Here is a 456,334-nt window from a genome sequence, read left to right on the forward strand (position 1 = left end):
CGGCGCAGGCGCAGGTGGTAGATGCGGAGGCGGCAGTGGAAGCCGCCGAGGCGGCAATCGAGAGCATCGACGCCGATATCAACGACAGCACGCTCAGATCGCCGCGTGCCGGCCGCGTGCAGTACCGCGTCGCCCAGCCGGGCGAAGTGTTGTCCACCGGCGGACGAGTGCTCAATTTCGTCGATCTCGGCGACGTCTCCATGACCTTCTTCCTGCCGACCGAACAGGCGGGGCGCGTGCCCATCGGGGCTGAGGTTCGCCTCGTGCTCGATGCCTTTCCCCACTACGTCGTACCGGCAAGGGTGACATTCGTCGCCAGCGTGGCGCAGTTTACCCCCAAGACCGTCGAGACGCAGGACGAGCGCCAGAAGCTGATGTTCAGGGTCAAGGCGAGAATTGATCCTGACTTGCTGCAGAAGCATAAGGAGTTGGTCAAGACGGGTCTGCCAGGCATGGCCTACGTCAAGCTCGATCCGCAGGCGGAATGGCCGGAAAGCCTCGGGAACCTTGTGCAATGAGCGACCAGGCGAGCAAGGGGACGCCGTATTCGGTCGTCGCGAGGCTCGAAGGCGTGGGCCTGTCCTATGGCGGGACCCGCGCCCTAGACGGGATCACCCTCGATGTTCCTTCGGGATGCATGGTGGGCCTGATCGGACCAGACGGGGTCGGCAAATCGAGCCTCCTCTCCCTCATTGCCGGCGCCCGGGCGCTGCAGGACGGCCAAATCGATGTGCTTGGCGGCGACATTGGCAATGCGGCCCACCGTCGCCTCGTTTCCCCGCGTATCGCCTATATGCCGCAAGGTCTGGGTAAGAATCTCTATCCGACGCTTTCGGTCTTCGAGAACGTCGACTTCTTCGGCCGCCTGTTCGGTCAGGACAAGGCGGAACGCGACCGACGCATCGCCGGTCTGCTCAAAGGCACGGGCCTTGCTCCGTTCGTCGATCGACCGGCGGGCAAGCTCTCCGGCGGCATGAAGCAGAAGCTCGGCCTTTGCTGCGCCCTGATCCATGATCCGGACCTGCTGATCCTCGATGAACCGACGACCGGCGTCGACCCTCTGTCGCGACGACAATTTTGGGAACTGATAGATGAGATCCGCCTCGGCCGCACCGGCATGAGCGTCATCGTTTCCACCGCCTACATGGAGGAGGCCGCCCGCTTCGACTTTCTGGTGGCGATGGATGCCGGCAGGATCCTCGCGATCGGAACGCCCGACGAAATCCTCCGCAGAACCGGCGCCTCCAATCTCGACGCGGCCTTCATTGCGCTTTTGCCGGAAGAAAGGCGCGCGGGTCACCGGCAGATCGTCATTCCACCGCGATCGGCTGAGGCGGATGGTGAGATTGCCATTGAGGCGGAGCACCTGACGATGCGGTTTGGCGATTTCACGGCCGTCGACAATGTGAGCTTCCGTATCGTGCGTGGCGAGATCTTCGGCTTTCTGGGTTCCAACGGCTGCGGAAAAACCACGACCATGAAGATGCTGACGGGGCTTCTTCCGGCGAGCGAAGGAAAAGCGCGTCTGTTTGGCAAAGACGTCGATCCGAATGATATCGAGGTGCGTCGCCGCGTCGGCTATATGTCTCAGGCGTTTTCGCTCTACACCGAGCTGACCGTGCGGCAGAATCTGGAGCTTCATGCCCGCCTTTTCGGCATGCGGCCGGACGCGATACCTGCACGGGTCGAAGCCATGGCAGAGCGCTTCGATCTTTCGACTTCTATCGACGCCATGCCGGACGCGTTGCCGCTTGGAGTGCGCCAGCGACTTTCCCTTGCCGTCGCCATGGTTCACTCGCCGGAAATCCTGATCCTCGATGAACCCACTTCGGGCGTGGATCCGATCGCTCGCGACAATTTCTGGGAGATCCTTTCCGGCCTTTCCCGCACGGACCACGTCACCATCTTCGTTTCGACGCATTTCATGAACGAAGCAGCGCTTTGCGACCGGATCTCCTTCATGCATGCGGGCAAGGTCCTGGTCAGCGACACGCCGGCGGCGATCATGGAAAAGCGGTCGATGACCACGCTTGAGGAAGCCTTCATCGCCTATCTCGAGGATGCCATCGGCGAACAGACGACTGGCACGGAAAGCGAAGTCATTAGTACGGCTGAAGCAACCACGAGCGCTGCGGAAATGCAGGAACGCGCGCAGCGGTTTTTCGATCCTCGCCGGATGCTCGCCTATAGCAAGAGGGAGGCCCTTGAACTGCAACGCGATCCGATACGGGCAACGCTCGCCCTCGTCGGCAGTCTTATCCTGATGCTGGTGATCGGCTATGGAATCAACATGGACGTCGAGAATCTCACCTTCGCCGTCCTCGACAGGGACGACACCAGCATCAGTCGCGAATACGCCCTGCAGATTGCAGGATCGCGCTATTTCGACGAAAGACCCCCTATCACCGACTACGACGATATGGACAGACGCATGCGCAACGGCGAACTCAGCCTCGCGATCGAAATTCCCCCTGGATTTGGCCGGGACGTTTCGCGAGGCAACAGCGCCGAGGTCAGCGCATGGATTGATGGTGCGATGCCGACCCGTGCCGAAACCGTGCGGGGCTATGTGCAGGGCGTGCACGCGACCTGGCTGACACAGAAAACGCGGCAGCGCTACGGTGCGGCCGCAACGATCGGAGATTTCCAGCTTGAGATCCGTTATCGATACAATCCGGACGTCCGCAGCCTCGTTGCCATCGTGCCGGCGATCATCCCGATCCTGCTCCTGATGATACCGTCCATGCTTGCCGTGCTCAGCGTTGTTCGCGAGAAAGAACTTGGTTCGATCATCAATTTCTACGTCACGCCGGTGACGCGGATCGAATTCCTGCTAGGCAAACAGATCCCCTATGTACTGCTTGCAACATTCAACGTGATCCTGCTGACAGGCTTCGCGATTTTCATCTTCCGCGTACCCTTCACCGGCAGTTATCTGGCCTTCGGAGCGGCGGCGCTCCTCTATGTGATCGTGACGACGAGCATGGGGCTGGCGATCTCGACATTCGTGAGCAGCCAGATTGCGGCAATCTTCGGCACCGCACTGATCACCGTTATTCCCGCTGTGCAGTACTCGGGGCTGATCGATCCCGTGTCCTCGCTCCAGGGGTTCGGAGCTTTCATCGGCAACATCTTCCCGACGACCTATTTTATGACGATTTCCCGCGGATCCTTCTCGAAAGCGCTCGATTTCAGCGATCTTGCAGGATCCTTCGTGCCCCTGATCATCGCTATCCCCGTCCTGCTCGGCTTTGGAGCGGCCTTCCTCAAGAAACAGGCGGGCTGAGCATGCGCATCGCCAATGTCTTCCACCTCGGCATCAAGGAGCTGCGCGGGCTTGCGCGCGATCCCATGCTGCTTCTTCTCATCGTCTACTCTTTCTCACTATCGATATACACGGCCTCGAATGCGACACCGGAGACCTTGAACAACGCGGCGCTTTCCATTGTCGACGAGGATCAGTCGCCGGCCTCCTCACGTATCATCACGGCGTTCTATCCTCCCTTTTTCATCGTGCCGCCGTTGATCTCGCGATCCGAAATGGACAGCCGGATGGACGCCGGCCTCGATACCTTCGCCCTCAACATTCCCCCGTATTTCCAGCGGGATCTGCTTGCCGGCAGATCCCCGGCGATCCAGCTCAACATCGACGCCACGCGCATGTCGCAGGCTTTCACCGGCGGCGGCTACGTGCAATCGATCGTATCCGGCGAGGTTAGTGAATTCGTGAACCGTTACCGGGCAGCACCGGACCCGGCGGTCAATCTCGTCCTCAGAGCGCGGTTCAATCCGCAACTGGATAAGGGATGGTTCATGCCCATATCCAGCATCATCACCTCGATTACCATGCTGTCGATTATTCTGACGGGGGCAGCACTCATTCGCGAGCGCGAACATGGGACGATCGACCATCTGCTCGTGATGCCGGTCTCACCCGTCGAAATCATGGTGAGCAAGATCTGGTCAATGGGACTGGTCGTGCTGGTCGCCGCCGCCTTTGCGCTCACTGTCGTCGTCCAGCAATTGCTGAACATACCCATCGAAGGCTCTGTCGCGCTTTTCTTGAGCGCGACGGCGCTGCAGGTCTTTGCGACCACCTGCATGGGCATTTTCCTTGCGACGGTTGCCGGCTCCATGCCGCAGTTCGGCCTGCTGCTGATGCTGGTGCTGTTACCGCTGCAGGTTCTCTCCGGCAGTATGACACCGCGCGAAAGCATGCCAGAGTTCATCCAGTATATCATGCTCGCAGCCCCCAACACGCATTTCGTGATTCTGGCCCAGTCGGTCCTTTTCCGGGGAGCGGATCTTTCCGTCGTCTGGCCGCAATTCATCGCTCTCCTGGTGATCGGCGCGATATTGTTCTATTTTTCACTGCGTCGCTTCCGCCAGATTCTGCGATAATCGGACCGAGCGGTAATGGAGCCGTCGGCGAGGGTCATCCGGGACGCCACCAGTCCGTCCGGAATTTTTCCTAAGGCGGCGGTTCGATCAGGTGGATCATGGCGCTTTGCGGCAAGCACGGTGTGAGCAATGCCAGCATTTATAAATGGAAAGCCAAGTTCGGCGGAATGGAAGTGTCGGAAGCCAAGCGGCTGAAGACACTGGAGGACGAGAATACGAAACTGAAGCGGCTCCTGGTGGATGACCTGAGCAGCTTTCTGGCGTCTCAAACCAGCTATCTGCCATCCCTGGGCGAGCTGTTTTTGGAGGCGGCAATCGGCTAGCCGCTCCTTGCCCTTTTAAGCGACAAATTGTTTGCCGGTGAGATTTTGGCTGGGCGCTGGGAAAAGCTTTCCCTCTAACAAAATACTTGACTTTCCCGGCCATTGGCCGTACAATCGCGACAAGGAGAATTGCCATGCCCGAACCAGCAACCGCATCGCGCCCGCGCGTCCGCAATGAGCGTCTCGAAACCCGCGTCACGGCCGAGCAAAAAAACCTCATCGAACAAGCTGCCGCTCTGCAGGGCCGGTCCGTGACGGATTTCGTTCTGACGAGCGTGCAGGAAGCCGCTCAACGCGCCATCCAGGAACATCAGCGTCTCGATCTTTCCGTCCGCGACAGCCAGACCTTCGTCGAGGCGTTGGTCAATCCGCCGTCTGTCAACGATCGACTGCGCGAGACGGTGCGCCGCTATCGCCAAGCCACTGGTGTCTGACTCGTGACTGATGTTGCCGACAGTGGATTCCATGTCGAAGTCCTTAACTCGAAGCACGACCGATCTCGGTTCGATTGCGGCGTGGAGGTGCTCAATCGATATCTCAGGGTCCAAACCGGTCAGGATGCCCGCAAGAACATGGCTGCGGCTTTCGTCCTACTGTCAGCCGACGAAAGCATTGCCGGTTATTACACCTTGTCGGCGACGGCGGTGAGGCTCGCTGAACTGCCGGAGGAAGTGACGCGCAAGCTGCCGCGTTATCCGTTGGTGCCGGCGACCCTGCTGGGCAGGCTCGCCGTCGATCGCCGTCATCGAGGCAGGGGCTATGGCCGGTTTCTCCTGGCCGACGCGCTCTATCGATCCTTGCGCAGCGAGATCGCGTCGTTTGCGGTTATTGTCGACGCAAAAGATGATGGCGCTCGCCAGTTTTATGAGCGAGAGAGTTTTCTCCCGCTACCTCAGCAACCAATGAAGCTGTTCTTGCCAATGGCGAGCATCGAGGAGCTATTTCAGTAGGACGCTATATGCGAGCGTCAACTTCGGACAGTCAGACGTAGCAGGTTAGATGACCTTGGGTGGTCGCAGTGCGAAACCGTGGCAGGAGCCCAGCGAACAGTCGCGACAGTGGTCTGCGTTCCGCCAAATGCCAGTTTTGCACTACGTTGCTAGAGCGGCGCGAGGAATGGAGGGAGCGTCTGCGCGGGTCACATGGTCGAGTTGCGAAGCGCCAGGCGAAACCCAGCGCCTATGAGCACTTTATCCTGCCCCCATTGCTAGACGCGCGCCTGTTTGTCGAACGAAACAGCTCCTCGTCCGCTTGAAGCCACTTGATCACGTCGTCGGAGACGGTTGCGAAGTTCGATAGGCTGCCCTCGATTAGGGTTCGAATCCCGTAGAATGTGATGAGGTCCCGGGCGGAAACCCGAAAAAACAAGCCATCGTCGGTGGGCAGTATGACCGCGCATCCACCCTCAAAACTCAGAAACCTGTCGGATCCTTCGCAGAGGATCGATCGGCAGAGTTCCTTGATCTGCGTGCAGATTTTCTCGGCGACGTTTGGCGCGTGTGCGACGGCGACGAAAGTCTCGGCGACATGTTTGTACATCGGAACTCCTTTTCGGCCGTCTTCGGCTCAGTTGCTTCATGATTTATGTCTTGAATAGAAATTCCATTCACACGGACCCCAGTTCGGGCGCGTGCGATCTCGAAAATGTGGGTCGCCCGTATCCGGCGCGGCAGATCTCGTCAGGTCGGCCCAAGACACCAAGCCTGTTCGTGTTACGGGGCGATCAACGGATGTGTAGGGTGATGTGCGGTGACATCTCTGGTTTCCGGCTCGGGGAAGATCTATCCGGATCGACGGCATCGACGCCTGCGCTGCCGCAGTAGACGTTTGAGTAGACGCCGAAATGGGAATGGCCTTGGCCGCACCGTGCGGGCCGCTGGCGAAAGACTACTCAAATGGCTGCTCGGCAATTCGCATGTCGCCTGCAAGCGTCGTCTCACCGGCCCCTGAAGATCGGCTGGATACGGGCTGTATTGCCCCGGGGCAGAGACCTCGGCCTTGAAATGGTCCGTGTCGACGCGGCGAAGCCAAAGATGCACGTCACGCGCTTCGTGCATCTGCGAAAATCTTCGATGTCTCACCGCTCGAGCTTTTTGTTTACGACGGCCCCACAGTTCCGGGGCAAGACAGCGGAAAAGTTCGAGACCGCGGGCGCTTGATGCAGCAGGTCGAAGAATTGCCGCTCGGCAATCTGCTCGACATCGTCCAGGCATTCCTGGTGACACATGCGACCGGGAAAAAGGACAGCCCTTCTTAAGAATTGCCGCCCCGGCGTGCTCAGTCGCCGCTTTCGAAGGCAGCCAGCAAGGATATGACCCGCGGCCTCATCTTCTTCGGCATTGCCATGAAGGCGTCAACGAGCCTCTGGCCCTGGTCCGTTGCGACGAACTCCTCGCGCAACACGGCCTTCCTGTCCAGATCCTCGTTGCCCGCTGTCGCAGGTTCCTGCAGGCCCTCGAAAAAAAACGCCATCGGCACGTCGAGCATCTGCGCCATCTCATACAGCGCCGAACAACTCACGCGATTGGAACCGCGCTCGTATTTCTGGATCTGCTGGAAGGAAACGCCGACCGCCGCACCAAGCGCGGTTTGTGACATCCTCAGTTGCTGGCGTCGTTTCTTGATACGTTTTCCAACCACCATGTCTACCAGATGGTGGCGCGCCTCATCGCTTACGGCATCGTTAACGACCGATAGAGATCCCGCTAAGGCATTCTGTTGCATGCACGGCGCTCCCGGCTGGCCAGATGATCTGGCAATCGAAACGCCGGGGAGTTGGAAAAGCTGTTTCGTCAGCAGCCCCCGTGGACTTTAGCGCGAACGCCTCTTGCATACTCCACAGGCTCCCCGACCTTTGATTGGTCGCGAAGAAGTCGCTCATAGCGCACAACAACGAAAATGGGGTTTCCACGCCCCAAGACGATCAGATCGCCTGAGTTGCACACTATCAACCCGATTCACGTTTGAAAAGAACCTTAAGACAACGTCTTAACAACTTAGGCGAGAAAGCGCTTGTGGTGCAGCCCTCACGAGTCATCCACTCCATTGCCGCGATCCGTCTCGGAGACGATCATGCGCAGCAGGTAACGCACGAAATTCAGCTCGTCGCTCGGCGGATAGCGCCGACAGACTTCTTCGACCGCTTTCAGCAATTGCGCCGTCTCTTTGTGGACGGTCACCATCATGAAACGGCGCGCGTCGTCGGCATCCATTGTCGACTTGCCGCGACCAGCCACTGGCTCGGTTCCCTCACGCCGCTGCGGGCGAGGATTTGCGATCGCCTGCCAAGCTGCCCCTCCAGCAGAGAAGCGATTGAGAAATGCGATATTTGTCGCGATGCAATCGCAGGAGGTCACGTGACACGCTCGCAGCCACGAGCTGGATTGGGACGCTATTTTCTTCCGCAACCGTCTCTATCAGGTCGAACTGGTAGCCTCTGCGACGCATCATCGCGAGGACACGTGGATAGGTCAGGAAGACAACGCCGCGGGCACCAAGTGCGAGCAGGCATTCCAGGACACCGGTCATGAGCAGGTCCGAGGTGCCGATGCCGTTGATGGTCGGCGCATTGCGGGCTGTCGCGCACCTCGTCCATTCGAAGGGATACCGTTCCGCCGGCAGGGTGGCCATGAGGTGCGGACAAAACTCCGCGGCGAGGTACGGGAAGGATGTCGGCAGAAGGCGCGAATAGGCGACAATACGCTTCTCATGTTCGAGGATCAGATGGATTGCCGAAGGACCATCGAACTGATCACGCTCGCGTCTGTCGGCTCGACGCACCGCTTGCCACCCGAGTTGCTCGACGAAGCGGGTGTGGCGAAATAACCAAACCCGGTCCATCAATGCTGGATCGTCATACTCATGGATGATTTGCAACATAATTCTCACTCCGGCTGCATGTGCGAACAATGCAACCGGTGATAAGGGAATACTATCCGTAATTTGCCGTGGTTTTCAGTGCTGAAGGCCGCGGCGAAATGCTTCGGCGACCAGCTGGGCTCTATTTACTGCGGACAGCTTCCGCTGCAGGCTCCGAATATGGTCCTGGACGGTGCGTGGCGAGCGTCCAGTGAGGCGTCCGATCTCTCTGTCAGTCTTTCCGGCTACACACAGTGTCAGGCATTCGCTTTCGGATCTGGTAATGTGTGGTGGCAGACCGGGCGGGCGCCGGAGCGGCTCCAGTTCGTTAAGCCGGCAATAGGCGCGTTCTGCAACAAGTTCCAGGAGCTTTGTTTCTTGTCGTGTCATCGATTTTTGCGCGCCAGCGACGGAAAAAATTCCCCCGAAGCCCGTTGTTGAGTGCAAAGGGATCGTCAAGCCATCGACGAGGCCGAAATCACGGGCTTCCTCCATGATGCGTCTGGCCTTTGCCGGCAGGGCTCGTTGATCCAACGCCTTTGACCAGATCACCGACTTGCCGGTTTGGCGAACCAAATTGGCGACAGGGTCGGCGTGGAAATAATCGAGTTTCAGATAGCGTTCAAACCAGGCCTTCGGCCATTGCTGCCATACGAGAAATGTATCGAGCCGCTCATGCGGCAAAGGCAGGAATGCCATCGCGACATAATCGATGCCGAGGCATGATGTGACGCGCTCGACGCCCTGGACAAGCTCGGCGCGATTTCCGGCCTGGTCGCAGCATGCAAGAAACTCGACCAAAATATCCGTGAGAAACGGATTCACTGGTTATCCTTCTCAAGACCACCTTCGACACTCTTGGGTCGTCGCGGCTCTCCGCAGAATTAGTGATACATCACATAATTGCATCGCATTAGTGGAACTACCTGTATTTGTATTTGCGTGGCGCCTACATGTAAAGGGTGGTTGTGCATCGAAGTAGCCAAAGAAATAATACTTTGTTTATCAATATGTTATGCATGCCTGCGGATAAACTGGGGCAGTCCCACGGTATCAAAAGGGAGATGTCGCGTGCGCTGGCATAGAACAAGGTTTGAATGATCGCAGCGGTCTAGCTCATTGACCGGGTATAGAACCGCCTTGTCGATTTTGATGAACTAGATCGGCTTCGTCATCGTTATGCTCTTGATTTAGAGTATCTCATGGTTGAGGGGCGATTAATACGCGGAGCCCTCGGAGAAGGCGATACCCTACAAATCGTGGGTCTCCGCTCTATAACCCATTTCGATTCGCTCAACTAACAACGGTGCACTGATGATACCGTGGACCGGATATTTCTTTTCCTGATCAGAAAGGTCTCGACTCAGCATCACTTCCGTTTCACCATTCCATAACCACCAGGGCCCCCGCCGCCGGTCCCTATCCCGGGCACTGGTCCGAAAGATGGGAAAGACGGAATTTGCATCGGTGACGCTACTGTTTCCGACGTTTGCCACTAGGCCTTCGTCAACTGCTTTTTGGACAGGAAAAAAGGCAGAAAACAACACCGGAGAGGCAACCACTTTGCTGAAATTATCAAGTCGGTCAGCGTAAAAGCCATCAAACACACGGAGCAAGTGCCCATAGCGCAAATGCTTATGAGTGACCTGGGCGTAGGAAACTCCCTTCGATGTTAAAATTTGAATTACGTCCCCAATTTTAATGCGCTTAGCCATATTAGAATCCTGGATATTTTGCGTTTCGTAGTAATGTGGCGCCTTTGATCAGAGCCCGTTCATAGGTTGTCGGATTCTTTATTGCTGAAATTGAGTTAATCTTATTGATCAACGTGCCACCATCGGGGATTCCTGATAGCGAGGCAGAGCATCGTGAACCCTCCTACTTGGCGATCAACCCCGAGGGCAAAGTGCCGGTCTTACTCGTTGACGGCAGGCCTCTCACAGAAGTCGCGGGGATTCTCTTCTATTTGGCCCGACGCTTTCCATGCGGGACTACTGCCCATAGACGATCCAGAAGCAGAGGCACGTGTTGTGTCGTGGATGTCGTTCCTAGCTTCAGCAGTGCATCCAGCCCGGCGGGGAGGATTGGAGTATGCCCTGGACGTTTATCGGATCGTAGAAAGGCGGCCGAAAAACACCGCTTACGCACGGCCGACGGCATCCGCAATTACCGCCTGATCGCTCACAGGAACGACGTGAGGTATGGACGGCGCAACCGGCTCCAGGGCTGCGCTAGCGGAAAGCGCGTTTCCGCCGGTCGCTCGAATTGCGCCACATGACGCATCCAAACCCGTCGAGGTTGACGTCGCTGCCGGATCAAAATTTATCGGCAGGTTGGTGGAGCCCTTGATGTCCCAAAGAGATCGCCATCTGGGTCGTGCCACACGCCGCGAGATTAAAGTTGCAGAGCAGGCGTAAAGAAAAGCTGCTCTGGACGCGGGCCACCAACCCGGATGCGAAGCGTTGAAGACTGAGGGCCTGAGGCGGTCACGCACGATTCAATATTAATCCTCGCACTTCAACAGGGAAAGGTCGCAATCTAATTCGCCGCTTTCCGGTTCCATTTCACGGGGGGCGTTAATTCGAATCTCGTCAAGAGCGTTGTTTGATATTGCTTCACTACAAATGATACCTTATGTGTAGGTACGTTCCTACATGGAGGCGGTCTATGAGCATTACGAGTTTATCTAGCCGGGAGTTGAACCACGACGTCAGTAGGGCAAAGAAGGCCGCCCAAAACGGACCTGTCGTTATCACAGATCGCGGGAAGCCGTCCCATGTGTTGATGACCTACAGCGAGTTCCAGCGCCTGACCGGTAAGCGCCGCAATCTGGTTGAAGCTCTTTCAATGCCCGGTTTGTCGTCCATTGATTTCGATCTACCTCGGGCCGAAATCGCGCCTCGCGGGGTCGATCTGTCTTGAAGCATCTGCTGGATACGAATGTCGTCTCGGAGTTGCGCAAAGTTGGCGACGGGAAAGCCGATCCGAATGTTACGAAGTGGGTGGCTGCGCAAGACTCCAACGACCTGTTCATTTCCGCGATTACGATCCTAGAACTTGAGCGTGGGATATTAGGCATCCAGCGTCGCGACGCTAACCAGGGTTCTCGCTTGCGGCGATGGATGGATAGCCGGGTTCGCCCTGAATTTGCTGAGCGAGTTCTGCCAATTGATGACGCGATAGCTACGCGTTGTGCCCACCTACATATTCCAGACCGCCGTAACGAGGCTGATGCTTTGATAGCCGCTACTGCGCTGGTTCATGGATTAACTGTGGTCACACGGAATGTTCAGGATTTCGATGGTACAAACTTGATCATAATCGACCCCTGGCTGGACTGAACTCGGATCGGACACAGACGAGAAAACGCCCCTTCGCAAAATCCTAAGATTTCTTCAGACTTGTACTGGATCTAACGTTAGCGGATCGTATCCGTTCAGACCTCGATACCCCGAGCTTGCGTGTTGCGAAGGAACTCGAGGAACAGGTCGACAACTCCCGGCTCGATTTTGAAGACAAGAACCATGCGCTGGTCTCGACTGCCAATCCAGTCCGGCTGGAGCGCATGGTAGCGAGCCATTTTCTTCGATGCATCGATGGCATAGAGATGGTAGCGTTGCGTGCTCCTGCCGGCAGAATCGCAAAACCGCCGCTTCTCGCCTAACGACAGTTGTGAATCGATCCTAACGGATCCAATCACCGTGCGATCAGACCATTCACCGCATCACTTGCCTGCATCTCATCAAGCACTGCACGGAAAGGCTTCCGGCGCCAGCGTCAGTTATGCCGTACCAGCCATCATGGATGGCCGGCGGAGAAAGCTGTGTTCCCATAGAAACTCGCCCATGAGGTGTGCCGAAGTTTCGCACAGCCGGGGCGGGTATCAACTGGTGTGGGAAAATAATCCACATTATGAATACTTGAAGTTTCAACGATCTATGGATCAATCGCGTGCATCCCCAAATGCCATTCATCAGGCTGACCGGCTCGCCATTCGAGCGAGGCCGTCAACAGGGTTCCCTTCTCTTGCAGTTGGTTCTTGAGGGCTTTGCCAGGCTGCGCAGATCGACGACACCGGAGCAATGGCGCCGCGCCAAAAGCATGGGGGCGAAATCCTTCGCGCACCTTCGTGCCGTTGCGCCCGATCTAACGGCGGAGTTGGAGGGTCTCGCCGAAGCAAGCCGCCTCGATATTCTCGACGTCTATCTCCTGTCCTGTTTTGAGTATTTCGACGAAGGCCGGACGGGTTGCACCTCCGTTGGTCTGCAGACGAGCGACGGGATTTTTGTCGCTCAAAACTGGGATGCACCGACGTGTCGCAGCGAGGAACTCGTAACGCTCGTTCATGACGACCCAGAGCGTCCCTTCGTCACGATAGCCTCGGCGGGAACGCTTGGCTGGGTCGGCATGAATGGCGTCGGGCTTGCCTTCGTCAACAATGATCTCATCGTCGACAAGAGCCAGGAAGGGGTGCCAAGTCTGGCGATCCGGCGTCTCATGCTCGCTACGGGATCGGTCGGTGAGGCGCTCGAGGTCCTGAGGAAGAGCGACCATCTGGCCGGACGCTGTTTTGTCATTGGCGATGCGACGGGTTCCCTGTCAGCAGCGGAAATATCGCCGTCTGCCGGCGTTGCGGAGGTTACTTATCCAGTCATCCGGCATACCAACCACCCACTCCTGCCTGCGATTGCCGTGTGGGAGGACATCGAAGCCGTCGCGCAACTCTACCCGTCGAGCCGTGAGCGGCTCCGAGCGGCAAACCGCCTGCCGCTGGAGAGCGCCCAGGATATCGAGGCGCTCCTCAGGGACAGGGTGGGTGCGCCCGACGCCATATGCAAATCCGCCTCACAGCGCGAGGATACCGAAACCGCCTTTTCAGTCATCTTCGACTGCCGTCGGCGGGAGGCGATGATAACGCTCGGGCGGCCAGACAGAGCGCCTTACCGGCGTTTCAGGCTCGAGGTACGAGCCATGGCCTAGGCTGCGGTTGCGACTTCCATGCCGTACTTGCGGGCATAATTCGCAAAATGGGCGGCGAGCTCCTCGGCCCGCCCTTCGCAATCCTCTGGCCCGTATGCTTCGCAGTCATAGCCAAGAACATCGCGCAACACTTCGGCCGATCGGCCGGTAAAGCGGACTGTGCCGTCGTCGTCAACGCTGTCAATGCCGTCGAAGCGCTGGCATTGCCTGTTGATGTCTATGGCGTCTTCGAGAGTCAATTTACCGGGGAGGTCAATGAGAAGCCCGGTCGGTGAAACCCGGACGGGATAACCGCCGACGAGTCCCAGCGGTCCCGGGGCATGCACTACCTGGCCGGAGCGGTTTGCGAGCGCAAGCAACATCGCAGTCGCAGATGACGCCGTCACCGACTGACCGGCAAGCCCTTTGAGCCGACGGAAGCGGCCTGCTACCAGCGAGAAAAGCACGTCGTGATCAATCTCGGACCTCGGAACTTCAAGCCCGTTTGCGTAGATGGTCAGATGATAGGGCGCGCCATCAGTCCCGCCAGTGCTAGGCATTCGGTAACTGAGGTAGTGCTGGGCAAAGAAGCGAACCTCGATCGACGATGGATCAAGCGAAAGCATGTGAGCGGCAGCGAGCCGGATCCCAGGGACCGCATTGGCGATATTTCCGATTCCGACTGCGGGCGCCAGTCCTTCGGCCGCGAGCGTTGCGTTGACAACATCAGGATAGGACGCGTTGACGACCGTCGCTCGGCTGTTTGCCATTCGGACAGATTTCATGAGGCGACGTACGAGGACCTGGTGCATCGGCGTCCAGATACCGCCTCGGGCCTCATCAAGCCTCTTAAAAGCTTCGGTCGGCAACTTCGTGATGACCCACCAGCTGTGCAAGGTTGCTGCGTTGAAGATGATGTCCGGCTTCAGCCGGTCGATCGCCGCCGCTGTGGCGTCGATGTCCATGAGGTCGATAGCTTCAATTTCTACCGGCTTGGAACGTCCGAGATTCATTGCGGTGTATCGAGCCAGATTGACGCGGTGCAGCGCCTTCTCCGGGTTACGTACGCCGACGACGAGTGCAAGCCGTGTGTCGCTTTGCAGCAGAAAATCAAGAACGTCGCCACCGAGAACGCCTTGACCGAGGATCAGCATCTTCGGGGGTTCGGCATGTCTTGTCATGGTCACTCCTCCTTTTGCATCCTAAGGGTTAATTGCATTGATGACACATCAATAGATTGTATAATGGGTCGGCTTGTTGTAAATTGCAACTGAAAATTATCCATCGCTGAAATGCAGCCGAAAGTAGTTTGTCACATGTGCGCAGACAGCCCAGAAGTGGTCATTGACCTGGATGCGGTCCAGCGAAACTTTGCGATTGCGACCTCGATCGCCGGCCCGGATGTGGGCGTAGCTGCGGTGGTCAAAAGCGATGGTTACGGTCTTGGTCTTAACAGGCTGATCGAACCTTTGGTCGCTGGCGGATGTCGAACCTTCTTCGTGGCCGATCTCTCTGAGGCATACCGTGTGCGTGATCGCTCGACGGAGGCGACCGTCTTCGTATTGGCCGGAATGAAGCGCGACCATGCCGAGCCCTGTCGCAAGAACCGGTTCGTTCCAGTATGCAACACGCTGGCGGAAGCAGTCGCCGCGGCGGAAGGGCGTTGTGACTACGCACTTAATCTGGAAACCGGATTTTCGCGCTTCGGACTGGGACCTTCCGATGTGCGAAGCCTAATGCACCGATCCCTTCCTCAACCTGTACTGGTCATGAGCCATCTGGCATGCGCCGATGACCCGGCCAATGCGCTCAACGAGCTGCAGAAAAACAGGTTCGTCTGCTTTTCCGAACTGCTGGGCCCGACGCGGCGTAGTCTGGCAGCATCGGCAGGATTGTTCCTCGGGCCGGCTTACCTTTTCGACCTCGTACGTCTTGGATCAGCCCTTTACGGCCTGAACACCACAGACCTTGTCCCAAATCCGTTTATGAATGTCCTCAAGCTGCGAGCCTGTCTCGTCGATGTCAGGCACGTTCACGCGGGCGCGACTGTGGGCTACAGAAGCACCTTTCGCGCGAGCCGACCCACACGTCTCGGTATACTCTCCATCGGCTACGCGCACGGTCTGGCCTGGTCTCTTTCAAACAGAATGATTGTGGAGATCGGATCCCATGTTGCGCCGCTCGTGGGCCGGGTTGCCATGGAATATGTCGCGATCGACCTGACGGACGTACCGGATCAGCTTTGCCGGCCGGGACAATGGGTCGAGTTGATCACGAAGGATCGGCCTGCCGATGCGATGGCACGTGCTGGCGGCACTGTTGCGCAGGAAGTGATGCTGCGTGTCGGGGCAGCCTGCCGCCGCTCTTACCTGGCCATAGAGCATGGGAAGGAAGCATGAGGCTCGAACTGCCGCCAAGGCTGTCCATCCTGCTTGCCGCCGGCCTGTTTAGTACGGCTGGTTTCTTCATGGGCTTTCTCGACATGAATGTGTGGGCGATCCTGTTCTGGCGCAGCTTGTTTGCACTGGTCTTTACCTCAATCTTCGTTGCGATGCAGAAAACCTCGCTCGCGCTTCTGCGCTTCGATCACGCGGGGCTTCTTGCGGCAATTCTCTCGGCTGCAGCAACGCTCGCCTTCATCCCGTCGCTGCGATTGACGTCAGTTGCAAACGTCGCTGTCATTCACGGTGCTCTGCCCCTGATCACGGTCATCCTGTCCGGATTGATCCTCGCGGAACGGGTAGGCCGCCGAACGGTCGGCCTTTCCTTGTTGGTGGCCTTCGGCGCGATGATCATCCTCGCGGGCTCTGCATCGTCGGGCATACGACTGGCCGGCGACGGGCTGGCTTTGATTATGACGATCTTCATGGCCCTGATGACCATCGCCTTCAAACGCTCACACGTCCTTTCGGTCCTTCCGATGGTGGGGCTTTCGAACGCAATTGCCATGCTTGCGGGCGCGGCTATGGCACCGGGCCTTGCTCTTGACGCCGAACAGGCATTCGTCATTGCGTGCTTTGCTCTCTTTCAAATCTCGTTCGGCCTGATCCTCTATGCCAAAGGTGCGCGTATGCTCCCGCCGCCCGAGACAGCCTTGCTGTCACTCTGTGAAGTTCCTTTGTCGACGCTGTGGGTCTGGCTCGCCTTTGATCAACGACCAGCCCTACAAACAATCGTCGGAGGGGGCATCATCCTCATGGCGGTGATCGTCCACCTGATGGCGCCAAAAGACCGAACGGTGCGAACGGAGGAATGAGATTGGCCGACCCCACACTGGAAATAATCCCGCTGGCGGATCTGGTCGGAGGCTACGGAGGGATAGTCCTTGATGTTTTCGGGGTCATCCATGACGGGATGTCGGTCTTCCCGGAGGCATACGCAACCCTTGGTCTACTCCGAAAGGAAGGCATTCGAATCTGCCTTCTGTCCAATTCACCCCGACGATCCGACGAGGTCGCCAAACGTCTAGAGGCGATGGGGATCGGGCGCGAACTGTATCACGGGCTGATCACATCAGGCGAGCTCGTCTATGAGGCGCTCACTGAATCTCCCGAATTTCCAGCAGGATCCACCTATTTTCACCTCGGACCGGTCGAGTTGGCCGAGCTCTTGTCGGCGCTGCCAATGAATGCGTCGATGAGTATAGGGGCGGCGGACTTCATACTCACGACCGGATGGCCCGAAGAGGACGCGATGACAAGCAAGCTTCTTCATGCCTGCATTGCCCGCAAGCTGCCGATGATCTGTGCCAATCCGGACTTCGAGGTTCTCATCGGTGCCAGGAAGGTCATTTGTGCGGGTGCGCTCGCGCGCGACTATGAAATGCTTGGAGGACGCGTTATCTCTTACGGGAAACCTTATCGGACGGCTTATTCAAAGGCGTTGGAGGTTCTTTGCCTGACTGGGGAGCAGGTTCTTGCGATTGGAGATAGCGTTGCCACCGATATTGTCGGCGGCAGGCGAGCTGGTCTCGACACTGCACTCGTGCTGACTGGCGTCCACAAGAATTGCCTGACCCGTGACGGTAAGATGGACCGTATCATGCTCCGAGATCTCTTCCGGCAGCACAGCGTCGCGCCTGATTTCATTCTTTCATCGCTTGGCTAGGCATTGCGGTAGCGGCACTGATCTAGGAGGAGATACGGCGCTCAAGCTCCGCTCTCAAGCGGATTGAGTTGAGCCTCGATGTCTCGAACCTCACGTAGAAGCAGGGTGACGAGCTCGGGAATACGCTCTCTTGTCAGTCGCGCGCTCGTCAGGTTGATCGCAATCGATGCGACAGCGTCGCGGCCGGGCGGCAGGATCGGCACGGCGATCGCGGAAATCCCGGCGACAAGCTCTCCGTCGTCAAGGGCAAATCCGGTCTCGCGGATTTTCCTGATGTCGTCCTTGACCTTCCGGACGGTCAAGTCGGCATATTTTTTGAAGAGCGGTTCGTTGGTCGCAAGGACAATATCGATCTCCGTCTCGGGGAGGAAGGAGAGGATTGCCTGGCTTGCTGGGCCGACACCCATCGGGATCTGGCCGCCGACATGGCCGGTGAGGCTATCGATCATATAGGTGCCTTGCTGACGGTCGACGCAGACTGCATTGAAACCGGAGCGGGCCATCAGGAAGACCGGATCGCCCGTTGCTGCTGCAAGGCGCATCAGGGCAGGGCGGGCGAGCTGGCGCAGACCCGTTCCATCGGCCGCGGTCGCACCCATCGCAAACAACGCAAGGCCGAGCCGATAGCGCTTGGTTTTCCTTTCGCGGTCAACGAGCCCGTGACGTTCGAGCGCCGTGACGATGCGATGGACGGTCGGCTGCTTCAACCCCATTGCCTCCTCGATCGATGTCATCGTCAGTCCCGTCTGCCCACCCTCGCCCAGGAGCTTGAGGATCGCCACTGCCCTATCGAGCAGTTGCGTGCCGGTCGCGGTGACATCTTCTTTCGCCATGTCGGTCCTCATTTCGCATTACGTGAGATTCCTTATACGACATGGTGCTGTTGTAAACGCTTGTGAGGACACCACCAGGCACACCAAGTGCGTCAGCACCTGTAGCGCGAAAAGGGACACGCCGAGCCTCAAGAGCGATAGAGAGGCCCCAGAAATTGACGTACAATCCCTCCGGGAAACCGTCTCGTCGATTTTCTGCTTGCTGAAAGCGAGCCAAAAGCGGCGGCATGAGATTGTCTCCGGCCGCCGTGTTCAACCCGGCAATCAGAACAAACCGAAGGCGACTATGGCTCGCATGCTCTCAGGGCGGCATAGAGGTCGGAGGGCTTACGATCGATGCCCAGCCGGCCTGCCGCCTCCAGCAACGCCAATGCCTGCTTTTCGTCAAAGGGCGACTTCTCCATGAGAGCCAGGAATTTAGTCTCAAGCGCATCACGGGTGAGTGGGTTCAGCGGCTCCCCTCGCGGTGACAGCACTTCTTGCTGGTCGACCTGGCCCTTGCCCGCGATCGTCACGCGCGCTGGTGTCGATCCCGGAAAAGCATGCTCATAATTCCTTGAGCTCACAAGTCTAATTCGTCGGGCGAGCGCGACGACCGCGGCATCGCCGAGATGCTCCTCCTTCAGCGGCAGCAACGCCTGTTCGCCATGGACGAGCGCCAGCGCAATACAGAAGGGGATACTGTATTGTGCGGCCTCGTTCGTGGAAGGGTCCGGCAGGTTGGGCAAGGACAGCGCCCGTTCGAAGGTTTCCACGAGGATCGTGTCAATGTCGCAGATGCTAAGCGACATACGAACCTGAAGGGTTAGCGCACCGTCGATCGCAGCGTGCGCCCAGCGGCAACAACTGTAGAGTTTGAAATAGGCGCCCTCGATTGCCCATGCGTCTCCCGGTAAGCCGACAAGGCGCGTCCTGGCATAAGTATCGGCGTCATCCAGCATGTCGACCGGTCCTCGATGACCGGCATTAGCCAACATCACGGCCTGGATGCCGTTCGCCGTCGCCCAGGGTATTCCTTCCTTCACTGTATGGCCTATGCGGGTGAACCCGGTTGCAGCCTGAGATGTCGATGTCTGGCCGGCGATCGCGAGCGCGTGGCTCATGACGGCTGCGGAAACCCCATAAAGCCATGCAGTTGCGGCCGCGACACCGTATCCGCACCACAGCCCGCTGTCGGTGGTTCGAAGCGTAGCGATTTCGCGTGAGCTCGATACGCGGACCGCCACCTCGTAGCCAAGCGCGATGGCGGTGAGGATTGCGTCCGCGCCTGCTCCGTTGTGCTCTGCGCAGGCCAGTACGGACGGAATGATGGCAGCGGCAGGATGGCCGGAGGCCTTCCTGTGGCCGTCGTCAAGATCGAGCGCGGCCGCATAAGCGGCGTTGACGAAGGCGGCTCCGACTGCAGTCGAACGCCGCCTGGAAAACCAGATGCTGCAGTCTCCGGGTCCCCAAATGAGCGGGGCGCCTTTCAGGGAAGCCTGTCCAGCTCTGGTTGCTGCTCCCGCGGCGGCTGCTCCGATCGTGTCCACAAGCGTTTGCCGGGTGGCGTCCAGCACGTGGGACGGCACGGCCGAAACGGACGTGCACATCGTTGCAAGACGATCGATCACGAAGGTCGTCTCCCCGCGCCGGTTACTCTCACAGGTAGTAGTCAAGTTTCGAACATCCTCAGTTAGAGCCCAATTGCCTGATCAGTTTTGAATGTTTAAATTCATATTGTGGATGTACGGCAAGTCAATAAGAAATTGGGAGTGAGGAATATCAGCCATGGATTTGGTGGAAAGCGACCGGGTAAGGCCGGATCTGCGCGCAGGAGCTGCAATCAGCATCTTCGTCGATGGCCTGCGTGTACGCGCGCGCCTCGGTGAAAGTGTGCTGACGGCGATGCGATCCGATCCAGGTCATGTCCGCAACTTTGAATTCACGAACGAAGCTCGCGCCGGCTTTTGCCTGATGGGTACCTGCCAGGACTGCTGGCTTTGGCGCGAGGACGGCGAACGTCTTCGCGCGTGCACCAGCCTGGTCGATGCCGGCATGCGGCTCCTGACCCGATCGCCGGAGACGCTTCGATGAAACCGGCTCAGCCAATCGTGATTATCGGTGCCGGTCCGGCCGGTATCGCCGCAGCCAGGACGCTTGCCGATGCCGGCCTTCGTCCGGTCGTGATCGATGAAGGTCGATCTGCGGGCGGCCAGATATTCCGCAAGCCCGAGCCGGAGCTCTCGCGATCGCTGAGCGACCTCTACGGCTTCGATGCAAAGCGCGCTCAAGCGTTCCGCGCTGATGTGGCCGATCTCAAGGCGGTCGTCGAATACCATGCCGAAACAGCAGTCTGGAACGCCGAACCCGGCGCACTCCATCTGGTAAGCTGCGGGCGCGCCTTCGTACAGCGCTGGTCGCGCCTGATCATCGCAAGTGGCGCCATGGATCGCGTCGTGCCGATGAAGGGATGGACGGCTCCTGGTGTCTACAGTCTGGGCGGCGCGCAGATCGCCCTCAAGGCGGAGGCATCATTGATCGGTCGGACTGTCGTGCTTGTAGGTACCGGGCCGCTTCTTTACCTCGTCGCCTACCAGTATGCCCGGGCCGGGGCGACTGTCCCGGCCGTCCTGGAGACCGCGAAACCCTTCAACGATCTGTCGGTCCTGCCGGCATTGGCCTCCGGCGGTGCCACATTCGCCCGCGGGCTCTATTTTATTGCCTGGCTTCGGGCGCATGGTATTCCGGTACTCACCGGTGTTGTTCCCGTGGAGGCGACACGCGGCGGTGATGGCCGCGTAAATGGACTAGAGTTCCGCTGTGACGGCCGGGATATGTTCCTTGCCTGTGATGCGCTTGCTGTGGGGCACGGTCTGAAAGCGGAGACGCAGATTGCTGACCTCCTCGGTGTCGACTTCCAATTCAACGCACCGCAGAGACAGTGGCTGCCGAAGGTCGATATTGACGGACGCTCGTCACTCGCGAATGTCTATCTGGCAGGCGACGGCTCCTCTGTTCGTGGCAGCGTCATCGCAGCCGCGAGCGGGCGGCTCGCGGCTGTGGCACTGCTTCGGGATGTTTCACATGAGGAAAACGGGCCATCGGAGCGCGACCGGGCTCTGATTGGAAGAGCGGCACGCTTTCGCAATGCTCTCGATCGCGTCTTCCCCTTTCCGTCGCACATCGCCGAAACACTGCCGGATGAGACCATGGTCTGTCGCTGTGAAGGCCTCACGGCAGGTGACATCCGCCGGACTGTGATCGAATCCGGCGAGTCAGACATCAATCGTATCAAGGCCTTCTGCCGGCTCGGCATGGGGCGATGCCAGGGACGCATCTGCGCGCCCGCGGCTGCCGAGATCATTGCGGCGACTGCCCGGGTCGATATCAGTGCCATCGGCCGCTTGCGCACTCAGGCTCCGATCAAGCCGATGGCGCTCAAGCATCTCACGGAGATCGGCCGATGAGTGCGTCCTTCGACATCGCGATCGTCGGCGGCGGTCTGGCCGGCTGCGCGGCGGCCCTGCACGCACGTCGTATGGGCGCCTCCGTCATCCTGTTCGAACGCGGCCGTTGCGGAGCCCAGGCGAGCGGCGTCAACTATGGCGGTGTCCGTCAACAGGGGCGCCACCCAGCTGAACTGCCCTTGGCCCGCCGTAGCCGCGCGATCTGGAGCAATCTGCAGAGCCTAGTCGGCAGCGACTGCGAATTCAGGGCGACGGGTCATCTGAAGCTCGCGCGAAGCGATGCAGACATGCACGACCTCGCAGCGCACCGGGAGCTGCTTGGAAGCCACGAGATTCATGCCGAAATTCTCGAGCGAGCCGAATTGCGCCTGCGCTTTCCATATGTCGCGCCGATCTATGCCGGCGCGTCTTTCTGCCCCGAGGATGGCCAGGCCAACCCCCGTCTGGTCGCGCCGGCCTTCGCCCGCGCGGCACGCGCACTCGGCGCTGACATCCGTGAATGCTGCCTCGTTAAGGAGATCCGGGTGTCGGAGCAGGGGTTTCTGCTTTGGCTGGCCGGGGATCCGTCACCCGTCAGGGCGCGGCGGCTCGTCAACACTGCCGGCGCCTGGGGCGCCGCAATCGCAGCATCGCTCGGCGATCAGGTCGAAGAAGCGGTGATGGCGCCGAACATGTGTGTGACGGAGCCCATTGCACCGCTGATCGGCCCCAATCTCGGGATCTGCGGCGGCGGCATCTATATCCGCCAGACAGGGCAGGGAAGCGTCGTTTTCGGAAGCGGCCTCGGTATCGCCGACCAGCACCAGTTGAAGGCGCGCCCGCTTGCGGAAGTTACGTGCGAGGCGGCCAGGTCCGCAATCGCAATGGTCCCCGCACTTGCTGATGTCCTGCTCGTCAGGACCTGGACAGGTATCGAGGGCCGCATGCCGGACGGTCTGCCTGTCGTCGGACCGAGCCCCACACTCGACGGCCTCTTTCACGCTTTCGGCTTTTCGGGTCACGGTTTCCAACTCGGACCCGCAGTCGGTGCCGTGTTGGCCGAGCTTTGCCTTGAAGATCACTCCCCAACAGAGATCGACGGGCTTTCGATGAGCCGTTTCGAGAAGAGACCCGCCGCCTCGGACGCGGCAGGTCTTCATTCAGCCTGACAACCATCCACAAAAGAGGGAACAGACATGCAGCATTTCATTTTCGGATTGCTTGGTGGCGCCATTGGGATCGCCGTTGCACTGCAACCGGGTCCGTCGGCGGCGACCGACCCGGCCTATCATCTTGCCGAAGCCGGCGTGCTGTCGGTCGCCATTACCGGCGACATGCCGGGCCTGGTGGCACGCGACGGTAAGCTTACCGGTTATGACGGAGATATCCTGCAGATCGCTGCCGAACGGCTCGATCTGAAGATCAAGCCGGTGCCGATGGAATGGTCCGGCGCGATCGCCGCCGTGCAAACCGGCCGCGTCGACATTATCGGCGGCAATGTCGCCTGGACAAAGCAGCGCGCCGAAACGTTGTCCCTGACTGACCCGACCGGTTATTTCCAGAACGGCATCACCTCGCCCAAGGAGGCGGCTTGGCACGCGTTGAAGGATCTGGAAAACCGCAAGGTCGGATCGATGACGGGCTTCTCATTTCTGCCGGAACTCCGGAGGATCAAGGGTCTCGAACTGTCTCTCTACGACAGTTCCGACGCAGCACTGCGCGATCTTCTTGCCGGCCGCATCGAGGCGCTCGTCGGCGACCCTCCGGTCATCGACTACGCGCTTGCCAAGAACCCGGACTGGGGGCTCGTCAACCTGCCCTTCACCGACAACAATCCGGACTATCCACTCCTGACCGGCCTCGGGCGGCAATATGTCTTCGGGCTGTCGAAAGACAACGCGGCGCTCGCGGCAGCGCTGAATGCGGAGATCCGGGACCTCTGGACCTCCTGCACGGTCAACGCGATCGGCCAACGCTACGGCAACGTCAGTCGGGCGAACTATACCCCGTCGGTCGAAAACTTCCGGATTGGCGCCGATCGGCCGATCGGCTGGAAGCCGCCCGTCTGCGGGCAGTAGCCGCCTCGCGGCCGGGTAACCGGCCGCGCAAGTTCCTCTCATTGTTAAAGGAGGCGGGAATGACCGCCGAATTTCTTCTCGAGGTCACCGATCTCGGTAAGTCCTATGGCCATCACACGGTCCTGAAGAACGTCTCCTTCGCCCTGCGGCGTGGCGAACGCATCGCGCTGATCGGGCCAAGTGGATCGGGCAAATCGACGTGCCTGAGAGCCATCAACTATCTCGACCCACCGACTGCCGGTGATATCCTGTTGGAAGGACGCAGGATCGGTCGCCGGAAAAATGGCCGTCGCATGAGCGACCTCGAGCTTGCGCCGCAGCGGGCTGAGATCGGCATGGTGTTTCAGCATTTCCATCTGTGGCCGCATCTGAGCGTGCGTGCCAATGTTGCACTTCAGCCGCAGAAGGTCCGGGGCGTTTCAAGGGTGGAAGCCTCGCGCCTAGCCGAAGAGATGCTCGCCAAGGTGCATCTCGCCCCCAAGGTCGATGAGGTCCCGCAGCGTCTGTCCGGGGGGCAGCAGCAGCGCGTCGCCATCGCCCGCGCACTCGCCCAAAAGCCGAAGCTCCTACTATTCGACGAGCCGACATCGGCACTCGATCCGGAGCTTGTCGGCGAGGTCCTGACCGTAATCAAGGAGCTCGCCGGCGAGGGCAGGGCTATGGTGCTCGTCACTCATGAAATCGCTTTCGCCCGGGAGGTCGCCGACCGCATCCTGTTCATGGATGACGGTCGCATCGTGGAGCAAGGACCGGCGAAGGATCTTCTCGATCACCCGCAATCACCACGCCTCAAGCAGTTCCTGGCAAGTCTCTCGCAGAGGGGGCAACGCGATGGATAACGTATTCCTTGAGAGGATCGTCGCCGCGCTGCTCGCTGGCGTGGGTGTGACGGTCGAAGTAACGGTGGGAGCTATGGCCGTGGCCGTTGTTATCGGTCTCGGCCTCGCGACGGTCGACTTCCTGGCGAAAGCCCGCATCGTACATGCGCTGATCCGGATCTATGTCGAGGCTCTTCGCAACATCCCGAGCCTGACATTCCTGTTTCTCCTGTATTTTGGGCTCGCGGCTGTCGGGATCCGGCTGTCCTCCATGGTCGCCGCGGTTCTTGGCCTCGGACTGATCGGCGGCGCGGTTGCCGTCGACATCTTCCGTTCGGGCCTGCATTCGGTTCCCGCAGGCCAAAAGGAGGCCGCCGCTTCGATCGGCCTGACGCCGTTTGCAGCCTTCCGGCTCATCGTTCTGCCGCAAGGCCTGCGTCTTTCACTTCCCTCCCTCGGCAACTATGCCGTCGGGCTCGTCAAGGATACTTCGCTCGTCGCTGCCATCGCCGCGCCGGAGGTGATGTTCAGCGCTCGGCAACTGGTGAACGAGACCTTCGAAACGGGCCTGATCTACGGGTGTACTGCGCTCGTCTATCTCGCCCTGACAACGGCTGTCGCCGGATCCCTATCCTTCGCCGAGCGCAAGCTGGAGACGCCATGATGTTCTTCGATACTATCCTTGCCAATATTGGCGACTGGCTGCCGCGCATGCTCACCAGCCTGCGCACGACGCTCGTCCTGACCGTGGGCGCCTTCTGCCTGGCGTTCATGCTGGCGCTGCTGCTTGAATATCTCCGCTCTCGCCGGCTGCGGGCGGCCCGTCTGGCAGCGCGTCTCTACATCGCGCTAGCGCGCGGGGTGCCGATCCTCGTCATTCTCTATCTCATCTACTTCGCGCTGCCCGGCGCAGGCATGACGTTGTCGTCGCAGCTCTCCGCAGTGATCGGCCTCGCCCTCGTCTATGCGGCTTATCTTGCGGAAGTATTCCGCGCCGGGCTCGATGCCGTACCGGCGGGGCAGCGCGAAGCCGCACTTTCGAGTGGATTGACACCCATTCAGACATTCCGTCTGATCCTGCTGCCGCAGGCGGTGCGCCACACGATCGCTCCACTCGTGATCAACCTGGTGTCGCTGTTGAAGGACAGTTCAATCGCCGCATTGATCGCCGTTCCCGAACTGACGCTGGTATCGCGGGAAATCATGTCGGAAAGCTTCCTGCCTCTGCAGGTCTTTACGCTGACAGCAGTTCTCTACTTCCTTCTCGCCTGGCCTGCCTCGCTCGTCGCCCGCGCCATCGAGCAGCGCCTTCGATACCCGTCGGCACGGACTTCGTCGTCAAAATCCCTCAATCAACTGAAAGAAGCTCAGGCATCAGCCTGACAGAGGGCGCACCGCACGTGAATCTAAATCGTGATCTTGTACCTGAGCTTCCTGTGACGCCAAGTCAGACGTGTGCTGAAAGCGCATGCTTCACGCCCAAGACGGCAATGACGACAGCTGCGATAACGAACGGGACAAGAATCACCAAGGGGCTGATATGATAACCTGCATGATCGACGGTCTCGAAGGCGACTTTGAACAGGCTCAGAAGATAATAGCTGATGGCGACGATGGAGAAGCCTTCTACCGCCCGCTGGATTTTGACCTGCGTTGCGGCCCGATCGGCCATCACATGGATCTGGATGGCATTCTGGTATTCGATTTCAACCTGGATGCGTGTTTGCAGGAGATCGATCAGGTGCATGGTCGCGTGGGAGAGCTGTTCTAGACGCGGTGCGGTTGCTTCGCAGGTTCGGACGGCAGGCCGGAAGCGCCTTGCAACAAAAACGCCAAACCGCTGGAAACCCGGAACATGAGATTCGCGCAACTCGCCGATGCGCTCTTCGACGATTTTGCATAGGCGGCATTGGCATCGAAACGATTGCGTGTTTCTGCTGCCGCCGAAATGATCTGGGCTGATAGACTCGAGATCTCGTCGAGCAGCTTTTTGTGTTCGGTCCTTGGTATGTGAACTGCCCCCACTTTGGACCGGACACTCAGTAGATCCTGCAGATGCGCCGGCAGGAAGGGGGCGGGTTCGTAGCCGGCGCGACGGCTTGGATCCGGATGACAATGCATGCGGTCATGATTAAGCCGCCTGAACATCGGTTTGCGAGAAGTCGTTGCCCTTGAACAGCAGCGGTTCTCCGGACGCTTTTGCCAGAGCATAGGCAAAGCAGTCGCCAAAGTTGAGACCGGCTTTGTGACGGCCTTTACCGTAATCGAGAAAAGCCTGTCGGGCGAGTTCACCATGTTCGACCGTGACAGGCTCGACGGTGATGCCGGCGCGCCGAAAGAAGGCCTCGGCCTGGCGCATACCATCCGGGCCGAGCTGGTTTTCCACCACCATCGACAACTCCACGTAATTGGCGACGCTGATCCGGGTAACTTCGGCGTCGTGAATGACTTTAACAAAGCTCTCCGCCTCGGGCTCACGATAAAGGATTGCGACCAGCGCCGAAGTATCGACGATCATTTCGGAAGCCCGTTCTCGTCATAAAGGAGATCGGCGTGATCGACATAGGGGGGGGTCACGTGTGCTGCGGCGCGATCGGCGATCGCCAGAAGCTCCTCGACGCTTGCCCGGCCCTTCCGGCGTTCGATCTTGGCAAACCGCTCGCGCAATGCTTCGGTAACAACGCGCGTCATGCTTTCTCCCGTGGCGTGGGAGATTGCCTGCGCCAGACGATGGGCTTCCGGGTCCTTGATACTAAGGCTCATCTGTAGACTCCATCTAGAAAAATAGCGATCTTTCTAGAAATCTATACAAGAAGTTCGCGGCTTTCAAGCCTGCGGAAAACGTGGGACAGCTCGACTACCGATGACCGATGATATGATGAGCGTGCGCTCGTTTGTTGAGAAGAGCGCGGACGCGGATTTGTTGCGTGAGATGATCGGCTTTGCGGCTGAACGGCTGATGGAGCTGGAGGTCGGCAGTGCTACCGGTGCTGGCTACGGCGAGAAGAACCCGAGGCGGCTTGCCCAACGCAATGGTAGGATCCGACCGGCGATCGTACCGATGGACCCTATGTGCGGTTGAGGTAGATCTCGGCTCATCTATAGCGCCGCAGGCCCTGAACGTTGACTCCTGGGTCGAGCTGACAGACAAAGCGGCAAATCACAGAGGACGACCAATGGCTGACGAAGAAATTCAGACCCCGCAGGACGGTACCGTTTCCGAGCAGGCTTCTCCGAAAAAGACTTCAAGAGCAAGGAACGCAACGGCAGAAAAAGCCCGTGCGGGCACGCCCAAACCGGCAAAGCCCAGAACCCGCGGGCTCAGCGATCAGGACAAGGTGGAAAAGATCGGCAAGATCGAAGCTCAGGTCGCTGGCGGGGCAACGCTGAAGGACGCCGTTAAGAGTGCCGGGATTTCAGATCAGACCTACTATCAGTGGAAGAAAGCTGCCGCTCAACTTGTCACTGAGACACCGGCCGTGTCTGTTTCGGTCGACGATGAACTCTCTGAGTTCATCCAGCTCGAGGAAGAAAACCGGCGGCTGAGAAAACTGCTCTCCGAGAAGCTGCGTGCGGAAAACGCTGATCTACGCAAAAGACTTGGTATGAGCTAGCGGGACGATCCTGGCCGGGTCACATCGACGCGGATCCCCAAGAGAAGAATGGCTTTGGGAATTTTTACGCATTCTGATCGTTCCATCACTATCATCCAATCCCGATCGTCTGACACATGAGAACACCACGACGCAACTTCGTCGTCGAATACAAGACGAACAGGCGCCAAACGAAGGCCGCACCAATCTCGATCTGGGGCAATCTGGATTTGCAGGCGGTAGCCCGCGCGGTTGAGGCGGACGGTGCCATGCCGGAGAGTCACCTGTCTCAAGCTCCTTCGGCCTTGGAAGATGTAGCCGCGGTCGAACCAGGGGCAGGCATCCCGGTTGCTCAGGTTGACGCTGACGGTCCTTCTGGGAGTTCCACCGCAACTTCTTCACGGAATGAGAGCCCCATTGGGCTGGTAGCTATTGAAGACAACGTGCTCGATGTTCTGCCTTCCTCACAGGATCAACCGACTTTGACGCCAGTGCGGGCTCCGAAACCTCGAGCCAGAATCCGCGCAAGTACGCTACGCAGTGATGTCCCGGAAGCGTTCGATGAGCTTCCGTGTCCCTCAAAGCACCCTGGCTCGCAGGAGGAACTCGCCGCTCTCGAGGCCGAAAACCACCATCTGAAACGCCTCATGGTCGTGAAGCTCCGAGAGGAAAACGAGAAGCTTAAGTCTATGCTTCGGCGGGTTATGGACGTCTGAACACTAAACGAGTGCGTAACGCGCGCTTATTTCTCTCGAGCCAATATCGCCGCCCTCGAAGAAGGAGAACAGCAAACGCTGTCTCGAGCGCATGTGATCGGCGATTGACGTGCATTCCGTCGCTCTGCGCAGCAAGGCGCTATGCTTCGACTATCTTGGCTGCTTTGGTTCTGAAGGGACCAATATCGGGTTCAACCGTGTCGGGTTGCCACTCGGGCTGATTCGCTGCTTTCAAGCGGTTGCTGCCGGAAATTACATAGTTTAATCTCAAGCTTTCGATCAGCTCTCAAATGAGCTCAGCTTCTTCAGAAGCTCCTCCGAAATCTCAAATTGGCGCGCTGTGCCCCGGCCGAGAGAGTTCTTGACGATCGTCTCTTTCAACATTCCGCGCTCAACGAGGAGGTTGACGGTCTCCTTGGCACCGCTTCGGGTAAGCGCCGTAACTTCTATTATATTTGAAAGAGTTAGCCTCTGGTTTGCCAGAGTCATCGTGTAGAGAATCGTCATCATCCCGATCTCCTTCAGCCGCGCCTGTGGCGTCTCATCCTCGAGCGGGTGATCGAGGATCTCGTGAAGGATGAGCCCAGAGAAGGCAAGGTTGTGCCATTGGGTCTTGAGCGCTCTTGTCATGTTATTTAACTGTGTTATATAAGTCAGTAAAATGGCGCTTCGCAGGAACCCGACACTGCTTGCGCAATGAGCCGCTGTTGCCTCGGAGGGTCCTGTCCATGAAAAGCCTTCTGCTGAATGTCCTGCTTTCGATCTCGTGCGTATTATTACCCTACCTGATTTCCAGCAGTAAAGCGCGGGCTGATGACTGGGGATGCCAGGTAATCTTGTGCCTCTCCAATCCGGGCGGGGCGACCCAATATGCCGAATGCCGACCGCCGATCCAGAAACTTTGGAACGAGCTTGCAAAAGGGCATTCGTTTCCGACGTGCGGCGGCGTGGGGCTTCACAGTTCGAGGCCAGGTTACGAGCCCTACTATTGTGACGCAGGATACAGGCTTTCGGGCAGCTACGGTCCGCGCGGCGAGCAGGCAACCTGTGTTTCGACCTCGCTCCAACGCGTGAACAACTCACTTTGCTCTTATGATCGCGGCAACTACGGCAACGACTCCAACGCGGTCCCATCGCCGCGCTGGCTGCGCGACGGCGGACGTCTCCAATGCGTGGGCTATCCGATATCGCGCCCGAATATCCGCGCGCAGCCTCATTATATCGACGTGACCATCGATGGCGTCGGTGCGCAGCGGGTGTGGTACTGACCGATGGCTGCAACATTCGTCGACATCGCGCAAATCTGCGCGCCGCTGGTCCAGGTGGAGACACTGGCCGGCGTCGTAAGCCTCGAGAGCAAGTTTCATCCCTTTGCCATTCGCACCAATAGCGGCGCGCCGCTGCCTGCGCAGCCTGCCAGCAAGGCTGAGGCGATTGAGTTGGCGACATCTTTGATCGCCGATCACCAGGATATCCAGATTGGACTTGGCGGTATCAGCGTGGAGGAGCTCCGGAAACTGAATCTTTCCGTTTCGGACGCCTTTGACTCGTGCCGGAACCTGAAAGCGACGGCGACTCTTCTCAACGGCTACTATCGCCTCGCCTTGCGGGTCGGAGTAGATCCGGCGCAGGCCGAGAACGTGATGCTGCAGTCCTACTATGGACGCGACGATCCGACCGTTGGTGCGATGGTCAAATACGACGAGCAGGTGCGCGGGGAGGCGAAGCGGCTTTCCCCGAAGCTTGCGGCGCTCACCATCGCCGAACCAGATGATCGGGCCGCGTCTGCCGACCAGCCACCGGATCAAATGGCGCAGCCACAGCGGTCGCTCCCAAGACAGATCTCCCAAACCGAAGAAACCGCATCCTGGGATGTGTTCAATTCCAGACACCGGTCTTCAATCCTCATTTTCCAGAATGACCGATCGGAGCAGAGTGAATGATCTCCAAAGCCAGCCTTCGCCCCATTGTCGCCTCCACGCTCATGGCGGTTGCGAGCGTTGCATGCATGGTTGAACCGGCCTTTGCCCAGTCGGCAGGCATCGAGACCGTGCTGCAGAACATCGTCACCATGCTCACCGGCAACATCGCAAAATTGCTGGCGGTCATCGCCGTGATCATCATCTGCATCGCCTGGATGTTCGGCTATATGGATCTTCGTCGCGCCGGCTTCTGGATCATCGGTATCGGCGGCATCTTCGGCGCCACCGAGCTGGTCAACACCATCGTCGGGGGCTGAATGCCATGGCGAGCGCTCCAAACCTTGAGGAAGAGACGCTGTTCCTGGCCTGCACGCGTCCGGCGATGATTGCCGGCGTGACCATGGAGGCGATGGGCATCAACATCATGCTGACGACGGTGCTCTATATCACCGCCGGATCGATTGCCTACGCACTGTTCGGCGTCGTCTTCCATCTCGTGTTCCGGGCGCTCGTCAAGCATGACCATAACATGTTCCGCATCCTGCTTGCCTGGATCGAGACCCGCGGCCGTTCACGCAACGCCTCCTATTGGGGCGGCGCGACACTCTCGCCGCTAAGGCTTGCCAGACGCTACGACGAGAGGGACCTAAGCCTTGCCTAGCATCGCCACACTTCGGTTCCGTGAGCTCGGGCCGGAGACCTTCATCCCCTATGTGCGTCACGTCGACGAGACGACCATCACGCTCGATTCCCGCGGGCTCATGACCGTGCTTGCGCTTGAAGGCGTTTCCTTTGAAACAGCCGATGTTCTCGACCTAAACGGCATGCATCGCGGCCTGAACACGCTCTACCGCAATATTGCCGACGAGCGGCTGGCGCTCTGGACGCATGTCATTCGCCGGCGTGACAATGACTACCCCGAAGGACACTTTGCCAATCGCTTTTCCGACGGCCTCAATAGCAAATACCGCGAGCGGATGGTGCGCGAAGACCTCTTCCGCAATGACCTCTATCTCACGCTTGTCTGGTACCCCAGCCGTGACCCCATTGAGAAGGCGGCCAGTCTTCTCTCCCGGCTGCGTAAAGCGCGCCGATGCGGCATTGAGCTGGACGAAACGGCACTCAAGCATCTGCGTGACAAGGTGGTTGACATCACCGCAGGGCTTCAGCGCTTCGCACCCCGGGTCTTGTCCCTCTACGACGAGGACGGAATCCTGTTCTCCGAGCCGAGCGAGTTTCTGCACCAGCTCGTCGGGGGGCGCCGGGAGCCCGTACCCCTGACGGAGGGGCGTATCTCGTCGGCGATCTATTCGGATCGGGTGATCTTCGGCCGGGAAACGATCGAGATTCGCCACGAGGCCGAAACCCGGTACGCCGGCATATTCGGCTTCAAGGAATATCCGGCAACGACACGTAGCGGCATGCTCGATGGCATCCTGACCGCGCCCTTCGAACTCATCCTGACGCAGTCCTTTGCCTTTGCGTCGAAGGCTGATGCACGCACGATCATGGGCCGCAAGCAGAACCAGATGGTCAGCGCCGGTGACAAGGCCGCCTCTCAGATCGAGGAGCTCGGCGAGGCGATGGATGATCTGGAATCCAATCGTTTCGTCATAGGCGAACATCATCTTGGCCTTACGGTCTTCGCGCCGTCCGTCAAGGAACTGACCGATCATATGGCGAAGGCACGCGCCGACCTCACCGGTGGCGGTGCGGTCGTCGCACGCGAGGATCTCGGGCTCGAAGCTACCTGGTGGGCGCAACTGCCAGGCAATCTCCGATATCGGGCGCGCTCGGGGGCGATCACCTCGCGCAACTTCGCAGCGCTTTCACCCTATCACTCCTACCCGACCGGCCAGAAGGACGGCAATGAATGGGGACCGGCGGTCGCCATGCTGAAAACCGCTTCCGGCTCTCCGTTTTATTTCAATTTCCATCACAGCGATCTCGGCAATACCTTCGTCTGTGGCCCATCGGGCGCCGGCAAAACGGTATTGCTGAACTTCATGCTCTCACAGCTCGACAAGCATGATCCCCATATGGTGTTTTTTGACAAGGACAGGGGTGCCGACCTGTTCGTTCGCGCTGCCGGAGGCACCTATCTTCCGCTCAGGAACGGTGTCGCGACTGGCTGCGCGCCGCTGAAAGCGCTCGACCTGACGGCCGAAAACAAGGTCTTCCTCACGGGCTGGATCGGTAAGCTGGTCGGAGCGGCGACGCGGGAACTGACTGTCACTGAGCTGCACGACATTGCCTCGGCTGTCGACGGTCTGGCAGACCTTGCTGTCGAGCGCCGGTCGATCGGCGCCTTGCGCACCTTCCTCAACAATACCGACCCCGAAGGTATCGCCTCACGGCTCAGACGGTGGGAGCGGGGAGGGCCACTCGGCTGGGTCTTCGACAATGATGCGGACGACATCGGGATTGACGCCAAATTCATCGGCTACGACATGACCGATTTCCTCGATAACGAGGAAATCCGCACGCCGTTGATGGCCTACTTGTTCTTCCGCATTGAGCAGCTGATCGATGGGCGGCGTATCATCATCGTCATCGACGAGTTCTGGAAGGCGCTGCAGGATGAGGGTTTCCGCGATCTCGCCCAGAACAAGCTGAAGACGATCCGCAAACAGAACGGCCTTATGCTGTTTGCGACCCAAAGTCCGCGCGACGCGATCGTCTCTCCGATCGCCCACACGATCATCGAGCAGTGCCCGACACAGATCTTCCTGCCGAATCCACGCGGCGACCGCGCCGACTATGTTGACGGTTTCAAACTGACGGAACGCGAATTCGAACTGATCTCCCGGGAGCTATCCATCGAAAGCCGATGCTTTATCGTCAAGCAGGGCCACAACAGCGTCGTCGCCGAACTGAACCTCAACGGCTTCGACGACGAGCTCGCCATATTGTCCGGGCGGACGGCGAATGTGGAGCTCGCAGACGCCATCCGATCGGAACTGGGAGAGGCGCATGAGGACTGGCTCGCCGTGTTTCAGGAAAGAAGGAGGACATCATGATCCGCATAGGCAGGATACGGCTCTTTCTGGCAACCTTTTTGATATCGGTCGGCTTGGCATCTGCTCAGGGCATCCCGGTTATCGATCAGACGGTGATTGCCAAGCAGATCGAGAGCATCACGCAGCTCAAGTCTCAACTCGACGCCTTGAACCAGCAGCTCCAGCAGGCCCAGCAACTCTACGGCTCGCTGAACAAGATCACCAACATGGCCGATGTAGCCAGCCTGCTGAACGATCCTTCGATCCGCAAGGCGCTCCCACAGGACTTCAACGCCATCGAAGGACTGTTCAAGGGCACCGGCACCGGCGTGTTCGGCAGCTCCGCTTCAGAATTCCTTGAGGACAATTCGACCTACCGCACTAATGCGAACGATTTCTACGCGCAGGAGCTTTCGCGCATCCAGAGCCAGAATGCCGGTCAGATGAGCCTCGGCCAGCAGATCTATGATGCCGCTACCAAGCGCATCGACGGCATCGATCAGCTTCGCCAGCAGATTTCAGGCGCCGCGGATGCCAAGGATATCGCCGATCTGCAGGCCCGCCTGCAGGCCGAAACCGCCTTCCTGCAGACCGACGTTCTGCGCATGCAGGGCCTGCAGATGGTGCAGCAAGCCCAAGGGCAGGTCGACGACCAGCGCAAGGCCGAGGACTGGCGCAAGCGAATGGACACGATGGGAGCGGCGCTCAAATGAGGTGGATCGTTTCTACTGCGGCGGTGTTTCTTCTGTCGGCTTGCTCCCCGGAGAAGGAAAATGTCTATACCGTCGATGAGTTGACCGCCGACGAGGTTCAGCTCGCCAAGATCATCGGCGAATGCCGCAACAATTCCGGCGAATTGCACAACACGCCCAACTGCGGCAATGCCGAGGCCCCCGACGGTAAGCCGCGTCTCGAGCGCATGCGCAAGTCGCTTGGAGGCTGAGAAATGTATCAGGTATTCAGCTTTGTGGATGGTCAGTTCAAGACTTCGCTCGAAAACTTCATCTCCTCCGGGACCTCGAACATCGCCAGCTGGGTCACCGGACCACTGACCGCAGCGCTGACGCTCCATGTCGTCCTCTATGGCTATCTCGTGCTGCGCGGCGCCGTCCAGGAACCGATCCTCGAATTCGCCTTCCGGGCGATGAAGCTAGCGATCATCGTCATGCTGGTGCGCAACGCCAGCGACTATCAGACCTATGTCACCAACATATTCTTCGACACGTTGCCGCGCGAAATATCGCAGGCGTTGAACTCCGGCGCCGTGCCCAGCGCCTCCACCTTCGACAGCCTGCTGGATAAGGGCCAGAAATGCGCTCACGAGATATGGTCTCGGGCCGCCTGGCCGGTTGATATCGTGACGGGCGTCGGCGGCATGTTGGTCATCGGCGCGAGCTTCCTTGTCGCGGCGATTGGCTACATCGTCTCGCTCTATGCGCGCTTAGCGCTCGCGATTGTGCTTGCTATCGGACCGATCTTCATCGCGCTCGCCATGTTCCAGCCGACCCGCCGCTTCACCGAATCCTGGATCGGCCAGCTCGCGAACTTCGTCATCCTGCAGGTGTTGGTCGTTGCAATCGGCTCGCTGCTGATCACCTGCATCGACACGACATTCACCGCAATCGAAGGCTACAGCGATGTCCTGATGCGGCCGATCGCGCTCTGCGCAATCTGCATCGCGGCTCTCTACGTCTTTTATCAATTGCCTGGCATCGCCTCGGCGCTCGCCGCAGGCGGCGCATCGCTGACCTACGGCTATGGCGCCGCGCGTGACGCCCACGAAAGCACGCTCGCCTGGGCTGCTTCCCACACGGCCAGGGCGATCGGCCGCGGAACGCGTGGCCTTGGACGTCGACTGACACCAAAGCGGACCGAATGACAGCCTCGCCATTCATGAAATTGAACAGGTTATTTTTAGATGATTCGTATCCTTTTGTCGCTTTTGCTGACCGTAGGCCTCACCGGCTGCGGCTCGATCTCCCACTCGCTTCCCAAATGTGACGGCTATTCCCGACGGCCGCTGAACCGCTCCATGTGGCAATGGGAAAGCGACCGAAAGACGGAGCAGTCGAGCATCGAGAAAGTTCCCGGCGAGCCTACGAGCCATACCGCCTCTTATGCGGAGGAGCCGGCTTCGACTGCGCCCGTCGCCTTCGCACATTTCGATGTCGCAGGCTCCTACCGGCCGTGTGAGGGAAAATGACATGGTGAGCACCGACAACCTGAAGAGCTACTTCGACAAGGCCCGCCGGTTCGATCAGGATCGGCTGATCCAGGTCGAGCGCTCTGCTCGCATCGCCTGGTTCGTCGCCATTTGCGCCAGCATTATCGCCGTCGTCTCCGTTTTCGCCATCGCGGGTCTCACGCCTCTGAAAACCGTCGAACCTTTCGTCGTGCGCGTCGACAATTCGACTGGTATCGTCGATGTGGTTTCCGCGCTGACATCGACCGCCGGCACCTACGATGAAGCCGTGACGAAGTATTTCGCGGCAAAATATGTTCGGGCCCGGGAAGGGTATGTCTCGAGCGAGGCCGAGGACAATTTCCGGACGGTGGCGCTGTTGTCGACTCAGCCGGAGCAGACCCGCTTTGCCGCGGTCTATCGCGGCAGCAATCCGGACTCGCCTCAGAATATCTATGGCCGGGGCGCAACGGCACGGATCAACGTCGTTTCCATCTCGCTAATCAACGCCACCGTCGCATCCGTGCGCTACATGCGAACCGTCACGCGCGGTGACGACGTGCGCACCACGCATTGGGTCGCGACGCTGACCTTCTCCTATGCCAACGCTCCGATGTCCTCGACAGATCGCCTGGTCAATCCCCTGGGCTTCGTGGTCAGCGAGTATCGCGCCGATCCGGAGGCCATCAATTGAGACTGCATTTCCTCGTCTCCCTCATGCTGGCCACCGGATTTTCTTCCGTTGCGCCCGCGCTCGACACTCCGCGCAGCGCTTCACAGGACAGCCGCGTCCGCTTTGTCGACTACCAGCCCTACAACATCACCAAAATCGTCGGCACGCTCAGATCGTCGGTACAGATCGAATTTGCCGCCGACGAGGAAATCGCCCACGTTGCGCTGGGCAACAGCGTGGCATGGGAGGTAGCGCCTGCCGGCAATATCCTGTTCCTGAAGCCCCGGGAAAACCAGCCGGTGACGAACGTGTCCGTCGTAACGACGCGGCGGGACGGTTCGACGCGCAGCTATCAGATGGAACTGACCGTCCGCGACGGCAGCGTCGAAGCCGGACAGAACACCTACTTTTATGTGAAATATCGCTACCCGGCGGATGAGGCAGCGCGCCGCAAGCAGGACGCCGTCGCTCGCGCCCAGGCGGCGCAGGCCGGGCAAGCCGATCGCGTCCTTGGGCTGCATGAGGCCTATGGGCCGCGCAACTGGCGCTATTCGGTGCAAGGATCCCAGGCGCTTGAGCCGCAGGCTGTCTACGACAACGGCAAGGTGACCACCTTCGCCTTCGTCGGCAACCAGGAAATGCCTGTTATCTACATGGAGAATTCCGACGGCACCGAAAGCCTGGTGCCGAAATCCGTCGACGGCAATCTTGTGCTGGTCCACGCAATCAGCCGCAAGTTCATCCTGCGCAGGGGCGATGACGTGCTCTGCGTCTTCAACGAGGCTTATGATCGTGTTGGCATCAACCCCGAGACCAACACGACGTCACCGTCGGTCGAGCGCGTCGTCAAAACGCAGCCCGATACAGCGCAATAGGAGATGTCATGGCCGAGGAACAGATTACCCAGATCCCTGGTGAGCGTGCCGAAACATCGACCGGTCGCCGGCTCGACAACAATCCGATCCTCAAGCGCGGCGCCGTCGCCCTGGCGATCGTTGTCTTCGTCGCCTTCGCCCTGTGGTCGATGCGCGGGCAGAATAAATCGGCAGATGGCGCCCCGCCGGAACGGGTCGTCATTCGCCAGATCTCGGATTTCGAGCCTGCCAAGGAGCCGGTCCAGCCAGTGACCACGTCGATGGAGGTCCAGCTTCCAACGCCTGTTGTCACCGAGCGGGCGCCCACCGACAATGACAAACTGCTCGACGCCGCGCGCCGTGCTCCGGTCATGGCCTATGGCGGCGAAAATACACCGACGGCGAGACGTCAGCAGGATGACGCAAACACGGACGCTTCTTCGAATTACGTCCCGCTCGGCAACAATTCGGGCAGCTTTAACGGGCAAGGCGAAAACGAGGACCAGCGCTTCAATCGGATGCTGACGCCGACACAACTGCAGGGGTCACGTGCTGGCACACTCGGCAATCGCGATTTCGTCGTCGCGATGGGCACCTCCATTCCCTGCGTTCTCGAGACGGCGCTTTCTTCCGACCAGCCGGGCTTTACCAGTTGCGTCATCAACCGCGACGTCCTGTCGGACAATGGCCGTGTCGTGCTGATGGAGAAGGGTACCCAGATCGTCGGTGAATATCGCGGCGGTCTCCGTCGTGGCCAGAAACGTCTGTTCGTCCTCTGGAACCGGGCGAAGACGCCGAAAGGCGTCATCATCACCCTGGCGTCGCCGGCGACCGATGCCCTTGGCCGTGCGGGTGTCGATGGTAATATTGATGTTCACTGGTGGGAACGCTTTGGCAGCGCCATCCTGCTGTCGATCGTCGGTGATGCGAGCTCCTATGCCAGCAACCGGCTGCAAGATAGCGATGTCGAGGCGCAGAATACCACCAGCGCCGGCGAGCAGGCAGCGGCGATTGCCGTGGAACAATCGATCAACATCCCGCCGACGCTCGAGAAGCATCAAGGCGAGCTCGTTTCCATCTTCGTGGCGCGCGATCTCGATTTCTCCAGCGTTTACCGGCTTCGTGTAACGGAGCCCCGCAACCGCGTCTACGACCGGGCTGTCTTCGGCGACTTCAGTCCGGCTTCAAGACTAGTCACGAAGTAGGTGCTCCGATGGCTGAAGCCGCTGACTCCGGTGTGGTGCGCGAATTGCTGCTGCCACTTTCACGGTTCCTTCGCGACAAGGCGCTCTATGAGGTTATCGTCAATCAGCCCGGGAAGGTCGTAACGGAGGGGACGAACGGGTGGCAGGCGCATGACATTCCGGAGCTATCCTACGACAGGTTGATGCGCCTTGCTCGCGCGGTCGCAAGTTTCTCCAGCCAATCGATCGATGAAACCCGCCCGATTCTTTCAGCGACCTTGCCCGACGACGAACGCATCCAGATCGTGATTCCTCCCGCCACGACGAAAGGAACCGTCAGCCTGACTATCCGCAAGCCCTCCTCAGTTTCGCTGAGCCTTGACGATCTCGACTATGGCGGATTGTTCGCCGATGTCGTGCGGGCCGAAAAAGACGGAGGCCGATCGGGTGAGAAGCTGTTGGAATACTATCGGATCGGCGCCTACAAGCAGTTTCTTGAGGAAGCGGTGCTTGCCCGGAAAAACATCATCATCTCCGGCGCGACGGGATCGGGCAAGACGACACTATCCAAGGCCCTGATCCGGTATATCCCCGAGAGCGAACGCATCATATCCATCGAGGACACGCCAGAGCTGGTGATCCCGCAGCCAAACCATGTCCGGCTTTTCTATTCGAAGGGTGGCCAGGGAATGGCCAGGATCGGCGTCAGGGACCTTCTCGAATCCTGCCTGCGTATGCGGCCTGACCGGATACTGCTACAGGAACTCCGCGACGGCACGGCCTTCTACTATATCCGCAACGTGAACTCCGGGCACCCCGGATCGATCACGACGGTCCACGCCGATTCCGCCCGCTTTGCCTTCGAGCAACTGACGTTGCTGGTGAAGGAATCGGAAGGGGGCGGCGACCTCGATCGTCACGACATTCGTGAGATGCTGACGATTGCGATCGACATCATCGCGCAGTGCAAACGGATCGACGGGCGGTTTCGGGTCACCGAAATCTATTACCGTGATGCAGTCACGGCGCGTGGGGCCGAACGAGACAACGGACCGCCGTCATGGAGACTCTGAAATAGCTTAGCGACGCAATGAGCCAGGCGGCCGAGATCAGTGCGCCTATCGGCATCACGCGAAACCAGATGGCCGTCTGGCGGAGCAGACCGCTGCCCGCAGCCGGCGGCGAGGCGGATGCCGGCCGGAAACGGTGAGGGTGGCGGACCTGGTTGGAGCGAGAGGGGGGAAGGGGCGTTCGTGGCGGGTTGAGGTTGCCGGGGAGAGGCTCCGGCCGATCCGTCACGGAGAAAACGACATGTCACAGGCCATTCAGAAAATCACGCTCAATGCCGGGCGTGACATCCCCTTCAACAAGCTCGTCCTCAGCCAGCAGAATGTGCGCAAGACCAAGGCGGGCGTCTCGATCGAGGAGCTTGCCGACGATATCGCCCACCGCGGACTGCTGACCAGCCTCAATGCCCGCGCTGAGCTCGATGCCGACGGCAACGAGACCGGCATCTACCGCATCCCTGCCGGCGGCCGCCGCTACCGCGCGCTTGAACTGCTGGTCGCCCGGAAGAAATTGACGAAGACGGCCGCCATCCCGTGCATCGTCAGCAAGGGCGACACTCTCGAAGCGGAGGATTCGCTTGCCGAAAACGCCAAGCGCGTCGATCTTCATCCGCTGGACGAGTTTCGAGCCATTATGACGCTGCTCGAACAGGGGCTCGACGAGGAAGAGATCGCCGCCCGCTTCCATATGTCGGTTGCGACGGTGAAGCAGCGTCTGCGGCTGGCTTCGGTCTCGCCGCGTCTCCTCGACCTCTACGCCAACGACGAGATGAAGCTCGGCCAGATCATGGCATTTTCGATCACTAATGATCATGTTCGCCAGGAGCAGGTCTGGGACACGATCTCACGGTCCCATAATCAGGAGGCCTATTATATCCGGCGGATGCTGACTGAGACGGCAGTGCGGGCCTCCGACCGTCGCGCCGTCTATGTCGGCATCGGCGTCTATGAGACAGCCGGCGGTGTCGTCATGCGCGACCTGTTCGAGCAGGACAATGGCGGATGGCTGCAGGATCCGGCGTTGCTCGAACAGCTCGTGCTCAAAAAACTGACCACTGAGGCCGAAACGCTGAAGGCCGAAGAGGGCTGGAAGTGGGTCGAGGCCGCCTTCGATTTCTCCTACGGCCACACCTCCGGTCTTCGCCGCCTCTACGGCCAGCGTGCCGAATACACCGAGGGTGAGCTCGCGCGGCATGACGCCCTGAAGGCGGAATACGACCGGCTCGACACGGAATACGCCGAGGCGGAGGACCACTCCGAGGAAACCGAAGCGCGGTTGGAGGAACTCGGCAACGAACTGGATGCCATCAATGATCGGCCCTACGTCTTCGACCCGGACGAGGTTGCCCGCGGCGGCGTCTTCGTTTCGCTCGCCGCCAATGGCGAACTGAAGATCGAACGCGGTTTCGTGCGGCCCGAAGACGAACCGGTGGTCGAGCCGAACAATGGAGATGATGGAGACGGTGTTGGTGAAGACGAGACCGACACGGTTGGGTCCTCGGGGAACGGCGGCATCTCGGTCAATGGCAAGCCTGTCGGGGTCGAAGAACCGGAAGAAGACGACGGCAAGGTTCGTCCGATTTCCGATCGCGTCATCGAGGATCTGACGGCCACCCGCACCGTTGCATTGCGCAATGCGCTCGCGAACGATCCCGTGATGGCCTTCATCGCCGCCCTGCATGTCGCCGTCCTGAAAATCTTCTACAGATACGGGGCTGACTCGTGCCTGGAGATCACGCTGCAACACACCGCGTTCGGCCAGACGCTGGGGCTTGGCGATACGGCCTGGGCAAAGGAGATCGAACAGCGGCAGGAGTCCTGGGGCTACGACCTCCCCGGAAATGCGGACGAGGTCTGGAACTATCTGATCGCGCTCGACGACGCCAGCCGCATGGCGCTGTTTGCCCATTGCGTCTCGCTGTCGGTGAACACGACCGTCCAGGCGTGGAACCGGCGGACGAAGGAAAACGCCCACGCCAAACAGCTGGCTCGTTCGCTTGGCTTCGGCATGGTAGAAGTGGGCTGGACGCCGACGGTCGACAACTATCTCGGCCGCGTGACCAAGGCGCATATCCTGCAGGCAGTCCGCGAGGCGAAGGGCGAACAGTCGGTGCAACTGATCGATCATCTGAAGAAGCCCGACATGGCGCGCGAAGCAGCCCGGCTGCTGGAAGGCAGCGGATGGCTGCCCGAAGTGCTACGGCTCCCGGCCGGCCAAACCGCCGCTATCGAAGACAACGTCGCCGAGAGCGCCGATGTCGATCTGCCAACCTTCCTGACGGAAGCTGAGGAAGCCGGAGAAGCGGCTGCCGATCCGAGCGATGACGGCGGCGAGCATCTCGACGCCGCCGAATAATCGCCCAAACCTTCGTTCGCGGAAGCCCGGATGCTGCGCCGGGCTTCTCTGTTTTCAGGGAGCGCCGTCAGGCCTGCTCACACGATTGAAACGACTTATAGCCTGCTGACATTGCAACGACCCGCCGTCTGCATCTGTCTTTCGGCGCACGCCGGAAAAGGGGCTGTTACGGTTAGCCGGAAAGGGAAGAGCGGGGCTGGGGAGAGGGGCGAGGCCGGGTCGCGGAGAGAGGGCTGCCCGACCTCAACCCTTTGCCTCTCTGGAGAAAGATCAATGTCGATATCCGAAGTTCCTCCCCAAACCGCCTCCATCGTCCCTGACGAGCGCCGCCTGGAATTCCTGCCGACCTTGTTCGGGCGCTCTTTGGTGATGATCGGCGAAAACGCAGTCTATAGTCTCATGGAGCGTCTCAGCCCCCTCGATTATGGTGGCGGTTTCTGGGATTTCTACGAGCTTGAGGGCAAGCCGCTGTTTCTTGCCCCCAGATCCAAAACCCGGTTGCGCATCACCGGCGAGATCACCGGGTTTCAGGGGGAGGTCTCGGCGGAGGCTGCCGGAATCATCGCCACGCTTTTTGCCTTCTCGCATCTCTCTTTCCAGCATCAATCCGAGCATCTCTCGGAAGGCTATGGCCGCCTCTATACCTATTCGGCTGACCACCCCGAAGCCGCGGAGATCTTCCAGGCGATCGATTGATCCGTTGCCCTGCGTCGCCCTCGGGCGGCGCGCTTGTCTGTCCTGCCCGGATTGCCCTCTCGGCCAGGTCTTCCGGCCGCAATTTATCGTCCATCTCACCAGCCCGGTTGTCGCAAGAGCGGTCAGCCGGGCCCCTCGTTTCAGGAGACTTCATCATGAACACCGTGATTCCCAACCCGCGACCGACATCATCCGGATTCAAGGTCGATATATCCCGCGGCGAACGTATCGGCCGTGTTTCGTCAGAATGGTTTTCGCGCCCTGACGACGAACGCTATCTGTCCCTTTCCGATTTGCATCGCGCCGTCAGCGGCAGAACGGATCGAGCGCGCGTTCGGACGGTCGAGACCGCGGAGATCCGCGTCGAGGCGACCCGCGACAATGCCGAGCGACTATCCCTAATCGCTCCTGGCGGGCGCGAGCCCTTGGCCCCGACGCACTGGAGCTTCGGTCAGCTCTGCAGCCTGGCCAGTGCACCGGCGAGCTATATGCGCCAGCTACCCGCCCCGCTGGCGGCAATCAACCTCCAGCACGGGCTCCTCAACCACAATGCGGAAATGGTCAAGACCCTGGAGATGGACGACGGCCGCCTTGAACTACGGGCGGTGACCGGTCCCGAATATGGCCGGATCTGGGATAAGGATTTGATCGCCGCCATCATGAAGATTGCTGGCAATGGCACGGGCGACACGATCTGGAAAGTTCCCGGTCTGCTCGACTGGTCGACGATGACCCACAATCCCTTCGTCGACATCACGAAGGATACAACAACACTCTACGCAAGCGATCGCGACGTGTTCGTGTTTCTTTGCGACGACACCCATCCGATCGAGGCTGGGCGACTGCCGAATGGCGAACCCGATTTGTATTTCCGCGGCTTCTATGCCTGGAACAGCGAGGTGGGTTCGAAAACACTCGGAATTGCAGGCTTCTATTTGCGGGCAGTGTGCGCCAACAGGAATCTCTGGGGCGTCGAAAACTTCGAGGAGATCACCATCCGCCACTCGAAATTTGCAGCTCAGCGTTTTGCCCATGAAGCCGCCCCGGCGTTGACGAACTTCGCCAATTCCTCGCCCGCGCCGTTCATTGCCGGCATTCGCGCTGCCCGTGAGCGCGTCGTCGCCCGAAATGAAGACGATCGCTCGGAATTCCTGCGCAAGCGCGGCTTCTCGAAGACCGAAACCGGCAAGATCATCGAGACTGTTCTTTCCGAAGAGGGGAGACCGCCCGAGTCTATTTTCGATTTCGTGCAAGGCATCACCGCGCTCGCGCGGGGGAGGACGCATCAAGACACACGGCTCGAACTCGAAGGCAAGGCGAAAAAACTGCTTGAAAGCGCCACCTGAAAGCGTCGCCTGACCGTCGGCTCGGCTCGCATGCGGAGGGGAGCCCATATCGCGCCTCAAGGCGAAGCGATATTTCTCGATGGATGAGTGGTTCCCAAGCCGATGTAGGATGCGATCAAGCGCTGGTGTCGGCTGTCCGGCGCTCCTCTTTTCTGCCACTGCTTCAGGGCCGAGCAGGCGCCGCGGTATTATCCTCTCCCGTCGCCTGTTCGGCGGCGAGCTGATCGCCGGCCGCTTGCAGATCGACCTTTTCCCAGATCGACGGTTCTCGCCGGGACAGGCGACGCCGGTTCTTGATCTCCACGACGAACGGTTTCTTCTCAGGCTCATGACAATCCGCTGCACCGACAAAGTTTCGAGAAGGTCGACGTGCTCTTATTCGCTCCGTCCTGCCAATTGGCACATGTGCGGATCAAGGCAGGTGGGGGATTTCGCCGTCGGCCACTCGCCAGACCCAGGGTGTAATCTCGGGCCGCGCCTCGATCATGTCTGCAAGCGCTTGCTCATAATCGTCTCCGGCGCTTGCCGGCACGATGAACATCGCCACGGAAGCCGGTTTCTGTTCCGGCAATGTCACCGATACGATCGGCGCATCGCGTGGCAGATTGAAACGCAATCCTTTGACGCTCTTTTGCTTGAGGTGGCTCAGCTTTTGCAGAAGCCGCAGCTCGTGAATATCCTCGAACGGCAGCCAGTGCTCGTTGACCACCATCAGGGCAACCTCTTCGATCGTTGCAATGCCGGCAGCCGAAACGCCGAAGGTGGCGACGACAATCAGATGGAATGCCTCGTTCGATCGCCACAGTTCGAGCTCCGTCTCATGGCGCGCGGCGAGCCGCCGCCATGCGCCCTCCTCGATCATCAGTGGAAAGGGCATGTGCCGCAGGACGATCCTTCGCCCCTCGCGCGCCGCGGAAAACTCCTTCACCTCGGCCACGATCATCATCAGCTTGCGCGGACCCGTGCCGGTCGCCTGGATGCTCTTGAGCGCCGCCGCGCGCCGGGCGGCGATCCCATCCTTGTCGTCGGCATGAAAGACTTCCGGTACAAAGAGCATTTCGCTCAAGGCCGCGCCTCTTGCCGTCATTTGACCGGCCGCATTGAGAAGGCTTGCCCGTACCCGACCCCAGCCACGTTTGCCCGACCAGGCCGAACGCCATTCGGTCAGTTCACCCGCTTCCCAGAGATAGTGCAGCATCGCCCGCAGCGACAATTTCCTCGGCTCGCTGCGGATACCATGTTCGGACGATTCAGCCGGTGCACTGGCGGCGGCGCGAGGCCCGCGCTTCGTTAGCGTAAAGTCCAGTTTCAGGCGGGCCTTGCCGTTCGCATCGATCTGGATCGCGTTCCCGATCAGTGGCCCAAGGCCGGAAAGCTCGTAAGGCGGCTCATAGGAAGGGCAGGCAGGATCGTGATCGCGACCCGAAAGCGGCATCCGCTTGATAAGATGCTGATCTTCGAGCCGCGCGATATACATTGGTGCCGGGGGCGCCTTGCACATGCACATCGGCCGCAGCCGTTGCTCGTAAGCCTGCTCGAGGACAGCCCCCAATTCAGGCGAGGATTCCTCGACCACCCGATCGCCAATCGTGAATGTTCGCACCTCTATGTCTCCCCGTTCCTAGAGGACGCTACACGGTCACCATGCGTTTTACTATCGCAAATTCGTCAGTAATATCCTGCGATATCGCTGAAACCCGCCTCCGGGGAGATGCAGTTTCCGTCTGCGCAGGCAGTCAAGGGGGGCATCGGAGCCCCGCGGCGGAGAGAGAGCCAACGAGGACGAGATGTTCATCGAGGGCGTGGTTTCCAGCCCCTCCTGACAGTTAGGGCTGCCCGTTTCGGCAAACTCACCTTTACCGTTATCGAGCGCCATCGCGCTGTCGATGTCGCTGGTCGGACATGATGGAGGCCATAGCCATGCTCTCCGCCTCGGACTTGGCGGATCGTCTTGCGCGCGATGCCGAGGCGGTCTGCCGTCACTACCTCTCCGCTGGCCATCGGGCCGGCAATTACTGGATCGTCGGCGATGTCGCCAACAGCAAGGGCAAGTCGCTCTATGTGCATCTCACCGGCCCTCGCAGGGGTCGATGGGCGGATGCAGCGACAGCGCAACATGGCGATCTGCTCGATCTCGTGCGGGAAACCTGCGGGCTTGTCGATTTCCGCGACGTCGCCGATGAGGCGAGGCGTTTCCTGAACGAACCCCGGTCCGGTCCGGCCGAATCCAAATTGGCATTTTTGCGCAGTGACGACTCTCTTGACAGCACGCCGGTAGAAAGACCGGCTGGAGAACGTGCAAGACGCCTGTTCTGTATGACGCAGCCGCTCTCCGGCACGCTGGCCGACAGCTATCTGCGCCGGCGCGGCATCCTGCGCGCCTCGTTGCATGCCGCGCTGCGCTTTCATCCGTCCTGCTATTATCGTGACCTTGTGACCGGCAGGACGACCAGCTATCCGGCGCTGATCGCAGCCGTGACCGATCGCATCGGCACGATCACCGGCGTGCATCGCACCTGGCTTGACCCGAACGGAGACGGAAAGGCGAGGGTCGACGATCCCCGCCGCGCGCTTGGCGGGTTGCTTGGCAATGCGGTGCGGTTCCGCTTTCCCGTCCACGGCCCGGTGCCGGTCATGATCGCGGGCGAAGGTCTCGAAAGCATCTTGTCGCTCTCGCACGTGATGCCCGGCATGCCGATGGTGTCGGCCCTGACAGCCAATCACCTTGCCGCCTTCCGGCCGCCAGCCGGATGCCAGCGCCTCTATGTTGCCGGCGACGCGGATGCCGCCGGCCGGCATGGCATTGAGGGATTGAGCCGCCGGGCGCAGGCGCTCGGCATCCTTCCGCTGGTCTTGACGCCGGAACTCGGCGACTTCAACGAGGACCTGCGCCGGCTGGGAGCTGACCGGCTCATGACAAATCTTCGGGCACAGCTCGCACCGGAAGACGCTCAAGCCCTTCTGCCCGCGTGATGCGACCGTCAAACGAGGCGAGGGTCGGCGCGCCGTGGCGGGGAAGGCCGGCACTTGCCGGTCACCGTTCAATTGACGCGCGCCCGCGGGCCTGGCGAGAGGCGACCCTTACCACACGGCGGGCGGGTCTTCAGCGGGTCAGTCAGCTTTCTTCCCCTGTCGGACCGCAGAGCGGTCCGACATTCCTCGCGGCTCAAGAAACCTTCCTTCCGCCGCCCGGCGCTTCGCTGGGCCGCGGCGCTTGGCGCCACGGTTCCGGCCCGCCGCCGCATGGACGGGATCACCGTCAGGCCGCGAGAGGCGCGGCCCAAACCGACGGAGACCATCATGAACCTGACCCTTCCCATCGACGACGCTTTCGAGCCCCACCACACGTCTTCTCCGACCGACCGCTTCATCTACGAGATGCAGATCTACGGCCATCGCCCCTTCCAGGACGAACCGGATCCGCGACCGCTGCCGGAAGAGCCGGTCGTCCAGTCGGCGCTGACCGCGATGTTCGACGCCATGTTCGAGATGCTCGGCGACACGCGACTGGAACCCGATCTCGAAGACTTGCTGTGGGCGACCGTCAACCTCTTTCACCGCGCCGGCGAGCGCATCCAGCGCGAGCTTCAGCGCAACGAGGATGCCCAGCGGACGGGCCAGCGCGAGCAGGACGGCTCGGAGGTGAAAAGCGTCGAGCTTGAACGCTATGTCACCGAAGGCATCACGCTCCTCGAACGCCGCAACGCCTTCGAGTTCATGCGCGACTATGCAGCCGATCTCTTCGAGACTGGGACCGGCTCGGCATGGCGACCGCGCACCGGCTCCAAGGTCAACCACGCCAACATGACCGCGGCGATGATCGACTCCAGAGATTTCCTCTCTGCCCGCCGGCACGCCGAAAACACGGTGCTGATCCCGGCCGGCACGAAGATCGCCTTTGGTGGCGGCATGGACTACAACGATCACGGCCGGATCTGGGCCGCGCTCGACAAGGCCCATGCCAAGCACGCCGACATGATCCTGCTGCACGGCGGTTCGCCGAAGGGGGCCGAACGTATCGCCTCCTGCTGGGCGCAGGCCCGGAAGGTCACCCAGATCGCCTTCAAGCCAGACTGGAACAAGCACGCCAAGGCCGCCCCATTCCGGCGCAACGACGAGATGCTTTCGGTTTTGCCATCAGGTGTCATCATCTTCCCCGGTTCCGGCATCACCGGCAACCTTCGCGACAAGGCCCGTCGGTTGGGCATCAATGTGTGGGAACTCAAAGGAGACGGCGCGTGAGCGCCGTTTTCTTGCTAATCTGGAAAATCTGGATATTATGGAGATCAATGAAGGAGCAAGGTTATGCGGCAGTTCACAACAGGCGATCTCAACAAGCAGGTAGGCGACGTCACCGACGCCGCTGCACGCGAACCTGTCGTGCTCACCAAGCACCGGAAACCCCGCTTTGTCTTGATGAGCTATGAGCACTACGAGCGCATGCGCTCCGGTGGTGACCCGCGCCAAGCCTATCACGTTTCCGAGATGCCGCAGGAGCACCGCGGGCTTTTCCTGGCCGAGATAGACCGGCTGGCGCGTGGCGAGGGCTACGACGATGAGCCGTGAGTTCCTGCCTGGTCACGTGATCGACTACCCTTATCTTTGGGCGTGGCAACAAGAGCGCGGCGAGACCGAAGGCCGGAAGCTCCGGCCGACCTGCGTCGTCGTCGCGGTCAGTGGCGCGAATGACGGCCGCACCCATCTCGCACTGCTGGCGATCACGACCCAGCCGCCGCAGGCCGATCGTATCGCCTTGGAAGTTTCCGATATCGAGTGTCGGCGAGCGGGTCTCAGCGACCTCGAGCGTTGCTGGATCGTCGTCGACGAATATAATTACGATGTCGCCGAAAGGTCTTGGTACATAGAGCCAGACGGAAAAGCACTCGGCCGCTTCAGCAAAGCCTTCATGATGAGGATCGCCGCAGCCTTCGGGGAGGCGTTGCGCAAAACGGGTCGCCGGGTCAATCGGACGGAGTAGGCCGGCGCTGGTCAAGCGCCATCTCTTTTCCACTAAGGCTAAGCTTGTACTTCTTGCAAATGTGTACACATTTCCAACTCAAGCGGAGCCTCGTCATGCCTCAGTCCCGACAACAGACATCTTCTACCCGCCGGGTCGGCGTGCGGGAGTTTCGCGGCAAGGCCTGTCGCCTTGGCATCCCGGTTTGGCGCTTCGGAGACGCCGGCGCGTGAGCGCCGTCGTCTTTTCGAGTTGCCATCTCGGCCTCGCCTTGGATTGCGATTATTTATTCATCGCATCCTTGAGCGCCTTCGCCGGGGTGAAGGCCAGCTTTTTCTGCGCGGCGACCTTGATCGTCGCCCCGGTCGCAGGATTGCGCGCTTCGCGCTCCGGCGTATCCTTTACTTTGAACTTCCCGAAGCCCGGAATAGACGTTTCCGCACCCGATGTCGCGGCGGCCGTGATGGCGGAAAATACCGCTTCGACGACAGCCTTGCCCTGGGCCTTGGTCAGGCTGTGTTCGGCGGCGATCTTGTCTGCGATTTCGTTGGTCGTGGTCATATGTTCCCTTTCTGTCGGAACCGAAACCCTTTCCATCGGGATGGCGCGCTGTCACGGGGTTCCAGCCTCATTCGCAGCTGCTTTGAGCACCTTTCCACAATTTCCAGCCGTCATGTCGTCGCTGGCGGGTGCGGGCGGGTGTCAAGTGCAAACGTTTCCTGAAGCTTCAGCGAATAGCTGCCGGCTGCCTGGCTTGCGACGAAGATCAGATTCCAGCTATGGGTGGACACCGCGCTCGGGATCGCGACGAACCGGTGTTGCCTCAGAAGGTCATCTCCGAACGCCTGCTGTCCTGCGCTCGGAATGCGCGGATGCAGCCAGTTCGGATTAGGAACGCTTGCCGGGTTGACGACATGGACCTCGGTGATATCCGTGATGACGGCCGCCGTGAGGATATGTGGAACCGTGTCGAGGGTGCGAAACCCTTTGTGGACCGCGACTTCCAGGATGGCGGTCGAAGGGTCGATGGAGCAATAGACTGCGCGCACGCCCTTGCTGTTCCAGCGACCGCCCACACGATAGGCGCCTTCGCCGCTATCCCAGGTAGGGGCATAGGCGGTGTGGTCGAGCCGCCATGCGATCAGCTCGGAGCCCCCGAGGGCAATCGGTAGAGGCGTCATGCATAGACGCCATATTCAAGCCGTTCCAGATAGTCCTCGACCAGTTCGACGCCGGCAGGCGTCCCGAGCAGGTCGATCGGGCGGCGCTGATCGAGCCCGATCGCGGGACGCTCCAGCCACTGCTCGGCTTCCGCCTGCGTTCCCAGGACATCCGTCGCTTTCGCCAGGATCTCGGCGAACTTCCACGCCCGGCCGCTCTGCTCCTGACTCAACGGTTTGGACGGCGCATCCTTACGGCGCTGCCATGTCCTGAGGCTCATGCCGACAGCCTTCTCCAGCGACTCGTTTTTCCCGATAACAACGAGGTTGCCGACAAGATAGTCGAGCGCGGAGGCGGGCAACCCACCGAGCAACAGCTCGTGAGCGTCGAGCGCGCTCGTCAGCCGGCGCGACAACACGCGCGTGCCGCCGAGCAGCTCTACGACCTTTTGTAATTCCGTGCCGTTCGCTTCCGGAAGCGCTCTTTCCGCTGCAAGTGCCATGAAGCGTCTCCTGCGTCATCTGTCGCTATCTATATGACAGTTGACGCGGTGAGTTTCAATGAGGGATTTGAAGAGCGGCGGTCACAAACTCATTCTGCGCTTCGCCCGACTTTGCGCCTTCGCCCCGGTTTTTCGAGAGCAGAAGCTCTGCCTCTTTTCGATCATTGTCGAGTTTCAACGCGCGGGCACGCTCCTTCGCTTCTTCCGTGCGTGCTTTGATCCAGTCTTCAGTCTTCGGCAAGATGCCGAAGCCGACGGCCACCCACAAGGCCGAGGATGGCAAGACCGATAAACTCCATCTGTGACGGCGTGCCGTTACAGTCTTTCCGCCTTACAGTCCCCTTGCGCATCGCCAGGAGGAGGTTGCCGGCCCGACTTCGTCGCTGCTGGTGGCGGCGACGGTGCCGGGGCTGATCAGGATTGAGGTCTGACACGGGCGTTTTTGGACGGGTGCGCATGGGGCGGCCGGCTGGGTTGTCGCTTCGGGGAGATCGACGGCAGGGTACTGGCTCGAGACGGAGACGAGGTTGCCGACGGCTCCGAACGAGTGCGGCGGCAGCTTCAGGGCATTCCGCGTGGGCCATGGGCGAGGGCCAGCCCGGCGATCTTACGGAGGGCAGAAGGCTGGAGCGAGCGGCACGCCTCGACCTGCTCTTGTGGCAGGAGCGAACGACCGGCCATTTGCCCGGATACCGGCAAGCTTCAGGGACGTGGGCCCCTGCCACCGGGCAGCGATCGGATGGCCATGCACATCGTGTCTCCTGCCTGCCGTTGCCCGTCGACCAATCCCTGTTCATGTCGCCTTTGTAGACGACCCCCGGCCTAGTCGGTCAACCCCGCAAGGGGGTTCACCCTCGCCTGCGCTCGGTGACCGCGTCCGAGTGCCGCCTTCATCGGCGCCATCGGGAATGGTCCCGATGCAACGAAGGAGACATGAGCATGGCCACCACTATCGCAACCCTGACGCAGAAGACCGACGGCAGTCTGGAGGGCGTCTTTGCCACCATTCGGGTCAATGCCCCGATCGCCATCGTCCCGAACGCCCAGAAGGCAAGCGAGGATGCGCCCGACTTCCGCATCATCCATCGCCGCACCGGCTTCGAGATCGGCGCGGGCTGGAACCGTATCGCCCGCCAGACCGGCGAGGAATACCTCTCGGTGAAGCTGGAAGCGCCGGAGATCGGCGTGATCTTCGGCAACCTCGCCCAGGCACCCGGCGGCGACCCGAACCGCAAGGTGATCCTCTGGAACAATCCAGCCTGACCGTCGCCATCCGGCCCCGCCCAAACGGGGCCGGATCTCCGGATTTACCCCGAAAGGATCTTGCTATGAGCCGTTACACGATCACCGTCACCAATCTTGCCAATCAAGATGCCGATCCACTCGCCGTCATCGGCTACGACCGCCCTCTCCAGACCTATTTCCTGCAAGCCTTCCCAGATGAGGAAGGCGAAGATCTTGCTCTCTGGCTCGGCACAGACTACCGCGCCTTCGAAACCCTATCGTCGCTTCGGTCCGCGGCGATGGCAGACGGTTACGACTTTATGCCGTTGTCGTCCCAGACCGTGCAGCATCTCATCGATGACCACGCTCGCGAAGCCACGCGCATACTATCCGATGAGATAGCCGACCAATTCCTGAATGGCCCGCCTTCCTCTCGTTGATCGCCGGCGATCGTCAGATTTCCGCTATGCGCGGTCTCTCGGAGGCCGGGCATAGCGTGCCGTTCGAGACGTCGAACTTGCTTCCGGTCGCGATCCGTCTACCGCGTCCAATCCTCGATCCGTAGGCCCGCGACCCGATTGAACTCACCAACGTTATTGGTGACCAGTATCAGCCCGCGAGCCTTTGCCTGCCCTGCGATCAGCACGTCGTAAGGGCCGATCGGCGTGCCCTTCGCGGCGAGTGCCGATCGGATCTCACCGGCGACGAAGGCATCGTTCCGGTCGAAATCGAGAATGGAAAAATCGGCCAGAAACAGCCGCAGGGTTTCGAGGTTGTGTTCGATCCGCGCGCTCTTGTGAGCCCCATAATAAAGCTCGTGAACGACGATCGTCGACAAGGCGATGCTGCCTTGTTCGCTCTCGAAAATCCGCGTTGTGAGCCTGTCGGATTTACGGCCGATCAGCGCGATCACCGCATTCGTATCCAGCAGATGAGAAATCACCGGAACACCGTATCAAGATCTGGCCGATCTTGCGGCTGGGGCTGGTCGCGGCCGCTCGACAGGAAGTCGTCGCTCATCCCGCGCGCCAACGCCGCCTTGAGCGACCCCCACGCCTCGTCGTGCCCGACATGCGGGCGCAGCACTAGGGCGTCGCCCTCCTGGATGACCTCGACGCGATCGACGTTGAAGCGGAACTCCTTGGGAAGGCGGACCGCCTGCGAGTTGCCGGATTGGAATACTTTTGCGAAATGGGGCATGATCGCTTCCTTATGGGTGTATATACGGTTTAGTATATACGAGTATGACGCACTCAACACAAGGGAGGGCGCAACCGGCTACCGCCGGTCGGGCTCTATTTCGCAGGCCTTGCCTGATCCACGGAGCCTGCTGCCGCAGTCTTCGCGCCTTGCGGCGTGACGATCCCTTGCGCTTCGCCTGTGGCGACGTTGCGGACATAACCGCGGCGCAGCTTGCGGTTGGCGAGACGTCGACGGCCTCAATGGCCGTATCGAAAAGTTCGATCTTCTGCCGACCCGTCGTTCCGATCCTGCTCCAGCGACGGACCAGAGCGCTGCCGCCGAGCAACGTCGGTTCGAGCGAACGGCAATAAAAGCGCGCCATGTTCCGGGCGCGGTCGATCCTGTAAAGCAGCGTCAGTTCGATGTCGTCATCCATGACAGCATCATCGATCCTGTCGCCGCGGGCGTCCAACGAGTTTGCTGAATCAATCATAGCGGATCGATTCACGTTCGTGATGGGTGTTCAAAAGCTCTACTTGAGGTGCGATCCAGGCGAGGTTTGCGACCGATCGGGCAAATGTCTTTTCGACTGGTTTGCGAGGCGGTCGTTTGAGCGGGTGCGCATGGGGCGGCCGGCTGGGGTTGTCGCTTGGAGCGACCGGATAGCAAGCGCGGATCTATCGGGTGCCGCCGGTGGAAGCCAATGCGCAAACGCATCGATAGGAGATGCCCATCGCCTTTGTATTTGGTGCCACACGAGAACTGGGTCTGTCTGCTCAGAAGCGCCAAGTCTGTCATGACGGGCCGGCGCGCGTCAAAACCGCGTGGTACCCCCAATTTTCAGCCCGCGCCCTCGCGGGCGCCGTCAGAAAATCGGCTCCCCCACGCGCCAGCCAGCTGGCCGCTGAAGCGGGTTTTGACCCACACCGGCCCGTCATGACCGCCAGCGTCATCTTTCACGTCAACATGGAGATGACGACGATGACGAACAACGACTACTTCAAGATTGCCTGCACCATCGAAGAGCTGCGGGCCGAGGCCAAGGCAGCGCCGAGCATCGCGGAGCGCCGGGAAATCGAGGCCGAGCTGGAAGCACTGCGGGCCGAACTCGTAGAATATGCCAACGAGCAGGAGCTGCCGTGAGGCAGCTCTTCCGCATTTGACGTGGAGGGAGCCGAACCGGATTGACCGGACCGGCTCCCTGTCGAACTTTCCCCTCGACGCTCCCCAACTGGCTGAATGCCGGATACGGCGCGCCCACGCCGCCGGGCGCCGAGGATCCGTTCGAGCGCTATCGCCGCTCCGACCTATAGATGTATTGTGCAACTCGCTTTCGGTGCATTGGGCGGTTAAACTCACCGTCGGGCAACCAAACAACGCCGGCGATCAGGAGAATTCATGTCTGTAATCGAGAAAGCTGCAACCTCGACAACCGCGATACAGGATCATGCCGGTGTGTGGCGCTGGAGGTGCTCCAATGCGGTTTCAACGGCCGCATCGTGAATGGCTATGGGATTTATTCCGATCCTTCGGATCGTGATCTTCTTGAAGCGCGCAAGGCGATCGACGCCGCATTGCTGGACATGACCGCAACAAAATGGCCGACCGAGGCTGAATACGATCTCGCCGAGCAGGCCTGACCGTCACGGTTGGAGTTTGACAAACCGATTGGCGTTCGCTGACGCATCCATGTCTTTCCGCCGGAAGTAGATCGCCCGCCCGCAGCGGATCGGGCTGTACCCCTGCACGATGATGATCTGCTCATCCTTGCGCATCGATTGGGTGATCTCATGCGGCATGATCAGTGGCCGCCGCTGGAAATTGACGCTCTCCGACTTCCGCGATGCGCTGTTCTTTGTATCCAAGCCGATGTTGCGAGAGCTTCCCTTCACCTCCACCGTCATCTCGCCGCATTGCGTCGAGACGTTTCGGGCGGTGTCGAGCGCCTTGATTGCCGCATAGGAGGCGAAGGCGCACCCGTCGATCCACGATGTTGCACCATCTTTCCCGAAGTGCCGCTCCAACTGACCGACCGACTGGTACATCAACATCATTGAGATCCCATACTTGCGGCCGCGATCGCGCGCCTCCTCCAGAACGCGCATGTAGCCGAGCAGATCGACCTCATCGAGCATGAACAGCGTCCGGCGAGTGAATGCGCCGTCCGCTTGAACCATCGCATTGATCAGCGCGCCTATGATGACCCGGGCGATGCCGGGATAGAACCGCAGGATCGAGGCCGGAATATTCAAAAACACATCCCTTCGTCCGCTGACGATATCGCTGGATCTGAAAGCATTGCCGCAGACGAGAGCGGCATAGCTGTCGAGTGACAGCCATTGCGTGTCCTTCGACGCCGTCGAATAGACGCCGGAGAAGGTTTGCTCGGTCATGTTGGTGAAGACGCCGAGCGTTTCGCGGATGAAGGCCGACCCCGAATTCTCCTGAATGTCGCGCAGCATCGCCAGCACCGACGGCTCGGGCTCGGACACGATCTGGCGCAGGCTGCGCAGGTTTCGCCTTCCTGCGTATTCTGGCGACAGCATGACGTGTGCGAGCAGTCCGGTTAGAAGATTGTGCGCCTGGCTCTGGAAGTATGAGCCGGTCGAGCTTTCGAAGCGCACGCTCTCCGAGAGAAGCATGTGGGCGATCCCGACAATATCCTCCTCCTTATGTTTCGACGTTTGGATTCCGTCGAGTACGTTGAAGCCCATGATCGGGTTGGTCGGATCGAGTACCATCACCTCTCGCTTCAAAACGCGCGTGCGGTGTTCGACGACCATCGGCGCGACCTCCGTGGATGGGTCGAGGCAAATCAGCGGCCCGGTATAGCGCAGCGCCGTTGGCACGACGTTGCTGGTGGTTTTGTAGCCACCCGATCCGGCAAAGAAGAGCATATGGGTGGAATCGAAATCCTGCCCGTAGGTGAGCAGTGGAGCCTTGCCGCCTTGGCCCCAAGTCGAGCTATCATTCGGATCGAAGGGCAACTCATGGACGATTTCCTTGTCGACGCGATAGCGCTCGCCGACGACAATCTCACCATTTGGTGGAAACAATTTTCCCGCCGCCAACATCGAAAGCCAGTCCGCGTCGCCGAAGGTCGCGCGCCGCGCCCGTTTGATCTGCTCGGGCACGACGGTAGAGATACGGGCCGCGACGGCTACGGCCATGAAGCCGCATAACGCCCCGATCACGACAATCATGTCGAGATAGAAGAGGGCGTTGTCCCATGTGACCATACCGCGCTCAACGGGTGGAGCGAGGCGTCCATATTCTCTCAGTCCATAGAAGCCAGCCACCCCTAAAAAGCACAACAGGCTTGTCATGGCGATTGGCCGCCGATGATGCAGAGGCAAGGCCCAAACGGTCAAGAGCCCGGCGAGTGGTCCGAACAAGAGCGCGGGCATGGGAGCAGTGCGCAGGAACCAGTACTCCGTTTTGCCCGACATGCCGACGGCCAGTCCCATCCACCGCCAATCGGCGATGTAAACCGTGATTGCGGTGACGGTGATCGGCACGAGGATAAGCAACAGGCTTGGATGCGTTTTTCGCTTCAGTGCCATTCCATCATCTCCTCGGCGCGCGAGACCTCGACACTCAGCGAAGAGGCCTTGAAGGCCTCTTCGCCGATATCGCGCAGCCGCCGGTGCTCCAGCGAGCCCGCTGCCACTCTTGCCAGTTCGAGCAGGCTGCCGAGCAGGAATGCCCGGTCGGCCTTCGACAAGCCCGCTTTGACGACGATACCGCCGAGCAGGAATTTTTCGCGGGCCTCCTGTTTTCGGTCAGCCGTCATTTGAAACCGTCTTCGGCGTTCCAGCCGCGCTATCCGTTGATCGACGCGCCGGAACAGGTGCGCCTCCAGACCCTGTCTTCTCTCGGCTGCGAAATCGCGCGGCGATCTCTTCGAAGATCCGATCCACCTCCTCGTCCGCGATCTCCATCTCCGCCAGCCCCGATTTCGTGGCGGCCCTGGCGAAGCGCTCTGCGGATTTAACTATCAGAAAACGTCTGCGCTCTCGAAGCTTCTCGATCTGGGCATCGAGATCGGAAAGCGATGATTTGGCCGCCATTGATGAATTCTCCCTCCAGCGAGCTGACGTCTATCCAGCAATTATACTAACTAGAATAGAATAGTTAAATAGGCTATTTTGCAATCAACCAAAAACGTCGCAGCCGGAAGTCCGGCCGAAGGCCATGTTCCGGAAAAGCGGCATCGGCCCTCCGGTCCGATCGGTTTGAGGGCGCAATATACGTCGCTGGCGCGACGTGCTTGGAAGATCGGGAGACGGCAGTGGCGATCATGTTCGTCAGAGCGCAGGTGATCAGTAGGGGAGCGGGACGCAGCATCGTCTCTGCCGCCGCCTATCGCCATCGCGCCCGGATGATGGACGAGCAGGCTGGGACGTCGTTCAGTTATCGCGGCGGGTCGAGAGAACTGGTGCATGAAGAGTTGGCCCTGCCCGATCAGATTCCGGCCTGGCTGAAGGCTGCCGTTGAAGGCAGGAGCGTGGCCGGGGCCAGCGAGGCGCTTTGGAATGCGGCCGATGTTTTCGAGAAGCGTGCTGACGCGCAGCTTGCCCGGGAGCTGATCATCGCGCTACCGGAAGAGCTGACGCGGGTGGAGAACATCGCCCTGGTGCGCGAGTTCGTTCGGGACAATCTGACCTCGAACGGCATGGTTGCCGACTGGGTCTATCACGATAGGCAAGGCAATCCGCATATCCATCTGATGATGACGCTTCGCCCCCTGACCGAGGATGGTTTCGGGCCGAAGAAGGTTGCTGTTCTTGGCGAGGACGACGAGCCCTTGCGCGTCGTGACGCCGGATCGGCCAAACGGCAAGATCGTCTACAAGCTGTGGGCCGGCGATAAGGAGACCGTGAAGGCATGGAAGATCGCCTGGGCGGACACTGCGAACCGGCATCTGGCGCTTGCCGGCCATGACATCCGTGTCGACGGCCGCTCCTATGCCGAACAGGGCCTCGATGGTATTGCCCAAAAACATCTCGGGCCGGAGAAGGCGTCACTCGCCCGAAGAGGCGTTGAGATGTATTTCGCGCCGGCCGATCTTGCCCGCCGGCAGGATATGGCTGACCGGCTGCTCGCCGATCCGGAGCTTCTGCTGAAGCAGCTTGGCAATGAGCGCTCCACATTCGATGAGAAGGATATTGCCAAAGCGCTGCATCGCTATGTCGACGATCCCATCGACTTTACCAATATCAGGGCGCGTCTGATGGCCTCGGACGATCTTGTCCTTCTGAAGTCACAGCAGGTCGAAGCCGAAACCGGCAAGGTATCGGAACCGGCGATCTTCGCCACGCGCGAGATCCTTCGGATCGAATACGACATGGCAGAATCGGCGAGCGTTCTTGCCGATCGCACCGGCTTCGGTGTCACCGCCTCTCGGGTGGCAGACGCGATCAAAAATGTCGAGACCAAGGATTCGGAAAGGTCGTTCCAGCTCGATCCGGAGCAGGTCGATGCTATCAGGCATGTCACCGGCGACAGTGGCATTGCCGCCGTCGTCGGGCTTGCCGGTGCCGGCAAGTCGACCCTGCTTGCCGCAGCAAGAGTTGCCTGGGAAAGCGACGGTCGGCGTGTGGTTGGCGCAGCACTTGCCGGCAAGGCGGCCGAGGGCTTGGAGGACAGTTCCGGGATAAGATCCCGGACGCTCGCCTCCTGGGAACTGGCATGGGCCAACGGGCGCGATTTGCTCGAACGCGGCAACGTGCTTGTCATCGACGAGGCCGGTATGGTCTCGTCACAGCAGATGGGCCGCGTGCTGAAGATCGCCGAAGATGCGGGGGCGAAAGTCGTCCTGGTCGGTGATGCGATGCAGCTGCAGCCGATCCAAGCTGGCGCGGCGTTCCGGGCGATCAGCGACCGCGTTGGCTTTGCCGAACTCGCCGGCGTGCGCCGACAGCGTGAGGAGTGGGCGCGTGAGGCCTCGCGTCTCTTCGCTCGTGGTCATGTCGAAGAGGGGCTTGATGCCTATGCGCAGCATGGCCGCCTTGTTGAATCGGAGACGCGCGAGGAAATCGTCAAACGTATCGTTGCCGATTGGACCGATGCCCGGCGTGACCTTCTGCGGAACTCCGCCGAAGGCGAGGACGCGCGGCGTCTTCGTGGTGATGAGTTACTTGTTCTGGCCCACACCAATGACGATGTGAAGCGTCTCAACGAATCTCTGCGCAACGTCATGATGCAGGAGGGTGCGCTTACCGATACGCGCGCATTCCGGACTGCGCGTGGGCTTCGCGAGTTCGCCGTCGGCGATCGGATCATCTTTCTCGAAAACGCTCGTTTCCTCGAACCGCGTGCGCGGCATCTCGGTCCTCAATATGTAAAGAACGGTATGCTCGGCACGGTCGTTTCAACCGGTGACAAACGGGGAGGCACGCTGCTGGCCGTCCGTCTCGACAATGGCCGTGACGTCGTCATCAGCGAGGACAGCTATCGCAATATCGATCACGGTTATGCGGCGACCATCCACAAGTCTCAAGGGTCCACCGTCGACCGGACCTTCGTACTCGCCACCGCCATGATGGACCAGCATCTGACCTATGTGTCGATGACGCGCCATCGCGACCGCGCCGACCTCTATGCCGCAAGCGAAGATTTCGAGGCGAAGCCGGAATGGGGACGGAAGCCGCGGATCGACCATGCCGCTGGCGTTACCGGTGAGCTCGTGGAAACCGGGCTGGCGAAGTTCCGGCCCAGTGACGAAGACGCGGATGAAAGCCCCTATGCCGACGTGAAGACCGATGATGGCGCCGTTCATCGTCTTTGGGGCGTGAGCCTGCCGAAGGCGCTGGAAGAGGGCGGCGTCTGGGAAGGTGATACGGTGGTCCTGCGCAAGGACGGCGTCGAACAGGTCACGGTGACCGTGCCCGTTATCGACGAGAAAACGGGAAAAAAGAGTTTCGAGGAACGGACGGTCGATCGCAATGTCTGGACCGCCAGGCAGGTCGAATCCGCAGAAGATCGCCAAGGGCGCATCGGGCGGGAGAGCCATCGCCCGGAATTGTTCAAGCAGCTTGTGGAGCGCCTGTCGCGATCCGACGCCAAGACGACGACGCTCGATTTTGAAAGCGAGGAGGGCTATCGGGCGCATGCGAAAGATTTTGCGCGGCGGCGCGGCATCGACACGCTCGCCGGGGTCGTAGCCGGGATGGAGGATGGCGTTTCGGGACGGCTGGCGTGGATTGCGGAAAAGCGCGAGCAGGTGGCGAAGCTTTGGGAGCGGGCGAGCGATGCGCTCGGCTTCGCGATCGAGCGTGAGCGCCACGTCTCGTATCACGAGGAGCTGAATGAATCGCGCGCCGCGGATATCGCGATTGGCGGAAAGCATCTGATCCCGTCCACCACGATCTTTGCCCGCAGCGTCGATGAGGATGCGCGCCGGGCGCAGCTCGCCTCCGAACGGTGGACGGAGCGGGAAGCGATCCTTCGTCCGGTGCTCGAGAAAATCTATCGCGATCCGGACCATGCGCTTGATCGCCTGAATGCGCTGGCATCGGATGCGACGATCGAGCCGCGCAGACTTGCTGGCGATCTTTCCGCCAGGCCAGGCAAACTCGGCCGGCTGCGCGGTTCCGACCTTCTGGTCGACGGTCGTGCCGATCGTGACGAACGCAATGCTGCCACAGCCGCGCTGTCGGAATTGCTACCACTCGTACGCGCCCATGCAACCGAGTTCCGCCGGCAGGCCGAGCGCTTCGGCATCCGGGAGGAGCAGCGCCGCGCGCATATGTCCTTGTCAGTCCCAGCGCTCTCGAAGCCGGCGATGGCGCGTCTGGTGGAAATCGAGGCAATCCGGAACCGGGGCGGGGATGATGCCTATAAGACCGCCTTCACCTATGCCGCCGAGGATCGTCTGCTGGTGCAGGAGGTCAAAGCCGTCAACGATGCCTTGACCGCCCGCTTCGGCTGGAGCGCTTTTACGGTGAAGGCGGATGCGGTTGCCGAGCGCAACATGGCCGAACGCATGCCGGATGATCTTGCTCCCGAGCGTCGCAATCAGCTCACGCGCCTGTTCACCGTCATCAGGCGCTTTGCCGAGGAACAGCATCTGACCGAGAAACAGGATCGCTCCAAGATTGTTGCCGGCGCCAGCGTCGAAGGCGGAAAGGAGACCGTGCCCGTGTTGCCGATGCTCGCCGCCGTGACCGAGTTCAAAACACCGGCGGAAGACGAGGCGCGAACACGGGCGCTCGCCGTTGCGCACTATCGCCATCGTCGCATGGCGCTCGTTGAAATGGCGAAGCGTATCTGGCGTGATCCGGCCGGCACGGTTGGCAAGATCGAGGATCTTGTCGTGAAAGGCTTTGCCGGTGAACGGATTGCGACGGCGGTCGGCAATGACGCCGCCGCCTATGGTGCGCTGCGTGGCTCTGATCGCATCGTGGATCGTCTGCTCGCCGTCGGCCGGGAGCGAAAGGAAGCGCTCCAGGCCCTGCCGGAAGCTGCAGACCGGGTGCGTTCGCTTGGTGCGTCCTATGTCAGCGCCCTCGAATCGGAAATGCGGGCCATCACCGAAGAGCGCCGGCGCATGGCGGTCGCCGTCCCCGGCCTGTCGCAAGCGGCAGAGGAGGCTCTGAGGAGGCTGGCTGCTAACATGAGAAAGCAGGCGAAGGAAAAGAGCGCCAAGGTCGATGGTGCCGGGCGCTCGCTGGAACCGAACATCAGGCAGGAGTTCGCCGCCGTTAGCAGGGCGCTCGACGAGCGATTCGGCCACAATGCGATCCTTCGTGGAGAGGCGGACGTCGTCAATCGCGTATCGCCGGCACAGCGTCGCGCTTTTGAGGCAATGCGGGAGCGCCTGCAGGCTTTGCAGCAAACGGTTCGCACGCAGAGTGGCCAGGAGGTCATTTTGGAACCCCAGCGCCGCGCCATCGATCGCGCCCGCGGTGTCAGCCGATAGCCATTTGGAGAAACGAAAGGAAAAGGATGTGGCAAACCAAGAAACCTCATACGACGTGATCGTCCGCGTCGAGATCGTCAACCAGGCGCGCGCCATCGTCACTGCCCGCGTCTACGAACTCGAGGACGCGGATCCAAGTGTGGCCGAGGCGCTGCGCCGGTGGCGCAGCCTTGTCAGGCAGATCGCCGAAACTGTGGCGCAAAAGTCGGCTTCGAAAGCGGTTTGTCGGGAAAAAGTATCGATCCAGCATCCAAAATGCAGCAAGCGGCGGACCATGTAATTGTGTGGCAATTGTTGACCACGAGTGTCCAGTCATCGCCATGACCGGAGCCAACGAGACATATGCCCAGCAATTCGCATTCACATCGTCGATTTTTCAACAAGACGCTTTTCAACCGTCCGTTCAGGGCGTTGCCCCTGGGGGGTATTGCCTTACTGATAACGGCAACCGTTTCCGGATGCGCTGCCGTCCCGCTCAAGGAGGCGGGAACGCTCGCCTCCTACAAGAACCTCGGTCCGTCGAAGGGAACGCTCGCCAGGAAACGGCTCTATGTCGACGGACAGCAGCTGGCACGGGCCAAGACCGTTGCCATCGTCCCGACGGTCTTTTCCTTTGGCGCTGCGTCCAAGATCAAGTCTGAAGCCGACCGCTCTCTGGTTTCCAATGCTCTGGACCGGGCGCTATGCGTGGCACTGAGTGACAAATACCAGATGGTCCCGGCCGGCCAGCCGGCAGATCTGACCGTTCGTTCGGTTGTTTCCGACATCGTTCCAACCAACAAGGCCGTTGCCGGGGTCGCGACCGTTGTCAGCGTCGGTTCGGGCTTTGCCCTGCCTGTAAGTGTCCCGCGCCTGCCCTTCGGCCTCGGCGGCCTTGCGATCGAAGCCGAAGCGCTCGACGCCACGGGAATGCAAAATGCCGCAATGCTTTGGGCGCGGGGCGCAAACTCCATTCAGGATAATCCTCGCGTTTCCGAGGTTGGGGATGCCTATGGTCTCGCCGCGAAATTTGCCAATGACTTCTCACGGGTGCTGATCGCCGGAAAGGAACCGAAGGGGTTGAACCTTTCGCTTCCGTCGAGACAACGCGCTCGCTCCTGGCTCGGCGGAAAGCCGAAATATGCTGCCTGTGATGCCTTCGGCCGCGCACCCGGGCTGATTGGCGTACTTGCTTCGAAGTATGGCGCTCCGCCGCAGTGGACGGAAAAGAAGCCAAAACCTCCAATGACGCATTGACGGCGGGCAGTCCAGGCGTCGTTAAGCCACTCCGCGAAGGTTTTTCACAGGAGTCGGAGAAATCGGCCAGCCCCGCTGGCCGAGGACGGGCAGAGACAGTGCCGGAACCCCGCGGTATTGCTCTGCCCACCTGCTTTTCGCCTGCAGGGAGCGTCAGGTCCTGGCGATCTCGCCCACGGCGATTTGCCTCCGTTGATAAGTGACCGATCCACTCCTGACGCAACATTCTTTCCTTTGGGTAGAGACGCTGTATTCTGATGTCGCCAGACACACTTCGATTTGAGGAAGAGTATGCCTGTCGATCATCTTGAAATTCGCACGAAGACAAAAGCTCGCCTGGTCGGTTCGCTCGGCGACACGAAGTGTCGGACCATGGCAGGCCGGAACGGTTGGCACCATTTGAGGCGCATGGCGCTCAGCGTGATCATTGCTGCCACACCCTCTTTGAGCTCGCCGGCATCCGCCGCCAATGTTCTCGAACGGGCAATCGAGGCCGCGCAGCCTTGCAAGCCTTTGAAGGTCAGGCAGGCGGTTTTGGGCGTGAAAGTCGAATTGGGCATCGACAAGCTCGACTTCGTCAAAATCGACACGATCGAGATCAAAGTGGACGGGGATTTGGCCGAGGCAAGCGCACTCGGCACGCTCGCTTGCAAGACGTCGGACGATGCCCCTCTCAAGGGCGGCTTCTCAGCAAAGGCTCGTATTCACCTGCAGGCAAATCTCGCCACCTGCATCATGAACGCAAGTTCGATCGATATCATCGAGGCAAAGGGAGAGTTTGGCGACGTTGTCACAACATTTGAACCCGAGATTTCGGCCGCTCTTCGCAAGGGCGTGGAGAAGGCACTGAAGAAGCTCTGCGCGAGCTGAAATCGGAGGGGATAGGTGTAACGAGGTGATCGGTCCGCAGGCAGGCGGCTTGCCCATGCGGGTCGGCGCTTCATGGACACGGCGTCGTCAACGGAGATAGTGGATGTGCGGCCGGGCGTGATAGGGCGAGGCTTCGACGCGCGCATCCACCGCGAAAACGTTTCTGAGGACCTCTTCCGTCAATACGTCCGCCGGTGCGCCGGAGGCAACGATCTTGCCGCTTTGCATAACGATCAGCTCGTCGCAAAACATGGCCGCATGGTTGAGGTCGTGCAGCGCAATGATGCTGGTGACCGGCAGGTTGGAAACGAGCCGCATGAGGCCGATCTGATGCTGGATATCGAGATGGTTGGTCGGTTCATCGAGGATCAGTTCTTTCGGTGACTGCGCCAGAGCTCTTGCGATGTGGGCGCGCTGCTTCTCCCCACCGGATAGACTCTGCCAGCGATCATGTCGTTTGCCGATCATGCCGGCCCGCTTCAACGCCTCCTCAACAGCCTGATCGTCGGCGAGCGTCCAGCCGGAAAACATCGAACGGTGCGGAAAGCGTCCGAGCTTGACGACATCCATGACCTTTAGATCAGCGTTTGTTGTCGAATTCTGTTCGACGAAGGCGACACGCTGAGCGATCGCGCGACGTCCGATGGTGCTTACGTCCTTCAAATCGAGCGAGATGCGCCCAGAATTGGGTCGCTTCAGGCCGGCGAGAAGCCGCAGCAGCGAAGTCTTTCCCGAGCCGTTCGGGCCAAGAAGGCCGAGCATCTTTCCCGGTGACGCTTCGAAGGAGACGCCATCAATTATGGTCTTCTTGCCAATTTTCCAGACGAGGTTTTCGGCTTTGATGCTCATGATGCGCGCTGGAACCGGTAGAGAATGACGGAGAAGAAGGGGACGCCAACCAGCGCCGTGACGACCCCGATCGGCAGGACCTGCTGCGGGATGAGCGCGCGCGAGGCGATGTCTGCAAGCACCAGGAAGATTGCGCCGACAATGGCGCAGGCTGGGAGAAGCCGGATATGGAGCGGTCCGACGACGAAGCGCGCCGCATGCGGCACGACAAGACCGACAAAGCCGATCGAGCCGACCATGCTGACGATCGTGGCCGTCATCATTGCGGTAAGCGCAAACAGCACGATGCGGACCCCACCGACGTTGACACCGAGAGATGCGGCCGCTTCGTCACCGAAGGCAAAAGCATCCAGAACCCTGGCATAGAACAGGCAGGCGACAAGCCCGAAGCCGACGATGCCAGAAACCAGCATGAACTCCGGCCAGCGCACGCCGCCGAAGCTGCCGAGCAGCCAGAACATGACGTCGCGGGCCTGCTGTGCATTTGCAGACGTCGTGACAACGTAGGAAGTGGCGGCGTTGAAGAGCTGCGAAGCGGCAACACCGGCGAGAATTGTCCTATCAGCGCCGCCGCGCGTACCGTTGGACAGCAGCGCCACGAAAAAAAACGCCGCAAATGCGCCGGCAAAAGCCCCGGCCGATAACGAAACCGCACCTGCACCAACACCGAGAATGACGATGGCGACCGCGCCTGTGGACGCGCCGGCGGAGATGCCAAGCACATAGGGCTCGGCCAGCGGGTTGCGAAGCAGCGACTGCATGATCGCACCCGACAGAGCCAGTCCCGCGCCACAGAAAGCGGCTACGAGCGCGCGGCTGAGACGATAATCCCAGATCACGGTCTCGTGGATGCGGTTGAGTTCCACCGCCGTCCATCCGAGCCTGTTGGTAACGGCGGCAAACGTCGTGGCAAGCGGGATTGGCAGGTCGCCGATCCCGACACTGATGCCGACGACCAAGCCGACCGCCACAAGAGAGGCCAGCAGGACGAGACCGAAGGAGGCAGCCTGCTGGAGGGCGCGGTTCGAGGCGGTCACTTGATCAGGCCGAGCGCTTTCAGTTGTTCGGCCACCTGTTCCGCGCCATAGATCGTGCGGATCGTCGGGTTCATGGCCTGGCCGTCCATGACGACGATTGCCTTGTTTTTGACCGCTGGCATCTGGCTGACGGCTGGGTCGCTGTTTAAGAACTTGATCTTGGCCTCCGGCTTGTCGAGTTCCCAGCGGTTGCGGTCGAGATTGGCTACGACGATGACGTCCGGGTTGGCGGCTATGATGCTTTCCCAACCGAGCGTCGGCCATTCGGCCTCTGCGGTGATGGCGTTTTTGCCGCCGAGGAGATCGGCGATGAAACCGGATGCGGCGTTTTTGCCGCCGAGATAGGCGTCTGCGGAAGGCGACTGACTGGAGAACCAAAAGACGTAGGAAAGCTGCTTGCCATCCTTGGAGGCGTTGGCGCGCAATGCCGCTTCACGCTTCTTGAAGTCGGCGATCAGCGCCTGGCCACGATCGGCGACATCGAAAATCTGCGAAAGCTCGTCAATCTCCTTGTACAGCAGATCCATGTTCCAGAGTTGGTCGCGGCTGCCATACTGGTCCTTGACCTTTTCGGTGCTGAGGCAAGTGCTGGGCGAAATGTAGCTTGGTACGCCGACCTTGTCGAAGTCCTCGCGCTTGGCGACCTTGCTTGTCGGCCCGATCAGGCTCGGCAAGGCTGCTGCCACGAAATCCGGGTTCTGAGCCAGAATCGACTCGAAGGTCGGAAACTCAACAGACAGAAGCTTGACCTTTGCATTGGCTTCGGCGAGCTGCGGCAGAACCTTGCTCGGCCAGAATGCCGTGCCGGCCATTTTGTCTTCCAGACCGAGAAGCAGCATGATCTCCGCGCTGTTCTGGCCAAGTCCGATGGCTCGCGCCGGAGCCCTGGCGACGGTGACCTTCGCGCCGCAATTGTCGAGCGTCAGCGGATACTTGGTCGGCGCGGACAATGCCGGCGTCGCGATCAGGCCGAGTACGGCGACGAGTCCGGGAACCGTAAGGGACTTGAAAACTTTCATGAAAACTTCCTGTTCTTCGAGTCCCCAACATGGGAATTCTAAGGGCGCCGGCGGTATAACCTGTTTGCCCAAGAAAAAACAAGAGTAACGTAGTCACCTTTGATAATGGTGGATACTGGCTCCAACGCGGAGAGTTGTGCAAAAGTTGCAAGATAGCTCGGTTAGCTATTTTAGACGGTCAAAGTCCAGTACATCTCGCACCTGCTTTCGTAGCCAGATAGATGCACCTTCCCTATCCTTCATTTTATGCCAATAGGCGTAGATATCCATGCGCGGAGAAGGGATCGGCGGCTCGTAGAAGTCGATTGGAAGATAGCGCGCCATGACGCGGGCAAAATGAATTGGGAGATTGCCGATCAGATCGCTTGACGCAATGGCAAGCGCAACCGCCTGAAATTGTGAAACGGTCATTGCAATTTCTCTTCGAAGGCCGATTTTTTCGAGCCCTGGATCTACAGTTCCACGCTTGGTTCCATCGGCCGAATAAAGGATATGCGGAATGCGGCAAAACAGCTCCGCATCGATCGTTCCACCTTCTTTCAGACCTGATTGCACGATCACAGGATGGTCCTTTCGTGCCACACAGACGAGGTACGATGTGAACAGTTTCTGTCGGCTGATCCATTCGGGCACATCAAGCGTTCTGTCGACGGCCAGATCGACTTTTCCGTCGCTGAGAAGGGTGCTGACCTGGCTGGCTGTACAATCGATCATTTGGAAGGTGACGCGAGGCGCCACCGGAGCGGCGTTGCGGGCAAGCTCAGGCATGAGCATCGTGGAAAAATAGTCCGAACCGCCTAGCATAAACGATGTAATAGATGTCGCCGGATCGAAGACCGATCCGGTCGTGAGCACTTCCTCGATCTTGGCCAAAGCATCGCGAAGGGGTGCCGCCAGTTCAAGGGCGCGGGATGTTGGTACCATGCGATTTCCATCGCGAACAAACAATTCGTCGCCGGTGAAATGGCGCAACCGTCCCAATGCGGAGCTGACGGCTGGTTGTGAGAGACCTATGCGCTCGCCGGCTTTGACCGTGCTCAATTCAAGCATCATTGCGTCGAAAACCCGCAGCAAATTTAGATCCAGTGCGGCGAAATTCATCTGACGAATAGCCTCAATTCAATCATCAAATTTAACACGGCACCTTGGTTGCCGTACAGCTTGTTCAAGCCGGGCTCGGCGATGCCATCGAGGAATTTGTACGATGAAAGGATGTCGCTGTGACAATTGCGCTAAAGCGTCCCTCAGACAAGCAATACGTTACATGGATGGGAACGAAATATGGGATCACGGTCGGGCAGCGCGAAAGTGCCGGACGGATGACTGTGTTCGAAAGCGTTGTGCCAGCCCATCAAGGGCCGCCGATCCATGTTCATCACAACGAAGATGAAGTGATCCATGTCATCGAGGAAACCTATGAGTTCTGGCTCGATGGTGAGATCACCAGGATTGCGCCCGGACATTCGATCTTTTTGCCTCGCGGCGTGCCACATTCGTTTCGCGTCGCAAGCGATCGGGATGGGCGTAACGTCACGATCCTGACGCCGGCCGGACTGGAGGATTTCTTTCTGGAGGCCGGCAACAGACAACTGCAAATCCCGACTGACATGCCTGCAGTCATGGAACTCGCGACCCGATTTGGTATCGAGTTCAAAGGGCCTGTCGATTGGGCTGATTAAGCTATGCCTGTTGAGTTCCGCAGCGCTCTGATCCCGATTCGCATTTGGCGCTGATCCATTCAGTCGCCGAAAACCCCTTGACGAATTTGCGATATCGACCGCGAAGCAGGATCACGACGAAATGCAAAACTGGGTGAAATCGTGACGCAAATGGACATCCTATCATCCAACGCGTCGCATGACGTTTGTTGGGCTGTGCGGTAGATCATGCCGATATTATCTGCCGGCCAGTGAACAAACCGGACGCGATCCGAAGCTTGGTTTGCCTCCTTCGGGCGGCTGAGCCATCTGGCCACCTTCATATTGCTCCGACCAATGGACGATGCGCGTCTTAGGTCGGGCGGCGTCAAGTGAATCCGGATTGTGCTGCGATGCCGCTCCGCAATAGCGGTTGCCTTCAAGGTGTCAGGACAGCCGCTCCGCTCAGGCGGCCGGCACGCAAATCGTCAAGCGCCGCATTGGCATCTGCAAGTCGATAGGTTTTGGTATGGGTGCGCACACCCGCCTGGCCGGCAACGGGGAAGAATTCCTCGGCGTCTTTCCGCGTCAGATTGGCGACTGAAACCACGCTTCGCTCGCCCCAGATCAGGGCATAGGGCATTGCGGGCAGATCACTCATGTGGATACCGCCGCAGACGACCCGGCCTCCCTTTCGCACCACCTTCAAAGCCGCCGGTACGAGTTCGCCAACCGGTGCAAAGATGATCGCCGCATCGAGCGCCACGGGCGGTCGCTCGTTCGAGCCTCCCGCCCAGACGGCGCCGAGACCGAGTGCGAAGCGTCGCGCCGCCTCGTCGCCGGAGCGCGAGAACGCAAAGACCTCGCGGCCCTGCCAGAGACAGATCTGCGCGATGATATGCGCGGCCGCACCGAACCCGTAAAGCCCGATCCTCTTGCCGTCCCCGGCCTTCTTCAGCGAACGCCAGCCGATCAGGCCGGCACAAAGGAGCGGGGCAAGGGCGACGGGATCGGCCTGGCTGTCGAGCACAAAGGCATAGTCGGCATTCGCAACGACATGGCTGGCAAAGCCTCCGTCGCGGGTATAGCCGGTAAATTGCGGCTCATCGCAAAGATTTTCCTCTCCGCTCCTGCAAAACGAGCAACAGCCGCAGGTATGACCGAGCCAGGGCACACCGACCCTTTGCCCCATGCGCGACGGCGCTACTCCTTCTCCGACAGCCTCGACGATGCCGACAATCTCATGGCCGGGAATGAGTGGCAGCTTCGGATTGGGAAGATCGCCGTCGCAGACATGAAGATCGGTCCTGCACACGGCGCAGGCTTCGACCCTCAGCATCAACTGTCCTTTTCCGGGCACGGGATCCGGCCGGTCGACTGGACGCAGGGGCATCCCGATTGCCTCGAGGATCATAGCTTTCATGACCTGCTCCTCATCTTCATGATGCCACGATCCGGAAATCGCGGCAAACCGGCATTGACGGTTGTCAAAGACGGCTCGCGCCCGCGCTTCTTCGCTTCTACGGAAATTATGTAAATTTCCCCTCACGGGAGCTGTTGATCCAGCTCAATGAGCCGAGCCGCGTGTCGTGATTGGCTTTGCAGGAGCAGGGAGGCCCAGAAATGGATCGTCGTCGCTGGCGACCGCACGCGCATCCTACCGCTTATGGGAGGAATGGGTTAACTTCCTGATCGGTATCTGGCTTATCGTTTCGCCATGGATGCTCCATGACGTTGAAAAGCCGCCCTTTGTTTGGAATGCATTGATCTGAGGCATTCTCCTCGTCGTCCTCGGCATATCGGTACGTCACGCCACGAAACCGTCCGAGCGCCACTGAGGAGCGGGCCGCGGCGAGTGGACCAGCCAATGATGACATCGCTGATGACAACGGAAGGATTCCAGCGCCTCAGCCTGGCGCTTGCGATCGGTATCCTGGTCGGCATCGAGCGCGGCTGGCAGGAGCGTAAGGCGGCAGCCGGTGAAAGGGTCGCAGGCATTCGCACCTACGGCCTCTCGAGTTTCCTCGGTGGCCTATGCGGCTTCCTTCAACCCGTAACAGGACCGATCCTGCCGACGACGATCTTTGTGTTCTTTTGCATTACAATTCTCGTTTTCAGCTCTATGCAGGTGGCGCGCGACAAGGATTACAGCGCCACCGCCGCCATTGCGGCAATAACCGTCTTCGTGCTTGGGTTCAGCGCCGTCGTTGCCGATATGACGACGACAGCTGCAGGTGCTGTTGCAATAACGGTGCTTCTGGCGGCGCGTGAACCGTTGCATGGGTTTCTTCGACGGCTGACCTGGCTCGAGCTCAGGGCCGCCTTGATCCTGCTGACAATGACGGTCGTCATCTTGCCCATCCTGCCCGACGAGCCGATCGATCCCTGGCAGGCGATCAATCCCTTCGAGCTCTGGATGATGACGATCCTTGTGGGCGCCGTTTCATTCGCTGGCTATATCCTGATCAGGATCGCCGGCGCCCGCGCCGGAATCCTGATGACCGGCGCAAGCGGCGGCATCGTTTCCTCGACGGCGTTGACGCTCTCGTTTGCCCGCCAGTCGATCCAGGTGCCTGCCCTCTCGTCCCTGCTTTCGGCCGGGGCGATGCTGGCTGGAGCGGTATCCCTTACCCGGGCGCTTCTGATCTGCGGCGTGATCGCGCCGGCGGTTCTGTGGGACCTCGCGCCATTGCTTGCACCAGCGGCTGCAGCCTTTGCTATAGGTGGCGGCCTGACCGGAGCGTTGCGGCGTCCGGAAGACAGTCCCGACTTCTCGCCGCGAAACCCGCTCGAGGTCATGGTCGCACTGCGTTTTGCTCTTGTTCTTGCTGTCGTGATAATCTTGACGCGGGCGACCCTGGTCGTCTTCGGAACCAGTTCGTTGCCCGTCCTCGCCTTCGTAACAGGACTGGGCGATCTCGACGCGATAACACTTTCGGTTGCGAAACTGACGCCGATCCAGCTCTCCGCGGATGCGGCTGCCCGTGCCATAGCGGTCGCGGCTTTCGCCAATCTTCTCGCAAAAGCTGTTCTTGCGGCAATCATGGGAAGCCTCGCCTACGCTGTTCGTCTGGCGATCGCAACTGTTGCTGCGGCTCTTGCCGGACTTGCGGGTTTCCTTATGACATAAGTGCTCGCCGAGGGCTGCTCCGAGAATTGAGATGCGGTCTGGTCATCGATGCCGCGAAGATGATGCGAGATGCCGAGCCGATGAGCCGCAAGCGTACCACCGGCTTGCGCCTCCGCCAGAACAGGCGGGCTGACTTGCCCGCCCCGTCATTCTCCATGCCGCGCAAAGCCTGACCTTGATTGCGGTCAAAGTCCGGAACGACGCTACCCGCCGCCCCTATCGTCGAGCTCCTCGAGTGCGGCGAGCAGGCGTCGCTGGATCTCTGCCTCCTGCCTGTTGATGGCGACGACAAGGCTGCGCATCGCGCCGCGCATACCGTGGAGCTGGTCGACGAGCTCCATGACGACGTCGACGCCGGCCTCGTTAACGCCCATTTGGCGTGTGAGGTCGAGGATCAGGCGGGCGCGGGCAAGATCGGCATCCCGAAACCGGCGCCGGCCTTCGGAAATATCAGGAGCCAGCCAGCCCTGCTCGACCCACAGGTCGAGTTCGGTCACGTCGATTTTGAGGTAGAGACGGAATTCGCGATCGTCCATGGTCAGGTCTCCATGTTCTTTCTCGGATCCTGTGTGTCGGCTGCCGCCCAGTCCTTGGCGAAGGCGGTCAGCTGTTCGTCGGGCTGTTCGGGCAGCATGATCTTCAGCGTCACATAGACGTCACCGGCGTCGCCGCCGCGTTTGGCAACGCCCTTGCCCTTGAGGCGCAGCACCTTGCCGCTGCTGGAATTTGCCGGCAGCGTCAGGTTGACCGGCCCCGAGGGCGTCGGCACGCGCACCTTTCCGCCGAGAACTGCTTCTCTCAACGTGATGGGCAGATCGAGGCGGATATCGTCACCGTCGCGGGTGAAGAAGCGGTGCGGGCGCACATGGATATCGATCAGCGCATCGCCGGCCAGCCCGCCGCCGAAGCCGGGTTCCCCCTTGCCGCGCAGGCGTAGCGTCTGGCCGTCGCGCGTGCCGGGCGGGATCTTGACGTCGAGCGCCGGCCCGTCCGACAGCTTCACCTGGGTTTGCGTGCCGTTCACGGCATCGAGGAAATCTACCTCCATCGAGAAACGCCGGTCCTGGCCCCGGGCGCGGAACTGGCCGCCCGCACTGCCGCCGCCGGCGCGGCGGGAGAAGAAGCTTGCGAACAGATCGTCGGCGTCTGCGAAATCGGCAAAGCCGGCGCTATTGTGATAGGTACCGCCTGGGTCGCTCGAGGAGGAATAGTCGCGATAATAGCTGCGGGGCGCCTGTTCGGCTCCCGTAATGTCGATCTCGCCACGATCGAAGCGGCTGCGCTTCTCCTCGTCGCTCAGGATTTCATAGGCGGCAGAAATCTCCTTGAACTTTGTCTCGGCCTTCTTGTCGCCGGGGTTCAGGTCGGGGTGGAGCTTCTTGGCAAGCTTGCGGAAGGCCCCCTGAATTTCCTTCTGGGTGGCATCCCGTTTCACGCCCAGAAGCTCGTATGGATCTTGGCTCATACATGTCTCCGTGCAAGGGCAGCGAATACTGCGGACTGGAATCCGCCTTGATATAGGTTGCGGGTCCGATATCTGGGAGAGGACGAGCGGAAGCGTCCGATCGTTCGTGCCAGAATGAAGCGGGGCTAACGACCCGGATACTGGTTATCTTGATCAACGTCAGGCCTATGCTCCGGGCGTTGCTTGCGATCGACGAGAACCGAGCATTTGGCGTGACGCACCACGCGGTCGACCACCGAGCCGAAAATGTAGTCGGTAATATCTGCCACATGCATCGACAGGATGATGAGGTCTGCTTCCTTTTCCTGCGCGGCGGCCAAAAGCACTCTGGCAGCGCTACCGGTGTGGACCTCTACCAGGGCAGGGATCTTCATCTGCCGGCAGAGCAAGGTAAGCTTCTCTTCGGCATCCTTTATGGCGGCGGTCTCGAAGTCCTCCGGCAGGCTCGCCGTCATGTAGCGCGGCACGGTTTCGACGGCGTGGATGACGAAGATCCAGCCATCCTTGTCGAGGAGGCCGGCTGCCTTGTTCAGAATGCGCTCGGCCGTCTCGCGGGGGCCATTGCCTATTGCGCAGACTATCGTTCGGTACATGTCGGATCACTACCCTTTTCCGCCAGATCGTTATGCGATTTTAGCCTCCCGCATGTATCAGACATTGACCGACATCAAGAAACGGTCCCGCATCGTATCTGATGCAGGACAGGGCGGCTGTGGAAGGGAGGCGCCTAATTTCAAGCCATCGAGGGCAATCAGCCGAACCGCTGCCCTGAAAAATCACATAGCTCTCAGGTCCAAAGGGCGCTGATGGCAAGGGTCAGGGAGAAGGCAACCAGTACTGCGCAACCGCAATGCCGCGCAAGCACTGGCATTTCTGCATGGCGTCCAACGAGCAGACTGCCAAGGCCGAGCCAGATCGCCGACGTCGCCGTTACGCAGCCGACGAATGTCGCCATCGCTGCGGGTATCCCCGCCTGGACAGCGGGCGCGAGGGTGAGGCCGATGATGATGGCCTTTGGATTGAGCAGCGTCGTGATGAAGAGCTGACCGACGCCGAGCCTGTTCTGGCGGTCCGCCGGCGCCGGAACCCATAGCTTGAGCGCAAGATAGAGGACCCAGATCGCCGAAATCAGCTTGACGATGCTGGCGATGCCTGGATGGCCATTAAGGAGCGGAGCGGCGCCGTTCGACACCGGAACGATAATTGCGAGATAGGCGAGCACCACCGCGGTGATGAGCGACAGGGACCGCCAGATGGTCAGTGCTGTCGATGCCAAGGCCAGAACCGCATTGGTAGGCCCTGGAAGGATCAGCAGGGAGAAGACGGCGATAGCGAATGTCGGCAGGTTCATCAAATCCGGTCCTAATTGTCTGCTACCCTTCTCACGAATCCTGATGAATGGTTTTGATCTGTATCAGTTTAAACATCGCTCCGGCCAGATTGAGATTTATCAAGGACGAACAGGCAGAGGGCCGATAGCAATGGCCTGCGATATTCGTCCATCACGCGAAAACATCGGCACCCCTCTCGTGCTGCCTTTCGAGGATCAGCGAAGCTCTCGCATCACCGTAGGAATGTAAGATCCATGTTCGAAACGCGGCCGGTTCCATCATGCTTCTGAGAGATCTCGATCCAGTCACCGCCAGGCGTGTTCTGCACATCTATGACGGTATTGCGCAGGCGTCGTGGTTCAATCGCAACCGTGCCACGGAATGGGAGTTGCTCAAGCTCGTGCTTCGCCATGTCGTGCAGGATCAGGACGAGGAATACATTCAGAAATTATGCACCCGCGAAGCGTTCGAGCGTTTCTGCCGAAGCGCGTAGCCCAGGCGAGGGATCAGTCGGGCGGGGAAAGGGTGTGACAGTACTGTTGGTACCCTGCCACGTCCACAGCGGTTCTGATTGTGAATGGCCACGGCGCCAACGTCTTACCTCTGTTGCTGTGACCACAAGGGTTGCCGCATGCTTCGGATCGCACTTGCCATAGGCAAGCGCGATCTCGCAAAAGCTATGCAGAAACTGGAAAAGCCGTGCCTCACTCGCGCGCGGGGGTGAGGCGATGCTCAGCAGCGATCGCCTGGTGATGATCAGTGGTCGGATTTTGTCAGCGAGCAGAAGATCGATGTGACCACATTTTTCCGCATCGTCGAACAAGACCGAGATGATCGAATACTCCATCTTGCGCGCGGCATGACCCAACACGCGTCGATCCGAATCAGGGCCGATCTGCATCACCGTCCCTATCCTTTTCGCCGGCCTGCTCGCCATCGATGCCCTTCTTGAAGGCCCGAATCCCATGTGCGACGTCGCCCATGAGTTCGGGAATCTTGCCGCGTCCAAACAGGATGAGGACGATGGCGAGCACGATCAGCCAGTGCCAGGTGCTAAAGCTTCCCATTCCAATCACTCCTTGCAATGTGATGAGCTTAGACCTTCCGCCTCGGCCGTGATTGATCTGGCGCAAATGCAATGATGATCGTGAAACTGGCGGCTGACCGCCGACTGCGGCCGCCGAGGACACGGACTCACGGATACGGATGCCCGCCCACCTCGTTGTCGCGCCTACGCCGACCGTTCAGTCGCTCGCGGGCATTTGGTTCCGACATGAGGATCGGTCGTGTCTGCAGGAGGAACATTTCGAGCGTTGCGCGCGCTTCGCTTCCGGTCGAGCCGCCACAGCTTATGAGCTCGAGCATGTCGACATGTCGGTCCCGGTGGTTGTCTGCCTTCATGACAGACGTTCTCCAGCCGGGTTGGCGACAAAAGTTCGCTGTGCGTCAAGAATGTCGCGTCGATTGGCGGCGAAGGCTCTCAAAAGCTGAGAGCCCATTCTTGCCTGTTTTGCCACATCGTCGAAAATCAGAGCCGCTTCATCGACCTCGCCGATCTCAGAGGCCGGTCCGAACTGGTCGAGTTCCCTCAGAAGTTCCAGGAGCGTGCCGACCTTCGTTCGCTGGCGCAACGCTGACATGAACAGCTCCTGCACGACGGCAGCTCTCTGTCTTGGCACCAGATGCGCGAGCAATTCGCCGATGATGAGGGTGCAGCTGCAGTCGGAGTCAGACTCCTTCGCAAAGGCCTTTATCTGCCGCAGAGCGGAGAGGATACCTCGGTCGCCGGGCTCGTCGTTTTCCGTGAGGCTCATTGTCGTCATGCCAGATCCTTTGCGTTTCTCAGGCGCGCGACCCATTCCGCGCCGGTTTTGCCGTGGTAAAATCCGTTCGAGAGCGGAATGTCAGGATAGGCTTCACGCAGCCTCGCCAGCGCCTGTGGGGGTTCGATGTCGCCATTCAAAACCCTGCGAAAAATTCGGGATACTTCGACCATGTCGCAAGTCTGCGGCGACAGCCGAAGCGAACTGACACCCAGTGTCGTCCATGCTCCGGAGTGCTCAAGCAGGGCCTGGCACGTATGCGAAAGCGTCTGCACCCCATTCAGAGCGAGAAAGGGCTGGCCTGAAATGGTGTTGACCGTGATGCCATCGGGATCTTCCTGGCAGACGAATTGGCAATTGTCCTTGGTTCGCCCTTTCGAGCGGGCATGAGCGCAGCGCGCGGAAATGGCGAGCGGCATCCGGCCGAAAGCGAAGACTTCCAGATCGAGATCCGGACAGGTCCTGGCAATGGTGGTCACCGACGAGGCCGGAAGCTCCGGCGGCAGGCAGATCGCCGTTGCGCCATTTGAGGCCAGGACGCGCGCGGCGGCCGCGTTGTAGACATTGACGAACGGCCCGACGGCGTGCGGCCGACCCCTCAGGAGATGGAGGGCGGAAAGATCATTGGCCTCGACGAGCCTGATATCCTCCTGAGCGATCGCCCTTTGATAGTTCGCCTCGCGCTCCAGCGTGACGAGTGCCAGTGTTGAGAGCCTGACCTCTTTTCCCGCGGCCTCCAGCCGTTCGATGACGAATGCCAGTTCGGATTCCATAAAATGCAGGCGTTTCGAGCAGATCGTCTCGCCGATGACGACGACATCGACCGGGGCCTCGTCGGCGATTTCGTAATAGAAGTCACGCCATCGCTCGCTCGACCAGAGATATTGAAGCGGGCCAAGTGTCAGCTTCATCTCTTATCTCCACCGCTTGTCATAGGCACCATGTGTCGTCTCCAATCCCTCGCTGAGGGCTTTGAGGCGGGTCATCAGCGCAGGGCGGTCGGCGGGAGCGGCTTCCACCGCGGCACGGAGCGTCGAAACGACCTGTGAAATATAGGCCTTGCCGCGTTGACGTCCCTCCACTTTCAGGGCCGTGACGCCGGCTGCCTCGAGCTCGTCCAACTGATCCATGACATCAAGCGAGACCGGATCCTCGAAGGCGTAGGTCTTGCTCCTGCCGATCTCGAAGCGCCCCTTGCACAGGGTCGGATAGCCGGCCGGCTCCGTCTCGGAAAACCTGTTGATCGTAAACCCGCCCAGTTCCGACACCATGTCGGTACCTTCCTGCCGATAGCGGACATGGCTGGCCGGCGAGCAGACGCCGTTCATATTGGGTGATTTTCCGGTGGCGTATGAGGATAGGGAGCACCGCCCTTCCGCCATGACGCAGAGGCCGCCGAAGACGAAGACCTCAAGTTCGCAGGGCACATGACGGGCGATGCGGGCAATATCGGCCACTGTCAGCGTTCGGGGAAGGACGACGCGCGCTGCGCTAAAACTTTCGACCAGATAGGAGAGAGCGTCCAGATTGGAGGCGGAAGCCTGCACGGAGATGTGCAGGCGCTGGTGCGGATCACGTTCAGCAACATGTGCCATCAGCCCGAAATCGGCAACGATCAGTGCGTCGGCTCCGGCATCCGTTGCCTCCTGCGCTCTGCGATACCAGAGATCCTCCCGCCCCGCCGTCATGAACGTGTTCAGTGCCACGAACGTCTTGACGCCTCGGGCACCGGCATAGGAAACGGCCTCTCGGAGCTCCTGCAGATCAAAATTCAAACCGGGGAAGTTCCGGGCATTCGTCTCGTCGCGAAAGCCGCAATAAACGGCGTCCGCACCTGCATCGACGGCCTCTCTGAAGGACGAGGGTGTTCCGGCTGGACATATCAGTTCCATCTGGCACCCTCGGCTTCAAGCGCGCGGCGCCGGATGGACGAGAGCGCCCCCACTACGGGACGGCGGATCGGTCCCGATATGTCTCCAGCCAGTTTCACCAGATCGATTCCGCTGTCATCAAGCGCATTCCGAAGCGCGAGGACGGCTTCCATGTTGCCTGTTACCGCAAGCTTGCGCGCAAAGAAGGCGGCATCCCCATCAAGCCTGCCTTCGGCAAGCGCAAGCATCAGGAACAGAGGGCCGCTGATCTTTGCGTCGGCTGCCGGCGAGCGCCCGCGCCGGAAGGTCTTGATGCTGTCTCCGGCAGGCCGGATCACGAACTCGAAGGCAAGGTCGGTAGGGGCAAAGCCGAAACACGAATATCGATAGTCTCCGAGCCGGTCGAAGAGCCGGGGGTGGGATTTGAGCACCTGCTGGAACAGCAGGGATGCGGCGCGAGCCGCGATCGGCAACGGCACGATGCCGGCCGCAATCATCAGGCGGGATGGAACAAGCATAAAGGCCTCTTCTCGTGAGGATAGCACCCTAGGGCCTGGCGCATTCGCCCTGTTTGTTTTGAGACAAAGACAGGAGCGGTTTCCTCGCCGATTGCATCTCCATGCTAAACAATGCACCCAAGATCAAACGTCATGCCGACCTGCAATCTTTCATCCACGAGCTCGAGCAGCGCCGGCTGCTTCTGTCGGTCGACGAACCCGTATCGCTCGTCCACGAGCTGACGGCCCTGCATCGGCACGTCCTTGAAGAAAATGGGCCAGCCCTTCTCATAAAGGCACCGATAGATGCGGAAGGGCGACGCTGCCCAATCCCTGTTCTCGTCAATCTGTTCGGTACCCGGGAGCGAATAGAGCTTGGCTTCGGGGTCGGGCAGGGCGGCCTCGGGCGACTTGCGCAGGACCTCGCCGATCTTCGAAACCCATCTCCGCCAAAGTCGCTCGCAGACGCCCTGAGTAAGCTGTCGCTGCTGAAGGCCGCAAACCACATGCGGCCAAGGCATCGACGCACTGCCCCGTCGCAGGCGGTGGTCTACCGGGGAGCCGACATCGATACCGGTATGCTTCCAGTCCAATGGTGCTGGCCGGGCGAGCCGGCCCCCCTGGTGACCTGGCCGCTTGTCATGACCTGCGATCCCGATGATCCCGGCGATGTCAACGTCGGCATCTACCGGATGCAGGTCCGCGACCGCTCTTCGCTGATCGTGCGCTGGCTTGCTAATCGCGGTGGCGCAAAGCACTTCCGGCAATGGCAGCGACGCGGTCAGGACATGCCCGTGGCGATCGCGATCGGCGCAGACCCTGCGACGCTCCTTGCCGCTGTCATGCCGCTGCCTGAGGGAATGAGCGAACTGAACTTCGCGGGTCTTCTGCGCGGAGCGCGCACGCAGCTCGTCAGCGCCCTGACCGTGCCGCTCGACGTGCCGGCCTGCGCCGAGATCATTCTGGAGGGACGCGTGTCGATCGAAGAGACCGCGCTCGAGGGGCCGTACGGCGACCACACCGGCTATTACAACAGCGTCGAACCCTTTCCGATCGTCCGGTTGAGCGCCATCACCACCCGTCGCACGCCCGTTTACCTGTCGACCTATACTGGCCGTCCGCCGGACGAGCCCTCCAGGCTCGGGGAGGCGATGACGGAGCTGTTCGTCCCGATCCTGCGGCGACAGTTTCCCGAAATCCGCGACCTCTGGCTGCCGCCGGAGGCCTGCTCCTACCGCATGGCGGTCGTCTCCATCGACAAGCGATATCCGGGACAGGCGCGCAGGGTGATGATGGGGCTCTGGTCGATGCTTCCGCAGTTCAACTATACCAAGCTGATCATCGTGGTCGATGCCGACATCGGCGTAAGGAGCTGGGAGGATGTGATGTGGGCCGTGTCCACGCGGTTCGACGCCTCGCGCGACCTGACGGTCCTCGAAAACACGCCGATCGACTATCTCGATTTTGCGTCACCCCGCGCGGGTCTTGGAACGAAGATGGGGCTCGACGCCACCAGAAAGATCGGGCCGGAGAGCGACCGTGAGTGGGGTCGCGAGCTGCGTATGCCGTCAGATATTGCGGCGCGCGCGGCAACAACTTGGGAAAGGATCAAACGTGACATCGTTTCATGAGCAGCGCGACGTCGTGCTGGCGGTTACCGGAGCTTCCGGCGCGGCTATCGGCCTTGCCGTCCTCGATCTCTTGTGCGGGCTCGGCATGCGGGTGCATCTCGTCGTCTCGCAAAGCGGCAAGCGAACCCTGTTGCACGAGGTTGGGGCCGACGCCCATGACCGGATGCTGCCAAAGGCTTACAGAAGCTACGACAATGGCGATATCGGAGCGACGATTGCCAGCGGCTCGTTTCCTGTTGCGGGCATGATCGTCGCGCCTTGCTCGATGAAGTCGCTGGCCGCAATTTCAACCGGCCTTTCGACAAGCCTCGTGGCACGTGCTGCCGACGTGCAACTCAAGGAGAGGCGGCGGCTTGTGCTGATGACGCGCGAGGCGCCGTTGCATCTGGGACATCTGCGCAACATGACATCGGTCACGGAAATGGGTGCAATCGTGATGCCGCCGGTCCCTGCCTTCTACAACAGACCGCAATCGGTGCAGGAGATCGTGGATCACCTTGCGCGCCGCGCCGTCGATCTGCTGGGCCTGCCGGTCGCGCCGCTGGCAAGCGCATGGCCAGGCGAAGCGGACTTCGATCAGCCGAAGACGGAAATCGGATCGGCGCCGAAGAGCACGGCGTGACCGCCTGCAAGGAGCAGCCAGGCGACCAGCGCGATCGTAATGACCGCTGCTGCTGCCAGCGCTTTGTCTGATCTCGGCCGGACTCCGGAAACAAACGCCGCCAAAGGCCAGACGGACGTCTGCGCGGCGTCGATCGCCCAGCGATCGCCAAGACGTTTCCTTGCCCGGCGCTCGGCCATCGGAATGCCGGCGAGCGCAAAAAGCCCAAGCCCACCGAACAACAGAAGCGAACGCAGGTCTCCGTTGATGATGACATGGCCGAGCGCCCAGAGCGCGAATCCCCATTGCACGGGGTGCCTGGTGATCCGCGAGACCGCGCCAGCTGGTCCCGCCGAGCGGATCGATATGGACAGGGGATTGGTGCTCATCAGACCGGCGAGCACGAGGAAACATCCGGCCGGCGCGAGCATGAAGGTCACCGCCGCATGCCAGGGACGAAGCTCCCATAGTGGGACATAGTCGAGTGCAAGTGCCGCAGAAAAGAGCCAGACCAGAGCCGCCAGCGAGACAACCGAATAGGTTAGGATGTAGGTCGGCTTGCCGATCGACCGGATGATACGCATGCGGATGTTCGGGATCGCCGGGATCGAATGCAGCATGAGAAAGACAGCAAATGCGCTGACGAACTGGATCATCTGGTTACCTCGCCGTGTCGAAGGTGATGTATCGATCACGGGCCACCGCGACTTTGATCAAAGTCAAGCAAGGAGCGACCCGTTGACGGGGTTTCGGTCGTATGACGGCCCGTAGGCTTGCCCCGTGCCAAACCGTACATCTTTGCGTCAGCACAAAGAGCAGGGCGATCGTGCTGTTAAACGTGACGGCAATACTCATCTTTAGGGACCGCCGTCATGCTCCGTGCTACCTGCCTATTCGCCGCTCCTTTCCTTCTCGTCGCACTGCCGCTTGTCCTGCAGGCCGCCGAATATCCGATCGGCTCGCCCCAGATCGCGGCAGGCATGGAAGTGGCAGCGGTCTACCTCCAGCCGATCGAGATGGATCCGCCCGGCATGATGCGCGCTGCGGCGGAGTCCGACATTCACCTGGAGGCGGACATCCACGCGACCGCCGAAAATGCGAATGGTTTTGCCGAAGGCGACTGGCTTCCCAACCTGCATGTGGAATACACGGTCAGGAACCTCGACAACGGCGAGGAGCAAACCGGATCGCTGGAGGCCATGGTCGCGAGCGACGGGCCGCATTACGGCGACAATGTCAAGCTATCGGGACCGGGCCGCTATCAGCTGGAGCTTAACGTTCATCCGGGGGGCATGGCGAAATGTCCTTCGGGCGCCATGTCGACAAGGAGACAGGCGTCGCACCCTGGCCCGACGCCTTTACCCTGAAATTCGACTTCGTATTCGCTGGCGTTGGCAAGAAGGGCGGTTATTGATGCATACCGTCGGCTGGTTAGTAGGGCTGCTTGCCGCAGCCGTGCTGATGACACCCTGTTCGACCGCCTTCGCCGAAGACGAGGATCCGGTTTTCGAGGTTCATTTCAGCAACGGCATCGTCTCGCCCTCGGTCATCGAGGTGCCTGCGAACACCCGTTTCAAGCTTGAGCTCCACAATGACGGTTCGACCCCGATCGAGTTCGAAAGCATTCCACTGCGCAAGGAGAAGGTTCTGGCGCCTGGCGCATCGAGTTTCCTCGTATTCCGCTCGTTGAGCGAAGGGAATTATGCCTTCTTCGATGATTTCCATCTCGACATGCCTCCGGCCCGGCTGGTCGCCCGATGAGCACGGATCTTACTCTGCAAACATTCGAGATTGCTTCGGTGGTCTGGCGGGAAAGCTTCGAAGCCCTGCTGGTCGTCGGAATACTGCTGACCTGGTCCACCAGGGCGGCACCGGCGGCACGGGGACGGGCAACGAGCTGGATTCTTGCCGGCGCAGGCGCCGGCCTTGCACTCGCCCTGATGCTGGCACTGGTCCTGGGCATGACGGCCGACGTGCTTGAAGGAGATGGCGAGGAAATTCTGCAGATGACCATGGCGGCACTCGCCGCCGTCCTCATGCTCAGGATGGTGTTCTGGATGCGCGCGATGGAGCGCGGCGCGAGCGGAGATCTCGCGGGTCGAGCCGTCCGGCACGTAACGACTGGCAACTGGCTCGGGCTTTCCACGCTGGCAGCGCTTGCTGTGGCGCGCGAGGGGGCTGAGACGGTCGTCTTCCTGTTCGGACTGATGGCCTCCTCGCAGGGCTGGCAGATCGGCTTTGTCGTCGCCTCTGGGCTGTCCGGCCTCGTGCTTGCTGCAATCAGCTTCTGGGCGTTCAAGACCGGGTCGAAATTGGTCTCCAAGAGGGTGCTTTCGCGCGTGAGCGAGATGCTGCTCCTCATCCTTGGAAGCGGGCTGACGATGCTCGTCGTCGACAAGGCGATTTCGCTTGGAATCCTGTCGCCGATGACGCAACCGTTGTGGGATTCAAGCTGGCTGCTCGACGATGGCAGCGGCTTCGGTCCCTTCCTCGCCGGTCTGGTGGGTTACCGGGCTCGACCCGAGCTTCTTCCTCTTCTCAGCCTCGGCTTCTACTGGCTGATCGCGTCCCTGGCCTATGCTCCTCCTTTGACCAGCAAGGCGCCTGCATGACGTCTGCTCTTCCAGGCGCGCCGGCGCTGGTCGCCAGGTTCGGTGACGTCCTTCTGCGCCATCAGGCGACGATCCGCTACCTTCAATGGGCAATGGTGGCAATCTACGCGATCCTTCTTGCGGTTCCGCTGTTGCTGCCGTTTCCCACGCACACCGACTATTTGTGGAACAATGCCGTGCGCTTTGCACAGTTCGTTTTCTGGGGTGTCTGGTGGCCGTTCATCATCCTCGCCACGGCACTGGTGGGCCGCTTCTGGTGCGGGATCCTGTGCCCGGAGGGCGCGCTTTCGGAGTTTGCCAGCCGGCGTGGCGCCGGGCGAGCAATACCGGCATGGATGAAATGGTCCGGCTGGCCGGTCGTCTCCTTCGTCTCGACCACCGTCTATGGACAACTGACGAGCATTTACCAGTATCCGAAGCCCGCAGCATTGCTGCTCGGCGGCTCGACCTTCGCAGCCATTGTCATCGGCGCGCGCTATGGAAAGGCAAAAAGGGTCTGGTGCCGGTTTCTGTGCCCCGTCAACGGCGTCTTCGGCACCGTTTCGAAAATCGCGCCGCTGCATTTCCGTGTTGACCCCGACAGCTGGCGCGTCGGGCAGCAGGGACGATCGAACGCTGTTAACTGCGCGCCGCTCATCCCAATCAAGACCATGCAGGGCGCTGCCGCTTGCCACATGTGCGGCCGGTGTTCCGGTTATCGCGGAGCGATCCGACTTTCCTGGCGCAATCCGGCCAGCGACATCCTCCACGGTTCGGGCCGGCTTGCGACCATGTGGGAGACGGTTCTGATCGTCCCGGTTCTGCTCGGGCTGGTTCCAGCCGCGCTGCATTGGTCCGATAGCGGTGTCTTCCAGATGATCCGCCTGTGGCTGGTGGAACGATGTCTCGATCTGCATCTGGTCTGGCCACTTTCGCAGCATTTGCCTTGGTGGATGCTGACCGACTATCCCTTAGCGAATGACGTCATGACACCGGTGGATGCCTTCACGCTCCTGACCCTTCTGTCGATTTCGGTCGCCGCGGCCACGCTCATGTTCGGCGTTCCCCTTGCTGCATCCGCAAAAATCCTTCGAATGAGGGGGCGTTTCTCCCACCATATTGCCCAGGCGCTCATTCCGCTTGCTGCGGCCTGTCTCTTCAGCGGGCTGCTTTCGCTGACTGTCTCGCAGCTGCGCTCCGACGGCGTCGTCATACCGTATTCGGATCCATTTCGCGGCGGTATTGTTCTTGCTGCAGCCGCCTGGTCCGTGGCGTTGGTGTTCCAGATCAGTGCCTTCTACGACACGCGTCTTGCCACCAGAGTGTGCGCGACACTCGTCATGGCCGTTCCGATTACGTCTTTCTCGGTCGCCTGGATTGCAGCCTTCCTGAGTTGAAGTGCTGCACCGGTCACGATGCCAGACCTGGAGTGTGCAAAGTGCAGGAGGCGAAATCGGCGGGCCTGACGGTGTCGGATGCCTTGTCCGGCGGGATCTTGGGGAGGTCGACGTGACGAGCCGGACGGCGGCGTCGGCGCCTTTTGATCTCGACGATGAAGGGCTTTTGCGATGTGCGCATCGGCATTCCTTTCCTTGTGTCCGAAACGCGGCCACTTGCCGCAAACCACAGGAAGATTCTTATGGCCTGGGGCTTTCGTTCTCTTTGATGGAGGTCAAAGACGTCGGAATGCTACCCGCTATGCTCTGGTCCATCATGGACAACAGAGGAAGGAGCGCGCATGTTGCCGAAGTTCATCACTGCATTCCTGAAATCCTCCGGAGAAACGGGTGTCGTGCTGATGGAGCACGAGGGCGCACAGCGTGTGGTCATCATCGATCGCGATGCCTTGCAGGAGATCAGCAACCCACCGCGCGCCGACGAAACCAGGCTGCAGGAACATGTCGATACGATATGTGAAATCGCCGTCTCAAAGATGCGCCTGCAGCCGCAGTCGTCATTTTCCCGGATACGGGTGTCGAAGGACGACATCGAGGCGTGGAAGGCGTCGCACGACACACTTCACTAGGACAAGTCGAGCCGAGCCGTGATCGGGCTCGGCTTCAACCCTTTCCGGGCAGGTGCATAGCGCGGCCGCTAATCGCTCTCGCCTTCCGCGAGCCTCAGAAGACGCTGCGGATCGGTGACCGTCAGCTTCTGCCGGCCGCCTTCGACAATGCCTTTGCCTTCCCAGGCACTCAGGATGCGCGACACTGTATGCAACGTCGTGCCCGTCATTTCAGCAATATCCTGCCGAGATATCGGGAAATCGATTTTGATCCCGGTTCCCACCGCTTTGCCGGCCTGTTTGGACAGGCGCAGCACGGCGTGGGCAACCCGCTTTTCCACTTCTTCCGTCGACATCTCGCGGATGCGCGTGTGCGCTTCCTCAAGCCGCTGGCCGATCGTCTGCATCGCAGTCATTGCCAGTCGAGGGTTTTGTTCGACGAACCGCGACCACATGTCGGTTGGCCATCCGAGAATGAGGCTTTCCGCTGCGGCCGTGGCCGTTCCCGGATAGTCCTGCCGGCGCAACGCCATGGCGAAGCCGAACAGGTCGCCCGGATGGACCATCCTGACGATGATCTGCTGGCCGTCATGCGTGACCTGGGTGACTTTGAGCCTGCCGTGCAGCAGCAGGAAGAACGATTTCGCGGCAGCTCCCTGCTCGAAAACCGCATCGCCCTGGGCGATGCGGCGCGGTGTGGCGTGCTCGAGCATGACGTCGAGATCGGCATCCGTCATGCGCTCGAAAAGCGGCAGTGACTTCAAAACTGTACGGTCAACCTTCATCGTCGTCCCGCTGAACCCCTCTGAAATTGGCGCTGCCGATCATATCGGCCACGGCGCGGCGCGTGAAGTCTTCGATGCTCTCGACGAAGTTCGGCCGCCGGACGAGCCGGAAACCGAGATTGTCGGGCGGGCTGCCGACCGAGCATCCGCCACCCTTGGGGTTTCTCACAAAGGTGCTCATCGGAGCGCGATGCCTGCCGGCGGCAATCATGATGCCGCAGTCTGCCGGGTCGGGCTCGTCGATGACAGCCTCCTTCTCGAGGTCGATGCGCTTATTGCAGGTCGAGGTCCATTCCCAGATGTTTCCGCCGAAATCGACAAGGCCGGTCTGGCTCACGCCGAACGATCCCTTCGGCTGTGGCGCGGGATCGCTCGAGGCTGTGCGTCGCGCCTCGCGTTCATAGTCTGCAAGCCAGCGCAGCGCAGGGTTTTTGCTGTCGGCGTCGATGCCGAGCGCATCGTCGGGAAAACGGTCGGCTGCAGCGTAGGCGAGTTCGAAGTCGGTCGGAAGTTGCCAATGTTCGCCCGTCTTCTGCGATAGCCAGTTCGCGTAGCGCAGCGCGTCTTCGTAGCTGACGCCGGTGACCGGCATGTCTTCGCCTGAGATCGGGCTTCGCCCTTCCGGTTCAGGGCAGACGCCGTCGGCCACGCAACTGTCGTACTCGGAAAGGCTGGTCTGATATCTCATGATCGTCAGGGGCATCCGGACGTGCGCCGTCCGCTTCGGTGCATCGACTGCCAGGCCGTTGCGGAAATATTCGGTCGCGTCACGGTACTGGAATTCATGGGGTGCAATGGCAACAACCTCGGGAGCGGCAAATGCGCCGTTGCGCCGTCCGATGTTCACGAATCCGGCCTCAATCGCAAGCGCTGCGGAAAGGACCGCAAGAAGCGCAAGCGGAAGTGCGATCGAAATGCCGGAAACTCCTGCAGTCTCGGCGTGCGGTGTCATGTCCTTTTCGCAATATGCGCCCCCTTTTTAAAGAAAACATACTGTGCAGGCCGCCCTCACGGCCTGCACAGTCCCCATCAAGGTCAGCTGGCCGACGGCGACTTCACCGAAGTCATCAGATCGTCGTTCCAGTCCCCGGTGACCTTGAAGTGGGCAGCCGCACCGAGTTCGAAAGCCTCGATGAGGTTGTGGTTCACGTAGGCGTAGATGCCCGGTTGGGCGAAGGTGTAGAGTGCCGCGCCCGCCGTGCCGCCCGGGATGAACCAGGTCTCCTGATCTATGTCGGGCACGTTTGCAAATTTGCCGGTCGCCCAGACATATTCGCCATGGCCGCCGATGAGGTGCGGTCGCGTATCGCGGTTGGCCTGCGAGTGCACGATGAGCACAGTTTCGCCAACCTTGGCCGTCATCGCATTCTCGCCCGTTAGCGCACCGACGGCGCCGTTGAAGACGATGTGGGTCGGGGTCAGCGTCTTCATGACGGCAAGCGTGTCCTCATAGGCCTCGCCGGGGCTGTCATATTTTTTGAATTTGCCGTTCTCGTCGCGCGGGATGTAGAAGTCCTGCTCGCCGACATAGTAGATCCTGTCGTAAGTGAGGGGCTTTCCGTGGCCATCGGTCAGACCTCCGCGCGGAAGAACCATGATTGCGCCGTTCATGCCCGACGTGACATGCCAGGGTACCATGCCGGGAGGCGCGCAGTGATAGACGAAGACGCCTGCCTTCGTCGCCTTGAAGCGCAGGACGGTGCTTTCGCCGGGGCCGACGACCGTCAATGCGCCGCCGCCAAGCCCGCCGGTTGCGGCGTGGAAGTCGATATTGTGCTGCATCGTGTTCGTTTCAGGATTGATCAGCGTCAGTTCCACATAATCGTCCTGGTGGACGACCATCAGCGGGCCGGGCACCGAACCGTCGAACGTCATCGCGTTCACTTCGGTGCCGTCCTTGTCGAGCACCATCCTCTTTTCCTGAATGGTCAGCGTGAATTCCTTGATCTTCGCGCCACCCTCGGCTTTCTGGCTGTGGGGGTGTACGAAAGGCGGCTTGACCAACTCGACCTTCTCGCGCTGAAGCTTGGTGAAGTCGACGGTCGGCGCCTTCTTGGGCGCGTTCACTGCCACCACCTCCTCGGCATGGGCGTTATTGGCGATGATGATGGGCGTCAGCGCTCCTGCGACAGCAGCGCCCGTAAGCATCGTGCGACGGGTCATTTGCAGAGTATTCGTCATTTCTAATCTCCTGTAGTCGAAGCGCGAGCGCGTGCCGCTCGGTCGAGAAGGAAGGTAGTAGAAACCCCGCTGGACTCTTTGATTTGGAGCAAACTGACTGTTTGTGTCAGCGCAAAGTTCTGCCGCCGCTATTTGCGTAATCTCAACGACTACCCCGACAATCCTTTGCATTGCTGTGTCGTCAATTTGGAGACACGGAAATGAAAAACACTTCGGATGCCGCACGAGATCTTCCGCGCGGCATGTCGCGAACCGGACCGGTGCTCTTCTCCTACGGCTTCCGGCCCTTCTTTCTGGCATCGGCGCTCTGGGCCATCGCAAGCATAGACCTATGGATGGCCTATCTCAGCTTCGGCGTCCCTGTCGCATCGCACTACGGGACATTGTATTGGCATGCGCACGAGATGCTCTTCGGTTTCGCGCCCGCGGTTCTGGCCGGCTTCCTGCTGACGGCGATCCCGAACTGGACCGGACGCCTGCCGATCGCCGGCAGGCCGCTGGCGGTGCTGTTTGCGATCTGGTGCGCAGGCCGTATCACCATGCTGTTCAGTGGCTCGATTGGGATCGTCCTGGCCGTCGCCGTCGACAGCCTGTTCCTGCCGGTGATGCTCCTTGTCTGTGCGCGCGAGGTCGTGGCTGGAAGAAAATGGAAGGATTTGAAGGTCATCGCCGGGCTTTTCATCCTTTCGCTTGCCAATGTGCTCTTCCACATCGAGGTCATCGAGGGCGAAGGTCCGGAACTTGCGATACGTTTCGGGATCGGTGCCTACGTGCTGCTCGTGACGATCGTCGGCGGCCGGATTCTGCCGAGCTTCACCCGCAACTGGATCAATCAGTTCGGCCGTACGGACTTTCCGGTGCCGTATAACAGTTTCGATGCGGCAACCATCATTATCGGTGCGGTCGTGCTTGTCCTGTGGGCGTGCGCACCGGGCTCGACGGCAACGTGCGGGACGGCGGGTGTCGCGGCGGTCCTCAACATGATCAGGGTCGTTCGCTGGCATGGCTGGACCACCTGGCCGGAACCCATCCTGTTCGTTCTGCACGCAACCTTCTTATTCGTACCGCTCGGTTTTGCCGCCATCTCACTTCAAGCCGCCGGGTGGCTGCCCGACGTGGCCGTGCTGCATGTCTTTGCGATCGGTACGATTGCAATGATGATGCTTGCCGTGATGACGCGGGCAACGCGCGGCCATACCGGACGGAAACTGAAATCAAGCCGGATGACCAATGTATCTTACGTCCTGCTTGGCTGCATTGCGCTCGTCCGGCCGCTTGCCGAGCTCGTCCCGGCGCTGAGCACCGAGATTCTGGCGGTGGCAGCGCTCGGCTGGACGGCAGCCTTCGGATTATTCGTGGTGGAACATGCGCCGCTCTTGTGGTCGGGACGCAAGCCTCTGGCGATGAAGAGAGGGTGATCATGGCCAAAGTGCGCACGCTAGAGGCTCGGAGGCGAGAGGCCGTTGGCTATGACGATCCTCACATAGCCAACCGACATCGAGAACGTGATCGATCATCCTGGGCACATGAAAAATTTCAACGATCCGCAGATGGTCGCTTGCACCCTCAAAACCCTCGCGCCAGGCTTATGGCGCGAGGGATTGAATGAGCGGATGGCGGCCAGCAGGCCGGCAGTTTTGCCGTGGAGCGGCGCAGGCCGTTAGTGGGCTGTCTGCGAATGCGCGCCGCCGCGTTGCGAGATGCCACCCAGCGCCTTGCCTGTTTCCTTGGCACTGCCTTTCATGGCGAGATCGCCAAGCGAGATGATGCCAACGAGCCGCTTTTTTCGGCTCAGCACCGGCAAGCGCCGGACACGAAGATCGCCCATATTATGAAGAACGTCTTCCACGTCTTCGTCCTCGAAGCAGTATTTGACATCGGTACTCATTACATCCCGTACCTTCGTCTTCGGGCCTCTTCCCTCTGCCACGCCGCGGATGGCGATGTCACGATCGGTGATCATGCCGACCAACCGGTCATTCTCACCCACCGGAAGAATCCCTGTGTCGAGACGTCCCATCATTAAGGCGACATCCTGCAATGTCTGCTCCGGATCAGTGATCTGGACATTTGTGGTCATGCAATTGCTGATTTTCATGATAGCCTCCCTCGCACTGCCCGCGCCGAGTAGCTTGGGCTGAAAACAATCAACGCGCACCGGTCGGAAACGTTCCGGACACGAGCCCGGCCGTCGTGCAAAGCTCGCTTCGCAGTTATGGCGGAGCATCAAATCGACCAATTGCCTGAGCGCAGAGCCGTCGGTTCCGGATCGGGTCGATCATCTTCGACGATGTCGGGCGCGCGTGCCTTCGGGCGTCATGCCCGAAAATCGCATTTCTTCGCTGAGCACGCAGCCGTCCTCGCTGACAACAGCAATCCAGACCCGATTGCCGATGCGGACCGAAAGACGTCGCGTGCCGACGTCGTCACCGGCACCGATCTCCACTCTCGAGCGGACAAAACCCCGACGCAGATGATCCATGAGGAGGTCGGGCGTAAGGCCGAAGCGCTCGGCGAGCACAATAGCGTCGACGACGGGACTACCGTCTGTCTCAGTTCCAAACAGGCTTCCCTTGTCGGCACTACTTTCGTTCATCGGCCTTTTCCTATCAAAAGGGGGATCGGCTGACGCAATCTTGCTTGTCGGGCGACCGGTCCGCCATGCCACGCAAAAGCCGTCACTGCAGAGAATCACGTCTTCGGCAGATCGAAGAGCGATATCAGGTCCGGCGACCAGGCTGGCTCGTAGACGAGGTCGACAACAGCCTGTCTTACGCCGGCAATGTTTTCAACGCGCTGACGTGCCGCGTCTGCAATATAGCCCGACGCCGGACAGAAGCGGGTGGTCGTGGTCATCTTGATCTTCACGACAGCAGGTTCGGCGACGTCGATTTCGTAGACCAGGCCGAGATCGACGATACTCGTTCCCATTTCGGGATCTTCTATCTCGCGCAACGCATCGCGTACGTCCTCTTCCGTAACGTCAGGCGCCGGCATCGTTCTGGCCTCCCGCGGTCGTCCTGATCATAATCCGGTAGGTCTTGCCGGACGAATCGAAATTGCCGATCCATTCGTGGCCCCGTGCTTTCAATTCGTTGAAGAGGAAGACAGGTTCCCGGTTGAGAAGGGCAAACAGAACCTCGCCGTTTTCCATGGTCTCCAGCCGGGAGAGAATGCGCTCCATCGGCTCCGGCGGGGCGAGATCGGTCAGGTCGAGATTCCACACCGGCTCGGGCCAGACTGCTTCCGTGGTGGCGACGGCGGGTTCCGATCTTTGAATGGGCTTGTTCGGGATGAAATCGATTTCCCAGTCATCATCAGCCAGACGTTTTGCGACATGTGAATAGCCGCGCTTTTCAAGTTGGCGGATCAAAGGGACGGGCTCGAATATTGCGCGCAGCGTCAGACCCTCATCGGGATCGAGGCCGGCGAACGTGTCCATAATGAGCTGGAATGGCATGCCGCCATCGCGCAGGATCTGTCGGACGTCGAGTTCACGGAATTGAACCATTGGCGTTACCTCTGTGGTTAGCGGCGACGAACAGCGCCGGCTTGTGAAATGGTGCGCTCTTGATCCGGGGAGGCACGTTCGCGAGCGTGCGGGCAAGAACCAGCTCGACGATGAGAGCGAAGGTCGATGCGGTTTGAACAACCGCAAACATGCGAAAACCTACGTCAGATCCAAGGCAGAGCGTGATCGCGGCGCCGACCACCGAAAGGTAGAAAAGGCCAAGCCAGACGCCGGCCCGGCGCCCATTGACGAGTTCGCCGAGCTTAGGGGTCGGTCTGCGGCCGAGAAGAGGCCCGAAGGCCTCGATCCAGGTGAGAAAAGGAACGATCTTCAGGAGCTGAGCGAGACCGAAGCCGGTGAGCCAGCCGAACACGAAGAGATAGACGATCGCCGACACGATACGTGTCTCGGCATGGAGGAACAGGGACAACGCAAGAAGGGAGACGGAGAGGCCGAGCATCGCAAAGGCCGGCAATGATCCCAACGTATTCAGCTCGAGCGCCGGACGGCGTCTGGCGCGATATGTCCCGCAAATTTCGAAGAGGTAGGCAGCAACGATCAGCGCAAACAGTACCGCGGCCGACAGGAACGCGGCGCGCGCAAAACCGGGTGCGAAGGCGGCGGAGATCGCTGCGGTTGACAGGAGGAGGACCGCCAGCGTGCTCGATCGGCGAATGAGCTGCGCCCTGCGCATATCGTTGGACAGCAGGAACATCGGAAGCAACTTGTAGCTGACGCCGATCGCCGCAAAAGTCATCCAACCGCCGAGGCCGAAACTCGCATGAAAAGCGACCGCATCCATGCCATAGGCGACGATTTCGGGTGCTTCTACCTGGCCGGAGATCGTCAACGCAAACAGGGCGCCGAAGGCCGTCGTGATGAGCAGGCATCCGATACCGACGAGAACGATTAGGGAGGCGGCATGCACGTGTCTTCCCCGCCAGAGTAGAGCAGACAACGATAGCGAAGCAGCGGCGATGGAGACTGAAATCGTGGTGGACGCCGCAATCATGACCGGGCCGGCCGCAAAGGAACCGAGGCTGATCAGGTGAAAACCCAGCATGAGAAGTGCTGGGCCGGCGACCATGCCGGCAAAAATGATCAGATCGAAGCGACTGGCTGGTCTGTCACTGCCTGTCAAGACCGGCGCGAACTGAAGCAACGATCCGATCATCAGAAGCAAAAGCCATCCGAGCGTCACGGCATGCACGATGGCAAGCGCTCCCGGCTCGGCGACGTCAAGGGAGGGCGTCCAGACGCCTGCTGCCAGCAGGCACTCCGCCAGCAGCAGGTAAGACAGTGCCGCGCCGAAATACGACATCGTCCACCGCGACAGGGTCGTGCCCACGGGCATCATGGCGCGTCTCCGGCGCTAGTGGCTGCCGCAGCAGCAGTCGCAACCCGCGTCGAGGCGGGTGATCTCCACGCGCCAGACGTCCGGTCCCTGTTCCAGATATTCCCAGGAGAATTTTCCGGGTAGGGCGGTGTCGAGTTGGTACTGCAGGGGGCGGGGCTCGTGGTCGCTGGTAATGTGGAGGCTCTGGCCCGGCGTCAGCGAATTCAGCGTGCCGAAGATCCGGGGATGGCGCTCGACGGGCGGCAGGATCCGCACATCGATGTGCGCAATCGCGGTCTGCGTGGCTGGCGCGTCTGTCATTATGGCTGTTTCCTTCTGCCGCGAGATGACTGATGACCGGACCGCGGCGCATCCTATGTCGGGGTGGAAGATAGCCGGATGAAGAACGGGCGACTTTGACAGCGAGCAAACAGCCGGGCGATTGTCGGTTGTCCTCGGCGCTGGCCACCGCCTGACTTGCTGTTTGTCAGTGTCACGCCGGTCATTGTTGATCCAGGACAAGGAAGTCTGCCCCTTCGTCGGCATATGCACATCATGACACTCTCATGAAGGAAGCCGAAATGTCCGATACTCTGGTCGCCAAATATGGTGAGGCCCGTCTGCCACGTTACACCAGCTATCCGACCGCACCCGCGTTTTCGCCGGTCGTTGGGCCGGAGCAATATGCGCATGGTCTTTCAGAGGTCGCAGCTTCCGGACCCGTCTCCGTCTACCTGCATGTTCCCTTCTGTCGTTCCATGTGCTGGTATTGCGGCTGTCACACGACGATCACGCGTCAGGATGCGCCTGTCCTCGAATATCTCGACGTCTTGAGCCAGGAGATCGAACTCGTATCGCAAGCAGCCCGAAACAAGGTTCCGGTCAAGAACGTTCATTTCGGCGGCGGCACGCCGACGATCATGAAGCCGGACGAATTTTCGAGCCTGATGAACAAGCTCGAGAGTGCGTTCCAGTTTACGAGCGACTGCAGCATTGCGGTGGAAATCGACCCGCGGACGCTGTCGGGCGCAATGATTTCCGCTCTCGGCGAGAGCGGCGTCGACCGCGCAAGTCTCGGCGTCCAGAGCTTCGACCCGGTCGTCCAAAAGGCGATCAACCGGATACAGAGTTTCGAGCAGACGCAGGCGGCCGTAACGGGGCTGCGGGGCTATGGCGTAACAAGCATCAATTTCGACCTCATCTACGGGCTCCCGCATCAGACCATCCAATCCTGCATCGAAACGGTAAGAACGGCTGTCGAGTTGCGGCCGGAACGTTTCGCAGTCTTCGGATATGCGCATGTGCCGGCCTTCAAGAAGCATCAGCGGCTGATCGACGAAGCTGCACTGCCCGATGCAACGCAACGCAACGAGCAGGCCGAGGCGATTGCCGGGGAGCTGGAGAGCGCCGGATATGTTCGTGTCGGCCTCGACCACTTCGCATTGCCCGACGATCAGCTCGCCATTGCCTCGCTCTCGGGTACCCTGCGGCGGAACTTCCAGGGCTACACGACGGACGAATGCGAAACCCTGATCGGCCTCGGCGCCTCGGCAATCGGACGGCTGCCTGATGGCTATGTTCAGAACCATGTCGCTCTTGGGCGCTATGCCGAGCAGATTTCTTCCGGAATCCTCGCGACGGCCAAAGGGTATGGGTTGACCAATGAGGACAAATTTCGCGCCAGAGTGATCGAACGGCTGATGTGCGACTTCAAGGTCGATCTCGCAAAGCTTGGCGCGCAATGCGGCTATGATGTCGGCTTTCTCCTCGAGCGGAACGACCGATTGGACAGTCTCCTGTCGGATGGCGTGGTGACGGTGGACAATGGCTGCATCACCGTCTCGAAGGAGCATCGCTTCATGGTCCGCGCCGTCGCAGCAGCCTTCGACGCCTATTTCGGCTCGTTCGGCCGGACGCACAGCAAGGCGGCATGATCCTTCCTGACCGTCATGTTTTGATAAGCGGCAGGTGACAACGGCGATATGGCTGCCGGCCATCCCTCCCTTAATTAGAAAAACCAGGCTGGAAGCGATTCCGCCTGGTTTCCGCGTGTGAAAAGCTCGGCTTTTCGCCTCGCTATGCCGTCAAGTTCCGGTAGATCGCCGGCAGTGCGCTCGGCAATTTCGAGATGTTCGACACGAGGGCAAAGCCGGATCTGCCGAAGATCGCCGGGAGATAGTCGCCGGCGCTGCGGTCGACCGTGACGGCGAAGACCGCTTGTCCCTTCGTGCGTGCCTCCATGACTGCCTTGCGGCTGTCTTCGAGGGCAAAGCGACCCTCGTAGTGATCGACGTCGTTGGGTTTGCCGTCCGTCAGAATAAGCAGCAGCTTCTTTCTCGCGCCGTCGCTCTCCAGCTGCCTGGATATGTGCCGGATGGCCGCTCCCATGCGTGTGTAATAACCGGGTCTGAGGCTGGCAATGCGGCTGGCGGTCTCGGCTGAGAAAGTTTCTTCGAAATCTTTGATAGTCTCGACGCGAACCCAATCGCGACGGCGCGAGGTGAAGGTCTTGATGGCAAAGCGGTCGCCGCAGGATTGCAGGCCACGGGCAAGGACGTCGAGCGCCTGCATTTCCACGTCGAGAACCCTGCGATTGTCGACCCAGGAGTCCGTCGACAGCGAGACATCGACGAGGATTGAGGTCGCAAGCTCGTGGCTGGCAGGGCGTGCGCATCCGTAGATGCGATCATCCGGCTGGCCGGTTGCGATGAAGTCGATGCGGGAGCGGATGGCCGCTTCGAGATCGATCTGATCTCCGTCCAGTTGTGCCCTTCGCAGCTCCCGCTTCGGGCGCAGTGTCTCGAACTGACGCCTGACCTTGCGCACGAGAGCGGCGTCGCTGACGATTGCCTGGTCCACCTTGTCTGAGGGCGAGCCGACCACCACGCGGCAGTGGTCGGCAAGGTATTGGCTCTTCCGGAAATCCCATTCCGGATAGGTGAATTCCCCGTCTATCATAGTCGGGTCGGCGGCTTCCGGGGAGAGGTCCAGGTCGAAGTGAAATTTGGACTTCGGCCGTTCGCGCGTTTCGCTGAGTGCGATCTCCTCGAGCTCTTCGGCCGCCGCCGGATCGTTCTCCTCGCTGTCATCGCTTGGGCGATCGACGTTGACCATTTCCGCCATGGCGAGGATCTTTTCGAAGCGGTTCAATATGAAGGGATCGCGCTTGCGGTCGTCGGCGTCGCGTTTGCGTGTTGCCTCATGCGATGGCCGCGCCTGTTGGTCGTCACCCGCCTGATCCGACGGAAGGTCATCGCGGTCTGACGAGTTCGTCTCGCTGCGGCCCCTAAAATCCGGCCAGATCGGCACAGGCAGCATCGGCAGATAGCCGGCAGGGGCAGTAGTTACCTTTGGGCGGACGGCGTCGGGAAGGGAATGATGCAAGGGAACGGTGAGTGCCAGCTGGGCGAATTCCTCGATCCACCGTTCGGCTTGAGGAAGCGTCCCGCGCCTGCGGCAGCCAAGCAGCGCCCGTGTCAGCCGTGCATAGCGTGCCGCCATTCCTGGGAATCTCTGGATGACCAGGGCGGAATTTTCCCGACCCGTTTCGATCCGCCAGAGATCGGCGAGAGTCGGATCGGCAGGGGACAAAACGGACGGTGCGGTCGCTACATAAGCAGCCAGCCAGAAGTAAAGATCCCGATTGAGCGAACGGTCGTCGAAAAGATCGATAACCGCCGGCAGGTGGAGCGCCGTGTCGTCCCAGCTCGGATGATCCGATCTCTCCTCGCCGAGGCCGATGACCTGTCTGAGCCGCAGCCTGTGCATCGAGGTCTTCTGCCGTGCCTTCTGAATCTGCAGCGTGGCGTCCCCGCCGAAGGCCCTGAAGCAGACGGCAAGCTGCGGTCTGAGTTCGGCCAGGTGAACGGCCGCAGCAGGGTGGTGCGGCCATGAACTGGTATCGCCGACCAGCCGATGCCAGGCGCGGCCTACCGTCTCCTCGAGTTCCAGAAATTCCAGCATGCTTCACCTATCCGATCGCGGCCCTGGCGACCTCGACGAGGGCGGCCTTGACGTCTGGTTCGTCTGTCAGCGGCTCGATGATCGCTGCGCGAACAGCATCGATTGCTGGCAGGCCGGCGTCGATGAGCGAGGCGCAGTAGATCAGCAGCCGGGTCGAAACACCTTCCTCAAGATCCTGGCCCTTGAGCACGCGCAGGCGCCGGGCAAGCTCGACGAGCGGTGCGACCCTGGCCTCGGCAAGACCGCTTTCCAGGGACACCGTGGCGATCTCCCGTTCGCGCGGCAGAAAATCGAATTCGATCGAGACGAAACGCTGGCGCGTGCTGGGCTTCAGCGCTTTCATCAGGTTCTGGTACCCAGGATTATAGGAGACGACGACCATGAATCCGGGACCGGCTTCCAGGACTTCGCCGGTCCGCTCCAGCGGCAGGATGCGGCGGTCGTCCGTCAACGGATGGAGAACCACCGTCACGTCCTTGCGCGCCTCGACGATCTCATCGAGGTAGCAGATGCCGCCGTCCCGAACGGCCTTGGTGAGCGGGCCATCCATCCAGACCGTTTCGCCACCCTTGAGAAGATAGCGGCCGGTGAGATCGGCGGCTGTGAGGTCATCGTGGCAGGCGACTGTCGATAAAGGCAGGCCGAGGCGAGCGGCCATGTGCTGCACGAAACGCGTCTTTCCGCAGCCGGTCGGTCCTTTCAGGAGGATCGGGAGCTGTCGCGTCCAGGCGTGCTCGAAGAGTGCGCATTCGTTCCCCTGAGGCGCGTAGTGCGGAATCTCGACGTCTGGATTGAGCGGATGGTTGAAGGCTATTGTCATCTTTGTTCTCCAGGAAAATGGCCCGCCTTATTCGGCGGGCTGGACCACTGGGCTTGGGACGCGCGTGCGTCCAGGGACGAGCAGCGACCAGATGAACATCAGGGCGCTGATGAACACGAAGATGCCAGAGCCAAGTCTGACCCAGTAGAAGAGGGCGAGCTGATCCTGGACGTCCATGTAGGACTGGCCGAGAACCCGCTGCAGGTGCACCTGGATGATGCCGGCGAAGGTGAGCGCGAAGGTCATGACCGACATTGCGGTGCACATGATCCAGAAACTGGCGATCGACAGCCATTGATTATAGGGCGCGTGGCCGCGGATCTGCGGGACGGCATAAGCCATCGCCGCGAGGTTGAGCATCACATAGGCGCCGAAGAAGGCCAGGTGCCCATGGGCTGCGGTGACCTGCGTGCCGTGGGTATAATAGTTGACCGACGAGAGCGTATGCAGGAAACCCCAAACGCCTGCGCCAAAGAAGGCCATGACCGAGCAACCGATCGACCAGAGAAGGGCGGCCTTGTTTTCGTGTTTACGGCCGGCCCGCCAGGTCATGACGAAGGTGAACACGACCATGGTGAAGAAGGGCGCCACTTCGAGCGTCGAGAAGAGCGATCCGATCCACTGCCAGTAGCCGGGGGCGCCAATCCAGTAATAATGGTGGCCGGTGCCGAGGATGCCGGAAAAAAGCGCCAGTCCGATGATGACGTAGAGCCACTTTTCGACCACTTCCCGGTCGATGCCGTTCAGCTTGATCATCAGGAAGGCGAGCACCGACGCCATGATCAGTTCCCAGACGCCCTCGACCCAGAGATGGACGACATACCACCAGTACATCTTGTCGAGCGCCAGGTTGACGGGGTTGTAGAAGGCGAAGAGGAAGAAGATCGCGACACCCCACAGGCCAAAGAGCAGGATGTTGGTGATGGTCGTCTTGCGTCCCTTGAGCGCGGTCATTGTGACGTTGAAAAGGAACATCAGCGCCACGATCACAATCCCGACCTTGATCGCGAAGGGCTGCTCCAGAAACTCACGGCCTTCATGAATATGGAAGAGATAGCCGACGACGGCGACTGCTGCCGCGATCAGAAAGATCCAGAACTGCGCGATTGCGATCCTGGTGCTGTAGAGCTCGGTTTCGCATTCCTCCGGCAGCAGGAAATAGGTCGTCCCCATGAAGCCCATGAGCAGCCAGACGATCAGCGCATTGGTGTGGATCATCCGCACGATGTTGAAGGGCAATTCGACGGATAGCGTATTGGGCAGCACGTAGATGGTGCCGGCGAGTACGCCGAAGAGGAGCTGGGCCATGAACAGGCCGAGAGCTCCGTAAAAATAGAGCATTGCGACGCTCTGGGTCTTGTACTTCATTTCTATAGCCTCTCGCTGTCAGCCGGCCTGGTTCGGGGGCCAGTTCTGGGTGTTGGTCTTGCTGACCCATTCGAGGAAATCGGCGAGGTCATTGACCTCCTGGTCCGTCAGGTTGAACTGCGGCATCTGCCGTCGACCCTCGATGCCGGAAGGTTGTGCCGCCATCCATGCGTGAAGCGCCTCGCGGGCATTCGCCGGATCCTTGTCCCCACCCCAGCGGATCCAGACATTCGACAGTTCCGGCGCGAAATAGGCGCCCTCGCCATCGAGGGTGTGGCAGTTGATGCAGGCGTTCTTTTCCCAGATGTGTTTCCCGCGGGCGACGCTTTCCGTCAGCTTCGTCTCATCGGTGGAGACCGTGCGGATGTAGTAGTGACTGTGGGCCGTCAGGCCCACGAATATGGCGAAGAAAAATGCCGACCCGCCGTAGAACACGTTTCGGGCCGCGGTTTTTGTCAGGCGTTCAGCCATTGATCATCCTTTCATGTCAGTGGCGGTGCCGCCGTGACGTCGGAAATCGAGCCAGCGGGCTCGCTGGAAGGGAATGGCGGAATTCGACCGGGAACTCTTTGCTCATTCGCAAGCAATCGGACGAATGTCGGATGGCGGAACGCGCAGTGAGGCATGCCAGCAAAGCCGCAAGCCACTTGCAGCCCGCAGGTGCGCCGAGTTTTTTAGAAAGCGGAGCAAAACGTCAGGCAGACAATTGCAAGGCAGCGCGCGCAACGGCGATCAGCAGCACGAATGCCGCCCACGACCACAAGGCGGCCGTCAGCGGCGTCCGGGCTCCGCGAAGCCCGAGAAAATCCAGCACGACAAGCCGTACCTTGGTGACTGCGATGACAGCGATCACCGCAGCAGCCAGGACCGGAGGTATGTTCTCCGGCAGAGCGTATGTCAGGATGAACGTGCAGCCCGTCAGGACGAAGAGCAGCAGCAAGGCGCGCGAGCAATTCGGACGATCGGAATGTCTCATAGAAGGTAGATCACCGGAAACATGACGAGCCAGACGATGTCGATCACATGCCAGAGCGTGGTGATCAAATGGACGTTTTCCCGTGTTGGAAAGACCGCGACAAGGACGAGGATCATCGATCCGAACGCCACATGCGTCAGATGAAACCCGGTGATGAGGAGATAGAGCTGTGAGAAAGGATCGCCGGAGAGCAGGGAGGCGCCTTCGAAAGCATATTCCAGGCATTTGAGCCCGCCGAAAACGGCCCCGCCCAGCGCCGCCGCAAGCAATAGCAGACGCCGGCGAGTGACTGCTTTCTGTTCTGCTGCCTTGGCGGCGAGCCAGCCGCTTGCCAGAAGCACGATCGTGTTGGCTATCGGCAGGGTATGATCAAGCCTTGCCTTGCCGGCTGCGAATGCTTCCGGATGCAGCACGGAGGCGACGACGAAAGCCGTCAGCAGCGCTCCGAAGGCAACTAGCTCGCTCCAGGCAAGAATCCATACCAAAAGATCGCCAGTGTCGGTATCGCGCGCGTCCTGGCTTGAGATCATCGAGGTCATGCCCGGTGTTTATGGCGAGGCTGAGCGCTCGTCTTTGTGAAACCGCAAACAGCGGTGCGTCCTCTCCGACGGACCGCTCGCCGAGCGGGAGATCTCTTTGACCGATCTCAAAGAAGCGTCCGCCGAGGGCGGCTATCCTCCGCTTGCAAAGGAGACCTCATGAGTGACGCACAAATCGGACTTTCAGTAGCAACACCTGTCATCGTGATCTTCGCGATCATGCTTTACCGGATGGGAGTGCTGCAACGGACGGGCGTCGTGACTGCGGTCATCGCCGCCATTGCCATCGCCGCAAGCCTGTTCCTCCAGAGGTGAGCGATGACCTGCCCGACACCCGCATTCCACGAGCTCGAGGCGCGTTATGGTGAGCTCCTGTCCTGGTGCGATCTTCTTGAGGCGATCGCCGATTTCCTGCCATGTCGCGTCAACGACCGGCTTTGCGGCATGGTCGCCGACGGGCTTCTTCCTCTGCTTCTGACCAGTCATCGGCTGGAAGAGCAGATCGGTTCCGACTGGCTGGGAGCGATCATGAGCGGCAGCGAGCGATCCGAGACGGAGGACCACCTCGAGGCTGGCCGACTGGTCAATCTCGAGTCGGCGCAGGATGTGGTCGAGGTGCTGCAGGCCCTGCACGGCGGCCGCGGCTCGCTGTCCTTTGACGCGGTCAACTACCTGCTCAGATCGTTCTTCTATGGCTTGCGTCGGCATATCGCTGCCCAGCGTCGGATCATCAGGCGGATAGACGCTGCACCGGGGCCGAGCTCGGCGTGGCGTGATCCAGACAGGCCTATGGTCTAGTCGGTTCCTGTCGGAAGGTCGCCTTCGAGATGGACGAGGTTGAAGTCGTCGATCAGCACCTGAACGTCCACACTCCAGCCTGCAATATCCGAAAGCGGCAGGTTTCCTGCGGCCCATGTGCCATCGCCAGCATGTGTCAGGCCGTATTTGAGAGACTCGATCCCGCGCAAGGTGTTCCTTAGGCCCAGAGATACGCTTCGTGGCTGCATCGGATCGAATTTCAGTGTCAGGATCGAAACGCGGATATCGGCCGTGCCGTCAGGCTGGGGCGTCATTTCGAGTTCCGCCATTGCCTTCTGCCCATGGAGATGGAGCGACACCGGCGGTTGGGCATGCGCGTATTGATACTGTTCAGGACCGGCGAAACGCCATAGCGAGGCGGCAGCGACGATCAAAAGCGCAAGCCCGATCTCACTGCCGATACTCCAGCGCAGCCTGCGCCGGGCGGCTGGGTTTCCCGCGAGCGCCGGAGCGGTCAACCAGAAGCGATTGTAAAGCGCCAGCATGCAGAGAACCGCAACAAGACCGATCTTGAAGGCCAGCACGCGCGCAAACAGCGACGACCATGCGATATCGATGCGGGGTATTTCCATCACTGCAAGCAGAAGTCCCGCCAGCAACATAAGGACGAAGGGGATCGGTATCAGGCGAGAGAAGAACCGCAGGGGACGCTGGTCTTCAGTAGACCGGCTGAGACGCAGCAGCGGCGGCAGGCTTCCGATCCAGAAAAGCGAGATGGCAGCATGCAAGAAGATCGACCCCTGTGCGATGAAGCGCGGCTGCGCAATCGAACTGTGGCCGGTCAGCGTGAAGGCGAGTGAGGCAACGGCAAGTGCGGTAGCCGAGACTAGGCGTGCGGACCGCGGACGAGGGGCAAACGGCAAGGCAGCAAGCATAATTGCCACAAGCTTGAGGCATTGGGCGATCCCCGTTTTGTCGGCAAAGGCCTGGGCAATCGGCTCCAGCTCGGCCCAGCCAGGGCCCATGCCAATGTCGTCCAGGCCCTGAAGATAAAGCCCCGCCAGCACAAGCATGATCGCTACAGCAGCGAGGGCGGGGGATTGTCTGCGTGCGCCTGCCGGAGAGAGCCAGCAATTGAAAAACGAGCCGCCGACAATGATGGCGAGACCGAGTGTCGAACCGATGGTGACGAGCCAGATGGCGGTATGCAGCGCCTTCGACGGTATATCTGAAACACTGCTGGAACGGGGCGACGGTTTTCCGACATGAAAGACGATGGATCCGCCGACCGGATGGCCATCCTCCGACACCACTCTGTAGCTGACGATCACCGTACCGTCCGCGAGGGGGCCGGGAAGGGATCCTTTGATCTCTGCACCCGTCGAGCTTGCTGAGATTTCTCTGGCCACCCCATCGGCGGCGACCATGCTGAAGCGAACGACCCTGACGGCTTCGTTGAAGCGCAGCAGGATTTTTTCCGGCGCGACGGTGAGAATATCGTTATTCTCGGGCGCCGATGCGATCAGGACAGCATGGGCGTCTGCCCCAGCCGCCAGCAGAAAAAACAGCCCCGCGACACGTGCTAGCAGGCAAAAGGTCGCCCACAGGGGAAAATTCCGCGCCATAGGCGAACCCGCCTCCGGCCCGCCTCAGGAACGAGGCTGAGCGACGACGTCGAAAAACGGCGCCGGCGTCTCATAATCATCGGACGTCTTGCCGGCAGCAGGAATGTCGATCCAGCGCTCAACTGCGCCTTCGGTGCATTCCTGGACGACAGGGACGTAAATTCGCGTAGCCGCCGGCAGTTCCTTCGCCGGGGTGACGCGAAAGACGAACTCGTCATATTCGTCATCGGCGAGCTGGCCGCCCTGCCATACGATCTCGGTGAGGCCTTCCTTGACTGGCTTACCGTAGAGATCGTAGCTCTTTTCGTAGGTTCCGCGGATTTTTTCCAACGTCCAGCCTGCCTTCGGCATCGGTTTGGCAGACAGCAATCCTTCGGGGATTTTAACCCGGATTCTGACGGTTGCCTTGCCTTCGCAGCCGTGCCCGACGCGCAGCACGGCCTTGTAGGCTTTGCCGGAAACCGCTTCGGCCTGTTCGAGAGTGATATGGGCCTGCGCCGATCCGGCAATACAAAATATGCCCGCCACGGTCAGCGCCAAGTGTCTGATCATCACATGTCTCCTGGTCCGCAGGTGGGGCGCATGGCGCCGCCACCTGTGATCGCCCCTTCGTTATGGTGTGACTTATTGTGTGACTTGCGCGATCTGTGCGAGATCGGCGTCAAGGCGCTTACGCACCATGTTCGGAAGCTTGGCGGTCTTGATGACCTCAAGGTTGGTGGGGTTGTCGCCAACCTGGATCAGCGCCACCATGCCCATGCCTGCGTGCGGCGTGCACTTGATGACATAGGCGCCGGGCACGTCGAATTTGGCCTGATACTGCTCGCTCGGCTTGGATTTGAACTCAGGAGCCCCATCCGGAATTAGGCCTTTGTAGGTCTCGGCATTATGGCTCTTGTCGGTGGGCACGAAGGTAACCGTGTCGCCGGGGGCGATCTTGACGAATCCCGGCTCGAAGACCATCGCGCCATCAGCGCCCTTGTTGAGCATCTGGATCTGATGGTCGGCGGCCATGAGCGGCGCTGCCGATGCCATCAGAACCGCTGCGGCAGCGATCAGTCCAAATTTCAGACGCATTGCATTTCTCCTATCGTTCGGGGCCGGATCTTGGCCTCGGGCAAGGTTCTAGGACATGCAAGCGGGTCACTCTTTGACGCCCGTCAAATTGGCTGCGTCAATTCAGACGGCTGGCGGCTCGCTCGGGTCTGTTCGACGACAAGCAACAGAACGGGTGGGCGGCCGCAGATCAGGTTGATGGCGGCATCAACCTCGTGGGCGATTACGCGTCTTTCAAACTGCGGGAAGACTGACATCAGGGTAGGCGTGGATGCAGGTTTGCCCTCGCGGAACCGTCAACGGTCCCGGCGGATGATCGGTTGCTGGATTTTTGAGAAGGTTTACGCGCGCCCGCCTCAGCGGGCGTCGATGAGCTCACGCACTTTCAGGGCAAGGTCGCGCGCAGTATAGGGCTTTCGAAGCCATTGCGCACCGGCGATGACCTCATTTGCCGCCAATGCGGGCTCGGAATATCCCGAGGTGAAGAGCACGGCGATGTCAGGCCGTTCGACGCGGGCAGCTCTTGCCAGTTCATCGCCGGTCATGCCCCCGGGCATAACGATGTCGGTGAACAAAAGCGCGACGTCGGCCTGGTCCTTCAGCAATTCAAGGGCGCGGCGGCCGTTGTCTGCCTCGATCACCGAATATCCCATTCCGGCCAACCTGGCGACCGCAACCCTGCGCACACGTGAATCGTCTTCGACCACGAGGATGCGTTCGTCGCCACCCGGGAGTGCTGCTTCGACCTTTTCGCCGAAAGCAGCCTCGTCCCTGGCGCTGGCGCTTGAAAGTGTCGGCAGGTAGATGCGGATCGTCGAACCGCGACCGACTTCGCTATAGATCTGCAGGTGACCGCCGGATTGCTTGACGAAGCCGTAGACCATGCTGAGACCCAGTCCGGTTCCGGATCCCACTTCCTTGGTGGTGAAGAACGGCTCGATCGCGTGCTTCTTGACTTCTTCGGTCATGCCGTCACCAGTATCGCTCATGGAGACAAGGACGAAATTGCCGCTGCGAACATCCGGATACATTTTCGCGTAGTCTGCATCGAGCCGCACGCGTGAGACCTCGGTGGTCAGAGTGCCGCCTTTCGGCATGGCGTCGCGCGCGTTCAGAGCGATGTTGAGGATCGCGTTCTGCAGTTGGGAACTGTCGACAAGCACGTTGAAATCGGATCCTGAAAGAACCGTCGACAATTTGATGTTTTCCCCGAGCGTCCTTCGTAACAGGTCCGAAAAGCCGGTGACGAGCTGGCCGAGATCGGCCTGCTTCGGGTTCAGCGGCTGGCGCCTTCCAAAAGCCAGCAGTTGCCCGGTGAGCTTTGCGCCGTCGGCCGCGGCATCCTGCGCCTCGCGCAGCATGTCGCGCAGTGGGCCGGCCGGGAGCTTGTCCTCGATCATTTCCAGATTGCCGCTGATCACGGTCAGCAGATTGTTGAAGTCGTGCGCCAGTCCACCGGTCAATTGCCCCACCGCTTCCATCTTCTGGGCCTGGCGAAGATCCTCCTCGATCTTGAACCTGCTGGTCAGGTCGCGAACGAAGCCGGTGAAGATCCGTTCGCCGTTTGCTGTGGCTTCGCCCACGTGAAGCTCTATCGGAAACTGGGTTCCGTCGGCGCGCTGACCCGTCACGACGCGACCATAACCGATGATCCGCTTCTCGCCCGTTTGCATGTAGTGGTCGATATATCCGTCATGAGCTGCGCGATAGGGTTCGGGCATCAGCTTCTTGACGTTCTGGCCGCAGATCTCGTCGGAAGTGAAGCCGAAGAGTGCCTCGGCGGCCTTGCTGAACGACATGACATTGCCGCCCTGGTCGATGACAATCATCGCATCAGGCACAGTGTAGAGGATAGATGACAGATGTGCCTCACGCGTCCGCACGGCCTCTTCCGCCTTGCGCAGGGCGCTGACGTCGCTGTTTGCCTCGATGACCACGGGATCGCCGTTCGGAAGGTTGACGAGCACGCAGCGGGTTGCCACGTACATGTCGCGACCGTTCTTGTGACGATGAACGACCTCGCCCTGCCAGAAGCCCCGCGTCGTCAAATGCGCGTGGATAGTATCCATCGGCTCGGGAAAGCGCGTATCGAGCAAAGTGTAGACGGGTTCGCCCACGGCCTCTTCACGAGACCAGCCATACATGTTCTCGCTGCCGATCGACCAATGGGTAATCGTACCTTCGAGCCGGTGCACGATGATGTCAGCCCCGTCGAGAACATGCACGAGCGCGTCCAGTTCCTGGGGCGATGCGGTGCGCGGCGAGATCAGACGATGAGGCATAAACATTCGTTCCGTAGTCAGTGGACGCTACTCCTATGGCAGGTTCCGTCCAAAAAATCATCCACATTGCCCGACAGCTGCGCGAGGCGGACAAGATTGACGATCCGCAGATTGTGCCGTCCGTCCGGAACGACGATTTTCCGTTGGGCGAGCTTGCTGATCGAGCGTGAAACCGTCTCGATGGTCAGGCCGAGATAATCGGCGATGTCCTGCCGGCTCATCGGCACCTCGAGAAGCCCCTGGCGGAGCGACTCGCCATCACGGGTCGCAAGCTTCATGAGAAAGGTGCAGAGCCGTTCCTCGGCATTTTTCCTGGAGAGCAGCACCAGCTGGTCGTGGGCCGACGCGGTCTCCCTGCAGAGCAGGTTGATATAGGCCGGCCGCAGAAGCTCGGAGCGCTCAATCTCTTCCTGGAACTGCTTGCGCGAGAGGCGGCGGATCTTGCAATCCGTCACTGCTTCGGCGGTAAACAGGAAATCGCCTTGCAGGAAGGAGCCGACGACGTCGCCGGCGAAGTGAAAGGCTGTGATGACCCGGCGACCGTCGCCGATAATGCGATGAAGACGCACAACGCCTTCGGTGATCTGGAACAGATGCCGTGCGGCATCTCCCTCCCAGCAGATAGCCTTTCCCGCCTCGACCGTTTCTGTCGCCGACATCTGGAATAACGACGACAGCGAATTGCCCTGAACTGCCTTTACGCCAAGATCGACGTTCTCGAATGCCTGCTGGCCCTGCATCAACATCCCAATGATCCCCGTGCCCTGATTGAATGTGAGGCCAATAGAAAGCCGTTCGGTCACAGCGGAATGAGCGGATGGTGCCAAAGGGTAAGACTCTGTAACAGTCTGTAACAACGGGCAAAGCCACACCTTCGTTGACCTGGATCAAGGAACGGGTGAGCGCTCCATGACAGTCGTTCCTCAAAGTACGAGAAAGGCGACCGCCCTGTGGTCGTCTGCGCACTGGGGACGTCATCATGAACTATACTACGGAAACCATGGTGGTCGCCGTGGGAGCATTCCTGGCATTGCTTGGCGCTGCTTTCGCCCACGACCATCTATTTTCAATCCACATGGGGATATTGAGCTTCTGCCTTTTCGCGGGAACGCTGCTTCTCGTCAGAAGAGTGGATTTCTCGCCGGCGGGACGGCTGCCGAAGGCGAATCCGACGGGTTACTTCGACGAGGTGATCCGCTATGGCCTGATCGCCACCGTGTTCTGGGGCGTGGTCGGTTTCCTCGTTGGCGTCGTTATTGCGGCCCAGCTGGCGTTCCCGGATCTCAATTTCGCTCCCTATCTGAATTTCGGCAGGCTCCGGCCCGTTCACACGTCGGCAGTAATCTTCGCCTTCGGCGGCAACGCGCTGATCATGACGTCCTTCTACGTCGTCCAGCGCACCTGTCATGCACGCCTCTTCGGCGGCAGCCTCGCCTGGTTCGTCTTCTGGGGCTATCAGCTCTTCATCGTGATGGCGGCGACCGGCTATGTCCTCGGCATCAACCAGGCGCGCGAATATGCCGAGCCTGAATGGTATGTCGACCTGTGGCTGACGATCGTCTGGGTCGCCTACCTGCTCGTGTTCCTCGGCACTATCCTGAAGCGCAAGGAGCCGCATATCTATGTGGCGAACTGGTTCTATCTCGGCTTCATCGTGACGATCGCGATGCTGCACGTCGTCAACAATCTCGCAGTGCCGGTCTCGTTCCTCGGCTCGAAGAGCTACTCGCTGTTTTCGGGCGTTCAGGACGCTCTGACGCAGTGGTGGTACGGCCACAACGCCGTCGGCTTCTTCCTGACGGCCGGCTTCCTCGGGATGATGTATTATTTCGTGCCCAAACAGGCCAATCGTCCCGTCTATTCCTACCGGCTGTCGATCATCCACTTCTGGGCGCTGATCTTCATGTATATCTGGGCCGGCCCGCATCACCTGCACTATACTGCGCTCCCCGACTGGGCGCAGACGCTCGGCATGGTTTTCTCGGTCATGCTGTGGATGCCCTCCTGGGGCGGCATGATCAATGGCCTGATGACGCTCTCGGGCGCCTGGGACAAGATCCGCACCGATCCCATCATCCGCATGATGATCGTCGCCATCGCCTTTTACGGCATGTCGACCTTCGAAGGCCCGATGATGTCGGTCAAGACCGTGAACTCGCTCAGCCACTACACCGAATGGACCATCGGTCACGTGCATTCCGGTGCGCTCGGTTGGGTCGGCATGATCACCTTTGGTGCGATCTACTACATGACGCCGAAGCTTTGGGGCCGCGAACGGCTCTACAGCCTGCGCATGGTCAACTGGCACTTCTGGCTCGCAACGCTCGGCATCGTCGTCTATGCGGCAGTCCTGTGGGTCGCCGGCATCCAGCAGGGCCTGATGTGGCGTGAATATAATTCCCAGGGCTTCCTCGTCTATTCCTTCGCCGAAACCGTGGCTGCGATGTTCCCCTATTACGTGCTGCGCACGCTTGGCGGCGGTCTCTACCTCGCCGGCGGCCTCGTGATGGCCTGGAACGTCTTCATGACCATCCGCGGGCATCTGCGTGACGAAGCCGAAATTCCTTCTGCCTATGTGCCGCAGGCACAGGCTGCCGAGTGAGGTGACACATGGCATCAATCCTGGACAAACATCAGATCCTCGAGAAAAACGCGACCCTTCTTCTGGTTGGCTCGCTCCTCGTGGTCAGTATCGGCGGTATCGTCGAAATCGCCCCGCTGTTCTACCTGCAGAACACGATCGAGAAGGTGGAGGGAATGCGTCCCTATACGCCGCTAGAGCTGGCAGGCCGCAACATCTACATCCGCGAGGGCTGCTATCTCTGCCATAGCCAGATGATCAGGCCGTTCCGAGACGAGGTGGAGCGCTACGGCCATTACTCGCTGGCCGCCGAATCCATGTACGATCATCCCTTCCAGTGGGGTTCGAAGCGCACCGGTCCGGATCTCGCGCGCGTGGGCGGCCGCTACTCCAACGAGTGGCATGTCCAGCACCTCTCGAACCCGAGGGCCGTCGTGCCGGAATCGATCATGCCGAGCTACGCCTTTCTCAAGGAGCATGAGATCACCGTCAAGGATGTCGGCATGGACCTCAAGGCGAATGTGGATGTCGGCGTGCCCTATAGCGGCGACATGATCACCAATGCGGAGGCGGACATGAAGGCGCAAGCCGATCCGAATGCCGATACGACCGCACTTCTCGAGCGATATCCCAAGGCCAAGGTCGGCGACTTCGACGGCGATCCTTCGAAGCTCACCGAGATGGATGCCCTTGTGGCCTATCTGCAGATGCTCGGCACGCTCGTCGACTTCTCGACCTATGACGACGCCACCGGCTACCGATGAGGTGAAACATGGAAACCTACACCGCAATGCGGCACTTCGCCGACAGCTGGGGCCTCCTGGCAATGACGGCCTTCTTCATCGGAGCGGTCATTTTCACGCTCCGTCCCGGCGGCAAGCAGGCCGCCAAGGACGCCGCCAACATTCCTCTGAAGGACGATTGAGATGTCGGAAAAACATATCGATGAAATCAGCGGCGTCGAGACGACCGGCCACGAATGGGACGGCATCCGTGAACTGAACAATCCAATGCCCCGGTGGTGGGTCTGGACCTTCTATGCGACGATCCTGTGGGCGATCGGTTATGCGATCGCCTATCCCGCCATTCCGATGATCACATCCGCCACGAAAGGCTATTTCGGCTTTTCCAGTCGTGCCGAGCTGCAGCAGGACCTCGATCTGGCCAAGGCGTCGCAGACGAAGTTCCACGACATGATCGCCGCCAAGACCGTGCAGGAAATCGACGCCGATCCCGCCCTTCGCGAATTCGCGATCGCCGGTGGTTCCTCCGCCTTCAAGGTCAATTGCGCTCCGTGCCACGGTTCCGGCGCGAGCGGCGGACCGGGTTTCCCCAATCTCAACGATGACGACTGGCTCTGGGGCGGCGACCTCGATTCCATCCAGACGACAATCGCCCACGGCATCCGTTTCGACGGCGACACAGACACGCATGTCTCCGAAATGCCGGCCTTCGCCGACATGCTCGACAAGGATCAGATCCGGCAGGTTGCAGCCTATGTCTGGAGCCTGACGAACAAGCCATCAGACGAAGCTCTCGTTGAACCCGGAAAACAGGTGTTCCTGGACAATTGTGCGGCCTGTCACGGCGAGGATGCCAAGGGCAAGCCGGAGATGGGCGCGCCTGATCTTGCCGATGCCATCTGGCTGAAGGGCAGGGGCGAGGACGCCATCATCCGCCAGGTCGCGGCTCCGAAGCATGGCGTCATGCCGGCCTGGTCCGCGCGCCTCGGAGACACGACCGTCAAGGAACTCACCGTTTTCGTCCACTCGCTCGGTGGTGGCCAATGAGAGGCGGGCAGGATGACCAACCATGATCATAATGCGCTCCTTGCACTCTATGGCATCCCACGTGCGGTGATCCGCTCGCGCGTGTCGATGCGTGCAAGGTCTGCTCCGCCGGCCTGCGAACAGGAAGATCCTGCAAAGATCGGCAGTTCGATCGTAAGCTTGACCTGCCTCAAAGATCACAACCCGACCAGCCGGTAGATCTGCAAACGAGGACGTCCCAGCGGCTTCTCCCCGTTGTCCTCCAGGCCGTGCCCCCTCTCCCGGGCGCGGCCTTTTCTCTTTGATCAAACGCAAAGAACGATCGGGCGCAAGCGCCTATGCCTGTCGACTGCCCGGCTCTTTCAGGGCTGCATCCCGCCCGGCAGGGCCTTCTCCGCGCAAACTGCGTTCTTGATATGAATCAAGGATCGTCAGCTGGAAACGGAGGAGAAGGGCAGTCACAAATCGGAACAGGCCCATGAATCTCTACACAGCACCCGATCCCAAGTCAGTGGAACGCGTCAACGCGGAGCCGGTCAACGCCCGCCGCAACCGTCAGCCGCTTTATGCTGCGCGCAAGAAGGTCTTTCCCAAGAGGGTTCAAGGACATTTTCGCCGGTTCAAATGGATCGTGATGCTGATCACGCTGGCGATCTATTATCTGGCTCCCTGGATCCGCTGGGATCGCGGACCCTACGCGCCCGACCAGGCGATCCTGATCGACCTGTCGTCGCGCCGCTTCTTTTTCTTCTTCATCGAGATCTGGCCGCAGGAATTCTACTATGTCGCCGGACTGCTGGTCATGGCGGGGTTCGGGCTGTTTCTGGTCACCTCGGCGGTCGGCCGTGCGTGGTGTGGTTATGCCTGTCCGCAGACGGTCTGGGTCGATCTCTTTCTCGTCGTCGAGCGCGCCATCGAAGGCGACCGCAATGCCAGAATGAAACTCGACGCCGGGCCGTGGACGTTCGATAAGCTTCGCAAGCGCCTACTCAAGCATGCGATCTGGCTTGTTATCGGCGTTCTCACCGGCGGTGCATGGGTGTTCTATTTCGCCGACGCGCCAACCCTCGTCAAAGGACTCTTCACCGGGCAGGCTCCGGCCGTTGCCTACGCCACGGTCGCCATTCTAACGTCGACTACCTACGTCTTTGGCGGGCTCCTGCGCGAACAGGTCTGCACCTATATGTGCCCCTGGCCGCGCATCCAGGGTGCCATGCTCGACGAGAATTCGCTGGTCGTGACCTATAACGACTGGCGCGGCGAGGAACGATCGCGCCATGCCAAGAAGGCACAAGCTGAGGGGCAGGCCGTCGGCGACTGTGTCGACTGCAATGCCTGTGTTGCGGTCTGTCCGATGGGCATCGATATCCGCGATGGACAGCAGATGGAGTGCATCACCTGCGCGCTCTGCATCGACGCCTGCGACAATGTCATGGACAAGATCGGCAAACCGCGTGGCCTGATCGCCTATGCGACGCTCAGCGAATATGCGAGCAACATGAATATTGCCACCGACGGGGGCAGGACTCCGGTCCAGCCGGCGCGCGTCCGAAATCCGGACGGCTCCTTCGTCGAAGGCATTCGCCATTTCAACTGGCGCATCATCTTCCGGCCGCGCGTCGTCTTCTACGCGGCTATCTGGGCCTGCGTCGGCATTGCCATGCTCGTGCACCTGTCGATGCGCGAACGGCTGGAGCTCAATGTCGTCCATGACCGCAACCCTCAATATGTGCTGGAAGGCGACGGGTCGATCCGCAACGGATACACGCTGCGTGTCCTCAACATGGTTCCCAAGCCGCGCACGATCGAGCTGATCCTGTCGGGCATCGATGGTGCGACGATGCGGATCCCCGAGCTCGGCAAGGAGGAGGGACGCCGGTTCTTAATCGATGCCGCTCCCGATGCAGCGACGACGCTCAAGGTATTCGTCACCCGCAAGCCGACGGGTGATGCCGTCAACGAATTCCTCTTTTCGATCGAAGATGTCGACCATGCCGATCGCGCGACCTATCGCGCTGCGTTCAACGCCCCAGGAGATGTGAAATGAGCACCCGTGCGCAAGGGTTTACCGGCATGCATATGCTGCTGACGACGTGTGCCTTTTTCGGCGTCATTATCGCCGTCAACTTTACGATGGCCTGGTACGCCTCGTCGAGCTGGAGCGGGCTCGTGGTCGAAAACACCTATGTCGCCAGCCAGGAATTCAATGAGAAGGCTGCCGCCATGAAGGCGATGGCAGCATCCGGGATCGTCGGCAAGCTTTCGCTGAAGAGCGGCGAAATCCATTATGATATCCGCAACAGGGACAACTCACCGGCTGTTGTCGACGACGTCGTGGCCAACTTCAAGCGGCCGGTCGGCGATCACGAGGACTTTCGGGTTGCCCTGACCAAGCTCTCGGAAGGGCGGTTTAAGGCAGATCATGCGATCGCCGCAGGCGACTGGATCGTCGAGGTGACTTCGCGCCGCGGCGACGAGATCGTCATGCACGAGGCCGTGCGAATCGACACTGCGGAGTTCGGCCAATGACCTGCTGCACCATGGATGCAGACGGTGCTCTCGCAATGAGCACGACTTCTTTCAGCGCCGAGGAGATCGGACTTGCCAGCCACCCGCTCGGCGGCGGTCTTCGTCAGCTCGATCTCAGCGTGCCTGACGTCCATTGCGGTGCCTGCATATCGACCATCGAGCGGGCCTTGTCGGCTCTGCCCTATGTGCGCAAGGCCAGGGTGAATCTCACCTCCAGGCGTGTGAGCTGCGTCTATATCGAGGAGATGAACAACAAACCGGTCGATCCGACCGGCATCACTGCCGCAATCAGCGCGACCGGATACAGGGTACATCTCTTCGCGCCGCTTGCGCCGGAAAGCGACAAGACACGGAACCAGCTTCTGCTTGCGGTCGGAGTTGCCGGTTTTGCCGCGGCAAACATCATGCTGCTGTCCGTATCCGTCTGGTCCGGCGCGGATGCCGCGACGCGCGACATGTTCCATTGGATCTCGGCGATGATCGCAGCGCCTGCGCTCATCTATTCCGGCCGGTTCTTCTTTCAATCGGCCTGGAACGCGTTGAAGCGCGGGCGCACCAACATGGATGTGCCGATCTCGCTTGCCGTCACGCTTTCCTATGCCGTCTCGCTCTGGGAGACGATGCATCATGGCGAGCATGCCTGGTTCGATGCGACCGTATCGCTGCTGTTCTTCCTGCTGATCGGCCGGACCCTCGACCATGTCATGCGCGAGAAGGCGCGTGCGGCGATCAACGGGCTGGCGCGGCTTGCACCGCGCGGGGCGCTGGTGGTGGCGGCCGACGGGTCGAGACGCTATGTGGCGGTCGAGGAGATCGCTGTCGGCGACGAGATTGCCGTAGCGGCCGGCGACCGCATCCCGGTCGATGGTACCGTCGTCAGCGGCGAAAGCGATCTCGACCTGTCGATCGTGACCGGCGAGAGCAGCCCGGTGGCCGTCAAACCCGGCGCGGAAATCCATTCCGGGGCAATGAACCTGACGGGCTCGCTCATCCTGCGCGCAACCAGGCTCGCGCGCAACTCGCTGCTTGCCGAGATCATCGGCCTCATGGAGGCCGCGGAAGGCGGACGGGCGCGCTATCGGCGGATCGCCGACAGGGCGGCCGCACTCTATTCGCCCGCCGTGCACCTGCTTGCGCTGGTGTCGTTTCTGGGCTGGGGCATCATCGGCGGAGACTGGAAGCAGGCGATGCTCGTCGGCGTCGCAGTACTCATCATTACCTGCCCATGTGCTCTCGGACTGGCCGTCCCGGTCGTGCAGGTCGTCGCAGCCGGCGAGCTCTTTCGCAGGGGCGTCATGGTCAAGGATGGTTCGGCGCTCGAGCGGCTCGCCGAGGTCGACATCGTCGCCTTCGACAAGACGGGCACATTGACGCTCGGGCAACCGAGGCTCGTGCGGACCGAGGCCGATAATATCGGGAGCATCGCGATCGCCGCGGGACTTGCTCAGCATTCCCGGCATCCGCTCTCGCAGTCGCTCGCCCGCCAGGCAGACGTAGCGGAGCAATTCGAGCGCGTGGCAGAGGTCGCAGGCGGCGGTCTCGAAGCCTCGCGCGGCGATGTCGTCTACAGGCTCGGAAATGCATCCTTCGCCTGCGGTCAGGCCCAGGTCGCGACATCCGACAGTCCGCTGTCCGAAGTCGTGCTGTCAGCAAACGGGGTGGCGCTGGCGCGCTTCTTCTTCGATGACACGCTTCGTCCGGGGGCAGGCGAGGCGGTCGCCAATCTGGAATCGGCCGGTTTGCGGACGCTGATCTTTTCGGGAGACCGCCAGTCCGTCGTTGAAAGTACGGCACGCAGTCTCGGCGTCGATCGCGCGCTTGGCGCACTGACCCCGAAGCAGAAGGTGGAAGCCTGCGAGGCTCTGCGAGCGGAAGGACACAGCGTTCTGATGGTCGGCGACGGTATCAATGATGCGCCGGCGCTCGCCGCTGCCCATGTTTCGATGGCGCCATCCAGTGCCTCCGACATTGGACGCCAGGCCGCCGACCTCGTCTTCTTCAACGAGAGGCTTGATGTCGTGCCCGACGCGATCCGGATCGCCAAGCGCTCAGCTGCGCTCATCCGGCAGAATTTCGCACTCGCGATCGGCTACAACATCCTGGCCGTGCCGATCGCGATCGCCGGCCTCGCGACGCCGCTGATTGCCGCGGTGGCGATGTCCACCTCTTCGATCATTGTCGTCACCAACGCCCTGCGTCTCAATGCCTTTACAGCACGAAGCGCTTCTTTGCCGACGTCGCAAAGGCCGATCCGCGATCGGAAGGTGGAAGCTGCATGAACATGCTCATCTATCTGATCCCGATCGCACTTTTCATGGGCGGCCTTGGATTGGCGGCGTTCCTCTGGTCCCTGAAGAGCGGTCAGTATGACGACCTGGAGGGCGCTTCCTGGCGGGTGATTGCCGATGATGATTCCGATCCGACCGCTACGTGATCGCATCAGCCGGAAAAGGACCGATGCTCTCCAACAATGAACGGCTTTTACGGTCAGACATGTTTCATGGGCTGAACGAGGATACCGCAAGACGGCTTGCGGCCCTGGCTCGCCGGCGCACCTATATGGTGGGCGAAGAGATCCTCGTGGAAGGTGAGCCTGGCGTTCACGTCATCTATGTCGCAAGCGGCGTGGTCAGGTTGACACGGACCGAATCGAGTGGGCGTGATGCGGATATCCGCGTCTGCGAGCCTGGAGACTTCATCGGAGAATATGTCATTGCGCTCGGCGGCAATTATGCGCACGGCGCGTGCGCCGGCGCCTCGAGCGAGCTCGTGCTCTTCGAGGTTGCGGAGCTGCGGATACTCGCCGATAAATGCCCTCAGCTCCAGCGCAACCTTCTGAAGATATCGGCCCGCCATCTTCTTGAAGCCTTCGATGGCATTGCCGGCGATCGCCTGCATACGGCAGCCCAGCGCGTGGCGAATTTCCTTTTGCGCCAGTGTCCGGAAGCAGCTCCCCAGGCGACATTCCATCTTCCGTACAAGAAGCAGATTCTGGCTGGAAAACTCGGGCTTGGGCCGGAGGCCCTGTCCAGGGCATTTGCCGCCCTCGCACGGTGCGGGGTTGACGTGAAGGGTCGAACGGTCCGCATCGAAAACGTAGTCCTGTTGCGTCAGGTCTGTTAACGACAATCGCGCCAGTTGTCCGAAGTCATGCCGTTGGAGGTTATGGCGATAAAGCCCACCAGGCAGTCATCACCAGGTTTCTTTGGGAACCATCGCATGCGGCGCTGAGAGCGGTGGCGCTGGCCGAATTCCTGCGCTATCTGATTGGCAAGTCGAAACAAGATTAACGAGGACAATGGAACCGGACCGTATTCTGGTGGTCGATGACGACGCGCGGATCAGGCAGATGCTGGTGCGTTACTTCGAAGACAACGGATTCAAGGTGAACGCGGTCGCAAACGGTGCGGCGATGCGTTCCGAACTTGCCAGGGGCTCTTACGCGGCAATTTTTCTCGATCTGGTGCTCCCGAACGGCGAGAACGGTCTCGAATTGCTCCGGGAGCTTCGAAGCACATCCGACGTGCCGGTTCTCATGCTGACCGGTCAGGACGATGTTACGGACAAGGTCGTCGGCCTCGAGGTCGGCGCCGATGATTACATCGCCAAGCCCTTTCATCTGCGGGAACTGTTGGCTCGTCTCAGGACAATCCTGCGGCGCCGTACGCCCTCGGACGCGACCCGCCACGTCAATGGAGAGGACGAGACGCTTGCCTTTGAAGGCTGGTGCCTCGATGTGTCGCGGAGACGGTTGACCTCACCCCGGGGCGACGACGTTGCCTTGACGACGGGCGAGTTCGACATGCTGCTCGTTTTCGTGCGCAATCCCGGCCGGGTTCTTTCGCGCGAAACGCTTATGGATCTGACAAGAAACCGCAATCTCGAAGCCTTCGATCGTGCGATCGACGCCCAGATCGTCCGCTTGCGCAAGAAGATCGAGGATGATCCGAAGAGCCCTGATCTCATCCAGTCGGTGCGTGGCGTCGGTTATGTCTTCACGGGCCGACCGGAACGAACATCGAGATAATTGATCCTCGTCAATGTCCGGTCCGCTGCTGCGGCTATGTGTTGAGCCATTATGGCTGCAACAATGACGATCTGGATTCTTCTCGCGGTGATGACGACCGCAGCAACTGCCATCCTGCTTCACCCGCTTTCGACGGGCGGTCGGCGGGTGGTGAGCGCCAAAGCGGATGTCCGCAAGGTCTATCGCGACCAGCTTTTCGAACTCGATGAAGATATCGCCTCCGGACGCATCTCGCCGGACGAGTACGAACTGGCCAAAGCAGAAACGGCACGCCGGCTCTTCAAGGCCGCGGATGACAACCGGCCGGCGCAGACCGCGCGACGCCCCGACAGATGGCTCAAACATGCCATAGCCGCGTTCCTGCCCTTGCTCAGCATCGCTCTTTACGTTTCGCTCGGCTCCCCCGATCTTCCCTCGCGTCCTTTGGCCGCGAGGCTCGCGGAGCCGGGCGAGGATCTCGCAATCCTCGTGAAGAAGATGGAGGATCATCTGGCTAAGCGTCCCGAGGACGGGCGGGGATGGGACGTCATTGCTCCGGTTTACCTCAAGATGAACAGGGTCGATGACGCTGCAAAAGCCTATCGTACGGCACTTCGTCTCAACGGAACCAATGTTTCCCGCCTGGAAGGATTGTCAGAGACGCTGATGGCGACCGCCGAAGGTGTGGTGACGGAAGATGCGCGCAAGGTGCTGGAGCAGTCGTTGGCGCTCGAGCCGAACAACCCGCGTGCACGCTTCTACATTGCGCTGAGCCTTGAGCAGGCGGGCCAACCGGATCAGGCGCGCACCGCCTTCGAGGCGTTGGCGAAACAATCGCCGGCCGATGCGCCCTGGCTGGCGCTGGTCAACGAGCATATCGCCAAAAACGGCGGCACGGCGGTTGCGCCTGCTGCCGAGCCTGCCGCACAGCCGCCCGCTCTGGGCGGCCCGACCGAGCAGGATGTGGCGACGGCCGAGACGATGAGCAGCGGCGACCGCCAGCAAATGATCCGGGGCATGGTGGAAAGCCTGGATGCCAAACTGTCGGCCGACCCTGATAATTTCGAGGGCTGGATGCGTCTCGTCCGCTCTTACGCCGTATTGAACGACAAGGATCGTGCGGCGGATGCCTTGAAGCGCGGGCTTGCCGCCTTCCCGGCATCGGGTGAGCAGGGCAGGCAGCTTTTGGCTTTGGCAAAAGAACTCGGCATCGCCACGGAAGGATCGGTTGAATGACGCGCAAGCAGAAACGCCTGGCGGTGATTGCCGGCGGCATGAGCTTCATCCTTGTCGCGGTGCTGCTCGTGATGTTCGCCTTCAGCCAGTCGGTTGCCTATTTCTATATGCCGGGCGATCTCGTCAGCAACCCGGTCGCACCGGGCACCCGCATCCGCCTCGGCGGCCTCGTCGGCGAGGGCAGCGTCCTGCGCGGTGAGGGTTCGGTGGTGCGCTTTGCGGTGACCGATCCGAGCGGTCAGATCGTCAATGTCCGCTACCAGGGCATATTGCCTGACCTGTTTCGCGAAGGGCAGGGGGTGGTGACCGAAGGAAGTTTCGAGACGGGCAGCAACGTCTTCACCGCCGATACCGTGCTTGCCAAGCATGACGAGACCTATATGCCGAAGGACGTGGCCGACAGGCTGAAGGCTCAGGGCCTCTGGGAAGAGGGCAAGGGAGCAGCACCGCAAGGTCAGCAAGCCAGAGCCCAGGAAACCAAGGCTGAGGAAACGAAGGCGACGCCATGATCATCGAGATCGGCCACTATGCGCTGGTTCTGGCGCTCGCAACCGCGATCGTCCTGTCGCTCGTACCGGTGATCGGTGCAAGGCGCGGCGATCAGGCGATGATGGATGTGGCGCCCTTGGGCTCCATCCTGCTCTTTGCCCTCGTCGCCTTCTCCTTCGGCGTGCTCACCTATGCCCATGTCGTTTCCGACTTCTCGGTGCAGAACGTCTGGGAGAATTCGCATTCACTGGTGCCGCTGATCTACAAATATTCCGGCGTCTGGGGCAATCACGAGGGATCGATGATGCTCTGGCTGCTGATCCTTGCGCTGTTCAGCGCCTTGGTCGCGATCTTCGGCCGCAATCTGCCCGATACGCTGAAGGCCAATGTGCTCTCCGTCCAGGCCTGGATCTCGGTCGCCTTCATCCTCTTCATCCTGTTGACCTCCAATCCCTTCGTCCGCCTCGATCCGGCCCCTGCCGAGGGCCGCGACCTGAACCCGGTGCTGCAGGATATCGGCCTCGCCATCCATCCGCCGCTGCTCTACCTCGGTTATGTCGGCTTCTCGGTCTGCTTCTCCTTTGCCGTTGCCGCCCTTCTCGACGGCCGCATCGATGCCGCCTGGGCGCGCTGGGTGCGGCCCTGGACGCTCGCAGCCTGGACCTTCCTGACACTTGGCATCGCCATGGGTTCCTACTGGGCCTATTACGAGCTCGGCTGGGGCGGCTGGTGGTTCTGGGATCCGGTGGAGAACGCCTCCTTCATGCCCTGGCTGGCCGGCACGGCACTCTTGCACTCGGCGCTCGTCATGGAAAAGCGCGAGGCGCTGAAGATCTGGACGGTGCTGCTTGCCATCCTCACCTTCTCGCTGTCGCTGATGGGCACCTTCCTGGTGCGCTCCGGTGTCCTGACCTCGGTCCATGCTTTCGCCAGCGACCCGAGCCGCGGCGTCTTCATTCTCTGCATTCTCCTGATCTTCATCGGCGGAGCGCTGTCGCTCTTTGCCTTCCGTGCGCCGCTGCTCTCGGCCGGCGGGCTGTTTGCGCCGATCTCGCGTGAGGGCGCGCTCGTCGTCAACAACCTGATCCTGACGGTTGCCTGCGGCACGGTTCTGACAGGCACGCTCTATCCGCTGGTCCTGGAAACCTTGACCGGCGACAAGATCTCCGTCGGCCCGCCCTTCTTCAACCTGACCTTCGGCCTGCTGATGGCGCCGCTCCTGATCGTCGTGCCCTTCGGGCCGCTGCTCGCCTGGAAGCGCGGCGATCTGCTCGGCGCAATGCAGCGGCTCTATGTCGTGGCCGCTCTCGCTTTCGTCGCGGCCCTGATCTTCTTCTATCTCCAGCATGGCGGCCCGGTCATGGCCGTGCTCGGCCTTGCCGCCGGCCTGTTCCTGATCCTGGGCGCGGCGGCCGATCTCTGGTATCGCGCCGGCATCGGCAAGGTGAAGGTCGATATCGCCTGGCGCCGGCTGACCGGCCTGCCGCGCTCGGCCTTCGGCACCGCACTTGCCCATGCCGGGCTTGGCGTGACCGTGCTCGGCATCGTTGCCGTCACCACGTTCCAAACCGAGCATGTGGTCGAGATGAAGCAGGGCCAGTCGACGGAGGCCGGCGGCTACAGCATCGTCTTCGACGGCATTCAGCCGGCAACCGGCCCGAACTATACCGAGGACCGCGGCCACTTCTCGATCCGCCGCGGCGGCGCCGAGGTTGCCGACGTCTGGTCGGCCAAGCGGCTCTATACCGCAAGGCAGATGCCGACGACCGAAGCCGGCATCCTGACCTTCGGCCTCAGCCAGCTCTATGTGTCGCTCGGTGACGCCACCCATGACGGCGGCATCGTCGTGCGCATCTGGTGGAAGCCGTTCATTCTCTGCATCTGGGGCGGGACCTTGATCATGGCTTTCGGCGGCTTCGTCTCGCTGACCGACCGCCGCCTGCGTGTCGGTGCCCCGAGCAGAAAGGCGAAGGCCAAGCCGGCCAAGCCGGCGGCACCCGTCATGGAGCCGGCGGAATGAGGAGCGGTCCCCATTCTCCCTCATTCCTGTGCTTGTCACAGGAATCCAGCGCGCCCAAGTCCTTGGGCGCAGAAGACTCATTTGGAGTTGGGAGCGATTCATTCACGGCGCAGACGCGCCGTGGCTGGATTCCTGTGACAAGCACAGGAATGAGGGGAGGAGAGATTTGGCGCCTCTCGCAAGTGTCGCGCCTTTCCTCCCGTCTCCTTATAATCCTGTTCGTTATCTTCGCGCCGCTCGCCGCCTTTGCCGTCAACCCGGACGAGATGCTCTCCGACCCGGCGCTGGAAGCCCGCGCGCGGACACTCTCGGCGGAACTGCGCTGCATGGTCTGCCAGAACCAGTCGATCGACGATTCCAATGCCGACCTCGCCAAGGATCTGCGCCTGCTGGTGCGCGAGCGCATCACCGATGGCGACAGTGACGATGAGGTGCTGAACTATATCGTCTCGCGCTACGGCGAGTTCGTGCTGCTGAAGCCGCGCTTTAGTGTCAGAACGCTGCTGCTCTGGGGTGCGCCCGTGCTGCTGATCCTTGCCGGCGGGGTTTCCCTCATCGTCTTCGCCCGCAAGCGGGCCGGCAAGCCCACCGGCAGCAAACTCACGGAAGATGAGAAGGCAAGGCTTGCCGAGCTGCTGGATCCAGCACCGCGACTTTGACGGAGGTCAAGGTCTGTTCGTCCAAGCTGTCCTACTCTCACGGCACCAAATATTTCCGGAAAGGGAGGTGCACACATGCAGGCCAAGGACATTATGACGAGTAACGTGGTTTCGATCAGCCCTGCGGCAGGGATCCGCCACGCCGTCGCGGTGATGATGCAAAACAATATCAGCGGGCTGCCTGTCGTTGACGACGAAGGGCGGGTCTGTGGAATTCTGACCGAAGGCGACCTGCTGCTGCGGCGCGAGATCCGGCTTGCGCCGCGCACCGCGCGTAACGCGGAAATCACGTCCGATGTCGATCTCGACCGCTACATTCGCGGCAACGGCTGGTCCGTCAAAGATATCATGTCGCGCGACGTCATTGTCGCCAGCCCGGACAGCGAGGTTTCGGATATTGCCGAAAGCCTCGAGGTCCATCGCATCAAGCGTATTCCGATCGTCGAGGCCGGACGGCTTGTCGGGATCGTCAGCCGTCGCGATATCCTCGCTTTGATCGCGGACGCGCCGACGCTCAGGTTACCGCGCGAGGACGACGCGATCCTCCTGGCAGTTCGCGCACGCCTGAAATACGATCTCGGCCTGACGCCGCAGAGGATCCGCGTCTCCGTCCATAACGGGCAGATCACGCTCGAAGGAAATGTGGAGACCGACTTGCAGCGCCGTGCCGTGCTGGCGCTCGTCGAGAATCTCGGATCGGGAGGCTGCCTCGATCGGTTGCAGCTTGCCGCAGATTCAGATCCGGAAAAGCGGGCGCAACAGGCTTAAGTCCAAGCCACCGATCCAGTCGCAGGCGAGGGGCTTCCGGTCAGCTGCCGGCAGCCAATGCCTTGTCGATCGCAGGTCCAATGCCGGCCGACAGGGCCTTGTCGTCGAGAGGCCCGACCTGCTTGAACAGGATGCGGCCATCGCGGCCGATGACGAAAGTCTCCGGCACGCCGTAGACACCCCAGTCGATCGCCTCCCTGCCGGTCGGATCGACGCCGATGGCAGCGTAAGGGTTTCCGTTATCGCGCAAGAAGGCCAGAGCGTTGCTGCTGTTGTCCTTGTAATTGATGCCTATCAGCTTGATACGGCGGTCCTTCGATAGCCGCATGAGCGCGGCATGTTCCTGCCGGCAGGGGATGCACCAGGATGCGAATACGTTGACGATCGCGACCTGGCCGGAAAGTCCGCTACCCTGAAGTCCGGGAGACTGCAGGCCGGCAAGAGGAGGCAGATCGATCGCAGGATGTGTCTGGCCGATCAATGCTGAGGGAAGGGCGGAGGGCGAATATCCTTCCACCGCTTCCCGATAAAGCATGCGCCCGGCGGCGCCGACAATCGCCGCAAAGACGAGCAGCGGCACGGCGGCCAGGAGATAGCGACGCATTTAGCGGGCCTCGTGACGTGCTTGATGCCTGATCTTCGCCACTACTTCGACCTGCCGACGATAGGCGCGGCCGCGAAACCAGGTGGTCATGCTGATAGCGATCATGACGGAGAATGCGACAGTGTAGGCTGCGAGCACATAATCCTGATGTGTCATTCAATTCTCCCTTTGTGTTGCGGCCCGTGCCGCCAGGCGATGATGCGACAGGAGCCTCCGCCGCCAGATTTCGTTCCTGATCGAAGCCACGTGGAGAGTGAAAAAGAGTGCCGTGAAGGCCAGCCCCATGATCAGGAGCGGGCGAAGGAATTCTATGTCCAGAGCGGGGCCGTTTAGCCTGAGCACGCTTGCCGGCTGATGCAGGGTGTTCCACCAGTCGACCGAGAACTTGATGATCGGAATGTTGACGAAGCCCACGAGGACGAGAACCGCCGTGACACGAGCGGCGCGCGTCGGCTCATCGATCGCGCGGTTGATCGCCAACAGGCCGAGATACATCAGGAAAAGCACGAACATTGAGGTCAGGCGTGCGTCCCACACCCACCAGGTTCCCCACATCGGCTTGCCCCAGATCGCGCCTGTGACGAGCGATACGAAGGTAAAGGCCGCGCCGATTGGCGCAGCGGCGCGCGCGGCGACATCGGCAAGCGGGTGGCGCCATACCAGGGAGCCAATGGCGCTTGCGGTCATCACCGTATAGCAGAGCATCGCCATCCATGCCGCCGGCACATGGACATACATGATCCTGACGGTCTCACCCTGCTGGTAATCGCCGTCGGAAACAAAACTCAGATAAAGTCCAATGGCGAAACAGAGAGCAGTAACTATTGAAAGTCCAGGCAGGACCCGATCGGCCAGTTCCAGGAATCTGGCGGGCTGCGCAAGCCTGATGATGTCGTCTTTGATGCGTTCGACGTGGGTCATGGCCCTCTCTAGCGTCTAAGGCCGTCAAACGAATTGACCCGGATCAAACACCGACCATCGGCGCAGCAGGCTCATCGCGACATATTGCCGGGGCGTTCTGCCGCGGCAACGCTCCGGCAGAACCGGTTGATAATTGATCGTGGTCAAAGACGATTGCCGCGCAAATGCCAAAAAGGGGTATTCCAGTCAGGAGACCCTCACCTTGATGATTGCCGCGCACGACCGATCCGCCACTCCTCCCGCCAAAGTGATTGCGGGCTCCAGACCGCAGCCGGAGAACAAGAAGCCCGGTGTCTCTGGCCTCGTCCGGTTGCTGCCCCTGCTGCGGCCTCACCGCGGCCTCGTACTGTTGGCAGTGATTTCGCTTGCGGCCGCGGCGCTGATTTCGCTTGCGCTGCCGATGGCGGTCCGCCGGATGATCGACCACGGGTTCGGCCAATCCGACGATGGCTTCGTCAACAGCTATTTCCTGATGCTTCTTGCACTTGCGGTCGCGCTCGCCATGGCGAGCGCCTGCCGCTATTATTTCGTCACGACACTTGGCGAGCGCGTCGTCAGCGACCTGCGTGTGAAGACCTTCCGAAATGTGACACGGCTGCCGGCAAGCTTTTTTGACGCCAACAAATCCGGCGACATCGCATCGCGGCTGGCGGCGGATGCCGCACAGATCAAGTCCGCATTAAATCTCGCCGCATCGGTTGCCCTGCGTAATTCGTTGCTCTGCCTCGGCGCCCTGGCGATGATGTTCGTGACGAGCCCTGGACTTTCCACCATCACATTGGGTGCCATTCCGCTCGTGGTCGCGCCGCTCGTTCTTTTCGGTCGCTCGGTTCGCAGAAAATCGCGTGCAGCCCAGGACGCTCTAGCGAGCGCATCTGCTTTCGCCAGTGAGATGATTGCCGGAAGCCGAACTGTGCAGGCTTTCAATGGAGAGGCTGCGGCGAGCGAGAGGTACGCATGTGACATCGAGGCGTCTTATCGCTGCGCTGTCTTTGCCGCCCGCTCGCGCGCGGTCCTGACTGCTGTCGCCATTGCTCTCATTTTTGGAAGCGTCGTCGGGGTTCTCTGGATCGGTGCTCACAACCTGCTTTCCGGAACGCTGTCAGCGGGAAGCCTGAGCCAGTTCCTGCTGTATTCCGTCATTGCGGCAGGGTCGCTGGGCTCGCTTTCGGAGGTCTGGGGCGAACTGGCGCAGGCTGCGGGTTCAGCCGAACGCCTTTTCGAATTGCTCGATGAAGATACCGGTGAGAGCGAGCCGGGCTCGCGTACTCCGCTCAGCCAGCCCGCAAAAGGCGCGATCGAAATCCGGGATCTGCATTTCGCCTATCCGAGCGCTCCGGACAGGAAAGTCCTCACGGGCCTGTCGATGAACGTACGGCCCGGCGAGACAGTAGCGCTTGTGGGTGCTTCCGGCTCGGGCAAGAGCACGATCTTTTCGCTCCTGCTCGGTTTCTACAAGGATTATTCCGGCGACATTTCGCTCGATGGCTGCGATGTGCGTACAACCGTCACCGCTGCGGTTCGAAGGGAAATTGCTGTCGTGCCACAGGATGTGACAATTTTCGCAACGACCGTCGCAGAAAATATCAGTCTCGGACGACCTGACGCGTCGCAGGACGAGATCGCAGCTGCAGCGACAACAGCAAGGGCGCACGGGTTCATTTCCGACCTGCCGGATGGCTATGGCACCATGGTCGGCGAGCGCGGTCTGACGCTGTCTGGCGGCCAGCGGCAGAGACTTGCCATCGCCCGAGCTGTCCTGAAGAACACGCCGATCCTTTTGCTGGATGAGGCCACGGCATCGCTCGACGCGGAAAACGAAATGCTCGTGCAAAGAGGGCTCGACGAGTTGATGTGCAATCGCACAACGATCGTGATTGCGCATCGGCTTGCTACGGTGCTCAAGGCGGATCGAATTCTGGTGATCGACGGCGGTCGGGTGATCGAGGAGGGGACACACGCCGCGCTGATCCGCAAGGGCGGGGCATATTCCAAGCTTGCCGAACTACAGTTCGATCTCTCTGGGTCGGCAGCTTTGGAGCATGATGCGGCGTAAGCGTTGTCACAGTCGACCGCCTATCAAGGCCGGCATCGTGGGTGAGGCATTCATTCTCGGCTTGGTTGCCGTCCGCTATGAAAGCTATCTATCCGAACGACTGGAGGGGTCTCGCGGCGCCTCCGACCGATTCAAAGTCGAACATCTTCTGCGTCACCAACGCTGCGGCGCCGCGTGCCCATGAATTGTCCTCCCAATCGGGAAGAATGGGAGGTGGTGTCCTGAAGGTTCGCAGTGCCAGCGCCTCTTGTAGAGGCGTCAAAAAGTGTTCGCCGAGTGAAACAGCTTCTCCGCCCGCCACGACCACTTCCGGATCCGTCACGTTGACGAGATTGGCGAGAGCCGTTCCGATGCCGCGCCCCGCATCCTCGACGATCCGGACAGCCGTCGGATCCTCTGCGGCAAGCGCCTGGCGCAGTTCGGAGGTGCCCAGATCCTCGCCGCCACCATTTGCTTCGCGCCAGCGCCGCACCATCGACGCCTCGGAATGGTAGGCCATCAGGCAGCCGCGTTTGCCGCATTCGCAGAGGCGGCCGTTCTCCTCGTAAAGCGTATGTCCGAACTTGCCGGCCGCGCCGTTGGCGCCGCGATAGAGCTTGCCTTCGATGACGAGGGCGCAGCTTATGCCGACGCCGACCGCCAGCACGGCCATGTTGCGATGCTGGCGGCCGAGACCGAACAATTGCTGTGCGATGGCGTAGGCATTGGTATCGTCCTCGAGCCAGACGGGAACATTCGCACGATTGGCGAGAAGGGATGCCAGCGGGACGTTGTCCCATTTGAAGCGATGGCTTCTGATGCACATCGTTTGCTCATGGTTGATAACGCCCGGCATCGATATGCCGATGCCTGTAAGCTTGGCATGCGTGCGCCCCGCAAGTCCGACGAGTCTGGGCACCGTTGCGGCCAGCAGATCTGCGACATCATCCGGCGCCCGGCTGGGCATTGGAATCCTGATGGCGGCAAGGGGGCTCGTCGCGAGGTCCGTCGCGACGCATTCCACCGTGTCGGCCATGAGCTTGAAACCGATCGCCAGCCCGTGCCCATAGTTGATTTCTACAGGGATTGGCCGACGACCGGTGAAGCTTGAAACCGCCTCACCCTCTGTGACGATGCCTTCCTCCACGAGGTCACCGACGACGAAGGTGACGGCGGCGGGACTGAGATGGGTGATCGTTGCCAATTCGGCACGGCTCTTCGGTCCTTCCTGCCTCAGCAGGTTCAGGATCAGACGGCGGTTCATCGCCCTGGCAGTCGTCTGGTCACCTTTGAGCTTCACGATCGAGTTCCTTTATTTTGTAAATAAACTATTGCGACGCTTCCTAATCTATGCATAAGTTTGCCCCGTCGATCAACTCGGAATGAAGGGATCGGCACGTTGAATGCCCGGCGCCACCGTTGTGGAGGACGACCGTCGGGACGTGTTGATCTGCTCAACTGGGAGGAATTCAATGGCATTTTCCAAGCATTTTTCGTCCACCACGCGCCGCACATTTCTGAAGGGTGCAGGCATGGCATCTGCGGCCGCGGTCGCAGGCGGCTTCCCGATCCCGGCAATTGCCCAGACCCAGGAAGTCAACGTGATTTCCGCGGAAAACAACGCCAAGGCGCTTGAAGCGCTGAAGAAGATCGCCGAGGACTTCGGCAAGCAGGCCGGTACGAAGGTCGTCATCAACAATATGGACCACGAGGCCCACAAGACGGCGATCCGCAATTATCTGACGGCAGGTGCGCCAGATGTCTGCTTCTGGTTTTCGGGCAACCGCATGCGGGCTTTCGTCAAGAGAGGCCTGTTCGATGATATCTCGGACCTGTTCGAGAAGGAGAAATACAAGGACGTTCTCGGCGCTAGTACCGGCGCCGTTACGGTTGACAACAAGCAGTATGGTCTACCCACCGGCGGCACCCTCTGGGGCATGTTCTACCGGAAGGACGTCTTCGATCAGAACGGATTGACGGTGCCGACGACGGCGGACGAATTCTCGGCCTATTGCGACAAGGCCAAGGCGGCGGGACTGACGCCGGTTGCCATCGGCACGAAGGAACTCTGGCCGGCCGCCGGCTGGTTTGACCAGATGAATCTTCGCATCAATGGGCTCGACAAACATATGGCGTTGATGGACGGGCAGATGAGCTATCTAGATCCGGCCCTGACACCTGTCTTCGATCAGTGGGAAGCCATGATCAAGAAGGAAGTCTTCACCCCGAACCACACGTCGTTCGGCTGGCAGGAGGCGGCGGCCCTGCTCGCCCAGAAGAAGGCCGGAATGATGAACCTTGGCGCCTTTCTGCGCTCTGCCTTCACGGACGCGGATCTGCCGCAACTGACTTTCGCTCCGTTCCCGACCCTTGATGCCAATATTCCCCGGTTCGAGGAATTCTCGCTGAACTCGGTCCATATTCCGGCAAACGGCAAGAACAAGCAGGGTGCGCGCGAATTCCTCGCCTACTTCTACAAGCCGGAAAATCTCGCGTCCTATCTGGAGCCGGGTGGCAACGTGCCGCCACGCGGCGACCTGCCGCCCAGCAAGGATCCGCTGGTCAATGCCGCGGTCGAATCCTTGAAACAGGTCAAGGGAACCTCGCAATATTACGACCGCGACAGCGACCCGGATATGGCGCAGGCGGGTCTGGTGGGCTTCCAGGAGTTCATGGCCAAACCCGACCGCCGTCAGGCGATCCTGCAGCGCCTCGAAGGCACCCGCAAGCGTATCTACAAGATCTAGCTCTCCTCCCGGCGACCGGGGAGCGGAACTGCGGTTCCGCTCCTTCTATCCTCCAAGAGGTTCTGGACAATGTTGATGTTATGGCGCCGCCAGCGTTGGTGGCTCACCCCGACTATGCTTATCGCTCCGGCCATCATCCTGTTCTTCACGGTCATCCTGCTGTCGGCCGTCCGAAGCCTGTGGATCAGTCTCCACGACTGGGATGGAATGGGCCCGATGACGTGGGTCGGGTTTGGAAATTATGTCGAGCTCTACAACGATCCGCAGTTCTACAAGTCGCTGAAGAACAACCTGATCTGGCTGATAATGTTCATGGCCGCGCCGCCGCTCGGGCTGGCGATCGCGCTGCTCGTCAATCAGAAGATCCGCGGCATGCGCTTTTTGAAGTCGTTGTTCTTCATTCCGCTCGTGCTCGCCTCCGTCACCGTCGGCGTGGTCTTCACCTGGGTCTATACGCCGGAATTCGGGCTTCTTGCGCTGGTCTTCAAGGCGTTTGGAGCAACTGCGCCTGCCGTGCTTTCGGACGAGCATTTCGTCACCTTCGCAATCGTCATCGCGGCGCTCTGGCCGCAGATCACCTTCTGCATGGTGCTCTATCTCGCCGGTCTCAACAACCTGAGCGAGGAGCTTATCGGCGCCGGGCGTGTCGATGGTGCGAGAGGGTGGAATATGCTCTGGCATATCGTTCTCCCGCAACTGACGCAGGTCACGTTCATCGCGATTGCCGTGACCGTCGTCGGCGCTCTTCGATCTTTCGACATGGTGTCGGTGATGACGCGCGGCGGACCTTTCGGTTCCTCGTCGGTGCTCGCCTACCAGATGTTCGAGCAGTCCATCTTCTCTTATCGCTTCGGATATGGCGCGGCGATCGCATCGGTCCTGTTCGTGATCATGGGGCTCTTCATCGTCTGGTATCTGTCGCGGATCATCCGCACCGAAGAAAGGGGCGGTTGATGTATCCTCGTCCAATTCCCGAGACTTCCGTCTGGCACCGCCGGTTCTATTTCCTGGCCGTGCTCACCGTCCTTCTCCTGTGGCTCTGCCCGCTCTTCGCCATCATCCTGACCTCGTTTCGATCGACCGCGGACGTGATGGGTGGCAACCTCTGGGGATGGCCGACCGAGTTCGGCCTCGTCGACAACTACACCGCCGTCTTTACCCAGACGCCGATGGCGCAGTATTTCCTGAACAGTCTGACGATCACGATCCCGTCGGTGATCGGCGTCCTGATTTTAAGCACGCTGTCCGGCTTCGTTCTGTCGAGATACCGGTTTCCGGGAAACATGCTCATCTTCGCGCTCTTCGTCGGCGGCAACTTCCTTCCGCACCAGATCATGATGATCCCGGTGCGCGACCTGATGGTGCGGCTCGACCTGATCGATACGACGACAGCGCTGATTATCTTCCACGTCGCGTTCCAGACCGGCTTTGCGACGCTCTTCATGCGCAATTTCATCGCCGCTCTGCCCGACGAACTGTTTCAGGCAGCAAGGGCGGAGGGAGCCTCGCCTTTCCAGACACTCATTCATGTCGCGGTTCCTCTCGTCCGGCCGGCGCTGGCAGCACTCGCCATCCTCCTCTTCACCTTCATCTGGAACGACTACTTCTGGGCGGTCGTCCTGACGGTGAGCGATTCCGTCAAACCGGTGACCGCCGGCCTTGCCAACCTCCGCGGTGAATGGGTCTCGGCCTGGAACCTCATCTCGGCCGGAACGATCGTCGTCGCCGTCCCGCCCGTCGTGATGTTCTTCCTGATGCAGCGACACTTCATCGCCGGCCTGACGATGGGAGCGGTCAAAGGATGAACGCCCTCAGGAATCCGGAAATCAGATCTTCAAAAGCAGAGAGCCAGGAAGCATGACCAGCCTCGAACTGCGACAGATAAACAAGAACTACGGCACCTACCATGCATTGCGTGGGATCGATCTCTCGGTGGAAGAGGGAGAGTTCATCGTCATGGTCGGTCCGTCCGGCTGTGGCAAGTCGACCCTGCTCAAGACCATCGCGGGTCTTGAAGGCATTACCTCGGGTCAGATCCTCATCAACGGGCGGGACGTCAGCCGCGAGGAGCCGGGTGACCGTGGCATCGCGATGGTGTTCCAGTCCTACGCCCTCTATCCGCACATGACGGTTGCCGAAAACATGGGCTTCGGCCTTCGCATGGCGAAAAGGCCGAAGGCGGAGATTGATGCGGCGGTTGCGCGCGCAGCCAGGATCCTTCGTATTACCGATCAGCTCGAGAAGCGGCCGAAGCAACTGTCGGGCGGGCAGCGCCAGCGCGTCGCGATCGGTCGCGCGATCACGCGCTCGCCGGATGTCTTCCTGTTCGACGAACCGTTGTCGAACCTCGATGCGGCATTGCGCACGCAAATGCGGGTCGAACTGTCGAGCCTGCATTCCGAACTCGGTGCGACCATGGTTTACGTGACCCACGACCAAGTCGAAGCCATGACCATGGCAAGCCGCATCGTCGTCTTGAACCAGGGCGTTATCGAACAGGTCGGATCGCCGCTCGAACTCTATCGCAACCCTGAAAACCTGTTCGTAGCCGGATTCCTTGGCGCTCCGAGAATGAATTTCCTGTCCGTCACTGTGGACGAGGTTTCGGGTCGTCAGGTCAGGGTTTCCGCACCGGGCCTGGCCCCTACGGTGGTCGAACTCTCAGACCCTGCAGCACTCCATAAGGGCACGAACCTGACGCTCGGCGTGCGGCCGGAGAACATTTCGGTGGTAACGGATGGAGCAGGGAGCGGTGCAGTGAACGGCATCGTCCGCCTGGTCGAGCATCTCGGCCGCGAAACGATCCTCTATGTCGATGCCGGCGACCTCCGGACTGTCGCATCGGAAAGCGGAACCGGAAACATCACCGTCCAGCTCAGTTATGTCGCGCCATTCAAGGCCGACCAGCCGGTAGCGCTCAAGCTCGACGCTGCCGAACTCTATCTCTTCGCGCCTGACGCGGGCCGCACGATCAGCGCCCGCAAGGCAATCATCGACAAATAGGTATCAGGATAGTCGCTCGTGTCTGAAAAAAAGTCAGCAAAAATCTCCGCCTGGAATCCGGTCAAGACCGACCGCTTTCTCGTTGGCGCTCCGCACTATCCCGAACATGTCGACGAGAGCTACTGGGAGCGCGACGCTGAACGCATGGCCAAAGCAGGCTTCAATATCGTCAGGATGGCGGAATTTGCCTGGCATATTCTTGAACCTGAGCTCGGACGCTTTGATTTCGACCTGTTCGACAGGGCGATTGCCATCCTCGGAAAGCATGGTATCGACACGATCATGTGCACGCCGACGGCCACACCGCCGCGCTGGCTGACCGTCGCGCATCCCGAGATCCTGCGGGTGGATGGCAAGGGCCGGTCTATGAGCCACGGGTCGCGCCAGCATTGCGACACTGCAAGTCCGGTATTTCGCGAGCATAGCCGGCGCATCACGAAGGCGATGGCGGAGCACTATCGTGACAATCCGCGCGTCGTCGGCTGGCAGACCGACAACGAACTCAACACCAGCATGCCGGAGAGTTTTTCAAAGGCGACGCTGAGCGAGTTTCAGGTCTTCCTTGCCGAGAAGTACCGCACGATCGACAAGCTCAACCATGCCTGGGGAGGGGATTTCTGGGCGACCGCTTATCGGAGCTTCGACCAGGTGGTGCTGCCGATCGAATTCGGGCCTACCTTCCCGAGCCCCGGCCATGTGCAGGACTACCATCGCTTCCTCGCCTTCTCGACGGCGCGCTTCCAGCATGACCAGGTCGAGATCCTTCGTGCCGTCAAACCGTCCTGGTTCGTCTTCCACAATCTGGGCGGCCTGCGGGATATCGACTTCCGCGGACAGTTCACGACCGATCTCGATTTCGTCGGCTACGACATCTATCCGATGCTCTACGACGAGTTCCAGCGCATCGGCAATCACGCCAAGGTGCAGGCGCTTCATCTTGACATCTGCCGCGGCTTTTCCGGCAACTATATCGTGCCCGAACAGCAGTCGAGCTTCGGCAGCCAGCCTGGCTTCTGCACGTTGACGCCGGAGCCCGGAGAAATGCGCCGAATGGCGATGTCCTCGGTTGCGCGCGGCGCCGACGGGCTGATGTTCTTCCGTTGGCGGCCGGCTCATTTCGGCGCCGAGATCTACTGGATGGGGATCATCGATCATGACGATGTCCCACGCCATCGCTACGACGAGGCGAAGCGCTTCGCCACCGAGATGACGGCGCTGCAGGACAAGATCCTCGGTACTTATGTGCGCATGGACGTCGGCATTGCCGGATCGGATTTCGACAATCAGGAGGCTCACAAGACCTATTCGATCGGCCTGCCGAGCCCACAGGACGACGCCGTCCTGCTGCATCAGTATTGCTTTGATCGCGGCATTGCCTGCGGGTTCATTCACCCCGAAGACGATCTCTCGAAGCTGAAACTTCTCTACGTCCCGCATTGGGTCATGTGGAAGGACGAATGGACGGAGCGGCTGAAATCGTTCGCCGAAGACGGCGGCACGGTGGTCTTTGGCGCGCGGACGGGGACGCGCGACGAAAACAACCATGTGATCAGGGAGACGGCGCCGGGAACGTCGCTTTCGAAGCTGACAGGTGTGCGGGTGGGAGATTTCGGCCGGCTTGCGGCACCTGGCGCCAAAGGCCTGTTCGAGGTCATGGAACGATCCGGCGGCCTGGTCGTGCCACCGAACAAGCCGGCTGAATCCCACCGGCGCGAGCGCCGCTTCAAGATCGGCAATCGCGAGCTGACGGCCGGGCATTTCTACGAGAACCTGAGCGTCGATGATGATGTCGAGACAATCGCTACCTGGTCCAACCGCTATGCCGACGGAAGGCCGATGGCGACGTCCAGGAAGGTCGGCAAGGGCCGCGTCGTCTATCTCGGCACCTATCTGACACCGGATCTGACGGAGGCTTTGTCGGAACGCTTGTTCGGCGATGCCGGGATCGAGCCGCTGGTCGCCGACCTCCCCGAGGGAGTGGAGGTGACGATGCGCATGAACGAGGATCGCCGTCTTCTCTTCGTTCAGAACTACACGGACAAGCCCGCCAGGATTGCTCGGGTTCCTGCCGGCGTCGATCTTCTTGACGCAGGCAAGCCGGTGGACGGAGCACTCGCGCTCGAAGGTTACGGCTGCGCCGTGGTGCAGCTCTCTTGAAGCATACCGCGGCGGGGAACACCGTCGACCTGACAGGCTAGGAAAACGATATGACCGATACGGATAGAATTCGCTGGGGCATCCTTGGCCCCGGCCGGATCGCGGGCGACTTCTTCGCGGGTGTTGCTCAATCAAGAACTGGCCGCGTGGAGGCGATCGCCACCCGCAACAACCCGGATCGGCCGGGGCTGGCTGAACGCTTTCCCGGTGCACGCATCCTTCGCGGCTACGACGCTCTTCTGGCGGACAAGGACATCGACGCCGTCTACATTTCGACGCCGCACCCGACCCACGCGGAATGGGCGATCAAGGCGGCGAAAGCCGGAAAGCACGTGTTATGCGAGAAGCCGATCGGCCTTTCGGCAGCCGAGGCCGAAGCCATGCAGACTGCGGCACGTGCAGCCGGGACCTTCCTTGGCGAAGCCTACATGTACCGGCTGCATCCCCTGACGCTGAGACTGATCGAGCTTCTGAAGGAAAAGGCGATCGGCGACGTGCGCATGGTCAAGTCGAGCTTCGGTTTTGCCAAGCCATTCGAAGAAGGTCACAGGCTGTTTGCAAACGATCTCGCGGGTGGCGGTATCCTCGATGTCGGTGGGTATCCGGTTTCGATGGCGCGTCTGATCGCCGGCATCGGCCAGCCGAACGGCCTCATCGAGCCCGACCAGGTGTTCGGCGTCGGACATCTCGGCTCGACGGGCGTCGACGAATGGAGTGTTGCCATCCTGCGCTTTCCGAATGGTGTCGTCGCCGAAGTCGCCTGCTCGGTATCACTTGCGCAGGACAACGTTCTTCGCATCTTCGGCACGGCCGGTTCGATCGAAATCGACCATTTCTGGTTCGCCGCAGGCAAGCAGGGCGGCACCGCCGTCATCAGACTGTTCGATGCCGCCGGAAAGCGGAGAGACATCGCCGTCGAAGAGCCCCGACACGTCTACAGTTTCGAGGTCGACGCGGCGGGAGAGGCGATCAAGGCAGGGCGGGGCGAGTTTGCCTATCCCGGCATGACGGCGGCCGATACGCTTGGCAATCTCAAGGTGATGGACAAGTGGCGCGCCAGCATCGGGCTGGAATACGCGCTTGAGACACCCGCCATTCGGACGAGGACGCTGACCGGCGAAACGCTCCGGCGCAGGGATCAGATCGTGCCACGCGGACGCATTCCCGGCGTTGAGAAGGAAAGCTCGATGCTGGCGCTCGGCATGATGTTGTTTTCGACCTTCCCGGGCGCCGCGATCGTCCTTGACGAGTTCTTCGAAGCGGGTGGCAATCTGATCGACTCCGCCTTCCAGTATGGGGGAGGAACGCAGGACCGGCTGATTGGCGAATGGGTTCGCAGCCGTGGCGTCAGGAGTGAGGTTGTCATTATCGAGAAGGGGGCGCATTCGCCGCTCTGTTATCCCGACGTCATCGCCAAGCAACTGACGACAAGCCTCGAACGCATGCAGACCGACTATGTCGACGTCTACTTCATGCATCGTGACAATCCCGACATACCGGTTGGCGAATTCATCGACGCCATGGATGCGGAGGTAAGGGCAGGTCGCATCCGCGGGCCAATCGGCGGATCGAACTGGACGCGCGAGCGCATGGATCAAGCGATCGACTATGCCGAACGTACCGGCAAGACGAGACCCAGCATCCTTTCCAATAACTTTTCGCTCGCGGAGATGGTCGATCCGGTCTGGCCAGGATGCATCGCCTCGTCGAACACAGTCTGGAAGAACTGGCTGAAGGCGCGGAAGGTGGTCAATTTTGCCTGGTCCAGCCAGGCGCGCGGTTTCTTCACCGACAGGGCGGGGCGGGATAAACTGTCGGATCGCGATCTGGTGCGTGCCTGGTATTCCGAACTGAATTTCCAGCGAAAGGCGCGGGCAGAAGAGCTTGGTCTTCGTCTTGGCAAGGATCCGATCCAGATCGCGCTCGCCTATGTCCTGCACCAGCCCTGGCCGGTCATTCCCCTGATCGGTCCGGCGAGCCTTGCGGAGCTTCGCCATAGTCTGGCTGCCTCCGCCATCAGGCTTTCGCCCGAAGAAGTGCGGTGGCTTGAGACTGGCGAACGGGCGTGATCGAAATGGAGTCCGCAGCCGCTTCCGGTGGTCAGGATTGCATGATGTCAGACAGGTTGATCGTCTGGGTGGCTGGTCTGGGCACGAACCCGAACAACGTGCTGCTATCGTTCCGGAACTCCTGGGAGACGACCTTTCGGATGCCAGGTTGACAGAATCGTGCTTTTCGATGAGAACAAAAGATGAACAAATGGGAAGGTAAGCATTCATGATACGTTTCGCGCCAAAGATAGAGCAGGACGCTGCCCCAGCAATCAAAGTTGCAAAGTCGAACGCCAAGATACGATTAGACGTCGAGCTATCGGACATTCCCACTGCTGCCGTTGAGAACGAAACCTACAAGATGGAGGGGCAGGCCACCACGACGATATCGGGACCTGCGGGGCCTGCCGCAAAACCCCTTGAGTTATCAGGGGAGCTCCCTGCGAAAGGCAGAAAGACGGGTTCCAGGAAGCGCAAAGAGGTAACAGGCCCCAAGCAGCACGAAATCAGCAACCGGGGTCGCGATCAAATCGTTGGCGATTTGCTGCTCGACCTCTGACGATAGGCTTTAGGTACCGGTATTGAAGGGCTTTCGCGTGTTTTATCATCTTCTTCGGATTTTTTCTGGGGTCACGTCGCTTCCGCCGTGCGACCTTGTGTTCAATTCCATCTCGCAAAGTTCATCGATGGTCTGGCGTCGGCGGATAAGCCGGGAATTCACTCCGTCCATGAGATATTCGGCAGCATGAAGCCGGCTGTTATAGTTTGACGACATGGAAGCGCCATAGGCACCCGCTCCATGGAAAACGAGCAAATCGCCGACCTCGGCAGGAGGGAGCGCCCGCGTCTCGACCACGCCTTCGGCTCCTTGCGTGAATACGTCTCCCGATTCGCAGAGCGGGCCCGCTACAACAGTAGGGCGTAGCTCGGATGAGCTGAGGTTTCGACCATCGTGCGCCAGCACCGAGATCTCGTGGTAGCTGCCGTAGAGGGCGGGGCGCATCAAGTCGTTGAAGCCCGCGTCAACGAGGGTGAAGTGATTTCGCCCAACCTGCTTGGTAGCGCGGACCTCGGCCAGCAGCAAACCGGCTTCTGCCACGAGGAAGCGCCCCGGCTCGATCTCCAGGCGCACGGCATGGCCGAGCCTGCTTTCCGCTTGCCTGCGCACGCGGTCCCACAAGCTAAAATAATGTGCAGTGTCGATCGCCCTGTCCCCGTCGCGATAGGGAACCGACAGGCCGCCCCCGGCAGAAATCGCCTCGAAATCGTGATCCAGATCGTTCAGCAGGCCCGTCATCGCATGACAGACCCGCTCAAGATGGCCGTAATCGACGCCGGAGCCGATATGCAGATGAAGCCCGACGAGATGCAGGCGATAGCGGCGAACCAGTTCGACAGCCTGATTAAGCTCGCCATGCCAGATGCCATGCTTGCTGTTTTCGCCGCCCGTATTTGTCTTGTTGCTGTGGCCATGGCCGAAACCCGGATTGACGCGAAGCCAGACGCGGTGACCGGGCGACAGATCGCCAAGCTGGTGCAGCATGTCGATGGAGCCGATATTGACCTCGAGCTTGTCGTTGACGACGCGGCGCAAAGCCGGGCGGTCGAAAATATCGGCGGTGTAGACAATGCCCGCAGCACCTGAGACGGTCGGGCCGGTGGAAAATCCCGCCCGCTGCGCGCGATCGATTTCGCCTGAGGATACGGAGTCCACAAGCACACCCGCCTCACGCATGAGCGAGAGGATGTGGATATTGGAGCACGCTTTCTGCGCATAGCGGATCACATCGAACGCGCCGAGCTGTCTTATCCGATCGCGGATCGTCGGAGCGTCGTAGACCCATAAGGGCGTTCCATACTCATGAGCAACAGCAGTGAGGTGATTGGCAGAGATGATGGGCATGATGCTCGTTGTCCGTAAAGTGACCGCCCTCCGAACCGAGTATCGTTTCAAGTTGGGCAATGCGGTTTTCACAGAGAGGTTGACCACGAAATCGGGCATATGAAAAATATCAATTTTTCCAAACTGTATTCAATTTGGATATGAGGCAGGCATGGCTGTTACCCTTCGGCATATCGAGGTCTTCAGGGCTGTGATGACGACAGGTAGCGTCACGGATGCGGCCGCGATGCTGAGTACCTCCCAGCCAACGATCAGCCGGGAGCTGGCACGGTTCGAGCACCTCATCCAGATGAAACTTTTTGAGCGTGCGCGCGGTCGCCTCCGCCCGACTGCGCATGCGCTGCAATTGTTCGAGGAGGTGCAGCGCGCCTATTTCGGCCTGGACCGGATCATCAGCACGGCGACGTCGCTGCGCCAGTTCGAGCAGGGGCAGCTCTCCATCGCTTGCCTGCCGGTTTTTTCTCAATCGATCCTGCCGCAGACCTGCCGGCATTTCATCGAGCAGTTCCCGAACGTGGGCATTAGCATCGTTCCGCAGGAGTCGCCTCTGCTGGAGGAATGGTTATCAGCGCAACGCTATGACTTCGGGTTGACCGAGGTTGGATATGCCCCTCAGGGCACGGAGCTAACCCCGCTCATGACGCTCGACGAGATTTGCGTGTTGCCGGATGCTCACCCGCTTCTTGAAAAGACCTTCCTTTTACCAGGCGATTTCGAAGGGCAATCCTTTGTCAGCCTGTCGGCGATGGACAGCTACCGGCAGCAGATCGATCAGATTTTTCGAAACGCCGGCATCACCCGGCGCATGGTCATCGAGACTCATAGCGCGGCATCCGTCTGTTCGATGGTGCGGGAAGGAATTGGCCTAGCTGTCATCAATCCCCTGACGGCCCTGGATTATGCCGGCCAGGGTGTCCATCTTCGCCGCTTGTCGTTTTCGATCCCGTTTTCCGTCAGCGTCGTTCGGCCGATCCATCGGCCGCCGTCGCAACTGGTCGAAGTTTTCGGGGCCGAATTGACGCGGCAAGCCAGACGGATCGAAGTCCGGCTTGCGGCTCTCATTGGGCCTCGGTGAGTTCGTCGATACAGGCGATCGGGATGTGTTGCCGATGCCTTTCACGCGTACGTTAGTTCAGTATCGGTTCGCCAGCGGTGATGCGTTGTCCGCCTTCGTCGAACAGGTGAACGGCATCGTGGAGCGGAGCGATCCGCAGCACATCACCTGGGGCCGCTCTGATCCGTTCCCGGAAGACGCAGCTGATCGTCTGAGCGCCAAGACGGGCAATCACCAATGTCTCGGATCCCGTCGGCTCGACAACCGCGGTTGTCACCTCGATGCCGTTGGGATCGAGTGTAATGTGCTCGGGGCGAATGCCGTACGTGACGGCGCCGGATGGACGCCGTTCGCTCGGCAGAATAAGCCCGTCTTCGGTCCGGAAACCTTCATTCGTCATGCTCCCCTTGATGAAGTTCATCGCCGGGGAGCCAATGAAACCGGCGACAAAGAGATTGTCCGGGCGATCGTAGAGTTCGAGCGGCGAGCCCGACTGCTCGATCACGCCGTCCTTCATCACGACGATCTTGTCTGCCATCGTCATCGCCTCGATCTGATCGTGCGTGACATAGATAGTCGTGGTCTTCAGCCGCTGATGCAGCTCCTTGATCTCGGATCGCATCTGGACGCGCAGCTTGGCATCGAGGTTCGACAGAGGCTCGTCGAACAGAAAGACGGCGGGATCCCGAACGATCGCGCGACCCATGGCGACACGCTGCCGCTGACCGCCTGACAATTGCTTCGGATAGCGCTCCAGAAGCGCCTCCAGGCCGAGGATCTTGGCGGCATTGCCGACACGCTGATCGATCTCCGTCTTTGGCATGCGCTTCAGCCGCAACGAGAAGCCCATATTCTTGGCGACCGTCATATGCGGATAGAGGGCATAGTTCTGGAACACCATGGCGATGTCGCGATCCTTCGGCGCCAGCTCGTTGACGATATGCTTGCCGATCTGGATCTCGCCCGAGCTGATGTCTTCCAGACCGGCGATCATCCTGAGAAGGGTGGATTTGCCGCAACCTGAGGGACCGACAAGGACGACGAACTCGCCGTCGCGGATATCGACCGACACGCCTTTGATGGCTTTGAACGCTCCGTAATCCTTGCGCGCATTGTTCACTCTAACATGAGCCATTTTCGTCCTCCCCGGCAACGCTCAAAGCGTGTTCAAGACGTTTCTGAGGTAGGCGAGGCCAAGGCGTTCACCTTCTTTTCTGGCCTCGAGATCCTTGCCCGGCCATCCGTAGGCTGCGTCCTCATGCTCGATCGAAAGGGTGCCGTCGAAGCCGTTGGTTCGCGCCTGGCGCAGGAAGCGCTGCCAGTCGAGAAGGCCCTGGCCCGGCAGCTTGTATTGCCACCAGCCCTTGCCGTGATAGCCGACGGCCTGCTGGGCGGCAGCATCGATTGCAGTATCCTTAGCATGGAGAATGGCAATGCGATCCTTGACAGCGTCCATCGCCGCATAGGGGTCGACGCCGATGCGGATCAGGTGCGACGGGTCGAATTCAAGACCGAAGCGTCGGTCGGGTATGCGCTTGAAGAGCTCCTGCCATCCCTTTGGCGTCGTTCCGACGAAATTATCCTTGGGCCCCGGCCAGTTTTCGATCGCGAAGACCAGGCCGCTTGACGTCGTCTTGGCAATCAGCCGGTTGGCGAAATCGGCAAAATCATCGTAATTGGCTTCGTCATCGGCATTGTCATCGCGTCCGGGAAAGATCACGAAGATCGGCACGCCCGCTTCGCCGATCGCCTGGGCAAATTCCTCCGTGCGGGTGCGAAGCTCGCCGCGCTTGTCGCTGTCGGTATCGAGCTGATTGCCGAAATAGGTGATCGAGGAGACGAAGAGATTATGGTCACGGGCAAGCGCCACGGCAGACTGCACCTTGTCCGGTGTCCTGATATGGCCGCCGACATCGATTTCGACTGCGTCAAAACCGGCTGAGGCCGCGAAATCCACGACTTCCTCGAGCGGCCGGTCGTTGAATGTCGATGTATAAAAACCAATCCTCATCAATATCCTCCCGGCCTTGCCGGCTGTTTTAATTGTTCAGGCGATCCATGAATTTGAGGGGCGAACGGGTGCGTTGAACGGCGTCGGCGGATGCCAGCATCAGGGCGGCTGCCATCGGCATCGCGGCAGCACCGAGTGCTGAAGCGTCCTCGCCGATCGAGGCACGATGCAGCGAAGGCAATGTGTTGTCTCCGGCCGTCAGATGTTCGTGAACGTAGCGCAGCAACTCGTCGATCATGCGGATCGGCAGTCGGCCGCCGATGATGATGGCGTCGGGATCGACGATCATGCCGATATGCTTGACCGCAACGGCAAGATGAGCACTCATTTCCTTCAGCCACTTCGACACCAGAGCCTTGCCGCGGGCATCGAGTGTCAGGAGATCCTGAGGCACGCTTGCACGGACGCCGTGTTCGCCAAGAAACTTGTAGAGAAAAAACATCGTTACCACCTCGCCGAGAAGATCGACCTTCGGAGCGGTCTTGTCCCGGTCGTCGGCAATCGGCAGCCAGCCGATTTCGCCGCTCAGCGCCATGGCGCCGCGATGACCGTTGCCGTCGAGAACGAGCCCTCCGCCGAGGCAGGCATTGATGGCGATATAAAAGAAGCTGCGGCTTTCCGCCCCGAGGCCATAGTCAAGCTCGGCAAGTGCGGCCGCATTGGTCTCATTTTCGATGAAGACCGGATGCTGCGTCAGGCTTTCGAGCGCAGAGCGCACATCGAATTCCATCCATTCCGAATAGTCGCCGGGCATGCCGAGGAAAGGGATCTCCCCGAGCCAGTCGGGCATGGCGAGCCCGATGCCGGCCAGGTGCGCGTCATCAATCAGGCGGCTTCGCTGGAAATGCGATATCGCATCGGCCGTGAGCTGCATGAATTCGGCGGGGCGCACATAGCGTTTTTCGTGATGAACGCGGGCGCGCACGTTGCCGACGGCATCGACGGCGACAATCGTCAGGTGATCGCGATCGATGTTGATGCCGATCGCGAAGAATGCGTCGGGATTGATCTCGAGCTCGATTGCCGGTTGCCCCCTTAGCCCATGCCGCCGGCGAGCCTCGATGATCAGGCCCTCGTCGAGCAGGCGATCGACGATCCGGGCGATCGCCGGCTTCGTGAAGCCGGTCTGTCGGGCAATTTCGGCACGCGAAATCGGCGCCTGCCGATGGACACAACGCAGCACGACGGCCCTGTTGTGCTCGCCCGCATCCTCGACATTGGCCCCCGTCAGATCGGGGGACAGTCTGGCGCTGGTCATCTGGTTCATGGTCGGGATCCTCTATCAGCCATGGACACGCGAACCGACCTTACCCTTTCACCGCGCCGCTGGTCATGGCGCCAAGGATCAGCCGTTGAAGCGACAGGAATGCCACGATTGCCGGAACGACGGAAATCAGGCAGGCGGCGGCTAGCAGTTGGATGGACGAGTCGGTCTGCATGCCACGGAAGTTAAAGATTCCGACGCCGATCGGCATCAGGTCATTTTTGGTGAGCAGCAGGAAGGGCACCAGGAATTGCGACCAGCCGGCAATCACCGTGATAATGAAGACCGAGGCAATGCCCGGTGCCGACAGGGGCAGGATGATGCGCCAGAAGACCGAGAAGCGGTTGCATCCGTCGATCATCGCGGCTTCATCCAGGCTGCGCGGAATGCCGTCGACGGTACCTTTCAACAGCCAGGTCGCAAGGGGAACACCGAGCGCGATATAGACCATGACGACGGCAAAATGCGTATCGAGCAGGCCGAGACGGTTCATGTAGCGATAGAGCGGCACCATGATGACGAGCGGCGAGATCATCTGGAAAAGCAGGAGCCCCATCATCGAGAGGCCCTTGCCGCGGAACTGGAAGCGCGAGAAAGCGTAAGCGGCAGGCAAGGCAACGATCAGCACGCCGAAGCCGCTCAAGGCCGCAAGCTTCAGGCCGTTCCAGAGATAGATTGGAAAATAGCTGTTGTTGAGAACGGTGATGAAATTCTGGATGGTGGGATTGTCGGGAATATAACGCGCCGCGCCGCGATAGACCTCACGCTTGTCACGCAGCGCCATCGACAGGAGATAGGTGAGGGGGCCGGCAAAGAAGACGAACATCACCAGCATGAAGAGATAGCTCATGGCATCGCCGAGCCGTGTTCCGGTGCGTCCGCTCATTGCTCTTCCTCCTTCGGCAGGAACGACGCATAGACGAAGGCAAGGCCGAGGCTGATGATCAGCATCAGCACGGAGAGCACGCTGCCGCCGGAGAGATCGTAGTTTCGGAAGACGATGTTGAAGACGTAGAGCGAGATGACCTCGGTCGCGCGCCCGGGGCCGCCGCCGGTCAGTGTGATGATCGCATCGAAGGTGTTCACCGTCTGGATAGTGATCAGGATCATGTTGACGAGAATTGCGGCGCGCAGCTGCGGAAGTGTCACGAAAAAGAACTGCTGCGAAGCCGTGGCACCGTCGACCTCGGCGGCTTCGTAGAGCGAGGGATCGATCGATTTCAGTGCAGCATACATCACGACCATCGAAAAGGCCGTGCCGCGCCAGATGTTCGAGATCAGCGTCGACCAGGGTGCCATCGCCGGATCCGAAAGCCAGGCAACTGTCGGCATGTGCATCAGCCTCAAAATGCTGTTCAGCGCGCCATAAGGCGCTTCGGAAAACAGCATCTGCCAGATGATGCCGCCGGCAATGCCTGGTACGACCCAGGCGACCAGCGCCGTCGTCCTCAGGATCGTGGTGCCGAACAGGCCGCGCTTTTCGCCGCGGATGACAGTGACAGCGACCGCAAGACCGAGAATCTGCTGGCCGATGACGCTGCCGCCGACGAAGATCAGCGTCGCCCAGAGAATGTCGGGCAGTTGCGGCGAGCTGAGCGCATTGGCGATCGAACCCAGCGTATAGTCCTGGTTTTCGCCGATCAGCGTCGCATTGGTGAAGGAAAGCCGGAAAACGTCGATGACGGGATACAGGTAGAATATGCCGATGACGACGATCACGGGCATGATCCAGGGCAGGGGCGCACCGGCGAACCGGCGCATGAACGTTCTGCTTTGAGGCGGGCTGTCAGCCTCGATGGCAATAGGGCTCATTGGCTTCTCTGTCCGGGTTTGGCACTGTCGACGGCGCCTAAAAGGCAGGCGCCGCCGCGGTCGGAAGCGTTGGAAACGCCCGGGATCAGAGCCGCTTGTAGGCCTCCATCGCCGCGCTGAATGCGGCATCCAGGGCTTCTTCCGGTTTCCTCGTTCCCGAGAGCACGTCGCCCATCATGATCTGGATCTGGTTAGAGATCTCCGGATAGATCGGCACGCCGGGACGCGCCTGGCCGTCGACGAGCGCATTGGCGAAGGTCTTGTTGGCTTCCGTTGAGAAAACCTCATACTTGTCGAAGAGCGACTTGCGCGTCGGCAGCTGCTGCTGCAGCGCGTTTGCCGGACCCATATAGACGTCGCGCGCCAGATTGGCGCACATCTCGATCTTCTCCTTGTCCTTGCTGAAGGAAGCGATCGTCCAGCCGCCGGTGCCTGTCGACTTCTGTTCGGCCGTGGGGCCGGGGATCGGCGAGAAGGTCCAGTTCTTGAATTCTTCTTCGTCGAGCGTCGCCTTCAGCTGCGCATATTGCCAGTTGCCTCCGATGAAGAGTGCTGTCGTCGCCGCTGCTGCCGCGGCATTCATGTCGTCGTAATTGGCGATGGTGGTGACACGCTTGGGGGCCGCACCGGAATCGACCAGATCCTTGAAGTAGTTCAGCGCCTTCAGGAATTTCTCCTTGTTCTCGCCTTCGCCGAAGACCGGCTTGCCCGAGTCGTCGACGAGCTTGCCGCCGAGCGCCCAGTAGTTCGCCAGCCAGTCGAAGGTGGTGCCTTCCCAGCGCCCGCCGTTGAAGAGGACGCCTTCCATACCTTCCTTGGTGGAGGCAAGTGCGGCCTTCTTCAGGTCGTCCCAGGTCTGCGGCGCATCGGCTACAACAGACTTGTTGCGGTAGAGGACGCGAAGGTCCGTATCCCACCACCAGGCGCGGATCGTCTGATCCTTGTCGGTGATGCCGCTGCGGATGAAGGGGAAGAGATCGTCGACTTCTTCCTTGGAGAAATAGGGCGTAAAATCCGCCAGCACTTTATTGACCATGAACTGCGAGAGCACGAAGGAGTCGACGGCGGCGCAATCCGGCGCATTGCCGGCCTTGGCCTGCTCCAGCATCTTGGCCTGTTCCGTGCCGATGTCGGAGGACATGAACTGCATCTGCAATTTCCAGTCCGGGTGCTTCTTGATGAAGTCGACAAAGAGCTTCTGGTAACCTTCTGCGATGTTGGGGTCGGAATTGTTCGGACTGTCGTTCGTGAGCCGGACCACTAGGGTTTTTGGCGCATCTGCAGCGCCGATCCTGTCTTTTGTCGCAAGCTCCTGGGCAAATGCGGCAGGCACTGAAAATAACATTGTGCTCAGCGCTAACGCGCTGATGAACGCTCTCTTCATGATGGGTCTCCTCCCCATTTTAAACGGATACAGCCTGGTGGTCGGTTGACCTCTCCTCATTTCCATGCTGCATTAATTAGATTAAGTTACTTTGATTTGATGTCAAGCCGCAGCATTGGGAGGATTGAGATGCCGGCGACATTCAATACAAGTTAGCGGACCGCCGCCGCACTTCCAGATCACAAAAAATCCAACCACTCCGGGCATCCGTGATGGCGTGGAGAGGTTTTGCCTCGGCTGCGTGAGGTGGCCGAACCTGACATCTATGGAGGATCAGATGCGCTTACTCATTCTCGGCACTGGTGGAATGGCCAATCAGCATGCCGCAAATTTCAAGGCGATCGACGGCGTTAGCGTTGTGGGCGGGGTGGATGTCGTACCCGAGCGGCTGGCGGCCTTTTGCTCGGAACATGGCGTCCCCAATCACTTCAGCACACTCGAGGAAGCCCTTGCCTGGGGCGAGTTCGATGCTGTCGCCAATGTCACTCCCGACCGCATCCATCACCTGACAACGCTTCAGGCGATTGCGGCGGGCAAACACGTTTTCTGTGAAAAGCCGCTTGCGACCGATGCCACCAAGGCGATGGAAATGACCGATGCTATCGAAAAAGCGGGCAAGGTCGGCATGGTCAATTTCACCTATCGCAATTCTCCCGCCCTGCAGAAGGGACGGCAGATGGTGCTTGCCGGCGAGATCGGCGAGATCAGGCATGTCGAGGCATCGCATCTGCAGAGCTGGCTCGTTGGCCGCCATTGGGGTGACTGGAAGAGCGAGAGCAAATGGCTGTGGCGCCTCAGCAAGAAGCACGGCTCGAACGGCGCGCTCGGCGATATCGGCATCCATATCGTCGATTTTGCGTCCTATGGTTCGGGGCTCGATGTCGCCCACGTCTTCGCGCGGCTGAAAACCTTCAACAAGGCGCCGGGCGACAAGATCGGCGAATATGATCTCGATGCGAATGACAGCTTCACGATGAATGTCGACTTCACGACGGGTGCGATCGGCACCATCCAGGCGACGCGAACCGCGGCCGGCCAGATGGATCAGCTGCGTCTCAGGGTTTATGGCGAGACCGGTTCGATCGAGATGATCTACGACACCGGAAAGTCGACGCTCCGGGCCTGCCTCGGCGAAGACGTTCATACTGCCACATGGCGCGACATCCCCTTCGATCCGGTGGAGACCAATTACCAGCGCTTCGTGCAGGCGGTGAGGGCAGGCAAGACGCAGGAACCGTCGTTCCGCCGCGCGGCGAATATCCAGAAGGTGCTCGATAAGGCGCTTGCCTCGGATGCCAGCCACAGAGACGAGGCGCTTGGCTGAGCCGGCTTGCGCCGGTTCAGGCTGATACTGGCGGCAACAGGGTGTTGAGGAAGGGCAGCAATGCCGCCCCCAGTGCCACGCCGCCGCCACTGAAGCTCGCCGGCTTCATCGGCGAAATCCATGGCGTCAGGAAGGGACGCTTTGACGTGTCGCGCCGTTCGACGGAGAGCTGGTGGATCAACGCTTCGATGACGCTTCGCGGCAGGTCGCCGCCGATCATGATGACACCTGGCGCGATGAAGCCGGCCATGGCGATGATCGGATCGAGCAGGTGGCTTGCGGCATCGCGGATCCACTGCGTCAATTGAGGGGAAGACGGCTCCTCGCCCGCGATGAGCCGCCCGAACTCGTCCTCGCTGACGAGCGTCCGCAGGGCGCCGAAACCGACCACAGTGTTCAGCCTGATATTGTCGGGGCCGGTCAGCATTTCGCCGATACTGCCCGCGCGTCCGTGAACGCCGGAATAGGGGATACCGCGAACGAGGAAGCCGGCCTGGACATCTTCATCGATGATGATCATCGCCAGTCCGCCTTCGGGGGCAGGCGCGCCGATGGTGCGCTCGGCAAGCAGGCTTGCGGTGCACTCGTTTTCCACGTGGCTGGTCGGAAGCGTTGATGCTTGGTCGAGTTCATCGCTTTCCGCTGCCGTCCAGTCATTGGACCCGATCCCCAGGCCGATGATCGGCAAGCCGGCATGCCGGCCGATCATGTTTTCGGTTACCGAAAGGATTGACGGCACGCGCGTTGTCGGGGTGAGGGGAAAATATTCGCGGTCATGGACCTGGCCGCTGAGATCAATCAGGACCGCTTCGCCTCGGCTTTGGCGAACCCTGATACCGATCGAGAATGCCCCATCCGGCCGCAGGGCAAATTCAGTGGCAGTGGCGCTATTGCCCGCGCCGTTGCGGCGATGCGACGTCACCAGGCCTCCGTCACTCAGGCGGCGCAGGATATTGGTGATGCCCGGACCGGTAAGCCCGGAATGCCGGCCAAGTTCCGTCCGGGTCAATGGACCATGCCGGCGGATCGCTTCCAGGATGACGCGGATATTTCTGTCGGCGATTTCTCCCGACCGCAGACCGATTGTTTTACTCCGCGTAACGGCCGTTTCCTCTGCCTGACGCCGCGGCCCGGATCGAAGATACCGCATGACCGTCTTCCCTAAGCACCTGAATGCTTGTGTATCACCGCCAAAACTCTCGCAACTTATTTCTTGAATGCTTGACGTGAAAACAAAGTTACTTAATCTAAGGGCAGCCACGCGTTTCGGTTGGAGGAGACGGGACGCGGCGCGTGCGGCTCATCTGCGCGTCCCTGGTTTTCTCCCCGCCCGTCAGTTGCTTATTTTCCAATAGGACCCGCCATGTCTCTCACTCTCGCCCAACGTCTCGATCGTTTGAAGGTTCGTACAGCCGAGCTTGCTCACTGGCGCGACAGGCAAAGCGTTGTGATCGACGGCTGGACCTTCGACGGCGAGCCGATCGCCCATCATCAGGATTGGCCGCACCGCAAGGGAACTGTTCATTTCGCGGCATCCGCGGCGGCACCGGGCGACTGGCCAATCGAAGAGGTTCGCCTGCAGCTCGATCTCGGCGGCGAAAGCCTGATTACATTGCTCTATCCGGGCGGGGAGGCCGAGACATTCGGGCTCGACCCCTACCATCAGGAATTCCCGATCAAGGGCAGGGAGTTTTCAATTGCGACCGAAAGCGTTGCACGCTTTCCCTTCGGTGAGCCGAACCGGGCACCGAAGCTCAACAGGGCGCGGCTGATCTGGCTGGATGAACCGGTCCATAAGCTGCACCTTCTGTTGCGGCAGCTCGGCGAAGCCGCCGATGTGCTGGAAAACCATGAGGTCTTGCCGCACCTCATCGAGGCGGCCGAACAGGCGCTGCGCAGCCTCGACTGGCCCTCGGACACGTCAGCCTATATTTCGCGCACATCCGGTGCGGTCATGCAGCAGAAGATCTGGGAACTGCCAGAGCTTGAGTCAAACCCGGCCGGCCTTAATGAAGCGCAGAGCGCTTCGGCTGGTGCCGCCTATGATCAGCTGGTCGCGCGTCTGAAAGAGCTTCAGAAGCGATTCCCGCCGAATGGCGAGCTGTTGCTGACTGGCCATGCCCATATCGACCTTGCCTGGCTCTGGCCCTACGGCGAGACGCGCCGGAAGATGCGCCGCACCTTCAACACTGCGCTCTCGCTGATGGAGCGGTCGGACGACTTCCGGTTCAATCAATCGACCGCTCATTATTATGCGCAGATGGAAGAGGACGATCCAGAGCTTCTCGAGCGGATCAAGAAGAAGGTTGCCGAGGGCAAGTGGGAAACCGTCGGCGGCATGTGGGTCGAACCCGACACCAACATGCCGACCGGTGAAAGCCTTGCGCGGCAGGTGCTTTACGGGCAGCGCTATTTCGAGAAACACTTCGGCCTGCGCCATACGGTCTGCTGGCTGCCGGACTGCTTCGGCTTTTCGGGTGCCTTGCCGCAGATTTTGAAGCTTGGCGGGATCGACAGCTTCTTCACCATCAAGGTGAACTGGAGCGAGACCAATCATATCCCATCCGACTTGTTCTGGTGGAAGGGGCTCGATGGAAGCAAGGTTCTGACCCACACTTTCGACAATCCCATGCATGGCTACAACGGTTTCGTGCAGCCGGATTGCTTCGTGCCGACCTGGAAGAATTTCCGCGGCAAGACGCAGCACGACACGTCGCTGCTGGCCGTCGGCTACGGCGATGGCGGGGGTGGCGTGACAGCTGAAATGGTCGAGCGCGAAGTGCAACTGCGTGACTTCCCGGCGATCCCGAGTGCACGCTGGGGGACGGTGAAGAGCTTTTACGAGAAGGCCCACCGCACTGCGACGGAAAAGGAACTTCCGGTCTGGGACGGGGAAATCTACCTCGAACTGCACCGCGCGACCCTGACCTCCCAGAGCGGCGTCAAGCGCAAGCACCGTCAGGCCGAACGAGCGCTGATCACCGCGGAGACAATCGCTTCGCTCGCGCATCTGCTGGGTGCTGCCAAACCGCAAAGCCTCGAGACCGACTGGCGCGTCGTCCTGAAGAACGAGTTCCACGATATTCTGCCGGGCTCGAGCATCCGCGAAGTCTATATCGATGCCGAACAGGAACTCGACGGCGTCATCGGCAATGCCAAGGCGGAACAGGACAAGGCTTTGAAGGCGCTATCGGCCCAGCTTCCGGCGGGCGGGATGGCGGATGCGCTGGTTGCCGTCAATCCGTCGCTCGCGCCGCGGCCACTCACTGCGAGACTTTCCGATGGGACAGTCCTGTCATCTGCCGATACTGTCGCGCCACTTTCCGTCGCTGTCTTTGATCGCGGGATACTCAAGCCCGCCGGCATGCTGAAAGCCGATACGCACAGCCTCGAAAACGAGCATCTGTCTGTTGTCATCGGCAAAGATGGCGCCGTTTCGAGCCTTGTTCACAAGGCAACGGGCAGGGAGGCGATCGAGAGCGCAGCCAATCAGCTCTGGGTCTATCCGGCCGACAAACCACGCAATTGGGATGCCTGGGACGTTGATGCCGATTATGCCGAAAAGGCTGTCCGCCTCGACAGGCCCGAGAGCATCACGCTTGCCGAACAGGGGCCGCATCGCGCGGCGATCCGCGTCGTTTACCGATACCGGAACTCGACCGTTACGCAGCTTTACGTGCTGACCGCCAATGCCCGCAGGCTTGATATCGAGACGACGATCGACTGGCATGACCGGCGTACGCTGCTAAGAACGCTGAACCCGGTCGCCGTGCGTTCACGCACTGCCACCTTCGAATGCGCCTTCGGTATCGTCGAGCGGCAGACACACACGAACACGTCCTGGGAGCAGGCAATGTTCGAAGCTGCCGCACATCGTTTTGTCGATCTCAGCGAACCGGGCTTTGGCGTCGCTCTGCTCAACAATGCCAAATACGGGCACAGTGCACGAGGCAATGTCATCGGCATGAGCCTCGTGCGCTCGCCGATCTATCCCGATCCGCTTGCCGATGAAGGCGAGCAGAGCTTTACTTATGCGCTGATGCCGCATGAGGGCGCCTGGCATGAAGGCGACGTCCTCAAGGAAGCGATCGATCTCAATCAGCCGCTCGTGACCATCGAGGCCAGTGGTCTCTCGGCAGGCACTCTGTCGCCTCTCGGTGTAGAGGGCATACCGGTCGCCTTTTCGGGACTGAAGCCGGCGGAGGAGGGAGAAGGCCTTATCCTGCGGCTTTACGAACCGGCGGGCCGGCGCGGTCGGCTTTCGATCGCCTTGCTCTCGGGCTGGCAGGCTTCGGGACCACTGAACATCCTCGAAGAGCCGATCGAGCGTGCAGGCCCTGCCGATATCATGCCGTTTGAAATTCGGACCTGGCGGCTGCAACAAAGCTGATCGCGGTTATATCTGGGAGGGATCGCCACGCGTTCCAAATCTGTTGCGATCACTCGTGAAGAGCGATCGCAATGCACTGCGTTTGTCTCGACAGGATGCGGAAAGAGGCCGTGGCGGCTATATGACGACCGGGTGATGATATTCTTGGTCGGATTTCAACATGTCGCAGTAGCCCAGTCCGCATCGGGCACTATCTTCGGGTCTGTCCTTTCACCAGCTCCCGAGGAAACGATCATGACGGAATCCGTGAAGTCCGTACCGGCGCCCCGCGATCAGCACCTGCGCGACATGGCCAATTGCATTCGGTTCCTCTCGATGGATGCCGTCGAGAAGGCCAAGAGCGGGCACCCCGGCATGCCGATGGGCATGGCCGATATTGCTGTCGTGCTCTTTTCCGACTTCCTGAAATTCGACGCCGAAGACCCCTACTGGTTTGATCGGGACCGTTTTCTGATCTCCAATGGGCACGGTTCGATGCTGCTTTACAGCCTGCTCTATCTGACCGGCTACCGGGATATGACGATCGACCAGATCGAAAACTTTCGTCAGGTCGACAGCAAGACGGCAGGTCATCCCGAGTATCGTCATGCCACCGGCATCGAGACGACCACCGGGCCGCTCGGACAGGGCATTGCCAATTCGGTTGGTTTCGCGCTTGCCGAGCGCATCATGAACGCCAGGTTCGGTGACAATCTTTCGAACCACTACACCTATGTGTTCCTGGGTGACGGATGCCTGATGGAGGGCATCAGCCAGGAGGCCATATCGCTCGCGGGCCACTTGAAGCTCGGCAAGCTGATCGCGTTCTGGGACAACAATTCGATATCGATCGACGGGGCGACAAGTCTGGCGGAATCCGACGATCAGCCGGCGCGGTTCCGTGCATCGAACTGGCATGTGCAGGAGATTGACGGACACGATACGGACGCCATCCGCAACGCGATCGTCGAAGCGCAGCGGGTTACCGACCGCCCCTCATTGATTGCCTGCAAGACCATTATCGGCTTCGGCTTCCCGACCCGCGCCGGCACGCAGAAGGCTCATAGTGACGCGCCGGGTGAAGAGGAGATCGCCGGTGCCCGCAAGATTCTCGGCTGGAATGCGCCTCCCTTCGAGATTCCATCCGACCTGCTGGAAGACTGGAGGAAGATCGGCGCCAAGGGGCGTAATGCGCGAATGGCCTGGGCGGTTCGGGTCCAGACGGCGAAGGCAGATGTTCGCGGGGAATTCGAACGCCGCATGAAGGGCGAACTGCCTTCAGACTGGACCGGAGCGATAGAGGCGGCAAAACAGGAGCTTCTGTCCGCCGAAAAGGACCTTGCAACAAGGCAGGCGAGCGGGATTGTTCTCAACCACCTTGCCGAGACCATTCCCGAGCTTATCGGCGGATCGGCGGACCTGACACCGTCGAACAACACGAAAGCCAAATCCATGATCGAGATTGCGCCGGGTCACTATAACGGATCCTATGTCCATTATGGCGTACGCGAACATGGGATGGCGGCTGCCATCAACGGCATTGCCCTTCATGGTGGGCTGATCCCTTATGGTGGCACCTTCCTGACCTTTTCCGATTACGCCCGGCCGTCCATTCGGCTGGCGGCGATGATGGCGGTGCGTTCAATCTTCGTGATGACCCATGATTCGATCGGTCTCGGCGAGGATGGTCCAACCCACCAGCCTGTCGAACATCTGACGGCGCTACGCGCCATTCCAGGCCTCGCTGTGTTCCGCCCGGGCGACCCGATCGAGACGGCGGAATGCTGGCAGGCTATTCTCGATGCCCCACGACAGGCTGCATTGATCGCTCTGTCCCGCCAGCCCATGCCGCTTCTGAGAAGGCAGCCGGGCTCCATCAACCTGTCTGCAAAGGGTGGATACGTTCTGCTTGAGGCTGAGGGCGGTGCTCGCGAGTTGACGATCATGTCGACGGGATCGGAACTGCATCTTGCCGTTGAAGCAAGGGCGAAGCTCCAGGCGGAGGGCGTCCCAACCGCTGTTGTTTCCATGCCGTGCCGGCTGCTGTTTGAGGCGCAGGCACCGGACTACAAGCGGGAGGTTCTCGGGGGCGGAACTGCGCGTGTCGCGGTGGAAGCAGCCGTCCAGGATAGCTGGGACCGATATCTCGGGCTCGACGGCCGGTTCGTCGGCATGCACAGCTTCGGGGCGTCGGGCAAGATCGACGACGTCTACAAGAAGTTCGACATTACCACCGACGCAGTTGTGAGGGCCGCACGAGGAGCACTGGGTGTTCGCCGTCGATGAGTGATCGGCGGCTGCGGGGCGGCTTGCCGCCCCTTTCGCACTTTCGTGTGCCGAAAATTCCCGAACTAGCCGGCGCGGCGCGTGGGTTGGTAGCCCCTGCTGCCGTCGAGAAGCGTGCGCGTATAGGAATGTTCAACATTTCCGCTGAGCAAAGCCTCTCTTGAAGCGATCTCCACGAACATCCCGCCCTGCATGACGGCGACCCGATTGCAGAGGTGAGCGATGACAGCCATGTCGTGGCTGACCAGAATGTAAGTCAGCTTCTCCCTTTCGCGCAGGTCCTTCAGCAGATTGAGGATCTCGGCCTGGATGGACACGTCGAGTGCGGATGTCGGCTCGTCGAGGAGAAGCACGCGCGGCTTCAGGATCAAGGCACGCGCGATTGCGACACGCTGGCGCTGGCCGCCTGAGAGCTGATGCGGAAAACGATGATAGAAGGATGCGGGCAGGCCGACATCACGCAACGCCTGCTCTACGCGTTCCCTGCGCCGGTCGATGCCATGAATCTCGAGAGGTTCGAGAAGAGTGCGGCCGATCGTGTGACGCGGGTGAAGCGAGCCGAAAGGGTCCTGGAAAACCATCTGCTGCTTGGCGAGCTGCGATTTTGAGCGCTTGGCAGCGATTGCCTCTCCGTCGAGCGCAATCGAGCCACCCCATGCTTTGATCCTGCCGGCCAACGCGCCGAGAACAGTGGATTTGCCGCATCCGCTTTCACCGACAAGGCCGAAGGTCTCGCCCGCAGCGACGTCGAAGGAGACATCCTTGACCACCTGCTTGGCGGAGTGGCCGCTGCCGAAGGAAACGGCAAGATTTTTAACTGATATCATCATGCTCATGCCTCCGCCCAGCTTGCGTCCCGCCTCAAGATTTCAAGACGGTCTCGAGGGTGGTCGAGGCTCGGCAGCGCCTGCAGGAGACCTCGCGTATAGGGATGGGTTGCCTCTTCGAGCTTTGCAGCTTCAAGCTCTTCGACGATACGTCCGGCATACATAATGATCACCCGATCGCAGAAGCTCTTCACCAGGTTGAGGTCGTGCGAAATGAAGATCAGGCCGATGTTGCGCTCGGTGATCAGATCGTCGAGGATCGACAGGACCTGCTGGCGCACCGTCACGTCGAGAGCCGAGGTCGGCTCGTCGGCGATGATGAGAGACGGTGAGGAAATCAGCATCATCGAGATCATGATGCGCTGCCCCATGCCGCCAGAGACTTCATGCGGATAAAGATTGAAGACGCGCTCCGGATCGCGAATGTTGACCCGTTCGAGCATGGCGAGCGTGCGTTTGCGCGCCTCGCGGCGGCCGACGCCTTCATGCAGGATGACGGTTTCGGCGATCTGCTCCCCGACCGTCATGACCGGGTTGAGCGAATATTTCGGGTCCTGCAGGATCATTGAAATGCGCCGCCCACGGATCGCGCGCATATCGGCCTCGCTGGCGCGTACGAGATCGACATCCTCGAAGCGCATTTCGTCCGCGACCACTTTGGCAGTGGCCGGCTGCAGCCGCATGATGGCGCGTCCGGTCGTGCTCTTGCCGGAGCCGGATTCGCCGATAATGCCGACTTTCTCGCGTCCGACATTGAACGAGACATTCTTCACGGCCGTCACGACGCCGGACAGGGTCGGGAACTGCACCGACATGTTCTTGACCGAAAGGATCGGCTGGGATTGATCAGGCATTTCGAGGATCCATGATGTCGCGCAGGCCGTCGCCCAGCAGGTTGAAGGCAAGGCTGACCACGAGGATTGCTATGCCGGGGACCGTCGTCAGCCACCAGGCGTCGAGCAGATATTGTCGGCCCGATGCTGCCATGGCGCCCCATTCCGGCATCGGCGGCTGGGCGCCGAGACCGAGGAAGCCGAGGCCGGCCGCCGTTAGGATGACGCTCGACATGTTGAGCGTCAGTCGGATGATGATCGAGGGAGCACAGAGCGGCACGATGTGATGGAGCAGGATGCGACCCATGCCGGCACCCTGCAGCTCGGCGGCGACGACGAAGTCGGCAGCCCGAAATGTCAGAGTCTCGGCGCGCGCCAATCGAGCGATCGGTGGCCAAACCGTCAGCGCAATGGCGATGACGGCATTCTCGATCCCAGGTCCGAGCGCTGCAGAAAAGGCGAGTGCGAGAACGAGGCTCGGGAAGGACAGGAAGATATCGGTGATGCGCATCAACACGACATCGACCCAGCCGCCGAGATAGCCGGCCGCCGCACCGATCACAAAGCCGATCGGCGCCACGATGACCGTCACCAGGATGCTGATATAGAGCGTCGTGCGTGCGCCATAGACGAGGCGCGAATAAACGTCGCGGCCGAACTCATCGGTTCCGAACCAGTTTGCGGCAGACGGTGGCTTCAGCGCCATCGTCAGATCCTGGGCAATGGGGTCGTAGCTGGCAAGCAGCGGCGCGAAGGCGGCGACGAGCACCAGCGCAAGCACGACGAGGAAACCCGCAAAAGCCAGCGGATTGGCAAGCAGGTTGAGCCACAGGACGTAGGCCTTGTGGAAACGCGCCTGCCGGGCCGAGGAGAATTCCTCGTTGATCAGCCAATTGTGGAGATCGTTGAAATAACGTGTCGCCATGATGTCACCGGGTACGCGGATCGAGGAAGCGGTAGGCGATGTCGGACAGCAGGTTGATGACGATCGAGATGATGCCGATCAGAAGCACGCTGCCGAGGATCGCGTTCATGTCCGCGAAGAACAGGGCCGAGGTCAGATATTGCCCGAGGCCGGGCCAGGCAAAAACGGTCTCGATGAGAACCGTGCCGTCCAGCAGGCCGCAATAGGCGAGGGCAACGATGGTCAAAAGCTGTACCCGGATATTGCGGAAGGCGTGGCGCCACACGATGGCACGCTGGCCAAGACCCTTTGCCTTTGCCGTCAGGACATATTCCTGCCGGAGTTGTTCGAGCATGAAGCTGCGGCTCATGCGGCTGAGATAGGCCATGGCCGCATAACCGAGGATCAGGGCAGGGGCAGCGACATGCAGCAAGGCATCGCGGAAAACCTCCCACTCGCCGGCGATAATTGCATCGACGAGGATGGAGTTGGTCGGTCCTTCGACCAAGCCTTCATTGTAGACATCCAGTCGGCCACTACCAGGGATGAGCCCGAACTTGGCATAGAAGACCAGGATAACGATGGTGCCGAGCCAGAAGATCGGCGTCGAATGTCCGAGCAGCCCGACGACGCGTGCCAGATGATCGACCCAGGTGCCTTTGCGAACAGCCGAGATGATGCCGAGCGGAATGCCGAGCCCGGCGCCGATGATCGTTGCCAGTGTGGCAAGCTCCAGTGTCGCCGGGAATACCCGGGCAAGGTCACTTGCCACGGGGTTCTTGGTCACATGCGACTGGCCGAAATTCAGCTGCGCGACATTGCCGAGATAGGTCGCGAACTGGATATAGAGCGGCTGGTCCAGCCCCATCTCCTTGTGCACCCGTTCATAAGTCGCTTGGTCGGCCTGATCCCCGATCACGGCAATGACCGGATTAGCCGGGACCATGCGGCCGACGACGAAGGTAATGATCAGCAGGCCGAGCAGCGTCGTCAGGATGACGCTGAAGGACGTCGCCACCTTCTTCACCGCATCGAGCGCAGCTACTGCGCCGCCCGATGCGGCCCCGGATGTTTGTGAGATACTCACGTCATTCTCCCTTGGAGGAGGTCATTCGCCCTTGGAAACCGTGTCCCAGCGCGTCAGCCATGTCGAATGGCCGATATAGCCCTTCACTTCCTTACGAACCGCCTTTGCGTCGGTGCGCAGGAAGGAGGTGATCAGTGGTGAGGACGATTCGAGATAAGCCTTATTGATCTTCGCGTAGAGATCGGCCCGCTTCTGCTGGTCCGTCTCGTGGGCGGCCGCAGTCACCATGTCCTGAATGTCTTTCGGCACATCCCAGGCGGTGCGCCAGGCGTTCAGGCCCGTCAGCTTGGCGTCGTCGGAATTATTGGCATTGGTTGCATAGGACTGGAGAACCGCGTGAGGATCCGGCAGGCGTTCGCCAGAGCGCGCCGAAAAGATCTCGAATTCTCGGGTGCGGAACTTGCCGATATGATCGCCGCCCTGAAGATCGAGCTTGATGCCGGCCTCGGCGGCATTGGCCTGCAGGGACTGCGCGACCTCATATTCCGGGGTGACCGGTGTTGCGTAATAGACCTTTGAGAAACCGTTCGGATAGCCGGCTTCAGTCAGCAGCTGCTTGGCCTTTTCAATGTCGAGCTTATAGGGGTTGACCTCGCTTGCACCCGGCAGGCCGGCCGGAATGATGGTCTGCTGCTTGATGCCGTAATATTTCATGACGGTGTTGGCGAGGCCGTCATAATCGATCAGGTAGCGAAAGGCTTCACGAACCTTGGGATTGGAGAGGATCTCGTCCTTCTGATTCAGCGCGAGATAATAGAAGCCGAAACCCGGCGTCTTCTGGATATCGGCCTTGCCGCCCGCTTCGACCGCCGTGAGGTCGGTTGAGGAAAGACGCGTCGCAACATCGACGTCGCCAGCCTCAAGCTGCAGGCGCTGGCCGGATGATTCAGGCATGTGGCGCAGCACGACGCGGCGCATCTTCGGTGCACCCTGCCAGTAATCCTTGTTGGCATCAGCGATCAGCAGATCGTTGACGCGCCAGGTGCGCAGCGCATAGGGGCCGGAACCGGCGTCATTGGTTTGCAGGAATTCGCGACCCAGGTCACCGCCCTTGTCATGCTCGGCAAGAAGCTTGCTGTCGAGGATCGAGGTCGAGAAGCTTGCCAGCGAATAAAGGATCAGATTGGGGTTCCAGACTTCCGGTGTCTGCAGGACGACGGTTGTGTCATCGCTTGCCTTGATCAGGTCGTCGACGTTCTTGTCGGTAAGGCCCCACTGACGAAGGTCGACCGAAGGCGCAAGCCCAAGCTTGACGAGGCGGCGCAGCGACCACTCGACGTCCTTTGCGGTCAGCGGATTGCCGGAATGGAACTTGATGCCGGAGCGGATCTTGAATGTAAAGGTCTTGCCGTCCGGCGAGACGCTCCAGCTTTCGGCAACACCCGGAGCCGGCTTGGTAATATCGTCGGCCGGCAGCACGATCAGCCGCTCATAAAGGTTCGCGACAATTTCAGCCGCTTCCAGCTGATTGATTTCGTTCGGATCGAGGCCACGCATCGACGACATGTTCGTTGCAATGACCAACTGGTCCTTCGGGGTGGCTGCGGCCGCAGCCAGTGGCATCATCAGGCTCGCGGCAACAAGCGCCGACGAGATCAACAGCCCGCGTCTTTGGATCTTCATTTTCTTCCTCCCAAGCATCTCTGCAATCGCATCAGAACGAATTTTGATATCGACATCGATCTGAAATCTGGTATATCAGATCTCACAAAACACTTTTGTCGTCAACGGGGGAATTTTCGGCTTATGGAAAATAGGATGGAGAGCGGGGCCGGCGACGACCGCATCGAAAAGATCGATCCCCGGTTCCTGACGACCCTGCGTGATCACGTTCACAAGACGCTACGGGCGGCTATTCTGTCCGGTCGCTTTCGGGCCGACGAGCGCGTCAACGAGCGTCAGCTCGCCGAACAGCTCGGGGTCAGCACCACCCCGATCAAGGAGGCGCTCCGGCAGCTCGAGACCGAAGGACTGGTTGAAACCCTGCCGCGTCGTGGGGTGCTGATCCGCTTCAATGCTGGATGGGCGGAGGAGATGATCCTGGCGCGTGCCGCGCTGGAATCGATGATCGCGCATCTCGCCGCCAAGCGTATCACCCGGGATGAGGCGTCGAAGCTTGATGACACAGTCGGCCTGATGAAGGCGGCCACAGCCGATGGAGGTGCGGACGACCTCATTGCCTTGAATGAGACCTTTCACGAGCAGATCCACATCGCTTCGCGCTGCCAGTACCTGTCTCGCATGATCGAGCGCCAGCAGTTCTACGACGCGAGCATTCGCCGCATCATTCATTCCGACAACAAGGAGCGCGACAAGGCGCTCGCCGAACATACCGCCATCGCTGCCGCTATCGTGTCGAACGACAGTGATAAGGCGGAGCGAGTGATGCGCGATCACGTCGTCCGCTCCGGCGAAACCTACCTCAACATCGTATTCAGGAAGAAAGAGGACATTTGACGTGACCGTGGGAATGGACAAGATTCGCAAGGCCCTGACGGGCATTTCCGGCGTTCCGGTGACCCCCTACAAGGCAGATGGCAGCATCGATCTCGCCAAGCTTTCCGCATTGATCGCGCGCCTTGCCAGCGCCCGGGTTCACAATCTGATGGCAGCCGGCAATACGGGCGAGTTCTTCACGCTGACGATGGATGAGGTAAAGGCAGTCCATGCCGCTACGATCAAGGCTGCAGACGGCAAGTCGCTTATCAGTGCGGCCGTCGGTCGTTCGCTGGCGGAAGCCAAGGCTCTCGCCCGTCACGCGATTGCCGAGGGCGCCGACGCGATCATGGGTCACCACCCGATGGATCCCTTTGCCGGGCCGAGCTACCAGGCGAAATATTTTCTCGAACTTGCCGAGACGTCTACGGTCCCCGTCATTGCCTATGTCCGCAGCGACACGTTCTCGGTCGCCGATTTCCGCAAGCTTGCCCTGCATCCCAATATCGCCGGCATCAAGTTTGCATCCGGAAATCTCATGCTGCTTGCCGAGGTCATCCGCTCGACGAAGGATGCGCCGGCGATCTGGGTCTGCGGCCTCGCCGAGGGCTGGGCGCCGGCATTCTATGCCATGGGTGCTCGCGGCTTTACCTCGGGGCTCGTCAACGTTTTCCCCGAGCGTTCGCATGCCATCCATCAGGCGCTGGAAGCCGGTGACTACGCTGTTGCACGCGTTCTTATCGACGACATCGCCGGTTTCGAAGCGCTGCGCACTAAATATCTGAACGGCGCCAATGTCACGGTCGTCAAGGAGGCGCTGGGCATGCTCGGAACCGATGTCGGCCCTGTTCGTCTTCCCGGCGTTGAAAGTCTGACGGACGCGGAACGCGCCGAACTGCGCGCAATCGTCGACAATGTAAGCGGCAAGAACCACGCCGCCTGAGGAAGAATGTCAATGCACATCACCGGCTTCAAGACCTACATGCAGCGCGTCGACGACCGGCCGCGACTACTCCTGAAAATCGAAACGAGCGAAGGTATTTCCGGTTGGGGCGAGTGCTACAATCACGGCCCCGACTGGGCGCTGCCGCCGCTTTTCGACTACCTCTTCCATCAGATCGAAGGGGAGGACGCCCGCCGAGTGGAATTCCTTGTGCTGAAACTCAATCAGCAGTGCCGTTTTCCGCCGGGCGCCCTCGGGCTTGCGGCCATTTCGGCGATCGATCACGCGCTCTGGGATATTGCCGGCAAGGCCGCCGGCCTGCCCGTTTACATGCTGCTTGGCGGCAACGTTAGGGATCGGGTGCGCGTCTATTGCGGCGTCTATACCGCGCCGGACCCGCAGACGGCGCAGGACCAGACCCTCGAGCTGAACGAAAAATACGGCTACACGGCTTTCAAGCTCAGCCCCTTCCGCCGCGATCTGCATGCCGGCCGCTGGGGAGAGCTTGTGAAGGAAACCGGTGATTGGTTCGCTAAGATACGCGAGATCACGCCGTCGCATTTCGAATTCGCATTCGACGCTCATGCAAAGATCTTCGAACCCTATCAGGCGGTGCAGCTCGCCGCAGCGATTGCCCCTAATGATCCGCTCTTCTACGAGGAGCCGATCCGGCCGGAGCACATTCCGGCATGGGCCGAGCTGAAGTCGAAAGTCTCCGTTCCGCTGGCCACCGGAGAATCGCTCTATAGTCGCTTCGAATTCCTCTCCCTGATGTCGGCGCGCGGCGCCGACATCATCCAGCCCGACATATGCGTTGTTGGCGGCGTCACGGAAATGCGCAGGATCGCTACAATCGCTGAGGCTCACTATGTAACCGTCGCGCCGCATAACCCGATGGGGCCGCTCGCGACCGCGGTCAACATTCACTTCTGCGCCGCACAGCCGAACTTCAAGGTCCTGGAGTTCAAGCCCCATGTCCATGCGCCATGGGCGACCGATCCGTATATGCCGGTCGACGGTCATATGGAATTGCGGCCCGACCGTCCGGGTTGGGGGCTGGAAATCGATGAAAAGGCATTGCAGACTGAAGACTACATTCATTGGGAGCGGAAAATCACCCGCAAGCCGGACGGATCGACGGCTTATCCCTGACCGGTTCCGTTGAAATGACGGGCTTGCTTTGAAATGCCGGGGAAGCGCGTGCCGACGATCCAGTTCGCGCTTTCACTCCCGACTATGAACTTCCGGTCCTCGATGAAGCGCCAATGCTTGGGTCGTCAACCTTCGCCAATTTCCTGATTTTGTGTCCCCGCGCGTCGACGGTACACGCTGATACATTTCAGCCGATTCTCGAAATATGCCGGACACGTGGATCCTTGAAACCGCTCTTCGTTAACAGGTGCTGCGAACGCGGCAGCAATTGAAGGAGAGTGTTTCATGACCAAGACCGACAATGTTTCAATTCGGCGTAGTGTTTCCGATCGAGCGATCGCCATGGCGTTCGGCTCTCTGTTGCTCGTTCCGGTGATCTATGCACTGCCGGTTCATGCCGCCGATCCTGCGTCGAGTGTTGCCACGACGACGGCGAGCGCGGACGAAAGCGTCCGCCCGTTCCAGATCCACGTTCCACAGTCGCAACTCGACGACCTACGCAGGCGCATCGCCGACACCCGATGGCCCGACAAGGAGACGGTCGGCGACGACTCCCAGGGTATCCAATTGTCACGCGTCCAGGATCTGGTTCGCTACTGGGGTACAGAGTACGACTGGCGCAAAACCGAGGCCCAACTCAATGCATTGCCGGAACTCGTCACCACGATCGACGGTGTCGACATCCAGTTCATCCATGTTCGTTCGCGCCATCCCAACGCTCTCCCGATCATTCTGACACATGGCTGGCCGGGATCGATATTTGAGTTCATCAAGACCATAGGTCCTCTCACGGACCCGACTGCCTATGGCGGCCGGCCGGAAGATGCGTTCGACGTCGTCATCCCCTCGATACCGGGCTACGGATTTTCCGGAAAGCCGACCGATCTGGGCTGGGGGCCGGACCGGGTTGCCCGTGCCTGGGATGTCCTGATGAAACGGCTCGGCTATGACCACTATGTTTCTCAGGGTGGTGATCATGGTTCGGTGATCTCCGACGCGTTGGCGCGCCAGGCACCGAAGGGTCTACTGGCAATCCATCTCAATATGCCCGCGACGGTGCCAGGCGATCTCATGGAGGCTATCAACAGCGGAGACCCGGCCCCCGCGAGCCTGTCATCGCCGGAACGGGAAGCCTATAATTCCTTGAGCACCTTCTTCGGACGAAATGCTGCCTATGGCGCCATAATGGTGACCCGGCCGCAGACGATCGGCTATTCGCTTTCCGACTCGCCGGCCGGCCTTGCGTCCTGGATCTACGAGAAGTTTGCCCAGTGGAGCGACAGTGGCGGTGTTCCTGAGCGCGTTTTCTCCAAGGATGAAATGCTTGATGACATCACGCTCTATTGGTTGACGAACACCGGCGCGTCGGCATCGCGGTTCTACTGGGAAAACAACAACAACAACTTCAGCGCCGAAACGCAGAAGACGAAGGACATCAAAGTCCCGGTCGGCATCACGGTCTTTCCGAAGGAGATCTACCAGGCGCCGGAAAGCTGGGCCAAGCAGGCCTACCCCTCGCTGACCTACTATCATCAGGTCGAGAAAGGCGGGCATTTTGCGGCCTGGGAGCAGCCGCAGCTCTTCGCAGAAGAAGTAAGAGCCGCTTTCAAGTCCGTACGCTGACAATGTCGAAAGGGTGGCCCTCACGCGAGGGCCACCCCAGCCGAACAGTTGACCTGGAAATTTCATGCCCTCTTCGCCCCCGATGCGATCATCATGGGGCGTCACCAAAAATCGCGAAGCAAGCTTAGCACACGTGTGCATTTTGTTTCCTCCTGTCATTCCGGTGTTACGCGCTGGGGCTAGCAAGTCTCAGAACTCATCAGGGGCGCGGCCTCGACAGTGAAGGGAGACAGGGTATGAATAGACGCGAATTTCTGATCACATCGTCGGCGGCTGCGGGCTTTCTCGCCCTTCCGCGCTTCGCCTCGGCTGCCGCAGGCACGATCGATCTTTATAGCGGATCGGATTCCAATATCATCGACCTCTGGAACAACATCATCCGCCCGGCTTTTGAAAAGGCGCATCCGGACGTCGCGCTGAAGGTTACTGATGCCGGCGACAACAACGGCCTTCGCGCCATTGGCGACCGCGCGCTCGCAGCATTGCAGACCAAGACCGATCCGCAGGCCGACCTCTTCGAACAGTTCGATCCGCGCCTTCCGGCTGGCGGCATCGATGCCGGCCTTTGGGTGAAGTTCTCCGCCGAGAATGTCCAGGGTTTCGACCGCGTCAATCCGCTTGCTATCGACACGCCCTACTCATTGCCCTATCGCGGCTCGCAGGTTCTGCTTGCCTATGACAAGACCAAGCTCGACCCGAAGGATGCGCCGAAAACCTGGGAACAGCTGACGGCCTGGATCAAGGCCAATCCCGGCCAGTTCATCTACAACCGTCCGGACAAGGGCGGCTCGGGCGGCAATTTCGTCCGCCGCGCCATTCATGAAGCCAACGGTCGCGATCCGAAGAAGTTCAAGGTCGACAACTTCACTGCCGACTTTGCCGAGCAGTCGCTGACGCCGGCCTGGAAGATCCTCAACGATCTCGCGCCGTCGCTCTATCAGAAGGGCGCCTATACCGCCGGCAACACGCAGTCGATCCAGCTGCTCTCCCAAGGCGTCGTCACCATGGCTCCGGTTTGGTCCGACCAGGTCCTGCAGGCGATCTCGCAGGGTGTCTTGCCTGAGACGACCGGCCTTGTGCAGCTCTCCGACCTCGCGCTTTGCGGCGGTTTTTCGGCCATGACGATCTTCACCAACGGCGCCAACAAGGATGCCGCCCTCAAGCTTGCGGCCTTCATGCTGACGAGTGAGATGCAGGAAGCCATCATCACTGAAATCGGCGGTTTCCCGGGCGTTTCCTGGGATCACATTTCCGAAGATCTGCGCAAGAAATATGCCGACGTCATCCCGGCGACCATCCCGACCTTCCCGGCCGGCGATTGGGAAAAGGCGATCAACGACGGCTGGTATCGTACTGTCGCTCCCGGTATCAGCCGCACCTGATGGCGCTGGATGCCGCGCAGCCTGCGGTCGCGCACCGCGCCCAGCCTCTCGGCAGGGGGAGCCTCTACGGGCTCCTCCTCGTCGGCATGCCGGTGTTTCTGGTCGGCTGGCTGATCATCTTTCCGATCTTTTCGGCGATCGCGACCACCGTCTTCGTCCGCCAGCCGGACGGGACGGCGGAGTTTTCGCTCGCCTCCTACCATTTCTTCTTCAGCGACGCCTACAGCCTGAACAATCTCTGGCTGACGCTCTGGACGACCTTCGTCTGCGGCCTGCTCCTGCTCGCGATCGGTCTTCCGATTGCGCTTTATTTGCGCTTTTCCGGCAGCCGCCTTGCCGGTTACGTGCAGGGTCTCGCGATCTTTCCGATGTTCGTTCCTTCGATCATTCTCTCTTATGCGCTGATCCGCACGATCGGACCGAACGGCACGGTCGACATCCTGCTCAATGCCATGGGGCTGCCAAAGCTGCCGAGCCCCTATCTGACGCCTTGGGGGCCGGTCATCGGGCTTGTCTGGGACAATCTGCCTTTGACCGTGCTGATGCTGACGGCTGGGCTCACGTCCGTTTCCAACAGCTCCATCGAGGCGGCACGCGATGTCGGCGCTACGCCTCTCAGGGTCTTCATCTCGATCATTTTGCCGCGCATGGGCAATTCGCTGCTGGTGACCGCTTCCTTTGCCGTTCTCGGCATATTCTCGGCATTCACCTTGCCGTACGTTCTCGGCCCCGCCTCGCCGGAGATGATGGGACCCTTCATGCAGCGTACCTTCGCGGATATGAATGACCCGCTGAACGCGCTGACACAGGCGGTCATCAGCTTCGGCTTCTGCCTTCTCTTCGGCATCTTCTATGTCTGGTCGATCGCCCGCAACCGCGAGGGCCGATGATGGCTCGGTCGACAGGTCTGAAATTCGACTGGACGGGGCTGCTGCTGGCATTGCTGCTGACGCTTTTCATCGCGCTGCCGCTGCTGGTCGTTGCGACCTGGGCCTTCACCGAGATCTGGCGCTACCCTTCCGTCATTCCCCAGCAGTTCGGCCTGCGTTTCTGGTCGCAGACGCTTGCGCGCAAGGATGTCTGGGATGCGCTATTCCTCAGTTTGCGGCTGACGGCGACGGTGACGCTGCTTTCTGCGATCATCTGTCTTCCGGCAGCCTATGCCTTTGCTCGTATGCGCTTTCCCGGCCGCAACATTCTGTTCCTCTCGTTTCTCGCCTCCCATGCCTTTCCAAAATTTGGCCTGCTCGTGGCGATTGCCGGCATCTTCCTGCAACTCGGTCTGATCAGTACCTTCTGGGGTGTGGTGCTGATCCAGCTCGTCGGCACGCTGATGCTGATGATCTGGATCCCGGTCGCGGCTTTTCAGAATGTCGACCGGCGCATGGAGGAGGCCGCGCGTGACGCGGGCGCCACGCCGCTTCGCGTCTTCTGGTCGATCACACTGCCGCAGGCCGCGCCGACCATATCAGCAGCCCTGCTCCTGACCTTCGTCGGCACTTTTTACGAGACGGAAGGGGCCTGGCTGATCGGTGCGCCGGAGATCCGCACCATGCCGGTGCTGATGATCAGCTTCATCAACAACCAGATTGTCGTGCAATATGGTGCGGTCCTCTCCGTGATGCTGTGGGTGCCGTCCTTTGCGGCATTGATGTTTGCGCGGCGCGTCATCGGGACCGGCGCCTTTGCGCGGGGCTTCGGCGCCTGAGCGCCGGCAGAAAGGATTTAACAATGGCACATCTGGCGATCGAAGGTGTTTCGAAGAGCTTCGGCAATACCTTCGCCGTCAGCGATTTTTCGCTTGAGGTCGGCGATGGGGAACTCGTCTGCCTGCTCGGCCCGTCAGGTTCCGGCAAATCGACGTTGCTGCGTATGATCGGCGGTTTTGAACGGCCGACCGGCGGCAGCATCCGCATCGACGCAAAGGATGTGACGACCCTGCCACCGGAGCGGCGCCCAACTGGCATGGTCTTCCAGAGCCATGCGCTCTGGACCCATATGGATGTCTTCAACAACATCGCCTTCGGCCTCAAACTGCGGCAGCTGCCGAAGACCGAAATTCGAGAGCGCGTCGAGAATGCCCTCGCTCTCGTCGGTCTCGCAGATTACGGGAAGCGCGCGGTGACGCAGCTTTCCGGCGGCCAGCAGCAGCGTGTCGCACTTGCCCGCTCGCTCGTCCTCGAGCCCAAGATCCTGCTGCTCGATGAACCCTTCGCCAGTCTCGACCAGCATCTGCGCGAGCGGCTGCGTGAGGAAGTGCGCGATATCCAGCAGCGGCTCGGCATCACGACATTGTTCGTCACCCACGGTCAGGATGAAGCCCTGGCGCTTGCCGACCGCATCGTCGTCATGCGCGACGGCCGTACGGAGCAGGTGGCGCCGCCGAGCGTCATCTATCGCGAACCGCAGACGGCTTTCGTCGCCGGCTTCATCGGCTCGATGAATTTCGTTGAGAGCGAGATCCGGGATGGGATCTGCACGCATCCGCTTTTCGGTTTTTCCATTCCCGTCGCAAATGGTCCCGTGATGCTTGCGATGCGCCCGGAAGCCCTGACTGTGCATCCGGGCAGCCGACCGGCAGATGCAATCGTCCACCGCGTCACCGACTTCGGTACGCACAAGATCGTCGATATCGATCTCGCCGATGGCACCCGGCTGAAGGCGATGGTTGCGCCGGGCGATATGATCCGGGCCGGGATGACCGTCGCCCCCAGATGCTCGGGCTTCTTCGCCTTCCGCGACAATGCGCTGATCCACCAGTCGGCTGGCGCACAGGCGGCTGCGCCAATGCAGCCGCTCCATACGGCTTGAACGGTCTCAGGCTTTCGGCTGAAAACCCTCCCGCAGCCAGGGATAGAGTGGCTTGCTTGCTGCCAGGATGTCGCCTTTGCCGGTCACAGCCGCGCCGGAAAACCGTGTGACGATACCGCCTGCTTCCTCGACCATGAGTGCCGAGGCACCGAAGTCATGGACCGACAGGCCGTCCTCGAAGAAGCCGTCCAGTCGGCCGCAGGCGACATAGGCGATCGAAAGCGCTGCCGAACCGAGCCGACGCACGCCAGCGGTATTGGCCATCAGCCGCTTGACGGCGTCGAAATAAAGCTCTTCCGGGACCGCCTTGACCTGGCCGGGGATCGGCAGGCCGGCGCCAACGAGCACGTTCTGGATATCGGCCACCTCAGCGCAATGGATTTGCTCGCCGTTCAGCCAGGCGCCGCCGCCGGCCTCTGCACTGAAGAGCTCGTCCTGCATGGCGTCATAGACGACGCCTGCGACGACGCGGCCGGCCTCGGCGATCGAGATCGTCATGCCGAAATGCGGGATGCCCCAGGCGAAATTGGTCGTGCCGTCGATCGGGTCGATATAGATAACCGGTGCATCCGCGCCGCCCTGTCGGTTACCGACCTCTTCCTCGCCTTTGATCGAATAGGTCGGGAATGCGCTCGTCATCTCCTCGACGATGATGCGCTCGACGGCGACGTCGATTTCGGTCTGATAGTCGCGGGCAGCCTTGTGGATCATCTCGGCTGCCGTGCGTCGTCTGAGTGCCTTGCGCGCCGTTTCGCCTGCCTTGAGGGCGGTTTCGGCGAGCACGAGAAGGCGGGGCGAGGCGGCCGGCGACAGGCGCGCAGCAGTCGAAGTCAATGTCATTAAGAGGGTCCGTGTGATGACTGAGGGTGGTAGGTCGTGTTCCCATCGCAGATGCGCATGATGCTTTTATGAAACCGGCGCGCCCGCTGCGGTGCTGCGCCGGCCGAATTCAAGAGAATGCGTCCGAGGTTACCGGGACAGGAAATTCGAGACCGTCAGGTCGACGAGTTCGTCTCCACGGCCGTTCATCACTGCGCGAATGGCCCAGAGACCGAAACCCTTCACCTGTGCTGCTTCGATCCTGGGCGGCATCGATAGTTCCTGCGTATTCGTGACGACGTCGAGCAATGCCGGGCCGGGATGCGCCAGGATTTCCCGGATGGCACCGTCAAGCTCGGCGGGATCTTCCACGCGAACGCCATGTACTCCGGCTGCGCGGGCAACCGCCGCAAAATCCGGATTCTCGAGTTCGGTGCCGGTCTCAAGGAAGCCCGAAGCCTTCATTTCCATCGCAACGAATCCGAGAACTGAATTGTTGAAGACGACGACCTTCACCGGCAGGTTCTGCTGAACGAGCGTCAGGAAGTCGCCCATCAGCATGGCAAAGCCGCCATCGCCGGACATGCTGATGATTTGGCGTTCCTTGTACGTTGCCTGTGCCCCGATCGCCTGAGGAAGAGCGTTGGCCATCGAGCCGTGGACCAGGGATCCGATCAGGCGACGCTTTCCATTCATTTTCAGGTAGCGTGCAGCCCAGATCGTGGGGGTCCCGACGTCGAAGGTGAAAACGGCGTCGTCGGACGCATGCTCGCTCAGAAGGCGTGCCACGTATTGCGGATGAATCTTGCCGCCCTCTCGGCCGGTGGCGAGGTCGTCGAGGCCCTCACGAGCCTTCCTGTAGGCGGCAAGGCAAGCATCGAGGTGATCCCGGTCGGTTCGCTCCCTCAGCTTCGGTAGCGTCGCCGCCAGTGTCGATTTGACGTCGCCGACGATTGCGAGATCCAGCGAGGCCCTGCGGCCGAGATTTTCCGGTCGGATGTCCACCTGCACGATCTTGGCGTCGGTTGGGTAGAACTGCCGGTATGGGAAATCTGTGCCGAGCATGAGAAGCGTGTCACACTCCAGCATGGCCTTGTAACCCGAAGAGAAACCGATCAGACCGGTCATGCCGACATCGAACGGATTGTCCCACTCGACATGTTCCTTGCCGCCGAGCGCGTGGACAACGGGCGCCCTCAGCCGATCCGCAAAAGCGATCAACTCGTCATGCGCGCCTTCGCAGCCACGTCCGCACAGAAGGGTAACCTTCGAGCTGTTGTTAAGCAGTTCCGACAGTCGATCGATCTGATCGTTCGTCGGCACGATGTTTGGCTGGGACAGTGTGAGTGCGGCTGGTGTCGAAATCTTCGCCGTGAAATCGGTCAATGCCACGTCGCCCGAAATGACCACGACGGCAACGCCGCGCTTTCCGATAGCGGTGCGAATGGCCGTTTCGATGACTGCGGGCAATTGCTCGGGATGGCTGACAAGCTCGCAATAGTGGCTGCATTCCCGGAAAAGCTGATCCGGATGTGTTTCCTGGAAATAGCCCCTGCCGATTTCGGCCGACGGTATCTGGGCGGCAATGGCGAGGACCGGGACCCGTGAGCGATGGCAGTCGAACAGGCCGTTGATGAGGTGGAGATTGCCCGGGCCGCAGCTTCCGGCGCACACGGCCAATTCGCCGCTGAGATGGGCTTCGGCCCCGGCCGCGAAAGCGGCTGTCTCTTCATGGCGGGTATGGACCCACTCGATGTCGCCTCTCTTTCGCAGCGCTTCCGTGAGCCCGTTCAGGCTATCGCCGACTACGCCATATATGCGTTTGACTCCGGCCGAATGCAGTACTTCTGTCAGTACATCAGCTACCTTGGACTTCATCGAAAGGCTCCCGGGCTTTGGGTTTCAGTTGATGGCAAAAGGAAGCTAGGCCTCGCTCTAAGCTTCTCAACCCGGAGAATTAGCAGAGTGGTGGAGACACCCAACTGGACCTTGGTATAGGCGCTGGCCATGAAAGACCTGCTTGCCGATATCCTAGGGAGCTGCCTATCAGCCGAGAACATAGGCTCGGCTCTCTCCGTTGGCGTCCTCCTTCTACCGCGACCTATGCTTCCATCCGTTCCCGTTCTCTCATCGCTTCCGCGATAAGTTTCATGAAGCGCGGATGCCGGCGCAGATTGTCCAGGTCGGAGTCATGGGTGAACCATTTGATGTGGTAGACCGAGCTGCGGGGCAGCAAACCCTCCAGGATATCGATCGCACGTTCCGCATGGCCGAGCACGGAGTGGACGCAGGCGAGATTATACTGGGCCACGATATCATCGGGATCGATGGCGCTCGCCCGTGCAGCCCAGTCGCAGGCCCGCGCAGCTTCGCCGAGATGAGCAAGTGCAAGCGCGCCGCGATGGGCGGGGCCGGAATTTTCCGGGTTCTGATTGAGCGCGCGCTCGGCTCTTTCAATGCCTTTTCGCGCCCAGCTTTCCCGGTCCGCCATCCGTCCGAGAGAATGGTACGAGGACATCAGATGGATCGGCGAAACATAGTCGTCGGGGCGGATTTCGGCGGCCCGAGTGAAATAGTGCACCGCCTCGGCGAAATTCCCGCGCATGAAGAAGATGCGGGCATAGTGGAAATTTGCTTCATAGAGGTTGGGATCGAGCGCAAGCGCGCGTTCGAAGCATGCCGTGGCCTCGTCGTCCTCGCCGTTCTGATGCAGCGCCAGGCCGCGGGAGGCATGGGCCTCGGCAAGGTCGGGATCAAGTTCCAGGGCCTTGGCGCTCATGGCGAGGATGCGCTCCAGGGGCACATCACCAGGCGCCCAGTCGCGTATCGCCGCATCGCAATCGGCAATGCCTGCATAGGCGCGGCCATAGTCCGGATCGAGTTCTACGGCCTTGTAGAACATGCGCCGGGCAAGCTGCAGATAAGATTTTGTCCAGGTATGGGAGAGCTGCCGGCCTCTCAGGTAATAAGTATAGGCTTCGACATTGGCCGTTGGCTCGGCGGCGATCGCCTTGCGCTCCTCCGGCAGCAGCCGCACTTTCAATTGGCCGACGATCGCGTTGGTGATCTCGTCCTGGATGGCGAAGATATCGGTGAGGTCTCGGTCATAGCGTTCGGCCCAAAGATGATCGCCGTTCATCGTATCGATCAACTGGCCGGAAATGCGTACCCGCGTGCCGATGATGCGCACACTGCCTTCCAGCATGTAACGCACTCCGAGCTCCTGGGCGACCTGCTTCACCTTCACCGATGTGCCCTTATAGGTGAAAACGGTATTGCGTGGCACCACATGCAGGCTGGAAACCTTGGAAAGATCGGTGATGATGTCCTCGGTGATGCCGTCCGAGAAGTAATCTTGATCGGCATCGCCGCTCATGTTGGTGAAGGGCAGGACGGCGATGAAACAGGTGTTGCGGTTCTGCGCGACGAGGCGGGCAGAACTCGGCTTCTCGAAGGAAACCGTGTAAACCTGCACCGGCTGGCGGATATTTTTGAACACGTGTTCACCTAAAAAATCGAAGCCAAGATTGAGGCGTGAGCCGACCTGATCCCGCACGATTGCCGATACGGCGATGCCGCCGGCCGGAGCGACACCTTCCAGACGTGCGGCAACGTTGACGCCGTCGCCGAAAATATCGTCATTCTCCACGACGACATCGCCGAGATTGATGCCGATGCGGAACTCGACACGCTCTTCCTTCGTCACGGTTTCATTGCGCACCGCCATGGTGCGCTGAATTTCGGCGGCACAGGCCACGGCGTTCACGACGCTCTGAAACTCGGCCAGAATACCGTCGCCAGTCAGTTTGACGATACGGCCCTTGTAATCGGATATGCGGATGTCGACCAGTTCGCAGCGATGGCGGTTCAAAGCCTGCAGCGTGCCCGTCTCGTCCATGCCCATGAGCCGGCTGTAACCGACCACATCGGCAGCGAGGATGGCACTCAATCGCCGCTCCATGATCCTCTCCATGGATTGTCTCATGTCAGTGTCTCGCTTTTTCCAGATTTTGACCGCGCTAGGGCTCCCTCCCATGCAGCCGATATCTTTCGATTCGGCATGCTGTCACGGCGGCGCAGAGCCTATATCGTTACGGCGCAGCATCAATACTCCGAACGGGCGAAGATTGCGTCAAATGATAGCTCTTTCGGATGGGAAAGACCCCCCGGACTTGCTGAGGTGCTCGATTTTGAGGCCGTGCATCGATTTTGGAATACGTCTCGGAGGAAGGGGTCGGGCGCAGAGCGTTCGACCCGGCCTCGGGACGTGGTTTCATGGCCCGTTCCCCACCTCTGAGAGCTTGCGACGTCGCCGTCATCAAAAGCCGAGCTCCATCGAAGCGCGGTTGTCGGCTGCCCGGCAGGTCAGGTTTCGAGATCCCATTGCCGAAGAGCGACAGAATATTCTGTGAAGAGAAGTTGGCAATCGAGAGCGACTAATTGCCATTTACTGCGTCTGCAAAGCAGCAGGTTTGGCGGGATGTGCCGGTAGCCGTCCGTGATGCGAAGCAGATCTGACAATTGTACTGCCTGTTGCCTCGCGAAAGGCAATCGCCTTCTACGTAAAGGCCCGTTTGCCTGAAAGGATGCAGCCTGTAGGTCGAAAGGGGTAGGATATACTCGTCCATTTTTCGATTATAATCGGAGGTCCGCGTATCGAACGATCCACATAGATTTGATCCTGGCAATTTCGCGAGAGGGCACGCCATGTATCGCAACGCTCGCCGGTGGGCTTCGCGCTCACAATTGGTGGATTCGTGGGCTCCCCGGTGGTTGGGTGTCGGCCGAAAGGCAAAGCCTCATAAGAACGCCGATCGGCTCGAGGATAGTGCTCAACTTGCGACATCCGTGCAGACAGGGGGCGGACCTACGGGCAGCGCCCTTGTCGGCAGTCCTGACGATAACTCCGCACTCGGCGGACATGATACTGAACGGAGGGTGGACGCGGTCAGCGCAGCAGACGGTCAAGGCGATCTCGACCACGTGTTTCCATCCTTGGCCGACGCTTTCGCAGCGGCGCGCGAAACGAGCGTTGGAAGCGGAGATTCTGCTGCGTCTGTACGGTCGGCCCATGATCCGGTTTTTGCACCTTTCGGGCGGAACGCGAGCGGCGCTGTCTTGCCCCCTTATCGCAGCTATTCCGGAATTGTCAGCATAGGCGAGGATCCCCTGGCCCCGTATCTGCCGCAGAACCCCGCACCGACAGTATCAGGGCAAGGTTCCTCCGCCGTAGCAGGCGGGCGCGCTCACTCCGGCAAGGTGGTCATTCTCGAATCGAGCCCATCGGCAGCGGCTGCTGCACACCACGGCGGATCGAATTCATTGGCATTTGGCATGCCCTTTGGTGTCTGCGGCTGTGGCTACTTCACATCCCCCACGCGGATTCTCGATTGGGCCCATGGCGGCGGCCTGCTTCAACAGGACGGTCAATTGCCGGGGACCAGGCTGACCGAAGGGCCGGACTATGTCGCGACGATCAAGCGGGCCATCAGCGCCTCGGTCAGCGACCCGCTTCTCGATCGCGACTTATCCCCGCTCTCGGGCTGGCGCGGGACCGCAAGCTGGACGGATTCGACGAACTTGAACGGATCGTTGCCCGGCGGCGGAGAAATGGGAACGGCAACCGGCACCAAGGGCGTCGGCGAACTTTCCGGCTCGGTCACCACACCGCCGATCACGCAGCGGTCGGTGACGACGCAAAATCTGGCCGCGACGGCGGTCGCGACGCCCGCCAACAAGGTCGTGGAGGAAAACCTGCTGCCGGGCAACCCGGAAAGCGAGTGGGGCATCGTTGGCGCCGGTAGCTCCAATATCGAGGGATTTGCGACTGACATCAGCGTCGATAACGGCAAGACGATCAGCTTCAAGATCGACACCGATTCCAACAACTACCGGATCGATATCTACCGCCTCGGCTATTATGGCGGCATGGGCGCGCGCAAGGTCAAGACCATTCAGCACACCGGCGTGCAGAATCAACCCAATCCGTTGCGCAATGCCACGACCGGCACCGTGGATGCCGGTAACTGGGCAGTTTCGGCTTCGTGGACCGTACCTGACGATGCTGTCTCGGGCGTCTATATCGCCAAGCTTGTGCGGCAGGATGGCACCTTCGGCGAAAATCATATCCCGTTCATCGTGCGCGACGACGACAGCCATAGCGACATCGTCTTCCAGACCGCTGACCAGACCTGGCAGGCCTATAATGGCTGGGGTGGCGCAAACTTCTATGGCGGCAACGGTCCGGCGACGGGGCAGGGCGCTGGCCGCGCCTATGCGGTCAGTTACAACAGGCCGATTGCGACCCGCGGCGGGGTTGGCACTTTTGCCGGTCCGCAGGACTATCTGTTCGGCGCCGAATATGCGGGCATCTACTGGCTTGAGCAGAACGGCTATGATGTTTCGTACCTGTCGGGTGTCGACGTCGACCGCTATGGCAGCCTGTTGCTCAATCATAAGACCTATGTTGATGCCGGGCATGATGAATACTGGTCTGGACAGCAGAGAACCAATGTCGAAGCCGCGCGCGATGCGGGCGTCAACCTGATGTTCTGGAGCGGTAACGAGGTCTATTGGCGCACCCGTTGGGGCAATGCCTACAGCGCCGACGGCACGCCTTATCGGACCCTTATTTCCTACAAGGAGACATGGTCGCCCAGTGCCAGCATCGACCCTTCCAACGAATGGACGGGCACGTTCCGCGATCCGCGCCTCAGCCCACCCGCTGTCGGCGGCGGAAACCCGGAAAACTCACTGACCGGGCAGTTGTTCAAGGTCGATGATGTCGGCAGCAATCTCCAGGCGATCACTATTCCCTATGACGACGCCAACCTGCGCTTCTGGCGCGATACGAGCGTTGCCAATCTTCAGCCCGGCCAGACGGCAACACTAACCAAGAACTATCTTGGTTACGAATGGGACGAAGCGGTTGACAACGGCTTCGATCCGGCCGGCCTCGTCAAGCTGTCGTCGACGACGCTTCCGGTCAGCACCTACTTGCTCGATTACGGAAACACGACCGGCAATGCGACCTCGACCCACAATCTGACGCTCTATCGTGCGCCGAGCGGTGCGCTGGTATTCGGCGCCGGTACTGTCTACTGGACATGGGGCTTAAGCAACAACCACGATAATGAGGCGACCCCGACCGATCCCCGCGTGCAGCAGGCAATGGTCAATCTGCTTGCCGACATGGGCATTCAGCCCGGGACGCTACAGTCCGGCCTTGTCGCCGCGACGGGCTCCACCGATCATGTCGCACCGACTTCCATCATCACCGCGCCATCAACGGCGACCGTTGGCTCCACGGTCACGATTACAGGTACCGCCACTGACACGGGCGGCGGGGTCATTGCCGGCGTCGAGGTCTCGACCGACAATGGGGCGAGCTGGCATCCGGCGACGGGCGATGAGAACTGGACATATACATGGTCGCCGCAGGTCGCGGGCAGCTATACGATCAGGTCACGGGCTGTCGACGACAGCATCAACCTTGAGACACCCTCGGCGGGACGCACGGTCACCGTCAGCGGGCCGAGCTACACCTCTCTCTTCGGTTCGGCGACGCCAGCGGTCGTCAATACCGGCGACACGTCGGCCGTCGAGCTCGGGGTCAAATTCCAGACCTCCGTGGCCGGCACCGTCACTGGCATTCGTTTCTATAAGGGCAGCCAGGATACCGGCACGCATACCGGTTCACTCTGGTCGAGTACGGGTACGCGGATCGCGACTCTCACCTTCACGAACGAAACTGCCAGCGGCTGGCAGACGGCCTATTTTTCGAGCCCGGTGGCCTTGACGGCTGGGCAGACCTACACGGCGTCCTACCATACGAATACCGGCCACTATTCGACAACTGCCAACTATTTCACCTCCAATGTGACGAGTGGCCCGCTAACGGCGCCGGCCAGCGGCAATGGCGTCTACCGCTATGGTAGCACCAGCCTGTTCCCCACGAGCACCTTCGAGCAGACCAACTACTGGGTCGATGTGATGTTCACCACGCCGGGCTCCAACACGGTGCCGACGGCAGTTGCCGATGCGGGCGACGCGACCGAGAAGGGTGGGGTGGCGAACGGTTCGGGCGGTGTGGTTGCCAGTGGTAACGTGCTGACCAACGACACCGATCCGGATGCCGGTGACACCAAGACGGTGACGGCCGTGGTCTTCGGCTCGACGTCGGGCACGCTCGGTTCGGCGCTGAGCGGCACTTACGGCAGTCTCGTGCTCAACGCATCGGGTGCCTATAGTTATGCCGTCAACGAGACCAATGCCGCCGTGCAGGCGCTGCGCCAGTCGACCAATACGCTGAGCGATGTCTTCAGCTATACGATGCGCGACACTGCCGGTGCCACCGCCACGGCCAACCTGACCATCACCATCCACGGTGCTAATGATGCGCCGGTGCTGGCCGTCCAGACGGCGACCCAGAACGCCACCACCGGCTCGGCCTTCTCCTTCACGCTGCCGACCACGACCTTCAGCGATGTCGACAGCGGCGAGACGCTGACCTATTCGGCAACGGCTTCCGATGGCACGGCATTGCCTGCCTGGCTGAGCTTCAATGCCTCGACGCGGACGTTCAGTGGTACTCCGACGACAGGCGGGACCTATGGCGTCAAGGTAACCGCGACCGATCTTGGCGGCCTCGCCGCCAACGAGACCTTCAATATCGCTGTATCGACGCCCGGCAACACGGTACCGACGGCGGTTGCCGATGCGGGTGATGCGACGGAGAAGGGTGGCGTTGCCAATGGTTCGGGTGGGGTGGTTGCGAGCGGCAATGTGCTGACCAACGACACCGATCCGGATGCCGGTGACACCAAGACGGTGACGGCCGTGGTCTTCGGGGCGACATCAGGCACGCTCGGTTCGGCGCTGAGCGGCACTTACGGCAGTCTCGTGCTCAACGCATCGGGTGCCTATAGTTATGCCGTCAACGAGACCAATGCCGCCGTGCAGGCGCTGCGCCAGTCGACCAATACGCTGAGCGATGTCTTCAGCTATACGATGCGCGACACTGCCGGTGCCACCGCCACGGCAAACCTCACCATCACCATCCATGGTGCCAACGACGCCCCGGTGCTGGCCGTCCAGACGGCGACCCAGAACGCCACCACCGGCTCGGCCTTCTCCTTCACGCTGCCGACCACGACCTTCAGCGATGTCGACAGCGGCGAGACGCTGACCTACACGGCAACGGCTGCCGATGGCACGGCATTGCCCGCCTGGCTGGCCTTCAACGCCACGACCCGGACGTTCAGTGGTACTCCGACGACAGCAGGCACCTATGGCGTCAAGGTAACGGCGACCGATCTCGGTGGCCTTGCGGCCAACGAGACCTTCAATATCGCTGTGTCGGCGGCGCCGACGACCTACAGCCTGTTTTCCGCCTCCAGCACGCCGACCCAGACGAACCTCAATGATGGCCAGCAGCTCGAGCTCGGGGTCAAGTTCCAGGCGAACGTTGCCGGTGACATTACCGCCATCAAGTTCTATCGCAGTGCCAACGACAACGGACAGAACGTCGTCGACCTCTGGACGTCCACGGGCACCAAGCTCGCCAGCGCCACCTTCACCAACACCACGGCGAGCGGCTGGCAGACGGTGAACTTTACAACACCGGTCACCATCACCGCCAATACCACCTATGTCGCCTCCTATCACACGACCGGTGCCTATGTGGCGACAGACGCCTTCTTCAACAATGCCGTGACAAATGGTCCGCTGACCGCCCAGTCCAGTGCTGCGGCCGGCGGCAACGGCGTCTACGCCTATGGCGGCTCCGCCACGACGGGGCTCTTCCCGAGCAATACCTATGATTCAGCGAATTACTATGCCGATGTGATCTTCCGCCCGCAGCTCGCCGCATGAGCCATCGCAAGGAGGTTAGGAACAGGATTCGAATGAGGCTTATGCGACGCAAACGCCAACCGCTTTCGGTGTCCATATCCAGGGAATGCCGATGAACAGGATCGAGCGGCTTCCGGTGACCGTGCTCGCCGGTTTTCTCGGGGCTGGCAAGACGACGCTTCTCAGTCACGTCCTGAACAATCGTGATGGTTTGCGGGTTGCCGTCATCGTCAACGACATGAGTGAAGTGAACATAGATGCGAGCCTCATTCGAGACGGCGGCTGCAACCTGTCGCATACGACGGAGACATTGGTCGAGCTCAGCAATGGCTGCATATGCTGCACCCTGCGCAATGACCTGCTGACGGAAGTGCGGCGACTGGCCGAAGAAGGACGATACGACTATCTGTTGATCGAGGGTACCGGCATTGCCGAGCCGCGCCCCATCGCGGCGACATTTTCCTTCTGCGATGAAAACGGCGTTTCGCTTTCTGATTTTGCCAGACTCGACACGATGGTCACGGTGGTAGATGCTGCAAACCTGTTAGCCGACTACAGTAGCGCCGATCTGCTTGCCGATCGCGGCTTGCAACGGGACGGTGAGGACCGGCGCACCCTCATCGACCTGCTGGTCGACCAGATCGAGTTTGCCGATGTTGTCGTGATCAACAAGAGCTCGGATGCGACTGAAGAGGTCCGCGCGGAGATCCGCAAGATAGTTGCGTCTCTCAACCCGGATGCGCGTCAGGTGGAGACGGATCTCGGCAAGGTTTCTCTGGCAACCGTTCTCAATACTGGCCTCTTCGATGAAGAAAAGGCGGCCGCGCATCCCTTGTGGCACAAAGAATTGTACAGCCCGGGCGAACATGTCCCCGAGACGGAGGAATATGGGGTATCGAGCTTTGTCTACCGCACGAGACGCCCCTTCGACCCTAAGCGATTTCGTGCATTCCTGGACGAGCCCTGGCCGGGAGTGCTTCGCGCCAAGGGCCATTTCTGGCTTGCCACACGCCCGCGTCACGTGGGCCTGATGTCGGCTGCAGGCGTGCAGCGACGCTGCGAACCCATGGGGCTCTGGTGGGCAGCCGTTCCCCGGCAGGACTGGCCGAGCCATCAGCAGTTTCATCAGCACCTGCAGAGCCGGTGGGACAGCGCCTGGGGCGATCGCCGGCAGGAACTGGTGTTCATTGGCGTTGGAATGGACGAGACGGGTGTGCGCACCGCATTGGACGATTGCCTCGCCAGCGCCGATCCGCGCGACTGGGCGGCTCTCGAAGATCCGTTCCCGGCCTGGTAGGCGAAAGCTCTCAGCCGTCGAGATAGCGTTCGGTCAAGCGCGCCCACATCGCAGCGCCCATCGTCAGGGATTTGTCGGCAAAGTCGTATTTGGCACTGTGCAGGATCGCGGATTCCACACCGTTGCCGAGCCGCAGGAAGCTGCCGGGCTTGTGCTCGAGGAAATGCGAGAAGTCCTCGCTGCCGGGGATGAGGTTGCAGAGGGCTACCTTGTCGGCACCGACAAGCTCTTCTGCAACCGTGCGGGCGAACTCGGTTTCCGCCTCCGAATTGACGACCACGGGATGTCCGCGCGTGTATTCGATTTTCGCGGTTGCGCCGTAACCGTCTGCAATCGTTTCGGCGAGCCTGCGGATCCTGGCCTCCAAGGTGTCGCGCACCTTCGGATCGAAGGAGCGGATGCTGAGCAGCAGTTTTGCACTTTCGGGGATGACGTTTGCGGCCTCGCCGGCATGGATCGCCCCGACCGTGACGACGGCGGTCTGTGTTGGATCGATGTTACGGGAGACGACTGATTGCAAGCTGACGACGAGGTTGCAGGCAACGACCACCGGATCGACGGTCAGATGCGGACGCGAGGCGTGGCCGCCCTTGCCCTTGATGACGATCTCGGCGCTGTCGGCAGCCGCCATCAGCGGACCCGACCGCATCAGCCAGGTGCCCTCGGGTGCGCCCGGATGATTGTGCAGGCCGAAGATAACATCGAAGGGAAAGCGTTCGAACAGCCCGTCGGCGATCATTGCCGGCGCGCCACTCACCGCGCCTGCCTCCTCGGCCGGCTGGAAAATGAGATTGACGGTACCGTTGAAGCGGCGTGTGCGCGCCAGGTATTCGGCGGCGCCCAAGAGGATCGTGGTATGGCCGTCATGTCCGCAGGCATGCATCTTGCCAGCCACCGTGCTGGCATAGGGGCGACCGGTCTCCTCGGTGATCGGCAGGGCGTCCATATCGGCGCGGATGGCGATGCTCTTCTTTCCGGCGCCAACCGTCATGCGCGCCACCACGCCGTGACCGCCGACGTTGCGGGTCACCTCATAACCCCAGGATTCAAGCTTTTCGGCAACGAAACGGGCAGTCTCAGCCTCCTCGAAGGAGAGTTCAGGATGGGCGTGGAGATGCCGGCGGATAGCCGTCAGTTCCACTTCCATCGGTTCGAAATCGGAGAGGCGGGCAAAATCATTGTCGAGGGACATGGCAGTTCCAGTTTGATGGGCGCGATATCGCCGGCCGGCTCACGCTAAAGCCAGCCCGCACGGCATGGGCATGGGGAGCCGCCGCGCTAGATGAAGCGCGACAGGAAGCTTCGGGTGCGGGGGTGCTGCGGGTTGCCGATCACGTCTTCCGGCTTGCCCTGTTCCACGACCCTGCCGCCATCCATGAAGACGACGCGGTCGGCCGCTTCCCTCGCGAAACCGATCTCGTGGGTGACGACGATCATGGTCAGGCCCTGGTTTGCGAGATCTCGCATGGTGGCGAGAACTTCGCCGACCAGTTCGGGGTCGAGTGCTGAGGTCGGCTCATCGAAGAGCATCAGCTTCGGCTTGATGGCCAGCGCGCGGGCAATCGCCACGCGCTGCTGCTGGCCGCCGGAAAGCTGGCGCGGGTAGCTGTCGGCCTTGGCCGAAAGCCCGACCCGCTCCAGGAGCCCCAACGCATTTTCGGTCGCGGCCTTGCGGCTTTCGCCGTGTATGCCCACCGGCGCCTCGATGATGTTCTGCAGCGCCGTCATATGGGGGTAGAGATTGAACTGCTGGAACACCATGCCGATCTTGCGGCGCTGCAGGGCGATCGCATGGTTCGAGAGCTGCAGCAGCCGATCCTTGTGCAGGCGGTAGCCGATCTGTTCACCGTCCACCTCGATCGAACCCTGGTTGATGGATTCGAGGTGGTTGATACAGCGCAGGAACGTCGACTTGCCGGAACCGGAGGGGCCAAGGACGACGACGACCTCCCCCGGCGCGACGTCGAGATCGATACCCTTCAGCACTTCCAGATCTGCGAAGGACTTGTGGACATTGCGCGCCTTGACGAGAGGCTCGATAGTGGCAATCTCGTTCATGCACCTGCCTCCGTTGCCTGTGCCATGACGGCTTCTTCTTTTGCCGGTTTGGCGGCGCCCGTGCGGCGATCGCCGCGGCTGTAATAGCGCTCGATATAGGTCTGGCCGATATTCAGGACCGACGTGATGAGCAGGTACCAGAGAACGGCGACGAGCAGCATCGGCACGATCTCGAATGTGCGGTTGTAGATGGACTGCACCGAATAGAGGAGATCAGCCATGGCTATGACGCTGACGATTGAGGTTGCCTTGATCATGCTGATCAGCTGGTTTCCCGTCGGCGGAACGATCGAGCGCATGGCCTGCGGAATGATGATACGGCGAAGCGCGCGAATGCGCGTCATGCCGAAGGCTTCCGCCGTCTCGAATTGGCCCTTGTCCACCGAAAGCAGCCCGCCGCGGATGACTTCCGCCATATAGGCGGACTCATTGAGCGCGAGACCGGCGATCGCGGCCGTCATCGGGCTGATCACCGAATTCGTATCCCAGCTCATGAAGGTCGGGCCGAAGGGAATGCCGAGGGACAAAGTCGGAAACAGCGTTGAAAGATTGTACCAGAAGATCAGCTGTACCAGGAGCGGTGTTCCGCGAAAGAACCAGATGAACAGCGAGGCGAGCGAGCTCGCCAGCCGATCGCTGGACATCCTCGCGACGGCCAAGACGAGGCCGAGCGCGATGCCGATGATCATCGCGACGACCGTCAGGCCGAGCGAGACGTAAAGGCCACTGATGACGGTCGGGTCGAAGAAATATTGAGCGACGACCGGCCAGCCGAAATTCTCGTTATGCGCGACCGACCAGGCCCAGTAGGCGACGATCGCAAGCGTGATGCCCCAGGCCGCGACGCGGCCCTTGGGGAAGGGCTTGTGGGCATGGGCCACATCCCGGCTTCTCGCATCGCCGGAGGGCGATGCGAGTGTTTGCGTCTGTGTGCTCATTTCGGAAGCGTCCCACCGAGGTTGATGCCAGGCTCCTTGATCATGTTGTTCTCAAGACCCCACTTCTTCATGATCGCGGCATAGGTGCCGTTGTCCATCAGCACCTTGACTGCATCGCGCAGGACGGGGCCGAGCGGCGAGCCCTTCGCGACGACCGCACCTTGATAGAGATTGTCGAAGCCGTTCTTCTGTCCGACGCCGGTCAATTCCAGCTGGCCGTTGGCCTGCGACACGAAATAGGTGAGCGGCGCTTGGGAAGAGAAGAAAGCATCCGAACGCTTGGAGCGGACGGCAAGTATCGAGCTCGGCTGGTCGGTGAAGGACTGCACCTCGATCGCGCCCTTGCCATCTGTCTTGCACTTTTCGGCCTGCACCTGGATGACCTTTTCGGCCGAGCCGCCGGCCATGACGGCGATGCGGTTGCCGCAGGCGGTATCGAGCGAGCTGATGCCCTTCGGATTGCCCTTCTGCACCGAGAAGACCACAAATTCCTGCACCCAATCGACGAAGTCGTTGGATTCTTCGCGGCTCTTGAAATCGCCGACAGGACCGAAGGCAAACTGGTAACGGCCGGAATTGACGCCGGCGAGAAGCGCCGGCAGGCCACCGACGGTCTCATGCTCGATCTTGACGCCGAGAACCTGGCCGAGCGCATCGGTCAGATCGGCGCTCGCGCCGGTCATCTCGGTGCCCGTGACGATTTCATAGGGAGGAAACGAGCCATTGTTGACGGAGATCATCTTGCCGGACGTGCGGATCGCTTCAGGCAACTGCGCATGAAGCGCGTCGTTGACCGAAAGCTTGGGCAGGGCCGCATCTTCAGCGAAGGCGGTTCCCGAGATCACCACGCTCGTCAGAGCAAGGCATGCAATTTTCCTGATCGACATTATTTAGTTCCCCTGTTTGGTTCGAATTTATGCGTTTCGTGTTGTGCTCACCCGATGCGGCTACCGTCTACATCGAAGGAGAAGAGGTCTTCCGGCGTCATCAGCTGCGGCAGGATGCCCTGGACGTGAAGCTCGCTGGCGAAGTCGGCGATCATCTTGCGGTTGACCGCAAAGCCGCTGGCCTCCCAGCCGACCGGAAGCTCGGCCGCCGACTTCAACAGCTCGTCCATCATGAAGGGCGAAGTGTCGGCATATTTGCGGCGTTTGCTCAGCCACATGCGCTGTGATTCATCGATCAGCTTGCTGAGCTCTTCGATCACCCACGGGTTCTGAGCGACGATGCCCGCTTTAATGCCGATGAGGTGCATGCCGGGAACATAGCCCACATCATCGAAATATCGACGTTCGGCACCTCTGAAATCGGAAAGGACCTGCCGGAACGGCGATCCTCCGCCGAAATAGCCGTCAGGCATAAAAGGCGTGAAGATCGCGTCAAGGAAGCCTTCCCTGAGCAGCTCGACCATAGGACGCTCGCCGGGAGCCGCTTCGATGCGGCCGGGCCGGCCGAACCCGTCGAGGCGATCGACGACCGGATGCGCTTCCGTCAGGCGACCCGCATACCACATGGCATCCTCGACGCCGACGCCCTCGCGGCGCAGCGCCGCTCTGGTCCAGGTGTTTCCGGAGTCGCGCCATCCGGTGACGCCGATACGTTTTCCGGCCAGTTGGCCGAGTTCGGTGATGGGTCCGTCCTTGCGGGTGATGATGCAGCGGTGACGGAAGCCGCGCATGATGAAGTTCGGAATGCCGACGACGCTCTCGTCGCCATCGATGCGCAGCTGCGTATAGCGGCTGAAGGACATTTCCGCGACATCGTAGTGGTCGCTCTTGCCGAGATGCGAGAGCAATGTGCCGACGCGGTCGACCTTGATGTCAATCTTTGGAGAGGAGACGTCGCCGAGAACCAGGGGCGTCATGTAGTCCCAGTCACGCAGGGCAAGTCGGAGGCTAAGGGGCATCGGCATTCACTCGCAAAGACCTTGTTTTCGGAACAATTAAATGTTCAAATTTATCTGATCAAATGTTATTACGTTATTGAACATTAAAAATGGCGAGTAAATGAGCGATATTGTCGATGCGGCGTGGTTTGCCCAAAAATTGACCGATCGGACAATTCGAGGAATTGCGATTGAAACCAGTGCCTTGATCCGGGCCGGTGCACTTCCCGTTGGAACGAAGCTGCCGCCGATCCGCGATCTTGCCTTTGCGCTCGGGATCAGTCCGGCGACGATCTCCGAGGCGTGGAGCGAGCTGAGACGCCAGAAAATCATTACCGGCAGGGGACGGAACGGCACCTGGGTGAGCGGCGACCGTTTCGTGGCGAAACCCGAACGGCTCGGCAGTTCCGGCCGTTATGGAGCCGACGTCCTCGACCTGACATCGGCCGTGCCGGATGTCCGGCTTTTGCCGAAGCTTACCGAAGCCATGGCCTACGGAGCATTGGCCGAAAATCTCAACAGTTACGAGCGAAGCCGCATTCTTCCGGAACTCGAAGAGGCTGTGCGAAAGACCTGGCCATATGAACCGGAGGCATTCCTGGCGACGAACGGGGGCTATAACGCGGTCTACACACTCATCCAGGCGCTCGTCATGCCCGGCGCGTCCGTTGCGATCGAAGATCCTACCGCCATGCGGCTTCTCGATATTCTGGAGGACCGCGGCGTGCAGATAATTCCGGTCCAGTGCGATCGGGAAGGGCCGCTGCCTTCATCGCTCGAAGCCGCAATGAAGCTGCGGCCCGTCGCCTTCATCTTTCAGCCACGGCTTCACTCGGTGACCGGTCAGAACGTCAGCAGCGAACGGTTGCAAAGACTTGGAGACATTCTCGACGGCACCGATACCTTGATCGTCGAGGATGACGGCATCGCCGACATTTCCACGGCTCCGCGTCATTCGCTCGGCGGCCGGTTTGCCGATCGGACAATCCACATTCTCTCCTATTCAAAGACACATGGTCCGGATCTGAGGCTTGCCGTGCTTTCAAGCTCGCGGGCGATCGTCGAACAGATACAGTCCTACCGCAGCTTCAGCGCCGGCTGGACAAGCCGCATCCTTCAGGCGGCCACTGCATGGCTCCTGCGGGATCCTGCGACGGAAGCCTCGTTGCGAGGCTCTCGCGACATCTATTTCCGGCGTCGGGCCGATCTGGTTGACGCGCTGAGGGGACGTGGGATCGAAGCGCAGCATGGCAGCGGCCTCTGTGCCTGGGTGCCGGTCACATCCGAACCCTTCGCGATGGTCACGCTGGCGGCGCGAGGTATTGCGGTTCATCCCGGTGCAAAATTTTCCATCCTTCCGAGCGCACATCTTCGCGTGGCGACGGCCATCCTATCCGATCGGGTGGACGACGTGGCTGACTCGATCGCCCTCGCTGCCAGCCCGGCCTAGTCTTCGGTGCCGCTCCGGCTAGCCCAACACTTCACTGTCTCTGGAAACGCCAGCAGATGCGCGGTACTGCGCCGCGAGCTTCCGGCAGGCGCGCAGGGTCAGGGCCATGACGGTCAGGGTCGTACCCGCAGTGCCGCCACCGGGAAAGGCGCTGGCGTCGGTCACGAGAAGATTGGGCACGTCCCAGCTCTGGTTCCAGCCGTTGAGGACGGAATTTTCCGGCGAGGTGCCCATGCGCGCGCCGCCGCTTTCATGAATTGCGGCACCCATGCACATGGTCTTTCGGAACCATTTGCGGAACAGGAAACGGCTGAGGGGATCGGCATCCGGGAAGGCCCCACGGCCCATTTCCCTCAGGCCAAGGGGTGATCCGATAAAGTCGAGTTCGCCGCCGGCACCTTTCACCATGTCGATCAGGGTCTTTTCCTGCCGGCGGATCAGCGCCAGTTCGGGCTCGTGCATGACGCAGCGGATGTGCGGCACCGGAATGCCCCAGGCATCCTTGCGGCTGGCATCAAGGGTAATGCGATTGTCGGCGTGCGGCAGCATCAGGCCGAAGCCGAAGAAGGCAAGGCTCGACGGCTCGTTGTCGCCCACCGGCGCGCGGCCGACACTGCCCTGATAGGCGAAGTCGCCGCGCGACGTCCTTCCTTCTACATTGTCAAAGCGCGGCACGAAGATCCCGCCTGACGGATTGTAGAATGGGTCCTGCGGCGCCGATTCGTCATGCGACCAGCCACGGGCGGGCGGGAAGATGCCGAAGGCCAGGCAAGGCAACTGGTCCATGAAGTAGCGGCCGAGCGTGCCCGAACTGTTGCCAAGCCCGTTCGGGTGCTTTGAAGATGCCGAATTCAGAAGCAGTCGAACGCTTTCGATCGGCGAGGCGCAGAGGACGACGTTTTCGGCACGCACAGAGTGAACGGCGCCGGAATTGCGATCGATATATTCTGCGCCCGTTGCCCGGCCCGTCCTCGCATCCGTCGAAATGCGGCGCACGATCGCATCGTGACGGATCGTCAGATTACCGCTTGCGAGCGCCTCGCGCAGCGGGCGCGGCACGCGTTCGGCGTCCGGCGCGATATAGCGCCAGGAGACGACATGCCGTTCGGGCGCCTGGCTTTCGACGGTCTTCTTGAAGAGCTCTTCGGCCGGCGTCAGCCCGGCAGGGCGGGAATAGACGCCGTCCGGCAAGGTTGAGACATGGTCCTGATTGCCATAGAGGCCAAGATGGCTTTCTGCCTCGGCATAGAAGGGTGCGAGTTCGTCATAGGAAACGGGCCAGTCGACGCCGCGACCGCTGCGGCTCTCAATCTTGAAATCATCGTCGCTCCAGCGCAGCAGCACGCGGCCGAAGCTGTGCAGGCGTCCGCCCGACTGCCGGCCGCGGATCCACAGGAAGGGTTCGCCGCGCGGCGTGGTGTAGGGGTTCTTCCGGTCGTTCACGAAGAAGCGGCTGAAGCGCTCGGTGAAGAAAGCGGCGCGCGCCTGAACCGGCTGACCCTTGATGGTTGCCCGCGCCCGCTCCCAGATGTTGATGGCGCTTGCCGGCGGTTTCTTGCGGGTGGGATCGAAGTCTTTCTTGCCGATCTCAGGCCCAGCTTCGAGAAGCAGGACGGACAGACCATTGGCAGTCAATTCCATGGCAGCAAAGGAGCCGGCCGCGCCGGAGCCTATCACTAGCGCATCATACACTTTCTCAGACATGTCGTTCAAAACCTGGCTTTATCAATGGATTGGGACGGGCGGGGTGATCTCTCCGCTGCCGGCAGAGCACGGCTCAGAGGCGATTGCCGTCCTCTGCAAAAAGGGATGCCCTGGAGAGATAGAGACCGATGCCGATGACATCGCCCGGCTGGAGCGTGAGATCGCCCATCACGCGCAGCGACAAGGTCGTGTCTTTCCAGGTGAGCCATACGATCGTATCGGAGCCCATCGGCTCCAGGACTGAGACGGTTGCCGGAAGCGCGGCGTCCCCGGCATCCGGGCGAATGCCGAGATGCTCCGGACGCATGCCAAGCGTTGCAGGCCCTGGTTTCGGCGCAGAAGCGAAGCCGTAGCCAGTCATATCGAGGACAAGATCGCCCGCCTTAAACAGCACCTTGTCGCCGTCCCGTTCGATGCTGCCCTGGATGAAATTCATCGAGGGGGCGCCGATGAAGCCGGCGACGAAGAGGTTGGCCGGCCGATGATAGATCTCTGCAGGCGTGCCCAACTGCTGGATCACGCCCTCCTTCATGATGGCAATGCGGTCGGCAAGGGTCAGCGCCTCCACCTGGTCGTGGGTGACGTAGATCATTGTGTTGCCGAGCTGCTGGTGCAGCTTCTTGATCTCGACGCGCAGCTCATTGCGCAGTTTGGCGTCGAGATTCGACAGCGGCTCGTCGAACAGGAAGACGTCAACTTCGCGCACCAGCGCGCGGCCGATCGCGACACGCTGACGCTGGCCGCCGGAAAGCTCGGCCGGACGGCGGTCGAGCAGCTTTTCAAGATGGAGAAGCGATGCCGCCCGCTCGACTCGGCTGTCGATCTCCGGCTTCGGCAGGCCCGCGACCCTAAGGCCGAAGGAAAGGTTCTTGCGCACCGTCATGCGTGGATAGAGCGCATAGGACTGAAACACCATGCCGATGCCACGGTCCTTCGGCTCTTCCCAGGTAACGTTTTCCCCCGAGATCCAGATTTCCCCGTCGGTGATGTCGGCAAGGCCGGCGATCGCGTTCAGCAAGGTCGACTTACCGCAGCCGGACGGGCCAAGCAGGACCAGAAATTCCTTCGGCGCGATATCGAGCGACATCTGCTCGATCACCGTATGGTCGCCGTAGCTGATCTTCAGGTCCTTGATGGAAACAGCAGAGTTCATTCAGCCTTACCCCTTGACGGCGCCGGCCGCGATCCCGCGGACGAACCAGCGTCCGGACAGGAAATAGATCGCGAGCGGAATGATGGCGGTGAGGATGGTGGCCGCCATGTTGACGTTGTAGTTGCGCTCGCCCATCGTCGTGTTGACAATGTTGTTGAGCTGTACGGTCATCGGCAGATTGTCGCGTCCGGCAAAGACGACGCCGAGCAGGAAGTCGTTCCAGATGCCCGTGAACTGGAACATCGAGGCGACGACGATCATCGGAAGCGCCATCGGCAGCATGATCTCGAAGAAAATCCGCCAGAAGCCGGCGCCATCGACGCGCGCTGCCTTGAAGAGTTCTTCCGGGATGGTGACGAAGTAGTTGCGGAAGAGCAGCGTCACCAGCGGCAGACCGAACAGCACATGTACGAGAATGATGCCGCCGAGGCTGTTGTAGAAGCCCATCACCGCCATGGCGCGTACCAGCGGATAGAGAAAGATCTGGTAGGGCACGAGTGCCCCGGCCATCAACAGCCCGAACATCAGCCGTCCGGCCTTCGGGCGCCAGAAGGAGAGTGCATAACCGTTGATCGCGCCGATCAGGACGGAGATGACAACGGCCGGTACGGTGATCTTCACCGAATTCAGGAAGCCCATGCGCACGCCGGTGCATTCGCTGCCGGCACAGGCGCCGGCCCAGGCCGTCTTCCAGGCGGTGAAATCCAGGTGCAGCGGCAGCGCGAAGATCTGCCCCAGCCGGATTTCGTCCATGGTCTTCAGCGACGTGACGATCATTACGTAAAGCGGCACGGCGAAGAACAGCGCGGCAGAGATGAGGAAGGCATAGAGGCCGATGCGCGCCACGGTGATCTGCGTCGGCCTGGGGCCGCGGGGATGGGTCATAGCGTTCCTGCCTGGCGCCGGGCGCGGATATGTTGGGCATAGCGGAAGGGAGTGACGATGATCAGCACGGTCAGAAGCAGGACCGTCGCCGCGGCCGTCGCAAGGCCGAGATTTTGGCGCTGGAACAGATTGTCCATGATGAATTTCGCGGGCACCTCGGTCGCCGATCCCGGCCCGCCATTGGTGAGCGCCACGACGATATCGTAGGTCTTGATCACGCCCATGGAGAGCAACATGCCGGCGGCGGCAAAGGCCGGCGTCAGTTGCGGCAAGATGATCGAAACATAGGTTCGCCAGACAGGAATGCCGTCGATGCGGGCCGCGCGCCACTGCTCGCCATCGATGCCGCGCATGCCGGCCAGTACCAGGATCATGACGAGGCCCGCGCCCTGCCAGAGGGCGGCGATTACCACCGCATAGATCGCAAGATCCCGGTTGATGATCCAGTCGAAGGTGAAACCCTGCCAGCCAAGCGCACGCACGCTTGCCTGAATGCCAAGCGTCGGGTTCATCATCCATTGCCAGATCAGGCCGGTGACGACGAAGGACATCGCATAGGGATAGAGGAAGATCGTCCGGAAGGCGCTTTCGAAGCGCACCTTGCGATCGAGAGCGGCGGCAAGGAGAAAGCCGACAAACAGGCAGCCAAAGACGTAAAGCACGCCGAAGATGATCAGGTTCTGGAAGGAGACCAGCCATTTGGCGGTCTGAAACAGCTTGGAATATTGCTCGAACCCAACGAAATTCCACGACGGGAACAGCCGCGAATTGGTGAAGGAGAGGGTCACCGACCAGACCATGGTGCCGAGATAGACGACGACCACCGCAGCCCAGGTCGGGATGAGAGCGATGAGCGCCGCCTTCGAGCGGTTATGCTTCCGTTTCATCAGAGCGTCTTTGCAAGGGGCTTCGAAAGTCGCCTGCACCGGTGTTGCGGGGCAGGCGACAGGCTTGTCCGATCTTACTCGAAGATCGCGGCGAACTGCGCGGCCGATGCATCGATATCGGCGGAGGGATTGGCCCAGAATTCGCCAATGAAGTCTGTCAGAGCGCCCACCTGCTCCGGCGTCGTGGTGATGGCGTGTTCGGGAACGATCTTGCCGTCGGCCATGAAGGCCATGCCCTTCTGGGTGCAGGCGTCGAACTTGGACTTGTCGACATCGATGCGGGCCGGGATCGAGCCCTTGTTCAGCGAGAATTCGACCTGAATTGTGGGGTCCATGACGACCTCTGCCAGCAGCTTCTGCGCGGCATCCTGGTTGGCGTCGTTCGTCTTCAGATAGGCGAAAGCGTCGGAGATATAGATCAGGCCCGGGGAAGCGGGAGAGATGGCGCAGCCGAAATCCTTGTCGGCGACTTTGCCGGCTGCCGTGAACTCCCCCTTGGCCCAGTCACCCATGAACTGCACCCCGGCCTTGCCGGTGATGACCATGGCGGTCGCGTCGTTCCAGTTGCGGCCGGCAGAGCCTTCATCGACGTAAGCCCGCATTTTGCCGAAGATTTCGAGAGCCTTCTTGACGCCGTCGGAGGTCAGGGCTGCCTGATCCTTTTCGGCATAGATCTTCATGAAGCCGTCCATGCCTACCTGGGACAGGAGCACCATGTTGAAGACCTTCACCTCCTGCCAGCCTTGGCCGCCCCAGGCGATCGGCGTCAGGCCTGCGGCCTTCAGCTTGTCCATGTCGGCGAAGAAGGCGTTCCAGTCCTTGGGCTCTTCGGTGATCCCGGCCTTGCTGAAGGCGTCCTTGGAATAGAACATCCAGCTTTCGCCGTGGATACCGGTCGGCGTCAGATAAACTTTGCTGTCATAGGTGATGTAATCATAGAGCGCCTTCGGAAGCGCATCCTTCCAGTTGCCGGCTGCCGCCACGTCATCCATCGGGTTCATCAGGCCCTGCTCGATGAATTCGGCCGGGTCCTTGCCGACGACGACCTGCTTTGCCGTCGGGGGATCGCCGGCGACGAGGCGGTTTTGGAAGGCGGCATTGGCATTTTCGAAGCCGGCAATCGTGGAGCTTTCCCATACACCGCCGCGCTTTTCGAATTCCTTCTTGATGGCCTCGACGGCGCGGCCCTCGCCACCTGATGTCCAGGAGGTAAAGACTTCGGCCTTGAGTTTGTCGTCTGCATTCGCAAGACCGGCAGCGCCAAGCAGCATGGTACCGGCGAGCAGGAGCGTCATTTTCTTCATTGTTCCACCTCTTGAATAGGCCCTCTTTGCGGGGCCGTTTGGTTGCAAGCTACGGTTAGCGATAGATCGGCAGCAGCGCCTGCCGCACGAGGGTCAGGCCATTGGCAATGTCGCCAATGGGATCGACGGCGGCGTCGAGTTCGAGAATTGCCCAGCCGTTGAACTGGCGATCGCGAAGCAGGCGGATCCAGGCCGGCCAGTCGACGCGGCCAAGGCCGAAGCCGCAGAAATAGGGACGGTGGCGCTCGTGGATGTCGGCACCAACAGGCGTGTCGGCCGGCATTTTGCCGATCGCATCCTTCCAGTGGGCGATGATCATGCGCTCGTGATGGCGATCGACGAGCTGGATCGGGTCGGAACCTTCAAGAATGATATGCGCCGTGTCAGGGCACATGTGTACATAAGCCGGATCCGTCAGCAGCATCAGCAGATCGACGTCGCGGGCAGCCGCAAAGATCGAATGGGCTTCCGTATGTACGGCGAGCTTGACGCCCTTCTTGTAAAGGATGGCTCCGAGCCGGTTCAAGAAATCGGCAATCACCCTGGCCTGTCCGAAATCGCGGAAACGAACAGGCTCTTCACCCGGCGTCTGACGCATCGGTGCGCCAATGACCATGACGTCGCCGCTGCACGCCTTGATGAAATCGGCATATTGTTCGGCCTTGGCGATGATAGCGGCTTGCGCCGCGGCCTCCGTGAAATCACCGGATGCTTCGAGCTCGGCGAAGAAGCCGGACGCGAGCTGGAGTCCTCGGGCAGAAAGTTCGGCGCCGAAGGCTTCCACAGAGCCATAGGTCTTGATCGCATCCTGCCAGTTGAACGGCGAGAAGGTCAGCTCGACGCCGGTCACGCCCGAGGCCTGGATGCTGTCGAGGATCTTGTCCCAGAACTGCCGTGGATGAGACTTCGCATGGTCAACGATCGCGTCATAGCTGTCGACGCCCCAGAAGCCCGGATGGAAGAAGGTGACCAGGTCCACACCAAAACGCAGATTGTCGCTCGCGGGCATTATTCAGTCCCCTCCATCCAGGCATAGCCAATCCGTCGCGAAGAGCGTCTCTCGCGTCGAATTTTATCCAGTGAATTCAATGTTCTGGCAATTGGCAATCGATTGCCATGCCTGGATATTAGTCAAGCCGATAAAATATGCAACGCTTTTCTTCGAGTTTTTGGCAATCGTTTGCTATAACGGGATTCGTGAGCCGACGAGGGTTTGGTTGCACCGGGCTAAGTGGATGGAACGATGAAGAAAACCGAGGATAGCCTATCCACAGAGGGATCATCCGCCCTCATGGCCGATGTCGCACGTCTGGCTGGTGTCGCAACGTCCACGGTCAGCCGCGCCCTGGCCAATCCGGGGCGGGTCAACGAAAAGACCAGAGCAAGGATTGCAGCCGCAGCCGAACAACTCGGCTATACGCCCAATGCGGCTGCCCGCAACCTGCGCGTCGGCAAGTCGAACGTGATCATGATCATTCTGCCGGGCTCGCTCCACTACGGCGCGTCCCAGATCATTCCTCAGGTTCTGGAGGCGGTGAACCGCACGGTTATCCGCAACGGCTACAATCTGATGATCGCCAACCTCGACCGCGACGAAAGTTCCGAGCGGCATATCCTTGATCTTGCCTTCGGAGGGACGGTAAGGGGCGCGCTGATCCTGTCATCGCAGTTGCCGGTGGTCGCCAACAGATCGCTTGCCGAGGCGGGACTGCCGATCGTTTCGCTTCTGCTCGACATGAGCGACACCTCTGTTCCGAGCATCATCACCAACGACAGACAGGCTGTGAAAGAGGCTGGTCGGGAACTCCTGGCGCTCGGGCACCGCCGCTTCTTCTATATCGCCGGTCCGACGGGAAACTATCACGACATCGAACGCTATGCCGGTCTTCTCGAAGCCTTGCAGGAGGCGGGACTCTCCGAACGGCATGTAACGCGCTCCGGTGGCCAATTCACCTTCCAGTTCGGCTTTGAAACGGGTCTGCAGGCTGCCGAGGACTTTGCAAAGCTCGACGAAAAGCCGACCGCTGTCGTGGCGACGAGCGACGATATGGCAATCTCCTTCATGAGCAAGGTTCAGAAGATGGGATGGCGTGTGCCCGAAGACCTGTCGATCGTCTCGTTCGACGGATCTCCGGTCTGCGAATATTGCGCGCCTCCGCTCTCGACGATCGAGCAACCCATGGAGGCTCTCGGGGAGACCGCGACAGAATTCCTGATTGCCAGGATGGAAAAGTCGGACGAGAGGCGAGAACTGCGCGTCGTCATTCCGAGCCGGTTCATTCGCCGCGACAGTATCGCGGTGAACTCAAAATTGGCGACCTGACTTTATTTTGACGCGAAGCCGCGTCCTGAGCGCCGACTGCGATCGGATCCCCTCTCGGAATTGTTGGGATGCAGCTTTCGGCAGACCGCATCGGCAGGCTCCAAATCACCTGCCGGGTCCCAGTCCGTTCCGGCGAGCATTGCTGCCGCGCCCACCAATCTTGGATGAGAGAGTGTTCAACGATCTCTGGTAAAACACGGCTGAGGCATTGGCCGCAGGGCCGATCAGTGCAGCTCGATATTCATGTTCGCGGGCAGCGGCTCCAGACCGGGAAGATCGGCATCCGTCGCCCTACGCAGCTCCCGCGTAACTGCCGTCAATGCCATGTCGAGAGACTGAGCGCCCAGTTCGATCTTCAAATCTTCCGCCAACGCCTTTGCATAGGTGATCATCCGAGCCAAAGCCATGAGCTCGTCAAGATCATCCATGGCTGCCGCCGCTGCGTGCTGAAGCTTTCCCGACCCTATGACCGACATATCAATTCTCCAGATTGTGTGGAGGAGCATAGGGACAGTTCGATACTAAAGTGCGTGAAAAACGCGTGAAACACTTTATGAGTGCAATGGGATTCAAGCTTTTGAGCGGGCTAGTTGTTCCGACCAAAGCGTGGTTTTCCTAAATTCCCAATGGCGATTTATTGGCACGCGCTGATCATCCGCGTCACGAACAGCTTCGAGGAGAGCCAGGGCATCGATCCGCTTTTGATCGATTGCGTGGGTCTTCAGCATGGTCAGCCAATGCTGCTTTTGCGATGCCGGTATTGCCGCACATGCGCGAACGATGATAGCCCAGCTTCTCTTCTTGAAGAAGAGGTTTGCGGCGGTTTGTTCGAGAACCAAGCGAAAGGCTCTATCGAAGAGCTGCAGCCTTTCCATCTCGTCCAGGGTGCTTCTTACATTGACCATCGGCACGGTCAGCGGTCTGCCGCCCAGTTCCATCGGTTCATGCAGAAGCGCGACATCTGCGTCATCGACGACGGTTCCGCTGACATAGTCGTTGAAAATCCGGCCAACGCCGATCATGCCAAACGCTTGGCATTCGGCAGCGCGCAGGGCTCCCATACTGGCCGCGCCGAGGACCGTGACATTGAGGGAAAGGGCGAAGAGAATTTCCTTATGCCAGACAGGGGCGGTATTCTCAAAGCCGCCGTCGACCAGGCCTATGATGTTGGCGCCAGCTTCCACCGCCCTTAACACGTCTCCCTGAACAGCGGGCGGTTGGAGAACGATATCCGTCGCGGCGTGGCTTGCTGCCTCAGGCAAGCTCGGTCCGATGAAGACGATCTTCACGCGCGCATGGCCCTTGCAAGGGCACGTTGGCCGAAACGACGGAGCCTGTTACCCTCGGGGTTCTCAAGATCGGGTATGAATATCTTCACCACCGAAAACGGCAGGTTCGCAGGCGTCAGGGGGAGGGCAATCACCGAGCCGATCCCGCTGGCGCGAAGTCTCGTCAGTAGTTCGTGCAATAACACGGATATGTTCCTGGCCGGTCTTCTGACGGCGGCCGCAGATACAGAAGCGGGAACGGCAAGAAAGGCACTGCGGGTTTGTGCTGGAAGCGGCGTCGCGAACAATTCGGGCCAGACATCGTCGCGGGCGCCGCTGATATAGGTCAGTCTCGACTGAAGCGCTTCCGTTACGGCGCGGATTGCCGCCCTCACGGCCCAGGGATGAGCGCCGCTGCCGCCGGTGACCTCGACAAATCGGAGCGGCACTTTGCCGTTGACCGCTGATGGGGCGACGAGCGCTGTATAGCAGGGGATACCGATATCGCTCGTGATATCGAAGAGTTTCAAGATGAGCCCGGCGGCCTCGATCCTGTCGATCAGGCCTGAGAGAGCGGCGTCGGCAAAACTTCTCGGATCGGCGCAGCATGCGTGGCGCTGGTCATCGCTGCCGATCTGCCACAGGACATGGGCATCGCGCTCGATGCGCTCCAGGATGCCGTGAAATATTGCCTCTTCCAGCGTGTTGCCGGAGGCAAGCCCATCCGACGACATCCAGAACCGGTTCTGCCGCGTTCGGTCGAGGAGGGCTGCATCCTGCGGAACATGGATCGGCTGGTCGTAAAGCAACTCGGTTGCCAGGCTCCAGATCAACTCCTCGTCTTCGCCCACGATCTGTTCTCCGGCGGCGATCAAGCAATCGAGCGGTTCGGCGCAATCGCCGAGGCGCCGCAGATCTCGTGCCGACGAAACCGTGGTGGTGGTGATCGGCTCACCCGCCACCGCGCGCTCCAGCGCTTCCATCGCCGCCGACACCTTGGCGTCGATATCTTCAAGTCCTTTGCCTTGGGCGATGACAATGGAGCGGGAGTTTGGCGCGTAGGCGCACCAGACCGGAAGACCGACACAATCGAGATCGGTCTGTCGTGACAGGCGTGTGATGCCCATCGCCTCCAAATAGGGAGCAACACGGGACAATGTGTCCCGCGGCGCAATTGTTCGGTCGGAGTAGAGGTCGGAATGACCGGTCAGCGTCGCGCGCCTTAGCCGTCCACGTGGCCGGAGAAGACTGTATCAGCCGAGGAGACGGCAATTGCGAAATCGACATTCTTGATGAATACGCCGCCGGCATCGCGCTGCTTGACGGCTGCCGCCAGATCGCCGCTGGCAGGCACCTGCACCGGTGTTACGGTGCCTGCGGCGATATCCACGAGCCAAAGTCCCTTTTCGCCCGTTACGCCCAATACAACAACTTTCGCCATAGTATTCTCCTTCAGGTTTTTGAAAATCCGGCCTTGAAAAGACCATCCCGGTAAAGCTCTTTTTGCCACTGCTCCTTGAAGGGCACCAAGGCGAGCCATTTCTCGACCTCGAAAGCAGGATTGAGGAGTTCGGCGCGCTGCCGATAAAACTGTGCCCGTTTTCGATCGCCGATCATCGCGCAGCTGGCCGCCGCAATGCGATAGGCCGGCGCCTTGTCCTTCATCCGATCGACAAATCCGAGCGCCTCTTCGTAGCGCTCAAGGAAGTAGCTCGCCCCGGCTGCACACCAGAGATAGGCGTCGGGTGCGATCGGGTTGAGCGAGATCGCTTTCTTGATTTTCTCCAGCGCATCTTCCGGCCGCGACGCATGAACCAAAGTGTCCGCGTGGCTATAGATCACATCGGCATAATGCGGGCTGAGGCTTTCGGCGAGGTCAAGTGCTGCAACACTGTCATCGACAGCACCCCGGTAAAGCTTCGCCACGCCAAGTTCCCGATGCCCGGCTGCCGATTCTAAATCCCTCTCTATTGCGCGAAGCGCCTGATCTTCCGCGAACTGCAGCAGGGCGGGATCGCCTTGCGCAGTCAACAGCCACTCGCTGGTGAACGTCCGCGCCAGGCCTGTGAAAGCAGGAGCATAGTTCGGAGAAAAATGCAGTGCGCGCTTGAAGGATTTCCGCGCACGCCGGATATCCGGCAGGCTAAGCTTGGTGAGTAGGCCGGCGCCGACGAGATAGGAATGATAGGCCTGCGGATCCCCCTCGTTGCGAAGGCGAATGCTCTCGTTGCGCTTCAATTGCCCTGAGACGGCGTCGGCAAGCTTCTGGGCGATCAGGCGCCTCTGCGTCGGCAGCGTTTCGACCGCCATGTCAAATCGGGCTGCCCATAAAATCTCGTCGGTTGGAAAGTAGATGAGCTGCGCATAGAGCCCCTCTCCGGAAAGCCGTGTGTCCAGGAGGTAGGAAATCGAATGCCGTTGAACGATGGTAGCCTTGTCGGAGTCGCGGCGGATCTGCTCGGCCGTATGGGGTGCGACGACGGATATGTTGCGCAGGGCGCAGAGCTCGATCGTGACATCCTCGATCAGGGCGTCGGCAATTGCCGCCTCCCGTGTCAGCGCCGCTGCACCCGGGGGCAGCAGTACCAGCCGCGGTGCTGATGTCGCGGTTATGATTTGCGGCATGCCGGCGTCTTGTTGCTCGGCAATGCGGCTGCTTGCCATTGCGACGGCTCTCGCCACCTGCGGCCGGCGTTGCGAATGATCGTCTGCCGTGCCACGGAGGATCGAGCGGATTTGCTCGTCACCGGGAAAGGCTTCAAGAAGTTGAAGTCCCGAACGGCGCAGAAGGCGACGTTCCTCGTCATCGCGGACATGATCCGCAGCCCTGACGAAAATGTCCCTCAGGGTGAGGAGCTGCAGCTGCCGCTCGCGCTCGATCCATCCATCGATTGCCCTGGTTGATGCGTTCAGACCGGGAATGAAGCCACGTTGCACGAGATCGCTGACTGCCGCCAATTGCGCAACCGGCTGCTCTTCCCGGCGCAATATGTCGAGATCAACCGATAGGACGTTCTTGTTCAGGGTAACGAAAGGCGGCCCGAAATTCAGGATCTGTTCGTCGGACGTTGTCGTTGCGTCGCGAATGCGTGAAATCAGCTTCCGCAAATTGAGATCGGCAAGATGATCTCCCGTTTCGTTCCACAAGAATCGCGCAAGCTCTTGCCGGCTGCGCTGCTGATCCGGCGAGCAATGCAGATAGGCGAGCATCACGAGGGCTTTGACCGGATAACGGATCGGCGCGCCCAAGCCGTCTGTCAGTCGCAACTCGCCAAAGGTCTGGAGGTGAACCACAAAAGGCCTCAGGCGCCGGTTTCGGGATGAATGATGTCGTCGCTATCTGGCTGTGCGCTCCTGGCCAGGCTCTTGGCAAGGGCAACGAGCTTCTGCCGGATAGCCGGGCTCTCTATCGCCATGAAGGCGCGGTTGAGGGCCTGGGCATCCTTCGACGCCAAAAACGCGTTCAGATCATCCTTGCCGTTGCCGACAAGGTTATAGGTGGTCGGCTCGGTGTCATTTTCGAAGAAGAATTGAACGGGCACGCCCAATGTCTCGGCGATCGTTTGCAGCCGGCTCGCGCCAATGCGGTTTATGCCTTTTTCATACTTCTGGATCTGCTGGAAGGTAACGCCGATCCGTTCGGCAAGTCCGCCCTGCGACAGCCTGAGCAGCTTGCGGCGCGCTCGTACTCTGCTGCCGACATAGGCATCAATCGATGTGGGCGATTTGGCCTTCATGGCTGGAACCTCCGCTCGCGGAATGATCATTGCGAGGTTTGCGCCAAAATGCAACCGAAAGTAATATAATAATTTCTGTGATCAGCGCTGCGACGCTAGTAACATTTGCTGAAATTTAGATTTTCTGTATCGGAAGCATTCGATTGGCAATGCTCGAATAAAGCATGAGAGGAAAGGGATCAGGTTGGAACGGCAAAGCCTGCAAGAGCTTCCCCCCGGTCCCGCTTTCCAACGAGGAGAGCCAAGGCGTTTTTCCCGCTGGATATATGCGCAAGAAAGGTGCCCGAAATTCGTTTGCGGATAAACTTCGCTTGCTATTGGGCCCGGGGGCAGATTGATCAGAGGCCTTGCCGGATCTGGATTGGGCACTGTAGGGAAGGTTCTGCACGGAGAAGGTCATGGGCAGGACAATCAAACGAGACGCAGATCTCCTCATCACCGATGAGAAAGAGCCGGTGAAACGCAGACTGCGCGAACGAGGCGCCGCGGAGCGACCGGCGGAGCTCGACAATTTCCTGAACTTGCTGGCCCGCGCGATGCTGCATCCCTCGGCCTCGACGATGGCGAGCTTTGTCGCAGGCAAAGTCTTTCAAAAGCTGGAACGCACGGGAACGCTGCGCGACAAGCGGCTCCACGATACCGGAATACCTTCCGGTCTCGAGGCGGCTCTTCAAAACGCAATCGCTGCTCGGGATATTTACGCCGAGGTGGCGCAGAGCGTTTGGCGTCTTGCCGAATCGCTCGTTTGGATCAGAGGCAGGAGTGGACCATTTGCCAGCCTGAATTTTGAGAGGGCCCATGCACACAGCGTGATTGTTGGCCCAGGCGGCCTGGAAGACCGGGCGGATATCCGGGTCGGCCTCACTTACATGGAACCCTACAGCCGTTTTCCGGATCATGTGCAGCGGTTTTCAAGGGCCTTCCTGCTGCTTTCTCCCTGCGAGCTTTCGATCGCCGGGGAGAGCTGGTTTTCGACCGGAATAGGCGGCGTCTTTGCCGCTGAAGCGGGCCAGTCATTTGCCATGCGTTGCACCACCACTCCGCTTCTTGCGGTCTGGTGTCACGTTGAAGAGAGCGGAAGGTGAAGAGCAGCAAATTTTCCGAGCTGCCCGCGCAGGGTGTTTCTCTGTCGCAGTAGCGCTCCAGATAATAGCAAGGCGAAGGCACATTGATGCCGGCAAGCCGCTAATTGAGGGAGACGTTCCATGACTGCACCGCATCCTCCAAGAACCCATATCGGCAATCATCCCCTGCATCCGGAAACCCAGATGCTGAATTATGGCTATGATCCGGAACTCTCCGAAGGCGCGGTCAAGCCGCCCGTCTTCCTGACATCCACATTCGTTTTCAACTCCGCCGAAGACGGTCGCGATTTCTTCGACTACGTCTCCGGTCGGAAAGAGCCACCGGAAGGCAAGGGCGCTGGTCTTGTCTATTCGCGCTTCAATCATCCAAACAGCGAGATCATCGAAGACCGTCTGGCGGTCTACGAGCGAGCCGAGAGCGGCGCGGTGTTTTCATCGGGCATGTCCGCCATCGCGACGGTACTGCTCGCCTTCGTCCGTCCGGGAGATGCCATCCTCCACTCACAGCCGCTTTATGGCGGGACGGAAACCTTGCTTGCGAAGACCTTCCTCAATTTTGGCGTTGCCGCCGTCGGCTTTGCCGATGGCGTCAGCGAAGTCTCGGTAAAGGCTGCGGCCGAGGAGGCAATGGCCAAGGGCCGTGTCTCGGTCATCCTCGTCGAGACGCCCGCAAACCCGACCAATAGCCTTGTCGACATCGCACTGATCCGGCGGGTCGCCGATGAGATCGGTCGGAAGCAGGGTCATACACCTGTTGTCGCTTGCGACAACACGCTGCTCGGTCCGGTCTTCCAGCGCCCGATCGGGCACGGCGCAGACATTTCCCTCTATTCCCTGACCAAATATGTCGGCGGCCACTCTGATCTGATCGCCGGGGCAGCACTCGGCAGCCGGGCGTTGATCAAGCAGGTGAAGGCGCTTCGCGGTGCTATCGGCACGCAACTCGATCCGCATTCGTGCTGGATGCTCGGACGTTCGCTCGAAACGCTGCAGATCCGCATGGAGCGGGCCGACAGTAATGCCAAGGCGGTGGCGGATTTCCTGAGGCAGCATCCCAAGGTCGAGACGATCCATTATCTTCCATATAGCGATCCCGATTCCGCCGTCGGCAAGACATTCGCGGCCCAGTGCAGCGGTGCGGGTTCGACATTCTCTTTCGATATCCAGGGCGGCCAGCCGGCCTCGTTCCGGTTTCTGAACGCGTTGAAAATCTTCAAGCTTGCCGTCAGCCTCGGCGGAACGGAATCCCTGGCATCGCATCCGGCGACCATGACGCATTCGGGCGTACCGGCCGAGGTGCGCCAGCGCATAGGTGTCCTTGATGCAACTATCAGGCTGTCGATCGGTATCGAACATCCAGACGACCTCATTGCCGATCTCACCCTGGCGCTCGATGCGGCGTAAGCCCTGTCGTCAATACAGAACCATGTTGGCCGCATCAGCGCCAGGACCGATATCGGTTGGCTTGCGGTCATTTGTTATTCTTCGTCGATCCCGAGGCGCCTATGAATCCTGGCTCTCGGATCGTCTCGCAACACTAACCGTGCAAACTGCCGGACCTTTCAATGATGGCGTCGCCTGAGACATCAGCGGCAGCTCCGCCACCCGATATCTTCTGCGCCAGGCGTTTGACTGCATCGCCGAGGTCGGCGATCAGGACATGGCATGCAGGAACGACGACGAGCGAGAGGACTGTTGAAACCACCAGTCCGCCAATGACCGCGACAGCCATGGGTGCCCTGAACTCGCCACCGATCTCGTGGCCGAGAGCCGCCGGTACCATGCCAGCTACCATTGCCAGCGTCGTCATGATGATCGGGCGCAGCCGCTCGGCGCAGGCTTCGATGGTCGCCTCGGTGCGCGGCAGGCCCGACCGCTCGAGCTCGATTGCGAAATCGACAAGCATGATCGAGTTCTTCACGACGATGCCCATCAGCATGAGGATTCCGATGACGACCGGCAGCGACACGGGATGGCCGGTGACGAAGAGGGAGGCAACGACACCTGAAAGCGCAAGCGGAAGAGGAGTGACGATCGTCAACGGCGTAAGCGGGCTGCCGAACAGCAAGATGAGCACGACCACCACAAGGCTCAAGCCCGCGATCATTGCGAAGGCAAAACTCGTAAAAACGCTGTCCTTGGAATCGGAATCGCCGGTTGCCCGCATTTCGACCTCCGCTGGCAGCGCTCTGACGGAGGGCAAGTTCTTGAGCGCTGCGATGCCTTCGCCTTGCGTGATCCCTGCCGCAAGGTCCGCGCCGATTTCGACCCGACGCCGACGCTCCATGCGATGGATGACGGATACGCTTTCGCTTTCCTCCAGGCGTGCGACTGCCTCGAGCGGAACGAGAGTTCCCGACGACGTCATGACCCGTAATTGTCGCAGCTTCTCCGAACGGTCTATCCCGGCATCTTCGACGAGCGTGCGGATCGGGATCAGCCTACCGCTGTCCTTGAATGATGGCAGCCTGGAATCGGCATCTCCCAACGTCGCGACCCTGATTGCTGTTGCCACCTCTCTCGCACTGACGCCAAGATCGGCAGCCCGCTCCGGCGACACGACCACCCCGAGTTCCGGCTGGCGCGTCGCTTCCGACGAAGCCGGATTGACGAACATCGTGTTGGAGCGCATTTCGGTCAGGATTGCCCGGGCGGCCTTCGACGCCTGTTCACCATTGGCACTCAGGATTGCGAACGACACATCCCGGCCGCCGCGGTCGTTGATGAATTCGAAGCGAAGGTCGGGAACGGCCTTCAATAGAAGCTCGGCCTTTTCCTGGATTTGCTCAAGCGGAAGCTTGCGCTGGCTACGGTCTGCAATGGACATCACGATGGTCGACTTGCGGATATCGCGCACGCCGTCGGGCCCTGATCCGGCGCGCACGAACACGGTCTTGATATCCTCGATCCCCTTGAGACGACGGGCGACCAGATCGCTCACCTCCTCATTGTCGGCAAGCGTCGAGCCTGGCGGCAGCTCGATCGACACCGTGATCCGGCCGGTATCCTGCGCCGGCAGAAACGCGCTCGGCAGGGAACCAGCAAGCAGGATCGTCAGGGCAAAGAGGACAACCGCCAGCCCGGCTGTGATCCATCGCCATCTGATGGCGACGCCGACGAGCGCGCGATAGCGCGCAACCAGTCGCCCTTCCGCGCGCGCTTTGCTCGGCGAGGTCAGAAGATAAGCAGCGATCAGCGGGGTTACCAGCCGCGCGACAAGGAGCGAGAAGAAGACGGCGATCGCGACCGTAAGGCCGAACTGTCGGAAATATTGGCCTACTTCGCCGGGCATCATACCGACAGGAGCGAAGACGGCAATAATGGCGGCCGAGATGGCAATGACGGCGAGGCCGATCTCGTCGGAGGCGTCGATCGCAGCCTTGTAGGCGCTTTTACCGAGGCTTTTGTGGCGGACGATGTTCTCGATCTCGACGATGGAGTCGTCGACGAGAATTCCCGTCACCAGCGTGATCGCAAGCAGGCTCAGCATGTTGAGCGAGAAGCCTGCCAGTTCCATCACCCAGAAGGTCGGGATCGCCGAGAGCGGCAGGCTGATTGCGGCAATAAGCGTGGCGCGCCAGTCGCGCAAAAAGAGGAAGACGACGACCACGGCAAGGATGGCACCCTCGATCAGCGTGCTGCGGGCAGACAGAAAGTTTGCCAGTGTCAGCGTGACGCTGTCGTCGACGATTTCGAACTGCGTTCCAGGTCTTGAGCCGGCTATTTCCTCGAGAGCCGCGGCAACTTTTTTGGCAACGTCGACGTCTCCCGCGCCCGTCGCCTTGTAAACCGTAAAGCCGATCGCCGGCTCGCCGTCGAGACGCGCGAAATCCTGCCGCTTCTCCCTCGTATCGGCAACCACAGCGACATCGGAGACAGAGACGCTTTTTCCCTGCGGCAGGGTAAGACGAATGGCCCTGAGTTCGTCGAGGGTTGAAACGGCTGCCTTGGTCGCCACCGTCATGTCCTGCGCGTCGACACTGCCCCGCCCGGACGGCAGATTGAACTGGCTTGCCGCGATCTGATCGCTGACCGAGGCCGCCGTCAGGCCGAGAGGTGCGAGCCTTTCCGCCTTCAGGAGAACATGGATTTCACGGTTGACGGTGCCGACAAGTTCGACGCGGCCAATTCCGGCCAGTCCCTGGAGTTTTCTCACGACGACGTCGCTGATGAAAAAGGACAGATCTTCAGCCGACATCGAACCGCTACGAGCCGAATAGGTGACGACCGGCTGGTTTTCGGAATCGATCCTGTCGATGACAGGTTCATCGATGGCCGCCGGCAGTCGATCGCGGATCTTCGTGACCGCGTCCCTGACGTCTGAGACGGCACGGTCGACCGGCACGCCGATTTCAAACTCGACCTTTGTCTCCGATCGACCTTCCGAAATCGTCGACTCGATATGCTTGATATCGGGAAGGGCCGCGACGCTGTCCTCGACGAGCCTGGTGATCTGGATTTCGATCTGGTCCGGCGCTGCAGCGGGTTCTTCGACGGTCACGCCAACTGCCGGGACGTTGATGGCCGGAAAATAGGTGGTCGGCAACGTTGCATAGCTCTTCAGTCCGAGGCCGGTGAGGATGACGAACAGGAGGATAACGGGCAGCGGTGTGCGGATCGCCCATGCGGAGATGTTCATCGGATGACCTCAGTTGCCCTCGGAGACCGGGCTTGCATCGGCTTGCTCCATGACCGGGACCGCCTGGTCACCGGCCTCCATGAAGCCGCCCGACTTCGTCACCACCAGGTCGCCTTCGTCGACGCCGGAGCGGATCTGGACGAAACCGGCCTGGCGAAAACCGAGCAAAACCGGCTTCCGCTCGATGCGGTTGTCCTTGAGGATCTTGATCGATGGTTCCTCGCCGGAACCGGCAACCGCCGAGGCGGGCAGGAATATGCCTTTGCTGCTGCCGATCTCAATGCGCGCCGAGGCAAAGGCACTGATCGGAGCCATCAATCCACGGGGCAGGGTGATCCGGGCGCGTCCGAGCCGTGTCCGGTCGGCGAGCGCCGGTGCGACGAAGCGAACGGCGCTTGTCAAACCGTCACCACCGTCGCCGAGGAAAACATGAGCGACGGCGCCGACGGGCACGGCATCGAACTGAGCCTGCGGGATTTCTGCTTCCAGTTCGAACTGGTCGTCATTTGCGATGATGAAGAGCTGCTCGCCGGATGAGGAGGCGGTCGCGCCGACCTTGGCGGACCGGTTGATGATCCGGCCGGGCACCGGCGCGACAATCCTCGTATAGCTCAGTCGCAATTCAATATCCTTGCGCGCCGCAGCGACGGTCTTGACGGCAGCTTCTGCCGATTGGACGGCCTGTCGGCCGGCCCGCACGCTCACCTCCGCGCGGGCGAGGGCCTTTTGTCTCTGCTCAAGCGCTTCCTGTGACATCAACCCCTTGGGAACGAGCTTTTGTGCGCGCGTAAGATCCGCCTCGGCCTCCTCCTGTGAAATCAGGGCATTGTCGAGCGCACTCGAGGCCTGCCCGAGTTGTGCTGCCGCGCTCGCCGCCTGCGCGTCGTTCTGCATAAGCTCCACATCGATCCTCGACGCATCCAGTGTTGCAAGCAGCTGTCCGCGGCTGACAAGATCGCCTTCTTCGGCGGCGATCGAGACTATCCGGGCTCCGGAGAGATCGGTATTGACCAGTGTCGTTTCCCGCGCAACGACCGTGCCAACGACGGAAACGCTCTGTTTGAGAACCTGGCTTCTGGCAGCAATAACCGACACTTTCGGCCCCTCCATGTCGGCGGCGAGACCGTGGATCGGGAGCCCGGCGGTCGCAGACAACAGGAAGATCGATACAAGGCGACCCGTTCTGGCGTTTGGGGACGGGCGGTTGCCCTGTAGCAGGCAGCGCATGCGAGAGAGCGGCGTGAAGGAGGTCATCAATTCATTCCCTGCGCGATTCTTGTTTAATTGCGGGATGTGCAGAGCCGCCGCGTCGGCGACCCCTTGATTTTGAACAGCTGGCAATGATGCTTTGGCCGACCCGCGTCAGAAACGGTAACCCAGCATCAGCATGGTTTTTGACTGAACCTTTTCCTTGACGATCGGGCTGTCTGCAGCGTCTCCGACCAGGAAGCTCACGCCTTGCTCGCCCCTGACCACCCAGTTCTCGTTGATCAGGTAGGTGGCCGAGGCGGAGAGATCGACGCTCTTGATCCCGGCTCCAGCCTTGTACTGCGCATGACCGGAGCGGGCCGACTGGACGGCGTCAACGCCGAAATAGGCTTCCATGTAGTTGTCGTCCGCGAAAGTGGCGGAAGCCTCGGCGCCGAGGATGAGATGTTCCGACAGGGGCTGCGAGATGGCCGCACCGGCGGTTGCGAGCAAGCCCTCGCTTCCGCCGATCGTCTTGTCGACCGAGACGAAGACATTGGCAGGCCCAAACGTGTAGGTGGCCTTACCGCCGACAGTTACGCCGAAATCGATGTCGCCCATACCGCGCAACGTGTCGGCATCGTCCTCGTCACGGCCCGAGTCGTATCCGACATTGACGTCGAACCGGAAAGCATCCTTCTCGAAGGCCTTTATTTCGATGCCGCTTGGATCGATCGTGATCCGGTCGAAGAATTCGGCGGATACGAAGGGGAAGGGCGAGACTTCAAACTCGTCGCTTCCCTCGTATTTCGGTTGGAAGATGGCGCCGGCGCCGATGACGACGTGCCAATCGTGCAATGCCTGGCGAACCGGGCCGAAACGCTCCGGGTCCGGAGGTGACGGTTCCGGCGCGGTCTGTTCGCTGTTTCCGAAGTCGGCGGCTTGCGTGGCAAAGGGCGATAAGAATAGCGACGCCACGGCGATGGAAAGTAGCCGGGACCGATCGGCGGTCAGTTTTAGAGAGGCAGACATGAAGGCTCCGAGGTTAGATCGCGTGCTTCCCCCGACATCGACCTGGAAGCGCGCCACGCCTCAGCAGTGCCATGCACGACGGGCATTGCGTGTTGGATGTTGTTAAGAGTTGTTTCTGCTTGGGCCGCCACTCCGTCCCGTTGAAACATTTCTTCACAATCGCGGGCGAGGACGGCCTCGCTCGTCATGGTAAGGATGAGACTGAGGAACGGAGATGGCGTGATTGGTTGATGAGCGTGCACGAGCGGCCGTCGAACGGCCGAGGATACTGATCGTCGAGGACGATCGTCAGATTGCTGAAATGCTGCGGGAGAGTCTTGTCGAGCAGGGCATGGATGCGGAACTCGCGGCCGATGGCGCAGCGATGGACGCGAAGATGCGTATGATGCCCTTCGATCTTGTTGTCCTCGATGTTATGCTGCCCGGCGAAGATGGTCTCAGTCTCTGCCGCCGCCTGCGCGCAGGCGGCGGCATCCCGATCCTGATGCTGACGTCCTTGAGCACCGATATCGACCGGATCGTCGGGCTGGAGATCGGCGCGGACGACTATGTCACCAAACCCTTCGTTCTGCGTGAGCTCCTGGCCCGGATCAAAGGCCTCCTGCGCCGGTCGGGCTTGTCAGCGCAGCGGGAGGTCAGGCCTGCACACAGACTTTTCCGTTTCGAGGGTTGGCGGATCGATCCGGCCCGGCGTCAAGTCCACGATCCGGCTCAGGCCAGGATTGCCATGACGACCCATGAATTCGATCTGCTGCTGGCCTTTTGCCGCAATGCCGGCCGGGTTCTGACCCGCGAACAGCTGCTTGCCGTGACGCATGCCGGCCTTGCCGGTCCGATCGAGCGCAGCATCGACGTGCATATCAGCCGGCTCAGGCAGAAGATCGAGAAGGACCCCCGCGATCCGCTCCTTATCAAGACGGTCCGGCTCGGCGGCTATGTCTTTACCGCGCAGGTGGAAGAGGCCGATGTTTAGACGCCTGCGTCGTGCCACGATGACGATCCGCGGCCAGATCACCATCATCATTCTGGTGGCGCTTGTGACCATCATCGCCATGGGGGATGCGGTGGAGCGCTGGGCCAGGGAAGATCTTGCCGCCCCGGATCTCGAAAACATCGCCGAAAAGCTGAGCGCCATCGCAGAGCTCCTCGGACCCGCCTCGCCCGAGCACCGGCAGATCATCCTCGCCAATGCACGTCGCGCCGGCTGGGACATCGAACTCACGCCGACGGCGACCGCGAGCCGGTTTGCACAGTCTTCGAGCCACCAGAGCTTTCTGGACATCGTTGCCGGCAGGCTGTTTCCGCCAGACAACGCACCGCCGCTCGGAGGCTGGCAGACCTTCCTAGATGAACGGCGCGTGATTGCCGCGCGCGTCGACGACGACACGATCGTCATCACCTCGGGTTTTCCCGATTCCATGCTGAGCAGCGCGTTCCTGGGGCGCGGCCCCTATTTTTTCGTCGCTTTTTTCGTATTGATCGGCTTTTTCTTCATATTCGCGATCCGGGCGATTACGGAACCCATACAGCGCATCGCCCATGCGGCGGCGGTTTCCGATATCACCGCGGGTTCTCCCGTTTTTGCGGAGAGGGGAACGGTTGAGATCGTTGCACTGGCCCGGGCATTGAACGGCATGCGCCGGCGCATCCGACTGATGATCGAAGCCCGCACCCGTATGCTGCGCGGCATCGGCCATGATCTGCGCACGCCGCTGACGCGGCTGAAGCTGCGTGTGGAGCGGATGGGGGAGAGCGGTCAGAAGGACGCTCTGCTCTCCGACGTCAATCGAATCGAGAGCCTGCTCGTCGAGAGCCTGAATTATCTTCGAAACGACTATGCGACCGAGACGATCGAGCTTGTCGACGTCGCAAGCATCCTGCAGACGGTCTGCAGCGAGTTTGCCGATATCGGCCACGCCGTCCGATACACCGGGCCGAACAGGCTTCTTGCTAGATGCCGGCCGCTTTCCATCACGCGCGCGGTCACCAATCTTTGCGATAACGCCGTTAAATTTGCAGACAAGGCCGAAGTGACGATGGCCGAGCGGCCGGAAACCGTATTGATCACTGTTGAAGATGACGGCCCGGGCATTCCGCAGGAGCTTCGAGAGCGGGTACTCGAGCCTTTCTTCAAGTCGGACCAGTCGCGCGCTGGAGGCGGCTTCGGCCTCGGACTGTCGATCGTCGCAGACATTGTTCATTCTCACCATGGCACGTTGGAACTGCGGCAGCGCAACCCGCGTGGTCTCAGCGTTGTTGTGGCGATACCGAAATGAAAGGGGAGCGAAGGACGTGCTGATAACAGTTCCACTCGGTGGCGTCGGGAAATGCGCACGCAGCCATTGCCCTCCGGGCGCGATGCACCATCTGATTGTTCCTGGTAACAGCCTCACAGGAGAGACAGATGGCATCGAACGAGGGTCGCATCAGACAACGTGCTTACGAGATCTGGGAACAGGAAGGTCGGCCACACGGCGAGGACCTGAAGCATTGGCTGCAGGCGTTTCAGGAAATCGCCGCGAGCGTCGAGACGGACGGTCAGTCTGCCAAGAAGCCTCGCTCCAGAAAGGCCACGACGGCTGACCTGCCTGCGAAGTCGAAAGGCGCAACGAAGGCTAAAGGCGGTGCCCAGAGCGTTCCGACGACACCCCCTCCTCCAAAGCCGACCAAGGCATCCCGAAGCGTCACCAGGCATTGAGCCGATCTGGCCGATATCATGCGTAGATCTGGCGCGTGCAACGCGTTTGTACGAGTACCTTCCGATAAGCGGCACTTGTCGGAAGTCATGAACTCAGGTCCCGAAATGCGGTTGCCAATTACCGTGGATAAGTGAATTCGGCAGGAAGTTAGGCCCTTCCACACGTGGCTGCCGCTATCCGATCGTGACTGGAACGCGGAGCGTCCTGCCGCGGTAATCAGGATTGACAGAAAACCTACTAGAAGGTAGGCAGATTGCGCGCTTCATTAATTCTGACGCGTCATCCCATTGTTGGCGCGTCGTTCGTTTGCGCCAGGGAACTGAGCCTATCAACACTGTCTTCATGCCGAAGACGTGCTCCATGGGCTACCGACTAGTAGGTAAGCTTGCAAGGCTTTGCAGGGTGGCTTCCAGCCTAACCCAAACAACCGAGATCGACTATGACGACAAATTCTCTCAAAGGCCTAGGCGCCTTCATGGCAGGTAGCGCGGCTACCGCGCAGCAGAAGGTGATGGTGAACTATGACGACTTCCTGCAACTTCTCATCGCGCAACTGAAGAACCAGGATCCGACCGACCCCGTGGATGCCAGTGAACAACTGGCCCAGTTCGCCAGCTTCTCGCAGGTCGAACAGACGATCCAGACGAACCAGAAGCTGGATGCCCTGCTGGCAGGCTCCAACCTCGCCCAGGCAGGCAGCTACATCGGTAGCTACATCGAAAGCGCAGATGGTACGGTCAAAGGCACGATTGCTTCCGTCAAAATCTATAGCGACGGAATCATAGCCACGACGACAGAGGGCGGGAAAATTCTTGTCCAGCCGGGTATCAGCCTCTCGCAACCCGGCGGCGGTAGCGCTGCAGCCATCGAATGATCATGACCGTCATCGAGGTTCTTTGCATCATGGGGAAGGATATTTCGGACAAGCCCTTGAGGGAGTGCCCGGTAGATCTGCGAAGATCGCCAAGGGTTACGGGAGGCGCATCTTCCGAAATTAGAAGGGAATGCTTTATTGGCTACGTTCCTACTAGAAGGTAGTCATGGACGCATGATCAATCCTTCGAATACCTATGATGAGATCCTGAACAGTGCGGAAAAGCTGATCGTATCGGGCGGTTATAACGGGTTCAGCTATGCCGACATCGCTGCCGTTGTTGGCATCCGCAAGGCCAGCATCCATCACCATTTTCCAAGCAAGGTCGATCTGGTGCGTGTTCTTGTTGCCCGCTACCGCGCAAACGCCGAGACTGGCTTGGCTGAGGTGGAAAGCAAGTTTAGCGATCCGCTCGAGTTGCTGAAGACCTATGCTGGTTTTTGGGCTCAATGCATCGAGGATGCGAGCCGTCCGTTTTGTGTCTGCGCGCTTCTTGCAAGCGAGCTGCCGGCCCTTCCTTTGGAGGTCGCGATCGAAGTGCGTGCCTATTTCCAACATCTCTCAGGATGGCTGACATCGGTCATCGAACGGGGTGACCAGCAAGGAGCCCTGGTGATCTCTTGCCCGGCGCGCGTGGAGGCAGAGGCTTTCATGGCCACCGTTCACGGCGCAATGCTGTCGGCCCGAGCCTATGGAACGCCTGCCGTCTTTGAGCTGATTCTCGAGCCGAGTCTTCAGCGGTTGCGGCCGCGATGATGCAATTCCCGGCGACGGGGCGACGCGTCGACGGAAACATGTGCGGTAAAACAGCGTCGTCGAAACTACCAACTAGTAGCTAAGGAACGTCAAATGTTGCGCAGACTTCTTCCAGTCATCATGGTTGCCGGCTTGGCTGGCCTTCCAGTAACGCTTGTTTCACCGGCGTCTGCCCAGGCCGAAGAAAAAAAGGCCGAGCTTCACATCCGGGGCAGCGTCGTCAGCTTCGCAGGTTCTACCTTGAAGGTGAAGACTCGCGAGGGAGAGACCGTTGACGTTGCTCTTGCCGACGGCTGGCAGGTCGCTAGCGTTGCCAATGCGAACGTCTCCGATATCCAACCCGGAGACTATGTGGGCATCGCCTCCCTGCCGAAGGATCAGGGCGGAGACGGCGCTCTTGAAGTTCTGATCTTTCCGCCTGCACTCAAGGGAGCCGGCGAGGGAAGCTTTGGCTGGGACCTCAAGCCGAACAGCAGCATGACCAATGCCACCGTCGCCGATGCAGTCAAGGACGTCGACGGGCGGACCGTTACCGTGTCCTATCACGGCAAGGAAAAAAAGATCTCCATTCCAGACGGGACCCCGGTCGTGACCATTGCCCCTGCAAGCAAGGACGACCTGGTGGCAGGAGCGGTGGTGTTCATATCGGCTGAGAAGGCTTCGAGCGGGACAGTCGCGCATCGCGTTATCGTTGGCAAGAATGGCGTGGTGCCTCCCATGTGAGCCACGTCGCCGCCGGTCAGCTCCGCCCCATTGGCCGACCGTCGGCATCCCGCTGTTGATCCGCAAAACACACAACAATTCAGCCAGACCGGAGGGCCGCATCTATGAGCGACAGCCCCGACAACGACAATATGCAATATCCCCGGACCTTGATGATCCATCGTCATTCCCTGATCACGCGGCTGACGCATTGGCTGAACGCGATTTGCCTGAGCTTCCTGCTCTTGAGCGGATTGCAGATTTTCAACGCTCATCCCGAACTTTACTGGGGGCACTATGGCGCGGATGGGGACCCATCTGTTCTGACGATCGGTTCGAGCGGACAGGGTGACGATATCAGCGGTTTCGTCCGGATCGCTGGCGTCAAGGTGCCGACGACAGGTGTCCTGGGCGTCTCGACGTTTGAGGGAGAGCCGACGCCGCGGGCGTTTCCGGGCTGGGCGACGATCCCGTCGTTTCAGGACCTCGCAACCGGCCGCCGCTGGCACTTCTTCTTTGCCTGGCTATTTCTCGTCAACGGCATTCTTTACCTCGGCTTCGGCGTTCTGACCGGTCATTTTCGACGTGACCTGGCTCCAGCGCGCAGGGACCTTTCCCCGCACCATTTGTGGCGCGAAATCCTCGACCACTTGCGCCTGCGCTTCCCGCAAGGGGAAGAAGCGAAGCACTATAACACGCTCCAAAAGCTCACTTACCTCGCTGTGATCGTCATTCTGCTGCCGACGATGTTGCTGACCGGCCTGACAATGTCCCCCGGCTTTGATGCCATCCTGCCTCCCCTGGTGGACATTTTCGGTGGGCGCCAGTCGGCGCGCACCATCCACTTCACGACCGCGACGCTTCTCGTGCTCTTCGTGCTCGTGCATGTCGCGATGGTCGTGTTGTCGGGAACCTGGAACAACATGCGTTCGATGATCACGGGTCGCTATGCCATCAGAAAGAAAGGTCCACATGCATGACGCGTAGCTTCCTGACCCGCAGACGTTTTCTGATCGGCAGCACACTCGGCGCTTCTGCCCTTACGCTCTCGGGCTGCGACATACTGGAACAGAATACGGCTGTGGCCAGCGTTATTCGTTCGGCCGAAAATCTGACGATGAAGGCGCAAAGGCTGCTGCAGGGGCGCGATGCTCTCGGCCGTGAATTTACCGAGACGGACATTTCTCCGTCTTTCAGGGTAAACGGCACGAGCGCACCTGACAGCGAGGACTATGTCGAACTCGCCGAAGGCAAATTCGCGAACTGGCGACTGAAGATCGATGGTCTCGTCGACCGGCCTCAGGAATTATCCCTTATTGACCTTAAGAGGCTTCCGGCCCGCACGCAGATTACCCGTCACGACTGCGTCGAGGGGTGGAGCGCGATCGGGAAATGGACGGGTGTACCGCTTGGGCCTGTCTTGAGCTCGGTGGGGCTCAGACCGAACGCGCGATTTGCGGTCTTTCACTGTGCCGACAAGTTGGAGAAGACACTTGACGGAAGTGGCCGCTACTATGAGAGCATCGATCTCATCGACGCGTTCCATCCACAGACCATCCTTGCCTATCAGATGAACGGGAAGGATCTGACCGTCGGACACGGCGCACCGTTGCGTCTGCGGGTCGAACGGCAACTCGGCTACAAGCAGGCCAAGTACATCATGCGCATTGAGATCGTCGACAGCTTTGCCGGCTTGTGGGGCGGTCATGGCGGCTTCTGGGAAGACCGCGGCTATGAGTGGTACGCGGGGATCTGAGTAATTCCTTGCCTCGTGTGACGATCGTCTTGCGTTCAAGCCGTCAGAAGGGCGGCTCAGGATATTTGCCTTCGGCCACTCAAAGCCAGTTGATCCGTTTGAGAACCATCAGCGTTGCAACGGAAATGACCGCAACGAAGGCAACGATGATGATGAAAGCCCAAGTATCGTTGACGCCGGGGATGCCGCCAACATTCATGCCGAAAAGGCCGGCCACCACGCTCGGCGGCAGCAGCAGGGCGGCGAGTGCTGCGAGGCGATTGGAATTGCGGGCTATCCGCTCGCTGATGACCGTGGACAGGTCGTCATGAAGAATGCCGGTGCGGTCGCGGATGGCGTCGAGATATTCGATGAAGCGCATCAGTTTGTCGATGACCTCGCGGAACCGTAGCTTGTCACGCTCCTTCAACCACGGAGCGTCGTCATGCTCGATGCGGTTCAAGGCATCCCGCTGAGGCGCGAGATAGCGCCGAAGCTGCACGGAGCGGCGGCGAAGCTGCTTCAGCCGCTCGCGTACTTCGCTGGCTTCGCCGTGAAAGATCAACTCGTCCAGATCGTCGACTTCTTCGTCCATCGTGTCGAGTACGGGCTCGAGGTCGCGGACCAGCTTATCGCTGACGAGAGCGAGCAGTTCCCCAGTCTGTTTCGGGCCCTTGCCCTTGTCCAGGGCGAGGCGGATATCGCGCAAGGCGGTTATATAGTGGCCGCTGTCGCGCAGGGTCACCAGCCTGCGCTGATCGGCCCATACGTGGAGGGGAACAAGATCGATTTCCGCCGAACTTACCTCCGCCTCTTCCGGCGGCGCGGCACAGACGCCGCGAAGAATGATTAGCAGCCCGTCATCGATGGCTTCAACGCGCGGGCGCGTTTCCTCTTCCAGCAAGGCTTCGGCAACGAGCGGATCAAAGCCGCCTTTCGTCGTCACCCATTGGGCAGCGGCCGGATGATCGCGTTCGAAATGCAGCCAGATCACGCCGTCATCCGGCGTCCAGCGGCGCACTGCTTCCATGTCGAGGGTGCGACAGCCGCCGTTGCCGTCAAGAAGCACGGCGAAACGCAAACCCGGCTCGACGCCGTAACTTGCGACGCTCACGACCTGCTCGCCCATGAGTAACCTCCAGCTGCCAAAGTCCATCTCCCGTAAGCGCAGAGCAGTAGATTAGCGAGTCGCCGTCAGGCGGCAAGATGGTCAGTGTCCGGAGAACAAAGCTGCCGGCATTCGTCTGAATTTGAGGTGCTAGGTCGAATTCCATAAAGCTTGTTAGCTCTGTCGCGGGATACAGTCTGTCTTCAATTGACCGCTTACCGGCCGCGGCCGATGCTCGCGTACATGCCGGTCGTGCGAAACTCCGTCGGCGTGATGCCATAGACGCGCCGGAAGACCTTGGCGAAGTAATTGGCGTCTTCGAAGCCGCACATGATGGAGACTTCCTTGACCGGCAGGAAATCCGCCTTGGTCAGCAGCTTTGCGGCGCGCTGCAGGCGCTGCTGCAGGACATATTCGGCTGGCGGCACGCCTTCGCTTTCGGCGAAGCTGCGCGAGAAGTGAGCGCGGCTGAGCCCAACGATCGCCGCAAGTTCGCTGACCGGCAGCGGCTTTTCCAGATTGGCGTTGATATGGTCGGTCACCGCCTGCATGGCCCTTTGTTCGGCCATGGAAGCGGAGGCGCCGAAGATGTCATCATAGAGCGCCATGGCGGCTTCATAGGCGACCGCCGAGGCCGAGCCCGGCGTGTTTGCACCTTTGACGAGGCGCAGGCTGCAGTCGGCCAGATGATCGATGGTCGATTGCTGCAGCTTGAAGACCGGGCCGGCGAGTGCCAGCACCATCTTGTGGATGCGCAGCGTTTCTTCGCCGTTCATCGAGATCCAGAAATATTCCCAGCGGTCACCCTTTTCCAGCCAGTAGCGGTGATTGTGCGGTACGAGCACTATCATCGTGTCGCCGCTCTGGAGCTTGTAATTGCGATTCTGGTAGCGCAGGCGGCCGGTGCCGCTGATCGTATGCTGCAGCACCGTGAAGGGCGTCAGGCCACGCTTTCTGCCGTCCCAATCATAGGTCTCGTTTTCACGCACCTCGTAACCGGCGCTTGTCGGCATGGCATGCAGGCGCTGTCGTCCGCGCGGCAGTGAAACCGTCCTCATCGACTGGCCGTTGGCGATCAAATCCTGCAGCACAAAATTACCCTCGAAAGCATAATCCTTCTCTGGCCGCTCCTGCGAATATGCGCATAATCCCTTCTCACACGAGGAAGAGATCGCGGTCGAAAGAACGGCCGGGAGGAATACAGGCACTATTTCCCGGTATTTTCAGACGATGTGCGAAAGCATGCCGCCTGATCCTCCTTTGCCGTCTTTTTACCTAGCATTTGATCGGATCGAGGTGAAGGATATGAGTTTCAAAATCGCTATTATCGGGGCAGGCAGTGTCGGTTTCACCAAGAAGCTGTTCACGGACATTCTCTGCGTGCCGGAATTCAAGGACATCGAATTCGCGCTGACCGATCTCAGCGAACATAACCTCCAGATGATCAAGGCGATCCTCGACAAGATCGTAGAGTCGAACAAGCTGCCGACGAAGGTGACGGCGACGACAGATCGTCGCAAGGCGCTGGAAGGCGCACGGTATGTCATCAGTTGCGTGCGCGTCGGCGGTCTGGAAGCCTATGCTGACGACATCAGGATTCCTCTGAAATACGGTATCGACCAGTGCGTCGGCGATACGATCTGCGCTGGCGGCATTCTCTACGGCCAGCGCAACATCCCCGTCATCCTCGATTTCTGCAAGGATATCCGCGAGGTCGCGGCACCGGGCGCGAAGTTCCTAAACTACGCCAATCCGATGGCGATGAATACCTGGGCGGCCATCGAATATGGCAAGGTTGATACGGTCGGCCTTTGCCATGGGGTCCAACATGGCGCCGAACAGATTGCCGAAGTGCTCGGCGCCAAGTCACCGCGCGAATTGGACTACATCTGCTCGGGCATCAACCATCAGACCTGGTTCGTTGATCTGCGTCTTAACGGCCGCAAGATCGGCAAGGATGAGTTGATCGCTGCCTTCGAGGCGCACCCGGTCTATTCGCAGCAGGAGAAGCTGCGTATCGACGTCCTGAAGCGCTTCGGCGTCTATTCGACGGAGAGCAACGGCCATCTCTCCGAATACCTGCCCTGGTATCGCAAGCGGCCGGACGAAATCACCCGCTGGATCGATATGTCGGACTGGATCCATGGCGAAACTGGCGGCTATCTGCGTCACTCGACGGAGACCCGCAACTGGTTCGAAACGGAATTCCCGCAATTCCTCGCTTCGGCCGAAAAGCCGATCGATCCGGCCAAGCGCTCCAACGAGCATGCGAGCCATATCCTTGAGGCGCTGGAGACCGGCCGGGTCTATCGCGGTCACTTCAACGTCAAGAACACCGGCGTTATCACCAACCTTCCGTCCGACGCCATCATCGAGTCGCCCGGCTTCGTCGATCGCTTCGGCATTAACATGGTCTCCGGCATCACCATTCCGGAAGCCTGTGCTGCGACCTGCATCTCCTCGATCAATGTCCAGCGCATGTCGGTGCATGCAGCTGTTACCGGCGATATCGATCTCCTGAAGCTCGCCGTCCTGCACGATCCGCTGGTCGGTGCCGTCTCGACGCCGGAAGAGGTTTGGCAGATGGTCGATGAAATGGTCGTTGCCCAGGCCCGCTGGCTGCCGCAATATGCTGATGCTGTGCCGGCCGCCAAGGAGAGGCTAGCTAATTCCAAGGTCAAGACGCGAGAGTGGGAAGGGGCCGCGCGCCGCAATGTCCGCTCAATCGAGGAGCTTCGCGTCGAAAAGGCGGCGCTGAAGCAGGCCGTCTAGAGCAATTCCAGCAAAAGTGCGCTGCGGTTTTGCGTACGGAATTGCGTGAAAACAAGGAGCTGGGCCAATCCGTATTTCGAAGAAAAACGAATTGACCTAGCTCAGGGTGAGGGAGGCTGCGGCGGCTCTTCGGGAGGAAGGCCGTCCGCGCCCAAGCTTCCTTCATCGTCGTTTGAGGAGAAGCGGAGACGCGTACAAGCGCTCCGGAACAAGAGGGAGAGACGATGACGAATTTCCGTAAGATCGGCATCCTGGCAGGACTGGCGCTTGGCGTTTCAGTCGCGGCCCTGAATGCCTATGCGTCCGAGCCAACGGTACCGCCGGCGCCGCCGGCGTTCCCCGCGGAAGGCAAGATCAAATATGTGTCCCGCGACTCCATCCTGGAGTTCAAGGCGCTGCCCGAATATCACGAGCCGGACTGGGTGACGAAGAATTTCGTCGACAGCGGCAAGCTGCCGGCGGTCAAGGATCGCCTGCCCAAGGAACCGATGGTCTTCAAGACCGAAAACATGCCTGACGGTCCCGGCGTCTATGGCGACGTGATGCGCCATGTCATCGGCGGTCGTCCGGAAGGCTGGAACTACGGCGCCGGTCAGACGCAGGGCTGGGGTGGCATCGACATCGGCCTCTCCGAATGCCTGACGCGCACAGCACCGCTCTTCCAGGTGGAAGCCAAGGATACCGAGCCGTTGCCGAACCTCGCCAAGGGCTGGGAGTGGTCGCAGGACGGTCACAAGCTCACCATGCACCTGATCGAAGGCGCCAAGTGGTCCGACGGCGCGCCCTTCAATGCCGATGATCTCATGTTCTATTGGGAAGACGAAGTCATCGACCCGAACGTTTCGCCGCTCGGCGGCGGTGCGTCACCGGAAGCCTTCGGCGAGGGAACGACGCTCACAAAGATCGACGACTACACGGTCGAATGGACCTTCAAGGAAGCCTTCCCGAAGCAATACCTCTATACGATGGCCTACCCGAACTTCTGCCCAGGTCCGTCGCACATTCTCAAACCCCAGCATCCGAAATATTCGAAGAACACCTACGATCAGTTCAAGAATGCCTTCCCGCCGGAATTCATGAACATGCCGGTCATGGGCGCCTGGGTGCCGGTGGAATATCGGCCTGACGATATCATCGTCATGCGCCGCAATCCCTACTACTGGAAGGTCGACGAGAAGGGCAATCAGCTGCCTTATCTCAATGAGCTGCACTACAAGCTCTCGACCTGGGCCGACCGTGACGTGCAGGCCGTTGCCGGTTCCGCCGACTTCTCGAACCTCGAGCAGCCGGAGAACTTCGTGGCCTCGCTGAAGCGTGCCGCAGAAAAGACCGCTCCGGCGCGTCTCGCCTTCGGCCCGCGCCTCATCGGCTATAACCTGCGCATGAACCTGTCGGGCAATGGCTGGGGTGATCCCGATGCCCGCAGCCAGGCGATCCGCGAACTCAACCGCAACGAAGACTTCCGCAAAGCCGTGACCATGGCGGTCGACCGCAAGGCGATCGGCGACTCCCTCGTCAAGGGACCGTTCACGGCAATCTATGCAGGCGGCCTTTCCTCCGGCACGAGCTTCTATGATCGCAACTCGACCGTCTACTATCCTTTCGACCTAAAGGGTGCCAAGGCGCTGCTCGCCAAGGTCGGCCTGAAGGATACCGATGGCGACGGCTTCTTGAACTTCCCGGCCGGAACAGCTGATGGCAAGGACGTCGAGATCGTGCTTCTGGTCAATAACGACTATACCACCGACAAGAGCCTTGCCGAAGGTGTCGTTGGCCAGATGGAGAAGCTCGGCATCAAGATCATCATCAACGCTCTTGATGGCCCCAAGCGGGATAATGCGCATTATGCCGGTCAGTTCGACTGGCTGATCCAGCGCAATACAACCGAGCTCGCCTCCGTAGTGCAGAACACCGAACAGCTTGCCGCGGTCGGCCCGCGTACCAGCTGGCACCACCGCGCCGGCAAGGATAATCAGCTCGATCTCCTGCCTTACGAAAAGGAGCTTGCCGACATCGTCAACAAGTTCCGCACGAGCCAGGACAATGACGAACGCGTTGCGCTCATGAAGCAGTACCAGAAGACGGCAACTGAACACGTCGATACCGTCGGCCTGACCGAATATCCAGGCGCGCTGATCATCAACAAGCGTTTCTCGAATATTCCCGAGGGTACGCCGATCATGATGTTCAACTGGGCCGAGGATTCCGTCATTCGCGAGCGTGTGTGGGTGGCCGCCGACAAGCAGGGCAAGTACGAACTCTTCCCTCAACAGCTTCCCGGTAAGCCCGGGGACAAGGGTCCGATAAACTAAGAGCTCCCTCCCGAACGACAACAGCTTCCGGTCGCGCGTGCTGCGCGCGGCCGGTCAGAATCAACGAGCCGGCCGCGCTGAGACGAGCGACTGGCGGCAAGGAGAAGCGAACCGTCTGATGTTACGATTCCTGCTCATGCGTATCGCCTCGGCGATCCCCGTCCTCTTCATCCTGAGCGTGGTGACCTTCGCCATCATCCAGGCGCCACCAGGAGATTATGCCGATTACATCCGTTCGCAGTTGATCAATCAGGGCGGAGCTTCCTTCGCGCAGGCCGATGCGCAGGCTCAGGCCTATCGTGTCGAACATGGCCTCGATCAGCCGCTGGTCGTCCAGTATGTCAACTGGATCACGGGAATCGTGACCAAAGGCGATTTCGGCTACAGCATGTTCTACAACAAGCCGGTGGCCGATGTTGTCGGCGAGCGCCTGCCGCGCACGCTGGCCCTGGCGCTGGTCTGCCACATTTTTGCATCCATCCTCGGCATCACTTTCGGCATCTGGGCGGCGACCCGTCAATACAGCTGGATCGACAGCCTGCTCTCCGGCATCTCTTTCCTCGGCATGACGGTGCCGCGCTTTCTGATGGCGCTGATCATCGTCTACCTGCTCGTCTTCCAGTTCAACGTGACGGAAATCGGCAGCTTCTTCTCACCGCAATATGGCGGAGCGCCGTGGTCCTGGGCGAAATTCATGGATCTCGTGAGCCACGTCTGGCCGGTCGTCGCGATCGCCACCTTCGGCGGGCTCGCCTACAACATGCGCGTCATGCGCGGCAATCTGCTCGATACGCTGAACGCCCAATATGTCGAGACAGCGCGTGCCAAGGGGCTTTCGGGCGGCGCGGTCGTCATGCGCCACGCTGTTCCAAACGCGCTCCATCCGCTCGTCATGTATCAGGGTGTCGTGCTTCCGTACATGCTGACTGGCGAGATCGAGACCGCGATCATCTTCGCTCTGCCAACCGTCGGCCCGGCAATCGTCGGCTCCATGGCGATCGGTGACGTCTATGTCACCGCGACTTTCATGCTGGTGCTGTCGGCCACGCTGATCGTCGGCAACATCATCGCCGACATGCTGCTTGCCATGCTCGATCCGCGGGTCCGTCAATATGGAGGAGCCTGATATGTTCGCCTTCGACTCTTCCACACCGCCGCCGCCACACGAGGAAACGGTCAAGAATACCAGCCATGGCAATGAGAGCTATATGGCGCTGGTCTGGCGCCGGCTGCGGCGCTCCTGGACCGGCATGATCGGCCTCATCCTCGTCGGCCTCCTGATCATCATGGCGATCTTTGCGGATTTCTTCGCGCCGATGGACCCGAAGGCGACCGATGTCGGCTTTGCGCCGCCGCAGCTGATCAGCATCCACGACAAGGAGGGCAGTCTCGTCTGGCCGCGCGTCTATGCGCTTGCGGATTCCGAAGAGCTCGATCCGGTCACTTTCCAGCCGGTCGTCGGCCTGGATTATGACAATCCGCGTCTGCTCGGCTTCTTCGTGAAGGGTTCTGACTATAATCTGCTCGGTCTCATCCCGGCCAATCGCCATTTCTTCGGCACGGTCGATGGCGAGCCAGTGCATTTCCTCGGTACCGACAAGTTCGGCCGAGACGTGCTGTCGCGCGCCATTATCGGCTCACGCATCTCGCTGATGATCGCGCTGACGGTGGTCTTCATCGTCACGGTCGTCGGCACCACTGTCGGGATGGTGTCAGGCTACTATGGCGGTGCCTTCGATGTCTGGGTGCAGCGCTTCGTCGAGCTTGTGCTCGCCTTCCCGCAGCTGCCTCTTTATCTAGCGCTGACATCGCTGATTCCGATCACAGCACCGACCAACATCTTCCTCGCCTTCGTGATCTTTGTCATGTCGGCGCTTGGCTGGGCGCAGATGTCGCGCGAGGTGCGCGGCAAGACTCTGGCGCTGGCGCGCATCGAATATGTGCGGGCGGCAATGGCCGTTGGTGCCACCGACCGGCGCATCATCTTCCAGCATATTTTCCCGAATGTGATGAGCCACGTGATCGTCGCCGTCACCATCCATATTCCGAGCGTCGTGCTGCTCGAATCCTTCCTCGGCTTCCTCGGCTTTGCCGTGAAGCCACCGCTGATCTCCTGGGGGCTGATGCTGCAGGATACGGCGAATTATTCCGTCATCGGAACCTATCCCTGGATTCTCTCGCCCGTCGCCTTCGTGCTGGTCACCGTCTTCGCCTTCAATGCTTTGGGCGACGGTCTGCGCGATGCGGTCGATCCCTATTGAGGTGATGAAGATGGCTCTTGCTCTCGTTAGTTCCTTTGCCCCGCCCGTCCGTCATGATCACGACGGGCGCAAGGAAAGCCCTGTTATCGATGCGCGCAATATCGGCGTGAATTTCAAGGTCGAGCATGGCACCGTCGAAGCCGTGAAGGATATTTCCTTCCAGCTCTATCGCGGCGAAACGATCGCCATCGTCGGTGAATCCGGCTCCGGCAAATCGGTAACGGCACGCACCGTCATGGGGCTTCTTTCCAAGCGCGCGGTGATCTCGCCACGTTCGAGTGTCGAATATGACGGCAATAACATCCTGAAATTTTCCGAGAAGGCCCGCCGCAGGCTGCGCGGCGACCGCATCTCGATGATCTTCCAGGAGCCGATGAGTTCGCTGAACCCGATCTACACGATCGGCAGCCAGATCGTCGAAGCGATCCGCGTCCATCGGAAGATGAGCCGCAAACAGGCCAATGCCAAAGCGCTGGAGCTTTTGAAGCAGGTGCAGATTCCCGACCCGGAAGCGCGTCTGCTGCAATATCCGCACCAGCTTTCCGGTGGTCAGCGTCAGCGCGTGATGATCGCGATGGCGCTTGCCAATGATCCCGATGTCCTGATTGCCGACGAGCCGACGACGGCACTCGACGTGACCGTTCAGGCGCAGATCCTCAACCTCATCCGCAATCTGCAGACGCAATTGCGGATGGCAGTGATCCTGATTACCCACGATCTGACGGTCGTGCGCAAGTTCTCCGACTATGTCTATGTGATGCAGCATGGCGAGATGCGCGAGCACAATGTCACCGAGCAGCTCTTCGCCAATCCGCAGCATCCTTATACCAAGCATCTTCTGGGATCCGAGCCGCGCGGCCAGGCCAACCCGCTGCCTGAGGGATCGGACATCATTCTCGACGCCCGTGGCGTGCGCGTCTCCTTCATGCTGCGCCATGGTGGCTTCTTCAGACCGGAACTACGCGAACTGGTCGCCGTCGACAGTCTCAATCTGACGCTGCGACGACACGAGACGCTGGGCCTCGTCGGTGAATCCGGTTCGGGCAAGACGACCTTCGGCCAGGCTATTCTCAGGCTCAATGACACTGATAATGGCGAGATCTATTTCGACCGCCAGCCGATCCACGGCAAGTCACGGGCGGAAATGCGGCCCTTGCGTTCGCGCATGCAGATCGTCTTCCAGGATCCGTTCTCCTCCCTCAACCCGCGTATGACGATTGGTCAGATCATCGAGGAAGGGCTGGTCGTCAACAAGCTTGGTGCCACCAAGGGCGAACGTCTCGACAGGGTCCGCGAAGCGCTGATTGCCGCCGGCATGCCGGGCAATATCCTGTCGCGCTTCCCGCATGAATTTTCAGGTGGCCAGCGCCAGCGCATCGCCATTGCGCGGGCGATCGCGCTGGAGCCGGAATTCATCCTGCTCGACGAGCCGACCTCGGCGCTCGATCTGTCCGTCCAGGCGCAGATCATCGAACTCCTGCGCAAGCTGCAGGATGAGCGAGGCCTGAGCTACCTGTTCATTTCGCATGACCTGAAGGTCGTGCGCGCCCTCTGCCACCGTGTCATCGTCATGCAGCACGGCAAAATCATGGAAGAGGGACCCGTCAACGAAGTCCTTTCCAATCCCAAGACACCCTACACCGAACGGCTCGTCAAAGCCGCTTTCGAGGTAGCCTGATTTCAGAATGCCGGAGGTTCATATGGCAAATCCCAGAATAACGTTCATTGGAGCTGGCTCCACCGTTTTCATGAAGAATATCGTCGGCGACATCCTTCAGCGTCCGGCGCTGTCAGGCGCCACGATCGCGCTCATGGACATCAACCCGCAGCGACTGGAAGAAAGCGCCATCGTCGTCAACAAGCTGATTTCGACGCTTGGCGTGAAGGCGAAGGCGGAAACCTATTCCGATCAGCGCAAGGCGCTCTCGGGCGCCGATTTCGTCGTCGTCGCCTTCCAGATCGGTGGTTACGAGCCCTGCACGGTGACCGATTTCGAAGTGCCGAAGAAATACGGCCTGCGCCAGACGATTGCCGACACGCTCGGCGTCGGCGGCATCATGCGTGGTCTGAGAACCGTGCCGCATCTCTGGAAGATCTGCGAGGATATGCGCGCCGTCTGCCCGAACGCCATCATGCTGCAATATGTAAACCCGATGGCGATCAACACCTGGGCGATTTCAGAGAAATACCCCGATATCAAGCAGGTTGGCCTTTGCCATTCCGTGCAGGGCACGGCGATGGAGCTCGCCCACGATCTCGATATCCCCTATGACGAAATCCGCTACCGCTCGGCCGGCATCAACCACATGGCCTTCTACCTGAAGTTCGAGCATCGCCAGCCGGATGGTTCCTACAAGAACCTCTATCCGGATTTGGTGCGCGCCTATCGCGAGGGACGTGTGCCGAAGCCCGGCTGGAACCCGCGCTGCCCCAACAAGGTGCGCTACGAGATGCTGACACGTCTCGGCTACTTCGTTACCGAAAGCTCGGAGCATTTTGCCGAATACACGCCTTACTTCATCAAGGAAGGCCGCGAGGATCTGATCGAAAAATTCGGCATTCCGCTTGACGAATATCCGAAGCGCTGTATCGAGCAGATCGCCCGCTGGAAGGGGCAGGCGGAAGCCTATCGTTCGGCCGACAAGATCGAGGTCAATGAATCGAAGGAATATGCCTCCTCGATCATCAATTCGGTCTGGACTGGCGAACCCTCGGTCATCTACGGCAACGTCCGCAATAATGGCTGCATCACTTCGCTGCCGGCCAATTGCGCTGCCGAAGTGCCCTGCCTGGTCGATGCCTCGGGCATCCAGCCGACCTATATCGGCGACCTGCCGCCGCAGCTGACGGCACTGATCCGCACCAATATCAATGTCCAGGAACTGACGGTTCAGGCACTGATGACGGAAAACCGTGAGCATATCTATCATGCCGCGATGATGGATCCGCATACGGCTGCCGAGCTCGACCTCGATCAGATCTGGTCGCTGGTGGACGAACTGCTCGCCGCTCATGGCGACTGGCTGCCGGAATGGGCCCGGCCGAGCAAGATGCGCGCGGCCTGAGAGCCTGTAAATCAATCGGTGCCGGTTTAAAGTCGGCGCCGATCACATCATCGGTCAGGACAGCCTACCTTCGTCGTCGATCAAGGTCAGCCGGCAAGGGCTTTTATCGCTCCATTGCCACAACACGAGATTGAGATCGTCGGCTCTGGCCGCCGGTGCAAAGCTTCTGACAAGCAGCCCGTGATAGCCGTCGGACAGGAGTTCGCGCGCAAGCATTTGCGTTCTTGCTTCGCCCTTGGCCTTCATCTCATCGCGCCAGCTTGCTGCGGCGAGCGCTGCAGCCTCGATACCGAGCTTTCGAAGGGCGGTCTCGTCCCTCGTGTCGAAGATCCGTTTGATATCGGCCTCGTAAGAGACGAGTGTCGTCGGCTGCAGGCTGCCGACCTGATTGGCTTCCCGGAGTGCCGTCAGCACAGAGAGCGACGTATAAAGCGCTGGCGTTCCCTTGGGGTTGAAGCGGCCGCCATAAAGTTCTGCGCCCCGGCCGGAGAGCGGCTGGCGTGCATAGATCGGGTTCAGTGCGCGATATAGCTTTCCTTCGTAGCGCATCGGCCGAAATCAAGCGTGGATACCGGCATCAATCGCATCGATAAAGTCGAGGACTTCCTCCGCCCGCCCGTCGCGAACGAGCTGCATAGCTGTCTGGCCCGAAAAGCCTGAAAGGGGTTCGGAACGATACCAGGCATAGGCCATCAGCGCCGAGCCGAAGCGGGGCTCGACCTTGTTGACGACCTCGATCATCTCGCGCAGGCGCCGTTGCGTCTTGTCAGAGCGCAGGCGGTCCTTGCGCTGGATTGCATCCTTGCCAAGGCCGGCCGTGCGAGCAATCTCCTCGCTCGTCGTGCGAAAGGCATCGGCGATCTTGCGCGGGGCAAACAGCCCGTCATCTGCATATTGTGCCAAGCCCATGATCCATCTCCATGCCGTCCATACTGACGTTATATAGCGTCAAAATAAGCGGCGTTCAATGGCTGAAGCTCGACAGGTAATCTTTGCCGATCATCTCAGCCCGCCCTGGAGCCGATCGCCATAGCCGGTACATTGGTGCCCCGACCGCCATCGGATCGTTGCCGGAGGGATGGTCGTCTTCGCCATTTGTCCGGCAAATTTCGTCAGCGCTTCCTCGTCTTGCAGCGTTTTGCCCCGGTAGAATCTCCATTGCAATTTTCCAGCCGTATGGCGGCAACCGATGCCACGGATCCGCTGCCGGTGATGATGAGGTCGTAGGTCCCGCTCACATTTCAGCGGCCAAAGAACAGCGTTTCGGCATTCTCGATGAAGATTTTGCGGGCAAGCGTAGGGGCGCCAATGGCCTCCTGCATCCCGTCGATCAGGTCGGCGTCATCGGGCATATCGCTCCAGAGCTCGGTGTGCGGCCAGTCGCTGCCCCAGAGCAGCTTTTCCGGATGGCTGGCGGCAAGCGCCTGCACCACCTCGGCAAAGCCGGCATAGCCGTGCTCGCGCGTCAGCCTGTAGGGAGCCGTCAGCTTGACGTAGCCGCTGGGATTATCGGCGAGCCTCTGGAGCGCAGGAAGATGTTGGCGCCATGCGCCGTCGGCGAGTGGTATGAAGCCCAGATGATCGAGGACAAAGCGGACGCCTAGATGCGGCAGCCGTCCGGCAAGGCCATCGATCTGGTCCGGACTGATCTGAAGCTGCAGCGACCAGCCGAAATCGCGGATGTTAGCCGCAAGCGTTTCAGCCGCAGTAAGCGGCAGGCCGCCCTTGTTGCGCGTGTTGATACGAACGCCGCGTACCCCAAGTCGGTCGAGACGGGCAATCTCCGTGGGGTCTGTCTCGGGATCGATGACGACGATGCCCCGCAACCGGTCCGGAAAGGCGGCCAAGGCCTCGACCAGAACCTGGTTGTCGAGGCCGTAGACGCTCGGTTGCACGAGGATGCCCCTGCCGATGCCGAGCCGGTTGGCAAAGGCGATCCAGTCGGCCGTCGTCGCGATCTGCGGCGTATAGCTGCACGGCGTATTCAGCGGTGCGTCCGACCGAAACACATGGAAATGTGTGTCGATTGTGCCCAGAGGCAGCGGTTTTTTCGGAAGACGAGTCAACGGCATGCGTGGCAAGCAGAATGGCGCTTCACTATCCGGCTCACTCATTTCCGTTCCAGTTCCTCATGCTGGAGGAAATCGAAATCGGCGCCTTCGTCGGCCTGCAGCACGCGCGTATGGTAGAGCTTCGCATAACCGCGCACCGGCTTGGCAGCCGATATCTCTCCGAGTTCCGCCATCCGCCGGTCGAATTCCGGCTGATCAATGGCAAGGTCTATGCGTCGCTCTTTGACGTCGAGGCGGATGCGGTCGCCCGTTTTCACGATCGCCAACGGTCCGCCGGCGGTGGCTTCGGGGGCGATGTGGAGCACGATGGTGCCGAAGGCGGTGCCGCTCATGCGGGCATCGGAGATTCGCACCATGTCCTTGACGCCTTGCCGGGCGAGCTTGCGCGGGATCGGCAGGTAGCCGGCTTCGGGCATGCCCGGCGCGCCTTTCGGACCGGCATTGCGCAGAACGAGAATATCGTCGGCGCTGACATCGAGGTCGTCGCTATCGATCCGGAGCGTCATGTCCTCGATGGAATCGAAGACAACCGCTCGCCCCTCGTGCTGCAGCAAATCCTTCGATGCGGCAGATTGTTTGATGACGGCGCCCCGAGGCGCAAGGTTGCCATGGAGTACGGCAATGGTGCCGATCGGCTTCAGCGGCTTTTCGATAGTGCGGATGATTGTCTGCCCAGGCTCATCGGGGGCCGCGTCGATCACCTCGCCAATGGTCTTTCCGTGGACCGTCTGCTGGCTGCCGTCGATCTCGTGGCGAACGGCCTTCAGCAGCGTCTGCACCCCGCCGGCCTCATGGAACTGTTCCATATAGTGCTGGCCGGAGGGCTGCAGATCGACGAGCAGTGGTATGACTTTGCCAAGCCTGTCGAGTTCAGCCATGTCGAGGCGAATGCCGAGCCGCCCGGTAATGGCGGCAAGATGGACGACGGCGTTGGTCGAGCCGCCCATCGCCTGCAGGGCGACAAGGCCATTGCGGATGGCCGCAGGTGTGAGGATATCGCGGACAATCGGCGCGTCCGGGTTGGCAGCAAGCCCGGCGGCGACACGGCCCGTCTCTTCGGCGAGCCGCACCCGCTCGGATTCGGCAGCGGGTGCCGATCCCGCCCGCGGCAGGCAGAGACCCATGACCTCGGTCAGGTTGGCCATGGTGCTCGCCGTTCCCATGACCGTGCAGGTGCCGATCGAGCTTGCGAGCTTGTTATTGACGTCGGTAATCTCCGCCTCGTCGATTTCGCCTGCGCGGAAGCGGCCCCAGAAACGGCGGCAATCGGTGCAGGCGCCGAGCCTTTCGCCCTTGTGATGGCCGACGGCCATCGGCCCTGTCGGCAGGAAGATCGCCGGGATCTCGCTGCTGGCGGCGGCCATGATCTGCGCCGGCAGGGTCTTGTCGCAGCCGCCGATCAGGATCACTGCATCCATCGGCTGGGCGCGGATCATCTCCTCGGTTTCCATCGCCATCAGATTGCGCAGGTACATCGAGGTCGGCGAGGCGAAGCTCTCGTGGATGGAAATGGTCGGAAAGACCATCGGCATGGCGCCGGCCAGCATGACGCCGCGCTTGGCGGCTTCGATCAGCTGCGGGACATTGCCATGGCAGGGGTTGAAATCGCTGTAGGTATTGGCAATCCCCACGATCGGGCGATCGAGGGCATCGTCCGAATAGCCCATCGCCTTGATGAAGGCCTTTCGGAGGAAAAGGGAAAAACCCTGATCGCCGTAACTCGTCAGCTTGCGACGAAGACCGCTCGACATTGTTCCTCCCTCGTCTCTTAAATCGAGCTCAAGCCTAGTGGGATATGCAAGATTGTCAATAAAGAAGATGTGCCAGTGATGCCGGCAACTGCGATGTTCGGGAAATGAAATACGAATAATGCTAGTTAATTTGATATTTTTCCGCTTTTTCATCTCGAATGCGCATTGGCATTTCTAATGATGACGTCTAAATTATCGATAAAATGAGGTGCGGTTCATGGCAGAGATCAAACGAAGGCGGGTGGGGATCATCGGTGCCGGCTGGGTCAGCGAATATCACCTGCCGGCGTGGATGAAACAGTCGGCGCGCGCCGAGGTCGTGGCGATCGCCGATCCCTCGGCGGAGGCGCGGGCGGCCAGAAGCGGGGCTTTCGGCATTCCCGGAAACTATGCAAGCGCGGAAGCAATGCTGGCGGAAGAAGCGCTCGATGCCGTTGATATCTGTGCGCCGCGCGAGGCTCATGTCGAGCTTGTGCGGCTGGCGGCGCAAAACGATCTCGATATTCTCTGCCAGAAGCCGCTGGCGCCCGACTACGAACAGGCAGTTGCTCTCATTGCCGGTCTGCCGCCGTCCATCCGCTTGATGGTGCACGAGAACTGGCGGTTTCGCGCCTATTACCGGCGGCTGAAGGCCTGGCTGGAGGAGGGGATTGCCGGCAATATCAGGCAGGTCCAGTTCGAATTCTTCTCAAGCGGCATGATCGTCGATACTGACGGCAACAGGCCAGCGCTCATCCGCCAGCCGTTTTTCCGCAGGCAGCAGCGTCTGCTGGTCATGGAGGTGATGATCCATCATCTGGATACGCTGCGCTACCTGCTCGGCGAAATGGAGGTGGTCGCCGCGCGGCTTGAGCGCAGCAATGACGACATTGTCGCCGAGGATGTTGCCTCTGTAGTCTTACGCCGGCTGGACGACGGGGTGATCGTCACTGTAAACGCCAATCTGGCGGTGCATGGCGCGCCGCCGGCGCCGCGCGATCATCTTCGGATTTTTGGCACGCAGGCGGCGCTGGAATTGTATGGAAACCGTCTTTCGGCAACGGGCCATGCCGGCCGCGGGGAGGAATTCGATGCGGATGCCGTCTACCAGGGCGCCTATGACGCAACGATCGCGCATTTCCTCGATGGGCTGGACGGACGTGCGGTGATGGAGACGGTGCCCGACGATAACCTGAAGACGCTGGCACTGGTCGAAGACATTTATCGGCTGAGCCGGTTCGACGCTCAACGCAAACCGCGATAAGATGGCCCGCCGCCGGAGGACTATTGATGCAGACGCTCGATGATATCAGTGAAGACGAGACCGAACACGACGATCTGAGCATTGCGCGCGCGCTTGAAGAAGACATCATCTTCGGACGGCTGGCGCCCGGCACGCGGCTCACCGAAGACACCCTGCTGGCGCGCTTCCATGTCACCCGTCATTTTGCCCGCCAGGCGATTGTCCAGCTGGAGACGATGGGCATCGTCGTGCGCGAGCGCAATAAAGGCGCAACCGTCCGCTCGCTGACCCCGCGGCAGGTGCAGGAGATTTACGATGTGCGCGAGTTACTGCAGCGGCAGGCCGCCCTCTGGATTCCCTTGCCCGCGCCCGACGAACTGATCGCCGAGCTGATGGCTCTGCATGAAGAGCACGGCCGGCACGTCGAATCCGGCTACCTGCGCGGTGTGCACGAAACGAACGACAAGTTCCATCTGACGCTTTTCAGCGCCTGCGGCAATTCCTATCTCGTCCAGTCGATCGAGCTCTATATGCGTCTCAGCCTGCCGGTGCGCGCCAACTCAATGTCGAGCAAGGAATCGCTGCAGATCTCGCACGAGCATCATAGGCTGATGATCGAGATGCTGAAGGGCAGGGACAATTGGGTTCTGGCACAACTCTGCGTTGACCACCTGCAGCCGAGCAAGAAGCGCTATCTTGCTTATGTGAGCGAAAATTGAGGCCCTAGACAGGCTGGTCGGCAATCATGTCGGCCTGCGCTCGCCATCCCCCAGCAAGACCGAAACCTCGGCACGCTCCGGTGCGCCGAGCCGCCCACCAAAGGTGCTGCATTTCAGCGCCGCGGCGGCAGAGGCCATTCGAATGGCGGCATCTGTCGTCAATCCTTCGGTGACCGCCAGCGCATAGGCGCCGTGGAAAATATCCCCGGCCGCCAGCGTGTCGACCGTCTTGACCTGAAATGCAGGTACATGCGTGACGTCAGCTGTTTCTTCGTTCCACCAATAGCTGCCGCGCTCTCCGGCCGTGACCACGATCAAAGCCTGCGGATATTGCTTCTTGAGAATCGGCACCATGCCGGCCGGATCGTCGATCTGCGAAAGGCCGCGGGCTGCCGGCTCCGAAAAGATGATGTGGTCGGCATGTTTTGCCAAGATGTCGATAATCTCAGGCGGGGCGACATCGCCATCGAGGATCGCGGGCTTTCCTGCTGCCCTTGCTGCCTGAAGGACGTTGAGGGCGAGAGCCGGCCAGCGCACATCCACCATGACGGCATCGAATGTAGTGAGATCGTCGACCGTGACCTTCCTGACATCTTCATGCAGCCGCGGGTCGTAGAAGGGAATGATCAGCCTTTCCCCATCGTCATCGATCAGGATTGTCGAAACGGCCGAGTGGGCGCCGGCAACCCGTGTGCTCCCACTGACATCAATGCCGGCCTGGCCCAGTTCAGACAGAATCTGCTCTCCAGCCTGATCGTCGCCGACCGCGCCCCACAGGCTTGCCAGACCGCCGAGGCGCACGATCGCATAGGCCGCACTCGAGGCCATGCCTTCGGCGACCTGCAGCATCTCATGGGGCAGAACCTTGCCCGACGTCTGAGGAATCGTGCGAACACGAAACAGCGTATCGAGAACGGCCGCACCGACACAGAGCACGTGGCGCGGCTTACCGCCTGCATCGGAGAAGGTAGAGCTCAAATGCGTCGGCCAGTTGATTTGTCGAAGAGATGGACGCTTGCCGGATCGATCGCGATCGAAACCGTATCGTCGTAAGCGATTGCCAGCCGTTCGCGGAAGAGGCAGGAAATCTGTTCGCCATTGCAATCCAATTTGGCGAAGATTTCCGATCCGGTTCCCTCGACGATTTCGGCGCGGCCGGAAATTCCGTCTTGGCTGGCGCGGATATGTTCGGGACGGATGCCGTAGACCAGCTGACCGGCGGGTGGTGCGCTTTTGACATTTTCAGGCAGCGGCAGGATGAGGCCCTTCTGCGTGCGGAAAACGCCTTCTTCAATTTTGCCGTCGATGAAATTCATTGAGGGCGAGCCGATAAAGCCGGCGACGAAAAGATTGGCGGGCCGGTCATAGAGTTCCAGCGGAGCGCCGACCTGTTCGATGACGCCATCATGCAGAACGACGATCTTGTCAGCCATAGTCATCGCCTCGATCTGGTCATGCGTTACATAGATCGTCGTCGTCTTGATACGTTGATGTAGCGATTTGATCTCGGCGCGCATCTGCACGCGCAATTTGGCATCGAGATTGGACAGCGGCTCGTCGAACAGGAAAACCTGAGGATCACGTACCAGCGCTCGGCCCATGGCAACGCGCTGACGCTGGCCGCCTGAGAGCTGCTTGGGGAAGCGGTCGAGCAGTTTTTCGAGACCAAGAATGTTGGCCGCCTTGTTGACGCGCTCCGAAATCTCCGACGTATCGGCCTTCTTCAGCTTCAGGGCAAAGCCCATATTATCGGCGACGCTCATATGCGGATAGAGCGCGTAGTTCTGGAAGACCATCGCGATATCGCGGTCGCGGGCCCTCAGGTTGCTGACATCACGAGCACCGATCCGGATTTCGCCATCGCTCATTTCTTCAAGACCGGCAATCATGCGCAGCAGGGTGGATTTGCCGCAGCCGGACGGACCGACGAGCACGACAAATTCTCCGTCGGCGATGTCGACGCTGATGTCCCTGATGACATTGACGGCGCCAAAGCGCTTCTGGACGTTTCGAATATTCACATTTGCCATGTTGATAGTCCTTTGAATGTCCGGTCAGCCGCCCTTGACGGCGCCAGCCGTCAGGCCGGCAACGATCTGCTTTTGCGCAAACATGGTCAGCACCAGCACGGGTAGCGTGACGATGAGCGCGGCGGCGGCAAGCGGCCCCCAGCTGACCTGCTCAAACGACAGCATGTTGTAGACGGCCACAGGCAGGGTTCTGGTTTCGCGGCTCGCAAGCACGATGCCGAATACGAAGTTGTTCCAGGAGAAGATGACAGACAGAATGAAGGCCACGACGATGCCGGGCTTGGCGATCGGCAGCGCCACCAGACGGAAGACCTGCCAGGATGTCGCGCCGTCGATGCTGGCGGCCTCTTCAAGCTCCATTGGCGTCGTTTCGAAATAGCCGATCATGATCCAGACGACGATCGGAACGGTCACCACCAGATGGATGATGATCTGCGGCCAGAGTGTGCCGAGAAGGTTCAGCCATTGGAAAAGCAGGAACAGCGGGATTAGGAAGGACAGACCGGGCGTCATGCGTGCGATCATGATGACCATGGCGGAACGCTCCGCTTTCAGCCGCGCAATGCCGTAGCCGGCGGGCACGCCGATCAGCAGCGCGAGCAGGGTCGCCCCACCCGTCACGAGAATCGAATTCCAGAAGTAGAGGAAGAAGTTATTCTCCTCGAAGACCTTCATGTAGTTCGACCAGGCGAAGCGCTCGGGGATGAAGATCGGCGGATAGGCGCCGTTGTCGATTTCGTACTTCAACGACAGGGAGATCATCCAGAGGAAAAACAGGATGACTGGGGAGACCATAACGAGGGCGACAAACAGCAGCCCGATACGGTCGATCGTCTTGCGTTTCATCAGCGTGTCTCCGTGTCGGACCAGTTGGCGCGCTGCCGGATCATCATCAGCACGAAGGAAAGCGCGACGATGATGATGAAGAAGACGACCGCCATCGCCGATCCGTAGCCGATGTCGTAGTAGGAAAAGGCAGTGTTATAGAGGTAGATGTTGATCGTCTCTGATGCGGTGCCCGGACCGCCCTGCGTCATCGCGTAGATGATGTCGAAGCTCTTGACCGCATCGATGCTCCTGATCATGACGCCGATCATCAGGAAGGGTGCGATCATCGGCAGGGTCAGGTATCGAAATTTCTGCCAGGCATTTGCACCGTCGATCTCGGCGCTTTCATAGGGTTCGCGCGGAACGGCGGCGAGCCCGCCAAGCACGATGAGCATGATCAGCGGCGTCCACTGCCAGGTCTCGACCAGGACAAGCGAAGGAATGACGCTTGTCTGGTTGTAGATCCATTCCTGCGGTCCGATACCCACGAGCGATAGCAGGTAGTTGAGAACGCCAAGCTGCGGATGGAACATCATGGTCCAGACGAGCGCGATGGCGACGGGTGTCGCCATCATCGGCATGACGAAAACGCCGCGCAGCAATCCGCGGAACGGAAACTGCGCGTCGAAAATCAGGGCCGCAAGCGTGCCCAGAAACAGCGGGGCGACGACCGCAAGCAGCGTATAGAGCGCCGTGTGCCACAAGGACTCCCAGAAGCGCATGTCCACCAGCAGCCGGGTGTAATTGTCCAGACCGGCAAAAACCACCGGCTGGCCCAGGGTCCAGCTGTTCAAGCTCATCCAGAGCGTAAACACCCAAGGAAACACGATGACCGCGGCGATGACGAGCAGCGCCGGGACAACGAAGGGCCAGTAGTTCGGAGCAAGCCGACCTGGCTTGCTCCTCCCATTTGCGATACTTTTCGATCGCGTGGTGTCCATGCTCACGGATGCCATTATCCCTCGCTTCGGGCCAGTACCGGTTCGAACTGCGCCGTGGCGCTCTTCAGTTCCGCTGCCGGATCGGCGCCGCCGATCATGTTGGTCAAGCCGACGCCATAGATGTCGCGGAACTCGGTGACCGGAATGATGACCGGCAGCGCGAGCTGCGAAACCTTTGCCGAGCCCGCAACGGCATCGACCCAGCTGCTCGGCATCTTGACGCCTTCGCGAACCTTTGCATCTTCCAGGATCGAATTGCGGAAGGGAACGCCGGCACCCGCCTGCAGGAGGCGCGCGCCCATGTCATGGGAAACGACCCACTGGCAGAAGAGATAGGCTGCTTCCTTGTTCTTGCTGGCAGCGGTAACGCCGATGCCGTCGCCGGTCGTTGCGGCAGCCTGGGCCTTCGGTCCCTTCGGCATGATGCCGTAACCGACCTTGCCGACGACGCGGGACTTTTCCGGGTTCTCGATCGGCGGAGCAAACCCGACGCCATCGAGCCACATGCCGACCTTGCCCTGCAGGAAGGCAGACTGTGCCTCCGCCCAGTTGAAGCCGGATACGCCAACAGGCGCAGACTTCGTCATCAGGCGCTGATACATCTTGGCCGCCTCGACGGCTTCGTCAGAGGTCGTGCGCAGCTTTCCATCCGGGCCGAGCGGCGTCGAGCCATAGCCGAGCAGCAGGGTGGTCCAAACCGGAACGTTGGCATTCTTGAGGCCACGAGCCACGAAGCCGTAGGTATTGGAGGACTTATCGGTCAGGGCTTCAGCGGCACTAGCCATCTCATCGAATGTCGACGGATAGGACAGGCCCTTCTTCTCGAACAGTTCCTTGTTCCAGTAGACGATCCAGTAGTCCACCGAGAAGGGAAGCGAGCGCAGCACGCCTTGCGAGTCCTTGGCAAACTGCAGGCCGGCTTCTGCAAAGTCGCTTTCCACCAGAGATGGGTCGGTTAGCGACGGATCCTTGACGAAGCCGCTGATGTCGGCAAGCCAGCCGCCCTTTTCGAACTGGCGCTTCTGGACGTGATAGCTGAGGTGCACGACGTCGAAGCTGGGCTTGCCGGAGCTGAGTTCGATCGTCGTCTTCTGGCGCTGCTGCTGCTCCGGCGTTGCCTCGGCATTGACCTTGATGCCGGTCAGCGCTTCGAACTCGCTCAGATATTTGAGGATCGTCTCGCTGCGCGGGCTTTTTACGAGGTTCACTTCGAGCGTCGTTCCGGCAAAGCGCTTCCAGTCGACGGCTGCAGAAGCAGGCTTGATGCCGAGAAGCCCGACGGCGCCGATGGCGGCTGAACCGGCCAGAAAGTTTCGGCGCGTGGGACGAATGAATGATGATGACATGCTGCTCTCCTCCTCTTGTGTGGCCTGCGATCTCCTCACCGCAGGTGTCAGTCTAGATTCTCAGCGCGCGACTTCGCGCGTGGTTGATATGTGCTGCAAGCGCCTCGACGGCCTCTTGCGCATTTCTTTGTTCAATCGCTTCCAGCACGCGGAGATGCTCGCCCATGACGGGGCCGACGCGCCCGTCGATGCGGAAGCGCTCCTGGCTGATCAGGCGCATCTTGATGGAGTTGACACGGTAGGCGTTGGAAATGATCGTGTTTCCCAGCGCATCGATGAAGGCATCATGCATGCCCCAGTCGACGGCCTGGGCGTGGACTTCCAGTTCATGCGAATGATTGCCGCTTTCGATTGCAGCGACGATCTCGCGATGCTGCTTCAGGAGTGCTGCAATCGTCTCACCGCTAGCCGTCTCCGTGAAAATCGCTACTGCTTCCTTTTCGAGAAAAAGCCGGAGCTGAAAGGCTTCGCGGATGAGGTTGAGATCGATATGAGCGATCTGCAGACCGCGCTGCGGCACGGTCTTGATGAGGCCCTCAGCTTCAAGCCGCGGAATGAGTTCACGAATGGCGCCAAGCGTCAGGCCGGTCAGTTCGACAAGCCTGCGCTGCGAGACGAATTGCCCGGGACGGACGTCACGCGCAAGCAGATGCCGGGTAAAGCTCTCATAAGCTTTCTCTCTCAGCGTCGGCTGCTCGTCGGCTCCATCCATCGGGTTCTCCTCGTACATGACCGCTATGCTGCCTTTGTGCGAAAAAGTCCGTCAAAGGCAAGAGCAAGCTCGCGCCTGCCGTCGGCGGAGATTGACGTCAAAGGCGGGCGAACCGCAAGCCACGTATCATCGCCTGTCATCTTTGCCACCATGACTTTCACAGCCGGTGTTACGGGATGCTTGAGAAGCTCGGCGACGAAGCGTTCCACGCGGGGATCGTCATTGCCGTCGACGGCCATGGCCCGCACTTCATGCGGCGCAAAATTGGCCATGCCGGAAATTGCGCCCTGGCCGCCCATGCGCACGCCCTTGGCGAGATGCCGTTCGTCGCCGATCAGGATGATCAGGTCGCCATGCTGGCGCAGCAGCGCTTCGGTATAGGGCCAGTCGCCGGAGGAGTCCTTGACGCCGGTGACGATCGAGGTGAACGCCTTTCGCAACCGGCTGATCAGGTCGACGCTCAACGTGACCATCGTCACCGAGGGAATATTGTAGACCAGAACGTCGCGTGCTGCGCTGCCCAGCCGCGCAAAGACGTCGGAGAACCAGGCGAAGAGGCCGTCATCGCTGACATTCTTGAAATAGGAGGGTGGGGCGAGAAGGATGTTGCGCACGCCCTTGGACAAGGCCTGCGACATTTGCTGGGCGGCATCCTCGGCGGCATCGACGAGCACGCCGACAACAATTTGTTTCGGCTGGATGCCGGAGGCAATGAACGTTTCGAGGATCCGCTCGCGCTCCTGGCTGCCGATGGATGCACCTTCGCCGGTCGTTCCGAACAGTGTGACGCTGGCGCAGCCCAAATCGAGGCTCCGCTTCGCTTGGGCGATCATGACCTCGACGGCAATGGTGCCGCTGCTTTCAAAGGGCGTCGCCAACGCGACCGACAAACCAAACCCCGTCACTAATATATCTCCTCAATGTCAGTACAGAATGACTAACATGTCAGTTATTAGCTGTAAACCTGTTTGTGATGAATGTTGCTTTCGATGGTTCTGGGGCTGTGGATCGTTAGAGCAGTGCGCCTCGGCTCAAATGGCTCGTGCCGGCAGTGCTGCAGGGGAATGTTTTCGGAGATGCCGGTTATGTCGCGCGGCCGATAAGGTGACGGCCGCAAACCGAATTGCTTGAGGGCAGTCAGGGAGCGCAACTTGGAGGGCTGCGCTCCCGTTTGCCTGCCGTCTCACCAGTCCAGGCGCAGGAGAGACACGCCCTGACGCGGCAGGGAGAACTTGAGATCGACCTTGCCGTCCTTGATGGAGACCGATGCCTCATTGTCGATCTCGGCGAGCCTTCCCGAGGCCTCGAGCCTGGCGTAATCGGCGCCCGCGATATCCTGCGGTTTGCCCATTTCCTTCCAGATGCGGAAGGAGTTGGAATGCTGCTCGTCCATGCGGAAATGCTTGAGCGCGGCCGGACGATTGCCCCAGCCGTCAATCGACAGGCCGATATCGGCAGCGGGGCCCGCCTCGTCGTCATCATGATAGTGCCAGACGAGAACGGAGACGCCCTTGTCGTCGCGGGTCGCAACGACGTTGACGTCGGGCTTGTCGCGAACGCCGTGGCTCATGATATCCTCGATATCGCGGCGATAGTCGCTTTCGGATTCCAGCCACTCGCCGCCAAGCTTGCCGAGCATCCGGAAGCCGTTCAGCACCGCCTTGTCGACGCCGTTGGTGGCGAGATCCCGGAAGCCGTCGAAATAGGGCTGGTCGTCGAAAAGGAAGGCCCAGGTCACCGCACCTTCGATCTCGATATTGGCTCGGCGCGACAGCTCATAAGTGCGGATCATGCTCTCGACGACATAGACGCCGTAGAGCGGTCCGTTGCGGTAGCCGTTCTGCGGGTGGACGCGGGCCGAGCAGGCCGCACAACCTTCCGGGTCGGATTCGCCGATGACGACCGGCAGATGCCGAAGCTCGGGGAATTCATTGATAATGGCGAGATTGGTTTCGATGTCGCGCAGCTGCTTGTGCAGACCCATGCGCACATGGCCGTCGAAGATGACCGGATTGCCCTTGGCGTGGAAGGCGATGAAATCGATCGGCGGCTTGTTCTCGACAACATGGCGCAGAAAGGCGCGCAGGAAAGTCTGCGCCTTCTCATTGGCGAAGCCGCCGCACGTGTGCGGGCCGCCGACGCGTGCTTTCGGCAGGGCGCGTTTTACGGCACGTGCGCTCGCATCATACATGGCGCAGAATTCCGGAATCGTACCCGTCCAGTAATGGCCGTCGGGTTCATTCCAGACTTCCCAGGGCCAGGAGGAGACGACGTCTTCGCCGTAGCGATCGGCGAGATGCCGCGCCCACGCCTCGATGAGGTCGCCCCATTTTTTCAGGTCCTTCGGCGGTGCGGTCCAGCCGGTGGTGATTGTTGCGTATTTATCCGCCGGCTCCCAATGATGCTTGTAGGGACCGTCGAAATCGGAAAGCGCCTCCGGCGTGAATCCGATCTGGATCAGCGGAATGTTGCCGGCCTCGACATAGGCGTCGAAGATCTGGTCGATGATCGTCCAGTCATAGACGGGATTGCCGTTCGCATCCTCCGTATAGGCATTGGTCGAGCCCCATTTCAGGGCCGGCTTGCCGTCGCCGCTCGTCAGCAGATTGTGGGTGCGAATGCGCGGAGCGACGGGGCTGAGTTCTGTCAGCTCCTTCAGAAGCTTCTTGCCATGGGGGGAATAGGTGTAGTTCGGCTCGTCATAGCCGAACCAGTTCCACAGCGGTTTATAGGCCCCTGTCGGCCTGCCGGCGTGAACGTTGATGGTCACGTCATAGGAACTCGTCATCGTCTTTCCTCTTGAACGGCCAAGCCTCTGCCTCCTCCCGAAGGCTAACCGACCAATATGGTGATGAGTTGCGGCTGTCTTGGGAGGGCGCCGCGCTCGCCGCAAAAGCTAAGCGAAATGACCATTTTGTCAATAATATAAAAAATGACGATTAAACAGACGATAAAAAATGCCGGTATTTACAAGAGTTTTTGGCATTTAAAAAATTACCTGTTGCCGTTCGGTGAAAAATTGTCGATAAATGTTGAGGCGAAGCTTGTCGTCTGGAGGAGCCATATGGACTATCAGGTCCCTATGAAGACGCTTTCGCCGGAACGCGATCGATAACGGATTACGGGAAGCGCCCGCCTCTGCGGGCCAAGGAGGAGGAGCGTCCGATGAAGTTCCCAAGATTTGCAGCCATTGCCTTATTGTCTCTAGCCGCTTTGCCTGCTTATGCGCAGGATTTCATTGCCGGTATTCCGCGCAATGAAACTCTGATCATCCAGGGCACGCCGCAGCAGAATGCCGATTGGTTCAATGTCTGGGCGCCTGGCGGTGGCGGGTCTGCCAATGTCAACGGCCTGCAGCAACTGACGACCGACACGTTCTGGTTCATCAATCCGGAGGGTGGTCCGGATGCCTGGCAGAATGCGCTCGCTACCGAGCCGCCGGCCTACAATGCCGATTTCACGCAAATGACCGTGAAGCTGCGCAAGGGCATCTATTGGAGCGACGGTGTCGAGTTCACCAGCGACGACGTGGCCTATACGGTCAAGACTCAGATCGACCATCCCGGCATGTCCTGGAGCGCGCCTTTTTCCGTCAACGTTGCCAGCGTGGAAAACCCCGATCCGCAGACGGTGATCTTCCATCTCAAGAAGCCGAATTCGCGCTTCCACACGGTGTTTACCGTGCGCTGGAACGCTGCCTGGATCATGCCGAAACATGTCTTCGAAAAGGCCGGCGATCCCCTGGCATTCAAGAACAATCCGCCGGTCTCGCTCAGCGCCTATGTACTGCAGAGCTATGACAAGGCGGGCAACTGGACCATCTGGAAACTGCGCGACGACTGGCAGCGCACTTCGATCGGCATGGCCGCCAAGGAGCCGCCACAGGTGAAGTATGTCGTCTATCGAGCCGCCGGTAACCCGGAAGCCCGCGTCATCGAGCAGCGCAATCATAATCTCGACGTGATCAACGACATGGCACCCGAGGGCATGTTTGCGATGATGCGCGACAGCAAGAGCGTTGCCTCCTGGCTGAAGGGCTTCCCCTTCGCCCATCCCGATCCGACCCTGCCTTCCGTGCTGCTCAACACCAAGAAGCCGCCCTTCGACAACAAGGATGTGCGCTGGGCGCTGGCATTGATGATCGATATCCGCGCCGTGGCCCTCGGCTCCTATCGCGGCGCCGCCAATCTGGCTGCTCTCGCCACGCCACCGACCGGCTCGGCTCCGGACGATTATTACGCACCGATGCAGGACTGGCTCACCAATTTCGAGCTTGATACCGGCAGCCGCAAAATCAAGCCCTATGATCCGAATATTTCCGCCCAGATCGCCACCATGGTGCGTGGTCAGTGGGGCGACCAGATCCCGACCGATCCGAAACAGCTGCAGCGTACCTTCGGCTTCGGCTGGTGGAAGCAGGATGTTCAAGCTGCGACCGAGCTCCTGCAGAAGGCCGGTTTCAAGAAGAGCGGCAATCAATGGCTGAAGCCTGACGGCACGCCGTTCACGATCCGCCTGCAGGTCGAGGGCGACGCCATTCCGACACTCGCGCGTGCCGGCACCGTTATCGCCCAGCAATGGAGCCAGAACGGCATCGCTACAAAGGTGGATGTTGCCGGTCCGACGAATGGCCAGCGCCTCAGCACCGGCGATTACGAAGCCGCAATCTACTGGAGCATTGAAACCTGGGGCGGCCATCCGGATCTGTCCTTTTTCCTGGACAGCTACCATTCGGAATTCATCAAGCCGCTCGGCCAGATCCAGCCGCCGCGCAACCTGCAACGCTGGCAGGATTCGCGTCTCGATCAGATCATCGCGAAGAACCGGTCCATCGCCTTCGACTCGCCCGATGTCACCAAGGTCGGTCAGGATTTCCTGAAGCTCGCGGTCGAAGAGATGCCGATGATTCCGCTGATGGCCTACAACAAGTTCGCCCCGTTCGACACGACCTACTGGACGAACTATCCGAGCGCTGAAAACCCCTATTCCGCTTCTGGTCCGAACTGGGCGAACATTCGTTATATGGTGACCGGCCTGAAGGCCAATCCGGACGCTCCGAAGAACTGATCGCGTCGACACGGGAGTGGCCGATTGCCGGCCGCTCCCCTTCTGCTACTGGAGGATGGATGCCATGAATGGCTTTCTGATCTATGCGGGTAAACGTTTCCTGCAGTTCCTTTTCGTGGTCGTCACGGGCATCACGCTCGCATTCCTGATCGCGCATTTCTCGCCTGTTGATCCGGTGGAGCAGACCGTATCGCTTTTGACGAGTTTCGGCTCGACCGATCCACAATCGGTTGAAATTCTGCGCCAATCGCTGCGGGAGCTTTATGGAACCGGCGGCCCGCTTATCGATCAGTATTTCACATTCTGGGGACGGGTGCTGACCGGCGATTTCGGTCCGTCGCTGTCCTCTTTCCCGACACCGGTCATGACCGTCATCGGACGCGCCTTGCCCTGGACCGTCGGCCTTCTGACGCTTGCTACGATCATTGCATGGATCATCGGCAACCTGCTCGGCGCGCTTGCCGGCTATTTCCGCAACAGCCGGCTGCTCAAGCTCGCCGGCATCGTCATCATGGCTTTGCAGCCGATCCCCACCTACATTATCGGCCTCAGCCTCGTCATTCTCTTTGGTTTCGTCTGGCCGATCCTGCCGATCAGCGGTGGCGCGCAGGTCAATCTTACGCCTGCCTTCAACTGGGCCTTCATCAGTTCGGTTATCGAACACGGCATTCTGCCGGCGCTGACGCTGGTCCTCGTCGGCATCGGCGGCTGGTTCATCTCCATGCGCTCGCTCGTCTCCAACATCATCACCGACGACCATGTCGTTTATGCCGAGCTCGGTGGCGTGCGCTCGAGCAGCATCTTTTCGTATTATGTGGCCCGCAACGCCATGCTGCCGCAGGTCACGGGTCTCGCGCTCAGCCTCGGCAACGTCTTCGGCGGTGCCGTCATCGTCGAATTCGTCTTCAACTATCCCGGCATCGGCAAGCTTCTGATCTCGGGCATCTATTCCGGCGACTACAGCCTGGTACTCGGTGTCACGACCATCGCCATCATTGCCGTCGCTGCGGCCGTCTTCGTGATCGATATCATCTATCCGCTGATCGATCCGCGCGTGAAACTGGGATAATCGCGATGTTCAAGATCCTCAGAGACCTGCTCCGCTACAACAAGGAATTCCTGTTCGGGACGATCCTGATCCTGATCATTGTCGGGTTGATCGTCTCCTCTTTCTTCTCCCCCTACGACGAGACCGCCATCTATGTCGTGATCCCCGATATGCCACCATCGGCCGAGTTTTGGTTCGGTACGACGTCGCGTGGTCAGGACGTCTTCTGGCAGATCGGCGCGTCTCTGCGCAACACGTTGCTCTTCGGCATCATCGTCGCCGTCGTCAGCCGCCTCATCGCGCTCGTCGTCGGCCTCGTTTCTGGCTATATCGGCGGCCGCACCGACCAGATCATCATGGGCATCAACGATACGCTGGGCGCACTGCCGAACATCCCGATCCTGCTTCTTCTGGTCTTTGTCCTGCGTGACCAGATGACATGGTCGATGCTGGCGGTCGTCGCAGCCCTGCTCGGCTGGACGCATGACAGCCGGCTCATCCGTTCCGTCGCGCTATCGCTACGGCAACGGGAATTTACCCGGCATGCCGTCTTTTCGGGCATGCGCACGTCGCAAATCCTCGTTCGCGAACATCTTCCCTATGTCATGCCGATCGTCTTCTTCACGACGATGAACAATCTCATCTGGGCGATCGGCCTGGAAGTGACGCTCTCCATTCTCGGTTTTTCCGACATCAACCGGCCGACGATCGGTGGCATGATCTACTGGGCCAATGCGCATTCGGCCATGGTTGCCGGCATCTGGTGGTGGGTGGCCTTCCCGATGCTGTTCGTGGTCATCCTCTTCCTCGGCCTCTTCATGCTCGCCATGTCGGTCAATGAATATATCGATCCGCGCTCGCGCCTGGCTCGGATGGGAGCCTGAGACGATGCAGAATTCTTTGAGGAAAGCACCTTTGACCCTCGTCGAAAACTCCCGGGACGCGCTGACGATTGACGGGCTCAAATGCTACTACGTCAACGATTATTTCGGCGTCCGGCGCGAGATCAGGGCCGTCGACGATATCAGCCTGACTGTACGCAAGAACGAAATCTACGGCATTGCCGGAGAATCCTCGAGTGGGAAGACCTCGCTCATCAAGACGCTTGCCGGCGCCATTCGCCCGCCGATGCGGGTCGTCGGCGGCACGGTCAATTTCAATTTCGATGGCAAGCCGATCGATGTCTATGGCGAACCGCAAAAGATGCGGGCTGCGCGCTGGCGACATCTTTCCTACATCATGCAGGGCTCGATGAACGTGCTGAACCCGGTCCGGCGGGTGAAGCACGCTTTCAACGATTTCGCCTCCCGCCACATGGGTCTGGATCAAGCGGCTTTCCGCCAGCGGGTCGAGGCGCATCTTGCCCGCCTGCATCTCGATCCACATGTCCTTGAAGCCTTTCCGCACCAGCTCTCCGGCGGCATGCGCCAGCGGCTGACCATTGCGCTTGCGACCGTCTGCGAACCGGAATTCATCATCGCCGACGAGCCGACGACCGCGCTCGACGTTTTGGTGCAGCAGGATGTTCTGGCATTGATCAAGGAAGTGCAGACACGCATGCAAGCCTCGGTCATCTTTGTGACCCACGATATGTCCGTCCACGCTGCCATCACCGATCGCCTTGCGATCATGTATGCGGGGCGGCTCGCCGAAGAGGGGCCGACGCAGGCTATCTTCGATAATCCGCAACATCCCTATACGGCTCATCTGATCGGCAGCCTGCCGCGCATCGGCGATACGAGGACGCGGAAGAGCCTGCAGGGCAAACCTCCGGCGCTCTCGAACCCGCCGTCAGGATGTCGCTTCCATCCACGGTGTCCGATTGCGATCGACAGGTGCTCGAAGGAGGTTCCTGTCATGCAGCAGAGCGCGACCGGCGGGCGCGTGGCATGTTTCAGGGCAGGGGAGTACAAGATCCAATGAGTGGCGAACACCTTCTCCAGCTTGAAAATGTCAGCAAGTTCTTTCCGATCGGTGGTTTCTTCTCACGCGCCAGGATGACGGCAGTCGATGACGTGAGCTTTGCGCTTGCGGCTGACAGGCCAGAGATTTTCACGATCGTAGGCGAATCCGGCTCCGGCAAATCCACGCTCGCCAAGATGATCCTCGGCAGCGAGGCCGCAGATCGCGGCACCATCCGCTTCGACGGCGCCGACATTGGCGATATCAGCAGCCGCAGCGCCCGCGAAGCCTTCATGACCAGGGTTCAGCCGGTTTTCCAGAATCCCTTCGAAGCCTTCAATCCGCTGACGCGCATCGATGAGTATCTATATGCTACGGCGCATCGCTTTAAGGGTGCGAAGAGCCGCGCCGAAAGGGAGGCCTTGGCAGATACGGCGCTGCAGCGGGTCGGCCTCTCCATTGCGGAGGTTCGAGGACGTTATTCGCACGAATTATCCGGTGGCCAGCTCCAGCGCATCGCGGTGGCACGCGCGCTCATTCCGGAACCGAAGCTCATCGTCGCCGACGAGCCGGTTTCCATGGTGGATGCGTCACTGCGCATGTCGATCGTCAATCTCTTTCGCGAATTGCGCGATACGTTGAAGGTATCGATCATCTACATCACTCATGATCTCGCGACCGCCTATTACATAGCTGACCGTGTCATCATCATGCGCAAGGGCGTGGTCGTCGAAAGCGGCGACGCGCGTACCGTGCTGGACAATCCGCAGCACGAATATTCGTTCGCCTTGAAGAATGCCGTGCTGCCGCCCGATCCCCGCGAGGCGTCAACGATCATTCGCCAGCGCCGGCAGGATGTCGGTGCACCTGTGGCCCGTGAGATCGTCCGAGCCTGATAAAGTTCGCGCCGTGATATGGGGCGCGGTGCTCCGTCTCAGGAGGCGCGGAAACGCAGGTTGCCGGCCGACAGCTCGCTGACGGAAGCGGCGCCCATCAGCTTCATGCCGCGCTCGATTTCTGTCCGCATCTGCAGGAGCGCCCGTTCGACCCCGGCTTGGCCGGCGGCTGCAAGCGGGAAGAGATAATAACGCCCGACCCCGACCGCCTTGGCGCCCAGCGAGAGAGCCTTGAGCACGTGGGTGCCGCGCTGGATGCCGCCATCGACCATCACATCAATCCTGTCCCCGACGGCATCGACAATTTCCGCCAGCTGGTCGAAGCCGCTGCGCGACCCGTCGAGCTGACGGCCGCCGTGATTGGACAGCACGATGCCGGTGCAGCCGATATCGATGGCGCGTCTGGCATCCTCAACCGTCATGATGCCCTTCAGGCAGAATTGCCCGCCCCAGATCTTCACCATGTCGGCGACATCGTCCCAGTTCATGGCGGGGTCGAGCATCTCGGTAAAGTAGCGGCTGATCGACATGGTACCGCTGCCCATGTCCACATGGCTGTCGAGTTGCGGCAGGCGGAATTTCTCATGGGTGAAATAGTTGATTGCCCAGGCCGGTTTGACGGCAAACTGCGCCATGCCCGACAGGTTGAGCTTGAACGGGATGGCAAATCCGGTGCGCTTGTCGCGCTCGCGATTGCCGCCGGTGATGCTATCGACGGTCAGCATCATCACCTGCACGCCCGCCTGCTTCGCCCGCGCCATCATTTCGCGGTTGAGGCCGCGATCGCGGTGGAAATAGAACTGGTAGACCTGCGGACCATTGCTGATTTGTCTCGCCTCTTCCAGGCTGATCGTGCCGAGTGAGGAGACGCCGAACATCGTGCCGAATTTGCCGGCGGCGTGTGCCACCGCGCGTTCCCCCTCATGGTGGAAGAGCCGCTGCAGCGCCGTCGGCGAGCAATAGACCGGCATCGCGAGCTTCTGGCCCATGACGGTGACCGACATATCGACGTCGCTGACGCCCCGCAGCACGCTTGGCAGAAGATCGCAGGTTTCGAAGGATGAGGTGTTGCGCCTGTAGGTCACCTCGTCGTCCGCTGCGCCGTCGATATAGTTGAAGATCGGCCCGGGAAGGCGCTGTTTGGCGAGGCGGCGGAAGTCGTGGAAATTATGGCAATCTGAAAGGCGCATACCCGTATCCATTCCAGGGCTGGCATGTCATGCCTCCGCATGCAGCTCAGCCGATGAGCAGCCGCAAGACCTCCTCGTCTTCGCGATCCGTGATCTATTGGATACGATTATTACCGCACCAATCTCAAGCTCTCTTGCGCATGCTTCCGTCGCCTTTGCTGATAAAGATGCATTTTATTGCCGGGGATTGAGTCAGCGACCAGGCTTGACTGCCAGCCAGATGATGTGGCGCGCTCCGCCGCGCTTGCCGTTGGCCCGCGTATTGACCGCGTCGACGGCAAAGCCGCTGTCCTTCAGCCGCCGCGTGAAGGAGGCATCCGGCCCGGAGGACCAGACGGCCAGCACGCCGCCGGGGCGCAGTGCCTCGCGGGCCGATTTCAGACCGGCATAGTCATAGAGTCGGTCATTGGACTTGCGGGTCAGGCCGTCAGGCCCGTTATCGACGTCGAGAAGGATCGCGTCATAGCCGGTCTTTCCAGTGCGGATTGCCTCACCGACATCGCCGTGGTGGATCGACACGCGCGGATCGTCGAGACAGCCTTTGAAGACTTCTGCCATCGGGCCGCGTGCCCAGGCAACGACTTCCGGGATCAGTTCGGCGACGACGACACTGGCATCTGTCGGCACCACCGCAAGAGCGGCCCGCAGGGTAAAACCCATGCCGAGGCCGCCGATCAGGATCTTTGGCTTCTGATGCGATTTGATCCGCTCGAAAGAAAGGGTGGCAAGCGCTTCTTCCGAACCGCTGAGGCGGCTGTTCATCAGTTCGTTGGTGCCAAGCATGATGGAAAATTCGGTGCCGCGCTGTTTTAGCCGCAATTCACCGCCTTCGCCGGGAATGGTCGCGGAATCGAGCTGGATCCAGGGAAGCATGGGGGTTTCGTCTCGCTGAAAGGGACCGTCCCCTAGCATAGGGCGACGGTTGAAGCCAGCAAGCCTTGCTCAGACCAAACGCACGAAATGGTCCGGTTCGTGCTCTACCACCTGCTCCTGCGGTGCGGCGGAACGGCGGCGAATATCGTCCACTTCCTGTGGCTGCAGACGTGTGCGCGGATCGTCGAAGCGCACATCTGGATCGGGGACAGCCGAGAGCAGAAGACGGGTATAGGGATGCAGCGGATTGTCGATCACCTTGGCTGTATTGCCCCATTCGACGATCTGGCCGGAATACATCACGGCGATATCCTCCGCCACATAGCGGGCGGTGGCGATATCGTGGGTAATATAGAGCAGGCCGAGGTTCATCTCCTTCTTCATCTCGTTCAGAAGATTGAGAACACCGAGGCGCACCGAGACATCGAGCATGGAGGTCGGTTCGTCGGCAACGATCACCTCCGGCTGGGCCGCAAGAGCACGGGCGATATTGACGCGCTGGCGCTGGCCACCCGAAAGCTCGTGCGGATATTTCGGCGCGACGATATCGGGATCGAGCTTCACGCGCTCGAGCAATTCGCGCACCGTTGCCTCGATCTGCTTTCCGCGGATATCCGGCCGGTGTAGTTTCAGCGGCCGCTGCAGATGATGGGCAATCGTGTGCGCCGGATTGAGCGAGGCGAAGGGGTCCTGGAAGATCATCTGCACGGAGCGGCGGTAGCGGGCGATCTCGTCCGCCTTGGCGCCTTCGATGGGTCGGCCCTTATAGAGGATCTGTCCTGTGGTCGGCGAATGCTCGCGCATTGCCATGCGCGCGCAGGTGGTCTTGCCGCTGCCGGATTCGCCGACCAGCGCCAGCGCGCGGCCGGCATGCAGCGAAAAGGAGATGGCACGGGCAGCGTGAACCGTGGAAGCGCCGTGACCGAAGGTCTTGGTTACCTTGTCGAGGACGAGGATCGCATCGCTCATAGCAGCACGCCTCCATGAAGCGAGGGGAAGGAGGCCCAGAGTTTTCGGGTGTATTCGTGTTGCGGAGTCTTGTAGATCGCTTCGGCACCGTTCTGCTCGACGAGCTTGCCCTGCAGCATGATGCCGATGCGGTCGCAGAACTGCACCATCAGGCCGAGATCGTGGGTGATGAAAAGCACGGAGAAGCCGAATTGCTTGCGCAGCTCGTTGATGCGCTGCAAGATTTCCCGCTGCACAACCACGTCGAGCGCGGTCGTCGGCTCGTCCATGACGACGAGCTTCGGATCGAGCGCCATACAGATGGCGATGACGATGCGCTGGCGCATGCCACCGGAAAACTGATGCGGATAGTTGCGCATGCGATCCGGCGCGATATCGACGAGCTGCAGCATCTCAGCCGTGCGCTCGCGCGCCTGCGTCTTCGTCATGCCCTTGTGAGTGCGAAGGACATCATAAAACTGGTCCTCGATGCGCAGCACCGGGTTCAGCGAGTTCATGGCGCTCTGGAAAACCATGGCGACTTCGCGCCAGCGGAAGGCGGCGAGCGCCTTCGGGTCGAGGTCCAGCACGTCGCGACCGGCAAGCAGGATCTGGCTGTCTTTGCGGATCAGCGCTGGCGGCTTGTGCAGGCGGCTGATGGCAAAGGCGATCGTGCTCTTGCCACAGCCGGATTCGCCGGCCAGACCGAAGACCTCGCCGGGGGCGACATCAAAACTCACATTGTCGACGGCGCGGAAGTCCTTTTCCTCGCCGATATAGTCGATCGTGAGGTTTTTAACCGATAGCAGCGGCTGGTTCACAGGCGGCCCTCCCCGGAGCGGATGAGAAGAGACCAGCGCTTCAGATGATTGCCGGTACGCAAGCGCGGATTAGCGATTTCGTCGACGGCGAAATTCAGCAGTGACATGCCGATGCCGAGGAAGGCGAGCGCAAAGCAGGGCGTGAGAATATCCCACCAGGCGCCGACCGAAAGCGCGGAGGCCTTCTGCGCATTGTAGAGCATGGTGCCCCACGAGACGACGCGCGGGTCGCCGAGGCCGAGGAATTCCAGTGTCGCTTCGGTGATGATCGCGAAGATGACGCTGCCGATGAAGTTGATGCCGACAATGGAAATCACGTTGGGGAAGATCTCAAATGTCATGATGCGCCATTGCGGCTCGCCCATCATCTCAGCCGATTTGACATAGTCTTTCTGCTTGACGGAGAGCGTTTCGGCGCGGGTGACGCGCGCGCCCCATGCCCAGGACGTGCCGCCAAGGATGAGCGCGATGACAACAGGGCTCGCCTGGCCGATGAAGGCTGCGAGAACGAGCAGCAACGGCAGGTTCGGCACGACGAGCACCATGTTCGTAAAGAAGCTGATGACCTCATCCGTCTTGCCGCCGCGATAGCCGGATATGATGCCAAGCGCGGTGCCGACGGCTGTGATCAGCAGGCCCGCGCCGAAGCCGACGGCAAGCGAGGTGCGCGCGCCATAGATCATCCGGGCAAAGACATCCTGGCCGATGCGTGTCGTGCCGAGAATATGTTCGGCTGACGGCGGCTGGTGCGGCCGGCCCGTACGGGCAGCGGGATCGTAATGCGTCAGCAGAGGTGCTGCGATCGCCACGATGACGATGAAGGCGATGATGGCAAGGCCGATCAGCGCCTTGCGATTGCGGAGAAGGCTCTTCATCTCACGCTCCCTTCAGTCGCGGATCGAGCAGCACGTAGCTGACATCGACGATGAAATTGGCGATCAGCATGGTCGCGGTCATGATGAGAAGCTGGCCCTGGATGACGGGATAATCGCGGGCGAGGATCGCCTGGTAGAGAATGTTGCCGAGGCCCGGATAGTTATAGACGACCTCGGTGACCAGCGAGCCGCCGAGGATAGTGCCGATAGCGATCGCGAGGCTGGAAACGGTCGGCAGCAGCGCGTTACGCGCCGCATACCAGAGCATCACATGCCGGTCGGAAAGGCCCTTGGCGCGGGCCATGACGATATAGTCCTCGCCGAGCAGGTTGATCATGTTGTTGCGCATGGTCACGGTGAAGCCGCCGACCAGCACGGTGCAGAGAGTGATCATCGGCAGGATGCCGTGATAGGCGACGCTACCGATATATTGAAAGCTGAAGGCAGGATCGAGCGAGGGATCGGCCGCATAACCGTTCGGGAACCAGCCGAGCGTGAAGCCGAAGAAGAACAGCACGATCAGCGAGGTGACGACGGCCGGTACCGATGTCGCAAAGATCGCGCCGATCGAGACAATAACGTCGAATTTGCTGCCGCGCCGCCAGGCTGCGACGATGCCGAGGAAAGTACCGAGCGCGAAACTGATGATCGTCGCCGTGCCCATCAGGCCGACAGTCCACACCAGCGCATGGCCGAGGACCGAGGTGACCGGCAGCGGGAAATATTTGATCGACCGGCCGAGATCGCCAGTGAAGATGCTGCCGAGATAGGTGAGGTACTGCTGCCAGAGCGGCCCGTCGACGAAGCCGAAGGTGAGCTTCAGCGCCTGCAGGCTTTCCGGCGGCAGTTCGGCGCCCGCACTCGAAAACATGATGCGCACGGGATCGCCCGGCATCAGCCGGGGCAGGAAGAAATTGATCGTCGCTGCCGCGATGAAGGCCGCCAGGTAAAAGGCGAGGCGGCGAAGCAGAAAGGCCATGGGGACTCCGTCAAAACAGAAGCGGCGCTTGCCGCGCCGCTCCTGCCGTTTCCAATGCTTACTTGACCGGCTCAAGCGCCAGCAGGTTCAGAAGACGTGCCGGGTTGGTGCGCGAGATGGACGGATTGACGAAGGGGTTTTCCTTGGTCGACCAGCCAGTGAAGCGCTTGGTGTTGTACTGGTACCAGTTCGGATTGTTGAAGACCGGGATGACAGGCATGTTTTCGGCAACGATGCGCTGCGCCTTGTTCATCGCTTCCTTCTGCTTGTCGAGATCGGCCGTGTGGGTGAACTGGGTGACCAGATCTTCCACTTCCGGGCTGAACCAGCGCTGTGCGGTGAAGCGGGTCTTGCCCTTGTCCGAAGCACTGAAGGCGCGCTTGTAGGGATAGTATGGCGAGGCCGAGGCCGGCAGGCTGTTGATCGCCGCATCGAACTTGCCGTCGATAAGATCGGAGGTCCATACCGCTTCTTCCGGCGTCTCGATCTTGGCATCAAGGCCGACTGCCTGCATGCCTTCGATCGCGATGTTGACCGTGTCGATCCAGTCCGTCCAGGAGTTCGGAACGATGATCGAGAAGGAGATCTTCGAACCGTCAGGATTGTCGCGCAGGCCGTCGCCGTCCTTGTCGACATAGCCGGCTTCGTCGAGCAGCGCCTTGGCGGCATCGGCGTCATAGGCGGCGAACTTGCCGAAGTCGGCCTTGACGGACGGGTCCGCCCAGCTCTTGTAGAGCTCGCCCATCAGGCCCGGATCTTCGTTCAATGTCGGGTAGCCGTAGCCGGCGACATCGATCATCGTCTTGCGGTCCAGCGCCATGGAGACCGCCTGGCGGAACTTCACGTCGTTGAATGCCTTCTTGTTAGCCTCGTTCGAAGTCTCGAGATTGAACAGGAAGGCGACCATGCTGCTCGGCGAATACCAGTAGTGATAATGGTCAGGATCCTTCGAGACATAGACATTGTCGATATCGGGAATGAAGGAGACGCCCCAATCCAGCGTGCCGTCGGCGGTTGCCGTCAGGATCTGGTTGTTGTCCGCAAGCTGCGGGAAGCGCATGCAGTCGACCTTCAGATGCACGGCATCCCAGTAGTTCGGGTTGCGGCACTGGTCGTAGGTCTGGCCGGTGAAGCGCGGCACTTCCGTCAGCGGGCCGCTGCCGACAGGGTTTTCGTTGGCATAGGTGACCGGATCGGCAACGTCCTTCCAGACATGTTCCGGAACAATCGGCAGCTGCGACAATTGCTCGGCGGCAAGCGAGCTTGGATTGGCGAGCGTGAAGCGGACCGTCTGGCCATCGACTGCCTGAACGTCGGTGATGAAGGTCCAGATGCTGACGAAGTCGAGTGCCGGGAACTTCTTCAGATAATCGTAGGTAAACTTGACGTCAGCCGAGGTCAGCGGCTGGCCGTCCGACCACTTCAGGTTCGGGCGCAGCTTGAAGTCGATGCTCTTCAGGTCGTCGGAGAGCTTGAAGCTTTCGGCCAGGCGATAGACCGGCTTGTTGCTGTCGAAGCGGTTGAAGATGACCAGCGGCTCATAGATGAAGTCGAGGGTCGACTGACGCGACGAGGTCTGGTTGAACGGGTTGAAGTTGCGCACCCAAGTCGTTGCCGGCTCGATATTGGCCGTCAGAATGGTTTGCGCCATGGCCGGGCCCGATAGCATCGTCAGGGCCGCAGCCGCTAAAAGATATTTCTTCATTACAAATTCCCCTTTTCTTATGAGGTGAAGAATACGCGCGCTGGTCAGGAGACCAGTGCGCTTGCAAACATCGATTCGACTTCCGCATGGGCAGCGCGATAGTCGATCTTGAGAGTGCCGAGGCGAGCCTTGCCGGCGGCGATACGCTTCTGAGCGGCTTCCGTCAGCGGGCGCGCGGCCTTGGCGGCGGCTTCGCTTTCCTTGACATCGCCGTGGCTGTGCAGCGCGATGTCGAAACCGGCATCGAGAACCTGAGCGACTCGTTCCGGCAGGGTGCCCTGCAGTGACTCCATGAAAATGCAGTCGGAGATCAGCACGCCGTCATAGCCCATGTCGTTGCGGATCACGTCATGCATGATCGGCGAGATGGAGGCCGGCAGTTCTGCGTCATAGGCGGAGTAGACGACATGGGCAACCATTGCCCAGGGCGTGTCCTTCAGCGCTACGAACGGCTTGAAGTCGGTGGCAGTGAGCGTCTCGCGGGAGGCGTCCACGACCGGGCGTTCCTTGTGGGAGTCGAGCGTGGCGCGGCCGTGGCCCGGAATGTGCTTCATGACAGGCATATTGCCGGTTTCGAGCAGGCCATCCACCACTTCGCGGCCGAGAGCAGCGATAAAATCCGGATCCGGGCCGAAGGAGCGGGCGCCGATCACGGCGCTCGTCGTTTCGAAGACGAGATCGAGAACCGGCGAGCAGCCGCTCGAAAGGCCGAGTTCGCTCATCATCGCGCCCATGGCCTGGGTGGAAAGGCGCATCGCCTTCTTGCCGAGGTCGAGATCGCGGCGCGCAAGTTCGGCGAACTGGCCGAAGCTGCGGAAAAGCGGCCAGGGGCCGGCATCCATATGCTGCACACGGCCACCTTCCTGGTCGGTGAAGACAGGCGCGTCGTCGCGGCCGACGGCCTCGCGGAAGCGGTCGATCAGGATCTTCGCCTGTTCCGGATTGCGCAGGTTGCGTCGGCCGACGAAGAGGCCTAGCGGATTGGTTTCGCGGAAGAGGGCGAATTCGTCGTCCGAAAGCGTGGGATTGGGAAGGCCGACGAAGAGAGCGAGCGGGGTCGAGGACACTATTTCAAAACTCCGGTATCAGATGATCATTTCGGCTGGCTTCGCAGCATGCCTTCGTAAATGCCCTTGTCGGGGGCGGGAATTTCGACCGCGCCGGCGGTCTTGACGTAGAAATCGACGGGGCCGGCATCGCCGATGAACGCATAGGCGTGGCCAAGTGTCTTCATGGTCTGCAGGCAGGCGGAAAAGAGCGCGAGGCCGATGCCCTTGCCACGTGCGGCCGGATCAACGCCGGTTGGACCGAAGAAGCCGCGAGCGGTCGTGTCGTAACAGGCAAAGCCGAGCAATTTGCCGTTCTCGACGGCGATCAGGCAGGCAACGGGCTGGCGTGAAAAAGCGACGGTCACTTCGCTCGCCCAGTTTCCGCTGAAATGCTCGCGCGCCCAGCCGGCGACGACGTGAAGTTCCGGTGGCAGAGCCGGACGGATCGTGATGCCGATGGACCCAGCCTTTTCTTTCAGTTCGACGAGCTTCGTGGAATATAAGCTCACAAGCAGGTCCGACACCCGAAGCCCTCCAATTATTCCGTTATTGCGTAATGTATCCCCTTTTAATGACATAACTTTCGATATCTGGGCGGCCATGTCAACAGGCTTTTTGGCAGGCAATCCTTGTTCAACTGAGGGTAGGCAAAACAAAACGGCCCGGTTTGACCGGGCCGTTGGGTGTTGTCGGCTTTGTGATCCGGCTTAGAGCCCGGTGTCTTTCCACAGGGTGTGAAAGTGATGCACGGGTCCGTGGCCGGAGCCGACCGTCAGCTCGTCTGCGGCAGCGACCGCTTGCGCAAGATAGGTTTTCGCAGTTGAAACAGCCGCTTGCGGCGAAGAGCCCTTTGCGAGCTCGGCGGCAAGTGCGCTGGAAAGTGTGCAGCCAGTGCCGTGCGTATTTTTCGTGGGGACGCGTTTCGCCTCGAACCAATGCAGGCCGGAGGCAGTCGCCAATATATCGGGGCTTTCGTCGCTCTCGAGATGACCGCCCTTGACCAGCACGGCAGCAGGGCCGAGCGCTCGCAGGCGCTCGGCTTGCGAGGCCATCTGCTCGCGGCTTTCGGCAACCTCTTCGTGCAGCAGCGCTGCGGCTTCCGGCAGGTTGGGGGTGAGCAGCGTCGCAAGCGGCAGCAGGTGCTTCGTCAGCGCATCGACAGCCTGCGGGTCGAGGAGTGCTGCTCCGCCCTTGGCGATCATGACCGGATCGACGACGATGGGAATGCCGCGATGAGGCGCCAGCACCTCGGCAACTGCTTCGGCAATGCCGGCATTGGCGATCATGCCGATCTTGACCGCGTCGACACGCACATCAGCAAAGACGGCCTTGATCTGCTGGGCGACGAAGTGCGGCGGCACAAGGTGCACGCCCGTCACCCCTTGCGTATTCTGCGCCGTCAGTGCCGTCAGCGCCGCCATACCATAGACGCCGCGCGCCGAGAAAGCCTTGAGATCGGCCTGGATACCGGCACCACCGGATGGATCGGAGCCGGCGATGGACAGGACGTTGCGGATCATCGGCTGGCCTTTCGGATTTCCTCGGCGATGCGAAGGGTCGCGGCCCGAGGATCCGGCGTGCCGCAGATCGCCGAGACGACAGCAAGCCCATCGGCCCCTGCAGCGAAAACGGAAGCGACATGCTCGCTCTTCAAGCCGCCGATTGCAACCGTCGGAACGGGGGCGGTTTTCACCAGTCTCGCCAACCCGTCAAAGCCGATGGGCTGCTTGTGGTCGGTCTTGGTTGGTGTCGCAAATACCGGTCCTATGCCGGCATAATCGACGATGGCTGGGTCGATGGCGGCTGCCAGCGCTTCGCTCTCGGCTGACAGACCGAGGATCATGTCGGGGCCGATCATCGTCCGGGCGGCGGCTGGCCCCATATCATCCTGGCCGATATGGAGCCCGTCGGCGCCGATTGCGATGGCTGCCTCGACGTCGTCGTTGATGACGAGCGAAGCGCCGGTGCCCTTCAGGATCTCCTTCAGCGCCAGGCCGGTCTCGATCATCCTTGCCGTCCCGCCGTGCTTGTCACGAAGCTGCACCATCGTGGCGCCGCCGGCAACGGCAAGCCGCACCGTCTCGACCATGCCGATACGGGCGCAGAGGTCGGGATCGAGGACCAGATAGAGGGAAAGATCGAAGCGTTTCATGCGGCGCTAATCCCGACTTTTGCATCGAGCTTTGCTCCATCGAGCGCGGCGAGCTGATCGAGGAAGCGCCAGGAGAAGGAGCCGGGGCCGGCAGCATCCTTGGCCGCCTCCTCGCCGGCAACTGCGAAGGTAGAAAGTGCGGCAACAGCGGCGGCAAAGGGATCTGCGGGAATGGTGGCGGCAAAGGCGCCAGTCAGGCAGGTGAGCGAGCAGCCGAGCGCAGTCACCTGCGGCATCAGTGGCGAGCCACCTTCAATGCGCAGCGCCTGTGTCCCGTCGGTCACGAAATCAACGACCCCGGTGACGGCGACGACCGCGCCATGCCGTTCGGCAATCAGCCGCGCGGAATCTTCAGCCTGCTCGACCGGGTCACGGCTGTCGACGCCATGGCCGCGGCTCTCGCCGCCGGCAAGCGCGATGATCTCCGAAGCATTGCCGCGGATGATCGTCGGGCGAAGTGCCAGCAGATCGGCAACTGCCCTGCGGCGGAAGGATGTCGCATAATGGGCAACCGGATCAAGGACCCAAGGTTTGCCGCTCGCGTTTGCAGCCTTTGCCGCCGCATGCATGCCGTCGATCCACTGGGTGGAGAGCGTGCCGATATTGACGGTCAAAGCGCCGGCGATTGCGGCAAATTCGCCGGCTTCTTCGGCGGCGTGGACCATGGCAGGGGATGCACCCGCCGCAAGGACCACATTGGCGGCGATGTTCATGGCCACGTAATTGGTGATGCACTGAACGAGCGGTGGCTTCGCGCGCATCGCCGTCAACAGTGCTCCGGGTGTTTTGTTCTCCATAGTACCCCTTTCAGGCGGGGCAGGCGCGGGAACGATCATGCGATGAAGCAGATGGCGACCCGAGCGACTCCCTCCGCCGGCATTATCCGGTTCAGGTTCGAAGGGTGCTTCTCAGCCCGCTTTCGCAAACGGGCGCCCCTGTCTCTCAACAGCACTCTTTCTTGCAGAGAATGGCGTCGCTGTCATCGGCAAAATGACGATTTTGAGACTGAGGTTTTGCCAATACGCACCACGGGCCGCCTGAGCGCCCGTGGTGCAATTTTCAGATGCCGGTTCTTTGGGTTTAAGGTCCGGCTGCTCTGCTCGATCAACGCAGCGGCGCTGGAAGCAGGGTCGTCGTAAAGTCCTGATACGAAACCGGACGCAGGAACCTGTAGATGGCGAGCGTCCCGACGGAGGTCGACCTGCCATCGGCCGTTGCCGGGTAGGGGCCGCCGTGCACCATGGCGGGCGATACTTCGACGCCGGTTCCGAAGCCGTTCACGAGCAGGCGTCCGGCAAGCATTTCCAGCTTGGGAACGAGGCGCTTGGCGTCCTGTTCGTCTTCGTTCGTAATGTGCAGGGCAACGGTCAGCTGGCCTTCGAGACCGTCGAGGACGCGCTCGAGTTCGGCGAGATCACGGCAGCGCACGATAAGGCCGGCTGCACCGAAGACCTCGTCCTGCAGCTCGTGATGCGCGAGGAATGCCGCGGCTGTCGTCTCGAAGAGAGCGGCCGTGCCTTCGAATTCGCTGCCGGGCTTGCCATTGGCAACGAGCCGGACTTCGGGATGCTTTTCCAGCCGGGCAACGCCATCGCAGAATGCCTTGGCGATGGAGCCTGTCAGCATCGTCTGGGCGCCGACATCGGGCAGAAGCTCCCGCGCCTTGGCAATGAAAGTGTCCAGGCCTTCGCTGTCGACGGCGAGAATGAGACCGGGATTGGTGCAGAACTGTCCGGCACCGAGGACAAGCGAGCTTACGAAAGCTGCTGCGATCTCCGGCGCGCGGGTTTTCAGCGCATTCGGGAAGAAGATGACCGGGTTGATGCTGCTCATTTCGGCATAGACCGGGATCGGCTGCTTGCGCTCAGAAGAAATCTTCATCAGCGCAGTGCCGCCGCGGCGCGAACCCGTGAAGCCGACGGCGCGGATTCTGGCATCGGCCACCAATTTCTGCCCGACCTCGAAGCCGGTATCGAAGAGAAGCGCAAACGTGCCGGCATGCAGGCCGGCCTTGGCAACGGCGCGTTGAACGGCGCGGCCGACCAGTTCCGATGTGCCCGGATGCGCGGAGTGGGCCTTGACGACGACAGGGCATCCTGCCGCCAGCGCAGACGCCGTGTCACCGCCTGCGACTGAGAAGGCGAGCGGAAAGTTCGATGCGCCAAAAACGGCGACGGGGCCGAGGGGAACGTTGCGCAGGCGCAGATCGGGCTTCGGAACCGGCTTGCGGGAAGGATCCGCGCCATCGAAACGAAGCTCCTGGAACCGGCCTTCGCGAACCTCCTTCGCAAATAGACGAAGCTGTCCCGTCGTGCGAGCGCGCTCGCCCTCGAGACGTCCGCGCGGAAGCCCGGTTTCCGCCATTGCCCGCACGATCAGCTCGTCGCCGATAGCCTCGATCTCACTGGCAATCGTTTCAAGAAAGGCAGCGCGTGTTTCCAGATCGGTTTCCCGGTAGGAGGCGAAGGCTTCCCATGCGAGCCTGGTCGCCTGTTCGACGTCTTCGGCGGAGGCGCCACCGAACGAGACGGGCAGTGCCGTCCCCGTGGCTGCTTCGACACCGTAGAGCTCGCCACGCGTGCCGCGCTTTTCCGATCCCGCGACGAGCAGGCTTCCATTGATAGTCATGACGGATTTCCTTTCAAACAGACTCGAGCGACGTATATAGGCGTTCGTCTTCTCAATTTCACGACATCTTTCCGCGGTATCGCATCGAAGACGGACATCTCCGGCAGAGGTTTGGTCGCCTTGCCGAACAGGTCGGACGACAGCACATGCAAAAGTAATTTCATGTCGAAATGCCGCCCCTTTTTTACGCTCATTCTCGGGCGGGATTAAACATCGAGGGGGCCACATGAAATACGCATCCGCTGTCTGTGCGGCGTTTACCGCAGTACTGCTCTCCACAACCGCATTGGCGCAAACCGGAACGATCAAGTCGATCCGGCTATCCTCCGGCGGCGTTGCCGAATATGTGCGCAGTCTTGATATCGGAGACGACGGCAACGCCGTCGTCGAAGTGCCGACAGACCAGATGGATGACTTCCTCAAGACCCTCGTTGTATCGGGACCGGCGCCCGTAAAGGGGCTTTCCACTACCGGACCGGGCATGATCGACGAAACATTCAAGGCGCTGCCGATCAAGTCGCAGGACTTGGATTCGGCAGCAGGTGTGCTGAAGGCTCTGAGAGGCGCACCCGTCTCAGCGAATGGCGTGAAGGGGCGCATCGTTGGAGTGGAACCGTCGACCGAAAAGCAGAGGGCGCGGCTGATCGTGCTGCTCGATAGTGGCGCCTTCGACGTTGCCGAGATCGGTGGCGCCATGACCTATAGGCTCGACGATCCCAAAGACGCGGAGATGGTGAGCCGGGCTGCGGAACTGCTGTCAAACGATCGAGTGCAGGGGACGCGCACGGTCACCATTGCGCTCGATGGCAAAGCGTCGACAGCCGTGGACATTTCCTATGTTGTCGCAGCCCCGCTCTGGAAGCCGTCCTACAGGATCATTGTCGACGCCAAAGGCAAAGCGAGGCTGCAGGCATGGGCCGTTCTCGAGAATGCTTCTGGCGAAGACTGGAACGGGGTTTCCATATCCCTGACATCAGGCAAGCCCGTGACACTGCGCCAGAGACTGTATGCAAGAACATGGCCACAACGCGAGGAGGTGCCGGCCGCAGCCGCGTATCTTGATGTAGCCGGTGCCAAGCCTGGCATGATTGGCGGCGCGTTGCTGGACAAGGAGGTCGCCGAGGCTCCCGCTCCTGTCATGGCTGCTGCGGCTGCTGCCGCCACTGCCGACGAGGGCGACGTTGTCGCCAACTTCGACCTTCCAGGCACTTATGACCTGAAGAACGGAGAAACGATTTCCGTGCCGATCCTCGATCATGAGATTGGGGCGGAGTTCGTCGCCCTCTACCGCGAGGGCGCGCAACATCCGGATGCGGCGCTGGTGCTGACGAATGACACGGCTACGTCGCTGCCGCCGGCGGTCGCGGCGGTCTATGACGAAAAGGGGCGCTATGTCGGTGACGCACGCATCGGCAACATGAAGCCGGGCGGGGTGGAAACGGCGACGTTTGCGGCCGATCAGAAGATCGATCAGGAAATGGCAACCACTACGTCAAGCGCCTTCCGAACGGTTGTGGTTAAGGACGGCTATCTCGACGCGACGCTCGAACGTCGCGTGCGAAAGACCTTCACCGCCTGGGGCGCCGACGCAGACAGAAAGTTCATTGCGGAAGATCCTGCTATGGCAGGGTGGGAGCTTGTCTCGTCCGAGGGCGTGGAGGAAACGCCGCAAGGTGCGCGGGCGACGATTGTCGTGCCCGCCGGAAAGAAGGTTTCGATCACTATCGAGTGGCGCATGGTGGAAAACGAAACCCAGGCGATAGCCGATATCGATGACACTGTGATCCTGCAATGGCTCGACGAAAGTCCCTCACCTGATATCGCTGAGAAGCTTCAAGGGCTCGTGACTGCAAGGACCGCGCAGAAGGAGGCGGAGAGAGACCTGTCGACAGTCATGCAGGCTATACAGGACGCAACCTCGGAATCGTCACGGATTTCAGGCATGCTCGTCTCTGTCGGGGACACACCGCTCAAGCAGCAATTCCTTCAGGACCTGACGGAGCAGGAGAAGTCGATCAAGGCGCTACGGGTGCAACGGGACGAGGCACGGGATCGACTTGAGAAGCTGCGCAAGAAGCTTGGGGAGGCGATAGCCCGTCTTTAGGCATGCTGGGGCCACGCTGCTGCCGCTTCTCCTTGCCAATGGCTGATCAGAGCGCGGAAAACCGCGCCTTGACCAGTTCGTGGTCCGAGATTGCAGCGCCATCGGCATCGACGGCTGGAACGGTCACTGCTTCGCTTGCCGCAAGGCCGCGGGTAAACAGCCAGTCGAGCCGGGCAAAGGGCGGCTCGGGCGTGCCGTCCGGGCGCATGCGCTGCGTGAGCGCGAAGTCGTTGGCAGCTTCCCAGTGATAGCCGGCTTCGGCAAGCAGGCCGAACAGCGGCTCGTGTGCTTCCGGTTGGCGGGTCCCGGCGGGAAGGATATTGGTATTGAAGTCGCCGCCGATCACGACGGGCAGATTGCCGGCGAGCTTCTCGACCGCCGCGATCAGCCGGCTCGTCTGCCTGGCGCGATCCTCGACATCCGTCTTGCTTTCCAGATGCACGCTGACGGCAAGGATCGGCCCGACTGCGGTTTCGACCCTTGCTGCAATTGCCATGCGTCCGCCGATCCGGCCCTGACCGTCCTTCGCATTCGTCCACCATGTGCCGCCGTCATCGAGATGGATCAATGCCGCATCAAGCAACGGCAAACGGGAGAGCAGCGCATTGCCGTGGAAGCCGACGGCATTCGTCTCGCCCTTATGCCATTCGCGCTCACGGGAATCTCCGAGACCAAGTTCCACGAATTCCACGCCAAAAGCATAGGACATGCCGAGATCGCGGGCGAGGTCGGCAACAGTGTGCCGGTTGCCAGCGCGCGCCGTGCCGAGATCAGCCTCCGTGAGCAACAGAATATCGGCGCCGCTCTGGCGGACGAGTTCCACGGAAGGAGCATGATATTTTAGGCGTTCGGCGTTCCAAGCAGCGATGACGAGACCGTCACCGATGCTGGCGTCATTGGCAGTTCTTACGACTTCGATCGTCGAAAGCGCCGGCAGGGTCGCCGCAAGCCGGTCATGCTCGGCCTGTGTCGGTTCGGCAGCGCGCGCCTCATCAAAGAACGTGGCTGAGGGTACGGTAAGCCCGTCTACGGCGGCCGCAAGCAGGTTGCGGTCGCCGCTGGCGAGACCAAGAAAGCTCTTCATTTGCATCAGGCTCAGGCGTTGACGGTCACCGCGTTGTTGCGTGCCGGCGCGACGAGCACTTTGCCGGTCTCGGCCGAATAGAGATGGATCGAATCCTGATCGATCGCGATGCCGATCCGGTCGCCAGTCTTCAGCGAAACCGATCCGGTCATGGCGACAGCGAAGGGCAGGCCATCGAAATCGGCATGGACGACACGGCTGGCGCCGAGTTCTTCGATGAAGTCGGCGGTCGCAACAAGTGCCCCCGGTGCATCCGGAGAGACGAGGCGAGCGGCTTCGGCGCGCACGCCGAGAACGACGCGCTGGCCGGCAAGCTGCTTGCCGCGCTCGGACGGAAGGGCGACGGTGCGGCCTTCGTCATAGATGAATACGCCGTTTTCGTTGACGCGGCCTTCCAGCAGATTCATTGCCGGCGTGCCGACGAAGCCGGCGACGAAGCGGCTTGCCGGATAGTGATAGACCTCTTCCGGCGTACCGACCTGTTCGACATTGCCGGCATTCATGACGATGATGCGGTCGGCAAGTGTCATGGCCTCGTTCTGGTCGTGCGTGACGAAGATCGAGGTAGCGCCGAGGCGGCGATGCAGGCGGCGGATTTCCGCACGCATGGCGATACGCAGCTTGGCATCGAGGTTCGACAGCGGCTCGTCGAAGAGGAAGACCTTCGGCTCGCGGATCATGGCGCGGCCCATGGCGACGCGCTGGCGCTGACCGCCCGAGAGGGCTGCCGGGCGGCGCTCGAGGAAGGGCTCAAGGCTGAGTGCCTTGGCGACATCGGCGATCCGGCGGTCGCGTTCGGCCTTCGGCACGCCGGCGACCTTCAGCGCATAGCCGATATTCTCGGCAACGCTCATGTGCGGATAAAGCGCGTAGTTCTGGAAGACCATCGCGCAGCCGCGTTCACGCGGCTCGAGCTGGTTGACCACGCGGCCGTCGATGGCAATTTCGCCGCCGGTGATTTCTTCCAGGCCGGCAACCATGCGCAGCAGCGTGGACTTGCCGCAACCGGACGGACCGAGGATGACGATGAATTCGCCCGACTGGATTTCGAGATCGACGCCATGAACGACGGCGTTCTTGCCATAGTTCTTTTTCACGCCACGGATGGAGATCGGTGCCAAGGGTCTGTTCCTTTCACTTCTCGGTGGAGATAAGGCCGCGCACGAACCAACGCTGCATCAGGATGACGAGGATCAGCGGCGGCGACATGATGATCAATGTTCCGGCCATCGCGACGTTCCAGTCGGGCAGGCCGAATTCGGAAGGAATGAGTGTCTTGAGCTGGGTAACGGCGATGCCGAAATTCGGGTCGGTTGTGATCAGCAGCGGCCAGAGGTACTGGTTCCAGGCCCAGACGAACATGATGGTGAAAAGTGCAATCATGTTCGGGCGAGACAAAGGCAACAGCACGTCCCAGAAGAAGCGGACAGCACCTGAGCCATCCATCTTCGATGCTTCGGCGAGTTCGTCCGGAACCGTCAGGTAGAACTGGCGATAGAGGAAAGTACCCGTCGCGGTGGCGACCATCGGCAGCACGAGGCCCGGATAGGAGTTCAGCAGACCCCATTCAAGCTTGATTTGGATGCCGGTGACCTGTGCGATCAGCCAGGTAATGCCGGTGACGTCGAGGATTGCCTGAAAGGGCTGAAGCGCATTTGCGGCGATCGAATAGGTCGGCACGATGCGCACTTCGAGTGGCAGCATCAGCGTGATGAAGATGATCCAGAAGATCAGATAGCGGCCGCGGAAGCGGAAATAGACGATCGAGAAAGCTGCCATCGCGGAAAGAATGACCTTGCCGGCGCCGACGGTGGCAGCGAAGATGACGCTGTGAAACAGCTTGTTGCCGAGATCGGCACGAACCCAGGCGGTCTGCACGTTCTCCCAGAAATGGCTGCTCGGAACGAGCGGCAGCGGCACGCGGTTGACGGTCTCGAGATCGAGCGTCGATGCAATGATGACGATCATGAATGGCAGGAGCGCAATCACCAGGCCGAGTGCGAGCAGGGTGTAGCAGACGAAGTTGAATATTGGCGTGCGTTCGATCATGTCCGCGACCTCACTTGTAGTGCACGCGCCGCTCGATGAAGCGGAACTGGAAGATTGTGAGCAGGATGACGAGACCCATCAGGATCATGGATTGGGCTGCGGCACCCGAATAATCGAGGCCCCTGAAGCCGTCGAAATAGATCTTGTAGACCATGAGCTCCGTGGCGCGCGCCGGACCGCCCTGGGTCATCACGTCGACGATGCCAAAGGAATCCTGGAAGCTTTCGGTGATGTTGATGACGAGCAGGAAGAACAGCGTCGGGGTCAGCAGCGGCAACTGGATGTCCAGCATGCGCCGCAGCGGCCCCGAGCCGTCCATGGCGGCCGCCTCGATCAGTGAGCGTGGAATGCCCTGCAGCGCCGAAAGGAAGAAGATGAAGTTGTAGCCGATATACTTCCAGGAAAAGGCGACGATCACCGCGATCATGGCATCCTTACCGTCGAGAGCGGGGTTCCAGAGGCCGGGCCAGACGTGGTTGATGACCGATAGGAGACCGGCCTCCGGCGCCAGGATGAAGCGGAAGGCAAGACCGAGGGCGGGAGCGGCAATCGCATAAGGCCAGATAAAGACCGACCGGTAGATCTTGTGGCCGCGCAGTTCACGATCCGTCAGAAGCGCCAGGATGAGCGCCAGACCCATGGCGATAATAGTCGAGCTGAAGCCGAAGATCATGCTGCGGGTGACGGAGTCCCAATAGATCGGATCGCTCAGCAGCTGCTTGAAATTGTCGAAACCGACCCAGGCATTGCCGCCGCCCCATGGCTGCTCGAGCGTGAACGCCCAGTACAGCGCCTGCGCGCTCGGCCAGTAGAAGAAGACAAAGATCAGCAGCAGCATCGGAAATGCGAAGAGAAGGCCGATCGTCGTCGAGGAGAAAGTGACGCGCTTTTCCATGAGTGGTCGTTTTCGTCCTGGTTTGGTTCTGGCGCGGGCGGCGATCTTGCTGCCGCAGCCGGTAGGGAATGTACAAAGACGCACCCGGCGCGCCAGAAGCGGGCCGGGTGCGGCTCATATCAGTCGATTAGGGGAGCTGAACGCCCTTGTAGGTCTGCTGGAAGCGACGCAGGAGCTGGTTGCCGCGGTCAGCGGCAGAGTCGAGCGAAGCCTGTACGTCGGCATTGTTGACGAAGATTGCCTGCAGGCCGTTCGCGATTTCGGTGCGGACCTGGAGCAGGCCACCGAGACGGATGCCCTTGGCAGCGGTGTCCCCAGCCGGCGAAGCGGTCAGGCTCTGAATGGCGAGTTCGCGACCGGCGTAGGGAGCCTTGTCGTAGAAGCCCTGCTTCTTCAGGTATTCGAAGCCCGAGTTACGAACCGGGATGTAGCCGGTAACGGTCGACCAGGTGAGGGCTTCTTCCGGCTTTGCGATGAAGTTGAAGAAGGCAGCGGCAGCCTTGTATTCGGCGTCCGAATGACCCTTCAGAACCCAGAGCGAAGCGCCGCCAACGTAGGAGCTGTGACGGGTTGCATCGCCATAGGTCGGGAGCATGGAAACGCCCCAGTTCATGCCCTGCTTGGCGGTACGGCCGACGTTGCCATGGTCGCCAACGGAGGTCAGGATGACCTGGCAATCGCCAGCGGCGAAGGCTTCGACGAAGGTCTGGCCAACGGCCTTGTTCTTGATGACAGCTTCCTTGGCGTCGTACCAGCCCTTCAGGTCCTTGACGAAGTTGACGAGCATCGGGTTCTTGTTGAACACCAGTTCGGCGTCGAGGCCTTCAAAGCCGTTCTTCTTGGTAGCGATCGGTTCGCCGTTGACGGCTTCGAACTGCTCGATGTACTGCCAGACTTCGTTGTTGGAGATGTCGAAGCCCAGCGGGCAAGCATAGCCTGCGTCCTTCAGAGCCTTGAAATCTTCGCCAGCTTCCTTCCAGGTCGCCGGAGCATGGTCCTTGCCGATCTTGGCGAAGGCGTCCTTGTTCCAGTAGAGCAGAGCCGTCGAGGAGTTGAAGGGGAACGAGTACATCTCGCCCTTCGATGTTGCATAGTAGCCGGCGATGCCGGAGAAGTAGTCGTTCCAGTCAACATTGTAGCCCATGTCCTTCATGAGCTTGTTGGCCGGGTAGTAGGCGCCGGAAAGCATGATGTCGAGCGTGCCGGCATCCGAAACCTGAGCGATGGTCGGCTGCTTGCCAGCGCGGAAGGCAGCGATCGTGTTCTGCAGCGAGGCGTCGTAGGAGCCCTGGCTGGTGCAGACGACTTCGTAGTCGCCCTGGGACTGGTTGAAACGGTCGCACTGTTCCTGAACGCGCTTTGCGATGTCGCCCGAGTTGCCGAACCAGAAGTCGATCTTGGTCTTTTCGGCAGCAGCGGCGGGACCAGCAGCAACGAAAGCTGAAGCGAGAAGGGCGCCTACGGCGCCGAGAAGCTTGGCTTGCATGAGAACCCTCGAAAAATAGGACGCGCCCCCTCTTGAGCGCACGCCCTATTAACTGGTTCAATTTGCGGTAACCAATGAAGTTTCTATGACATGAATAGAGTAGAAAGTTTCTGTCACAAAATATTCATGTCTCAATTTCGTGAACCGTTCATCGAACATCGGTGCCTTTCGTTTCCGAATTCCGCCGAAGCGATCGCCTATATTCCATTTATATAGGAAATATAGCTCAAGAATCAAAAGCCGACTTGTCTATTCAATTCTATTGACAATCATTATTATTGGGTCGTTATCAAAATGTCGCGAAAGCTTGATCGGAAACAACCTGCCATCGGGGAAACTCGACCTCGGAAATAGCTTTGCACAGCTGTGCGTTGATCTGGAAAAATACGACATATGGTGTTCAGTTTACGACATATCGATGATTCCGCCTATTTATTAGGCGATTCCACGAGCGGCGAACCGCGGTTCCAAGTTCTTGTGGTGGGAGTTTCTCGCCGTCGCAGACTCGATTGAAGCCCAGTTATCCGTCATCCGATAGTTTTCCGGCCTCCAGAATGCGTTTTGCGAGTTTCAGATGCGGCAGGTCGAGCATGCGTCCGTCGATCTGGATGACGCCGGTGTCCGGCGAAGCAGCGAAGGCGGCTACGACTTTTTCCGCCCAGCTGATTTCCGATGCGTCCGGCGTGAAGGCCCGGTTGATCGGTTCGACCTGGCTCGGATGGATCGCCATCATTCCCGAGAAACCGTCGCGCCGGGCGCGGGCAGCATAGGCCGCGAGACCGCCGAGATCACGGAAATCGGGATAGACGGTCTCGATGGCGGGAACCGCGGCGGCGTGCGCGCCAAACAGCACCAGAGAGCGGGCGAGCTCATAGGGGGCGGTATAACGTCCATCTGCCTCGCGGGCGGTCGCGGCGCCGATTGCGGCTGGCAGATCTTCCGCGCCCCAGGTTAACCCGCAGAGATGAGAGGTGACGTCCCGGTAACTGCCGATCTCGAAAATGGCGGCCGGCGTTTCAGTCGCGATCGGCAGGATAGAGACCGCGGATGACAGGTGGCTTGCGAGCTGGCGCACCGAAGCCGCGCCCTTAGCCTTCGGTAACATGATCGCGAAGGGGCTGATCTCAGCGAGTGCAACGAGATCATCTTCGCAGGCAGACGTAGCAAGGGGATTGATGCGAATGATAAGCGTCGCATCGGCTGCGCGGCGCGTGACGAAGTCGTGCACGGCGTCTCGCGCCAGCGGCTTGTTCTGGGCGGAAACGGAATCTTCCAGATCGAGGATAACGGCATCGGCGCCAGAGGCGAGCGCCTTGTCGAAACGCTCCGGCCTGTCGCCGGGCACGAAGAGCAGCGAGCGCAGCCTCATGACGGCTTCACCTGCAGCATGGCCGTGCGCAGGCACTGGCAAACGATCTCGTTTCGCTGATTCAGCGTGATATGCTTGAACGTGACGATCCCGGCATCGGGCCGGGAGTTGGAGCGCCGGAGTTCCGTCACCTCGGTTTCCACCCGAAGCGTGTCACCGATGAAAACCGGCTTCGGCATCGTCACCTTGTCGTAGCCGAGATTGGCGACCAGCGTGCCGAGTGTCGTGTCGCCGACCGAGAGGCCGACGGTGAGCGCGAATGTGAAGGTGCCGTTGACGACGATGCGGCCGAATTCCGTACCCGCCGCATAATCGGCATCGAGGTGAAGTGGTTGCGGATTATGGGAGAGTGTCGTGAAGAGCAGGTTGTCGGTTTCCGTGACCGTGCGGCGGATCTCGTGGGCAATCCGGTCGCCGACCGTCCATTCATCGAAGTAACGGCCGGCCATCAGTGCTCTTCCTTCGTGACGCTGACGACGAGCTGGTTTTCCGAGACCCGCGTGCCCACGGAGACCGGCAGTTTGCCGACAATGCCGTCAAAGGGTGCGCGCAGCGTATGCTCCATCTTCATGGCCTCAACCGTCAGCAGCCTGTCGCCCTTGGCAACGCGGTCGCCCTCCGCGACATCGACGGATATGACGAGGCCCGGCATCGGCGAAAGGATCGCGCCATCGCCGGCGCCCTGATGCGCTTCGACTTCGCTGGCGACGGGAAGGCCGATCGGCCAGGCATTGCCGCCATCAAAGAGGACTACGGTATCGCCGGACCTGACGGCATTGGTGTCGAGGCCCGGGCGGACATGCCCCCAATAGAGATGGTCGCCGACGCGGACGCGCGCGCGGCTATCGCTTGTGCCCGCAATGCGCAGGCCGGCGAGGGCTGACCAGGGACCGGTTGCTTCTTTCGCCGCCAATGCTGTCGCTGCCCTGTCGATAGTCGTCTCGTCGGGCTCCTGCGGCAGGAGGGTTTCACCGTGCCGGTCGAGAAAGCCCGTATCGAGCTTTGCCCCGCGGAAATCCGCGTCGGCGGCAATACGGGCGAGCAGGCCGGCATTGGATTTCACCGGCCAGACTTCGATGCTTTCGCAGGCTCTGGTGAGCCTGGCGAGGGCTGCATCGCGATTTGGGCCATGAACGATGATCTTGGCAATCATCGGATCGTAGAAGGCGGTGATCTCGTTGCCTTCCTCGACGCCGCTGTCCACGCGGACATTTTGGGGCAAGCGCAGATGATCCAGGCGGCCGATCGAGGGCAGGTAGCCGGCGGCAGGGTTTTCGGCATAGAGACGGGCCTCGAAAGCCCACCCGTTCATGAGGATATCGTCCTGTGCCTTCGGTAGCGGCTCGCCGGCGGCGACCTTCAATTGCCAGAGCACCAGATCCTCGCCGGTGATAGCTTCGGTGACAGGGTGCTCGACCTGCAGTCTCGTGTTCATCTCCATGAACCAGATGCGGTCTGGGCGCAGGCCCTCCGAGGCGTCGGCAATGAATTCGATCGTGCCGGCCCCGATATAGTTCACCGCCTTCGCAGCACTGACTGCCGCCTCACAGATTGAGGCGCGGGTGGCGGCGTCGAGGCCAGGAGCGGGGGCCTCCTCGATCACCTTCTGGTGCCGGCGCTGCAGCGAGCAGTCGCGTTCGAAGAGGTGGACGCAATTGCCAAAGCGGTCGGCGAAGATCTGTACCTCGATATGGCGCGGATTGGCGATATAGTGCTCGATCAATACGCGATCGTCGCCGAAGGACGAGGCCGCCTCACGGCGGCAGGAGGCGAGCAGTTCGGCAAAGTCTTGCCGCCGATCGACACGGCGCATACCTTTGCCGCCGCCGCCGGCGACAGCCTTGATCAGCACGGGATAGCCCGTCGCATCGGCCTCGGCCGCGAGCCTTTCTTCGCTCTGATCCGCTCCCATATAGCCAGGTGTGACCGGCACGCCGGCGGCCTGCATCAATTGCTTGGCAGCATCCTTGAGCCCCATGGCACGGATCGCGGCAGGTGGTGCACCAACCCAGATGATGCCGGCATTCTCGACCGCTTCGGCGAATTCGGCATTTTCCGACAGGAAGCCGTAGCCGGGATGGATTGCGGCCGCACCCGTTTTGCGAGCAGCCTCCAGTATGCGCTCCTGTGAAAGATAACTTTCGCGAGCGGGCGCGGGGCCGATTGCAACAGCCTCGTCCGCTTCTGCCACGAAGGGCAGGCCGGCATCGGCCTCTGAATAAACAGCAATGGTGCGGATGCCGAGGGTCTTCGCCGTGCGGATGATGCGACGAGCGATTTCACCCCTGTTGGCTATGAGCAAGCTTTCCATCATCGCGCCACCTCACATCCGGAAGACGCCGAAGCGCGGCCCTTTGGGGACCGGCGCATTCAGGCAGGCGGAAAAGGCAAGGCCCAACACATCGCGCGTCTGGCACGGATCGATGATGCCATCGTCCCAGAGACGGGCGGTGGCGTAGTAGGGATTGCCCTCGGCCTCGTAGCCGGCGCGGATCGGCGCCTTGAAAGCTTCTTCGTCTTCGACCGGCCAGCCTTCGCCACGCGCCTCCATCGCATCGCGGCGGATGGTGGCGAGCACAGAAGCCGCCTGCTCGCCGCCCATCACGCTGATACGGCTGTTCGGCCAGGTGAAGAGAAAACGCGGGCGATAGGCGCGGCCGCACATGCCGTAATTGCCGGCGCCGAAACTTCCGCCGATGATGACGGTGACCTTGGGTACGGTGGCAGTCGCAACCGCAGTCACAAGCTTTGCCCCGTCCTTGGCGATCCCGCCGGCCTCGTAGCGGCCTCCTACCATGAAACCCGATATGTTCTGCAGGAACAGCAGCGGCACGCGGCGCTGGCAGGCGAGCTCGATGAAATGCGCGCCCTTCAGCGCGCTTTCGGAAAAGAGCACGCCGTTATTGGCGATGACGGCGACGGGCATGCCCCAGATGCGGGCGAAGCCGCAGACCAGTGTGGTGCCGTAGAGCGGTTTGAATTCGTGCAGTTCCGAACCATCGACGATGCGGCCGATCACCTCGCGCACATCATAGGGCGAGCGTACGTCATCCGGAATGATGCCGCAGAGATCCTCGGGATCGAGTTTTGGCGGACGTGGTGCATGAAGGTCGATGTCGACCGATTTCACAGTGTTGAGGCTGGCGACGATATCGCGCACGAGAAGAAGCGCATGTTCGTCATTTTCGGCAACGTGATCGACAACGCCGGAGCGGCGGCCATGGGTTTCGGCGCCGCCGAGCTCTTCGGCCGAAATGATCTCGCCCGTTGCGGCCTTTACCAGAGGCGGGCCGGCAAGGAAGATCGTACCTTGATTACGCACGATAACCGTCTCATCGGACATGGCAGGCACATAGGCGCCGCCCGCCGTGCAGCTTCCCATGACGCAGGCAATCTGCGGAATGCCTTCGGCCGACATCTGGGCCTGATTGTAGAAGATCGCCCCGAAATGATCGCGGTCGGGAAAGACCTCGGCCTGATGCGGGAGATTGGCGCCGCCACTATCGACTAAATAGATGCAAGGCAGCCGGTTCTGCGTGGCGATTTCCTGAGCCCGCAGGTGTTTCTTGACCGTGAGAGGAAAATAGGCGCCGCCCTTCACCGTCGCGTCATTGGCGACGATCATCACTTCGCGGCCGCAAACGCGTCCGATTCCTGTAATGATCCCGGCACCTGGCGCCTCGTCATTATACATGCCGTTCGCCGCCAGCGTGCCGATCTCCAGAAAGGGGCTGCCGGCATCGAGCAGCAGCTGGATGCGGTCGCGCGGCAGGAGCTTGCCCTTGCCGGTATGGCGCTCGCGCGCTGCCCGCGAGCCACCTTCACGGGTCTTTGCTGAGCGGTCGTAGAGCTTGTCGATCAGTCCCCTGTTATTGATTGTGTTGGTCTTGAAGGTCTCGCTGTCGCGATCGATGTCAGAGGAAATCATCGTCATGATGCGATGAGCTCCCGGCCGATCAGATAGCGGCGAATCTCATTGGTTCCGGCCCCGATATCGTAGAGCTTGGCATCGCGCAGGAAGCGTTCGACCGGCCACTCCTTGGTATAACCGGCACCGCCGAGCGCCTGGATCGCCTCCAGCGACACTTTTACGGCATTTTCGCTGGCAAAGAGGATCGCGGCAGCCGCATCCGAGCGTGTCGTGCGGCCTGCATCACAGGCACGAGCGACGGAATAGACATAGGCGCGAGACGAATTCAGCGCGACATACATATCGGCGATCTTACCTTGCATAAGCTGGAAGTCACCGATCGCCTTGCCGAACTGTTTGCGCTCTCGCACATAGGGCAGCACGACATCGAGGCAGGCCTGCATGATGCCGAGCGGACCGGCGGCAAGCACAGCGCGCTCATAGTCGAGGCCGGACATCAGTATCTTCACGCCGTCGCCTTCCCGGCCCATCAGTGCTTCTGCCGGTACCGCGCAATCCTGAAAGACCAATTCCGCCGTATCGCTACCGCGCATGCCGAGCTTGGAGAGCTTTTTTGAAACGCTGAAACCGGGTGTCCCTTTCTCGATGATGAAAGCCGAAATACCCTTCGGTCCGGCCGCGGGATCGGTCTTCGCGTAGACGACGAGCACATCGGCATGCGGCGCATTGGTGATCCAGAACTTCGTCCCGTTAAGGAGGTAGCGATCGCCCTTGCGTTCCGCCTTGAGCCGCATGGAAACGACATCCGAGCCCGAGCCGGCTTCGGACATGGCAAGTGAACCGACATGTTCGCCGGAAATCAGCTTTGGCAAATAGCGTTGCTTCTGTTCCGGTGTAGCCCAGCGGCGGATCTGATTGACGCAGAGATTGGAATGGGCGCCGTAGCTCAAGCCCACGGAAGCCGAGGCACGCGAGACTTCCTCCATGGCGACGACATGTTCGAGATAGCCGAGACCGGCACCACCGAATTCTTCTTCCACGGTGATGCCGTGCAGACCAAGCGCGCCCATCTGCGGCCAGAGCTGGCGTGGAAATGTGTTGCTTTCATCGATCTCCGCTGCGAGCGGAGCAATCGTATCGGCGGCAAATCGCGCCGTCGCGTCGCGGATCGCGTCCGCGGTTTCGCCGAGCGAAAAATCAAACATGGCATTCCTCCCGCTACAATATGTAGCGCGGGTTGCTGCCGCTTCAAAGCTCCCTCGAACGAAGCCTATTGCCACTGCGCCGATTTCGCCTCCTCGCGGCGGAAGGCGTCGGGGCTCTTGCCCATCCATTTCCGGAAGGCGCGAAAGAAGGCGCTGGGTTCGGAATAGCCGAGCTGCACGGCAATCTCGCCGACGGTTTTCGACGTGTTCATCAGCATATCGATGGCGAGGTCTCGACGGATATCGTCCTTGATGCCGGCATAGCTCTGGCCCTCGTCATGCAGGCGATGGCGGAGCGTCGAGGATGGCAGGCGCATCTCGGCAGCGAGCGTCTGGAAGCTCGACCAGGCGGCGGGAGAACTCTGCGAGAGACGACGGCGCACGGCAGCAGCGATGCCGGCATCATAGCGATAGCGCACGAGGATATTGGCGGGCGCACCCCGCAGAAATTGCTTCAATGCCTGTTCGCTACGCGAAATCGGCAGGTCGAGCAGAGCGTTGTCGAAACCGAGCCGGCTGATCGGCTGCGAGAAACGCACCGGCGCCCCGAAAAAGAGCCGGTAGTCGGCGCCCTGGTTTGGCTCCTCGCATCGGAAATCGACAAGGCGGATCGGGATACGCCGGCCGACAAGCCAGCAGATGATGCCGTGCAGGATGATCCAATAGGTACGATAGGCGAAGGCTGAGCGCGGCTCGCCCGCGTCGCGAAGCTCAATCTGCGCCAGCCCGTCGCGGATGACGAGCGTACCACGCGGATCGTCCAGCACGACGTCGAGGAAACGTAAGGCCCGCCGCAGAGCGTGGCCGAGCGTGGGGGCGTGCAGCACGCAATGGCAGAGCAGGGTGAAACTGCCGCTGCGCATCGGCCGGGCGCCCATACCGAAGAATTCGTCGTCGAGTTCGGCGGCGATTGCTAGCCACAGCGCACCATAGACCTCAGCCGAAACCGGCTGATCGATGTGCGATGGCAGGCCTAGTTTGCTCAGGAGTGGTCCCGTCTGCCTCCCAAGCCTGCGCAGGCTGTCGAGGGCTTCCTCGACAAAGCCGGGCGCTATCATGCGTCGCTCGATTTCAGCCATTACCGCTCCGCCGCCTATGGCAAAACTGGCCACGATAATGCGGCAATTCTGTCATCGCTTGCAATAGGGCGAGGGAATAGAATCCGTGTTCAGGCGGACTCTGGAGGAGATATCTGCCGGGCAGGGAGGAGCGATCCGTGCAAATCCGCGGCGCAAGTTTCATCGTTACTGGTGGCGGCTCAGGACTCGGGGCGGCAACGGCACGCATGCTCATCGAAGCCGGCGGGCGCGTGACGATCGCCGATCTCAATCTCGACGCAGGCGAGGCGATCGCTCGCGAACTGGGACAGGATGCGTGCTTCATCAAGGCCGACGTGACCGATGAAGAGGACGGTGCGGCGGTGATTGCCATGGCCGTGGATGCTTTCGGTCCGCTTCGCGGGCTTATTAACTGCGCCGGCGTGGCGCCGGCCGAAAAGGTCGTCGGCCGCGAGGGACCGCACCGGCTGGAGAGCTTTGCCCGTACGATCGGCATCAATCTCATCGGTACCTTCAACATGATCCGGCTTGCTGCCGTTGCTATCCAGGCTGCCCAGCCGGATGCGGAGGGCGAGCGAGGCGTGATCGTCAATACGGCCTCGGCCGCCGCTTTCGACGGGCAGATTGGTCAGGCAGCCTATGCCGCCTCCAAGGGCGGCGTCGCCGCGATGACGTTGCCGATCGCCCGCGAGCTTGCGCGTCACGGCATCCGCACCGTGTCCATTGCACCGGGCATCTTCGAAACGCCGATGATGGCCGGCATGCCGACGGAGGTGCGGGAAGCACTTGGCAAGAGCGTGCCTTTCCCACCGCGTCTTGGTCATCCGGCGGAATTTGCCGCGCTGGTGCGCCATATTCTGGAAAACAGCATGCTGAACGGCGAGGTTATCCGCCTCGACGGTGCATTGCGCATGGGCGCGCGCTGAGCGTCAGCCCGAGGAGGAAACATGACCCTGCAGGATCCCATCGTCATCGTCGGCGCGGCCCGCACGCCGATCGGCAGTTTTCAGGGTGAACTCAAGGATGCCGCCGCTCCCGAATTGGGCGCGACAGCGATCCGCGCAGCCATTGAGCGCAGCGGAGTCGCGGCTGACGCAATCGAGGAGGTCGTTTTCGGCTGTGTTTTGCCGGCCGGCCAAGGCCAGGCGCCGGCGCGCCAGGCGGCGATCCATGCCGGATTGCCCTTTGCCACGAGCGCCAGCACCGTCAACAAGATGTGCGGCTCCGGCATGAAGGCGGTCATGATGGCCCATGACCTGATTGCGGCGGGAAGCACTTCGGTGGCGGTCGCCGGCGGCATGGAAAGCATGACCAATGCGCCCTATCTCCTTGATCGTGCCCGTGCGGGTTACAGGCTCGGCCACGGGCGGGTCGTGGACCATATGTTCCTCGACGGGCTGGAGGATGCTTATGACAAGGGGCGCTTGATGGGGAGCTTCGCGGAGGATTGTGCCGAAGCCTATCAGTTTACACGCGAGGCGCAGGACGCCTATGCGGTCACGTCGCTGACGCGGGCGCAGAAGGCGATTACCGAAGGCTATTTTGACAGCGAAATCGTGTCCGTGACGGTGAAATCCGGCAAGGCAGATCAGGTGGCAAGCCGTGACGAGCAGCCGGGTAAGGCGAGGCCTGACAAGATCCCGACCCTGAAGCCGGCCTTTCGTGACGGCGGCACGGTTACGGCCGCCAATTCCAGTTCGATTTCCGATGGTGCGGCCGCGCTCGTTTTGATGCGCCGCTCGGAGGCGGAGCGCCGCGACCTCAGGCCGCTTGCCACCATCCTCGGCCATGCCACGCATTCGCAGGCCCCCAATCTCTTCGCCACTGCGCCGATCGGCGCTTTGCAAAAGCTTTCGGATTGCACCGGCCTGCCGCTCTCCGATGTCGATCTCTTCGAGATCAACGAGGCCTTTGCCGTTGTTGCCATGGCGGCGATGCGCGAACTGAACCTGCCGCATGAGAAGGTCAATGTACATGGTGGCGCTTGCGCGCTTGGCCATCCGATCGGTGCGTCCGGAGCCCGTATTCTGGTGACGCTGCTGTCGGCGCTGGAGCGTTACGACCTGAAGCGCGGCATGGCCGCACTTTGCATCGGCGGCGGTGAGGCAACCGCCGTCGCCATCGAGCGGCACTAGGGAAGGAGGAGAGCCGATGATCCTTTCCGAACTTCAACAGCAGATCCGCGATCTCGCCCGCGACTTCGCCCGCGAGCGGCTGGCGCCGGGCGCGGCTAAGCGTGATCGGGAACAGCTCTTTCCGCGCGAAGAGCTGAAGGAGATGGGCGAACTCGGTCTGCTGGGCATGCTCGTGCCTGAGACCTATGGTGGCTCGGATACTGGCGTCATCGCCTATGCTGCGGTACTGGAAGAGATCGCGGCCGGCGACGGACCCTGCTCGACCATCATGAGTGTGCACAGTTCGGTCGGCTGCGTGCCGATCCTGAAATTTGGCAATGAAGAGCAGCGCCAACGTTTCCTGCCGAAGCTCGCCAGCGGCGAGTGGATCGGCGGTTTTGCGCTGACGGAGCCGCAGGCGGGCTCGGATGCCTCGAACCTGAAAACGCGGGCGCGGCGCAACGGCGACCATTATGTGCTCGACGGCGCCAAGCAGTTCATCACCTCGGGCAAGAACGGACAGGTCATCATTGTCTTTGCCGTTACTGATCCGGATGCCGGTAAGAAGGGCATCACCGCCTTCATCGTGCCGACCGATACGCCGGGTTATGAGGTTATCCGCGTTGAGGAAAAGCTCGGCCTGCATTCCTCCGACACCTGCCAGATCGCCTTCACCGAGATGCGCGTTCCGGCCGAGCTCAGGCTCGGTGAGGAGGGCGAGGGCTATCGTATCGCCCTTGCCAATCTCGAAGGCGGGCGGATCGGAATTGGGGCGCAGGCCGTCGGCATGGCGCAGGCGTCCTTCGAGGCGGCGCGCGATTATGCCCGTGAGCGGACTGCCTTCGGCAAGCCGATCTTCGAACACCAGGCCGTGGCCTTCCGGCTAGCCGACATGGCGACGCGGATCGAGGCGGCGCGCCAGCTCGTCTTCCATGCGGCCTCGCTCAGGGAGGCAGGACAGCCATGCCTGTCGGAGGCTTCGATGGCCAAGCTCTTTGCCTCTGAGATGGCCGAGCGCGTCTGCTCCGATGCGATCCAGATCCATGGCGGTTACGGTTACATAGCTGACTATCCGGTGGAGCGTATCTATCGCGATGTGCGCATCTGTCAGATCTATGAGGGAACAAGCGACGTGCAGCGTATGGTGATTGCCCGCAACCTATAACGATAAGGCCCGGCTTCTGGAGGAGAGGCGCGGGGCCGATAGAGGGAGGAAAAAGACCACATGGTGGAATCCGCTCGTTTGAGCCTGCATGTCCCCGAACCCGCCGTGCGCCCGGGCGGCCATCCCGATTTTTCCAATGTCAAGATCGCCAAGGCCGGGTCGGTGCCGCGGCCGGAGGTCGATGTCGCGTCTGAAGACATCCGCGATCTTGCCTATTCGATCATCCGCGTGCTGAACCGCGATGGCGAGGCGGTCGGTCCCTGGGCAGGGTCTTTGACGGACGAGGAATTGCTGACCGGGCTTCGAAACATGATGAAGCTGCGCGCTTTCGATGCCCGCATGCTGATGGCGCAGCGGCAGGGCAAGACCTCCTTCTATATGCAGCATCTCGGTGAAGAGGCGGTCAGCTGCGCCTTCCGCAAGGCGCTGCAGAAGGGAGACATGAATTTCCCGACTTACCGCCAGGCTGGCCTCTTGATCGCCGACGACTACCCGATGGTCGAGATGATGAACCAGATCTATTCGAACGAGAGCGACCCGTTGCGCGGGCGCCAGCTTCCCATCATGTATTCCTCCAAGGAGCACGGCTTCTTCACGATCTCGGGCAATCTCGCCACGCAATATGTGCAGGCGGTCGGCTGGGCCATGGCCTCGGCGATCAAGAATGACAGCCGCATTGCCGCCGCCTGGATCGGTGACGGCTCGACGGCGGAATCGGATTTTCATTCGGCGCTAGTTTTCGCCTCCACCTACAAGGCGCCTGTCATCCTCAACATCGTCAACAATCAGTGGGCGATTTCCACCTTCCAGGGAATTGCCCGCGGCGGCTCCGGCACATTTGCCGCCCGTGGGCTCGGCTTCGGCATTCCGGCGCTGCGGGTCGATGGTAACGACTATCTCGCTGTCCATGCCGTCGCCCGCTGGGCGGCGGAGCGGGCCCGGCGCAATCTCGGTCCGACGCTGATCGAATATGTCACCTATCGCGTCGGCGCCCATTCGACGTCAGACGATCCGAGCGCCTATCGCCCGAAGACGGAATCGGAAGCCTGGCCGCTCGGCGATCCCGTCCTGCGGCTGAAGAAACACCTGATCGTCAGGGGCGTCTGGTCGGAGGAGCGTCATACCCAAGCCGAAGCGGAGATCCTGGATGAGGTGATCGAGGCCCAACGTCAGGCCGAGGGGCACGGCACGCTGCATGACGGCGGCAAGCCCTCGGTGCGCGATATCTTCGAAGGCGTCTATGCCGAAATGCCGCCGCATATCCGCCGCCAGCGGCAGAAGGCGGGGTACTGACATGGCGCGGATGACGATGATCGAGGCGGTGCGCAGCGCCATGGATGTCTCGATGGCGCGCGATGACAATGTCGTGGTCTTCGGCGAAGACGTCGGTTACTTCGGCGGCGTCTTCCGCTGCACGCAGGGCCTGCAGGCGAAATACGGCAAGACACGCTGCTTCGACACCCCGATCAGTGAATCCGGTATTGTCGGTACGGCGATCGGCATGGCGGCCTACGGGCTGAAGCCCTGCGTCGAAATCCAGTTCGCCGATTATATGTATCCGGCTTACGACCAGCTGACGCAGGAGGCGGCGCGCATTCGCTACCGCTCAAACGGCGATTTCACCTGCCCGATCGTCGTGCGCATGCCGACCGGCGGCGGCATTTTTGGCGGCCAGACCCACAGCCAGAGCCCGGAGGCGCTGTTTACTCATGTCTGTGGCCTGAAAGTGGTGGTGCCGTCCAACCCCTATGACGCCAAGGGCCTGCTGATTGCCGCAATCGAGGATCCCGATCCTGTCATGTTCCTGGAGCCGAAGCGGCTTTATAACGGACCTTTCGATGGCCATCACGAGCGGCCGGTGACGCCGTGGTCAAAGCATGATCTCGGTGAGGTGCCGGAGGGGCATTTTACCATCCCGATCGGCAAGGCCGAGATACGGCGCACGGGTTCGGCCGTGACGGTCGTTGCCTACGGCACCATGGTGCATGTGGCACTTGCCGCCGCGGAGGATGCCGGCATTGATGCGGAGGTGATCGATCTCCGGAGCCTCTTGCCACTTGACCTCGATACGATCGTCAAATCCGTCACCAAGACGGGGCGCTGCGTTGTCGTGCACGAAGCAACCCTGACCTCGGGCTTCGGCGCGGAGGTCGTATCGCTGGTTCAGGAACATTGCTTCTATCATCTCGAAGCCCCGGTCGTGCGTGTTGCCGGCTGGGATACGCCCTATCCGCATGCGCAAGAATGGGATTATTTCCCCGGACCGGGCCGCGTTGGACGCGCGCTTGCCGAAGTGATGGAGGCCTGAACCATGGGCGAATTCATCATCAAGATGCCGGATGTCGGCGAAGGCGTTGCCGAGGCGGAGCTTGTCGAATGGCATGTGAAGACCGGTGATCCGGTGCGCGAGGACATGGTGATCGCCGCCGTCATGACCGACAAGGCCACCGTCGAAATTCCCTCGCCCGTCAGCGGTACGGTGACCTGGCTTGCCGGTGAGATCGGTGATCGGATTGCCGTCAAGGCGCCGCTGGTGCGCATCGAGACGGCAGGCGAGGCCGGAGAGGCGGAACCCGAAACGGTCCCCCAGCCGCAGCCCGCTGAGCCGGTGAAAGCGGAAGCTCCGAAGCCTGTTCCAAAGGCACCGGCGCCGGTCACTCCGCTGGCCGAAAAGCCGCTGGCGGCGCCATCGGTCCGGTTGTTTGCCCGCGAGAGCGGCGTAGATCTGAGACAGGTGCAAGGCACAGGTCCGGCCGGCCGCATCCTGCGCGAAGATATCGAACAGTTCCTGAACCAGGGTTTGACGCCCGCTCCGGCGCGTACCGGTTTGGCGAAGAAGACGACGACCGAGGAGATCAAGCTGACCGGTCTTCGGCGCCGCATTGCCGAAAAGATGGTGCTTTCGACCTCGCGCATTCCCCACATCACCTATGTGGAGGAGGTGGATATGACTGCGCTTGAGGAACTGCGCGCCACAATGAATGCCGACCGCAGGGCCGAACATCCCAAGCTGACGGTGCTGCCCTTCCTGATGCGGGCACTCGTCAAGGCGATTTCCCATCAGCCCGATGTCAACGCCACCTTCGACGACGACGCCGGCATCATCACGCGCCATAGCGCCGTGCATATCGGCATTGCCACGCAGACGCCGGCGGGGCTCACCGTGCCCGTGGTGCGGCATGCCGAAGCGCGTGGCATCTTCGATTGCGCGGTCGAAATGAATCGATTGGCGGAAGCGGCGCGTTCGGGTACCGCAACGCGTGACGAACTGTCAGGCTCGACCATCACCATCAGTTCGCTCGGCGCGCTCGGCGGCATCGTTTCCACGCCCGTCATCAATCACCCGGAAGTGGCGATCATCGGCGTCAACAAGATCGCGACACGACCGGTCTGGGACGGCACGCAATTCGTGCCGCGCAAGATGATGAACCTTTCCTCCAGCTTCGATCATCGCATCATCGACGGCTGGGACGCGGCGACCTTCGTGCAGCGCATCCGCACGCTGCTCGAAACGCCGGCGCTCATTTTCATCGAAGGCTGAGCCATGAAAGAAATTGTCTGCAAGCTCCTTGTCATCGGCGCTGGCCCCGGTGGCTACGTCTGTGCCATCCGCGCCGGCCAGCTTGGTATCGACACTGTCATCGTCGAGGCTGGTAAGCCCGGCGGCACCTGCCTGACCGTCGGCTGCATTCCCTCCAAGGCACTCATCCATGCGGCGGAAGAATTCGATGCCACACAGAGGATGCTGGCTGGCAAAAACCCGATGGGTATCCGTGTCGAGGGCGCCTCCATCGACCTCATGCGAACAATCACCTGGAAGGACGGTATCGTCGGCCGGCTGACGAGCGGCGTATCCGGCCTGTTGCAGAAGGCGCGCGTGAAGATCGTCCACGGCCGCGCTCATTTCCGCGACGGCAAGACGGTCGAGGTAGAGACGGAGACCGGCCAGCAGATCATTCGTGCCGAGACCGTCGTCATTGCCACCGGCTCCGATCCGGTGGAACTCCCGAACCTGCCTTTTGGCGGCCGCGTTATTTCTTCGACCGAGGCGCTGTCTTTGGGCGAATTGCCGAAAAATCTCGTCGTGGTCGGCGGCGGTTATATCGGGCTGGAACTTGGGACAGCTTTTGCGAAGATGGGGGCGCAGGTGACGGTGGTCGAGGCGACTCAGCAGGTGCTGCCGCAATATGACGCCGATCTCGTTCGGCCTGTCATGCGCAAGATGACCGAGCGCGGCATCCGCGTCTTGATCGGCGCGAAGGCTATCGGTCTTTCCGATGCTGGCGATGGACTTGTCGTCGAAACAGTTGATGGTCGCCAACAGACGCTTGCTGCAGACCGTATTCTGGTGACAGTCGGCCGCCGTCCGAGAACGGCGGGCTCAGGCCTCGAAGAGCTTGATCTCGACCGCGCCGGTCCCTTTCTCAGGATCGACGATCGCTGCCGCACGTCCATGCGCGGCATTTATGCCATTGGTGATGTTACCGGTGAGCCTATGCTGGCGCATCGGGCGATGGCGCAGGGGGAAATGGTGGCGGAGATCGTTGCCGGAAAGAAGCGCGCCTGGGACAAGCGCTGTGTTCCGGCGATCTGCTTTACCGATCCGGAAATCGTCAGCGCCGGTCTGTCCCCGTCAGAAGCACGCGCCCAGGGTTACGATATCAGGACCGGCCAGTTTCCCTTCAGCGCCAATGGGCGGGCGATGACCATGCTCTCGGAGGAGGGATTCGTACGGGTGGTGGCGCGGGCCGACACCAATCTGGTCCTCGGCCTGCAAGCTGTGGGCGGTGGGGTTTCCGAATTCTCGGCCGCCTTCGCCCTTGCCATCGAAATGGGCGCGCGGCTGGAAGATATCGCCGGCACGATCCATGCGCATCCGACACGCAGCGAGGCGGTCATGGAAGCGGCGCTGAAAGCCCTGGGGAGCGCTCTTCACATTTGAGCCGCCTACGGCCTGCTGATAGTGGAGGCTACTCTGCGTCAGGTTCCGCGCCGGTCGAGCGCCGTTCGATGAGTTCTCCCGAAAGACGGATGGTCGTGGCTGCCCGCAGCAGCGCCGATGTATCTCCCTCGATCATTTCGACGACGACGCGCACGATTTCATCGACCGGCTGGCGGAAAGTGGTGAGGTTGTAGTGTGGCCAGCCGGCCATCGGGATGTCGTCGAAGCCCGCAACGAGGATATCGTCGGGCACGCGGCAGCCCGCCTCTTCCCTGAGGGCATCGATGCCGCCGATTGCCAGAATGTCGTTGGCAAAGAAGATCGCATCGGTGTTTTTCCCGGCGGCAATTTCAAGCGCGGCCTTGCGGCCGGCGTAGTAGCTGTATTCCCGGCCTTCGATCTGGGCGCTCAGCGTCATGCCAAGCTCCGCAATCCGCGTGACGAAACCGCTCTGGCGTTCGCGGTTGGTGGTCGTGTGGCTGAGACCTGCGACATAGGCGACCCTGCGGGCGCCCTGCCGATGGAAATGATCGGCGATGGCGCGAGCACCCTCGACATTGTTGCAGGCGACACAGCTGAGGTTCGTGTCTTCGATGACGCGGTTGATCAGGATGGCCGGCCGGCCTTCCGTCGCCCAGCTCAACGTCGAGCCTGACAAGATCGTAGCAGAAATGACGATGACAGCGTCCACGTTGTATCGCCGCAGTGCTGAAAGCTGCTCTTCGAGGTTCGAGCCTTTGGTGATGTTGAAGAGTAGGCTCTGCAGGCCGATGCGTTGCAGCGAGCGCGAGAGTTTTTCGATCAGGCCCGGATAGAAGGGGTTCTGCATGTCGGAGACGACGATGCCGATAATGTTCGTGCGGCTCTTCGAGAGCATGCTGGCGATCGCATTCGGCTGATAGTCGACTTCTGCCGCATATTTCAGGATCCGCTCGCGCAGATCGGCTGCGATGCTTGCGCCTGGCGTGAAGGCACGCGATACAGCCGACTGGCTGACGCCAAGCATGCGCGCAAGTTCGCGGGCGGTAATCGGCTTGCGGCCAAACGCTTCGCCGGACGGTTCCCTTTGCAAGGACGGCGATCCCTGTTTGCGCATGATCCATTTCCCCGGTTGCCTCTACCTTTCCTACACTTTTTGCATTCGGATGCAACAGTTTCGATTACTGCTGTTACGCAGTCGCTAATTCTCCCGTTGATAGCTTTTCCAACTCCTGGATATTGGCACTTGAGTGCGTTGCAGTATCAAAAGCCCACTTAACCAGGGAAGTTCCCAATCTCTCGTATACTCGATATCCAGCAGCGAGCATTTTTGCAGATTCTGACATAAAACCTGTTCCAATTCCAATTCAATCGCGATGTTGCATACGGATGCAAATTGGAAGATGCTTCTCTCAACAACAATACCGGCGCTGAAAACGTCCGTTCTCCGAGGGAATGCCAGTGGGTACGATCATCAAGTCCGTCGAAGCTTTTCAGGTGAAATGGGAGCCCAATGAGCCCCCGGGCCGCCGCACGGCTCTCGTGCGCGTGACGACCGAAGATGGCATCGTCGGCCACGGAGAAGCCTCGCCGATGATGGGCGGCGAGCACTCGCTCGGCGTCGTCAGGGATTTCGCGACCTCGCTCGTTGGTGCGGATGCGCTCGACCAGGCGGTCCTCTACGACCGGCTGCTGCATAAATATGTGAAGCTCGGCCCGGAAGGCGCCGTCACCGGCGCGCTTGCCGCCCTCGATATCGCCCTCTGGGACATCAAGGGCAAGCACTTCAACCAGCCGGTCTACAAGCTGCTCGGCGGCGCCTGGCGGACGGAACTGCCCTTCTATTCCTCGATCGGCAACAATGCCGGGCGCACCGTCGATGAAACTGTTCGCGTGGTCGAGCAGCGCTGGAAGGCCGAAAAGCCGGCTGCTATCAAAATCCGCTGGGACGGCGACCGCACCCGTCAGGACTATGACATTCCCGGCGACATCGCCAAGGCCAAGGCCGTGCGCAAGCTGGTGGGCGACGATTTCCCGCTCGCTTTCGACGCCAACAACCAATATTCCGTCGGCGGCGCCATCCGCGTCGGCCGCGCGCTCGAAGAACTCGGCTATAGCTGGTTCGAAGAGCCGGTCCAGCACTATAACGTGCGCGCCATGGGCGAGGTCGCCCAGCGCCTCGACATCACCGTATCGGCCGCCGAACAATCCTACACGACCCAGGCCGTCGTCGACATGATCAATGCGGGCGTGCGCATGGTACAGCCCGATATCGTCAAGATGGGTGGCATTACCGGCCTCATGCAGTGCGCGGCGATCTGCTTTGCCCACGGCGTCGAGCTCGTTCCACATCAGACCCAGCCGACCATCGCCCATGTGGCCAACCTGCATGTGCTGGCAACGCTGATGCACAATACCAAGCCCGCCGAATTCTCCGATCCGTCGACACGCATGCATGTCGGCTTCGCCAATCCGCCGATTCCGGAAGACGGCAAGTTCAAGGTGCCGTCCGGTCCCGGCCTCGGCCTGATCGTCAACGACGCCGAGCTCGACAAGCGGCGAAGCTGAATATTCTGACACATGGGAGGAAATAACATGAACCTGAGAAGACGCCAGTTTCTGGAGTTGAGCGCAGCCACGGCTGCGGTGAGCATGCTCGGCACTAAATTTGCCCGCGCTGCCAGCGACCCCGACACGATCCGCATCGGCATTGCTGCCAACGGCCCGCGCACCAGCGATCCAAACTACACGACGCAGGGTGGCGACAACTGGGCGACCGAGCAGATGTACGAACAGCTTGTGCGCCCCGATGACGGCACCTTCGCCACGACGCCGGACCAGTATCGCCCGACGCTCGCCACCGAATGGTCGGCCTCGCCGGATGCCAAGACCTGGACCTTCAAGCTCCGCCAGGGTGTGCAGTTCCATAAAGGCTTCGGAGAAATGACGTCTGAAGATGTCGTCTTCTCCTTCAAGCGCGCAATGGCGGACGGAACCAACAAGCCGATCTTGTCGAATATCGCCGATGTCGTTGCAAACGGCCCCTATGAGGTCGTCATCACCTTGAAGAATTCCGACGTGAACCTGCTGGGTACGTCGATCTTTCTCAACAATACCGCGATCGTCTCCAAGAAGGCCGTCGATCAGATGGGTGCGGAGAAGTTCAAGACCGATGCGGTCGGCACCGGTCCCTACGAACTCACCCGCTTCGACACCAAGTGGGGCACGGCGCTGAAGCGTCATGAAACCTACTGGGGCGAAAAGGCCAAGGTCGCCAAGGTCGAATCCGTTTATATCGCCGATACGACTGCGCGCACGCTGGCACTGCTCTCCGGCGATGTCGATATGATCGAAGCAGTCCGTGCGCCGGGCTGGGTCGATTCCATGCTGCAGCGCGACTCGACGCTCCAGTTCGACATGACGTCGCCAGGCTCGTTCAACACGCTGCATATCAACCTGAAGCGCAAGCCCTTCGACAATATCAAGGTGCGCCAGGCGATCATGTACGCCATCGATCGCCATGCGGTCGCTGAAGCCATGAAGCCGATGGGTGGCTTCACCGCCGACCTGCAGCCTGAATTCTTCCCGGGCGGCTTCAAGACCGAAGATCTGCCACCGGAACTTCAATACAATTATGATCCGGAAAAGGCGAAAACCCTGCTCGCCGAGGCCGGCTTCCCCGATGGCTTCGACTTCGAAAGCAATGTCAGCCAGCGCGAGGACTATGCCTCGATCATGCTGATCGTGCAGGAGCAGCTGCGTGCCGTCGGCATGCGCATGAACCTGCATATCGGCGACCACACCGCCTATCATGCTGATAATCAGCACGACAAGAACACGCTAGCCCTGCATTCCTCGAGCTATCCGCCGATCCCGACGCAGCTCTACACGCAGCAGCTTTCAACCAGGGCGGAAGTCAAGCCTGATGGATCCGGCGGCATCAACTACAGCCATTACGGCGTGGTCATCCCGGGGATCGATGATCTGCTCGCCAAGGCGCTGCAGGCGACCGACTACAATGCCTATGTCGATTACTGCAAACAGATCGAGCTTCAGGTTCTTCGCGACCTGCCGCTGATCGGCATGTCCACGCTCTCCTTCACGGTTGCCCGCAATGCCCGCCTCGACCTCGGTTACAAGGTGAAGAGCGGCTACGCGCGCTGGCGCTTCCACCACGCAACCAAGAAGGCCTGATTTTCAGGTCGCGATGGATGCCCGCGATGAATGCGAGTGAATGAACATGGCTAGATATTTTCTCCTCCGGCTGGCGGATGCCATTCCGACAATCTGGCTGGTCCTGACGCTCGTGTTCATCGCGATGCGGATCCTGCCCGGTGATCCGGCGATTGCTGCTCTGGGAGACATGGCTCTCCCGGAGCAGCTCGCCGCCTTCCGCCACAAGATGGGGCTCGATGTGCCGCTCTGGCAGCAGTACATAAATTTTTTGATCGGCGTGCTCAGCCTCGATTTCGGCCAGTCATACATGAATGGCGAGCCGGTGCTGAACCTGATCGCTGCCAATCTGCCCTATACGATCGAACTCACCGTTGCAGCGATGGTCATCGGCGTCGGTGCTGGTGTACCCCTCGGCGTGCTTGCGGCGACCCATCGCGACCGGCTGCCGGATTCCGGCATGCGTCTCTTTTCGCTGCTCGGCTATGCCATTCCGGATTTCTATCTCGGCGCATTGCTGCTGATCGGCTTTGCGCTGAACCTCGGCTGGTTCCCGATCAATGGCGGTGGCGATGGTTTCGTGGACCGCATGTATCATATCGCCCTTCCGGCGCTGACTCTCGCACTCGTCAAGGCCGCTTTCATCGGCCGGTTGACGCGGACGGCGCTTCTGGAAACGCTTGGCAAGGATTACGTCCGCACCGCCCGCGCCAAGGGTGCTCGCGAACCTCGTGTCATCTATCGCCACGGTCTGCGCAATGCGCTGTTGCCGCTGTCGACCGGCATGGGTCTCAGTCTGCTTGCCACGCTGTCTGGCTCGGTCGCCGTCGAGCTGGTCTTCAATCGGCCCGGCCTCGGACGCATGCTCATCCAGGCGATCAACGAGCGTGACTACGGCATCATCCAGGGCGGCGTCGTTGTCTTCGCGCTCCTCGTCCTTCTCATCAATCTGGTGATGGATCTCCTCTACATCGTCATCGATCCTCGCATCCGGGTGAAATAATGAGCATCATCACTCAAACGCCGGTGTCTTCCTTGCAGCCCTCCGAGCAGCCCTTGCTGGCACCTGCGCCCAGCCTGTTGTCGCTTCTGTCCCGAACCCTTCTGCACCGACCCTCGACCCTCTTTGCACTGGCGATCGCGCTCATCTTCTTCGTGATTGCGGTCTTTGCGCCGATGCTTGCGCCGTATGATCCGCTGGCCCAAAGCATCCTCTCAATCAACAAGGCGCCATCGGCCGCGCATTGGCTGGGTACAGACCAGTTCGGGCGGGACGTTCTCTCGCGCATGGTCCACGGTTCGCGCAACTCGCTTCTCTTCGGCCTGATCTCGCCGGCGCTGGCAGCTCTGCTCGGCACGGCGCTCGGCGTGACCGCCGGCTATTTCGGCGGGCTGATCGATCGCATCATCAGCCGGTTCATCGACCTGCTGCTCGCCTTTCCGGAACTGCTGCTCGCAATCATCATCGCGGCCGTGCTCGGTGGCGCCTTCTGGAACATCATCGCCGTCATCACGGTCGCCTTCATTCCCGGTTTCGCCCGTGTCGCTCGCGCCTCGACGCTATCGGTCAAGCAGGAGCCCTATGTGGAAGCGGCAATCGCCGTCGGCGTGCGCACGCCCGTCATCATCTTCCGCCATATCATTCCGAATATCGCAGCCCCCATCGTCGTGCTGATGACGCTCTGGGTGGCCTCCGCCATCCGTCTCGAAGCGTCGCTGAGCTTCCTCGGCATAGGCACCCGTGCGCCCAATCCGAGCTGGGGCAACATTATCCGCGATGGCCTCAACAACCTCTTCGGCTCGCCCTGGCCGATCATTGCCGCCGGCTTCGCCATCACCTGCGTGGTCTTGTCCTTCAACCTGATCGGCGATGCGGTGCGCGATATGCTGGACCCGGAGACGAGCCAATGACGTCCAAACCACTGACACCATTGCTTAAGGTTGAAGGCCTCGCCGTCGAATTCGGCCCGAAGGATTCTCCGATCCGCGTCGTGAACGGCGTCTCTTTCGAGATCGAGGCCGGTGGTTCGGTCGGCATCGTCGGAGAATCCGGTTCGGGCAAGTCGATCACGTCGCTTGCAATCATGGGGTTGATCCCCGATCCGCCCGGCCGCATTGGGCAGGGGCGCATCGAGTTCGAAGGTGTCAACCTTCTCGATCTGCCGAAGACGAAATTGCCGGAGATCCGCGGCCGCGATATCGCGATGATCTTTCAGGAACCAATGAGTTCTCTGAACCCGGTCATGACGATCGGCGATCAGATCGGTGAGGCGATCAAGCTGCATGAGAGGATGAGCCGCGAACAGCGTCGCGCCCGCATCGTCGAACTCCTGAAGCTTGTTGGTATCCCGAATCCGGAAGGACGTCTCGATGCCTATCCGCACCAGTTCTCAGGCGGCATGCGCCAGCGTGTGATGATCGCCATGGCGGTTGCCTGCAATCCGAAACTTTTGATTGCCGACGAGCCGACGACGGCCCTCGACGTAACCATCCAGGCCCAGGTTCTCGACCTGATGGCGAAGGTACGCAAGACGCTGAATACCGCCGTGCTTTTGATCTCGCACGATCTCGGCGTCATTGCCGAAGTCTGCGACCGGGTGATCGTCATGTATGCCGGCCGGGTCGTCGAGGATGCGGATGTCCGCTCGATCTTCAGAAACCCGAGCCACCCCTATACGCGCGGCCTGCTGCAATCGATCCCGCGGCTCGATGACGAGCGCTCGCGTCTCTATCAGATCCCGGGTTCCGTACCTCTTGCCGGCACCGTCAAGCAGGGCTGTCCCTTCTATGCTCGCTGCGCCGACCGGACCGACAGATGCGCGGCCGACATGCCGCCCATGTTCACCGTTTCAGAACGCCACAAGGCGGCCTGCTGGGTCACCGCCGGAGCAACAGCATGACAGAGATGAGTAGGGTCGACGACCTGTTGACCGTCCGCAACCTCGGTAAAACCTTTTCGGATGCGGGCGGCCTGTCCTTCACAAGCTCTTCCTCGGGCGTGCGTGCTGTGGACGGCGCATCCTTTTCCGTCAAGGCCGGCGAGACATTGGCGCTTGTCGGAGAATCCGGGTGCGGCAAGTCCACGCTCGGTCGGCTTCTGCTACGGCTGATCCAGCCGACCGATGGCGAAGTGCTGTTCGAAGGGCGTGATATCACCTCCCTCAGCGCGGCCGAAATGCGCATGATGCGCGCCAAGATGCAGATGGTCTTTCAGGACCCCTATGGCTCGCTCAGCCCGCGTCGTTCGATCGCGCAGATCATTTCCGAGCCGCTCGAAGTTTTCGGGATAGCGAAATCGGCAAGGCAGCGGCGCGAACGCGTGGCGGAATTGCTGACGCAGGTCGGCCTGTCGCCGAGCTTCATGGACCGCTATCCGCGCCAGTTCTCCGGCGGCCAGCGCCAGCGCATCGGCATTGCCCGCGCCATATCGGTCAATCCGCAATTCATCGTCGCCGACGAGCCGGTCTCCGCGCTCGATGTCTCAGTGCAGGCGCAAATCGTCAATCTGCTGCAGGATCTGCAGGCCGAACGGAAGTTCTCCTATCTCTTCATCGCCCATGATCTGGCGGTCGTCCGGCATATCGCCGACCGTGTGGCGGTGATGTATCTCGGCAGGATCGTCGAGATCGGACCGAAAAAGTCCGTCTATTCCATGCCGCAGCATCCCTATACGCAGGCGCTGCTATCGGCAGCACCTGAGCCCGATCCGGACCGCAAGGCAAGCCGCATCGTACTTCAGGGCGACGTTCCAAGTCCGTCCCGCGTTCCGCCGGGCTGCAGCTTCCATACGCGCTGCCCGATTGCAAAAGACATCTGCAAGCTCGATCGGCCGGGCTTGCGCGAAGTCTCGCCGAACCAGTTCTCGGCCTGCCATTTCGCCACGCCCAATCCGCTGACGCAGGCAGGTTGAAGATATCGACCTTCAGTGCACCGGGCCTGCCGGTGCATCTTTGATCGTTTCCTCGACCGGCAGGGTTATGCCGCTCTCGGCGAGATCCTGCAGCAGCGCGCCGAGCGCGAGATCGAGGCAATAGACGGAGAACTCCGCATTGAGTTCCCGGGCGCTCTGTCGGGCATAGGAAACGAGCCGTGCAAGCGACGCGATATTCCGCAGCCGTTGATCCTTCTCGGCGTCCCCGAGTTCGATGATGTCTTCCATTGCCATTCTCACGGAGCCCCCCAGACGTGTCGGTAGGAGTTCTAGCGGATGCCGTCGAGGAAAGCGCGTGACACGGGCGTGACACCAGTTTGAATGGTGTATCAAGGGTGGCAACTCAATCGAGTCAGGCCAATGGAGCTAGAAGCCTGCCTTTTGCAGAGCCTCGCAATACTGTTCCTTTTGCCATGCCTCCTTGAAGGGCACGAGGGTCAGCCATCTATCGAGGTCGAAATCGGGATTGGTTTCGCGCGCCTTGCGCATGTAGAGGCGGGCATTCTTCATGTCGCCGAGCATTGCCCAGCAGGCAGCAGCAAGCCGATCGGCCGGTGTGCGATCGTCCATTTTGCTGATCGCATCCAGCGCTTCCGTATAGCGGAAGAGCGCAAAATTCGCGCCGGCCTTGGCCCAGAGATAATCGGCGGGGCTCAGCGGATTGAGCGAGATTGCCCGCTCGATCTTGGCAAGCCCGTCGGCCGGGCGCGAGGCATGCACCAGCGTGTCGGCATAACTTGCGATGCCGTCGGCATAGTGGGGGCTTAGCTCCTCGGCGACCTTCAGGGCCACTAAGCTTTCATCGAGGTCGTTCAGATAGAGTTTGGCGACGCCGAGCTGGTGAAAGCCGGAAGCGAGCGACGGATCGGCGACGATCGCCCGGTTTGCATAATCTTCCGCAAGCCGGATCAGCTCGCCATCGCCGCGAGCCGTCAACAACCATTCCATCAGGAAGGTGTGCGCGAGGCCGGCAAGCGCCGGTGAGAAATGCGCGCTGTGCTGGACGGCGTCGCGGAACGCCCTCCGGGCGCGACGGATATCCGGCAAGGAAAGCCGCTTCATGTCCCGGAAACCGAGTAGATAACTGTGGTAGGCGGCCGGATTGCTTTCGAAAGCTCCGCGCACGCTCTCGTTCTGGCGGATTTGCCTGGAGAGCTCCTTGGCAATGCGCCGCGCGATCTCACGCCGGTCGATGATCAGGTCGTATTTTTCGAGGCTGAAGCGCTCGGCCCAGATGACCTCGTCATTCGCGGCATAGACGAGCTGGACGAACAGCGACGGCGTGCCGCCGCCGGCTGTCAACCGCGTGTCGAGAATATAGGAGATCGAATGGCGGAGGATCATGCCCGACCGGTCGGCGTGACGGGCGATCTGTGTGGCAGTATGGGGTGCAACGACCGAGACGCTGTTCAAGGCGCAAAGGCCGATGGTCACGTCCTCGATCAGCGCCTCCGAAAGTATCGGCTTGAGACCGGCCGCACCGGCTTCGGCCGGCGGCAACAGGGCGAGGCGAGGCAAAGGAGCGGCTTTCAGAATGACGCCGCTTTCCATCGCCGGTGCCGCTGGCAAGGCTGGTGTCCTGCTGGCATCGAAAATTTTGCGCACTTCCTTCAGGGCCTGCAGATCGAGTCCGATCTCCAGCGAGCGCTGGAGATCGCGGCTGCGGCTCTCAAAAAGCTGCCTGGCGTTTTCCAGATGCCCTTCGGCCTCATAGGCTTGCAGCAGGATATGGCGGATGTTTTCGTCATCGGGGGCATCGCGGAAGATCCTGAGCGCAGCCTCCTTGATAAGGCTAATATCGGCCCGTGAACGCGCTTCCGGCAGTGCTCGCTTCAGCGCGTCGACGAGGATTGCCATATGCCGGCTGCGCTCGCTGGATACCCATTCTCGGATGCTGGCGCTTTGATCTGCGAGTTCGGCGAGGAAATTCGATTGCAAAAGCGATACGAGCCTTCGCAGCACGTCGAGAGGATCGGCCGAGGACAGGGTATCAAGTTCAGAGCGGTCGGCGACGAAGGCGCCCCGTCTGATCCGTACACCAGTCGCAGAAAAGACCAGCAGCTCCACGCCGAGTTCTGCCTGCCGTGCCTGGACACGCGAGATCATTTTGCGCAGATTCGCCATGATATCGGGATTGTCAGCGTTGTCCCACAGGAAGCGGGCGAGTGTGCCGCGCGAATATTCGCTGTCAGGTCCGTCGAGCAGATAGCAAAGCGTCAACAAGCCCTTTTCGGGGAAGGATACAGGCTCTCCCGCCGCGTTCAGCAGCCGCAATGCCCCGAATGATTCGAGCCTGAGAGACATGGGACGGTATCGTCCGCTTTCACTCTCTGCGGGATTCGGGCTCGTCCATTCTCAGCACGTTCAGCGGAATGTCGCTGCTTTCGGCCTGCGCCATCGCCTTGACGAGCGAGATGATCGTCTCGCGAATGCGCCGGTCCTCGATCTTCACGAAGGCTCTGTTGAGGACGAGACCCTCCTTCGACCGCAGAAATTCTGTGACTGGATCGGCGGGGGCAGACAAATCGAGGCCGGCAAGGCTCGGCGGTTCCAAATCATCCTGCTCGAAAAAGAAGGCCGGCGAGGTGCGCAGGACTTCGGCAATCCTCTGCAGGCGGCTTGCGCCGATGCGGTTGATGCCCTTTTCGTATTTCTGCACCTGCTGGAAGGTCACCCCGATCTGTTCGGCAAGCCTCTCCTGGCTCATGCCGAGAAGCTGCCTGCGTCTGCGCATACGCATGCCGACATAGGTATCAATCGCGTTCGGTGTCTTGACGTTCATGGCCTACCTTCTGTCTCTTTCGCATTTCAGTGCATTGACTTGTAGACGGCATCGCGCCGCTTTTCTATGATTTGTTTTTGAGATCAAATGATGGCCGATCTTGACCGGCTCGGCTTTCTCGACTCTTCGATGATCGGGCGTTCGTTTTGGAGATCAATTTTCATCTAAATCGGTAGAAAATTGGTATTCCATTCTGCGCCTCCTCCATCGGAAATCGCTATCACCTCTCCTGAACAACTCGAATGTCAAATGAGGGAACGCAATGTTTTCAAAATCCTTCGCCGGCCTCTTTGCCGGCGCGATCCTCGCCGTCTTCGTGGGCGCCCCGGCGCAGGCCGATGCGGTAAAGATCGGCAGCAAGAATTTCACCGAACAGTTCGTCGTCGCCGAAATCTACGCGCAGGCACTTGAAAAGGCCGGTGTCGAAGTCGAACGCCACCTCAACCTCGGTGCCACGCTCGTTGCCCATACGGCGCTGACGAATGGCGATATCGATCTCTACCCGGAATATACCGGCACGGCGCTTGCGGCCGTCGTCAAGGGTGACCTGTCGGGCTCTGCCGACAAGATCTATTCCGACGTCAAGGATTACTACGAGAAGAACCTCAAGCTGACGCTTCTGCAGCCGACGCAGATCAACAACGGCTATGCGATCATCACGCTTCCGGAAACCGCCGAGAAGTACAAGCTGAAGACGCTGAGCGACCTCGGACCGGTCTCCAAGAACTTGACCTTTGGCGCTGAGGGCGGCTTTGGCGAGCGCAAGGATGGCTTGCCGGGACTGAAGCAGACCTACGGTATCGAGTTCAAGGAATTCAAGATCTTCGCCAAGCTCGGCATCCGATATAGTGCGCTGACGAGCAAGGATCTCGACGTCTCCTACGGCTTTGCGACCGACTGGCAGATCTCCGACAACAAGCTGGTCGTGCTCGACGACGACAAGCATCTCTTCCCGCCCTATTACCTCGTGCCGGTCGTGCGCCAGGATGCACTTGCCAAGAACCCAGAGATCGCCGAGGTTCTGAACAAGGTCAGCCCGCTGCTCAACAACGAGACCATGCGCGAACTGAACGCCAAAGTTGATCGTGATAAAGAAGAGCCGGCAGACGTTGCTGCGGAATTCCTGAAGGCCAAGGGCATCTGATCGAGGGCGACGCGCAAGTTTCGCTTTCCCTGAAGAAAAAATGCGGCGAAGTTTGCGGCTTCGCCGCTTTGTCGTGATCGTCAGACAGGATTTCTCGCCTTGAGCTGGGCACCCAAGCATATTCCGGAAATCGCGCTTGCCGTCTGGCAGCATCTGGTGCTGTCGATTTCATCCGTGCTGATCGGCCTTGCGATCGCGCTCGTACTCGGCATCGTCTGCGCCCGCCGGCCGAGGCTCTATGCCTTCGCGCTGACGGTGACGAACATCATCTTCGTCATTCCGAGCCTGGCGCTCTTTGCGCTCTTGATCCCTTTCGTCGGTCTCGGTATGGAGCCAGCGCTGATCGGGCTTTCCTCCTATTGCCTGCTGATCCTTTTGCGCAATGTCGTCACCGGCATCCGCGGCGTCCCGGCTGACATACTCGATGCCGCCGACGGCATGGGCTACGGGCCCTGGCAGCGCCTCTTTCGCATTGAACTGCCGCTTGCCCTGCCGCTGATCGTCTCCGGCGCCCGGATCGCGCTTGTGACCGTCATCGGCATTGCGACGGTCGCTGCCTTCATCGACGGCGGAGGTCTCGGCACCATCATCCTGATCGGTATCGATCAGGAATACGCGGAGAAGATCCTGGTCGGCGGCATTTTGACGGCATTGCTGGCCATCATCTTCGATTTCATTCTCACCCGGGCCGAGCAGGCCCTGGTGCGCTGGCAGTGAGGGCATGTCGATGCTGAGCACTGCCTTCTTCTGGATCATCGATCATCAGGACGAATTCTTCCGCGCGCTCGGCCAGCATCTCCTGATGTCCGGCGTGTCGCTGGCGCTTGCGCTTGCCATTGGGCTGCCGCTCTCGATCCTCATCGTCAATTACGGTCGCTTTGCCTTTGGCGTCATCAACATCGTCAATGGCCTCAGGACCATCCCGAGCCTTGCGATCCTGGCGATCATGCTGCCGCTTCTCGGCATCGGCATCCTGCCGTCGATCGTGGCGCTGACCGTGCTTGCCCTGCCGCCGATCCTACTCAATGCGTATGTCGGGTTGCGCGATGTCGATGCCGATGCGGTGGAGGCGGCAATCGGCATGGGCATGAGCAGAAGCCAGGTCCTGCGCAAGATCCGCATTCCACTCGCAGCCCCTGCGATGTTTGCCGGCGCGCGCACGGCCGCTGTCCAGGTGCTGGCCGGAGCGACGCTCGCCCCTTTCATCGGCGGCGGCGGGCTCGGCGATTTTATCGCGACGGGCATTGGTATGATGGATATGTCGCGGCTCATCGTCGGCGCCGTGCCGATCGCGATCCTGGCACTCGCCACCGAATTCATCCTCGGCCGCACCGAGAAGCGCCTGTTTGCAGAAAGAACCGCCGCATGATCCGCATGGAAAACGTCACCAAGCGTTACGGTGAAAGTGCAGCACCTTCGGTGGATAACCTGACACTCGATGTGCCCGAGGGCTCGACGGTTGCGCTGATCGGCCCGTCGGGCTGCGGCAAGACGACGACGATGCGCATGATCAACCGGCTGATCGAACCGACAGAAGGGCGCATCTTCGTCAATGGCGAGGACGTGACAAAAGCTGATCCGGTCAAGCTTCGCCGCCATATCGGTTACGTCATCCAGAATGTCGGGCTCTTTCCGCACATGACGATCGCCGAAAATATCGCTGCGGTGCCGAACCTGCTCGGCTGGGACCAGCCGCGGATCGTCAAGCGCACGGATGAACTTCTCGATCTCGTCGGTCTCGATCCGAAGGAAATGCTGAAGCGCTATCCGCGCCAGCTTTCCGGCGGCCAGCGCCAGCGCATCGGCGTGGCGCGCGCCCTTGCCGCCGATCCCTCGGTCCTGTTGATGGACGAGCCTTTTGGCGCCATCGACCCGATCGCCAGAACACGCCTACAGGACGAATTCAGGCAAATTTTGAAACGCGTGCGCAAGACGGTGGTGCTGGTCACTCACGATCTCGATGAGGCAATTCGCCTCGGCGACCGGATCGCCATCATGCGTTCCGGCAAGATCGTGCAATATGATGCGCCGGATGCGATCCTCTCCCATCCTGCCGACGATTTTGTTGCGAATTTCGTGGGCATCGATCGCGCAATCAAGCGGCTCAGCCTGTTTTCTGTTGCCGACGCGATGCGGCCCGGTGCTCCCTCTTCACCCGCGGTCAGCGTTGCCGCGAGTGCCAATCTGCGCGATGCGCTGTCGCTGATGGTCGCCGCCAACAGTGATGTGCTCTCGGTGGTCGATGGCGGTGGCATCGTTACCGGGCAACTGACGCGCGACGCGATCTTCTCGATCTGAGTGCAGGAGTTTCTGATGCATCTCGGTTTTTCCCTTACACCTTTCGGCCATCATCCCGCAGCCTGGCGCGATGCCGGAACGCTCGAACATCTCGGTTTTGATGCGCTGCTTTCCCAGGCTGTCAAAGCGGAGGAGGCCGGTTTCGATTTCGTCCTGCTTTCGGACCGGCTCGGTACCAGGCCGATCGATGACCTCTCGCCCGTCGCCACGCCCTTCGAGCCGACGACACTGGTCGCAGCCCTTGCGACCCGGGCGCGCCGGATCGGCTTCCTGGCAGCTGCCGCAACCAGCCAGCATGAGCCCTATAATCTCGCCCGGCGCTTCGCCTCGCTGGACCAGATCAGCGGTGGACGGACAGGCTGGGTAGCCTTTCCCGTATCCGGCGAATTCGAACGCGGCCAGGAATATCTCGGCCTTGTAAGCGCGCTTTGGGACAGCTGGGAAGACGATGCCTTCATCTACGACAAGGCTGAAGGCCGTTTCTTCGAGCCAGCCAAGATGCATGTTCTCAACCACAGGGGCGAGCACTTTGCAGTGCGCGGTCCGCTCAACATCAATCGCTCACCGCAGGGCAGACCGATCATCGCCCAGCTTCTGAGTGGAGATAACAAAGCGTTGGCTGCGCAAAGTGCTGAGGTCGTCCTGCTTCAAGATCGGACGCCGGAAAGTGCAAACGAGACAGCGGCCGGCTTCGTGCGCCTGCTTGAAAAGGCTGGCCGCCGACGGCAGGACGTGCGGATACTGGCCAATGTTGTGCCAGTCGTTGCCGAAACTCCCGAAGCGGCGCAGGCGGCAAGCGATGCGCTCCGGTTTGGTGAGGCCGACCGGATGAGCCAACCGCTTTCGGCGTCGCGTCTGGTGGGGACGCCGGCTGAGGTCGCCGATTCCTTACGGCGCTGGCTCGGCCTCGGGCAGATCGACGGTTTCACGATATTGCCTCCGACCGTGGCGATGGGGGACCTGTTCTTGACGGAGGTGGTTTCGGAGTTGCGCCGCCTCGGATTGATCAAGGCGAATGCAGGTAAAACTTTGCGTGATCGTCTTGGTCTTGCCCGTCCGGCTCATCCGGCGGCAGCATTGGAGCAATCACAATGAGCAGCGATCGCAAGATGAGACTTGGCGCCTTCCTGATGGCTGGCGGGCATCACATCGCGGCATGGCGACATCCGCAAGCTCATGCTCAAGCCGGTGTCGATATCGATCATTTCATCGAGCTGGCCCGCATCGCCGAGCGGGGCAAATTCGACATGCTCTTTGTCGAGGATGCTGCCGCCATCCGAGAGCGCAATCCGGAAATGGCAAGCCAGGCAGCGCGCTCGACGGCATTCGAGCCGCTGAGCCTGCTTGCAGCTCTTGCCGTCAACACCAGTCATATCGGCCTCGTGGCAACGGCGTCGACAACCTATAACGAGCCCTACGGTCTTTCCCGCACCTTCGCTTCGCTCGATCAGCTGAGCGGCGGCAGGGCAGGCTGGAACCTCGTCACCTCGGCAAGCGAACTCGAGGCGGAGAATTTTGCGAGCAGTGGCCTTCGCCCGCATTCCGAGCGCTACGAGCGGGCCGAGGAATTTGCCGATGCAGCACTCGCGCTTTGGGATGGCGTCGATGACGGAGCCTATTTTCCTGACGGCGGGGCTCAGTTTGCCGATCGTGCGAGGCTTCATCCCGTGCATCGCCGCGGTAAGCATTTCACCGTCGAAGGCCTGCTCGAAAGCCCACGCTCGGCCCAGGGCCGGCCGATCATGGTGCAGGCCGGTGCCTCCGATGTCGGCAAGGAGCTCGCCGCCCGCACGGCAGACGTCGTCTTTGCCGCCTCCCAGACGCTGGCCGAAGCCCAGGCCTATTATGCCGATGTGAAGTCGCGCCTTGCCAAGTACGGGCGCAAGCCCGACGACATCAAGATCATGCCCGGGATATCGCCGATCGTCGGCGCGACGGAAGCCGAGGCGAAGGCGAAATACCGCGTGTTGCAGGAACTCATCCCGGACGCCGTCGGTGTGGCCCTGCTTGCAAGCTACCTCAGCATCCAAGACCTCTCGGCCTATCCGCTCGACGGGCCGTTGCCGGACATGCCGCAGACCAACCTGATCCAGAGCCGCCAGCAGCTGATCATTGATCTCGGCAAGCGCGAAAACCTGTCGATCCGCGAACTTGCCCGCCATTTCGCCGGCGCGCGCGGCCATTGGCAGGTCGCAGGAACACCGGCGCAGATCGCCGATGCGATGGAAGAACGCTTCAGCGAAGGCGCCGCCGACGGCTTCAATGTTATGGCCCCGCTCTTCCCCTCGGGGCTTGAGGAATTCGTGGCCCATGTCGTGCCGGAACTGCGTCGCCGCGGCCTTTTCCGTGAAGACTACGAGGGCCGCACGCTTCGCCAGAACCTCGGCCTCGGCGCGCTGATCAAACGATAAACGAGATGACAATGGATCCGATCTATATCGACTATCTGAATGCCTTCGACATCGAGGCGCTCGACCTGACCAATGATGAAATCCTGGTGGCGATCGAAACTTCGCTCGCCGCCCAGGGCAGGGGCCAGACGGTGATCGAGCCGCGCGTCCATCTCGAGCCGGATGCGAGCTTTCACGGCCATTTCAACGTGTTGCGTGGCTATGTGGCGCCGCTCGGCCTTGCCGGTGTGAAAGTGGTCGGTGACTATGTCGACAACTACAAGCTCGGTTATCCTTCCGAATTCGGCGTGCTCAACCTCTTCGACCCGCGCACCGGCGTGCCGAAGGCGATCCTTGATGCAACCGTCATCACCGACATGCGCACCGGCGCCGTCACCGCGCTCGGCGCCCGGCATCTCGCCCGAAAGGGTTCGAAGGTCCTCGGTCATATCGGCGCGCGCGGCACGGCTTACTGGAATGTCCGCCTGCTTGATCATCTCTTCGATTTCGACGAGATCCGCGTGCATTCGCGTCGGCCCGAAAGCCGCGATGCCTTCGGCGCCAAGCTGGAGGCCGATCTCGGCAAGAAGATCACCGTGGTCGACAATTGGCGCGACTGCGTGGAGGGGGCAGATATCGTAGTCGAGGCATCACGCCTATCGCAGCCCGAGCCTCTCCTGAAGACGGAGTGGATCAAGAAGGGCGCCTTCGTCGTGCCTTATGGCACGATGAGCGCCGTGGAACTGTCGCTGACCGACATCATGGCCAAGCTCGTCGTCGACGATTGGGGTCAGTGCAAGACCGGCAAATTCGGCTCGCTGCGCGCCCATGTCGAGACCGGCCGGCTTTCCGAGCAGACGTTGCATGCCGAACTGGGGCAGGTCGTCGCCGGTCTGAAGCCGGGCCGCGAGAGTGAGGACGAGACTATCCTGCTGTGGCATCGCGGCTTGTCGCTCAGCGACATTGCTCTTGGCCACGCGCTGCTTTCCAAGGCGCGCTCGACCGGTATCGGCCAGAGGCTGCGTTTCGCATGACCGGGATCCTGCTGACCGGCTCCGGCATCACCATTGCCGATATAGAGGCGATCGCCCGTCGCGATGCCACCGTCGATGTTTCCGACGCGGTCCGTGACCAGTTGATTGCCGCGCGACGCATCCTGGAAGGTGCCGCAGCTTCCGGCCAGCAGATCTACGGCATGAACACCGGGCTCGGCGCCAATCTGAAGACGGCGGTGACCGGTGATTTCGAGGCCTTTCAACTGCAACTGATACGCGGCCGCGGCATGGCGGTCGGCGAAGCACTGCCGCGCGATGCGACCCGTGCGGTGATCGCTGCCAGGCTCTCGATGCTGGCAGTCGGAGGATCCGGCATTTCACTGCCCGTGTTCGAGGCGTTGCTTGCCATGCTGAACGCCGGTGTTCATCCGGTCATGCCCTCGATTGGTTCGATCGGTGCGGGTGATCTCGTGTTGCTCTCTGCCATGGCCCGCGCCCTGATCGGCGAAGGGAAAGCCGAGTATCGCGGCATCGTCTACCCGGCGATTGAAGCGCTTGAGCTTGCGGACCTTGCGCCAGCAAACCTGCAACCGAAGGACGGGATATCGCTTCTCAATGCTTCAGCCGTGTCTGCCGGCCGTGGCGCGCTCGTCCTGTACGATGCCAAAGAGTTGCTCGATGCCCAGCGCCGGGCGGCTGCCTTGAGCTTCGAGGGCCTTGCCGGCAATCCGCTCATTCTGTCGCCGGCCATCCAACGCGCCCGTCCGGCAGCGGGCCAGGCAGATGAGGCCAACCGGTTGCTGCAGATGCTTGAGGGCTCGACGCTTTTCGAGGCGAACGCCGCAATCCAGGATCCGCTTAGCTTGCGTTGCCTTGCACCCATCCACGGCGCCCTTGCCGATGCGCTCTTGAGGGCGGTCGAAGCCGTCGAGATCGAGCTCAACGCCGCAGCCGATAATCCCGTCGTTCTCTTGGAAAAGCAACAGGTGCTGTCATCAGGCAATTTTCAGACGCCCGCACTTTCGCTTGCCTTCGAGACGCTGGGCCTTGCGATCGCTCAGGCGGCTGCGGCATCGGCCGCGCGCTTCATTCAGCTGACGGGCTCGGGTCGCAATGGCCTGCCGCGCTATCTGTCGCCGATTGGCGGTCCATCGGCCGGGTTCGTGCCGATGCAGAAGACGGTCGCGGCGTTGATGGCCGATATCAGGCACAAGGCCAATCCTGTCATGCTCGACTTCCTTGCGGTATCTGAAGGCGTCGAGGATCATGCAACGCAATCCTCCCTTGCCGTGCGCAAACTCGGCGAGATGCTGGAACTGTGGCGCGTGCTCATCGGCTGCGAAATGCTCGCAGCCGCTCAGGCGGTCGACCAGCGCCCCGGACACCGTTGCGGCGTGGGCACGGCAGGAACCCATGCGTTCGTTCGAGGCATCGTACCGGTCATGACGGAGGATCGTTCGCTCGGCGAAGATGTGGCCGTCCTTGCTTCCCGCCTGCTCGACGAGCACTACGGCGGGTGAAAAGCATGCGTCTCGCCAGTCTTGCAATGTACGTCACGCCGCAACCGCTTGCGGATGCAACAGCTGAACTCTGGTCGTTCCTGCGGTACTCTCTTGTGCAGGCCGGGCTTTCGGATCCGCCGGAAAACCTCGATACGACGATCCCTTACGACGAGGCCTGGCTGCATGAGGACCTGCTCTTTTCCCAGACCTGTGGTTATCCCTATGTGAAGCGATTGCGCGGCAGGGTGCGCCTCGTGGCAACACCAGTCTATACCCACCCCGGCTGCGACGGACCGTTGATGCGCAGCTTCATTGTTGTGCGCCGCGCTTCCACCTTCGTTTCGCTGCAGGACCTGCACGGTGCGACAGCCGCGATCAATAGTCCCGACAGCAATTCCGGGGCAAATCTGCTTCGCGCCGCGGTCGCTCCTCTTGCCCGCAATGGCCGCTTCTTCGGTGGCACGGTCGAGACCGGCAGCCATGGCGGCAGTATTGATGCTGTGTCGAGTGGGCAGGCGGATTGCGCTGCAATCGACTGCATCACCTTTGCCAATCTCCTGCGTTTTACGCCTGCTCGCGTCGAAGGCATCCGCGTCCTTGCCGAGACACCCGCAACGCCTGGCCTGCCCTTCATTACAGGGGCAAGGGTTTCAGATGCGGATGTGGCACTGCTGCGCGAAGCGCTCGTCGCTGCAATCGCAGCACCATCGCTTTCCGGTGCACGCGATATTCTCGGTCTTGTCGATGTCGCGATGCTCACAGATGCCGACTACGAACCGATCCTGTCTCTTGCCCGAGGTGCGCTTGATACCGGCTACAGGGACTGGGTCGATTGAAGCCTCCAGAGGCGCCAATTCATAAGATCATTCTCGCTTCCGCCTTTAGCGATGCAAAATACTCTGCGGCCGACACGCGCGATCTGCTCTTTTCCTGGATCTCATCTGCTGACGGGACGAGCACTTTTTTCCGGCTCGATATCCGGCGTGCCTGCTGCCAGCGTCTGGCCGTGAAATTCCTTGAGCAGGGATACAACGTCATCGATCTCATGCGCCACACGCGGAGCGTCCCAACCGAGCGCTTTTGCGGCGATGCCGGCGATGTCCGTCAAACCTGCGTAGGTCAAATGACCTTCGATCGCGATCGTCGTGCGCCGCAAGACGATATCGGAGAGATGGACCACAAGCTCGTTGCGCGCGATCCAGTCGATCTCGCGAAAACTGTAGTGCGCGGCACCCGATAGCCGTTGCTCGTCGGAATGATTGGAAGGGAACATCGCTACCGCCTCGGCCGTCGTTCCATAGCGGTTCAGAAGTTGCTCCGCGCGCGCGGCCGTGATTCCTGCCGCTGGGGCGATCCTGTCGATAAAGTCCCGTCGCGCCCGCGCATCGGCTGGGAAAGCCTTTCCGCCGCCGATCGCAAGATAGCGGGTCGATTGCTTGCGCGAACGCCCGAGCCGGGTCAGGACTGTGTCGGCAACCTCCTCGGCAAAACCGCGAAATGTCGTCCACTTGCCGCCGACCAGCGACATGATGGCAAAAGACCGCTTGCCATCCGCTTCGATGACCGGTGCCGAATGGTCTCGGCTGATCAGGCCGGGTGCTGTTCCGTCGGAGGCAGGAAGCGGCCGGATACCGCTATAGGTGTAGACGATCTGGTCGCGATCGAAGCGCAGCGTCGGCAGCAGGGATCTGAGGCTCTGCAGGAAGTAATCGATCTCGGGTTCCTCGCAGCGCACGGTGTCGGGATCCCGGCTCGGGATATCCGTCGAGCCGACGAGCGCAAGCCCGAGATAGCCGTAGACCAGGCAGATACGGCCGTCATCGGCTTCGAAATAGATCATATGACCGTTGAGACTGCGCACCAGTTCGGGATGATCGATCAGGATGTGCGAGCCCTTGGTGCCGCCGATCAGCCGCGAAGGCGCGCCGAGCGCTGCGTTGACATGATCGATCCACGGGCCTGCGGCGTTCACGACGAGCTTCGGCCGCACCATGAATTCAGTACCATCCTCCCGTTGAAAACTCAGGCGGCCTTCCGAGCAGGCCGTCAGCGTCACGAAATTTGCTGCGGCACATTGCGGGTTCGCTTCCAGCCCATCCTTGACGAGTTCGTAGACGAGACGTTCCGGCCGGCTGATTTTTGCGTCGTAGTAGATGCCGCCGGCGACAATCGCCGGCGTCACATGCGGCATTTCCCGTCTGGCCCTGTTTTTCAGGATCAGCCGGTGGCGTGGCATCACGCGATCGCGTGAGCCGAAAAAATCGTAAAGGGAAAGCCCGATCTTGATGAGCACGGCGCCGCGGCTGCGCGGCGCCGTCTTGGAGCCGGCCAATGTCCGCAACGCGGCCCAGATGCCGCGCGTCCAGGAGAAGACCGGAATGAATGTCGGGAGCGGTTCGACGCAATGCGGCGCATTTTTCAAAAGCAGATTGCGCTCCAGAGTGGATTGGGCAACCAGGCCGAACTCCCCGGTTTCCAGATATTTCAATCCGCCGTGGATGAGGCGGGATGGCGCTGCGCTGGTCCCGGAACCGAAGTCCGATTTGTCGACGATCATGCAATTGATGCCCTGAGCCGCGAGATCGCGAAACAGACCGGCGCCATTGATGCCTGCTCCAAGGATCACGACGTCGACATCGTGCTCGCGAATATCCGGGCTGCGCCCAAGCGTGTCGGGGGTCATGGTACTGCCGTCCTAAACTGCGGCCGCTGCCGCACTGTCCCGCGCAAGGCCGGCGATCTTCGGCCAAAGCGGCGTCATTGTTTCTGCAATTTCGAGGAAAAGCCGGTAGCGCTTTTCATAATCGGCGCTGCGGGCGGCGTCCGGCTCGCAGGTCTTGCCTTGCTTGTCCGTTTTTGGAGCTCTCTGTGGGTCCGGGTAAAGACCTGCGGCTGCGCCGGCACAGATGGCGGCGCCCCAGGCCGCGGCCTCATCGGTGCCGGTCACTGTCACCGGCATCGCAAGCACATCGGCAAACATCTGCGCGACTGCGGGATTGCGTGACACGCCGCCGGCAAGCCGTGCTTCCTTGAAGGCGAAACCGTCGCGCAGCGCGTCGACATGGATGCGATGGTTGAATGCGATGCCCTCCATGACGGCCCGCAGCATGTCGCCGCGATCATGCCAGCCGCCGAGCCCGAAGAAGCTTGCGCTTGCCGATGCGCCGTAGGGCGAGCCGAAGAGATAGGGATGGAAAAGCACGGGCGATGGCCGGTCAAAAGCCGCGTCGATCTCGGATGCCAGCAAAGCGTGAATGGACGTGCCCTTGGCTTCGCAGTCTGTCCATTCGCGGCCGCAGAGTTTTTCGATGAACCATTCGTAGTTCGCGCTCGATGCAGGCGAAATCGACATGCTGTTCCAGACGCCCGGCGCAATTCCATTGCGGCAGAACCAGCGTCGATCGACGCGGGGTTCGAAAGACTGCGTCTCGTTGATCGAATAGGTGCCGGCAATGACGGCGACGACACCATCGGCATAACCACCCGCACCGAGTGCCGAAGCGGTCACGTCATGCAATCCGGCAGCCACGGGCGTGCCTTCCACGAGGCCGGTCAAGTGCGCTGCGTCGGCTGTTATTCGTCCAACGATTTCATCCGAGCGCGAGGCTGGCGGTAAAGTTCTGGCAAGCGCCTGCAGACCGAAGAGGCGCAGGGCGTCCTCGCTATAGTCTTGTGTCCTGACATCGGTGAATGAGGTACTAGCTTCGGTGCGATCGGTACCAACGGTGCCGGTGAAGCAAAATCGGAGCCAGTCCTTGCAGCTCATGATATGGCCGATACGTGCAAACCGTTCCGGCTCATGGTCCCGGATCCAGGCGAGCAGCGCCGAGGGGGCGGAGACGTGCGGCACCTGACCTGTGAGAGCGATCGCCTCGTCGGCAACCTTGTTGTCGGTCCATCGATCGATGATATCGCCCGCCCGGCTGTCCAGCGATACGATGCCGCTGCCAAGCGGCTCCCGGGCCTCATCCAGCACATAAACGCCGTCGCCATGCGCCGTCGCCGCCACGGCCTGGATATCGCTTGCCGGACGGCCGCTGAGGGCGACCGCCTCGCGGATCGCCTCGGCCGTTGCGGTCCACAATTCGTGCATATCCCGTTCTACGAAACGTGGCCTCGGGATGAGCTGGGTAACGCGGCGCCGGGCGACGGCGATCGGCGTGCCGTCGATATCGAAAATGACGGCCTTCGTGACGGTCAGTCCACTATCGATCCCGAGAAGGCTCGGCATGCACATTCACCTTTCTATAGCGGCCGGGCGGTCCGGTCACATGCGTCCGCTGCCGGTCCTGGCAACGACGACGTTGATATCCCTGGACCGCATCCGGTCGATGTGAACAGGGAGGGTCTTGTCGTCGACGATGACGACGTCGAATTCATCAAGCGCCGCGAAGCTGTGGAGCGCGCGCCGTTCGAATTTGGTGTGATCGGCAAGCAGGATACGTTTGACGGAACAGTCGAACATGGCGCGCTTGGTATCGACGGTTTCGGGCGACTGATGCAGCACGATGCCCTCGTTGATGGCCGACATGGAAATGAATGCGATATCCGCCCGCAAACCTCTGATCTCGTTGATCGTCATGCGTCCCATGAAGGCATTGCACCAGTTGTAATACTGGCCGCCAAGCGCCAGAAGGGTAACGTCGTGCATGCCGGTCAGCGCATTCATCAATGTCAGCGAATTGGTGATGGCGGTGATCGGCACTTTCGAGGAGAGATGCGACGCCATCTGCAGGACAGTGGTCGAGTCGTCGAAAAAGATGGCCTGTCCCGGTTCGACGAACTGCATGGCAGCCTCGGCGATCACTTTCTTTTCCGCCGACTGTTTGCTCGAACGGTAGACATCGCTGGATTCAATAAGATTGGTGGCCGCCGCCGTAACGATACCGCGTGTTTTCCGGAAGATCCCGCGGCTTACGAGTTCGTCCACATCGCGATGCGCCGTCATCAGGCTTATGCCGAAGCGATCTGTCAGATCTTCGATGCGCATCGAACCTTCGCTCATCACGGCCTCCGCGATCATGCGCCGGCGCGCGACCTGGCGCGTCTGGCGGCTGTCGCTGGTCAGCTGGTCCAACAGCTCATCGCCCTGATTGGTCTTCTGTGTCACGGGTCACCCTTGTCGCTGAATTCCATATCCCAGCTTCGTATAGTGATTGCCATGTCAAGGCAAAGAAGGCGAAAGCGGCTTGATGCGGTTGAAAGGGGCATGGAGGGCGCCCGGCCGGACGCCCTCCTTCTTGATTACTGGGCCAGAACGAACGGGCCGGTGTACTTGTCGATATTGTCCTTGGTAATAAGCAGGCAATCGAACAGCTGCTTTTCACTCTTGGCACCGGTGCTGCCCGTCTTGATGACGTTGTCAGCCTGCTTGACGGCCTCTTCGGAGAAGACGGCGACGGGCTGAAGGACGGTGTATTGCAATTCGCCCGCCTTGATCGCGGCGACCGCATCCGGCGAACCGTCGAAGCCACCGACCTTCACGTTGGCGAGCTTGCCAGCTTCCTTCAGGGCGGCGATCGCACCGAGAGCCATTTCGTCATTGCCGGAGATCACGCCGATGATGTCGGGATTGGCCTGCAATATGGACTGCATCTTGTTGTGGCCCTGGGTGCGGTCCCAATTGGCGACTTCCTGGGCGACCTTCTTAAGGTCGGGATACTGGGTCAGAACGGTCTCGTATCCGTTAGAGCGGGTGGCGGCGTTGTTGTCGGACGGCGCGCCGAAAAGCTCGGCATATTTGCCCTTGTCGCCGACTGCTTCGACCCATTGCTGCGCGCCGATCGCGGCACCCTGGGCATTGTTTGAAACGAGCTGTGCCTTGGCAAGGCCTTCCTGGTTGATCTCAGCATTGACGAGAATGACGGGGATCCCTGCAGCAACCGCCTTCTTCACCGCTCCGACCGAGCCGTCGGCATTGGCCGGGTCGAGGATGATGGCGACCGACTTGTTGGTGATGGCGGTGTCGATCAGGTTGCTTTCGGTGTTGGTGTCGCCCTTGTGCGCGCTGACCGTTGCCGTGTAGCCGAGCTTTTCGGCTGTTGCCTTGGCGACATTGCCTTCCGTCAGCCAGTAGGGGTTGGACGGATCATTGACGATGATCGTCATCTGGCCTGCCGCCCAGGCGGAGCTGACGAAGATCGGGGCGACAGCCGCGGCTGCCAGAAGAATGCGCATGCCTTTCTTAAACATAGTCTCTCTCCCATTTGTGAGTTCAGGTGCTGCCGGAAACCGGCGGTGCTTTCCGCATCGGCTTTTTGGAAATCCAATTGCCGTCGCGGATAAGTTCTGCTTTTGACGTCAGGACGATTTTGTCCGGCGTCCGTATTGGATGCTGTTCATGAGGACGGCGAGGACGATGACCGCGCCGGTAAAGACAGTTTGCCAGTAGGCCGAGACGCCGATGATCACGAGGCCGTCCGACAGGAAGCCGATCACGAAGGCGCCGAGCATCGTGCCGCGAACGGTGCCGCGCCCGCCGGTCAGGGCCGCTCCCCCGATGACGACGGCTGCGATCGCCGTCAATTCGTAGGTCGTGCCGGCGGTCGGGCCGGCGGAGGTCAGCTGCGACGACAGGACCAGACCGGCAATTGCCGCGCAGACGCCCGAAAGCACGTAGACGATGACCTTGACGCGCTTGACCGGCACGCCCGAGAGATCGGCGGCGCGTTCGTTGCCGCCAGAGGCGTAAAGCCAGCGGCCGAACGCCGTTCGGCTGAGGACGATGCCGCAGATGATCGCAAGCACGGCGAGCACGATGACACCGATCGGAATGCCCGCGAGGCGGTTGAAGCCGAGCCAGTCGAAACCGGTATTGCCGAGTTCGGGGCGGCCGCCGAGATTGTTGTAGGTCAGGCCATTGGTCATCAGCAGCGCGACGCCCCGGGCGACATAGAGCACGCCGAGCGAGGCGACGAAGGCGGGTACCTTCAGATAGGCAACCAGCACGCCGTTGACCGCGCCGACGACGGCACCGAGGGTGCAGGTGATAATCACGACAGCCCAGACCGGCGGATAGAGAATGACGCCGAAGGCGTTCAGCGTCACACCCTGCATCAGAAAGCCGGCAATGCAACCCGCAAGCCCGAGCGTCGAGCCGACCGAAAGATCGATACCGCCATTCAGGATCACTAGAAGCATGCCGATCGCCAGGATGCCGAAGATCGCGACATGCGAGGCCATGGTCAGGAAGTTGCTCAGGCTGAAGTAATAGGGTGACAGGAACGAGAAGACCGCGATGATGACGATCAGCGCGAAGAAGGCGCGGCCTTCAAGGATCAGGCGCACGAGGTTGATGTTGCGCTTTTGCCCGTTGGGAACTGTCTTCTTTTCGGCGATATCAGTGACTGACATGATCAGTGCTCCATAATTCCGGGCTAGTGCGCGACCACGGCTTCGCCGGAGGCGGCCATGATCTTTTCCTTGGTTACGTCAGCACCGAATTCAGCCGAGATGCGGCCGCGATGCATGACGATGATACGGTGCGCGATGCTCAGGCATTCGTTGACTTCGGACGTCGAGTAGATGACGGCGAGACCCTGCCGGGCGCGTTCAGCCAGCAGCTTGAAGACTTCCGCCTTGGCGCCGATGTCGATGCCGCGGCTCGGCTCGTCGAGAAGAATGACCTTCGGGTCGGTCGCCAACATCTTGCCGATGACCACCTTTTGTTGATTGCCGCCCGACAGCGAACCGATGGCCGCCTCTCCGCCATCGGTCTTGACGCGGACTTTGCGAATGGAGGCATCGACAAGCTCGCGCTCGCGACGGCCGGATGTGAACAGCCCCTTGGTGAAGGCGCCGATGCTGGCGAGCGAGAGGTTGGAGCCGACCGTCATCGTCTGGACGAGGCCGTCGCGTTGGCGATCCTCCGGCACCAGCACAAGGCCGCTTGCGATGCGTCCGGCAATGCTCAGATGCCCGACATCCTGGCCTTCAAGCCTCACGGCGCCGCCGCTGGCGCGCAGCCGTCCGGCCACGCATTCCAGAAGCTCGGTGCGGCCGGCGCCCATCAGACCGTAGATGCAGACGACCTCTCCGGCGCGCACATCCAGCGACAGGCGGTCGACGGAATTGAAGGCTGATCCCGAGGGACCTGGAACAGTGAGATTGTCGATCGAAAGTGCAGGTTTACCGAACTGATAGCCGTCAGGTGGGCTGCCGAGATCGAAGTTATCGCCCACCATGTTTCGCACGATCCATTCGAGATCGATGTCCTTGCGTTGCGCATAGGCGGTCATGGTGCCATCGCGCAGCACGACGGCGTGGTTGGTGATCTGCAGCGCTTCCTCGAGATGATGCGAGATATAGACGATCGACACGCCGCGATTGGTCAGGTCGTGGATAACCTTGAAAAGCACCTCGACTTCGGTGGCGCTCAGCGCCGAAGTCGGCTCGTCCATGATCAGGATACGCGAATTGACGGATAGCGCCCGGGCTATTTCGACGATCTGCTGCTGGCCGAGACGAAGATCCTCCACCTTGGTCAGCGGATCGATCTCCTCTTCCAGTTCCTCCATCAAGAGGCGCGTCTGGCGTTCTTCTTCCGCGAAGTCGACCACGCCGCTCTTGATGATCTCACGGCCCATGAAGATGTTGTCGCGCACGCTGAGATTGGGCGCGAGGCTGAGCTCCTGGTGAATGATCGAGATGCCGCATTCGCGCGCGTGCGTCGAAGAGTTGAAGCTGATCGGCGCACCGTCGAGAATGATCTCACCCGACGTCGGCTGGACGACGCCCGAAAGGATTTTCATCAGCGTCGATTTGCCCGCGCCGTTCTCACCAAAAAGCGTGGTGACCTGACCGCGACGGATATCGAAATTGACGCCCTTGAGGGCATGCACGCTACCGTAGGATTTGGCGATGTTGCGGGCGGCTAGGACGACCTCGCCAAGGCCTCTTGATGTGGCGATTGGCTGGCTCATTTGACGTTGACCTCGACCGGGGTTACGAGCCAGTTTTTCGGGTTGATGAGTTTGAAGACGCCGACAACGGTTGCCGTCTTGCCATCGAGCTGATCCGGATCAAGGCCGGCGAATACGGCTTTCTTCATCTCGTTGTTGATGGCCGAGCCGGCGTCCTGATACTGGATCTGATTGGTGAACTGGCCGAATTGGATCGTGCCTGTGGCATCGCGGAGGTCCGTGCCATTGACCGCAGGGCCGGTCTGGACACGGACCACCGTCTCGGGGGGAAGGCCGTCGATCTTCATTTCGTTGGTATTGGATTTGCGTTCACCGAAAGTGCCGGTCAGTGTCACCGGGATGACCGGGCCTGTACTCGTGGCAATGCCGTATTTCTCGCCCGCCGCCTTCTTGTCGGCGGCGATCGCCGTCGCCAGGTCAATCGCAGCCACCGCTCGCTTCTCGACATCCGCCTGGATTTTCGGGAACTGCTCCGCGCCAAAGGTTTCCGGAGAAAATGCCTGCTGCCTAACGTCTTCTTCCGAGCCGATCTTCACAACCGTGGTATCGAGCGCGATGGCGCCGATGACCACGATTGCCGCAACGGCGGTGACGATGATCTTCAAGTTGCCTTTGGCTGACGCGGAGGCTGCGTGGGCGGGCTGAGTATTCATTGCTGGCGACCTCTGCGGCTGGTCGGATTTACGTCGAAGGGGAGGAAGTTGGCGAAGCCTATGGCTGCGTCATCGAAGACGACACGCTCCGAGAATCGCACGAATATTCGGGAGCCTGTCTCGCCGGTCGCTGCCTGTGGCGTGATGATAGCCGGAAAAATTGTGCATCCGAACCTCCTACGTGTCGGGACAGGCGCTTGTCTCCTCCAATCGCCCGGACCGCAAACCCCTCATCAGCAATGCCTGTATGATAGGTAAATGGTATTTATGTCAAAAATCATGTTATCAAATTATTCGTCTGTCAACAGGCGTTTTGTGAACTGACGCCGATAGCATAACATTAAAAGCGTGATCAGCGTACGTTAAAAGGATCTTCTCTCCGGGCTTCAGTTCGATTGCGAAGGCACCTAGCCAGCGGAACTGTTAATATATGTACTTGATATAAAAGGATAAATTGTTCAGGCATCTATGCCTGCACTGTGGCGCCAGTGTCACGGATAGTCGAGGCAGCCCTCAATGCTCATCGAACGGATTGCTATTATTTTATCTGAAAAAAATTTCATTGCGAGAAAAAACTTACTGTACCAATGATATCTTTGTGTTATCTTTTTGATGAAGCGCGTGCACGCTTCGAAAAGTATCGAATATCAAAGGCGGGACTGCGCCGGCTGACTTGCCTGTGAATTCGAAGTGTGATCGCCTGCAACCTTTGCTGGTTGTGCCGACCGGGAGGATGTGAGAGATGAAATCGACGCGTGTTCTACTCCTCGCGACGTTCGACGTAGTTGCCGGATAATCCGCGATGGACGTCAGCCGCCAAGTCATCATTGGTATCGATGCGGGAACCTCAGTCATCAAGGCGGTTGCCTTCGACCTTTCCGGCCGCCAGATCGCCGCAGCGTCCGTTCGCAACAAATATTCAAGCGGCAGCGATGGTTCGGCCACGCAATCGCTCGCGCAGACATGGCAGGATTGCGTCGGCGCGCTTCGCGGCCTTGGCGAGAAGGTTGAGGGTCTTGCATCGCGCACCGCATCGATCGCGGTGACGGGGCAGGGAGACGGAACATGGTTGGTCGGTTCCGGAAATCAGCCTGTCGCCGATGCCTGGCTTTGGCTCGATGCCCGCGCCGCGCCGACTGTGGTGTCACTTGCCGGTCAGGAAGCAGACAGGGCGCGTTTCGAGCAGACGGGCACGGGACTGAATACCTGCCAGCAGGGCGCGCAGCTCGCCCATATGGATCGGGTGGCGCCGGAGCTCCTGGACCGGGCGGAAACTGCGTTGCACTGCAAGGACTGGCTCTATCTCAATTTTACCGGCGTGCGGGCGACCGACCCTTCGGAGGCAAGCTTTACCTTTGGTGATTTCAGAACCCGGCAGTATTCGCCCGTTGCCATTGACGCGCTCGGGTTGACGCGCCGCCGCACGCTTCTGCCGGAGATCGTCGATGGAACCGAGATCAGCCATCCGCTGACGGCCGAAGCGGCGCAGGCCTGCGGCCTGCTGGCCGGCACGCCTGTCAGTCTTGGCTACGTCGACATGGTGATGACCGCGCTCGGCGCCGGTGTTCGCAGCGGTGGGCGCAACGCAGCCTGTTCGACGATCGGTTCGACCGGCGTGCATCTGCGCGCAAAGCCGGTGGCCAATGTCCATCTCAACCGCGAGGGCACGGGCTATGTCATCGCGCTGCCGATCCCTGATACCGTTACCCAAGTGCAGACCAATATGGGTGCGACGATCAATATCGACTGGCTGCTGGAGATGGCTGCCTACTTGATGGCGGAGGCGGGAAAACCTGCCACTCACGCAGAGCTCGTCGCCAGGATCGACCGTTGGTTTTTCGAAAGCCAGCCCGGATCGGTTGTCTATCATCCCTATATTTCCGAGGCCGGAGAGCGTGGCCCCTTCGTCAATGCCCAGGCCCGGGCAGGCTTTTCTGGTCTTTCGGTTCGCCACGGGTTTCCAGACCTCGTTCGCGCGGTTGTCGAAGGTCTGGCGCTGGCGACGCGCGATTGTTACGCGGCCATGGGCGAGATGCCGGAAGAGCTACGCGTCACCGGCGGCGCCGTGCGCTCGAGTGCGCTCCGCCGTTCGCTCACCGCCTCGCTCAAGGCGCCGATCCGCCTGTCCCTTCGCGAAGAGACTGGGGCGGCAGGTGCTGCGATGATGGCGGCTGTGGCGATCGGCGCCTACAGGACCATGGACGATTGCATCGGCGACTGGGTCACGCCACTGCTCGGCGAGGCCGAACAGCCAATCGGCGACGAAGCCGCCCGTTTCGATCTGCTTTTTTCCGCCTACGCCGATATCCGAAGGGCCATGCCCGCTGCCTGGGAGGCATTGGCCAGAGCCGCGGCGATGCCGTCCGCAAAATGAATCGCTGATACAAAAGGCATCCGAGGGAGCATGACATGACCGAACCCGAAATCCTGGATCTTTTCGTCATCGGCGGTGGCATCAACGGCGCGGGAATTGCCCGCGATGCCGCCGGGCGCGGCTTGAAAGTCGCCCTATGCGAAAAGGACGACCTGGCGCAGGGCACCTCCTCCCGCTCGGGCAAGCTCGTGCATGGCGGCCTTCGTTATCTGGAATACTACGAATTCCGACTGGTGCGGGAGGCGCTGATCGAGCGCGAGGTGCTGCTCAACGCGGCTCCGCACATCATCTGGCCGATGCGTTTCGTGCTGCCGCACAGTCCCGAGGATCGCCCCGCCTGGCTCGTCCGGCTCGGCCTCTTTCTCTACGATCATCTCGGCGGTCGCAAAAAGTTGCCCGGCACCCGCACGCTCAATCTGCTGCGCGATCCCGAAGGCACACCCATACTCGACCAATATACGCGCGGTTTCGAATATTCGGATTGCTGGGTGGATGATGCCCGCCTCGTCACCTTGAATGCGGTGAGCGCGGCTGAGAAGGGCGCCCTCGTGTTCACCCGCTCGCCGGCAGTGTCTGCGCGTCGGGAAAACGGCCAATGGACGATCACGACGAAAAGCAGCACCAGCGGCGAGATGCGGACGTTCCGCGCCAAATGTCTCGTCAATTGCGCCGGCCCGTGGGTCACCGACATCATCAACCGCGTCGCCGGCTCCAATTCCAGCCGCAATGTGCGTCTCGTCAAGGGTAGCCACATCATCGTGCCGAAGTTCTGGGCCGGCGCCAATGCCTATCTGGTTCAGAACCACGACAAGCGGGTCATCTTCATCAACCCTTACGAGGGCGACAAGGCGCTGATCGGCACGACCGATATCGCCTATGAGGGCCGGGCCGAGGATGTGGCGGCCGAAGAGGCGGAAATCGACTATCTGCTGAAGGCGGTGAACCGCTATTTCAAGGAGAAGCTGCGCCGTCAGGATGTGCTGCACAGCTTCTCCGGCGTGCGCCCGCTGTTTGATGACGGCAAGGGCAATCCTTCGGCGGTGACTCGTGACTACGTGTTCGATCTTGACGAGACGGGGGGAGCGCCGCTTCTCAATGTCTTCGGCGGCAAGATCACGACGTTCAGAGAGCTTGCCGAACGTGGCATGCAGCGCCTCAGGCACATCTTCCCGAACATGGGCGGCGACTGGACGGAAAAGGCACCGCTGCCGGGCGGGGAAATGCCTAATGCCGACTACGAGACCTTCGCCAACAGCCTGCGTGACAGCTATCCCTGGATGCCGCGCAAGCTCCTCCATCACTATGGCCGTCTTTATGGCACGTGCACGAAGAACGTGGTTGCTGGTGCTGCGGACCTGCAAGGGCTCGGCCGCCATTTCGGCGGGCAGCTCTATGAGGCGGAGGCCCGTTATCTCGCCGCCAACGAATGGGCGGAGACGGCCGAGGACATCCTCTATCGCCGCACCAAGCACTACCTGCATCTGAGCGAGGCAGAGCGGGCAGCTTTTGCCGACTGGTTTGCTTCATCCCATCTTGCCGCCGCCTGAGGAGGCCTTGATGCCGCTTTCGCTTTCGCTGAATACCAATCCGTTGGTGAACCGTTTTGCCGACCCGGACGACCTGATCGAGACGGTGGCGCGAGACCTGCGCATCCGCGACCTCCAGCTGACGCATGAATTCATCAATCCGAGCTGGCAGGCCCCGGTCATCCGCCGCCTGACCCGCCAAATGAAAGCAGCGTTGGAGCGCACCGGCGTTCGCGTTACCTCGGGCATGACCGGACCTTATGGACGGCTGAACCATTTCGGGCATCCGGATGCCGAGGTCCGCCGCTATTACGTGGATTGGTTCAAGACCTTCGCCGACATTACCGCCGATCTCGGCGGGCATTCCGTAGGCACGCAATTTGCGATCTTCACCTACAAGGATTTCGACGACGCAAGCCGGCGCGAGGAGCTGACAAGGATTGCCATCGACTGCTGGTGCGAAGTCGCAGAGCATGCCAGGGCTGCCGGTCTTTCCTACATCTTCTGGGAGCCGATGAGCATCGGCCGTGAATTCGGCGACACGATCGAATCCTGCCTTTCGCTGCAGGCACGACTGACTGCCGCCGATATGGCGGTGCCGATGTGGATGATGGCAGATATCGACCATGGCGACGTCACCTCCGCCAATCCCGACGACTACGACCCCTATGCCTGGGCGCGGGCCGTACCGAAGCTGTCGCCGATCATCCATATCAAGCAGAGCCTGATGGACAAGGGCGGCCACCGGCCGTTCACGGCGGAATTCAATGCCAAAGGGCGGATTCAACCCGCCCCGTTGCTGGAGGCTTTCGCGGCAGGCGGTGCCAATGACAACGAGATCTGTCTCGAACTTTCCTTCAAGGAACGCGAGCCGAACGATCGCGAGGTTATCGCGCAGATTGCCGAAAGCGTCGCCTTTTGGGCGCCGCATATCGACACCGGCGCTGCGGACTTGAAGATATGATCCGGCCATCTACAAAGGCTGGTTGTTGTCAGGCGGTATAGCCGTCGAAGAAATGGGAAGGATGCGGCGATGACGGATGCCGATGATACGCTAGCCGTGCGGGCCGCCTGGCTTCATTACGCCGGCGGTTTGACACAGTCCGACGTTGCCCGGCGCCTCGGCATACCCTCGGTCAAGGCGCATCGGCTCATCGCGCGGGCCGTTGCCGATGGTGTCGTCAAGGTCACGATCGACGGAGATATCGTCGAATGCGTCGAACTGGAGGCGCGGCTCGCCGAACGCTTCGGACTGCAATATTGCGAGGTGGCACCCGATCTTGGCGAAGAGGGCTTGCCGCTGCGCGCGCTCGGTCACGCGGGAGCCGGCTATCTGAAGCGCGAGATCGAACACGGTGATCACGCAGTCATTGGCCTTGGCCACGGCCGCACGCTTTCGGCTGCCGTTCAGTATATGCCGCGGATAAATGCCAAGGACATACGCTTCGTTTCCCTGCTTGGCGGTCTCACGCGAAATTATGGTGCCAATCCCTACGACGTCATGCACCGTATCGCGGAAAAGACCGGCACGCATGCCTATGTCATGCCGGTTCCCTTCTTCGCCAATACCACCGAGGACCGAGAGGTGCTGAGGGCACAGCGTGGCGTCAAGGAAGTATTCGATCTCGCCAATGACGCCGACCTGAAGCTCGTCGGCCTGGGTACGGTGGACGCCGAGGCCCAGCTGGTGCTCTCTGGCCTGGTCGAGCCAGGCGAGATCGAAGATGTCGCTGCCGCGGGCGGCGTCGGTGAAATACTCGGTCACTTTTTCAACGCAGACGGCCAAATCCTCGATACAGCACTGACCGGGCGCACCCTTTCGGCATCTTTTCCGACAACGACGAAGGAACGCCTCGTGGCCCTGGCGGGCGGACAGGCCAAGGTGGCGGCGATACGGGCGATCCTGCGCAGCCGACGCCTGCATGGGTTGATAACGGACGAACGGACCGCGCGAGCCCTTCTTGCCTGACGTCTGGTAACGAACATTTGTCACATAATAACATTGTGATTTGTTGATTTTCACGGTTTTTGTGTTATTTTGTTGCTGATCAGGATTGAGAAGAATGAAACGGGAAGAACGCCAGCAGCTGATCGTCAATCTGCTTGTCGAGGGCAAGACCGTCGAAGTGGATGATCTTGCTGAACGTTTTTCCGTTTCGAAGATGACCATTCACCGCGATCTCGACGATCTCGAGCAGGCGGGTGTGCTGCGCAAGGTACGCGGTGGCGCGACGATCGATGCCGGAACGCAATTCGAGAGTGATTTTCGCATTCGCGAGCGTCAGGGCGGGGAAGCCAAGGTTGCGATGGCGCAAGAAGCGCTGGCCATTGTCGAACCGGGCATGACGGTCATGGTCAATGACGGATCGATGGCTGCGGTTCTCGGCGAGATGCTGTTGCGTAAGCGACCGCTGACGGTGATCACCAACAATGCGGCGATCATGGAACGGCTGAAGGGCGAGAACGGTATCACCCTGATTGCGCTCGGAGGCATCTATTCCGCGAAGTTCAACGCCTATCTCGGGGTTGTGACGGAGGAAGCGCTGTCGCGTCTGAGGGCTGATATCGCTTTCATTTCGACGCCCGCGGTCGGCGGCAGGCTCGCCTATCACATGGACGACAATGTCGTTCGCGCCAAGCGGGCGATGATCTCGTCTTCGGCCAGGAGCTGCCTACTGGTCAACCACCAGCGGATCGGCCACACGGCGCTGCATGTCATGGCGGATCTGACTGATTTCGACACTGTTATCACCGACAGCGCACCATCTGCCGCTGTTCTCGACGAATTCGATCGGGCGGGTATCAAGCTCACCATCGCTCCAGCACAGGATCAGGCATGACGGAGAAACCACGCTTCTGGATTGGCACCAGCTGGAAGATGAACAAGACGCTCGCGGAGGCCGAGCATTTCGCCCGCGGCCTCGAGGCGGCCGATGCTATACGCGATCCGATGATCCAGCGCTTCGTGATACCGCCGTTTACCGCCGTACGGGAGGTCAAGCGCATGCTTGCAAAGACCTCCGTTAAGGTCGGTGCGCAGAACATGCATTGGGCGGATCAGGGCGCCTGGACGGGCGAAATCTCCCCTTTGATGCTGAAGGATTGTGATCTCGATATCGTGGAGCTCGGGCATTCCGAGCGGCGCGAGTTTTTCGGAGAGACGGATGAGACCGTCGGGCTGAAGACGGAGGCGGCGGTTCGGCATGGCCTGATCCCGCTCATCTGCATCGGCGAAACCCTTGCTGATCGGGAGAGCGGAAAAGCCGCGGAGATCCTCGCAGTCCAGGTCCGCGGGGCGCTGTCGAAGCTGTCCGACGAACAGAAATCGGCGGAAATCCTGCTTGCATACGAGCCTGTCTGGGCGATCGGCGAAAGAGGCATTCCGGCAACGGCTGACTATGCCGATGCCCGCCAGGCTGAGATCATTGCGGTCGCCGAAGCCGTACTCGGGCGAAAAATTCCCTGCCTCTACGGCGGGTCGGTCAATCCGCAGAACTGCGAGGAATTGATTTTGAGCCCGCATATCGACGGACTCTTCATCGGCCGTTCCGCCTGGAACGTCGAGGGCTATCTCGACATCCTCGCGAAATGTGCCGCCAAACTCCAAGGAGAAAAAAGATGAAGCTTGCAATTGCTGGAGACAGTGCCGGAGAAGGTCTCGCCAAGGTGCTCGCCGAACACCTCAAGGATCGGTTTGATGTCCATGAGGTGTCGCGCATCAACGACGGGCTCGATCCGTTCTATGCCAACCTTTCGGATCGCGTTGCCTCGGGCGTGATCGACGGCACCTATGACAAGGCAATCCTGGTCTGCGGTACCGGCATCGGCGTCTGCATTTCGGCCAACAAGGTGCCCGGCATCCGTGCTGCCCTAACGCACGACACGTACTCGGCCGAGCGTGCCGCTCTTTCCAACAACGCGCAGATCATCACGATGGGCGCGCGCGTCATTGGGCCTGAGCTTGCGAAGTCGATCGCTGACGCATTTCTTGCTCAGACATTCGACCAGAACGGCCGTTCAGCCGGCAATGTCTCGGCGATCGATGAACTCGACGCAAAATACAACGCGCGTTGAAAGCGGGACGCAAGCGACCGGCTTCCCGCCGGTCGCTTCGACCTTTTTTCCGGTCGGCATCTTCTCGCCGTAGGAGAGATCCTCGCTGATCTCCAACGCGTCATGCTCGGCCCAAAGTCTCGCCCGGGGCCTAAGCCGGTTTCTCATGAATGACGGCATGTCTAAACGCGTCGCAGATGACGCGATGACCGGCATCATTGGGGTGCGTTAGATCGGGCGACGCCAGTGAGCCATCGCCACATGCTTTCATCCGTTCGTAGATAGGCGCATAGAAGATGCGAAAAGCCTGCGCCAGTTCTTGCACGGCCCGGACATAGACTTCAAAGCCCAGGCGTGTCTGGCCGGTAAAGCCGGCGCTTCCAACTGAGAAACCGCTGTCGGGAATATAGGGCGGACTGCCGATCGCAAGCCTTTCCGCATGGCCCGCTTCGATCAGTTTCTCCAGCATATTTGCATAGTCACGACTGAAGCTCCTCGCGTTCATGCTGTCAGGTGCGGCCGTGTAGCGGGCGTCGTTATAGCCATAGAGGATGAGGATCGCGTCGCGATGCGGGGCATCGAGCAGGGCGCCGGCAAACCTGCTGACGCCGTTGTCTGCTCGCGCTTTTCCATCGGCAAGCGCCGATGCCTGCAGCACCGTCCCTGGGATCGCATGATTGCGGAGCGACAATGCACCCAGCTTGGCCGCAAACAGCGCCGGCCAGGCCAGATCCGGATGGCTGGCATTGAACCCGGCGGTGATGCTGTCGCCGAATACGCGGATTCCGGAAAACCTCAGCGATTTCAGATGCTCTGCAAATGTCATCGATCGACTCACATTTTCGCGCTTGACAGCAATCGGTCAAATCCTGTTTATACGTATTAGCTGCTAATACGCATTAGCAGTCAAGAGGAGATATGGAGGATGCGGCGTGGCGAGCACTAAGCGCTTGACTCAGCACGATATTGCGAAATTGGCGGGCGTTAGCCAGGCAACCGTTTCGCTTGTGTTGAACGGTGCGCCGACGGCCCTGGCTCGTATTCCCCAGGAAACCCGTGAGCGCGTCCAGCAGGTCATCCGCACGACAGGCTATGTGGCCGATCCGATCGCCCGGCGGATGGCCAAGGGTCTCAATCGCATCCTCGGCGTCTTCACGTACGAACCGGCCTTTCCGAGCGAGCAGGCGGACTTTTTTGCGCCCTTCCTGCTCGGTATCGAGGAAGAGGCGCAGGCGCAGAATTATGACCTGCTGCTGTTGACCGGCGCCGGCGTCGGCCGTGAGCGCAAGATTTTTGCCGACGGCAACCGGCTGAGGATCGCCGATGGCTGCCTCGTTCTCGGCCGTGAATTCGATCGGGCCGAGCTGAAACGGCTTGTAACAGGCGATTACCCCTTCGTGGCGATCGGCCGACGTGAGGACGCAGGCGGACCCGTTCCTTACGTCGGCGGCGATTATGCCAGCGCCACGCGGGCGCTGGTCGAAAAGGCGCGCTCTCTCGGTCATGGCCGGCTGGCCTTCATCGGTCCAAGCGGATCGGCTGAGTCCGTCGTCGACCGCTGGCGCGGTTTTTTGGACGCGATCACCGGAAATGCTGACCTGGTTTTGCATGTGGACGAGGTTGGCCAGGGTGCTGCCGAAACACTTGATGCGATCATAGAGAGCGGCGCGAGCGCTGTTTTTTTCGTCGAATTGGCGGATGCGGTCCGTGTCGAAGCGGCTGCGCGCGAGCGCGGCCTGTCCATTCCGGGCGACTTCTCTGCCGTGGTGCTCGGCAGTCATGTGCGGGCCGAGCGTAGCCATGTGCAGTTCACCTCCTTCAACATTCCTCGCGAGGAAATGGGGCGTCAGGCGACCGCAATGCTGGTGCGCCGCATCGAAGATGCCTCTCCCGTCGAACAAATTCTTCTGACCTGCGAACCCGTCGAGGGGCAAACCCTCGGACCAGCCAAGAAACGGACCTGAGAGCGTGACAGACATGGCGGCAAAAGAGATGCGAGCGGATATTCTGGTGGTTGGCGGCGGCCTTGGCGGCGTGGCGGCAGCACTTGGCGCATGCCGCGCCGGCAAGAGCGTCATCATGACCGAGGAATTCGACTGGATCGGCGGCCAGCTGACCAGCCAAGGCGTGCCTTCCGACGAACATACCTGGGTCGAGCAATTTGGCATCACACGCTCTTACCGCAAGCTGCGCAATGGTGTGCGGCAATATTATCGCGACAATTATCCGCTGACCGAGGGCGCCCGCGCCTGGGGCGATCTCAATCCCGGCGGCGGCTGGGTGAGCCGCATCTGCGCCGAGCCGCGCGTCAGCCTGGCGGTCATGGAAGCGATGCTGATGCCCTATCGCGGTGCCGGCCGCCTTAGGGTGTTGCAGCCCTATCGTCCGGTCGCCGCTGATGTCGACGGCGACACCGTACGCTCCGTTACCGTCCGCCATCGCGATACCAACCGTGAGGTCGTCATCACGGCCGATTATATCCTCGATGCCACCGAGCTCGGCGATCTCTTGCCGATGACCCGCACGGATTACGCAAAAGGCTTCGAGGCGCAATCCGATACGGGAGAGCCGAGCGCGCCCTCGGAGGCGCAGCCCGACAATGTCCAGGCCGTGTCGATCTGCTTCGCAGTCGATTGCGTGGATGGCGACCAGACGATCGACAAGCCCGAGAATTACGACTACTGGCGCAAGTACCAGCCGCATTTCTGGGGCGGGCCGTTGCTCGGCTTCACCGCGCCGCACCCGCGCACGCTGGAATTCACTACGCGCAGCTTCACGCCCAATGTCGACGACGACCCACTGCTCGTCGATGCCGATCAGCGCAAGGGCGGCGGCGATGAAAACCTCTGGCTCTTCCGCCGTATTGCGGCGCGAGGCAATTTTCAGCCCGGCTTCTACCAGTCCGACATCTGTTTCGTGAACTGGCCGATGATCGACTACATGGACGGAACGATCATCGACGTTTCGGAGGACGACAAGGCACTGCACCTGAGGGCGGCCGCCGATCTTTCCTATTCTGTCTTCTACTGGCTGCAGACCGAGGCGCCGCGCATCGATGGCGGGCAGGGTTACCGCGGCTTGCGGCTTCGTGGTGACATCACCGGCACCGAGCATGGTCTCGCCATGGCGCCCTATATCCGCGAGAGCCGCCGCATCAAGCCCGTCACCCGTATCACTGAGCAGGACCTCTCCTATGAGGTTCGCGGCGGCAAGGGCGCGGTCAGCTATCGCGACAGCATCGGCATCGGCATGTACCGCATCGACCTGCACCCCTCGACCGGTGGCGATAACTACATCGACGTGCCGTCCTGCCCCTTCGAGATTCCGCTTGGCGCCCTGCTGCCACAGCGCATGACGAACCTGATTGCGGCCGGCAAGAATATCGGCACCACCCATATCACCAATGGATGTTACCGCCTGCATCCGGTCGAATGGAATATCGGCGAGGCGGCCGGCATGCTGGCCGCCCACTGCCTCGACAAGGGGCTGAAACCTCACCAGGTCCAGGAAAACGACACGCATCTCCACGACTTCCAGAAGGATCTTGTGCGGGAAGGCATCGAGATCCGCTGGCCGGTCATCGCGGCCTACTGAGCAGCCATCAGTGCAACCCATCTTTGGAGGAGGAACGGGAATGAACAAGAACACGACACTGAAATCCGTGCTGGTGGCGCTCGCGCTCACCGTGCCGCTCGCCTGCGGCGGCATTGCCAATGCGCAGGACGCCGTCAATCTGCGCATGACCATCTGGAGCGCGGCAGAAGCACATCTGAAGCTTTTCAACGAGATTGCTGCCGGCTTCAAGAAGGATCATCCGAACGTCACTGTAACCTTCGAGTCGCTGCCGTTCGACACCTATACGACGGCTCTCACCACCCAGATCGCCGGCGGCAATGCGCCTGATATGGCCTGGATCTTCGAGACGGCCGCTTATGACTTCGTCAATTCCGGTGCGCTTTATCCGCTTACCGATACGCTGAAGGCGACGCAGGGATACAATCTCGACGAGGTGAGCACGACTGCCACGGAGCGCTGGCAGAAAGACGGTACGCTCTATGCCTACCCCTTTTCCACGTCGCCCTTTGCGGTTTTCGTCAACAATGACCTGATCAAGACGGCCGGTGCCAAGACACCTGCCGAGCTGATCGCCGCCGGCGAATGGACCTGGGACAACGCGATCGCGACAGCTTCGGCCGTCGGCCAGAAGGGCAAGGGCGGCCTGATCGTGCGCGATTTCAACTACCAGATCTGGCAGAACCTCACTTCGATCTGGAACGGCTTCGGTGCGGCACCCTGGAGTGCTGACGGTAAAACCTGCACGATGACCGAAAAGCCGATGGTCGATGCGCTCACTTTCATCCATGACGCGATCTTCAACAAGAAAGCGATCCCCGGTCCCGGCGAAAACGTCGATTTCTTCGCCGGTAATGCGGCGATGACCATCACCCAGATCAGCCGCGCATCGCTCCTGCCGAAGGACAAGCCCTTCTCCTGGGATCTCGTGCCGCTGCCGAAGGGGCCGGCCGGCGACTATGCGCTGATCGGCCAGGCAGGTATCGGCGTCATGCAATCGGGCAAGAATGCCAAGACGGCCGCCGAATTCGTCGCCTATATGACGAACCCGGAAAATTCGGCCAAGCTCAGCCAGTTCTTTCCTTCAGCCCGCAAGTCCCTGCTGAACGCCGAGGTGCTGAAAAAGACCAATCCGCTGCTCAGCAAAGAACAGATCGACAAGGTCGTCATCGCGGGCATCGCGACCGGCAAGGTCATCCCCGGCCATACCGGCTTTGCCCAGATCCAGCAGATCGTCCGCTCCGGCCTCGACGCCGTCTGGCGTTCGGATGCCGATGTTGCCGGCGCGCTTAAGACGATTTGCGGGCAGATCGGCCCGCTGCTCAAGCGCTGAGGGGACGAGAGATGGCTGTCGCACAGGACAACGCAACACTGGAAGGCCGCTCGTCGTCGCCGTTCTGGACGGTTGCGCGGCGTGACAGCCTCGCCGGCTTCCTCTTCATCGCGCCGCAACTGATAGGGATCACCATCTTCGTGCTGATCCCGCTCGGTCTGGTCTTCTGGTATTCGCTGCATGAGTGGAACGTGCTCGCCAATACCTTCACCTATACCGGCATGCAGAACTACCAGATGCTGATGGAAGATCCGAACCTGCTGCAGGTGCTGGGGTCGACCGCAATCTTCTCCGCCGGGCTCGTGGTTTTCAACCTGTCGCTGGCTTTGTTGCTCGCGGTCCTTTTGAACCAGAAGCTTGCAGGCATCACGGTCTTCCGGACGCTGTTCTTCTCGCCTGTTGTCGTGTCGCTGGTGGCCTGGACGATCGTCTGGGGATTTCTTCTGCAGAAGAATGGCGGCATCAACGGCATGCTGCTGCTGTTTGGCCTCGAGGGTCCGAACTGGCTGCGCGGCGAGACCACCGCGATGATCTCGGTCATCGTCGTCCAGGTGTTCAAGAATGTCGGCCTCAATATGATCCTGTTTCTTGCGGCCCTCCAGGGTGTGCCGAACGAGCTCTATGAGGCGGCCCGCATCGATGGTGCGCCGCGTTTCAAGCAGTTCCGCCGCATTACTTTGCCGCTGATAAGCCCGACCATCCTGCTCACCTCGATCATTACCATCGTCGGATCGCTGCAGGTTTTCGCGCAAATTGCGGTGCTCACACAGGGTGGGCCGGGCCTCTCGACGACGGTGCTCGTCTATTACCTCTACCAGCAAGCCTTCCAGTTCCATTTCTTCGGCTACGGTTCGACGCTTTCGATCCTGCTCTTCCTGATCGTCGCCGTCCTGACCTTCGCCCAATGGCAATTGCGCAAGAGGATCGTGTTCTATGAAAGCTGAGATCTCCCCGCGCATGAAGGTCATTTTATACGGGCTGATGTGCGTGCTTCTCATCCCATTCGTTTTTCCGACCTGGTGGATGGTCACGTCTTCGGTGAAGCCGATCAGCGACATCTTCGCCTTTCCGCCGCAACTTTTCCCGCAGAGCTATGACTGGACGACCTATAGCAAGGTCTTCGAGCTGCAGCCTTTCGTGAAGCAATACTGGAACTCGGCCTATATTGCTGCGGTCGTCACTGTTGGCACGATGATCGTTTCGTCGATGGCCGGCTACGCCTTCGCGCGTATCAAGTTCCCGTTCGCCAACACAATCTTCATGATCGTTCTGCTCGGCCTTTTGATCCCCTCCGAAGTGACGATCGTGCCGCTCTTCCAGATGTTTCTGAAGGCCGGCATGGTCAACACGCATTGGCCGCTGGTGCTGGTGCCGATCTTTGGTGCGCCGAGCGTCTTTGCGACTTTCGTCATGCGGCAGTTCTTCGTGACCCTGCCGGTCGAACTGGAGGAGGCCGCCCGGGTCGATGGCCTCGGCCGTTTCAAAATCTTCCGCAAGATCGCCCTCCCGCTTGCAAGACCAGCGCTTGCCTCGGTGGCGATCTTTACCTTCCTGCATTCATGGAACCTCTATCTCGAACCGATAGTATTCCTGTCGAGCGCGGACAAGTTCACTCTGCCCCAGGCGCTCACCCAATATACCGACGCCTATGGCGGGCCGATGTGGAACATCCAGCTCGCTGCAGCAACACTGACGGCCCTGCCCGTTCTCATCGTTTTCATCATCGCGCAGAAGCAATTCGTCGAAGGCCTCGCGCATACCGGCCTCAAGGGCTGAAGAACCGGATTTCTCCCATGGCTGACGTTACCCTTTCCCGTGTCCGCAAGAGTTATGGTGCGCTCGACATCATTCATGGTGCCGATCTCGGCATCCGCGACGGCGAATTCGTCGTGCTGGTCGGGCCATCCGGCTGCGGCAAGTCCACTTTGCTCAGGATGATCGCCGGGCTCGAGACGATTACCGGCGGGGACATCAGGATCGGCGGGCGGGTGGTCAACGATCTCGATCCGAAAGATCGCGATATCGCCATGGTCTTCCAGAACTACGCGCTCTATCCGCATATGACGGTCGCGACCAATATGGGCTTCTCGCTGGAGCATCGCGGCGCCAGCAAGGCGCAGATTGCCGAGCGGGTGAAATGGGCGGCCGATATACTCGGCCTGTCTCAACTTCTCGATCGTTATCCGCGCCAGCTCTCCGGTGGTCAGCGCCAGCGCGTCGCCATGGGCCGGGCGATCGTTCGCAATCCGCAGGTCTTCCTGTTCGACGAGCCATTGTCGAACCTCGACGCCAAACTGCGCGTCGTCATGCGTGGCGAAATCAAGAGCCTGCACCAGAGGCTGAAGACGACCACCATTTATGTCACCCATGACCAGGTCGAGGCGATGACCATGGCCGACAAGATCGTCGTGCTGAATGCTGGAAAGGTGGAACAGATCGGCGCTCCGCTCGACCTTTACGACCGGCCCGCCAACCAGTTCGTAGCCGGGTTCATCGGATCACCGTCCATGAACTTCTTGAGCGGCACGATCACCGATAAGGGGTTCGCAGCACCCGGCATTGTCTTGCCACTTCCGCAAACTGCCCCTGCACTGAGCGACCGCAAGCTTGTCTATGGCATCCGGCCCGAGCATTTCTCGCTCGAAGAAGCTGGCGTGCCGGCTGAGATCGTTCTGGTCGAGCCGATGGGGTCGGAAACCCAGGTGACAATGAAACTCGGTGAAACGCAAGTCACCGGCGTCTTTCGTGAGCGCGTATCGATGTCTCCAGGAGCGACAATCCGCGTGCGCCCGGAGCTTTCCGATATCCATCTCTTCGCTGCCGATGGCGGCGAACGTCTGAACTGAGGCTGCTCCATGCCGACCTATCCGGAAACCCGGCTCACAAAGGCGCTGCGCGAGGGGGAGTTTCCTGTCATCGTCTCGCTCGCGCGTCACGATCTCGACCTCGCGAGGGCTGCCATCGATGCAGGTGCGTTCGCGATCAAGGTTCATCTCAACGCCTATCATCGCGCCACCGGCACGACCTTCGGCAGTTTTGCCGATGAGCGCCGGTTTTTCGAGAACCTCGCAACGCTCGGCGTGCCGCTTCTTGTCATGGCGGGACAAGAAAAGGTTCCGAGCCCGCAAGAGATGGAGGCGCTCGCCAATCTCGGCTTCGAGGGTTTCAATATCTATTTCAACGATATGCAGCCGCATCTGCTGCAATCCAGACTACGGCCCATTCCTGCTCTTGGCGAGGCGAGTACGGACGAGGACTTGACGAGCATTCTCGACATTCCCGGCGCGATGATGGAAGCCTCGGTCGCTTCCTTTGCCGACTATGGAAAGCCGCTCGACGAGAGGGATCTTGATCGCTACCGGACCATCGCGGGCAAGGCGGGCATTCCGGTCATCGCGCCAAGCCAGAAGATGTTTGTGCCCGACGATATGCCGAAGCTGAGGGACGCGGGCATTGCTGCCCCTCTGCTCGGCGTTATCGTCACCGGCACGACGCCGGAGAGCATGAGAGCGGCGGTGCAGCCGATCGTTGCGGCAATACGGCGATGAGGCTGAGCGCCGGTGGCCGGGGTTTTACTCCGCGGCCAGCCTCGCCTGGTCATTAGCCTCGACAATCGACCGCAGCACGGAGAGCTCCTCGTCCGTCAGGTTCGTGAGCGGCGCGCGCACGGTGCCCGGATCGCGGCCGATGACCTGCAGCCCCGCCTTGATGATGGAGACGGCGTAGCCCTTCTTCCGGTTGCGCAGCGCGACGAAAGGGAAGAAGAAATCCTTGAGGATCTGGTCGACGGTCTTCTGGTCGCCTGCCCTGAGCGCCTTGTAGAACCGTTGCGAAAGAGCAGGCACGAAGTTGAAGACCGCCGAGGAATAGGTGGTCACGCCTGCGGCAAAATAGGCCTGTGCGTAGACTTCGTGGGTCGGCATGCCGCCGACATAGACGAGCCGGTCGCCGATCTTGGTGGTGATCTCGATGACACGGTCGACGTCGCCAACGCCATCCTTGAAGCCGATGAGATTGGGGCACGCATCGCAAAGCTGAGCGATGCTGTCGGCCGACAGGATCGCGTTGTCCCTGTTATAGACGATCACGCCTATCCCGACCGACTGGCAGACAGCCTTCACATGGGCAACAAGCCCGGCCTGCTCGGCAAACATCAGATAGGGCGGAAGCAGCAATAGGCCATCGGCACCGGCCTTTTCGGCAGCGCGCGCAATATCGATGGCAAGTGAGGTACCATAGCCCGTGCCAGAGATGATCGGCGTTTTGCCTGCGGCAGCCTTGGCAGCGCGAATGACGGAGGGGATTTCGGCCGGATTGAGGGAGAAGAATTCGCCCGTGCCGCCAGCGGCAAAAAGGGCGCTTGCGTCAAAACCGGCAAGCCAGTTCACATGGTCGCGGTATGCGGCTTCATTGAACTTGTTCTCGCTGTCGAAATGCGTCACCGGGAAGGAGAGGAGGCCGTCGCCCACGGCTTTCTTGATGGCGTTGGGATCCATGTTGAATTCCTTGAATAATTGCTGATTGAAGGTGAGCGCCTCGCTCACATGTGACCGGCTTCCATCGCCTCGAGGATTGCGGCGATGTACCCGTAGCAGAAGCTGAAGGCGACGCCCGTCGCGTCGCGGCCGCTGATGCGCGGCACATGGTCCGGCATGACCATGTATTTGTAGCCGACCTCGCGGTAGACCTTCAGCGACCGCACCATGTCCATGTCGCCTTCGTCGGGAAAGGTTTCCATGAAGGAGAGCTTGCCGCCGCTGATGTTGCGGAAGTGCAGATTGAAGATCTTTCCGCGTGTGCCGAACCAGCGGATGATGTCGTCGATCTCCTCGCGCGGATTGTCGAGCATCTCGCCGATCGAACCCTGGCAGAAATTCAGGCCGTGATAGGGGCTCTCGCGCATCTGCACGAATTTTTTCAGCCCATCAACAGTGCCGAGGACACGTGTAACACCACGATAGCCCGGCGGTGTATAGGGATCGTGCGGATGGCAGGCAAGACGCACCTTGTTGCTCTCTGCAACGGGAACCACGCGCTCGAGGAAATAGTCGATGCGCTCCCAGTTCTCATCTTCGGAGAGGACGCCGGCGAGGCCGGGCGCGGCCTGCTGATCGGTCTTTTCCCAGCGAAAGGCCTCGTTTAGAGAACCGCCACGGCCTTTTTCAAGCTCCGTCCGGGGAATGCCGATGAGGTTGAGATTGTATTTCGTGGCGGGGATTCCAGCCTTCGCGCAATTCTCGATCATCCGGCAGACGGCATCGATCTGCCGATCGCGTTCCGGACCAGCTAGCAAAATGTCGGGATAGGAAGCGTTTTCGATCGGTTTGGAGGGCAAGGGCAGCTGGATCATGTCCAGAACGAGACCGAAGCTCTCCACATGATCACGATGGCGCTCGAGATCCTCCAGCGTCCAGCTCGAAGGCGCCCCCGGCGGGTCAGCGGAAATATGCTTTACGCCCAGTTGGGCAAAAACGCGAAAATCATCGTCGTCCCGCGCGGCGACCTGGGTTCCCAAATACACAATTAACCTCCCGATCATTCAAATCATGTCATATGACATAATATGAATTTCAGAAGTTGTCGAGCCTCATTGCTGCTCCGCAAGCATCCGATATCGTCGCTGGCTCGCCATCATATGCGCGCGCATGGCTTGTCTCGCGCGGTCAGGATCCTGCTCGGCGATAGCCGCCAGGATCTCGCCATGCTCTGCATGAACCTTTTCGAGGTAGGCGCGGTCATTGGCCTCAGGCAGGGTCGGGAACTGGCCGCGGGGGATCGCGCGCGGCCCGAAATGACGCAGGGCGTCGATGTAGAATCTGTTGTTCGAAGCCTTGGCTATGGCGGTGTGGAATTCATAATCGGCCTCCACCGTGGGCTCACCGCTCTCGATGAGCTGGGCCATTTTTCGGTTGGCGAGCCGAATTGCCGCTTCCTGTTCGGCCGTTCTGCGATAGGCCGCAATAGCGGCGGCTTCCCCTTCGACCGCCATGCGAAACTCCAGCAATTCCAGTGTTTCCGGAATGCTTTTGACCTCAACCGGCGTCAGGACAAGCCTGGCATGCATGTTGGGATCGGACACGAACACACCCTTGCCCTGAACGGGGCGGACGAATCCGGCCGCGCGCAGATCTGCAATCGCTTCCCGCACAACCGTGCGACTGACGCCGAACGCTGCCTCGAGCTGCGGTTCGGTTGGAAGCTGATCCCCCTCACGAAGTTTTCCCGTTTCGATCTGCATGCGCAGCTGGTCGATGACCTGCTGCGCCAAACGCTGTCTGCTACGCGTGCCGGCCGCCATTTCGTTGTTCCCCATTTTCTCATCCTCGCCCGATGGCACTTGCAAACTTCTTTGAAAAATCATAATACGACATACGGACGACATATTATGTCTTGTATAGTAACTCAGGGAGGAGTTGCAATGAAGCATTTTTCCAGAAGCCTGTTTGTTGGCGTCGCATTGTGTGCGCTGACCTTAGCGGCGCCGGCACTTCGGGCGGCCACGCCTGCCGATCAGCTGGTGATCGGCACCTCGCTCGCCCAGGTTCTTTCGCTGGACCCGCAGCAGGCGACGGAAGCCAAGGCCAACGAAATCATGTCGAACCTCTACGATCGCTTGGTTGCCTCGACGCCTGACGGCAAGATCGTGCCGCAGCTTGCTGAAAGCTGGCAGGTCGATGACAAAGGGATCACCTTCAAGCTGCGAGACGCGACCTTCGCCTCCGGAAATCCTGTGACGTCCAAGGACGTCGCCTATTCGCTCGGCCGTTTGTTGAAGCTCGATCAGGCCGCAGCCGCCAACCTGAAGCGCGTCGGCTATACGAAAGACAATATCGATCAGCTGGTCAAAGCCGTCGACGACAAGACCGTGCGCATCGATCTCTCCGGTGAGGTGACTTCGGAGCTTCTGCTTTATCGTCTGGCGATGGTCGTTGCGAGCGTCGTCGACAGTGTCGAAGTCCAGAAGCATGTCGCCAATGACGACTATGGCAACGCCTGGCTGCGCACCCATTCGGCCGGCTCCGGACCCTTCACGCTGAACCGCTGGACGCCCAACGAACTCGTCATTCTCGACGCCAACAAGGACTATGTCTCCGGCGCTCCGAAGATGCGCCGTGTCATCGTCCGTCATGTTCCCGAAAGCCAGGTCGAGCGCCTGATGCTGGAACGCGGCGACATCGACATAGCGAGCGCGCTGACTGCGTCGGATCTCGCCACCTTCGACAACAAGAAGGGCTTCGAGATCCAGCGTGTGCCCACCGGCGGTTTCTATGTGCTGTCGATGAATGCCGGCAACAAATATCTGTCGAACCCGAAGGTGCGCGAAGCGATTGCCTATGGCATCGACTACAAGGGGATCGAGAAGACGATCATGGGTCCCTACGGGCGGGCGCGTACCGTGCCGGTCCCGGAAAACTTCGAATACGCGATCCCAAGCCCCGACTGGCACCTTGATGTCGCCAAGGCGAAGGAACTTCTCGCCGAGGCCGGTTTCAAGGACGGTTTCACCGTCAATCTGAAGACCATCGCGCAGACGCCCCGCATCGATCTTGCCACCGCGATCCAGGCTTCGCTTGCTCAGATCGGCATCAAGGTCGACATTCAACAGGGCAATGGATCGGACATCATCGCGGCCCACCGTGCGAGAAATTTCGACCTGCTCATTCCTCAGACCGGCTCCTACATGCCGAACGTGCTTGGGGCGATGGAGCAGTTCGCCTCCAATCCCGATAATTCTCTCGAGGCAAACAATGCCGGCAACTTCGTCTGGCGCTCGGCCTGGGACATTCCCGAACTGACAGCTCTGACGGCGAAGGCATCGCTCGAACGCGATCCGAAGAGGCGCGGCGAACTCTACGTCGAGATGCAGAAGATGTTCGTGGATCAGAAGCCCGCGGTCTTGCCGATGTTCGAACGGTTCGAGCCCATCGTGCTGAACGACAAGGTTCATGGCTATGTCGGCCATCCGAACCAGACGACGCGCCTTGAGGCCGTCACGAAAGCCGAGACCGATTAAGCAAGGTCGCCGATCATGAAGGAACTCTCCGTCAAGGAACTGGCGCGCCGGGTGACGCACCTGGCCGTCAGCCTGTTCATCCTGCTGTGCGTCACTTTCGTGATCGGCCGTATTCTTCCCGCCGATCCGGTCGGAGCGATCGTCGGCGAACTGGCAGATCCTACCGCCTATGCCGCCATGCGCCAGAAGCTTGGTCTGGATCTGCCGATCTACCAGCAGTTCCTTATCTACTTGAATGGCCTGGCGCATGGCGATTTCGGAACGGCGGTTCTTACGGGCAATCCGGTCTCTTCCGATCTTGCCCAGGCATTTCCCGCGACTTTCGAGCTCGCCACCCTGGCAATCCTGATCTCGACCTTCGTCGGCGTTCCGCTCGGGCTGACGGCGGCGCTCTTTCGAGACACGTTTATCGACAAGATCGCCCGGATCGTGGCGCTAGTCGGTCATTCGATCCCGGTCTTCTGGTTCGGGATCGTCGGCCTGGTCATCTTCTACGCAGGATTGAACTGGGTTGGAGGTCCCGGCCGTGTCGATGTCTTCTACGAGGGCATGGTGACGCCGCAAACGGGGCTGCTGCTTGTCGACAGCCTGCTGCAGGGAGAAACGGAGATCTTCTGGAACGCGGCTGGTCACATCATCCTGCCGGCCGTCATCCTCGCCTATGCCGCCATGGCCTATATCACCCGCATGACCCGCAGCTTCACTCTTGAGCAATTGAGCCAGGATTACGTGATCGCCGCGCGTGCAAAGGGTGTCGGCCCGGCCCGCACCGTCATCGGTCACGTCCTGCCGAACATCGCCGTTCAGTTGATCACCATCCTGGCTATTTCCTATGGCGGACTGCTGGAAGGCGCCGTCGTGACGGAGATCGTCTTTTCCTGGCCGGGTATCGGTCAATATATGACGAACGCACTGATGATCGGCGACATGAATGCCGTCGTTGCCGCCACCATCATCATCGGCTTCATCTTCATGTTCCTCAATTTCCTGGCGGACATCGCCTATGCGATATTCGATCCACGGACGCGGGAGGCTGCACAATGAGCGATGCAATCCAAACCGACCTCACTGTGCGCCCGCCGAGCCTGTCCGCACGGATCTCAGGTTCAACGATACGGATCGTCTCAAGACTGGGGCAGGAACCACTCGGGATGGCCGGCTTCGTCATTCTGGCGGTGCTTTGCGTCGTCGCGATCCTTGCGCCTTTGCTTGCGCCCTATGATCCCAACATCCAGGTCCTGTCCGACGCGCTGCAGCCGCCGAGCGCCGCGCATTGGGCGGGCACCGACGAGTTCGGCCGGGATATTCTGAGCCGGCTGATCTACGGAACGCGGATCACCGTCCAGACCGTCCTTTCAATCTCCTTGATCGTTGGTCCGATCGGTCTGCTGATCGGTGTTGTCGCCGGCTTCTTCGGAGGTCGCACGGACGCGCTCTTGATGCGGGCAACGGATATCGTCCTGTCCTTTCCCTCGCTGATCCTGGCGCTGGCATTCGCCGCCGCACTCGGAGCCGGGCTGACGACGGCAATCATCGCCATTTCACTCACCGCATGGCCGCCCATTGCGCGCCTGGCACGCGCCGAGGCGCTGGTGGTCAGGAACGCGGACTATGTGGCTGCGGCCCGCCTCTATGGCGCTTCGCCCTTGCGCATCCTGTTCGTGTATATCGCTCCCATGTGCATTCCGTCGGTGATCGTACGCCTGACCTTGAACATGGCAGGCATCATTCTGACGGCCGCCTCACTGGGCTTTCTTGGATTGGGCGCGCAGCCGCCCGCACCCGAATGGGGTGCCATGATATCGAGCGGGCGCAAGTTCATGCTCGACTATTGGTGGGTTGCAGTGATGCCGGGTGTTGCCATTCTGATCACGAGCCTTGCCTTCAACGTCGCAGGCGACGCGCTTCGCGACATTCTGGATCCCCGTCATGCCAGGTCCTGATATGAAGCCAGTCCTCTCCGTCGAAGACCTCAACGTCAGCTTCGGCAGAAATGCCGTGCCTGCCGTTTCCCATGTCAGTTTCGACGTCGGGCGCGAGCGCGTCGGCATCGTCGGCGAATCCGGTTCGGGAAAGTCGACGACCGGCCGAGCCATCATGCGTCTTCTGTCGGCAGGCGCCACCGTCTCGGCAAAGCGTCTCGACGTCGACGGAAATCCGCTTCTTTCGCTGTCGGAGCGGCAGATGGGAAAGATCCGCGGCAAGGATATTGCACTCATCATGCAGGACCCCCGCTATTCGCTCAATCCGGTGCTGACAGTCGGCAAGCAGATCGCCGAAGCGGCTCGCCTCCATCTCAACCTGCGTGGTGCGGCGGCGACCACGGCGGCTAAAGCAATGCTCGAGCGCGTTCGCATCAGGGACGCCGAGCGCGTGATGGCGCAGTATCCGCATCAGATATCTGGCGGCATGGGTCAGCGTGTCATGATTGCGATGATGCTGCTCGCCAAGCCGAAGCTCGTCATCGCCGACGAACCGACCTCGGCGCTGGATGTCAGCGTGCGCAAGGACGTGTTGACGCTACTGGACGAACTCGTCCGGGAGAACGATTCCGGCCTGCTGCTGATCAGCCACGATATCCGCATGGTCTCCGCCTTCTGTGAGCGAATTATCGTCATGTACGCGGGGCGCATCGTCGAGACGCTGACGCGGCTGGAAGATGCGAGCCATCCCTATACGAAGGGGCTGATCGCCGCGATGCCGGATCCGCGCCACCCCGTCCGGCGGCTTGCAGTTCTTGATCGCTCGAAGATCGACCTGGAGAGAGCATGATGATCGAAGTCCGCGACCTCAATGTCACATTCTCGTCCGGCAAACGGCAAAACCATGTTGTCAGGGATATCAGTTTCAGCGTCGCGCGTGGGGAAACTCTGGGTATCGTCGGCGAATCCGGTTGTGGCAAGTCTACTGTCCTGCGATGCCTGTCAGGCATGGAAAAGGGCTGGTCCGGCGAAATCGCGCTCGCCGGTCGCACTGTCGGCAAATCGAGAAGCCTCGACGACCTCAAATGCGCGCAGATGGTGTTTCAGGACCCTTATGGCTCGCTGCATCCGCGCCACCGGATCGGCACAGCACTTGCCGAACCTTTGCGGGCCATGGGCAGACAAGAGATCTGGCGAACCGTCGAGCGTTCTCTGCGCCAGGTCGGCCTGCCGGCCGCATTTGCAAACCGTTTCCCGCATGAACTCTCCGGCGGCCAGCGCCAGCGTGTCGCAATCGCACGGGCGCTGATCCTGGCCCCACCGATCCTGCTCCTCGATGAGCCGACTTCAGCGCTCGATGTGTCGATACAGGCGGAAATCCTGAACCTGCTGGCGGACCAGCGCGACGAGATGGGGCTGACCTACGTGCTTGTCAGTCACGATCTGGCGGTGATCGCGCATATGTGCGATCGCGTGCTGATCATGCAGGATGGCCGGTTCGTCGACGAGCTCTCGAAACGGGATCTGCAGGATGGAAAAACGCACGACGATTATGCGCGCGAGCTATTCGAAGCGACTTTCATCTGACGCTCGCATTTGCGACGACCCCACCGTAGGCGTTGGGGCGCCTCGTGCCCCTGTGGGTGCTGGCGCCATGCGGATCTTCCAGATATCACTTTTGGACTTCTGACTCATAGATCGACCGCAGCTGATCGATGTGTGGCGCGCCGCGACGCGGTAACCTCGGTGTAAAAATGCAGGATGTTGGCGACGCCTGCCGTTCGGGAGAAAGGCTCCATGTCGTAGTCCACACGCGCCAAACGGCTGCCGGCGTCGAATCGAAACATATCCGCCAGAGCTTCTAACAGGCTTTCGATGGAACCCGGTTCAACGAAGCGCACCGGGTGGTCGCGCAGATATTCTGACGGTCCTTCCGTCGCTGTAGCGACGACCGGCAATCCCTCATGCATCGCCTCGAGAATGGCGAGTCCCGCCGATTCTTCGCGTGACGGCGAGACGAAGAGATCCAGATTGCGCAGGAACCCCGGCACATTGTTGCAATGGCCGAGCAGATGGATGCGGTTGTCGCCCGTGGCAAGCTTTTCCAGCGCAGGGCGCTGCGGTCCATCGCCTGCGATCACTAGGGCAGCGTTCGCGGGTGCGGCTCGCATAAACGCCGATATCAGAACGTCGTTTCCCTTGCTGGGATGAAGGCGGCCGACCGCGCCGACGAGCCGCGTTTCAGCCGGGACATTCAACTCGGAACGCAGATCCCAAGTCCAGCCCTGCTTGATCTCCGGTAACCAGTTCCAGACCAGGCCCGAATGTCCGCGATAGGCACCGAGGCGTGGCAACTGGGCTCGGTTCACGCAAATCACCCCGTCGAGCCGCGCATGCTGCTTGGCTTTGAACCCGACATGCAAGGTCGCAACCCTGGTGACGGTGTCGGGAACAGTCGCAAGCGCCTTGCAGCCCGAGCTCAGATGACCGTGAGCTACGTCGATGCCTGCCATGGCAATCAGCCGTCGCAGGCGCATGCGCCGCAGAAACGGTGTCGTGAAGCGGTGAAGGACGACCTGCCGGTTGACAAGTTCGGCGAGCGGGAGGCCGCGCGGCACGACAAGGTGGACCTCGTGCCCGAGGGCGGCTTGTCCGTTGGCAAGATCGATGCAGTATCGCTCTGATCCTGCAAGTTCGGACGCAAACAGCACATGCAGGATACGTGGTTTTGTTGCGAGCGGCGTGTAAGCGGCTGATTGATCGCCGCCCGCCAGGAATTTCTGAACCTGCTTCACTTTCACGTTCGGGTCGTTGTTGGCCATGATCGCTGTTCCCAATGACAGAACGCGACTACGGCACGCAGCCCGGTGAAAGTGGATAAAGTCTTGTTAAGAGAGATGTCTGTAGTGGATGATCACGCGGAGCCAATGCTTCGCAGGATGACGGTATGCGAACCTAAAACATCTCCCAGGGCCACGACGGCCACATAACACCATTGGACTAGGAAGAGTGTTGTGGCCAGACACGACAACAGATAGTCGTTGGTAGCCGCGCGGCGTTTTCGGCCGGTATCCCGGCGGTCGCGGCTGCCCAGTGCGGCAAGACACGAGCTCATGCAAAGTAGCGTGAGAAACGCGAACTGGACGCAGCTTGCCTCGGCCAGGAAAAGCACGAAAGCGCATATTGCCAAGTTGATCATCTCTCGCCTGACGATCGAAAAAGAAGACCGAGCGCGAGGCCGGTTTTTTGTAAGACGTGTCGGTGAACTATCCGAGGCCGGTTTTCTGGTCATGATCAGTGGTTCCTGGTGGGGAAACCAACTACGGCACAGATTTCCGCGAAGGTGGATGAAGTGATGTTAAGAGGCGTTTCGAGCATGGTGCTCGTTTGACGCGAGGCCCTGTCTCTTGGGGATGATCATCCGTTCCCGAAAGACCGCCTGCCGTCACGATTTCGTTAGCCAGGCGGCACGGTCGACCACGCTTGCCCGCTTTGGCGCTTGCGATCGCTCACACCTTCACAGCTCCCGACGAACGCGTCTCTTGTCGGGAACCCGCGATGACCGGTCCAGCAGGCGGCAGATTGATCTCCACGATCAGCCCATGCGGCGTGGCGTTGGCGAGAGTGAGTGTGCCGGAATGGGCTTGGACAATATCCTGAACGATGGACAACCCGAGACCAAATCCGCCCCGGTCGTTTCGTGCTGAATCCAATTTATAGAAAGGCTCCAGGACATTGGCCTGAAACTCGGCGGGGATACCGGGTCCGTCGTCGGTGACGCGAATGCTGACCGTACGATCTGGCTTGACAAGAAGTTCGACATCCACATGTCCGGCGAATTTCGTGCCGTTGTCGATGAGATTGGCGATCGCACGCTTCAGTGCGTGAGGCTTGCACGGATAGGCGAAACGCTCGGCCCCACGATACGCCACCGAATACCCCATATCGGCAAAGTCACTACAAGCCGTCACGATCATGCTCGGAAGGTCCGCCCTGAGCTGATTCTCCTTCGATATGTCCTTTCGGAGATAGACCAGCGTCTCCTCGACCATCAGTGTCAGGGCGTCAACGTCGGCCAGCAGTGCGCTTCGCAGCGAGGGTTCGCTGGAGCGCTCGGCTCTCAGGCGCAAACGCGTCAGTGGAGTTCTGAGATCGTGGCTGATCGCGCGCAACATGCGCGTGCGCGCATCGATCATGGCACGTATGCGGCTTCGCATGTCGTTCAGCGACTTCGCGAGCGTCCTGACCTCGAGTGAGCCGATCTCCTCGAACGGACGCTCGGCGCCTTTGTCCGGATCGAGATCTTGCGCGGCGCGAGAAAACCGAAGAAGCGGCGAGGCGATCATGCGGCTTCCGTAGAGGGACAGAAGAATAACCGGCACGATGAGTGCCATGGTCGCCAGAAGATCGCTGATCTCGCGATCGGTGATGCGCGAGTCGGGCACGGCGGATGGCGGTGAGAAAGCCAGGGCGCGATCGTGATCAACCGCGACAACGAGTACCTGCGTCAGGTGACCCGTCGCCGTCCTCGAACGAAGTGTGACATCCGTTGTTGGCGAGAGATTGTTTTTTATCTCCAGGCGGAAGTCATCCTCTTCTACCGCCTGTTCGGGGCCATGCAATTCGGCGGCTGGCACTTCTTCTACCTGCAACCCCGTTTTCGCGACCGTGTCGAGGATAGTCGACTTCTGTTCCGTAGTTTCCGCTGCGCGCAACATATCGACCACGAGTTCGATACGCATCGCAACGGACCGCGCCTGGGAGACGCTTTCCGGTTCCTTGATGGTCAGATGCTCGCTGACAATGCCGAGGATCGCAAAAAGCACCACCGGTCCGATCGCGAGCAAGGCAATCTGCCTACGGATCGACCCCGCAAAAAATCGCGCCAGCATCATTCCGCGCTTTCCTGTTGTCACAACCAGTTATCCGGTGAGCTGTGGCGACTTTCAGCCTCGCGGCCCACAAAGTGTCGTTGAACTGCCTGCACGCAGCTCAATCACGTCAACTATGCGCGGTGATGGCCAGCGATGTCACTCGGAGAGATGTTTTTATTTGTTAAGGCGCGGGGCTCCACCCCGTATAAGAAACGACAAGACCCGTCGCAGACATCAGTGTGGCGCCGAGGAGCGCGGCAGTGCCGCGTCAGGGGGGCCGAGGTTCCTCCGGACCCTCTCGAGGAAAGCCTCCCTGTCGAAGAGGGATGATTGGTCCGGGGATGCCGGATCGTGGTTGGGCAGGACAAAGGCCTGGATGTTTATGACCGGGAGGTTGGAGAGGGTTCGGACCTCCCCGATCGCGGACGTAACCGTCACGACGACCCCGCACGGGACAAGCTTCAGCGCAAGCTCCAACTCCGTCCTGCTTGCTGCATTGCTGACGTCGAAGCCACCGCTTCGCAGGACCTCGCTAGCGAGATATGAGCCTCGTTGGCCCGGAATATAGACAAGAACTGAATACAGGTTGGATGGTGGCCTTTCGCCGGTCATCGCTGTTTCCCTTTTGGACACTGACCCCGAAGCTAACCGGTCACGTTTCAAATGTGGGTTTCATTATGTTAAGTCTTGTATCCGAGGGTCTTGTTTCGTCTGGCCTGCCCGTGGGTACAGGCAGCAGTCGGGCTTGCAGCTGTTCCATCTGAAGCTTACGAGATTGCTTGTTGCCGGGGCTACATCGCATCGTTCGCTCTCGGATGGGAGGACGTCCTCGATCGCTTTCACGCACGGCCCGGAGAGTATTACTGCGCGGAAGGCGCAGGACGGCTCCGCAAACCATAGCCAATCCTGTAGAAAAAACGGCCTGCGCTGGTTTGATTTTTTTGCACGATGCGCCTTTCCACCGGGCCGATGCTGTCGAACCATGCCGCGACGCCATCGTCGGAAAGGCTCTCTTCCTTCAGGCCATACATGATCGCCACCCTGCCTTCGTATGGGCGTGCGGCCCCCCAAATGCCGAACATCAGGCCATCTTGTCCGAAGAGGTTCTGGCTCGTGATGTCTGTTAGAACCGTGCGCCCGCTGCGGTAGAAGCCAAGTTCGCTGGCGATACCATAGCTGTCCATGCCGACGAGCATCGGCAAGTAGCCTGTCTCGGCGGCGACCTTGGCCTTAATCTGTTCTGCGGCGGAAACGAACTCCTTCCAGGCGACCGGCAGACCGCGGAGACTGCTCGAATAGCCAATAAACGGCAGCCCGAGCGCCAGGTAATGCAGCAGCAGAGCGAAAGCCAAAGTGCTCGACATGGCACCAACTTTAACAGCGGCCACCAGACGCGGCATGCTGCCATCTTTGATGACTGTCGCGAGGATCCTGGCCATGACCGGCAACAAGGACAGCCAGACCGGACCGGTCCAGTTCATTTTGACCATATGGAACAGACTGAAGACGATAAAGACGGCGAGAGGCACCACCGTAAAGACGGTGAGAAAGGCGTTCGTCCTGCGCAGATCGATCCGGCCGGAGATCCGAACGATCCAGTCTGTCGCAGTACCGGCGAGGAGGAGACCGAGAGGGCCGAGCAAGATTGCGATGAACATCAGGAGGGTTGGGGTTGAAAAGTTGATCTCGTCGGATATCCATCGCTTGGCCCCCTGAAACTGGAACGAGGCCCAGTCGTGGTGGGCATTCCAGGCGATGACCGGTGAAAACAGGGCGGCCGCCAAGCCGGCGCAGATGTAAGGCCACTTTGTCGAAAGCCAGTGCCGGGATCGGGGATCGACGATCAGGAATACGAGCGCTGCAGGCCCAAGCAGGGCGATCGTGTATTTCGACAGCATCCCGAGGCCGATCGAGACGCCGGCGCCAAGCCAGGCTTTGGGGCGGTGTGCGATGATCGCTCGATGCAAGAAATACAATGCTGCCGACCATGCCGCCGTCAGGGGAGCGTCTGGGGTCGTCAATGCCCCAATGGCGAAGAAGAAGGGAAGGACCGACAATAGAAGCAGAGCCAGGAATGCGGACATGCGGCCGAAGAGATTGCTCGTGAACCGGTACATGAAATAAGCAGTGACAAGCCAAGATATTGTCGCGCCAAATCGGACGCCGAATTCGGTATCGCCGAAGAGCGTCGTTCCGAAAGAGATCAGCCACGCGACCATCGGTGGATGGTCAAGATAGCCCCAGGACGGATGCTGAGCATAGGTCCAGTAATAGGCTTCCTGCGGCATGACATCGATCCCGCCCTGATAGAGCAGCCGCAGAACGACGACGTAAGCGACAAGGCCGATGGTCGCCATCTTCCACTGGATCGAGCGTGCAGGAACGGTACGGTCACGGAAGACGTAGAACTCGTTGCCAATGTAACTGACCAAGCCACCGCCGATGATGCCGGTACTCATCACCAGCAACATTGGAAGGCCGAGTCCCCAGGTTGTCGCGATGAAGCCGCCGCGCATTGCCAGCGCCATCACGGCAATGACGATGAACCGCACAAGCTGCATGGCATCCTTCGGGCGGTCCGCGAAGGAAAAGCTGGCATGTCCAAGATAATTACAGACCGTCGCGACGCAGAAACCTGAGATATGAGCGACCATAATGCCTGCGCCGAGCGCCTGTGCAAAAGACACGACCAGAAGATCCAGGAAGAAGCCTGCAATGCCAACCAGTACAAAACGCTGAAATGAGCCTGAGGCCGTGGCTGCCCCGGAAAATCGTGCCAGTTGCCTGAGATAGGCGATGAACTGGCTCGCTCCGATTTTTGAGCTGCCGTGCAGACGCTCGGAAAAAGAGATCGGCACCTCGCAAACATCGAGCCGGTCGCCGCCTGTATAGATGGCCTCAAGTCCGATCTTGAATCCCTCGGTATGGGCGCCGGCGGCCAACAGGCAGGGTCGACGAATGGCGAAAAAGCCCGACAGCGGATCTTTGATTTCCGTAAACGGCGAGGCAAATGCAGCGCCGAGGCGCGAAAGTGCGCGGCGGTGAGCGGCCCAGCCGGTCGTTGTCCCGCCATCGACATAGCGGCTGCCGATCGCCATGTCATGGCGACCTGAAGCGACAGGAGCGACGAGCTGCCGGATCGACGAAGCCGGATGACTTCCGTCGGCGTCCATGACGACGATGGTCGAAAACTTCGCCTGTGCGGCTGCCGACAGCACATCCTTGGCAAGGCCGCCAGCGCGACCATTGCCGATGAGGGAAACCGGATGGTTCGTCTGCCAGAGCGCCACTTTCTCACATGTCCCGTCTGTCGATCCACCGTCCGCCACGATGATCTCGAACTCGAAATGGCCGCGGATGTGATCGACGATCTCGCGGAGTGTGCGGTCGATGTTCTCCGCCTCGTTCAGGGTCGGGAGGATGATCGAGACCGACGCTCGAGCGCTGGCTGTGGCCAATGCCGGAAAGGCGATCGTTTCGGGACGCTCCGTCTTCCGCAGCGGTTCCAGATAGGAAAACATGAATCTCTCCAGGCAATGATTTCAAGCGCCGTCGGTGGGTCGATGACGCAATTGCCTGGGACTAGCGGTTCTGCCGGCGGAGCGGTTTTAAGTGTTGTTAAGGTATGCACCGAATTGTTACGCGCGCAGCCGGATCAAATTGAGCACGCTTGCGAATATCGCGATGCAAGTGCCTGTCGCGGCCTCCGAACATCTGGAGCGCCGCTCCTTATATGAGTGCGTTGAAGAGCGCCTCGGAAACATCTCTTAACAACACAAAATCCATTCCAAAACGATTTCCCCGCACTTTCGCCGCGGTGGCAGCACGACGCGCCACTGAAACGCCGCGGGAGCAAACATTGTCATTTATGGTGAGAAATACTGGCCTGGTTATCGTCGCTTCGCTGGCCGTGCCCCTGTCAATGGGCAGCGCGGCAGAAGCCGCAGATGCGAATGGCTTTGACGATGGCAATCCGGGTACTGTCGCACCCGCGGAATCAATCCGACCCGCCGGCGTCCGCGGCAAGCTTCACGATTGGGAGGTCGTCCTCGGTGCAGGGGCGATATATACCCCGAAATTTGAGGGGTCGAAGGACTACGAGGTCGTCCCTATCCCTTTTATTTCCGCATCATTCTTCAATGATTATGTTCACGTCGGTCCGACCGGCCTGCTCGTCGATCTCTACAAGGTCGACAACATCAAGGTCAGCGCCAAGGGCGGCATCGAATTCGGCCGTGATGAAGACGACAGCGATCATCTGAAGGGACTGGGGGACATCGACACCGGAGCGGTGATCGGCGCCCTCATTTCCTACCAGCTCGGATCGGTCGAACTCAGTGCCGGGATCGACAAGATCATCGGCGGCAGTGATGGTCTCACCGGCACGTTCGGCGCAGAATATTCCCATTTTGCAGGACAGTTTATTTTCTCTGCGGGGGCTTCGGTCACCTGGGCGGACAAGAACTACATGAAATCCTACTTTGGCGTCACTCCGCTGCAGTCGGCAAGGTCTGGCCTCGACGTCTACGACGCGGGAGCTGGCTTCAAGCGTGTCGATCTGACGGCGTCCGTCACCTATTTGGCCTCCGAGAACTGGTTCATTCGCGGCCAGGCCGAACTCGGGATCCTGACCGGTGACGCCAGGAAAAGCCCGATCGTCCAGAAGGAGATCCAGCCATCCGTCATGATGTTCGTTGGCTACAAATTCTGAGGCCGCTCCTCAAACAAGCGGTCTCGATGTCGGCGGGCCGTTGACTGCTGCGAGACCCGCCCCCGTTCTACAGGCCGGTGGCAGTCGCTATCCAAGGTGCTCGATTGGCTTTATCATTCTTCGCGACCTCGGGGGGGGCTCTGGTGACTATTGGGTGGGCCGGTCATTGCCTTAGTGTCTGTGCACCTGCCGCGGTCGACCAGGAAAGGCAGCGCGGAAGCGAAAACCACGTGTAACATGCATTGGCTGACAAGCCTCCATCTGTAGCAGCAACCCTTTAAGTTCGGGCACTGACCATGAATAACATCGCATTCAATGCGCCTCCGCAGGCGACGACCCGGATACTCATCGTCGAGGACGATCGCGATATCGCCAGCATGCTGATCGACCTCATGAAGGAGGCGGGCTATGGCGCCGAGGCGGTCGGATCGGCGGTCGAAATGGATCGCGTCCTGAAGAAGAAGGAATTTCAGCTCATCGTCCTGGACGGCATGCTGCCGGGCGAGGATGGCTTCAGCATTTGCCGGCGGATCAGGTCGTCCAATACGGTCCCGATCCTGATGCTGACGGCGTTGACGAAGGAAGTGGATAGGGTCATCGGGCTGGAGCTGGGTGCTGACGACTATGTGACAAAACCCTTCAATTCCAGGGAGCTCCTGGCAAGGATAAGAGCGCTCCTGCGTCGATCTTCTTATGCGATGCAGGTCAAGCCGATCCTGGAAGCAATGACTTTCGCCGGCTGGCGGATCGACCCGGTCACGCGTGAATTGACCGATAGCGACGGCGTGCATGTGTCGTTGACGACGGCAGAATTCGACGTCCTGCTGGTGTTTTGCCAAAACCCGCGGCAGGTCATGAACCGCCAGGAGATCCTGGCCCGCACCCATGCGGGTGCTGCCGGCCCGGTTGAACGCAGCATCGATGTCCATGTCAGTCGCGTGCGGCAAAAAATCGAGCCCGACTACAAGGATCCGACCTTCATCAAGACCGTCCGCCTGGGCGGCTATATATTCACGCCCGAAGTCTCCAGGGTTCACGATTAGCCGCTGTTGGTCAGGCGCGTGCATTGCTTTTTCGCTTCGCTCCGGACGGATTTCTGCCGTAAGCCAAGGTCACGAAATAGTTCGCGCGGATAACTGCGACCCGCCCGGCGGCTGGCAAAGGACGAGTGCGAAAAGCCGTTTGCCCCCTTAGCTTATGCAGTTCATGCGTGCACGACCGTCGCGTCATCGAAAACCTCATGTGCACGCTTCGGGCCTGAAGCTGCGTTGTCTCGCATTTGTCGAAGCGAGTGAGCCTGTCCTTTAGCGAAGAGCATGTTCGCTGAATGAATGAGCAGCTTTTCGAACTCTTCGAGAGAAATCCCATCCGCATCCATCATCTGTCTGATCAGCGGGTCCTGAAGAACGTCGGCAATTGTCATTTCCTGATGGGACATAGGTGCTCTCCTGCAATTTTCAGGCTGAGATAGCCGGTGCAGAGAGCCTCGCAATGTCGAAAGAGGGACGAAACCAAGGCGGCCGATGAAGATTTGTTTCGGCAATCTGGGTCGGCCGCGCAATCTTTGCCGCGGGGCTCCAAGCCGTTTGGGCTGCATCTGCCGTGGGCGACGCAAATATTTCTTAACATCATGAAATCCAAGGCAATCGCGAATCCGGATTAATGCCAACAGAGGCGATCCGGAAGGACGATATCGACGCGGCCAGTGGCAGTCTTGCCGAAACGTTAGGCCGAGGCCGAATGAAGGACAGGGCGACAAACGTGATTCGACTGATGGCCATCTTCGCGCTGGCTCTTCTGGCCGGCTGTCTGGCGCCGGACCGGGTTGCCTACACGCCGAAGGCCGCGGCAAGCGCCAATATCGAAGGATTCGGCGACATCCGGATCTATGCGGATACGACAGGGCTCGACGGCGGTCCTGCATGGCTGACAATCCCGAGGCACAAGGACGTCAACTATCTGGTCTTGTCGGGTGGCGGCGCCGCAGGCGCCTTCAGTGTCGGAGCGCTGAAAGCTTGGTCGGACAGGGGACGGCCGGAATTCGACATCGTCAGTGGTGTCAGCACGGGCGCATTGATTGCGCCCTACGCCTTTCTCGGCCGGACTTACGACGACACGCTCGTCGACCTCTATACGAGCGGCGTCGCCAAGGAGTTGGTCGACGCCGATTTCCTGCCGAAAGGCCTGCTTGGACCGAGCCTGCTGAAGGAGGCACCGCTTCGCCGGATGGTCGAACGCCATTTGACGACGGACATAGTGGCGAAAGTCGCAACCGAGCACCGCAAGGGAAGGCGCCTTTTTGTCCTGACCACCAATCTCGATTCCCAGCGAGCCGTCATCTGGAACATGGGGGCGATCGCCAACAGTGCCCGGCCAGACGCACTGAAGCTGTTCCAGGATGTCATCATCGCCTCGGCCAGCATACCCGGCATATTCCCGGCCGTGCTCATCAAAGCCACCGCGGGCGGGCAGGCGTTTGAGGAAATGCACTCGGATGGCGGTACATCGTCCCAGGTCCTGACGATCCCCGAGGGATGGATGGTCAATCCACAGAATGATGCCTGGCCCAAGGGCCAGAAACTCAACATGTATGTCATCGTCAACAACGCCTTGATGCCGGAATTCTCGACAACGACGAACAATACCCTTGCCGTCATGGCGAGGGCGAGTACGGCCCTCATCAAGGCACAGACACGCAGTGCGTTGGTCGCCACATACGTCTACGCCCAGAAGAACGGCATTCGATTCCGCGTCGCCTCCATCGATGCGCAGATTCCCTACACGATGACCGATCCGTTCAACACCGACTACATGCGCGCTGTCTACAACCTCGGATATGCGAAAATGGCGAGTGGCAGCCTGTGGAAAGACAAGCCGATCTTTACAGGTCCCGCCGCCGCGCAGTCAGCCCAAGCGACGCAATAGCCGTGCCAACCCTCCCTTCCTTATCAACCACAGGAGAACCAAATGTCGCATTCCGGAATTGGCCCAGCAAGCATTCGACCCCATTGTGGGCGGATTGCACCGGCTCTGCTTGCTTGCCTGTTATCAACGGCCGTCGCAGGTTGCGCCGCCGTGCCGCTCGAAGAGGCCAATACGCTGGCATCCTATGATGGCCTGACATCGAACAACGGCAAATTCACAAAGGCGAAATTCAAAGTCGATCCAGGCGATCTCGCGGCGAACAAGACCATATACATCGAACCGACCACCGTTTCGCCGAGCGCTGCGCTTTCGATCAAGAAGTCTTCCGACCAGGACCTTGTCGCCAATGTGATCAGCCGCGCCCTCTGCGTTGGCGTCAGCGATCGTTTCCAGGTAGTCGACCGGAGGGAGAACGCCGATGTCGTCGTGCACGCCACCGTCACCCGTATTGTGGCGACCAGCGCGACGGCTGCCGGCCTGTCGACCGCGACTTCGCTCGGGGCATCGTTCGTCATTCCCGTCCCGGTTCCGCGGCTGCCAATAGGCCTCGGAGGCCTTGCGGTCGAAGCTGAAGCGACGACAAGGGACGGCAAGCAGATAGGAGCCATGGTCTGGGCCAAGGGCGCCAACGCCATCACCACGAGTGCGCGTGTTTCCCAGATCGGCGATGCCTACTCGCTCGCCTCAAGCTTCGGGAGCGATTTCTCAAAGATGCTCGTCACCGGCAAGACGCCGTATAAGGGGCTGCCGAAAATCCCCTCTGCGCAGAAAATCAAGTCGGGCCTCGGCGGAAGACCCAAATATCCGGCTTGCGAGCGGTTCGGCCGGTCGCCCGGCTTGAAGGACTTCGCGGGCTCGCAAATTGGCCTGCCTCCGTCCTGGACGGACAAACGACCGACGGTCGTCGGCCAATGGTCGCCATGACAAGGATGGCCGGCGACTGATGCATCGACCGCTTGATGCTCATGCAGGCCGCGTTTAAATTCGCTATGTTCCGTCACCGCCGACATCTTGGATGTCGGCGGTTTTGCTGCGACCAGCCAATGCCGCGTGTTTCCTTGTCCACGCACTGGCAGCACTGCTGGTACCGGATTGGGCATCCTCGACAGTTGGCGGCATCCGTGAGACGGCGTCTGACCGGCACGGTCTTATGTACGAGCTTCGGTGCGTCTCTTTGCAACAGCGGCTCGGATAGATCCGATATCTTCTACTCGCCGCATGCCGGCAAATTCCCGCCTTGCTTTGCGCCGACAATCCGCCTGAGGACGTGGAGGAAATCGTCGACGAAGGTGAAGATGACGGGAATGACCACGAGACTGAGGACAGTTGAGGTCAGCAGGCCGCCGATGACGACGATGGCCATCGGCTGGCGAAAGCTCGCATCGCCGCCGCTGAGACTGAGCGCCACGGGAAGCATGCCGCATGCCATCGCAATCGTCGTCATGACGATTGGACGGGCGCGCTTGTGGCACGCATCGACGAGCGCATCGAAGCGGCGGAGGCCCGCGCGTCGTGACATGATTGCATATTCCACCAGCAGGATGGAGTTCTTTGTCACCACCCCCATCAGCATCAGGAGACCGATGACCACAGGCATGGAGAAGCTGGTGCCGGTCAACACCAGCGGAAGCAGGGCACCGCCGAGCGACAACGGAAGTGCTGCCAGGATCGTCAAAGGTTGGAGGAAGTCATGGAAGAGCAGGACCAGAACTGCATAGATGCAGAACACGCCGATCGCCATGGCAATGCCGAAGCTCTCGAAGAGTTCGGAGCTGCGTTGCAGTTCGCCCTGCTCGACAAGCCTGACATCGTCGGGAAGGTTGCGCAGCGCCGGCATCGCCTGGGCCTCACGATAGACATCGCCGAGGATACGGCCATTGAGCTCGATCGAGAGCGTGACGTTGCGGGATCGGTCGATCCGGCTGATCTCCGACGGGCTCGCACCGATATGGATATCGGCGATTGACCCGAGGTCGACGCTGCCTCTGCTGCCGGCGACCCGGAGATTGGCGATGTCGTCCAGCGTCGTTCGATTGGACGGATCAAAGCGGACCCTGATTGCGAGCTGGCGTTGCGGCAGATTGAATTTGGCAAGAGAGGAGGAATAGTCGCCGCTGGTTGCCACCCGGACCGTCTCGGAGATTGATTCCGTGGTCACCCCGAGAGCTGCAGCGCGATCAAGATCCGGAACGACCTGGATTTCAGGGGCTTGCAACGAGGCACTGGACGTTACGGCGCCGATGCCCGGCAGGGTCCGCAACTGTTCCTCGAGCGCGCTGGCCGCCTTGTCGAGCGCGCCGGGGTCGTCACTGGCAAGCGTGATATCCAGCCTAGTGCCATTGCCGCCAGAGCCAATCTCGATTCGCGCGCCTGGCAGAATGCCGAGCGCCTGGCGAATGTCGTTTTCGATGTCGAGCTGTGTGCGCTCCCGTTCGTCGATTTTCTTCAAGTTGACAACAAGGGAGGCCATTGCCGTATCGACTGTTGTAGAAGAATCCAGAAGATCGTTCGACGAGACGCTTCCGACCGCGTTGAAGACATGTGTCACATCCGACAGGCGGGAAACGATATCGGCGGCGCGGCGCGCAGTCATGTCCGTCTGCTCGAGTGTCGTGCCGGGCTGCAACGTGATGGTAACCTGCGTCTGTGCATCGTCCGACGGTGGCAGGAAGCCCGAACTGAGCAGCGGGATTGTCGCCAGCGAGAGGCCGAGGAAAAGCATGACGCCGATCACGGTCGGTATGCGGTGCCGCAGGCACGTTTTGACGACGCCCATATAGGCGCGCATGATCGTCCCATCCTTGGCTTCGATGGGGTGTCGCTTCATCATGTAGGCCGCCATCATCGGCGTCAAAAGGCGCGCAACCAGCAGCGAGGCGAGAACGGCAACTGCCGCGGTAACGCCGAACTGCCGGAAGATCAGACCCGGAATGCCGCTCATGAAAGCCGTCGGCAGGAAGACTGCGACAAGCGTCAGGGTCGTGGCGACAACGGCAAGTCCGATCTCGTCGGCCGCTTCGAGTGCGGCCTGCTTCGGCGACTTGCCCATCTGCAGGTGGCGAGCAATGTTCTCGATCTCGACGATCGCATCGTCGACAAGGATACCCACCACAAGCGAGAGCGCGAGCAGCGTGACGGTGTTGAGGCTGAAATCGGCCAGATACATGACGAGGAAGGTCGGGATGACGGACAGAGGCAGCGCCACTGCGGACAGGAAAGTCGCCCGCCAGTCGCGCAGGAACAGCCAGACCACGACAATCGCAAGGATGGCACCTTCGAAGAGCATGTGCATCGATCCGTCGTAATTTTCGACGATCGGGGCCACCGTGCTGTAAGCTTCGACGATCTCGACATCGGGATTGGCCCCAGCGAAGTCCTTCATCGCCGTTTCGATCGCTGCTGCGACGGCCGTATCGGAAAAGCCGTTCGAGCGTTTGACCTGAACGGCAATGACTGGTTCGCCATCGAGATAGGCAATCGACGAACGGTCGGCAAAGCTGTCTGTCACCGTGCCGATTTCGTCGAGCCGCACGAGCGTTCCGCTTGGAAGCGGTATGGCAACCTTCTTCAACTCCTCGATCGAGGAAACTGCTCCGAGCGTGCTGACCGCCTGTTTGCTGCCTCCGATCTCTGCCCGCCCGCCCGACGTATCTGATTGCATCGAGCGCAGCTGTGAAGAGATGGTCGCCGCGCCGATATTGAGCGCGCTCATGAGTTGCGGGTCGAGGTCGACATGGACTTCACGGTCGACGCCGCCGACACGGTTGACACTTCCGACGCCCGCAACGGCAAGAAGTGCCTTCGTCATGGCGTTGTCGACGAACCAGGAAAGCTCTGTCTGGTCGAGTCTTGTGGATCGCACGGCGTAGGCAGTGAGCGTCGACCCCTGGACCGTGTCGCGCGTGACACTCGGTGCCTGCATGGCAGGGGGAAGCTCCCTGCCTGCGCTGTCGACGGCGTTTCGCACTTCATTCAGTGCTTCCTCGCCGTTCTTGCCAAGCTGAAATGACACATTGATCACGACGGTCCCATCCGTAATCGTCGTCGTGATGTGGTCGAGGAGACTCAGCGAGGCGAGTTTGTCCTCAATCTTGCGGGCGACGTCAGTTTCAAGTTGAGCCGGGGCCGCGCCCTCGAGTCTCGCGTTGACCTGTATAGTCGGAAGAACCATGTCGGGAAAATTCTGCACCGGCAGCCGGGCGAAGGCGATCAGGCCGGTCGCGGTCAGCAGGATGAACAGAAGGACGGCGGGGACCGGGTTTCGGATCGACCAGGCGGAGAAGTTCATCGTGCCGCTCCTTCCACCCGTAGGAGCGCTCCGTCCGACAGGAAGGCGCCGCCCGTCGTTATGACCTGGGCCGAGCGATCGAGCCCGGAAAGGATCTCTACATCGCCGGAATTGCGGCGACCTATCTCGACGCGGACGCGCCTGGCGCGCGCTTCACCATCCAATGTGAAAACGTAGTTCATGCCATCGCGTGTAACCAGCGCGGTGTCCGGCACGGTCAGAGCAGATTGGGCTCCGAATTCGATTTGTCCCGTTGCGTAAAGGCCGATGGGTGCATGCGCCTCGGGTGGCAGCGAAACGTAGACGAGCGCGCGGCCTGTATCGGTGCTGACCGTTGGCGCGACGAGCCGAACCGTTCCCCTGATCTGCTGGCCGCCTGGATCGAAAATCGTCGCGGCCAGTCCTTCCTTGAGGAGGGGGCGGTAACGCGCCGAAACCTCGGCCTGCCATTCGATGCGCTGCTGGCGCACAAGGCGAAACAGCTCCGTCCCGGACGCGACGACGGCGCCGAGCTGGGCGGAGCGGGAGGTGATCAACCCGTCGTCGACGGCTGTGATGGTGGTTTGGGAAAGCTTGATCCTTTGACTTTCCAGCGAAGCTTCGGCGGAATCGACGCCGGCCGCCGCCGTCTGCTCGGCGATCAGGTATTCGTTGATCTTTTCGTCCGAAAGGACGCCGCTTCCCTGCATCCTGCGCGCGCGCTCGGCATTGGTTTCCGCCTTGGCGAGGTCGGCCTTCGCCGTCGCTAAGGCTGCTTCCTCCTTGCGCAGTTCAGCGCGAACGGTCTCATCGGAAAGGCGCGCAAGGGGCTGGCCCTTCCTGACGACCGATCCGACATCGACGAGCACATCCGTTATCCGCAGACCGCCAACCTCCGCAGCACTGATTGCCTCATGCCAGGGCCTCAGCCAGCCGCTGGCAGGCACCGTTTCGGACCATTGTCGTTCGACAGGCTTTGTCGCGGCAACGGTGAGCGCTGCGCCATCGGTCTGTTGCGAGAGCGCCGGCCGTCCCGGGCACACAATCGCCGCTCCGAGGATAAGGACAATCAACGAGAAGAAGGATCGGCGGTCGGGAAGGCTCGTGCCGCTCGCCTGCGAGATCCACTTCAGGTCGGCGACTGTGTTCCGGTCAAGCCCGGGCGCGACAGCCGCAGAATCTTCCCTAAAAGTTCTGCCGGCCGGATCGACTTTTGGGCAGGCTTGGAGGAGGCGCTCGATTTTCGAATAGGCTAGTTTCACCGCTATGTTCACAGTCCCGTTCTTCCTGCACGGGGTCTAGCGGATCGAATATGCCGTGCGGTCAAAGATCGGCAAAGATCGATTAAGTTAGATTAAATCCGTCAGCCGGTAGCCACAGCGCAAAGGCTGTTCCGGGTGCGCTCAGTAACTGATCAGCGAATAGGGCGCATCGTTCGATCCGAAGCGAGGCTGGACGCCGAGCAGCGGGGCTGCCCGACCAATGATTTCCTTCACCATCGGCGCGGCTGTGGATGCGGCCGTCCGTCCTCCATGCTCGCCGGTTTTCGGGGCATCGATGATCGCGAGGACCATATATTTCGGCTTGTCCATCGGAAAAGCTGCAACGAAGGCATTGAAATTCAAGTCATTGGCATAACGCCCATTGACGACCTTGTCGGCAGTTCCGGTTTTGCCGCCGACATTGAAGCCCTCGACCTGGGCAGCACGGCCTGAGCCCTTCAGTCCGTTCCAGCTGAAGAGATAGCGCATATCGGCACTTGTGCTTTGCTTGACCACGGTTTTCGCCAGCGTCGCCGCCTGTTCAGGCGACCGCGGCAAGAAGGTTGGCGGAATGAGATTGCCGCCGTTGATGAGAGATGCGGCGGCGGACGCCGTCTGCAGCGGGGTCGTCGCGACGCCGTGGCCGAAGGAGATCGTGACCGAATTGATCTTCTTCCAGGTGCGCGGCTGTGTCGGCGTTGCGACGCCCGGCATCTCGGTCTCTACCTTCGACAAAAGTCCGAGCTTGGTCAGGAACTGCTGGTGCCCCTCAATGCCGACCATGTCGGCGACCGCCGCCGTGGCGATATTGGACGAATACTGAAAGACTTCCGGGATCGACAGCGTCCTGTGCTTGCCTTTGAAGTCCTTGATCGTGAAGCCGCCCATGCGGATCGGGCGGGATGCATCAACGACGGAGTTCAGGGTGATCTTTTCGGCATCCAGCCCCATCGCCAGCGTGAAGCTCTTGAAGGTGGAACCCATTTCGAAAGTAGCATTGCTGATCCGGTTGAACCAGCCCTTCTCGTATTCCTTGTCCACGCTGCCGTCCGGCAATGTGCGCGACGGTTCGTTGGGGTCGTAGTCGGGGACTGAAGCCATCGCCAGAACTTCGCCGGTCTCGACGTCCAGAACGACGGCACCGGCCGCTTCCGCCTCATAGGCGCTCATCGCTTTGGCGGCGACCTCGCGCGCGATATTCTGGACGCGGATGTCGATCGACAACCTGACGGGTTCTAGCAAAACGCCTGACGTCATGCCGATGGCCCTCAGGTCCGCGAGGCCCTGCTGGTCGAGATAGCGTTCCATGCCCGCTAGGCCCAGATTATCGACATTCACGTGACCGACGATATGCGCCGCCGACCGACCACCGGGATAGAAACGACGTTTTTCCGGCCTGAAGCCTATGCCGGGAAGGCCGAGAGCCAGAATGTCGGCCTGCTGTCTCGGCGTCAGCTGGCGCCGTAACCATTGAAATCCGCTGTCCATCCTCAGCTTCTTGTGGGTCTCCCGCCAATCGAGGTTCGGGATTACGGCCGCGAGTTTCTCCACCACTTCGTCGGCGTCGACGATGCGACGGGGGTCTGCATAGAGGGAGACCATGTTCAGGTCGGTTGCCAGGAGCTGGCCGTTGCGGTCGATGATATCAGGCCGGGACGCGACGACATTGGGATTGCCCAGCGAGGCGGTAGTGGGCTCCTCGGCAAGTCCGTATTGGATAAGGCGGCCGCCGATCAGAAGGAACCCGCAGACGAAAGCGCCGATCAAAACCCCCAGGCGCTGCCTTGTCTGGCCGCTTCGCTTCTTTCTTGTGCCCGGGATTTTGTCGTCAATGCCGATCCTCTGACGTGCGACGAGGATATGGGACCGGCTTTTGATCTTTAGAATTCGGGAGATGATACTCATTAAGCTGGTCCAGAACAGGAGGCGGAAGTTGAAGAAGCACCTCCGAAAACGCTGTGCGTTTTCCGGCCTGTTTCTCCTGGGGCAACTGACGACTAGATTTGCGTCGAATTATCTAACAGTTCGTTAACCGCTGGTTCCAGAAATGCCACTTGGCAGAGCGTTCGACGGTCACTTCACGCCGTGGCGTCGATCAATCGCTGAGCGGTAAACTTGTCGGTTACCAGCATGTCGATGACGCCAACGCGGAGGGCACCTGAGATCGCTGCCGTCTTCTTCGCGCCGCCAGCCAGCGCGATGACCCGATCCACCCGCGCAAGGTCCTCGAGCGGAAGCCCGATGACCCGGTCATCCAGCGGCGTCTTCACCGGTTTGCCGTCCTTGTCGAAGAAGCGCAGTGAAATGTCACCAACGGCGCCGGCCTCGGCGAGATCGGCGAGTTCCCGCGACGAAAAGATGTTGCCCGAGCGGGCAAGCAATTCGGACGGTTCCACGGCGCCGATGCCGACGATGGCGAGCGTGATGCTGCCGAACAGATCCATGGTCTCGCGGACGAAGGGATCTGACTGCATCAGAAGCCTGGCTTCCCTCGATGTCGTCACGCCCTGTACGGGAAGCAGTTTGGGTTCGGCTCCGGTGAGGCGTGCAAGGCGCGTGGTGAGCTGCGTGGCATGCGTCTGCACCGAAGGGTCGCCCATGCCCCCGAGAGTCTGGACGACGTATTTTACCTGGGCGCTTTTCTGCGGATGGATGTTTTCAACCATCTTGAAGATGGTCTGGCTCCAGCTCGACACCCCGACGATCTCCCCAGGTGCGAGTGTGATCTCCAGAAGATGGGCTGCGGCTTCACCAATACGGGCCATGATAGCGCCGTCCCGGTCCTCGCTGCACTCGACGACAATTGCTTCGGGAAGGTCGAACTTTTGCCGCAGGGCTCCCTCGAGCTCGCTGTAAGTGCCGACCGGCGGGATGACGCTGGTGCGAACGATGTCCTCTGCCTCGGCCCTCTTCAGCATTCGCGAGACCGTTGCCTGGGAAAGCCGCAGATGCTGCGCGATCTCCGCCTGCCGCCGCCCTTCGATGTGGTACATCTGGGCAACCCTGGAAATCAGGCGGAGTTCGTTGAGACGGGACATGGGCAATACCGGCTTGAATTTTTATTCACATTTAACCGGTGTCGGTCGCGACGTCGAGCGGGCCAGCGCATCATTCCATGTATTGAGAAGGCCAGTGCGATCGATCTCCTCGGGGCGGATCACATCGGTGCTTCGGGGCAGTGCCTCGATCGCGTCGAGATCCTTCCACAGGCCGAGCGAAAGCCCGGCGAGATAGGCGGCACCGAGAGCGGAAGCCTCCGGCGCCTCGCACTGGATGACGGCATGCTCGATCAGGTTCGACACGCACTGCATCAGGAAGTGGTTCTGGCTCGGGCCGCCGTCGACATAGAGGGCGCCGAGTCTACCGCCGCTCTGGGCGCGCATTGCAGCGATCACGTCATGCACCTGGCAGGCGATCGAATCCGTGACCGAGCGGGCCATCTGGGCGCGAGTCGTGGAAAAGTTGATCTGAGCGAAGAGAGCGCGGGCGTCGGAGCTCCAGTAGGGTGCACCGAGGCCGACAAAGGCCGGCACGAATCCCGGTCCACCCGGCTCGGCCGTCGCCGCAAGGTCGACGAGGGCGGCCACATCGGGAAGCCCCAGAATGCCGGCCATCCAGGGAAGGCTTGCGGCCGAAACGAGGATATTGCCTTCGAAGGCGAAGGTCGGCACGCCGGCGATCCGCCAGGCGACCGTCGTGGTGATGCCGTTTTGCGGCGCGATGAAGCGCGGCAATGTCGTCATGACGGAGGAGCCGGTTCCGAACGTCACCTTGCCGTCGCCCGGCTTGAAGGCGCCATGGCCGAAGAGCGCCGCATGGCTGTCACCGACGGCGGACCGGATCGGCGTGCCATCGGGGATGCCGGGAAGCCCCCGTGTCATGCCGAAATCGGCGGCGCTGTCGAGCACTTCAGGGAGAAGCGCAATATCGACGCCGAAGATTTCACCGAGTTCTGCGCTCCAGACCTGGCCATTGAGGTCGAACAACTGGCTGCGGGCGGCATTGGAGGCATCGCAGACGTGGCGGCTGCCGCCCGTCAGGCAATGGATCAGCCAGCTATCGATCGTGCCGAGACGCACCCGGCGCCCGGCTGGTACGCGATCGAGCAGCCAGCGGAATTTCGAGCCGGGGAACATCGGATCGAGGGGAAGGCCGGTCAGCGCCTCTACGCGGCCGAGATGACCTTCGGCGATCAGGCGCTCGCAGTCCGGCGCGGTGCGGCGGCACTGCCAGCTCAGCACCGGACCCAGTGCTTCGCCGGTCTCTGCATCCCAGACCGTGACGGATTCGCGCTGGTTGGACACCGCCACCGCCTCGACGGTGACCTCGGAAATTTTCTTCAGGCAGGCCTCGATCGCTTCGCAGACAGAGGCAAAGATCCGGCGGGGATCCTGCTCGACCCAGCCCGGTTGCGGATAGGAGATGCCGACGGCGGCCGAACCTCTGGCAAGCACCTCTCCGGTTTCGGAAACCAGCACTGCCTTCGAATTGGTGGTGCCCTGGTCGATCGCCAGAATAGCCCGCATCATCTTCTCCTCAAACGAATGGCCGGGGCGGATGCGCGCCCCGGTGCAATAGACCTGCTATCAGATTATTTGCGCTTGATCAGCGCCTGGGCCGCATCGGCGATCGCCGCCGGCGCCATGCCGAACTCGTCGAGAAGGAATTCGGCCGAACCGGTCGGCGCGTAGACGCCGGGAACGCCAAGGCGCTTCATCGGCACGGGCGTGTTGTCGACGACCACTTCGGCGACGGCGGAACCGAGGCCGCCGAAGATCGAATGCTCTTCCGCCGTCACGATCGCTCCAGTCTCGTTGGCCGCCGCGATGATGGCGGCCTCGTCGATCGGGCGAACGGTCGCCATGTTGAGCACGCGCGCCTTGATGCCGCGCCCGGCCAGGATTTCGGCGGCCTTCACTATGCGGTGGGTCAGCGTGCCGTTGGCAATCAGGGTGACGTCGGAGCCTTCGCGCAGCAGGTTCGCCTTGCCGACTTCGAACTTGTGACCTTCGGGCAGCAGATCCGGAACGCCGACGCGCGACAGGCGGAGGAAGCAGGGACCATTGTAGCTCGCAGCCCACTCGACGGCGGCGGCAGTCTCGATCCGGTCGCAAGGGGCGATCACGGGCAGATTCGGCAGGACGCGCGTCCAGGCGAAATCCTCGATCGAATGATGGGTCGGGCCGAGTTCGCCGTAAGCCATCCCCGAGGAAATACCGACGAGTTTGACGTTGGCGTTGGAGTAGGAAATGTCGGCCTTGATCTGCTCGAGCGACCGGCCGGTCAGAAACGGCGAGGCGCCGCAGACATAGGGCAGGCGTCCGCCATTGGCGAGACCGGCGCCGACGCCGACCATGTTCTGTTCGGCGATGCCGACATTGACGAGGCGATCAGGGAATTTCGACTTGAAGCCGCCGAGTTTCGACGAGCCGACCGAGTCGTTGCAGACGGCGACGATGGTTTCATTCTCGGCAGCCAGGCGCTCGAGCGTCGCGGCAAAGGCATCGCGGCAGTCATAGAGTTTCGGTGGGTTTACGGGCGCGTTCATTAGAGTGCCTCCGACAGTTCTGCCAATGCAATTTCATACTGTTCCTTGCTCGGAACCTTGTGATGCCAGTCGACGCGATCCTGCATGAAAGAGATGCCATGGCCCTTGTTGGTGTGCGCAACGATGCAATGGGGCCGGTCGGAGCGATGCTCGAGCGCGGGCACGATCGCGTGCATGTCATTGCCGTTGATTTCGCTGACCTCCCAGCCGAAGGCCTCGAGCTTGGGGCGCAACGGTGCGAGATCGTTGGTGTCCGAGAGCGAAGCGCCCTGCTGGAACCGGTTGTGGTCGATGATCAGCGTCAGGTTGTCCAGGCGGAACTGATATGCCGCCATGATGGCCTCCCAGTTGGAGCCTTCCTGCATCTCGCCGTCGCCGGTGACGACATAGGTGTGGTACTTCGCACCTGAGAGTTTTGCCGCCTTGGCCATGCCGACAGCGACCGGCAGCCCGTGTCCCAGAGGCCCGGTATTCGTTTCGACACCCGGCACCTTGTTACAGTTCGGGTGACCGTTCAGACGGGAATGCGGTTTCAGGAAGGTCGAGATTTCCTCTTCCGGAATGAAGCCGCGCTTGGCGAGCGTGACATAGAGCGCGCAGGCCGTATGGCCCTTCGAAAGCACGAACCTGTCGCGATCGGGGTGTCTTGGCTGATCGGGCCAGACACGCAGCACACGAAAGTACAGCGCGGTGAGGAGATCGATCACCGACATCTCGCCGCCAATATGGCCGGCGCCTGCCTCGTATACGGCCTGGAGGTCGCGCAGACGTATCTGGCGAGCAACACGTTCAAGTTCGGAAGGCTCCATTGTTTCCTCTTGTGCATAAATATTCATGTAGTTATATTTTTGCATACAAGCCGCCTTAGTCAAGCCCCTTATTGGCTATTGCGCTTCACAGTCACCCGAAAAGCTGGTTGACAGCAACCAGGCAAGTTGTTAATGAATTTTCCAGCAGGTGTGAATAAATATTCTTGCCTGAAGAAATACTGGCCGCCGGCCTTAATCCCAGGGAGGAACGATGGTGGCGATCGACGTGAATGAACAGAGCCGGCCCTCCGGTACGTGGGTCAGCAAGCTCACGGGAGCAACCGGTCCGCTCATCGGACTGCTTTTGCTCTGCCTGTTCCTGACCTTCAGCACAGATACATTTCTCTCCGTCCGCAATGGTCTGAACATTCTCGACCAGATCACCGTGCTGGGGATCATGGCAGTCGGCATGACCTTCGTGATCCTGATCGGCGGCATCGACCTTTCGGTAGGTTCGGTCCTGGCTCTCGCGATGATGGTGATGGGCTGGACGGCGAACGTCGCCGGTCTGCCGCTCGGCCTCGGCATCGTGGCGGCACTCATTGCCGCTATGATCAGCGGCCTGATCGTCGGCATCATGGTCACCTGGTTCAGGGTCCCTGCCTTTATCGCGACACTGGCGATGATGTCGGCTGCGCGCGGCGTGGCGAACATGATCACCGACGGCCAGCAGATCGTCGGCTTCCCCGACTGGTTCATGATGCTGGCCATTGACCGCCATTTCGGCATTCTGACTGCAACCGTCTTCCTGATGCTGGCTGTCGTCGCCGCTGCCTGGATTTTTCTGCACTTTCGCGCAGAAGGCCGCATGCTCTATGCGGTCGGCGGCAACCCCGAAGTTGCTCGTCTTGCCGGCATCAACGTCCAGCTTGTGACTATTCTTGTTTACGTGGCGAGCGCCGTCCTTGCAGGTCTTGCCGGTATCGTTCTTGCCGCCCGTCTGGACTCGGTTCAGCCGTCCAGCGGTTTTGGTTACGAGCTCGACACGATCGCGGCCGTCGTGATCGGGGGAACGTCTCTGTCGGGAGGTGCGGGCGGCATTGGTGGCACGCTTATCGGCGTCCTGATCATCGGCGTGCTGCGCAACGGCCTCAACCTGCTCAACGTCTCGCCCTTCCTGCAGCAGGTCATCATCGGCATCGTCATCGTTCTCGCTGTGGGTGCGGAAACGATCCGCAAGCGGCGGGCTGCCTGATCATTCGGCCCGCAGATGGTGCGGGCCGTCAGAAATTCCTCTCCGAAAGGTTTGGAGCGGAGCTATTGCCCGAGGGGGAGGATACCCGAGGGTTCACTAACAACGGAGGAACTGACATGAAATTTGCGCGCACTCTGCTCGCGTCTGCCGCCCTGCTTGGCCTCAGCCTGGGATCCGTACAGGCGGCCGAAGTCAAGAAGCTCGGCCTTGCCGTCGCCAATTTGCAGGCAAACTTCTTCAACCAGATCAAGCAGTCCGTCGAAGCTGAAGCCAAGAAGCGTGGCATCGAGGTCGTCACTGTCGACGCCAAGGGCGATGGTCCGACCCAGGTCAACCAGATCCAGGACCTGCTGACCCAGAATATCGACGCTCTGATCTACATCCCGGCAGGCGCTGCTGCAGCCAGCGTGCCGGTCAAGCTCGCAAAGCAGGCCGGCATTCCGGTCGTCAACGTCGACCGCAATGCTGAAGGCGCTCCGGGCGATACCTTCCTGGCGACCGATTCAGTCGCCTCCGCAAAGGCGGTTTGCGACTACATCCTCAAGGAAGCCGGTGGCAAGGGCAAGATGGTCATCATCCATGGCCAGAAGGGCACCACGCCGGAACTCGACCGCACCAAGGGATGCCTGGAATCCCTGAAGGCCTATCCGGACGTGAGCGTCGTCGCCGAGCAATATTCCAACATGTGGAGCCAGGACGAAGGCTTCCAGATCATGCAGAACATGCTTCAGTCGAATTCGGATGTCTCGATCGTCTTCGCCCAGGCAGATGGACTGGCGCTCGGTGCGGCCCAGGCGATCAAGGTCGCCAATCCATCCCAAAAGATTGTGGTCGGTGGTTTTGATGGCGATACCGCTGCACTCGAAGCCCTCAGCAAGGGTGTGTTCGACGTGACCGCGACACAGCAGACGCAGAAGATGGGCCGCGATGCGGTGGAGAATGCGGTCAAGCTCGCTGCCAAGGAAAAGGTGCCGCCGGTCCAGCTGATGGACGCCACGCTGACGACCAAGGAAAACGTGGCAGGCTTCATCGCCAACCACCCGTAATCAGTCGAAATCTCGAGGAGGTGTGCTGTGACCGAGCCGGTTCTTTCCCTGAGGGGCATATCCAAGCGCTATGGACCGCTCCAGGTTCTGAAAAATGTGGACCTGGACGTTTATCCCGGCGAAGTGGTGGCGCTGCTCGGTGAAAACGGCGCCGGCAAGTCGACACTGTCAGGCATCATTGCCGGATCGCGCACACCGTCCGAGGGCTCGATGACATGGCTGGGGCAGCCTTATGCCCCGGCCGCTCCGCGCGAGGCGATCGACAAGGGCGTCGTGCTGATCCACCAGGAACTGCAGCTTCTGCCGCATCTTTCCATCGCCGAAAATGTCTTTATCGGCCGATGGCCGATGAAGAATGGCGTAGTCGACCGCACGCAAATGGTCCGCCGTGCCCAGGAGCAGCTCGCTCGACTGAACCTGCATATTCCTGCGACCCGAAAGGTTGCCGGTCTCTCGACCGCCAATCAGCAGCTCATCGAGATCGCCAAAGCACTGGCGCTCAATGCCAAGCTGCTCATCCTCGATGAGCCGACTGCCGCACTTGGCGGGGCGGAGACCGAAGCTCTGTTCGAGCAGGTGCGCAAGCTGCGCTCCGAGGGCGTGGGCATTATCTACATCTCCCACCGCATGGAGGAGATCAAGAAGATCACCGACCGTATCGTCGTGCTCCGCGACGGAGAGCGCGTCCATGAATTCGCCGACAGTTCAACGCCGGTACGCACGATCGTCGAAAGCATGGTCGGCCGCTCGCTCGATCGCATGTTTCCGACCCTTCCCGAGCCGACCAGCAGGCCTGTGCTCGAAGTGTCCGGCCTGACATCGCCGGACGATTCCTTCCGCGATGTCAGCTTCGATGTTCACGCAGGCGAGATTCTCGGCATTGCCGGCCTCGTCGGCGCAGGCCGCACCGAGCTCGTGCGTGCGATTTCCGGTGCCGATCCAATCAGCGCCGGCTCAGTCCGGCTGGAAGGCGAGTCGCTGAAGCTGCGCAGCCCGGCGGATGCGATCGCCAGGGGCATCGTGATGGTCCCGGAAGATCGCAAGGATCAAGGCCTCGTCGTTGCACACAAGATCAGCGAAAACATCATCTATGCCAATCTCGACAAGCTTGGCGGGCGCTGGCTCACCTCGGGCGTGAAACGCATCTTCGCCGAAAAGGCGGTGGCGAAGTTCGGCGTCAAAGGTCGTGCGGAGCAGTTGGCTTCCGATCTCTCCGGCGGCAACCAGCAGAAGGTCGTCATCGCCAAATGGCTGATGCGCGATCCCAAAGTCGTGGTGCTGGACGAGCCCACACGCGGCATCGATGTCGGAGCCCGCGCCGGCATCTACGATATCATCGTCAACCTCGCCAAGCAGGGTGTCGCGGTCATCGTCGTGAGCTCCGATCTCGAAGAAGTTCTCGGCGTTTCGAACCGGATTCTCGTGCTGGCACAGGGCAAGCAGGCAGGCATTCTGAAGCGTGACGAGGCGAACGACGTCTCGGTCATGGAACTGGCGACAATCTAGGCAAAGACAGAAAGGAAGAGCGGTGTCCGACATCTCTCTGAACGCACCAAAACTATTTGATCTCAGCGGCCAGGTCGCCATCGTGACCGGCGCCGGCAGCGGTATCGGGCAAAGGATCGCGATCGGTCTTGCCCAGTGCGGCGCCGACGTAGCGCTTCTCGATCGCCGCACTGATGACGGTCTTGCCACCACCGCCAGCCATATCCGGTCAGCCGGCCGTCGCTCGATCGAGATTGCCGCCGATGTCACCAGCAAGTCGTCTCTGGCCGATGCGGTCGCCCGCACCGAAGCAGATCTCGGCGCCCTCTCGCTTGCAGTCAATGCGGCCGGCATCGCCAATGCCAATCCCGCCGAGGAAATGGAAGAGGACCAGTACCAGACACTGATGGACATAAATCTGAAGGGCGTCTTCCTGTCCTGTCAGGCGGAAGCGCGCGCCATGCTGAAGAACGGCCGCGGGTCGATCGTCAACATCGCCTCCATGTCCGGCGTTATCGTCAATCGCGGCCTCAGCCAGGCGCATTACAACGCTTCCAAAGCCGGCGTGATCCATATGTCCAAGTCGCTGGCCATGGAGTGGGTCGGGCGCGGTATCCGCGTCAACACGATTTCGCCGGGCTATACCGCAACGCCGATGAACACGCGCCCGGAGATGGTGCATCAGACCAAGCTCTTCGAAGAGCAGACGCCGATGCAGCGCATGGCTGGCGTCGACGAGATGGTCGGTCCGGCCGTCTTCCTGCTGTCGAATGCTGCAAGCTTCGTGACGGGCGTCGATCTGCTTGTCGACGGCGGCTTCTGCTGCTGGTGATCTCATGCGCAAGCTCGTTGCAGGCAATTGGAAAATGAACGGTCTCGTCTCCTCCCAAGCTGAGATCGAGGCGCTGAAGGGACTAACGGGCAGTGCGACGTGCGATATCGTCGTCTGCCCGCCCTTCACGCTGATTGATCGCGCTGTAGAGCGGGTCAAGGATTCGAACCTGGTCATCGGCGCGCAGGATTGTCATGCGCAGCAGTCAGGCGCCCATACGGGCGACGTCTCGGCCGAAATGCTCGCCGATATCGGTGCGCGCTATGTCATCCTCGGACATTCCGAGCGCCGTGTGTCTCATGGCGAAGACGATGAGATCGTCCGTGCAAAGGCGGTCGCCGCGCATCGCGGGGGCTTGATCGCGATCGTCTGCGTCGGTGAAACGCGACATGAGCGGGATGAAGGACGGGCGATCGAAGTGGTTGGCGAGCAACTGAGAGAATCCGTTCCCGAGGGAGCGACGAGCGCAAATCTCGTCATCGCCTACGAACCTGTATGGGCGATAGGAACCGGGTTGGTGCCGACCAACGAGCAGATTGAGGAGGTCCATGCCGCGATCCGGCAGATGCTCGAAGAGCGGCTGGGGAGCGATGGTAACTCGGTCAGAATCCTCTATGGCGGTTCGGTCAAGTCATCCAATGCCGAAGCGATTTTCGGGCTTCGCAATGTGGATGGAGCACTGGTCGGCGGCGCTTCGCTGAAGGCATCAGAATTCGCCGGGATTATCTCTGCAGCCGTTTGAAGTTTGAGTGAGGAGGCGAGTGTCGCCGGTTTGCCGATCGGCGCGCTGACGCAGGCATCCCTGAAAGGAAAAAGAGAATGCAGCGTTTCGAAAACAAGACTGTCGTCATTACCGGCGCAAGCCGCGGTATCGGTGCGGCGATTGCCAAACGCTTTGCACGCGAGGGCGCCAATCTCGTGGTCTCCGCCAACGAGGAGAGCGTGCATGCCGTTGCCGAGCAGATCAAGGCCGATGGCGCAAAGGCAATCTCCTTTGTTGGCGACGTCACCGACAAGGCAAGCGTCAAAGCTCTCTTTGATGCAGCTGAGGAGGCCTTCGGCGCTGTCCACGTCTCCATCCAGAATGCCGGTGTCATCACCATCGCCCGTATCGAAGACATGACCGAGGGCGAGTGGGACAAGGTCATGGCGGTCAATACCAAGGGCGTGTTCCTCTGCGCCCAGGAAGCGATCGCCCGCATGCGCAAACATGGTCGCGGCGGACGCATCATCAACACGGCGTCCGGACAGGCACGAGACGGCTTCATCTATACGCCGCATTATGCTGCCTCGAAGATGGGCGTCGTCGGCATCACCCAGAGCCTTGCCAAGGAAGTCGCGACTGACGGCATCACCGTCAACGCCTTCTGCCCGGGCATAATCGAAACCGACATGTGGGCCTATAACGACCAGGCATGGGGCAAGCTGCTCGGCAACTACGCACCCGGCGAACTCATGAAAGAATGGGTCGAAGGCATCCCGATGAAGCGCGCCGGATCGGGCGAAGACGTCGCTGGTCTTGTCACCTTTCTTGCAAGTGACGACGCGGCCTATATCACCGGCCAGACCATCAATGTCGATGGCGGGCTGATCATGTCCTAGCGCTGTTCGACAATAGGAAACGGTGCTTTCATCACCGGGAGGCAATTCTCGCGAGGCGATCTGCACCCAACCTCTTGCAGAACAAGCCATTCGTCATTTACATAAGCAATGTTCTCAGGGCGGGGTGCAATTCCCCACCGGCGGTATCGAGGCAACTCGGAGCCCGCGAGCGCCTTCGTGAAAGCGAAGGGTCAGCAGATCCGGTGAGATGCCGGAGCCGACGGTCACAGTCCGGATGGAAGAGAGCAACGCAGGGGGCGCCGCTCGGCACGCGGCGTTTCATATGCTTGTTCGCCCAAGGGAAAATGGTGGCTTTGACAGGCCATGAATGCCGCTCACGCGGCTAACCCTTGAAAGGCAGAGAAATGGCAATTTCCAAGATAGAAGATGCGATCGCCGCGATTGCGCGGGGCGAGATCGTGGTTGTCGTCGATGATCGCGATCGGGAAAACGAGGGCGACCTCGTCATTGCATCCGAAGCGATCACCCCGCAGGCGATCGCGTTTATGATGAATTACGCCCGCGGCCTCATCTGCGTGGCGATGGAAGGTGAGCGGCTGGATGAACTGCAGATCCCGCAGATGGTCCCCAACAATACCGAACTCTTGAAGACGGCGTTCACCGTCTCGGTTGACTATATCCCTGAAACGACGACCGGTATTTCCGCAGCTGACCGCGCCGCAACCGTTCGCGCCCTCATCGGCGAGAATTCCCGCCCTGAGGATTTTGCACGGCCCGGCCATATCTTCCCGTTGCGTGCGCATCCGAACGGCGTTCTTTCTCGTCCCGGCCATACCGAGGCTGCTGTCGATCTCGCAAGGCTCGCCGACCTTTCTCCGTCAGGTGTCATCTGCGAAGTGGCCAATGATGATGGCACGATGGCGCGCCTGCCCGAGCTTGAGCAGTTTGCCGAACGGCACGGCCTCCATCTGATCACCATCGAGGATCTCATCGCCTATCGGGGCGTCAGTGCGCCTGGTAAGGCTGCCTAGCTGCCGGTTGTGCAGTAAGCAGAGCGAGCTCTACCGCTTCAAAGAAGGCCCGATCATTCGGGCCTTCGATGTTTCACCAAGCCATCAGACGACGAGTGCCAATGCCGGTCCCTGATCGTCGCCCTTGCTTTCCGGCCCCTGGCCGACCGTGCTCTCTGGGGTATCAGCGGCCAGCAGATTGAACTCCCGACGTTCTTTCTCCGAAACGATCGCGAGGTCGATGACCTTCTGCAGGTTGGCGGCATGGCGGAAGGTGGGATCGTCCTGCTTGCCGCTCCTGACCGCTTCGGCAAAGCGTTGATAGTTGGTCGGGACTGCCGGCACCTCGATGTCACGCCAAGTGGCGCTTTCAATGTCGTCGCCGAGGCAGCCGCGAAGGTCCGAGCCGTCAGGACGATGGATGACCTCGAGACTGCCCTTCTCGCCATAGATGCGCAGCCTGAGCTCGTTCAGATGCCCGGTCGCCCAGCGGCTGGCATGGATGACGCCGAGGGCGCCATTGGCGAAATCGACCGACATGGTGAAACTGTCATTGGCATCGAGCATATACTCGCCGATCTGCCCGCCCGGCGCCTTGTTGAAAGTCTTCAGCCGCGCAAAAACGTGATCGATGTCGGTCGCCGCGCCATAGGCGGCGAAATCGAGGATATGAATGCCGACATCGCCAAGCACGCCGTTCGAACCGTGACCGGTGGAAAGACGCCACAGCCAGCGCGATTCCGTGCGCCAGTCGCCCCAGGCGCGCGACACGAGCCAGCTCTGCAGGTAGGAGGCCTCCACATGCTTGATTGTGCCAAGTTCGCCGGCGAGTACCATCTCACGGGCCCGCTGCAGCGGTGCGACATTGCGGTAGGTGAGGTTGACCATGTTGATGACGCCGGCCGCTTCCGCCGCTTCCGTCATCTCAAGCGCGTGCGCATAGTTCTCCGCCAGCGGTTTTTCGCAAAAGACATGCTTGCCGGCGGCGATCAGCGCGAGGCTCGTCGCGTGGTGGATGCGGTCGGGCGTGACGTTTGTGGCTGCATCAAATTCACCCCAGGCGATCGCCTCGTCGAGCGTGCCGAAGCGCTTTTCGATGTTGAAATGATCGGCGAATTCATCGAGCCGGGTCCGATCCGTATCGACGGCGCCGACCACTTCGACACCATCGATCGCGAGGAAGCCGGCGACCTGGCTTTTGGCCATCATGCCCGTGCCAAGAACGAGTAGACGCATTGCTATTCTCCTCAGCGGTAACCGGCTTCGCCGGCCTGGTGCAGTCTCGGGCCGCGTTCGACGATCGGCTCCAGTGCCTTCTCTACCGGCACATTTGGAGCATCGGTGATGCTCTTCAGGTCGCCTTGCGGGTTATAGGCCCACTTCACGCCGTTGATCAGCACCTTCTGCACGTTTGCATCGTGATAGGTCGGGTAGGTTTCGTGGCCCGGACGGAAATAGAAGATGTTGCCGGCACCGCGCCGCCAAGTCAGCCCCGAGCGGAACACTTCGCCGCCCTGGAACCAGGAGATGAACACCGTTTCCAATGGCTCCGGCACGGAGAACTGCTCGCCATACATTTCCTCGTTTTCAAGCTCGAAATGTTCGCCGATACCGGCTGCGATCGGATGGCGTTGGTTGATCGTCCACAGACGCTCGCGCTCGCCCGCCTCGCGCCACTTGAGCGCGCAGGGCGTGCCCATCAGCCGCTTGAAGATCTTGGAGAAATGGCCGGAATGCAGCACCAAGAGGCCCATGCCTTCCCACACCCGCCTGGCGACGCGCTCGACGACGACGTCGGAGACCGCACCATGGTCCTTGTGACCCCACCAGGTCAGGACATCGGTCTCCGCAAGGCGTGCTTCGGTGAGCCCATGCTCGGGCTCCTGCAGCGTCGCCGTGGTCGCCGAAATCGCCGGATCGCTGTTCAGCGCCTTGGCAATCGTCGTGTGCATGCCTTCAGGGTAGATGCCCCGGACGATCTCATTGGTTGTCTCATGGATGTTCTCTCCCCATACGACGGTGCGAATGGCCATGACTATGCTCCTTTGCAGCAAGTAGCGGACCGGAACCGATGGGAAGCGGTCAGATCCTGTTTGTTTGATGGGTTGTTCAGGCAGCGCCCTTGAAAGGAACTCTTTCGAGCGCGCGTCCGGATTGGTCGAAGCGGTGAATGCGGCCGTTGATGGGCGATACGCCCAATTGTTGGCCGGGCTGATGGCTGGACACGCCGGTCTCTCGAACGATGAGCGGTTCTGCGGAGCCGATGTCGAGATAGACGAAACTGTCCGAGCCGAGGATTTCGGAATGGATGACGGTACCTGTCCAGGCAGGATCCTGATCTCTAAACTCGATATGTTCGGCCCTGACCCCGATCGTGTGGGCATTATGGGGTGCTGCAAACGGACCGGAGAGAAAGTTCATCTTCGGCGAGCCGATGAAACCGGCAACGAAGATCGAATTCGGGGTCTCGTAGAGTTCGATCGGAGTTCCGACCTGCTCGACGACGCCATCGCGAAGAACGCAGATGCGATCGGCAAGGGTCATGGCTTCGACCTGATCATGGGTGACATAGATCATCGTCGTGTCATGCATGCCGCGGTGAAGCTTGGCGATCTCCAGCCTTGTGGCGACGCGCAACGCTGCATCGAGGTTCGACAAGGGTTCATCGAACAGGAAGACCTTCGGGTCACGAACGATGGCGCGGCCGATGGCGACACGCTGACGCTGGCCGCCCGAAAGCTGGCGCGGCAGGCGCTCCAGGTAGGGCGAGAGCTGCAGCATGCCGGCTGCCTGTTCGACCCGCGCCTTGCATTCTTCCCTGGTTCGGCCGGAAAGCTTCATGCCGAAGGCCATATTTTCGTATACCGTCATATGCGGATAGAGCGCGTAGGACTGGAAGACCATTGCGATTCCGCGCTTCGACGGGGAAAGACGATTGACCGGCTCGCCATCGAAGGAAAGCGTGCCTGATGTTATGTCCTCCAGTCCCGAGATCAGGCGCAGCAAGGTGGACTTGCCGCAGCCGGAGGGACCGACGAAGACCATGAACTCGCCCTTGCGGATGTCCATGCTGACGCCCTTGATGACTTCGAATGCGCCGAAGCTCTTGCGGATATTGTCTAATCTAATTTGTGCCATATCGCGCTTTCCTCAGCCTTTGACGCCACCGGCCGTCAGCCCGGAAATGATCCGGCGTTGAAAAATAAGAACAAGGATGACGACGGGCACGGTGACGATGACCGATGCCGCCATGATATTGCCCCAGGGGATTTCGAACTGACTGCCGCCCGAAAGCAGAGCGATCGCCACCGGCACCGTCCGTTGCGCATCCGACGAGGTGAAAGTCAGGGCGAACAGAAATTCATTCCAGGCGGTGATGAAGGCAAGCAGGCCTGTCGTGACAAGGGCCGGCCACATCAGCGGCATGAACACCTGCGTGATGATGACCCAGGGGGAGGCGCCATCGACGATGGCGGCCTCTTCGATCTCGACCGGCAGATCCCGCATGAAGGTCGTCAGCACCCAGACCGTGAAAGGCAGGGTGAAGATCATATAGGAGAAGATCAGCGCGAAAGGCGTGTTGAAGATGCCGATCCAGCGGATGAGCTCGAAAAGCCCTGCCAGCACCGCAATCTGCGGGAACATCGAGACAGACAGGATGGTCAGCATCAAGAGTGCTCGGCCCCGGAAGTGCACGCGAGCAAGCGCGTAGGATGCTGTCACGGCGAGCAGAAGCGAGGCGGCGACCACCAGGCAGGCAATGAGCAGCGAATTGCCGAGGCTGCGGATGAAGCTGCCTGTCGTCAACACGCCGGTATAGTTTTCCAGCGAGATCGAGGTCGGCCAGTAGGTGACCTCGAAGAGCGCGGTGCCGGCTTTGAAGCTCGTCAGGATCGCATAGTAGAACGGGAAGACCGCGATGATGACGATGACGGCGACCAGCAGATAGAACAGAGTATTCTTGGTGGCTGTGAGCAGCATCAGTGTTCCCCACCCCCGAGTTTGACGCGGCCGAGCCATATGTAGAGTACGGTCACTGACGCGATGATGAGAAAGAGAACGGTGGAGGCGGTTGCGCCGTAGGCGAACTTGTCGAAATCGAACAGGTTCTCGCGCGCCATGACCGACATGGTCTTGGTCTGGGCATTGTTAGGCGTCAGCACGTAGATGAGATCGAAGATGCGCATCGCATCGAGCATGCGAAAAATTACTGCGACCATGATCGCCGGGCGTATCAGCGGCAGGGTCAGACGCCAGAACACCCTGACGGGGTTGATGCCGTCGATCTTGGCAGCCTCGTAAATGTCGGCCGGAACCATTTGCAGGGCGGCGAGGATCAGCAACGCCATGAAGGGTGTCGTCTTCCAGACGTCGACAATCAGAACGGCGATCATCGCTGTCTGAGGATCAGCGGTCCACGCGATCTTCTGGCTGATGAGCCCGAGGCCGAGAAGCATGTCGTTCAGGATGCCGAACTGGTCGTTGAGCATCCAGGCCCACATTTTCGCGGAGACGATGGTCGGGATCGCCCAGGGAATGAGGATGGCGGCGCGCACGATGCCGCGGCCAACGAATTGCGCGTTCAACACAAGAGCGACGATCAGGCCGAGTGCGGTTTCGATCGTTACGGACAAGAGCGTGAACTTCGCCGTATTCCAGACGGCGCCCCACCAGGCGGGATCGGCCAGCAGTCCCTTATAGACGGTACGGCCGCTCTTCAGGGTGATCCAGGACAGGTAGTTGTCGAATCCGACGAACCGGGCGTCGCCAAGGTTCGTCAGGGAAGCGTTGGTGAAGCTGAAATAGATGGTGCGAAACAGTGGCCAGCCGGCAACGACGGCGAGGATGAAAAGAGTGGGTGCCAAGAAGATCCAGGCGGAACGGACACGTTCCGAACTCAGATCCGAAGAGGTCGCCTTGGCGAGCGCACCTGTCTGCAGATTTTGGGAGACTGCAACTTCACTCATGGAATATCCGCCTCATGAGACAATCGACGACGGCGTTATCGGAAGCGGCAGCGGGGGAGATCCGACGCTGCCGCCTCGATCGGTTACCAGCCGCTGCCTTGCAGCGTCGTCAGATCGGCTTCGAGAAGCTCCAGGTTTTCTTCGGCTGTCCCGCTGCCGGAGAGCGTATTATGGACGGCAGTCCAGAATTTCGCGGAAACCTCGTTATACTTGACCTTGGCGACTGCCGACGGACGCGGCACCGCATTTTCGAAGATCGGCTTCCAGTTCGGCATGAACGGTTGCGCGGCGGCAATATCCTTGTCGTCATAGAGCGCGGACAAGGTCGGCAGGTTGGAGAGCTCGATAGCGCGCTGCTTCTGGCTATCCTTCGAGGTCAGGAACTTGACGAGCTCGATCGCCGCATCCGGGTTCTTCGAATATTTCGAGACGGCGAGATTCCAGCCGCCGAGCGTCGAGGAGGGCTTGTCGCCTTCTGCGGCAACGGGAAGCGTCGTCACGTCGAACTTGCCTTTGACAGGGCTGTCGGCGCCGTTGCCCAGCGCATAGGCGTAGGGCCAGTTACGCATGAAGACGGCGTTGCCGGTCTGCCAGACGCCGCGGGATTCTTCTTCCTGATAGGCAAGCACGCCGCTCGGTGAAATCGTCCCGATCCAGCCCTTGGCGCGATTGAGTGCTGCCGCAGCCTTCTCGTTGTTGATTGAAATCGTGCCATCGGTCTCGATGATCTGGCCGCCGCCTGATGATTTGACCCATTCCAGTGCATCGCAGGTCAAGCCTTCATAGGCATTGCCCTGGAAGACGTAACCCCAGAGATCCTTCTGACCGGCGGCGCGTTCCTTTTCCTGGATTTCCTTGGCGGTTGCCTCCATCTCGTCCCAGGTCTTCGGTGGTTGCTTGCCGTACTTCTCAAGCAGATCCTTGCGATAGAAGAGGGCGGGCGCATCCGTATAAAGCGGTATTGCGACCAGGCGGCCGTTTACGGTCTGCGATCCGACGATCGCCGGGAAGAAGTCGCCGATGACGTCCTTGGTGGCGTCCTTCAGGTCGATGAACTGGTCTGCCAGCTGCGGAGCCCAGATAACGTCGGTCTGGTAGACATCGACATCCGTGTTGCCGGCTGCGAGCCAGAGCCGATACTGCGAGAACTGTTCCGTGGACGACGGCGGCATGGTGACGATCTTGACCGTATTGCCGGTGGCCTTCTCGAAGGCATCGAGCTGCTTGCGGAACAGATCGAGGTTCTTGCCGGTAGAGCTCGCTGAAATGCTGATCTCGGCGGCATAGGACGGTACTGACGCGCCAATAAGCGCGGCCGCGATGGCGGCGGCCGTGAAACGAAACTTCATTTTCTCCTCCCAAAGACCAAATTGAAATCGATTTGGTTAAGGAAAACCTGTCAGAAGGTTGATATCCTGTCAAGGCGGATTCTCGACTGCTACCAGTACTTGCTCAAATGCGAAGAATATCGTTATAAATCAATAGGAAGGCCATCCACCGTGATTTTCCGAACCGTAGCGGCGGTCATCCCGACGGCGAATAAAATTGAAATCGATTTGAGAAAATATAATCGACGGCATAGAATGTGGAATTTGCGAGGCCGATGGTATAGATGCCCGGCAGCGCAGGCGATGAAAGTCATTTCGGTCAATGAAACTTAAAGAGTTCGCAAAACAACTTGGATTATCTCCGACGACCGTCAGCCGTGCGCTCAGTGGCTATCCCGAGGTAAGCGAGGTGACCCGCGCCCGCGTCGTTCAAGAGGCCGTGCGGCTGGGTTATAGACCGAACGTCAATGCGGTCAGGCTGAAGACCGGCCGGGTTGGCGCGATTGGCGTTGTCATGGGGCGCGCCGGCGAGTTTCATTTCGCGGAATTCATGGCCGGCATGGCTGAGCGTCTCATCACGGAAGATACCGATATTCTGGTCATCCCGATGGCCAATCCCGAATCTGATGACGAGATGCAACTCTACAGGCGGCTGGCGCAAAGTCAGCGGGTGGATGCGATCATCATGCATTCGCCTCGGCCCAATGATCAGCGCATCGCTTTGCTGCACGAGTTGGGAATGCCGTTTCTCGTTCATGGGCGTTCAGACATCGACGTGCCGCACCCCTGGCTCGATATCGACAATGAAGGGGCCGTGCGCCGTGCGACGTCGCATCTGATCGATCTCGGTCATACGAGGATCGCGATGATCAATGGCCGCGAGGGCGCGACCTATGCGCTGCATCGCGACATCGGTTACCGCAGCGCCTTGCAGAGCCACGGGATCGAAGTCGATCCGCAACTGATTGCCAACGGCAATTTCACCGACGAGCTTGGTTTCCGCTTTGCACGGTCATTTCTCGAGCAGCCGAAGCGGCCAACAGCGTTTGTCGCGGGTTCCATGATGACGGCACTCGGCATTTATCGGGCCGCGCGTTCGCTGGGGCTCCAGATCGGCAGCGATGTCTCGGTTATCGCTCATGATGACGTCTTTCCCTATCTGACGGCCGATAATATGGTCCCGTCGCTGTCGGCAACCCGGTCGTCGATGCGCGCGGCTGGTACAAGATGCGCCGATCTCGTCCTGCAGCTTTTGGCCGGGCGTTCGCCGACGGAGATTCACGAATTGTGGCCGGTTGAACTCATCCTGCGCGAGTCCACCGGGCCGGTGCGAGCGCTCCAGACCTGAGCGATTGGCCTTTGTGAAGCCTTGCTGACGTCATCCCGCAGTCTTACGTGATCGTCAGCTACCTCACGTCGAGATCAGATAGGAGGTCGAGCCGGGACCGAAGTCCGCGCTGCAAAGGTTGGGCGATCGGTGGAGGAAAGGCCAGAGCTCGCTCCTCGCGACCGCCATACCGTCAGCGTTTCACGAAGCTTTGGCGTCGAAAGTGGGGGCGAAATCACCCAGCGATTTTGCCTTGAGGATCGTGCCTTCGATATCCTGCTCCACGATCGCTTCCAGATCGGCGAAGCTGTCGATTACGTAGTAGATCGGCTGGAGGATATCGATCCGGTAGGGCGTTCTCAGCACGCTCATGAGATCGAACGGCCGAAATTCGCATGCCTTGCCTTCCATTGCTGCTTTCGCTTCGCTTGGCGACGAAACGATTCCTGCGCCGAAGCAGCGACGGCCTTCCGGTGTATTGACCAGGCCGAATTCGACAGTGAACCAGAAGATACGGAACAGATGCCACGAATAGCCTTTCCCGAGGCGGACGGCGGCTTCGCCGAAATGCCGCACGAAATTGGCATAGCTCTGGTTGGTGAGCATCGGGCAGTGGCCGAAAACCTCATGGAACAGATCCGGTTCCTCGATGTAGTCGATATGTTCGCGACGGCGCAGGAAGGTTGCGAGTGGGAATTTGCCTTGCGACAGAAGTTCATAAAAGCGTGAGGGCGGAATGAGCGCCGGCACGCCTTCGACGCCGAAGCCAGTGGTTTCGTTCAGGCGTCTATTCACATCGAGAAGCTGAGGCACCTTGTCGGGCTTGAGCCCCAGCATTTTGACGCCATCAAGATATTCACGGCAGGCCGCATCGGCGAGCAGCTTCATCTGACGCCGGTAGAGTTCGCCCCAAATCGCATCCTCTTCGGGGGTATAGGCATATAAACCATCAGGGCCGGGCAATTTGGCGGTGTAGCTGCTTTCCTTGGTCATAATCTGATCCTCCCGGGGACGGCGTTCGCGCCATTATCCCCCGGATTGGGAGGATTTTCTTTTCTTTCCTGGTGCCTATCGCCATAGTGGTGGCAAATATTCCCGAGTGGGATGCGAAAAATGAAAGAATCTGGGAATTTTCGGCGCAAGCTTCTGGAACTCGTCCAAGCCGACGGCAGCCTTTCGCTGGCAGACCTGGCCGAAAAGGCGGGCATGTCTCAGAGTTCGGCCTGGCGGAAGATCCAGGAACTGGAGGCTGACGGTGTCATCCGCAAGCGCGTGACGCTGCTTGATCCTGGAAAGCTCGATCTCAAGCTCTGCGTCATCGCGCATGTGACACTGGAGGATCATCACGAAGAGGCGGTAGCATCCTTCGCTTCGGTGGTGCAGGAGCGGCCGGAGATCATGGAGTGCTACGCCTTGTCAGGCGCCTTCGACTACATGCTGAAGATAAGGGCGAGGGACGTGGAAAGCTACGAAGCCTTCATGACCCGCTACCTCATGCGCAACCCGCATGTGCGCACGGTCGTATCGAGCTTCGTGTTGCGTGAGCTGAAATTCTCGACCGAACTGCCGCTATGACGCTCGGTGCCGGATCAACGTGTGCTGTCGCCATGCCAACTGCCTGGCACGTGTATCGGAAAGCCCTCGAATGTTTTCAGCGTGTCGAGGACGATCGACGTCTTTACGTGCTGCACCGACTCGTGGGGCAATAGAACGTCGTTGACGAATTTGGAGAGGTCTGCGAGCCCGCGGGTTGCCACCTTCAGGTGATAGTCCATTTCCCCGGTCAGCGCATAGGCTTCGAGAACTTCCGGCAGTCCGTTGATCAGCTGCGAAAATCTGCGGGCATTGTCCCTGTTGTGCGTCGCAAGCGTCACGGAAATGACCACCAGCATATCCAGACCCAGCTTCTGTTGATCCAGATAGGCCCGGTAGCTGCGAATATAGCCCTCGGACTCCAGTCTGGTGCGCCGGCGCGAGCATTGCGAGGGTGAAAGCGCGATCCGCTCCCCGAGCTCGTTGTTTGTCAAACGGCCGTCTTTTTGAAGCTCCTGAAGCAGGCGCAAATCCAATTTGTCGAGTTGTTCATCCATTGCGTGAAATCTCCAAAATCCTCACGAACCGTGCATAATCTCTTCCTCTGGCGTGAAGAATGCAAGAACTTTGCATGCGTTTTGGGCCACACTTTGCATAGTCAAAATCCAATTCCCAGGAGGAGAAAATGGGCCCTTTCCCGCATGATGCGCCGCCCTCCGAAATCACCGCCGACAACCCGGCTGGCACTGACGGATTCGAGTTCGTTGAATTCGCCCATCCCGAACCCGAGAAGTTGCGCGAACTCTTTACACGCATGGGCTATGTCCCAGTCGCCAGGCACAAGACGAAGGACATCACGATCTGGCGCCAGGGTGACATCAACTATGTGCTGAATGCCGAACCCGGCAGCCATGCCGCCCGTTTCGTCGCAGAGCATGGTCCCTGCGCCCCGTCGATGGCGTGGCGCGTCGTGGATGCCAGACACGCCTTCGATCACGCGGTGTCGAAAGGTGCCGTTCCCTATGAAGGAAATGACAAGGCGCTCGACGTCCCGGCGATCGTCGGCATTGGCGGTTCACTGCTCTATTTCGTCGAGATCTATGGGGCGAAGGGGTCGGCATACGATGCGGAATTCGATTGGCTTGGCGAGCGCGACCCGCATCCTGAGGGGATCGGTTTCTACTATCTCGATCATCTCACCCACAACGTCTTCCGCGGCAACATGGACAAGTGGTGGGATTTTTACCGCAACCTGTTCAATTTCAAGCAGATCCACTTCTTCGATATCGACGGGCGCATCACCGGTCTGGTGAGCCGCGCCATCACATCGCCCTGCGGCAAGATCCGCATTCCGCTGAATGAATCGAAGGACGACACGAGCCAGATCGAGGAATATCTGAAGAAATACAGGGGCGAGGGCATCCAGCATATCGCCGTTGGAACGGAAGATATCTACGAGGCCACCGACAGGCTTGCAGACAATGGCCTGCGCTTCATGCCGGGTCCTCCGGAAACCTATTACGATATGTCCTATGAACGCGTGAATGGCCATAGCGAACCTGTCGACCGCATGAAGAAGCACGGCATCCTCATCGATGGCGAAGGCGTGGTGAATGGCGGCATGACGAAAATCCTGCTGCAGATCTTCTCCAAGACCGTGATTGGCCCGATCTTCTTCGAATTCATCCAACGCAAGGGCGACGAGGGCTTTGGTGAAGGCAATTTCCGCGCTCTCTTCGAGTCGATCGAGGCCGATCAGATCAAGCGTGGTGTCATCGGGACCGCGGCGGAGTAAACTCTTGGGGCTGCCCGCGCGTCTGAAGAGATGCGCGGCGCCGCCGAGTTTCCGGGGAGGAGATGAGCATGGACCAGACCTCGATCCAGGCTTCCGAAGGTGAAGCCGCTACTGCAACCAAGCTGAAATATATGCCGGGATTCGGTAACGATTTCGAAACGGAGTCGCTTCTCGGCGCCTTGCCGCAAGGCCAGAACAGCCCCCAGAAATGCAATTACGGTCTTTATGCCGAGCAGCTTTCCGGCTCGCCGTTTACCGCACCGCGCGGGACGAACGAAAGGTCCTGGCTTTATCGCATTCGCCCGAGTGTGCGCCACACAGGCCGCTTCTCGAATGTTACTTACCCGCTCTGGAAAACCGCGCCTTGCCTGGACGAACATTCGCTCCCCCTCGGGCAACTTCGCTGGAACCCCATTCCTGCGCCAACCGAGAAACTGACGTTTCTTCAGGGAGTGAGGACGATGACGACAGCGGGCGACGTCACGACCCAGGTGGGCATGTCAGCCCATGCCTATGTCTTCAATGAGGACATGGTGGACGATTACTTCTTCAACGCCGATGGTGAACTGCTGATCGTGCCGCAGCTCGGCGCCATCAGGGTGTTCACCGAAATGGGCATCATGGATGTAGAGCCTCTGGAAATATGCCTCATCCCCCGCGGCATGATGTTCAAGGTCCTGCGCAGCGGCGAGCAGACGGTCTGGCGTGGATATATCTGCGAGAATTACGGCGCGAAATTTACCCTGCCGGACCGCGGTCCCATCGGCGCCAACTGCCTGGCGAACCCGCGCGACTTCAAGACACCCGTCGCCGCGTTCGAAGACAAGGAAAAGCCTTGCCGCGTCCATGTGAAGTGGTGCGGAAAATTCTATGTCACCGATATCGGCCACTCACCGCTCGATGTGGTGGCCTGGCACGGCAACTATGCCCCCTTCAAATACGATCTGCGGACATTTTCGCCTGTTGGCGCGATCAGCTTCGATCACCCTGATCCGTCGATTTTTTCGGTGCTGACCGCCCCGACCGAAGATGCCGGCACGGCCAATGTGGATTTTGTGATCTTTCCACCGCGCTGGCTGGTAGCCGAGCACACTTTCCGTCCGCCCTGGTATCACCGCAACATCATGAGCGAGTTCATGGGCCTGATCCATGGCCAATATGACGCCAAGGAGGAGGGTTTCGTCCCCGGCGGCATGAGCCTGCACAACATGATGCTTGCCCACGGGCCGGACGCACTTGCCTTCGAGAAGGCATCCAACTCCGAGCTCAAGCCGGTGAAGCTGGATCACACGATGGCCTTCATGTTCGAGACACGGTACCCGCAGCAATTGACGAAATATGCAGCCGAGCTTGAAACACTGCAGGACAATTACCTGGAGTGCTGGGAGGGCCTGGAACGCAAGTTCGACGGGACCCCCGGTATCAAGTGAGGCATCGCGTCAATAGGTCAGGCATCCTCAGGCACGGGAACGGGATATGAAGCTCGCGACGTTAAAAGACTCCACGAGAGATGGCCGGCTCGTTGTCGTCTCCCGCGACCTTACCTGCTGCTCCGAAGTCATTCACATTGCCCGCACCCTGCAGGCAGCTCTTGATGATTGGGAGCAGGTGGCTCCGAGGCTCGAACAAATTGCTGAAGGCATCGAGACGGGGGCTCAACCGACGATCCGGTTTCACGAGCACGGTGCCGCATCGCCTTTGCCGCGGGCCTACCAGTGGGCTGACGGTTCGGCCTATCTCAACCATGTCGAACTGGTGCGCAAGGCGCGGGGCGCCGAGATACCGGCGAGCTTCTGGACCGATCCGCTGATGTATCAAGGTGGTTCGGACGGTTTCCTTGCGCCGCGAGACCCAATCGTGGTGGCTGACGAGACCTACGGGATCGACATGGAGGGCGAGGTTGCCGTCATCACCGGTGACGTTGCGATGGGTTCCAGCCCGGATGTAGCGCGTGGCGCCATCCGTCTGGTGATGCTCGTCAACGACGTGTCGCTGCGCGGTCTCATACCGGACGAACTGGCCAAGGGATTTGGCTTCTTCCAGTCCAAACCGGCATCGGCATTTTCTCCGGTCGCGGTGACACCGGATGAGCTCGGGGAGGCCTGGGATGGCGGCAAGGTGTGTCTGCCGCTGCTTGTGAGCCTGAACGGCAAGGCATTCGGCAAGGCGAATGCCGGCATCGACATGACGTTTGATTTTGGCCAGCTCGTCGCCCATGCCGCCAAAACCCGCAATCTGGTGGCTGGAACGATCATCGGCTCGGGAACGGTTTCCAACAAGCTGGATGGCGGCCCGGGCAGGGCGGTCGAAGACGGAGGCGACGGATATTCATGCATCGCCGAGATACGGATGATCGAGACGATCGAAACCGGGGCACCGAAGACTCCGTTCATGAAGTTCGGGGATCAGGTCCGCATCGAGATGAAGGATCATGCCGGCCATTCGATCTTCGGGGCGATCGAGCAGACCGTCGAGAAATACCGATAATTCCTTAAGCCGGAATCGTTCTTTGAGGAGCAAGGCTGCAGTGAGCAACGTCGTTCTTTATGACTACTGGAGGTCATCGGCGAGCTATCGCGTCCGCATTGCGCTCAATCTCCTGGAGATCGACTACAAAACAGTGTCCATCAATCTGTTGGAGGGAGCGCACAGGAAGCCGGAATATCTGGCGCTCAACCCGCAGGGGCTCGTCCCGACATTGGTGATCGATGGGAAAATACTGACTCAATCATTGGCAATCATCGAATATCTTTCCGAGCTTCGGCCGGAATGTGGGTTGCTGCCGGCAGATAGTTCCGATCGCCAGAAAGTGCGCGCCTTTGCATACGCGGTCGCCATGGACATCCATCCGATATGCAACACGCATGTCGTGGCGCATCTGATGACCGTAACGGACAAGAGCGACGCCCGCGAGGAATGGATGAAGCATTTCATCTCGGAGGGACTTCGCAAGCTGGAGGCGATGATCGATCCGGCCGGCGACGGGTTCAGCTTTGGAGATACGCCGACGATGGCGGACCTCTGTCTGGTTCCACAGGTCTACAATGCCCGCCGCTGGGGAGTGGACATGTCCGGTTTCAAGCGGATCGTCGAGATCGATGGCAAATGCGCCAAATTGCCAGCCTTCCAGGCAGCCCATCCTGACCGCGCGAAACCCTGACGCAAAGACAGGTTTGCGGGAGTGCGTGAGCACGATCGATGAGCCCGCATCCCATCTCGCTGTGCTCCTCGAGCCGACCGCCGGTTAAGCTTACGAACGTCCGCTCGCATAAGCGCGACTGATCTTGTCTCACGCGCAGAAGAGGGGCGGACGATATCGCCGGCGTGGTGATATACTCGCTTGCGGAGGAGGTCTCGCGCTGGCAGTCGAGGGGTTTGCGCGGTGACACAGGGCTTGGCCGCGGCATCCCGCCTCGGCCCAGGAAGGGAAGGAGACAACGCATGAACAATGTAGCGATCCACCCAATCGTGGATTCAGGATACCGGGCGACCGATGCGTCATTTGTCGGCGGCACGCTCATATGCAATTGCGCGAGCAATCCGGTGAAAGTCCGCGTCAAGGGCGATATTGCCCATAACCATGCCTGCGGCTGCACGAAATGCTGGAAGCCGCAGGGTGCGGTCTTTTCCGTGGTTGCCGTGGCGCCGACTGACAACGTCGAGGTTCTGGAGAACGGAGACAAGCTGGCGGTCGTCGACACGTCTGCGCTAATCCAGCGCCATGCCTGCAAGGATTGCGGGGTCCACATGTACGGGCCTGTCGAGCGCGACCATGCCTTTCAGGGCCTTTCCTTCGTCCATCCCGAACGGTTCCAGGAGAAAGGCTGGGCAGCACCCGGCTTTGCCGCCTTCGTATCGTCCATTATCGAAAGCGGATATGACCCTGGGAAAATGGGCGCCGTACGCTCGCGCCTCAAGGAGGCTGGGCTTGAGCCCTATGATTGCCTTTCGCCGGGCCTGATGGACCTTATCGCCACCTGGACGGCGAAAAAGGCAGGAGTTCTCGCGGCCTGATGTAGCGCAGATTCGCCGGATGCCGTCGCGATCCCCGCGGCGGTGTTCCGGCGCGACATAGATTTCATGATATTGCGCCGGACAATCCGGCGATTGGTATCTCTGCCATTAGCTGAAGTTCCTGGTTTTCAGCGGCCACGTCTTTCGCGTGGATGCTCCCCATTGTCCTAGGCTGTGCATCCCTTGAGGAAAATATCCGCACACATTCTCGCCCTCGCAGCGATCTCTTCGATATTCGGCGGCGGAAGCTGGCGCAGCATGGCGGCGCGTTGGGGCTCCATGATCATCATGCCGCGCAGCATGCCGCAGGCGGCGTGTGGGTCCTCGAGTTTGATCAGCCCATGTTCCACCTGCCGGCGCAGCCAGTTTTCCATCGACGCGTTGGTGCGCATGATCGCTTTCTCGTAGAAAGAGCTGGCGAGCTCGGGAAAGCGGTCGGATTCGCCGATGACGAGGCGGGTAATCGTGATCGTGTCCTGCGAAAGCGTCAGCATGCCATAGGCCATCAGCATACGCTCCAGCCCCTGGCGGAGCTCGACCGTCGCCAGTGTGCCGGGGTCGAGCGCCAAGAGGAAGCGTCCGGTGCGATCCGAGACCATTTCGGAAAACAGATCTGCCTTTGTGGGGAACAGGCGATAGAGCGTCTTCGTCGAAACGCCGGCTTCCTGGGCAATCGCGGCGATGCTGACTGCGGCATAGCCATTCTCGTGAAACTGCTTGTTGGCGGCCTCGATGAGCACGCCGCGCGTATCCTCGTCACAACGCACCTGCGGCCTGCCACGTGGCTTCTTCTCGATATTGTGATTTTGGACCATTGCGATTTTCCAAATTATCGTTGACATCCCTTTTTTAGCGCATATTTTGGAAAACATCAAGTTTCCTAAATTGGACTTGAGCCGAATTTCAAGGCCGCAGCCGAGACGACGGCGACCTTCCACAAGGAGAGTGACGATGTCCGTCAAGAAGCTGCATGCCCTGAACAACAACGCCGCCCCGGCCGATATATCGGCCGCCGAAGCTGCGGCGGAGGCTACGCCCGCAACGCTTGACGCCGGCACGACGTCGCGTGTCACCGATCCCGTCGTCCCCGCTTCGGCTGCGCAAGCACCGGCCCGCAAGCGCGGTGGCCGCTCGCTGCTGATCGGCGTAGCGGCTATCGCCATCATCGCCGCTGCTGCCTATTACGGCAATAATTACTGGAAGGTCGGCCGTTTCGAGGTCTCGACCGATGACGCCTATGTCCAAGCCGACAGCACTACGGTCGCGCCGAAGGTTTCCGGGTATCTTGCCGACGTTCTCGTCAGCGACAATGAAACTGTAAAGGCTGGCCAGCCGCTGGCCCGTATCGACGACCGCGATTTCCGCACCGCACTCGATCAGGCGAAGGCCGATGTCGCTGCAGCCGAAGCCACCGTCAATGCCAAGCAGGCATCGCTCAATATCCAACAGTCGACCATTGCTGCTGCCCGCGCCACACTCGATGTCGATAAGGCCAACGAGACCTTCGCCGAGCAGAACAACAAGCGCTACACCAACCTTGCCACAAGCGGCTATGCCCCGGTCCAGACGGCCCAGCAGGCAGCTTCCGCAATTGCGGCCGCCCAGGCAACGATCGTTCGGGACACGGCGGCTCTCGACGCTGCAACCAAGCAGGTCGATCTTCTGAATGCCGAGCTCGCCCAGGCCAGGGCGACACTTGCCCACGACCAGGCCGTTGCGCATCAGGCTGAGCTCAATCTCTCCTATGCGACCATCGTCGCTCCGGTTGACGGCACGGTCGGCAACCGCACGCTGCGTGTCGGCCAATATGTCCAGGCCGGCACTCAGCTGATGGCTGTGGTGCCGACGACGGCTGCTTACATCGTCGCCAACTACAAGGAAACGCAGCTGACCGATGTCCATGCCGGCCAGCCTGTTGCTATCGAGGTCGATATGTTCCCGGGCCGCACCTATCACGGCCATGTAGACAGCCTGTCGCCGGCAAGCGGTCAGGAATTCGCTCTGCTGCCGCCCGATAACGCTACCGGCAACTTTACTAAGGTTGTCCAGCGCATTCCGGTAAAGATCGTGCTTGATGGCGATGCCGCCGAAAAGGGCGATCTGCGCCCGGGCATGTCCGTTCAACCGAGCATCGACACCAAGGCCGATGCTGCCAGCAACTAAGCGAAGGGGCAGGAGATCGTGTCATGTCCAGTATCGCAACAACACCAGGTGCCATCCCGCAGCCGGGCGCCAGCACCAAGGCCAGCACAAGGGAGTGGATCGCCGTTCTCGCCGGCATGATCGGCGCCTTCATGGCGATCCTCAATATCCAGATCACCAATGCCTCGCTTCTCGATATCGAGGGCGGCATCGGCACAGGTGTCGATAACGGCGCCTGGATCTCCACCTCCTACCTGATCGGCGAGATCGTCGTCATCCCGCTGACGGCCTATTTCAGCAACGTTTTCTCGTTCCGCCGCTATATCCTCGTCAATTCCATCCTCTTTCCGCTCTTTTCGATGGCCTGTGCCTTCGCCCATGATCTCGGCACGATGATCCTGCTGCGCGGCCTGCAGGGCTTTGCCGGCGGCGTGCTTATCCCCATGGCCTTCACCATGGTGCTGACCAAGCTGCCGAAGAACCAGCAGCCGCTTGGCCTTGCAGTCTTTGCCTTGTCGGTCACCTTCGCCCCGGCCATCGGCCCGACGATCGGGGGCTACCTGACGGAGAATTACGGCTGGCAGACGATCTTCTTCATCAACACCATCCCGAGCCTCCTCATGGCGGCTGCTCTCGCTCTGACACTTGAAAAGCAACCGATGCAGCTTCACCTGCTCAAGGAGGGCGACTGGGCCGGCATCGTCACCATGGCAATCGGCCTTTCGGCTCTGCAGACCGTGCTGGAAGAGGGCAATAAGGACGACTGGTTCTCCTCGCCCTTCATCGTCAAACTCGCCATCGTGGCCTTCGTCTTCCTGGCCGCCTTCATCTGGATCGAGCTCACGGTCAAGAAGCCGCTGGTAAAGCTGCGCCTGCTTACTCAGCGCAATTTCGGTATCGGCGTGCTGGTCAATGTGCTGGTTGGCGTCGCACTCTTCGGCACCGTCTACATCCTGCCGCAATATCTTGGCCAGGTTCAGCGCTACAATGCCGAGCAGATTGGCAACGTACTCGCCTGGACCGGTCTGCCGCAGCTCCTGCTCATCCCGCTGGTGCCCGTGTTGATGAAGCGGTTCGACGCGCGTTATATAGGCTTCCTCGGCATCTCGATCTTCGCGATCAGCTGCTTCATGAACATCACACTTTCGGCCAACAATGCCGGCGACCAGTTCTGGATCCCGAATATTGTACGTGCCATCGGCCAGGCTCTCGTTCTGACGCCGATCACCGCCATCACCACGGCCGGCATCGCACCGGCAGACGCTGCCGCCGCCTCTGGCCTCACCAACATGCTGCGCAATCTCGGTGGTGCGGTCGGCACAGCTTCGCTCGGCACCATCCTGACGAAGCGCGAGCAGTTCCACTCGAACATCATCGGTCAGTCGATCACCTTGACCCGTGACGAGGTGCGCGACCGCCTAACCCAGCTCACAGGCTATTTCACCCAGCACGGTGTTACCGATCCGGCCGTAGCCTCGCAGAAAGCGATCGTCGCGCTCGGCCAGATCGTCAAGCGCCAGGCCCTCATCATGGGTTTCAGTGATACGTTTGCGGTCATCGGCGTCGTATTGGCGCTGGCAGCATTTGCCTTGCTTTTGACCAAGAAGCCGCAGGCAGGCGCAGGCGCCGGCGCCCATTGATGTGCCGATCAAAATAGAAACAGGCCCGATGGGCCTGTTTTTTGCGTCGCGGGCAGCCGATCAACGGTGATGGAGACATGCTCCTCAGGCGTCGTTATGCGGCTTTGAGCAAGGGCAGCAATTGCACGCCCTGTCGCTTGATCTCCGAAAGATAGGGCGTGTCGGAGAGCACGAAATGGCTGATGCCGAGCTCCTGGTATTTGCGCAGCGAGCGGGCGACATCTGCGGCGGAACCGACGAGCCAGGTCGTGCCCGCGCCGCCGCCACCGAATTTGCCGGGCGCGGTGTAAAGATTGTCGTCGAGCACTTCACCGCGCTGATGAAGGTCGAGCAGGCGCTGCTGGCCGACGGCGACGGCCCGCTGATGGTCGTGCCAGCCGGCACCGCTATTCTCTGCCATTTCGGCGACCTTCGCTTCTGCGTCGGCCCAAGCTTCTTCTGTCGTGTCGCGTACCAGCGTCGTAATCCTCAGACCGAATTGAAGCGGCGGCAGGTCGCGGTCGAGATCGCGGCTGAGACGCTTCAAACGGTCGATCCGTTCCCGCACGCCATCGAGAGGTTCGCCCCAGAAGAGCTGGACGTCGGCTTCGGTGGCCGAGACACGCTCGGCCGCTTCCGATGCGCCGCCGAAATAGAGCTTCGGATGGCGACGCTCGCCTTTCGCCTCGATGCGCGGCACCACGGTGGATTCGGTGACCCCGAAGTGCTCGCCGGCAAAGCTGACGTTTTCCTCGGTCCATAACTTTCGCACCAGCCGCATGAATTCCTTGGTGCGGCAATAGCGATGCGCCTGATCGCCCTCGCTGTCCCCATAAGCCGCCAGATTGTCCTTGCCGGAGACGATGTTGACGCGCACGCGTCCACCGGTGAGATGATCGAGCGAGGCGGCGGCCGAGGCGAAATTCGCCGGTCTCCAGTAGCCGGGACGGATCGCAATCAGTGGCTCGAAGGTGGTGGTGCGTGCCGCAAGGGCGGTGGCAAGCGTAAAGGTGTCCGGCCGGCCCCAGCCGGTGCCGATGAGCGCGCCCTTCCAGCCGTGCTCTTCGAGTGCCTTGGCATGGCTTGTCAGCGTTTCGAGGCTGTTGTGGTTTTCTGCTGCCGAATCGCCGCGGTGGCCGGGTTTGACGGCATTGGGGATATACCAGAGGAATTCCGGAATGCTGCTCATGCGATGCGCCTGCGGTTCTCTATGATTGGATTGTCAAGAATAGCGCAGCCGAGCTTTCCTGCGAGGCGGCTGCCCCGTGTCTCTGCATGGATGGATTACCCGGCCGCCCGAGCCGCTTCGCGCTGCTGCGCCTTGAGCGCCAAGCCATTCGGCGGACGGGGAAGGCCGAGATTCTCGCGCAGTGTCGTGCCCTCGTATTCCTCACGGAAGAGGCCCCGCTTGCGCAGGATCGGCACAACCTGATCGACAAAGTCAGTTAGTCCCGTCGGCAGGATAGGCGGCATGATGTTGAAGGCGTCGGCGGCACCATTGTCGAACCATTCCTGCATCGCATCTGCAACCTGTTCCGGCGTGCCGACCACCGTGCGGTGACCGCGAGCAGTGGCGACCGCCAGATAGAACTCGCGTAGTGTCATATTGTTACGGGAGACCAGATCGGTGACCAGCTTGAGGCGGCTCTTGTTGAGCTCGGTGCTGTCAGGAAGCGGCGGAGCGGGATCGTCTAGCGAATAACCCGAGAGATCGACGCCCTTGTAGTGGCGTGACAGGATATTCCAGGCGACCGAGGGGTGGACGAGCGACTGGATATAGTCGTAATTCGCCTTGGCCTCAGCTTCCGTACCGCCGAGGACCGGGAAGATGCCGGGGCTGATAAGCAGTTCGTCGGGGCTGCGCCCGTAGCGGGCAAGACGTCCTTTGACGTCCGAGTAGAATTCCTGAGCATCTTCCAGCGTCTGGTTGGCGGTAAAGATCATCTCCGCGGTTCGCGCGGCGAGTTCGCGTCCGGGCTCGGATGCACCGGCCTGGACGATGACTGGGTAGCCCTGAACCGGGCGGCCGACATTCAACGGCCCGCTGACACTAAAGAACTGGCCCTGGTGATCAAGCTGATGCACCTTGTCCGGATCAAGGTAGACGCCGCTTTTCTTGTCGCGGATGAAGGCATCGTCCTCATAGGAATCCCATAGGCCCTTCACCAGATCGACGAATTCTTCGGCCCGGGCATATCTGTCGGCATGAGCAGGGTGGCCGGGAATGGAGAAATTCCTGGAGACATCGGCGCCTGTGGTCACGACGTTCCAGGCTGCCCGCCCTTTGGAAATATAGTCGAGCGAGGCGAATTTGCGGGCGAGCAGATAGGGGTCTTCATAGGTCGTGGAGGCGGTCGCAACAAAGCCGATATGGCTTGTGGCCTGCGAGAGCGCCGCCCACAGGGTGACCGGCTCGAAATGGGCGCCCTGCGCTGTACGGCGCAGCGCTTCCGGATCCTTCGCGCGTTCCCAGCCGGCGGGGCTGTCGGCAACGAAAACGAGATCGAACTTACCGCGTTCCGCCGTCTGAACCAGATCGCGATAGTGATCGATATTCAAGCCAGCGTCGGCCTGCGCGTCCGGGTGGCGCCAGGCGGCGATATGATGGCCCGTTGCCATGATGAATGCGCCAAGCCGTATCTGTCTTTTCTGACTAGCCATGATGAGGATCTCCGTTGGTTTCAGGCGGCGCGGCGGCCGGGGGCATCGACCCCGAGCCGGCTCAGAAGCCGGGTTCGGATCTGTGCGAAGCGCGGATCGCCGTGGTCGCGCGGCACGGCCAAGTCGATGCGCAGATCCTCGACAAAACGGCCCTCGTCGAGTACCAGGATCCGGTCGGCGAGCGAGATCGCCTCATCGACATCATGGGTGACGAGCAGAACGGCGGGGCGGTGTTTTGCACAAAGCTCCCGCAAGAGGTCATGCATCTTTAGCCGGGTCAGTGCATCGAGTGCGCCGAAGGGTTCGTCAGCCAATAGCAGCGCTGGTTCACGCACCAGCGAGCGGGCGAGCGCCACTCTTTGCTGCTCGCCGCCGGACAGTTGGTTCGGCCAAGCTGTTTCCCGTCCCGCGAGGCCGACCTCGGCGAGCGCCTTGCGTCCGGCCTCCTGTCCTGTTTCACCCGGCAGGCCGAGCGTGACGTTCTGAATGACCGTACGCCAGGGCAGCAGGCGGGCGTCCTGAAAGACCACCGAGAGTTTTTCCGGCGTCTCGAGCGTACCGGTTCCCTTAACCTCGTGGTCAAGGCCGGCAAGGGCTCTGAGGAACGTGCTCTTGCCTGATCCGCTTTTCCCGAGCAGGGCCACGAACTCGCCCTCACGGATATCGAGTTCTACGTCGTCGAGGATCGTCTTCGCCGCAAAACACCGCACGAGATTTTCGACGCGGACGGCAGGCTTCAGCTGGCCAGAGTGCGGCGCCATGACAGGACCCTCCGTTCGAGCAGGCGGACGAGACCGTCCGAGACGAGGCCGAGCAGCACATAGACCACGAGGCCGACGAGAATGACGTCGGTCTGGCCATAGGTGCGGGCAAGATCGATCATGTAGCCGAGGCCGCTGGTGGAATTGATCTGCTCGACCACCACAAGCGACACCCAGCAGAGCGTGACGGCAAAGCGCAGGCCGAGGAGGAAGCCGGGCAGAGCGCCGGGCAGCACGACCTGGAAGATGAAGTCCTTCTGACTCATGCGCAGCGTCTCGGCGAGCTCGACGTAGCGGCTGTCGATGCTGCGCAGCGCGTTGTGGGTGTGGATGTAGATGGGGATGATGACGGCAAGCACGATGGTCGTGACCTTCATGCTTTCGCCAATCCCGAACCACAGGATAAAAAGCGGGATCAGCGCCAGCGTCGGGATGGCGCGCTTGATCTGGATCGGCCCATCGATCAGCGCCTCGCCGATGCGGGACAGGCCGGCGATGACCGCGAGAGCCGTGCCAATGACGAGGCCAATGCTGAGGCCGAGCAACGCGCGTGTCGCAGACGTCACGAAGTTGTCCTGCAGGCGGCCCTCGGCGATCAACCGTCCGAATGCCTCGACGACTGTCCAGGGCGCCGAGAGAATGCGCGGATCGATCCACCCCAATGCCGATCCGGCAAGCCAGGCCAGTACTAGCAGTGCCGGGCCGATCTGCAGTCCGAAGGGTATCTCGCGTCCGGGGCCGAGCCTGCGGTGGGCGCGGAAAGCCGCGGGTTTTGCTGTGGCACTAGCGCTTTCGCGCGGCGATATCCGTGATGTCTTGACGTTATCTGCATCCCAGGTGGTTGCCATGCTTGCGATCTCCTCTCTTCGCTATGGAACGGCAGGCGCGATCACTGGCTTCTTGGCAGAGCGCTTGCAGCGATTTTTTCGAAGCGGTTGTCGAAGATCTGTTCGACGTCGAAGGGCTTGTAGCCAAGCTCTTCAGCCAAGAGGTTGATGGTTTCCTGATGGCGTTTCTTTACGTCCGCCCAGCTATCCGGGATGACTTGGGTGCCCGAGAGTTTGACGAGAAATTCGGCATCCTCGCGGCTCAGGCCCTGCTGGCCGATGTAATATTCCTTGATCCAGATCTCGGGATTCTGATCGACCCATTCGGTTGCCCGTGCCCAGAGGCGGACATATTCGGCAAGGGCGGCTGCCTTTGCCGGATCGTCCAGAACCCATTGCGGTGCATAGAGATGGGCGGGGTCGTCACGAAGGCCGTGCCCGATCAGGCTCGCGCCATCGGAGCCATATTGGCTGATGTAGCGGCGGATATTGACGCCGCCGAGCGGCGCGATATCGACCTGCTTGCTGGCGAGCGCCTTCGGATAGACATCGCCGGTGCTCGGCAGTTCGACCAGTGTGGCGTCTTTCTTCGTCAGGCCTGCGGCATGAAGCGCACGAAGCACGAGTGTACCCTGAGCCTGGCCGGGACTGAACGCGATGCGCTTGCCGCGGAAATCCGCGAGCGACTTGACATCGACGCCAGGCGCGATGCCGAAACGGTAGATTGGATTGGCAATCGGGTCCTTCCGTTCGCGATAGGCGATGTTGCGCACGGGCAGATTGTTCCAGGTCGCAAAGATCGACGGGATTTCGGCTACGGAGCCGACATCAAGTGCATGCGCACGGAAGGCTTCGGAGGTCTGCGGGCCGCCGCTGAGATTTGCCCATTTGACCTCGAAGGTTAGTTCCTTGACGAGGCCGGAAACCTCGAGAGCCTTCTGCGTCACCGGATCACCGATCGTCAGAACCGTCCCGGGCGGCACTTTGTCGAGCAGCGGCGCACTCGTCTCGGCAGATGCCACGTTGCTGAACATGCCAAGGGAGATGAGGCCGAGCACAGCCGTTCCCAGTGTTTTTGCCAATGTCATCGTTGATGTTTCCCGTTTGAGGTTGCAATGTCAGGAAGCGATGACGGGAAGGGTGCTGAATTCTCCATAAAATCTATAGACTATTTATTTCTTTCGTTCGCCTGTTCGTGAAAAATCCTACCAATTGTGCAGGCGCGGCAGACTCGCGCGTTGTTTGGTGAGGATACGGCGATTTCCTGCTTGGGCGAGAAGACGCGGCCCGACATCGTGATCAGATCGCAGTCAGAACAGTGAAGCCCTATGCAACTCCCAGGCCGTCTCGTCGTGGAACATTGCAGCCGGATCGTCTCTTAACCTTCGAGAAACCTTGTCTTGCTTCGGGTCGGCTATGAAATTCTCGCACTCTGAGACTTGGTTACATTCCTTTACGTTCCGCTGTTAAAGTCACATCCGAAATATCTGCTGAAGCGACTTAACGGTTGGGCTGACGATGCTTGGTGCCGAGATCCTTGCATTCCTGGAGGCGTGTCCGATGGCGGTGCTCGTCCTCGACACCGCTGGCCGCGTCATCTTTGTCAATGCCGAAGCCGGGCATCTCCTACTTCTCGAAAATCAGCCTGCCGGACTGGATATTACCGAACTGATGCCGGAATGGCCGTTGCTCTCAGGCGTTTCCACCGCTTTCATCAGCGATCGTTCCGGTGATCGTAGATTATGCCGGGTACAGGTCGTGAACTGGCCCGCGGGCACAGAGACGGTCACGGCTGCTTTCCTCGAGCCTGTCGATGACGAACGTCCGGCAGGTTACGCGGCGCGCGAGGCCAATCTGCGTCTGCGCTATGTCATCGAGATGCTGCCGGAGGCGGTCTGTGTGTTCGACGCCAATGACCGCTATGTTCTTTGGAACCAGAAATATGCCGAGCTTTATGCCGACATAGCCGAGCACCTGAGGCCCGGTGCCGCGTTCGAGGATATTTTGAGGACCAGTCTCGCCGGCGACAGGATGCGAGAGCGCGTCGAGGATAAGGAAGCCTGGTTCCGCGCCCGCATGCAGAAATTCCGTCAGCCGGTTTCGCAGGAGGAACAGCAGTTGCAGGACGGCCGGTGGCTGCGCCACGACGACCGGCGCACGCCCGATGGCGGCGCCATCGGCATGCGCATTGATATTACCGGCCTCAAGCAGCGGGAAGACTGGCTTCGCCAATTGTTCGACGCCAATCCCATGCCCATGCTTTTGTGCGACGGCGAGAGCCTCGCCATCCTTCAGGCCAACCGGGCGGCCGTTGATTTCTATGGTTTCCACCCCGCGACGCTACTGTCGAAGCGAGCCTGCGACATGCATGTCGACGGCGAACTCCAGGCATTCGAGAAGATCCTCCTTCATCTCGACGGCGACCGTGATGCACGAACGATCTGGCGACAGAGGACGCTGGACGGATCGGAGCGCCACGTGCTGATCTATGTCCGGCAGCTCCACGAGGGGGCCGAGCGTCGGTTGCTGCTCACCGTGGCCGACGTCAGCGACAGAATTCTTGCCGAGGCTGAAGCCAATCGTTTGGCACATCACGATATTCTCACAGGCCTGCCGAACAGGATGCAATTCTATAAAGCGCTCGAAAAAGCCCTTGCATCGGAGGATCGGGAAAAGGTCATCATCTGCTGCCTGGATCTGGATGGGTTCAAGCCCGTCAACGATACGTTTGGCCATGCTGCTGGCGATGAAGTGTTGAAAAATGTCGCCAACCGGCTGCAGATGCATGCGCGGGGCCATCTGGTCGCCCGCCTCGGCGGCGATGAATTCGCAATCCTGATGAGGGGAGAAAGAGCCGAAGCGATTGATCTTGCCGAGCGCTGTATCGACGCCTTCGAACAGCCTTTTGCCATCAATGGTCTTGCCATCCGTCTCGGTGTGAGCATCGGCATTGCCGCGGTTGACGGAGTGGACAGCGAAGCGCTCATGCAGGAGGCGGACCGGGCGCTCTATCGTGCCAAGGCCGATGGCCGCAACACCTGGCGTATGACACCTCTGGATCTGCCTATTCCGAAGCGGGCCTAGGCCTGATTGGCTCGTCAGTTCTCCTGTTTTGCCGCAAGCAGCCAATCACGAAGCGTTTTTGCCTCGCGCGAGAGGCCCTTTGCCTCGATGAGCCAGTAAGCCTTGTCCATATCGGAAGCCCGCTCGAAGAGGGAAACAAGCGAACCTGCCGCGATCTCTTCAGCGATCAGCGCGGTCGGGCAAAGGCCGATACCCTGGCCACTGATCAACGAGCCGATCATGAGATTGAAGTCGGCAAAAATAGGTCCGGCCTTCGGCGCGGAATGGATGCCAGCGCCTGACAGCCAGCGCGCCCAGGCATCGGTCGTCTCGTCATGCAGGATTTCGCAGGAAAGCAGGTCGGCTGGCTTGTGAAAGGGGCCATGCCGGGCGAGGAATTCCGCCGAACAGGTTGGTCTGGTCTCGGCATCAAGGAGCTTGATGGCACCGGAACCCGGCCGCACGCCGTGGCAGACGAGGAGATCGGCACCTGCCGCTTCGGGCGTCCTCGCATCCAGCGCATAGACGATGTTGATCCTGATTTCAGGGAAGGCAATTCTCAGCCTCGGCAGCTGCGGAATGAGCCATCGCACCGCCATGGAGGGAATGCATGCAACGCTGACCGGACGGCTGTTGGCTTCCAGCCTCAACTGCCCAGCGGCGACTTCGATATGCGCCAACGCATGCGTGACGGCCACGCCGAATTCCCTGCCGGCGGCTGTCAGCGTCACGCCGCGGCTATGACGCCGAAACAGGGGGATGCGGAGCCAAGTCTCCATTGCCTTCACATGCTGACTGATGCCGGCAGGCTTCAGGTTCAGTTCGGCAGCCGCCCTGACGAAGCTTTCGTGGCGTGCGGCGGCTTCGAATGCCCGCAGTGATGCGAGGGGGAGGTTTCTCATGTCGAGATGACTAAGCAAAACTTGCCCAGAGGGCAAGAATCATCTCGGTTGCCCAATGGTGCAGCCTCGCTAAGAGTGCCCGGCGAATTATTGCGCGTCGCCGGGTGCAGCACCCCAAGACCGCCAGCGGAGCGGAAATATCAGGATGTCGAAGCAGTCGATCGTGCGCATTCCTTCTGACGCAGCCGAGCGGCGGTCAGCACCGCCCGTGGTCGTCTATCCCGTCGAAACATTGCCGTCCGCCGATCTCGGTCTGCTCGAGGCCGTCCGCCAAACGCTGACGAAGGTCAGCGAGGTGATCGTGCCGCCGCGCGAGGCAGGCAGCTTTCACGTTCCGCAGGGGCATTTCTTTCGCATCGTCAGTATCGACGGCCCACAGGTCGGTGACCTCAATCTCTGGAACGCTACAGACCTTTCCGAACGGTTTTTCAGTGGCAAGACACGAGCATTGCACGCAACCCATGTCGGTGTCGGCGATCGTCTCTGGAGTACGCTGCCCTACCTGCGTCCTATGGCAACGATCACCTATGACAGCCTCGGCTGGTACGGGTGGGATGATGATGGCGCCGGCATTCATGATGTCATCGGCACGCGCTGCGATCCCTATACGAACCGATTGTTGAAGGGTAGCGATTACCATCACTGCTGCCATTCGAACCTGACGCGGGCGCTTGCGGCCGAGAGCGGCATGCCGCTTGAGCAAGCGGAAATGCACGTGCATGACGTCCTCAACGTCTTCATGTGCACCGGCTTCACCCGGGACACGCACCAGTATTTCATGAAGGCGAGCCCGGTGCGGCCGGGAGATTTTATCGAGTTCTTTGCAGAGATCGATCTTCTTGGCGCCCTTTCGGCATGCCCGGGTGGTGATTGCGGCGCAAGCCATTCCAGTGATGCGGCCGCCTGCTATCCTTTGAAGGTCGAGATATGGAAGCCCGATCCAGCGACACTCGCCAATTGGACGCCGCCGGCGCCAAATTCCTATCCCAGGACGCATCGGTAAGTCGGTAAGCCTGGCGGCTCAGTTGTAGAGGAGCGGTCAGACGATCAGGATTGCCCTGAAATCATTAACATTGGTGCCGGTCGGACCGGTTTCGAAGAGGTCGCCGATCGCCTTGAAGCCGGAATAGCTGTCGTTGGCGTCGAGCACATGGCGCGGGTCGCGCCCGGCGGCGCGCAGCCGCTTGACGGTGCCCCCGTCGGCAAAGGCGCCGGCATTGTTTTCTGAACCGTCAATACCGTCAGTGTCGGCCGCAAGCGCGTGAATGGCACCATAGCCGTCGATTGCCAGTGCCAAGGCGAGCGCGAATTCGCCGTTGCGTCCTCCCTTGCCGCCCTTGGCGCGCAACGTCACGGTCGTCTCGCCGCCGGAGAGGATGACGGCGGGTTTCGTGAAAGGCCGGTCGCGGCCGGCAACCTCGCGCGCGATTGCCGCGTGTACCAGCGCCACGTCGCGCGATTCCCCTTCAACGGAATCCGACAGGATCGCCGGTGTGATGCCCTGCGAGCGGGCGAATTCGGCAGCTGCCTCGAGCGACACGCCGGCCGAAGCGATGATGTGGTGCTCGTGGCGGGCGAAGACCGGATTGCCCGGCTGGGGCGCATCGGCCTTCGGGGAGTTCAGATGATCGATGGCCGCCTGCGGCAGCTTGAGGCTGTATTGCTGGATAATTTGAAGCGCATCATGCCGGGTCGAGCCGTCGGGAACGGTCGGGCCGGAAGCGACGTGAGCGGGATTGTCGCCGGGAATGTCCGAGACGATGAGGCTGACGACGCGGGCCTTGGTCGCAGCCGCCAGCCGTCCGCCCTTGATCGTCGAGAGATGCTTGCGCACGACGTTCATGGCCGAGATCGGCGCGCCCGAAGCAAGCAGCAACTCGTTGAGCAGAATCTCGTCCTGCAGCGTCAGTCCTTCAGGCGGAGACGGCAGCAGCGCCGAGCCGCCGCCACAGATCAGTGCAATCACGAGGTCATCCTCGCTTAATCCGGCGACGGTATCGATCAGCCGTCTGGACGCGGCAAGGCCGGCGGCATCTGGCACTGGATGGGCGGCTTCGATGATCTCGATATTGTCCGTTTCACAGCCATAGCCGTAGCGGGTGACGACCACGCCTTCGAGCGGCCCGTCCCACACGCTTTCCAGCGCGCGGGCCATCTGCGCAGCACCCTTGCCGGCGCCGATCACGACCGTCCTGCCATCCGGTTTTTCCGGCAGATGTGCAGTGATGCCGGTCAGCGGATCGGCCGCGCGTACGGCTGCGGAAAACAGACTGGTCAGAAAATCGCGGGGTGAGGACAGGGTCATGATGATCTCTCTGGAGACACAGGCAGAAGAGGGGGCTTCCGCTCCTTTAGCGATGACCGTCGACATATCGCTTGTCAATGGAAGAGCCGTCCCCATCCGTTCGGTGTGATTGATAATCGTCCGGATGCGGCTATCTATTGGTGAGAAAAACAACAATCATTTGGAGAATTTGCAATGATCAACGAACAGCAGTTGATCTCGAAGATCACCTGGCGGCTCATGCCATTCCTCGGAATCCTTTATCTTATTGCCTATATCGATCGTCAGAACGTCAGTTTCGCCAAGCTGGAAATGGTCGGTGCGCTCGGTATGAGCGAATATGCCTATGGCCTCGGTGCCTCGCTCTTTTTCATCGGCTATTTCCTCTTCGAAGTACCGAGCAACCTGTTCCTCGACAGGTTCGGCGCGCGCGTCTGGTTCGCCCGCATTCTCGTATCCTGGGGCATCGTCACCATCCTGCTCTCCTATACGCAGAACGCGACAATGTTCTATGTCCTGCGTTTTCTGCTCGGCGTCTGCGAGGCAGGCTTCTTTCCGGGCGTGCTCTATCTTTTAACGCTCTGGTTTCCCGCAGATTATCGCGGCCGCATGGTGGGTCTCTTCATGATCTTCAGTGCGCTTGCCAATGCCGTCGGCGCACCTGTCGGAGGCATGCTGCTCGATCTCGATGGTTTCCTCGGCCATGCCGGCTGGCAATGGGTTTTCCTGGCGACAGGCATTCCGGCCGTCATTGCCGGTGTCGTTACCTTCTTCTATCTCTATGACCGGCCCGAAAATGCGAGTTTCCTCAGCAAGGAGGAGAAGAGCTGGCTGGCGAACCGTCTCGCATCGGAAAATTCCGGCATGGATCACAATGCCGAAAACGGCTTCAAGGCGCTCGTCGACCCCCGCGTCCTGTTGATGGCGCTCTGCTACATCGCCTTTCCGCTCGCCGCCTATGGCCTCAGCTACTGGCTGCCGACCATCGTGAAGGCCTTCGGCGTCAGCAACACCGTGAACGGCCTTCTCAACATCATCCCGTGGATACTGGTGGCGATTGCGCTCTGGGCAGTGCCGGCTGCCGCCGACAAGGCGAAGGCGAAAACGCCTTATATCGTCATTCCTGCCTTCATCGGTGCGGCCTGCCTGCTGCTCTCGGCGCTTGTTCCGAACAATACGCTGCAGTTCATCTTCCTCTGCGTCGCCGCGGCCGGCATCTTCGCGCCACAGCCGGTCTTCTGGAGTCTGCCATCCCGTTTCCTCAAGGGCGCGGGGGCTGCGGCGGGCCTTGCAGCCATCAATTCTGTCGGCAATCTCGGCGGCTTCGTTGCTCAGAACGTCGTGCCCTGGATCAAGGACGAAACCGGAAGTACGATTGCGCCGATGTTCTTCCTGGCTGTCTGCCTTGCTGCCGGCGCACTGCTCGTCTTTGCGGTCGCGATGATCATCGCGCGCAAGGAGCATGACGCCGTGCCACGCGGCATCTGAGATCTTGGAAATGGAGAAGCCCCGGCACCAAAGGTACTGGGGCTTCTTCCATGGGAGGCTGCCGGACGGGCATGGGTTAGGAGGAAATGTCCTCGAGTTTGCGGCCGCCGGTCTCGATCATCTGCGTTGCGGCAAGCGCGCCGATCACGGCGACGATCCCGAACATGATGAAGACCGACTTGATGCCCTGTGCGCCGACCATGTAGCCGACCGTCGTCGGACCGACAGCCGAGGCGATGCGCAGCCACGACGTCGCAAGGCCCGTTCCGACCGCGCGCATACGCGTCGGGTAGATTTCCGGCGTATAGAGGTAAAGCACGGCGTTGACGGAGCCGACGACGCCATAGGCAAGTGTTGCCAGCAGAATGAGTGACCAGAGGCTGTTCGCACCACCAGCGGCAAGCGCAGCCAGAAGAACGGCGCCGACAAGGAAAGAGACGACGGCCCAGGTGCGCCTCCCGATACGGTCGATACAAAAGGCGCAGGCAAGCAGGATGACGACCTGCGCGACATTGGTCATCGAGGCTGCCCTGAGCGCGCTGCCGAGTTCCAGCGAATAGACGGTGTGATAGAGTGTCGGCATCCAGTTGTTCAGGCTGTTGGCCACGAAGAACGAGCTTGCCCAGAGGATCCAGGCGACGATGGTGCGGACACGGAAGGTCGGCGACAGAAGTTCGCGCCAACGGTTTCGCACCCTGGGTGCAGCCTGGACCTGCCCCCCAAGCGCCAGGGTCGCTTCATTATAGGCGCGGTCGTCGAACGTGTAATTCGGATCCCTACGCCTCGCGCTGTCTTCCGCCTGGCGGATGATGTTTTCCGCCTCGTCGAGCCGGCCCTGACCGATCAGCCAGCGTGGCGATTCCGGCAGTCTGTAGAGCAGATAGGCGATCAGCAGGCCTGGAATACCGCCAAGCAGGAACAGTGATTTCCAGCCAAAGGCCGGGACGATCAATGTGCCGACCTGTCCCGTCACCATCAGCCCGACCGGAAAGATCAGCTCATAGAGCATGAAGTTGCGTCCGCGCCCCTTGGCGCGCAGGAGCTCGCTGATATAGGCGGCCGCAACGGGCATTTCGCCACCCACGCCGATGCCCTGGATCAAACGGCAAATGAACAGCATCTGGAAATTGCCGGCCAATATACAGGTGAGGCTCATGACCGACATCAGTGCAGTGGCGGATGCGGCCATGTGAACGCGGCCGAGCGTTTCCGCAAGGCGGCTGAAGAGAAGGGCGCCGACGAGCTGGCCAATATAACTTGCCGCGATCATCCAGCCGATCTGAGCTGGCGTCAGCGCCCAGAGATTGATCAGGATCGGCAGAACAAAGGCCAGCGAAAGCGCGTCAAAGGCGTCGAGGAATGTGGCGCTGCCCATGATGATACGCGCCCGACGATGCCAGGGTGTAAAGGGGATCGCTTCGAAACGCGCGGTCAAAGCCGCGGCGCGGCCAGCCAATCGCGTCTGCTGCGGGACGTCTTGTGAAACCTCGCCTGCGGCAGAGCCGGCAGCCAGCATGCTATTGCTATCGTGCATATCATCCTCCCAGATCAGCACGGTTAAACGGGCCGGCGGCACCCCCTGCCGCCAGCTTCGCCCTACTGGGCGGCAGCTTCAATCATCTTGCCGATCACTTCCGCGACAACATCGCTGCATTCAATCGGTGTCAGATGTCGGGCGCCCGGCAGGATCGTCAGGGACGCCCCGGGGATTGCCTCTGCAAGCTGGCGTGCACTCTCGACCGGTGTCGCATAGTCTTCTTCGCCGACAACGACGGAAACCGGGAAATGAAAGCCGGAAAGCGCATTGCGAAGATCGGCATCGCCGAGCATGATGCAGGTCGCCTCGTAGGCATCGAGATCGTTGCGGACAAAGATCTCCATCATCTCCTGGATCTTGCGCGGATTTTCCGCCCTGAAACGATCACCGAACCAGCGGGTCGCCTGGAAGGCAGCCATCGAGGCGAGGCCTTCGGCCCGCGCTTTCGCGGCCCGTACCCGCCATTCCTGAGGAGCCTTTTCCCCATACCAGGCCGTGGTATCGATGAGGGTCATTGCCGAAATTCGTTTTGGGTGGCGAGCAGCAAAAGCCTGCGTAATGCAGCCGCCCATGGAGCAGCCGGCAATGACCGCCCGCTCCCAGCCGGCCTTGTCCAGAACCTCAGCGACGTCATCGGCGTAGCGTTCGATTGCGTAGGAAAGGGGCGCGCGGCTGCTCCAGCCATGCCCCCGGCAGTCGATGCAGATGATCTCCGCCTGGCTCTGCAGGCCGGAGATGACGTCCGTCCAGATGCTGCCGTCAAGGGCGAGCGAATGGATCAGCAGCAGGCGCGGTTTTCCGGGCGTGCCATATCGCCGGAAGGCGATCGTCGCTTCATCCGAGACGGTCACGAATTCGTAGTGACCGTCCATGTCACGGGTTTCTTGCTGCAACATCTGTTGTTCCAATCAGCCGGCCATGGCCAGATCGTTTTCACCGACGAGCGGTACGTTCCAGGCGTCATAACCATAGAGCCAGGTCGTATCGTCGTTGCCGCCGGACATCCACGTATTGGCGCTGGAGATTGCCTGAATGCGCGAGGTGCGCGGCTTGCGGTTCGCCTCGTAGCGGCGGAAAGCGCCTTCGATGTCGCCATTGTCGACGGCTTCGAGGCAGCGTGCGAGCACGGCAGCGTCCTCGATCGAGGTTGCCGCCCCCTGCGCCATATAAGGCGTCATCGGATGGCAGGCGTCCCCCAGAAGTGCCACACGGCCGTCGCTCCAGCGCGGCAGAGGTTCGCGCTCGAGAATTGCCCATTTGTGGCAATCCGGGCAGGCGTTGAGCACCATCTGCACTTCCGGATGGAAGCCTTCATAGGCGGCTCTCAATTCCTTGACATCGCCCTTTGCCGACCAGGATTCGGCAGTCATCCAGTCGGCAGACTCGGGAACGCTGGTGACGAAATAGAGCGAACTGCGGTCTGCCGCCGTATAGTAGATGACGATATGCCGGTCGACGCCCCACCATTTCGTTCGGGACGGCGCGATCTTGCCACCGTTCATCAGGCTGGCGTCGAAGACTGCGCGGTAGGCGATGCGCCCCTTGTGCAGCGGTGCGTCAGGACCGACGATGATTTCGCGCACCAGCGAGTGAACGCCATCAGCGGCGATGACCGCATCCGCTTCGACCTTGCTGCCATCGGCGAAGGAAAGGCTGACACCGCCGTTCTTCTGATCCAGGCCGACGAGTTTCTTGCCGAGATGGACGATTTCAGGCGGGAGCACCGAATAAAGCGCTTCGTGCAGGTCGGCACGATGCATGCAGAGGAACGGTGCGCCATAGAGGCTTTCGGGCATCGGCAGTTCACGCTTGATCTCGCCAGTGTCCCAGACGCGGTTGAGGTGGGAATAGGGTTCAAACGCAATCTTCTTGAGACGGTCTAGAACGCCGATGCCGCGCAGCACATGTGACGAATTGGGCAGCATCTGAATGCCGGCACCGACGCGTGCGAATTTCGGTGCCTGTTCGTAGACCTGGACGTCGATACCGACCTTGCGCAGCGTCGCCGCGGCGGCAAGCCCGCCCATACCGGCGCCAATGATTGCGATCTTCGGTTTGCTCTTGGCCATGTCATCTCCTCCGTGTGTCAGTCAAGTTGGGAGGAGCCTAGAAGCGTGACATCAGCATGTAAAATATTTATATTGTTCAACACTTAAACTCAAAAGGTTCTAGGCTATCCGATGGAGCTCAGGCATCTCAGATATTTCGTGGCCGTTGCCGAGGAGGGGAGCTTTAACCGCGCCGCCGAGCGTCTGCATATTCAACAGCCGCCCCTCGGTCAGCAGATCCGCGATCTTGAATATGAGCTCGGCGTTCAATTGTTCGACCGCTCTCCGCGCCGAGTTGCGCTGAACAGTTCGGGCGAACTCTTCCTGGAAGAGGCGCGCGATATCCTGAGAAGGGCACAATTGGCAGTCGACAATGTGCGGCGTTTCAATCAGGGTGAAAGCGGCCGGCTGTCGGTCGGTTTTACGAGCTCGGCTTCTTTACATGTGCTTGCGCCGCAGTTCCTCCAGCGGTTTCGCCAGGTCTTTCCGCTTGCCGAAATCGTGGTCGAGGAGAGCGAGACCTATGAGCTGATTCTGGCCCTCCAGCAGCAGCGCATCGACGTTGCGCTGCTGCACATCGATGCGAAGCGTTTTCCCGATCTGACGGCACGGGCTCTGTCCGAAGAGGACATGCTGGTCGCAGTCCCGCGCAGCCATCCCTATGCGGAGCCGGAAGATAAACCCATGACGCTCGATATGCTCCACGGCGTCGACATGGTCGTCTATCGGCGCACAGATGGGCCTGGCATATTCGAACGGCTTGCCGAAACCTTCCGTACTGCCGGTGTTGCACCGCGGATCGTCGATGAGGTTTCTCGGATCATCGCTGCCATCAATCTGGTGGCCGGTGGGCGCGGCCTGACGGTGGTGCCGGCGTCCATGCGGGTACTTCATCAGGAATCTGTGGTCTATCGGCCGCTATTGCCTGGCGAACTCCCACCCCTGCCGCTTTATGTCGCCCACCGTGCCGATGCGCGGCTTGCCCTCATCCGCAATTTCGTCGATCTGACGGAGAAGATTGCATTCAGCTCATCCGGGAGCGGTGAGGCTGGGCGAACAACGTAGCAGGTTTTAGGCCAATTCATCCTGCAGAGAGCGGCTGACAAGTGTCAGGACGTCGCTTTTCACACCGGGCGCTGCGGCGATCACAGGCCCGCCGGTCAAAAGGGTGCCCTTGCTGGGGAAGGCTTCAGTCCAGCCGCCGGCTTCGCGGATCATTAAGAGCCCGGCCATGCAGTCCCAGGCGTTGATATGCGGCTCATAATAGCCGGCGAGCCGGCCGCAGGCGACCTGCGCCAGCATGAGCGCGCCGGAGCCGTTGCGGATGAACATGCCGCCCGCCTCCAGCAGAAGTTGGATGAAGACTGACACCTGTTTCAGCGGAATGCGAAAATTGGCGCCGACACCGAGAAGCCCGGTGCCGATGCTGGTGGCCTTGTCGACGCTGATCGCCTTGCCATTCAGAAAGGCGCCTTCGCCTTTCCTCGCCACGAAAAGATCGCCCGATGTCGGTTGGCAGATAAGGCCGAGCACGGTCTCATCACCCTTCATGACGGCGATCGAGATGCACCACTGGTCGATGCCGTGCACGAAGCAGCTCGTACCATCGATGGGGTCTACGATCCAGAGGTAGCCCGAGGGACCTTCCGCCAGCCCTTCCTCCTCACCGAGCACGCCGTCATCAGGAAAGGCGACGGTGATGCGGTCACGGATCATTACCTCCACGGCCTTGTCGGCTTGGCTGACCACATCCTGGCCGTTCAGCTTGTGGCCAGTTTCCAATGATGAGAGATCGGAGAAGTAGGAGAGCGCCTTCCCGCCGCATCGAGGATCACGTCCCTGGCAAGGACGAAGCGGGCATCATCAGGAAATTCGCAATGCATGGGATACTTTCGAAGGGAATCAGGGTCTGAAGCTCTGGCGGATGATGAGTTCTGGAATGACCCGTTCATAGCCCGGCTGCAAGTCCGGATTTGCCAGGCGCCGTTCCATCAGTTCGACGGCGCGCATTGCCATGACGAGCGGGTCCTGGCGGAAGGTAGTTAGCTGATAGCTGAGCCAGGCCGCTTCGGGAACGTCGTCGAAACCGATGATGGCAACATCCTCCGGAATCCGCAGCTTCACCTCCTGTCGCGCGTAATCCATCAGCCCGAAGGCGATCTGGTCGTTGGCGCAATAGACGGCGTCGGGGCGTACAGAATTCGAAAACAGCGCCCGGCCTGCGGTGATGCCGCTCTCATAGTCCGAATCCGCGCCACGGCCGACGAAGACCTCCGCGCCGAGCCTTTCCGCCGTCGACAGAAAGGCACTTTCGCGCTCGATAATGCTCGGCGTACCGGTGTTGGAACCGGCAACCGCCAGCCTGCGCCGTCCGGTCTCGAAGAACACTGTCGCCGCCTTGCGGGAGGCCTCTGAATTGCCGGCGCGCACATGGTCTGCATCCGGTTCGGAACGGCCGATGACGATGAGCGGCTGGCCATTACGCTGGGCAAGCTCGAAGAATCTGGCAGGCGGCGAGCCCGACAGGATGATGATTGCCTCGGCGCGATGGCCGATCAGCATCTTCTGGGCGGCCAGCAATTCATCCTCGGTCTGGCCGGTGTTGATGAGGATCGGAATGCTGCCGCGCTGGATCAGGAATTTGGAAAGGGCGGCGGCGAGATGGGCGCGGAACCCGATCTCCGGTTTCGTGGCGACAATGCCGACGAGGCGGCTCTGATTAGCAAGCACGCCGCGCGCAAGATCGTTGACGTGGTAGCCAAGTTCCTGGGCCGCGCGCAGCACCTTCTCGCGCGTTGCAGGCGCAACGCTTGCTCCCGGCGTAAAGGTGCGCGACACGGCCGAGCGGGAAACGCCGGCAAGCTGCGCCACCTGTTCGGCGCTAACGAAGCGCATGCGCTCCTTCTTCTGTGCCTTGTCGTCATTCACCGGACCATCACTCATCGGTTTTCCCTCAACGCCCGGTGCGCGACAAAATATCCGCCTTCCAGAACCGCTCAACGATCAACATTGAAGACCGGTGCTCGATGAGCCGCGGAAGGACGGGTGATGCGATCTGGCAATCTCCACCAGCACATGATGTATAGAGAAGCGATGGCAGTAAGTTGACACCGGTCGCGCCGATGGTGCGGACGATGTTTTGTCGTTTCAGGAATTCATCCCCGTCCATTTTCACTGCCCATTGCACAGGTGCAATCATGTGGCACAGCCGTGCAATTGCCCAGGCCGACCACCTAACGGCGATTCTTTGCAGACGAATGACAGATGAGAGATTTTTCCGGCTGAGCAGAACGAGCCGCAACTGATACCGTCGGCAATTTCTGGCGAGTATAGCCGGGATTGCGGCTGCAATCCCGGCTGAGGGGGCGAGAGGCAGCGGCGATATCGGGGATCAGGTCAACGCCGCTTTAGTGCATCAAGTGATCGTCGAAGCCGTTAATCGCAGACCCGCACGGTTTCAGTATGATAGCCGCCGTCATAGCGGTTGCGGACATCACGATCCTCGTACCAGCACCGCGGCGGCGGCGGCCCTGCATCATAGTAGCGCGGGCCATCGACATAGCGAGGACCGCCGTTGACGATGGCGCCACCAATCAGGCCACCGACAACACCCGCTGCCAGGCCGCCGGCAATGGCACGGCCGGTATTGTCGTGGTGATGATGGTCGCGTGCGGCAGCAGGCTGAATAGCCGAGCCCACAAGGGCCGTCGCAATCAGCAGACTGCTAACAATTCTCTTCATAACATTCTCCTTAGTCGCAAATCGCCCCTATAGAACATGAAATGCTCCACGGCGGCGTTTGTTCGTTCAAATCTTGCACCTTTTGAGGCAAGCCCGCCAAGAAACGGCGCGTAAGGCCTCAATTTATATTTTGCACTGAAATCCTCAGCGCGAATTCGGCGGATCAAACGCGCAATCGCAACTGCCGGTATCAGGTCGCCGATTCCGTCACCGTTTCTTCCAGCACGTCCTCGGGAATATCGTCGAAGGAAGCGTAATTGAGGTTATAGAGCTTCGAGTAAAGCTTGCCGTTTTTCATGAGCTGCTGGTGATTGCCGCTTTCGACGATCTCGCCATTCTGCAGCACGATGATGCGATCGGCTTCGCGGATCGTTGCCAGACGGTGGGCGATGACGAGGCCGGTGCGGTTTTCGAGTAGCTTCACCAGCGCCTTCTGGATCAGCATTTCGGTATAGCTGTCGATATTGGCCGTCGCCTCGTCGAGCACGAGGATCTTGGCGTCGGCCACCAGAGCGCGGGCAAAGGAGAGAAGCTGGCGCTGGCCGAGCGAAAGATTGCCGCCACGCTCGCCGAGCATGCTGTCGTAGCCCTGGGGCAAGCGCATGATGAAATCATGCGCGCCGACGGCCTTGGCAGCCTCGATCACCTGCTCGCGGGTGGCTTCCGTCTTGTGATAGCGGATGTTTTCGAAAACCGTGCCCGTGAAGAGGAAGGGCTCCTGCAGCACCATGGCGATCTGCTGGCCAAGCGAATCCTGTGTCAGCTCGCGCACGTCATGGCCGCCGACGACGACCTGTCCCTGCTGCACCTCGTAGAAGCGGTGGATCAGCGACATGCAGCTCGATTTGCCTGAACCGGTCGGGCCGACAAGGGCGACCGTCTCGCCGGGATTGACCCTGAAGCTCACATGCTTGAGTACCGGATGCTTGGGATTATAGCCGAAGACGACATCGCGGAATTCGACGGAGCCGTCCATGTCGGGCGAGAGCACCTTGGCATCCGGCGCATCCTTGATTTCGATCGGCACGTCGAGCACGTCGGTTAGCCGCTGGCCCGAGGCCATGGCGCGCTGCATGACCGAATATTGGAGTGTCAGCGAGCGGATAGGGTCGAAGAAGCGCTGGATATAGAAGAGAAAGGCGACGAGCACACCGACGTCGAGCGCCTGATTCAACACGCGCGCACCGCCGACGACGATGACGAGCGCCATGGCGATGCCGGTCAGCGTATCGACGATCGGCACCATGATCTGCGCGTAACGGGCCGCGGTCAGATGCGTCAGCAGGTTGGCGTGCGCCTTGTCATCGTAAAGCGTGAAGTTGACCTCCTGCCGGTCCATGCTCTGGACGGCGCGCACGCCATGGATCGCTTCGGCAAGCGCGCCGTTCGCCACCGAGTTCGTCTCATGAGCCGCCATGAAGGATTTGCGGGCGAGTGGCAGCCAGAAAAGGCGCACGACGAAGAGCACAGGCAGCACGGACAGCGTCAGCAGGCCGAGTTTGAAATCGAGATAGAGCATCACGAAGACGATGCCGAAGAGCAGGAAGATATCGCCGACGGACAGCACGCAGGTTTCCAGAAATTCCTGCATCGAGTTGACGTCGCCCTGCAGGCGCGACATCAGCCGGCCGACCTCGGTCTTGTCCATGAAGGAGAGAGAGACGCGCTGGAGGTGGGAGAACATCGCCTTGCGAATATCGAAGAGCACGTTTTCCGCCACGCCGCCGACCAGCGTTTCCTGAAAATAACTGGCCCCGTAGTTGATGAGGATGGCAATCAGGAAGGCGACGATCGCTAAGGTCAGTGCTGAGCCGTTGTCGTCCGGCTGCATGCCATGGTCGATGGCGTAGCGGATGATCAGTGGAATGAGAAGCTGCATGCCGGTGAAGACCAGCACCGAAATCACCGACAGGATGACATCACGCCGGTAGGGATGCACGAAGGCCCAGATACGCTTGACGATATTGGAATCGAAGACCTTGCCGAAGATTTCCTCTTCGACACGCTGCGAGCCGACGACTGCCCTTGGCGGGCGTCTGCCATCCTCGCGAACGTCCGGACGCTCGGTTTCAAGTTCCTCGGCCATCTTGTTTCCTCCTGCGCCGGTTTCTTACGCGCTCAAAGCGTCGTCGCCCGGTCGCACCTGCAAATCGTAAAGTGCCCTGTATCGGCCGCCGAGCGCCAGGAGCTCGTCATGTGTGCCCTGCTCGACGATGCGGCCATCCTCGATGAAGAAAATCTTGTCGGCATGCATCAGCGAGCTCAGGCGATGGGCGACGATGATCGTCACGCGGTCGGCGGCATAGCGGCGCATGGCACTGCGGATGCGCTGCTCGGTTGCCGCATCGATTGCTGCAGTCGAATCGTCGAACACCATCACGGCAGGTTTGAGCATCAGCGCGCGGGCGATCGAAAGCCTTTGACGCTGGCCGCCGGAGAGCGATACGCCGCGTTCGCCGACAACCGTGCCGTAGCCGGTCGGCAGGCCGAGCACGTAGTTGTGCAACTGCGCGCTTTCGCTGGCGCGCTCAATGCGGCCTTCCTTGGCCCAAGGGTCGCCATAGGCGATATTGTTTTCGATCGTCGTGGTGAACAGGAAGGAATCCTGCTGCACGACGGCGACGGAGCGGCGCAGCGACTGAAGCGTGGCCTTACGGATATCCTGCCCGTCAATGGTGACCTTGCCGCCGGTCGTGTCATAAAAACGGGGGATCAGGTGGGCGAGCGTCGACTTGCCGCTGCCGGGCGGGCCGACGATGCCGATCGTCTCACCGCGCTTTGCCTCGAAGCTCACGTCGTGCAGTACTTCGTGCATCGGCGAGCTTGGATAGGCGAAGCTGACATTCTCGAAGCGCAGCGTGCCGTCCGTTACCTTCAACTCCTTCGCATCCGGCGCGTCGCGCACTGCGATTTCGAGATCCAGAAGGTCAAAGAGGCGCGTTCCGCAGGTCGAAGCACGGGCGAAGGCGTTGACCATCAGGCCAAGCTGGCGCACCGGCATCTGCAGGATGGTCATGAAAGTGAGGAACGAGGCCAGCGTACCAACGGTGATCTCGCCGGAGTGCACCTTGCCGCCGCCGACCCACAGCACCAGCCCCATGGCCACGAAGAAGGAAAAGGTCATGGCGCTGGTATTGATGACACGGATGCCGACACGCTGGTGGGCAAGTTCCAGCGCATTCTTCGAGGCTTCGTCGAACTTCGACAGCTCGTGGTCCTGGGCCGCAAAAGCGCGCACGACGCGGATGCCGCCGAGATTTTCCTCCATTATGCGCGTCAGCACCGACAACCGCTGCTGCAGGTCGAGCCAGGTGGCGCGCAGGCGAAGCTGGGTGACCGAGGAGCGCCAGCCGACAAAAGGCACGAAGGAAAGCGCCAGCAGGCCGAGCACGACGTCCGTGGTCAGAAGCATATAGGCGCCGATGCCGATCAGCATGGAAAGCAGGAAGACACGCACGAGGGCGGTCGAGAAATACATGCGCACGCCTTCCAGATCGAGCAGGCCGACCGTGATCAGATCGCCCGAATGCACGCTGTCATGGAAGGAGAAGGAGAGGCGCTGGATCTTTTCGTAGCAGGCGAGGCGCAGTTCGTAGCCCATGTGGTGGCCGACCGCTTCGCTGTAGTAGTTCTGGATCATCGTGAAGATGCCGCGCAGCACGCTGGCTCCGAGCAGCAGCAGCGCCGTTGTCAACAACGCGTCTTGCGCCTGCTGCCCGAGCGTGCCGCCATGAAGCGCCACCTGCGTATGGTCGACCGCCTGGCCGAGCAGGCGGGGGATCAGTAGCTGGAAGGTGGAGGCGATCAGGGTAGCGCCGATGGCAAGGCCGGCTTGCCAGGGATGCCGGAAGGCCATGACGGTGATACGGAACAGTGTGTAGAGGCCCTTGCCCCACCCTGCCGCGGTTGCAAGCGCCATCGAAGCCGAAGGCTTCGTCGCGCGTAGAGACGCATCGCTGCTCACGGTATTTTTTCCAATAGATGTGTGCTCGGACCAAGTGGCCCGGAAAGACGGCAAATCCATGAAGGGATTGATAGCACACCCACATTTGCCGATTCCGACAGGGGGTTCAAGTAAAGAATTCACCAGTTGGTTATTTTTACGTGAGCCTTCCTCGTGTTGGCCGGTAACGCTACCGTTAAGGCTTGCCGACTGCACGCAGCAGGCGCATTTTTCTGCCGGAAAACGAAAGTCCCGAAGCGGCGCATCGCCGGTAGAAATCCATGTGCCGGGCATGTATGGTCCGCTCGCCAACCAGCACGAAGAGGGCGTTCGATGTCATCCACGGTCCGGATCGCAAATCAGTTTCTCACTGTCGACGTTTCCTCGCTCGGCGCCGAAATGCAAGCGCTGACATCGAGCGACGGCGGCTCCTGGGTCTGGAACGGGGATGCCGCCTTTTGGACAGGTCGTTCGCCGATCCTGTTTCCAATGGTCGGCAAGGCGCCGAATGACATTCTAAAGGTTGACGGTCACAGCGCACCGATGGCCCAGCACGGCTTTGCCCGTCGCAGTGAATTTACGCTGGCATCCTCGTCCGAAGCGAGCTGCCGCTACGAGCTTGCCGCTTCGGAGGCCACGAAGGCGGTCTATCCCTTCGATTTCCTGCTGGCCGTCATCCATAGCGTTGAAGGCCGGGCTCTGACCGTTGCCGCCGAAGTCACCAACCGTGACAGCAGGCCGATGCCTTTCGGCCTCGGCTTCCATACGGCTTTCCGCTGGCCGCTGCCGGGTGCTGAGAACAAGCCGCATACCGTCACGCTGGACAATGGCGCGGAGCCGGCGCTCGTCAGGCTCGAGGGTGGTCTGATCTCGCCGAAGAAACTCGCTTCGCCCTTCAAGTCCGGCAGCCTGGTGGTCGACCATTCTATGTTCGAGCAGGATGCGATGATCTTCCCGGAAGGCGCAGGCCCTGGCCTGCGTTACGAGGCTGAAGGCGGTCCGTCCATGCATTTCAGCTTCGAAAACCTGCCCAACCTGGCGCTCTGGACCAAGCCCGGTGCTCCCTTTCTCTGCATCGAGCCCTGGCACGGCACGGCCGCCGAAAATGGCGGTCCGGACGATCTTGAGGGCCGCCCCTATACAAAGGTGCTTGCAGCCGGCGAAACGGCGCGATTTTCCTTCACCGCCGAAATCCTCGCATAGGCTGGACGCGTTTTCCGTTTTGGATCAGTGTGTTGGGCAGGTGGTAAAATAAACTTCTTGTCACCATGCGCTTTTCACGCTTTCATACACGACTAGCTTAATAGACTATGGGGTCGGCCGAGAATGCCTTCTCCAGCCTGTAATGGTTCCGAACGGAACCCGATTTGGCGGCGAACTTTTTGCATGGCCGCATGAACCTGCCCAACGCAGGGCTTCAGATGTTCTGCGTTGAAACCTTGATCGAGACACGTGCGGATGAGCCGCAAGGGAGTTGAGATGACGGTTCAGGGACTTTTTTCCGGCAAGGCGAATGCGGCGGCGCAGATTTCAGCCGTGCCGCGCATTGCGATCGTCGGCCGCGGCTTTTCCGGCATGATGATGGCGGTGGCGCTGATGCGCACCGTGCGCGCGCCATTCCACCTCCAGCTTTTCGATCCGAACTCCACGGTCAACGGCGGCCAGGCGTTGGCGTCAGCAAGGTCCTCGACTATCCTCAATACGCGTGTCCGTGATCTCTCCGTTTCGCTCGGCGATCCCGACGATTTCAACGACTGGCTCTGTAGCAACGCTGAATTCCGCGCCGCCGTGCCGGCAGCAATCCCCGGCTTCCGACAGATCTTCGTACCCAGGGAAATCTTCAGCGATTACGTCTACCAGCGCTTTTCCGAAGCACTCGCCGCTCGCCGGGACATCACCGTTCAGGTCTGCCATGATCCGGTCGTGGCAATCCGCAGGAGCCACGGCAGCCGATTTCTGCTTGAAAGCGCCAATCCCTCCAACCCGCTGTTCGATACCGTGATCCTCGCGACAGGCTACGGCCTGCCTCGACCTGAGGCCGAGGAGCAGGAGATTCCACCGGTGAGGGCACAGCGCCTCGTCGCTCGGCCGCATACGGTTCTGCTCGGCAGCGGTATCAGGGTCGTGGACCAATTGCTGCAGCTTCGCGATGCCGGTTATACCGGCCAGGTAACGATTATTTCGCGGCACGGTTTCCTGCCGCAGAGTCATACGCCGAACTCCGCCGATCCGGTTTTCCCGGCCGAGGCGTTACCGCAAAGCCTGCCTGACATCGTCAGCTTTATCCGCCAAGCCTGCCGCGAAGCGGAAGAGGACGGGCGAAGCTGGCAGTCGGTCATGAACGGCCTTCGCAGGCATGCCCGTTCGCTCTGGCGATCGCTGCCGGCGCGCCAGAAGCGTCAGTTCAACCGGCATCTGCGGGCGATCTACGACAGTCACCGCAACCGCCTGCCGGAGGCGATGCATCTGCGCCTCAAGCAGGAGCTTGCCGAGGGCCGTACTGTGCTCAGGCGCGGCCGCGCCGGGCGTCGAGGTCTCAGCGGCCTGTTCTTCACGCCGGCCGGTTCGTCGAGCGAAGAAGTCATCCATGCCGAACGCATCATCGATTGTCGCTGCCATGCGCCCGATCTTTCCGCCCCTTTGATTCAGAGCTTGCTCGCGGCGCGTCTTGCCATGCCTGACGAGCTTGCGCTTGGATTGGCGGTCAACGCCCGTGGCGAAACATTTCTGGATGATGGCTCTTCGATCGATGGACTTTTTGCCGTCGGCCCGCTCGGTCTCGGCAGCCTGCCGGATATCGATCTCGTGCCCGAAATCGTCACGCAGGCCTACGCTGCATCCGAGCGGATTGCAGAACGCTTCTACCCACAAAGCCAGGCCGTCTGACGGAAAATCGTCGTTTCCTTTGGAACCATCAGCCCGAGCCGGCGTTAAATTGCGCTGGTGAATCGTTTAGAGGGGCAGATGGAAGCCGTTGATCGATATGACGCGTCTCTTCGAGGCGAAGGGCGTTTCCGCCTCCTTGTCGATGCGATCACCGACTATGCGATTTATATGCTGAGCCCTGAAGGTTATGTGACCAGCTGGAATTCGGGCGCCCAGCGTTTCAAGGGCTATCGCGCTTCGGAGATTCTCGGTCAGCATTTTTCTAGGTTTTATCTGGATGCTGATCGAGAGGCTGGATTGCCCGCCCGCGCGCTGAAGATTGCCGCGACGGAAGGGCGCTTCGAGGGGGAAGGCTGGAGGCAGCGCAAGGACGGTACACGCTTCTGGGCGCATGTGATCATCGATCCGATCCGCGATGCTTCCGGTGAACTGATCGGCTTTGCCAAGATTACTCGCGACCTGACGGAGCGCAAGGCAGCCGAGAACGCATTGAAGCGCAGCGAGGAACAGTTCCGTCTGCTCGTTCAAGGCGTCTCCGATTATGCCATCTACATGCTCGATCCCGAGGGTAACGTGGCGAGTTGGAATTCCGGAGCCGAGCGCATCAAGGGTTACGCGTCGGAAGAGATCATCGGCCGGCACTTCTCCACCTTTTACACCGACGAAGAACGCCTTGGCGGATTGCCGCAGCGAGCGCTGGCCACCGCCAGCCGCGACGGGCGCTTCGAACGGGAGGGCTGGCGGGTGCGAAAGGACGGCTCGCGCTTCTGGGCTCATATCGTCATCGACGTGATCAAGGACGATTTCGGCGAAATTATCGGTTTTGCCAAGATTACCCGCGACATTACCGAGAAGATGGAGACACAGCGTGCGCTGGAGCGAACTCGCGAAGAACTTTTCCAGGCGCAGAAGATGGAAGCGATTGGCCAATTGACCGGCGGTATCGCGCACGATTTCAACAACCTGCTCATGGCGGTACTGGGCAGCCTCGAAATCCTCAAGAAACGCATGCCGCAAGACCTCGCTTTGTCGCCGCTTGTCGACAACGCGATACTCGGCGCGCAGCGCGGTGCGGCGTTGACTCAGCGCATGCTCGCCTTTTCCCGCCGCCAGGAGCTGCAGGTCGAAAGGATCGATGTTTCCGAGCTTTTGCGCGGCATGATGGACATGGTCTCACGTTCCCTTGGCCCGATCGCCTCGCTTGAAACCGAATTTCCCGAGAACCTGCCGACGATCGCTACCGACCCGAACCAGCTGGAGACGGCGGTCCTCAACCTCGTCGTCAATGCCCGCGATGCCATGCCTGGCGGCGGGCTCATTAGGATCAAAGCCACGGAGGAAGTCGTGTCTGGTGGTGATGCCATGCCGGCGGGCCACTATGTCCGGCTCGCCGTTACCGATCATGGTGAGGGCATGGACGAAGAGACGCTGAAACAGGCGGTGACTCCGTTCTTCACGACCAAGGGGGTCGGCAAGGGAACGGGTCTCGGCCTTTCCATGGTGCAGGGGCTCGCTGGCCAGTCCGGCGGCAGGCTCATACTGAAAAGCAGGCTCGGTGAAGGCACGACAGCCGAACTGTGGTTTCCTCTCACAGGAGCCGAAAACACTGTTGAAGAACCCGAACAATCCGTGCCCGAAGCTGCAAGCTCACGGCCGCTGCGCATTCTTGCCGTCGATGATGACGGGCTGGTCCTGATGAACACCGTGCTGATGTTGGAAGATCTCGGCCACACTGTGATCGAGGCGATGGCCGGCGCGCAAGCGCTCGACATTCTCCGCAATGAGAACGTCGATCTCGTTATCTCCGATCATGCCATGCCGCGCATGACAGGCTCGCAGCTAGCGCTCGCAATCCGCAGCGAGTGGCCGGAGATGCCGATCATCCTCGCGACTGGTTTTGCCGAGATTCCTGAGGGTTCCGGCATCATCGATATACCGCGCCTGGGCAAACCTTTCTCCCAGGCGCAGCTTGCGGAGGCGATCAGCCGCGTCGCCCAATAGATCTCTCGTCAAGAGATTCTGCGAAGCCTGACTTCGTTCCGCACAATATAGACGAGCAGGCCCGCCACCATGATCGCCAGCACATACCAAGTGATCGCATAGACAAGGTGGTTGTTCGGGAAGTCGAGGACTGTCAGCCCTCCCACTGGCAAGCCGCCGGCATTGGGTGTCGCGTCAGCGTCGATGAAGAAGGGGGCAACGTCCACAATACCACGCTTTTCGGCGATGGCTGAGACATCGCGCGAATACCAGCGGTCGGCAGCCGGATCATTGGAGCGCAGCAAGATGCCCTTCGGCTCGGTCATGCGCATCAGCCCCGTGACGGTTGTCAGCCCGGTGATCTGACTTTGCGATTGTGAGGCCGGGGCGCGACGGTCGGTCGGTACGAAGCCGCGATTGATCGATATCGCGCTGCCGTCCGCGAGCCTGAGGGGTGTCATCACCCAGTAGCCGGCGCCGAGCGCAGTTGATGCGGCGACCAGCGTTTCCTTGTCGTTTTCGAAGGTGCCTGTTGCGGTCACTCGCCGGTATTCGTCATCGGCGGTATTGACCTTACCCCAGTTGGCGCGAGTCGGCGGGGTGACGGGCTCGGCGTGAACGCGCGCATCGACGCGGGCGATCAGATCGAGCTTCCAGGAGAGTCGATAGACCTGCCAGGTGCCGAGCGCGATCAAGGCGGCGACGAGGGCGAGAAGGCCGATGCCAAGAATCGCAAGCGTGACGGCCGAACGCGGCCTGTCCTGTTGGTCGGAAGAGATATCGGTCATAGATAAACCGCAACGGGCGGCGTTGCCGCCGCCCATTCCCCAGCCTTTATGGCATGTTCTTCATCATTTCAGGGCTCATCGGCATCATGTTCGTATTCAGATGATACATGACCCAGAGCGAACCCGAGAGAGCGATCGCGACGATGATGATCGTGAAGATCAGCGCCATGATCGTCCAGCCGCCTTCCGACTTCGTGTTCATGTGCAGGAAGAAGATCATGTGAACGACGATCTGGACGGCGCCGAGCACCATCACGAAGATGGCGGTCACGACATGATTATCGAAGACCTCTCCCATGACCAGCCAGAAGGGGATGGCAGTCAGGATGACGGACAGAATAAAGCCCGTCACGTAGCTCTTGAAACTGCCGTGACCGGCCTGATGCCCATGGCTGTGGCCGTGGTGAGCCTCGTGGGCATCCTCATGTGCGGGTGCTTGCGAACTCATCCGAGAACTCCCATCAGGTAAACGAAGGAAAAGACGCCGATCCAGACGACATCGAGGAAGTGCCAGAACATGGAAAGGCACATCAGGCGGCGGCGGTTGGCTTCATGCAGGCCATGCATGGAAACCTGCACCATAAGCGTGATCAGCCAGATGATGCCGAAGGTGACGTGCAGACCGTGCGTACCGACCAGCGTGAAGAAAGACGACAGGAAGGCGCTGCGCTGCGGACCGGCGCCCTCGTGGATGAGGTGTACGAACTCGTAAAGCTCGAGGCCGAGGAAGGCCGCGCCGAAAAGGCCGGTCACTGCCAGCCAGAACAGCGTTTCCGCCTTTGCGTTTCGCTCCATCTGCAGCATCGCAAAACCATAGGTGATGGAGGAAAGCAGCAGCATCGAGGTGTTGATGGCAACCAGCGGCAGATCGAACAGATCAGCCGGCGACGGACCGGCCGCATAGCTGCGGCCGAGCACGGCATGGGTGGCAAACAACACCGAGAAGATCAGGCTGTCGCTCATCAGATAGAGCCAGAAGCCCAGATTGGTGCTGTTTTCCGGATGATGGTCTTCCGTGAGATAGAATTCAGGCTTTTCGGCCGTGTCGATAGTATGATCGCTCATGGTCTCTTACACCTGTTCGGCAAGCAGCCGTGTGCGCTTGCCTTCCGTTTCGTTGACTTCATCCGCGGGAATGTAGAAGTCACGCTTGTAGTTGAAGGTATGGCCGATCGCGACGACGAGCAGGGCGACGGCGGAGACGACGACGAGCCACCACATGTACCAGATCAGGCCGAAGGCGAGCGCGACGCTGATGGCGGACAGAATCGCGCCGGTACCGGTATTCTTCGGCATGTGGATCGGCTTGAAGCCGCCGAGCGGACGCTCGTAGCCACGGTTCTTCATGTCGTACCAGCTGTCGTGATCGTGCACGACCGGCGTGAAGGCGAAGTTGTAATCCGGCGGCGGCGAGGAGGTCGACCATTCCAGCGTGCGGCCATCCCACGGATCGCCGCTATCGTCGCGCAGTTCCTCACGCTTCATGAAGGAGACGACGATCTGGATCAGGAAGGACGCGATGCCAAGCGCGATCAGGCCGACGCCGAAGGCGGCGATGATGAACCAGATCTGCAGCGACGGATCGTCGAACTGGCTCATGCGGCGGGTGACGCCCATCAGGCCGAGCACGTAGAGCGGCATGAAGGCGAACCAGAAGCCGATCTGCCAGAACCAGAAGCTCATCTTGCCCCAGAAGGGATCGAGCTTGAAGCCGAAAGCCTTGGGGAACCAGTAGTTCACCCCGGCGAACATGCCGAAGAGAACGCCCCCGATGATCACGTTGTGAAAGTGGGCGATCAGGAATAGCGAGTTATGCAGCACGAAGTCGGCCGGCGGGACGGCAAGCATGACGCCGGTCATGCCGCCGATGACGAAGGTCACCATGAAGCCGACCGTCCACAGCATCGGCACTTCGTAGCGGATACGGCCACGATACATGGTGAAGAGCCAATTGAACATCTTCGCCCCCGTCGGGATCGAGATGATCATCGTAGTGATGCCGAAGAAGGAGTTGACGGAAGCGCCCGAACCCATCGTGAAGAAGTGGTGCAGCCAGACGAGATAGGACAGGATCATGATCACGCAGGTAGCATAGACCATCGAAGCGTAGCCGAAGAGGCGCTTGCCGGAGAAGGTCGCAACCACTTCCGAGAAGATGCCGAAGGCCGGCAGCACGAGGATGTAGACTTCCGGGTGGCCCCAGATCCAGATGAGGTTGACATACATCATCGGATTGCCGCCGAGGTCGTTCGTGAAGAAGTTCGTGCCGGCATAGCGGTCGAGCGACAGGAGAGCGAGCGTTGCTGTCAGGATCGGGAATGAAGCGACGATCAGGATGTTGGTGCAGAGCGCCGTCCAGGTGAAGACCGGCATCTTCATGAAGGTCATGCCCGGAGCACGCATCTTCACGATGGTAGCGATCAGGTTGATGCCTGACAGTGTTGTGCCGACACCAGCGACCTGCAGGCCCCAGATATAATAATCGACGCCGACTCCAGGACTATAGGCGGCACCCGACAGCGGCGGATAAGCGAGCCAGCCGGTCTGGGCGAATTCGCCGATGAAGAGCGAGATCATGATGATGATCGCGCCCGCCGTCGTCATCCAGAACGAGAAGTTGTTCAGGAACGGGAAGGAAACGTCGCGGGCACCGATCTGCAGCGGCACCACGAAGTTCATGAGGCCGGTGACAAAGGGCATCGCCACGAAGAAGATCATGATGACGCCGTGGGCGGTGAAGATCTGGTCGTAATGGTGCGGCGGCAGCGGGCCTTCATTGCCATTGAAGGCAATCGCCTGCTGCACGCGCATCAGGATGGCATCAGAGAAGCCGCGCAAAAGCATGATGACGGCCAGGATCACATACATGATGCCGATCTTCTTGTGATCGACGCTGCAGATCCAGTCGCGCCAGAGCGAACCCCAGAACTTGAAATAGGTGATGATGCCAAGCACTGCGATGGCGCCAATGACGACGCCGATGAAGGTCACGACCAGGATCGGCTCGTGATAGGGGATCGCATCGAGGGTCAACCGGCCGAAGATGAACTTCAGGAGGTCAGGATTGGAAAACATGGAACAACCCGTTCATTATGTCTTGCGACGCAAAGCGCCAGGTTAATTGTTATTGTTGAGCTGTGCCGGCGCCGGATCGCCGCCATTGCCCGAGCCGGGCATCGAATGACCCTCATGCTGCATGTCCATTCCGGGCATGTTCTGCATGCTGTTGCCATCAGTGCTTTCGGCCGGCTCGCTGCGTGCGGGTGCGCCCGTTGCAGGCACGGTGGCCGCAGGCGCGACGATCCCTTCGTCCGCATGGCGATTGTCGTAGGTCAGCTTTTCGCGGTTTTCTTCGCTTTCCTTGCCGCCGCCGCCCATCATGTCGATGTGCATCATCTCGCTCGCGCACATCTTGCCGGGCGTGGCGCACATATTGAGGATCGCGTCGTAAAGATCGGCATCGGCGCCGGCATAATAGCGCACCGGTTCCTTCTCGCTCGGCTTTTCGAGCTTCAGATAGGCGTCGCGATTGAGCATCGTGCCGCGCTGTTTGACCTGCGCCACCCAGGCGTCGAAGCCCTGCTGGTTCAGGCCGTGGAACTTGAAGCGCATGTGCGAGAAGCCTTCGCCGCTGTAATTTGCGGAGAAGCCGTCATACTCGCCTTCCTTGTTGATGACGGCATGCAGTCTCGTCTGCATGCCGGGCATGGCATAGACCTGGCCGGCAAGGGCGGGGATGAAGAAGGAATTCATCACCGAGGAGGCGGTGATCTTGAAGTCGATCGGCACGTCGACAGGAGCTGCGAGCTCATTGACCGTCGCAATGCCGAGATCGGGATAGAAGAATAGCCATTTCCAGTCGAGCGCCACGACCTCGACGGTCAACGGCTTCGTATCTGCCGGAATGGCACGGTCCGCATCGATACGGTCGAGCGGGCGGTAGGGATCGAGCTTGTGCGTGGAAATCCAGGTGACGGCGCCAAGCGCGATAATGATGGCGAGCGGCGCCGACCAGATCACGATTTCGAGGCGCGTGGAATGATGCCATTCGGGCGCGTAGTCCGCGGCCGTATTGGAGCGCCGGTAGCGCCAGGCGAAAAACAGTGTGAGGAAGATCACCGGAATGATGATCAGCAGCATTAGCACCGTGGAGACGATGATGAGGTCACGCTGTTGGGTGGCGATATCGCCCGAAGGCGACATGACCACCATGTTGCATCCTGCCAAAAAAAACAGCGGCAAGATTAATAGAAGGCGGGAAAACTTCTGCAGTTTTGGCACGTCTCTAAGCTCTTTTTGTTTCGTTCGATTGCCGACTAAAGCACTGGCACGAGCAGCGATATGAGGTCTTTGGTCGCAGTGCAACATGCATTTTGCACCGCGGGAGAAGTCAGCTTCCACGGCGCCCACAAAATCCTGATAGAAGTGAGAAGGAATTTTTCCGGCGCCGCCTCGTGTATAGCTGAAAAGCGTGGCCTTGCCCAATAAAACTCTGGAATAGGTTGGCATAGGTATCACGCGATTTTTCCATCGCATCGATTTTTGAGAATTCGGCGTCAACTATTTGCGCAACAAGGACTTGATAAGCTGCAAATATGGAACAAGATCAGCTTGAGGTGCTTTGTAAAAAGCACCTTAAACGAGGGAGGCGTTTCATATGGCTACTGCCACACATTTAGGACCATCATCTTCATCGCTGGAGCGGGATGCACGGCGCATTCACGGTGACAAGCCGGTTTCGCCCGGCAGCATCGCGATCGGCGTGGTGATCGGTCGCATGTCGGAGTTTTTTGATTTCTTTGTTTACGGCCTCGCATCCGTTCTCGTCTTTCCGCAGCTCGTCTTTCCCTTCGCGCCGGATCGGTTGACGGCCACGCTCTATTCTTTCGCGATTTTCTCGCTGGCCTTCCTTGCCCGTCCCGTCGGCTCCGTCGTCTTCATGACGATCGACCGCTTGTACGGGCGTGGCACCAAGCTCACCATCGCGCTCATCCTGCTCGGCGGCTCGACGGCATCGATTGCCTTCCTGCCGGGCTATGATGAAATCGGCTACTGGTCGATTGCGCTATTGGCGCTCTTCCGGCTCGGGCAGGGCTTTGCGCTCGGTGGTGCCTGGGATGGCCTTGCATCGCTGCTTGCTCTCAATGCGCCGCCGAATCATCGTGGCTGGTATGCAATGATCCCGCAGCTCGGCGCACCGATCGGCTTTGCGCTGGCGAGCATCCTGTTCGGTTACTTCGTCGCCAACCTCTCCCCGGAAGACTTCCTCTCATGGGGCTGGCGTTATCCGTTCTTCGTCGCCTTCGCGATCAACGTCGTCGCGCTCTTTGCCCGTCTTCGGCTTGTCATGACCAAGGATTTCGGCACGCTCTTGGAGCAGCATGAGCTTGAAGCAGCACCAATCCTCGACGTGCTACGGGTCCACGGCCGCGATATCCTGATCGGCGCTTTCGTGCCGCTTGCAAGCTTTGCCATGTTCCACCTCGTCACCATCTTCCCGCTCGGCTGGATGAGCCTTTACGGCAACCAGCCGATCGGCGCCTTCATGGTGGTACAGGTCATCGGCGCCATGGTCGGCTTCGTTGCCATCATTGCCTCTGGCATCATCGCCGATCGCATCGGCCGGCGTAAGCAACTTGCGATCTGCGCTGTGCTGATTGCGATCTTCAGCTTCATCGGCCCGTTCCTGATCGGCGCCGGCAACAGCGGTCATGACGCCTTCGTCATCATCGGCTTCGGCGTGCTCGGCCTTTCCTTCGGCCAGGCGACCGGCTCCATCTCGTCGCGCTTCGGCCGCGGCTATCGCTACACCGGTGCGGCCTTCACCTCCGACCTCGCCTGGCTGATCGGCGCCGGCTTCGCACCGCTGGTGGCGCTCAGCCTGTCAAGCCAGTTCGGCCTGACCTTCGTTGGCTACTACCTGCTCTCAGGTGCGATCTGCACGTTGGCGGCTCTTGCTTTCAGCAGGGCGCTGGAGCAGCGTGAGTAGCGCATAAGACATAACAAAAAGGCCCGCCTGGTTTCCCAGGCGGGCCTTTTTGTTTGGGATCTATTTCGGGCTTTACTGTGCCATCTGCGGCTGCTTGGCAGCGCGCGCGGCGGTCAGTTCGGCAGTCGTGTGGTTGAGACGGTCGGCGAGCACGCGCATGATCTCCACGGCCATTTCCGGAAAATCGCTCAGGAGCTTGAGGAAATGTTCCTTGCTGATGCGCAGGACTTCGAGCGGTGAGGTGGCGCGCACGGTCGCGGTGCGCGATACGTCGCAGAGAATGGCAATTTCGCCGACGATGGAATTGACCTCGACATCGGCGACCTTAATTTCGCCGGCAGGCGAAGAAACGATGATATCGGCCGTGCCTGACAATACGACATAGGCGGCGTCGCCGACATCACCCTGACGGAACAGGTTCTGGCCGGCGTGGTAGGTCATACGGTCGGAGGTGAAGGCCAAGAGCTTGAGTTTCGCTGGTGCGATCCTCGAGAAGATCGGCACCCGCCGCAGCATTTCGACTTCATCTCTCAACAGCATGAGCGTTACAACTCCCTGCCGCATGGTCCTTGATCATGCGCTAAAAACCAATTCCAAGCGCCTTGCGGGCGCCGTCTCTGCCGCCCCAATAGAATATTACGATAACAGTTCCTTGAACATACCGTTTTTCTCGGAAAGTTCCGGATAGTTGCCCGCTTCGGCAAGATCGCCGCGATCGAAGAGCAGAATGCGATCGAAGATTTCCGCAAGCTTGGCGTTGGACAACACCCAGATGATCGCCGGGCGCTTGCCTTCCTCGTGCAGGCCTTCGATGATGTTGTGGGTGATCTGGTCCTGGATGCGCTGGTCGAGCGCCGGGATCGGTCGGTTGAAGATGAAGTAGTCGGAGCGCTTGAGCAGAGCGCGGGCGAGATTGAGCTTCTGCCGCTGGACGCCGGTCAGGCGCTTGCCGCCAGAGCCGACATCAAATTCGAGGCCGATCGACAATACGTCGTCATAGAGATCGAGCGCATCGAACAGTTCACCCATGATGAGGCGTATACGGTCGGAGGCATCGGCTTGCTGATAGGCGATGCGGCCGAACAGCACATTGTCCATCAGGCTCGCGGAGGCCGTGAAGCGGCTGATGTCGTAACGTTCGATCAGCTCGGCGAGATCATCAGGGATGTTCTGGTGAAACTGCTTGCGGGCACTGACGATCTTATCCATCAGCGCCTGCGTCAAGAGACCGAAGCGGTGCCGTGGTTCGATATAGGCGAAGCTCAGGCGGATGATGCTTGCTCGGTCTTCCGGCGTCGCATCCTCGAAGCGCTTGCCCTGCAGCTTCTGCAGCAGCGCCTGGTAGGTCGGAATGTCGTCCGCCGTCATGAAGGTGAGCTGCTGGAAGAAGGGATGGTCCGGCGGCAGGTCGTGGAAGAGTTCCACTGCGTTCTCGGCGATTTCCAGGCCCATGGCATAGAGATCGGTGCTGAGCCCGGTGTCGCGGAAGAGCTGTTGGAAATAGGGGTGGCCGGCAAGCCGGCGGTTGTTCATCAGCGGCCGCTTCATCGTGCCGAAGAGCAGGTTTTCGCCGACGGTCGCCTGTGTGTTGTAAGCGTCGAAATCGAAGGGCACGACGATGGCGTCGAGGTTTTCCTCGGCAAGCCGCTCGCGCAGCGACGTCCGAAGCTTGACGATATGGCTGCCGAGGGCAGTATGAATCTCGGTATTGACGGTGGAGCGCAGCGCCAGATCCAGAATGTCCTGAGACATCATGACGGCGTCGAGCACCGGCCGGATCGCCTTCAGCAGGTCTTCAGGCCCTTTTGCGCCGGCGGCATCGTAGTCGACCCAGTCGCTGTTGAGATCAAGCGTCGGGTTGCCTGCTTTCTGCGATTCCGCCACATGCCATTTATATTCCTGCGCAGCCTTGCCGTCATATTCGGGCTCTTTCAGCGGAGCATGCTTGAGGCCGTAGACCAGATTGTCGCGGAGCGTGCCGTGGAAGAAATAGCTGTCGGCGGACGCATAGGAGATGCGCCGGCCAGTGATCGATTCCGGCAGATCCAGCAGGTCCTGTCCGTCGATGGTGATGCGGCCGGAATCCGGCCAGACGAGACGGCCGAGCGCTTCGGCGAAGGCTTCTGCACCACTGCCGTTCGGCCCGACGATCGCAACCGTCTCGTTCGGCTTGATCTCGACCGAGACGTGGTCGACGAGGCGCGCACCGCTGTCATCACTGACAGAGAGGTTTGTGACGACGAAAGCACTCGTCAGGGGCGCCACCGGCGTGGTGGCCAGCTCCTGGATGCGGCTGTCGATCAGCGGCTCGACGTTGAACTGCTCGTAAACCTGCGCATATTTGACCTGCACGTCCTGACGCATCTGGTCCCAGTCGATCAGCTCTTTCAGCGGGCCGGGCAGGTCCTTGTAGGCGGAAATGACGGCGACGAGCTGGCCGATGTCGAGCCGGCCCTGCAGCGCCAGATAACCGCCGATCGCGTAGAAAAGGAAGGGTGTGACCTGGGCGAGGAAGTTGTTGATGAACTTGACCAGGAATTTCCACTGATAAAGGTCGTAGCGGATCGAGAAGATACGGCCGAGGCGGGTTGCAATATCGGCGCGCTCGAAATTGGAGGTGTCGTTGCCGTGGATCGTGCCGATACCATCGACGATCTCGCCGACGCGGCCCGAAAGTTCGCGGGCTGTCAGTTGGCGCTGGCGGCCGAGCTCGAGCAGGCGCTTGCGCATGCGGGGAATGACGACCGCCTGCACGCCGACGATGGCAGCCGCGATCATGCCGAGCCAGAAATTCTGGATGATGATGAAGGCAAGCGCGGTGATCGCCTGGCCGCCGAGCAGGGCGGGCGAGACGAAGGCGTCGCCCGTGAAGCCGCCCATCGGCTCCACCTCGTCCTTGATCATCGTGGCGATTTCGGCCGATTTCACCCGCTTGAAATGGGCAGGCGGGAAGCGCAGCACACGATCGATGAGCTCGAAGCGGATGCGGCGCAGCATGCGTTCGCCGAGCCGGCCCTTATAGGTATTGATATAGAACTTGAAGAGGCCGTTCAGCACCACCAACGCCAGGAAGACGAGGCTCAATGCCATCAGCATCTGAAAGCGGTTGAGCTCCAGGCCCTTGAAGAATTCGACATGACCGATCAGCGGGATGTCGTAGGCGATGTGCATGAAGGTCTGCCGCGCACCTGGCCCTTCGAAGCCGTCCCCCTGAATAGGTCCGTTGACGATCTGCTTCGGCAGGTCGAAGGACAGGAAGTAGGGCACCATGGAGGCTGCGACGACCAGCAGAATCCAGAGCTGCTGCAGCCGCGTGTTCTTCCAGATGTAGCGCGCGAGGCTTTTTTCCATGGCTAACCGTCAGACTGTGGGAAAAGTCCGGACAGCGATCCTGATGCTGGGAAAGGGGGAATCTCCGAGTACAGGACCATGCAGTCAGACCGCCGATATCGCAACGAAAACAAGGCGGAGCGGACTGATGTCGAAACGCCGATTCTCGCCGGAAATTTTCTTATATCACATGAATTTTAGAATAGGCGAGGGTTTCAGCCGATCATTGAACGAATGATGGCTGCACTTTTTACGGCACCGTCGAGATCGAGGGAAACGGCCGGACGCGGTGGGGCGGCAAGCGCCCGTTCGACCGCTGTTTTGACATCGTCGAGGGTCAGCCCCTGTTCCGGTAGGATTTCAGCAAGGCCGAGCGCCTGCAACCGTTCGGCGCGCACGGTCTGTTCCGTTTCACCGGCGGCCACGAAGGGGATGAGGATTGAGCGGCATTGGGTGCGCAGGAGATCGCCCACCGTATTGTAGCCGGCCTGCGAGATCGAGACTTTGGCGCCGCGCAGGAGCGAGGGGAAATCCTTGCGGAACCGTACCAGCGTGACATTGGCGGGCGCATCTTCCAACAATGCTGAAAAATCGGCTGCGGGAAGGTTGGGGCCGGCAATCAGCAGCCAGCTGATATCGGCAGGCATGTGTGCGGCCGCGTCGCGCGCGGCGCGGATTAGTTCCAGCCCGACGGCGCCGCCGCCGGCCGAAGCGATGATGTCGAATGTCTCGGATGGCGCGGGTGCGGGCGACGGAGCAACGAGACCGGTATAGCGCAGCCGATCGGCGATCTCAGCCGTCAGCGGGAAAGTATCCTCCAGACGCACGAAGTCAGGATCGCCGTGGACGAGCACGGCGTCGAAATGGTCCTTGATGAGCTTGACGGTTTCCTCGTCGCGGCCGGGCTTGCGGTTTTCCTGCAGGATGTCGCGCACGGAACTCAAAAGCTTCGGGCGTGGACTGGCCTTTTCGATCGCCTCGAGCAGCGGCAGCAGTTCGAAGCGCATCTGCCGGCGCCCGAAGGGAAAAGCCTCGATGATGACAACGTCAGGCTTTTCTTCGTCGAAGGCTCTGAGAAGCAGGTCGCGGCGATTGGAGAGGAATTCCTCGCCGGCTGGCCTCCCATCGGCATCGGCAAGGCCGGTAAAGCCGATATTGCTGGCGACGACCGGCGGCAATTCGACCGTTCTGACACCCTCGCCCGGAAAGCCCGGTACCGGCAGGCCGCCGGTAACGACCGTTACCTCGAAACCATCCTTCACCAGTGCATTGGCGATACGGCTCGCACGGGCAATATGGCCGATGCCGAGCAGGTGCTGGACATAGAAGAAGATGCGGGGAGCCGTCATGAGGCCTTCTGCCATTCGGCCTCGAACAGGCCGCTCAACTGCCGGATGCTGGAGTGATAATCGAAATGGTCGCGCACGCGCTCCTCGGCCGCGTCGCCCAGCCGTTTGCGCAGACCGGGGTCGCGGATCGCCGCCTCAAGTGCTTTTGCAAGAGCTGCCGGATCTTCAGGCGGCACGACCAGACCATTCTCACCGTTGCTCAACAATTCCGGTACACCTGAGACATTGGTGGAAAGGCAGACGAGCCGCTGACTGGAGGCTTCAACCAACACATTGGGCAGTCCGTCACGGTCGCCATTGGCGGCGATGCGGCAGGCAAGCGCGAAGAGATCGGCGCGGCGATAATGCTCAAGCACATCTTCCTGCGCCAGCGCGCCTTTCCAGGTGATGCGCTCGGCAAGGCCGAGTTCAGCCGCAAGTTTCTTCAGCTTCGAAAGCTCTTCGCCGCCGCCGATATGGTCCATCCGCCAATTCAGTTCTTTCGGCAGCAGGGCAAGGGCGCGCAGCAGTACGTCATAACCCTTCTTTTCCACTGCGCGGCCGACGCTGAGGATGAAGGCGGGATCGGCGGGATCGCTGCCGTCGCGGTTCGAGCGTTCACCGGCGAAATGGTCGAAGCGGGCAAGGTCGAGGCCGTGATAGCTCAGATGTACCGCATCTTTGCGGCCGGTCAGCGCTTTCATATGCTCGTAGCCGCTGCGTGTGCAGGTCACGGCCCAGCGGGCGCTTCCGAGCTTCTGGCCGAGGTCCCAGTCGGGCGAGGTCCAGATATCCTTGGCATGGGCCGAGCAGGTCCAGGGCGTGCCGGTCAGAATGCTCGCATATTCCGTCACCGAAGCCGGCGTGTGGATGAAATGAGCATGCAGCCATTCGCCGTTGTCAGGCCATTCGCGCGCCAGCACCAAGGCCTGTCCGAGCCGGCGGAAACGGTTGCGGGAGATATCGCGCGGCAGATCGGCGAAGAAACGCTTCATCAGCGCCCCGAAGCCAGGTTTCGAAAAGCCGGCGAAAAGGCCTTTCAGCACACGGATCGGCTCTTCGTGCAGATATTCCGGCAGGTAGACGACGCGCGCCTTGATCTCGTCATGCACGGGATGGCGCTTCTTGTCGGTCGGGCGGCGCATGGAAATCAGCGTCAGGTCGAAGCCGGCCTTTTCGAGGCCGAGCAATTCCTGGGCGATGAAGGTTTCCGAAAGGCGGGGGTAGCCTTTCAGCACAACGAGAATCTTGCGGCGTGGCGGCAAAGGATGGCTCTTTATTCTGCGCCGACGACGGAAAGGTGGCGCCCACGGCCGTCCAGCCATCCGCCAACGGTGCGGGAGATATGATCCAACCCTTCAAGATGCATGTTGCAGCCGCTCTTGGACGGCGGAAGCCGTGAGGGCAGGCGCTTCAGTGTCTCCGCCATGACGGAGGGGTCGGCCGACTGTTCAGGCAGCAGCATGTCGATGAGACCGAGTTCGCTGGCGCGGCGGGCACGCAGAAGCTGCTCCTCGCGCGGGGCGACGCGCGGCACGATGAGCGCCGGCTTGTCAAAGGAGAGGATCTCGCAATAGGTGTTGTAGCCACCCATGGCGACGACGGCGGTCGCGCCGTCGATCAGCTCTTCCATGTGATTGTCGAACTCGATTACCTCGATATAGGGGATCTTCTCCCCTTTTTTGACCAGTTTTGCACGTTCGGCTGCCGGCATGTAGGGGCCGAGCACGACAAGTGCCTTCAGGGTCAGCGTCTCGTCAGCCTCATAGGCATTCATGACGTCGTGAACGAGATCGGAGCCATCGCCACCGCCGCCTGTCGTCACCAGGATATAGTCGTCCTCGCGGGCGTTCAGCGAGTTCTTGCCCTTGGAGACGCTACGCTGCAGGAAGCCGACGAAATCCATCTTGCGGCGAACCCCCGGGGGCACGTCGAGGCCAACAAGCGGATCGTAGAAATCCGGCGGCCCATAGACCCAGATGCTGTCGTAATACTGGTCGATCTTCTGCATGACGCTGTTCCTCTTCCACTCGGCTTCAAGCAGATGCGGCGCGTCCATGATCTCGCGCAGGCCGAGCACCAGAGTGGTGCCGCGCGCTTTCAGATAGGCAAGCGTTTCCTCAATCTCGCCCTTCAGGCCCATCGGCTCCTTATCGACGATGAAGATATCGGGCTGGAAGGTCTCGGCGGTGTGACGAATGCTCGATTCGCGCATCTTCAGCGTGTCCTGAAGATCGATATGGCTGGCGAGCGAGGTATATTCACCGTTGCGAAGCTTGATGACGCTCGGGATCTTCACGAAATCGACTCGGGCGCGGTAATCGAAGGCGCCGGCAATCGTCGCGCCCGAGATGATCAGGATGTTCAGGCCGCGATAATCCTCGACGAGGGCATGGGCAATCGTGCGGCAACGGCGCAAGTGGCCGAGGCCGAATGTGTCGTGGCTGTACATGAGGATGCGTGCATCTTCGAGGCGTCTGGCCATGGTTGTGCCCTCTGGGGTGGACGACATACTTCTACCACCCCCGTAAATCGGAGGCCACGAGGCGGCGGGCGCGAAGCACCCCGCCGAACTCGACGCTATTTGTAGGGATCTGCCGCATCGCGCAAGCCATCTCCCAGAAAATTGAACGCCAAAATCACCAGCACCACCGGAACGATCGGGAACAGCAGCCACGGGTAGAAAGCGATGACGCTGACGCTCTTGGCCTCCGTCAGCAGGATGCCCCAACTGGTGATGGGCGGCCGCAGGCCGAGGCCGAGGAAGGAAAGCGCCGTCTCACCGAGGATCATGCCCGGGATGGAAATGGTGGCGGATGCGATAAGATGCGACATGAAACCGGGCACGAGATGCCGGCCGATGACACGTGGGGTGCTGGCGCCCATGAGCTGGGCTGCCTGGACATAATCTTCCTCACGCAGCGCCAGAAGCTTGGAGCGCACGGCGCGGGCGAGGCCTGTCCAGTCGATGATGCCGAGAATGACGGTGATGCCGAAATAGATGACGATCGGACTCCACGTCACCGGCATGATGGCGGCAAGCGCCATCCAGAGCGGCAGCGAGGGCAGTGATTGCAGCACTTCGATCAGTCGCTGCACGATGAGGTCGAAGATTCCGCCCCAATAACCGGCAAGACCGCCGATGACGATGCCGAGCACAAAGCTGATGGAAATACCGATCAGCCCGATGGTGAGCGAGATGCGCGCGCCGTAAAGAATGCGCGAAAGCACGTCACGGCCAAGGCGGTCGGTGCCGAGCAGGAACATCTGCCCGCCGATTGCCGGACAAACGAGATGATAATTGGAGGCGACAAGTCCCCAGAACTTGTAGCCATCGCCACGGCAGAAGAAGCGGATCGGCTGGATGTCGTTCTGGTTGTCGGTATAGAGACGATGCAGAGTGTCGATATCGAGCGTCATCTGCCGGCCATAGACGAAGGGACCGACGAAATTGCCCTGGCTGTCGAAGAGACGGACGCGCTGTGGCGGCGAATGGATAAAGTCGACGTTGCGGGTATGCAGCCCGTAAGGCGCCAGAAACTCGACGAACAGGATCATCAGGTAGACGGCGGCAAGGAAAATGCCGGATGCAAGCGCCAGCTTGTGGCGCTTGAACTTCCACCACATGAGCTGCTTCTGCGAGGCAAGGTGGATACGCGACTGCGCAGACGTCATCGTCTCCGTTGCGATCGGATCGAACGGGGCGGTCGAAACATAATGCGGCAGCGGCGCACCGGGTGCGGGTAGGGGCGACATTATTTGGTGCTCCTGCCTTGCAGACGGATGCGGGGATCGAGGAAGCCGAGCGCGATATCGGAGATCAGCACGCCGATGACGTTCAGGAAAGCGAGGAACATCAGGAACGAACCGGCAAGGTACATGTCCTGGCTCTGCAGCGCCTTGATCAGCATCGGCCCTGTTGTTTCCAAGGACAGCACGATGGCGACGATCTCTGCGCCCGAAATAATCGACGGCAGGATCGAGCCGATATCGGCGACGAAGAAGTTGAGCGCCATGCGCAGTGGATATTTGACCAGCGCGCGCACCGGATGCAGTCCCTTGGCGCGTGCCGTCGTCACATATTGCTTCTGCATCTCGTCGAGCAGGTTGGCGCGCAGGCGGCGGATCATGCCGGCGGTGCCCGCCGTGCCGACGATGATGACCGGGATCCAGAGATGCGCGAGGATGGACTGCGCCTTAGCCCAGCTCATCGGCTCGTTCAGAAATTGCTGGTCCATCAGATGGCCGATGGAAAGCCCGAACCAGACATTGGCGAAATACATCAGGATCAGCGCCAGCATGAAGTTGGGGATGGCGATGCCGAGCAGGCCGAGGAAGGTCAGGCCGTAATCGCCCCAGCTATATTGATGGGTTGCCGAATAGATGCCGATCGGGAAGGCGATCAGCCAGGTGAGAAGGATGGTCGTGAAGGAGACGAGGATCGTCAGCCACAATCGGTCGCCAACGACGTCGGAAACCGGCAGCTGATATTCGAAGGAATAGCCGAAATCGCCATGCAGCATGCCCCCGACCCAGAAGAAGTAGCGCACGATCTCCGGTTGGTCGAAGCCGTATTGATGGCGCAGCTCCTCGATTTCCTGCAGGTTTGCAGTCTCGCCCTGGGCACGCAGTTCGGCGATCTGGCTTTCGAAGAAGTCACCCGGCGGCAGTTCGATGATGACGAAGACCAGTGCCGATATCACGAGCAGGGTCGGCACCATGGCGGCGATACGCCAGAGGATATAGCGGATCATCGCTCAGGCCTCCTTGAACCAGAAGGTGTCCGGCAGGTAGACGCCGAGGAAGGAGGTTGGATCGAAGCCGTAGAGCGCGTGCTCCGGCACGTTCTGCATCTTGGCGGATCTGAGGATCGGCTGCAGCGTGCTGTTGATGAGGCCGATCGAAAAGACCTGCTGGGTATAGAGGGACAGCATCTTGTGCCAGATAACCTCGCGCTCTTCCGTCGTAGCACTTGCGCCCCATTGGTTCAGGAGATCGACAAGCTCGGCCGCCTCCGGCAGATCTGGCGCCTTGCCTTCCTGACCGGCCGAAAGATAGTACATGCCCCAGAGCGGCCATTGAAGCTGGTCATCCAGCGTAGGGGCTAGTCCATAGGGAGACATGTCGGCGGTCGGCACGCCGTTATCCAGCCCGTACCAGATCGACATCATGATCGAGCCGCTCATGGCGCGATTGCGGAAGACGTCGCGCTGCGAGGTGCGGGTGAAGAGCGCCAGACCGATATTGGCCCAGTGATCGTGCACGAGTTCCAGAACGTCCGTGTCGAGATTGCTCTCGCCGGCTGTCTCGACGGTGATCTCGGCGCGGCGTCCATCAGGCAGCAGGCGGATGCCATCGCTGTCGCGCTTGTCGAGGCCGAGTTCGTCGAGCAGCTTGTTGGCCGTCTCAGGGTCGAAATTCACATAGGCGTCGGCATATTCCTGCTTGAAGAGCGGGCTCTCGGGCAGCACCGTATCGGCACTCGCCTTGCCGAGGCCGTAGAAGGCCACCATGTTGATCTCATGCCGGTTGATCGCCAGCGACAAGGCTCGGCGGAAGCGCACGTCGCGAAAGAGCGTGCGCCAGGCTTCGTCGGCGACATTGAGGTTCGGCAACAATGTGATGCGCGAGCCGCGGGCCATCTTCCAGAGATTTACCTTCACCGGGAAGCGCTTTTCAGCCTCCTTCAGGAAGGTGTAGTCGTTGAAGTCGATGCCGGTCGCCTGCAGGTCGGATTCGCCCGCACCCGCCTTGGCAGCGATGATCGAGGAGGACGAGACGTTGAGGATGAAGCGGTCGAGATAGGGCAGCTGCATGCCGTTCTCGTCCACGCGGTGGAAGAACGGATTGCGCTCGAAGACGAACTGATCGGCCGGCGGGGCCGTGCGGTTTTTCCAGGGATCGAGCGTCGGCAGATCGGGATTGTTGGGCCGGGAAGCGAGGGCCATCTTGATGTGCAGATCGGCCCACTTCTTGGCTCGGTTCTTTTTCATCAGCTCTTCAAGCTTGGCCTTGTCCTGAAAGCCTTTGTGGAACTGTTTCAGGTAATGCCCTGGGCCATAGATAACGAGCGGCAGAGGTCCGGCAAGCGCCGACAGGAAAACCGGGTTGGGCTTGTCCCAGCTGTAGCGCACAGTCAGCTCGTCGAGCACTTCGAAGCGTGGCAGGGAGCCGTGCGGACGCAGTTCCAGCGCACCGCCGCCGGGCGTCAGTTCCTTGTTGAGGATGACTTCTTCCCACCAGTAGCGGAAGGCTTCGGCCGTGAAGGGATGCCCGTCAGACCACCTGTGTCCGTCGCGCAGGTAAAAGGTAAAGACCGTGTCATTCTCCGAGGTGAAGTCCCGCAGGATATCGGGTTGGAACTGCAGGTTCGTGTCGTAGCCGACCAGCCGCGAATAGCCGTAGACCGTCATGTAGCGGATATCGCGCACACCGCCGATGATGGTGCGCACAGTGCCGCCATAGGTGCCGGGCACGCGGCCCATGTCCTTGAGATTGACGATACGCGGCTCGGTCGGAATGCGCTCGGCCATTGGCGGCAGACTGCCGTCAGCGACCCTGGCCTTCAAAATTTCCGGCTCGGCGAGCTGCTGGGCCTGCAGTACCGATGGCGCGATGACCGAGCCGATCAGGCCGCCGAGAAAGATACGGCGCGTCACCATCAGACCAGCTCCTTCGCATCGGCGCCCTTGCGGGCGCGCACCAGATGGCCGCCGCCGAGATCGGCATAAGCGAGTTCGGAAGCGTCATCGTGGTCCGCGCGGAAGACCGGCCCCCAGTTTTGCTTGTCGGCCGCGCCGTTTTCCTGCAGCGCCTTGAAGTCGAGCGGCCTGTCGAGATCCGGGAAAGGAACGGCGGCAAGCAATGACTTCGTATAGGGGTGAACCGGATTGCGCAGAATGATCTCACGTGGGGCGATCTCGACGATACGGCCCTTGCACATGACGGCGATGCGGTCTGCCATGTAGTCGACGACTGCGAGATTGTGCGAGATGAACAGATAGGTAAGTCCGAGTTCTTTCTGCAGGTCCTTCAGAAGGTTAAGGATCTGCGCCTGCACAGACACGTCGAGCGCCGAGACCGGTTCGTCGAGGATGATAAGCTTGGGGCCAAGAGCGAGTGCGCGGGCTATCCCGATGCGCTGGCGCTGGCCGCCGGAGAAACTGTGCGGATAGCGGTTGAGATAGCGTCGGTCGAGGCCGATCGCGCCCATCAGCGCCTCGACCTTCTGCTTGCGCTCGGCGCTGTTGCCACGATCGTGGATTTCGAGCGGCTCGCTGAGGATGTTGCGTACCGTCATGCGCGGCGAAAGCGAAGAAACCGGGTCCTGAAACACCATCTGGATCTTGGTGCGCAGGTCCTGCAGTTCCGAACCTTTGACGGAGAGGACGTCGATGACATCCTTGCCATCGTTGAAGACGACCGCGCCGCTATCAGGCGTGACTGCGCGCATCAGAATCTTGCTGACGGTCGTTTTGCCGCAGCCGGATTCACCGACGAGCCCCAGACATTCGCCGCGGCGGATATCGAAGCTGACATCATCAACAGCGCGCACGACGGTGGCTTCCTGGCCACCGAAGAAGCTACGTTTGCGTGTCTTGAAGGTCTTGGAAAGGTTGGCGACGGAAAGGAGCACACCGGGCGCTTCCTTTTCGGCCGGCTTCTTCTTGCCGATCAGCGATTCCAGATTGACCGGAACCTCTCGCAGCGCTTTCAGTCGCTCGCCCGGCTTCATGTCGAAATGCGGAACCGCGGCCATCAGGGCCTTAAGATAGGGATGCTGCGGATTGCGGAAGATTGCCTCGACCGGGCCGGCTTCCATGATCTCGCCGTGATAGATCACCACCACTTCATCGGCCATATTGGCGACAACCCCGAGATCGTGGGTGATGAGCAGCATGGCCATGCCGAGCTTGGCCTGCAAGTCGCGCAGCAGTTCGAGGATCTGAGCCTGGATCGTCACGTCGAGCGCGGTGGTCGGCTCGTCGGCAATCAGGAGCGCCGGCCTGCAGATCAGCGCCATGGCAATCATGGCGCGCTGACGCATGCCGCCTGAAAGCTCGAACGGATACATATCGTAGGTGCGTTTCGGATTGGAAAAGCCGACGAGGCCAAGCATTTCCTCAGTGCGCTCGCGCGCTTCCTTCTTGTCGGCATCCGTGTGGATCAGCAAAACCTCGCTGATCTGATTGCCGACCGTGTGGAGCGGTGAGAGCGATGTCATCGGCTCCTGGAAGATGGTCGCCATGCGGCGGCCACGCAGGTCGCGCATTTCGGCGCTGTCGCGCGACAGGGAGAGAATATCGGTCGCCTTGCCATCCAGCGGGTCGGTAAACAGGATACGGCCACTCGCATTGGCGGGTGACGGCAGGATGCCCATGATCGACTGGCTGATGACAGATTTGCCGGAGCCACTTTCGCCGACGAGGGCAGTCACTTTCCCCGGCAGGATGCGGAGATTGGCTTCCTTTACGACACGCAGCCGGTCGCCGAAAACGGAGAAGGCGACATCCAGATTCTCAATACGCAACAGATCGGCTGCAGACGCCATACCAATGAAATTCCCCAGTCCTTATGTGTTCCCGTTAAGGCACACTATCGTACCGTAAACGGGGTGTCCAGTTGATGACAGGCATGGGAAAAAGCAGCACATGGCGCCTGTTTTACAAGGCGCCTGATGCGAGGGTTCTCATATGCGGCGCAGCGGCTAAAGCGGCTGCAATGTTCGCGCGTAATTACTGAATGAATTTTTCGATCGGCGTGCGTTTTACCTGTTTCTTGTCGCGGTGAAGCATGATGACCTGTTCGGCTTCGGAAAGGCCATTCTGAACGGATTCGCGGAAGCCTTCGTCGACATGGAGGCCGGACGTCGGCGCCCGCGGTTGCAGCACCGTCACCTTCTGGCGGATCCCGCGCAGCTTTTCCTCGCCGAGCGTGATCCATTCGCCGCCGCAATAGCCGGCAAAGGCCTGGCTCGCGACGACCTCGCGGCTGTATTTCTTGGTCAGGACCTGCAGGCGCTGCACTTCGTTCACTGCAGAGCCGAAGGCGGAAAAGGTAAGGCGATCCTTCAGGCCGACATTGCCGAACATGACATTGCCGACATGCAGGCCGATGCCGTAGCCGATCTTCGGAAGCCCCTTCGCCTCGCGATCCTTGTTCAGTTCGGCAACCCGCGCCTGAGCGTGATGCACTGCGGAAAGCGCCGCCTCACAGGCGATCTTGGAGGGGTCCTTGTGGCGGCCGCAGGGATAGACGGCCAGGAAGCCGTCGCCGAGGAAGCTCAGGATTTCGCCGCCGTTGCGGTTGAAGGGCGCGGCGATCGCATCGAAGAACTGGTTCAGCGTATCGATATAGGCCTGCCGGCCTTCTTTCTCGGCATACATGGTCGATTCGCGCATATCCGCCATGACGAGAGCGGCACGGATCGTCTCACCGTCGCCACGACGAACCTGGCCGTTCAACACGCGTTTGCCGGCATCGCCGCCGAGGTAGGTGGTCAGCATATTGTTGGCGAGCTTGGCAAGCACCGCCATCTTGGCGGCGACCGCAAGATGGTTCTGCATGCGCAGCAGCGCGTCGATCATGTCGTCGGAAAAACCGGCCGAGCTGTCGGTCGACCAGGAACCCATCATGCCCTGCACCGATCCGTCACCGAAGGGTTGCACGAAGGCGAGGTAATCGGTGATCTTTTCCTGCCTGAGATCCTCGAAGATCGGAAATTCACTCGGGCCGTCGGGCATGATACGGCGGCGGATATGCTGCAGATTGTTGTCGAGAAGATGGAAATAGGGGCTCTGCAGGAAACGGTCCGGCTTCTGGCCGGCCGGCATGCGGAAGCCCTCGATGGTCACGCCGCTCGCGCGCTTCCAGGTGAAGCTCAGCGCGTCATAGAGCGGATGCAGCATCGAGAAGGTCAGGTGCACGCGCGCGAGTGGCAGGCCGGCGGCCGCAAGCCGCTCGCAGAAACCGCGCACGATGTTTTCAAGGTCGTCACCGGCCAGCGAAGAATTCGTCAGCCATTCAGCAACTCGGTCCAACAAAATGGAGGATACGCTGGATTCGATCGTGCTCATTCTTGGTATTATCCTCATGTCGCACGTCCATCCCGAAAGGCAAAAACAACCCGGACCTGCCCATTCACGACGAGCAGATCACAAAGGAATCAGGATGTACGAGCGGTATTATCGTGTCAACGATTGCCGATAGCCGGCTGTGACACCCGCCGGCTTCCGACCTCCTGGAAACGGGCGAGCAATCTTTGCAAAGTAGTTCATTATCTTTTGCCAAAATAGGCACGCTGAAAGTGCGAAACAATGGCATCAGGAATTTTTTTGTGCGTCCCGGTTGCCGGATTGGCAGCCTCGAGTCATTTCGGCCACACCCGGCTGATGATCCAAGGCGCGGCAAGGTCGGCACTCCGAACGGGCCGGGTTTAATTTACCGCGATCATGCATTAGATCAGCGTTCGGATTCACTTTTCGCAAGAGGCATGGCCTTGGACGCACGCTCTTCCACCTTCGAGACGCTTTCAAAGAAGATCGAGGCCCGCACGGCGCGTGCCGGTATCATCGGCCTCGGCTATGTCGGCCTGCCGCTGGCGATGGCTGTGGCCCGCAGCGGCTTTGCCGTGATCGGCTTCGATATCGATCCGAAGAAGATCGTCGCGCTGGATGCCCGCCGCTCCTATATCGATGCGGTGACGAATGAGGCGCTGGCGGCCGAGATCGATGCGGGGCGTTTCTCCTCGACGACAGATTTCGCCCTCCTTTCGGATTGCGACGTGATCGTCATTTGCGTGCCGACACCGCTCACCAAACATCGCGATCCCGATCTTTCCTTCGTGGAGGCGACGTCGCGGTCGATCGCCGCGCATTTGCGGCCGGGCCAGCTCATCGTACTGGAATCGACAACCTATCCCGGCACGACCGATGATATCGTAAAGGTCATTCTCGAAGGGACTGGGCTGAAATCCGGTTCCGACTTCTTCGTCGGTTTCTCGCCGGAGCGCGAGGATCCCGGCAACCAGCATTACCACACCGCGACGATCCCGAAGGTTGTCGCAGGCGACGGCACGCAAGCCCTGTCGCTGATGAAATCTTTCTACGGAGCCGCCGTCTCGACCGTCGTCCCGGTCTCCTCCAATGCGACGGCGGAGGCGGTGAAGCTCACCGAAAACATCTTCCGCTCGGTCAACATCGCCCTCGTCAACGAGCTGAAGACCGTCTATGCGGCAATGGGCATCGATGTCTGGGAGGTCATCGATGCCGCCAAGACCAAGCCGTTCGGTTTTATGCCCTTCTATCCCGGACCTGGTCTCGGTGGTCACTGCATTCCGATCGACCCTTTCTACCTCACCTGGAAGTCGCGTGAATACGAGCTGCCGACACGCTTCATCGAGCTTGCCGGTGAAATCAATTCGGCGATGCCGCGCCATGTCGTCGGCAAGCTGGCCGAGGCGCTGGATATTCGTGCCGGCAAGGCGCTCAGCCGCTCACGCGTCCTCGTGCTTGGCCTCGCCTACAAGAAGAACGTTGCCGATATCAGAGAAAGCCCGTCTCTGCGCCTGATTGAAATCATCGAGGAGCGCGGCGGCAAGGCGGATTATCATGACCCCTTCGTCGCGGAGATTCCGTCGACGCGCGAATATCAGGCGCTGAAGGGCCGGAAATCCGTAGACCTGACGCCGGAAGCCATTGCGGAATACGACGCGGTTCTCATCGCGACCGATCACGACATGATCGACTATGCGGCTCTCTCTAAGAGCGGCAAACTGATTGTCGATACCCGAAACGTCTTCAGCCGGCTCGGCCTTGCGGCCGATCACGTCATCAAGGCGTAACGAGCACGCCCGAAAGCTGCTTGCCCGTGATCTGGCTGGCGGCAACGGCGTAACCGCCGGCAGCACCGTCGATGAAGTGCATGTGGTCGCGCGACAGCGGCGTTGGCACGAAGCAGGTCATCAGTGCCGATGACTGGCGGTGCAGGCCGTAGCGCGCCACGCCCTTTTCCTGAGCCTGCTTCAACAGCATCTCGATGCGCGCGAGATGGGCGGCGTCGACGTCGATGGTCATCTTCAGCCCATCGTCGAATTTGCGGAAATCCGAATTACCCGAGACGTCCTGCTTGTAACGACGGGCATTGAACTGGGCAAAGGTGATGCCGAATTTGTGGAGGAAAACGATCAGGCCGATCTGCAGGAGAATGAGGAGCTTTTGCCGCAGGCGTTTGCCCTCAGGTGCGGTGGCTTTCACCTCGCGATTGATGCCCTTCATTGAGAAGCCAAGCTCCGGTCCGTCTTCCGGCACGGGATGCCCGCTGCGGTTCTGTTCGGCTGTGATCGAAACAATGCCGGCAACGAGAGCCTGAAATTCCGAGCCGGGACCGTCCTCGCCGGGCACGGCGATGATCGAGACGATCTCGCCGTTGCGGGCCTCGATCGGGCTCCAGCGACAGGAGAGGCCGCTCAGATCCGGCCGGGTGCCGGGTGCGGCCTTTTCGACTCCGTACCGGCCCATCTTCATGTTCTTCTCGGCCCAGATCGTGCCACCGCCGGAAAACATCGCATAGGTGACGTAAGGGCTTGCCGAATAGCGGGCGACGCGTACATCGAGACCTTCCGCGCGGATATCGGCGATCGGCACGATGGCGATACGAAGATCGAGGTCAAGATCCTCCTTCACCCAGACCTGCGTTGCGGCAAGTGCTGTGCGCGCTTCCTTCTCAAGCGAAGCGGGCAAGGCGATCAGCGCGCCGTCGCCGGCAAAGACGAAGGGATAGTCGCCCTGGCCGACAGCATTCAGCACGGCGGAAATGACGCTTGCGCCAGCCATGTTGACGTCCTTGTAGCGGCCGCCGGAAATCGCCTTCGTCGAGCCAACGATATCGGCCATCGCCAGCACCCACCCTTCGGGCAGCGGCTGGTAATTGCTTTCATTGGTCACGCCTTCGAAGTCGCTGAAAACAGGCACGTTGGCGAAGAATGCGTCGTTGGATATCTCGTTCATGAGGCCGAGTTTATCACAGACCCGTGTTGCCGCTGCAACGGCAATTTGCGTTTCCGGCAATCGACTTACACTGCATCGATATGGTAGCACCACTGACATATTTTATGACGGACAGGACAAAATGAGCCGCCTCGACAGCTTCATTCGCCGATTGACGGCTCAACGCGATATTCTCAATGCCATCATCGATCTGGTGGAAGAGGTGAAGGGGCCGGTGCTCGAATTCGGCCTCGGCAATGGCCGCACCTACGACCATCTGCGCGAGCATTTTCCCGACCGCCGCATTATCGCCTTCGATTGGGAAATACGCTCCTATTCCGCCTCCACGCCGCCAGCCGAAAATATGGTGACGGGCAATATCCGCGACACCGGCCAGGCGTTCCTCGGGATCAATGCTGCGCTCGCCCACGCCGATATCGGCACCGGCCATGACGAGATCGACGCCGTGACGCTGACCTGGCTGCCGCAATTGATGGCTGGTGTGCTTACCCATCACGGCATCGCCGTCAGCGGCCTGCCGTTGGAACATCCCGAGCTTTTGCCTCTACCTCTGCCCGGCGGCATCAAGGAAGGCCGGTATTTTCTCTACCGCAGGAAATGATCCGCACTCATGAAGCGCAGGAATAGGATGTAGCCGAGAGCGCGGCAAATTTTGCCTCGAAGTCGGCCGCGATTTCGTCCAGCGTCACGCTGCCCAATCGCCGCAGGAGCAGCGCCTGTGCCTCCTTCATCGCATCCTCGAGAGCGGCATTCACGGCCTGTTCCACAAGGCATGTCGGCTGGTCGTCGGCCGGGCCGATGGCGAAGAGATGCGGTTCGCCTATGGCGCGATAGACATCGAGCAGCGTGATTTCCGACAACGGGCGCACCAGCGTCCAGCCCCCGCCATGTCCCTTTTCGGAACGGACATAGCCCTGTTCTCGGAGGCCGGCCATGGTGCGGCGCACGACGACGGGATTGGTGTTCAGCATTTTTGCAATCATTTCGGAGGTTGCGGAATGCTCATGCCGATTCATGTGGATCAGCACGTGCAGCATGCGTGAAAGGCGGCTGTCATTGCGCATGAAGTTCTATTCCTGTCGATCGAACGGGCCATTATCACAAGTGGATCGTAACAAGACAAGTGACATGATGCTTGACTGCGCTATTTCATGTAACTTATGTTGATCCATGATTGAGGCGGCGTCAAAGGAGAGGTCCATGCCATTCGAGGCCATTGTCATCGGCGGAAATTTCGCCGGCCTGTCCGCGGCAATGCAGCTTGCCCGGGCGCGACGACGGGTTCTGCTTATCGATGCGGGCGCGCCGCGCAATCGATTTTCGCAGGCGTCACATGGCTTCCTGGGCCAGGACGGCCAGACGCCGGCGGCGATCATGCGGGAGGGAAAGCGGCAGCTTTCGCTTTATCCGAACATCACCATCCGCGACGGGGAAGTTGTTCAGGCGCGTGCCGATGGCGATGAATTCGTGATCGACATCAAGGGCGGTGGCCAGGAAAGGGCCGCGCGTATCGTGCTGGCGACCGGCATAAGCGACACGCTGCCTGAGATCTCCGGCCTGCGGGAGCGATGGGGCCGCTCCGTGCTGCACTGCCCCTATTGCCATGGTTATGAGGTAAGCGGCGGCAAGCTCGGTGTGCTCGCAAACCATCCGCAATCGGCACATGCGGCCATACTCATTCCCGACTGGGGAGAGACAACCTATTTCACGCAGGCGCTGTTCGAGCCCGACGAAGAGCAACTCGTACGGCTGACCGCTCGTGGCGTACGGATCGAACACAGCCCCGTTGCGGAATTATTGGGCGATAGTCCCAAGCTTGAGGCCGTTCGCCTCGCCGATGGCCGAGTCGTGCCGCTGGATGCTGTGTTCGTCGCTCCGAAAACGGCGATGGCGAGCCCGATTGCCGAACAACTCGGTTGTGTCTTCGACGATGGTCCGTTCGGTCCGCTCATCCGGACCGGAGATAACAAGGAAACCACCGTCAAGGGTGTCTTTGCCGCCGGCGATGCGGCAAGTGCCATGCATAACGCCACGCTCGCGTCCGCTTCCGGCGTGCTCGCCGGTGTACATTGCCATCAATCGCTGGCGATGCAGTCTGCCCGATAGTTCTTCTTCGGTCTAAGGCAGGAACAGCACGTCATATTGATCGAATGCGCCCGGCAGATCACGGACTTTCATCTCCTTCTCGCCGTCCTCGAAGACCACGAGGCAATCCTCGTAGAAGCTGGCGAGCGTGTGAATGAAGGCTTTCGTGCCCTCCTGGCCGTAAAAGAGCGGCGTGAATTCCATATAGAGAGGCGCCCGGCGGGCAAGCAGCGGCAGCATCGAGCGGCAGGCAACCGGTTCGTAACCCTCGATATCCATCCAGACCAGGCCAATGGCCGCCTGGTCGATGCCGAGTCCGTCGAGGATGCCGGTCACGGATCGCACCGGAACGGTGATCTTCCGGTCGCTGGCGCTCTGGCGGATGGCGCTGCTCTTGCCGTGATTGGCGCCGTTCAGGAAGAAGTCGATCTGGCCTTCACCTTCGCCGGCGGCGCAGTTGACGAGGCGCACCGTGTCGATAAGGCCGTTCTGGCGGATATTCTGTTCCAGAAGGCGGAAATTGCGCGGGTCCGGCTCGACGCTGACGATTCCAGCAAATGCGCGGGCAAGCGCAAAATAGACTGTCTGTGTGCCGATATTGCCGCCGATCTCCAGCAGCATGCTGTCCTTTTTCAGCAGGCCGCGCTCGCGCAGGATCACGAGCAGCCGGTCGACGGCCTCGCGTTCGAAATGGCCCTTCCGGAAGACCTTGCGGCCGATATAGTCGGCAGGTGAAAAACTCATCAGGTGATCGCCGGCATCGACCGTCATCGAGGTGACGCGCGGCCCGATATTCTCGATCAGCAGCCGGCGGCCAAAGCGGGTATTGAAGACACGTGTGACCAGCACATTGCGCGCCTTGCGCAAACGGCGCTTCCAATATTTGCCAGTAAGCCATGCTTGGCCGGACATTATTGTTTTTCCTTGAGCGGTACGGCGGCGTTCTCTCTTGGAATGACATAGACTTTCAAGGGGAGCGCCCGGCCTCGCACATTGATTTCGCAGCTTTCGACAGTTTCCGGATCAATGCCTGCGCGCATCGCGACCGGCTCGGAAATGACGATTGCAGCGTTGAGGTCCTTGGCCGCGGTCTCCAGACGGCTTGCCACATTGACCGTATCGCCGACGGCAGTCAGGCTGCGCACGCGCCCGTAGCCCATCGTGCCGACGACTGCCGGGCCGGCGTGGATGCCGATAACGATCTGCAGCGGCAAAGGCAGTTCGTCGGAAAGTTCGGCGGCAAGCTTTTCCACCTCGGCAACAATCGCGGTTGCGGCTGCCACAGCCTGCCGACAGGCTTCCTCAGGCGTGGTGTTGAGGCCGAAGAGTGCCATGGCGCCGTCGCCGATGAATTTGTCGAGCCGTCCGCCGGCCTGCTCCACCGCCTTGCCGACGATCCCGAAATAGCGGTTGAGTAGGAAGACGACGTCGAAGGGCAGGCGGGTTTCGGTCAGCGTGGTGAAATGGCGCATGTCGCAGAAGAGCACGGCGATCTCGCGCTCGCGGCCGGGGCTGGTTTCCTGGCTGTTGGCGGGAAGGGCAGCCTCTGTCTGCGGGACGAGCAGCGGCGCGACGGTCAAGTCCTTATCCGGGCGGAGCTGACAGGCGAGGCGTACATCAGCTGCCGCATTGATACGCTTCAGCGTCGTCTGCTCCAGCTTGTCGGGCGGCGGCAGGGTCCAATAATCGCTGAGGATCTGCACGCGGCAGGTGGAGCACTGGCCCTTGCCGCCGCAGACCGAATAATGCGGCAGGCCGCCAAGCCTGCTTGCCTCCAGCACTGTGAAGCCGCGTGGCACGCGCACCGTCTCGCCGCCAGGATAGTGAACCGCGACCTGGTTGGCGCGCTCTTTCAGCCTGCGGCGCGCCCGCGCCAGGATGACGAGGGCAAGCGCTGCGGAGAAGCTGCCGTAAAGCCCGGCGCGGATCGTCGCGATTTTCTCACGCGCCTCAGGATCGTTGTAATAGCGGGTATTGATGGTTTCTTCGTAGTGGCCGGATTCTGACTCGATGTAGGAAGGATCGGAGAGCGTGCGGCCCATCTCGACGAAGCCGAGCAGCGCCAGCACCGGCAGGAGGATGGCGATCGCCAGAAGCAGCGATGAGGAATTGTCGTACCAGGGCCGATAGCGAAGCCAGAAATGGATGCCGATACAGCCATGGATCCAGACGGCGAGCAGTGCGAATGTCTGGCGTACGCCGTTCTGCGGTGAGTTGATCCAGAGCGTGCGAACGATCGTCTCGTAATTGTCGGTATAGCTGTAGAGCGCATGGACGATGCGTGTGCCGATGACATGGTCGATGAGCAGCAGCGGAATCAGAAGGCCGAGAACGATCTGTGCCATCTCGTTCTTCGGCATGACGAGGCTGCGGCGCATATAGAGCCCACGCAGCACCAGCGTCATATGGACGAGGACCGAGCCGTAGAAGAGAAGGGTGCCCAGTGGATTGCGCCAGATCGCCAGAAACAGCCGGCGCGCGTCATCAGCTGCCGTCAGCGAAACGAGCCCCAACGCATGGTTCGACATATGCAGGATGATGAAGACGAACATCACAAGGCCGGAACCAAGTCTGGCCTTCCTGATCGTGCGCTCCGAAAAAATCCCTGTGGCCCAGACCGTGGTCATCAATTCCTGTTCTTGAAGCTCAAATCGCAAATGCACTAGAGAAGACGAAAAAGGGCGGAATTATCGTCTCGTCTAATCACGATCGCTTCGGTATGCCTGCCTGTATCGTTCAAGGATAGTGACAATAGCGGAAATTTTCGCTTACGGCGCGAGCGCCGATTGGAAACACACTGTCACAAACGGAGTGTCGCGATGCGGATCGCTTTCTACGCGCCGATGAAATCGCCTGATCATCCCGTGCCCTCTGGCGATCGGTTGATGGCGCGGCTGTTGATCCGAGCGCTGGAAATGGCCGGTCATTCGGTCGAGGTCGTGTCCGAATTCCGTGTCCATGCCGGCACGCCGGAGGCGGCGGTGGATGTGCTGGTGACGGCGAAAGATGAGCTTCAACGGCTGCAGCGTAAATGGCGGGACGAGCCGAAGCCGGAACTCTGGTTCTGTTACCATCCCTATTACAAGTCTCCGGATCTCTTCGGGCCCACCATCGCGGAGCAATTCGCCATTCCCTATGTCACGGCGGAAGCCTCCTATTCGCGCAAGCGCGACGGGATGGGCTGGGCCTCCTTCCAGAAACCGGTCGCTGACGCGATCCGGCAGGCGGCGATCAACATCGCCTTTACCGAACGCGATCGGAAAGGGTTGGAAGACGTCTTTCCCAAAGCGCGTATTGCCGAAGTAAGACCTTTCATCGACACAGTGCTCTTCGAGGCGATAACGCCCGCTCCCGATCCGCAACGCCTGATGACCGTGGCCATGATGCGGGCGGGTGACAAGATGGCGAGCTACAAGATGCTCGCTGCGGCACTACGCATGATCGAGGATCGGCCCTGGACGCTCGGCATCATTGGCGACGGTCCGCTGAGGGCTGAGGTGCAGGCGATGTTTGCGGGCTTTGCGCCCGATCGTATCGACTGGCTCGGCCAGAGGGAGCCGGAAGAGATAGCCGACCTGCTTTCGAAGAGCGGCATCTATGTGTGGCCGGGCTGCGGCGAAGCCTATGGACTTGCCTATCTCGAAGCGCAGGCGGCGGGGCTTCCCGTCGCGGCGCAGAAGACTGCCGGTGTGCCTGCTGTGGTGGAAGCCGATACGACCGGGCTGTTGACGCCTGATGGCGATATAGAAGCCTATGCGCGGGCCATTGCCGGACTGCTGGATGACCGAGGGCGCCGTGACGTCATGGCATCCGCTGCCCGCCGCTTCGTCCTCAACGAGCGTTCGCTTGCCGGCGCGTCTTATGAACTGGATTTGATCCTACGCAATCATGCAGGAGCAGCACATGATCGATAGCAGCATCCGCGAGCCGTTGTATCGGGAGCTGGAGCGCTGGCGCGACGCCGGCCGTGTGGCGCGGCTCTGGCTGCGGGATGACGACGCAATCGAGCCGACGGCGGCATTGGAACGACTGCTCGCCGAGACGAAAAACTACGGCATCCCCGTCACGCTTGCGGTCATCCCGGCCCTTACGGGCGCACCGCTCGCTCAACGGCTTGCGGACGAGGCGCATGTCAGCGTGGCGGTTCACGGCTGGGCGCATCACAATCATGCTGGACCTGACGACAAGAAGCAGGAACTCGGTGGATCACGTCTGGAAGAAACGATTCTCGGCGAGCTCTTTGAAGGCTTCCTGAAACTGAAGGATCTCTATCCGGCACGCTTTCTCACGATGCTGGTTCCGCCTTGGAACCGGATTGACAAGGGTCTCATTCCCAAGCTGCCGGCGCTCGGTTTCGAATCCCTTTCCACTTACGGACGCGTCAAGGGGGAAGGCCCGCTCGCCATCGTCAACTCCCATGTCGACCTAATGGACTGGCACGGCACACGTGGGGGGCGGCCGATGGCAGACCTGATCGGCGAATTGGTCGGGGAATTACGGGACAGGTTCGAGGGCAGCAGCGAGCCGATCGGTGTTCTCGGGCATCATCTGGTGCATGACGCGGCGGCCTGGGATTTCCTTGCCGAACTCTTTGAGGCGACGGCGGGCCATCCCGCGGTGGAATGGGTTTCCGCTGCCGCACTCGTCAAGGATCAGACTTCGACGACCTGATTGTCGCGGGCCGCGAAGGCGCCGGCAAAAGCGGCCTGCGCCTCGCTTTCCATGACGGCAAGCTGCTCATCGGTACGCGAGGGTGCATGATGGAACAGGGCGAAGCGTTTTGCGCCTGCCATCGTCGCAAGTTCAGTGCCGTGCTGCCACGTGGAGTGGCCGAAGCCCTTGAAGCGCTGCATCTCGTCTTCGTTGTAGGTGCAGTCGTAGACGACGAGATCGGCATCCTTCATCATCTCAAGCGCCACCGGATCATGGGTACCCGGAATGTGCTCGATGTCGTAGATCAGCGCCACGATGCGTCCCTTCCAGTGGATGCGATAACCGATCGCCCCGCCCGGATGGTTCAGCATGTAGGTCTGCATTTCGACGCCTTCATGCGGGGTCAGCGTCTGACCCGCATGGAAATCGCGGAAGTTCATCGTCGCCTGACAGATATCGGTCTTTACCGGAAACCAGGGTGGGCTGATGAACTGCTCGACCATCTCGCGCGTGCTCATCTTGCCATCCAGATGGCCGGACCAGATGTTGACGTTGATCGACGGGTAATAGATCGCCTTGAAGAATGGAAGGCCGATGATGTGGTCGTAATGGCAGTGACTGAAGAAGAGATCGACATCGCGGACTTCGTCGGCAATGAGCGACAGGCCAGCTTCACGCAGGCCTGAGCCTGCGTCGAACAGCATCCGGTGCTCGCCGCAGCGGATTTCAATGCAGGAGGTGTTGCCTCCATATCGGTCGAATTCCGGGCCTGAGACGGGGATGCTTCCCCGCACGCCCCAAAATTTTACCTGAAACAGATCGTTACTCATTTTCCTTCAAACCAGCTTTCCCGCTTCGTCATCGTAGTCACCATCGAGCCCGATGCGAAGCTGCAGAATTCCACGGGTTTGCCTATATCCCCTCGCGCTCTTCTAACGGCTAGCCGAAGAAGAAGTAGATTTTCCTAAGCAATCGGCTTTTGGCTCAGAATGCAAGCCGGTATGGTTCGTTTTCTGTAAACGTTCCGGCATATGCGAGGTTGCGACATCTCCCGCAGGATCATGCATCTTAAATGGTTGCGCGCGACCGAAAATGCAAATTCGTTGCTTTTGGCGGTGTCGAAGCCGCAAAACTGCATGAAACGCCAACGTTCCCTTCTTGAGAAGATATTGTCATAAAACCGAAATAAATCTGTCGCCAAGCTGTCATTTGGGGTGCCTAAATGTCGCCATACTTTCTTTAAAGCGACATTTGGTCTGCCCATGAACGCCCCCTCAATTCGATCGTCCTCTGCCGTTGCCGCGGTGGGTCTGGAATTGAGTTACGGGGCGGCGCAGATTCTCAAAGGCATTGATTTTTCTCTGGAAAAGGGCAAGACGCTGGCGTTGCTCGGCCCTTCGGGCTGCGGCAAGACCACGCTGTTGCGGCTGGTTGCCGGCCTGCTTGCGCCGACCAGGGGTGCCGTTTCGATTGCCGACACTGTGGTTGCCGATGGCGCGACTGGCGCTTTCGTTCCGCCGGAGCGGCGCGGGCTTGGAATGGTCTTTCAGGATTATGCGCTCTGGCCGCATCTGACCGTCGGCGGCAATGTTTCCTTTCCGCTTGAAATGCGTGGCGTCGGCAAGGCCGAGCGCCAGGCCCGGACGATGCGTGCGCTGGAGCGCGTCGGCCTTTCTGCCTATGCAGACAGGCGGCCGAGCGATCTCTCCGGCGGCCAGCAGCAGCGCGTGGCGATTGCGCGCGCCATCGTCGCCGAGCCGCAGCTCATCCTTTTCGATGAACCGCTTTCCAACCTTGACCGCGAACTGCGCGAAAACATGGTGGGTGAGCTCGCCGAACTTATATCCACACTCGGCCTGACGGCGATCTATGTGACGCATGACCATAGCGAGGCGCTGACGCTTGCCGATGAAGTCGCGGTCATGCGCTCTGGTCTGATCGAGCAGCTTGCCCCGCCCGACGACCTGATCGAGCGGCCGGCGACGCCCGAGGTTGCCGACTTCCTGCGGCTTGGCTGCCTTGCCGATATCGAGCGGCGCGGGCCGGCCTGGCATTTCAAGGGCAGCGAGATCGTGCTTACCGAAGCTGCAGGCATTGCCGGTGACGGCGCTCGCGTGCTGATCCCGGTCGCCTGCATCTCGGCCGGTGAAGCCTCTCCCGATCGACTAGCTGCTACCGTGCTGCGTTCGCAGTTCCGCGGTGACGGGCATCTGGCAAGCGTTTCGCTCTCCGGCCTGCCCGGCCTGGAATTGCAGGTTCTGAGCCGCGCCAAGCTGCGCGCCGGCGAGACGATCGGCCTTTCGATCGACGCCACACAAATCCGTTGGTTTCAGCAGGAAATACACCAATCCATAGAGGAGAAATTGGAGCATGTTTAAGTCATTGAAGAGCATCACTTTTGGCGTTGTCGCCATAGCCCTGACGGCTGGCGTCGCCCATGCCGACGTCACCGTTTACACCGCTGGTCCGCAGAGCCTGATCGACAAGCTTTCGGCTGGCTTCACCAAGCAGAGCGGCGTCAAAGTCAATGTTTTTCAGGCAACGACCGGCAAGGTCATGGCCCGTATCGAAGCTGAGGCCGCCAATCCGGTTGTCGACGTCGTCATCTCGGCTTCCTGGGATACGGCAAACGACTTCGCCAAGCGCGGCTGGCTCGTCAACTATTCCAGCCCGAACGCCGCCAAGGTTCCGGACTTCCTGAAGTCCGAAGGTGCCGTCGCACAGGGCATCTCGGCTCTCGGTATCGTCTGGAATTCCAAGAGCGGCACGCCGAAGCCCGCCGAATGGGCTGACCTGACGAAGCCGGAATACAAGGACCTCGTCAACATTCCGGACCCGGCACAGTCAGGCTCCTCATTCGAACTGACGGCTGCTCTCGGCGGCCAGGACGACTGGAAGCTCTTCAAGGCTCTGCAGGCAAACGGCGCCATCATCGCCGGTGCAAATGCCGACGCCCTGAACCCGGTTCTGCAGGGTGCAAAGGCCGTCGTCTTCGGCGCTGTCGATTACATCGCGCTTGCCGCCCAGAAGAAGGGCGAGAACATTGAAGTCGTATTCCCGAAGTCCGGTACGGTCATCGCACCGCGCCCGGCCATGATCATGAACTGGTCAAAGAACCAGGACGACGCCAAGAAGTTCATCGATTACATGCTGTCCGACGAAGGTCAGGCTCTGGTTGCCGGCGAAATGCTGATGCCGTCGCGCACCGACGTTGCCGCAAGCCGCCCCCTGATCAGCGACCTGACGCTTCTGAAGTACGACACGGCTGCTGTCTACGGCAAGCGCAAGGAAACGCTGAAGACCTTCGCCGATCTCTACGGCGCCAAGTAAGGTCCAGATTGATGAGAGGAAACGGCATCGGCGGCGGCACGGCTCCGGCCGCCTGGCTGGCAACAGCGGGTCTCGTTATTGTCGTCGCCGTTCCCTTCATTGCGGTGGTGCTGCAAGGCATCTTCCCGGAACTCGGACAGGGCTCGTTTGCGCGCCCTTTCTCCTCCCTTTATGCGACGCTCGCCGATAGTTCGCTGATCCGCATGGGCGGCAATACCATCCTGCTCGGCGCCTGCGTGGTGTTCGCCTCGGCGCTGGTCGCCGTACCGCTCGGTGTCTTCCGCGCCCTCTACAGAATTCCCTTCGCGCCCCTCTGGGACGTGCTGCTGCTCGTGCCCTTCATGATCCCGCCTTATATCGCGACACTCGGCTGGATCATGACCTTGCAGCCGCGCGGATATCTGCAGCAGCTGGCCGGTTTCAATCTGGCGCCTTTCCTGTTTTCGATTTTTGGCATGACGCTGGTCATGGCCTTCAACACTTTCCCGGTCGTCTATTTCGCTGTATCGCGCACGGTCGAGGCCGTCGGCGCACGTTACGCTGATGTCGGCCGTGTCTTCGGCGCCGCGCCGGCGCGCGCCTTCTGGCGCATCACGCTGCCGCTTTCGGCGCCAGGCCTGACCGCGAGCCTGATGCTGGTCTTTGCCGCCGCGATCGAGGAATACGGCACGCCGGCAGCGCTCGGCCGTCGCGCCGGTTTCCAGGTGCTGGTGACCGGCATCGACCTTCGCGTCACCGACTGGCCGATCGATCTGCCCGGTGCAGCCATCCTGTCGCTGGTGCTGGTCGCCATGTCGCTGGTCACCTTCCTTCTGCAGCGCTGGATCCTCGCGCGCCGCTCGTATCAGACGGTCGGCGGCAAGCCGACGGCCAAGGACAAGCGTCCACTTGGCGCGCTGAAAGTGCCAGTGATGATCGCCTTCACCGTCGTCGCCTTCCTTGCAACCGGCGTGCCGCTGTTGGCCATCCTCGCGACAGCATTGGCACGAACCATCTCCGGCGGTCTCGCCTTCGACAATGTCAGCCTCGACAATTTCATGGCGGTGTTCGGCAATAGCGCCGGCGCCGTGACGGCACTGATCAACAGCTTCTCGCTCGGCATTGGAACGGCGCTGATAACGGGCCTGATCGGTGTGACGGCCGCCTATACCGTAGTGAAGACGAAGATTTCAGGCCGCTTGGCGATCGATGTGATGACCATCCTGCCGAATGCGCTGCCGGGTATCGTCGTTGCCGTTGGCCTCATCCTCGCCTGGAATATGCCGGGCCTGCCGATCACGCCCTACAACACTGCTTTCATTCTGCTGCTGGCCTATTGCTGCATCCTGCTGCCGCAGCCAGTGCGCTACACGACGGCAGCTTTTCAGCAGATCGGCGATAATCTGGAGGCGGCAGCCCGTGTCTGCGGTGCCAACGGCGTGACCGCCTTCCGTCGTATCCTGCTGCCGCTCGTCTTTCCGAGCCTTGCCTCTTCCATGCTTCTCGTATTTGCGCTCGCTTCGCGCGAACTCGTGGCTTCCGTCGTCGTAGCACCCGTCGGCATGCAGATGATCGCGACCTTCATCTGGCGTCAGTTTGAGCAGGGCTCCATCGGCCTCGGCATGGCCATGGCCTTCATCGCCATCTGCATTACTACGCTGTTGCCGCTGATCCTCATGGGGCTGATGCGGCGTGGCAATATGGTCGCGGATTGAGGCGTACTCTAAATTGAAATGTTCTTGTTTCTCGCCGAAATTGCTGAGATAATTTCGTTAGGCAATCTTTGGAGTAAACATGTCTCCAGTCGCGGAGATCCTTATAGGCCTCTCGGTCGTTTCCATCCTGATCGTCGCGTTTGCCGTATTCTTGTCCTGGAACCCGCCCTGGTGGGCTCGCCTTCGTTTTCGAGGGCGTTTCGTTCGTGGCCAAGCTGAAGGCGGCGTCGAGATGAGTTTTGATTGCGATGATGGCGGCGATGGCGGTAGTGACGGAGGAGGCGATTAACCTCAGAGCGACGCGGTAATCCCACCGTCGACCATCAGCATGTGGCCATTGACGAAGGACGATGCATTCGACGCCAGGAAGACGGCGGCACCGATCAGTTCCTCGACATTGCCCCAACGACCAGCCGGCGTCCGGGTCTCGAGCCAGGTGGAAAATTTCGGATCGTCGACAAGCGCCTGGTTGAGTGGTGTCTTGAAATAGCCTGGCGCGATGGCGTTGACCTGCAGGCCATGCTTTGCCCAGTCCGTCGCCATGCCGCGGGTGAGGTTTCGGACAGCACCCTTGGTCGCGGTGTAGGGGGCGATGTTCGGACGAGCGAGTTCGGCCTGGACGGAAGCGATATTGATGATCTTGCCGCGGCCGCGCCTGATCATCGCCTGTGCCACCGGCTGGCTGACGTAGAAGATGCTGGAGACATTGGTTCGGAACAGTTCGTCCCACTTTTCGACCGGAAACTCCTCAAGCGGCGTACGAAACTGCATCCCGGCATTGTTGATCAGGATATCGATCGGACCGATCTCCGCCTCGATATAGGCAATGGCGGTTCTGCTGGCCTCGGCATCCGTCACATCGAAGGCGGCACTGACGGCATGGCGTTTCTTTTCGCGGATCGTTTCGGCAGCCGCCTCCGCTTTCTGGGCATTTCGGCCATTGATGATGACGGAGGCGCCATGCTCGGCAAGGCCGAGCGCCAGTGCATAGCCGATGCCCTGACTGGAGCCTGTCACCAGCGCGCGGCGGCCGGAAAGATCGAAGAGCGGAAAGGTCACGGGATCACTCCTGAAATCAACGCCTCTGCATAGCCGGTTTTACCAACTGAGTGCAAAGGCGATCAGCTCGTCCCTAGACGCTTGATGTTGCCGACGAGTTCCGTGGCGAGCCGCAGCGAAGCGCCGGTCGCCATGACCATCTGCGGTAAGACAAGCCATTCCAGCGTCCAGGCCGCCCCCGAGCGCTCCTGTTCATGGACGAGCGAATGGTGGATGGCCGAAAGCTGCGTGGCGTTGAAGCGGGCAAGCGCCACCAGCGTTTCGGCGGCGACAGGATTCTGTTTGTGCGCCATGGCCGAGGAGGCGCCGCCGCCCGCAAGCTCGATTTCGCCGCCAGCTTCGGCAAGCAACGCGATGTCCTGACCGAATTTGCCGAGGCTGCCTGAGATCAGCGAATAAAGATTGGCGAGATCGGCGATGCGGGTACGCCGGCTCTGCCATTGCGGTTCGTCGGTGAGCCCCAGTTCCTGCGCCAGCGAACTTCGCACGGCAGCGGCTTCGGCGCCGAGTTTTTCGAGCGTGCCGGCAGCACCGCCGAACTGGACCGGGAACACTTGCTCCGTCAGCCGGTCGCGATAGGTTTCCAGCGGGATCCGCCAGGCGGCGATACGGTCGGCGGCGGTAATGGGGATGGCGGCCTGCATGCGCGTATGGCCCATCAGGCGATTGGTGCCGAATTGTCGTTCGAGTGCGACCATTCCACTGACGAGGGCATGCAGACGCCCACCGAAGAGGAAGGTCGCGGATTTCAGCCGCAGCATCAGGCTGGTATCGATGACGTCCTGGCTGGTCGCGCCGAAATGCACATGCTCGGCCGCCTCGCCGCCAATCGCTTTCTTCAGTTGCCGGACCAGATCGGGAATGACGACGCCATCCTTCGCGGTCGCCGTCTTCAGGCTGGCAATATCAGGCGTAAAAATGGCACAGGTCTCGTGGATCTTTCGGGCCGCCTCGGCCGGGATGATGCCATGCACTGCTTCAGCGCGAGCGAGTGCCGCCTCGAAGGACAACATTGCCCTGACATCGGCGTCGGCAGAGAAATAGCCTGCAATTTCAGCGTCGCCGAGCAGGCCGGACAGGAAGGGGTGGTCGAAGGGGGAGGTCGTCATGGAGCGTCCCGTTTCATTGCAGTCCTCTTCCGCCATCCGATGCCCTCTCCCCTGGAGAAGAGGAAAGGGTGATGGGACGCTACTTGCACCGAGCCTTGCCCGCAAGCCGGCTCAGATATCCAGGAACACCGTCTCCTTCGGTCCCTGCAGATAGATATCGAAGCTGAGCTTCGCACCCTCACGGGTGGCGATCAGCGTGGCCACACGCTCGCGGTGTTCGATCCGGGACAGGATCGGATCCGCTGCGTTGGCCTCCTGCTCCTCCGGAAAATACATGCGCGTGTGCAGGCCGATATTGATGCCGCGGGCGACGATCCAGAAGGTGATGTGCGGCGCCATCTTGCGGCCGTCCTTGAACGGCACCTTGCCGGGCTTGATCGTCTCGAAACTATAGACGCCGTCTTCGGCGCGGGTGGGGCAACGGCCCCAGCCGGTGAAGTTTGGGTCGGCCGTTCCCCGCATTTCCGAGGGGCTGTTATAAAGGCCCGTGCTGTCTGCCTGCCAGATCTCGATCACGGCATCGCGAACAAGCGCGCCGGCGCCATCGAAGATGCGGCCGCTGACGGTGATACGCTCGCCGAGCGTCTTGTCATTGACCATCTGTGTGCCGAGGTCGGTATCATAGACGCCGGTAATGTCACAGAAATTCGGTGTCAGGCCGATATGGACATAGGGGCCGGCGGTCTGGGACGGGGTTTCCTTGAGGTAGCCGAGTTCCTGCATGTCAGTTCCCCTCCAGCTTGTTTTCGAACATGGTCGAGCGGCGGCCGCGCAGCACGATATCGAACTTGTAGGCGCGGCTGTCCATCGGGATCGTGTTGCCCCAGTCGAGCGGCGCGATAAGCTGCTCTATCGCCGCCTTGTCCGGGATGGTGCCGACGATCGGACATTTCCAGATCATCGGGTCGCCTTCGAAATACATCTGGGTGATCAGACGCTGCGAGAAGCCGTGGCCGAAGATCGAGAAATGGATATGGGCCGGGCGCCAATCGTTGACGCCGTTCGGCCAGGGATAGGCGCCAGGGCGAACAGTGCGGAAGAAATAGCGGCCTTCCTCGTCGGTCACGAAGCGTCCGCAGCCGCCGAAATTCGGATCGATGGCGGCGAGATAGGTTTCCTTCTTGTGGCGATAGCGGCCGCCGGCATTGGCTTGCCAGAACTCCACGAGAACGCCGGCCTGCGGTCGGCCGCGCTCATCGAGCACCCGGCCGTGCACGATGATGCGTTCGCCGATGGCGCTTTCGCCGGGGCGGGCGAAGTTATGGATCAGGTCGTTATCCATCTCGCCGATCATCGAATGGCCGAAGACAGGACCGGTGATTTCCGAGATCGTGCCATCGAGAGACAGCAGCGCGCGTTGCGGTGAGCGCAGAACTGATGTCTTGTAGCCCGGCGTATAGGCCGGGGAGTGCCAGGCGCGGTCACGAGCGAAGAAGGCCCCGGTTTCTGGCTTGCGGTTCGGTAAGTCGGACATTCTCTCCCCCTCAGGCCGCCTTGCCGGCGTCCATCTGCTCGAAAACCTGTTTGGCGATCTTGATCGCGTGATTGGCGGCCGGCACGCCGGCATAGATTGCCACATGCAAGAGCGCCTCGCGAATATCCTCCCGGGAGGCTCCGGTGTTGGCGGTGGCACGCACATGCATCGCCACCTCGTCGTCCTGGCCGAGTGCGGCAAGCAGCGCGATCGTGATCATCGAGCGCTCACGCTTCGTCAGTTCCGGTCGGGACCAGACATGGCCCCAGGCCGCTTCGGTGATCAGCTCCTGGAACGGCCTGTCGAATTCGGTCGAAGCCGCCTGGGCGCGATCGACATGGGCATCGCCGAGAACGGAGCGGCGGGTTACCATGCCCTGGTGATAGCGTTCGGACGCGGTGTCGCTCATGGGCTCTTTTCTCCGATGGATGAGAGGAAGGCACGGATGATCGCGGTCAGCGCTTCCGGCTGCTCGACGGGCGGAATATGGGCGCAGTCCTTGATGACTTCATAGCGCGCGTCGGGGATCAGCTTTGCCGTCGACAACACCAGATCCGGCGGCGTCGAGCCGTCCTGATCACCGACCACGCAGATGGTCGGCACCTTGATCTTGGCAGCGGCCTCGGTGAAATCGGCGTCGCGGATCGCCGCGCAGGTGGCGTTATAACCTTCCACCGGCTGGCGGATGAGCATGTTGCAATAACCGGCATAGGCGATGTTTTCCGGTCGGCGGAAAGCCGGCGTGAACCAGCGCTCCATGACCATGTCGACGATGCTCGCAATGCCGTTCTGTTCGACCGCGGCAATGCGATTGTTCCAGCTTTCGGCCGTGCCGATCTTGTGGGCGGTATCACAGAGGATGAGCGCCTTTACCAGATCCGGACGACGCTGATAGAGCGACTGGGCAATCAGGCCACCGACCGAAAGGCCGCAGATGACGGCATCCTTGACCGACAGCAGATCGAGCAGGCCGGCAAGATCGGTCGAATGGTCCTCCATGGAATAGGGGACCTGGCCGACATCGGAAAGGCCATGGCCGCGCATGTCATAGAGAATGATGGCAAAATCGCCGGCAAGACGGACGATCACATCCCGCCAGATCCGGAAATCCGTGCCGAGCGAATTGACAAAGACGATAACCGGCCTGTCAGCCGGCGCACCGATGAGCTGGTAGTGGATCGTTACGTCGTTGATACTGGCAAACTGCACTTTAAATCTCCTCCACACCCAATTTGGCGAGTTGATCCGGTTAAGTAAAATGATATTTTTAGGCTTTCCGATAACTCATGGGTTATGAAAATAATGATCGATAGCCGTATCAAGTTTCGCCATCTGCAGACTTTTGTCGAGGTGGCGCGGCAGAAAAGCGTCGTGAAGGCGGCCGAACTCCTGCATGTCAGCCAGCCGGCGGTGACGAAGACGATCCGTGAGCTTGAGCAGGCACTTGGCGTCGGTGTCTTCGAGCGCGATGGGCGCGGCATCCGGATCACGCGCTACGGCGAGGTCTTCCTGCGCCATGCGGGTGCCGCGCTGACGGCGCTGCGGCAGGGGCTCGATTCCGTCTCGCAGGAGCAGTTCGGCGACGCTCCACCGATACGGATCGGCGCGCTGCCAACGGTCTCGACGCGCATCATGCCACGGGCGATGGACCTGTTCTTGAAGGAAAATACCTGGAGCCGGGTGAAGATCGTCACCGGTGACAATACCGTTCTCCTGGAGCAGTTGCGCGTCGGCGATCTCGATCTCGTCGTCGGTCGTCTCGCGGGAGCAGAAAGGATGGCCGGCTTCTCGTTCGAGCATCTTTATTCCGAGCAAGTGGTCTTTGCCGTGCGCGCCGGCCATCCGCTGCTTGGCGCCGGCAAATCGTTCTTCGCCGAACTCGGCCGCTATACGCTTCTGATGCCGACCCGCGGTTCGATCATCAGGCCGGTGGTCGAAAATTTCCTGATCGCCAATGGTGTCGCCAGCTTGCCGAGCCAGATCGAAACTGTTTCCGATGCCTTCGGCCGCGCTTTCGTGCGCGATAGCAACGCGATCTGGATCATTTCCAACGGCGTGGTTGCGCGGGATATCGCCGACGGCGTGCTTGTCGCCTTGCCGGTCGATACGAGCGAGACGAAGGGTCCCGTTGGATTGACGGTGCGTACCGATTCCGTCCCCTCGCTGCCGCTGTCGATCCTCATGCAGACGATCCGTGAGGCAGCGCTGGAAATTTCGGGGCAGCCTACACCTGCGCACTAACCTTCAAGACAATTGCCGCCTTTGTTCGTAGACTTCGCTCCTGGCTATCCGAGGAGACGGCAAAATGAAAACAGGCTTCATCGGTCTCGGCGTGATGGGTACGCCGATGGCGCTCAATCTCGCGCGGGCAGGTACCGATCTCATCGTCTGGAACCGTTCGCCGGAAAGCGCTGACACGCTACGGACAGCGGGCGCCGAAGTGGCCGCGGATGTCGACGAAGTGTTTGCAAAAGCCCGGACCGTCATCCTGATGCTTGCAACGGCAGCGGTGATCGACACGGTTCTCGGGCGCGGCACACCAGGTTTTGTCGAACGGGTAGCCGGACATGTCGTCATCCATATGGGGACCACCGCGCCCGAATATTCGAAAGCGCTTGAGGCGGATATTCGGGCCGCCGGCGGCCATTATGTCGAGGCGCCTGTTTCAGGCTCGCGCCGGCCGGCGGAGGAAGGCCAGCTTGTGGTCATGCTTGCGGGAGATCCGGACGTCGTCGAAGAGGTTTGTCTGCTTTTGAAGCCCATGTGCAGGGAAACGGTTGTCTGCGGCGCCGTGCCGAATGCGCTCCTGATGAAGCTTGCCGTCAATATATTTCTGATCACGACGGTCACGGGGCTCGCCGAAGCGGCGCACTTTGCCGCTCGACAGGGATTGGACATGGGGCTTTTCAAAGCTGTCGTCGATGCCGGCCAGATGGCGAGCGGCATATCGCGGATCAAGAGCGGCAAGCTGGTGGAGCGGGACTTCTCAGTGCAGGCGGCGATCTCCGACGCGCTGAAAAACAATCGTCTGGTCGCCGAAGCGGCTCGGCATGCGGGCATTGCTTCGCCGCTGCTCGATGCTTGCCATGCGCTTTACGCGGAAACCGAAAGTCTGGGTTTCGGGCGTGAGGACATGGCGGCCGTCATCCGCGCGCTTGAAGCGCGAACCGAGGCAATCAGCCTGCCTTTCGGGGATTGACGCCACACCGCTCTGGCCTTTCGCGTCATGCTGACGCAATCTTGCCTGTGCAGAGAGCGGCTTTTGAAGTTGGACGGTTAAATGCGCGTCTTGCTGGCGGAAGATGAACCGGAAATGGCTGCCGTGCTGGTGGCGGCGCTCCGCAACAACAATATCATCACGGACCACGTTTCAACCATCGAAGCGGCCGAAGAGGCCGTACGGCTGAACAGCTACGATGCGCTGCTGCTCGACCGCAGCCTGCCTGACGGCGACGGTTTGGAACTGATTGCCGAAGCGCGCCGTATCCAAGCAGCCGTTCCCGTCATCATGCTGACGGCGCGCGGCGATCTGAAGGACCGGATCGAGGACCTCGA

At 60.4% G+C, this 456,334-nt stretch carries 423 protein-coding genes, 5 pseudogenes and 2 riboswitches (2 of these 430 only partly in view); of the genes and pseudogenes, 210 read left to right on the forward strand and 218 right to left on the reverse strand.

Going from position 1 to position 456,334, the window contains the following annotated elements:
- From H4W29_RS29320 to H4W29_RS29345, 6 genes and pseudogenes are all read left to right on the forward strand, one after another.
- Window positions 1–518, forward strand: the 3' portion of a protein-coding gene (locus H4W29_RS29320; protein ID WP_192732274.1) for an HlyD family secretion protein. 541 nt of this gene lie to the left of the window's left edge; the window shows 518 of its 1,059 coding nt (coding positions 542–1,059); its start codon lies beyond the left edge, outside the window; the stop codon is at window positions 516–518.
- The gene (rbbA, locus tag H4W29_RS29325; RefSeq protein ID WP_192732275.1) at window positions 515–3,286 is read left to right on the forward strand and encodes a ribosome-associated ATPase/putative transporter RbbA; all 2,772 of its coding nucleotides are present in this window, start codon (window positions 515–517) and stop codon (window positions 3,284–3,286) included. The genes H4W29_RS29320 and rbbA overlap by 4 nt, the downstream gene beginning before the upstream one ends.
- Before the next feature lie 2 nt (window positions 3,287–3,288).
- A complete protein-coding gene (locus H4W29_RS29330; protein ID WP_192732276.1) occupies window positions 3,289–4,401 on the forward strand; it encodes an ABC transporter permease in 1,113 nt (370 codons plus the stop codon).
- Between the two features lie 104 nt (window positions 4,402–4,505).
- Window positions 4,506–4,643: pseudogene (locus H4W29_RS29335) on the forward strand (transposase); the annotation flags it as partial.
- A 215-nt stretch (window positions 4,644–4,858) separates the two neighbouring features.
- Window positions 4,859–5,158, forward strand: coding sequence for a type II toxin-antitoxin system TacA family antitoxin (locus tag H4W29_RS29340; protein WP_192732277.1), 300 nt, complete (start codon window positions 4,859–4,861; stop codon window positions 5,156–5,158).
- A gap of 3 nt (window positions 5,159–5,161) precedes the next feature.
- Window positions 5,162–5,674, forward strand: a complete 513-nt coding sequence (locus tag H4W29_RS29345) for a GNAT family N-acetyltransferase (protein ID WP_192732278.1) — start codon at window positions 5,162–5,164, stop codon at window positions 5,672–5,674.
- 229 nt (window positions 5,675–5,903) lie between these two features.
- On the opposite strand, the gene rctB is transcribed toward H4W29_RS29345, so the two are convergent.
- The 6 genes from rctB to H4W29_RS29375 all read right to left on the reverse strand — a co-directional run bounded on the left by rctB (window position 5,904) and on the right by H4W29_RS29375 (window position 10,297).
- Window positions 5,904–6,263 (reverse strand): SMa0974 family conjugal transfer regulator, encoded by a 360-nt coding sequence (gene rctB, locus H4W29_RS29350; protein WP_192732279.1) that lies wholly within the window; start codon window positions 6,261–6,263, stop codon window positions 5,904–5,906.
- A gap of 738 nt (window positions 6,264–7,001) precedes the next feature.
- Window positions 7,002–7,448 carry a helix-turn-helix domain-containing protein gene (locus H4W29_RS29355; RefSeq protein WP_192732280.1) on the reverse strand — a complete coding sequence of 149 codons (447 nt, stop codon included), beginning with the start codon at window positions 7,446–7,448 and terminating at the stop codon, window positions 7,002–7,004.
- Between the two features lie 302 nt (window positions 7,449–7,750).
- Window positions 7,751–7,960: a hypothetical protein gene (locus H4W29_RS29360; RefSeq protein ID WP_192732281.1), complete on the reverse strand. Its 210-nt coding sequence runs from the start codon at window positions 7,958–7,960 to the stop codon at window positions 7,751–7,753.
- 13 nt (window positions 7,961–7,973) lie between these two features.
- Entirely contained in the window at window positions 7,974–8,603 is a 630-nt protein-coding gene (locus tag H4W29_RS29365; RefSeq protein WP_192732282.1) for an acyl-homoserine-lactone synthase, read from the reverse strand.
- A 75-nt stretch (window positions 8,604–8,678) separates the two neighbouring features.
- Complete coding sequence (locus tag H4W29_RS29370; protein WP_192732283.1) at window positions 8,679–9,407, reverse strand: helix-turn-helix transcriptional regulator; 729 nt, start codon at window positions 9,405–9,407, stop codon at window positions 8,679–8,681.
- Window positions 9,408–9,832: 425 nt separating this feature from the next.
- Window positions 9,833–10,297, reverse strand: a complete 465-nt coding sequence (locus H4W29_RS29375) for a hypothetical protein (RefSeq protein ID WP_192732284.1) — start codon at window positions 10,295–10,297, stop codon at window positions 9,833–9,835.
- A 113-nt stretch (window positions 10,298–10,410) separates the two neighbouring features.
- Here H4W29_RS29375 and H4W29_RS34890 point away from each other — a divergent pair, with 113 nt between their 5' ends.
- From H4W29_RS34890 to H4W29_RS29400, 5 genes are all read left to right on the forward strand, one after another.
- Window positions 10,411–10,860 (forward strand): glutathione S-transferase N-terminal domain-containing protein, encoded by a 450-nt coding sequence (locus tag H4W29_RS34890; protein ID WP_376776614.1) that lies wholly within the window; start codon window positions 10,411–10,413, stop codon window positions 10,858–10,860.
- Between the two features lie 389 nt (window positions 10,861–11,249).
- The gene (locus H4W29_RS29385) at window positions 11,250–11,504 is read left to right on the forward strand and encodes a type II toxin-antitoxin system Phd/YefM family antitoxin (protein WP_192732285.1); all 255 of its coding nucleotides are present in this window, start codon (window positions 11,250–11,252) and stop codon (window positions 11,502–11,504) included.
- Window positions 11,501–11,923, forward strand: a complete 423-nt coding sequence (locus H4W29_RS29390; protein ID WP_192732286.1) for a type II toxin-antitoxin system VapC family toxin — start codon at window positions 11,501–11,503, stop codon at window positions 11,921–11,923. Before H4W29_RS29385 ends, H4W29_RS29390 begins: the two co-directional genes overlap by 4 nt.
- Window positions 11,924–12,039: 116 nt before the next feature.
- On the forward strand, window positions 12,040–12,246 hold the full coding sequence (locus H4W29_RS29395; protein WP_192732287.1) for a hypothetical protein: 207 nt from the start codon (window positions 12,040–12,042) through the stop codon (window positions 12,244–12,246).
- Between the two features lie 299 nt (window positions 12,247–12,545).
- Window positions 12,546–13,562, forward strand: coding sequence for a C45 family autoproteolytic acyltransferase/hydrolase (locus tag H4W29_RS29400; RefSeq protein ID WP_210332386.1), 1,017 nt, complete (start codon window positions 12,546–12,548; stop codon window positions 13,560–13,562).
- On the opposite strand, the gene H4W29_RS29405 is transcribed toward H4W29_RS29400, so the two are convergent.
- Window positions 13,559–14,695, reverse strand: coding sequence for an NAD-dependent epimerase/dehydratase family protein (locus tag H4W29_RS29405; protein ID WP_246517506.1), 1,137 nt, complete (start codon window positions 14,693–14,695; stop codon window positions 13,559–13,561). The two genes, H4W29_RS29400 and H4W29_RS29405, sit on opposite strands and share 4 nt — an antisense overlap.
- 162 nt (window positions 14,696–14,857) lie before the next feature.
- Here H4W29_RS29405 and alr point away from each other — a divergent pair, with 162 nt between their 5' ends.
- The 3 genes from alr to H4W29_RS29420 are packed head-to-tail and all read left to right on the forward strand — an operon-like array spanning window position 14,858 to window position 17,648.
- Window positions 14,858–15,940, forward strand: coding sequence for an alanine racemase (gene alr / locus H4W29_RS29410; RefSeq protein WP_192732290.1), 1,083 nt, complete (start codon window positions 14,858–14,860; stop codon window positions 15,938–15,940).
- Window positions 15,937–16,797, forward strand: coding sequence for a DMT family transporter (locus tag H4W29_RS29415; RefSeq protein WP_192732291.1), 861 nt, complete (start codon window positions 15,937–15,939; stop codon window positions 16,795–16,797). Before alr ends, H4W29_RS29415 begins: the two co-directional genes overlap by 4 nt.
- 2 nt (window positions 16,798–16,799) lie before the next feature.
- Complete coding sequence (locus H4W29_RS29420; RefSeq protein WP_192732292.1) at window positions 16,800–17,648, forward strand: TIGR01459 family HAD-type hydrolase; 849 nt, start codon at window positions 16,800–16,802, stop codon at window positions 17,646–17,648.
- Between the two features lie 41 nt (window positions 17,649–17,689).
- Here H4W29_RS29420 and H4W29_RS29425 read toward each other — a convergent pair whose 3' ends face one another.
- Together H4W29_RS29425 and H4W29_RS29430 are read right to left on the reverse strand one after the other, a co-directional pair.
- The gene (locus H4W29_RS29425) at window positions 17,690–18,481 is read right to left on the reverse strand and encodes an IclR family transcriptional regulator (RefSeq protein WP_192732293.1); all 792 of its coding nucleotides are present in this window, start codon (window positions 18,479–18,481) and stop codon (window positions 17,690–17,692) included.
- A gap of 284 nt (window positions 18,482–18,765) precedes the next feature.
- Entirely contained in the window at window positions 18,766–20,091 is a 1,326-nt protein-coding gene (locus tag H4W29_RS29430) for an MmgE/PrpD family protein (protein ID WP_312872445.1), read from the reverse strand.
- Between the two features lie 157 nt (window positions 20,092–20,248).
- Between H4W29_RS29430 and H4W29_RS29435 the strand changes: the two genes are divergently transcribed.
- The 7 genes from H4W29_RS29435 to H4W29_RS29465 are packed head-to-tail and all read left to right on the forward strand — an operon-like array spanning window position 20,249 to window position 26,185.
- Window positions 20,249–20,554 (forward strand): (2Fe-2S)-binding protein, encoded by a 306-nt coding sequence (locus H4W29_RS29435; RefSeq protein WP_192732295.1) that lies wholly within the window; start codon window positions 20,249–20,251, stop codon window positions 20,552–20,554.
- On the forward strand, window positions 20,551–21,927 hold the full coding sequence (locus H4W29_RS29440; RefSeq protein WP_192732296.1) for an FAD/NAD(P)-dependent oxidoreductase: 1,377 nt from the start codon (window positions 20,551–20,553) through the stop codon (window positions 21,925–21,927). The genes H4W29_RS29435 and H4W29_RS29440 overlap by 4 nt, the downstream gene beginning before the upstream one ends.
- A complete protein-coding gene (locus H4W29_RS29445; protein ID WP_192732297.1) occupies window positions 21,924–23,075 on the forward strand; it encodes an NAD(P)/FAD-dependent oxidoreductase in 1,152 nt (383 codons plus the stop codon). Before H4W29_RS29440 ends, H4W29_RS29445 begins: the two co-directional genes overlap by 4 nt.
- 27 nt (window positions 23,076–23,102) lie before the next feature.
- Window positions 23,103–23,984 (forward strand): substrate-binding periplasmic protein, encoded by an 882-nt coding sequence (locus H4W29_RS29450; protein WP_192732298.1) that lies wholly within the window; start codon window positions 23,103–23,105, stop codon window positions 23,982–23,984.
- Between the two features lie 59 nt (window positions 23,985–24,043).
- A complete protein-coding gene (locus H4W29_RS29455; protein WP_192732299.1) occupies window positions 24,044–24,823 on the forward strand; it encodes an amino acid ABC transporter ATP-binding protein in 780 nt (259 codons plus the stop codon).
- On the forward strand, window positions 24,816–25,466 hold the full coding sequence (locus tag H4W29_RS29460) for an amino acid ABC transporter permease (protein WP_192732300.1): 651 nt from the start codon (window positions 24,816–24,818) through the stop codon (window positions 25,464–25,466). Before H4W29_RS29455 ends, H4W29_RS29460 begins: the two co-directional genes overlap by 8 nt.
- The gene (locus H4W29_RS29465) at window positions 25,463–26,185 is read left to right on the forward strand and encodes an amino acid ABC transporter permease (RefSeq protein WP_192732301.1); all 723 of its coding nucleotides are present in this window, start codon (window positions 25,463–25,465) and stop codon (window positions 26,183–26,185) included. Before H4W29_RS29460 ends, H4W29_RS29465 begins: the two co-directional genes overlap by 4 nt.
- 64 nt (window positions 26,186–26,249) lie before the next feature.
- Here H4W29_RS29465 and H4W29_RS29470 read toward each other — a convergent pair.
- The 3 genes and pseudogenes from H4W29_RS29470 to H4W29_RS29480 form a co-directional block, all read right to left on the reverse strand.
- Window positions 26,250–26,809 (reverse strand): annotated as a pseudogene (locus tag H4W29_RS29470) (DUF3422 family protein); the annotation flags it as partial.
- A 124-nt stretch (window positions 26,810–26,933) separates the two neighbouring features.
- The gene (locus H4W29_RS29475) at window positions 26,934–27,320 is read right to left on the reverse strand and encodes a type II toxin-antitoxin system VapC family toxin (protein WP_192732302.1); all 387 of its coding nucleotides are present in this window, start codon (window positions 27,318–27,320) and stop codon (window positions 26,934–26,936) included.
- The gene (locus tag H4W29_RS29480; RefSeq protein WP_192732303.1) at window positions 27,317–27,565 is read right to left on the reverse strand and encodes a type II toxin-antitoxin system VapB family antitoxin; all 249 of its coding nucleotides are present in this window, start codon (window positions 27,563–27,565) and stop codon (window positions 27,317–27,319) included. Before H4W29_RS29480 ends, H4W29_RS29475 begins: the two co-directional genes overlap by 4 nt.
- Before the next feature lie 100 nt (window positions 27,566–27,665).
- Here H4W29_RS29480 and H4W29_RS29485 point away from each other — a divergent pair.
- Both H4W29_RS29485 and H4W29_RS29490 read left to right on the forward strand, forming a co-directional pair.
- Window positions 27,666–27,839: pseudogene (locus H4W29_RS29485) on the forward strand (transposase); the annotation flags it as partial.
- 139 nt (window positions 27,840–27,978) lie between these two features.
- A complete protein-coding gene (locus tag H4W29_RS29490) occupies window positions 27,979–28,416 on the forward strand; it encodes a transposase (protein WP_192732304.1) in 438 nt (145 codons plus the stop codon).
- A 974-nt stretch (window positions 28,417–29,390) separates the two neighbouring features.
- On the opposite strand, the gene H4W29_RS29495 is transcribed toward H4W29_RS29490, so the two are convergent.
- Window positions 29,391–29,741 carry a MarR family transcriptional regulator gene (locus H4W29_RS29495; RefSeq protein ID WP_192732305.1) on the reverse strand — a complete coding sequence of 117 codons (351 nt, stop codon included), beginning with the start codon at window positions 29,739–29,741 and terminating at the stop codon, window positions 29,391–29,393.
- A gap of 98 nt (window positions 29,742–29,839) precedes the next feature.
- Here H4W29_RS29495 and H4W29_RS29500 point away from each other — a divergent pair, with 98 nt between their 5' ends.
- From H4W29_RS29500 to H4W29_RS29575, 16 genes are all read left to right on the forward strand, one after another.
- On the forward strand, window positions 29,840–30,379 hold the full coding sequence (locus H4W29_RS29500) for a hypothetical protein (RefSeq protein ID WP_192732306.1): 540 nt from the start codon (window positions 29,840–29,842) through the stop codon (window positions 30,377–30,379).
- A gap of 3 nt (window positions 30,380–30,382) precedes the next feature.
- Complete coding sequence (locus tag H4W29_RS29505) at window positions 30,383–31,054, forward strand: lysozyme family protein (protein WP_192732307.1); 672 nt, start codon at window positions 30,383–30,385, stop codon at window positions 31,052–31,054.
- A complete protein-coding gene (locus tag H4W29_RS29510; protein WP_192732308.1) occupies window positions 31,051–31,350 on the forward strand; it encodes a TrbC/VirB2 family protein in 300 nt (99 codons plus the stop codon). Before H4W29_RS29505 ends, H4W29_RS29510 begins: the two co-directional genes overlap by 4 nt.
- Before the next feature lie 5 nt (window positions 31,351–31,355).
- Window positions 31,356–31,694: a VirB3 family type IV secretion system protein gene (locus H4W29_RS29515; protein WP_192732309.1), complete on the forward strand. Its 339-nt coding sequence runs from the start codon at window positions 31,356–31,358 to the stop codon at window positions 31,692–31,694.
- Window positions 31,687–34,053, forward strand: a complete 2,367-nt coding sequence (locus H4W29_RS29520) for a VirB4 family type IV secretion/conjugal transfer ATPase (RefSeq protein ID WP_192732310.1) — start codon at window positions 31,687–31,689, stop codon at window positions 34,051–34,053. The genes H4W29_RS29515 and H4W29_RS29520 overlap by 8 nt, the downstream gene beginning before the upstream one ends.
- Entirely contained in the window at window positions 34,050–34,745 is a 696-nt protein-coding gene (gene virB5, locus H4W29_RS29525; RefSeq protein ID WP_192732311.1) for a P-type DNA transfer protein VirB5, read from the forward strand. The genes H4W29_RS29520 and virB5 overlap by 4 nt, the downstream gene beginning before the upstream one ends.
- Window positions 34,742–34,975, forward strand: coding sequence for an EexN family lipoprotein (locus tag H4W29_RS29530; protein WP_192732312.1), 234 nt, complete (start codon window positions 34,742–34,744; stop codon window positions 34,973–34,975). Before virB5 ends, H4W29_RS29530 begins: the two co-directional genes overlap by 4 nt.
- A 3-nt stretch (window positions 34,976–34,978) precedes the next feature.
- Window positions 34,979–35,911 (forward strand): TrbL/VirB6 family protein, encoded by a 933-nt coding sequence (locus tag H4W29_RS29535; RefSeq protein ID WP_192732313.1) that lies wholly within the window; start codon window positions 34,979–34,981, stop codon window positions 35,909–35,911.
- Between the two features lie 39 nt (window positions 35,912–35,950).
- Complete coding sequence (locus H4W29_RS29540; protein WP_192732314.1) at window positions 35,951–36,235, forward strand: hypothetical protein; 285 nt, start codon at window positions 35,951–35,953, stop codon at window positions 36,233–36,235.
- A 1-nt stretch (window position 36,236) separates the two neighbouring features.
- The gene (locus tag H4W29_RS29545; RefSeq protein WP_192732315.1) at window positions 36,237–36,908 is read left to right on the forward strand and encodes a VirB8 family type IV secretion system protein; all 672 of its coding nucleotides are present in this window, start codon (window positions 36,237–36,239) and stop codon (window positions 36,906–36,908) included.
- Window positions 36,905–37,762, forward strand: a complete 858-nt coding sequence (virB9, locus tag H4W29_RS29550; RefSeq protein ID WP_192732316.1) for a P-type conjugative transfer protein VirB9 — start codon at window positions 36,905–36,907, stop codon at window positions 37,760–37,762. Before H4W29_RS29545 ends, virB9 begins: the two co-directional genes overlap by 4 nt.
- An 8-nt stretch (window positions 37,763–37,770) precedes the next feature.
- Window positions 37,771–38,946, forward strand: coding sequence for a type IV secretion system protein VirB10 (gene virB10 / locus H4W29_RS29555; RefSeq protein WP_192732317.1), 1,176 nt, complete (start codon window positions 37,771–37,773; stop codon window positions 38,944–38,946).
- 8 nt (window positions 38,947–38,954) lie between these two features.
- Entirely contained in the window at window positions 38,955–39,998 is a 1,044-nt protein-coding gene (gene virB11, locus H4W29_RS29560) for a P-type DNA transfer ATPase VirB11 (protein ID WP_192732318.1), read from the forward strand.
- Window positions 39,999–40,236: 238 nt separating this feature from the next.
- Window positions 40,237–42,348, forward strand: coding sequence for a ParB/RepB/Spo0J family partition protein (locus H4W29_RS29565; RefSeq protein WP_192732319.1), 2,112 nt, complete (start codon window positions 40,237–40,239; stop codon window positions 42,346–42,348).
- A gap of 273 nt (window positions 42,349–42,621) precedes the next feature.
- A complete protein-coding gene (locus tag H4W29_RS29570) occupies window positions 42,622–43,044 on the forward strand; it encodes an antirestriction protein (RefSeq protein ID WP_192732320.1) in 423 nt (140 codons plus the stop codon).
- 155 nt (window positions 43,045–43,199) lie between these two features.
- Entirely contained in the window at window positions 43,200–44,390 is a 1,191-nt protein-coding gene (locus H4W29_RS29575; RefSeq protein ID WP_192732321.1) for a DUF932 domain-containing protein, read from the forward strand.
- 163 nt (window positions 44,391–44,553) lie between these two features.
- Here the strand turns inward: H4W29_RS29575 and H4W29_RS29580 are convergent, their stop codons facing one another.
- Both H4W29_RS29580 and H4W29_RS29585 read right to left on the reverse strand, forming a co-directional pair.
- Entirely contained in the window at window positions 44,554–44,694 is a 141-nt protein-coding gene (locus tag H4W29_RS29580) for a hypothetical protein (protein WP_192732322.1), read from the reverse strand.
- 108 nt (window positions 44,695–44,802) lie between these two features.
- Window positions 44,803–45,993, reverse strand: a complete 1,191-nt coding sequence (locus tag H4W29_RS29585) for a DUF1173 domain-containing protein (RefSeq protein ID WP_192732323.1) — start codon at window positions 45,991–45,993, stop codon at window positions 44,803–44,805.
- A gap of 317 nt (window positions 45,994–46,310) precedes the next feature.
- Between H4W29_RS29585 and H4W29_RS29590 the strand changes: the two genes are divergently transcribed.
- The 4 genes from H4W29_RS29590 (at window position 46,311) to H4W29_RS29605 (ending at window position 49,368) form a co-directional block, all read left to right on the forward strand.
- Window positions 46,311–47,363, forward strand: coding sequence for a DUF7146 domain-containing protein (locus tag H4W29_RS29590; RefSeq protein WP_192732324.1), 1,053 nt, complete (start codon window positions 46,311–46,313; stop codon window positions 47,361–47,363).
- A gap of 327 nt (window positions 47,364–47,690) precedes the next feature.
- A complete protein-coding gene (locus H4W29_RS29595) occupies window positions 47,691–48,632 on the forward strand; it encodes a DUF2493 domain-containing protein (RefSeq protein ID WP_192732325.1) in 942 nt (313 codons plus the stop codon).
- Window positions 48,633–48,695: 63 nt separating this feature from the next.
- Complete coding sequence (locus H4W29_RS29600; RefSeq protein ID WP_192732326.1) at window positions 48,696–48,956, forward strand: type II toxin-antitoxin system prevent-host-death family antitoxin; 261 nt, start codon at window positions 48,696–48,698, stop codon at window positions 48,954–48,956.
- On the forward strand, window positions 48,946–49,368 hold the full coding sequence (locus H4W29_RS29605) for a hypothetical protein (RefSeq protein ID WP_192732327.1): 423 nt from the start codon (window positions 48,946–48,948) through the stop codon (window positions 49,366–49,368). The genes H4W29_RS29600 and H4W29_RS29605 overlap by 11 nt, the downstream gene beginning before the upstream one ends.
- A 261-nt stretch (window positions 49,369–49,629) precedes the next feature.
- On the opposite strand, the gene H4W29_RS29610 is transcribed toward H4W29_RS29605, so the two are convergent.
- The 4 genes from H4W29_RS29610 to H4W29_RS29625 form a co-directional block, all read right to left on the reverse strand.
- Window positions 49,630–49,908, reverse strand: coding sequence for an HU family DNA-binding protein (locus H4W29_RS29610; RefSeq protein ID WP_192732328.1), 279 nt, complete (start codon window positions 49,906–49,908; stop codon window positions 49,630–49,632).
- A 110-nt stretch (window positions 49,909–50,018) separates the two neighbouring features.
- Complete coding sequence (locus H4W29_RS29615) at window positions 50,019–50,528, reverse strand: RES family NAD+ phosphorylase (protein WP_192732329.1); 510 nt, start codon at window positions 50,526–50,528, stop codon at window positions 50,019–50,021.
- Window positions 50,525–51,010, reverse strand: a complete 486-nt coding sequence (gene parS / locus H4W29_RS29620; RefSeq protein ID WP_192732330.1) for a type II RES/Xre toxin-antitoxin system antitoxin — start codon at window positions 51,008–51,010, stop codon at window positions 50,525–50,527. Before parS ends, H4W29_RS29615 begins: the two co-directional genes overlap by 4 nt.
- A 55-nt stretch (window positions 51,011–51,065) precedes the next feature.
- Window positions 51,066–51,293: a hypothetical protein gene (locus tag H4W29_RS29625; RefSeq protein ID WP_192732331.1), complete on the reverse strand. Its 228-nt coding sequence runs from the start codon at window positions 51,291–51,293 to the stop codon at window positions 51,066–51,068.
- 656 nt (window positions 51,294–51,949) lie between these two features.
- On the opposite strand from H4W29_RS29625, the gene H4W29_RS29630 reads away from it, so the two are divergent.
- Complete coding sequence (locus tag H4W29_RS29630; protein ID WP_192732332.1) at window positions 51,950–52,273, forward strand: DUF736 domain-containing protein; 324 nt, start codon at window positions 51,950–51,952, stop codon at window positions 52,271–52,273.
- 65 nt (window positions 52,274–52,338) lie between these two features.
- A complete protein-coding gene (locus tag H4W29_RS29635) occupies window positions 52,339–52,674 on the forward strand; it encodes a hypothetical protein (protein ID WP_192732333.1) in 336 nt (111 codons plus the stop codon).
- Between the two features lie 98 nt (window positions 52,675–52,772).
- On the opposite strand, the gene vapC is transcribed toward H4W29_RS29635, so the two are convergent.
- From vapC to H4W29_RS29650, 3 genes are read right to left on the reverse strand one after another with little or no spacing between them, the layout of a single operon-like run.
- A complete protein-coding gene (gene vapC / locus H4W29_RS29640; protein ID WP_192732334.1) occupies window positions 52,773–53,177 on the reverse strand; it encodes a type II toxin-antitoxin system tRNA(fMet)-specific endonuclease VapC in 405 nt (134 codons plus the stop codon).
- Window positions 53,174–53,434, reverse strand: a complete 261-nt coding sequence (locus H4W29_RS29645) for an antitoxin (protein WP_192732335.1) — start codon at window positions 53,432–53,434, stop codon at window positions 53,174–53,176. Before H4W29_RS29645 ends, vapC begins: the two co-directional genes overlap by 4 nt.
- Window positions 53,435–53,444: 10 nt before the next feature.
- Window positions 53,445–53,909: a WGR domain-containing protein gene (locus H4W29_RS29650; protein WP_312872451.1), complete on the reverse strand. Its 465-nt coding sequence runs from the start codon at window positions 53,907–53,909 to the stop codon at window positions 53,445–53,447.
- Between the two features lie 233 nt (window positions 53,910–54,142).
- On the opposite strand from H4W29_RS29650, the gene H4W29_RS29655 reads away from it, so the two are divergent.
- Entirely contained in the window at window positions 54,143–54,559 is a 417-nt protein-coding gene (locus tag H4W29_RS29655; protein WP_192732878.1) for a hypothetical protein, read from the forward strand.
- Window positions 54,560–54,873: 314 nt separating this feature from the next.
- The gene (locus tag H4W29_RS29660; RefSeq protein ID WP_246517507.1) at window positions 54,874–55,056 is read left to right on the forward strand and encodes a hypothetical protein; all 183 of its coding nucleotides are present in this window, start codon (window positions 54,874–54,876) and stop codon (window positions 55,054–55,056) included.
- Window positions 55,057–55,059: 3 nt separating this feature from the next.
- Here the strand turns inward: H4W29_RS29660 and traG are convergent, their stop codons facing one another.
- From traG to H4W29_RS29675, 3 genes are read right to left on the reverse strand one after another with little or no spacing between them, the layout of a single operon-like run.
- The gene (traG, locus tag H4W29_RS29665) at window positions 55,060–56,979 is read right to left on the reverse strand and encodes a Ti-type conjugative transfer system protein TraG (protein ID WP_192732336.1); all 1,920 of its coding nucleotides are present in this window, start codon (window positions 56,977–56,979) and stop codon (window positions 55,060–55,062) included.
- On the reverse strand, window positions 56,970–57,209 hold the full coding sequence (locus H4W29_RS29670; protein WP_192732337.1) for a conjugal transfer protein TraD: 240 nt from the start codon (window positions 57,207–57,209) through the stop codon (window positions 56,970–56,972). The genes traG and H4W29_RS29670 overlap by 10 nt, the downstream gene beginning before the upstream one ends.
- Window positions 57,199–57,486, reverse strand: coding sequence for a TraC family protein (locus H4W29_RS29675; RefSeq protein ID WP_192732338.1), 288 nt, complete (start codon window positions 57,484–57,486; stop codon window positions 57,199–57,201). Before H4W29_RS29675 ends, H4W29_RS29670 begins: the two co-directional genes overlap by 11 nt.
- A 221-nt stretch (window positions 57,487–57,707) precedes the next feature.
- On the opposite strand from H4W29_RS29675, the gene traA reads away from it, so the two are divergent.
- The 4 genes from traA to H4W29_RS29695 all read left to right on the forward strand — a co-directional run bounded on the left by traA (window position 57,708) and on the right by H4W29_RS29695 (window position 64,445).
- On the forward strand, window positions 57,708–62,339 hold the full coding sequence (traA, locus tag H4W29_RS29680) for a Ti-type conjugative transfer relaxase TraA (RefSeq protein ID WP_192732339.1): 4,632 nt from the start codon (window positions 57,708–57,710) through the stop codon (window positions 62,337–62,339).
- A gap of 28 nt (window positions 62,340–62,367) precedes the next feature.
- Window positions 62,368–62,619, forward strand: coding sequence for a hypothetical protein (locus H4W29_RS29685; protein ID WP_192732340.1), 252 nt, complete (start codon window positions 62,368–62,370; stop codon window positions 62,617–62,619).
- Between the two features lie 62 nt (window positions 62,620–62,681).
- Entirely contained in the window at window positions 62,682–63,575 is an 894-nt protein-coding gene (locus H4W29_RS29690) for a DUF3313 domain-containing protein (RefSeq protein ID WP_192732341.1), read from the forward strand.
- 372 nt (window positions 63,576–63,947) lie between these two features.
- Entirely contained in the window at window positions 63,948–64,445 is a 498-nt protein-coding gene (locus H4W29_RS29695; RefSeq protein WP_312872453.1) for a hypothetical protein, read from the forward strand.
- 87 nt (window positions 64,446–64,532) lie between these two features.
- On the opposite strand, the gene H4W29_RS29700 is transcribed toward H4W29_RS29695, so the two are convergent.
- The 4 genes from H4W29_RS29700 to H4W29_RS29715 form a co-directional block, all read right to left on the reverse strand.
- Entirely contained in the window at window positions 64,533–65,294 is a 762-nt protein-coding gene (locus H4W29_RS29700; protein ID WP_192732343.1) for an ABC transporter ATP-binding protein, read from the reverse strand.
- Window positions 65,291–66,280 (reverse strand): FecCD family ABC transporter permease, encoded by a 990-nt coding sequence (locus H4W29_RS29705; protein ID WP_210332462.1) that lies wholly within the window; start codon window positions 66,278–66,280, stop codon window positions 65,291–65,293. The genes H4W29_RS29700 and H4W29_RS29705 overlap by 4 nt, the downstream gene beginning before the upstream one ends.
- Before the next feature lie 47 nt (window positions 66,281–66,327).
- The gene (locus H4W29_RS29710) at window positions 66,328–67,350 is read right to left on the reverse strand and encodes an ABC transporter substrate-binding protein (RefSeq protein WP_192732345.1); all 1,023 of its coding nucleotides are present in this window, start codon (window positions 67,348–67,350) and stop codon (window positions 66,328–66,330) included.
- 165 nt (window positions 67,351–67,515) lie between these two features.
- Window positions 67,516–68,451: a LysR family transcriptional regulator gene (locus tag H4W29_RS29715; RefSeq protein ID WP_192732346.1), complete on the reverse strand. Its 936-nt coding sequence runs from the start codon at window positions 68,449–68,451 to the stop codon at window positions 67,516–67,518.
- Between the two features lie 119 nt (window positions 68,452–68,570).
- Here H4W29_RS29715 and H4W29_RS29720 point away from each other — a divergent pair, with 119 nt between their 5' ends.
- Window positions 68,571–69,029 carry a cupin domain-containing protein gene (locus H4W29_RS29720; RefSeq protein WP_312872454.1) on the forward strand — a complete coding sequence of 153 codons (459 nt, stop codon included), beginning with the start codon at window positions 68,571–68,573 and terminating at the stop codon, window positions 69,027–69,029.
- A gap of 397 nt (window positions 69,030–69,426) precedes the next feature.
- Here H4W29_RS29720 and H4W29_RS29725 read toward each other — a convergent pair whose 3' ends face one another.
- On the reverse strand, window positions 69,427–70,410 hold the full coding sequence (locus H4W29_RS29725; RefSeq protein WP_192732347.1) for a zinc-dependent alcohol dehydrogenase family protein: 984 nt from the start codon (window positions 70,408–70,410) through the stop codon (window positions 69,427–69,429).
- A gap of 166 nt (window positions 70,411–70,576) precedes the next feature.
- On the opposite strand from H4W29_RS29725, the gene H4W29_RS34720 reads away from it, so the two are divergent.
- Both H4W29_RS34720 and H4W29_RS29735 read left to right on the forward strand, forming a co-directional pair.
- A complete protein-coding gene (locus H4W29_RS34720) occupies window positions 70,577–70,759 on the forward strand; it encodes an SPW repeat protein (protein WP_192732348.1) in 183 nt (60 codons plus the stop codon).
- A gap of 95 nt (window positions 70,760–70,854) precedes the next feature.
- Window positions 70,855–72,117 carry an MgtC/SapB family protein gene (locus H4W29_RS29735; RefSeq protein WP_192732349.1) on the forward strand — a complete coding sequence of 421 codons (1,263 nt, stop codon included), beginning with the start codon at window positions 70,855–70,857 and terminating at the stop codon, window positions 72,115–72,117.
- A gap of 203 nt (window positions 72,118–72,320) precedes the next feature.
- Here H4W29_RS29735 and H4W29_RS29740 read toward each other — a convergent pair whose 3' ends face one another.
- The 11 genes from H4W29_RS29740 to ubiT form a co-directional block, all read right to left on the reverse strand.
- Window positions 72,321–72,653, reverse strand: coding sequence for a chaperone modulator CbpM (locus H4W29_RS29740; protein WP_192732350.1), 333 nt, complete (start codon window positions 72,651–72,653; stop codon window positions 72,321–72,323).
- 2 nt (window positions 72,654–72,655) lie between these two features.
- Window positions 72,656–73,582 (reverse strand): DnaJ C-terminal domain-containing protein, encoded by a 927-nt coding sequence (locus H4W29_RS29745; RefSeq protein ID WP_192732351.1) that lies wholly within the window; start codon window positions 73,580–73,582, stop codon window positions 72,656–72,658.
- Window positions 73,583–73,707: 125 nt separating this feature from the next.
- Complete coding sequence (locus tag H4W29_RS29750; RefSeq protein ID WP_192732352.1) at window positions 73,708–74,175, reverse strand: universal stress protein; 468 nt, start codon at window positions 74,173–74,175, stop codon at window positions 73,708–73,710.
- Window positions 74,176–74,369: 194 nt separating this feature from the next.
- Window positions 74,370–74,933 carry a LysE family translocator gene (locus tag H4W29_RS29755; protein ID WP_192732353.1) on the reverse strand — a complete coding sequence of 188 codons (564 nt, stop codon included), beginning with the start codon at window positions 74,931–74,933 and terminating at the stop codon, window positions 74,370–74,372.
- Window positions 74,934–75,361: 428 nt separating this feature from the next.
- Window positions 75,362–75,817, reverse strand: coding sequence for a nuclear hormone receptor family protein (locus H4W29_RS29760; protein ID WP_192732354.1), 456 nt, complete (start codon window positions 75,815–75,817; stop codon window positions 75,362–75,364).
- Window positions 75,798–75,980 (reverse strand): twin-arginine translocase TatA/TatE family subunit, encoded by a 183-nt coding sequence (locus H4W29_RS29765; RefSeq protein WP_192732355.1) that lies wholly within the window; start codon window positions 75,978–75,980, stop codon window positions 75,798–75,800. The genes H4W29_RS29760 and H4W29_RS29765 overlap by 20 nt, the downstream gene beginning before the upstream one ends.
- 127 nt (window positions 75,981–76,107) lie before the next feature.
- Window positions 76,108–76,314: a hypothetical protein gene (locus tag H4W29_RS29770; RefSeq protein WP_192732356.1), complete on the reverse strand. Its 207-nt coding sequence runs from the start codon at window positions 76,312–76,314 to the stop codon at window positions 76,108–76,110.
- Window positions 76,311–76,736 carry a hypothetical protein gene (locus H4W29_RS29775; RefSeq protein ID WP_192732357.1) on the reverse strand — a complete coding sequence of 142 codons (426 nt, stop codon included), beginning with the start codon at window positions 76,734–76,736 and terminating at the stop codon, window positions 76,311–76,313. Before H4W29_RS29775 ends, H4W29_RS29770 begins: the two co-directional genes overlap by 4 nt.
- Window positions 76,733–77,647: a ubiquinone anaerobic biosynthesis protein UbiV gene (ubiV, locus tag H4W29_RS29780; protein ID WP_192732358.1), complete on the reverse strand. Its 915-nt coding sequence runs from the start codon at window positions 77,645–77,647 to the stop codon at window positions 76,733–76,735. The genes H4W29_RS29775 and ubiV overlap by 4 nt, the downstream gene beginning before the upstream one ends.
- Before the next feature lie 3 nt (window positions 77,648–77,650).
- Window positions 77,651–78,628 carry a ubiquinone anaerobic biosynthesis protein UbiU gene (gene ubiU / locus H4W29_RS29785; RefSeq protein WP_192732359.1) on the reverse strand — a complete coding sequence of 326 codons (978 nt, stop codon included), beginning with the start codon at window positions 78,626–78,628 and terminating at the stop codon, window positions 77,651–77,653.
- Entirely contained in the window at window positions 78,619–79,125 is a 507-nt protein-coding gene (gene ubiT / locus H4W29_RS29790; RefSeq protein ID WP_192732360.1) for a ubiquinone anaerobic biosynthesis accessory factor UbiT, read from the reverse strand. The genes ubiU and ubiT overlap by 10 nt, the downstream gene beginning before the upstream one ends.
- A 101-nt stretch (window positions 79,126–79,226) precedes the next feature.
- Between ubiT and H4W29_RS29795 the strand changes: the two genes are divergently transcribed.
- The gene (locus tag H4W29_RS29795) at window positions 79,227–80,735 is read left to right on the forward strand and encodes a UbiD family decarboxylase (RefSeq protein ID WP_192732361.1); all 1,509 of its coding nucleotides are present in this window, start codon (window positions 79,227–79,229) and stop codon (window positions 80,733–80,735) included.
- Window positions 80,719–81,357, forward strand: a complete 639-nt coding sequence (locus H4W29_RS29800; protein ID WP_192732362.1) for a UbiX family flavin prenyltransferase — start codon at window positions 80,719–80,721, stop codon at window positions 81,355–81,357. The genes H4W29_RS29795 and H4W29_RS29800 overlap by 17 nt, the downstream gene beginning before the upstream one ends.
- Here the strand turns inward: H4W29_RS29800 and H4W29_RS29805 are convergent.
- Complete coding sequence (locus H4W29_RS29805) at window positions 81,312–81,992, reverse strand: NnrU family protein (RefSeq protein WP_192732363.1); 681 nt, start codon at window positions 81,990–81,992, stop codon at window positions 81,312–81,314. The two genes, H4W29_RS29800 and H4W29_RS29805, sit on opposite strands and share 46 nt — an antisense overlap.
- Before the next feature lie 216 nt (window positions 81,993–82,208).
- Here H4W29_RS29805 and H4W29_RS29810 point away from each other — a divergent pair.
- The 5 genes and pseudogenes from H4W29_RS29810 to H4W29_RS29830 all read left to right on the forward strand — a co-directional run bounded on the left by H4W29_RS29810 (window position 82,209) and on the right by H4W29_RS29830 (window position 85,953).
- Window positions 82,209–82,750, forward strand: a pseudogene (locus H4W29_RS29810) (iron transporter).
- Window positions 82,750–83,097, forward strand: a complete 348-nt coding sequence (locus H4W29_RS29815) for a cupredoxin domain-containing protein (RefSeq protein WP_192732855.1) — start codon at window positions 82,750–82,752, stop codon at window positions 83,095–83,097. The pseudogene H4W29_RS29810 and the gene H4W29_RS29815 overlap by 1 nt, the downstream one beginning before the upstream one ends.
- On the forward strand, window positions 83,094–83,948 hold the full coding sequence (locus tag H4W29_RS29820; RefSeq protein ID WP_192732364.1) for an FTR1 family iron permease: 855 nt from the start codon (window positions 83,094–83,096) through the stop codon (window positions 83,946–83,948). The genes H4W29_RS29815 and H4W29_RS29820 overlap by 4 nt, the downstream gene beginning before the upstream one ends.
- Window positions 83,945–85,324 carry a 4Fe-4S binding protein gene (locus H4W29_RS29825; protein ID WP_192732365.1) on the forward strand — a complete coding sequence of 460 codons (1,380 nt, stop codon included), beginning with the start codon at window positions 83,945–83,947 and terminating at the stop codon, window positions 85,322–85,324. Before H4W29_RS29820 ends, H4W29_RS29825 begins: the two co-directional genes overlap by 4 nt.
- A 341-nt stretch (window positions 85,325–85,665) precedes the next feature.
- Entirely contained in the window at window positions 85,666–85,953 is a 288-nt protein-coding gene (locus H4W29_RS29830) for a hypothetical protein (RefSeq protein ID WP_192732366.1), read from the forward strand.
- Between the two features lie 68 nt (window positions 85,954–86,021).
- Here H4W29_RS29830 and H4W29_RS29835 read toward each other — a convergent pair whose 3' ends face one another.
- The 3 genes from H4W29_RS29835 to nirK all read right to left on the reverse strand — a co-directional run bounded on the left by H4W29_RS29835 (window position 86,022) and on the right by nirK (window position 88,898).
- Entirely contained in the window at window positions 86,022–86,717 is a 696-nt protein-coding gene (locus H4W29_RS29835; RefSeq protein ID WP_192732367.1) for a Crp/Fnr family transcriptional regulator, read from the reverse strand.
- Window positions 86,707–87,669, reverse strand: coding sequence for an SUMF1/EgtB/PvdO family nonheme iron enzyme (locus H4W29_RS29840; RefSeq protein ID WP_192732368.1), 963 nt, complete (start codon window positions 87,667–87,669; stop codon window positions 86,707–86,709). Before H4W29_RS29840 ends, H4W29_RS29835 begins: the two co-directional genes overlap by 11 nt.
- 83 nt (window positions 87,670–87,752) lie before the next feature.
- Window positions 87,753–88,898, reverse strand: a complete 1,146-nt coding sequence (gene nirK, locus H4W29_RS29845) for a copper-containing nitrite reductase (protein ID WP_192732369.1) — start codon at window positions 88,896–88,898, stop codon at window positions 87,753–87,755.
- Window positions 88,899–89,098: 200 nt separating this feature from the next.
- On the opposite strand from nirK, the gene H4W29_RS29850 reads away from it, so the two are divergent.
- Window positions 89,099–90,316 (forward strand): NnrS family protein, encoded by a 1,218-nt coding sequence (locus tag H4W29_RS29850; protein ID WP_192732370.1) that lies wholly within the window; start codon window positions 89,099–89,101, stop codon window positions 90,314–90,316.
- Window positions 90,317–90,558: 242 nt separating this feature from the next.
- Here H4W29_RS29850 and H4W29_RS29855 read toward each other — a convergent pair whose 3' ends face one another.
- The 6 genes from H4W29_RS29855 to H4W29_RS29880 all read right to left on the reverse strand — a co-directional run bounded on the left by H4W29_RS29855 (window position 90,559) and on the right by H4W29_RS29880 (window position 94,066).
- On the reverse strand, window positions 90,559–90,996 hold the full coding sequence (locus tag H4W29_RS29855; RefSeq protein WP_192732371.1) for a CBS domain-containing protein: 438 nt from the start codon (window positions 90,994–90,996) through the stop codon (window positions 90,559–90,561).
- 180 nt (window positions 90,997–91,176) lie between these two features.
- On the reverse strand, window positions 91,177–91,494 hold the full coding sequence (locus H4W29_RS29860; protein ID WP_246517508.1) for a DUF6522 family protein: 318 nt from the start codon (window positions 91,492–91,494) through the stop codon (window positions 91,177–91,179).
- A gap of 95 nt (window positions 91,495–91,589) precedes the next feature.
- On the reverse strand, window positions 91,590–91,895 hold the full coding sequence (locus tag H4W29_RS29865; RefSeq protein ID WP_192732372.1) for a metal-sulfur cluster assembly factor: 306 nt from the start codon (window positions 91,893–91,895) through the stop codon (window positions 91,590–91,592).
- Window positions 91,882–92,409: a DUF2249 domain-containing protein gene (locus H4W29_RS29870; protein WP_192732373.1), complete on the reverse strand. Its 528-nt coding sequence runs from the start codon at window positions 92,407–92,409 to the stop codon at window positions 91,882–91,884. The genes H4W29_RS29865 and H4W29_RS29870 overlap by 14 nt, the downstream gene beginning before the upstream one ends.
- A complete protein-coding gene (locus H4W29_RS29875; RefSeq protein WP_192732374.1) occupies window positions 92,393–93,766 on the reverse strand; it encodes a hypothetical protein in 1,374 nt (457 codons plus the stop codon). Before H4W29_RS29875 ends, H4W29_RS29870 begins: the two co-directional genes overlap by 17 nt.
- Window positions 93,767–93,781: 15 nt before the next feature.
- Entirely contained in the window at window positions 93,782–94,066 is a 285-nt protein-coding gene (locus H4W29_RS29880) for a DUF2249 domain-containing protein (RefSeq protein ID WP_007823751.1), read from the reverse strand.
- 260 nt (window positions 94,067–94,326) lie between these two features.
- Here H4W29_RS29880 and hemN point away from each other — a divergent pair, with 260 nt between their 5' ends.
- The gene (hemN, locus tag H4W29_RS29885; RefSeq protein WP_192732375.1) at window positions 94,327–95,679 is read left to right on the forward strand and encodes an oxygen-independent coproporphyrinogen III oxidase; all 1,353 of its coding nucleotides are present in this window, start codon (window positions 94,327–94,329) and stop codon (window positions 95,677–95,679) included.
- A gap of 142 nt (window positions 95,680–95,821) precedes the next feature.
- Here the strand turns inward: hemN and H4W29_RS29890 are convergent, their stop codons facing one another.
- The 6 genes from H4W29_RS29890 to H4W29_RS29915 all read right to left on the reverse strand — a co-directional run bounded on the left by H4W29_RS29890 (window position 95,822) and on the right by H4W29_RS29915 (window position 101,411).
- Window positions 95,822–97,708 (reverse strand): nitric oxide reductase activation protein NorD, encoded by a 1,887-nt coding sequence (locus H4W29_RS29890; RefSeq protein ID WP_192732376.1) that lies wholly within the window; start codon window positions 97,706–97,708, stop codon window positions 95,822–95,824.
- A 7-nt stretch (window positions 97,709–97,715) separates the two neighbouring features.
- A complete protein-coding gene (locus H4W29_RS29895) occupies window positions 97,716–98,528 on the reverse strand; it encodes a CbbQ/NirQ/NorQ/GpvN family protein (RefSeq protein WP_192732377.1) in 813 nt (270 codons plus the stop codon).
- Window positions 98,529–98,555: 27 nt separating this feature from the next.
- Window positions 98,556–99,896 (reverse strand): cbb3-type cytochrome c oxidase subunit I, encoded by a 1,341-nt coding sequence (locus H4W29_RS29900; protein WP_192732378.1) that lies wholly within the window; start codon window positions 99,894–99,896, stop codon window positions 98,556–98,558.
- Between the two features lie 18 nt (window positions 99,897–99,914).
- Entirely contained in the window at window positions 99,915–100,367 is a 453-nt protein-coding gene (locus H4W29_RS29905; RefSeq protein ID WP_192732379.1) for a c-type cytochrome, read from the reverse strand.
- Between the two features lie 223 nt (window positions 100,368–100,590).
- Window positions 100,591–100,872, reverse strand: coding sequence for a cytochrome C oxidase subunit IV family protein (locus H4W29_RS29910; protein ID WP_192732380.1), 282 nt, complete (start codon window positions 100,870–100,872; stop codon window positions 100,591–100,593).
- Window positions 100,869–101,411 (reverse strand): cytochrome c oxidase subunit 3, encoded by a 543-nt coding sequence (locus H4W29_RS29915; RefSeq protein ID WP_192732381.1) that lies wholly within the window; start codon window positions 101,409–101,411, stop codon window positions 100,869–100,871. Before H4W29_RS29915 ends, H4W29_RS29910 begins: the two co-directional genes overlap by 4 nt.
- 159 nt (window positions 101,412–101,570) lie before the next feature.
- On the opposite strand from H4W29_RS29915, the gene H4W29_RS29920 reads away from it, so the two are divergent.
- Together H4W29_RS29920 and H4W29_RS29925 are read left to right on the forward strand one after the other, a co-directional pair.
- Window positions 101,571–101,726, forward strand: a complete 156-nt coding sequence (locus H4W29_RS29920; RefSeq protein WP_192732382.1) for a hypothetical protein — start codon at window positions 101,571–101,573, stop codon at window positions 101,724–101,726.
- A gap of 3 nt (window positions 101,727–101,729) precedes the next feature.
- Complete coding sequence (locus H4W29_RS29925; protein ID WP_192732383.1) at window positions 101,730–102,209, forward strand: hypothetical protein; 480 nt, start codon at window positions 101,730–101,732, stop codon at window positions 102,207–102,209.
- On the opposite strand, the gene H4W29_RS29930 is transcribed toward H4W29_RS29925, so the two are convergent.
- The 5 genes from H4W29_RS29930 to H4W29_RS29950 all read right to left on the reverse strand — a co-directional run bounded on the left by H4W29_RS29930 (window position 102,206) and on the right by H4W29_RS29950 (window position 107,879).
- The gene (locus H4W29_RS29930) at window positions 102,206–103,795 is read right to left on the reverse strand and encodes a copper resistance CopC/CopD family protein (RefSeq protein WP_192732384.1); all 1,590 of its coding nucleotides are present in this window, start codon (window positions 103,793–103,795) and stop codon (window positions 102,206–102,208) included. The two genes, H4W29_RS29925 and H4W29_RS29930, sit on opposite strands and share 4 nt — an antisense overlap.
- A gap of 24 nt (window positions 103,796–103,819) precedes the next feature.
- Window positions 103,820–104,347 carry a YcnI family copper-binding membrane protein gene (locus H4W29_RS29935; protein WP_192732385.1) on the reverse strand — a complete coding sequence of 176 codons (528 nt, stop codon included), beginning with the start codon at window positions 104,345–104,347 and terminating at the stop codon, window positions 103,820–103,822.
- A gap of 72 nt (window positions 104,348–104,419) precedes the next feature.
- Window positions 104,420–104,872 carry a pseudoazurin gene (locus tag H4W29_RS29940; RefSeq protein WP_192732386.1) on the reverse strand — a complete coding sequence of 151 codons (453 nt, stop codon included), beginning with the start codon at window positions 104,870–104,872 and terminating at the stop codon, window positions 104,420–104,422.
- A 335-nt stretch (window positions 104,873–105,207) separates the two neighbouring features.
- Window positions 105,208–107,133 carry a hybrid sensor histidine kinase/response regulator gene (locus tag H4W29_RS29945; RefSeq protein ID WP_192732387.1) on the reverse strand — a complete coding sequence of 642 codons (1,926 nt, stop codon included), beginning with the start codon at window positions 107,131–107,133 and terminating at the stop codon, window positions 105,208–105,210.
- Between the two features lie 17 nt (window positions 107,134–107,150).
- The gene (locus tag H4W29_RS29950) at window positions 107,151–107,879 is read right to left on the reverse strand and encodes a Crp/Fnr family transcriptional regulator (protein WP_192732388.1); all 729 of its coding nucleotides are present in this window, start codon (window positions 107,877–107,879) and stop codon (window positions 107,151–107,153) included.
- A 233-nt stretch (window positions 107,880–108,112) separates the two neighbouring features.
- Between H4W29_RS29950 and ccoN the strand changes: the two genes are divergently transcribed.
- The 16 genes from ccoN to H4W29_RS30025 all read left to right on the forward strand — a co-directional run bounded on the left by ccoN (window position 108,113) and on the right by H4W29_RS30025 (window position 123,190).
- Window positions 108,113–109,735 (forward strand): cytochrome-c oxidase, cbb3-type subunit I, encoded by a 1,623-nt coding sequence (gene ccoN, locus H4W29_RS29955; protein WP_192732389.1) that lies wholly within the window; start codon window positions 108,113–108,115, stop codon window positions 109,733–109,735.
- 8 nt (window positions 109,736–109,743) lie between these two features.
- Window positions 109,744–110,478, forward strand: coding sequence for a cytochrome-c oxidase, cbb3-type subunit II (ccoO, locus tag H4W29_RS29960; protein WP_192732390.1), 735 nt, complete (start codon window positions 109,744–109,746; stop codon window positions 110,476–110,478).
- A gap of 8 nt (window positions 110,479–110,486) precedes the next feature.
- On the forward strand, window positions 110,487–110,639 hold the full coding sequence (locus H4W29_RS29965) for a cbb3-type cytochrome c oxidase subunit 3 (protein WP_112546975.1): 153 nt from the start codon (window positions 110,487–110,489) through the stop codon (window positions 110,637–110,639).
- Between the two features lies 1 nt (window position 110,640).
- Window positions 110,641–111,504: a cytochrome-c oxidase, cbb3-type subunit III gene (ccoP, locus tag H4W29_RS29970; protein ID WP_192732391.1), complete on the forward strand. Its 864-nt coding sequence runs from the start codon at window positions 110,641–110,643 to the stop codon at window positions 111,502–111,504.
- A gap of 12 nt (window positions 111,505–111,516) precedes the next feature.
- Complete coding sequence (locus H4W29_RS34605) at window positions 111,517–111,702, forward strand: hypothetical protein (RefSeq protein WP_246517510.1); 186 nt, start codon at window positions 111,517–111,519, stop codon at window positions 111,700–111,702.
- A gap of 259 nt (window positions 111,703–111,961) precedes the next feature.
- Window positions 111,962–113,530: a cytochrome c oxidase accessory protein CcoG gene (gene ccoG / locus H4W29_RS29975; protein WP_192732392.1), complete on the forward strand. Its 1,569-nt coding sequence runs from the start codon at window positions 111,962–111,964 to the stop codon at window positions 113,528–113,530.
- On the forward strand, window positions 113,527–114,012 hold the full coding sequence (locus H4W29_RS29980) for a FixH family protein (RefSeq protein ID WP_192732393.1): 486 nt from the start codon (window positions 113,527–113,529) through the stop codon (window positions 114,010–114,012). The genes ccoG and H4W29_RS29980 overlap by 4 nt, the downstream gene beginning before the upstream one ends.
- Window positions 114,009–116,291, forward strand: a complete 2,283-nt coding sequence (locus H4W29_RS29985) for a cation-translocating P-type ATPase (protein WP_192732394.1) — start codon at window positions 114,009–114,011, stop codon at window positions 116,289–116,291. Before H4W29_RS29980 ends, H4W29_RS29985 begins: the two co-directional genes overlap by 4 nt.
- Window positions 116,288–116,446, forward strand: a complete 159-nt coding sequence (ccoS, locus tag H4W29_RS29990) for a cbb3-type cytochrome oxidase assembly protein CcoS (protein ID WP_007823792.1) — start codon at window positions 116,288–116,290, stop codon at window positions 116,444–116,446. The genes H4W29_RS29985 and ccoS overlap by 4 nt, the downstream gene beginning before the upstream one ends.
- A gap of 23 nt (window positions 116,447–116,469) precedes the next feature.
- Window positions 116,470–117,135, forward strand: coding sequence for a Crp/Fnr family transcriptional regulator (locus H4W29_RS29995; RefSeq protein ID WP_192732395.1), 666 nt, complete (start codon window positions 116,470–116,472; stop codon window positions 117,133–117,135).
- A gap of 175 nt (window positions 117,136–117,310) precedes the next feature.
- Window positions 117,311–118,039 carry a response regulator gene (locus H4W29_RS30000; protein WP_192732396.1) on the forward strand — a complete coding sequence of 243 codons (729 nt, stop codon included), beginning with the start codon at window positions 117,311–117,313 and terminating at the stop codon, window positions 118,037–118,039.
- Window positions 118,040–118,102: 63 nt separating this feature from the next.
- A complete protein-coding gene (gene ccmI, locus H4W29_RS30005; protein WP_192732397.1) occupies window positions 118,103–119,254 on the forward strand; it encodes a c-type cytochrome biogenesis protein CcmI in 1,152 nt (383 codons plus the stop codon).
- A complete protein-coding gene (ccmE, locus tag H4W29_RS30010; RefSeq protein WP_192727710.1) occupies window positions 119,251–119,763 on the forward strand; it encodes a cytochrome c maturation protein CcmE in 513 nt (170 codons plus the stop codon). Before ccmI ends, ccmE begins: the two co-directional genes overlap by 4 nt.
- Window positions 119,760–121,763: a heme lyase CcmF/NrfE family subunit gene (locus H4W29_RS30015; RefSeq protein WP_192732398.1), complete on the forward strand. Its 2,004-nt coding sequence runs from the start codon at window positions 119,760–119,762 to the stop codon at window positions 121,761–121,763. Before ccmE ends, H4W29_RS30015 begins: the two co-directional genes overlap by 4 nt.
- Window positions 121,764–121,912: 149 nt before the next feature.
- Complete coding sequence (locus H4W29_RS30020; RefSeq protein WP_192732399.1) at window positions 121,913–122,422, forward strand: cytochrome c-type biogenesis protein; 510 nt, start codon at window positions 121,913–121,915, stop codon at window positions 122,420–122,422.
- A 75-nt stretch (window positions 122,423–122,497) separates the two neighbouring features.
- Window positions 122,498–123,190 carry a CBS domain-containing protein gene (locus H4W29_RS30025; protein WP_192732400.1) on the forward strand — a complete coding sequence of 231 codons (693 nt, stop codon included), beginning with the start codon at window positions 122,498–122,500 and terminating at the stop codon, window positions 123,188–123,190.
- 40 nt (window positions 123,191–123,230) lie between these two features.
- On the opposite strand, the gene H4W29_RS30030 is transcribed toward H4W29_RS30025, so the two are convergent.
- From H4W29_RS30030 to H4W29_RS30040, 3 genes are read right to left on the reverse strand one after another with little or no spacing between them, the layout of a single operon-like run.
- Window positions 123,231–123,794, reverse strand: a complete 564-nt coding sequence (locus tag H4W29_RS30030) for a DsbE family thiol:disulfide interchange protein (RefSeq protein ID WP_192732401.1) — start codon at window positions 123,792–123,794, stop codon at window positions 123,231–123,233.
- Complete coding sequence (locus H4W29_RS30035) at window positions 123,795–123,950, reverse strand: heme exporter protein CcmD (protein WP_192732402.1); 156 nt, start codon at window positions 123,948–123,950, stop codon at window positions 123,795–123,797.
- Window positions 123,951–124,715, reverse strand: coding sequence for a heme ABC transporter permease (locus tag H4W29_RS30040; protein WP_192732403.1), 765 nt, complete (start codon window positions 124,713–124,715; stop codon window positions 123,951–123,953). It lies immediately after the preceding gene.
- A 205-nt stretch (window positions 124,716–124,920) separates the two neighbouring features.
- On the opposite strand from H4W29_RS30040, the gene H4W29_RS30045 reads away from it, so the two are divergent.
- Window positions 124,921–126,771, forward strand: a complete 1,851-nt coding sequence (locus tag H4W29_RS30045; protein ID WP_192732857.1) for an ABC transporter transmembrane domain-containing protein — start codon at window positions 124,921–124,923, stop codon at window positions 126,769–126,771.
- A gap of 88 nt (window positions 126,772–126,859) precedes the next feature.
- Here H4W29_RS30045 and H4W29_RS30050 read toward each other — a convergent pair whose 3' ends face one another.
- Complete coding sequence (locus H4W29_RS30050) at window positions 126,860–128,050, reverse strand: ROK family transcriptional regulator (RefSeq protein ID WP_192732404.1); 1,191 nt, start codon at window positions 128,048–128,050, stop codon at window positions 126,860–126,862.
- Window positions 128,051–128,222: 172 nt separating this feature from the next.
- Here H4W29_RS30050 and H4W29_RS30055 point away from each other — a divergent pair, with 172 nt between their 5' ends.
- The 7 genes from H4W29_RS30055 (at window position 128,223) to H4W29_RS30085 (ending at window position 137,267) form a co-directional block, all read left to right on the forward strand.
- The gene (locus H4W29_RS30055) at window positions 128,223–129,497 is read left to right on the forward strand and encodes an ABC transporter substrate-binding protein (protein WP_192732405.1); all 1,275 of its coding nucleotides are present in this window, start codon (window positions 128,223–128,225) and stop codon (window positions 129,495–129,497) included.
- 69 nt (window positions 129,498–129,566) lie between these two features.
- Complete coding sequence (locus tag H4W29_RS30060) at window positions 129,567–130,451, forward strand: carbohydrate ABC transporter permease (protein WP_192732406.1); 885 nt, start codon at window positions 129,567–129,569, stop codon at window positions 130,449–130,451.
- On the forward strand, window positions 130,451–131,302 hold the full coding sequence (locus H4W29_RS30065) for a carbohydrate ABC transporter permease (RefSeq protein ID WP_192732407.1): 852 nt from the start codon (window positions 130,451–130,453) through the stop codon (window positions 131,300–131,302). Before H4W29_RS30060 ends, H4W29_RS30065 begins: the two co-directional genes overlap by 1 nt.
- 52 nt (window positions 131,303–131,354) lie before the next feature.
- On the forward strand, window positions 131,355–132,500 hold the full coding sequence (locus tag H4W29_RS30070) for an ABC transporter ATP-binding protein (protein ID WP_192732408.1): 1,146 nt from the start codon (window positions 131,355–131,357) through the stop codon (window positions 132,498–132,500).
- Between the two features lie 18 nt (window positions 132,501–132,518).
- Complete coding sequence (locus H4W29_RS30075) at window positions 132,519–134,657, forward strand: beta-galactosidase (protein ID WP_192732409.1); 2,139 nt, start codon at window positions 132,519–132,521, stop codon at window positions 134,655–134,657.
- Between the two features lie 50 nt (window positions 134,658–134,707).
- Window positions 134,708–136,726 (forward strand): aldo/keto reductase, encoded by a 2,019-nt coding sequence (locus H4W29_RS30080; RefSeq protein WP_192732410.1) that lies wholly within the window; start codon window positions 134,708–134,710, stop codon window positions 136,724–136,726.
- Between the two features lie 208 nt (window positions 136,727–136,934).
- Entirely contained in the window at window positions 136,935–137,267 is a 333-nt protein-coding gene (locus H4W29_RS30085; RefSeq protein ID WP_192732411.1) for a hypothetical protein, read from the forward strand.
- 45 nt (window positions 137,268–137,312) lie between these two features.
- Here H4W29_RS30085 and lysA read toward each other — a convergent pair whose 3' ends face one another.
- Entirely contained in the window at window positions 137,313–138,611 is a 1,299-nt protein-coding gene (lysA, locus tag H4W29_RS30090) for a diaminopimelate decarboxylase (RefSeq protein WP_192732412.1), read from the reverse strand.
- A gap of 151 nt (window positions 138,612–138,762) precedes the next feature.
- Here lysA and H4W29_RS30095 point away from each other — a divergent pair, with 151 nt between their 5' ends.
- The gene (locus H4W29_RS30095; RefSeq protein ID WP_192732413.1) at window positions 138,763–139,686 is read left to right on the forward strand and encodes a LysR family transcriptional regulator; all 924 of its coding nucleotides are present in this window, start codon (window positions 138,763–138,765) and stop codon (window positions 139,684–139,686) included.
- 52 nt (window positions 139,687–139,738) lie between these two features.
- Here the strand turns inward: H4W29_RS30095 and H4W29_RS30100 are convergent, their stop codons facing one another.
- The 6 genes from H4W29_RS30100 to H4W29_RS30125 all read right to left on the reverse strand — a co-directional run bounded on the left by H4W29_RS30100 (window position 139,739) and on the right by H4W29_RS30125 (window position 146,136).
- Window positions 139,739–140,800: an ABC transporter ATP-binding protein gene (locus H4W29_RS30100; protein WP_192732414.1), complete on the reverse strand. Its 1,062-nt coding sequence runs from the start codon at window positions 140,798–140,800 to the stop codon at window positions 139,739–139,741.
- A 21-nt stretch (window positions 140,801–140,821) separates the two neighbouring features.
- On the reverse strand, window positions 140,822–141,676 hold the full coding sequence (locus tag H4W29_RS30105; RefSeq protein WP_192732415.1) for a sugar phosphate isomerase/epimerase family protein: 855 nt from the start codon (window positions 141,674–141,676) through the stop codon (window positions 140,822–140,824).
- Window positions 141,677–141,704: 28 nt separating this feature from the next.
- Window positions 141,705–142,943 (reverse strand): ROK family transcriptional regulator, encoded by a 1,239-nt coding sequence (locus tag H4W29_RS30110; protein WP_192732416.1) that lies wholly within the window; start codon window positions 142,941–142,943, stop codon window positions 141,705–141,707.
- A gap of 40 nt (window positions 142,944–142,983) precedes the next feature.
- The gene (locus tag H4W29_RS30115; protein WP_007825911.1) at window positions 142,984–143,826 is read right to left on the reverse strand and encodes a carbohydrate ABC transporter permease; all 843 of its coding nucleotides are present in this window, start codon (window positions 143,824–143,826) and stop codon (window positions 142,984–142,986) included.
- Complete coding sequence (locus H4W29_RS30120; RefSeq protein ID WP_025669448.1) at window positions 143,823–144,752, reverse strand: carbohydrate ABC transporter permease; 930 nt, start codon at window positions 144,750–144,752, stop codon at window positions 143,823–143,825. The genes H4W29_RS30115 and H4W29_RS30120 overlap by 4 nt, the downstream gene beginning before the upstream one ends.
- A gap of 85 nt (window positions 144,753–144,837) precedes the next feature.
- The gene (locus tag H4W29_RS30125; protein ID WP_192732417.1) at window positions 144,838–146,136 is read right to left on the reverse strand and encodes a type 2 periplasmic-binding domain-containing protein; all 1,299 of its coding nucleotides are present in this window, start codon (window positions 146,134–146,136) and stop codon (window positions 144,838–144,840) included.
- 277 nt (window positions 146,137–146,413) lie between these two features.
- On the opposite strand from H4W29_RS30125, the gene H4W29_RS30130 reads away from it, so the two are divergent.
- Window positions 146,414–147,460, forward strand: a complete 1,047-nt coding sequence (locus H4W29_RS30130; protein ID WP_192732418.1) for a Gfo/Idh/MocA family protein — start codon at window positions 146,414–146,416, stop codon at window positions 147,458–147,460.
- Window positions 147,461–147,476: 16 nt separating this feature from the next.
- On the opposite strand, the gene H4W29_RS30135 is transcribed toward H4W29_RS30130, so the two are convergent.
- Window positions 147,477–148,610: an ROK family transcriptional regulator gene (locus H4W29_RS30135; RefSeq protein ID WP_192732419.1), complete on the reverse strand. Its 1,134-nt coding sequence runs from the start codon at window positions 148,608–148,610 to the stop codon at window positions 147,477–147,479.
- Window positions 148,611–148,823: 213 nt separating this feature from the next.
- Between H4W29_RS30135 and H4W29_RS30140 the strand changes: the two genes are divergently transcribed.
- Complete coding sequence (locus H4W29_RS30140) at window positions 148,824–151,850, forward strand: alpha-mannosidase (protein ID WP_192732420.1); 3,027 nt, start codon at window positions 148,824–148,826, stop codon at window positions 151,848–151,850.
- Between the two features lie 234 nt (window positions 151,851–152,084).
- The gene (tkt, locus tag H4W29_RS30145) at window positions 152,085–154,115 is read left to right on the forward strand and encodes a transketolase (RefSeq protein ID WP_192732421.1); all 2,031 of its coding nucleotides are present in this window, start codon (window positions 152,085–152,087) and stop codon (window positions 154,113–154,115) included.
- Between the two features lie 65 nt (window positions 154,116–154,180).
- On the opposite strand, the gene H4W29_RS30150 is transcribed toward tkt, so the two are convergent.
- From H4W29_RS30150 to H4W29_RS30170, 5 genes are read right to left on the reverse strand one after another with little or no spacing between them, the layout of a single operon-like run.
- Window positions 154,181–154,942, reverse strand: a complete 762-nt coding sequence (locus H4W29_RS30150) for an ABC transporter ATP-binding protein (RefSeq protein ID WP_210332466.1) — start codon at window positions 154,940–154,942, stop codon at window positions 154,181–154,183.
- 5 nt (window positions 154,943–154,947) lie between these two features.
- Window positions 154,948–155,796, reverse strand: a complete 849-nt coding sequence (locus H4W29_RS30155) for an ABC transporter ATP-binding protein (protein ID WP_192732423.1) — start codon at window positions 155,794–155,796, stop codon at window positions 154,948–154,950.
- On the reverse strand, window positions 155,789–156,700 hold the full coding sequence (locus H4W29_RS30160) for an ABC transporter permease (protein WP_192732424.1): 912 nt from the start codon (window positions 156,698–156,700) through the stop codon (window positions 155,789–155,791). The genes H4W29_RS30155 and H4W29_RS30160 overlap by 8 nt, the downstream gene beginning before the upstream one ends.
- Before the next feature lie 4 nt (window positions 156,701–156,704).
- Window positions 156,705–157,766: an ABC transporter permease gene (locus H4W29_RS30165; protein ID WP_192732425.1), complete on the reverse strand. Its 1,062-nt coding sequence runs from the start codon at window positions 157,764–157,766 to the stop codon at window positions 156,705–156,707.
- Window positions 157,767–157,787: 21 nt separating this feature from the next.
- Window positions 157,788–159,389 carry an ABC transporter substrate-binding protein gene (locus H4W29_RS30170; protein WP_192732426.1) on the reverse strand — a complete coding sequence of 534 codons (1,602 nt, stop codon included), beginning with the start codon at window positions 159,387–159,389 and terminating at the stop codon, window positions 157,788–157,790.
- A gap of 135 nt (window positions 159,390–159,524) precedes the next feature.
- On the opposite strand from H4W29_RS30170, the gene H4W29_RS30175 reads away from it, so the two are divergent.
- The 8 genes from H4W29_RS30175 to H4W29_RS30210 all read left to right on the forward strand — a co-directional run bounded on the left by H4W29_RS30175 (window position 159,525) and on the right by H4W29_RS30210 (window position 168,113).
- A complete protein-coding gene (locus tag H4W29_RS30175; protein ID WP_192732427.1) occupies window positions 159,525–160,223 on the forward strand; it encodes a GntR family transcriptional regulator in 699 nt (232 codons plus the stop codon).
- A 13-nt stretch (window positions 160,224–160,236) separates the two neighbouring features.
- Complete coding sequence (locus tag H4W29_RS30180) at window positions 160,237–161,145, forward strand: dihydrodipicolinate synthase family protein (RefSeq protein ID WP_192732858.1); 909 nt, start codon at window positions 160,237–160,239, stop codon at window positions 161,143–161,145.
- Between the two features lie 12 nt (window positions 161,146–161,157).
- Window positions 161,158–162,297, forward strand: coding sequence for a mandelate racemase/muconate lactonizing enzyme family protein (locus tag H4W29_RS30185; protein ID WP_192732428.1), 1,140 nt, complete (start codon window positions 161,158–161,160; stop codon window positions 162,295–162,297).
- A gap of 285 nt (window positions 162,298–162,582) precedes the next feature.
- Window positions 162,583–163,920, forward strand: coding sequence for an epoxide hydrolase family protein (locus H4W29_RS30190; protein WP_192732429.1), 1,338 nt, complete (start codon window positions 162,583–162,585; stop codon window positions 163,918–163,920).
- A gap of 236 nt (window positions 163,921–164,156) precedes the next feature.
- Window positions 164,157–165,302 carry an extracellular solute-binding protein gene (locus H4W29_RS30195; protein ID WP_192732430.1) on the forward strand — a complete coding sequence of 382 codons (1,146 nt, stop codon included), beginning with the start codon at window positions 164,157–164,159 and terminating at the stop codon, window positions 165,300–165,302.
- Window positions 165,302–166,192 carry an ABC transporter permease gene (locus H4W29_RS30200; protein WP_192732431.1) on the forward strand — a complete coding sequence of 297 codons (891 nt, stop codon included), beginning with the start codon at window positions 165,302–165,304 and terminating at the stop codon, window positions 166,190–166,192. The genes H4W29_RS30195 and H4W29_RS30200 overlap by 1 nt, the downstream gene beginning before the upstream one ends.
- Window positions 166,189–167,010, forward strand: a complete 822-nt coding sequence (locus H4W29_RS30205) for an ABC transporter permease (protein ID WP_192732432.1) — start codon at window positions 166,189–166,191, stop codon at window positions 167,008–167,010. The genes H4W29_RS30200 and H4W29_RS30205 overlap by 4 nt, the downstream gene beginning before the upstream one ends.
- 23 nt (window positions 167,011–167,033) lie before the next feature.
- On the forward strand, window positions 167,034–168,113 hold the full coding sequence (locus H4W29_RS30210) for an ABC transporter ATP-binding protein (protein ID WP_192732433.1): 1,080 nt from the start codon (window positions 167,034–167,036) through the stop codon (window positions 168,111–168,113).
- 6 nt (window positions 168,114–168,119) lie between these two features.
- Here H4W29_RS30210 and H4W29_RS30215 read toward each other — a convergent pair whose 3' ends face one another.
- The 3 genes from H4W29_RS30215 to H4W29_RS30225 all read right to left on the reverse strand — a co-directional run bounded on the left by H4W29_RS30215 (window position 168,120) and on the right by H4W29_RS30225 (window position 172,893).
- On the reverse strand, window positions 168,120–168,953 hold the full coding sequence (locus H4W29_RS30215; RefSeq protein WP_192732434.1) for an inositol monophosphatase family protein: 834 nt from the start codon (window positions 168,951–168,953) through the stop codon (window positions 168,120–168,122).
- A 129-nt stretch (window positions 168,954–169,082) separates the two neighbouring features.
- Window positions 169,083–170,810: a ubiquinone-dependent pyruvate dehydrogenase gene (poxB, locus tag H4W29_RS30220; RefSeq protein ID WP_192732435.1), complete on the reverse strand. Its 1,728-nt coding sequence runs from the start codon at window positions 170,808–170,810 to the stop codon at window positions 169,083–169,085.
- 223 nt (window positions 170,811–171,033) lie between these two features.
- On the reverse strand, window positions 171,034–172,893 hold the full coding sequence (locus H4W29_RS30225; protein ID WP_192732859.1) for a TPR end-of-group domain-containing protein: 1,860 nt from the start codon (window positions 172,891–172,893) through the stop codon (window positions 171,034–171,036).
- 746 nt (window positions 172,894–173,639) lie between these two features.
- Here H4W29_RS30225 and H4W29_RS30230 point away from each other — a divergent pair.
- Both H4W29_RS30230 and H4W29_RS30235 read left to right on the forward strand, forming a co-directional pair.
- A complete protein-coding gene (locus H4W29_RS30230; protein WP_192732436.1) occupies window positions 173,640–178,805 on the forward strand; it encodes a DUF4082 domain-containing protein in 5,166 nt (1,721 codons plus the stop codon).
- A gap of 91 nt (window positions 178,806–178,896) precedes the next feature.
- On the forward strand, window positions 178,897–180,081 hold the full coding sequence (locus H4W29_RS30235; RefSeq protein WP_192732437.1) for a GTP-binding protein: 1,185 nt from the start codon (window positions 178,897–178,899) through the stop codon (window positions 180,079–180,081).
- A gap of 10 nt (window positions 180,082–180,091) precedes the next feature.
- Here H4W29_RS30235 and H4W29_RS30240 read toward each other — a convergent pair whose 3' ends face one another.
- The 5 genes from H4W29_RS30240 to H4W29_RS30260 all read right to left on the reverse strand — a co-directional run bounded on the left by H4W29_RS30240 (window position 180,092) and on the right by H4W29_RS30260 (window position 184,983).
- Window positions 180,092–181,273 (reverse strand): M20 aminoacylase family protein, encoded by a 1,182-nt coding sequence (locus tag H4W29_RS30240; protein WP_192732438.1) that lies wholly within the window; start codon window positions 181,271–181,273, stop codon window positions 180,092–180,094.
- A gap of 86 nt (window positions 181,274–181,359) precedes the next feature.
- The gene (locus H4W29_RS30245; RefSeq protein WP_192732439.1) at window positions 181,360–182,139 is read right to left on the reverse strand and encodes an amino acid ABC transporter ATP-binding protein; all 780 of its coding nucleotides are present in this window, start codon (window positions 182,137–182,139) and stop codon (window positions 181,360–181,362) included.
- Entirely contained in the window at window positions 182,136–183,077 is a 942-nt protein-coding gene (locus H4W29_RS30250) for an amino acid ABC transporter permease (RefSeq protein ID WP_192732440.1), read from the reverse strand. The genes H4W29_RS30245 and H4W29_RS30250 overlap by 4 nt, the downstream gene beginning before the upstream one ends.
- Window positions 183,074–183,964, reverse strand: coding sequence for an ABC transporter substrate-binding protein (locus H4W29_RS30255; RefSeq protein ID WP_192732441.1), 891 nt, complete (start codon window positions 183,962–183,964; stop codon window positions 183,074–183,076). The genes H4W29_RS30250 and H4W29_RS30255 overlap by 4 nt, the downstream gene beginning before the upstream one ends.
- Before the next feature lie 47 nt (window positions 183,965–184,011).
- Complete coding sequence (locus H4W29_RS30260) at window positions 184,012–184,983, reverse strand: substrate-binding domain-containing protein (protein ID WP_192732442.1); 972 nt, start codon at window positions 184,981–184,983, stop codon at window positions 184,012–184,014.
- Between the two features lie 100 nt (window positions 184,984–185,083).
- Here H4W29_RS30260 and H4W29_RS30265 point away from each other — a divergent pair, with 100 nt between their 5' ends.
- Window positions 185,084–186,412 (forward strand): aminotransferase-like domain-containing protein, encoded by a 1,329-nt coding sequence (locus tag H4W29_RS30265; protein WP_192732443.1) that lies wholly within the window; start codon window positions 185,084–185,086, stop codon window positions 186,410–186,412.
- Between the two features lie 18 nt (window positions 186,413–186,430).
- Here H4W29_RS30265 and H4W29_RS30270 read toward each other — a convergent pair whose 3' ends face one another.
- The 6 genes from H4W29_RS30270 to H4W29_RS30295 all read right to left on the reverse strand — a co-directional run bounded on the left by H4W29_RS30270 (window position 186,431) and on the right by H4W29_RS30295 (window position 193,354).
- Window positions 186,431–188,116, reverse strand: coding sequence for a GMC oxidoreductase (locus H4W29_RS30270; protein ID WP_192732444.1), 1,686 nt, complete (start codon window positions 188,114–188,116; stop codon window positions 186,431–186,433).
- 73 nt (window positions 188,117–188,189) lie between these two features.
- Complete coding sequence (locus H4W29_RS30275; protein WP_192732445.1) at window positions 188,190–189,269, reverse strand: ABC transporter ATP-binding protein; 1,080 nt, start codon at window positions 189,267–189,269, stop codon at window positions 188,190–188,192.
- Window positions 189,270–189,275: 6 nt separating this feature from the next.
- The gene (locus H4W29_RS30280; RefSeq protein WP_192732446.1) at window positions 189,276–190,154 is read right to left on the reverse strand and encodes a carbohydrate ABC transporter permease; all 879 of its coding nucleotides are present in this window, start codon (window positions 190,152–190,154) and stop codon (window positions 189,276–189,278) included.
- Entirely contained in the window at window positions 190,151–191,041 is an 891-nt protein-coding gene (locus H4W29_RS30285) for a carbohydrate ABC transporter permease (protein WP_192732447.1), read from the reverse strand. The genes H4W29_RS30280 and H4W29_RS30285 overlap by 4 nt, the downstream gene beginning before the upstream one ends.
- Window positions 191,042–191,115: 74 nt before the next feature.
- The gene (locus H4W29_RS30290) at window positions 191,116–192,345 is read right to left on the reverse strand and encodes an ABC transporter substrate-binding protein (protein WP_192732448.1); all 1,230 of its coding nucleotides are present in this window, start codon (window positions 192,343–192,345) and stop codon (window positions 191,116–191,118) included.
- Between the two features lie 55 nt (window positions 192,346–192,400).
- A complete protein-coding gene (locus tag H4W29_RS30295) occupies window positions 192,401–193,354 on the reverse strand; it encodes a sugar phosphate isomerase/epimerase family protein (RefSeq protein WP_192732449.1) in 954 nt (317 codons plus the stop codon).
- A 234-nt stretch (window positions 193,355–193,588) separates the two neighbouring features.
- On the opposite strand from H4W29_RS30295, the gene H4W29_RS30300 reads away from it, so the two are divergent.
- Window positions 193,589–194,668, forward strand: a complete 1,080-nt coding sequence (locus H4W29_RS30300) for a LacI family DNA-binding transcriptional regulator (RefSeq protein ID WP_192732450.1) — start codon at window positions 193,589–193,591, stop codon at window positions 194,666–194,668.
- A gap of 224 nt (window positions 194,669–194,892) precedes the next feature.
- On the opposite strand, the gene H4W29_RS30305 is transcribed toward H4W29_RS30300, so the two are convergent.
- The 6 genes from H4W29_RS30305 to H4W29_RS30330 all read right to left on the reverse strand — a co-directional run bounded on the left by H4W29_RS30305 (window position 194,893) and on the right by H4W29_RS30330 (window position 199,673).
- Window positions 194,893–195,144 carry a hypothetical protein gene (locus H4W29_RS30305; protein ID WP_192732451.1) on the reverse strand — a complete coding sequence of 84 codons (252 nt, stop codon included), beginning with the start codon at window positions 195,142–195,144 and terminating at the stop codon, window positions 194,893–194,895.
- A gap of 93 nt (window positions 195,145–195,237) precedes the next feature.
- Window positions 195,238–195,957, reverse strand: coding sequence for a TfuA-like protein (locus tag H4W29_RS30310; RefSeq protein WP_192732452.1), 720 nt, complete (start codon window positions 195,955–195,957; stop codon window positions 195,238–195,240).
- Complete coding sequence (locus H4W29_RS30315; protein ID WP_192732860.1) at window positions 195,954–197,111, reverse strand: YcaO-like family protein; 1,158 nt, start codon at window positions 197,109–197,111, stop codon at window positions 195,954–195,956. Before H4W29_RS30315 ends, H4W29_RS30310 begins: the two co-directional genes overlap by 4 nt.
- Window positions 197,112–197,158: 47 nt before the next feature.
- Window positions 197,159–197,377, reverse strand: coding sequence for a hypothetical protein (locus H4W29_RS30320; protein WP_007815536.1), 219 nt, complete (start codon window positions 197,375–197,377; stop codon window positions 197,159–197,161).
- Window positions 197,378–197,388: 11 nt separating this feature from the next.
- Complete coding sequence (locus H4W29_RS30325) at window positions 197,389–199,230, reverse strand: AfsR/SARP family transcriptional regulator (protein ID WP_192732453.1); 1,842 nt, start codon at window positions 199,228–199,230, stop codon at window positions 197,389–197,391.
- 8 nt (window positions 199,231–199,238) lie between these two features.
- A complete protein-coding gene (locus H4W29_RS30330; RefSeq protein WP_192732454.1) occupies window positions 199,239–199,673 on the reverse strand; it encodes a helix-turn-helix domain-containing protein in 435 nt (144 codons plus the stop codon).
- Between the two features lie 398 nt (window positions 199,674–200,071).
- Here H4W29_RS30330 and H4W29_RS30335 point away from each other — a divergent pair, with 398 nt between their 5' ends.
- The gene (locus H4W29_RS30335) at window positions 200,072–200,758 is read left to right on the forward strand and encodes a dimethylsulfonioproprionate lyase family protein (RefSeq protein ID WP_192732455.1); all 687 of its coding nucleotides are present in this window, start codon (window positions 200,072–200,074) and stop codon (window positions 200,756–200,758) included.
- Between the two features lie 120 nt (window positions 200,759–200,878).
- Window positions 200,879–202,162 (forward strand): cystathionine gamma-synthase family protein, encoded by a 1,284-nt coding sequence (locus H4W29_RS30340; RefSeq protein ID WP_192732456.1) that lies wholly within the window; start codon window positions 200,879–200,881, stop codon window positions 202,160–202,162.
- Window positions 202,163–202,295: 133 nt separating this feature from the next.
- Here the strand turns inward: H4W29_RS30340 and H4W29_RS30345 are convergent, their stop codons facing one another.
- The 3 genes from H4W29_RS30345 to H4W29_RS30355 all read right to left on the reverse strand — a co-directional run bounded on the left by H4W29_RS30345 (window position 202,296) and on the right by H4W29_RS30355 (window position 207,617).
- Window positions 202,296–205,397, reverse strand: a complete 3,102-nt coding sequence (locus H4W29_RS30345; protein WP_192732457.1) for an efflux RND transporter permease subunit — start codon at window positions 205,395–205,397, stop codon at window positions 202,296–202,298.
- Window positions 205,398–205,406: 9 nt separating this feature from the next.
- The gene (locus tag H4W29_RS30350) at window positions 205,407–206,651 is read right to left on the reverse strand and encodes an efflux RND transporter periplasmic adaptor subunit (RefSeq protein WP_192732458.1); all 1,245 of its coding nucleotides are present in this window, start codon (window positions 206,649–206,651) and stop codon (window positions 205,407–205,409) included.
- A gap of 108 nt (window positions 206,652–206,759) precedes the next feature.
- Complete coding sequence (locus tag H4W29_RS30355) at window positions 206,760–207,617, reverse strand: MipA/OmpV family protein (protein ID WP_192732459.1); 858 nt, start codon at window positions 207,615–207,617, stop codon at window positions 206,760–206,762.
- Window positions 207,618–207,840: 223 nt separating this feature from the next.
- Here H4W29_RS30355 and H4W29_RS30360 point away from each other — a divergent pair, with 223 nt between their 5' ends.
- From H4W29_RS30360 to H4W29_RS30395, 8 genes are all read left to right on the forward strand, one after another.
- Complete coding sequence (locus H4W29_RS30360) at window positions 207,841–208,590, forward strand: response regulator (protein WP_192732460.1); 750 nt, start codon at window positions 207,841–207,843, stop codon at window positions 208,588–208,590.
- The gene (locus H4W29_RS30365; RefSeq protein ID WP_192732461.1) at window positions 208,583–209,893 is read left to right on the forward strand and encodes an ATP-binding protein; all 1,311 of its coding nucleotides are present in this window, start codon (window positions 208,583–208,585) and stop codon (window positions 209,891–209,893) included. The genes H4W29_RS30360 and H4W29_RS30365 overlap by 8 nt, the downstream gene beginning before the upstream one ends.
- 128 nt (window positions 209,894–210,021) lie before the next feature.
- The gene (locus H4W29_RS30370; protein ID WP_192732462.1) at window positions 210,022–210,315 is read left to right on the forward strand and encodes a DUF2934 domain-containing protein; all 294 of its coding nucleotides are present in this window, start codon (window positions 210,022–210,024) and stop codon (window positions 210,313–210,315) included.
- Between the two features lie 440 nt (window positions 210,316–210,755).
- Window positions 210,756–211,190 carry a flagellar hook assembly protein FlgD gene (gene flgD / locus H4W29_RS30375; protein WP_192732463.1) on the forward strand — a complete coding sequence of 145 codons (435 nt, stop codon included), beginning with the start codon at window positions 210,756–210,758 and terminating at the stop codon, window positions 211,188–211,190.
- A 174-nt stretch (window positions 211,191–211,364) separates the two neighbouring features.
- The gene (locus H4W29_RS30380) at window positions 211,365–211,946 is read left to right on the forward strand and encodes a TetR/AcrR family transcriptional regulator (protein ID WP_192732464.1); all 582 of its coding nucleotides are present in this window, start codon (window positions 211,365–211,367) and stop codon (window positions 211,944–211,946) included.
- Between the two features lie 120 nt (window positions 211,947–212,066).
- Entirely contained in the window at window positions 212,067–212,669 is a 603-nt protein-coding gene (locus H4W29_RS30385; protein WP_376776615.1) for a hypothetical protein, read from the forward strand.
- A 104-nt stretch (window positions 212,670–212,773) separates the two neighbouring features.
- Window positions 212,774–213,628 carry a cytochrome b/b6 domain-containing protein gene (locus tag H4W29_RS30390; RefSeq protein ID WP_192732466.1) on the forward strand — a complete coding sequence of 285 codons (855 nt, stop codon included), beginning with the start codon at window positions 212,774–212,776 and terminating at the stop codon, window positions 213,626–213,628.
- Complete coding sequence (locus tag H4W29_RS30395) at window positions 213,625–214,404, forward strand: molybdopterin-binding protein (RefSeq protein ID WP_192732467.1); 780 nt, start codon at window positions 213,625–213,627, stop codon at window positions 214,402–214,404. Before H4W29_RS30390 ends, H4W29_RS30395 begins: the two co-directional genes overlap by 4 nt.
- Before the next feature lie 79 nt (window positions 214,405–214,483).
- Here the strand turns inward: H4W29_RS30395 and H4W29_RS30400 are convergent, their stop codons facing one another.
- Window positions 214,484–215,512 carry a zinc transporter ZntB gene (locus tag H4W29_RS30400; protein ID WP_192732468.1) on the reverse strand — a complete coding sequence of 343 codons (1,029 nt, stop codon included), beginning with the start codon at window positions 215,510–215,512 and terminating at the stop codon, window positions 214,484–214,486.
- A gap of 194 nt (window positions 215,513–215,706) precedes the next feature.
- Window positions 215,707–216,582 (reverse strand): AraC family transcriptional regulator, encoded by an 876-nt coding sequence (locus H4W29_RS30405; protein WP_192732469.1) that lies wholly within the window; start codon window positions 216,580–216,582, stop codon window positions 215,707–215,709.
- A 214-nt stretch (window positions 216,583–216,796) separates the two neighbouring features.
- Between H4W29_RS30405 and H4W29_RS30410 the strand changes: the two genes are divergently transcribed.
- From H4W29_RS30410 to H4W29_RS30435, 6 genes are all read left to right on the forward strand, one after another.
- Window positions 216,797–218,263, forward strand: coding sequence for an alpha-glucosidase/alpha-galactosidase (locus H4W29_RS30410; protein ID WP_192732470.1), 1,467 nt, complete (start codon window positions 216,797–216,799; stop codon window positions 218,261–218,263).
- A gap of 224 nt (window positions 218,264–218,487) precedes the next feature.
- Window positions 218,488–220,575, forward strand: a complete 2,088-nt coding sequence (locus H4W29_RS30415) for an ABC transporter substrate-binding protein (protein ID WP_192732471.1) — start codon at window positions 218,488–218,490, stop codon at window positions 220,573–220,575.
- A gap of 118 nt (window positions 220,576–220,693) precedes the next feature.
- Window positions 220,694–221,701 (forward strand): ABC transporter permease, encoded by a 1,008-nt coding sequence (locus tag H4W29_RS30420; RefSeq protein ID WP_132654806.1) that lies wholly within the window; start codon window positions 220,694–220,696, stop codon window positions 221,699–221,701.
- 1 nt (window position 221,702) lies between these two features.
- On the forward strand, window positions 221,703–222,836 hold the full coding sequence (locus H4W29_RS30425; protein WP_192732472.1) for an ABC transporter permease: 1,134 nt from the start codon (window positions 221,703–221,705) through the stop codon (window positions 222,834–222,836).
- A gap of 10 nt (window positions 222,837–222,846) precedes the next feature.
- Entirely contained in the window at window positions 222,847–224,514 is a 1,668-nt protein-coding gene (locus H4W29_RS30430; protein ID WP_192732473.1) for an ABC transporter ATP-binding protein, read from the forward strand.
- Window positions 224,515–224,536: 22 nt separating this feature from the next.
- Window positions 224,537–225,901, forward strand: a complete 1,365-nt coding sequence (locus H4W29_RS30435; protein ID WP_192732474.1) for an alpha-glucosidase/alpha-galactosidase — start codon at window positions 224,537–224,539, stop codon at window positions 225,899–225,901.
- Between the two features lie 54 nt (window positions 225,902–225,955).
- Here the strand turns inward: H4W29_RS30435 and H4W29_RS30440 are convergent, their stop codons facing one another.
- The 4 genes from H4W29_RS30440 to H4W29_RS30455 all read right to left on the reverse strand — a co-directional run bounded on the left by H4W29_RS30440 (window position 225,956) and on the right by H4W29_RS30455 (window position 229,724).
- Window positions 225,956–226,450, reverse strand: coding sequence for an RES family NAD+ phosphorylase (locus H4W29_RS30440; RefSeq protein ID WP_192732475.1), 495 nt, complete (start codon window positions 226,448–226,450; stop codon window positions 225,956–225,958).
- A 9-nt stretch (window positions 226,451–226,459) separates the two neighbouring features.
- Window positions 226,460–226,810 (reverse strand): antitoxin Xre/MbcA/ParS toxin-binding domain-containing protein, encoded by a 351-nt coding sequence (locus H4W29_RS30445; protein ID WP_192732476.1) that lies wholly within the window; start codon window positions 226,808–226,810, stop codon window positions 226,460–226,462.
- A 332-nt stretch (window positions 226,811–227,142) separates the two neighbouring features.
- The gene (locus tag H4W29_RS30450; protein WP_192732477.1) at window positions 227,143–228,015 is read right to left on the reverse strand and encodes an amidohydrolase family protein; all 873 of its coding nucleotides are present in this window, start codon (window positions 228,013–228,015) and stop codon (window positions 227,143–227,145) included.
- Window positions 228,012–229,724, reverse strand: a complete 1,713-nt coding sequence (locus H4W29_RS30455; RefSeq protein WP_192732478.1) for an IlvD/Edd family dehydratase — start codon at window positions 229,722–229,724, stop codon at window positions 228,012–228,014. Before H4W29_RS30455 ends, H4W29_RS30450 begins: the two co-directional genes overlap by 4 nt.
- Before the next feature lie 217 nt (window positions 229,725–229,941).
- Here H4W29_RS30455 and H4W29_RS30460 point away from each other — a divergent pair, with 217 nt between their 5' ends.
- Window positions 229,942–230,967 carry a Gfo/Idh/MocA family protein gene (locus tag H4W29_RS30460; protein WP_192732479.1) on the forward strand — a complete coding sequence of 342 codons (1,026 nt, stop codon included), beginning with the start codon at window positions 229,942–229,944 and terminating at the stop codon, window positions 230,965–230,967.
- Window positions 230,968–230,993: 26 nt separating this feature from the next.
- On the forward strand, window positions 230,994–231,665 hold the full coding sequence (locus tag H4W29_RS30465) for a GntR family transcriptional regulator (RefSeq protein ID WP_192732480.1): 672 nt from the start codon (window positions 230,994–230,996) through the stop codon (window positions 231,663–231,665).
- 24 nt (window positions 231,666–231,689) lie between these two features.
- Here H4W29_RS30465 and H4W29_RS30470 read toward each other — a convergent pair whose 3' ends face one another.
- The 8 genes from H4W29_RS30470 to H4W29_RS30505 all read right to left on the reverse strand — a co-directional run bounded on the left by H4W29_RS30470 (window position 231,690) and on the right by H4W29_RS30505 (window position 240,310).
- On the reverse strand, window positions 231,690–232,643 hold the full coding sequence (locus H4W29_RS30470) for a PfkB family carbohydrate kinase (protein ID WP_192732481.1): 954 nt from the start codon (window positions 232,641–232,643) through the stop codon (window positions 231,690–231,692).
- Window positions 232,640–233,695 carry an ABC transporter ATP-binding protein gene (locus H4W29_RS30475; protein WP_192732482.1) on the reverse strand — a complete coding sequence of 352 codons (1,056 nt, stop codon included), beginning with the start codon at window positions 233,693–233,695 and terminating at the stop codon, window positions 232,640–232,642. Before H4W29_RS30475 ends, H4W29_RS30470 begins: the two co-directional genes overlap by 4 nt.
- A gap of 24 nt (window positions 233,696–233,719) precedes the next feature.
- Window positions 233,720–234,541, reverse strand: coding sequence for a carbohydrate ABC transporter permease (locus tag H4W29_RS30480; RefSeq protein WP_007816916.1), 822 nt, complete (start codon window positions 234,539–234,541; stop codon window positions 233,720–233,722).
- Complete coding sequence (locus H4W29_RS30485; protein ID WP_192732483.1) at window positions 234,541–235,479, reverse strand: carbohydrate ABC transporter permease; 939 nt, start codon at window positions 235,477–235,479, stop codon at window positions 234,541–234,543. The genes H4W29_RS30480 and H4W29_RS30485 overlap by 1 nt, the downstream gene beginning before the upstream one ends.
- On the reverse strand, window positions 235,479–236,810 hold the full coding sequence (locus H4W29_RS30490) for an ABC transporter substrate-binding protein (protein ID WP_192732484.1): 1,332 nt from the start codon (window positions 236,808–236,810) through the stop codon (window positions 235,479–235,481). Before H4W29_RS30490 ends, H4W29_RS30485 begins: the two co-directional genes overlap by 1 nt.
- A gap of 52 nt (window positions 236,811–236,862) precedes the next feature.
- Window positions 236,863–237,522 carry a GntR family transcriptional regulator gene (locus H4W29_RS30495; RefSeq protein WP_192732485.1) on the reverse strand — a complete coding sequence of 220 codons (660 nt, stop codon included), beginning with the start codon at window positions 237,520–237,522 and terminating at the stop codon, window positions 236,863–236,865.
- A 23-nt stretch (window positions 237,523–237,545) separates the two neighbouring features.
- Entirely contained in the window at window positions 237,546–238,427 is an 882-nt protein-coding gene (locus H4W29_RS30500) for a dihydrodipicolinate synthase family protein (protein WP_376776597.1), read from the reverse strand.
- A 278-nt stretch (window positions 238,428–238,705) separates the two neighbouring features.
- Window positions 238,706–240,310 (reverse strand): GH39 family glycosyl hydrolase, encoded by a 1,605-nt coding sequence (locus H4W29_RS30505; protein ID WP_192732486.1) that lies wholly within the window; start codon window positions 240,308–240,310, stop codon window positions 238,706–238,708.
- Window positions 240,311–240,687: 377 nt separating this feature from the next.
- Here H4W29_RS30505 and H4W29_RS30510 point away from each other — a divergent pair, with 377 nt between their 5' ends.
- The 5 genes from H4W29_RS30510 (at window position 240,688) to H4W29_RS30530 (ending at window position 246,435) form a co-directional block, all read left to right on the forward strand.
- A complete protein-coding gene (locus H4W29_RS30510; RefSeq protein WP_192732487.1) occupies window positions 240,688–242,589 on the forward strand; it encodes an ABC transporter substrate-binding protein in 1,902 nt (633 codons plus the stop codon).
- Window positions 242,590–242,653: 64 nt separating this feature from the next.
- Window positions 242,654–243,658, forward strand: coding sequence for an ABC transporter permease (locus H4W29_RS30515; RefSeq protein WP_064710251.1), 1,005 nt, complete (start codon window positions 242,654–242,656; stop codon window positions 243,656–243,658).
- 5 nt (window positions 243,659–243,663) lie between these two features.
- Window positions 243,664–244,521, forward strand: coding sequence for an ABC transporter permease (locus H4W29_RS30520; protein ID WP_192732488.1), 858 nt, complete (start codon window positions 243,664–243,666; stop codon window positions 244,519–244,521).
- Window positions 244,522–244,525: 4 nt separating this feature from the next.
- Window positions 244,526–245,560 carry an ABC transporter ATP-binding protein gene (locus tag H4W29_RS30525; protein WP_192732489.1) on the forward strand — a complete coding sequence of 345 codons (1,035 nt, stop codon included), beginning with the start codon at window positions 244,526–244,528 and terminating at the stop codon, window positions 245,558–245,560.
- On the forward strand, window positions 245,557–246,435 hold the full coding sequence (locus tag H4W29_RS30530) for an ABC transporter ATP-binding protein (protein ID WP_192732490.1): 879 nt from the start codon (window positions 245,557–245,559) through the stop codon (window positions 246,433–246,435). The genes H4W29_RS30525 and H4W29_RS30530 overlap by 4 nt, the downstream gene beginning before the upstream one ends.
- A 38-nt stretch (window positions 246,436–246,473) precedes the next feature.
- Here the strand turns inward: H4W29_RS30530 and H4W29_RS30535 are convergent, their stop codons facing one another.
- The 13 genes from H4W29_RS30535 to H4W29_RS30595 form a co-directional block, all read right to left on the reverse strand.
- Window positions 246,474–247,625, reverse strand: a complete 1,152-nt coding sequence (locus H4W29_RS30535; protein ID WP_192732491.1) for an alpha-hydroxy acid oxidase — start codon at window positions 247,623–247,625, stop codon at window positions 246,474–246,476.
- 192 nt (window positions 247,626–247,817) lie between these two features.
- Complete coding sequence (locus tag H4W29_RS30540; RefSeq protein ID WP_192732492.1) at window positions 247,818–248,498, reverse strand: spermidine synthase; 681 nt, start codon at window positions 248,496–248,498, stop codon at window positions 247,818–247,820.
- Between the two features lie 69 nt (window positions 248,499–248,567).
- Window positions 248,568–249,467 (reverse strand): ABC transporter ATP-binding protein, encoded by a 900-nt coding sequence (locus H4W29_RS30545; protein WP_192732493.1) that lies wholly within the window; start codon window positions 249,465–249,467, stop codon window positions 248,568–248,570.
- On the reverse strand, window positions 249,464–250,267 hold the full coding sequence (locus tag H4W29_RS30550) for an ABC transporter ATP-binding protein (protein WP_192732494.1): 804 nt from the start codon (window positions 250,265–250,267) through the stop codon (window positions 249,464–249,466). The genes H4W29_RS30545 and H4W29_RS30550 overlap by 4 nt, the downstream gene beginning before the upstream one ends.
- On the reverse strand, window positions 250,264–251,142 hold the full coding sequence (locus H4W29_RS30555) for an ABC transporter permease (RefSeq protein ID WP_192732495.1): 879 nt from the start codon (window positions 251,140–251,142) through the stop codon (window positions 250,264–250,266). Before H4W29_RS30555 ends, H4W29_RS30550 begins: the two co-directional genes overlap by 4 nt.
- Window position 251,143: 1 nt before the next feature.
- The gene (locus H4W29_RS30560; RefSeq protein ID WP_183886556.1) at window positions 251,144–252,121 is read right to left on the reverse strand and encodes an ABC transporter permease; all 978 of its coding nucleotides are present in this window, start codon (window positions 252,119–252,121) and stop codon (window positions 251,144–251,146) included.
- 58 nt (window positions 252,122–252,179) lie between these two features.
- Entirely contained in the window at window positions 252,180–253,826 is a 1,647-nt protein-coding gene (locus tag H4W29_RS30565) for an ABC transporter substrate-binding protein (RefSeq protein WP_192732496.1), read from the reverse strand.
- Window positions 253,827–253,870: 44 nt separating this feature from the next.
- Window positions 253,871–254,893, reverse strand: a complete 1,023-nt coding sequence (locus H4W29_RS30570) for a glycoside hydrolase family 3 N-terminal domain-containing protein (RefSeq protein ID WP_192732497.1) — start codon at window positions 254,891–254,893, stop codon at window positions 253,871–253,873.
- Window positions 254,894–254,919: 26 nt separating this feature from the next.
- Window positions 254,920–255,399: a GNAT family N-acetyltransferase gene (locus tag H4W29_RS30575; RefSeq protein WP_192732498.1), complete on the reverse strand. Its 480-nt coding sequence runs from the start codon at window positions 255,397–255,399 to the stop codon at window positions 254,920–254,922.
- 183 nt (window positions 255,400–255,582) lie between these two features.
- Complete coding sequence (thiD, locus tag H4W29_RS30580; protein WP_192732499.1) at window positions 255,583–256,395, reverse strand: bifunctional hydroxymethylpyrimidine kinase/phosphomethylpyrimidine kinase; 813 nt, start codon at window positions 256,393–256,395, stop codon at window positions 255,583–255,585.
- Complete coding sequence (thiE, locus tag H4W29_RS30585; RefSeq protein WP_192732500.1) at window positions 256,392–257,027, reverse strand: thiamine phosphate synthase; 636 nt, start codon at window positions 257,025–257,027, stop codon at window positions 256,392–256,394. The genes thiD and thiE overlap by 4 nt, the downstream gene beginning before the upstream one ends.
- Window positions 257,024–257,824: a hydroxyethylthiazole kinase gene (gene thiM, locus H4W29_RS30590; protein ID WP_192732501.1), complete on the reverse strand. Its 801-nt coding sequence runs from the start codon at window positions 257,822–257,824 to the stop codon at window positions 257,024–257,026. The genes thiE and thiM overlap by 4 nt, the downstream gene beginning before the upstream one ends.
- A 51-nt stretch (window positions 257,825–257,875) precedes the next feature.
- Window positions 257,876–257,974, reverse strand: a riboswitch (TPP riboswitch).
- A gap of 157 nt (window positions 257,975–258,131) precedes the next feature.
- Entirely contained in the window at window positions 258,132–259,655 is a 1,524-nt protein-coding gene (locus tag H4W29_RS30595; protein ID WP_192732502.1) for an aldehyde dehydrogenase (NADP(+)), read from the reverse strand.
- 226 nt (window positions 259,656–259,881) lie between these two features.
- On the opposite strand from H4W29_RS30595, the gene H4W29_RS30600 reads away from it, so the two are divergent.
- Window positions 259,882–261,759 carry a DUF4139 domain-containing protein gene (locus H4W29_RS30600; protein WP_192732503.1) on the forward strand — a complete coding sequence of 626 codons (1,878 nt, stop codon included), beginning with the start codon at window positions 259,882–259,884 and terminating at the stop codon, window positions 261,757–261,759.
- Between the two features lie 46 nt (window positions 261,760–261,805).
- Here H4W29_RS30600 and H4W29_RS30605 read toward each other — a convergent pair whose 3' ends face one another.
- The 11 genes and pseudogenes from H4W29_RS30605 to H4W29_RS30655 form a co-directional block, all read right to left on the reverse strand.
- Window positions 261,806–262,843 (reverse strand): endonuclease/exonuclease/phosphatase family protein, encoded by a 1,038-nt coding sequence (locus H4W29_RS30605; RefSeq protein WP_192732504.1) that lies wholly within the window; start codon window positions 262,841–262,843, stop codon window positions 261,806–261,808.
- A gap of 11 nt (window positions 262,844–262,854) precedes the next feature.
- On the reverse strand, window positions 262,855–263,964 hold the full coding sequence (gene ugpC / locus H4W29_RS30610) for a sn-glycerol-3-phosphate ABC transporter ATP-binding protein UgpC (protein WP_192732505.1): 1,110 nt from the start codon (window positions 263,962–263,964) through the stop codon (window positions 262,855–262,857).
- Between the two features lie 13 nt (window positions 263,965–263,977).
- Window positions 263,978–264,892, reverse strand: coding sequence for an ABC transporter permease subunit (locus H4W29_RS30615; protein WP_192732506.1), 915 nt, complete (start codon window positions 264,890–264,892; stop codon window positions 263,978–263,980).
- A 10-nt stretch (window positions 264,893–264,902) separates the two neighbouring features.
- Window positions 264,903–265,787, reverse strand: coding sequence for a carbohydrate ABC transporter permease (locus tag H4W29_RS30620; RefSeq protein WP_192732507.1), 885 nt, complete (start codon window positions 265,785–265,787; stop codon window positions 264,903–264,905).
- 127 nt (window positions 265,788–265,914) lie between these two features.
- Window positions 265,915–267,273 (reverse strand): extracellular solute-binding protein, encoded by a 1,359-nt coding sequence (locus tag H4W29_RS30625; RefSeq protein ID WP_192732508.1) that lies wholly within the window; start codon window positions 267,271–267,273, stop codon window positions 265,915–265,917.
- A 520-nt stretch (window positions 267,274–267,793) separates the two neighbouring features.
- Window positions 267,794–268,642, reverse strand: a complete 849-nt coding sequence (locus H4W29_RS30630; protein WP_192732509.1) for an HpcH/HpaI aldolase/citrate lyase family protein — start codon at window positions 268,640–268,642, stop codon at window positions 267,794–267,796.
- The gene (locus tag H4W29_RS30635) at window positions 268,639–269,091 is read right to left on the reverse strand and encodes a MaoC family dehydratase (protein WP_192732510.1); all 453 of its coding nucleotides are present in this window, start codon (window positions 269,089–269,091) and stop codon (window positions 268,639–268,641) included. Before H4W29_RS30635 ends, H4W29_RS30630 begins: the two co-directional genes overlap by 4 nt.
- On the reverse strand, window positions 269,091–270,956 hold the full coding sequence (locus tag H4W29_RS30640) for an acetyl/propionyl/methylcrotonyl-CoA carboxylase subunit alpha (RefSeq protein ID WP_192732511.1): 1,866 nt from the start codon (window positions 270,954–270,956) through the stop codon (window positions 269,091–269,093). Before H4W29_RS30640 ends, H4W29_RS30635 begins: the two co-directional genes overlap by 1 nt.
- 9 nt (window positions 270,957–270,965) lie before the next feature.
- On the reverse strand, window positions 270,966–272,576 hold the full coding sequence (locus H4W29_RS30645) for a carboxyl transferase domain-containing protein (protein WP_192732512.1): 1,611 nt from the start codon (window positions 272,574–272,576) through the stop codon (window positions 270,966–270,968).
- The gene (locus H4W29_RS30650; RefSeq protein ID WP_192732513.1) at window positions 272,573–273,718 is read right to left on the reverse strand and encodes an isovaleryl-CoA dehydrogenase; all 1,146 of its coding nucleotides are present in this window, start codon (window positions 273,716–273,718) and stop codon (window positions 272,573–272,575) included. Before H4W29_RS30650 ends, H4W29_RS30645 begins: the two co-directional genes overlap by 4 nt.
- Window positions 273,719–273,783: 65 nt before the next feature.
- Window positions 273,784–274,852 (reverse strand): annotated as a pseudogene (locus H4W29_RS30655) (AraC family transcriptional regulator).
- 82 nt (window positions 274,853–274,934) lie between these two features.
- Here H4W29_RS30655 and H4W29_RS30660 point away from each other — a divergent pair.
- Genes H4W29_RS30660 through lpdA form a run of 7 tightly spaced genes read left to right on the forward strand, consistent with a single transcriptional unit; the run spans window position 274,935 to window position 282,997 of the window.
- Complete coding sequence (locus H4W29_RS30660; protein WP_192732515.1) at window positions 274,935–275,702, forward strand: 3-hydroxyacyl-CoA dehydrogenase; 768 nt, start codon at window positions 274,935–274,937, stop codon at window positions 275,700–275,702.
- Window positions 275,703–275,723: 21 nt separating this feature from the next.
- A complete protein-coding gene (locus H4W29_RS30665) occupies window positions 275,724–276,911 on the forward strand; it encodes an acetyl-CoA C-acyltransferase (protein WP_192732516.1) in 1,188 nt (395 codons plus the stop codon).
- Window positions 276,912–276,927: 16 nt separating this feature from the next.
- A complete protein-coding gene (locus tag H4W29_RS30670) occupies window positions 276,928–278,055 on the forward strand; it encodes an acyl-CoA dehydrogenase family protein (RefSeq protein ID WP_192732517.1) in 1,128 nt (375 codons plus the stop codon).
- A gap of 60 nt (window positions 278,056–278,115) precedes the next feature.
- Entirely contained in the window at window positions 278,116–279,348 is a 1,233-nt protein-coding gene (locus tag H4W29_RS30675; RefSeq protein WP_192732518.1) for a thiamine pyrophosphate-dependent enzyme, read from the forward strand.
- A gap of 1 nt (window position 279,349) precedes the next feature.
- Window positions 279,350–280,363 carry an alpha-ketoacid dehydrogenase subunit beta gene (locus H4W29_RS30680; RefSeq protein ID WP_192732519.1) on the forward strand — a complete coding sequence of 338 codons (1,014 nt, stop codon included), beginning with the start codon at window positions 279,350–279,352 and terminating at the stop codon, window positions 280,361–280,363.
- Window positions 280,364–280,366: 3 nt separating this feature from the next.
- The gene (locus tag H4W29_RS30685; RefSeq protein ID WP_192732520.1) at window positions 280,367–281,596 is read left to right on the forward strand and encodes a dihydrolipoamide acetyltransferase family protein; all 1,230 of its coding nucleotides are present in this window, start codon (window positions 280,367–280,369) and stop codon (window positions 281,594–281,596) included.
- 3 nt (window positions 281,597–281,599) lie between these two features.
- Window positions 281,600–282,997, forward strand: coding sequence for a dihydrolipoyl dehydrogenase (lpdA, locus tag H4W29_RS30690; RefSeq protein WP_192732521.1), 1,398 nt, complete (start codon window positions 281,600–281,602; stop codon window positions 282,995–282,997).
- A gap of 28 nt (window positions 282,998–283,025) precedes the next feature.
- On the opposite strand, the gene H4W29_RS30695 is transcribed toward lpdA, so the two are convergent.
- On the reverse strand, window positions 283,026–284,093 hold the full coding sequence (locus H4W29_RS30695; RefSeq protein ID WP_192732522.1) for a LacI family DNA-binding transcriptional regulator: 1,068 nt from the start codon (window positions 284,091–284,093) through the stop codon (window positions 283,026–283,028).
- Window positions 284,094–284,437: 344 nt separating this feature from the next.
- On the opposite strand from H4W29_RS30695, the gene H4W29_RS30700 reads away from it, so the two are divergent.
- Genes H4W29_RS30700 through H4W29_RS30725 form a run of 6 tightly spaced genes read left to right on the forward strand, consistent with a single transcriptional unit; the run spans window position 284,438 to window position 291,059 of the window.
- Window positions 284,438–285,544, forward strand: a complete 1,107-nt coding sequence (locus H4W29_RS30700; RefSeq protein ID WP_192732523.1) for a mandelate racemase/muconate lactonizing enzyme family protein — start codon at window positions 284,438–284,440, stop codon at window positions 285,542–285,544.
- Between the two features lie 27 nt (window positions 285,545–285,571).
- Window positions 285,572–287,170: an ABC transporter substrate-binding protein gene (locus H4W29_RS30705; RefSeq protein ID WP_192732524.1), complete on the forward strand. Its 1,599-nt coding sequence runs from the start codon at window positions 285,572–285,574 to the stop codon at window positions 287,168–287,170.
- A gap of 46 nt (window positions 287,171–287,216) precedes the next feature.
- Window positions 287,217–288,152: an ABC transporter permease gene (locus H4W29_RS30710; protein ID WP_192732525.1), complete on the forward strand. Its 936-nt coding sequence runs from the start codon at window positions 287,217–287,219 to the stop codon at window positions 288,150–288,152.
- Entirely contained in the window at window positions 288,152–289,060 is a 909-nt protein-coding gene (locus H4W29_RS30715) for an ABC transporter permease (protein ID WP_192732526.1), read from the forward strand. The genes H4W29_RS30710 and H4W29_RS30715 overlap by 1 nt, the downstream gene beginning before the upstream one ends.
- The gene (locus tag H4W29_RS30720; protein WP_192732527.1) at window positions 289,057–290,049 is read left to right on the forward strand and encodes an ABC transporter ATP-binding protein; all 993 of its coding nucleotides are present in this window, start codon (window positions 289,057–289,059) and stop codon (window positions 290,047–290,049) included. Before H4W29_RS30715 ends, H4W29_RS30720 begins: the two co-directional genes overlap by 4 nt.
- Window positions 290,046–291,059, forward strand: a complete 1,014-nt coding sequence (locus H4W29_RS30725; protein ID WP_192732528.1) for an ABC transporter ATP-binding protein — start codon at window positions 290,046–290,048, stop codon at window positions 291,057–291,059. Before H4W29_RS30720 ends, H4W29_RS30725 begins: the two co-directional genes overlap by 4 nt.
- A gap of 12 nt (window positions 291,060–291,071) precedes the next feature.
- On the opposite strand, the gene H4W29_RS30730 is transcribed toward H4W29_RS30725, so the two are convergent.
- From H4W29_RS30730 to H4W29_RS30740, 3 genes are all read right to left on the reverse strand, one after another.
- Window positions 291,072–291,308 (reverse strand): hypothetical protein, encoded by a 237-nt coding sequence (locus H4W29_RS30730; RefSeq protein WP_192732529.1) that lies wholly within the window; start codon window positions 291,306–291,308, stop codon window positions 291,072–291,074.
- Between the two features lie 138 nt (window positions 291,309–291,446).
- Window positions 291,447–293,384, reverse strand: coding sequence for an AfsR/SARP family transcriptional regulator (locus tag H4W29_RS30735; RefSeq protein ID WP_192732530.1), 1,938 nt, complete (start codon window positions 293,382–293,384; stop codon window positions 291,447–291,449).
- 19 nt (window positions 293,385–293,403) lie between these two features.
- The gene (locus H4W29_RS30740; protein WP_192732531.1) at window positions 293,404–293,862 is read right to left on the reverse strand and encodes a helix-turn-helix domain-containing protein; all 459 of its coding nucleotides are present in this window, start codon (window positions 293,860–293,862) and stop codon (window positions 293,404–293,406) included.
- 262 nt (window positions 293,863–294,124) lie between these two features.
- On the opposite strand from H4W29_RS30740, the gene H4W29_RS30745 reads away from it, so the two are divergent.
- From H4W29_RS30745 to H4W29_RS30785, 9 genes are all read left to right on the forward strand, one after another.
- Window positions 294,125–295,006 (forward strand): glycine betaine ABC transporter substrate-binding protein, encoded by an 882-nt coding sequence (locus H4W29_RS30745; protein WP_192732532.1) that lies wholly within the window; start codon window positions 294,125–294,127, stop codon window positions 295,004–295,006.
- A 99-nt stretch (window positions 295,007–295,105) separates the two neighbouring features.
- The gene (locus H4W29_RS30750) at window positions 295,106–295,723 is read left to right on the forward strand and encodes an ABC transporter permease (protein WP_192732533.1); all 618 of its coding nucleotides are present in this window, start codon (window positions 295,106–295,108) and stop codon (window positions 295,721–295,723) included.
- Between the two features lie 10 nt (window positions 295,724–295,733).
- Window positions 295,734–296,375, forward strand: coding sequence for an ABC transporter permease (locus H4W29_RS30755; protein WP_192732862.1), 642 nt, complete (start codon window positions 295,734–295,736; stop codon window positions 296,373–296,375).
- A complete protein-coding gene (locus H4W29_RS30760; RefSeq protein WP_192732534.1) occupies window positions 296,372–297,304 on the forward strand; it encodes an ABC transporter ATP-binding protein in 933 nt (310 codons plus the stop codon). The genes H4W29_RS30755 and H4W29_RS30760 overlap by 4 nt, the downstream gene beginning before the upstream one ends.
- A 15-nt stretch (window positions 297,305–297,319) precedes the next feature.
- A complete protein-coding gene (locus H4W29_RS30765) occupies window positions 297,320–298,399 on the forward strand; it encodes an LLM class flavin-dependent oxidoreductase (RefSeq protein ID WP_192732535.1) in 1,080 nt (359 codons plus the stop codon).
- Entirely contained in the window at window positions 298,396–299,715 is a 1,320-nt protein-coding gene (locus H4W29_RS30770; RefSeq protein WP_192732536.1) for an LLM class flavin-dependent oxidoreductase, read from the forward strand. The genes H4W29_RS30765 and H4W29_RS30770 overlap by 4 nt, the downstream gene beginning before the upstream one ends.
- A gap of 11 nt (window positions 299,716–299,726) precedes the next feature.
- The gene (locus H4W29_RS30775) at window positions 299,727–300,728 is read left to right on the forward strand and encodes an ornithine cyclodeaminase family protein (RefSeq protein WP_192732537.1); all 1,002 of its coding nucleotides are present in this window, start codon (window positions 299,727–299,729) and stop codon (window positions 300,726–300,728) included.
- Window positions 300,725–302,209 carry an HAL/PAL/TAL family ammonia-lyase gene (locus H4W29_RS30780; RefSeq protein WP_192732538.1) on the forward strand — a complete coding sequence of 495 codons (1,485 nt, stop codon included), beginning with the start codon at window positions 300,725–300,727 and terminating at the stop codon, window positions 302,207–302,209. The genes H4W29_RS30775 and H4W29_RS30780 overlap by 4 nt, the downstream gene beginning before the upstream one ends.
- Window positions 302,210–302,214: 5 nt before the next feature.
- Entirely contained in the window at window positions 302,215–303,027 is an 813-nt protein-coding gene (locus tag H4W29_RS30785; RefSeq protein WP_192732539.1) for a phosphate/phosphite/phosphonate ABC transporter substrate-binding protein, read from the forward strand.
- A 101-nt stretch (window positions 303,028–303,128) separates the two neighbouring features.
- On the opposite strand, the gene H4W29_RS30790 is transcribed toward H4W29_RS30785, so the two are convergent.
- The 7 genes from H4W29_RS30790 to H4W29_RS30820 form a co-directional block, all read right to left on the reverse strand.
- Complete coding sequence (locus H4W29_RS30790; protein WP_192732540.1) at window positions 303,129–304,874, reverse strand: glycerol-3-phosphate dehydrogenase/oxidase; 1,746 nt, start codon at window positions 304,872–304,874, stop codon at window positions 303,129–303,131.
- 12 nt (window positions 304,875–304,886) lie between these two features.
- Window positions 304,887–306,422, reverse strand: a complete 1,536-nt coding sequence (locus H4W29_RS30795) for an FGGY-family carbohydrate kinase (protein WP_192732541.1) — start codon at window positions 306,420–306,422, stop codon at window positions 304,887–304,889.
- A 36-nt stretch (window positions 306,423–306,458) separates the two neighbouring features.
- Window positions 306,459–307,301 carry a DeoR/GlpR family DNA-binding transcription regulator gene (locus H4W29_RS30800; RefSeq protein WP_192732542.1) on the reverse strand — a complete coding sequence of 281 codons (843 nt, stop codon included), beginning with the start codon at window positions 307,299–307,301 and terminating at the stop codon, window positions 306,459–306,461.
- Window positions 307,302–307,435: 134 nt separating this feature from the next.
- Window positions 307,436–308,383, reverse strand: a complete 948-nt coding sequence (locus H4W29_RS30805; RefSeq protein ID WP_192732543.1) for a D-ribose ABC transporter substrate-binding protein — start codon at window positions 308,381–308,383, stop codon at window positions 307,436–307,438.
- A gap of 108 nt (window positions 308,384–308,491) precedes the next feature.
- Complete coding sequence (locus H4W29_RS30810) at window positions 308,492–309,544, reverse strand: ABC transporter permease (RefSeq protein WP_192732544.1); 1,053 nt, start codon at window positions 309,542–309,544, stop codon at window positions 308,492–308,494.
- 23 nt (window positions 309,545–309,567) lie between these two features.
- On the reverse strand, window positions 309,568–311,112 hold the full coding sequence (locus tag H4W29_RS30815; RefSeq protein ID WP_192732545.1) for a sugar ABC transporter ATP-binding protein: 1,545 nt from the start codon (window positions 311,110–311,112) through the stop codon (window positions 309,568–309,570).
- The gene (locus H4W29_RS30820) at window positions 311,109–311,765 is read right to left on the reverse strand and encodes a DUF2291 family protein (RefSeq protein WP_192732546.1); all 657 of its coding nucleotides are present in this window, start codon (window positions 311,763–311,765) and stop codon (window positions 311,109–311,111) included. The genes H4W29_RS30815 and H4W29_RS30820 overlap by 4 nt, the downstream gene beginning before the upstream one ends.
- Window positions 311,766–312,567: 802 nt before the next feature.
- Between H4W29_RS30820 and H4W29_RS30825 the strand changes: the two genes are divergently transcribed.
- The 7 genes from H4W29_RS30825 to derI all read left to right on the forward strand — a co-directional run bounded on the left by H4W29_RS30825 (window position 312,568) and on the right by derI (window position 319,739).
- Complete coding sequence (locus tag H4W29_RS30825) at window positions 312,568–314,139, forward strand: FGGY-family carbohydrate kinase (RefSeq protein WP_192732547.1); 1,572 nt, start codon at window positions 312,568–312,570, stop codon at window positions 314,137–314,139.
- Window positions 314,140–314,174: 35 nt separating this feature from the next.
- The gene (locus H4W29_RS30830) at window positions 314,175–315,686 is read left to right on the forward strand and encodes a glycerol-3-phosphate dehydrogenase (protein WP_192732548.1); all 1,512 of its coding nucleotides are present in this window, start codon (window positions 314,175–314,177) and stop codon (window positions 315,684–315,686) included.
- 10 nt (window positions 315,687–315,696) lie between these two features.
- Window positions 315,697–316,629, forward strand: coding sequence for a sugar phosphate isomerase/epimerase family protein (locus H4W29_RS30835; RefSeq protein ID WP_192732549.1), 933 nt, complete (start codon window positions 315,697–315,699; stop codon window positions 316,627–316,629).
- A gap of 69 nt (window positions 316,630–316,698) precedes the next feature.
- Window positions 316,699–317,634, forward strand: coding sequence for a sugar-binding transcriptional regulator (locus tag H4W29_RS30840; protein WP_192732550.1), 936 nt, complete (start codon window positions 316,699–316,701; stop codon window positions 317,632–317,634).
- A 94-nt stretch (window positions 317,635–317,728) separates the two neighbouring features.
- Window positions 317,729–318,505: a DeoR/GlpR family DNA-binding transcription regulator gene (locus tag H4W29_RS30845; RefSeq protein ID WP_192732551.1), complete on the forward strand. Its 777-nt coding sequence runs from the start codon at window positions 317,729–317,731 to the stop codon at window positions 318,503–318,505.
- Complete coding sequence (locus H4W29_RS30850; protein WP_192732552.1) at window positions 318,502–319,287, forward strand: triose-phosphate isomerase; 786 nt, start codon at window positions 318,502–318,504, stop codon at window positions 319,285–319,287. Before H4W29_RS30845 ends, H4W29_RS30850 begins: the two co-directional genes overlap by 4 nt.
- Entirely contained in the window at window positions 319,284–319,739 is a 456-nt protein-coding gene (gene derI / locus H4W29_RS30855) for a D-erythrulose-4-phosphate isomerase (protein WP_192732553.1), read from the forward strand. The genes H4W29_RS30850 and derI overlap by 4 nt, the downstream gene beginning before the upstream one ends.
- Before the next feature lie 130 nt (window positions 319,740–319,869).
- On the opposite strand, the gene H4W29_RS30860 is transcribed toward derI, so the two are convergent.
- Complete coding sequence (locus H4W29_RS30860; protein ID WP_192732554.1) at window positions 319,870–320,544, reverse strand: SGNH/GDSL hydrolase family protein; 675 nt, start codon at window positions 320,542–320,544, stop codon at window positions 319,870–319,872.
- A 106-nt stretch (window positions 320,545–320,650) separates the two neighbouring features.
- Here H4W29_RS30860 and H4W29_RS30865 point away from each other — a divergent pair, with 106 nt between their 5' ends.
- The 7 genes from H4W29_RS30865 to H4W29_RS30895 are packed head-to-tail and all read left to right on the forward strand — an operon-like array spanning window position 320,651 to window position 328,172.
- Window positions 320,651–321,682 (forward strand): LacI family DNA-binding transcriptional regulator, encoded by a 1,032-nt coding sequence (locus H4W29_RS30865; protein ID WP_192732555.1) that lies wholly within the window; start codon window positions 320,651–320,653, stop codon window positions 321,680–321,682.
- Between the two features lie 28 nt (window positions 321,683–321,710).
- Window positions 321,711–323,312 (forward strand): FAD-dependent oxidoreductase, encoded by a 1,602-nt coding sequence (locus tag H4W29_RS30870; RefSeq protein ID WP_192732863.1) that lies wholly within the window; start codon window positions 321,711–321,713, stop codon window positions 323,310–323,312.
- A 40-nt stretch (window positions 323,313–323,352) separates the two neighbouring features.
- Entirely contained in the window at window positions 323,353–324,624 is a 1,272-nt protein-coding gene (locus H4W29_RS30875; RefSeq protein WP_192732556.1) for an ABC transporter substrate-binding protein, read from the forward strand.
- An 11-nt stretch (window positions 324,625–324,635) separates the two neighbouring features.
- Entirely contained in the window at window positions 324,636–325,568 is a 933-nt protein-coding gene (locus tag H4W29_RS30880; protein ID WP_192732557.1) for a carbohydrate ABC transporter permease, read from the forward strand.
- Window positions 325,558–326,400 carry a carbohydrate ABC transporter permease gene (locus H4W29_RS30885; RefSeq protein WP_192732558.1) on the forward strand — a complete coding sequence of 281 codons (843 nt, stop codon included), beginning with the start codon at window positions 325,558–325,560 and terminating at the stop codon, window positions 326,398–326,400. The genes H4W29_RS30880 and H4W29_RS30885 overlap by 11 nt, the downstream gene beginning before the upstream one ends.
- 17 nt (window positions 326,401–326,417) lie before the next feature.
- The gene (locus H4W29_RS30890; protein WP_192732559.1) at window positions 326,418–327,470 is read left to right on the forward strand and encodes an ABC transporter ATP-binding protein; all 1,053 of its coding nucleotides are present in this window, start codon (window positions 326,418–326,420) and stop codon (window positions 327,468–327,470) included.
- Between the two features lie 9 nt (window positions 327,471–327,479).
- Window positions 327,480–328,172 (forward strand): hypothetical protein, encoded by a 693-nt coding sequence (locus H4W29_RS30895; protein ID WP_192732560.1) that lies wholly within the window; start codon window positions 327,480–327,482, stop codon window positions 328,170–328,172.
- 24 nt (window positions 328,173–328,196) lie between these two features.
- On the opposite strand, the gene kdgD is transcribed toward H4W29_RS30895, so the two are convergent.
- The 3 genes from kdgD to H4W29_RS30910 all read right to left on the reverse strand — a co-directional run bounded on the left by kdgD (window position 328,197) and on the right by H4W29_RS30910 (window position 330,922).
- Window positions 328,197–329,120, reverse strand: a complete 924-nt coding sequence (kdgD, locus tag H4W29_RS30900) for a 5-dehydro-4-deoxyglucarate dehydratase (protein ID WP_192732561.1) — start codon at window positions 329,118–329,120, stop codon at window positions 328,197–328,199.
- Window positions 329,121–329,164: 44 nt separating this feature from the next.
- A complete protein-coding gene (locus tag H4W29_RS30905) occupies window positions 329,165–330,145 on the reverse strand; it encodes a mannonate dehydratase (RefSeq protein WP_192732562.1) in 981 nt (326 codons plus the stop codon).
- 66 nt (window positions 330,146–330,211) lie between these two features.
- Complete coding sequence (locus H4W29_RS30910; protein WP_192732864.1) at window positions 330,212–330,922, reverse strand: FadR/GntR family transcriptional regulator; 711 nt, start codon at window positions 330,920–330,922, stop codon at window positions 330,212–330,214.
- A gap of 120 nt (window positions 330,923–331,042) precedes the next feature.
- Here H4W29_RS30910 and H4W29_RS30915 point away from each other — a divergent pair, with 120 nt between their 5' ends.
- The 5 genes from H4W29_RS30915 to H4W29_RS30935 are packed head-to-tail and all read left to right on the forward strand — an operon-like array spanning window position 331,043 to window position 336,147.
- A complete protein-coding gene (locus tag H4W29_RS30915) occupies window positions 331,043–332,638 on the forward strand; it encodes an ABC transporter substrate-binding protein (protein WP_192732563.1) in 1,596 nt (531 codons plus the stop codon).
- 15 nt (window positions 332,639–332,653) lie between these two features.
- Entirely contained in the window at window positions 332,654–333,682 is a 1,029-nt protein-coding gene (locus H4W29_RS30920; protein ID WP_192732564.1) for an ABC transporter permease, read from the forward strand.
- The gene (locus tag H4W29_RS30925; RefSeq protein WP_192732565.1) at window positions 333,679–334,581 is read left to right on the forward strand and encodes an ABC transporter permease; all 903 of its coding nucleotides are present in this window, start codon (window positions 333,679–333,681) and stop codon (window positions 334,579–334,581) included. The genes H4W29_RS30920 and H4W29_RS30925 overlap by 4 nt, the downstream gene beginning before the upstream one ends.
- On the forward strand, window positions 334,568–335,410 hold the full coding sequence (locus H4W29_RS30930) for an ABC transporter ATP-binding protein (RefSeq protein WP_192732566.1): 843 nt from the start codon (window positions 334,568–334,570) through the stop codon (window positions 335,408–335,410). Before H4W29_RS30925 ends, H4W29_RS30930 begins: the two co-directional genes overlap by 14 nt.
- Window positions 335,410–336,147, forward strand: a complete 738-nt coding sequence (locus H4W29_RS30935) for an ABC transporter ATP-binding protein (RefSeq protein ID WP_192732865.1) — start codon at window positions 335,410–335,412, stop codon at window positions 336,145–336,147. The genes H4W29_RS30930 and H4W29_RS30935 overlap by 1 nt, the downstream gene beginning before the upstream one ends.
- 104 nt (window positions 336,148–336,251) lie before the next feature.
- Here H4W29_RS30935 and H4W29_RS30940 read toward each other — a convergent pair whose 3' ends face one another.
- The 4 genes from H4W29_RS30940 to H4W29_RS30955 form a co-directional block, all read right to left on the reverse strand.
- The gene (locus H4W29_RS30940) at window positions 336,252–337,382 is read right to left on the reverse strand and encodes a glycosyltransferase (protein WP_246517512.1); all 1,131 of its coding nucleotides are present in this window, start codon (window positions 337,380–337,382) and stop codon (window positions 336,252–336,254) included.
- 687 nt (window positions 337,383–338,069) lie between these two features.
- Window positions 338,070–339,302, reverse strand: a complete 1,233-nt coding sequence (locus H4W29_RS30945; protein WP_210332390.1) for an ATP-binding protein — start codon at window positions 339,300–339,302, stop codon at window positions 338,070–338,072.
- Window positions 339,303–339,668: 366 nt separating this feature from the next.
- The gene (locus H4W29_RS30950) at window positions 339,669–340,046 is read right to left on the reverse strand and encodes a hypothetical protein (protein ID WP_192732568.1); all 378 of its coding nucleotides are present in this window, start codon (window positions 340,044–340,046) and stop codon (window positions 339,669–339,671) included.
- Window positions 340,047–340,294: 248 nt separating this feature from the next.
- Window positions 340,295–342,955, reverse strand: a complete 2,661-nt coding sequence (locus H4W29_RS30955; protein WP_192732569.1) for a glycosyltransferase family 39 protein — start codon at window positions 342,953–342,955, stop codon at window positions 340,295–340,297.
- Between the two features lie 221 nt (window positions 342,956–343,176).
- On the opposite strand from H4W29_RS30955, the gene H4W29_RS30960 reads away from it, so the two are divergent.
- A complete protein-coding gene (locus H4W29_RS30960; RefSeq protein ID WP_246517514.1) occupies window positions 343,177–344,145 on the forward strand; it encodes a MipA/OmpV family protein in 969 nt (322 codons plus the stop codon).
- Window positions 344,146–344,441: 296 nt separating this feature from the next.
- On the forward strand, window positions 344,442–345,188 hold the full coding sequence (locus H4W29_RS30965; protein ID WP_192732570.1) for a response regulator: 747 nt from the start codon (window positions 344,442–344,444) through the stop codon (window positions 345,186–345,188).
- Window positions 345,189–345,349: 161 nt separating this feature from the next.
- Here H4W29_RS30965 and H4W29_RS30970 read toward each other — a convergent pair whose 3' ends face one another.
- A complete protein-coding gene (locus H4W29_RS30970; RefSeq protein WP_192732571.1) occupies window positions 345,350–345,583 on the reverse strand; it encodes a hypothetical protein in 234 nt (77 codons plus the stop codon).
- 335 nt (window positions 345,584–345,918) lie between these two features.
- Here H4W29_RS30970 and H4W29_RS30975 point away from each other — a divergent pair, with 335 nt between their 5' ends.
- Both H4W29_RS30975 and H4W29_RS30980 read left to right on the forward strand, forming a co-directional pair.
- The gene (locus H4W29_RS30975; RefSeq protein WP_192732867.1) at window positions 345,919–347,070 is read left to right on the forward strand and encodes a patatin-like phospholipase family protein; all 1,152 of its coding nucleotides are present in this window, start codon (window positions 345,919–345,921) and stop codon (window positions 347,068–347,070) included.
- Window positions 347,071–347,220: 150 nt separating this feature from the next.
- The gene (locus tag H4W29_RS30980; protein ID WP_312872479.1) at window positions 347,221–347,994 is read left to right on the forward strand and encodes a DUF3313 domain-containing protein; all 774 of its coding nucleotides are present in this window, start codon (window positions 347,221–347,223) and stop codon (window positions 347,992–347,994) included.
- Window positions 347,995–348,277: 283 nt separating this feature from the next.
- On the opposite strand, the gene H4W29_RS30985 is transcribed toward H4W29_RS30980, so the two are convergent.
- The 7 genes from H4W29_RS30985 to H4W29_RS31015 all read right to left on the reverse strand — a co-directional run bounded on the left by H4W29_RS30985 (window position 348,278) and on the right by H4W29_RS31015 (window position 358,956).
- Window positions 348,278–351,358, reverse strand: coding sequence for an efflux RND transporter permease subunit (locus tag H4W29_RS30985; protein ID WP_192732573.1), 3,081 nt, complete (start codon window positions 351,356–351,358; stop codon window positions 348,278–348,280).
- Window positions 351,355–352,410: an efflux RND transporter periplasmic adaptor subunit gene (locus H4W29_RS30990; RefSeq protein ID WP_192732868.1), complete on the reverse strand. Its 1,056-nt coding sequence runs from the start codon at window positions 352,408–352,410 to the stop codon at window positions 351,355–351,357. Before H4W29_RS30990 ends, H4W29_RS30985 begins: the two co-directional genes overlap by 4 nt.
- A 330-nt stretch (window positions 352,411–352,740) precedes the next feature.
- On the reverse strand, window positions 352,741–354,504 hold the full coding sequence (locus tag H4W29_RS30995) for a peptidoglycan D,D-transpeptidase FtsI family protein (protein ID WP_192732574.1): 1,764 nt from the start codon (window positions 354,502–354,504) through the stop codon (window positions 352,741–352,743).
- A 173-nt stretch (window positions 354,505–354,677) separates the two neighbouring features.
- Window positions 354,678–355,637, reverse strand: coding sequence for a sugar-binding transcriptional regulator (locus H4W29_RS31000; protein WP_192732575.1), 960 nt, complete (start codon window positions 355,635–355,637; stop codon window positions 354,678–354,680).
- 21 nt (window positions 355,638–355,658) lie between these two features.
- On the reverse strand, window positions 355,659–357,125 hold the full coding sequence (locus tag H4W29_RS31005) for an FGGY family carbohydrate kinase (RefSeq protein WP_192732576.1): 1,467 nt from the start codon (window positions 357,123–357,125) through the stop codon (window positions 355,659–355,661).
- Between the two features lie 65 nt (window positions 357,126–357,190).
- On the reverse strand, window positions 357,191–358,147 hold the full coding sequence (locus H4W29_RS31010) for a transketolase family protein (protein WP_192732577.1): 957 nt from the start codon (window positions 358,145–358,147) through the stop codon (window positions 357,191–357,193).
- The gene (locus H4W29_RS31015) at window positions 358,147–358,956 is read right to left on the reverse strand and encodes a transketolase (RefSeq protein ID WP_192732578.1); all 810 of its coding nucleotides are present in this window, start codon (window positions 358,954–358,956) and stop codon (window positions 358,147–358,149) included. Before H4W29_RS31015 ends, H4W29_RS31010 begins: the two co-directional genes overlap by 1 nt.
- A gap of 211 nt (window positions 358,957–359,167) precedes the next feature.
- Here H4W29_RS31015 and H4W29_RS31020 point away from each other — a divergent pair, with 211 nt between their 5' ends.
- The 7 genes from H4W29_RS31020 to ribB all read left to right on the forward strand — a co-directional run bounded on the left by H4W29_RS31020 (window position 359,168) and on the right by ribB (window position 366,108).
- Window positions 359,168–360,151, forward strand: a complete 984-nt coding sequence (locus H4W29_RS31020) for an ABC transporter permease (protein ID WP_192732579.1) — start codon at window positions 359,168–359,170, stop codon at window positions 360,149–360,151.
- A 116-nt stretch (window positions 360,152–360,267) separates the two neighbouring features.
- Complete coding sequence (locus H4W29_RS31025; protein ID WP_183826856.1) at window positions 360,268–361,197, forward strand: sugar ABC transporter substrate-binding protein; 930 nt, start codon at window positions 360,268–360,270, stop codon at window positions 361,195–361,197.
- Between the two features lie 27 nt (window positions 361,198–361,224).
- Entirely contained in the window at window positions 361,225–362,703 is a 1,479-nt protein-coding gene (locus H4W29_RS31030; RefSeq protein WP_192732580.1) for a sugar ABC transporter ATP-binding protein, read from the forward strand.
- A gap of 22 nt (window positions 362,704–362,725) precedes the next feature.
- Entirely contained in the window at window positions 362,726–363,514 is a 789-nt protein-coding gene (locus H4W29_RS31035; RefSeq protein WP_192732581.1) for an SDR family oxidoreductase, read from the forward strand.
- Window positions 363,515–363,518: 4 nt separating this feature from the next.
- On the forward strand, window positions 363,519–364,256 hold the full coding sequence (gene tpiA / locus H4W29_RS31040; RefSeq protein ID WP_192732582.1) for a triose-phosphate isomerase: 738 nt from the start codon (window positions 363,519–363,521) through the stop codon (window positions 364,254–364,256).
- Window positions 364,257–364,333: 77 nt separating this feature from the next.
- Window positions 364,334–365,116 carry a glucose 1-dehydrogenase gene (locus H4W29_RS31045; RefSeq protein WP_192732583.1) on the forward strand — a complete coding sequence of 261 codons (783 nt, stop codon included), beginning with the start codon at window positions 364,334–364,336 and terminating at the stop codon, window positions 365,114–365,116.
- Between the two features lie 106 nt (window positions 365,117–365,222).
- Window positions 365,223–365,367: riboswitch (FMN riboswitch) on the forward strand.
- A 114-nt stretch (window positions 365,368–365,481) separates the two neighbouring features.
- Window positions 365,482–366,108 (forward strand): 3,4-dihydroxy-2-butanone-4-phosphate synthase, encoded by a 627-nt coding sequence (gene ribB / locus H4W29_RS31050; protein ID WP_192732584.1) that lies wholly within the window; start codon window positions 365,482–365,484, stop codon window positions 366,106–366,108.
- An 84-nt stretch (window positions 366,109–366,192) separates the two neighbouring features.
- On the opposite strand, the gene H4W29_RS31055 is transcribed toward ribB, so the two are convergent.
- The 6 genes from H4W29_RS31055 to H4W29_RS31080 all read right to left on the reverse strand — a co-directional run bounded on the left by H4W29_RS31055 (window position 366,193) and on the right by H4W29_RS31080 (window position 372,403).
- Window positions 366,193–367,323, reverse strand: coding sequence for a Gfo/Idh/MocA family protein (locus H4W29_RS31055; protein WP_192732585.1), 1,131 nt, complete (start codon window positions 367,321–367,323; stop codon window positions 366,193–366,195).
- An 11-nt stretch (window positions 367,324–367,334) separates the two neighbouring features.
- A complete protein-coding gene (locus H4W29_RS31060) occupies window positions 367,335–368,120 on the reverse strand; it encodes a ThuA domain-containing protein (RefSeq protein ID WP_192732586.1) in 786 nt (261 codons plus the stop codon).
- A 76-nt stretch (window positions 368,121–368,196) separates the two neighbouring features.
- The gene (locus tag H4W29_RS31065; protein ID WP_192732587.1) at window positions 368,197–369,225 is read right to left on the reverse strand and encodes an ABC transporter ATP-binding protein; all 1,029 of its coding nucleotides are present in this window, start codon (window positions 369,223–369,225) and stop codon (window positions 368,197–368,199) included.
- A gap of 12 nt (window positions 369,226–369,237) precedes the next feature.
- Window positions 369,238–370,068 (reverse strand): carbohydrate ABC transporter permease, encoded by an 831-nt coding sequence (locus tag H4W29_RS31070; protein ID WP_192732588.1) that lies wholly within the window; start codon window positions 370,066–370,068, stop codon window positions 369,238–369,240.
- Window positions 370,068–371,054: a carbohydrate ABC transporter permease gene (locus H4W29_RS31075; RefSeq protein ID WP_192732589.1), complete on the reverse strand. Its 987-nt coding sequence runs from the start codon at window positions 371,052–371,054 to the stop codon at window positions 370,068–370,070. The genes H4W29_RS31070 and H4W29_RS31075 overlap by 1 nt, the downstream gene beginning before the upstream one ends.
- Before the next feature lie 83 nt (window positions 371,055–371,137).
- Window positions 371,138–372,403 (reverse strand): ABC transporter substrate-binding protein, encoded by a 1,266-nt coding sequence (locus H4W29_RS31080; RefSeq protein WP_192732590.1) that lies wholly within the window; start codon window positions 372,401–372,403, stop codon window positions 371,138–371,140.
- A gap of 301 nt (window positions 372,404–372,704) precedes the next feature.
- Here H4W29_RS31080 and H4W29_RS31085 point away from each other — a divergent pair, with 301 nt between their 5' ends.
- Window positions 372,705–373,730 (forward strand): substrate-binding domain-containing protein, encoded by a 1,026-nt coding sequence (locus tag H4W29_RS31085; RefSeq protein ID WP_192732591.1) that lies wholly within the window; start codon window positions 372,705–372,707, stop codon window positions 373,728–373,730.
- 180 nt (window positions 373,731–373,910) lie between these two features.
- Here the strand turns inward: H4W29_RS31085 and H4W29_RS31090 are convergent, their stop codons facing one another.
- Window positions 373,911–374,702 (reverse strand): phenylalanine 4-monooxygenase, encoded by a 792-nt coding sequence (locus H4W29_RS31090; protein ID WP_192732592.1) that lies wholly within the window; start codon window positions 374,700–374,702, stop codon window positions 373,911–373,913.
- Between the two features lie 120 nt (window positions 374,703–374,822).
- Between H4W29_RS31090 and H4W29_RS31095 the strand changes: the two genes are divergently transcribed.
- Window positions 374,823–375,284, forward strand: coding sequence for an Lrp/AsnC family transcriptional regulator (locus H4W29_RS31095; RefSeq protein WP_192732593.1), 462 nt, complete (start codon window positions 374,823–374,825; stop codon window positions 375,282–375,284).
- 14 nt (window positions 375,285–375,298) lie between these two features.
- On the opposite strand, the gene H4W29_RS31100 is transcribed toward H4W29_RS31095, so the two are convergent.
- Window positions 375,299–375,799: an Lrp/AsnC family transcriptional regulator gene (locus tag H4W29_RS31100; protein ID WP_192732594.1), complete on the reverse strand. Its 501-nt coding sequence runs from the start codon at window positions 375,797–375,799 to the stop codon at window positions 375,299–375,301.
- A 128-nt stretch (window positions 375,800–375,927) separates the two neighbouring features.
- Here H4W29_RS31100 and hppD point away from each other — a divergent pair, with 128 nt between their 5' ends.
- From hppD to gfa, 5 genes are all read left to right on the forward strand, one after another.
- Window positions 375,928–377,037 carry a 4-hydroxyphenylpyruvate dioxygenase gene (gene hppD / locus H4W29_RS31105; protein WP_192732595.1) on the forward strand — a complete coding sequence of 370 codons (1,110 nt, stop codon included), beginning with the start codon at window positions 375,928–375,930 and terminating at the stop codon, window positions 377,035–377,037.
- 68 nt (window positions 377,038–377,105) lie between these two features.
- Entirely contained in the window at window positions 377,106–378,467 is a 1,362-nt protein-coding gene (hmgA, locus tag H4W29_RS31110) for a homogentisate 1,2-dioxygenase (RefSeq protein WP_192732596.1), read from the forward strand.
- Window positions 378,468–378,513: 46 nt separating this feature from the next.
- Complete coding sequence (locus H4W29_RS31115; RefSeq protein WP_192732597.1) at window positions 378,514–379,524, forward strand: fumarylacetoacetate hydrolase family protein; 1,011 nt, start codon at window positions 378,514–378,516, stop codon at window positions 379,522–379,524.
- Window positions 379,525–379,564: 40 nt separating this feature from the next.
- Window positions 379,565–380,197: a maleylacetoacetate isomerase gene (maiA, locus tag H4W29_RS31120; RefSeq protein WP_192732598.1), complete on the forward strand. Its 633-nt coding sequence runs from the start codon at window positions 379,565–379,567 to the stop codon at window positions 380,195–380,197.
- 281 nt (window positions 380,198–380,478) lie between these two features.
- Window positions 380,479–381,051: an S-(hydroxymethyl)glutathione synthase gene (gene gfa, locus H4W29_RS31125; protein ID WP_192732599.1), complete on the forward strand. Its 573-nt coding sequence runs from the start codon at window positions 380,479–380,481 to the stop codon at window positions 381,049–381,051.
- Between the two features lie 167 nt (window positions 381,052–381,218).
- Here the strand turns inward: gfa and H4W29_RS31130 are convergent, their stop codons facing one another.
- On the reverse strand, window positions 381,219–381,866 hold the full coding sequence (locus H4W29_RS31130; RefSeq protein ID WP_192732600.1) for a TetR/AcrR family transcriptional regulator: 648 nt from the start codon (window positions 381,864–381,866) through the stop codon (window positions 381,219–381,221).
- Window positions 381,867–382,002: 136 nt separating this feature from the next.
- Between H4W29_RS31130 and H4W29_RS31135 the strand changes: the two genes are divergently transcribed.
- Together H4W29_RS31135 and H4W29_RS31140 are read left to right on the forward strand one after the other, a co-directional pair.
- Window positions 382,003–383,214, forward strand: a complete 1,212-nt coding sequence (locus H4W29_RS31135) for an HlyD family secretion protein (protein WP_192732601.1) — start codon at window positions 382,003–382,005, stop codon at window positions 383,212–383,214.
- A 23-nt stretch (window positions 383,215–383,237) separates the two neighbouring features.
- The gene (locus H4W29_RS31140) at window positions 383,238–384,833 is read left to right on the forward strand and encodes a DHA2 family efflux MFS transporter permease subunit (RefSeq protein WP_192732602.1); all 1,596 of its coding nucleotides are present in this window, start codon (window positions 383,238–383,240) and stop codon (window positions 384,831–384,833) included.
- Window positions 384,834–384,927: 94 nt separating this feature from the next.
- Here the strand turns inward: H4W29_RS31140 and H4W29_RS31145 are convergent, their stop codons facing one another.
- The 5 genes from H4W29_RS31145 to H4W29_RS31165 all read right to left on the reverse strand — a co-directional run bounded on the left by H4W29_RS31145 (window position 384,928) and on the right by H4W29_RS31165 (window position 390,149).
- A complete protein-coding gene (locus tag H4W29_RS31145) occupies window positions 384,928–386,001 on the reverse strand; it encodes an LLM class flavin-dependent oxidoreductase (RefSeq protein ID WP_192732603.1) in 1,074 nt (357 codons plus the stop codon).
- 95 nt (window positions 386,002–386,096) lie between these two features.
- Window positions 386,097–387,473, reverse strand: coding sequence for an LLM class flavin-dependent oxidoreductase (locus H4W29_RS31150; RefSeq protein ID WP_192732604.1), 1,377 nt, complete (start codon window positions 387,471–387,473; stop codon window positions 386,097–386,099).
- Window positions 387,474–387,493: 20 nt separating this feature from the next.
- The gene (locus H4W29_RS31155) at window positions 387,494–388,234 is read right to left on the reverse strand and encodes an ABC transporter ATP-binding protein (protein WP_192732605.1); all 741 of its coding nucleotides are present in this window, start codon (window positions 388,232–388,234) and stop codon (window positions 387,494–387,496) included.
- Window positions 388,210–389,082: an ABC transporter permease gene (locus H4W29_RS31160; RefSeq protein WP_192732606.1), complete on the reverse strand. Its 873-nt coding sequence runs from the start codon at window positions 389,080–389,082 to the stop codon at window positions 388,210–388,212. Before H4W29_RS31160 ends, H4W29_RS31155 begins: the two co-directional genes overlap by 25 nt.
- A gap of 41 nt (window positions 389,083–389,123) precedes the next feature.
- Window positions 389,124–390,149 carry an ABC transporter substrate-binding protein gene (locus H4W29_RS31165; protein WP_192732607.1) on the reverse strand — a complete coding sequence of 342 codons (1,026 nt, stop codon included), beginning with the start codon at window positions 390,147–390,149 and terminating at the stop codon, window positions 389,124–389,126.
- Between the two features lie 430 nt (window positions 390,150–390,579).
- Between H4W29_RS31165 and H4W29_RS31170 the strand changes: the two genes are divergently transcribed.
- Window positions 390,580–392,145 (forward strand): diguanylate cyclase domain-containing protein, encoded by a 1,566-nt coding sequence (locus H4W29_RS31170; protein WP_344750615.1) that lies wholly within the window; start codon window positions 390,580–390,582, stop codon window positions 392,143–392,145.
- A gap of 14 nt (window positions 392,146–392,159) precedes the next feature.
- On the opposite strand, the gene H4W29_RS31175 is transcribed toward H4W29_RS31170, so the two are convergent.
- On the reverse strand, window positions 392,160–393,026 hold the full coding sequence (locus H4W29_RS31175) for a LysR substrate-binding domain-containing protein (RefSeq protein ID WP_192732609.1): 867 nt from the start codon (window positions 393,024–393,026) through the stop codon (window positions 392,160–392,162).
- Window positions 393,027–393,171: 145 nt separating this feature from the next.
- Between H4W29_RS31175 and H4W29_RS31180 the strand changes: the two genes are divergently transcribed.
- Window positions 393,172–394,029 carry an urea carboxylase-associated family protein gene (locus H4W29_RS31180; RefSeq protein ID WP_192732610.1) on the forward strand — a complete coding sequence of 286 codons (858 nt, stop codon included), beginning with the start codon at window positions 393,172–393,174 and terminating at the stop codon, window positions 394,027–394,029.
- A 36-nt stretch (window positions 394,030–394,065) separates the two neighbouring features.
- On the opposite strand, the gene H4W29_RS31185 is transcribed toward H4W29_RS31180, so the two are convergent.
- On the reverse strand, window positions 394,066–395,331 hold the full coding sequence (locus H4W29_RS31185; protein ID WP_192732611.1) for a glycerate kinase type-2 family protein: 1,266 nt from the start codon (window positions 395,329–395,331) through the stop codon (window positions 394,066–394,068).
- A gap of 174 nt (window positions 395,332–395,505) precedes the next feature.
- Here H4W29_RS31185 and H4W29_RS31190 point away from each other — a divergent pair, with 174 nt between their 5' ends.
- Window positions 395,506–396,798: an MFS transporter gene (locus H4W29_RS31190; protein ID WP_192732612.1), complete on the forward strand. Its 1,293-nt coding sequence runs from the start codon at window positions 395,506–395,508 to the stop codon at window positions 396,796–396,798.
- Window positions 396,799–396,874: 76 nt separating this feature from the next.
- Here the strand turns inward: H4W29_RS31190 and H4W29_RS31195 are convergent, their stop codons facing one another.
- From H4W29_RS31195 to H4W29_RS31205, 3 genes are all read right to left on the reverse strand, one after another.
- The gene (locus tag H4W29_RS31195; protein WP_192732613.1) at window positions 396,875–398,332 is read right to left on the reverse strand and encodes an MFS transporter; all 1,458 of its coding nucleotides are present in this window, start codon (window positions 398,330–398,332) and stop codon (window positions 396,875–396,877) included.
- A 62-nt stretch (window positions 398,333–398,394) separates the two neighbouring features.
- The gene (locus H4W29_RS31200) at window positions 398,395–399,231 is read right to left on the reverse strand and encodes an alpha/beta fold hydrolase (protein WP_192732614.1); all 837 of its coding nucleotides are present in this window, start codon (window positions 399,229–399,231) and stop codon (window positions 398,395–398,397) included.
- Window positions 399,232–399,243: 12 nt separating this feature from the next.
- Window positions 399,244–400,404, reverse strand: coding sequence for an FAD-dependent monooxygenase (locus H4W29_RS31205; protein ID WP_192732615.1), 1,161 nt, complete (start codon window positions 400,402–400,404; stop codon window positions 399,244–399,246).
- A 111-nt stretch (window positions 400,405–400,515) separates the two neighbouring features.
- On the opposite strand from H4W29_RS31205, the gene H4W29_RS31210 reads away from it, so the two are divergent.
- Entirely contained in the window at window positions 400,516–401,448 is a 933-nt protein-coding gene (locus H4W29_RS31210; RefSeq protein WP_192732616.1) for a LysR family transcriptional regulator, read from the forward strand.
- A gap of 6 nt (window positions 401,449–401,454) precedes the next feature.
- Here the strand turns inward: H4W29_RS31210 and H4W29_RS31215 are convergent, their stop codons facing one another.
- The 6 genes from H4W29_RS31215 to H4W29_RS31240 form a co-directional block, all read right to left on the reverse strand.
- Entirely contained in the window at window positions 401,455–402,165 is a 711-nt protein-coding gene (locus H4W29_RS31215; protein WP_246517516.1) for an inositol monophosphatase family protein, read from the reverse strand.
- A 120-nt stretch (window positions 402,166–402,285) separates the two neighbouring features.
- Window positions 402,286–403,326 carry a LacI family DNA-binding transcriptional regulator gene (locus tag H4W29_RS31220; protein WP_192732617.1) on the reverse strand — a complete coding sequence of 347 codons (1,041 nt, stop codon included), beginning with the start codon at window positions 403,324–403,326 and terminating at the stop codon, window positions 402,286–402,288.
- A gap of 10 nt (window positions 403,327–403,336) precedes the next feature.
- Window positions 403,337–403,582 carry a hypothetical protein gene (locus H4W29_RS31225; RefSeq protein WP_192732618.1) on the reverse strand — a complete coding sequence of 82 codons (246 nt, stop codon included), beginning with the start codon at window positions 403,580–403,582 and terminating at the stop codon, window positions 403,337–403,339.
- 236 nt (window positions 403,583–403,818) lie between these two features.
- Window positions 403,819–404,124, reverse strand: coding sequence for a hypothetical protein (locus tag H4W29_RS31230; protein ID WP_192732619.1), 306 nt, complete (start codon window positions 404,122–404,124; stop codon window positions 403,819–403,821).
- A gap of 190 nt (window positions 404,125–404,314) precedes the next feature.
- Entirely contained in the window at window positions 404,315–406,210 is a 1,896-nt protein-coding gene (locus H4W29_RS31235) for an ABC transporter ATP-binding protein (RefSeq protein WP_192732620.1), read from the reverse strand.
- A gap of 24 nt (window positions 406,211–406,234) precedes the next feature.
- On the reverse strand, window positions 406,235–408,088 hold the full coding sequence (locus tag H4W29_RS31240) for an ABC transporter ATP-binding protein (protein WP_192732621.1): 1,854 nt from the start codon (window positions 408,086–408,088) through the stop codon (window positions 406,235–406,237).
- Between the two features lie 312 nt (window positions 408,089–408,400).
- Here H4W29_RS31240 and H4W29_RS31245 point away from each other — a divergent pair, with 312 nt between their 5' ends.
- The 3 genes from H4W29_RS31245 to H4W29_RS31255 all read left to right on the forward strand — a co-directional run bounded on the left by H4W29_RS31245 (window position 408,401) and on the right by H4W29_RS31255 (window position 412,954).
- Entirely contained in the window at window positions 408,401–409,270 is an 870-nt protein-coding gene (locus tag H4W29_RS31245) for an aldose 1-epimerase family protein (protein ID WP_192732622.1), read from the forward strand.
- 276 nt (window positions 409,271–409,546) lie between these two features.
- A complete protein-coding gene (locus H4W29_RS31250; protein ID WP_192732623.1) occupies window positions 409,547–410,953 on the forward strand; it encodes an FAD/NAD(P)-binding protein in 1,407 nt (468 codons plus the stop codon).
- A gap of 78 nt (window positions 410,954–411,031) precedes the next feature.
- Window positions 411,032–412,954 carry a hybrid sensor histidine kinase/response regulator gene (locus tag H4W29_RS31255; protein WP_192732624.1) on the forward strand — a complete coding sequence of 641 codons (1,923 nt, stop codon included), beginning with the start codon at window positions 411,032–411,034 and terminating at the stop codon, window positions 412,952–412,954.
- Between the two features lie 8 nt (window positions 412,955–412,962).
- Here H4W29_RS31255 and H4W29_RS31260 read toward each other — a convergent pair whose 3' ends face one another.
- Genes H4W29_RS31260 through cyoA form a run of 5 tightly spaced genes read right to left on the reverse strand, consistent with a single transcriptional unit; the run spans window position 412,963 to window position 418,002 of the window.
- Window positions 412,963–413,721, reverse strand: coding sequence for an SURF1 family protein (locus H4W29_RS31260; RefSeq protein ID WP_192732625.1), 759 nt, complete (start codon window positions 413,719–413,721; stop codon window positions 412,963–412,965).
- Window positions 413,722–413,767: 46 nt separating this feature from the next.
- Window positions 413,768–414,169 (reverse strand): cytochrome o ubiquinol oxidase subunit IV, encoded by a 402-nt coding sequence (cyoD, locus tag H4W29_RS31265; protein WP_192732626.1) that lies wholly within the window; start codon window positions 414,167–414,169, stop codon window positions 413,768–413,770.
- Window positions 414,166–414,786 (reverse strand): cytochrome o ubiquinol oxidase subunit III, encoded by a 621-nt coding sequence (gene cyoC / locus H4W29_RS31270; RefSeq protein ID WP_007822614.1) that lies wholly within the window; start codon window positions 414,784–414,786, stop codon window positions 414,166–414,168. The genes cyoD and cyoC overlap by 4 nt, the downstream gene beginning before the upstream one ends.
- A gap of 6 nt (window positions 414,787–414,792) precedes the next feature.
- Window positions 414,793–416,796 carry a cytochrome o ubiquinol oxidase subunit I gene (gene cyoB / locus H4W29_RS31275; RefSeq protein ID WP_192732627.1) on the reverse strand — a complete coding sequence of 668 codons (2,004 nt, stop codon included), beginning with the start codon at window positions 416,794–416,796 and terminating at the stop codon, window positions 414,793–414,795.
- Between the two features lie 42 nt (window positions 416,797–416,838).
- Window positions 416,839–418,002 carry a ubiquinol oxidase subunit II gene (gene cyoA, locus H4W29_RS31280; protein WP_192732628.1) on the reverse strand — a complete coding sequence of 388 codons (1,164 nt, stop codon included), beginning with the start codon at window positions 418,000–418,002 and terminating at the stop codon, window positions 416,839–416,841.
- 376 nt (window positions 418,003–418,378) lie between these two features.
- Here cyoA and H4W29_RS31285 point away from each other — a divergent pair, with 376 nt between their 5' ends.
- Window positions 418,379–419,710 carry an MFS transporter gene (locus tag H4W29_RS31285; RefSeq protein ID WP_192732629.1) on the forward strand — a complete coding sequence of 444 codons (1,332 nt, stop codon included), beginning with the start codon at window positions 418,379–418,381 and terminating at the stop codon, window positions 419,708–419,710.
- A 72-nt stretch (window positions 419,711–419,782) separates the two neighbouring features.
- Here the strand turns inward: H4W29_RS31285 and H4W29_RS31290 are convergent, their stop codons facing one another.
- The 10 genes from H4W29_RS31290 to H4W29_RS31335 all read right to left on the reverse strand — a co-directional run bounded on the left by H4W29_RS31290 (window position 419,783) and on the right by H4W29_RS31335 (window position 434,444).
- Complete coding sequence (locus tag H4W29_RS31290) at window positions 419,783–420,250, reverse strand: cyclic nucleotide-binding domain-containing protein (RefSeq protein ID WP_183725830.1); 468 nt, start codon at window positions 420,248–420,250, stop codon at window positions 419,783–419,785.
- A gap of 96 nt (window positions 420,251–420,346) precedes the next feature.
- Window positions 420,347–423,061, reverse strand: a complete 2,715-nt coding sequence (locus H4W29_RS31295) for an ABC transporter transmembrane domain-containing protein (protein ID WP_192732630.1) — start codon at window positions 423,059–423,061, stop codon at window positions 420,347–420,349.
- A gap of 194 nt (window positions 423,062–423,255) precedes the next feature.
- Window positions 423,256–424,389, reverse strand: a complete 1,134-nt coding sequence (locus H4W29_RS31300) for a glycosyltransferase family protein (RefSeq protein ID WP_192732631.1) — start codon at window positions 424,387–424,389, stop codon at window positions 423,256–423,258.
- A complete protein-coding gene (locus H4W29_RS31305; protein ID WP_192732632.1) occupies window positions 424,386–425,633 on the reverse strand; it encodes a glycosyltransferase in 1,248 nt (415 codons plus the stop codon). The genes H4W29_RS31300 and H4W29_RS31305 overlap by 4 nt, the downstream gene beginning before the upstream one ends.
- Before the next feature lie 11 nt (window positions 425,634–425,644).
- Complete coding sequence (locus H4W29_RS31310; RefSeq protein ID WP_192732633.1) at window positions 425,645–426,853, reverse strand: glycosyltransferase family protein; 1,209 nt, start codon at window positions 426,851–426,853, stop codon at window positions 425,645–425,647.
- Window positions 426,854–426,948: 95 nt separating this feature from the next.
- Window positions 426,949–428,124 (reverse strand): ABC transporter permease, encoded by a 1,176-nt coding sequence (locus tag H4W29_RS31315; protein ID WP_192732634.1) that lies wholly within the window; start codon window positions 428,122–428,124, stop codon window positions 426,949–426,951.
- Entirely contained in the window at window positions 428,124–429,122 is a 999-nt protein-coding gene (locus tag H4W29_RS31320) for an ABC transporter permease (RefSeq protein WP_007822635.1), read from the reverse strand. The genes H4W29_RS31315 and H4W29_RS31320 overlap by 1 nt, the downstream gene beginning before the upstream one ends.
- 3 nt (window positions 429,123–429,125) lie before the next feature.
- On the reverse strand, window positions 429,126–431,030 hold the full coding sequence (locus tag H4W29_RS31325; protein WP_192732635.1) for an ABC transporter substrate-binding protein: 1,905 nt from the start codon (window positions 431,028–431,030) through the stop codon (window positions 429,126–429,128).
- The gene (locus tag H4W29_RS31330; RefSeq protein WP_192732636.1) at window positions 431,030–432,919 is read right to left on the reverse strand and encodes an ABC transporter ATP-binding protein; all 1,890 of its coding nucleotides are present in this window, start codon (window positions 432,917–432,919) and stop codon (window positions 431,030–431,032) included. The genes H4W29_RS31325 and H4W29_RS31330 overlap by 1 nt, the downstream gene beginning before the upstream one ends.
- 184 nt (window positions 432,920–433,103) lie before the next feature.
- Window positions 433,104–434,444: an adenylate/guanylate cyclase domain-containing protein gene (locus H4W29_RS31335; protein ID WP_192732637.1), complete on the reverse strand. Its 1,341-nt coding sequence runs from the start codon at window positions 434,442–434,444 to the stop codon at window positions 433,104–433,106.
- Between the two features lie 416 nt (window positions 434,445–434,860).
- On the opposite strand from H4W29_RS31335, the gene H4W29_RS31340 reads away from it, so the two are divergent.
- Window positions 434,861–436,210: a nucleotide sugar dehydrogenase gene (locus H4W29_RS31340; RefSeq protein ID WP_192732638.1), complete on the forward strand. Its 1,350-nt coding sequence runs from the start codon at window positions 434,861–434,863 to the stop codon at window positions 436,208–436,210.
- On the opposite strand, the gene H4W29_RS31345 is transcribed toward H4W29_RS31340, so the two are convergent.
- Window positions 436,200–437,375 (reverse strand): DUF3095 domain-containing protein, encoded by a 1,176-nt coding sequence (locus H4W29_RS31345; protein ID WP_192732639.1) that lies wholly within the window; start codon window positions 437,373–437,375, stop codon window positions 436,200–436,202. The genes H4W29_RS31340 and H4W29_RS31345 overlap by 11 nt on opposite strands.
- A gap of 121 nt (window positions 437,376–437,496) precedes the next feature.
- Here H4W29_RS31345 and H4W29_RS31350 point away from each other — a divergent pair, with 121 nt between their 5' ends.
- A complete protein-coding gene (locus H4W29_RS31350; RefSeq protein ID WP_037097255.1) occupies window positions 437,497–437,976 on the forward strand; it encodes a class I SAM-dependent methyltransferase in 480 nt (159 codons plus the stop codon).
- A 7-nt stretch (window positions 437,977–437,983) separates the two neighbouring features.
- Here the strand turns inward: H4W29_RS31350 and H4W29_RS31355 are convergent, their stop codons facing one another.
- Window positions 437,984–438,439, reverse strand: a complete 456-nt coding sequence (locus H4W29_RS31355) for an Rrf2 family transcriptional regulator (protein WP_192732640.1) — start codon at window positions 438,437–438,439, stop codon at window positions 437,984–437,986.
- Window positions 438,440–438,575: 136 nt separating this feature from the next.
- Here H4W29_RS31355 and H4W29_RS31360 point away from each other — a divergent pair, with 136 nt between their 5' ends.
- Entirely contained in the window at window positions 438,576–439,481 is a 906-nt protein-coding gene (locus H4W29_RS31360) for an NAD(P)/FAD-dependent oxidoreductase (RefSeq protein ID WP_192732641.1), read from the forward strand.
- A 12-nt stretch (window positions 439,482–439,493) separates the two neighbouring features.
- Here the strand turns inward: H4W29_RS31360 and H4W29_RS31365 are convergent, their stop codons facing one another.
- Window positions 439,494–440,372 (reverse strand): FkbM family methyltransferase, encoded by an 879-nt coding sequence (locus tag H4W29_RS31365; RefSeq protein WP_192732642.1) that lies wholly within the window; start codon window positions 440,370–440,372, stop codon window positions 439,494–439,496.
- A complete protein-coding gene (locus H4W29_RS31370) occupies window positions 440,372–442,087 on the reverse strand; it encodes an adenylate/guanylate cyclase domain-containing protein (RefSeq protein ID WP_192732643.1) in 1,716 nt (571 codons plus the stop codon). Before H4W29_RS31370 ends, H4W29_RS31365 begins: the two co-directional genes overlap by 1 nt.
- Window positions 442,088–442,279: 192 nt before the next feature.
- On the opposite strand from H4W29_RS31370, the gene H4W29_RS31375 reads away from it, so the two are divergent.
- Both H4W29_RS31375 and H4W29_RS31380 read left to right on the forward strand, forming a co-directional pair.
- Window positions 442,280–443,374 carry a glycosyltransferase family 4 protein gene (locus H4W29_RS31375; RefSeq protein WP_192732644.1) on the forward strand — a complete coding sequence of 365 codons (1,095 nt, stop codon included), beginning with the start codon at window positions 442,280–442,282 and terminating at the stop codon, window positions 443,372–443,374.
- Window positions 443,364–444,131, forward strand: coding sequence for a polysaccharide deacetylase family protein (locus H4W29_RS31380; protein WP_192732645.1), 768 nt, complete (start codon window positions 443,364–443,366; stop codon window positions 444,129–444,131). Before H4W29_RS31375 ends, H4W29_RS31380 begins: the two co-directional genes overlap by 11 nt.
- Here the strand turns inward: H4W29_RS31380 and H4W29_RS31385 are convergent.
- The gene (locus H4W29_RS31385) at window positions 444,113–444,943 is read right to left on the reverse strand and encodes an MBL fold metallo-hydrolase (RefSeq protein WP_192732646.1); all 831 of its coding nucleotides are present in this window, start codon (window positions 444,941–444,943) and stop codon (window positions 444,113–444,115) included. The two genes, H4W29_RS31380 and H4W29_RS31385, sit on opposite strands and share 19 nt — an antisense overlap.
- Before the next feature lie 432 nt (window positions 444,944–445,375).
- On the opposite strand from H4W29_RS31385, the gene H4W29_RS31390 reads away from it, so the two are divergent.
- The 4 genes from H4W29_RS31390 to H4W29_RS31405 all read left to right on the forward strand — a co-directional run bounded on the left by H4W29_RS31390 (window position 445,376) and on the right by H4W29_RS31405 (window position 449,426).
- Complete coding sequence (locus H4W29_RS31390; protein ID WP_192732647.1) at window positions 445,376–446,491, forward strand: ABC transporter ATP-binding protein; 1,116 nt, start codon at window positions 445,376–445,378, stop codon at window positions 446,489–446,491.
- On the forward strand, window positions 446,484–447,443 hold the full coding sequence (locus tag H4W29_RS31395; protein ID WP_192732648.1) for an ABC transporter substrate-binding protein: 960 nt from the start codon (window positions 446,484–446,486) through the stop codon (window positions 447,441–447,443). Before H4W29_RS31390 ends, H4W29_RS31395 begins: the two co-directional genes overlap by 8 nt.
- Window positions 447,444–447,454: 11 nt before the next feature.
- A complete protein-coding gene (locus H4W29_RS31400) occupies window positions 447,455–449,137 on the forward strand; it encodes an ABC transporter permease (RefSeq protein ID WP_192732649.1) in 1,683 nt (560 codons plus the stop codon).
- Between the two features lie 79 nt (window positions 449,138–449,216).
- Window positions 449,217–449,426 carry a hypothetical protein gene (locus H4W29_RS31405; protein ID WP_192732650.1) on the forward strand — a complete coding sequence of 70 codons (210 nt, stop codon included), beginning with the start codon at window positions 449,217–449,219 and terminating at the stop codon, window positions 449,424–449,426.
- Between the two features lie 2 nt (window positions 449,427–449,428).
- Here H4W29_RS31405 and H4W29_RS31410 read toward each other — a convergent pair whose 3' ends face one another.
- From H4W29_RS31410 to pcaD, 6 genes are all read right to left on the reverse strand, one after another.
- Window positions 449,429–450,196: an SDR family oxidoreductase gene (locus tag H4W29_RS31410; RefSeq protein ID WP_192732651.1), complete on the reverse strand. Its 768-nt coding sequence runs from the start codon at window positions 450,194–450,196 to the stop codon at window positions 449,429–449,431.
- A 62-nt stretch (window positions 450,197–450,258) separates the two neighbouring features.
- Window positions 450,259–451,305 (reverse strand): 3-carboxy-cis,cis-muconate cycloisomerase, encoded by a 1,047-nt coding sequence (locus H4W29_RS31415; protein ID WP_192732652.1) that lies wholly within the window; start codon window positions 451,303–451,305, stop codon window positions 450,259–450,261.
- Between the two features lie 111 nt (window positions 451,306–451,416).
- Window positions 451,417–452,028 (reverse strand): protocatechuate 3,4-dioxygenase subunit alpha, encoded by a 612-nt coding sequence (pcaG, locus tag H4W29_RS31420; protein ID WP_192732653.1) that lies wholly within the window; start codon window positions 452,026–452,028, stop codon window positions 451,417–451,419.
- 1 nt (window position 452,029) lies between these two features.
- On the reverse strand, window positions 452,030–452,779 hold the full coding sequence (gene pcaH, locus H4W29_RS31425; protein WP_113145220.1) for a protocatechuate 3,4-dioxygenase subunit beta: 750 nt from the start codon (window positions 452,777–452,779) through the stop codon (window positions 452,030–452,032).
- A 10-nt stretch (window positions 452,780–452,789) separates the two neighbouring features.
- A complete protein-coding gene (gene pcaC, locus H4W29_RS31430) occupies window positions 452,790–453,188 on the reverse strand; it encodes a 4-carboxymuconolactone decarboxylase (RefSeq protein WP_007821046.1) in 399 nt (132 codons plus the stop codon).
- Window positions 453,185–453,988 (reverse strand): 3-oxoadipate enol-lactonase, encoded by an 804-nt coding sequence (gene pcaD / locus H4W29_RS31435; protein WP_192732654.1) that lies wholly within the window; start codon window positions 453,986–453,988, stop codon window positions 453,185–453,187. Before pcaD ends, pcaC begins: the two co-directional genes overlap by 4 nt.
- Before the next feature lie 93 nt (window positions 453,989–454,081).
- On the opposite strand from pcaD, the gene pcaQ reads away from it, so the two are divergent.
- The 3 genes from pcaQ to H4W29_RS31450 form a co-directional block, all read left to right on the forward strand.
- The gene (pcaQ, locus tag H4W29_RS31440; protein WP_192732655.1) at window positions 454,082–455,020 is read left to right on the forward strand and encodes a pca operon transcription factor PcaQ; all 939 of its coding nucleotides are present in this window, start codon (window positions 454,082–454,084) and stop codon (window positions 455,018–455,020) included.
- Window positions 455,021–455,084: 64 nt separating this feature from the next.
- Window positions 455,085–455,978, forward strand: coding sequence for an NAD(P)-dependent oxidoreductase (locus H4W29_RS31445; protein ID WP_192732656.1), 894 nt, complete (start codon window positions 455,085–455,087; stop codon window positions 455,976–455,978).
- An 81-nt stretch (window positions 455,979–456,059) separates the two neighbouring features.
- Window positions 456,060–456,334: the start of a response regulator transcription factor gene (locus H4W29_RS31450; protein WP_192732657.1), read on the forward strand. Its footprint extends 403 nt past the window's final position; only the first 275 of its 678 coding nucleotides appear in the window; its start codon is at window positions 456,060–456,062; its stop codon lies off the right edge, out of view.

The sequence above is a fragment of the Rhizobium viscosum genome (assembly GCF_014873945.1).
Lineage (GTDB): Bacteria > Pseudomonadota > Alphaproteobacteria > Rhizobiales > Rhizobiaceae > Rhizobium > Rhizobium viscosum.

Excerpts from the sequence above, each read along its gene's own strand:
- H4W29_RS31340 (WP_192732638.1), top strand. The coding sequence starts at position 434,861 with ATGGCCTTGGACGCACGCTCTTCCACCTTCGAGACGCTTTCAAAGAAG.
- H4W29_RS30705 (WP_192732524.1), top strand. The coding sequence starts at position 285,572 with ATGAACCTGAGAAGACGCCAGTTTCTGGAGTTGAGCGCAGCCACGGCT.
- H4W29_RS30295 (WP_192732449.1), bottom strand. The coding sequence starts at position 193,354 with ATGCCCGCGAGCGACAATCTGCGTTTTGGTGTGGACCTGGTCACCTTC.
- H4W29_RS29435 (WP_192732295.1), top strand. The coding sequence starts at position 20,249 with ATGGATTTGGTGGAAAGCGACCGGGTAAGGCCGGATCTGCGCGCAGGA.
- H4W29_RS29740 (WP_192732350.1), bottom strand. The coding sequence starts at position 72,653 with ATGGACGATCGCGAATTCCGTCTCTACCTCAAAATCGACGTGACCGAA.
- H4W29_RS29595 (WP_192732325.1), top strand. The coding sequence starts at position 47,691 with ATGAACCTGACCCTTCCCATCGACGACGCTTTCGAGCCCCACCACACG.
- H4W29_RS30940 (WP_246517512.1), bottom strand. The coding sequence starts at position 337,382 with ATGGCCAACAACGACCCGAACGTGAAAGTGAAGCAGGTTCAGAAATTC.
- thiD (WP_192732499.1), bottom strand. The coding sequence starts at position 256,395 with ATGATCCGCAACGTCCTGTCCATCGCCGGCTCCGATCCATCCGGTGGT.
- H4W29_RS31190 (WP_192732612.1), top strand. The coding sequence starts at position 395,506 with ATGATCAACGAACAGCAGTTGATCTCGAAGATCACCTGGCGGCTCATG.
- H4W29_RS30265 (WP_192732443.1), top strand. The coding sequence starts at position 185,084 with ATGAGCGATATTGTCGATGCGGCGTGGTTTGCCCAAAAATTGACCGAT.
- H4W29_RS30985 (WP_192732573.1), bottom strand. The coding sequence starts at position 351,358 with ATGAACTTCTCCGCCTGGTCGATCCGAAACCCGGTCCCCGCCGTCCTT.
- H4W29_RS31065 (WP_192732587.1), bottom strand. The coding sequence starts at position 369,225 with ATGGCACAAATTAGATTAGACAATATCCGCAAGAGCTTCGGCGCATTC.
- H4W29_RS30380 (WP_192732464.1), top strand. The coding sequence starts at position 211,365 with ATGATCAATCCTTCGAATACCTATGATGAGATCCTGAACAGTGCGGAA.
- H4W29_RS31090 (WP_192732592.1), bottom strand. The coding sequence starts at position 374,702 with ATGACCAAGGAAAGCAGCTACACCGCCAAATTGCCCGGCCCTGATGGT.
- H4W29_RS30880 (WP_192732557.1), top strand. The coding sequence starts at position 324,636 with ATGGCTGTCGCACAGGACAACGCAACACTGGAAGGCCGCTCGTCGTCG.
- H4W29_RS30640 (WP_192732511.1), bottom strand. The coding sequence starts at position 270,956 with ATGATGGAAAGCTTGCTCATAGCCAACAGGGGTGAAATCGCTCGTCGC.
- H4W29_RS31195 (WP_192732613.1), bottom strand. The coding sequence starts at position 398,332 with ATGCACGATAGCAATAGCATGCTGGCTGCCGGCTCTGCCGCAGGCGAG.
- H4W29_RS31290 (WP_183725830.1), bottom strand. The coding sequence starts at position 420,250 with ATGCTGTTGAGAGATGAAGTCGAAATGCTGCGGCGGGTGCCGATCTTC.
- H4W29_RS30135 (WP_192732419.1), bottom strand. The coding sequence starts at position 148,610 with ATGCGGTATCTTCGATCCGGGCCGCGGCGTCAGGCAGAGGAAACGGCC.
- H4W29_RS31075 (WP_192732589.1), bottom strand. The coding sequence starts at position 371,054 with ATGAGTGAAGTTGCAGTCTCCCAAAATCTGCAGACAGGTGCGCTCGCC.
- H4W29_RS29735 (WP_192732349.1), top strand. The coding sequence starts at position 70,855 with ATGATGACATCGCTGATGACAACGGAAGGATTCCAGCGCCTCAGCCTG.
- H4W29_RS30080 (WP_192732410.1), top strand. The coding sequence starts at position 134,708 with ATGACCGATACGGATAGAATTCGCTGGGGCATCCTTGGCCCCGGCCGG.
- pcaQ (WP_192732655.1), top strand. The coding sequence starts at position 454,082 with ATGATCGATAGCCGTATCAAGTTTCGCCATCTGCAGACTTTTGTCGAG.
- cyoC (WP_007822614.1), bottom strand. The coding sequence starts at position 414,786 with ATGAGCGATCATACTATCGACACGGCCGAAAAGCCTGAATTCTATCTC.
- H4W29_RS29355 (WP_192732280.1), bottom strand. The coding sequence starts at position 7,448 with ATGCAACAGAATGCCTTAGCGGGATCTCTATCGGTCGTTAACGATGCC.
- H4W29_RS30760 (WP_192732534.1), top strand. The coding sequence starts at position 296,372 with ATGATCCGCATGGAAAACGTCACCAAGCGTTACGGTGAAAGTGCAGCA.
- H4W29_RS29565 (WP_192732319.1), top strand. The coding sequence starts at position 40,237 with ATGTCACAGGCCATTCAGAAAATCACGCTCAATGCCGGGCGTGACATC.
- H4W29_RS30685 (WP_192732520.1), top strand. The coding sequence starts at position 280,367 with ATGGGCGAATTCATCATCAAGATGCCGGATGTCGGCGAAGGCGTTGCC.
- parS (WP_192732330.1), bottom strand. The coding sequence starts at position 51,010 with ATGGCACTTGCAGCGGAAAGAGCGCTTCCGGAAGCGAACGGCACGGAA.
- kdgD (WP_192732561.1), bottom strand. The coding sequence starts at position 329,120 with ATGGATCCCAACGCCATCAAGAAAGCCGTGGGCGACGGCCTCCTCTCC.
- H4W29_RS30395 (WP_192732467.1), top strand. The coding sequence starts at position 213,625 with ATGACGCGTAGCTTCCTGACCCGCAGACGTTTTCTGATCGGCAGCACA.
- H4W29_RS29870 (WP_192732373.1), bottom strand. The coding sequence starts at position 92,409 with ATGGTTCAATTCCGTGAACTCGACGTCCGACAGATCCTGCGCGATGGC.
- H4W29_RS30805 (WP_192732543.1), bottom strand. The coding sequence starts at position 308,383 with ATGTTTAAGAAAGGCATGCGCATTCTTCTGGCAGCCGCGGCTGTCGCC.
- H4W29_RS30820 (WP_192732546.1), bottom strand. The coding sequence starts at position 311,765 with ATGAATACTCAGCCCGCCCACGCAGCCTCCGCGTCAGCCAAAGGCAAC.
- H4W29_RS30450 (WP_192732477.1), bottom strand. The coding sequence starts at position 228,015 with ATGAGTGAGCCGGATAGTGAAGCGCCATTCTGCTTGCCACGCATGCCG.
- H4W29_RS30630 (WP_192732509.1), bottom strand. The coding sequence starts at position 268,642 with ATGAGGCTGCGCTCGCTGCTCTTCGTGCCCGGCGACAGGCCGGAGCGT.
- H4W29_RS30605 (WP_192732504.1), bottom strand. The coding sequence starts at position 262,843 with ATGAAGAGCTTTCTTGGTCTCGCCAGCGGCGACCGCAACCTGCTTGCG.
- alr (WP_192732290.1), top strand. The coding sequence starts at position 14,858 with ATGTGCGCAGACAGCCCAGAAGTGGTCATTGACCTGGATGCGGTCCAG.
- H4W29_RS29480 (WP_192732303.1), bottom strand. The coding sequence starts at position 27,565 with ATGAGCCTTAGTATCAAGGACCCGGAAGCCCATCGTCTGGCGCAGGCA.
- H4W29_RS29915 (WP_192732381.1), bottom strand. The coding sequence starts at position 101,411 with ATGACCTCGATGATCTCAAGCCAGGACGCGCGCGATACCGACACTGGC.
- H4W29_RS30300 (WP_192732450.1), top strand. The coding sequence starts at position 193,589 with ATGAAGAAAACCGAGGATAGCCTATCCACAGAGGGATCATCCGCCCTC.
- H4W29_RS30755 (WP_192732862.1), top strand. The coding sequence starts at position 295,734 with ATGCTGAGCACTGCCTTCTTCTGGATCATCGATCATCAGGACGAATTC.
- H4W29_RS31405 (WP_192732650.1), top strand. The coding sequence starts at position 449,217 with ATGTCTCCAGTCGCGGAGATCCTTATAGGCCTCTCGGTCGTTTCCATC.
- H4W29_RS31175 (WP_192732609.1), bottom strand. The coding sequence starts at position 393,026 with ATGAGAAACCTCCCCCTCGCATCACTGCGGGCATTCGAAGCCGCCGCA.
- derI (WP_192732553.1), top strand. The coding sequence starts at position 319,284 with ATGAAGCTTGCAATTGCTGGAGACAGTGCCGGAGAAGGTCTCGCCAAG.
- H4W29_RS29855 (WP_192732371.1), bottom strand. The coding sequence starts at position 90,996 with ATGAAAATCAGCAATTGCATGACCACAAATGTCCAGATCACTGATCCG.
- H4W29_RS30635 (WP_192732510.1), bottom strand. The coding sequence starts at position 269,091 with ATGGCCGGCCGTTACTTCGATGAATGGACGGTCGGCGACCGGATTGCC.
- H4W29_RS30330 (WP_192732454.1), bottom strand. The coding sequence starts at position 199,673 with ATGAAGGCCAAATCGCCCACATCGATTGATGCCTATGTCGGCAGCAGA.
- H4W29_RS30185 (WP_192732428.1), top strand. The coding sequence starts at position 161,158 with ATGCACATCACCGGCTTCAAGACCTACATGCAGCGCGTCGACGACCGG.
- H4W29_RS30895 (WP_192732560.1), top strand. The coding sequence starts at position 327,480 with ATGCCGACCTATCCGGAAACCCGGCTCACAAAGGCGCTGCGCGAGGGG.
- H4W29_RS30870 (WP_192732863.1), top strand. The coding sequence starts at position 321,711 with ATGCGAGCGGATATTCTGGTGGTTGGCGGCGGCCTTGGCGGCGTGGCG.
- H4W29_RS30975 (WP_192732867.1), top strand. The coding sequence starts at position 345,919 with ATGGCCATCTTCGCGCTGGCTCTTCTGGCCGGCTGTCTGGCGCCGGAC.
- H4W29_RS30255 (WP_192732441.1), bottom strand. The coding sequence starts at position 183,964 with ATGTCGATCAGGAAAATTGCATGCCTTGCTCTGACGAGCGTGGTGATC.
- H4W29_RS31355 (WP_192732640.1), bottom strand. The coding sequence starts at position 438,439 with ATGCGCAATGACAGCCGCCTTTCACGCATGCTGCACGTGCTGATCCAC.
- H4W29_RS30540 (WP_192732492.1), bottom strand. The coding sequence starts at position 248,498 with ATGCTTCCCTGGATCCAGCTCGATTCCGCGACCATTCCCGGCGAAGGC.
- H4W29_RS29795 (WP_192732361.1), top strand. The coding sequence starts at position 79,227 with ATGCTAAACAATGCACCCAAGATCAAACGTCATGCCGACCTGCAATCT.
- H4W29_RS30150 (WP_210332466.1), bottom strand. The coding sequence starts at position 154,942 with ATGATATCAGTTAAAAATCTTGCCGTTTCCTTCGGCAGCGGCCACTCC.
- H4W29_RS31145 (WP_192732603.1), bottom strand. The coding sequence starts at position 386,001 with ATGAGCAGCATTCCGGAATTCCTCTGGTATATCCCCAATGCCGTCAAA.
- H4W29_RS29440 (WP_192732296.1), top strand. The coding sequence starts at position 20,551 with ATGAAACCGGCTCAGCCAATCGTGATTATCGGTGCCGGTCCGGCCGGT.
- H4W29_RS29330 (WP_192732276.1), top strand. The coding sequence starts at position 3,289 with ATGCGCATCGCCAATGTCTTCCACCTCGGCATCAAGGAGCTGCGCGGG.
- H4W29_RS30965 (WP_192732570.1), top strand. The coding sequence starts at position 344,442 with ATGAATAACATCGCATTCAATGCGCCTCCGCAGGCGACGACCCGGATA.
- H4W29_RS30035 (WP_192732402.1), bottom strand. The coding sequence starts at position 123,950 with ATGACACATCAGGATTATGTGCTCGCAGCCTACACTGTCGCATTCTCC.
- H4W29_RS30695 (WP_192732522.1), bottom strand. The coding sequence starts at position 284,093 with ATGCGCAAACAGGGATCGCCGTCCTTGCAAAGGGAACCGTCCGGCGAA.
- H4W29_RS30095 (WP_192732413.1), top strand. The coding sequence starts at position 138,763 with ATGGCTGTTACCCTTCGGCATATCGAGGTCTTCAGGGCTGTGATGACG.
- H4W29_RS31185 (WP_192732611.1), bottom strand. The coding sequence starts at position 395,331 with ATGACCCTGTCCTCACCCCGCGATTTTCTGACCAGTCTGTTTTCCGCA.
- H4W29_RS30100 (WP_192732414.1), bottom strand. The coding sequence starts at position 140,800 with ATGGCTCATGTTAGAGTGAACAATGCGCGCAAGGATTACGGAGCGTTC.
- H4W29_RS29835 (WP_192732367.1), bottom strand. The coding sequence starts at position 86,717 with ATGAAGGTTGACCGTACAGTTTTGAAGTCACTGCCGCTTTTCGAGCGC.
- H4W29_RS31150 (WP_192732604.1), bottom strand. The coding sequence starts at position 387,473 with ATGGCTAGTCAGAAAAGACAGATACGGCTTGGCGCATTCATCATGGCA.
- H4W29_RS30725 (WP_192732528.1), top strand. The coding sequence starts at position 290,046 with ATGACAGAGATGAGTAGGGTCGACGACCTGTTGACCGTCCGCAACCTC.
- H4W29_RS30345 (WP_192732457.1), bottom strand. The coding sequence starts at position 205,397 with ATGAACATCTCCGCATGGGCGATCCGCACACCGCTGCCCGTTATCCTC.
- H4W29_RS30020 (WP_192732399.1), top strand. The coding sequence starts at position 121,913 with ATGAGGGGAGGAGAGATTTGGCGCCTCTCGCAAGTGTCGCGCCTTTCC.
- H4W29_RS31285 (WP_192732629.1), top strand. The coding sequence starts at position 418,379 with ATGGCTACTGCCACACATTTAGGACCATCATCTTCATCGCTGGAGCGG.
- H4W29_RS30510 (WP_192732487.1), top strand. The coding sequence starts at position 240,688 with ATGAAGTTCCCAAGATTTGCAGCCATTGCCTTATTGTCTCTAGCCGCT.
- ubiT (WP_192732360.1), bottom strand. The coding sequence starts at position 79,125 with ATGCTTGTTCCATCCCGCCTGATGATTGCGGCCGGCATCGTGCCGTTG.
- H4W29_RS30015 (WP_192732398.1), top strand. The coding sequence starts at position 119,760 with ATGATCATCGAGATCGGCCACTATGCGCTGGTTCTGGCGCTCGCAACC.
- H4W29_RS29600 (WP_192732326.1), top strand. The coding sequence starts at position 48,696 with ATGCGGCAGTTCACAACAGGCGATCTCAACAAGCAGGTAGGCGACGTC.
- H4W29_RS30860 (WP_192732554.1), bottom strand. The coding sequence starts at position 320,544 with ATGACATTTGCAGAGCATCTGAAATCGCTGAGGTTTTCCGGAATCCGC.
- H4W29_RS30425 (WP_192732472.1), top strand. The coding sequence starts at position 221,703 with ATGTTCGCCTTCGACTCTTCCACACCGCCGCCGCCACACGAGGAAACG.
- ccoS (WP_007823792.1), top strand. The coding sequence starts at position 116,288 with ATGAACATGCTCATCTATCTGATCCCGATCGCACTTTTCATGGGCGGC.
- gfa (WP_192732599.1), top strand. The coding sequence starts at position 380,479 with ATGAACAATGTAGCGATCCACCCAATCGTGGATTCAGGATACCGGGCG.
- H4W29_RS31230 (WP_192732619.1), bottom strand. The coding sequence starts at position 404,124 with ATGAAGAGAATTGTTAGCAGTCTGCTGATTGCGACGGCCCTTGTGGGC.
- H4W29_RS29935 (WP_192732385.1), bottom strand. The coding sequence starts at position 104,347 with ATGATCAGACACTTGGCGCTGACCGTGGCGGGCATATTTTGTATTGCC.
- H4W29_RS30565 (WP_192732496.1), bottom strand. The coding sequence starts at position 253,826 with ATGAAGAAATATCTTTTAGCGGCTGCGGCCCTGACGATGCTATCGGGC.
- H4W29_RS29635 (WP_192732333.1), top strand. The coding sequence starts at position 52,339 with ATGAGCCGTTACACGATCACCGTCACCAATCTTGCCAATCAAGATGCC.
- H4W29_RS30735 (WP_192732530.1), bottom strand. The coding sequence starts at position 293,384 with ATGTCTCTCAGGCTCGAATCATTCGGGGCATTGCGGCTGCTGAACGCG.
- H4W29_RS29820 (WP_192732364.1), top strand. The coding sequence starts at position 83,094 with ATGAGCACGGATCTTACTCTGCAAACATTCGAGATTGCTTCGGTGGTC.
- H4W29_RS30225 (WP_192732859.1), bottom strand. The coding sequence starts at position 172,893 with ATGGAGCGGCGATTGAGTGCCATCCTCGCTGCCGATGTGGTCGGTTAC.
- H4W29_RS30795 (WP_192732541.1), bottom strand. The coding sequence starts at position 306,422 with ATGCCGAGCCTTCTCGGGATCGATAGTGGACTGACCGTCACGAAGGCC.
- H4W29_RS30195 (WP_192732430.1), top strand. The coding sequence starts at position 164,157 with ATGAATAGACGCGAATTTCTGATCACATCGTCGGCGGCTGCGGGCTTT.
- H4W29_RS31330 (WP_192732636.1), bottom strand. The coding sequence starts at position 432,919 with ATGGCGTCTGCAGCCGATCTGTTGCGTATTGAGAATCTGGATGTCGCC.
- H4W29_RS30355 (WP_192732459.1), bottom strand. The coding sequence starts at position 207,617 with ATGTCTGCCTCTCTAAAACTGACCGCCGATCGGTCCCGGCTACTTTCC.
- virB11 (WP_192732318.1), top strand. The coding sequence starts at position 38,955 with ATGGCTGAAGCCGCTGACTCCGGTGTGGTGCGCGAATTGCTGCTGCCA.
- H4W29_RS30045 (WP_192732857.1), top strand. The coding sequence starts at position 124,921 with ATGATTGCCGCGCACGACCGATCCGCCACTCCTCCCGCCAAAGTGATT.
- H4W29_RS30190 (WP_192732429.1), top strand. The coding sequence starts at position 162,583 with ATGACCAAGACCGACAATGTTTCAATTCGGCGTAGTGTTTCCGATCGA.
- H4W29_RS30665 (WP_192732516.1), top strand. The coding sequence starts at position 275,724 with ATGACCCTGCAGGATCCCATCGTCATCGTCGGCGCGGCCCGCACGCCG.
- H4W29_RS30925 (WP_192732565.1), top strand. The coding sequence starts at position 333,679 with ATGAGCGATGCAATCCAAACCGACCTCACTGTGCGCCCGCCGAGCCTG.
- H4W29_RS29770 (WP_192732356.1), bottom strand. The coding sequence starts at position 76,314 with ATGAAGGCAGACAACCACCGGGACCGACATGTCGACATGCTCGAGCTC.
- H4W29_RS29860 (WP_246517508.1), bottom strand. The coding sequence starts at position 91,494 with ATGAACGAAAGTAGTGCCGACAAGGGAAGCCTGTTTGGAACTGAGACA.
- H4W29_RS30955 (WP_192732569.1), bottom strand. The coding sequence starts at position 342,955 with ATGTTTTCCTATCTGGAACCGCTGCGGAAGACGGAGCGTCCCGAAACG.
- H4W29_RS30140 (WP_192732420.1), top strand. The coding sequence starts at position 148,824 with ATGTCTCTCACTCTCGCCCAACGTCTCGATCGTTTGAAGGTTCGTACA.
- lpdA (WP_192732521.1), top strand. The coding sequence starts at position 281,600 with ATGAAAGAAATTGTCTGCAAGCTCCTTGTCATCGGCGCTGGCCCCGGT.
- H4W29_RS31375 (WP_192732644.1), top strand. The coding sequence starts at position 442,280 with ATGCGGATCGCTTTCTACGCGCCGATGAAATCGCCTGATCATCCCGTG.
- H4W29_RS30385 (WP_376776615.1), top strand. The coding sequence starts at position 212,067 with ATGGTTGCCGGCTTGGCTGGCCTTCCAGTAACGCTTGTTTCACCGGCG.
- cyoD (WP_192732626.1), bottom strand. The coding sequence starts at position 414,169 with ATGAGTTCGCAAGCACCCGCACATGAGGATGCCCACGAGGCTCACCAC.
- H4W29_RS31320 (WP_007822635.1), bottom strand. The coding sequence starts at position 429,122 with ATGATCCGCTATATCCTCTGGCGTATCGCCGCCATGGTGCCGACCCTG.
- H4W29_RS30620 (WP_192732507.1), bottom strand. The coding sequence starts at position 265,787 with ATGGAAAAGCGCGTCACTTTCTCCTCGACGACGATCGGCCTTCTCTTC.
- H4W29_RS31390 (WP_192732647.1), top strand. The coding sequence starts at position 445,376 with ATGAACGCCCCCTCAATTCGATCGTCCTCTGCCGTTGCCGCGGTGGGT.
- H4W29_RS29865 (WP_192732372.1), bottom strand. The coding sequence starts at position 91,895 with ATGCCGGCGCCTGACGTTACGGAAGAGGACGTACGCGATGCGTTGCGC.
- H4W29_RS29745 (WP_192732351.1), bottom strand. The coding sequence starts at position 73,582 with ATGAGCCAAGATCCATACGAGCTTCTGGGCGTGAAACGGGATGCCACC.
- H4W29_RS29605 (WP_192732327.1), top strand. The coding sequence starts at position 48,946 with ATGAGCCGTGAGTTCCTGCCTGGTCACGTGATCGACTACCCTTATCTT.
- H4W29_RS29930 (WP_192732384.1), bottom strand. The coding sequence starts at position 103,795 with ATGGCGCGGAATTTTCCCCTGTGGGCGACCTTTTGCCTGCTAGCACGT.
- H4W29_RS30335 (WP_192732455.1), top strand. The coding sequence starts at position 200,072 with ATGGGCAGGACAATCAAACGAGACGCAGATCTCCTCATCACCGATGAG.
- H4W29_RS31445 (WP_192732656.1), top strand. The coding sequence starts at position 455,085 with ATGAAAACAGGCTTCATCGGTCTCGGCGTGATGGGTACGCCGATGGCG.
- H4W29_RS30885 (WP_192732558.1), top strand. The coding sequence starts at position 325,558 with ATGAAAGCTGAGATCTCCCCGCGCATGAAGGTCATTTTATACGGGCTG.
- H4W29_RS30765 (WP_192732535.1), top strand. The coding sequence starts at position 297,320 with ATGCATCTCGGTTTTTCCCTTACACCTTTCGGCCATCATCCCGCAGCC.
- H4W29_RS30120 (WP_025669448.1), bottom strand. The coding sequence starts at position 144,752 with ATGAGCCCTATTGCCATCGAGGCTGACAGCCCGCCTCAAAGCAGAACG.
- H4W29_RS29675 (WP_192732338.1), bottom strand. The coding sequence starts at position 57,486 with ATGGCGGCCAAATCATCGCTTTCCGATCTCGATGCCCAGATCGAGAAG.
- H4W29_RS30970 (WP_192732571.1), bottom strand. The coding sequence starts at position 345,583 with ATGTCCCATCAGGAAATGACAATTGCCGACGTTCTTCAGGACCCGCTG.
- H4W29_RS29445 (WP_192732297.1), top strand. The coding sequence starts at position 21,924 with ATGAGTGCGTCCTTCGACATCGCGATCGTCGGCGGCGGTCTGGCCGGC.
- H4W29_RS30260 (WP_192732442.1), bottom strand. The coding sequence starts at position 184,983 with ATGCCCCTTAGCCTCCGACTTGCCCTGCGTGACTGGGACTACATGACG.
- H4W29_RS29575 (WP_192732321.1), top strand. The coding sequence starts at position 43,200 with ATGAACACCGTGATTCCCAACCCGCGACCGACATCATCCGGATTCAAG.
- flgD (WP_192732463.1), top strand. The coding sequence starts at position 210,756 with ATGACGACAAATTCTCTCAAAGGCCTAGGCGCCTTCATGGCAGGTAGC.
- H4W29_RS30105 (WP_192732415.1), bottom strand. The coding sequence starts at position 141,676 with ATGAGGATTGGTTTTTATACATCGACATTCAACGACCGGCCGCTCGAG.
- H4W29_RS31155 (WP_192732605.1), bottom strand. The coding sequence starts at position 388,234 with ATGGCGCCGCACTCTGGCCAGCTGAAGCCTGCCGTCCGCGTCGAAAAT.
- H4W29_RS30065 (WP_192732407.1), top strand. The coding sequence starts at position 130,451 with ATGTATCCTCGTCCAATTCCCGAGACTTCCGTCTGGCACCGCCGGTTC.
- H4W29_RS29570 (WP_192732320.1), top strand. The coding sequence starts at position 42,622 with ATGTCGATATCCGAAGTTCCTCCCCAAACCGCCTCCATCGTCCCTGAC.
- H4W29_RS30600 (WP_192732503.1), top strand. The coding sequence starts at position 259,882 with ATGAAATACGCATCCGCTGTCTGTGCGGCGTTTACCGCAGTACTGCTC.
- H4W29_RS30720 (WP_192732527.1), top strand. The coding sequence starts at position 289,057 with ATGACGTCCAAACCACTGACACCATTGCTTAAGGTTGAAGGCCTCGCC.
- H4W29_RS31020 (WP_192732579.1), top strand. The coding sequence starts at position 359,168 with ATGGTGGCGATCGACGTGAATGAACAGAGCCGGCCCTCCGGTACGTGG.
- H4W29_RS31180 (WP_192732610.1), top strand. The coding sequence starts at position 393,172 with ATGTCGAAGCAGTCGATCGTGCGCATTCCTTCTGACGCAGCCGAGCGG.
- H4W29_RS30180 (WP_192732858.1), top strand. The coding sequence starts at position 160,237 with ATGGACAAGATTCGCAAGGCCCTGACGGGCATTTCCGGCGTTCCGGTG.
- H4W29_RS31140 (WP_192732602.1), top strand. The coding sequence starts at position 383,238 with ATGTCCAGTATCGCAACAACACCAGGTGCCATCCCGCAGCCGGGCGCC.
- H4W29_RS31045 (WP_192732583.1), top strand. The coding sequence starts at position 364,334 with ATGCAGCGTTTCGAAAACAAGACTGTCGTCATTACCGGCGCAAGCCGC.
- H4W29_RS30070 (WP_192732408.1), top strand. The coding sequence starts at position 131,355 with ATGACCAGCCTCGAACTGCGACAGATAAACAAGAACTACGGCACCTAC.
- H4W29_RS30930 (WP_192732566.1), top strand. The coding sequence starts at position 334,568 with ATGCCAGGTCCTGATATGAAGCCAGTCCTCTCCGTCGAAGACCTCAAC.
- H4W29_RS30715 (WP_192732526.1), top strand. The coding sequence starts at position 288,152 with ATGAGCATCATCACTCAAACGCCGGTGTCTTCCTTGCAGCCCTCCGAG.
- H4W29_RS30155 (WP_192732423.1), bottom strand. The coding sequence starts at position 155,796 with ATGCCTGATCAATCCCAGCCGATCCTTTCGGTCAAGAACATGTCGGTG.
- H4W29_RS31055 (WP_192732585.1), bottom strand. The coding sequence starts at position 367,323 with ATGCGTCTACTCGTTCTTGGCACGGGCATGATGGCCAAAAGCCAGGTC.
- ccoN (WP_192732389.1), top strand. The coding sequence starts at position 108,113 with ATGAACTATACTACGGAAACCATGGTGGTCGCCGTGGGAGCATTCCTG.
- H4W29_RS29995 (WP_192732395.1), top strand. The coding sequence starts at position 116,470 with ATGCTCTCCAACAATGAACGGCTTTTACGGTCAGACATGTTTCATGGG.
- H4W29_RS31130 (WP_192732600.1), bottom strand. The coding sequence starts at position 381,866 with ATGGTCCAAAATCACAATATCGAGAAGAAGCCACGTGGCAGGCCGCAG.
- H4W29_RS30480 (WP_007816916.1), bottom strand. The coding sequence starts at position 234,541 with ATGAAACGCAAGACGATCGACCGTATCGGGCTGCTGTTTGTCGCCCTC.
- H4W29_RS30520 (WP_192732488.1), top strand. The coding sequence starts at position 243,664 with ATGTTCAAGATCCTCAGAGACCTGCTCCGCTACAACAAGGAATTCCTG.
- H4W29_RS30670 (WP_192732517.1), top strand. The coding sequence starts at position 276,928 with ATGATCCTTTCCGAACTTCAACAGCAGATCCGCGATCTCGCCCGCGAC.
- ubiU (WP_192732359.1), bottom strand. The coding sequence starts at position 78,628 with ATGGAACTGATATGTCCAGCCGGAACACCCTCGTCCTTCAGAGAGGCC.
- H4W29_RS29710 (WP_192732345.1), bottom strand. The coding sequence starts at position 67,350 with ATGAAAGTTTTCAAGTCCCTTACGGTTCCCGGACTCGTCGCCGTACTC.
- H4W29_RS30430 (WP_192732473.1), top strand. The coding sequence starts at position 222,847 with ATGGCTCTTGCTCTCGTTAGTTCCTTTGCCCCGCCCGTCCGTCATGAT.
- H4W29_RS29950 (WP_192732388.1), bottom strand. The coding sequence starts at position 107,879 with ATGTTGATGCAGGGCCAGCAGGCATTCGAGAACGTCGATCTTGGCGTA.
- H4W29_RS30170 (WP_192732426.1), bottom strand. The coding sequence starts at position 159,389 with ATGAAGATCCAAAGACGCGGGCTGTTGATCTCGTCGGCGCTTGTTGCC.
- H4W29_RS30845 (WP_192732551.1), top strand. The coding sequence starts at position 317,729 with ATGAAACGGGAAGAACGCCAGCAGCTGATCGTCAATCTGCTTGTCGAG.
- H4W29_RS30215 (WP_192732434.1), bottom strand. The coding sequence starts at position 168,953 with ATGACATTGACTTCGACTGCTGCGCGCCTGTCGCCGGCCGCCTCGCCC.
- H4W29_RS29475 (WP_192732302.1), bottom strand. The coding sequence starts at position 27,320 with ATGATCGTCGATACTTCGGCGCTGGTCGCAATCCTTTATCGTGAGCCC.
- H4W29_RS30175 (WP_192732427.1), top strand. The coding sequence starts at position 159,525 with ATGGAGAGCGGGGCCGGCGACGACCGCATCGAAAAGATCGATCCCCGG.
- H4W29_RS30420 (WP_132654806.1), top strand. The coding sequence starts at position 220,694 with ATGTTACGATTCCTGCTCATGCGTATCGCCTCGGCGATCCCCGTCCTC.
- H4W29_RS30835 (WP_192732549.1), top strand. The coding sequence starts at position 315,697 with ATGCCGCTTTCGCTTTCGCTGAATACCAATCCGTTGGTGAACCGTTTT.
- H4W29_RS30555 (WP_192732495.1), bottom strand. The coding sequence starts at position 251,142 with ATGAAGAGCCTTCTCCGCAATCGCAAGGCGCTGATCGGCCTTGCCATC.
- H4W29_RS30275 (WP_192732445.1), bottom strand. The coding sequence starts at position 189,269 with ATGAACTCTGCTGTTTCCATCAAGGACCTGAAGATCAGCTACGGCGAC.
- H4W29_RS30200 (WP_192732431.1), top strand. The coding sequence starts at position 165,302 with ATGGCGCTGGATGCCGCGCAGCCTGCGGTCGCGCACCGCGCCCAGCCT.
- H4W29_RS29805 (WP_192732363.1), bottom strand. The coding sequence starts at position 81,992 with ATGATCCAGTTCGTCAGCGCATTTGCTGTCTTTCTCATGCTGCATTCG.
- H4W29_RS30240 (WP_192732438.1), bottom strand. The coding sequence starts at position 181,273 with ATGTCCCTCGACAATGATTTTGCCCGCCTCTCCGATTTCGAACCGATG.
- H4W29_RS30920 (WP_192732564.1), top strand. The coding sequence starts at position 332,654 with ATGAAGGAACTCTCCGTCAAGGAACTGGCGCGCCGGGTGACGCACCTG.
- H4W29_RS31165 (WP_192732607.1), bottom strand. The coding sequence starts at position 390,149 with ATGACATTGGCAAAAACACTGGGAACGGCTGTGCTCGGCCTCATCTCC.
- H4W29_RS30230 (WP_192732436.1), top strand. The coding sequence starts at position 173,640 with ATGTATCGCAACGCTCGCCGGTGGGCTTCGCGCTCACAATTGGTGGAT.
- H4W29_RS31250 (WP_192732623.1), top strand. The coding sequence starts at position 409,547 with ATGACGGTTCAGGGACTTTTTTCCGGCAAGGCGAATGCGGCGGCGCAG.
- H4W29_RS29700 (WP_192732343.1), bottom strand. The coding sequence starts at position 65,294 with ATGAGCATCAAAGCCGAAAACCTCGTCTGGAAAATTGGCAAGAAGACC.
- H4W29_RS30850 (WP_192732552.1), top strand. The coding sequence starts at position 318,502 with ATGACGGAGAAACCACGCTTCTGGATTGGCACCAGCTGGAAGATGAAC.
- H4W29_RS31210 (WP_192732616.1), top strand. The coding sequence starts at position 400,516 with ATGGAGCTCAGGCATCTCAGATATTTCGTGGCCGTTGCCGAGGAGGGG.
- H4W29_RS30810 (WP_192732544.1), bottom strand. The coding sequence starts at position 309,544 with ATGTCAGTCACTGATATCGCCGAAAAGAAGACAGTTCCCAACGGGCAA.
- H4W29_RS30460 (WP_192732479.1), top strand. The coding sequence starts at position 229,942 with ATGGCAGAGATCAAACGAAGGCGGGTGGGGATCATCGGTGCCGGCTGG.
- H4W29_RS29905 (WP_192732379.1), bottom strand. The coding sequence starts at position 100,367 with ATGGCTGAACGCCTGACAAAAACCGCGGCCCGAAACGTGTTCTACGGC.
- H4W29_RS30775 (WP_192732537.1), top strand. The coding sequence starts at position 299,727 with ATGGATCCGATCTATATCGACTATCTGAATGCCTTCGACATCGAGGCG.
- H4W29_RS29545 (WP_192732315.1), top strand. The coding sequence starts at position 36,237 with ATGGTGAGCACCGACAACCTGAAGAGCTACTTCGACAAGGCCCGCCGG.
- ccoO (WP_192732390.1), top strand. The coding sequence starts at position 109,744 with ATGGCATCAATCCTGGACAAACATCAGATCCTCGAGAAAAACGCGACC.
- H4W29_RS29750 (WP_192732352.1), bottom strand. The coding sequence starts at position 74,175 with ATGTACCGAACGATAGTCTGCGCAATAGGCAATGGCCCCCGCGAGACG.
- ubiV (WP_192732358.1), bottom strand. The coding sequence starts at position 77,647 with ATGAAGCTGACACTTGGCCCGCTTCAATATCTCTGGTCGAGCGAGCGA.
- thiE (WP_192732500.1), bottom strand. The coding sequence starts at position 257,027 with ATGAAACGCTTCGATCTTTCCCTCTATCTGGTCCTCGATCCCGACCTC.
- H4W29_RS29910 (WP_192732380.1), bottom strand. The coding sequence starts at position 100,872 with ATGAGACATTCCGATCGTCCGAATTGCTCGCGCGCCTTGCTGCTGCTC.
- H4W29_RS29400 (WP_210332386.1), top strand. The coding sequence starts at position 12,546 with ATGCCATTCATCAGGCTGACCGGCTCGCCATTCGAGCGAGGCCGTCAA.
- H4W29_RS30830 (WP_192732548.1), top strand. The coding sequence starts at position 314,175 with ATGACCGAACCCGAAATCCTGGATCTTTTCGTCATCGGCGGTGGCATC.
- H4W29_RS30815 (WP_192732545.1), bottom strand. The coding sequence starts at position 311,112 with ATGAGCCAGCCAATCGCCACATCAAGAGGCCTTGGCGAGGTCGTCCTA.
- H4W29_RS29815 (WP_192732855.1), top strand. The coding sequence starts at position 82,750 with ATGCATACCGTCGGCTGGTTAGTAGGGCTGCTTGCCGCAGCCGTGCTG.
- H4W29_RS31135 (WP_192732601.1), top strand. The coding sequence starts at position 382,003 with ATGTCCGTCAAGAAGCTGCATGCCCTGAACAACAACGCCGCCCCGGCC.
- H4W29_RS30160 (WP_192732424.1), bottom strand. The coding sequence starts at position 156,700 with ATGGCGACACGTTATTTCAACGATCTCCACAATTGGCTGATCAACGAG.
- H4W29_RS30235 (WP_192732437.1), top strand. The coding sequence starts at position 178,897 with ATGAACAGGATCGAGCGGCTTCCGGTGACCGTGCTCGCCGGTTTTCTC.
- H4W29_RS29510 (WP_192732308.1), top strand. The coding sequence starts at position 31,051 with ATGATCTCCAAAGCCAGCCTTCGCCCCATTGTCGCCTCCACGCTCATG.
- H4W29_RS30825 (WP_192732547.1), top strand. The coding sequence starts at position 312,568 with ATGGACGTCAGCCGCCAAGTCATCATTGGTATCGATGCGGGAACCTCA.
- H4W29_RS29940 (WP_192732386.1), bottom strand. The coding sequence starts at position 104,872 with ATGCGTCTGAAATTTGGACTGATCGCTGCCGCAGCGGTTCTGATGGCA.
- hemN (WP_192732375.1), top strand. The coding sequence starts at position 94,327 with ATGTCCGATACTCTGGTCGCCAAATATGGTGAGGCCCGTCTGCCACGT.
- H4W29_RS30445 (WP_192732476.1), bottom strand. The coding sequence starts at position 226,810 with ATGGGCTTGGCACAATATGCAGATGACGGGCTGTTTGCCCCGCGCAAG.
- H4W29_RS31225 (WP_192732618.1), bottom strand. The coding sequence starts at position 403,582 with ATGATTGCACCTGTGCAATGGGCAGTGAAAATGGACGGGGATGAATTC.
- rbbA (WP_192732275.1), top strand. The coding sequence starts at position 515 with ATGAGCGACCAGGCGAGCAAGGGGACGCCGTATTCGGTCGTCGCGAGG.
- H4W29_RS30515 (WP_064710251.1), top strand. The coding sequence starts at position 242,654 with ATGAATGGCTTTCTGATCTATGCGGGTAAACGTTTCCTGCAGTTCCTT.
- virB10 (WP_192732317.1), top strand. The coding sequence starts at position 37,771 with ATGGCCGAGGAACAGATTACCCAGATCCCTGGTGAGCGTGCCGAAACA.
- H4W29_RS29670 (WP_192732337.1), bottom strand. The coding sequence starts at position 57,209 with ATGACGGCTGACCGAAAACAGGAGGCCCGCGAAAAATTCCTGCTCGGC.
- H4W29_RS30780 (WP_192732538.1), top strand. The coding sequence starts at position 300,725 with ATGACCGGGATCCTGCTGACCGGCTCCGGCATCACCATTGCCGATATA.
- H4W29_RS30055 (WP_192732405.1), top strand. The coding sequence starts at position 128,223 with ATGGCATTTTCCAAGCATTTTTCGTCCACCACGCGCCGCACATTTCTG.
- H4W29_RS31010 (WP_192732577.1), bottom strand. The coding sequence starts at position 358,147 with ATGAACGCGCCCGTAAACCCACCGAAACTCTATGACTGCCGCGATGCC.
- H4W29_RS30390 (WP_192732466.1), top strand. The coding sequence starts at position 212,774 with ATGAGCGACAGCCCCGACAACGACAATATGCAATATCCCCGGACCTTG.
- H4W29_RS30000 (WP_192732396.1), top strand. The coding sequence starts at position 117,311 with ATGGAACCGGACCGTATTCTGGTGGTCGATGACGACGCGCGGATCAGG.
- ccmI (WP_192732397.1), top strand. The coding sequence starts at position 118,103 with ATGACGATCTGGATTCTTCTCGCGGTGATGACGACCGCAGCAACTGCC.
- H4W29_RS29655 (WP_192732878.1), top strand. The coding sequence starts at position 54,143 with ATGCCCATCGCCTTTGTATTTGGTGCCACACGAGAACTGGGTCTGTCT.
- H4W29_RS29530 (WP_192732312.1), top strand. The coding sequence starts at position 34,742 with ATGAGGTGGATCGTTTCTACTGCGGCGGTGTTTCTTCTGTCGGCTTGC.
- H4W29_RS30025 (WP_192732400.1), top strand. The coding sequence starts at position 122,498 with ATGCAGGCCAAGGACATTATGACGAGTAACGTGGTTTCGATCAGCCCT.
- H4W29_RS29365 (WP_192732282.1), bottom strand. The coding sequence starts at position 8,603 with ATGTTGCAAATCATCCATGAGTATGACGATCCAGCATTGATGGACCGG.
- H4W29_RS31335 (WP_192732637.1), bottom strand. The coding sequence starts at position 434,444 with ATGAGCACGATCGAATCCAGCGTATCCTCCATTTTGTTGGACCGAGTT.
- H4W29_RS30285 (WP_192732447.1), bottom strand. The coding sequence starts at position 191,041 with ATGAAACGGAAGCATAACCGCTCGAAGGCGGCGCTCATCGCTCTCATC.
- H4W29_RS30455 (WP_192732478.1), bottom strand. The coding sequence starts at position 229,724 with ATGTCGAGCGGTCTTCGTCGCAAGCTGACGAGTTACGGCGATCAGGGT.
- H4W29_RS31200 (WP_192732614.1), bottom strand. The coding sequence starts at position 399,231 with ATGTTGCAGCAAGAAACCCGTGACATGGACGGTCACTACGAATTCGTG.
- H4W29_RS29505 (WP_192732307.1), top strand. The coding sequence starts at position 30,383 with ATGGCTGCAACATTCGTCGACATCGCGCAAATCTGCGCGCCGCTGGTC.
- H4W29_RS31060 (WP_192732586.1), bottom strand. The coding sequence starts at position 368,120 with ATGGCCATTCGCACCGTCGTATGGGGAGAGAACATCCATGAGACAACC.
- H4W29_RS29425 (WP_192732293.1), bottom strand. The coding sequence starts at position 18,481 with ATGGCGAAAGAAGATGTCACCGCGACCGGCACGCAACTGCTCGATAGG.
- H4W29_RS29690 (WP_192732341.1), top strand. The coding sequence starts at position 62,682 with ATGCCCAGCAATTCGCATTCACATCGTCGATTTTTCAACAAGACGCTT.
- H4W29_RS30415 (WP_192732471.1), top strand. The coding sequence starts at position 218,488 with ATGACGAATTTCCGTAAGATCGGCATCCTGGCAGGACTGGCGCTTGGC.
- H4W29_RS29840 (WP_192732368.1), bottom strand. The coding sequence starts at position 87,669 with ATGACACCGCACGCCGAGACTGCAGGAGTTTCCGGCATTTCGATCGCA.
- ribB (WP_192732584.1), top strand. The coding sequence starts at position 365,482 with ATGGCAATTTCCAAGATAGAAGATGCGATCGCCGCGATTGCGCGGGGC.
- H4W29_RS30995 (WP_192732574.1), bottom strand. The coding sequence starts at position 354,504 with ATGAGTATCATCTCCCGAATTCTAAAGATCAAAAGCCGGTCCCATATC.
- H4W29_RS31300 (WP_192732631.1), bottom strand. The coding sequence starts at position 424,389 with ATGACGGCTCCCCGCATCTTCTTCTATGTCCAGCACCTGCTCGGCATC.
- H4W29_RS30030 (WP_192732401.1), bottom strand. The coding sequence starts at position 123,794 with ATGCGTCGCTATCTCCTGGCCGCCGTGCCGCTGCTCGTCTTTGCGGCG.
- H4W29_RS30485 (WP_192732483.1), bottom strand. The coding sequence starts at position 235,479 with ATGGCATCCGTGAGCATGGACACCACGCGATCGAAAAGTATCGCAAAT.
- H4W29_RS30560 (WP_183886556.1), bottom strand. The coding sequence starts at position 252,121 with ATGGCCTTTCTGCTTCGCCGCCTCGCCTTTTACCTGGCGGCCTTCATC.
- ccoP (WP_192732391.1), top strand. The coding sequence starts at position 110,641 with ATGTCGGAAAAACATATCGATGAAATCAGCGGCGTCGAGACGACCGGC.
- pcaH (WP_113145220.1), bottom strand. The coding sequence starts at position 452,779 with ATGTCCGACTTACCGAACCGCAAGCCAGAAACCGGGGCCTTCTTCGCT.
- H4W29_RS30130 (WP_192732418.1), top strand. The coding sequence starts at position 146,414 with ATGCGCTTACTCATTCTCGGCACTGGTGGAATGGCCAATCAGCATGCC.
- H4W29_RS31380 (WP_192732645.1), top strand. The coding sequence starts at position 443,364 with ATGATCGATAGCAGCATCCGCGAGCCGTTGTATCGGGAGCTGGAGCGC.
- H4W29_RS29460 (WP_192732300.1), top strand. The coding sequence starts at position 24,816 with ATGGATAACGTATTCCTTGAGAGGATCGTCGCCGCGCTGCTCGCTGGC.
- pcaG (WP_192732653.1), bottom strand. The coding sequence starts at position 452,028 with ATGCAGGAACTCGGCTACCTCAAGGAAACCCCGTCCCAGACCGCCGGC.
- H4W29_RS30915 (WP_192732563.1), top strand. The coding sequence starts at position 331,043 with ATGAAGCATTTTTCCAGAAGCCTGTTTGTTGGCGTCGCATTGTGTGCG.
- H4W29_RS30365 (WP_192732461.1), top strand. The coding sequence starts at position 208,583 with ATGTTTAGACGCCTGCGTCGTGCCACGATGACGATCCGCGGCCAGATC.
- H4W29_RS31315 (WP_192732634.1), bottom strand. The coding sequence starts at position 428,124 with ATGTCGCCCCTACCCGCACCCGGTGCGCCGCTGCCGCATTATGTTTCG.
- H4W29_RS29490 (WP_192732304.1), top strand. The coding sequence starts at position 27,979 with ATGGCTGACGAAGAAATTCAGACCCCGCAGGACGGTACCGTTTCCGAG.
- H4W29_RS30910 (WP_192732864.1), bottom strand. The coding sequence starts at position 330,922 with ATGGCGGCCGGCACGCGTAGCAGACAGCGTTTGGCGCAGCAGGTCATC.
- H4W29_RS30785 (WP_192732539.1), top strand. The coding sequence starts at position 302,215 with ATGCGTCTCGCCAGTCTTGCAATGTACGTCACGCCGCAACCGCTTGCG.
- H4W29_RS30280 (WP_192732446.1), bottom strand. The coding sequence starts at position 190,154 with ATGACCCATCCCCGCGGCCCCAGGCCGACGCAGATCACCGTGGCGCGC.
- thiM (WP_192732501.1), bottom strand. The coding sequence starts at position 257,824 with ATGGAGAACAAAACACCCGGAGCACTGTTGACGGCGATGCGCGCGAAG.
- H4W29_RS30535 (WP_192732491.1), bottom strand. The coding sequence starts at position 247,625 with ATGCGCCTTTCAGATTGCCATAATTTCCACGACTTCCGCCGCCTCGCC.
- H4W29_RS29925 (WP_192732383.1), top strand. The coding sequence starts at position 101,730 with ATGACCTGCCCGACACCCGCATTCCACGAGCTCGAGGCGCGTTATGGT.
- H4W29_RS30595 (WP_192732502.1), bottom strand. The coding sequence starts at position 259,655 with ATGACTATCAATGGAAGCCTGCTCGTCGCGGGATCGGAAAAGCGCGGC.
- H4W29_RS30505 (WP_192732486.1), bottom strand. The coding sequence starts at position 240,310 with ATGACGAGTTCCTATGACGTGACCATCAACGTTCACGCCGGCAGGCCG.
- H4W29_RS29715 (WP_192732346.1), bottom strand. The coding sequence starts at position 68,451 with ATGAATTTCGCCGCACTGGATCTAAATTTGCTGCGGGTTTTCGACGCA.
- H4W29_RS30730 (WP_192732529.1), bottom strand. The coding sequence starts at position 291,308 with ATGGAAGACATCATCGAACTCGGGGACGCCGAGAAGGATCAACGGCTG.
- H4W29_RS30680 (WP_192732519.1), top strand. The coding sequence starts at position 279,350 with ATGGCGCGGATGACGATGATCGAGGCGGTGCGCAGCGCCATGGATGTC.
- H4W29_RS31025 (WP_183826856.1), top strand. The coding sequence starts at position 360,268 with ATGAAATTTGCGCGCACTCTGCTCGCGTCTGCCGCCCTGCTTGGCCTC.
- H4W29_RS30435 (WP_192732474.1), top strand. The coding sequence starts at position 224,537 with ATGGCAAATCCCAGAATAACGTTCATTGGAGCTGGCTCCACCGTTTTC.
- H4W29_RS31385 (WP_192732646.1), bottom strand. The coding sequence starts at position 444,943 with ATGAGTAACGATCTGTTTCAGGTAAAATTTTGGGGCGTGCGGGGAAGC.
- H4W29_RS29540 (WP_192732314.1), top strand. The coding sequence starts at position 35,951 with ATGATTCGTATCCTTTTGTCGCTTTTGCTGACCGTAGGCCTCACCGGC.
- H4W29_RS30645 (WP_192732512.1), bottom strand. The coding sequence starts at position 272,576 with ATGACGATGATTTCCTCTGACATCGATCGCGACAGCGAGACCTTCAAG.
- H4W29_RS30710 (WP_192732525.1), top strand. The coding sequence starts at position 287,217 with ATGGCTAGATATTTTCTCCTCCGGCTGGCGGATGCCATTCCGACAATC.
- H4W29_RS29610 (WP_192732328.1), bottom strand. The coding sequence starts at position 49,908 with ATGACCACGACCAACGAAATCGCAGACAAGATCGCCGCCGAACACAGC.
- H4W29_RS29515 (WP_192732309.1), top strand. The coding sequence starts at position 31,356 with ATGGCGAGCGCTCCAAACCTTGAGGAAGAGACGCTGTTCCTGGCCTGC.
- H4W29_RS31235 (WP_192732620.1), bottom strand. The coding sequence starts at position 406,210 with ATGGCCGAGGAACTTGAAACCGAGCGTCCGGACGTTCGCGAGGATGGC.
- H4W29_RS29945 (WP_192732387.1), bottom strand. The coding sequence starts at position 107,133 with ATGCCTCATCGTCTGATCTCGCCGCGCACCGCATCGCCCCAGGAACTG.
- H4W29_RS31115 (WP_192732597.1), top strand. The coding sequence starts at position 378,514 with ATGAAGCTCGCGACGTTAAAAGACTCCACGAGAGATGGCCGGCTCGTT.
- H4W29_RS29980 (WP_192732393.1), top strand. The coding sequence starts at position 113,527 with ATGAGCACCCGTGCGCAAGGGTTTACCGGCATGCATATGCTGCTGACG.
- H4W29_RS31170 (WP_344750615.1), top strand. The coding sequence starts at position 390,580 with ATGCTTGGTGCCGAGATCCTTGCATTCCTGGAGGCGTGTCCGATGGCG.
- H4W29_RS30060 (WP_192732406.1), top strand. The coding sequence starts at position 129,567 with ATGTTGATGTTATGGCGCCGCCAGCGTTGGTGGCTCACCCCGACTATG.
- H4W29_RS29695 (WP_312872453.1), top strand. The coding sequence starts at position 63,948 with ATGGCAGGCCGGAACGGTTGGCACCATTTGAGGCGCATGGCGCTCAGC.
- H4W29_RS30245 (WP_192732439.1), bottom strand. The coding sequence starts at position 182,139 with ATGAACGAGATTGCCACTATCGAGCCTCTCGTCAAGGCGCGCAATGTC.
- H4W29_RS30205 (WP_192732432.1), top strand. The coding sequence starts at position 166,189 with ATGATGGCTCGGTCGACAGGTCTGAAATTCGACTGGACGGGGCTGCTG.
- H4W29_RS30305 (WP_192732451.1), bottom strand. The coding sequence starts at position 195,144 with ATGTCGGTCATAGGGTCGGGAAAGCTTCAGCACGCAGCGGCGGCAGCC.
- H4W29_RS31365 (WP_192732642.1), bottom strand. The coding sequence starts at position 440,372 with ATGTCCGGCCAAGCATGGCTTACTGGCAAATATTGGAAGCGCCGTTTG.
- H4W29_RS31220 (WP_192732617.1), bottom strand. The coding sequence starts at position 403,326 with ATGAGTGATGGTCCGGTGAATGACGACAAGGCACAGAAGAAGGAGCGC.
- H4W29_RS31070 (WP_192732588.1), bottom strand. The coding sequence starts at position 370,068 with ATGCTGCTCACAGCCACCAAGAATACTCTGTTCTATCTGCTGGTCGCC.
- H4W29_RS31080 (WP_192732590.1), bottom strand. The coding sequence starts at position 372,403 with ATGAAGTTTCGTTTCACGGCCGCCGCCATCGCGGCCGCGCTTATTGGC.
- H4W29_RS30790 (WP_192732540.1), bottom strand. The coding sequence starts at position 304,874 with ATGACCCCCGACACGCTTGGGCGCAGCCCGGATATTCGCGAGCACGAT.
- H4W29_RS31085 (WP_192732591.1), top strand. The coding sequence starts at position 372,705 with ATGAAACTTAAAGAGTTCGCAAAACAACTTGGATTATCTCCGACGACC.
- H4W29_RS31245 (WP_192732622.1), top strand. The coding sequence starts at position 408,401 with ATGTCATCCACGGTCCGGATCGCAAATCAGTTTCTCACTGTCGACGTT.
- hmgA (WP_192732596.1), top strand. The coding sequence starts at position 377,106 with ATGGACCAGACCTCGATCCAGGCTTCCGAAGGTGAAGCCGCTACTGCA.
- H4W29_RS31370 (WP_192732643.1), bottom strand. The coding sequence starts at position 442,087 with ATGACCACGGTCTGGGCCACAGGGATTTTTTCGGAGCGCACGATCAGG.
- H4W29_RS31360 (WP_192732641.1), top strand. The coding sequence starts at position 438,576 with ATGCCATTCGAGGCCATTGTCATCGGCGGAAATTTCGCCGGCCTGTCC.
- H4W29_RS30525 (WP_192732489.1), top strand. The coding sequence starts at position 244,526 with ATGCAGAATTCTTTGAGGAAAGCACCTTTGACCCTCGTCGAAAACTCC.
- H4W29_RS30740 (WP_192732531.1), bottom strand. The coding sequence starts at position 293,862 with ATGAACGTCAAGACACCGAACGCGATTGATACCTATGTCGGCATGCGT.
- H4W29_RS31295 (WP_192732630.1), bottom strand. The coding sequence starts at position 423,061 with ATGGAAAAAAGCCTCGCGCGCTACATCTGGAAGAACACGCGGCTGCAG.
- H4W29_RS30675 (WP_192732518.1), top strand. The coding sequence starts at position 278,116 with ATGGTGGAATCCGCTCGTTTGAGCCTGCATGTCCCCGAACCCGCCGTG.
- poxB (WP_192732435.1), bottom strand. The coding sequence starts at position 170,810 with ATGAAGTCCAAGGTAGCTGATGTACTGACAGAAGTACTGCATTCGGCC.
- H4W29_RS29465 (WP_192732301.1), top strand. The coding sequence starts at position 25,463 with ATGATGTTCTTCGATACTATCCTTGCCAATATTGGCGACTGGCTGCCG.
- H4W29_RS31325 (WP_192732635.1), bottom strand. The coding sequence starts at position 431,030 with ATGGTGACGCGCCGTATCTTTCTCGGCGGCCTGATCGGCTCGGTCATC.
- H4W29_RS29755 (WP_192732353.1), bottom strand. The coding sequence starts at position 74,933 with ATGAACCTGCCGACATTCGCTATCGCCGTCTTCTCCCTGCTGATCCTT.
- H4W29_RS30935 (WP_192732865.1), top strand. The coding sequence starts at position 335,410 with ATGATCGAAGTCCGCGACCTCAATGTCACATTCTCGTCCGGCAAACGG.
- H4W29_RS31095 (WP_192732593.1), top strand. The coding sequence starts at position 374,823 with ATGAAAGAATCTGGGAATTTTCGGCGCAAGCTTCTGGAACTCGTCCAA.
- tpiA (WP_192732582.1), top strand. The coding sequence starts at position 363,519 with ATGCGCAAGCTCGTTGCAGGCAATTGGAAAATGAACGGTCTCGTCTCC.
- H4W29_RS30340 (WP_192732456.1), top strand. The coding sequence starts at position 200,879 with ATGACTGCACCGCATCCTCCAAGAACCCATATCGGCAATCATCCCCTG.
- H4W29_RS30040 (WP_192732403.1), bottom strand. The coding sequence starts at position 124,715 with ATGACCCACGTCGAACGCATCAAAGACGACATCATCAGGCTTGCGCAG.
- H4W29_RS30320 (WP_007815536.1), bottom strand. The coding sequence starts at position 197,377 with ATGGCGAAAGTTGTTGTATTGGGCGTAACGGGCGAAAAGGGACTTTGG.
- H4W29_RS31160 (WP_192732606.1), bottom strand. The coding sequence starts at position 389,082 with ATGGCAACCACCTGGGATGCAGATAACGTCAAGACATCACGGATATCG.
- H4W29_RS30945 (WP_210332390.1), bottom strand. The coding sequence starts at position 339,302 with ATGCGTATCGAACTCGTGGTCGATATGTTGCGCGCAGCGGAAACTACG.
- H4W29_RS30530 (WP_192732490.1), top strand. The coding sequence starts at position 245,557 with ATGAGTGGCGAACACCTTCTCCAGCTTGAAAATGTCAGCAAGTTCTTT.
- H4W29_RS29775 (WP_192732357.1), bottom strand. The coding sequence starts at position 76,736 with ATGACGACAATGAGCCTCACGGAAAACGACGAGCCCGGCGACCGAGGT.
- ccmE (WP_192727710.1), top strand. The coding sequence starts at position 119,251 with ATGACGCGCAAGCAGAAACGCCTGGCGGTGATTGCCGGCGGCATGAGC.
- H4W29_RS31005 (WP_192732576.1), bottom strand. The coding sequence starts at position 357,125 with ATGCGGGCTATTCTGGCGATCGACCAGGGCACCACCAATTCGAAGGCA.
- H4W29_RS30615 (WP_192732506.1), bottom strand. The coding sequence starts at position 264,892 with ATGATCGAACGCACGCCAATATTCAACTTCGTCTGCTACACCCTGCTC.
- H4W29_RS31310 (WP_192732633.1), bottom strand. The coding sequence starts at position 426,853 with ATGGCCAGACGCCTCGAAGATGCACGCATCCTCATGTACAGCCACGAC.
- H4W29_RS31400 (WP_192732649.1), top strand. The coding sequence starts at position 447,455 with ATGAGAGGAAACGGCATCGGCGGCGGCACGGCTCCGGCCGCCTGGCTG.
- H4W29_RS30745 (WP_192732532.1), top strand. The coding sequence starts at position 294,125 with ATGTTTTCAAAATCCTTCGCCGGCCTCTTTGCCGGCGCGATCCTCGCC.
- H4W29_RS31345 (WP_192732639.1), bottom strand. The coding sequence starts at position 437,375 with ATGAACGAGATATCCAACGACGCATTCTTCGCCAACGTGCCTGTTTTC.
- H4W29_RS29985 (WP_192732394.1), top strand. The coding sequence starts at position 114,009 with ATGACCTGCTGCACCATGGATGCAGACGGTGCTCTCGCAATGAGCACG.
- H4W29_RS30440 (WP_192732475.1), bottom strand. The coding sequence starts at position 226,450 with ATGCGCTACGAAGGAAAGCTATATCGCGCACTGAACCCGATCTATGCA.
- H4W29_RS34605 (WP_246517510.1), top strand. The coding sequence starts at position 111,517 with ATGACCAACCATGATCATAATGCGCTCCTTGCACTCTATGGCATCCCA.
- H4W29_RS29340 (WP_192732277.1), top strand. The coding sequence starts at position 4,859 with ATGCCCGAACCAGCAACCGCATCGCGCCCGCGCGTCCGCAATGAGCGT.
- H4W29_RS31395 (WP_192732648.1), top strand. The coding sequence starts at position 446,484 with ATGTTTAAGTCATTGAAGAGCATCACTTTTGGCGTTGTCGCCATAGCC.
- H4W29_RS31255 (WP_192732624.1), top strand. The coding sequence starts at position 411,032 with ATGGAAGCCGTTGATCGATATGACGCGTCTCTTCGAGGCGAAGGGCGT.
- nirK (WP_192732369.1), bottom strand. The coding sequence starts at position 88,898 with ATGACGAATACTCTGCAAATGACCCGTCGCACGATGCTTACGGGCGCT.
- H4W29_RS29385 (WP_192732285.1), top strand. The coding sequence starts at position 11,250 with ATGAGCATTACGAGTTTATCTAGCCGGGAGTTGAACCACGACGTCAGT.
- H4W29_RS30490 (WP_192732484.1), bottom strand. The coding sequence starts at position 236,810 with ATGTCATCATCATTCATTCGTCCCACGCGCCGAAACTTTCTGGCCGGT.
- H4W29_RS29825 (WP_192732365.1), top strand. The coding sequence starts at position 83,945 with ATGACGTCTGCTCTTCCAGGCGCGCCGGCGCTGGTCGCCAGGTTCGGT.
- H4W29_RS30115 (WP_007825911.1), bottom strand. The coding sequence starts at position 143,826 with ATGAGCGGACGCACCGGAACACGGCTCGGCGATGCCATGAGCTATCTC.
- H4W29_RS29495 (WP_192732305.1), bottom strand. The coding sequence starts at position 29,741 with ATGACAAGAGCGCTCAAGACCCAATGGCACAACCTTGCCTTCTCTGGG.
- H4W29_RS29880 (WP_007823751.1), bottom strand. The coding sequence starts at position 94,066 with ATGACAGACGCGCCAGCCACGCAGACCGCGATTGCGCACATCGATGTG.
- H4W29_RS29455 (WP_192732299.1), top strand. The coding sequence starts at position 24,044 with ATGACCGCCGAATTTCTTCTCGAGGTCACCGATCTCGGTAAGTCCTAT.
- H4W29_RS29415 (WP_192732291.1), top strand. The coding sequence starts at position 15,937 with ATGAGGCTCGAACTGCCGCCAAGGCTGTCCATCCTGCTTGCCGCCGGC.
- H4W29_RS30625 (WP_192732508.1), bottom strand. The coding sequence starts at position 267,273 with ATGCAAGCCAAGCTTCTCGGCGCCGTAGGCGCCCTTCTCGCTTCAGCT.
- H4W29_RS30950 (WP_192732568.1), bottom strand. The coding sequence starts at position 340,046 with ATGACCGGCGAAAGGCCACCATCCAACCTGTATTCAGTTCTTGTCTAT.
- tkt (WP_192732421.1), top strand. The coding sequence starts at position 152,085 with ATGACGGAATCCGTGAAGTCCGTACCGGCGCCCCGCGATCAGCACCTG.
- H4W29_RS30770 (WP_192732536.1), top strand. The coding sequence starts at position 298,396 with ATGAGCAGCGATCGCAAGATGAGACTTGGCGCCTTCCTGATGGCTGGC.
- H4W29_RS29590 (WP_192732324.1), top strand. The coding sequence starts at position 46,311 with ATGCTCTCCGCCTCGGACTTGGCGGATCGTCTTGCGCGCGATGCCGAG.
- H4W29_RS30210 (WP_192732433.1), top strand. The coding sequence starts at position 167,034 with ATGGCACATCTGGCGATCGAAGGTGTTTCGAAGAGCTTCGGCAATACC.
- H4W29_RS29630 (WP_192732332.1), top strand. The coding sequence starts at position 51,950 with ATGGCCACCACTATCGCAACCCTGACGCAGAAGACCGACGGCAGTCTG.
- ccoG (WP_192732392.1), top strand. The coding sequence starts at position 111,962 with ATGAATCTCTACACAGCACCCGATCCCAAGTCAGTGGAACGCGTCAAC.
- lysA (WP_192732412.1), bottom strand. The coding sequence starts at position 138,611 with ATGCCCATCATCTCTGCCAATCACCTCACTGCTGTTGCTCATGAGTAT.
- H4W29_RS30410 (WP_192732470.1), top strand. The coding sequence starts at position 216,797 with ATGAGTTTCAAAATCGCTATTATCGGGGCAGGCAGTGTCGGTTTCACC.
- H4W29_RS30350 (WP_192732458.1), bottom strand. The coding sequence starts at position 206,651 with ATGACCTCCTTCACGCCGCTCTCTCGCATGCGCTGCCTGCTACAGGGC.
- H4W29_RS30370 (WP_192732462.1), top strand. The coding sequence starts at position 210,022 with ATGGCATCGAACGAGGGTCGCATCAGACAACGTGCTTACGAGATCTGG.
- H4W29_RS29500 (WP_192732306.1), top strand. The coding sequence starts at position 29,840 with ATGAAAAGCCTTCTGCTGAATGTCCTGCTTTCGATCTCGTGCGTATTA.
- cyoB (WP_192732627.1), bottom strand. The coding sequence starts at position 416,796 with ATGTTTTCCAATCCTGACCTCCTGAAGTTCATCTTCGGCCGGTTGACC.
- H4W29_RS30270 (WP_192732444.1), bottom strand. The coding sequence starts at position 188,116 with ATGTCTGAGAAAGTGTATGATGCGCTAGTGATAGGCTCCGGCGCGGCC.
- virB5 (WP_192732311.1), top strand. The coding sequence starts at position 34,050 with ATGATCCGCATAGGCAGGATACGGCTCTTTCTGGCAACCTTTTTGATA.
- H4W29_RS30250 (WP_192732440.1), bottom strand. The coding sequence starts at position 183,077 with ATGAGCACACAGACGCAAACACTCGCATCGCCCTCCGGCGATGCGAGA.
- H4W29_RS29645 (WP_192732335.1), bottom strand. The coding sequence starts at position 53,434 with ATGCCCCATTTCGCAAAAGTATTCCAATCCGGCAACTCGCAGGCGGTC.
- traG (WP_192732336.1), bottom strand. The coding sequence starts at position 56,979 with ATGGCACTGAAGCGAAAAACGCATCCAAGCCTGTTGCTTATCCTCGTG.
- H4W29_RS30125 (WP_192732417.1), bottom strand. The coding sequence starts at position 146,136 with ATGAAGAGAGCGTTCATCAGCGCGTTAGCGCTGAGCACAATGTTATTT.
- H4W29_RS29875 (WP_192732374.1), bottom strand. The coding sequence starts at position 93,766 with ATGATGCCCGTGGGCACGACCCTGTCGCGGTGGACGATGTCGTATTTC.
- H4W29_RS30290 (WP_192732448.1), bottom strand. The coding sequence starts at position 192,345 with ATGAAGAAAATGACGCTCCTGCTCGCCGGTACCATGCTGCTTGGCGCT.
- H4W29_RS29830 (WP_192732366.1), top strand. The coding sequence starts at position 85,666 with ATGTTGCCGAAGTTCATCACTGCATTCCTGAAATCCTCCGGAGAAACG.
- H4W29_RS30110 (WP_192732416.1), bottom strand. The coding sequence starts at position 142,943 with ATGAACCAGATGACCAGCGCCAGACTGTCCCCCGATCTGACGGGGGCC.
- H4W29_RS29765 (WP_192732355.1), bottom strand. The coding sequence starts at position 75,980 with ATGGGAAGCTTTAGCACCTGGCACTGGCTGATCGTGCTCGCCATCGTC.
- pcaC (WP_007821046.1), bottom strand. The coding sequence starts at position 453,188 with ATGAGCGACACCGCGTCCGAACGCTATCACCAGGGCATGGTAACCCGC.
- hppD (WP_192732595.1), top strand. The coding sequence starts at position 375,928 with ATGGGCCCTTTCCCGCATGATGCGCCGCCCTCCGAAATCACCGCCGAC.
- H4W29_RS31205 (WP_192732615.1), bottom strand. The coding sequence starts at position 400,404 with ATGGCCAAGAGCAAACCGAAGATCGCAATCATTGGCGCCGGTATGGGC.
- H4W29_RS29725 (WP_192732347.1), bottom strand. The coding sequence starts at position 70,410 with ATGAAAGCTATGATCCTCGAGGCAATCGGGATGCCCCTGCGTCCAGTC.
- H4W29_RS30085 (WP_192732411.1), top strand. The coding sequence starts at position 136,935 with ATGATACGTTTCGCGCCAAAGATAGAGCAGGACGCTGCCCCAGCAATC.
- H4W29_RS31000 (WP_192732575.1), bottom strand. The coding sequence starts at position 355,637 with ATGTCCCGTCTCAACGAACTCCGCCTGATTTCCAGGGTTGCCCAGATG.
- H4W29_RS30400 (WP_192732468.1), bottom strand. The coding sequence starts at position 215,512 with ATGGGCGAGCAGGTCGTGAGCGTCGCAAGTTACGGCGTCGAGCCGGGT.
- H4W29_RS29850 (WP_192732370.1), top strand. The coding sequence starts at position 89,099 with ATGAAAAACACTTCGGATGCCGCACGAGATCTTCCGCGCGGCATGTCG.
- H4W29_RS30465 (WP_192732480.1), top strand. The coding sequence starts at position 230,994 with ATGCAGACGCTCGATGATATCAGTGAAGACGAGACCGAACACGACGAT.
- H4W29_RS30475 (WP_192732482.1), bottom strand. The coding sequence starts at position 233,695 with ATGGCAAATGTGAATATTCGAAACGTCCAGAAGCGCTTTGGCGCCGTC.
- H4W29_RS30495 (WP_192732485.1), bottom strand. The coding sequence starts at position 237,522 with ATGGATGGAGCCGACGAGCAGCCGACGCTGAGAGAGAAAGCTTATGAG.
- H4W29_RS31260 (WP_192732625.1), bottom strand. The coding sequence starts at position 413,721 with ATGACCGATATCTCTTCCGACCAACAGGACAGGCCGCGTTCGGCCGTC.
- H4W29_RS30840 (WP_192732550.1), top strand. The coding sequence starts at position 316,699 with ATGACGGATGCCGATGATACGCTAGCCGTGCGGGCCGCCTGGCTTCAT.
- H4W29_RS31100 (WP_192732594.1), bottom strand. The coding sequence starts at position 375,799 with ATGGATGAACAACTCGACAAATTGGATTTGCGCCTGCTTCAGGAGCTT.
- H4W29_RS29615 (WP_192732329.1), bottom strand. The coding sequence starts at position 50,528 with ATGACGCCTCTACCGATTGCCCTCGGGGGCTCCGAGCTGATCGCATGG.
- H4W29_RS29450 (WP_192732298.1), top strand. The coding sequence starts at position 23,103 with ATGCAGCATTTCATTTTCGGATTGCTTGGTGGCGCCATTGGGATCGCC.
- H4W29_RS30890 (WP_192732559.1), top strand. The coding sequence starts at position 326,418 with ATGGCTGACGTTACCCTTTCCCGTGTCCGCAAGAGTTATGGTGCGCTC.
- H4W29_RS31350 (WP_037097255.1), top strand. The coding sequence starts at position 437,497 with ATGAGCCGCCTCGACAGCTTCATTCGCCGATTGACGGCTCAACGCGAT.
- H4W29_RS29535 (WP_192732313.1), top strand. The coding sequence starts at position 34,979 with ATGTATCAGGTATTCAGCTTTGTGGATGGTCAGTTCAAGACTTCGCTC.
- rctB (WP_192732279.1), bottom strand. The coding sequence starts at position 6,263 with ATGTACAAACATGTCGCCGAGACTTTCGTCGCCGTCGCACACGCGCCA.
- H4W29_RS31415 (WP_192732652.1), bottom strand. The coding sequence starts at position 451,305 with ATGACGACCTCCCCCTTCGACCACCCCTTCCTGTCCGGCCTGCTCGGC.
- H4W29_RS31015 (WP_192732578.1), bottom strand. The coding sequence starts at position 358,956 with ATGGAGCCTTCCGAACTTGAACGTGTTGCTCGCCAGATACGTCTGCGC.
- H4W29_RS29965 (WP_112546975.1), top strand. The coding sequence starts at position 110,487 with ATGGAAACCTACACCGCAATGCGGCACTTCGCCGACAGCTGGGGCCTC.
- H4W29_RS30650 (WP_192732513.1), bottom strand. The coding sequence starts at position 273,718 with ATGTTTGATTTTTCGCTCGGCGAAACCGCGGACGCGATCCGCGACGCG.
- H4W29_RS29650 (WP_312872451.1), bottom strand. The coding sequence starts at position 53,909 with ATGATTGATTCAGCAAACTCGTTGGACGCCCGCGGCGACAGGATCGAT.
- H4W29_RS30545 (WP_192732493.1), bottom strand. The coding sequence starts at position 249,467 with ATGAGCGATGCGATCCTCGTCCTCGACAAGGTAACCAAGACCTTCGGT.
- H4W29_RS29895 (WP_192732377.1), bottom strand. The coding sequence starts at position 98,528 with ATGACAATAGCCTTCAACCATCCGCTCAATCCAGACGTCGAGATTCCG.
- H4W29_RS29890 (WP_192732376.1), bottom strand. The coding sequence starts at position 97,708 with ATGCTGGAATTTCTGGAACTCGAGGAGACGGTAGGCCGCGCCTGGCAT.
- H4W29_RS29375 (WP_192732284.1), bottom strand. The coding sequence starts at position 10,297 with ATGGCTAAGCGCATTAAAATTGGGGACGTAATTCAAATTTTAACATCG.
- H4W29_RS29900 (WP_192732378.1), bottom strand. The coding sequence starts at position 99,896 with ATGAAGTACAAGACCCAGAGCGTCGCAATGCTCTATTTTTACGGAGCT.
- H4W29_RS30875 (WP_192732556.1), top strand. The coding sequence starts at position 323,353 with ATGAACAAGAACACGACACTGAAATCCGTGCTGGTGGCGCTCGCGCTC.
- H4W29_RS29920 (WP_192732382.1), top strand. The coding sequence starts at position 101,571 with ATGAGTGACGCACAAATCGGACTTTCAGTAGCAACACCTGTCATCGTG.
- H4W29_RS29405 (WP_246517506.1), bottom strand. The coding sequence starts at position 14,695 with ATGCTGATCCTCGGTCAAGGCGTTCTCGGTGGCGACGTTCTTGATTTT.